Genomic DNA, 461,373 nt, shown 5'->3' on the forward strand with positions numbered 1-461,373 from the left:
AAATTTGGTGCCACGGACATCATTCCGGAGCGTGGTGAGGAATTTATTGAAAAAGTAAAAGAACTGACCGACGGTGTGGGCCTGCATGGTTGTGTTGAGGCCGTGGGTACGGACGGTTCGATGAAACAAGCCATTGGTGCTACCCGCCGCGGCGGCAATGTGGGCTTCGTTGGCGTTAGCCATGGGGTGGAACTGGATGGTCAGGATTTGTTCGCTTCGCTGGTTTCGCTGGAAGGCGGCCCGGCTCCAGTGCGCAAATACCTGCCAGAATTGGTTGATTTAATCTTTGCGGGCAAGATCACACCGGGTGATGTTTTCGATAAAACTCTGTCGCTAGACGACGCCGCCGCAGGTTATGCAGCTATGGACCGTCGTGAAGCCATCAAGGTCATGCTTAAGCCGTAAACGGTGTCATTTTCATTAACGTCCGCTTGTTGAAAATATATCGGCAATGATGTTTAATGAAAATGTACTGAAAACGAGGCGGAAAGGATGTCAGAAAATGACTCACGCAATCCACGAAGAGCACACCCACCAGCACGGCCCAAACTGCGGTCACGTTGCCATCCCGCACGATGATCACGTCGACTACGTGCACGACGGCCACCTGCACCGCGAGCACGACGGTCACTGGGACGAGTGCGAAAATGAGCAGCACCAGCCACACGAAACCCACGAGCACGAGCACGGCCCAAACTGCGGCCACGTTGCTGTGCCACACGATGATCACGTGGACTACGTGCATGACGGCCACCGCCACGCCTTCCACGATGGCCACTGGGACGAGCACTAAATCCCTCGCCGCAGCCTTTGCCCCTTGGCTGATTAAGCCCTAGCGAGGTACCTGCCGCGCCGGGCCGCCAGGTCCTGCAATACATTCGCCACCTCGTCAATATCTGCGACCCGGTGGCCCGCGCAGGTAGCACCGGCCCCGACCTTGATGCCCACATCATCGGGGCCGAGCACGGCGAAGGCATTTTCATCGGTGACATCGTCACCGAGAAACACCACGGCATCTGCCTGTAAGCGCTGTTTTTCGCGCTGCAGCCAGGTGCCTTTTGTGATTTCTAGGGCGGAAAACTCCACCAAATTTTTTCCGGGGGTGACGGGGAAGCCGCGTGCAGCAACCTGGCGGGCACGCTCTAGGATCTCTTGTGCAGCCGCTGGGTCCTCCACTGCCAGGGGAGCAACATGAAATACCCGCTGGAATGGCTTATTTTCCACGTAGGTGCCGGGGTGTTGCGCGGCTAAATCCTCCAGCTCGGCGCCGACGTCGTCTAAGAAGTTCTGTTGTTTCGCCGTCAGTGGCACCGTGGCCCCGTCACGGTCTTCTGCTCCGTGTGAGCCAACCAGCAATATGGGCGGTTCCAGCGGGCATACTTTTTCTAAACCAGCCACGTGTCGGCCGGATAGCACCCCGACGGTGGTGTTGGACAGCTCGGATAGTTCCCGCAGTGCTTGTAGCGAGCCGGGGTGGGCGTGCACAGCATAGGGGTCAGGGTCAAAGCCGGCTAAGGTGCCGTCGAAATCGGAGACGACTAGCAGGCGGGGGCTTTCTGCGGCTGCCACAAAAGCCGGGTGTGTGGCCAGAGAGTGCGGGGTGTTCATGCCCCACATGATAGTGGCGCGTCGGGTGGCCCGGTTCCTGCAGGGCCGAGCCTGGGGTCAGCTGCCGGGCGACCAACCCGCGCTACGCTGCGTGGGTGGCCTACAGCACGAACATGCGCAGTGCAGGTGAATTGATCGGCTGCCCGTCGTCCAGCTGTATGACTAGCTCGCCGCGGCTGTCGAAGTGCAAGGCGAAGCGATTGCCGGACTGCAACAAGTCCGCAATGTGGCTGTGTACCCAGGCGGCGGTTCCGGTGCATTCGGTATCGATCTCGTCGCTGATGACTTCATTGAGCAGCACAAAGCTGGCGTCATTAGCGGCGACGGACGCGCCGGAGTCATCGCTGAAACTCACCTGGGCCTGCAGTGGTGCGCAGCCGGTGTATCCTGCCATGCTGTTTTGGCTGAAGCCCAGGCGCGGCACCCCGGCGATATCGGTTGGTACTTCGGTGGGGTCTTCTGGCGCGGAATAGATGTGGGTGATCTGCCACGTGGAGTCTAATAGGGCGCCGGTTTCTTCATTCCCGCAGGCAGCTAAGCCCACACTGGCGCTGAGCAGCACCCCGGCCACCACTTGTCGACGCTTTCGGTTCGGGCTGGGATTCGAGCTGCGGCTAAAGCTCAGTTTCATGGGCGCTCCCCACTTCCGGGAGTGAATTTGCTCGGGTTGAGTTCGTCCGAGCTGAACCTATCCAAGTTGGACAGGAAAGACTGCGCCCACCGGGCTACGTCATATTCCAACACGTGGGCGTGCATGTGCTGCATACGGTCCCGCATGCGCTCCGGCTGCTCGCGTAACCCCGCCACGGCGGTGACCATCGCGGCTTTGATCGATTCCATATCGAAAGGATTGCACAGCACTGCTTGCGGTAATTCGTTGGCTGCGCCCGCAAATTCGGAAAGCACTAGCGCGCCGGTGCCGTCGTTGTGGCAGGCGACGTATTCCTTCGCCACCAGGTTCATGCCGTCTTTAAACGGGGTGACCACCATGACATCGGCCAGGCGGTAGTAGCGGCGCAGTGTTTGTTTGGGCACGCTGGTGTGCTGGTAGTGCACCACGGGGTGGCCGAAGGTGGAAAAGCGCCCGTTGATGCGCCCGACGGTTTCTTCCACCACCGAGCGGGTTTTGCGGTAGTGCTCGATGCGCTCGCGGGAGGGGGTGGCCAGTTGCACGAAGGATACTTCGCGCGGATGCAGCACCCCGGCTTCGAGTAATTCTTCAAAAGCTTGTAGCCGTTCGACGATGCCCTTGGTGTAATCCAAGCGGTCTACACCTAAAAACACCACCTGCGGGTTACCAAGATCTGCCCGTAGGCGCGCGATTTCTGCAGCATCGGCGTCTGTGAATTCCAGCTGTGCTGCAGAATCCAAAGAGATAGGGAATGCAGCCACCCCAACCTCGCGGGCATCTGGGGTGGTAATCCGCGCGGTGATTTCCCGCAAACTCGCAGTACCTAGTGCAGAAAAACCCGGCCCCTGCGGCGTCGATTCCAGGCTATCGCGGGCGTCATGGTTGGAGACCCCATATCCTGCAGCCACTAACTGTAAGAAGTGGTTGGCATCGGTGGTGAGCTGAAAGCCCACCACATCGGCGCCCAGTAGCCCACGGATGATTTCGTGGCGCCAGGGCAGTTGTCGGAAGATATCTGGGTGTGGGAAAGGGATGTGTGCAAAAAAACCGATGCGCACGTCCGGGCGTAGTTGGCGCAGAATGCCGGGGACTAATTGCAGTTGGTAGTCCTGAACCCACACGGTGGCCTCGGGCGCGGCTACGGCGGCGGCGTGTTCGGCGAAGCGTGTGTTGACTTCGCGGTAGGCAGTCCACCATTCGCGGTGGTAGGTCGGGGGAACAATCAGGTCGTGGTACAGCGGCCACAGGGTGGCGTTGGAAAATCCTTCGTAAAACGCCTCGTAGTCATATTCTGAGAGTGTGACCGGGTGCAGCAGAGCCCCGGCGTCGTTGTAAAACGGCTCGGGGCTGGCATCAGCCACACCGGGCCAGCCAACCCAGCAGCCTTGTCGGGATTCTAAAATGGGGGAAAGCGCAGAGACCAGCCCGCCGGGCGAGGCTTTCCATTCTGTGGTGCCGTCGGCGTTGCTGAGCAGGTCCACGGGCAGGCGGTTCGCGACCACCACGAAATCATGCGCGCCGACGCCGTGGCCGTTGTGCCCATCATTCACCGTGGTACCTCAATCACCGTTTTGCTCAATCACCGTTTCGTTTACTCACCGTGCCACCGTTCCGGCAGGCTTAGTCAGCAGATTTCTTGGCTGTGGATTTCTTGGTGGCCTTCTTAGAGGTCTTTTTCGCAGACTTCTTCGCGGTTTTCTTCGTCGACTTCTTGGAGGCCTTCTTCGCAGTCTTCTTCGTCGACTTTTTGCTGGACTTCTTGGTGGCTTTCTTCGATGCCTTCTTGGAAGTCTTTTTGGTGGTCTTTTTGGCCGTGCCGGAGCCTTCTGCAGAATCGTCTGCCGGCTGCGGGTTTTGCTCGGCCAAAACCTTGGAGTGCACTAGCCCTTCTGGTTCTACACCGAGCATGCACATCAGGGTCACGCCATCCATGAAGTCTTCGGCGTAGGTGGCAACGATGCGCCGGGCGGCAGAAGCGGTTTGTTCTTCGACTGCCTGTTCTTGTTCTACTTCGGGATGCTTGTCAGTGACCTTTGGTGGCATGGAGTGCTTCCTCCTGGAACGGTATCGTTTTTGGGTCTGCTGTGCGTTTTACCTACAACGCTGTGCGTCTTACCTACAACTAGGCCATTCTACGCTATGTGTGGTCGGTTTTGCGCTGTGAGGTCTGGGTTTCCGGGGTCCGTGTTTGCGCGGCGTGCGCGTCGCTGCTGGCGCTGGTGCTTGCCGACGCCTGCTTGCCCGCGTTGGTTCCGCTACTCCCGCGGGGGATGCGCCGTGCTGCGGAGCTGCCTTTGGCGGCGGCTTTGGCGGCCTGGCGGTAAGAGAATCGTCCGGCGCGTTGCACGGCGGCGTAGGCCCGGTACGAGCGGGGGCGGCGCAGGTTGCGGGCTACTTTTTCGCCGAAGACCACACCGGCTGCCAGGGCTGCGGAGATCGCGATGGCGCCACCGGCATTGGAAAAGCCGACGATCGCTTGTTCGTTGATCATCGCGTACATGCCGCGGTAGAGCATCAAACCGGGAAGCATGGGGGTATAGCCGCACACGGCGACGATCAGTGGTGGGATTTCATAACGGCGAGCCAGCAAACCACCGGCCAGGCCGATGATTCCCGCGGTTACGCCCGAGGCCAGCACCACGCCGGCGCCAAGGGGCACCATGATGCCGTAGTAGAAGATCATGCCTGCTCCAGCGGTAGCTCCAGCCACCGCCACAGCGGAACGGCGCGCCTGGCACGCGAAGGCGAAACCAGCAGAAGAAAGCGCGCCGAGCACAATGCGCAGTGGGATCTCGTGTGCGTTTGGTGGGCTGGTGTGCTCTAGCGGTGGGAGCTGCCAGCCGACCAGGATGGCGAATTGAATGCCTAGTGCCACACCACCGACGATGGCGCCGGTCATCAGAATGGCTTCGAATAAGCGCGCTGCCGAGGAGACCGGTGCGCCGGTGATGCCATCGACGAAGCACTGCACCAGCGTTAAACCTGCCACCAGCACGATGATGCCGGAAGCAATCAGGTATGACGGCGAGAAGGTCCAGCCGATATTGCCTGCGAAGGTATAAAAGCCAGCTGCGGGCACCGTGGCGATGAATCCGCCCACCACGTTTTGGTAAAACGCGGGTAGCCGGAATTTCGACAGCCAGGAGTTGGTGGCCATGATCGCGAACGAGATGATGAACGCCAGGATTCCCACTGCGGCGTCGCCACCGAGCATCACGGATACACCGCCGCCCAGCATGCCCCAGCCGACGTTGACCATCTTCGGCGAGTGTGGCGGTACTTCGGCCATGATGTTGTCGAGGATTTGCTCGGCGCGCTCTGGTGGGGTGGCGCCGGACTGGATGGAGCGGATTAGCCGGTCCACGGCGGTGAGTTTGGAGAAGTCCACCGTCAAGTCTGGTGCCACGCGGAAGACGTTGACGGGGATGCGCTCGTTGATGGTTCCGATATTGGCGTGGATCGTGATCGTTTTTGTGGTGATATCCACGTGTGCCTGGTACAGGCCGTAGGCGCTAAGCACGGAGTGGATTTGTGCGCGCACGTCCGAGTTGGAGTTGCCGGATGAGATCAGGATTTCCCCGATGCGGGCGGCGATTTCCATGACTCCGGTCAGATGCGCCGGGTTGGTGAGGTCCACCGGCGCCAGTGGCGATGGTGGTGGGGCGGCCTTGGCGGCGTCGACGGTGGATATTTTGGAGCCGGTGCCCCGCAGGTTTGTTTTCAGGTTGTTCAACCAAGACACAGTGGCTATACCTCATATCGCGCGGTTGCTGGGGGTGGTCTGTACAGTCTGTGGGGATTTTACATGTTTTGGCGGTGTGGCTTTTGCCCGGAAGAGTGCCCTGGCTGGCGGGATGATTTTTCTCTTGCCGACGCCTGGGCTAAAGTGTTTTCCCGTGCCCCCGCGCATACCGCAATGCTGTGTAGATGCAGCAGTGGTTGCGAGGAACGGTTGCACGGTGCTGGAGTGGCGCAATTGGTAGCGCAACGCACTTGTAATGCGTCGGTTGCGAGTTCGAGTCTCGTCTCCAGCTCATTATTCCCCTGGCAGGGTTACTTACCGCCAGGGGAATTACTGTTATTTTCCCTTGTCTGGTAATTCGGCTCCGCGCCTTGTGCGTGCCGATTTGTGGCTGTATTGATTCTCTGGCGTTACAAGAATGTAATTTTTCTCATCAAGCATAAAGATTTTTGTTCTATTATTGTTCAACATTTTCGGGAAACTCACAGCTAAGAGCTCCCTATTGTTCGATAGGGTGCGGAATTTTACCGCGAAAACCGGGGTATTCTGCTAGGTTTCAGTCGAATTGGGCTTGCCGATCCCTGAAAAAAGCCTGTATCTTGTCGTTAGCAAGCTTGTTGTTCAGCTTGAACTTCCCTGACCCCAAATATGGGGCGACGTCTGATTCCCGGAAGGAATTATTTTGAATCACCACATTCCCATGAACAAGGCTGTGCGCCGTAAAGGCGTTACCATTGCGGCCGCTGCTCTCTCCGTGGCGCTGGTTGCACCATTTGCGCAGTCCGTTGCCTACCCTGAAATTTCGGCTGCTGCGCAGGCGCAGGAAAATACCCGACAGGAGCTTACCCTCAAGCGGAATCCACCAGTTTTTTACGCGGAGGATGCTAAGCGTGGTACTGAAGGTGCATTTCGTAGTGGTTCTGGGCGCCATGTTCGAAGCACAGGTGTTTTAGCTGACACTTACTTTCCGGCTGGAACGAAGTTTGAGCTTGCCGATCCATCGTGGACCTTCAACAAAGGCGGATGGTTCGGATGGAATAAAAACGACGATGGAAGCGTCGTGAGCGCAGGGCCGGGTTCCCCATCTGAGATGCAAAATCCGCAAACGGGAAGCGCGTCCCCTTTTGTAGTTGAAGATACCGGCCAGGTGCTATTTGGACTAGGTTCCTTGGCTAAGTTCGGCGACCGCATGATGATCCCGATGCGTGCGCGATATTCTGCACAAGATCCAGAAACTGGCCAGACCCGTGAATATGTGTGGCGTTTCGAGCAAGGAATTCAGGTCGGTGACAAGAATGCTCCGGCGGATGCATCCAACGCTACTTGTGCACCCGGGGAGCACTGGGTGAACCCACCTGTGAACCTGAATCAAAATATTCTTGGTCATACTATGACCAAGGCAACCCAAATTGAGGTTCAAGGTCAGGGAACCGAAGTAACACCTCCGACCCTGAGTGGCCCAATTCTTTCAGGAGAATCGTCGATTTCGGGAAATGCGGATGGAACTGGTGCACTCCAGAGCCGACGTGCAACTATTACCGTAAACGTTCCTGGCTTGGAGCCGTTAACCACCAGGGCGGGTATTGCCGGGAAATGGTCAATTTCGCTTCCATCGGGTGAGACTTTTAAAGACGGTCAAGAAATCTCCATCACGCGAACAACTTCTGATGGCAAAAAATCCCTAGCGGTTAAAGCAACCGTCGGCGACGGTCAGAATAAAGACCGCGTTGCGCCACCAACGCTCAATCCGGTCGTAGTCGGAGCTGAAACTATCTCTGGAGTACGTACCGGCTATGCTCCGGTGTTCGTAAAATTCCCTGGTAAAGATCCAATTTGGGCAGCTCCAAAGGAAGATCACGAATACCGTCATGGCGAGTGGTCGATCAATGTGCCGAGCGACGTGTCGTTGAAAGCTGGCGATAAGATCGAGGTCACCGCTGGGTACGGCGGAATTACCCTCGGCACGCGTAACACAGGTCGTGCTGCGAACGTTGGAACCGGTGCGTCGAACTACGGTTTCTTGAACGAGGTTTCGGGATTGACTGGTGGATGCTATAAAGATGGCGAAACGCCGAAGGAGAACCCTTCCCAGGTTGATCTGAAGTTGACCCCAGAGGGTGATATTGATGGTCAAGTGGGCCAGCCGATTGATCCGGTTGGGGTCAACGTAACGAACCAACCTGAGGGGACAAAGGTTAAAGTCGACGGCCTGCCAGATGGCTTGAGCTATAACCCTGAGACCAAGCAAATTGAGGGTACACCGACAGCGAAAACGCCAGAGAGCGGTACTGAAGCTACGATCACTCTCGTCGATGAGCAAGGAAACGCAGTAAAGAACGCTGCCGGTCAAGACGTTTCCTCGAAGATCCGCGTCACGATTTCGCCTGGAAATGAAGCCCCAACTGCTCCTTCGATTTCTGGTGATGCTACTGCTGATGGCAATAAGGTTCCTGAGGGTAAGGCGACCAAGATTGGTCAGAAGGTTGCTAATCCGACTGAGGATATGGGCGGTACCGTCACTATTGATGGCAAGCCTGTTGATAATGCGAAGGTAGTTGTTGATCCGCAGTCTGGTGAGATCACTGTTACGGTTCCTGAGGGAACTTTGGGTGATGGTGTTACTGAGAAGCCTGCGAAGGTTCAGATCACTGATAAGGATGGCAACAATGTTGGCGAGCCGATTGATGCGAAGGTGACTAAGGAGCTTCCTAAGCCTTCGATTTCTGGTGATGCTACTGCTGATGGCAATAAGGTTCCTGAGGGTAAGGCGACCAAGATTGGTCAGAAGGTTGCTAATCCGACTGAGGATATGGGCGGTACCGTCACTATTGATGGCAAGCCTGTTGATAATGCGAAGGTAGTTGTTGATCCGCAGTCTGGTGAGATCACTGTTACGGTTCCTGAGGGAACTTTGGGTGATGGTGTTACTGAGAAGCCTGCGAAGGTTCAGATCACTGATAAGGATGGCAACAATGTTGGCGAGCCGATTGATGCGAAGGTGACTAAGGAGCTTCCTAAGCCTTCGATTTCTGGTGATGCTACTGCTGATGGCAATAAGGTTCCTGAGGGTAAGGCGACCAAGATTGGTCAGAAGGTTGCTAATCCGACTGAGGATATGGGCGGTACCGTCACTATTGATGGCAAGCCTGTTGATAATGCGAAGGTAGTTGTTGATCCGCAGTCTGGTGAGATCACTGTTACGGTTCCTGAGGGAACTTTGGGTGATGGTGTTACTGAGAAGCCTGCGAAGGTTCAGATCACTGATAAGGATGGCAACAATGTTGGCGAGCCGATTGATGCGAAGGTGACTAAGGAGCTTCCTAAGCCTTCGATTTCTGGTGATGCTACTGCTGATGGCAATAAGGTTCCTGAGGGTAAGGCGACCAAGATTGGTCAGAAGGTTGCTAATCCGACTGAGGATATGGGCGGTACCGTCACTATTGATGGCAAGCCTGTTGATAATGCGAAGGTAGTTGTTGATCCGGAGACTGGTGAGATCACTGTTACGGTTCCTGAGGGAACTTTGGGTGATGGTGTTACTGAGAAGCCTGCGAAGGTTCAGATCACTGATAAGGATGGCAACAATGTTGGCGAGCCGATTGATGCGAAGGTGACTAAGGAGCTTCCTAAGCCTTCGATTTCTGGTGATGCTACTGCTGATGGCAATAAGGTTCCTGAGGGTAAGGCGACCAAGATTGGTCAGAAGGTTGCTAATCCGACTGAGGATATGGGCGGTACCGTCACTATTGATGGCAAGCCTGTTGATAATGCGAAGGTAGTTGTTGATCCGCAGTCTGGTGAGATCACTGTTACGGTTCCTGAGGGAACTTTGGGTGATGGTGTTACTGAGAAGCCTGCGAAGGTTCAGATCACTGATAAGGATGGCAACAATGTTGGCGAGCCGATTGATGCGAAGGTGACTAAGGAGCTTCCTAAGCCTTCGATTTCTGGTGATGCTACTGCTGATGGCAATAAGGTTCCTGAGGGTAAGGCGACCAAGATTGGTCAGAAGGTTGCTAATCCGACTGAGGATATGGGCGGTACCGTCACTATTGATGGCAAGCCTGTTGATAATGCGAAGGTAGTTGTTGATCCGGAGACTGGTGAGATCACTGTTACGGTTCCTGAGGGAACTTTGGGTGATGGTGTTACTGAGAAGCCTGCGAAGGTTCAGATCACTGATAAGGATGGCAACAATGTTGGCGAGCCGATTGATGCGAAGGTGACTAAGGAGCTTCCTAAGCCTTCGATTTCTGGTGATGCTACTGCTGATGGCAATAAGGTTCCTGAGGGTAAGGCGACCAAGATTGGTCAGAAGGTTGCTAATCCGACTGAGGATATGGGCGGTACCGTCACTATTGATGGCAAGCCTGTTGATAATGCGAAGGTAGTTGTTGATCCGCAGTCTGGTGAGATCACTGTTACGGTTCCTGAGGGAACTTTGGGTGATGGTGTTACTGAGAAGCCTGCGAAGGTTCAGATCACTGATAAGGATGGCAACAATGTTGGCGAGCCGATTGATGCGAAGGTGACTAAGGAGCTTCCTAAGCCTTCGATTTCTGGTGATGCTACTGCTGATGGCAATAAGGTTCCTGAGGGTAAGGCGACCAAGATTGGTCAGAAGGTTGCTAATCCGACTGAGGATATGGGCGGTACCGTCACTATTGATGGCAAGCCTGTTGATAATGCGAAGGTAGTTGTTGATCCGCAGTCTGGTGAGATCACTGTTACGGTTCCTGAGGGAACTTTGGGTGATGGTGTTACTGAGAAGCCTGCGAAGGTTCAGATCACTGATAAGGATGGCAACAATGTTGGCGAGCCGATTGATGCGAAGGTGACTAAGGACATCTCTGAGGTCGTCGATCCAAACTGGAACGACACCAACCTTCCAGATGATGGTTCACGCGTAAACGTTCCTAACACCGGCGATGAGATTCCTCATGACACCGATGTTGACCTGTTGGTTGGCTATGGTGAACACAACAAGGGCGAACAAGACTGGACCGTACGCCTGGAAGAAGACGGATCAATTACCGTTATCCCTGGTGGCGATGCAGCGCCAGAGGACTCCATCGAAGTACACGTGGAACTGACCTATGCAGACGGCTCCACTGAGACTAAGACATTCATTGTCAAAGTCCCTCTAACCTTTGAAGGATTCTTCCCAGAAAATCTCGGCGAGCCAGACTATCCAAATAGTGAAGGTTCCGATCGTCCGAATACGCCTAACACAACCCACGGCGAGTTCGGTCCAATCACAGGTGAGGATTCTGGTGACATCACTGCAGGAGATGTCTTCGACCAAGCCGATCGTTTTGACCCAGAGTGGAACGATACCGACACACCTGAGGACGGTTCCGCTGTCACCGTTAACAACACCGGTGATGATTTGCCGAACGGCACCACAGTTGAACTTGGCTGGGGTCACGGACTTCACAACAAGGGCACGCAAGACTGGGATGTCGAGCTGGAAGAAAACGGCGCCATCACCGTCACTCCAGGCGCTGATGCTGAACACGGCGACTCTGTCTTGGTCCAGGCGGTAATCACTTACGCCGATGGTTCAACGGAGACTAAAGAATTCATCGTTCAGGTACCAGTTTCCGGCGAAGAGTACGTACCTGGAAACTTTGGCGAGTACGGTCCAATGCTGCAGTCTGAAGAAACCGAACTCACCGCTGAGGAAGCTTTCGGTCAAGCTGAGATGATCGAGCCTAACTGGGCTGATACCAACACCCCTGAAGACGGCTCTCCTGTCACGGTTAAGAACACTGGTGATGCCTTGCCTCACGGCACTAAGGTAGATCTTGGCTGGGGCCACGGAACCCACAACAAGGGTACGCAAGACTGGGACGTTGACCTGGAAGAAAACGGCGACATCACCGTCAAACCAGGCGCTGATGCTAAGCCAGGCGACTCAATCGTCGTCGAGGTTTCCATCACCTACCCAGATGGAACCAAAGAAACCAAGTCCTTCGTCACCCAAGTACCAGTCACTGGCGAAGAGTTTGTACCAGGAAACTTCGGAGAGCTTCCAGTACTGACTGGTGATGATAACGATGACCTCACCGCAGGTGATGTCTTCACTGAAGCACCAACGGTTAACCCAGTAAACCCAGGTGACAACACCATCACCGGTACCGGTAAACCAGGCGCTACCATCACGGTCACCGGACCTAACGGCTTCTCCACCACCACAAAGGTGAACGAGAATGGCAACTGGTCTATCGATGTCCCTGGTGGAGCAACCCCAGAATCGCAGTACATCGTTTCGCAGAAGGATGGTGACAAGGCTGAATCCGACCAGGTTATCGTGACTGTCGGCAAGGGTGGCGGCGAGCCGGTGAACCCAGGTCTGTCGTCCGGTTCCAGTAACTTCGACATTCCACGGCACCTGCAGTGCGCAGTGTTTGCTGGTGGCGTCACCGCCATCCCACTGATCCTGCTGTCGCCACTGCACAACATGTACGAACTGGTCATGAACCCGCACCTGGCTGGCCTGCGGGAGCAGTTCAACCGCGAAATCCACGCGATTGACCAGCAAGTGCGCCGTAGCGTGGGACCAGAAGGACGCGCTGCACTTGACGTTCTGGATCACATCAACGGTCGCCTGCACCAGTTCAACCAGCAGCTGGGCCAATTCGCTCACGAAAACCGCCACATCGGCCTGGCAGCAGCTGCCATCGCCGTGGCCGGCCTGAGCTACCAGCACTGCATGAACACCCAGGCCGACCAGTCCTCCTCGGCTACTGGTTCCTCGGTCGACCTGTCCTCTTCCTCCAGTGAGCAGCAGACAGAGTCCCGCGGAATCCTCGGTTGGTTCCAAGGACTGTTCAACCGCAAGTAATAACGCGGAAGTCCCAGCACAAAGCTAGGACAAGGTAGAACCCCGGCCCAGGCCGGGGGGATACCAGACGCGTAGCCCGGGCAACCGGGCACCACGCACAAACAATGCCCAAAGCAAACGGGGCATCTAGTGTGAACGCACTCTCAACAAGTGCCCATCACACCGGATGCCCCGTTTTGCTATAACCAAAACGCCTGAAAACGCTAAGACCTAAGCCTTCCGGTCATAAGCCCGCACCGCAAGCGGACAAAAGACCACAAAGAACAACACAGCGCCAATCAACACCAACGCAACCGGATTCTGCAAACTCCACACATCCGGAGTCTCCAACGCGCCATTATTACCAAACAAATCACGCAACGCCTGCACTAAAGCAGACAAAGGATTCCACTCCGCAAAAACCCGCAACGGCGTAGGCATCGTCTCCTGCGGCACAAAAGCATTCGACAAAAAAGTCAATGGAAACAACGTAATAAACGTCGCCGAATTCATCGCCTCCGGGCGCGGAACCACCAAACCCAACGTGACCATCAACCAAGAAAAAGCCCACACAAACAACAACAGCAACAAATAGCCCTGCACAAACCCCCAGAAAGACTCCGGGCGCCAACCAATCGCCAAGCCAGTAACCACCATCACCAATAACGTGAGACTCGCCAACGTGATATCAGCCACCGTGCGGCCAAAAACCACTGCCGAACGCGCCATCGGCAGAGTCTTATACCTACTAATCAAGCCATCCTTCTTATCATTCGCGATAAACAGGCCCGAGGTAGTAGAACCGAAAATCGCCGACTGCACAAAAATGCCCGGCATCAAGAAATTTTCATAACTCATACCCGGAATATGAATAGCGCCGCCAAAAACCTGCGAAAACAACAACACAAACATGATCGGCTGCAACACGGTAAACACGATGATATCCGGCGAACGGCGCATCCGAATCAAATTGCGAATAACCACCGCGCGGACGTCCGCACGCCACATCGCAGGGGCAGAAGTAATAGCCGGGGTAGGGCTCGTAGTGCTCATCAGTTAGTGCCGCCTTTCTGTGCAGATTCTTGCGTGCCGTGGGCCGGAGTACCCGCCCCGGTGTCAGTACGCTCCGTGTGGGTTCCCCCAGTAACGTTTTGCCCAGTGAGATCCAAAAAGACCTCATCCAGGCTTGGGCGCGACATCCCAACATCATGCACCGCGATCTCCTGCGCGCGTAGCTTGGCCACCACCTGCTCCAGGGCAGCCGGGCCATCGTGCACAGACACACTCAACTCGTTGCCATCAATGGTCACCGACCCGCGATTGGTCGCGACCGCATCCAACAAACTGTGCACAGCATCATGGTCTGCCTGGTTAACCGGCACCACGGAAATCCGCTGGCCGCCGACATTCGACTTCAATTCATCAGCAGTGCCTTCGGCAATAACCTTGCCCTGGTCAATCACGCTGATCTGATCGGCCAAATAGTCCGCCTCCTCCAAATACTGTGTGGTCAGCAGCAGAGTAGTGCCGGAACGCACGCGCTGCTTAATAACTTCCCACAAAGACAAACGCGCAGCCGGGTCCAAGCCCGTAGTGGGCTCGTCCAGGAACAGAATCTTCGGATCATTCACTAAAGACGCAGCTAGATCAGCGCGCCTGCGCATACCACCAGAAAAACCCTTGATCGGGCGGTTCGCGGCGTGCTCCAAATTAAAAATCTCTAGCAGCTCATCGGCGCGCTGTTTCGCACCCTTATCGCCTAGATGGAACAGGCGGCCCACCAGCATGAGGTTTTCCCGGGCGGTGAGCTCTTCATCAATAGTGGCGTTTTGCCCAGAAACCCCAATGCGGTTGCGTACCTCGTGGCCATGACGCACCACATCCAGGCCGTCGATGGTGACCTCACCAGAAGTCGGGCGGGTTAGCGTCGTCAAGACTTTCACGGTAGTGGTCTTACCCGCACCATTGGGGCCCAACAGGCCCCGGACCGTTCCTTCCGCAACCTCTAGGTTTAGCCCATCTAAGGCATGCACCGTGCCGGATTTCGCCGCATATTTTTTCCGCACATCGCGCATACGGATCAATAAGTCATCAGTCATGGATGCAGATTAACACCAATAGGTGATGCCTCATCTAAGCCCGCGGCGGCTGTGCCAACTAGGCAAACGGCTTGCGCCGGTACTCCCGCAGCAAGGCATGGCCATCCGGGCCATAAATCGTCGGCACGGCGTCCCGGTTGGTGCGCGGTGGGCCGGTCAGAGAACTCATCGTGCCGTGCGAAAGCATGTGCTCGGTGGGGGTGAGCTCACGGATAGCGATGCCTGCGACCGCACCTGGGTGCTCAATGGCTAAATCACCATAGTTGAGTGGGTCGTGCTGCCCGTTATCGCCTACCAAAATCCACTTGATATTTGGGTAGTCGATAATCAGGTTCCGCAACTGCACTTTCTTGTGTTCCGAACCGTTACGGAATAAACCGGTGGGGGTTGGCCCCCAATCAGTCAACAGCAGTGGGCCTTGGGGCAGATTGTTGTCGTCGATGAACTGCTCGAGCGTATGGAACGTGTTCCACGCACCGGTGGACAGGTAAAACACCGGGGCATTGGGGTGGTCCTTGAGCAGCTCGCTGTACAACTTCGCCATACCCGGGATCGGTTGCCGGTTGTTCGTCTTTTTGAACCAAGAATTATAGGCCGCGTGCAAAGCGCGCGGGAGGTTGGTGACCATGATGGTGTCGTCAATATCAGAGATCAACCCGATGGTCTCTTCACTGGAGGTGATGAGCACTTTGGCCGTCACAGCTTCTGCGCCCTGGGCAGTGACATCTGCTTCGCCCCAACCCGGTTCTAAGCCATGGCCGACGATGGACACATCAAAGTAGCCGTTGGAATCGGTATAGGTTTGCACCACCTCGCCACCGACGTGCACCTGCACCGGGTGATCGCCCACCTGGACGGTAAAGAATTGGCGGTACCCACGCTGGGCCTCGTGCGCGAAATTTTCCACCTGTCCTGCGGCTGTGCGGCGGCTGCCGGGAGCGGTAGCGTCAGAATCATCGAACGTTGGATCGTCCATAAGAATCCGCCCGATAACGTGCACGCGGTCAGTGGTGCCGTAGCCGGTGTACGGAACGATTTTCGGCAGCCAACCCGCCCGGGTTTTGCGCCGGACGCCGTAGGTGTTGATCTTGTGCTCGGCTGCGCGGATGAGGTCAGAAAATCCCATGTGTTCAACAATACTGGTGTAGCGGCCTTGGGTGCTCACAGAATCTATTCAGTGTCCGGTCAGTTGGGTGCAAGTTCCTAGCCGTAGAAAAGACATAGATAAACTAGAGACACCAGCACCAAGAAAGAAGACAGTGATTTTCATGGATGATTACACCCATAACGATCCCGTTAAGGTTCTCGTTGTTGACGATGAAGCCAATATTGTTGAACTCTTAACTGTTTCCCTGAAGTTCCAAGGCTTTGACGTGCGTAGCGCTAACTCCGGCACGGATGCGTTGCGTGTGGCCCGGGAATTCCGCCCAGACGCTTATATTCTGGACGTCATGATGCCAGGTATGGACGGCTATGAGTTGCTGCAAAAACTGCGTGCCGAAGGCCTGGAAGGCCCCGTGCTGTACCTGACGGCGAAAGATGGCGTCGAATCGCGCATTCACGGCCTAACCATTGGCGCGGACGATTACATCACCAAGCCATTTAGCCTGGAAGAAGTTATCACCCGCCTGCGCGTCGTACTGCGCCGCGGCAATGTGCAGGAGGATACAGCAGAAGATTCCTCGATTAGCTACGCCGATCTGACGCTGAATGATGACACCCACGAAGTCACCAAAGGCGGCGAACTCATTGAACTTTCCCCCACCGAGTTCAACCTGCTGCGCTTTTTGATGCTGAATAAAGAAGTAGTGTTGTCCAAGGCGAAGATCCTGGATAACGTCTGGCACTACGACTTCGGCGGCGATGGCAACGTGGTGGAATCTTATATCTCCTACCTGCGCCGCAAAATTGATACCGGCGATACCCCGTTGATTCACACCGTGCGTGGTGTGGGCTACGTGCTGCGGAAACCACGCCGCTAAGAATGCTGAAGTAACTAATGCCGTTGAAGCAGAGCCCGAAGCGCTAGAATTACGCCAATGTCCCAGCCCGAGCCGCAGAAAGTCCCCGAGCCATCCGCAGGATGGGGCACGCAGGGGGAACGCAAACGCCGTTCCTATCGCGCATACCGCACCCACCGGCCGTTGCGTCTACGCACCTGGCTGGTGGTGCTCACCGTCCTGGTTTCTGCCTTCGGGCTTTTTGCTAGCTCGTTTGCGGTATACTCCGTCATGCGTGAGGTCTTTTACCAGCGCGTCGACGACGACCTGGCCCAATCCATGGCCGGGTGGGCACAAAATTCCGAACTGTTTTCCGGCAACCTTTCCGCCAGCCCGCCCACAGATTACGCCGTGATCCACATCTTCCCGGATGGTTCCTCGCGGGTGTATAACGACCGCGATACCCTGCCACAAATCAACAACCTGGTCATCGGCGGTAGGCCGCGTAGCGTAGCGAGCGTTGACGGGCCACAGCAACCAGAATGGCGCGCACTGGCCAACCAGCAAAACGGCGTGGTGACGATCGTCGCCAAGAACCTGGAGCGTGAAAACGGCCTACTACGCGGTTTGGCAATGCTACAGGCATTAATCAGCCTGGTCATGCTGGGATTTTTGGCATTATTGGCGTTCGCGGTGATTAGGCAAACCCTGAAACCGCTGCAGATTGTGGAGCGCACCGCCAGCGATATTGCCGAAGGTGATCTGGACCTCCGCGTGCCAAAATGGCCCCTGAACACAGAGGTCGGCCAACTGGCGGCTGCCTTGAACATCATGCTGGAACGGCTGCAGGATTCCGTCGAAACCGCGCAGTCGAAAGAGGAACAAATGCGCCGCTTCGTCGGTGATGCCTCACACGAGCTGCGCACCCCATTGACCTCTTTGCGCGGCTACGTGGAGCTATACCGCTCCGGCGCCACCAATGATGTGGACCATGTGTTTGCCACCATTGACGATGAATCCGGACGCATGAAGCTGTTGGTGGAAGACTTGCTGGCGCTTACGCGGGCAGAAGGTTCCCGGCTGGATAAACGCACCGTCGACGTGCTGGAACTATCCCTGGCAGTGGTTGGTACCGCACGAGCCGCCTACCCAGAACGCACCATCCGGGTGGAAAATAAAACCACCGATATTCCAGTGGTTTCTGGCGACCCAGACCGCCTACACCAAGTGCTGCTGAACCTCATCACCAACGGTTTGAACCACGGTGGGCCGGAAGCCTCAGTAACGCTGACGCTGCGCAAAGAAAGCCAGGACGGTTGCATGCGCCTTGCAGCCGAACAGCAGGAAACCGGCGATAACCACGAGGCCGAGGAGAAAACCACCGGCTGGAGCCAGGACGACGGTAAAAATGGCAAAGCAGGGAAAGACGGCAAAAACGGCACAGACCGGGAAAACGCGAAAGACTACGTTTGCATCGACATCACCGATGACGGCCGCGGCATGAGTAAAGAAGTAACCGGGCTGATTTTTGAGCGCTTCTACCGTGAAGATCCTTCCCGTGCCCGGGGTGCCGGTGGCGGCTCCGGGCTGGGGCTCGCGATTGTGAAATCACTGGTAGACCAGCATGATGGTGAAATCACCGTCGACAGTGAACCAGGGGTTGGCTCGACCTTCACCGTGCGCATTCCGGCGCTAGACGAGCCTTCGGCAAGCGAAGAAACCTTCGACGACTACGGCGAAGGCTACTAAACAGCAGCCGAAGGCCACCCGGTTCCGGGACGTTAAATCTTGGTACCGTCCTCGTTAGTGCCCAGCGCTGCGCGTAGCTTCTGCGCAGCCTCGTCCATCGCGGCTTCGTCCGTCTGATCGGCTGGGATGACATTGGCGAAATTGAAATCATCCATGCTGCGGGCCGGGAAAACGTGAATGTGTGCGTGGGGGACTTCAAAACCAGCAATGACATTGCCAGCACGCGGGGCGTCGAAGGCCTCGATCACGGCATTGCCGATTTCATAAGCAACCGCATTGACCCGCGCCCACAGCTCTGGGGCCATATCGGTCCACTTATCCACCTCTTCGACCGGCACCACCAACACGTGGCCATAGGCGAGTGGCTCGATGCTCAAAAACGCCACCACATCCGAGCTGCGGTAGACGAAACGGCCAGGCAGATCGCCATTAATGACTTTGCTAAATACTGTGCTCATGCCACCACACTACCGGGCTTTAGTGCGCAGCCCGGCAGGCAAGCCCAGCCATATAGGATATAGGCCATGCGTATTCTCGTACTCGGAACTGGCGGCCGCGAACATGCCCTGCTGCAGGGGCTTTCCCGCGACGCGCAGAAAAATGACGCCCTGAACACTGAAGGTTCGAACGCTGAAGGCTCGAATACCGACGGCCAGAACGGTGCTTCCCAGGCCGCAGCCCATGAGCTGCATGTCTGCCCGGGCAACCCAGGCATGGAGAACTTAGCCACCCGGCACACCGATGCTGGCAGCGCCGATGACGCCGCAGCCATGGTGGCTTTGGCGCAGAAGCTGCAGGCAGAACTCGTGGTCATTGGCCCGGAAGCCCCGCTGGTCGCAGGTGTGGCGGATGCGCTGCGCGAAGCTGGTTTTGCCGTATTCGGCCCTAACAAAGACGCTGCCCGCATCGAAGGCTCCAAGGCCTTTGCCAAAGACGTGATGGCTGCCGCTGGTGTAGCTACCGCGCGCGCCGAACAAATCACCCCCGGTGCCAGCGAGGAAGAGATCGCGCGGGTATTGCAGAATTTCGGCCCGAATTACGTCGTCAAGGATGACGGCCTAGCCGGTGGCAAGGGTGTGGTTGTCACCCAGGATTACGACGAAGCCGTCGCGCACATCCATGCCGTACACGAAGGCGGCAATCCCGTGCTGCTGGAATCTTTCCTTTCCGGGCCAGAGATTTCCCTGTTCTGCTTGGTTGACGGCGAAGAAGTGGTTCCGCTGCTGCCCGCCCAAGACCACAAGCGCGCTTATGACGACGATGAAGGCCCGAATACCGGCGGTATGGGCGCCTACACGCCATTGCCGTGGTTGCCGGAAGACGGCGTGCAGCGCATCGTGGATGAAGTCTGCCGCCCCGTAGCCAAGGAACTGGTTGCGCGCGGTTGCTCCTACTCCGGCCTGCTGTATGCCGGGCTGGCTTGGGGTGAAGATGGCCCGGCGGTGGTGGAATTCAACTGCCGTTTTGGCGACCCAGAAACCCAGGCGGTGCTTGCGATGCTGCAATCGCCACTGGCCCCGGCACTGGCAGCCTGTGCGAATGGCACGCTGGGTGAGCTGGCACCTCTGGAATGGCACGAAGGCTCGGCTGTGACCGTGGTCTTGGCCGCCTCAGGCTACCCGGCCAGCCCGCGCAAGGGCGACCGGATTGTCTCGGATGATATCGAGAACCCAGAAAAGATCCTGCACGGTGGCACTAGCCACGAATCCGGCGAATACTACTCGAACGGCGGACGCGTGCTGAACGTGATCGGCAAGGGGGCAGACCTGGATGCTGCCCGCGAGGCCGCGTACCAGACCATCGGCGGCATCCAGATGGCCGGTGGATTCTACCGCCGCGATATCGGGGCCAAGGCCGCGCGCGGCGAGATCAGCATTTAGCGATTGCCCATGGTCGCTTAAAGCCCACGGTTGCTTGATACCCGTTGCTTAATGCCCATGGTTGCTTGCCGACGCCCGGGGTAGGGGTGGCGTCGGCAAGCGTTGTCGGTCTAGCGAAATTCGTGTGATAATACACAGTGTGACGCAACAAAAAATCCCGATGAATAATGTCCTTGCCTCCCGCTACGGTTCTGCAGACCTAGTGAATCTGTGGAGCCCGCACAACAAGGTGATCTACGAGCGTCAGCTGTGGATCGCCGTGATGCGCGCCCAGCGTTCCCTGGGCATTGATATTCCCGCGGAGATCATCGCGGATTATGAAAAGGTCATCGACCAGGTTGATCTGGAATCCATCGCGCAGCGCGAGCGTTCCACCCGCCACGATGTCAAAGCCCGCATTGAAGAATTCAACGCGCTGGCGGGCCACGAGCACATCCATAAGGGAATGACCTCGCGTGATCTCACAGAAAACGTCGAGCAGCTGCAGATTTACAGCTCTTTGCAGATCATTCGCGATAAAGCCATCGCCGTGGTGTCCCGCGTGAGTGAGCATGCCGCCAACTACCAGTCGCTGGTGATGGCCGGCCGTTCCCACAACGTCGCTGCCCAAGCCACCACGTTGGGCAAGCGTTTTGCCAGCGCGGCGGAAGAAATTTTGCTGGCTATCGACCGCATCAACGGCCTGCTCAGCCGGTACCCGTTGCGCGGGATCAAAGGCCCAATGGGTACCAGCCAGGACATGCTGGACTTGCTGGGCGGTTCGCACGATAAGCTCGCCAGCTTGGAAACTGAAATCGCGGACTACCTGGGCTTTGCCCACCTATTCCATTCCGTTGGGCAGGTGTACCCGCGCAGCCTAGATTTCGACGCCGTATCCGCTCTGGTGCAGCTCGGCGCCGGACCGTCTTCGCTGGCTACCACCATCCGTTTGATGGCTGGCAACGAGGTTGTTACCGAAGGCTTCAAAGAAGGCCAAGTTGGTTCTTCTGCCATGCCGCACAAGATGAACGCGCGCTCCTGCGAGCGGGTTTCCGGCCTGCAAGTGGTGCTGCGTGGCTACCTGACTATGGTCAGCGATTTGGCTGGCACACAGTGGAACGAAGGTGACGTCTCGTGCTCGGTGGTGCGCCGCGTTGCCCTGCCGGATGCGTTCTTTGCCATTGACGGCATGATCGAAACCTTCCTGACGGTGCTGGATGAATTCGGCGCCTTCCCAGCCATGATCGACCGCGAACTGGAACGCTACCTGCCATTCTTGGCCACCACGCGCATCCTGATGGCCGCCGTGCGCGCCGGGGTGGGCCGCGAAACCGCTCACGAGATCATCAAAAAACACGCCGTCGCCGTGGCTTTGAACATGCGCGAAAACGGTGCGGACCAGGATCTGGTTGAGCGTTTGGCTGCCGACGACGCATTACCACTGGATAAGCAGGCTTTGGAGGAGGCGCTGGCAGATAAGCACGCCTTCATCGGCGCCGCAGAATCCCAGGTCAAGCGCGTTCTGGCGCGGGTAACCACACTGCGCAATGAGCACCCGGACGCTGCGAATTACCGCCCAGGCGAGATTCTCTAAGCTACACCGAGCACCCACGCACCCGAATTCACGAAAGGCCCACGAGCGTAGATGACCACGCGACCAGAACTTTCTGCTTATACCCCGATTGCCACCGGCAAAGTGCGCGATATCTACCGTATTGACGATTCCACGTTGCTGATTATCGCCTCGGACCGGATTTCTGCTTATGACTACGCCTTGGAACCAGCCATCCCGGATAAAGGGCGGGTGCTCACCGCGATCTCCGCGTATTTCTTCGAAGAACTAGCCCAGCGCATGGGCGTGCGCAACCACCTGGCAGGCCCATTGGATGACCCGCGCATTCCAGAATCCGTGCTGGGCCGCGCGATGGTCTGCCACGAGCTGAACATGCTGCCTTTCGAATGCGTCGCCCGCGGTTATCTGACTGGCTCTGGGTTGAAGGAATACCAGAAGACCGGCGAGGTGTGCGGGGTGGCGCTTCCCGACGGCCTGGTGGAAGCTTCCAAGCTGGAGACCCCAATTTTCACCCCGGCAACTAAGGCGGAGCAGGGCGAGCACGACGAAAACGTTAGCTTCGCAGTGGTAGCCGAGTCTTTGGGTGAGCAGCGCGCCGAGCAGCTGCGCAGCGCCACCGTGGATATTTTCGCTTGTGCGCAGGAACTGGCCGCCGAACGCGGCATCATCTTGGCCGACACCAAGTTTGAATTTGGCCTGGATGCCGACGGCCAGCTGGTCCTGGGTGATGAGGTACTCACCCCGGATTCTTCCCGCTACTGGCCAGCAGATTCCTACCAGGAAGGGCAGGTGCAGCCGAGCTTCGATAAGCAATACGTGCGCAATTGGCTCACCAGCGCGGAATCCGGCTGGGATGGCGAGACTACCCCGCCCGAGCTTCCCGACGACGTCGTGGCAGCAACGCGGGCGCGTTATATCGAGGCCTACGAGCGCTTGAGCGGCGCGCAATTTAGCGACTGGCTGGGCGGTTAAGCGTCGGCAAGCACCCCGGAAAGCGGGTTGGCTAGGCGGCTAAACGTCGGCAAGCGGGCTGGCGAGCGCACTAGTTAAAACCAGTATCATGTGGCGGTATGGATAATTCTGGTTCTACCGTTCCGTACACCCCAGCACCCGCGCAGCCGCCACAAGCGAAGAAACACCCGGTCACCCGCAGTTTCCATGGCCGGGACTTCGTGGATAATTACGAGTGGTTACGCGACAAAGAAGCAGAGGACACTCTCGCTTATCTGCAGGCAGAAAACGCCTACACGGACGCGCAGACCGAACACCTCACCGGCCTGCGGGACAATATTTATTCCGAGATCACCTCGCGCATCAAACAAACCGACATGTCCGTGCCCACCCGCGCGGGCGATTATTGGTATTACGGGCGCACCGAAGAAGGCAAAGACTACGGATATTCCTGCCGCATCCCGGTAGAAGAGGGCACGGACCCGTGGACCCCACCGAGCATCCCAGACGACGGCCCGGTGCCGGGCGAGGAAATCCTGCTGGACCTCAACGCTTTGGCCGAAGGCCACGAATTTTTCTCCCTGGGTGCTTCCACGGTGACCACCAGCGGGCGCTACCTGGCGTATTCCGTGGACACCGCCGGTGACGAGCGCTTCCACCTGTACGTAAAAGATTTGCAGACCGGTGACTATCTTGCCGACGAACTCACTGGCATTTTTTACGGCGCCAGCTGGGTGGGCGAGGATTACATCTTTTACCAGCGTGTCGACGAAGCCTGGCGCCCGGACACCGTGTGGCGGCACCGCATCGGTACGCCGCAGTCGGAAGACGTGTTGGTTTTCCAAGAAAAAGACGAGCGCTACAACGTCGGGGTTGGCGCCACACGCTCCGAGAAATACCTGATGATCGTCACCTCCTCGAAGATCACCTCCGAAGTCTGGGTGCTGGATTACAACAACCCAGAAGGCGAGTTCGAATGCCTGTGGGCTCGCGAGCCGGGTGTGGAATACGAAGTTGATCACGCTGTGGTAGCTGGCGCGGATTATTGGATTGTCACGCACAACACCGCGGGCGCGAATTTTGCGGTGTCCACCGTGCCGGTGCCCGAAGGCTGTGGGGCTGGAAATGGCAGCGGTACGGGCACTGGTGTTCACGAAGGTAACGGTCACGGCGACGGTACGAGCGCAAGCGTGGCGTCGGCAAGCAGCCTGCCTGGCCTGCGCGAATTGCCGGTGTTGCTTGCGCATGATGCGGAAGTGCGCATCGAAGACGTCGACGCCTACCGCGACTTTTTGGTGCTTTCTTATCGACGGGGTGCAATCCCACGCGCGGCGATCATGATGCTGGATTCGGTCACCGATGCCACCGGTGATTGGGGTAGCTTCCAAGAAATCGAATTCGAGGAAGAACTGTTTACCGTCGGCGTGGCCGGTAACCCGGAATGGGACGCACCGGTGATTCGCCTGGGCTATACCTCGTTCACGCAACCGGCGCACCTGTATGATTACCGCCCCGCCACCGGTGTGTTCACGCTGCTGAAACGCCAAGAAGTCCTCGGTGGCTACGATGCCAGCAACTACACCGCGTATCGCTTGTGGACGACCGCGCGCGACGGCACCGAGATTCCGGTCTCGATCATCCACCACGCAGACCTGGACACCAACACCCCGACACCAACCCTGCTGTACGGCTACGGCTCCTATGAATCCAGCACGGACCCCGGGTTTTCTATCTCCCGGCTATCGTTGCTGGATCGCGGCATGATCTTCGCCATCGCACACGTGCGCGGCGGCGGAGAGATGGGCCGTGGCTGGTACGACAACGGCAAGATGGACAAGAAGAAAAACACCTTCTTTGACTTCATTGACGTGGCCGACGACCTGGTCTCCCGTGGGCTTTCCGCACCAGAGACGATGGTGGCCGAAGGCGGCTCGGCCGGAGGCATGCTTATGGGTGCGATCGCCAACATGGCGCCGGACCGGTTTGCGGGCATTGCCGCCATCGTGCCGTTCGTGGATCCACTGACATCCATGCTCAAGCCAGAGCTGCCACTGACCGTCGTCGAGTGGGATGAATGGGGCGATCCGTACCACGACCCGGACTACTACGACTACATGGCTTCATATGCGCCGTATGAAAACATCACGGACCAGCGCTACCCGGATATTCTGGCGGTGACCTCACTGAACGACACCCGAGTGTTGTATGTGGAACCGGCGAAGTGGATTGCGAAGCTGCGTGAGATCGCTGGTGGCGGCGAGTTTTTGCTGCAAACGGAGATGGCGGCTGGCCACGGCGGAGTCTCCGGGCGCTACGGCAAGTGGAAGCAGACGGCGTTCGAGTACGCGTGGACGATCAACAAGGCCACGGGCATCACGGAATAAAAATAGCTCCGGTGGCCGAATAGCTTGGTGGGCTGGTGCGACCGCTGAGTATTTGCTGGGGCGGGTGTGGCTGCTGCGTAACCAGTGGGGCAGGTGTGATTGCTGAGTGTTTGTGTGAAGGCTGATAACTTAGGAACATCATGAGTACATCAGCCTCCACGAGAGTTTCCACGAGCTCCACACGGCGGGCCCGCCACCGGAAGCCCGAAGCTGCGACGGATTCCTCGGCCATCGTGCGGTGGTACCACCATGTCACCGGCTTGCTTTTCGGCGCGGTCGTTATGCTCCTGGTGCGGGGCGCACAAGACCCGGGCGACCTCGGCTCACTGTGGATCGCTGGTTTGCTGGTGGGGAAAGGCGACACCGAAAACCTCTACGCCATCCACGAATCTGACTTCGCCCTCATCACAGGCGAAGCCTGGATCAACACCTACGAACAATCCGATGTTTCGGCCTACCCGCACCCATTCGTGCATACCCCGTTTGTGGCCCAAGTGATGTCGTGGATTACCAAGCTGCTGAGCTTTGATTCTGCGGTATTTTGGATCACCGTTTTGTCAGCGTGGGCCCTGGTAATACTCATCGTGTCCGCGTGGCGGTTCTGGTTCGAAGATGAAATCCCACCAGGGTATTTGGCCTTAGGCCTTGTACTGGGCTGGGTGGCCACGTCTTTTCAATCCTCTTTGCATCTGGGGCAAACCACTCCTTTTATTTTCGCTGGGGTGGCCTATGGGCTCGCAGCAGCACGCATACACCCGGTTCGCGCCGGGCTGGCTCTCGGCGCGGTCGCCGTCGTCAAGCTCACCCCGGTGGTGCTGGTTATCATCTGTTTGTTCTTTCCCCGCGCACGCAAAGCCGGGGTGGTCGGTCTGCTTTTTGGTATTACTGCGGTGGTGGTTTCCATCGTTTCCCTGGGCTTTGCCACGTTCCGCACCTGGGTGGAAACCCTGCAGGAACTCAACGCGGCCGCGTTAGTTGCGCCCGTTAATGGTGCTTTTGCCTCGCTGATTAATGTTGGTGCCGTGGAAGATCCCGACGCCCTGGTTTCTATCGTGGAAGATCCACCGCTGGTCTCCAGCTTGGTGCCACGTTTGTTGGCGTTAGCTTTGATCGCCGTGGTGGTCTACATCGCTTGGCGCTCGAGCGAACCGTGGAAGATCACCACAGTGGGAATTTTTAGCACCCTCACCGCCACCAGCGGCATCCTGTGGGATCACTACGTTTTGTTGATCGTACTGCCCTTATTAGGCGTTTTAGCCCGGGGCCAAGGTTGGGTACTGTATTTAATTCCCGTCTGTGCAGTCTTTGCCTTCCCGCCCCTGGCAGCCTGGGATTCCGAGCGCTGGTTACCTTGGGCGGCGTTCACCGCGCTGGTGGGCTCTGTGCTTGCGTTATGCCTGGCGGAATTTTTGCGCGATGAACCCAGGCCAGAACGCAAGCCCATGCATTTATCTTTTTGGCTTTCACGCTAGACTGGCAACGAAAACGGTGGCACGCCCACACGCCGTGGCACGCCCACACTCCGAGTCGCTAAAGGAAGTGCAATGCCCAGAGTCGTAGTCAATGTCATGCCCAAGCCCGAGATCCTGGACCCGCAAGGCAAAGCAGTGTTGCAGGCCTTGGGCCGCATCGGTGTGACTGGTGCCAGCCAGGTGCGCCAGGGGAAGCGTTTTGAACTCGATGTCGATGAGACCGTCACCGAAACCGAAATCCAGGCAGTAGCAGAAAAACTGCTGGCCAACACGGTTATTGAAGATTTTGAGATTGTCATTGAGGAACGCGACGCCGAGGTAGCTGCGGACGAAGCTACCGGTGCTTCCGCAGCTGCTGACCGGGGTGAGCGTTAATGAGCCCAACCATCGGTGTCATTACCTTCCCAGGTTCTCTTGATGACGTCGACGCGGCCCGCGCTGCCCGCCTGGCCGGTGCCAATGTGGTGGAGCTGTGGCACGACGACAACAGCTTGCACAACGTCGACGGCGTCATCGTCCCAGGTGGCTTCAGCTACGGCGACTACCTGCGCTCCGGAGCGATCTCTGCGCTATCGCCAGTCATGCAGGCTGTGATCCCAGCAGCCCGCGAAGGCATGCCGACGCTGGGTATTTGCAATGGTTTCCAGATTTTGACCGAATCCGGTTTGCTGCCGGGGGCGCTCACCCGTAACCAGCACCTGCACTTCCACTGCGTGGATACCTACTTGGAAGTTGCGAATGCGAACACCGCCTGGACCAGCGAATATGAGCAGGGACAGAAAATTTTGATCCCAGCTAAGCACGGCGAGGGCCGTTTCCAAGCTGATGCTGCCACCATTGAGCAGCTAGAAGCAGAAGGCCGCGTGGTATTCCGCTATACCGACAACTTCAACGGCTCGATAAACTCCATCGCTGGTATTACCAATGAGGCTGGCAACGTCGTTGGTTTAATGCCCCACCCGGAGCACGCTGTTGAAGCTTTGACTGGGCCTTCTGTCGACGGCCTGGGCATTTTCCGTTCCGCACTCAACGCTTTGAGCGCCGAGAAGCTCTAAGGAGATACACCTATGGCCCACGTCGCCAATGACGCTGTTGCGAAAAAGATCGCCAACGACACAGTCGAACAAGCCCAGCAGAACCCAGACCAAGAACAACCCTATGCCGCGCTGGGTCTGAAAGATGACGAATACGCGCGCATTAAAGAAATCCTTGGCCGTCGCCCAACCGACGCCGAGCTGACCATGTACTCCGTGATGTGGTCGGAGCACTGCTCGTACAAATCCTCCAAGGCGCACCTGCGTTACTTCGGTGAAACCATGACCGAGCAGATGGCTGAGAAGATCCTCGCCGGTATTGGCGAAAACGCCGGTGTGGTGGACATTGGGGATGGCAACGCGGTGACTTTCCGCGTGGAATCCCACAACCACCCGTCCTACGTTGAGCCCTACCAGGGCGCCGCTACCGGCGTCGGCGGCATCGTCCGCGACATCATGGCTATGGGCGCGCGCCCCATTGCCGTGATGGACCAGTTGCGCTTCGGCCCAGCAGAAGCACCGGATACTTCCCGCGTGCTGCCGGGCGTCGTGCATGGTATCGGCGGTTACGGTAACTCGCTGGGCCTGCCCAATATTGGTGGCGAGACAGTCTTCGATGAATCCTACGCGGCCAACCCGCTGGTCAACGCGTTGTGCGTCGGCACGCTGAAGGTAGAAGACCTGAAGCTGGCTTTTGCCTCCGGTAAGGGCAACAAGGTCATGCTGTTTGGTTCGCGCACCGGCCTGGATGGCATCGGTGGCGTGTCCGTGCTGGCTTCGGAATCCTTCGACGAAGGCGCAGAGCGCAAACTGCCTGCCGTACAGGTGGGCGACCCGTTCGCAGAAAAAGTTCTGATCGAATGCTGCCTGGAGCTTTACCACGCAGGAACCGTTGTGGGTATTCAGGATCTCGGTGGCGCTGGCTTGGCGTGCGCGACCTCTGAGCTGGCCGCTGCCGGTGACGGTGGGATGGAAGTCAACCTGGATGCGGTGCCACTGCGGGCAGAAAATATGACGGCCGCAGAGATCCTGGCTTCGGAATCCCAGGAGCGTATGTGTGCAGTCGTGGCCCCAGAAAACGTGGAGCGCTTCCGCGAAATCTGCGCTAAGTGGGATGTCACCTGCGCGGAGATCGGCGAGGTCGTCGACGGCAAGCACCTGGTGATCCGCCACGGCGGCGAAGTGGTCGTGGATGCTCCGGCCTACACCATGGCCGATGAAGGCCCAGTCTATGAACGCCCGTACGCCCGCCCCGAGTGGCAGGACGAGCTGCAGCAGTTCCGTGGCGTCGACAAGCCGGTGGGGGCAGACCTGCTGGCCGCCTGGAAGAAGATGCTGGCGTCACCAGCGCTGTGCTCCCGCGATTTCATCACCGAGCAATATGACCGCTACGTGCGCGGCAACACCGTGGACGCTTTGCATTCGGATGCTGGCGTACTGCGTATCGACGAAGAGACCCACCGTGGTGTGGCTGTGTCTGCGGACTGCTCCGGCCGTTACACCAAGCTGGACCCGAACATGGGTGCGCGCCTGGCACTGGCAGAGGCCTACCGCAACGTGGTGGCCAAGGGCGCGACCCCGGTGGCGATCACCAACTGCTTGAACTTCGGTTCCCCAGAAAACACCGACGTGATGTGGCAGTTCCGCGAGGCCGTGCATGGTCTTGCCGACGGCGCCGTGGAGCTAAAACTGCCGGTATCCGGCGGAAACGTCTCGTTCTACAATCAAACTGGTGAGGAACCAATCTTGCCGACGCCAGTCGTCGGCGTGCTCGGTGTTTTCGAGGACGTGCGTAAGGCGATCGGGCACCGTCCGGAAGCTGGCCAGAAACTGGTGCTGTTGGGTGAGACCAAGGAAGAATTTGGCGGTTCCATCTGGCAGCAGGTCACCGGTGCTGGCTTGAACGGCCTGCCACCGCAGGTGGATCTGGCGAACGAAGAGCGCCTGGCCGCCGTGTTGAGCGCTGGCGAGGCCACCGGTATCACCGCAGCGCATGACCTTTCCGAAGGCGGATTGGGCCAGTCGCTAGCCGAGATGTGCTTCGACGGTGGCGTCGGTGCCAAGGTGGATTTGTCTGCCGTGCACGCGGATGCCACCACGGCGATGTTCTCTGAGTCAGCCTCCCGCATTCTGGTAGCCACGAACGACGTGGAAGCCACGCTGGCGGCTGCCAAGAAGGCTGGTGTTCCGGCTGCAGAAATCGGTGCTACTACCGAAGAGCAGACCCTGCAGGTTGCTGAGGGAGTTGCCGTTTCGGTTGCGGAGCTGCGCGAAGTATGGGCAGCCACGTTGCCTGGCTTGTTCGGTAATGCCACCGGAGCGAACTCCGTTCTTGACTAAGCGCCAGCGCCAGCGCTTCGCTCTTTTATTAGGGCTTGGCATTCCCGCCGGTCATTAGAGCCAGGCATCCCCGCCGGTAATTAGGGCTCGGCATTCCCGCCACGGATTGTGTTCTGCAAAACTGAGGACCTTCCGCGGCGGGATTTTTCTCGTCTAAAATAAGGGGCGTGAAAAACAATGCCTCGTCTGTCTCGCAGGCTGCGAACCAGGAAAGCCATGACAGGGAGAGCCGTGACTGTCAAACCCATGACCGGGAAGGTCTGGTCCAACGCACTTTCTTCATGGTTGATCGCGGACCGCGCCCGGCCACCCGAGGTTGGTTCCATACGGCTGCTGCCATCCTTATGCTGGCTGCGGCTAGTGTGCTCACCACGTTTTCCTGGATGCGCTTGGAATGGTGGCAAGCCCTGGGCGCGACGGTCTACGGTTGCGGCCTGATCGCGCTGTTTGCAGTCTCTGCGCTGTATCACCGCATCCCGTGGGCTAAACAGACAACCGTGCAGGCCTGGCGTCGGGCTGATCATGCCATGATCGCGGTGTTCATTGCCGCGACCTACACTCCGTTTTGCTTGATTGTGTTGCCGCAGGCGTGGTGGTTGTTGGCCACCGTGTGGGGCGGTGCGATCACCAGCGCGGTGATGAAATTCTTCTGGCTTTCCCGCCCACGCTGGGTTGATGTGGCGATTTACGTGACCCTGGGTTGGTTGATTGTGCCGCTGGTATCTCAGCTGTGGACTAACGCTGGGCCTGCCGTGGTGTGGCTGCTGTTGGCCGGTGGCGTGGTGTATACCGTCGGCGCGGTGGCTTATGGTTTGAAATGGCCGGGCCGTAACGCACGCATTTATGGCTATCACGAGCATTTCCATACTGCGACGATCATCGCGGCGATCTTTCACCTGGTAGCGGTGTGGATCATCGTGGCCAGTGCGTAGCGTACAATTTGCAGCTTGAGTTCAGACCGTGGAGCTCCTAAAAGAAAACTTGTGAGGTCAAACTCTGTGAAAAAACCCGACCCCGCCAAAGCCCGCGCGGCAGTACTTGCGATCGCGGATTGGATCGCCGCCGATTCCCCCGAGGACGCACGTGCGGCCGACATTGCGCAGCCGAGCCGTTCGCAGCTTGCCGACGCCGTGCGCCACACCGCGCGCCTACTCGCCGCCGATGCCCCCGGGCATAGCGTGGAACTGCGCGTGCCGCCGTTCGTCGCGGTGCAGTGCATCGAGGGGCCCCGGCATACTAGGGGAGTCCCGCCCAATGTGGTGGAAGCCAGCCCGCATGCCTGGTTGCGTTTGGCCACCGGCCACAGCAACTGGGATGAACTGGTGGCTCAGGCAGACACCACGGCGTCGGGTACGAGGGCCGGTGAAATCGCGCAGTGGATGCCCATCATCAAGCTCTAACCGGGTTTTAGTGGGGCCCAGTCGAGTTCTGCGCAGCTCTTTGCGAGCCCACGGTAGGCGCGTGAAAAGTGCTTGTTAGCGGATTCCACCGCCAACCGTTATGATGAACTGCGTGGTAGCAAACACATTTACTGACCATGCTGAGCACAATGATTTCGACGATCACGGCGAAACCGAACCACGCGAAGAATGCGGCGTATTCGGGGTCTGGGCGCCGGGGCAAGAAGTTTCGAAACTAACTTATTTTGGTCTCTATGCCATCCAACACCGCGGCCAAGAAGCTGCCGGTATGGCGGTCGGTGGGGAAGACGGCCTGCTTGTGTTTAAAGACATGGGCTTGGTCTCAAATGTTTTTGATGAATCCTTGTTGGAATCTTTGCAGGGCGATGTAGCCATTGGGCACAATCGTTATTCCACCGCTGGTGGTAAAGAATGGGCCAATGTCCAGCCCATGTTCCGTACTTCTAAGCATGGCCAGGATGTTGCTCTCGCACACAACGGGAACCTGACTAATTACCTGGAGCTGCGCGAGATGGCCGAAGAGCGCGGCCTTATCACGGAGGGGGATACCTCCTCGGATACTGCCGTGATGTCCGCGTTGCTTGCCGACGGCGTCGGTGACGATAATTCGATTTTGGAATCCGCCGCGCGCCTGTTGCCAGACGTACATGGCGCGTTTTCTTTGACTTTCACCGACGGCAATACTTTGTATGCTGCTCGTGATCCGCATGGTGTGCGCCCGTTGGTGCTTGGCCGCCTGGAGCGTGGCTGGGTCGTGGCTTCGGAAACGTGTGCGTTGGACATCGTCGGCGCGCAATTTATCCGGGAAATTGAGCCGGGTGAGTTGATTGCTATTGATGAAGCCGGCGTGCGCACGCAGCGTTTTGCAGAAACTAAGCACAAGGGTTGCGTATTTGAATACGTGTATTTGGCTCGGCCGGATTCCACCATCCGGGGCCGTAATGTGAATGCGACGCGTTTAGAGATCGGTAAACGCCTGGCGCAAACTCACCCTGCTGACGGCGATTTGGTAATTCCGGTGCCAGAATCGGGAACCCCGGCTGCCGTGGGCTATGCTCGCGAATCCGGCATTCCGTTTGGCCAGGGTTTGGTGAAAAACGCCTATGTCCAGCGCACCTTCATCCAGCCGACGCAAACCCTGCGGCAGCTGGGTATCCGCTTGAAGCTGAACCCGCTGCGTGAGGTCATCGAAGGCCAACGTTTGGTGGTGGTGGATGATTCCATCGTGCGTGGTAATACCCAACGCGCGCTGATCAAAATGTTGCGGGAAGCCGGTGCCGCCGAGGTGCATGTGCGCATTGCTTCGCCGCCGGTGAAGTGGCCGTGCTTCTATGGCATTGACTTCGCTACCCCTGCTGAGTTGATTGCCAATATTGGTGGCGATGATTCCCTGGAAGGCATGACTGAAACCATCCGCAGTGCCATCGGTGCGGACACTCTGGGCTTTGTTTCTATTGATGAGATGGTCGCTGCCACCGAGCAGCCAGCCAGGCAGTTGTGCACCGCGTGCTTCGACGGTAATTACCCATTGGGCCTGCCGCAGGGTAATTCCAATGCTGATGCTGTGCGCACGCTGCTCAACAGTGTTGAGTAGCCAGGATGCTTGATACCGCGCTGCATTGCGCCGCAGAATACACACGATAAAAGGATAGATTGAGATTATGACGAATTCTTCCCAGCCTGGATCGCAGCCGGATTCCCCAACTTATGCCGATGCTGGCGTCAGCGTAGAAGCAGGCGAGCAGGCCGTTGAGCTGATTAAGCCGCACGCCAAGCGCGCCACCCGCCCAGAGGTCCGCGGTGATCTCGGCGGTTTCGCCGGCCTGTTTGCTCTGGGTAAGTACCGCGAGCCGCTGCTGGCATCCGGTTCCGATGGTGTGGGCACGAAGCTAGCCGTGGCCCAAGCGATGGATAAGCACGACACCATCGGCATTGATTTGGTGGCCATGTGCGTGGATGACCTCATCTGTTGTGGCGCAGAACCACTGTTTTTGCAGGACTACCTGGCCATTGGCAAGGTGTACCCGGAAAAGGTTGCTGACATCGTCGGCGGCATTGCCGAGGGGTGTGTGACCGCAGGTTGCGCACTGCTGGGGGGCGAGACCGCAGAACACCCAGGTGTCATGGGCGAAAACGATTACGACGTATCCGCCACCGCCGTCGGCGTAGTAGAAGCGGATGACGTGCTGGGGCCAGAAAAGGTCAACGAAGGCGACGTCATTATCGCGATGGCATCGTCTGGTTTGCACTCCAATGGTTATTCGTTGGCGCGCCACGTCTTGCTGGAGCAGGCCAACCTGCCACTTGATGGCCACGTGGAAGAATTCGGCCGCACTTTGGGCGAAGAGCTCTTGGAACCTACCCGCATTTATGCGAAAGACTGCCTGGAACTGATGTCGGAATGCTCGGTATCGGTGTTCTGCCACGTCACTGGTGGTGGCTTGGCGAAGAACCTGGAGCGCGTCATCCCAGAAGGCCTGGCTGCCGATGTATACCGCACCACCTGGACTCCTGGGCCGATCTTCAAGAAGATCTCTGAGACTGGCAACGTCAGCCTGGAAGCCATGGAAGAAACCTTCAACATGGGCGTGGGCATGATCGCTGTTGTCTCTCCGGAGGACCGCGACCGGGCACTAGCTGTGCTCACGGCACGCCACATCGACGCTTGGGAGCTGGGCACGGTTCGTGCTGCAGAACAGGAAGAACCACGCGTCGTCATGCACGGTGCACACCCACAGTTTTAGGCTGTCCGGGGTGCTTCGGCTGCCCGCGTGGCAGCCACACAACAACCCCTTCCAGGAGACCGCACGGACAAACCCTGTGCGACCTGGAAGGGGTAGTGGGGTGGAGAAAAACTAAAGGGACAAACTTTAGTTTCGCTGTAAGCCTAGGGGGCTAGTCTTCCCGGTAGTCCGAATCATAGTCATAGTCATCATCGGAGTCCTGAGACCAGCCGCGTCCCGGCGGTTGAGAGGCGAGCTCTTTCTGGAGCGAGTCCAGATCCATTGCTGGGGAGTTGTACTTCAGCTCCCGGGCAACTTTAGTCTGCTTTGCCTTTTGGCGTCCTCGACCCATAGCCATGACCCCCTTTGGGTTAAGGGCAATCCAGGGAATTCGGATGCCCCATCTGCTTTTTTATTCGTCCTGTGTTACAGGATAGAGCAAAACTGCAAAAAATTCTGCACCGGGGCCTAACTAGTGTCCGCGCAACTTGTTAATAGCCGCCCGACCAGCCTTTTCTCCTTCCTCGACCGGGATGGACTCGGCATCGATGCTGGCGGCAACATCACCAATGTTGACTTGTCCCGCATCCAGTGCCGAACGTTTGATTACGGCCAGCGCGATCGGGCCATAGTCGCAATCATCAATCACGGTGCCTAGCTTGCCGACGCGCCGCCCCTTCGCCTGAATGTCCGCGCCAGGAGAAGGCATAGTGGGCGCCGAGCCATCCAAGTGCAGTAATACGAGCACCCGCGGACTACGACCCAAATTTTCCACGCGTGCGACGGTTTCCTGCCCGCGGTAGCACCCTTTTTCTAGGTGCACAGCGCCGACCCTTTCGCCACGCCCGATCCAGTGTGGAATTTCATGCGGGATGGATTTTTCATCCAAATCCACAGACTCCGCCTCCAGTGCTTTGACCCGTTCGGCGGTATACGCCATCAGCCCGATCAGCTGCAGGCCGGTGCTTTCTAGCTCTTCGACGGCTGCTTCTAGCTGCTCTCGTGGAACTGCGATGTCAGTGCGGCTGGCTTCCCACAAACCAGTGGTTGGTTGTGCGCTGCCAGTACCGGCGGGAGTCGCCGTCGAAACCGTGCGCGAATAGACGGCCTGCGAAGGCAGTTGCGTATCCGTTGGTCCACCAAGCACGGTGATGATCGCTAAATCGGCTTCCTCGATGGTTACCTGGGACCAAAAGATCATCTTCTGCAAGAAATCCCGCAGGGAATCGAATTTCCCGGCTTCGCAGTCCAGGTAGAAAGCCAGCCCTTCGGGGGCAGCTGCGGCACTAGCGCCATCGCCAGTACCGGCGCCTGCGCTCGCGCCATCGCCTGTGCCAGAACCCACGCCGTCACCAGCACCAGCGCCTGCGTCGGCACCAGTGTCTGTGGTCACCGCGATGTCCATGGTGTGCAGAATGCGGCCCTGCGTGTCCAAATCCAGGGCAGAACCAGACCAGCCCGCTTGCACGTCGTCAAGTTTTTGCGAAAGCAAATTATGCAAGAACGCGGCGGCTTCCGGCCCGGTCACCCGTATAACGCGACGATGTGAGCGATCCACAATCGCGCCAGTGGAGGTAATGGCGCGCTGCTCGCTCAGTGGCTCACCGTAATGCCAGGCCACACCCGTGACATCCGGGTGTGGTGGCTCCTCCTGATAAGCCATAGCGTTCGGACGGTTGAGCAGTACAGAACGGTAATGCGTAGTCACAGCACCATGGTAGCGCTAAAACCTTGGCATAATCCATGGCATGTGTGAGCAGCCCTCGTCAACACCGCTAACCCCCGTTATCTACACCGTGGATGTGCGCGCCGGTACTTTCCGGCGCCATGATCCGGCGCAACCGGTGGTCTTTTGGGACGATGCCGCGGTGACTCGCGGCGAGGCCGTGTTTGAATCGCTGTTGGTCCGAAACGGGCGGGCAGCGAACCTGCAACGGCATCTGGACCGCTTGCAACGCTCAGCACAGCGGATGGACCTTCCGGCCCCAGACCGCGCTGTGTGGCAGCAGGTGACCGCAGCAGCAGTGGCGGACTGGCAGGAGCAGTCCGGTGGACGGGAAGGAAAGTGCACCTGGACCTATTCACGCGGGCGACAGTACACCGGGTACACCGGGGACATCGGGGGCGCCGGAGACGCCGCAGACTCCGGAGCGGGTGCGCCCCAGCCGACGGCGTGGCTGGTGATCGCGCCAGTGGCACAAGGGGTGCTGCAACAGCGGCACGACGGGGTGCGGGCGCAGTTGGTTCCACGTGGCTGGACCACGACGGTGGGCGCGAAGACCGTGAATTATGCGGCCACGATGGCGGCGCTGCGGCAGGCCCACGGTTTCGATGATGTGATCTTTGTGGAGCCGACAAGCCCAATGGCGACCAGCCCCGCGTCGGCAAGCGATGCGTCGGCAAGCGATGCTCGGGTGTTGGAAGGTGCGACCTCCACTGTCGTGCTGGTGTTGCGGGAAGGCAGCCAGCGTCGGCTGGTGACCCCTGCCGGGGATGTGCTGGCGGGAACCACAGTCGATGCTCTATTCGACTATGCACGGCAGCAGGGGTGGATATGCGAAAACCGCCCGGTAACAGCTGAGGAGCTGTACCAGGCGGAATCGGTGTGGCTGATCTCGTCAGTGCGCATCGCAGTGCGGGTGACCAGCCTGGGAGGCATGAACTCACCGGCAGTGGAGTTACCAGCGCCGACAAATCATGCGGAAATTCGTGGCCTCATTGAACAAGCACTCAGCTTATAAACTGTTGCCTCGGCCACGCAGTGCAACATTAACCAGCAACGCGCTGCAGCTGTGCAGACATATACGGTGCTAGCTCGCCGTCGGTGACGCGCTCGTCCACCCAGCCCAGGTCGTTGTTGGGCATCAGGCCGTACAAACGCTTACCGGGGCCCAGGGTCTTTGGTCCGGTCTCAGTGACCATGGTGGAAGCAGATTCCAGCTCCCAGGAACGCTCGTTGTGCGGCTGGCCGTACATGATCTCCACGATGCCGTCGGAAGAGGTGTAGGTCAGCTCCATGGCATCTTTACCGTCGATGCGTAGGTAGCCAGTTTCGCGTCGGGAAGCACCCGCAGGCTTGCCGTTTTCGTCGATGAACCAGGTGCGGGAGTCGTATTTGACGTGGTTTTCGCCGTTATGCGAAAAGGTGATCTCTTGACCGAAGGTGTGCTGACCTTCGGAGGTAACCGCCTGGCCTTCGCCGCGCCACACGCCGATGAGCGGCAGCACTCCGAGCAGACCGTCGTTCAGGTTCGGGCCATAACGCAGGTTTGCCGTGTCATCCGGGACTGGCAGTGCGCCCAGGCCGGTCTGCGGAATGTTCTTGTCGGCAGTTTTCTTCGCCTGTTGCTCCGCTAAATTGACAGCCTGGTTGCCGTCCAAACGCATCTGTGGGTTGACTTGTTGCTTCTGGTCTTTCTGGTTTTTGGGGTTGTTTTGCTCCTCGGAAGTCATAACCGCCAATTCTACCGTGTGATCGCCCGGGCGATCGGCTGCGCTGTCGTGTGATCGGCTATGTTGCCGTGTGATCGGCTACGCTATTGAGTCGTGCGCCTACTGTTAATCGCTAACCCAAATTCCACGAGCCAAACCAATGAGCTTTTCCGTCGCATCATTCCTTTGGTGCGCAGTATTGATGACTCGCATCTGATCACAAAATTTACCCACTATGCCGGGCACGCTGAGGACATGACGCGCGGGCTTAGTCGTGATGATTACGACGTGGTCATCGCAGTTGGTGGCGACGGCACCGTCAACGAGGTGGTCAACGGTTTGTTGGGCAAGGTGGGCGATGGACGTCGTAAAGCCTCTGAGGTTCCGGCCCTGGCTGTGATTCCTACGGGCTCGGCCAACGTGTTCGTGCGTGCGCTGGGCTACCCACTGGACCCGGTGCACACCACAGAGCTGCTGGTAGGGCACATTAAGAAGAACCTACGGCGCCGTATCCGTCTGGGTACGTGGAACGACCGCTGGTTTGCCGTTAACGCCGGCATCGGTATTGACGCCGACGTTTTGCACAGCATCGACAAACTCCGCGAGCAAGGTTTTTCCGCCACCCCGCTGCGCTACCTGCGTATCTCGTACCAGGCATGGCGCCGGATCTTGCATGCGCCGCCGAAGATTAGTGCGCATGCAGAATCTGCCGACGGCCAAACGCAGCACATTGACCAAGCCCCGCTGGTTTTCGCCTCCAATACGAACCCATGGACCTTCTTGGGGCCGCTGCCCGTGGTGACCAACCCGCGCAACTCCTTCGACAAGGGCCTGGGAACTTTCGGCTTGACGGATCTGACAGGGGTTGGTGGCTTCGTCGGCCTGCTGCACCTGTTCGGGGCAGATGAAAAGGGCCGCTTGAACAAATTCACCGATGCCCGCACGCTGCGCTTTGATGATGCCACCCGCATTACCTTGGAATGTGACGAGGCGCTGCGCTTCCAAGCCGATGGTGAGGCGCAGGGCAAACTAAAAACCGTGGAACTCAACAGCATCCCGGATGCCATCGAGGTGTTCTCGCCGGAAGAAATCATTCCAGTACAGCAGCGCGGCATTTTAGCCGTGGTGCGTGATCTGTTTCGGATTTAAAATTCGCTCGCTCTGCCGACGGGGGCGAGATATTCCGGCTGCACGATGACGTTATTGCGTACCGCCTCAAAAACGATGGAACCGCCTTCCAAGTACACCGCGTCGGCGGCTTTATCCAACGGCAAGGTCGTGGTGTTTACGGTCAGATCAAAAGCTGCCAGCGCGTCGTCGTCAGCATCGTCTGGGTGCACCGAGGAACTAATGACTTCTTTTGGGCGCAATTGAAACTCGTCGCCCACCAGCCGCAGCGTTGCCAGCACAGATACGGGTTCGTGGAAGCCCGGCGGGCGGCCCTGAAACACGGCCTCGGTTGCAGTGCCACCACCGGGAGAAATATTTTTCGGGTGCGAGATTGTCAGATCTTTCATATCCAGCCAAGCACCCATCGCCACGCCATCAAGCCGCAGCGTGCGCCGCATAGATTGTGCCTTCGCGCCCAGAAAATCACCAGACCACACCTGATTCGGTTCGGCCTTCAACCCTTGCAACGTGACCCCGGTGTTGACCATGCCGACACCGTCGACATCGACATCAAGTGCCGATACCCCAACAACCGGTACCTGGGAAGAGCGCAAGGCTTGCAGATACGGAATCCCACCGACGTACACCGACGGGGGTGTGGCCAGCTCATTTCCGGATTCGGGTGCATAAGACTCATACACCGCATCAGAAATCTTGCGCTCCACGTTGGAAGCGACCACGGTATCGCCGATCCAGGCGATACCCACTACACCGGCCAGACCCAATGCCCAGGCCGCACGGCGGGCGGTTTTGCGCTTGACGACGATCGATGACACTCCTCATTCATACCGTATTAGGGTAGGGCCATGGTTAATTACGATCGTTTACGTTTCCAGCACACCATTCTTGCCGACGCCAATCGCGCGCAAGCAGACCTTGCCAGTTCCGGCCAACCAGGTGGCGAACACCTTGTTACCGAAACGCGCCGGGCAGCAGAACAGATTCTGCAGGCTGCGGAAGCTGCTGATGGTTTTGCTCCGTTGTCTGAGCAATTTGTTGCCGGACTATCCGATCAGCGTGTCGGGCAGCAGCATGTACTGGCTTTTCTTGACGACGAGCTGGTGGGATTGGCTGGTCTGGATGACGATAATGCAGAGATGGTGATTGCTCCGAAACACCGCGGGCAGGGCTATGGAACGTGCTTATACGAGCATTTGCAACAGGTCGTTGGTGCGGGTCTGCAGGTGTGGGCACACGGGCAGTTGCCGGCTGCGCGCACCATCGCGGAAAAACATCAGTTACAGATTGTTCGGCACCTGCTGGTGATGTCGTTAACCGGTGCGGGGTTGCAGAAATCCGCGGAGCCAGGTGCAGCCCCCGCTGGATTTGTGGCTGCCGATTACACGGAATCTGTGGACCGCTTCGGTGCGGATCACGTAGAAAATAGTTGGGTAGAGGCTAATAACCAGGCATTTTCCTGGCACCCCGAGCAAGGCGGTTGGGATCGCGACCGCTTGCACCGCGCCATGGAGGCCGAGTGGTTTGACCCGCAGGATGTGATTCTTTTGTGGGACAACGATGCTGCAGTAGGCGTCGACAAGCACCCTGCATTAGCGGGATTTCACTGGACGAAATGGCACGGTGCTGCCGAAGACTCCGCGGAAGCCGTCGGTGAGGTTTATGTGATTGGGCTGGCTAGCGCGTATCAAGGCCGTGGTTTGTCTGGACACCTGCTGCGCCTGGGAATTAAACAAATGGTGAATAAAGGGGCAACGGAAGTCATCCTGTATGTCGAAAAGGATAATGAATCCGCCGTGCGGGTATATGAAAAATCCGGTTTCGACATCGCAGAAAACCACGTGGTATATGCCGCTAACAGCGGAAACGGTGTCGAAAACTAGCAGTTATGCCCGGTTTTTAACGCGACCATAAAAGTTTGCAGAGACTTCACACGAAGTCCATGATGACTTTCCTTCCTGGTTACCTACGTCTCTTAACCTGAGTTTTTGTGAGCGCGGCAACGCGTTTGAGAATTGCACAGTACTCCAGGAAGGTTCCCATGACTCTGAACAACTGCACTGCTTTTTCCCGTACCGCTTTATCCCGTAACAAGCGGCGGCAAGTTTCCGCAGTACTGGGAGCGGTGGCTTTATCGGCATCGTTGATCGCGTGCTCGGAAGTAGATGACGCTGCTAGCACCGCCGACGATGCCGTCGATTCTGACGATGCCGTCGATAGCGATTACACCGCCACCGGCGAGCTCATCGGCGAAGGCGCATCCTCGCAGCAAAACGCGATGGACTACTTTGGCGTGCAATTCAACTCGCTGACTGATGCCACCCTGGCCTACAACCCGACCGGTTCCGGTTCCGGACAAACCGAATTCATCGCGGGCAATGTGGATTTTGCCGGTTCTGATTCGCCACTCAAAGACGACCAAGTACAGGCCGCTGCCGATCGCTGCGAAGGCAACGATGCATGGCACCTGCCGATGGTCATTGGCCCGGTCGCCATCGCTTACAACGTCGAAGGCGTCGACGGGGAGCTGAATCTGCCAGTAGACACCGTCGCCAAGATATTCTCCGGCGAGATCACCAGCTGGAATGATCCAGAAATCGCCGAGGCCAACCCGGATGCGGACCTGCCAGATACCAAAATCACCGTCGTGTACCGCTCAGATGAATCCGGTACCTCGGATAACTTCCAGAAGTTCCTGACTGCCTCGACTGGCCATTGGGATTCTGCGGGCAAACAATTCCCGCAGAAGGTCGGAGAGGGTGCGAACGGTTCCAGCGGTGTCGCCAGCCAGACCGGATCCATTGACGGTGCCATCACGTATGTGGAATCTGGATTTGCGGAACAAACCGGCCTGGGCATCGCTCACCTGGACTTCGGTTCCGGCCCGGTAGAACTCAGCGAAAAATCCGTAGGCGTAGCCCTTGATAACCTGAAATTCACGGGCGCGGACGGCGAGGAAGCTCCGCACGATATGGTCGTTGATTCCGATGCGTTGTTTGCTTCTGATGACGAAGGTGCATACCCGCTGATTCTCACCACGTACGAAATCGTCTGCTCGGATGGCTACGACGAAGAAACCGAAACCCAGGTGAAGGATTTCCTCAACGTCATGCTGGAATCCCAGGATGACGAGCTCGCAGCCTCTGGCTACATCCCGGTGACCGGCGAGCACTTGCAGCGTCTGCACGATGCGGTTGCTGCCATTGGTGCTGGCTCGGATGCTGGTTCGGGTGCTGGCGCTCAATCCTAAGAGTCCGAGCCTTAAGCAGCTGAAATAAGCGTTAATAACGAGAAAGCGTCTGATAATGTCGCAGACACGAACACGCATCGGCGACCGGGTTTTCCGCACCGCATCGTCGACATCGGCGCTGCTGATGACCGTGATGATCGCCGCCATTGGCATCTTTTTAGTCCTGCAGGCGGTCCCGGCACTCAACCGCAATACCGAGGGCTACTTCGGATTCCTCACCTACGGGCAGGATTGGATAACCTCCGATCCGCAAAAGATGACCTTCGGCATTGCCTCTATTCTGGGCTCCACGGTGTTGATCTCAGCTTTGGCACTGCTACTTGCCATGCCGATTGCACTGGGAATCGCGATTTTCCTTTCCAGCTACGCCCCAGCCCGGATGGTCAAACCCCTCGGGTTTTTGGTGGACATGCTGGCCGCCATCCCATCGATCGTGTATGGCCTGTGGGGCTGGCAGGTGCTCGGGCCGTTCTTGTCAGACTTCTATGACTGGCTACACGGCTGGGCCGGCGGGGTTTTCCTGTTCACCGTCTACCCGAACTCACCGTCGTTTGTTACCGGACGCAACATCTTTACCGGGGCGGTGGTGCTCGCAATCATGATCCTGCCGATCATCGCCGCCACCGCCCGCGAAATTTTCAACCAAACCCCGGCGGGCCAGCTCGAAGCAGCGTTGGCGTTGGGCGCCACACGCTGGGAGGTGGTGCGCATGACGGTGCTTCCATTTGGTTTCTCTGGCTATATCTCAGGTTCGATGCTGGGACTCGGCCGCGCACTGGGTGAAACAATGGCGCTGTACATGATCGTCTCCCCGCTGACAGAATTCCGTTTCTCGCTTTTCGACGGCGGCACCACGTTTGCCACCTTGATCGCGAACGCCGCGCCAGAATTTTCCAATCCGTTGCGCGCCGGGGCATATATCGCCGCTGGTTTGGTGTTGTTCATCCTCACCTTCGTGGTTAACGCGGCGGCACGTTCATTAGTGGTGTCAAAATCCACCGCGACACCGAAACCGAAAAAGGGTGCATCATGACGCCAGCAACTCTAGAAACTGCCGGACTTTCACAAAAACGCCGCACCACCGACATAATCGCCACCACCAGTGTGTGGCTGGCAGTGGTCATCGCGTTGATCCCGCTGGTCTGGGTGCTCTGGGAAGTAATCTCGCGCGGGTTGCCCACAATTTTTGATGTCGGCTGGTGGCAGTATTCCCAGCGAGGGATCCGCTTGCACGATATCGGAGGTGGCGCGCTGCACGCGATCGTCGGCACGTTGGTCCAGGTGGCCATCGCTTCGCTTATTTCCATTCCCATTGGCATTTTGACCGCGATTTACCTGGTGGAATATTCCCAGGGTGGCCCATTGGCCCGCCTGACGACGTTCATGGTGGACATTCTGTCCGGTGTGCCATCCATCGTAGCCGCGCTGTTCGTTTATGCCCTGTGGATTACGGTCCTGGGGTTCGAGCGTTCTGGTGCTGCCGTAGCGCTGTCACTTGTGTTACTGATGATCCCGATCGTGGTGCGCAACTGTGAAGAAATGCTGCGAGTGGTGCCCATGGAGCTGCGTGAATCCGCGTATGCGCTGGGTGTTCCGAAATGGAAAACCATAGTGCGCATCGTATTGCCTACTGCGATGTCAGGTATCGGTACCGGAATCGTGCTCGCGATTGCGCGCATCATGGGCGAATCCGCCCCGGTGCTGATCCTGGTGGGGTCTACCTCGTCGTTGAATATCAATCCATTCGGTGGTCCGCAATCCTCACTGCCACTGATGATGCTGGATATGTACAAATCCGGAACGTCCGATGAGGTAGCTGCGAAGCTTTGGGGCGCGGCGTTGACCCTGGTGCTATTCGTCGCTGCGCTCAACGGTATTGCCCGGCTGATTTCCGCCAAATTCTCTGTGAAAACCTCCCGCTAACCAAAGGTGATTAATTCTCATGTCTGATCTGAAGTTCGTGCTGGATGACGTCAACATTTACTACGGTGATTTTCACGCGGTACAAAACGTCAGCCTCAACATCCCTGCCAAAGCGGTCACGGCTTTTATTGGGCCGTCTGGTTGTGGCAAATCCACTGTGCTGCGCACGCTGAACCGCATGCACGAGGTTATTCCTGGCGCGAGTGTGAACGGCAAAATTCTGCTGGATGGGCAGGATATCTACGCTGATAACGTCGACCCAGTGGCGGTGCGCATGAATGTGGGCATGGTGTTTCAAAAGGCGAACCCGTTTCCGACGATGTCTATCGAAGAAAACGTGGTCGCTGGTTTGAAGCTGGCCGGGGTGAAAGATAAAAAGCGCCTGCGTGAGGTAGCAGAGCAATCGCTGCGCGGGGCGAATTTGTGGGAAGAGGTCAAAGACCGCCTGGATAAACCCGGCGCGGGATTATCCGGTGGTCAGCAGCAGCGTCTGTGTATCGCGCGGGCGATTGCTGTGGAGCCAAAGGTGTTGCTGATGGACGAGCCGTGCTCGGCACTGGATCCGATTTCCACGCTGGCGGTCGAAGACCTGATTCATAATTTGAAACGGGATTACACCATTGTTGTGGTCACTCACAATATGCAGCAGGCGGCGCGCGTGTCGGATAAAACTGGTTTCTTTTCCTTGGAAGCGACCGGGAAGCCGGGGCACCTGGTGGAATTTTCTGACACGAAAACGATTTTTGAAAACCCCGGGAAAAAAGAAACTGAGGACTATATTGCGGGCAGGTTTGGCTAAACCCCCGAACCGGTAAGCGATATGGGTAGGGCCGCGGTCATTGTGACCGCGGCTATTTTTCTTGCGCTACAGGCGACAAAGATTGCCGCATAGCGGGCAGAAGTTTAATCGATAACGAACTGCGAACGGTGGAATTGCGAGCTCAAAAAGCCCTCGGGGAGTTTCCCGGTGGCCAAAAAGACGATGCGCGCGTACACGTTGACGCAGTGATCGGCATAGCGCTCGTAATAACGAGCCAGCATGGCCACATCCACGGCCGCACGCGAACCATGCGCCCAATCATCGGCAGTGGTCAGTGCCAACAGTGCGGCATTGAGCTTGTCGACGGCGTCGTCATCATCATTCATGGCGGTAGCAATTCCGCCTCCCGGATCTTTCAGGATCGCGGTGGTTTGCTGCGCCATGTCGTCGACAAGCTCGGATAGCTGCGCGAAATCTGCGGTTACTGACTCCGGCAACACGCGCTCCGGAAAACGGCGCAGCACCGCTTTGGCGATGTGCGTGGCAAGGGCTGCCATGCGTGTGAAATCCTCCACAATATAAATCGAAGAAACCACCTGGCGTAGCTCCGAAGCGACCGGGCCTTCCAAAGCGAGCAGCTCGAAAGCGCGGGCCTCGCTGCGCTCGCGGATCGCATCCAGCTCCTCCGTGCGAGCGACGGCCTGGGTGGCGGGTTCTTGTGCGGCTTCTGGCTCGGCCAGCAACGCCTGCGAAGCCAAGTCCATCACCTGGTGGACGGTGTTGCTTAGTTCAACGATGTCATTGGCAAAATTATCTAGTGTGTTTCGATATGCAGTACGCATAGATACGAGACTAAAAACACAAAGTTGCCGCGAGATTACCCCGCGGCTGGCAGAACGTGAAGTTCGGGAAAACTCTTGGTTATCCCCCAGAATTGATCGCCTCTGCACCAGCAAGCGCCCGGGCATCATCTTGTGGATCATCCAACCAACCATCCGGCAGCGCCACTTTCGAAGGCGAACCCTGGCGGCCACGGGCGCCGTCGGCGTCGTCGGCAAGCGCCATAGAATCTGCCCAAGGTGCGAGTTCCTCGGCGAGACCGGCCAAGCTGGATACTTTTGCTAAGCGTGCCCGGACCTCGCCACCAACTGGATAACCACGCAAATACCAGCCCATATGCTTACGCAGGTCCCGGCAGGCCCGCTCCTCGCCTTGGTGCTCGGCGAGCAGTTCCGCGTGGCGCGTGATGATGCCGGTGAGCTCACCCAAAGTCGGTGGTGCTGGGATTTCCGTGCCACGCAGATGGGCGGAAAGCTCAGCGAAAAGCCACGGCCGCCCCAGGCACCCGCGGCCAATAACCACGCCGTCGCAGCCAGTGGCTTCCATCATGGCGGAGGCATCAGACGCCTTGAAAATGTCGCCATTACCCAACACCGGAATTCCGGTGTGTGCGAGGTGTTGCTTGAGAGCCGCGATTTGCTCCCAATCCGCAGTGCCGGAATAACGCTGTGCGGCGGTACGGCCATGCAATGCGACGGCCTGGGCGCCTTCTTCGACTGCGATGCGGCCGGCATCCAAGTGGGTGTGGTGCTCGTCGTCAATGCCGATACGGAATTTCACGGTTACGGGAATATCGGTGCCTTCTGTGGCTTTGACCGCAGCGGCCACGATCTGGCTAAACAACCGGCGCTTGTACGGCAAGGCAGCGCCGCCACCGCGCTTGGTCACCTTCGGAACCGGGCAACCGAAGTTCATATCAATATGGTCGGCCATATCCTGCTCGACGATCATCTTTGCTGCTTTATAGGTCCATTCCGGATCTACTGTGTATAGCTGCAGCGAACGCGGGGACTCTTCCGGTGCGAACGTTGTCATGTGCAACGTTTTTTCGTTGCGTTCTGCCAACGCACGAGCAGTGACCATCTCACACACGTACAAACCAGAGACCGTGCCGGTTTTGCTCACTTCTTGCTCGCGGCAGAGACGTCGGAAAGCAACATTTGTCACCCCAGCCATGGGGGCAAGGACGACGGGGGAAGAAAGCCGGTGGGGGCCAATTGTTAAGCTCACAGGCCCTATTGTCGCTAATTACACGGAATCCGCCAAACGCGAAACATCCGCTACAGCGTGGCGGTAGGAAAAATATGAGGTGGACTAGTATTCACCATGAACACAATCACAGTGACCTCCGCTATACTGTGGTGTCAGAAGCGCTACGCAGAAACTGAGTTCTAGGCCTCACTTTTCTGGCCTGGGTATCCACCAGACTGCACGGCGTGCATAGCAACAGAACGAAAGTTCAGAACAAGGAGAGATAACGTGGCTGACCGTATCCTTAACGAATTCTTTAAAAACAAGATCACTTCCGCTGAGAAGGCTGCGGAGCACGTCAACAACGGCGACAAGATCGGTATGTCCGGTTTCACTGGTGCCGGTTACCCAAAGGCCCTGCCTACGGCCATCGCCAACAAAGCCAAGGCAGCCCACGACAAGGGCGAAGAGTTCAAGATCGATCTGTTCACGGGCGCTTCCACCGCTCCAGAGTGCGACGGCGTATTGGCAGAAGCCAATGCGATTAACTACCGGACCCCGTACAACTCTGATCCAAACCTGCGTAACCAGTTCAACGCGGGCGAGGCAAAGTACCAGGATATCCACCTCTCCCACCTGGGCTTGCAAGTGGAGCAGGGCTTCTTCGGGCGTTTCCAGGTAGCCATTATTGAGGCCACCAAGATCACCGAAGACGGCATGATCGTGCCATCGTCTGCTGTTGGTAACAACCTGGAGTGGATTGACAACGCCGACAAGGTCATCATCGAGGTTAACTCCTGGCAGTCCGAAAACCTCGAGGGCATGCATGACATCTACCAGATCCCACGCAAGCCGAACCGCACCCCAATTCCAATCGTCAACGTCGGCGATCGCATTGGTTCGCCATACATCGAGATCGACAAAGAAAAGGTCGTCGCTGTCGTCGAGACCGATGCCGCGGACCGCAACGCGCCGTTCAGCGAACCAGATGAGATCTCTGAGAAGATTGCAGCAAACTTCCTGAAATTCCTCGAAGGCGAAGTCGAGGCAGGTCGATTGGAATACGATCAGTTCATCCTGCAATCCGGCGTCGGAAACGTGCCAAACGCCGTGATGGCAGGTCTACTGGACTCCAAGTTCGAAAACATCACCGCCTACACCGAGGTTATCCAGGACGGCATGCTGGACCTGATCGACGCCGGCAAGATGACCGTTGCCTCGGCAACCTCGTTTGCTCTTTCCCCAGAATATGCGGAGAAGATGAACGAGCAAGCAGAAAAATACCGCGAGCACATCATCCTGCGTCCACAGCAGATTTCTAACCACCCAGAGGTAATCCGCCGCATGGGCCTGATTTCCTCGAACGGTGCGATTGAGGCCGACATTTACGGCAACATCAACTCCACCAACGTCATGGGCTCCCGTGTGATGAACGGCATCGGTGGTTCCGGCGACTTCACCCGTAACGCCTACATCTCGACGTTCATCTCCCCATCGCAGGCTAAGGGCGGCGCAATTTCTGCGATTGTTCCATTCGCTTCGCACATCGACCACACCGAGCACGACACCATGGTCTTCATCACCGAGTACGGCTACGCCGACCTGCGTGGCCTGACCCCACGTGACCGTGCCGAAAAGATGATCGCGATCGCGCACCCGGATTACCGTGATGAGCTGCAGGCGTACTTCGATCGTGCCATGAAGCAGCAGCACGTCCACACCCCGGTTGACCTGGAGACTGCCTTCAACTTCCAGCGCAACTTCGAAGAATACGGCGATATGCGCGGCAAGCAGGACTAATTCCTAGCCCGACGTGACCGTTTCTAGCTTGGCGTGACAGCCTGACACCCCAGCTGGTGCAGTTTCTGCACTTGGCTGGGGTGATTTCTGTATTCGGGTGGCGTGATTTTTATTTATGTTTGGTGTGTATTAGCATAGTGAGCTGTTGGGCCTTTAGCTCAGTTGGTAGAGCTGCGGACTTTTAATCCGAAGGTCGCGGGTTCGACCCCCGCAGGGCCCACAAACAGGTAAAACCCCTGGCCAAGAAATTGGCCAGGGGTTTGCTGTATCTTCTTTGTTCTTGAGTTCAGGGGGTCGTTATCTTTCTGAGCGAAGCTGGGGTGAAAGAGGGGGGGGGAAGTAGGTTAAGTAGCAAAAAGAGGATGCGGACGGAATCTTGGAGGATTTTCCGCATCCCCAAATATGTTTGCTCGGAGCGTCGGCAGATGGTGCATTTTTGCAAATAGTGAACGAAAAAGGCCACTTTCAGCGGGCCTATTTGCAAAAAAGACACAATAGACATGATCACCGGCGATGGGCTAAGCGGTTGCACGCAAGGTAGCACTCGCGGGGGCTACACAGTAGCACCAGCGGTAGCACCCACGCTGGCACCAGCGGTAGAAGTGAATCCACGCAAGCGCAGGCTGTTGCTAACCACAAACACGCTCGATAGCGCCATAGCCGCACCGGCCAGCATCGGGTTCAACAGCCCCAGAGCGGCCAACGGAATGGCGGCGGTGTTGTAGGCAAAAGCCCAGAACAAATTGCCCTTGATGGTGCCCAGCGTGCGACGAGACAAGCGAATAGCGTCGGTGGCTGCCCGCAGATCACCGCGCACCAGCGTGATATCGGCGGATTCCATTGCCACATCGGTGCCGGTTCCCATCGCCATGCCCAAATCGGCTTGCGCTAGGGCAGGAGCATCGTTAATGCCATCGCCAACCATCGCGACCTTATAGCCCCGATCCTGGTAATCCGCGATCACCGCGACCTTGTCTTCCGGCATAACTTCGGCGCGCACGTGCTCGATGCCAACTTCCGCCGCTACGGTTTCTGCCACCGCCTGGTTATCGCCGGTCAGCAGCATCGTTTCAATGCCAAGTACATGGAATTGCTGAATTGCTGCAGCGCTGGTGGTCTTGACTTGGTCGGCTACCAGCAGCACGGCGGCGGGGGTGCCGTCGACAAGCACCACGAGCGCAGTGTGACCTTGGGTCTGCGCGCTCAGAAACGGTTGCTGCAGCGCGCCCAGGTCTTCATTGTCCGCCAAGCTGGGCTTGCCGACGGCCACCCGGCGGCCTTCCACCACACCGCGCACACCAGCGCTGCGGATGGACTCAAAATCGCTGACCTCGCTCAGTGTGCCGTCGGCTCGCTGGTTTGTGGCTGCCCGGGCGATTGCGCGGCCAATCGGGTGCTCAGATTCGTGTTCCAGGCTGCCGGCCAAGTGCACCACTTCGTCGCGGTCGAAGCCTTCGGCGGTGACAACGTCGGCAAGTTCCATCACGCCGGTGGTCACAGTGCCGGTTTTATCCAGGATCACGCGATCAATTCCACGGGAATGCTCGAGCACCTCTGGGCCTTTGATCAGCACGCCCATCTGCGCGCCGCGTCCAGTGCCCACCAGCAGGGCAGTAGGGGTGGCCAGGCCCAATGCGCACGGGCAGGCGATGATCAGCACGGCCACCGCGGCGGTGAACGCGGCGGCCCAGTCACCGTCGATGAGCAGCCAGGCGATGAGCGTGAGCAGGGAAACGGCAATGACGATGGGGACGAAAACCCCGGAGATTTTATCGGCCAACCGTTGAGCAGAAGCCTTGCCTGATTGTGCGTCTTCCACCATCTGGGCCATCTGCGCTAGCTGGGTATCTTTGCCTACCTTCGTGGCTCGTACCACCAACTTGCCGCCACCAACGTTGATCGTGGCGCCAGCGACGGCATCATCTGGACCGGCTTCCACGGGGACGGATTCTCCACTGAGCATCGAGGTGTCAATGGTGCTGCGGCCGGAGACAATCACCCCATCGGTGGCTATCTTTTCGCCATCACGGACGACGAATTCATCGCCAACGGTCAGCTCATTGATGTTGATGGTGGTCTCTGCACCATTGCGCAGCACGGTGACTTCACTGGCACCCAGATCCAGTAAGGCCCGCAAAGCCGAGCCGGCGGTGCGCTTCGAGCGCTTTTCGAAGTACCGACCCAGCAGGATGAAGGTGATTACGCCAGCGGCGACTTCGAGGTAAATGTGGCTCAGGCCGTCGCCACGCGAGACTGTGAAATCAAAGCCGTGGCGCATACCCGGATCGCCCGCAGAACCAAAAAACAGCGCGACCACCGACCACACCAACGCTGACGATGTTCCCAGCGAGATCAGCGTATCCATGGTTACGCTGCCGTGTCGCAGGTTCTGCCAGGTAGCCCTATGGAACGGCCATCCTGCCCACACTACGACCGGCAAAGTCAACGCCAGTGATACCCAGCCCCAGTAATCAAACTGCCACGCCGGAACCATCGCCAAAGCAATCACCGGTACCGCCAGTACTGCGGAAACGATGAGTCGGCGTCGTAAAGAATCTAGTTCGGCCTCGGCCATCGCATCCTGCGGGGCCTGTGTGCCTGCTGCGGTGGCCTCTGGGCTGAGCTCTGCGCCATAGCCGGTCTTTTCGACGGTGGCGATGAGCGCATCAGCATCCAGCGCATCCGTGTCGCCGGTGATGGTGGCTTTTTCTGTGGCGTAGTTGACCTCGGCATGCACGCCGTCGTGCTTGTTTAGCTTCTTTTCGACGCGTGCGGCACAGGAGGCGCACGTCATCCCGGAAATATTCAGCTCAATGGTGGAAGAAGCGGCGCTTGGCGCTGGAAGGGGTGAGAAGGTTGACCTTGGGGTGGGCATTGTAAAAACGCTCCTTTATCTGGTGGGTTAGGCGCGTTCGGCGGTGTAACCAGCTTCGTCGACGGCTGCGATGATGTCTTCGTCGCTGGCTTGGTTTTCGGCTTCGGCGGAGTTGTTGTCGGAGTTGTTGTTATCAGCGGTGCTGTTATTAGCGGTGTCGTTGTAGAAGACGGTGAGGGTGCCTTCTTGTGCGCTAACTGTTAGTCCGGCTACGCCAGGGACTTGGGAGACTTCCTCGTGCACGGCGTTTTCGCAATGCGCGCAGGTCATTCCGGTGACGCGGAAAGTGGTGCTGGGGTTGGACATAAGTAGGTTCCTTTCTGATGGTGAATATGTGTGCCTAATCGTGAATATGCATGTTTTTGGTAGGCAGATCTTTTGCGGATTGTCTTACCGACCCCAGTTTATACCCCTAGGGGGTATACGACAAGGGTGTGTGGTGGTCTAGATTTCTATGTATGTCAGAATCATGCCGCGCACCGCGGACCTCAATTCACAAGCGCCCAGCGACGCTAATTCTTGCGCTGGGCCTGAGCTTCGGCCTTGGGGTCGGGGTTAGTGCATACCCAGTTGCTGCTCATGCGCAATCATCCTTGCCCGCGTTCGGCTCCTCGAACGGAAGTAGCGGAAATAGCGGCAACAACCAGGGCAGCCGCCCTGCGCCCAAGCCAGCGCCGCAACCAGAGCGGCCGGGACAACAACCTGGTGCGCCCGGCCAGCCCGGCCAGCCCGGGTACCCTAGCCAACCTGGTGCGCCCCGACAAGATTTCAACGTCACCATGCTGGGCGACCTGCTGGGCGTCGGCAAGTCTGATGCCGCTGGTTTCTATTCCGGTGATCTGGGAATCATGCGCGAAATTACCCCGGGCAAGAAATTTGCGGTGGTTTTCGGTGATTCCTTCCGTGGTCAACGCTTCGGCGAAGGTGAGTGGCTCAGCCCGGTTGGTGTTGTGGCCCAGAAAACCCACGACGGGCGCATCGAGATCCTGGAGCCACTGAACGACGGGCCGAAAGTCCAACAGCTGGTGAAGTATTCGCACGGCGAAAATCGCCTGACCGTGATCCCTTCGGATCTGCTCAATCTCGATGGCACCTTGTATATGCAGGGCATGTGGAACAAACCCTTTGGCAATGTCACGCACACGCAGGTGTGGAAGTCGCTCGATCAGGGCGCGACGTGGCAATCTGTCGGCACGATCGACGGTGGCTATAAAGGCGGATTGCTGCAGCTGTTGTCTTGGGAACAAGGCCCGGATGGCTGGGTTTATCAGGTATCGACGAAATTTGGCCGTAAGCACGACGTCTACCTCAGCCGCATGCAGCCCCGCGACCTAGCGAATCCGCGGGCCTGGCAGCACTACAACCCGCGCACAGGGCAGTGGGAGTCTGCGTCGACAAGCGTCTTGCACCCTGTGCTCAGCGAGCCGGTGCAGGCCGGAGAGATGTCGCTGCGCTATATCCAAGGCCACTGGGTGCTGGCGATGTTTAACGAAGAAACCTTGGCTGTAGAAGTCCGGATTTCCCGCGAGCTGGCCACGGACTGGAACCGCGTGCCGGTAGCGACCATCGTGCGCAACGGGCCATGGGATCAGCCGCAGGGGCCGAATAATTTCTCGCAACCTTATGGCGGCTACATCACCCCGGGTTCAACCCTGGACAACCTTGATTTGGTGATCTCGCAATGGAACACCTCTGACAATTCACGTTATAACTCCACGCAGTTCAACGTGCGCGGCCTCGACAAATTCTTCGGCATTGCGGGCACCGAGACAGTTCAGCCGCGTGCGTTGCGTTCAGCGCCGGTACCAAGCCCCGATGCCGTGCCGTTTGATGCTGAAGTTCTGGATGTCACCGAGGTAGCTCCAGATGTCACCGAGGTAGCTCCAGATGACAACGCGGTACCGCAACTAACGCCTGATGTGAACACCAAGATCGTTGAGCTTGACGACGCCGAAGCTGCCGCGCTGCTGGATTAGTTAACTCTTCACAATCTTGCGAATGGCCTTCATGGCCTCGTCCAACGTGGCTTCTGCCTGTGGCCCAGATTGGGTCGCGGCATCGGCCACGCAGGAATGAATGTGATCATTGAGTAGGTCCAGAGAAATATTTTCTAGGGCTGAGGTGATCGCGGAGATTTGCGTGATGATGTCGATGCAGTACTGGTCTTCGTCGATCATGCGCTGGATGCCGCGGGTTTGCCCTTCGATGCGGCGTAAGCGGGACAAGTAGCGGGATTTGTCTGCGCTGTACCCGTGTTCGTGGTGGGTGCATGGGCACGGGTCGTCAGCGTGCTCGGGTGGCTGTTGCGCGTTTTGTATGCCCATTGTCTTGGCGAGTGTCTTGGTGAGTTTTTGTGGAGTATCCGCGGCGCTCATAACCGTAGAATACTGGCAGATAACTAATGCATACAAACGGTAAAAAACGGCTGTTTTCCTGCTGTTTTGTCAAATGCTAAGAAGTGTATTAATGTTTAGCAAGTCGCCGACACCAAGGAAACAAGGTGTTGAACACGCTAGCCCCCATCGTCTAGCGGCCTAGGACACTGCCCTTTCACGGCAGCGGCACGGGTTCGAATCCCGTTGGGGGTACAAAGAGCTTTTCTTAATCTCTTTTACACTAAGGCCCTGTGGCGCAGTTGGTTAGCGCGCCGCCCTGTCACGGCGGAGGTCGCGGGTTCAAGTCCCGTCAGGGTCGCCAAACAGAATCTCGAGTCATCGTTGGAAAACGGTGCCTCGAGATTTTTTCTTTAACAACTTGCAAGCAAGCATATGTTCGAGCTTATGTCCGAGCCCGTATTCAAGCTCAGATTCATGCTTAGGCCCAAGAGACGCCCAGCTTGTCACTTAAATCGTCGAAAATACGGCGAGCTACCCCCAGGTTTTTCGTGATCGGTCGTTGCCTGCCTGGGCGGCGCCTCTCGTTGTAATACTCACCGGATTCAAAATGAATACCTGGAGTTCCAGCCAAATAAAAAGCCAGGTTATCGCCGCCCACAGAGGGTGCGCTGAGGGCTTTCGCCAAAACGCTGGAATACACCCGAGAGATTACGCCGGATGAAGTCTGCGCAAACGACGTTGCTAGTGCTCCAGGGTGAAAAGACACCGCAGTTAGTCCGTGCGAGTCGAGATAGCGCGTGAGCAAGATATCGCCGAGTTTCGCGTTACCGTAAGCGCGGGACGAGCTGAAGTGTTGGAAAGTGTTCGGATCGTCTGGCCGGAAATAAGACATCAGCAAATGTGCCACTGAAGCGGTTTGAACGACGGTGGCATCGTCGGCGCGGAGTTTATCCTGCAAAAGGGAAGTCAGCAGGAAAGGGGCGACGACGTTGATCTGCCAGGTGCGTTCAAAACCATCAGCTGTGGTTACGGGCCCGTCAAAAATCCCACCGGCATTATTGGCCAAGGCGTGGATATGATCTAGCTGGTTGAGTTCGTCGGCAAGCTCCCGAACTTCGGTGAGGGAAGAAAAATCAGCGGTGAAATGCTCTGCACCTAAGGGATTGGCGACGTTGCGTGTCTTTTCTGGACTACGCCCGACGATGACGAGTCGGTCTTCCGAGCGAGTATTGTGTAGCGTGCGTGCGGCCGCGGCGCCGATTCCATCTGATGCTCCGGTGATCACGATGGTGCGCGGTGCAGGGCTGTTTGGTGCAGGGTTGTTTGGTGCAGAGCCGTAGCGCGCCGAGTTATGGTGTGTAGAACCGTGTGGTGCAGGATTTTCGGTAGGCATAAGATGAGTCTAGCGGTGGTTCTAATATGCCGGTTTTATGCCACTTGTAGTGCGGATTTGCTCAGGTGTATAAGGAAAAGGTAGTCTTAACCATCGTGCGCAACGGAGACTGAACAGTCAGGATTCGGAGTCACACAAAGTTAATAAGGCCCTGTGGCGCAGTTGGTTAGCGCGCCGCCCTGTCACGGCGGAGGTCGCGGGTTCAAGTCCCGTCAGGGTCGCTCAGGAAAATGCTGAGTGTTTACGGAAACGTAAATCCTAAGATTGTTTTCCTTGGCCAGATAGCTCAGTTGGTAGAGCATCCGCCTGAAAAGTGGAAGGTCAGCGGTTCGATCCCGCTTCTGGCCACATTTAGCCCGTCAGAATGTTTGCACAAACATGCCGGCGGGTTTTGTGCATTTGTCACGCACTCACTGTGCAAGCTCGTTTCTGGGTTATGCGACAAAAGTGGGGATATGGGGATATAAGACAAAAAGGGGTTAAACGAGGGTTAAACGACAAAGGTGTGTCTGGGGTTGTTACCCCGTGTCGGGGAGTCGGAATTTTGTGCCATTTTTACAAATAGTGAACGAAAAAGGCCTCTTTTAGCGACCCTATTTGTAAAAATGGCACATTAGATAGGACTCCTGGGGTTTGTTGCATAACCCTGCATTTGTCACGCCCTCACCGTGTATGCTCGTTTCCCACGTTTTCCCACCGTTTTATCCAGGTTTTCCCATCATCTTGTACACCGTTTTGTCCATCTTCGGTAGAGGAATCCTGGCATACTAGAGCTCATAGTGCTTCCGTTTTAAGAATCACAAGGTCCACGGAAACTATTTGATCCAAGGAGATAGTTTATGACTGCACATAACCAGCAAATCACCAATAACACTGCAGAATCCCGTTTTGAAATAACCGTCGACGGAAAATTGGCAGGGTTTGCTGATTACCAAGACGAAGGCAATGTCCGAAATTTCAACCACACCGAGGTTTTCGAAGAATTCCGGGGCCAGGGCCTGTCTAAACCACTGATCAAGTTTAGCCTGGACCACGCCCGAGACAACGATCTGCAGATTCTTCCAACGTGCCCTGCGTATGAGAAATTCCTGCAGAAAAACGAGGAATATCAAGATCTCGTCGCAGAAAATTAACTTTGCACCCAACCGCGCGGGTTAACTTCGCGCCCAACCGCGCGGCATAACTTGCTGCTGAGCAGCGTCCAATAAGGGTTAGGCCGCAGAAAAGCCCGGGTATTTGAAGTACTCCCACTAGTCAGAAACTGATTCTTCAGTCCAACTTTCGGGTGCTAGTTCAAATACCCGGGCTTCAATCATGTATGCAGGGTTGCAAGGTTTAGGCGCTGCGCAACCGCATATACACGTAATATCTACGCATGGCGGGGTGGCGAGGCCCGAAATCTTAGATGTAGTAATCCGGATCGCGGAGCTTCTCGCACTCTTCTTTCTTCCGTGGACGCGCCACAGCAGGAATTCCCACGGCAATGCAATCCGCGGGAACGTCTTTGGTTACTACTGCGTTGCCGCCGACGGAAGAGTTCTTCCCGATGGTCACTGGACCCAACACTTTGGCTCCGGCACCAATCACCACGTTGTCTTCCAACGTTGGGTGACGTTTAGTCTGTGTGAGCACCTGGCCACCTAACGTGACACCGTGGTACAGCATCACACCATCGCCAATCTCGGCGGTTTCGCCAATGACGATGCCCATGCCGTGGTCAATGAAAAAACGCCGACCGATTTTTGCACCGGGGTGAATTTCAATACCGGTGAAAAAACGATTCAGCTGTGCCAAGATTCGGGCCAGCCCTTTCCAGTTGCGCTGCCACAACCAGTGGGAAACCCGATGCGCCCAGATCGCGTGCAGGCCGGAATAAACAAGCGCATTTTCCAGTGAGCCACGCGCAGCGGGGTCATGCTCGCGGGCATTCTGGAGATCTTCGCGGATGCGGGACACGATCTGGAACATAGACAAGAGCCTAACAGGGACTAGTCGCGAATGTCTTCGTACAACAAGGTGGAAACGTAGCGCTCACCGAAGTCCGGAATGATCACGACGATGTTCTTGCCTTCGTTTTCTTCCCGAGCTGCAACTTCCAGGGCAGCTTTGATGTTGGCGCCGGTGGAGATTCCTCCCAGGATGCCGTCGTCAACAGCCAACTTACGGGAAGCCTTGACGGCATCTTCGTTGCTGACAGTAATGACTTCATCCAGTACAGAGCGGTTCAGTATTTCTGGGATGAAGTTTGCACCCAGGCCCTGGATCTTGTGTGGGCCAGCTTTGCCCTCAGTCAACAGTGGGGAAGCAGCTGGTTCAACGGCGATAGCCTTGAGATCCGGGTTCTTTTCCTTCAAGTACTTGCCTGCACCGGAGATGGTGCCGCCAGTACCAATACCAGCGACGAAGATGTCGACGTTGCCGTCGGTGTCTTCCCAGATTTCTGGGCCGGTGGTCTTGTAGTGCACCTGGGCGTTGGCCTGGTTAGCGAACTGGCGGGCCAGGATGGCGTTGTCTTCGGTCTCGGCGATCTCGTTAGCCTTGTCGACGGCGCCCTGCATGCCTGCCGCACCTGGGGTCAGGACGATTTCTGCACCGTAGGCGCGCAGCAAAACGCGGCGCTCGTTGGACATGGTTTCTGGCATGGTGAGCACAACCTTGTAGCCACGGGCCGCGCCCACCAGTGCTAGGGCGATTCCGGTGTTGCCGGAGGTCGCCTCAATGATGGTGCCGCCTGGCTTCAGTTCGCCAGACTCCTCGGCTGCATCGACAATTGCGCGACCAATGCGGTCCTTCACCGAGTTTGCTGGGTTGAAGGATTCCACTTTGGCGTAGACGGTGGCCTTCAGGCCCTTGACGGATTCGTTCAAACGAACCAGTGGGGTTCCACCGATGGTATCCAGAATGTTGTCGTATACCTTACCCATTTATTCTTTAGCTCCTTTGCGGCTGCAGGGGCGGTACATGAGTATGCATGCCACCCTGCAGTGAGTTGGGGTTAACTTTCTGCGCACTACTATACATAAAAAAACTAGACAGAGCAGTCTTTATATTCTAGACCGCTAAGTCGGGTCAGGTGGGGAATTTTGCTGACGAAATTTCAGATGTTTGGCCGCAATAGTTTCAGATGTTCGGCCGCGATATCGGTGGGGTGAACGGGGTTAGGTATTACCCCCGTTTTCACGCTACAGTGAGGTCAAGCGGTTTTGGAAACACCCAAATGGGTACACCCAGATGAGGAGACTTCATGGATTCCCACCTAATCAAAGATGACGATGAGGCTGTCCGCTCAGCACTCACTGCGTTGAAAAACGCCACCAGCATCCCCGTCACTATGTATGCCACCTTGTTGCCTGATAACCGCTTGCAAATTACCCAGTGGGTGGGCCTGCGTACCCCTGCCTTGCAAAACATCATCATGGAGGCAGGTACGGGTGTGGGTGGCAGAGTGGTCAGCACGCGTCGTCCAGTCGGTGTTTCTGATTACACGCGCGCGAATATTATTAGCCACGAAAACGACCGCGTGATGCAGGATGAAGGTCTACATTCTCTTCTGGCCGTTCCTGTGATCGTGCGTAGAGAAATTCGTGGCGTACTTTACGTCGGTGTACATTCGCCAGTGCGGCTGGGCGATAAGGTCATCGAAGAAGTCACCATGACCGCACGGTGCCTGGAACAAGACATTGCGGTTAATTCCGCGCTACGGCAATTCGAAGCCTCTGTTCCAGCGACACCGCGTTCCAACCGCAGCATGAATGGCGCGGAATGGGAACAAGTACGTTCGACGCACTCTAAGCTGCGCATGCTGGCTAACCGGGTTAACGATGAGCACGTGCGCAAAGAGCTGGAGGTCTTATGCGAGCAAATGGTCTCGCCCGTACGCGTCAAGCAGTCCACGCGTCTATCCGCCCGTGAACTTGATGTGCTTTCTTGTGTTGCCTTAGGGCATACCAACGTGGAGGCAGCGGAAGAAATGGGCATTGGCGCAGAAACCGTGAAGTCTTATCTGCGCTCTGTTATGCGCAAGCTTGGTGCGCACACTAGGTATGAGGCCGTCAACGCTGCCCGGCGCATCGGCGCGTTGCCGTAACTGCTCGAGAAATCGGTAGTCTTTAACATTGTGAAGGATATATTTTTAGTCACCGGTGGAGCACGCTTGCAGGGTTCAGTCAAAGTCGACGGAGCCAAAAACAGCGTGCTGAAATTGATGGCCGCGGCGTTGTTGGCAGAAGGAACTACCACGCTGCACAATTGCCCAGAAATCCTCGATGTTCCCCTGATGCAAAATGTGCTGCAGGGGTTGGGCTGTGCTGTGGAGATCGACGGGCCAACCGTACGTATCACTACACCAAGTAGCGATCAGCTTTCTTCAAATGCGGACTTTGAAGCAGTCCGCCAATTCCGAGCTTCCGTGTGCGTGTTGGGGCCACTAACTGCGCGCTGTGGGCGTGCTGTCGTGGCTTTGCCCGGCGGTGATGCGATCGGTTCCCGTCCGTTGGATATGCACCAGTCTGGCTTGGAAAAAATGGGTGCGACTACCCGTATCCAACACGGCGCTGTGGTGGCAGAAGCAGACAACTTGCACGGCGCAGAGATCAAGCTCGACTTCCCGTCGGTAGGGGCCACGGAGAATATTTTGACTGCCGCGGTGCTGACCGAGGGCGTGACGACGCTGCATAATGCCGCCCGGGAACCAGAAATCGTAGACCTGTGCGAGATGCTCAATGACATGGGGGCACAGGTGGAAGGAGCAGGAACTTCCACAATCGTTATCACCGGCGTCGACAAGCTACACCCAACCGAACACCACGTGATTGGCGATCGGATTGTCGCTGGCACCTGGGCTTATGCTGCCGCGATGACGCAGGGTGATATTACTGTCGGCGGCATTGCCCCCAAACACCTGCATTTGCCACTGGAAAAACTGCGCAGTGCCGGGGCAGAAATTGAATCGTATGAAAATGGCTTCCGTGTGCGCATGGAACAGCGCCCGGTTGCCGTCGACTACCAAACCCTGCCGTTTCCGGGATTCCCGACGGACTTGCAACCGATGGCCATTGGGATTTCTGCGCTTGCCGACGGCATGTCTGTGATTACGGAAAATGTGTTTGAGGCGCGTTTCCGTTTCGTAGACGAAATGCAGCGCCTAGGTGCGGATGCACAAGTTGACGGCCACCACGTCGTATTGCGGGGTATTGATGAGCTGTCGTCGACAAGCGTATGGTCCTCCGATATTCGTGCCGGTGCCGGCTTGGTGCTGGCGGCCTTGCGTGCCGACGGCGTAACTACGGTTCATGACGTGCACCATATCGATCGCGGGTACCCGAACTTTGTGGAAAACCTGCAACGTTTGGGTGCCACCATCGAACGCTCTGTCGCTTAGGAGCAGCTAGTAGTCCTAGCCCTGGGGGAGCGGGAAACCTTGCCCGGGTGTGAACCCTATCGGGTAGTCTGCTTGGAGTAATTACTCAGTAGATTTCGCCGAAACTTTCTGGAAAGGTTCGCACCCACATGACGGCTTATGACAATGGCCCACAGCGCGGCTCAGGTACTGGTAAACACGCCACTGGCAAACATGCCGTTGCCGCACAAGATTCGCCGCAAGCTGTTCCGGCGGCTCGCGCACACCGATTGTCGAAAAAATATGGCTCTGGTGACACAGAAGTCGTCGCGCTTGATTCCGTCGATGTGATCTTCGAACGCGGAAAATTTACCGCGATCATGGGGCCATCTGGTTCTGGTAAATCCACCCTCATGCATTGCATGGCGGGCTTAGATGCGGCTTCTGCTGGGCATTCCTTCATCGGCGATACAGATCTTTCGCAGTTGGGCGATAAAGGTATCACCGAGTTGCGTCGTGATCGCCTCGGTTTTATTTTCCAATCCTTTAACCTCGTGCCAACGCTAACTGCAGCCGAAAACATAACGCTGCCTCTCAACATCGCAGGTAAAGATGTAGATCAGGCGTGGTTCGATGAGGTCACCGAGCGCCTGGGCCTGGCGAAACGTTTGGGCCACCGCCCCGCAGAACTTTCTGGTGGCCAACAGCAGCGCGTGGCTTGTGCTCGCGCTTTGGTTTCGCGCCCGGAGATCATTTTTGGTGATGAACCGACCGGTAACTTGGATTCCAATTCCTCGGCAGAGGTGCTGGACATTTTGCGCACTGCTGTTGATAACGACGACCAAACCGTGGTGATTGTTACCCACGACGCACGCGCGGCCTCGTATGCCGACCGCGTGATCTTCCTGAAAGACGGCACTATCGTCGATGAGCTACACGGCGCCAGCATGGACGATATTTTGCAGACCATGGCGGGAATTGAGGGCTAAATATGGCGAAGCGAACTTCCATGCGCACCATCGCCGTGCGCAATATCGTCTCGCATAAACTGCGCCTGGCACTGACGGTGCTGTCAGTGATGCTGGGCACCGCATTTATTTCTGGCGCGTTCATGTTCACCAACTCGCTGTCGTCGACCTTTGAGGCAGCCGTGGGCAGCGCCTATGAGGACGTCGACGCAGCAGTCGGTCCGGCAGAAGGCCACCCCATCATCGATGGAGAGACCGTGCAAGCGATTACCGACGATGAATCGGTGCGTGCGGTTAACCTGACCGAATCTACCAACGTGGTAGTTGCCAATGAGAACCTGGAGGCTTACCAGGTAGGTGGCGGTACTTCCACGCTGCAGATGTATTACCCGCCGGAAAACAAGGTGGGGGACGCTGACGAGATCATTGACGGCGCAGCACCGCACGGTGAAGGCGAGGTCATCGTCAACGACACCGCTGCAGAAGAACAAGACATCAGCGTCGGCGAGAAGATCATTTTGGTCACTCCAGAAGAGCGCTACGAAGTCACCGTCAGCGGAATCTACACCCCAGCCCTGGAACAAGGATTGGGTTCGTTGTCGGTGTTGATGGAAGCCGGCTCCTACCAGAACCTGTTTAACCCAGACGGTCTTGCTAGCCAGATGGCTGTCGCGGCACATGATGGCACCACTGCTGAGCAACTGGTGAACCACCTCAACGAAACGTATCCACAGGTAGAAGCACAAACTGGGCAGGCGCTTGCCGACGAATTGACGGAGCAAATCAGCAACGCGCTCAGTTTTGTCAATTACTTCTTGGTTGCCTTCGGCCTGATCGGTCTGCTGGTGGGAACGTTCATCATCGCCAATACCTTCTCTATGATTGTGGCGCAGCGCATCAAAGAATTTGCGCTGCTGCGTTCTATCGGTGCGTCCCAGCGCCAGATCACCGGATCCGTGGTGGTGGAAGCACTGGTCGTCGGCCTGCTGGGCTCGGCTCTCGGTGTAGTTGCCGGTATTGGCTTGGTTGCGGTCATCCGCGCGGTATTTTCTGCACGCGGCATGTCCTTCGATGGTGGAGGGTTGGGATTGTCGCTGACCGCCATCGTCGTACCGATAATCCTGGGCGTCGTGGTTACTATCGCTTCTGCCTGGGCACCGGCGCGCCGGGCCGGACAGGTGAAACCGGTAGAAGCCATGCGATCGACGGAGTCTGCTGCAGGTGCCCCGCTGACCGTGCGAACCATTATCGGAACCATCATCATCGTCGCAGGTGTATTGGCCGCAGGCCTGGCGATGCTGCTGGACGATTCTGGAACTACCCTGCGCGCCAGCTTGGTAGGCATCGGTGCTTTCCTCGTGATCGTGGGCTATTTCATGGCCGGTCCAGCATTCAGCATGGGCATCGTGCCCGCGCTGGGCCGAGTTATCGGAGCGCCATTTGGTTCCATGGGGCGGCTGGCTTCCACGAATGCGCGCCGCTCGCCGCGCCGTACCGCTGCTACGGCTTTTGCGTTAACACTCGGCATGATGTTGGTTACCGGCATTGGCATGCTGGGTGCGACCATGAAAAACAGCATTGGTGACATGCTGGAAGATACGGTCACGGCAGATTTCTTGGCTACCGGGCCGCAAGATGGCTCTTTCCCAGTACCACAGGCCGTACCGGGTGCCTTGGCAGAGACCGACGGCGTGGAAAGCACAGTGACCATGCGCATGGCGCCAGTGCAGATCGCCGGCCAGGCCGGGTACAACTATGGGCCCGGCTATACCTTTACCAACAGCATTGACGGCAACCCGCAGGATTTCGTCGACATGGAAATTCTGGAAGGCTCTGCGGATTTGGTTGCCCAGCCCGGCGTGCTGGTCAGTGATGAACTGGCAAAGGCGGAAGGCTGGACCGTCGGCCAGGCACTGCCATTGACGACGCTCGAGACCGCCGAAAGCTCTGATGAATCTGGCGAACCAGTCGCTGTGGAACCTGGGCGCGAAACCGAAGTGACCATCACCGGCATTTACAGCAGCGAGAATGATATCTTCGAAAACCTGCTGGTCTCACAATCTGCCGTTGATGAAGTCATGGAAGGCGATACTGCTCCGATCCAAATGGTCGCGGTAAACACCGATGATTCTGTCGGGGAAGATGAAATGCGCGAGCGGCTGGTGGAATCGGTCAAGGAATTCCTGGTCATCCAGGTGAAAACCGGTGCTGAGTATGCTGACGAGGCGAGCCAGCTGATCGATCAGATGTTGTCAATCCTGTATGCGCTGCTGGCGCTTGCCGTGATTATCGCGGTGCTGGGCATCGTCAATACGCTGACACTCGGTGTGATTGAGCGTCGACAAGAAATCGGCATGTTGCGTGCAGTCGGTGCTTACCGGGGACAGATTCGCACGATGATCATTGTTGAGGCCGTCCAGATTGCGCTATTCGGTGCCATCATGGGCATTCTTGCGGGGCTTGGCCTGGGCTGGGCGTTTATCGATGTGCTGGCCGGTGAAGGCCTGGGCGGTGCGGTGATTCCGTGGAACCAGGTGCTGATCATGCTGGGTGGTGCGGCCGTCGTGGGCGTGGTTTCCGCGTTGTGGCCAGCACGCAAGGCTGCTAAGACACCACCGCTGGAAGCCATCGCGGACTAGCATGAACGATATGGACAGTACGATCGAACCCAAGGATGGTGGCGTGGCGAAACGCACCTGGAAGGGGCACCCACTAGGTTTCTGGGTGCTCGAGGTCATCAGCGCTTTCGCTCGGTTTTATATGGCCTATATCTGGATCAGTGCTGGTTCGGCAAAACTAAACCAGCACCTGTCCGTGACACAGACCATCGAAGGGTATGAGATTTTCACCCCGGAATGGTCTTCGGCGTTGGCACATCTGATTGGTCCGCTGGAGATCGCCGGGGGAGTATTCCTGCTTCTTGGTTTGTTCCTGAAACCAGCAGCCTGGGTATCGACGACGGTGCTGGTGCTGTTTATCATCGGTGTAGGGTCCGCCTGGGCGCGCGGGCTGATGATCGATTGCGGTTGCTTTACCATCGACATCAGTGAATCGGATCAGGCTATGAACTATTTGCGCACAATCCTGCGGGATGTGTTTTATATCTTCTTAAGCGTGTGGATTGCGCGCAGGCCTTTCCGACGCTTAGCTATTTATCCGTAGGCGGACGTTTATCCTTTACTGAGACCTTCTCGCAAGTGAGAACCAACGAAGAACAAGGTGGATGAGTGAGTAAGAAAGTAACCAACCCGAACCAGAAATCGAGCGCGGGCTTTATCGGTGCCATCGTCGCGGTGGTGGTCATCGTGGTAGCAGTGATTGCCTATATCGTCCTTGCTGGACAGGGTGCGAAAGCAGAGAAATTTGCCAACTGGGAGATCAAGCAAGTTTCCGCAGAAACGAGTTTTGACGGCAACACCCTGACGTTTGGTGCTGCCGACAAGGCCCCACACGTTGATCTGTATGAGGATTTCTCCTGCCCACACTGTGCACACTTGGCAGAAGCCACAGATGCTGAGGCTCTGGAAGAAATCAACGCTGGAAACCTGGCCGTATCGATTCACCCTATGACTTTCCTGGATAACCAGGGCGACGGTCATTCCACCCAGGCAGTCGCCGCTCTGCTGGCATTAGCAGAGCATGACGATGTCAACGCCCTGTGGAACCTGCGTGAAGCTATGTTCGAAAACCAGCAGGATATTGCCCGTAGCTGGGGTCCTGATGATTTCGCTGATGCGGCCGCGCAGATGGAAGCATCCGACGAGGCTGTCGAAGACATTCGCAATGGCAAATTCCTGGACAAGGCCCGCGAAGCTGGCGAGGCCAATGCTAAAGACCTGGAATCCAAGGTCGGTCGCGTTTCTACCCCACGCGTTCTGATGGATGGCAAAGACTTGGAAGTTGAAGACATCAACGACTGGGTGAAGGTCGCTGTTGCGTCCAAATAATGCGCGCTAAACCCGGTAATCTGCACGATTACCGGGTGCATCCCGCGGTCGGGCGGGCTTTCGGTAAAACCGAAAACCTATGCTGAGCGCGGGATTTGTTCACTCCTAAGGTGAAAGTGTAGACTCAACATTCGTTGAACAGACGGCGAGAAATAACTGATCATCGCTGTGAGTTTCAACCTGGGGCTATGGCGCAGCTGGTAGCGCACCACACTGGCAGTGTGGGGGTCACGGGTTCGAGTCCCGTTAGCTCCACGTAAGATGAGAAAATCGAAGCTTGCCCCGCCTGATGGCGGGGCAGTTTTGTTTCTGCGGTGACGTGGGCCGGGGCGTCGAAGCTTGTGTGGGCGAGGACGCTGGCGGTGGTCTCGTCGGGTGTGTAGGTGGCGTTCTCTTCGTCGTCGATGGTGATGCGGGTGAACAGGGCGCGGTTGAGGATGCGTCGTTCGGCGGGTTCGCACTTGTTGTAGAGGTCGTCGAGGTCGACCAGGAGTTCGGTGAGCTGGTCCAAGCCTGTTCGGGCCTCGGCGTAGGTGTCGGTGAGGTTGTCGAGCCGGGTGGTGATCTGGTCGAGGCTGGCGCGGATGCGGTCTTGTTCGCTTTTGAGTAGGTCAAGGGGGATCGCGTCGGCGTAGTGAGCTTGGACGAGTTTGAGGCGTTCGGCTTCGAGCTTGTCGCGCTGGGCGGTCAGGAGCTTGCGTTCGTCCTCGCTGGATCCTTCGAGCTGGTCGAACACGTCGTTGAGGACCTTCCGGACGTGCTCAGCCTGGGTCTGGGTCAGGGAGTTGCGCTGGTAGGTGCGTTCGATCTCGGCTTCGGCGCGTTCGGCGAGGATCGCTGAGTGGGTGCAGTTGGTGGTCTTGCGGCGTCGTCCGGAGCAGGTGAAGTACTCGTAGCGGTCCCCGGACTTGTCGCGGGGGCGTTCGAGCATGAGCTTGGCTCCGCAGGCACAGTACAGGGTGCCTTTGAGGTAGTGGTCGTACTTCTGTGGCCGTTCGCCACGGGCGTTGTTGGCGTCCAGGTTGGTCTGGACGCGTAGCCACGTCTCCGCGTCGACTAGGGGCTCGTGGGTGCCGTCGTAGGTGACGCCGCGGAACGTGACGGTGCCCTGGTAGTAGGGGTTGGTCAGGATCTTGTGCAGCCCGGTGGTGGTGACTGGTTTGGCCGGCTGGGAGGGGGTTGGCCGGGTGGTCAGGCCACGGGCTGTGAGTTCCTTGGCCAGGCGCGACAGGGACCAGTCCCCGGTGGCGTAGGCGGTGAAGGCGAAACGGACGAGGTCGGCGCGTTCGGGGTCGATCTCGATCTCGCGGACTCGCGTCCTCGGGCGTCGGTGGTGCGGACGTTGAGGTAGCCCAGAGGCGCTTTGGTGGGGGTGCCGCCGATCGCGGCCTTCTGGGTCATGCCTTTGAGGACTTCCTGGGCCAGGTTCAACGAGTAGAACTCGGCCATGGAGGCCAGGATGCCGTGCATGAGCATCCCTGAGGGGGTCTCGTCGATGTTCTCGGTGACCGACACCAGGCTGATGTTCGCATCCCGCAGCGCGGCGTGGATCATGGCGTCATCTAGCCGGTTGCGGGCGAGGCGGTCGACCTTGTTGATGATGCAGTACCGCACCGGATGCGTGGTCGCGTAGTCGAGCATCTCTTGGAGCGCGCGTCGTTGGGCGGTCTTGGCTGACTCACCGGGCTCGATGAACTCCTTGATGATGACCGCACCGAGCTGTTCGGCCTTGCGCTGCGCGGCTTCGCGCTGGGCCGGGATCGACAGGCCCTCTTCCAGCCCGTTGCGGGTGGCCTGATCCTTGGTGGAGCCCCGCAGGTAGCTGATCGCCGCCACCTTCCCCTCACTCCCGGACGCTGTGGTGTCTGGGCTTGGTGTGGTGCGGGCGAGGCGTCGAAGGCCTGAGATGTCGAGGCCGGAGAGCTGATCGAGTGTCATTGTGACCGCCTTTCACAGGCCCCCACATGTCTGGGGGGCGGGTGGGGCGCCGGAGGTGGTCACGTCAGAGTCGAAAAGAACACCCCGCGAACGGGGCTTAGCAAGAGTAGGTGCCAACAGCGCCGAAACTTGATGTGGACCCAGTTTAGCGTTCGGCGGCGAGCAGGCGACGAAGATGGGCACCGGACTGCCCGACGGGCTGGTCGCCGGCGGTGCGCAGCGCGATCCGGATCAACACCTCCGCAACCTTCGCCTCGATCATTCACCACCGCCTCGCCCACGCCACCGCACGCCCCGCCGGTTCCGGCCGCACCCGCAGACCAGCACGCCTGATCGCAGGCCTGATCCCACGAGTCGACGGCCCCGTCGCCGAAGACATGCGTCAGGCTCTAGACGAGCGTCGTGACCTGATCGAAGCCCGCGCCGATGCAGTCCTTGACGCAGCTCGTCGAGATGGCGAGTCCTGGACGCAGCCGCTCGGCACACCGCCGATGGAGGCTCGTGGGCGGCAGCGGTGGCGTCAACATGCCCGGGGCATCGCCGCATACCGCGACCGCTACGCGATCACCGACGGGAGTCCACTCGGACAGGTGCCGCAGGCGACCGCGCAGAAGATCGATCGTGCCCGCGCAGATGCCGCACTTCGCGCACTTACGGGCCCGCAGCGCCGAGACCAGCAGCGGCCAGTTCAGCGCCTCGCCCGAGAGCTCGAACTATGACCAGACCGGACAGAGGACATAAGAGCAAGGGCCTCACATCACGGGATGCGAGGCCCTTACACGAAGAGGACGGCGACCGGCGGTCTACATCGACCGCGTCGGCTTATCCGTTGACGGGACCGGGTGATGCGTGAACTCCGGCCCGAGCGCGGCGCGATCAGCGCCGCGTTCTGGCGCGTGGTTGATCAGCTCCTCGACGTCGCTTCCGTCGGTGACGAGCTGGGCGGTGCCATTACGCAGCAGCAAGTGCGGGCCGCTGCTGGTCACCGACGTCACCGGTCCCGGGACCGCACTGACGCTCCGGCCCAGACTCTGCGCCTCGACCGCCGTCCAGCCTCCACGATCACGCTCACTCCAGACAGCGCGGCCATCAGCCGCCCACGTGATACGAACCGCTGCCGCGTCGGCACCGAGCCAGGCGGCACCTCACTGACCAGCAGACCGACATCCGCGATCCGATCAAGCAGTTCCCGGTGACCGGCCGGGTAGGGGCGGTCGACCCCATTGGCGAGTACCGCGATCGTGTCTCCACCAGACGCCAGCGCTGCCCGGTGAGCTGCACCCTCGACCCCGTACGCTCCACCCGCCACCACGACCCGCTCGCCGGCGACATGCTCGCCATACGCCGTCGCGGCCCGAGCACCCTGACCGTCACCAGATCCGCGGTCGGCCGGGCCAGGAACGACGACGCACCGCGCGCTCACAACACATACGGGACCCGGTCGCCCAGATCGTTCAGCGCCTGCGGCCAGTGCGCATCACCCGGAATCACCGTCACGATCCCGGACTGTTCGATGCCCCGGATCCGCTCGGCCAGATGCTCGAGTCGGTGCGGCAGCCCGAGGCGATCGCGCCAGACATGCGCGTCCACACGATTCAGCCCCGGCACCGCGCCGTCGTCTCCGAGCAGGCGGATCGTTTCGATTCCGCCTTCGCGGGCAATAACGCGTCCGGTGATGGCGGCGTCGGGTTCGGATAGGATCGACAACAGCATCCGCGCGCGGCGTTCATCAGGTGCCAGGTCAGCGATACCGGCCATGACGTGGCCTCCTTCTCGGTCAGATGACGCCGAGAAGGTGCACAGCAGCACACGCGCAACGCGTCGAGGTCAGGCAGCCGCGGGCACAGAGCGGCGAGTCATGTGGCGCTCGCGCCATTCGGCGGCGCGTGCCCTTAGCAGCAGGATGATGCTGACCGGGCCCATGACCGCGAACTTCATCGCGTTCCAGATGCACAACACCACCAGCACGTGCAGCCAGCCCGGTGCGCCGTCCTCGATCACCACCATCAGCAAGCTCGCGACATACAGGTAGGGGAGGACCAGCAGCATCGCCGGCACGCCCCACTTCAGCCCACGGCGCGTACGGATCGCGTCGAGCAGGATGTTGGTGGGCATGTATCGGCGCAGGAAGTAGCGGGTGTAGACGCTGCCGATCCAGATCAGGCGGAACATGAGCACAGTCCTCTCCTCGTCTCTGGCGACAAGGAATCAAGAAGGGCCGCTCGGCCGAAGCCAGCTGGTCACCCCACCACGTCCGGCGGTAGGTCGCGCAGGTAGAGGTCGCCACTCCCACGATACCTCCGCTGTCATGGGAACGGAAGCAGTTGCTCGCGGGGCATCCACCGACTTCAGCGACTCGACGTGCTCGGGCCCAAGCCCGGGTGACCAGCGGAGTGGTCCGCGATGGCTCTGATGACGGCTCGACTCCCCGAAATAGGCGTGGGGGAGCCAACGCGCGTGATACACTCGCGTAAGAGGGTAGTGCTGTCTGCGAAGGGAACACCGATTGCGATGAGCCAGGGCGGTGGAGACTTGTCAGTCCGTCCTGCGCCGAGTGTGATGCAACATGCCATCCGGCTGTTGGTGCTACTTGACGGGTGCGGCGAGGATGTTGCCCAAGGCGACCCAGAGGATTGTGTTGCCGTCATCCGGGCCGAGATGCGGCTCCAAGCTCTCGACTTCTGGCTCAGAAACCCTGACTACCTTGCCGACGAGCTCCTCACGATGGTCAAGGCTGACGAGTCACTCTCCGATGAGTACCTGCCGGTCATCGAGGACCTCCTCGACAGCCCTGAGCCGGACCTGCACTGGTACCCGATGCCCCGGTGGCATCATGGCGCATACGAAGCAATCGACGATGCCTTTTCTGTCCTCTCTGCATACGGCCTCGCCCAAGTGCGACGCAAGGGCGGTATCACGAAGACTGCCCGCAGTCAGTTCTTCCTAACGTCTGCCGGCCGTGCCGCTGTCGATGGTCTGCGAAGAGAGAAGGTGCTGTCCTGGTACACCAACCAGGTCAAGCTCGTCGCGCTCGTTGCTGGATCTGACGTCGGTAGCAAGCTAAAGCAGCGTCAGTACCAACAAGCCGAATATGCGCGAACCAAACTCGGCACGAACATCGCGCCGATTCACGATGGCGTACGCGAACGCTTGAACGAGGTGAAGGCCGTGGCAACGCGTGCGGAAGGAGTGGCATGACCATCCTAGGTGAAGCGGTGTTTGCCGAGCTCCGGCGTCGTGGCATGGAGATCGACCTGGCTCGGGTCGAGAAGATCCTGCTCAATGCCGACGTGTCATCGACGGCGTCCCGCGGCGTACCCGCGCGATTGCGTGTTCGGCGACTCCACGTCACCGGGACGAAGCACTACTCCGAGAATCCGGCGGAAGGGAACGAGGCGGCCGAGGTCAAGTCCGCACCCATCAACTTGAACTGGTCCCCCGGCAATGGGGTAAACGGTGTCGGTTCTGAAGCTAACCTGCGAGGCAAGTCCTCGGTCCTACATCTGACGATGTGGGCCTTGACCGGACGCAGTCATTTGCAGGCCGACGTTTTCTCATGGATTAAACATGTGAGCGCCGAGTTTCACATTGATGAGGTCCCCCTGTACGTCGAGTTCGACGTGCGCGACGGTATACCGGTCGGCGCGGTAGAGCAGAGAATCACCTCCGGAAGTCGAACCGTGTTGGGGCAGTTCGATGGTCACTCGGAGTTCGAGTCTGTCATGGGAGCAGTCATGCTCGAGCGCCTGCGCCTGGACGCGATCTCCGTATTCGCCAATGGCGTGGAGACCGAGCACACCTGGCCTTCGTACGCGGCGGCGCTGACAGTGCACGCAGACAAGCTCGATCCCATCATCGGGAACGAGAGCACACTGAAGACCCGTATCCTCCAGATGTTTGTCGGCACTAGTTGGGCGGCTGTGGACGCGCAGGTCGCGACCGCACTCAACTCCCTCAAACACTCTCGACACGAGGAAGCGGCGAAGCGTCAGGCTGCTACCTCGGCTACGGCTACCGCTTTGAGGCAAGCCGAAGACCGCGTTGCGGCGGCACTGCAAGGTTTGGAGGCATTCGATACCGACGAGCCTGATGTTGATACCGTTTTTGCCCTCGCATCGGCGGCTTCCGAAAGAGCCCACGAGGCACACAATCTTTCCCTCCAAATCATGACCGCTGATGCTGCGGCCTCTGAGGCACGGGCACACCTGCGCGCTGAGGAAATGAGGCAGCAGGCCGCAATTGAAGATGCCGTCGCGAGGCGACTGTTCAATGGCATGACGCCCACCGTGTGTCCAAGGTGCTCAACGAAAGTTGACGCCAACCGGTATGCGGCCGAAACCACGACGCATGAGTGCTCACTGTGCCTGCACGAGCTCGATCTGGACGATCCAACGGCGATCGACCGGTCGGACGCACCTGAAGGTGAAGTCGCAGCAGAGGGTGGTCGTGAGGACACGGAGATCGAGGAGATCATCGATCCGCTTGAAGCGCTCCGTAGCGCTGTGGCCGACGCAGACAGCGGTGTCGCTGCTCTGAAGGATCGCTATCGGGAAGCGGAAGCTAAGCGTCGTGAGGCTGAAGACGCCGCAGCCCAGGGGCGGTTGAAACTCGACTCAGCCCGGGCCCGACTTCAGGCCGAGCTGGAACTCGCCCGGGCGCAGAGTGCGTTCGACGCGCTGAGCAGCGCGATGACCGAACGGCCGACCGACGGCGATGATGATGACGAGCTTATCGTGCTACAGGCGACGTCGGACCTGACCAAGAGGTGGGTAAAGAACGACCAAGATCCCCTTCTGCAGTCGGTCTCGGACACGATCGCATCCCTTGCCCAACGCTTCGGGTCGACCAACATCACTGCCGTGAAGCTCAAAGGCAATGGCAACATGGACGTCGTCAAGGGCGGGACCACCACGACATACAGCAGTCTCACCAACGGAGAGAAGCTCCGCATCAAGCTTGCCGCGGTTATCGCGCTAGTCGAACTGGGCCACCGCGCCGGCGTCGGGCGGCATCCAGGCTTGCTATTCATCGATTCGCCGGCAGCCGAAGAGATCCCCGAAGCTGACCTGAAGACCATGATCGAGACGATGGTCGCAGTTGGTGGGGAAACAGACCTCCAGATCGTGGTCGCCACCACCCACGGTCCGATGCTCAAAGCCGTCCTTCCTCAGTCCAACTTGCTGGTCGCGACCGGCACTGACTTCGTGTGGTGACGTGACACGTGCATCGACGGCGTCCGGCACCACCCGTGGCCAACGGTTGAATGGAGGAGAGCTCGTCTCCGACTCATGCCAGAGGAGGTTCCGTGGCGGATCAGTCTGATGCTGGGGCTACTCTCACCGCACTGCAGGGGGTTCTTACCGGCGCTGAACCTCCTTCCGACTCTCTGAATAGGATCGGCGGCTGGGACTCGATCCAGATCGTCGCGCCAGAATTAGTCGACGACCCGCTTCTCATGCCCGTGACAGCCCTGGCCGCCCGCGACGCCGCTGCAGAGACTGGCGGACCTGACACTGAGAGCATGCGTCGCGCGGTCGAGGCACTCGCTACTGCGGTGCTCGATACCGAAGATCCTGGACTCTTTGCCTCGACTGTGGACTTCTTTTGCACTGACGCGGCGATCTCCGAGATAGCGGGTGACTTGCTCGCCGCGCGGTGCTTGACGCTGGCTGTACCTCCGACCAGCGAACAAGGAGGGTTGCATCAAGCCTCAGTGCTGCGGAGAGCTACGGCACTTGAAGCGGCCGCTCGGCTAGCGGTCCGCGGCCGCGGTTCGAAGCACAAGTTGCTGGCGCTCCTGGAGGACATCACCGAGCCACAGCCCCGCCGGTACGCGCAGGCAGTCATGCGAACGGTCGCGTTGGCATTCGACCACTGGACGCCTGACGAAGAGACTGCCGACGTCATCGACGTCCTCACCGGTGTTGCTGCCCCACGCCACAACCAACCACCAACTGAAGAAGTGGTTGAGCGTAACGAGGTGTTCCGCCGTGATGCGGCACCGGATGCTGCGTGGACGTTGGCGAACATCGCCTTAACTAAGGCATTACGTCTGACCGCGGTGACGGACATGTGCAAGGAACTTGACACCGCGGTCGAGAATCTTTCTTTTGTAGCGAATCTTGACGATCGCGACGACGCTTGCTTGCTTAAACCTGCCCTGGAGCTGCTTCGGAAGCTCCTGTCCGCCTTGCCGGCGACAACCGCCCCCTATGATGCCGCTGCCTGGGCGCCCGATCTCGACGAGGCCAAAGCGATCGCCGCACGCGCGGACGAATTCACCTTTGATCGGCGCGGGCTCAACCATTGGAGCGGTGACCGGAAGACGGCCGTGCTTCGGGGGTGGAGTCGATTCGCTGAGGATCTCGCGTTCCTGGGCGACCAGCTCAGCCGTGACAGCATTTATGACGCGTCGATCGTGCTGGACGATATTAGCGCCATCTACTCTTCCTCTCGTTCATACGAGCTCACCCACTCCGCAGGGGGATCCCAGAACGTCGTGACAGTTCTGCGGCCCGCAATCGGCAGCGGGTTCGCCGCGCGGGCCGGGCTGTTGCGAAACCTCACTGACCACGCAGACGCACTTAGAGGGAAACTTGAGGCCGCCAGCGCCGGGGGCGACTCGGCAAACAAGGCAGACTTGCAGGGTCGGCTAACGACTGCAGAGCATGTCTTGGAGGCTGCGCGCATCAGCCTCGTAGCGGCCCCGGAGCCGCCGGGAAAATCCCATACGCAGGTGGCAGCCCTACCGCCCCTGCTGGCTGACTTCTTCGCATCTACGCCGGCCGTGGCAGACGCGCTCAAGGGTGTTCCACAGGAACAACTCGAACGTCTCACTGGCGGTATCGCGGACCGACAGGCTGCTATCGATCCAGATCCCGACCTCATGGTTACCGCGACCCGAAAGAGGATGATCGAGGCGCTGACGCGGGCGGAGGACTTTCGTGGCGACGTCGTTCCTGCAGTTACAGCTGTGCTCGACCAGCTCATCAAGTTCGTCCGCCAACGCATCAACTCTCAGCAGTCATGGAACTCCTACTTGTTCGATCCTGAGGCTGACGAGCAGGACTTGCATGCGGACCTCTACGACTGGCTGAATCAAGGGCAGCTGGGAAGTGCCACGAATGTCGAGGTTCAGGAAGTCGGCGGGGGTAGAGCTGACATCCAGATCCAGTTCTCGGGCTTCCACTTGTACTTGGAATTGAAGGCCGACCACACGGCAGTCCCAGTCGCCGACAAGTCCACCTACATCAAGCAGACAGTTTCCTACCAAGCGTCAGACGTACGAATCGGCTTCCTCATTGTGCTGCGAATGACGCCGCCGAAGGACAAATCTCCCTCAGCCCACCTGACCGAGTACGTTTCCCATACGACAGTCCCCGTCAACGGAGGTGCCATTGAGCGTCACGTTGTGATGCTCGAGGTTCCTGGGAATCAGACCAAGCCGTCGAGGGTGCGCTGACACTAACAATACGAGGCGGGCATACGGTATCTCCGAGGGCTTCTCGATGACTGCCTCCGGTATTCGTGCCTCGAAGCGGTCCCTCGCTCGTGTCCGCGTGCGTGAAGGTAAGGGGGCAGGTTACCTTTCGCGTCCATGCGTGTCCCGGAGTTCGATCCCAGCAGACCTCAGATAGTTGCGGATCGTGCTGGGGGATTAACCAAGCTGCATGCCCACACGCTTGAGCGTCTCGCCGGCTACATAACGGCGGATCATTTCCCGGACCTCCCTGTCCGATGGCGTTGCACGCCGCAAGCGCACACCCCGCGTTCGCAGCAGCGATGCCAGCCGCTCCCGCCCAAGTCCGAGTTCCTTTGCAATCTCTCGTAACGTGGCGCCCGCCATGTAGCGTGCCTCTGCTCGAGCCAGCATCTCCTCGCTCACGCGAGGGAGCTTTCGGGCGCGCGGCTCGAGGGGACGGACCCGGCGTTGACGGACGCGGATCGACCGATGCATCGAGCCCATGCGAACCGGTGAGGGGCAGGTTTCGACAAGCCTCCCGCTAGGTCCACTTTTTGCATTTCCCCTGGTCGTTAATGACCGGGGGTTTTGTCGTATAACCCGAACTTGATCCTAGGTTCAAGTCTAGGCAGGGGCGCCGGGATTTTGGATTATCCTTTTAGCGCCGCTGCAGAGTAATCGGCAAGCTACTCCAGCCGCCGACCGGGTGCTCATCGCGTTCTGCGCCTGCCTGCGAACTCGCCTGCACGGTGGCTACAGCGAGCAGCTCCTCGACAAAAGCGCCGATTTCTACCATCGACAGATCTTTGCCGGGGCACGCATGTGGCCCGGTGCCCCAGACCAGATTCTTCTCGGCATTCCCCTCTGGATCGAAGCCGTCTGGGTCGGCAAATGTCTCCGGGTCACGGTTTGCAGCAGTCCAGTGCAAATACACTCGCTGGCCTTGGTCGACCTGCTTGCCACCCACCGTTGCCGGGCGGGTGGTGACCCGCCGGTTAGAAACAAACGGATCGTCAATGCGCAAGATCTCGTCGACAAGCGCCACCAGCTCCTCGGAAGACACACCGGAGCGGATGCGCTCTTGCATAGCAGTGTTTTTTGCGAGTGCGTGCAGCAAAACTCCCACGCATTTCGCCATCGAACCAAGATCACCGCCGGTCCAGTTGCGTAGGATGGACACGATCTCTTCGAATTCCAACTCGCGGCCCAAACTGGTGTCATTGATCAAACGGTAGGTCACGCAATCCTGCCCGGCAGCACGAACCTCGCCGACGACCTCGTTGATGATCTCGTCGTATTCCTGGGCCACCCGGGCGGTGCGGTGCTGCTGCCCAGAGCGAGTGGCGGCCGCGTTTTTCTCCACCCATTCTTTCAGCCGGGGCTCAATCGCGCGTGGCCACCCCAGCCACGCGACCATGGCGCGCACCGCAAAATCGTAGCCCAAATCTTGCACGGCATCGACGCTCACTTCATCACCGGCAGCGGGGGCGTCGGCAAGATAACCGTCGATGACCTCGCGGGCCACCCGGTGGAAATCTGCGCTGTAACGAGCAACCTCGTCGGCATTCAGGTAGTTATCCAGCAAGCGTCGGAAAGCGCTGTGCTTGTCGCCATCCAGCCCGTTCGGGATCTGCAAATAACGCGAGACCGCTGAGCTGAAGGTTTCGGCATCCTGGGCGACGCGGGTGGCTTCTGCGTGACCAACAACGACGATATCTCCGGCGTCGTCATGCACAATCGGGCAGCCGTGGGCATGGACGTCGTGGGAATAAGCCAACGGATCACGCCCGGCCGGGTCGAAAGTGCGAATGTCTAGTTTGTCAGGGGAAGAAGTTAGCTTTTCAGACACAATTTCGAGGTTAACAGAAATTTCTCTGCTGAAATAAGAAATGTGAAATAGAAGATTCTGTCCAATAGCAGCAGGGCAAACCGCTAAACTGGAGGGTATGAAAAAGACTGCTAGTTCGAATAAAGGCAGCGGAAAAAGCAGTGCACGCAAGCTGGCTTCGGAACCCATCGGAGGCGGCCGTGGGACGCGAAGCCTGCTGTTTTTCCTGCCTGCGATTTGGTTGGGCCTGATCATCGGCATTTCTCTGATCGAGGCGCCGCTGAAGTTCACCGCCCCAGGGATCACGATCCCGCTGGGGCTGGGCATTGGCCGACGGGTGTTTTTCGCGATGAACATCGTCGAGGTTATCCTGGCCGTCGTGCTTATTACGACGCTGGTGCGGCTGCTGGGTCGGCCGTCGCGGCAGAAACTCTGGGGCCTGGGCATCGCGATTAGCGTGGTGCTGGCGATCAAGATTCTGGTGATTCGCCCGATCCTGAACATCCGGACCGATGCCGTGCTCGCCGGAAATTTTGCAGGTGGCTCGACCACGCACTATTTCTACGTCGCTGCTGATGCTGCGTTGTTTATTTTGCTGATCACGTTCATGGTGGTAGTTACCCGCAGGTTGCTGCCGAAAAACCCGCAGGCTCTGGGCTAGCAGTTGTTAGAGGGGGCGCACCCGTCGGCAAGCTAGCACCGAGCTGCATGCACTAGCTCGCGTCGTCTTTCGTGATTCGGACGTCTTTCTCAGCTCTGTCGTCTCTCTCAGCCCGGCCGTCCGTATTACTGAGCCCCTGGGCGTCGTCCATGGTGTGTAAGCGCGCCTTCTTCCGCTTGGATTTCAGCCACATCGTGAAAAACATGTAGCCCAGCAGGGCGAAGGTAATCCAGGTGACGTAGCGTTCGATGGTCACTAGAGTCTCGCGCACCGTTGCACCGAAGGTCAGACCCAAATAGACGTAAAAGCACTTCAGCGCGATCGCATAAAACAGCACATAAGCGCCGATTATCCAGCCCTTAGTGCGCTTAATGCCTGCAATGACGACGATGATTGTCGCTGGGATCGGCGAAAACGGAATATACGACAGCAACAGACAAAAACCCGGGTGGCGGTAGATGAAGTTTTCCAGCTTCCGGAACCACAACGGGGGATGGCCCATAAATGAGTAATCGATAAACGATGGGCCCCAGCGCTTGCCGATCAAGAAAAACAGCGGCAAAAACTTCACCATGCTTACAGCCGCGACCAGCACCGCGGCGATAATCAGCCCGGTGTTGTTTTCATTTTCTGCTGTCAGCGCCAGTACCGACAAACTCGAGCCACTGAGTACCGTGTATACGAAGGTGTAATCGATCAGCAACACCGCGCGGAACGGCAACAGTGCAAGGCCGTAGATGCCCGAGGCAGCGAGCAGACCCCACAGAATCCAGTCGAAGCGCTCGAAATTGCGCATGAAACTGGGCAGTTCTTTCTGCCAGGACTCTGTGTCTTGCGGGGAGTTAGCATTCTGTGAATGGTGCGCATCCCCGAAGTTGCGCCCGTGCGTGCCGTCTGCGGTTGTCTCGCTCATACCGATCCTTTATAGCACCATGAACTGTCCAGATCCCTTTCCGTACCATCGGGGGATATGATGCAGAGTTTCGCCAAACGCCCGAACGAACACCGTGCTGCCGAGGCTGAAGCTGCAGGGTTGCAGTGGCTGGGTGAAGCCAGCGAATGCGTGCCCCGCGTCGTCGCCGTGGACACGCAGCGCAATGAGCTGCAGACGGCATATATCGAATCGGTGCCCCCGACCGCTAAGACTGCGCGCCGAGCCGGTGCCGAATTAGCCCGCATCCACGCCGCTGGAGCGCCTGCTTTTGGCGCACCCCCGGCTGGTTGGCAGGGCCCGAACTATATCGGTACCCAGCAACAGGACTGCATTCCCACAGACGATTGGGGAGAGTTCTATACCCGCCAGCGTGTCGAACCATTTGCCCACGCCGCAGCCCAGGCAGGCACGCTTGCCGACGACGAGCTTTCCGACGTACTACGTGCCTGTGCGGCTATCCGCGCCGCGGAGTGGTCGGTGAAGCCCGCCCGCATTCATGGTGATTTGTGGACGGGCAATCTGCTGTTCGGTAGCGACGAGCCTGCATTTATTGATCCCGCGGCACATGGCGGGCATCCGCAGACTGACCTGGCCATGTTGGATCTATTTGGCGCCCCGTATTTCGACGAAATTGTCGCAGGTTATCACGAGGTTTCGCCGCTGTCGAAAAATTGGCGCGAGTTCATCCCGATGCATCAGTTGCACCCACTGGCGGTACACACGTTGACGCATGGGGCGGCGTATGCGGGACCACTACAACGCGCAGCACAGGTAACCACGCAGCTTCTCAGCTAGCCGCGCCACCAGTCGTCGGCAAGCGTGGCCGGTAAATGACGCTTGTGCTGGCCGACCTCCCACAATCGCTCGATACGCGTGGCCGCCTCTTCGCTGACTTCACGCCCCTCCAGGTAATCGTCAATCTCTGAGTACCGCAGCCCGAGGGCTTCTTCGTCGGGAAGTCCCGGCCGGTCGTCTTCTAAATCAGCGGTGGGGACTTTCTGCCAAGTAGCATCTGGGGCCTTGAGGTGACGCAAGAGAGCTGCACCCTGTCGTTTATTTAGCCCAGCCAGTGGTAAGACGTCTGCAGCACCGTCGCCAAATTTAGTGAAGAAACCGGTGAGATTTTCTGCAGCGTGATCAGTACCGATAACCAACAGGCCGCGTGCACCTGCGACTGCATATTGCGCAATCATGCGCTGGCGAGCCTTGACGTTGCCACGGTTGAAATCGCTCAGGCTAGCTTCGCCGACGGCAGCGGCGGCAGCCTGATCCATCGCGGCGGTGGCGGGAGCGATGTCGATGCTGGCGCGGTGGTCGGGGCGAATAAACTCCAGGGCCATCTGCGCATCGGCGTCGTCGTGCTGCTGGCCGTGCGGCAGGCGGAGTGCCCAAAACTCCACCTGGTGGCCTTCTGTGCTGTGGTCTTCTGTGCGCAGTTTTTCTACTGCTAGCTGCGCTAAACGGCCTGCCAGGGTGGAATCCTGGCCGCCGGAGATGCCGAGGACGAAACCTCGCGCACCGGTGGTTTTCAGGTATTCCGCCAGGAAATTGACGCGCCGGGCAACTTCTTCTTCTGGATCGATTAAGGGCTTAACACCCAGGGTTTTTATGATCGATTGCTGCTTCGTGCTGGGGTTTTTCGGCATGGCTTTAGCCTAGTCGCCTGACACAATGAGTGTTTGTGAAAATGACTGAGAATAATCAGACTGGTGCGCGCGATACCTCCCGCGCCGAAACGGCCGAAACCCGTCGTTACGTAAAAATGGTCGCTGCTTTCGCGGCCATCGGTGGCCTACTTTTCGGCTACGACACCGGAGTGATGTCCGGTGCACTGTTATATATCAGTCCGGAGTTTGGCATGAGCGCTGCCGAAGAAGGACGCGTTACCGCCATGCTGCTGGTTGGAGCCGCCATCGGTGCGTTGCTGGGTGGCCGCGTGGCTGGCTGGTGGGGTAGACGGATGACCCTGCTCGTCAACGGAGTGATTTTCTGCGCTGGTTCCATTTGGTGTGCGTTGGCTGGATCCGTTGCAGAACTGGCCACCGCGCGCATGTTTCTGGGCGTGGCCGTCGGTGCGGTCTCGATTGTGGTGCCGATGTATATCGCGGAGAAGGTCCCAGCCGCGGTACGGGGTCGCATGGTCTCGCTGAATACCCTGATGATCGTCGTCGGCCAGCTGTTGGCGTACCTGGTCAACTCTGTGTTGGCGCCGACGGGAAACTGGCACCTGATGCTGGGCATGGCCGCGGTGCCGGGCGCGATGCTCACCGCTGGAATGATTTTCTTGTCCGATACCCCGGTCTGGCTTGCGCGCCAGGGGCGGACCGAAGAAGCCCGGGAAGTTGCTGCTCGCGCCGGGATGTCGCTGGAAGAGCTGTCGATTGTGATTGAGGCGGAACAGCACGATGCAGGTGCAGACGGTATTCCGGAGAGCGCGGCGGCTGGAAAAGCGAAAACCTCTGAGGAATTCCAAGCATTCAAGAAACTGCGCTGGGTACGAATCACTATTCTGCTGGCCATGCTGATCGGCGTGACCCAGCAGATCACGGGCGTGAACGCAGTAATCTATTTCGCGCCGACCATGATGAGCGAGGTCGGTATCTCGACCACCAATGCGGTGTATACCTCGATCGTCATTGGTGTGGTTTCCGTGATTGCTTGTTGGGTAGGCCTGAAGATCATCGATGTCGTCGGGCGGAAACGTTTGCTGACGTGGGGGCTGACCGGAAATATTGTCTCTTTGCTGATTTTGGCAGTGACCTATTCGCTTGCCGACGGCAGCACTACGTGGGCCATGATTTCGTTGGGCATGATGGCTGTGTTTATCGCTTTCCAGCAGGCTGCGGTTTCCCCAACTACCTGGCTGTTGATCTCGGAGATTGTGCCAGTGCAGGCTCGTGGTCTGGGCATGGGCATCGCCGGTCTTGCGCTGTGGGTGGCGAACTGGGCTGTCGCACAATTCTTCTTGCCAGTCACAGAGATTCTGAGCGGTTCCGGCACCTTCGTGGCCTTCGCCATGCTGGGTGTGGTTGCTCTGGGCTTTGTCCGGGTGTTTATCCCGGAGACGATGGGACGCAGCCTGGAGGAAGTCGGCGAGGTTATGGAAAAACGCTGGGCTAAGTAAAACGCATTAGCAAGTGTTGACGAGCTATCCTGTCAAGGCGAGAGTGCACGAAAACACTGGGATTTGAGAAAACTGGTGTGAGATAGGTAGACTGTCAGCTTGTGTTATGATCGCCGTTTTTGGGCGGTCGCTGATAATTATTGTCTACACGCTGTGTAGTAGCTGCGTACAGAAAGGAGCGCCCGATGAAGGTCCGCAAGTCGCTTCGGTCGCTGAAGAAGAAACCGGGCGCCCAGGTTATCCGCCGTCACGGTAAAACCTTCGTGATCAACAAGAAAGATCCACGCTTCAAGGCACGTCAGGGCTAATTCACCTGGGTTTCTTCCGAAGCTTGTATCATGCCGCCGTCTCACTCTTAACTGAGTGGGGCGGCGGTTTTGCTATGTCTTTCATCCTGCCCTGATTCCTGTTTTCGTCCTGTGCTGAATTTCCACATTTTGTACACAGCCTAGTCACAGCCTGTGAAATTACATCCATGTATAACGATTTGGTAACGGTGTGGTGAGTCGTCCTGCGGAAATGCTGACGGGGGCCGGAAAAGGTGTTCTTGGCTGGGAAAGTAATCATTTACTCGCGAGCTAGATGTGGGGGCTGTGAATACCTCCAGCAGGGGATTCCACAGATGTAACTACTATATGTAGTGTAATTGCGACATATTGGCACAACGTATAGTGTCGATGAAGTCGAAGCGAGCCGATGGGCTTGCCACACAACTTCAACGAGAAACACTCGAAAACCCGCCCGATGCGTACTGACAAGGAAGTCTCCCCATGGCAATCACCGTTTACTCCAAGCCAGCTTGCATGCAGTGCACCATGACTAAAAAGAAGCTGGACGCACTTGATCTGGACTACGACGTTATCGATATCTCCATGGATGATGAAGCACGCGATTACGTCATGGCCCTGGGATACCTCCAAGCGCCTGTCGTAGTAGCAGAGGGGCAGCACTGGTCCGGGTTCCGTCCAGAGCGCCTGAGCGCATTGGCGGAGACCATGGCTACTGCCTCGGCCTAATCGCTGACAGAACATCGTTATAACTGCATATTTCCCCTCTCCCATAGACAGCGGCCATTCATTAACAATGAGCCCAGCAGTCACCTTCAGGTAGTCAACCCAAGTCATTTCTTTTGCCGTGTGCAGACAGGAGTGTGGCCCACGATGTTGATCGTGTATTTTTCTTCCACCACGGAAAACACCAAGCGATTCGTCGACAAGCTAGGTTATCGCTCCAAACGCATTCCGTTGCGTCCAGCACTGGAAGGTCACCTGAGTGTTGATGAACCATTCGTGCTGGTGTGTCCGACCTATGGGGGAGGGGTTTCGTTGACTCGAGCAACCGCCAAACCAGTTCCGCCCCAAGTTATTAAATTTCTGAATGACCCCGATAATCGAAAACACTTACGGGCTGTCATTTCTGGCGGAAACAGCAATTTCGGTGCCGACTACGGCAAAGCAGGCGACCTCATCGCCGCTAAATGTAACGTGCCGTATGTCTACCGCTTCGAGCTCATGGGAACCGCCGAAGACGTGGAGCTAGTCCGGCAAGGTCTGGACAATAACGCACAACGGCTCGGCCTAGTAGAAGATCTCGCATCCTAATTCCAGAATCTCATTCCACAACCCCTCATTCCACAACCTCTCAATTCACCACCTTTTAATTCACAATGTCTCAAAGCAGGAAGGTTGCATCCGTGACCAATCACGTCGGCAAAACTGTCGCCGAACCCGTCAGTACCGATCACCAGCTGGATTATCACGCGTTGAACGCGTTGCTGAATCTTTACGACGAAAATGGTCAGATTCAGTTCGACAAAGACCGCGAAGCCGCGAATCAATACTTCATCCAGCACGTCAACCAGAACACCGTGTTCTTTCATGACCTGGAAGAAAAAATTGATTATCTGATCGAAAATTCTTACTACGACCCGTCCGTGATCGAACAATATGACTTCGAATTCATCAAGTCATTGTTCAAGCAAGCTTATGCCTACAAATTCCGCTTCCAGACCTTCCTGGGCGCCTACAAGTACTACACCAGCTACACGCTGAAGACTTTCGACGGCCGTCGATACCTAGAGCGTTTCGAAGATCGCGTATCCATGACCGCATTATTCCTTGCCGACGGTAACGAAGAGATCGCCAAGGCCATGGTGGATGAGATCATGTCTGGGCGCTTCCAGCCAGCTACCCCGACGTTCCTGAACGCCGGTAAAGCCCAGCGCGGCGAGTTGGTTTCCTGCTTCCTGCTGCGTATCGAAGACAACATGGAATCGATTGGTCGTTCCATCAACTCTGCCTTGCAGTTGTCTAAGCGCGGCGGTGGCGTGGCCCTGCTGCTGTCTAACGTGCGTGAATCCGGTGCGCCAATCAAGCACATCGAAAACCAGTCTTCCGGCGTGATTCCAGTAATGAAACTGCTGGAAGATGCCTTCTCCTACGCCAACCAGCTGGGTGCGCGACAGGGCGCAGGTGCGGTGTACTTGAACGCACACCACCCAGATATCCTGTCGTTTTTGGACACCAAGCGCGAAAATGCAGATGAAAAAATCCGCATCAAGACCTTGTCCGTCGGCGTGGTTGTTCCAGATATTACTTTCGAGCTGGCCAAGCGTAACGAGGACATGTATTTGTTCTCGCCTTATGACGTCGAGCGCGTCTACGGGAAGCCATTCGCGGATATCTCGATCACCGACAACTACGAGGACATGGTGGAGGATCCGCGCATCCGCAAGTCCAAGATCAATGCGCGGCACTTGTTCCAGACCATCGCGGAACTGCAATTCGAGTCCGGCTACCCGTACATCATGTTCGAAGACACGGTGAACCGTGCGAACCCGGTCAAAACCGGACGGATCAACATGTCCAATCTCTGCTCAGAGATCTTGCAGGTCAACAGTCCATCGGTACTGAACGACGACCTGAGCTACGACACCGTCGGCCATGATATTTCCTGCAACCTGGGTTCTTTGAACATTGCCAAGGCTATGGACTCGCAGGATTTCGAAAAGACCATTGAGATGGCTATCCGCGCGTTGACCGCTGTTTCGGACAAGACCACGATCAACTCGGTGCCATCAGTGCGTGAGGGCAATAACACCTCACATGCAATTGGCTTGGGGCAGATGAACCTGCATGGCTACTTAGGCCGCGAGCACATTTACTACGGCTCGGAAGAAGCCCTGGATTTCACCAACGCATACTTCGCATCTGTGATGTATGCCAGCTTGAAGGCCTCCAACAAATTGGCCCGTGAGCGCGGAGAATACTTCGCAGAATTCCCACAGTCGGATTACGCCAGCGGAGTCTTCTTCGACAGCTATGACCCAGCCGAATTTGCTCCACAGACCGAGAAAGTCAAAGAGCTCTTCGCAAATTCTTCGATCACCACGCCGAGTGCAGAAGACTGGGAACAGTTGAAGCAAGACGTCGCCAAGCACGGCTTGTACAACCGTAATTTGCAGGCCGTGCCGCCGACAGGCTCCATCTCGTATATCAACAATTCGACCTCGTCGATCCACCCGATTGCGTCGAAGATCGAGATCCGCAAAGAAGGCAAAGTCGGCCGCGTCTACTACCCGGCGCCGCACATGGACAATGACAACCTGCAGTATTTCCAGGATGCCTACGAGATCGGCTACGAGGCGATCATTGATACTTATGCGGTAGCCACGAAGTACGTTGATCAGGGCTTGTCTTTGACACTCTTCTTCCCGGATACTGCGACCACTCGCGATATCAACAAAGCCCAGATTTATGCTTGGCGCAAGGGTATTAAGACCCTGTACTACATCCGCCTGCGCCAACAAGCGTTGGAGGGTACAGAGGTAGAAGGCTGCGTTTCGTGCATGCTGTAAGCCGCTAAAAACCCGCTGGGGAAACGGCTAAAACCCGCTGGGGCGGCTACTCCAGCGAGCGCGCCACTTCGTGCAGCAAAGCGTGCGAGGTGCGCTCTGCGTGAATGCCGTCGCCGTCGCTAACGTATTGGGCCAACTCCTGGTGTAAATCTAGGGTGTTGGCCACTGGCTTATCTGCACCTACACCGAAGACGGTTTTGCCACTGTGGATGGCAAAAAATACCGGTACGAGTGCCGCGAACATCTCGTTACCAGAAGCTTCCAGGAGCAGCGAGTGGAAACGTAGATCTGTTGCCAGGAAGTCTGCTGCGTCGTCCTCCTGCCTGCCCGCTTCGGCGGGCATTTTTGCTAAGTGCACCAAGGTGCTAGCCAGTTCCAGGATTTCGGCACGTTGCTGCGGGCTGGCATTGTACGCGGCTTGCCGTGCAGCAACCGGTTCGACAGCCATCCGTAATTCATTGAGGGAAGCTAGCTGTGCAGTGCGCTGAGTGGGCGCTGCTAAGCGCCAGCTGATGACAGCCGGATCGAACAAAGCCCAATGTCGTTGCTCTAAGACTGTGATGCCAACCCGCCGGCCTGCGGCCACTAAGCCCACGTGCTCCAGTGCGCGCATGGTCTCGCGGGCGACGGTACGAGAAATTCCAAAACGCTCGGAGATTGCATGCAGCGTAAATTGTGTACCTGCTGGGTGTTCACCCGAGACGATTTCGCGGCCAAGTTCATCGAAGACAGATCCCAGCAGTGGGGCAGTGGCAGTTGCGCCGTGGGGGTGGTGCGGCGGGGTCACGGGTGGTGTTCCTTTCGTCACGAGTCGTCGATTAGCAACGCCGTATCCAGCTTAGTTATGAGCGGCAATTGCTAGGTGCAGAACTGCTCGAATTCAGGCCGAAATGAGTGCGCAAAATAGGCTAGATTGGGTAGTTAAAAGGCGGGATGCACGCCTAATTTTAAGTGAAAATCCCCGACAGAACGAGGTACTCCCATGGCATCTGGTACTGCTCCCGACGATCCGAACAAACCGGTCAAAGCCATCAACTGGAACACCATCCCCGATGATAAAGATCAAGAGGTCTGGGATCGGCTGACTGGTAACTTTTGGCTGCCAGAAAAGGTTCCCGTTTCCAATGACATTCCCACCTGGAAAACCCTGACTGAGAAAGAAAAAGAGACCACTATGCGGGTCTTTACGGGTCTGACTCTGCTGGATACCATCCAGGGTACTGTCGGGGCTGTGGCTATGTTGCCGGATTGCCAGACGCAACATGAAGAAGCCGTCATGACAAATATTGCGTTCATGGAGTCCGTGCATGCCAAGTCTTATTCGAACATCTTCATGACTCTGGCCTCGACGCCGATGATTAACGACGCATTCCGTTGGTCGGAAGAAAACGAGCGTTTGCAGCGTAAGGCGCGTATCGTGCTGGATTATTACCACGGTGAAGACCCAGACAAGCGCAAGGTTGCCTCCACGCTGCTGGAATCTTTCCTGTTCTACTCCGGCTTCTACTTGCCAATGTATTGGTCCTCGCGTGCGAAGTTGACCAACACCGCAGACATCATCCGTCTGATCATTCGTGATGAGGCCGTGCATGGCTATTACATTGGCTATAAATACCAGCAGTCGGTGAAAAAACAGTCGCCAGAGCGCCAGGAAGAGCTGAAGAATTACGCCTTCGAGTTATTGTACGAATTGTATGAAAACGAGATGCAGTACACCGAGGATCTTTACGACGACCTCGGGTGGACTGAAGACGTCAAGCGATTCTTGCGCTATAACGCAAACAAGGCACTAAACAATCTCGGCTACGAAGGCATGTTCCCGGCTGACGAAACGCGAGTGTCCCCAGAAATTCTGTCTGCGTTGGCTCCGAATGCTGATGAAAACCATGACTTCTTCTCTGGTTCCGGTTCCTCTTATGTCATGGGGAAAGCAGAGCTAACGACTGACGACGACTGGGATTTCTAAACCCCGCCGAAAGTATGACACCAACCGGGGGAATAACAGCCCCCTCCCGGCGTTGATCTTTTCACAGAAACCTCAACAGTTACAGTGGGGTGGCTCACGGAGTATGTGCTCCAGATTATGTGCGCCCCGCCGTGTTACTGGTGGGGTTTTTCGTGTTCCTGCACTTAAGCCGTCTAAGGGTCGTGCCACCATGCCTGTGGGCTAGTGGCCGTCGAAAAGAGCCTGGCTAAGCCTAACTAATACTGCGCTGGGCGCAGGTGGGAAACGAGAAAACAAAAACGTTCAGTGGTTACCTAAAAACCTCGCAGTGACCTAATATAAATACTCGTAATTAATTGGCATTTTCTGTACCTCCAGTGCGCGCCGATTAGCTGTGCTGGTGGTCGGCGAGTGCTTTCGTAATTAGGAGGAATTATGACCGCTGTGGCGCCACGGCTTGATGATTATGTCGAGCCAACTCGTCCCCAACCAACGGGGCATGAACGCACCGGGTCTAAGGCGTTGACAATTCTTTCAACCACCGACCACAAGCAGCTGGGCATCATGTACTTGATCATGTCCTTCAGCTTCTTCTTCCTCGGTGGCTTGATGGCACTGTTGATTCGTGCCGAATTGTTCACCCCTGGCCTGCAGATGCTGTCCAACGAGCAGTTCAACCAGCTGTTCACTATGCACGGCACCGTGATGCTGCTGCTGTTCGCTACCCCGGTTGTGTGGGGTTTCGCTAACTACATCCTGCCGCTACAGATCGGCGCACCGGATGTGGCTTTCCCGCGTCTGAACGCATTCGGTTTCTGGATCACCACCATCGGTGGTTTTGTTATGCTGGCCGGGTTCCTGACCCCAGGTGGCGCCGCGGACTTCGGTTGGACCATGTACATGCCGTTGGCCGACTCGATCCACACCCCAGGCTTGGGTGCTGATTTCTGGATCGTCGGTGTCGGTGCTACTGGCGTCGGTACCATCGCCTCAGCTATTAACATGCTGACCACCCTGCTGACTCTGCGTGCACCAGGTATGACCATGTTCCGTATGCCAGTCTTCTGCTGGACCATCATGGTTGCCGCCATCCTGGCCCTGATGATCTTCCCAGTTCTGACCGCTGGCGCATTGGGTGTTCTGTATGACCGCCAGCTTGGCGGCCACATCTACGAGCCAGCCAACGGTGGCGCCATCCTGTGGCAGCACCTGTTCTGGTTCTTCGGCCACCCAGAGGTTTACGTTCTGGCTCTGCCTTTCTTCGGTGTTATCTCCGAGATCGTTCCGGTCTTCTCTCGCAAGCCAGTATTCGGTTATATCGGCCTGGTCTTCGCGACGCTGTCCATCGGTGGTATGTCGATGGCTGTGTGGGCGCACCACATGTTCGTCACCGGCGCTATTCTGTTGCCGTTCTTCTCGTTCATGACCTTCCTGATCGCCATCCCAACCGGTATGAAGTTCTTCAACTGGGTAGGCACCATGTGGAAGGGCCACATCACTTGGGAGACCCCAATGATTTGGGCCATGGGCTTCCTGACCACCTTCCTGTTCGGTGGTATGACCGGTGTCATGCTGGCTTCGCCGCCACTGGACTTCCACCTGGCTGAGTCTTACTTCTTGATCGCTCACTTCCACTACACCTTGTTCGGTACCGTTGTGTTCTCCGCATTCGCCGGTTTGTACTTCTGGTTCCCGAAGATGACTGGTCGTATGCTGGACGAGCGTCTGGGCAAGATCCACTTCTGGTTGACCTTCATCGGCTTCCACGGCACATTCTTGGTGCAGCACTGGGTCGGCAACATGGGTATGCCACGTCGTTACGCTGACTACCTGGACTCCGACGGATTCACCATCTACAACCAGATCTCCACCGTCTTCGCCTTCGTTCTGGGTGCTTCGGTCATCCCACTGGTATGGAACGTCTTCAAGTCTTGGCGCTACGGCGAGATCGTCACCGTCGATGACCCATGGGGTTACGGCAACTCCCTGGAATGGGCAACCTCGTGCCCACCACCACGCCACAACTTCGTCTCGATGCCTCGCATTCGTTCGGAGCGTCCAGCATTCGAGCTGCACTACCCGCACATGGTCGAGCGCATGCGTGCCGAAGCGCACTCTGGCGCTCACGAGTCCGGAGCACACGAAGACCCACGCCAGGTTTCGCACGCCAAGCACTAGTCCGTGCCTGTGCTCCTGACGCTTAAGAGCGCTCTTAGCAGGTCGAAAGTTCTAACAGCATAGTTCTGGAGAAATCAGCCACAGCGGTTGCGCCAGAACTAGCCACTACCTGCTAACCAGCCAAACCCCCGCGCCCATCCACTCCTAGTGGGTAGCGGGGGTTTCGCTTATTCTAGAAACGGCACCCTGCGTATACGCCGCCGCTAGTTTCACCGACGTAGCAACCGAATTGAGGAACCTGTGAAGCAATCAGACCCCAACCAGACCCCCGCTGCATCCCGGCAAGCCGAACCAACCGTCCGCTTGCAGGAAGGATTGCGCTCTGCCGTCGTTATCGTCAGCGGGAAAGACCAAAAAGGCGTTTCCGCGGAATTTTTCCGCGTGCTCGCTAATTATGGCGTGCAGCTGTTAGACGTGCAGCAGTCTGAGTTTTTGGGCCACCTGCAATTGGCTGCGTTTACAGGCATCAAAGACGAGCATTTCGCTGAGCTATCTGAAGCTTTGACCGCTGCATTAACCCCGTTGGGCCAGCAAGTCACCATCGAGTATCGAACAGAAGATAACGAGACTCCGGCACCAGATCCACGGTCTACCCACGTCGTGGTGGTGTTGGGAAACCCAGTCACGGCCCAGGCGATTTCAGCGATCGGCGCCACCCTGGCCAAGCACGGTGCGAATATCGACCGCATGCGTGGCATAGCTGATTACCCAGTCACTGGCCTAGAAATCTTTGTGTCGGTAGCAAATCCAGCACCTGGTGCCAGTGAAGACCTCCGTGCGGCGCTAGCGCAGCTGACCAGCAACCTCGGGGTGGATATTGCGATCGAACGCGCAGGTCTGGCCCGTCGGGGTAAACGGCTGGTGTGCTTTGACTGCGATTCCACGCTGATCACCGGCGAGGTTATTGAAATGCTCGCTGCCCACGCAGGCAGGGAAGCGGAAGTCGCCGAAGTGACTGAACGGGCGATGCGCGGGGAATTAGATTTTGAAGAATCGTTGCGTGAGCGCGTAAAGGCTTTGGCTGGACTGGATGCGTCTGTGGTGCAAGAAGTCGCTGATGCCATCGAACTCACACCGGGCGCGCGCACTACGCTGCGCACGCTGAACCGTATGGGTTATCGCACCGCTGTGGTCTCTGGTGGTTTTATTCAGGTGCTAGAAGATCTCGCGGAAGAACTCGAGCTCGATTACGTTCGGGCCAATACCCTGGAAATCGAAGACGGTAAGCTCACCGGCCGGGTGATCGGACAGGTGGTAGATCGGGCCGCGAAGGCGAACTTCCTCGCGGAATTTGCCGCGGATTCGGGCCTGACGATGGCACAAACCGTGGCCGTCGGCGACGGTGCCAATGACATCGACATGATATCCGCTGCCGGCCTGGGAGTCGCTTTCAATGCGAAGCCAGCATTGCGGGAAATTGCCGATACCTCGGTGAGCCACCCATTTTTGGATGAAGTGCTCTACATCATGGGTATTCCCCGCACAGAGATCGATACTTCCGACCGGGAGGATGGCAGCTACCACCGCGTCGCATTGGACTAGCTCTGGACTGGCACTGGACTAGCCTTGGACTGGCTCTGGGGCTAGCTCTGCACCAATCTCTTCAGCGCACCCAGCACCGTGTTTTTATCTTGGGTGCGCCAAAACGGCGGTAAAGATGACAACAAGAACTGCCCGTAGCGCTTAGTGACCACCCGGTTATCCAATACCGCGACCACGCCACGGTCGGTAGCTGAACGCAACAGACGCCCTGCACCCTGCGCCATCAATAGCGCGGCATGGGTAGCGGAAACTTCCATAAAACCGTTTCGTCCCGCTGCCTGCGCTGCCTCCGAGCGCGCTTGCAGCAGTGGGTTATCGGGCCGCGGAAACGGGATGCGGTCCATCAGCACGAGTGAACAAGCCTTGCCGGGTACGTCCACGCCTTGCCATAGAGTCAAAGTGCCAAACAGGACAGAGTGCTCTTTCGTGGCAAACTTTTCGACGAGCGCACCAATCGAATCCTCACCCTGCACATAGACGGGGAAAGGCAACTTCGGGCGCAGCTCATCCGCCGCCTGTACTGCCGCCCGCTTCGAGGAAAACAACCCCAGCGTGCGCCCGCCGGCTGCCATGATCAGCTCAAGCATCTCTTCCAAGGTTTCTGGTGCCAGACCATCTCTGCCGGGCTGCGGCAGGTGCTTCGGCGCATAGAGAATCCCGGATTTCGCGGGATCAAATGGGGTGCCCGCATCCAAACTGTCCCATTTGCCCTTCGGCAAACCCCACTGGGCGCCCATGGCGTCGAAATGCCCGCCCAAAGTGAGTGTGGCAGAGGTCAACACCACGGTGTTTTCGCCGAATAGGCGTTCGCGCAGCAAATCCGCCACCGACAAGGGTGCTACCTGCAGTGTGTCGCCGTAGCGCTCATTGCGATCCAACCAGACCACATCGTCCTGGGCAGCCGGGTCGTCGGTGTCGAAGACTTCCTGGATGCGGTGCACGGTTTCTTCGAGTGTGGCCAAGTGATTGCGCAGGTTATTGCGCTCGGCGGCGGTTTCTGGCTCATTGGTGGCTTCGCCTTCTGGGGCGTCTTTCAAGGTGGCCCGTAGCGACGACAAAAGCTCCGCTATGGCGCTCAGTTCCGAATCTGCGGCCTGATCCAATTCCGTCCAGCGCCCGTCGGGAAGATCTTCTGTGGTAATCCGCCATTGCTCGGCGAGATCCTTCAAGCGGGAATCTTTGCCCTCCGCGCCAAGCGGCCCGGCGCGATTAGCTGCCAGCGTTAGCGAGCGCGGGGAAAGTTCTGCGGTGGTTGCAGAGGTTATGCGGGCATCGAGTTCGTGGGCCTCGTCGATGATGACGCAATCGTGCTCGGGGAGGGTGTCGATTTCCGAAATGGCGTCGATGGCGAGCATGGCGTGATTCGTGACGACGACGTCGACCTCGCGAGCTTCTTGGCGGGCGAGTTCGGCGAAGCACTCCACACCGTGTGGGCAGCGGGAGGCGCCGAGGCATTCTTGGGAGCTGACCGAAACGTGGCGCCAGGCGGCATCGCTGACACTGGTGTCAAGGTCATCGCGGTCGCCGCTGTCGGTTTCTTGGGCCCAGTTGTGCAGGCTGGCGATTTGTTTTCCTAGCCAGGTGATTGGTTGCGGGTTGCCGGGGCGTGCGGGCGTTTCACTAGCAGCTTGTACGGCTGCGTGCTCGGAAGCTGTGGCGGCCTTTCGAGCGGCTTCTGTGGCAGCGGCGTCTTCGGCGGCAGCTTCTAATTCCGGTTCTAGTTGTGCTTGCGCGATTTTGTTCATGCACAGGTAGTTGGACCGGCCCTTCATAATTGCGAAAGTTGGCCGCCGGTCCATCACCGGCTCCAGGGCGTCGGCAAGCCGAGGCAGGTCGCGTTCGATGAGCTGGCGCTGCAAAGCCAGAGTCGCGGTAGAGACGATGACGCACGTATCGGTTTCTTGCGCGTGGCGAAACGCCGGGACCAGGTAGGCCAGGGATTTACCGGTGCCGGTGCCGGCTTGGACTGCCAAGTGACGCCCGGAACCTAGGGCGGATTCGACGGCGTTGGCCATCCGACGCTGGCCCGGGCGATCTGTACCACCGAAACCGCTCACGGCAGTGGCGAGAAGTTCTTCGGTGCTGCCGGTATTGGTGCTGGCAGACTCCATTTAGAACCCAGCCAGACGCGTCGGTACCGCAGGTTCACCGCGGCCCAAAGCCAAACCTTCCCACGGCAGGCTGGCAATGCCTGCTGAGACTAGTTCGCGGGAGGCATGCAGGTCATCCAAGCCATCGACGATCTCGCCGTCGCGGATCAACGGAACCGTCAATTCGCGGATTTCTGCACCGGAATGCGCAGGTATCTCGCCGCCAAGCGGGTAGATGATTTCTTCCACAGCCACTCCGGTTTCACGGTACGTGCGCACGCCAGCTTTGGTGCCGCCGTCGGAGACCTTTCCGGACGAACGTTTCGAGACAGGCTTGCCCTCGACTTCCACGAGCTTGTACACCAGCGATGCCGTCGGTGAGCCAGAGCCAGTGACCACGGAGGTTCCGACGCCAAAGACATCGACGGGGTCGCCGCGCAAACCAGCGATGGCAAATTCATCGAGGTCAGAAGAGACCACGATTTTGGTGTTGGTCGCGCCGAGCCCATCAAGCTGCTTGCGCACCCGACGGGTGAGAGCACCGAGGTCACCGGAGTCGATGCGCACGCCGCCCAGCTCTGTGCCTGCAACAGCGACCGCGTTTTCTACGCCCCGGGTGATATCGAAAGTATCGACCAGCAGCGTCGTCGATGCACCGTGGCGCCCCACCTGTGCAGCAAAAGCCGATTTCTCATCCGGCTGGCCGTTCTCGTCGACGTGCAACAGTGTCCACGCGTGCGCGGCCGTCCCCTGCGCCGGAATGCCGTAGCGGCTGGCGGCTTCCAAGTTAGAGGTGGCGTCGAACCCAGCGAGATAAGCCGCACGGGCAGCAGTTACCGCAGCGTATTCATGGGTGCGGCGCGAGCCCATCTCCAGCATGAAGCGCCCATCCGCAGCGCAGACCATGCGGGCAGCGGCAGAGGCCACAGCAGAATCCGCGTTCAAAATGGACAGCACGACGGTTTCTAAAACGACGCATTCGGCGAAAGTCCCGCGGACCGTCAAAATGGGGGAAGACGGGAAGTAGAGTTCGCCTTCGCGGTAGCCATCTACCTGGCCGCGAAAACGATAATTACGCAGGTAATCGATGGTTTCCGGTTGCAGGAAATCCAGCTGTTCCAGCTGTTTTTCAGTGAAGCGGAAATCACGGATTGCTTCCAGCACTCGCGCCGTGCCAGCGACGATGCCGTAGCGGCGTTCGGTGGGCAAGCGCCGGGTGAAAACCTCGAAGGTGACATTGCGGTGGGCGGTGCCGTCGGCAAGCGCGGCTTCGAGCATCGTCAGCTCGTATTTATCGGTTAATAGCGCGGTGGAAGCGGCAGGATGCTGCAAAGAATTCACACTCGCTAAGGATACACCCGGCCATGCTTGCCGACGTCTGGTGGCCGCAGGAGGGCTGAGCAGGTGCAAGCGGGTTCAGCGGCCCGAAAGGTTGTAGGCTCTTGAACGTTGTGGGGGTTTAGCTTGAACTACGTGGGTGCCTAATATGCAGAAATCACGGGAACGAGTCAGTAAACTAGCAATCATGAATACGCGCAAGTCTGAGGCTCACGAGTTGGCTCACGAGTCGGAAGTTTCTGTAGCACTAGAAACCTCCGCCATGGAAGTGCACGCATCTAGCCCAATGGCCAGCCCCGAGCTGGATGAAGAAATTGACGTTGAGGTTGCTACGAGTGCGAACCTGCCGTGGATGTGCATCGTGTGGGACGACCCCGTCAACCTCATGAGCTATGTAACTTACGTATTCCAAACCGTGCTGGGCTATTCGAAATCCCGCGCGCAAGAGCTGATGATGCAGGTGCATTCGGAAGGCAAAGCCGTGGTGACCTCCGGTGAGCGCGATAAGGTGGAAGCCGACGTGAAAAAGCTGCACACCGCTGGGCTGTGGGCGACGATGCAGCAAGCGGGCTAAACCGGGCTGGTTGCTCACCCAAGCCAACTCGGACCTGTTGTGCACCCGAGTTAGCACGGCTGAGTGAGCACCGGCGCGATATTCCGAGTAATTAAGGACTAGAGGAGCTTTCGAGACCATGCAACCGTGGCGCAAGAAGAAGGGCCTGCGACGCAGCCCGAAATTCCAGACCGTTCTCGACCCCATTGAGCGTGAAGCCATGGGCGATATCATCGCCGCTGTCGTGGAAGCGATTATCGCCCGAGCGCAGTCTGCGCCGAAAGACGAGCTGGCTGAAATGATGGATATGCCTTCTGGCCACAAAGAAGCGCCGGACGACCCCGCGCTGGCGCGGTTGTTCCCTGATTTTCAGCGCGAAGGCGACGAGGAATACGACGGCGATCGCTCCCTGTTGCGCTCGCTGCACGAAAATGACATTGCGCGTGCCAAGCTGCAGAACCTGCAGTTGGTCTCCGAAAAGGTCAACGAGGGCGTAGAAATTAACTTGGATGAATCCGAGGTGCAGGCCTTTGTTGCGGGCCTGAATGACGCCCGGTTGTATCTGGCGAATACGGATAAGAAAGTCTCAGAACTGATCTCAGACCGCGATGCGTTGGTGGAATGGTTGGCCTATAACCAAGATTCGCTGCTTAGCGCCATGATGGAAGACTAAAAGATTAGATGTGCATGTCTAATCGGTCGGAAATAGACTTTTGCCCCGGTGTAGGCATCGGGCATGTCAGCCTCGGTGCTACCGGGGTGAGTGTGCTGAGCTTCGCTGCGGCTGGTTCTGGCGCAGGTGCGGTCGCCAGCGTTGATGTGCGCGGTGGCGGCCCCGGAACCCGCGAAACAGACTTGTTGGCGCCAGAAAATACCGTCGGTGCAGTACAAGCGATTGTGCTGGCCGGCGGTTCTGCGTATGGGCTGGCAGCTGCCGATGGTGCGATGGCGGAGTTGGAATCACGCGGGGCTGGTTTTCGCGTTTTCGGCCCGGATAGCGATGGGCCAGTGGTGCCGATCGTGCCCGCGGCGGTGATTTTTGATCTTGCCGTAGGCGATCCGCAACACCGACCGACCGCGGCAGACGGGCAGCGTGCCACGGCTCGTGCGCTGGAAAACTTCGACGGCGCTGCCAATACGACGTCGACAAGCAACATCGGCGCTGGCTGTGGAGCTACCGCCGGAAAGCTACGCGGCGGGTTCGGTCAAGCCAGCCGGGAAGTTGCAGGCTACCAGGTCTCTGCCGCCGTGGTAGCCAACCCCGTCGGTGAGGTCGTCGATGCAGCTACGGGAAGATTGTTCGGTGCCCCGGAGCGCGCACCCGTGGACCCGGAAAAATTCGCGGATCTGCCCAGCCCAGCCGCATCACTGAATACCACCATCGGGGTAATCGTCACCAACGCGCCGCTCAGCAAAGCGCAGTTACGCCGGTTGGCGATGTGTGGACACGATGGGATTTCCTGGGCCGTACGCCCTGCCCATAGCCCGTTGGACGGGGACACGCTGTTTGCGGTTTCGACGGCTGCGAAAGAAACAGCTGACTCACCCCACAAGTCGTCTAGCATGGTGGACGATCCAGCGACCACCACAGAAATGATGACCACAGAAACGATGACTGCCCTGTGTGCGGCAAGTTCCCAGGTGGTCTGCGATGCCATTGTGCACGCCGTGATTCATGCGGAACCCGGTTACGACTTGCCGACGTACTCGCAACTGGCTAAGGCAGCGAATTTCGCGAACTAGGAGAATGACCAGCCGATGGAACCAAGTTTTCGCCGACCACCCCGTGATAACTTCCGGCAATACAACCCGAATTACTCCGGGCCGGGAAATACTGGTCACACTGGCGGGATGATGCCGTACCTGTCGAACCAACCGGCCCGCCGCGGTGGTGGTGGACCTGCGCGGCTAGGCGTCGGTCGGCGTTTACAAGCGGGCACATCCTATGCCGTGACCTATGTCGTCGTGATTTGGGCGGTGCACATCGTCAACCAGTATGTGCTCGGAGGATCGCTGCTGGCCTACGGCGTACACCCGCTGGATACCACAGCCTGGTGGACGGTGTTTACGGCACCGCTGATTCACGGTAACTTCGCGCACTTGATTTCTAATACCATCCCAGGGGCATTATTCACTTTCGTGATTGCGGCCTCGGGCAAGCATGTGTGGCTGAAATCGACGTTGATCATCACCCTGGCTGCAGGCATGGGCACGTGGCTAATCGGCGGCGTGGGCACGGTGCATATCGGGGCTTCCGGTGTGCTCTACGGCTGGTTTGCTTATTTGCTGGTACGCGGAATTTTCAATCGTAGTTTCACCCAGCTGGTTATCGGCCTGGTCATTGCCAGCGTGTACTCGGGACTGATCTGGGGGATCTTCCCGACGATGCCGGGGGTGTCCTGGCAGGCGCACCTGTGTGGATTCATCGGTGGCATCATTGCCGGATTCATGGTGCGCAACACGAAATAGTCAGCGACAGTGGACGCGTGGGCTTGAGCGCGCTCAGACGTCGAAAAGCGCAGGCGCCGCCAAGACCTGAGCAACCTGATTTTGTGCAGCCGCTAAACTACAACCCGTGAGCACAACCGAGACCACCAGCGAGATCCCCGTACAGAACACGTTGTCTGCGCCCATGAGCAACCGCACCCCGCGCCAGCTGGACCGGGAAGCACCGATCGGGATTTTCGACTCCGGGGTCGGCGGCTTGACAGTTGCGCGCACCATTATGGATCAGCTGCCGAATGAATCGGTGCTGTATATCGGCGATACTGCGCATGGGCCTTACGGGCCTTTGCCTATTGCTCAGGTGCGCAGTCACGCCCAGCGGGTGGCTGATGAATTGGTGGAACGCGGCTGCAAAATGCTGGTTATTGCCTGCAACACCGCCACCGCCGCTTTCCTGCATGATGCGCGGGAGCGTTACGACGTGCCTGTGGTTGAGGTGATCCAGCCCGCGGTACGTCGTGCGATGGCAACTACACGGAACGGCAAAATTGGGGTGATTGGTACCGCTGGAACCGTGAAGTCTGGTGCCTACCAAGACATGTTCAGGCTGAATCCGGCAGTGACCGCGCAAGCGGTGGCGTGTCCGGCATTCGTGGATTTTGTGGAACGCGGCATTACCTCCGGGAGGCAGATTTTGGGGGTGGCGCAAGGCTACGTGGAACCGCTGCAGTCGGCGGGCGTCGACACGCTCGTGTTGGGCTGCACGCACTACCCGTTGTTGTCCGGAGTTTTGCAGCTGGCGATTGGCGAAAACGTCACCTTGGTTTCCTCGGCAGAAGAGACCGCGAAGGATGTTCTGCGGCATCTGACGGAATTGGATCTGTTGGCTACTGGGAAAAAACAACAACGTATTTTTGAATCTACGGGTGATCCAGAAAAATTCGCGGAGCTTTCCCAGCGCTTTTTAGGATTGGGTGTGGGTGAAGTCACTCGATCTGCAACTGGCGTCGGCAAGGCTTAAACTATGGGGATTAGAAAATAAGTTGTTGGTGATTAACTGGCAGCTGTGATGCAACTGGGATAGACATCATGAAACTCACAGTCCTTGGTTCCTCTGGATCGGTACCCTCGCCGGGCAACCCGGCTAGTGGCTATTTGCTGACGTTTAGTGATTCATCTGCGCCCTCGGTAGTAGTAGATTTCGGTTCTGGCGTGTTCGCTGCCCTGCAGGAGATTGCGGAACCCTCGGCGTGCCACTTAGTGATCAGCCATATGCATGCGGATCACTGCAGTGATTTTCCAGGGTTGATGGTTTGGCGACGTTTTCATCCCACTCGCAATGCGCACCGACGTCATCGCCTATTGGGTCCGAGCCATACGGTCACGCACCTGGGCCGGATGAGTGGGAATTTTCTGGACGAGGTAGATGATCTCTCAGATACTTTCGAGTTCACCGCTTTGCAACATGGTGTGCCGCAGGTTTTTGAGCAAGCGACGATCACCCCGTTTCGTACTGTGCACCCGACGGAAACGTTTGCATTGCGGATTGAAGATCACGTCAGTGGCAAGGTGATTGCCTATTCGGCTGATACTGCCTACACCGAGGACCTGGTGGAATGTGCACGTGACGCAGAGTATTTCCTCTGCGAGGCTGCTTGGGGGGTGACCGCAGCCGATAAGATTTCTGGCATGCATATGTCTGGCGCTGATGCCGGGGTGCTGGCTTCGAAGGCCGGGGTGCGCAATTTGGTGCTGACGCATTTACAGCCCTGGGGCGATAGCGCTGCCACAGTGCGGGCAGCCGAGAATCATTTTTCCGGTCAGGTGCAAGTTGCACTGCCGGGTAATGAATACACAGTCTAAGCCAGCTGCACGCAGGTATGCTGGCAAGCATGTCTGATTTTCAGCGAGCTGATCAACGTGCCCTCGATGAACTCCGCCCGGTGCGCATCACCCGTGGTTTTACCTCCAACCCGGCTGGTTCCGTGTTGGTGGAATTCGGTAATACCCGCGTGATGTGTACGGCCTCGGTGTCGGAGGGCGTGCCGCGTTTCAAAAAATTCTCTGGCGAAGGTTGGCTGACTGCCGAATACGCCATGTTGCCTTCCGCTACCCACGAACGCATGCCGCGCGAGTCCATGCGCGGCAAAGTTAAAGGCCGCACCCACGAGATTTCCCGCTTGGTGGGCCGTGCACTGCGTGCCGCGGTGGATTTGGGCGAGTTGGGCGAAAACACCATCAACGTGGACTGCGATGTGCTGCAGGCTGATGGTGGTACCCGTACTGCCGCGATCACCGGCGCCTATGTAGCGCTTGCCGACGCCATCGCCGTGCTGCAAGAACAGGGCGTGGTGCCGGGCGAGCCGTTGCTGGATCCGATCGCCGCGATCTCCGTAGGCATCATCGACGGACACGTGTGCTTGGATCTGCCGTACGAGGAAGATTCTCGCGCGGAAGTTGACCTGAACGTGGTGATGGATGCGCACGGTGATTTCGTGGAGGTCCAGGGCACTGGTGAAAATGGCGTCTTTGGCCGCGATGAGCTCGACGAGATGCTGGATGTGGCGCAAAAAGGTTGCTACGAGTTGATTGAAGCGCAGCGTGCCGCTTTGGCGAAGCCGCTGTCTGGAGCAGCTGATGCGCAGGCAGGTGCCCATGATGGCGACCGGGGAGGCGATGCCTAGTGCAGATCCTGGTTGCATCGAATAATCCCAAGAAACTCGCCGAGTTGCGCAAGATTGTTGCCGAGGCTCCGGAGTTGGCTGACCTGGCCGACGTCGAGGTCATCGGCACCGCAGATGCCCCGGCTTATGAGGAGCCGGTGGAAGACGGCCGCACTTTCGCAGATAACGCGCTGATCAAAGCCCGCGCCGGGGCGAAAAACACCGGCTTGGTCACCATCGCGGATGATTCCGGTTTGGCGGTTGATGAGCTTGCTGGGATGCCGGGTGTGTTGTCCGCGCGTTGGTGTGGCGAGCATGGCAATGATGCTGCGAATAATGCACTGCTCTTAGCGCAGCTTGCCGATGTCCCGGATGAGCGCCGCAGCTGTGCATTCGTGTCGGTGTGTGCGCTAGTTACTCCGGAAGGAGCCGAACACGTGGTAGAAGGCCGCTGGGAAGGCCAGTTGTTGCGCAGCCCGCGTGGTGAAAATGGTTTTGGCTATGATCCGCTCTTCGTCCCGGAGGCAGAAATTGCACAGGCCGGGGGTATTGAGCAGGCGCGCAGTTCCGCGCAGCTAAGCCCGGAAGAGAAAAATGCCGCCTCGCACCGGGGTAAGGCGTTGGCGCAGCTGGTGCCGACATTGGCCGATTTGCTGCGTTAAACAGTGGTAGCTGCGCAAAACAGAGACACTGGCGCTAGCCGGTGACTCACAGTTTCCTGACTATTACCGGACTATTACCCGACAGTTACCGGACGTCGGCAAGCTGAAATTCGGCGGTGATTTCCTTGCGACGTTTGGCCTCCATCCAGAAGGAGAAAAATGGTACCACGCCGGATAGGGCAGTGCTGAGCCATTTCAGGGGCTCCCAGCGTGCCTTCAGCCCCAGGTTGATCACGCTGAGCACGAACCCGGCATAAACCCAACCGTGGGCGACGCCGATATAGCGGGCCCACACGGGGATCTCGAGGTCCAGGATGTATTCGCTGATCATGCGGCCGACCAAAAACAGCAAAAAGAAGCCGGTGATGAAGGCCAGCGCCGAGAAAATGGTTAGTGCGCTGCGCACGCGTTTTTGCCGCTCGGGGTGAATGGATTTCTGAGTGCTCACTAGCTGTCCTTTTTCTGGGTTGGGTGCTGCTTACGTGCTTGCCGACGACGTGCTGCTGGGTCTGCCAGTTCGTTGAATGCCTCGACGTTGTCGTTGCGTCGGGTGGGCAGGAAATCGTCGTCGATGGCGGTGACGGTTTGCTCTAGCTTGTGCCTATCCGCGACATAAGGCTGGTTGTTTGTTTCGGGGTTGTTTTCTTCGGCCAGTTTCTCGTTTTCGTAGCGCAAAATCATACGGTAGGCGAATACCGCGAAACCTGCGAACAAGGGCCATTGGAGTGCGTAACCGAGGTTTTGGAAGGTGCCGGAACCGGATTGGAATCGCGTCCATTGCCACCAGGCCAGCCCGAAGAAGCAGATGACGACGATAGCGAGCAGGACGAGGTGCCACCACCGCACGCGGATCGTGGCGCGTTTGTCATTCTGCGAGTCCTTCACGGCCTCAAGATTACCTAACTGGGGGCGAAAGTTGGCACTGGCGACGGTGTGCGCTAAACTATATTTTCGCAAGCGCCCGTGGCGGAATTGGCAGACGCGCTGGATTTAGGTTCCAGTGTCTTCGGACGTGTGAGTTCAAGTCTCACCGGGCGCACAAATTCAAAAATAAATAACCCAGGAAAACAGGGAAAATTCAGCACTAAGGAACAGCGGCCCTTGACAGTTTCACAACATCAGAAAACGCTGCTCCATTAAGCATTTAATTCCTCATCTCACTCTTAACCCCACCTTAGTGATGTGGAATGAGTGGGGATTAGTCATTCGATGCGGGCTTCAATCTCCCGAAATCGTTCGGCCTGAATAAGATGTTTTGGGAAACACCTTGAATCTTTTGCCGGGGAATTGGACCAAATCACGGAACGTGAGGTGGGCTGTGCTTTAGTGAAGATTGATCGGCCAAGATCGACAGCCCAAGAAAATTCGGAATCTTCAGCAAAATGGTAGTCTGCTAAGCGTCCTATCAGAGCACACGTCCAATCGGCAAGTTGGAGTGTGCCGTAAAGTCGGCTATCAGCTTGGAGCGGAACTTCGATTATGCTCCGGTTATCTTTATTGGATCGGTCATAAATGGTTTTACCGAGTGTAGCGACTGCTCTCTCCCGGTTGTCAGTGTCCGTTGCATCCATAATAACGAGTAGTCGTTTTCCAGCTTGCGCAGCATAAGTGCCTAGGCGATTGATGGACTGGATAAGACAGTGATTTTCACGGTCTTGAGATGATTCTTTAGTTACGGATAAAGGTCCAATTGGTTTTTGTTGTCCATAAAAGAAAATTTCGCCGTTGAGTTCTCCAAGGCGACGGTAAATGCGGTTGAGAGCTGGGCGAATTTCTCCACCGTATTTGTGATTATTGCTGGTGGTGAGCAACGCGGCGCCTTTCTTTTCCCATCGACGCGGGTGAGCCTCAGCTTGTTGGATTTCCCATTGCAAAAGGTTTTCTTTGATGTGCTCAAAATAGCCGCCGAACTTGCGTACATTCTCGGCCGGAAGAACATAGCCTGCGTAGCCGAATGCGGGATGGGTTTTAAATTTAGGGTGGCTGTGGCTGATGTATGGGCCTTGGTGACCGAATTCGTCGAGATATGCGATTAACATGGTTCTCCTCGAATGACTCAGCGGCCAGGTCTAAAATTAGACCCAGCCGCCGGAATTAGCGCGGTACGTGTGTTTCAACGCCGCCACTATGGTTCTTACGTTACTGGATTGGGAAGAGCTGCGCAATGACAATTGCGCATGCCGTACGGCTGCTACCGCGGGCGACGCAAAACTGCGATGAGGAAGTCGGAGTCGGTATCGAATGGTTCGATGTTGAAGCTAGACAGCAGCAGATCTTGGGCGAAACCAGCCGCAGTACACGAATCCAGGAATTCGCTGAAGCCCCAACCGCGGCCAGCACCAAATGCTAGTACTGCGCGACCGCCTGGGCGCAATGGTGCGTAGAGATTCGCAATGGCGTTTTCCCGATCCGCTGGGTCAATGAAGCCGAGTACGTTACCGACGCTAAAAACGACGTCGAGGCTGCCGCGCATGTGCCCCAGCTCTGGCTGTTCGTACAATGTGGCAGAGCCCAGATCACCAACGTGCCATTCGGCGTCAGGGAAGTCGTGTTTGGCGTGTTCAATCAGCACCGGGTCTAGGTCGATTCCGGCAACGGTGTGGCCGCGTGCGATCAGTGGCCCGCCGGCCCGGCCAGTACCGCAACCTGCGTCGAGGATTTTGGCACCGCGTGGACTCAACGCGTCGACAAAGCGGGCTTCGCCGTCAATGTCTTTGCCTTCGGCGACGAAGCGTTTCCACCGGGCAGCGTAATTCTCAGAGTGTGACGGATTGTTGCGGGTGAGGTCATTCCAGGTAGGCATGGCTCCATTCTAGTTCGTCTGCGCGACCAAGGGGCCTCGAGTGGCAGGGATTTCAAGCACCCGGCGCCGATGTGGCTGGTTCAAGAGCTCTGCGTGGCGGGGATGGTTACTGTGCGATGAACTTGTTTATCCATCGCACGACAATGGAAGGGGCAAACCGGGCGGTGTAGCGCATGAGTAACGACGGTAGCCCGACTGAGTACATGATGCGATGTCGGGTTAACCTGTTGGCAGGGTGCACGGCTTGCCAAATTTTGTCCGCTACCTGTTCTGGCGTCAGATGCACGCCTAAGCGTTTAATCGATTTCGCGTTACCGCTGGCCAGCTTCGTTTTTGCCCAGAGCGGCATGATGTTGAGTACACGTATCTTGTCTTTTTCCCATTCCAGCTCCAGAGCTTGGCTGAAGCCTTGCACGTAGAATTTAGTTGCCGAATACGGGGCGATGTGCGGTTGTCCGTAGATCGAAGATGCTGAGCCCATGTTTATGAGATGAGCTCCCGGGGTCTTCTTTAGGTATTGGTGTGCTGCGCGCGCTCCCAGGGTGACACCGGTGCAGTTGATGCTTACTTGGGCTGCGATCAGCTCAGGGTCTTGCTCAGTGATATCGCCGAAGCCGATCACACCGGCGTTGTTGTCTAGCACTGTGAGTGTGCCGTCGGTATGCGCGGTGAAATGCGCCAATGCCTCGTTCCATTGTTCGGCATCGGTGACATCCAGGTGGCCGGTGATGAGTTGTGGATATTCGGATTGGAATTCCGCCAGTCGCTCGTCGTCGATGTCGTAGGCGCCGACGACCCATCCGGAATCAAGGAATTTCTTGGCGACAGCTTTGCCAATCCCGGTTGCGCCGCCGGAGACAAAAATGCTGCGTGGGGTCACGTGAATAGGGTGCTGGCCGGTTGCTAGGTGTGGTTGTGTGGAGTTCATGTTCATAGACTACGCCACAATTTCCGAGTATGTGTTGCATTTAACATCTTCTGGTGGTCTCTAGGAAAACTGGGGCCTGGTTGTGGTTGCCGTCCTCAGGAGCGCTTGGGGTTACGTGCGCAAAGAAAATGCGTTTAAATGGGAAAGAAGCGCTCGCGGTGCTTCTGCTGATCTCAATCTGGGATGGCGACTTCCGAACACGGCAGACTTCCGAACACAGCAAACACAGCAACTGAAAGGACGCGCACATGATTTTGCTCTCTATGGTGGGGATTCTCCTCCTACTGCTAATTTTGGTAGCTACGTCTTCCATATTTACTGTGCAAACCCGGCAGGCGGCTGTCATCGAGCGCATGGGCAAATTTCACCATGTCGCGCACGCCGGGCTGAATATCAAAATTCCTTTTGTCGACCGGGTGCGGGATCGGATCTCGTTGCAGGTGCAGCAACTTGATGTGATGGTCGAGACGAAAACCCAGGACAACGTCTTTGTGCAAATCCCCGTCGCGGTGCAGTACCAAGTCGTGGAAGGTCGCGAGCGCGAGGCCTACTACCTGCTGTCCAACCACGAACAGCAAATCATCGCGTATGTGCAAGATAATGTGCGTTCTTCGGTGGCTGGGATGAAGCTGGATGAGTCGTTTTCTTCCAAAGACGATATTGCCCGCAATGTGGCGGAATCCTTGCGCGACAACATGGCGGAATATGGTTGGCACTTCGTAAATACCTTGGTCACGGATATCCGCCCAGATTCCAAGGTGCGTGATTCCATGAACGCCATCAACGCCGCCCAGCGCGAGCGTGATGCTGCGGTCTCCCAGGCAGAGGCCGAAAAGATCCGTGTGGTCAAGGAAGCAGAAGGAGCTGCGGAGGCCCGTCGTTTGCAGGGGCGGGGCGTGGCGGACCAGCGTAAAGAAATTGTGGAAGGCATCGCCGCCCAGTATGAGCTGCTGCGTGAGGCAGGCATCGAGGAATCGCCAGAGGTACTCATGTTGGTTTCGCAGTATTTGGACGCGATGGTCGACGTTGCCGGCAATGGGGGCTCGAATGTGATGTTTATGCCTAATAACCCAGGCGGCATGGGTGAGCTTTTCGACGGTATGCGCAATGTGTTGTACTCAACTCAGCTCAGCTCCAGTAACAAGCCTGCGAACAAGAAAAAGGATTAACCCGTGCCTGACACGCCAGCACAATTTTCCCCAGAATTTTCCCCGAAATTCAGGTCTAGCCGGGAGATCTCTCGGATCGACGCCCAGCATATTTGGCACCCATATGCTGCACCTGGCGAGCCAACGAGGGTGGTTCGCTCGACCGACGGTTGCTATTTGGAGCTTGCCGACGCCGTCACCACCGCAGCACCCGGCCCAGCGGTGGAAGCTTCAGTCGATCCGGAAAGCGCAGCACAACCAGACTCGCAGTGGGTGATCGACGGCATGAGTTCGTGGTGGGCTGCCTGCTTTGGTCATTCGCACCCGCGTTTGGTGGCGGCAGCGAAAAATCAGATTGATGCGATGAGTCACGTTATGTTCGGCGGCCTGACACACCAACCAGCTGCGCAGCTAACAGAAAATTTGCTCACGCTCACCGAAAACCGTTACCAACAGGTGTTTTATTCGGATTCTGGGTCAGTTGCCGTGGAAGTTGCCATCAAAATGGCGTTGCAATACGCCCGTGGAGCGAGCCCGGCCGCAGATGGGGAAACCAGCCGCAACAAGCTATTAACCTGGCGTTCTGGCTACCACGGCGACACTTTCCAGGCGATGAGCGTGTGCGATCCCGACGGCGGCATGCATTCTCTGTGGAGCGGAACGGTAAAAGAACAAATCTTTGTGCCCGCGCCCCCCACGCGGGGTGCGAGCGCGCAAGAGCGAGAAGAGTACCTGCAGGTGGTAGAAAACGCCATGAATGGCGAGGTTGCCGCGATGATCATCGAGCCGGTGGTGCAAGGAGCCGGGGGCATGCGTTTTCACGATCACGAACTACTCGTGGGCATTCGCGAGTTGTGCAGCAAACACGGCATCGCGTTAATCGCCGATGAGATCGCCACCGGTTTTGGTCGTACTGGCGAGGTGTTTACCACCCATGCAGCGGGCATTACCCCGGATATTTTGTGCGTCGGCAAGGCTCTCACCGGTGGGTTTATGTCCTTGGCAGCCACCTTGGCCACGAAAGAAGTCGCGGAGACCATGCAGCCTGCCGCGCTGATGCATGGCCCGACGTTCATGGCTAACCCGCTGGCTTGTGCAGTTGCCAGCGAGGCGACAGCAATGATTCGGGAAGGCGAGTGGCGCAGCGACGTAGCACGGATTGAATCAGCACTCGTCGCGGGGCTGCAGCCATTACGCGACAAGCCTGGGGTGGCTGATGTCCGGGTGCTCGGTGCGATCGGCGTAGTGGAAATGGATGCGGACGTCGACATGGCGCAAGCAACTGCCGCTGCACTGTCTGCTGGGGTCTGGCTTCGCCCCTTCGGGCGCTTGGTTTATACCATGCCACCGTATATCTGCAACGATGATGAGCTTGCCGCCATTTGCCAAGCCATCGCACGCGTTGTTGAAGTCTGCGGCACCTATAGCACCCGTGGCACCGGTGACGCCCATGGCACCCGCGGCGACCGCGACACCGAGGCACAGACAACCCAGCTGACGGAAACATCGCAAGCAGCCACATCAACTACACGGACCACAGCAACCGCACCAACCACGCCGGAGGAAACCGCATGATTATTACCGGTACTGGCACCGGAGTGGGCAAGACCATCGCAGCCGCCACGCTCGGATGGGCTTGGCAACAACCGGTGCTAAAGCCCCTACAAACTGGTAACGACGATGACGCCGCCGTGGTCACCAAACTCACGGGCATTGCCGGTGACGTGTATCGGCGTTACCCAGACCCACTGGCACCAAACTTGGCGGCAAAGCGCGCCGGGCTCGCGCAGGCAGACCGTGATGCAGTGGGTCAGTGGATCTCTGATTTCCGTGCGGAACACGGAATTTGTTTGGTGGAAGGCGCTGGAGGTTTGTTAGTGCGCTTAGGCACTGACCGCAATGGCCGGGAATTTAGTGCGCTGGACCTGGCCAAAGACCTTGGGGAAAAGTTGGTGGTGGTGACGAGCACCGGCTTGGGCAGCTTGAACATGGCTGAGTTGACGGTGCGCACCGCAGAAGCCGCCGGGGTGGAAGTCGCCGGGTTGATTGGTGGGAGCATGCCGGAGCAGCCAGGTTTGGCAACGGAATTGAACGTGGAAGAACTGCCACGGGTAACGGGCAAGCAATTGTGGTTTAGCCTGCCGGAAGCAATGGGAGAGTGCTCCCCAGAAGAATTCCGCGAGCGCGTCGACAAGCTGGGGGTTCCGGCGTTTCATACGGTAGCCGGGCTACCAATGTTGGGGATGTAAAACAGTGCAGATTTCCATTGGAACGGACCTGGTTCATGTGCCCGGATTACGTGAGCAATTAGAGATCCCTGGTTCACGTTTCCGTCGTGTATTCAGTGATTTTGAGTGGCGTAGCGCCCAGGCCAGCGCCCATGGGCAGTACGTGCACTTGGCGGGGCGGTGGGCCGCAAAAGAGGCTTTTTTGAAGGCCTGGGCGCAGGCTCGTTATGGCAGCGCGCCGTGGTTGCGGGAAGAAGACATCGATTGGTCGGCAATCACGGTGCGCCCGGACCGCTGGGGCAGGTTAGCACTGGATTTCGCCCCGGATTTGGCGCATGAGATCACAGCAGCGATCGGGCAATTTCAGCACAGCATCAGTATCAGCCACGATGGTGATTACGCCACCGCGAGCTGCGTGCTCTATTACTAGGGTAAAACTTGCGCTTGCCCAGCGCTTATTAGCAGCGCTATAGGGTGGCCACGCTGAATAGGTAGGCGACCAGCATCCGTTTGGTTTCGTCGACGGTGCGGGAAAAAGCTTTGGCATCGTCGCTTTGTACACCAAAATTCATCAGGGAGACCACGGTGTGTACGAGCAGCCCGGCCATCTCATGGCGGGCCGTTTCCCCCATTTCAGGTGCCAGCGGGCGCAGGGCTTGTGCGATAATCGCCAGCATTTCTTGCTGAGTATCCGCGGCTGTAGCACGGGTGGCCGGCGTGGACTGGATGGCGTGCCAGACAGCACGGCGGGAGGGATCTTCACTCCACATATGTGCGAGGTGGTCAATGAAACCTTCCAACACCTCGGGCCATTGTGGAGCGGGGATTTGTGCAGAAAATGATTGCAGAGCACCAACGGTTTCTGCGGTGTCGACGCGATCAAGTTCGCAGATCATTGCGTATTTATTGGCAAAGAATTGGTAGATCGTGCCGATGGGCACCTCGGCACGGCGGGCGACTTCATCGAAAGTGAAGGACTCGAAACCGACGTCGACAAGCACAGCCCGTGCGGCCTGCAAAATGCGATGGAAACGCTCCCGGCTGCGTGCTTGCGACGGCCGACGCCGTGGCACCAGAATCTCTGACATCGGCTTCTACGCCCTGACTTGTCTACTACGTGAGTTTTTAGTGTTTGCTTAACAGAACCAGCGATGTGGCGCCGCTTAGCTTTCCAGGTCTGGCAAATCACGCACTACGCGCGCAACGTGGCCCGTGGCTTTGACGTTGTACTGGGCGAGTGCCACAGCACCGTTGTTGATGAGGAAGGTGGAACGAATAACGCCCTGCACCTTCTTGCCGTAGTTGTTTTTCTCGCCGAAAGCGCCGTAGGCTTCCATGACTTTCTTGTCGATGTCGGAAAGCAACGGGAAATTCAGGTCGTGGTCTTTTTTAAACTGCGCGAGTTTTTCTGGCTTGTCCGGTGAAATTCCAACGACGTCGATGCCCAGATCATTGAGCTGGCTCAAGGAATCGCGGAAATCGCAGGCTTGTTTTGTGCAACCTGGGGTATTGGCCTTGGGGTAGAAATAGACCAGTACGCGCGAGTAATCCGATAGTTTCGTGGTGCCGCCTTCGTCGTTAGGCAGCTCGAAATCGGGTGCAGCATCTCCTACGCCAAGTTGAATATTGCTCATACCTAACACCATACCGGCTTGGCAGGCCGCCGGGTAGGCGTGCAAGGGTAGTCTGACGTAGACTAGCTAACACAATTGCCAGGAAACTGTGAGCATCGCACCGGTGTCGTGAACCGGCGTATCGCACCGGCTCAGCGAACCGGTGTCGTGAACCGGTGCGGCAAACTGGGGCAGTGAACCAGCGCAGTGAATAAAACGTTGTGAATAAAACGCAGTGAATAATTAGGAGAGTCCACGTGGCACGGAAAATTGACGATATTCAGCGTGACATTGAACGCACCCGTAAGCAGCTGGCGGGAACGCTTGACGAGCTTGCGCAGCGCACCAAACCTGGCAACTTAGTCAACGATGCCAAGTCCAACCTCCTGGAAAAGCTGCAAGACCCGCAGGTGCAGAAGATCTTGGCTGGTGTGGGTGCCGTTGTGGCTGCTGGCATTGCATTCAACGTGTTCAAGGGGCGTCAGCGCAAGAATGACATTCAAGAGCTCAAGCGCATGATTGTGGAACACGACGTATAAAACCTGGGGTTTCATCCGTCGCGTTGGTGAAAAATCGGCGTTAGTCGATGATTTCTGCACCCGCGTTGCGCATCTCTTCGATGGCGCTGCGTTCTGTGTCTTCCGCTACCGGTGAACACAGCTCACGTAGCACGCGCACGCGGGCTTTTGTCTGTGTGCAGGCATCCAATACCGTTGCGCGCACGCAATAATCGGTGGCAATACCGACGACGTCGACCTGCGCGATGCCACGTTCGTTCAGCCAATCGGCCAACCCGGTGTCGCTAGCGCTCGCAGCCTCAAAACCGGAATATGCCGCGGTGTATTCGCCTTTGCGGAAGGTCTCGTCGAATTTCATCTCCGCGACTGCCGGGTGCAACTGTGCGCCATGGGAATCCGCCACGCAGTGCACTGGCCAGGTAGTAGTGAAATTCGGTTCTTCGCTTTCTGGGGCAAAATGCGAGCCTGGAGCAATATGCCAGTCCATGGTCGCTACGACGTAGTCATAATCGTCGGTGGCCAGTGTGCCAATGTGCTCGGCGACTTCATTTCCCCGCGCAGTACCCAAAGAACCGCCTGGACAGAAGTCATTTTGCACGTCCACCACTATCAGGGCAGTGCGGTTTTGCTTAGTGTTGTTGCTCATAGTTTGTCAGTCTAGTATTCCCCGGGTGTTTGCCGGCCTGCAATGGGGCGTATTCTGGCACGAGATTTTTGCCGATTCAGTAGATTTAATTTATCCAGGAGAGTGATTGTGAAAGCACCAATTTCTTCCTACCTCGACACCATCCTGGACGAGGTTCGCTACCAAGACGCCGGTTCTAATGCCGACTATATTCCTGAGCTGGCGAATAAAGACCCAAATTCTTTGGGTGCGGCGATGTGCACCACCTCAGGGCATATCTATAGCGCCGGCGATGCCGAGGTGGAATTCAGCATCCAATCGATCTCTAAGCCGTTTATCTATGCGATGGCTGTGCAAGAACATGGCATCGATGTGGTCAGTGAGATCGTCGGCATGGAACCGTCGGGTGAAGCGTTCAATGAGCTTTCCCTGGACCGGGAAGGCCACCGCCCGGTAAACCCGATGATCAACGCGGGCGCGATCGCCGTGACCCAGTTGATCGGCGGGACTGGCGCTACGGTGGAAGACCGGATTGAAATGATCCGCGCTTTCTTGTCTGAGATGGCCTGCCGCCAGCTGCGGGTGGACTATGATCTCTGCGATTCTGAGCTGCAATACGCTGACCGCAACTTGTCATTGGCACACATGCTGCGCAATTACGACATTATTCAGGACGACGCCCACGATGCCGTCGTTAGTTACACCGCGCAATGCTCGGTCATGGTGACGACCCGCGATTTGGCCTTCATGTCCGCAGTGTTGGCCAATGGTGGCGTGCATCCGCTGAACGGCAAGCGTGTCCTGGAGCCAGATGTCTGCCGCTTAACCTTGGCTGTGATGAGCTCAGCGGGAATGTACGACCAGGCTGGGCGTTGGATGGCGCATGTGGGCATTCCCGCAAAATCTGGTGTTTCTGGTGGTTTGCTGGGTACTTTGCCTGGGCAGTTGGGTTTTGCCTCATATTCTCCGCGCTTGAATGAATACGGTAATTCTGTTCGTGGCGTCCGTATTTTCAAACTGCTTTCGAAAGACATGGGCTTGCACTTGATGGCAGCGGATGACCGCGCCGGAGTGGATGCGGTGCGCTCGATCGTGACCTACCAGGAAGACACCGTCGTCACGTTGCAGGGCATGATTAACTTCAACTCTGCAGAATCCATCTTGTACGAGTTGTCGCAGCACGAGATTTCCGGGGATCACGTTATTTTCGATATGACGCGCGTGTCGGGTATTCGCCGAATGGGCAGGTTCCTGCTCAAAGAAGGTATGCACCTGCTGGAAGAAAAAGGTTTCCGAATCTCGATTGTGGACCCAGACGATCATGTGCCGGATTACCGCACGGTGGATGGCACGGAGATTCATGTCAATGAGCAGGAATCTGCGCCGTTTGCTACCGAGCGGGAAGACGATCGCTATCATGACGACGATTGCCCGGACCCAGACGAAGGACCGCAGCCTCCCGCCTGGGAAGGCTAATGTGTGCTGGGTCACTAATTCTTTGCTAGTGTGGTGCAAAACAGGCCACACTAGGAGTGAACATAATGCCCGAAAAGCAGACCCAGCAGCTCGTACAGCAAGAAATTGCTGACAATTTGGCAATAATTACGCTGAACACCCCAGATAAACGTAATGCTCTTACGCACACCGCTTTCGGGGAGGTTGCGAAATCCATCGCGGATGCAGCAGCCGAAAGGTCTGTTCGTGCCATTGTGATTACCGGTGCTGGAGCGCATTTTTGCTCCGGGTTGGATTTGACTGCGGGGGAGTCGCTGACTGGTGCTAGTGACGAACAAATCCAGGCGTCCATGGGCGAGCTCAATGCCATGATCCGAGCCGTCGTTGAGGCCGAGGTGCCGGTCATTGCAGCGGTGGAAGGCGCTGCTGCCGGGGTAGGGGCCTCGTTGGCTTTAGTTTGCGACTTGGTGGTAGCAGCCCAGAGCGCGTTTTTTGTGCTGCCCTTTGGCCGGATTGGTTTGCTTCCCGACGGTGGCGTGATGCAAACACTGTCGGCGTCTTTGGGGCGTGCGGTGACGATGCGCATGGCCATGTTGCAGCAGCCTTTGCCGGCCGAGGCTGCGCAGAGCGCCGGTTTGTTAGCGGAGCTTGCCGACGATGGCGCTGCCTTGGCCGTGGCCCGTGAATGCGCGGCGGCGCTGCAGATGGCTTCGCCGGAAGCGCTGGCTGCTACTAAGCGGGGAGTGAATGCGGCTTGCCTGGGGCGGTTGTCGCAAGCGTTAGAGGATGAGGCGGTCCAGCAGCCGAAATTGTTACGCACTGATGGTCACCGCGAGGGGGTGCAGGCTTTCGTGGAGCGGCGTGCTCCGCGGTTTAGCTAGTGTGACTAGTAACCTGGGCGCTACCGTAAGTAACCCCGGCCACGGCCACCAGTGGGATGAGCACCCACGCGCTGGCACCTGTAATTAGTACGGCGCTAGCGCAGATTGCCGTCATGAGATAGATATAGCGTTCCATGGTGAAAATTCCTTTGATAGGATAAAAGGTGCCCGGGCTGCATTTTTGTCGTTTAACCCTCGCAAACCCCGCGCAGGAGAAAGTGTACTGGAAAGCGAAGAAACAGGTCAAGTGATTGAATTCACAACCGCTTGACCTGCTTGTATTGTGCGCCATCAGGGAATCGAACCCCGAACCCACTGATTAAGAGTCAGTTGCTCTGCCAATTGAGCTAATGGCGCGTAAGTGTTGATTATCTGAAGTGTTAATCTTCTCAACTCTTACTGTTGAACACTGTACCGTGCGCAACGAATAGATACTCTAGCAGTGGTTGTTGAATAAGAAAAATCGACCCGTTGACCTGCTTTTTCTTTCTTGCCCGTGGGGTTTATGTGTGCTGTTTTTGTTGTTAACAAAACCGGGCCTGCAAACGATTGATTAATAACACCCGGTTTATGCAACGATTCGGTTGCAAGTGCATAACTCATTGCGCAGAAGCGCAGGAAAAGCATCAATTGTGGGTTAGGCTCGCTAGCAGAGTTTTCATGGGCCAGGGTGCAGGCGCAAGCAGAAAAGTTAACAAAAATGCAGCTGTGTGCTGCGAAAGGAGTTCCGCGTTGACCTTCTGGTCTAAATCAGTGTCCGCCCTCGCAATTGGAGGGCTGGTGTTGGGCCTTGCGGCCTGCGCGGATACCAGTTCTGAAACACAGCATTCTTCTGCAGCAGAAAGCCAGGATTTGGAGACCCCGCCGTCGGTAAGCGTGCACGATGGCGCCACCGATGTTGATCCCACCGTGCCGGTAGAGGTCACCGGTGAAAACAAACTGCAGGCCGTCACCATGCTTAATGAGGTCGGCTATGAGGTGGAATCCGTGCTTTCCGACGATGGGAAGACCTGGAAAACCGACGAGGTCTTGGGTTACAACCGCAGTTACACCATCGAAGCAACTGATGTAGAAGGCAACACCACTACTGTTAGCTTCACGACGCCTCAGCCGGCCAGTCAATCTTCCGTTGCCATGGTGCCACTGCCCGATTCGACGGTCGGTGTTGGGCAGACGATTAATTTCCGTTTCGCGGGCACGGTGTATGACCGCCAAGCGGTGCAAGATGCGATCACCATTGAAACTTCCAATGACACCGTCGGTGCTTTTTATTGGATTAGCAACAGCGAGCTGCGCTGGCGCCCGAAAGAATATTGGGAGCCAGGAACCACCGTGACTGTGCAAGCCGATATTTATGGCGTTGATATGGGCAATGGCATGTGGGGAAGCAAGGACAATTCCACCAGCTTCACCATTGGGGATGATGTGCGTGCGGTCGTTGACAATGCTTCCAAAACCATGACCGTCACCCGCAACGGACAGACGCTGCGCAGTGTGCCAGTATCGCTGGGGCGCTCGGAATATCCAACTCCGAATGGAACCTACCTCGTGGGCGATCAACACAACGAGCTGGTGATGGATTCCACGACCTTTGGGCTGACGGGCGAAGGCTCGTATCGCACTGAGGTGAACTTTGCGACGCAAATGTCGTACTCCGGCATCTACGTGCATGGTGCGCCGTGGTCGGAATGGGCCCAGGGCAAAACGAATACCTCGCACGGTTGCATCAATGTCACTGATGCCGACGCCCAGTGGTTCATGAACACCGTGAAGCGCGGCGACGTCATCGAGGTGAAAAATACTGATGGCGGAACCCTGTCGGGATACGACGGACTGGGCGACTGGAATATCGATTGGGAAACTTGGTCAGCGGGCAACGCAGACGAAATCGGCTCCTGGTAACCATGTGGTCAGACGCGGCGCCACCACCTTGTTGTGCACAACCCCAACAGCGGCGCTGCCAGCGATAGCCCCACAGCGGTGCTGTCAGCACTAGAATGCGTGAATAACTATGACGCGCATTTTTGATCTTTCCCGCATCGGCGCAGGCCTGCCTGTTTCCGAGACCATTGCTAGTTTGCCTGCCGAAGGCAACGTGGTTGTGCAAGCCCCACCCGGAACTGGTAAAACCACACTGATTCCACCGGCGCTGGCGAATCAAGCTGCGCAAAACTACGCCGCACAGAATGGCGCCAGCAAGCGAGAATCATCCGCCGTCGGCAAGATCATCGTGACCGCCCCACGCCGGGTTGCCGTCCGAGCGGCCGCGCATCGTTTGCGCACACTTTCTGGACAGCCGGAGCTCGTAGGCCATTCCATTCGTGGCGAATCGGTACCCGGCACAGCTGTCGAGTTTGTCACGCCCGGGGTGCTGCTTCGACGTTTGTTGCACGATCCTGAGCTGCCTGGGGTCGCAGCTGTTGCAATTGACGAGGTCCACGAACGCCAACTCGACACCGATTTGGTGTTGGGCATGTGCCTGGAGTTGGCGCAGTTGCGTGCAGATTTCCGGATTATCGCAATGTCCGCCACCGTGGACGCGCAGCGTTTTTCCCAGCTCATGGACGCCCCGGTGCATGTTACGGAGGCGGCGATTCACCCGTTGGCGATTCACTACGCACCGGCACCCGGTCGGGCGGCAGGCGAACGTAGTTTTTACCGCCACTTGGCGCAGCAGGCCGCCGAGCAGGCGTCGGCAAGCGCGGGATCGACGCTGGTTTTTGTGCCCGGTGTGCGCGAAGTTAACCAGGTGTGCGCGGAATTGACCACGCTTGTCGACGCCAACACCCCGGTTTTCCCGTTGCACGGGCAGCAAACCACCGATGAGCAAGATCGCGCACTATACACCGATAGCAGGCGCATCGTGGTGGCAACTTCCATTGCGGAATCGTCACTGACTGTGCCCGGGGTGCGTGCTGTTGTGGATGCAGGGCTGGCTCGGCTGCCACGCCGCGATGCGCAGCGGGGCATGTCGGGGTTGGTGACGGCGTCGACCAGCAAATCTAGTGCTAACCAGCGGGCGGGCCGCGCCGGACGTGAGGGGCCGGGGACTGTCGTGCGCTGCTATTCGCAAGAGGATTACCAGCATTTTGCGCCGCATATTAGCCCGGAGATCCTTAGTGCAGACCTGACACAAGCCGCCCTATTTTTGGACACCTGGGGCGCTGGCGATGATTTCCCTCTGCTGGACCAACCGCCGGCCGCAGCGATGGCTGCCGCCCGCACCACCTTGCAGCGCATTGGCGCCAACAAAGAATTGGCCCTCTTGCCGACGGACCCTCGTCTTGGGGCAGCGCTGTTGCGTTATGGTTCCGGGGCTGCGGAAACTATCGCGAAACTCGACGACACGCCTCGCGGTGATATTACGCGTGCACCTGCACAGAAACGACTGGTGCAGCGCCTAGCCAAGTTGGTGCCGGACCTAGGCCCGGTGGATCCCGGGGCAGTGGTCGCGGCTGCTTATCCGGAGCAAGTAGCGCGTGCGGTGTTTGCCGGGGCATTTGGACCTAGTTCTGGCTCTAACCCTGGCCGCTCCGGCCTTAGCTCGGGCTCTGGTGCTAGCCCTAGCTCTCGGGCTGGGACTAGCCGCGAATATCTTCTGGCGAGCGGCACGCGGGCGCGCTTGTTGTCGGATTCCAGTCTGGCGGATGCAGAATGGCTTGCGGTTGCCGAGATTTCGTTGTCGAACGCAGGAAACGCGGTCATCCGGTCCGCCGCGCGGATAACGGAAGACGATGCCTTGCAGGCCATCGGAGTGGAAGAAACCACAACCGCGACGGTGGATGGCGGCAAGATTCGAGGCAGAAAGCGTCGACGAGCCGGAGCAATCGAGTTATCTTCCACACCGGTGCAGGTCACTGGCGACGCCGCTGCCGAGGCCGTCGCAGAAAGCATTCGGGAACACGGGCTCGGATTGTTCGAGTGGTCTGCGTCGGCAAGCAATTTTTATGACCGGCTACGTCACCTGCACGAATACTACGGTTTGCCGTGGCCGGATGTGGCAGCTGCAGACCCAGCAATGTGGTTGGCGCCAGAACTAGAACAGATCGCTGCGGGCACCGCGATTAGCAAAATCGATCTTTATCCCGCCTTGCAGCGCCTATTACCGTGGCCAGAGGCCACACGGCTCGAAGAGTTAGCGCCGGAGCGGATGCCGGTGCCTTCGGGAAGAAGCGTGTGGCTGGATTGGTCTGGTGCGCGGCCAGTGGCGAGCGTGAAATTGCAGGAATGCTTCGGTTTGGCGGAATCCCCAGTGTATTGCGGTAAGCGGGTGCAGTTTCACCTGTTGTCGCCGGCGGGAAGGCCACTGGCGATTACTGATGATTTGGCGAGTTTTTGGTCTGGCCCTTATGCCGGGGTTCGCGCGGAGATGCGCGGGCGCTACCCGAAGCACCCGTGGCCGGAAAATCCGTGGCAGGCAACCGCGACGGCGAAAACGAATGCGAAGCTGCGCAAAAACTGATGATTAGTCAGCCCATTCTTTGCGCACGTGCCCAATATGGGTGCGCACAATGGCTTCCATAGCGGCGGCATCTTGTGCGAGCGCAGCGTCGATCATGGCTTCGTGTTCGCGGGAGCTAGTAACCAGGTTGCCTGCCTCGGCGAGTGGACGCAGGCCAGTCACGCGGCTGCGGGTGCGCAAACTGGATACGGTTTCCACGATCACTGGATTGCCAGCTAGGGCCAAGAAATCACAGTGGAAGCGGAGGTCTGCTTGCAAATACGACACCAGGTCGCCGCGCTCGGCAGCGTCGTTGAGCATGTGCGCCAGCCCACGCAATTCCTCGACCTTTTCCGCGGTTTCTCCGGTACAAGTCCGGGCGATTTTGGCCATAGTGGGTACTTCCAACAGGATGCGGGCTTCGGCTGCGCCGTCGAGGATTTCCGCGGAAAGTTCGGTGACCTTATAGCCGGTATTGCGCATTTTTGTGACCATGCCTTCGCGTTCGAAATACAGCATGGCCTCGCGCACCGGGGTCGCAGAAACCCCCATTTGCGCGGCCAGTTGTGGCGCCGAGTAAATCTCGCCGGGGGCGAGTTCGCCGGTGATCAGGCCGGCGCGGATGGACTCGGAGACTTGATCACGCAGGGATGTCGCGCGAGCAGAAATCTGGGGGAACTGAGCGTAGGCCATGCTGCAAGCTTACTTGGCGCTGATTAGCCCTGCGCGGAGACTTGCTCGGCGATCGCTTCTGCGAGTGCGAGATCTTCCCACGGCATGCCAGTGAATTTGAAAACGATGGGTTTATCCCGGGTAACCGGCACTTTTCCACTGACGACGTCGGCGTAGCTCAGCAGATCGGCCTTGTTAATGACGCCTTCGTTTAGCGGCTGAATGATATCGCCGCCTTCGCGCAGGGTAGCGCCCATGTCTTCCACGATGACCGTGGCGGAGGCAACGAGGTCAGATGCCAGCTCCCGCGCCTGTGGTGAGTGCGATCCGACCGCGACAATGACGGCACTGTCCGAAACGTCGTTTTTGGTCAGTATCGGTTCCGATGCGGTGGTGGTGCACAGAACCAGGTCGGCTGCTCGGGTGACCTCGCGGGCCTGGCGGCTTCCCGCTTGCACCCAGGTGTAGCGGTCTTCGAGATTGTCTGGTTCCGTGCGTGATAGGAACGTGATGGATATTTCCCGATTGGAAAAGGTGGATTCCACGGTAGCTGCGTGGGCCTGACCCTGCGGCCCGGTTCCGAAGATGGCGACGTGGAGTGGGGCAGGTGACTCGCTTGAGCCGTCGACAAGAAAATCGTAGACACACGAGATGGACACAGCTGGGGTGCGCAAATTGGTCACGGCGATGCCGTCGATCAGTGCCTTCGGGCTCAGGGTGGTGCCGTCGAAAAGCAGGTACGAGCCTTGGATACGCGGCAGATCGTCCTGGTATCCGGGAGGGGCCACGGATAGCAGTTTGATGCCGAATGCCGATGAGGTGGTGGACGGCATGATCAGGAACTCGCCATTTTCGACTGGGACGGCGGAACGCGACTGATCGCTCGCAGGATCGACACCATTGCGCAGAGTTTCGCGGAGCTTGGCGACGGCGTCTGCCGGGCTAAACACGGAATAAACCTGGTCGTGGGAAATCAAGTGTGGAGCCGGTGGAGTGGGTTCGGTCATTAGCAGCATCCTTTCTAGTGTCATTGCAATTGTACCGCTGGCACTCTAAGGTTTCACCTAGATCACAATGAGCACATTTTTAGGTTTCGTATCACATCGCGACCATCGAAGAGTGAGTATTTCAGCATGACCGCTGCTGTACAACGTGGAAGGATAACGATGACATCAGATAAAAAACTCAATTTTTTTGAGCTTGGGGCTTTAGGTTTTCTGCTTGCCCTCGCTGTCGAATCAAGACACCGCGCATCGTCTGCCACTGTTGATCTTTTCGGTTATTTTCATAGCAGCGACTATCTGGCTGTCTTTAAGCCCAAACAAGCTGGTAGACCGCATCGGTAAGGTACTGACCCCAGCTTTCGGAAGATGTGCAGGGCGGAATTGAATCACGCGGGGATGCACATTTGGATCCAGCAAAGTTTACAGTTGCTCTGCATAAAGCGTGCCAGCAAGCCGGGGTAGAATTTGTTGCTTCTCGGGCATGGCTGCGTGATCGTGGTTCTGGGAAAGCCCGCGTGATTGTTGACGGGTCGTTTATTGACCCGGATTACGTTGTGGTAGCTGCCGGAGCCTGGACAGGTGAAGTAGTAAAGCAGCTGGGGCAGAATATCTCCCTTCAGGCTGGAAAAGGCTATGGTTTTGATTTCCCTGTGGAACAAGACTGGCTCACCGATACGCTGTACATGACTGATGCCAAGGTGGTTGCCACCCCTATGGGTGATCACGTGCGTGTTGCCGGAACGATGGGGTTCAGTGGGATTGATGAAAGCCTCAACCAGGTCCGGGCTGGTGGCATCCTCAAAGGTGTGCAAAGCTTCTTTCCCGATTGGCCGGTTAACGAGTTCGATCTGGAACCGTGGCAGGGGATGCGTCCGATGACTCCAGACGGTTTGCCGCATATCGGTGCCTTGCGCAAATTCCCGAATGTCGTTGTTGCCACAGGTCATGCCATGCAAGGCATTAGCCTCGCGCCACGCACCGCGCAGTTGGTAGCTGGTGTGATCGCGGATGAGACGATGCCGGAGTGGATGAACCGGATTCATCCAGAACGGTTTTCGCGGCTGGGATGAAACCTACCGTGATTTGAACAGCACCTCTGAGATTTCCGCTTTGCTGACCTTCGCCATTTGCGCGTTGAGTGCGTCGATATCTGGTTGTTGGTCAGCTTTGTGCTTGATGATCAACCGTGCGGGTGCATCCGGGGAGAATTCGAAGGCAGCATAGCCCATCCCTTTGCTGCTGAAGATGTCGTAAAGCGCCTGCAAAATCTTCTTGCTTGTCTTGCCACCGTCTTTATTGTCTACACCTGCAACGGCAAAGTGCGTGGTCTGTAATGGTGCCATTATTCTCCTCGGAAATACGGTTTCCAGAATTACGCGTCTAGAGAGGTTCTAGCACTACCGAAAAGAGTATCTAGATGCGGCCGTTAAAGGCTTGCAGTGCGGAATCTTCACGGGTTCCACCACGACCATCCTGGTAGTCCTGGTAATCCTTTATCCAGCCGATCCGCGATACCCATTTCACGTGCTTGTATCCGTGGTTAGATTCTACGCGCAACCGCACCGGTGCACCCAGGTGGTTATCGATAGGTTCGCCATTACGGTCCAGTGCGAGGATGGTGTCATCTTCGTAGGCAGTTTCTAGGTCAATAGCGGCGTAAAATGGCTCACGGGGACGATCATCAATCATCTTTTGCGCCAGACCATAGGACTCGATTAATACGTAGCGGGCCCCTTCTGGGCGTTCGCCTAATAGCTCGAGCGCGTCGGTAAGTTTCGGACCACGCCAGCGCGACGTGGCCGACCATCCTTGCATACAGGTGTGGGTGGCGATGTACGAGTGCTGGGGAAGGGCACGGAGGTCATCCAAGGTGATGGTCTTGTTGACGTCACGGACATCGTCAAAGACTGTCATTTCATAGCCGTCCCAGTTGCTATCGCGTTGTTCGATCCAGTACTCGGATTCGTCTTCCGTTGGTGGCAGACCGTTGGTCCAGTGGAATTCCGAAATATCGTCGTCAGTGTAGGCTTTCTGCTTAGCTCCGCGTGGGCGCAGTTTCTGCAGGAAGATTTTGCGGCCCCATTCGGTAGTAAGCACCAAGAAATTGTGGGCGCGGACGCGATCCGACAGCGACCAGTAGGAAAGTCCGATCCAGAAACAGACGACCAGCACGACGGTAAGCACCATGATGAACAGCGCCTGGCCTGCGCGTTCAGTGGACATAACGCCGAAGACCATGTTCGTGGTGTTGTGATTGCGGTGTACCAGCATGACCAGACCGACGTGCATGATTACGAAGCCGGACATCATCGCCATGCCGATGAAGTGCAGGGAACGTGCACCTTGATGCCCACCCCACATTTTTACGTACCACGGCATGGACTGGCGCACGGCAGGCGACATTGCGACGCCGGTTAGCATCATGAACGGAGCCAGGATGAAGATCACGAATGAGTACGTCAGCTGTTGCAACGCGTCGTAAGGCTGGAAGTGTTCGATGCCTGGCGCGGTGAACGACATGTATGTTTTGAACGAGTCCCAGGCTTCGGGGAAAACATCCCAGGAAGTTGGGATTAGCCGTTTCCACAGCCCGGTGGCAAATAGCATAATGACGTAGAAGACGCCGTTAAGCACCCATAGCATCACGCCTAGGCCGTGCCAGTGACGGCCTAGGCCGATGTTTTCGCGGCCCGGAAGGGTGAAAATTGGGGAAGCGGACTTTTCATCCATTAGGGAGGTGTAGACGCCTTCTTCTTTGGGAAGCTCACGCTTGGTGAACTTCAACCACTCGGTGCCTGGTGCGCAGTCATTGCGCCACCACAGGCGAGGCATGGAGGCGAGCATCTCCCAGCCGGAACGTAGGAGGATGCCGATCAGGACAAAGTTGATGAGGTGGCTGGCGCGGAGCCAGAGTGGAAAATCTGGATTAATTTCCATTGGCTGTTCCTTCAATCAAGGGGGTAGCAATCATGGGACGTGATTGGGAAAAATCTTCGAAATTACTCTTTTATAACGTAACACTTATAAAATGAAAAAGACATTCAGTTACACTCGGTAAACTGGGGTTTTATGATTGAAAAGCCTTAGCTTTTCTTTGTGTGTGCAGGGTTAGTAATCAGAAAATAGAACAAATAATGGGATTATTCTGGCGAAAGTCTCGCCCACGCTCTGTTCCGGATATATGTAGCCTGCTACGTAAAACACCCTCTTGGTCGCGTTTCTGCGGTCAAGAGGGTGAAACTTTGGGGTGGCTGACGGGGCTCGAACCCGCGACACCTAGGATCACAACCTAGTGCTCTACCAGCTGAACTACAGCCACCATCGCTGCTCTAAAGCAGCACGCATTAGATTAGCGCATCATTGCGAATTTACAAAAACCGCTGGTAAGCGTCGGTAGCGGCGTCTTTTGCGTGTGCGGCGTCGTCGCTAGAAACCGCACCCGGATCCACAAAAACCGCGCGCCGGTAATAGTCCAACTCGCGGATCGATTCCACAATGTCTGCCAGCGCGCGGTGTGCCTGGCCTTTATCTGGCTGCTGGAAATACGCCCGCGGGAACCAGCGACGGGAAAGTTCTTTGATTGTCGAGACATCCACCATGCGGTAGTGCAGGCGCTGGTCTAGCTGAGGCATGTATTCCTGGATAAACCGGCGATCGGTAGCAATCGAATTGCCAGCCAGCGGAACCGCCCAGTCCGCTTCGCAGTGCTGCGCAATCAAATCCAACACAGCCTGCTCGGCGTCTCCGATGCTGGTGGTAGATTCCGCAATTTCTTTATCCAAGCCAGACGCTTGGTGCATGCGCACGACCACATCATCCATCTTGGCGAGCTCTTCTGCACTGGCGTGAATGACCGCAGAGTAGCCGTCGCCAAGAATATTGAGGTTGGCATCGGTGACCAATGCGGCGACCTCGACGATGACGTGCTGCTTCGGATCCAGCCCGGTCATTTCCAGGTCGATCCACACCAGCCGGTCGCTTTTCGCTGGAATATTAGCTGTAGCAGGTGATTCGTCGTTGGACTGGGGATTTTCTGAATTAGTAGTGGTCATAAGCAAGAATTTCCTGTGGTGAAATATTTAGTCGGTTTTAGTTGGTTTTAATCAGCGCTATCGGTGGCATCGAGCTATCAGAGCAATCAGAGCATCTCAACTAACCCATTTTGGAATAAAAACTGCCGACCAAAGGTGCGATCAGCGGTACGGGCACGATTTGGCTGAGTACGTTCATTGCTTTCGACAGTGGGCCGGGGACCACGCGGCGTCGGTTTTTGGCCATCGCTTCCAGGGTTTCGGCGGAGCATGACTCGTAGGTGGTCCATAAAAAGTCTGGCACTACCTTGTCGACGATCGACTGTTCCTCATCAGGCACGACGGCATCGCGCACAGGCCCTGGGGCAAGCAGCGTGCAGCTGACGCCGGTGCCTTTCAGTTCGTAGTGCAGTGCCTCGGTAAAAGCATTGACGCCGGCTTTGGTGAACACGTATGTTGCATTGTTCGGGATTGGGATGTTGCCAGCGGCGGAACCTACGTTGCAGATTGCGCCTTCGCCGCGCTCTATCATGGGGTGGACAACCGCGTTGGTGATGCGGTGGACAGCGGTGGCGTTGAGGTGAAACTGGTTGGTTTCATAATCCCAATCTTGGTCGACGAATTTGCCGAAGCTCGCAATGCCCGCTGAGTTTATTGCGATAGAGACGTTTTTATCTTTTAGGTATTCCAACAAACCCGTGACTTCGTCGTAGTTGGACAGGTCTGCGGCAAAAACTTCGGCTGTGATGCCGTGGGAGCTGAGTTCGTCGGCAAGGGTTTGCAAGACTTGCTCACGCCGTGCGACGAGGATGAGGTTGTGCCCGGCTTTGGCGAGATCGCGTGCCATGGCCTCGCCGATGCCTTGGCTGGCGCCTGTGACCAGGGCATAGGAATTGGCGTGCGGGTGGGGAAGAGCCATGGTTCTCCTTAGCGATGCGCGCTCACCGCAGCGGCGGGATAAGGCACACCGGGGAGTCGCTGTTGCGTAGCTGTCTTGGGGGTCTTGTTTCGTTCAACCCTACCTTGGTCCGAAACAGGAGCGTGGCGCCGATAAGAGGCTTGGATATAGCCATAAAAGTGCCCCCAGCAGGATTCGAACCCGCGACCGACGGGGTAGAAACCCGTTGCTCTAATCCACTGAGCTATGGAGGCCGACAGATCACGCCAATGAGCGTTGATCCGCATAAAAACTATACCGGATTGTCTAAGTAAGTGACACACGGGTTCAGAATCCCGGGCGATCGGTTGTAGGTTAGAGCCTATGCCTACCCCGACCTCTCGTGTGCGTTCCACCTGGCCCTGGTACCTGGCAATGCTGCTGGTCGCTGGTCTTGCCGCCGGCATTATTTCTGCGCAATTTCTCGCAGAATCGCTCGCAGCGCTCGGTATCCCAGACCCCGGCATGCTAACCACCTTCGGACTGCCGTTTTTCCGCGCGGCTGCTTGGATCCTGGTCGCACTTGCCGTCGGCTCCTATTTACTCACTGCATTCCTCATCCCACCGCGGATGCCGGGTGCCGCACCAGATGATTCCACTCCCAATTCTGGTCTCGCTACGGCCCGTCTCAGCGTCGACGGGCATATCGCTGCACGTACAGGTGCGCTGAGCTTGCTGAGTGTCGCCGTCGTCGCATTAGTGATGGTCTCGATGACGTTTTCCGATGTCTCCGGCACCCCATTTTTCAGTACCTTCGCGCATTGGAACGTGGCCCTAGACCAGGTTGCCGAAGCCAAATCCTGGCTGATCATGTCGTTTATGGCTGCGGCCGTGGGCATCGTCGGTGTATTCGCACGTCGCTGGACCATGCAGCCAATCTTGCTCATCGGCGCGGTACTCACTGTCGTTCCGCTGGGTATGGAAGGCCACTCGGCATCTGGTGGTGATCACGACTGGGGCACAAATTCCTACCTCTGGCACTTGGTGTTCATGGTGCTGTGGATCGGCGGGCTGACCGCCTTGATCGCGCACTCGCGCCGCCTCGGCGAGCACCTCGAGCTCGCTGTACGCCGCTATTCCAGTTTGGCGTTATTTGCGGCGGCAGTAATGGCGGTTTCCGGCGTCGTCAATGCTGCTTTACGTATTGGCCCACACCATCTCTTTACGACGAACTACGGCTGGATCATCACCGCGAAAACCGTGCTCACCCTCGTCCTCATTGGCCTCGGCTGGCTGCACCGGCAACGCAGCATCCCGCAACTAGCGCAGCGCCCGGGGGTTTTCCGTCGCATCGCCATCGTGGAAGTCCTCGTCATGGCGTTGACAGCCGGAATTGCGGTAACCATGGGGCGCACCCCGCCACCAGCGCCGGATGATCCGAACTTGTCGACGATGGAAATTACCGTCGGCTACGACATCCCATTTGAGCCGGATATTCTCAATGTGTGGACCATCTGGCGCTTTGACGTCATGTTCAGTGCATTGGGAATCCTTCTGGCTGCTGGTTACCTGTATGCGGTGCGCCGTGCGCGTCGCACCGGGCACGACTGGTCGAATGGACGCACTGCCTGGTTCTTGTTGGGATCACTCGGCATGGCGGTGATTATGAGCTCGGGCGTCGGCATGATTATTCCGGCGACGTTTTCGATGCACATGATCGGCCACATGCTGCTGTCGATGACCTTCCCGGTGTTCCTGGTGTTGGGCGCGCCGCTGACGCTGATCATGACGGCCTGGGAGCCAGGCGAGGAGGGCAAGCCGAACCTGCATGATTGGACTCGGGCGTTCTGCCAGTCGCGCGGGCTGGCGATTATTACCTATCCGCCAGTGAACCTCGCGCAATTCATCTTTGTGTTTTATGCGTTGTACTTGAATTTTGATTGGTACCAGGCTGCGATTTCGGATCATGCCGGCCACGTGATCATGAACTGGGCCTTTTTGGTTTCTGGCTACATTTATTTCTGGGAAGTCATGGGGCCGGATCCTTTGCCGGGGCGTAAGCAGCCGTTGGTGCGTTTGGCCTGGCTGTTTTTCTCCATGCCGATTCACCTCTACCTGGGCGTATACATGATGCAGCTCACCGAGATTTACGGCGAGGAGTTTTATACCTCGATCAACTTGCCATGGACGATTGATTTGCTGGCGGATCAGCGCGTCGGTGCTGGTATTGGTTGGGCCGCCGGTTCGTTCCCGCTGATTGTTGTATTCGGTGAGTTATTCCGACAGCTGTTTACTTATGACCGCGAACAGCAAAAAGCCATCGATGCGGAGATGGACCGGGTGCCAGATCATAATCTCACCAACGCTGGTCTTGCCGACGCAGGCCTCACCAATGCTGATCTTGCCGACGACGACCGGCTTTATGCACAGAAAACTGTTGGTGTTCAACAGTCTGAAAAAACGCCGAAAAAAGACTCTGGATTCGGTAATGATTCTGGTAATGAATTAGATTTATACAACGCGATGTTGGAAAAGATGAGCCGCGGAGAATACATCGAGGATGAGTATCACGAATCCGAGATGGGCCAATCTCGTTTCCGTAGGAAACGTGGCGGGGATGGCTCCGGCTGGGGGAACGCCCCGGAATAGGGGCTTGGAGCGCGCCAACACTTGCCGGCAATCCTCTGACTGTCAACCACCAAGGAATTTTTCGTTATGAAAAAGAGCCCACTCGCCGTTGTGCTGAGCGCACTGGCTACTGCTGCACTCTGTTTGACTGCTACGCCAGGTACCGCTGCTGCGTCGCCGTCGGCGGAGGCCTCGAGCTCAGGCTCCAGTTTGTCCTCAGAAGATGGCAGCTCTAGTTCAAGCTCTAGCCGTGATGCGGTTGGGGCGCGAGGGGATTCCACAAACCCAGGTAAGCAATTGGTCACAATGGGGGATTCGTTTACCGCTAACGGCCACGTTCGTGGTTTCCGCTGGTTGCAGCGGGGAACACCGCAAGAAAGTTTGGGGTCTTCGTCTAGTTCGAGTGATTCCGGTAAAGGTTTTGTCCGGCCGGTTGAATTAGGCCTGAGTGGGTGTGGACAGGATCCAGATAACTGGCCACGTCAGTTGGCAGGCATGACTGGGCGTAGCTTGGGTGATTACTCATGCAACGGTGCAACTTCCCGCAGCGTCGTTGAGCATCAGCTCGAGCAAGCTTTGCGCGATGGCAATATCGGCCCGGCTACCGAGGAAGTTGTGATTGCGGTGGGCGGCCTTGATCCGTGGCGGTTTAAATTGGATGAGATTCCATTTCCGTACCCGCAGGCAGTGATTGACCGCTACAAAGCGCGGGTAGCGAATATCACTCACCAGGTGCGTGAGCTCGCACCGAATGCGCGGGTGACTATACCTTCGTATTTGAGTGTTTCCTCACCGCAAGGTCACGTTTGTTTCGTCAATGTGATCCCGAATCAGCCGCTGGGCTTTATCGTGCCGGGCGCACGCCAGGTGGAAGCAGCTCTGGCGAATGTGCAACGGGAGGCGGCAGCGGAGGCGGGCGCGCGATTCGTTGACGTTCGTGCCGCAACGCGTGATCACCACACCTGTGCGCCCGATGCTGAGCGTTATGTATCTGCGGTGTGGCTGGATATTACTTCGCCAACCCACACCATGGCTATGCACCCGACAACCAAGGGTTCGCAAGCTATTGCTGTTGAAATTGCGCGTTAACTTCCGCATATGCATATAGCCTTGGATGGTGCGAGTAATACACCCTGGCACACCGTAATTTCCGGTATGGCAGGGTATTTGTGTGTGCAACTGCGCCAGCACAATTCATGCGATTTCTGTGGATAACTGTATTTATTCACAACCAGGCGGCCGCCGTGATTGGTTCGGCCATGGTTTCCCCTGACACTTGGTGTTACCAGCGCAGATCGCGTTGGTTACCGAAAGATTTGGAAGGGGAGCGCACATTATGTCGCAACACCACATCACCATCACCGGTCGGATTACCCAAGAGCCCAGCCTGCGTCGCGTCGCTGGAGGGAATTGCGTGCTTGATATGCGCGTTGCCTCCTCGCGTGCGGTGCGTGACGAGGAACAAGAGTCCGGATGGCGGGATTATGACAATCTGTTTCTGGACGTTGAAGCCTGGGGGCAATTGGCTGTTAACACAGCTGCGAGCTTGCACAAAGGGTACCCAGTAGTGCTGGTGGGGTCACTGGTGACCCAGCAGTGGGAGGATAATGAGGAAAAGCGACACTCGAAAACGGTGTTGAAAGCCACTCACATTGCCCCAGACCTTGCACACTATGCCGCAGCCCTAACCAAGAGGAAAGCAGATCGTGATGACAATGGCGGGGTGGTTCTTAACGTCGAAGGCGTCGTCTTTGATCAGGATGCGCTTGCTGGCCCATCTGTATCTGGGTTTACGGACAAATCAGCGACTCCGTTTGGCGAACAATCAGCAACGGATAATAAGAAAGCAAACAAGCAAGCTACAGAAAACGCCGCAGTACCTGTCGGTGCACACTAGTTAGCCACAGTGACGCCTATATCGTGCGGGATCCGTGGTGGGGCGGCAGTTAAAGTCATGTATTCTCGTCAGAGATAAAGATTTAGTGTCGTTCCACCTAATTTCGCGAAGGGGAAATATGGGCGAGTTCATCTATACGATGAAAAATGTACGCAAAACTGTTGGTGACAAGGTCATTCTTGACGACGTCACCATGGCTTTTTACCCCGGCGCAAAGATCGGCGTCGTTGGCCCGAACGGTGCCGGCAAGTCGTCGATTTTGAAGATCATGGCCGGAATGTCTGAACCATCCAACGGCGAAGCATTCTTGGATCCGGGCGCTACCGTCGGCATCCTGCAGCAGGAGCCACCGCTGAACGAAGAAAAGACCGTTCGCGGCAACGTAGAAGAAGGTCTCGGCGAGATCTTTGAAAAGAAGCAACGCTTTGAAGCCATTGCAGAAGAGATGGCCACCAATTACACCGATGAGCTCATGGAAGAGATGGGCAAGCTCCAGGAAGATCTGGATAACGCGGATGCGTGGGAAGTCGATTCCAAGATTGAACAGGCTATGGAAGCGCTGCGCTGCCCGCCTTCGGATGAGCCTGTCACTAACCTTTCCGGTGGTGAGCGCCGTCGTGTAGCTCTCGCGAAGCTGCTGTTGTCGGAACCAGACTTGCTGCTTCTCGACGAGCCAACTAACCACCTAGATGCCGAGTCCGTGCATTGGTTGGAAAAGCACCTGGAAAACTACCCAGGTGCGGTTTTGGCAGTGACCCACGACCGCTACTTCCTGGATAACGTTGCGGGCTGGATTTGTGAGGTTGACCGCGGCAAGCTGCACCCTTATGAAGGCAATTACTCGACCTACCTGGAAAAGAAGCAGGAGCGTCTGCAGGTTGCTGGTAAGAAGGATGCCAAGCTGCGTAAGCGTTTGAAGGATGAGCTGGAATGGGTTCGCTCTGGTTCCAAGGCGCGCCAGGCGAAGAACAAAGCGCGTTTGGAGCGCTACGAGGAAATGGCTGCCGAGGCCGAGCAGTACAAGAAACTGGACTTCGAAGAAATCCAGATCCCTACGCCTCCGCGTCTGGGCAACAAGGTTGTCGAAGCAGACAACCTGACCAAGGGCTTTGGCGACCGTACCTTGATCAAGGATTTGTCGTTCACCTTGCCACGCAATGGCATCGTGGGCGTGATTGGTCCCAACGGTGTGGGTAAGACCACGCTGTTCAAAACCATCGTTGGCCTGGAAGAAGCAGATGCGGGCAAAGTCAGCGTCGGGGAGACAGTGCAGCTGTCATATGTAGACCAGAACCGGGAAAACATCGACCCAGAAGCAACCGTCTGGGAGGTTGTTTCCGGTGGGCTGGACTATATCCACGTGGGCCAGAACGAAATGCCTTCGCGCGCGTATCTTTCTGCCTTTGGTTTCAAGGGCCCAGATCAGCAAAAACCATCCAAGGTGCTTTCCGGTGGTGAGCGTAACCGCCTGAACCTGGCGTTGACGCTGAAAGAGGGCGGAAACCTGATTCTGCTTGACGAGCCAACTAACGACTTGGACGTTGAGACCTTGGGTTCGCTGGAAAATGCGCTGGAGAAATTCCCGGGCTGCGCCGTGGTTATTTCCCACGATCGCTGGTTCTTGGACCGTACTTGTACCCACATTTTGGCCTGGGAAGGCAATGTGGAAGAAGGCCAGTGGTTCTGGTTCGAAGGTAACTTTGGTGACTATGAGAAGAATAAGGTGGAACGACTCGGCGAGGAAGCTGCTCGTCCATCCCGTGTCACCCACCGTAAGCTGACTCGCTAACGCTCTCAGTAGTAGTAGCAGGCGAGCACTCTAGAAAGGTTTCCAAGGTTTTCCATGGCAGATAACCCGGCAATTCATCAATATCGTGTGCCTTTGCGCTGGTCGGATTTCGACCGCTACGGGCATGTGATGAACGCCAATTATGTGGAAATCGCCCAAGAGGCTCGCCTGGCGTATAAAGAGGCTTATTTTGATCCCGCCGGGATGGAAGATTTTGCAGCTTTTGTGCGCAAACTGGACCTAGACTTCCGCAAACCGATTGAGCCGGAAGGCAATTCGGTGTTGTTGGTGGAATCGCAGGTCGTCGAGGTAGGCAATTCTTCTTTTGTGACCCGACAGGAGATCAAGGACAAACATGGGCGTATTGCTTGCGTGGTTGAAACGGTCTCTGTGGCTGTGGATATGGATACGCAGATGCCGCGTCCGTTGACGGAGCAAGAACGTGAAGTCATGCGTTTGGAATCGACTCTTGCGAAAGCTGCTGATAAAGCAGAAGCAGAATCGGGTTCTGCACCCAGCGCTGGGGGAGTCCAGGCGGACTCGTTGGGTGATGAAATCAGCTACGACGACGAAATTTCCTATGGCGATGAGGTCGACTACGGTGATGAAGTCGATTATGGGGACGAGGTCGGCTACGGCGACGAAGTCGATTATGGCGATGAGATTGGTTACGACGATTAATGTCTGAATCCCTCGAAATCACAGCAGGTGGCCCTGGGCTACGCGCATTGGTTTCGCGTGCCGTTGGCTTGGATGCGAGCGCATCGGCACGGTTCCGCGTCCTCAAAGACGACGTCGGGGACGGTGACCTCATTGATGTTTTCGTGACCACTCCTTTTGAAGTGGTTGCTTGCCGCCGTATCAAAGGCACAGTATCCCGGGATGGGGCTGTGGTGGCAGCCAGTACGTTGCTGCACTGTTTGGAAACCGGACAGACTCATCTAGGGCCTGCCCGTGATACTTCCTGGCCAGGTGCGTTGCCGCCGGCTGAGGGATTTCAATTATTGGATAATTTGCCGGTGCATGTAGTGCGCGAACTCGCCGATAAAGGCCGGGATCTGGCCCGGCAATTTTCTGGGCCGATGGGCCCACCACAGAGTTTGATGAACCAAACCGTGCTTACTGTGCAACCGGAAACCGCTACCGACCAGCACAGTGAATTCACAGTAAATTCCCAGCCTGTAGGTGTTGGCAGCAGTGAAGAAGTAGAAATCCCAATGCGGATGATTTTCGCTTGCACAAACTTAGGACTAATCCCCGGCTTCTCGGCGCCCATGAATATTCCGCGTCACCTGCGGGTTTCTGCACAAGGCCGCTGGGCTCGTATAGATGCTCCCTTTGGTAGCGTCTATCATGCGCGCGGGTTGTCAATGCTGTTTTAGCCCCAAGTCGGGTTGTAGTAGGGGCAGAACGCCCCGTAAAGCAACAGTTATTTTCCAACGAAAGACTGCCGCTCACGCTGGTTTCACAGCGTAAGCGGTATTTTTTCGGCATTCTGAACTTTCGGCCAGAGAACTGCCCGGAAGTCGGAAGTAATACTGCAAGGATCTTTCAGTAACACGCGTTAGGGTTGGGGGTATGCCAGATACTGTCCAACACAGACCAGCCGTCACTGGGCGCATCATCGGAATTGATGTCGCCCGTGGCATCGCCTTGCTGGCGATGATCATCGCTCATTTATACCCGCTCAAAGGTTTCGCTGGAGCGTTCCTCGAAGGCTTTCCGTCGGCCCTATTCGCGGTTCTTTCCGGAATATCGATGACTATCATATTCAGCAAGCGCGGCGCCGTCGATGTTTTTATTCGTGGTGTCATTCTCGTGCTCATCGGCATCGTGGTTACCCCGTATGCCGGAACCATCATTGTGGTACTCAAAGCACTGGGTATTGGGTATATCGTGTTCGCATTACTGCAAATCCCACGCTGGTCCACGAAGTGGGTAAGCCTCGGATTCATCGTATTGCTCGCAGTATCTGGCATCGTGCGCGTGATTACGCTGCACACCACCTTGCATGCGTTGTTGCGTGAGCCGTATCCCATCGTGATGTGGCTGGCCTACATGGCGGCAGGTGTACTGTTTGCTCACTGGTTGCGTGCCAACAACTGGCAGGTCACGCCATTTTCCACCAGCGGGTTCCTAGCTGCTGCTGTGGGGGTTGTGATCTCCGTGCTGGGCGTGTTGGCTCGCGATTGGGTGGATTCGGCATATGCCGTCGCCACGCGAAACAACCTCGGGATTGCCGTGCACGGATTCTTGGACGCGAAGCCGCACAGCGGCGGGCTTGTCGACGGGCTAGCCACCATAGCAGGTTCGCTCACCATCATCTTGTTGTGCCTGTTGCTCGTCCAGACTGACCGTTGGGTCTTCCCACTCAAAGCAATGGGATCCATGGCCCTGACGGTGTATCTGGGACACGTGATTTCCGCCGGCATCATCAACCGTGGACACATCGCTACGCAGTACCCAGAGCTGGCCATCGCCACCGTCGTGGTCGCGGTCGTCGGCACGAGTATCTGGGCAATGTTCTTCCGCTATGGCCCGCTGGAATACGTGCTCGGAAAGGTGGCGCGCACAGGATCTCAGGCCGTGAATGGCCTGAGCGGCAAGCGAAGTGATAGCCACAGCAACAATCATCGTGGATAGCCACCGCGACAGCATAATCCCGACTAATAACTAATACCGATTCCGTAAAGAAAGAAGCTCATTATGTCTCAGACTTCTAAGAACTCCAAGACCTCCCGTTTGCTGGCCATCGCCGCCCCAACCTTGGCTCTTGGCGCCACGCTGGCTGCCGCCGCACCTGCGCAAGCCTTGATCAGCGACCAATTCGCTGAAGACTCCGTGCACGCTAACGCGGTGGTCTCTGAACAAATCGGCGATGACGGCGACGAGGACGGAAACTGCACCGGTACCGCGGTGGCGGATTATTGGGTGGTGACCGCACGGCACTGCCTGGAAAACTCCGAAACCCCGGGCGGTAGCGTTCGCATTGGCCAAGGTGATGATCAAAAGCGGGTGAAGGTTGCGGACTGGTACAAAGCTCCAGCTGGTGATATCGGGTTGATTCGTACCGCGGAGCCAATTGGTTTGAAAGAATACCCGGAGATCATGCAAGAAACCCCGGCTGAGGGCGCAATCGAATCTTATGGCTGGTCTTCAGAGGGCACCGGCAAAACTGAGAAATTGCCCAAGGCAGATGGCAAGATCACAGAGCTGAATAACTTCGCGTTATTCGGCGGTGAGCAGGCTGCAATTGCTCGTCTAGATAATGATGCGGAATTCCAGCAAGGCGATTCCGGCGGACCGGTATTCATGGACGGCAAGCTTTATGGTGTGCTTTCGGCAGCGTTTAACCCAGATGATCCAGAGTCGACAACCTCCCCAGAATCTGTGGTGGCTCCTGCAGCAGAAAGCTACGACTGGATGATTCAGACCATGACCGAGCAGTCTGAATCCGTCAGCTCTGAGGAAGCAAATGTTTCGCAGGGTGGCGGCAATACATCCACCGACAGCACTACCTCGGCTGCTGGGGAATCTGCAGATGATTCCAGCAATACCACCTGGTGGCTGCTTGGCGGCGGTGCGGTACTGGTAGCGCTGGTTGTCGGTTTGGGTATTGCGCGTAAGCCGAAGAAGTAGTAGGGCAGTGCTAGTGCAACGGAGCTAGCCCAGCGGTGCTTTCTCAACGGTGCTAAGGCAACGATGCTAGTGCAAGGGTGATATCGCCTGGTCGAGAACTTCGGCTAGGCGTTTATTGCTGCCGGTAGCTTGGCTATAAAATCGGGCGTGCACGAAGGCCTCGCGCAGATAATTCTTTTCGGCTAGCCTGCGGTATTGCTTGCGGGCATCCTCGTGCATGATTTCCGTGCCCGGATAATAGGTGAAAGCCATCGTTGGATTATCGGGGTCATCTGGGTGTAAAACATTAGGGCCTTCTTTAGTCATCCACCCGTGTGGGCCGACGCGAGGTTCCCCAGCCCAGTCATACACATCCTGGAAGATGTAGCCGTGAATTGCCTTCATATGTGCGTAGTCGAAATTGCCTGTAATTGGCCTTAGTCTGAACTCATGCATCCGAAGAAAGCTTGCAGCCTCTTCTTTGGCGTGCAATATATTCGGGTTTGGCTCACCGTACGGCTTGCCTGGGGCACAAAATTTATTACGGACCGTTTTGGTACCGGGAATGTAGTAATCTTCCCAGCTATTATATCCCCACCGCTGTTCTGGCATTAGAACCCATCGATGTGGGCGAGGGCGCGTTGCGCAGCTTCATCACCGGAGATTTCTCCACTAGCAATTAACCGCCCAAGATCGCGGATATAGGGATCGGAAGCTGAATGACCAGCTGCTCCAAGTGCGGCATCAGCAAGCGTTTGAGCTTCGGCAACATCTTCTGATTCCGTGATGACAGCGCTAGATTGAGCAGTCGCAGTGCTTGCTTTGGTCCCCGGCGCAGAACGCCGCAAAGGTACAGACATAAGAAAACCTCCGAGTTTCTCGTGCATTCTAGTTTACCCGGAAGGGCTTTAGAATGCAGGAGCTTCCTCGGAGGTTTTCCCAGCTCAGATGCTCATTTCAGGCGCCTAGTTCAGAGACTATTGCACCGATTGGCGCTCGCATGCCTTTAGCGCATGGTTAGCGCAAATTTAGCGCTTCGGCACGTAGCTGCCCTCGTGTTGGTATAGCTCCGAACCTTGCTCGCGGAACTCTTGGGCCTTTTCTTCCATGCCCTCTTCGGAGGCAGCCCGACCATTGGCTTCCGCTACAGCAGCAGCGACATCATCGTCGACGGGCTTTTGGAAGGCTGGCATGCCCAGATCTGCCATATCGTCGCTGAAGGCATCGCGAATATCTTGGCTAATGCGCATGGAACAGAACTTCGGGCCACACATTGAGCAGAAGTGCGCGGTTTTCGCAGGCTCCGCTGGCAGGGTTTCGTCGTGGTAGGCCTGCGCGGTGTCTGGGTCTAGCGACAACGCAAACTGGTCGTGCCAGCGGAATTCGAAGCGTGCCTTCGACATGGCATCGTCCCACTCGTGCGCGCCAGGGTGCCCCTTGGCGACGTCTGCCGCGTGCGCGGCCAGCTTGTAGGTGATAACACCGGTTTTGACGTCGTCACGGTTCGGCAATCCCAGGTGCTCCTTTGGCGTGACGTAACACAGCATTGCGGTGCCGCCCATCGCGATATTGGCAGCGCCGATCGCTGAAGTGATGTGGTCATAGCCAGGGGCAATATCGGTAACCAACGGCCCGAGAGTATAAAACGGGGCGTCGTTGGTCCAGGCCTGGGCGTGCTCGTTGTTGACCTGCACCTTGTCCAGTGGAACGTGGCCGGGGCCTTCGACCATCACTTGCACGTCGTATTCCCAGGCACGCTGGGTCAGCTTGCCGATGGTCTTCAGCTCCGCAAACTGCGCGGCGTCGTTGGCATCAGCAATGGAACCCGGGCGTAAGCCGTCGCCCAGTGAGAAGGCGATGTCATAGCGGGCGAAGATCTCGCACAGCTCGTCAAAGTTCTCGTACAGGAATGATTCCTTGTGGTGGGCCAGGCACCATCCGGCCATGATGGAACCGCCGCGGGAAACGATGCCGGTCACGCGTTTGGTGGTCATCGGGATGTATGGCAACAGGACGCCGGCGTGGATAGTCATGTAGTCCACACCTTGTTCTGCCTGCTCAATGACGGTATCGCGGAAGATCTCCCAAGTAAGATCCTCAGCCACACCGTTGACTTTTTCCAGTGCCTGGTACATCGGCACGGTACCGATCGGAACCGGCGAGTTACGCAAAATCCATTCGCGGGTGGTGTGGATGTCATCGCCGGTGGATAGGTCCATCACGGTATCTGCACCCCAGCGGGTGGCCCAGCGTAGCTTAGAGACTTCTTCTTCAATCGAGGACGTCACCGCAGAGTTGCCGATGTTGGCGTTGATTTTGGTGAGGAATTTCCGGCCGATGATCATTGGCTCGGATTCCGGGTGGTTGATGTTGTTCGGGATGATCGCCCGGCCACGAGCGATCTCGCTGCGGACAAACTCCGGATCGCAGTGTTCGCGCAACGCAACAAACTGCATTTCCTTGGTGATGATGCCTTGGCGCGCATAGTGCATCTGGGTGACAGTTTTGCCTTCTTTGGAACGCAGCGGCGGGCGCGATTCGCCCTTCCATTCCTGGCTAGCGGCGCCACGGCGTTGTGCGGAGCGGCCGTCGTCGGCAAGATCGCGTCCACGGCCTTCGTATTCTTCCACATCGTCGCGGTCCTTGATCCACTGCAAACGCAGCGGCTTGAGCCCACGGTGCACATCGGCCTGTGGGCCGCGGGTGCGGTAAACGCGGAAAGGCTTGTTGGGGCCAGTGGGGGAATCATCAAGCTGAATCTCGGTTTCTGGAACTTCCAGGTCACCCTCGCGAATCGGGGAGTAGGAGTGCTTGAAATGAATCTCGTCTTCGGGGGCAGCGGTGTGCGCGTCATGGTTCGCCACAGTGCCCACCTCCTTCCTACGTTGGTACTAACCAACAGGTTCGAACGGTGCTCACGCGGTATTAGCGTGATCTCAGCCCTGTACCAGCAGGGCACCCGTGTGTGGTGCGTAAACTTGTCGACGGCTGCGTCCTGCGGGGCCTAGGGTAGGCGCGCTGTGTTTTGGAAAATCGATAGCTTTATCGAGAAATTTCAAAATTGTGGCGCATTTCGCAAAACCGTTGGTGCTAGCTTACAACACGTACCCTAGTGTAAGGCAAAGAGCTTTCGGCACCACCCCTTGTCGGAAACTCGTAATGCATGCCTGATGCACGAACATGCACAAAGCAACCAGAATTGAGGATCAATCCTATGAAAATTGGTGTTCCCGCAGAAATCATGAACAGTGAAGGCCGCGTGGCGTTGAGCCCAGCGGCGGCCCAGGCCCTTGTCGACGACGGGCACGAGGTGCTCATCCAGTCCGGCGCAGGCGAAGGCTCCAGCTACGTCGATAGTGACTACACCGACCGTGGCGCCACCATCGTCGATACTGCAGCCGATGCGTGGGCTGCCGAGATGGTGCTGAAGGTCAAAGAACCATTGCAGGAGGAATACCAGTACCTGCGCGAGGACTTGCTGCTGTTCACCTACCTGCATCTGGCTGCTTCGCGTGAGCTGACCGACGCGCTAGTGCAGGCCGGAACCACGGCGCTGGCTTATGAAACTGTGACCGATAAAAACGGTGCCTTGCCACTGCTGACCCCAATGTCGCAGGTCGCTGGCCGTTTGGCTGTGCTGGAAGGCTCCCACCATCTGCTTTCGCACCACGGTGGCCGAGGCGTACTGCCTTCCGGTGTGCCGGGAACCAAGGCGGGCCGTGTTGTTGTGATCGGCGGTGGCCAGGTTGGTGCCTCGGCAGTGGCTATGGCGCATGGCCTGCGCGCAGAAACCACCGTGCTGGATATTGATGCTGGTACGTTGGCCCGTTTCGACGATCAGTACGCGGGAACTGTGCGCACCCAGATTTCTGATCCAGTGACTATCGAAGAAGAGCTGCTGGAAGCTGATCTGGTGATTGGTGCTGTTTTGGTTGCTGGTGGCAAGGCACCGAAGTTGGTGTCGGAAGATTTGATCAAGCGCATGAAACGTGGTTCTGTGCTGGTGGACGTGGCGATTGACCAGGGTGGTTGCTTCGAGCCTTCCCGTAAGACGAGCCACCAGGATCCCGTGTTCCGCGTTGGTGATGCGTTGATGTACTGCGTGGCGAACATGCCTGGTGCGGTGGCTAATACTTCGACACGTGCACTGACTTCCGCAACACTGCCGTATATCCGCGCGGTTGCCGCAGGTGGCGTGGATCAGGCTATTGAACGTTTCCCAGGTTTGGCGGATGGCCTGTCTACCCGTGATGGCCAGCTGCTGTCCAAGCCGGTACGTGAGGCCTTCGACTGGAAGGATTAGTAGTTCTGGACATGCGAAAACGCCCCCGGCCGAAAGTGGTTGGGGGCGTGATTTCTGCGCTTTTAGCTACGTGCTTTACGACGCAATTTGAGCCGTGCGTGTAGTCATTAGGCTACGAAGCGACGACGTGCGAAGAATGCAACAGCGCCGAGCAGTGCCATAACAGCAACTGCGGCCATGCCGCGAGCAACGGTGTTGTTACCGGTCTCTGCAGCCATACCACGTGGGGCAGTCTTGGTTACGCCAGTGGTGTCGATGTCAGCAGCCTTGCCAGCCTCGGCTGGGTTAGCCTTGGCAGCGTCGGTCTTCTGCTTGATGTCGGCGCCGTGCTTCTGCAGCAGTTCTTCGGACTTCTTCTTCTCTTCTGCGGTTGGCTCAGCATTGACGCGGTCCTTGGACGGAACCAGGGTCTTGCCATCCTTGTTCAGGAAGTGCCAAACACCGCCGATGAGCAAGCCCAGGCCTGCCAGTCCGGCTACGAGGCCAGCAGCTGCGGCTGCGTTGCTGCTGCCTGGGGCGCCTGGTGTAGTTGCTTCGCAAATCTGGCTTGCATCCTTGATGTCACCGCGCGCGGTGTTCCACAGGTTGCGATCCTTCACGTAGAACGGGGTTTCACCGGTCTCGTTGAGGTAGCAGGTGGTGCCGTTAATTTCTTTGGTCTTTGGCAGAGCGCCGAACTCACCGTCGATGGCAGGGTCAACGTAGCCCAGGATCTTGTTCGCTGGAACCTGTGCACGTGGGGTGTTCCACAGTGCGGAATCGCTGACGTAGAACGGCTCGGCGCCGGTCTCGTTCAGGTAGTAGGTAACGCCATCGACAACCTTGGTCTTAGCTGGGGCGCCAACTTCCTCGCCCTCGTTGTTAGTGGCAGGAGGTTTTGTGTCGGTCCCGGTTACATTGTTATCCGGGTTTGCATCGGCTGCAGTTGCTACGCCGAGTACGACTCCAACTTGTTCAGCTTCTGGGCGTGGGCTGTGGATGTGAGTAGGGTCGCTTACGTAAAAAGGTTCGTCTGGATCTGTTGTGTTCAGGTAACCAGTTTTGCCGTCAAAGTCTTTGGTGGCTTTTGGCGTGGTTATGTGTGTATCGGTCTCCTGTGCATCAGCGACAGGCAGAGAGGATAGGGACAGTGAGCCGGCCATCAGAGCGGCGATGGCGAGCTTGGTTGAGTTCTTCATAGAATGCTCCTGGGGAAGGCTTGGGTACAGAACCAACTGCTGCACAGGATAATTTTGCAGCTCGGATTTTCACATTAGTCACTTCCCTCACTTCCGCAAGCCAATTATTCGGGTGTGCTGATTGGAAGCTGGGAATAGGGGGTGAAATTCGAGTGGTGTAATTCTGTCGGTGTTGAAGGCAAAATTCAGATTTGGTACTGGAGATTTCCTATACCGTATGGCGGGTGTGAATCCTCCACAGGAGCTCCCATAGATTCGTTAAAACCCCGTATCAACTGGGTGTTCCGGTGCTGGATCTTCCATGGCAGGCTGTGGCGCGTTGTTTGTTACGCCTTCGTACTGCCAACCAACCACTGCGTTGCGGATAGAGGTTTGAAACAGCGGTTGTACGCAGCTGATTGTCAGTAATCTGCCGGGGGTGGCAGATTCGCCCCAAATATTTGGGTCACCTGCAAGCAGCTCTTTTTGTGGAGAATGCATGTCCGTTGCTTCGTACACCAACCACTGATCCCCGGAGGTGGCAGTGCGCAGATACAATTTGTCTCCCATTGAGACTTTGTGTTCATCGTTGCTGCCGTCGTAAAGCTCATCAAAAACCCCGGCGACTCCAGCACCGGTATGGCCAGCGATCACGACGATGTCATCGGCATCGGTGCCAGGCAAGGAATACGGGCGGTCGTCGGCAGTATAGGTACAAGCATATTCCATGGTCGCCGGGTCAATCGCACCGTCTTTCACCCGGCAGGCTTCATCTTCGAACACTGCGTACATGTCCAAGGCCGGAATCATCATTTCCACGGCCGGGGCAGGTTCAATATGCGTCACAGGTTCGGGGACAATCTCTTTAGCAACCACCTTATCCAACTCTTCTTGTGGTGGCCGCTCAATCTGGCTAGCACCAAAAATCGTTCCTACAAGCACCAAGAGCACGGTCAGAACGGTTCCCGTGCCAACACGCTTGGGGTTTTCACGAGCAAAAACCGCTAGCTCATTGGAATAGCCCGCAGCTTTTTCCATGATGAGTGGGGCACTGGTGGGCTTTGCATGGCGCGGGAGGTGTTGAGACATGAGAAAAGCTCCGGAAAGTGCGGCGGGCAAACGCGGTGGCTAAAGAAAACTAATGGCTTAATGCTAAACAATATTCTCGTCAGTCCCGAAAGTAACAGGCCGTGTGGGTGCTAAAAGGGGCGAAACTGTCTGTGAAAATTGCAGCATCTGCAGGTACGCCAAAGCCCCAGGGCAACTTCCCGCAATTTGGGGAATCCCTGGGGCTAAAATCTTCCGGGCTTAACTACCTGACTGACTAATGGTTAGCGCAAACCTAAATCGCGGCGCAGGATGCCAACATCAGGTTTCTGTGGGCTTTGCTGACCAGCATCTCCTGGGTGCCCGGGGTGTTGCCCGGCGTGCTCAGTCTGGCCGGACGCCGTGAGCGGTTCGTCGGGCATATTCCGCAGCATATACGCCAGTTTCTGCATGTGGTTCCAGATGGCTGCGCGGTATTCCTCCGGAATGGTTTTCTCATCGATCTTGTCTAATGAGCGGCCCATCAACTCGAGCCAACGCTCTGCTGCAGCGGTATCAATCGGAAATTCCGCGTGCCGCATCCGCAACCGGGGCGAACCGCGGCGTTCATTGAACAGCTTTGGGCCACCCCAAAACTGCACTAAGAACCACAGCAGGCGGTCGCGGGCACCGGCGAAATCCTGTTCCGGGTACATCGGCGCCAGTATGTCGTCGTCAGGAACCTGGGCGTAGAAACCGTCGACAAGCGTCTCGAAGGTTTCCATTCCGCCGACGGCTTCAAAGACAGAACCCGGGCGTTCACCGGAGCGAATATCTTGGCTATGACTGTGAGCGTCCAAGTGGCTCGCCTCCTGGGCCAGCAATACCAATGCCGTATGGGTATGGAGTCTTGATACCGGCCTCAGCCAGCTCGTTCATGATCAAACCGTTCATCACGCGCATAACGTGCCACTGCTCGCCAGGCATGGTAATCACAGAAACGCGGTAGGACAGGTAATCCGGGTTGAACTCGGAAGCACCCTGAATTTCTGGAGCTTCCATGATCTCGTTGGCGCACCGCTCGTCGGCAGCAGCCTTGGCCATGGCTTCGGTAAGCACCTTCCAGACCTTGTTTTGGTCGTTGCTGTGGCTGACCGGAATCTGGAAACGGGCGATCGACCAATCGCTGGAGTGGTTTGCGACCTTCAAAATCTCACCATTGCGCACGTGCCACAGCGCACCGTCGATATCGCGCAGGGAAGTGATACGCAGCGAAATTTCTTCGATCTCGCCCATGGTGCCGTCGCCCAAGTCGACGACGTCGCCGATGCCGTACTGGTCTTCGATCAGCATGAAAATACCGGACAGGAAGTCCTGGACCAGCGATTGTGCGCCAAAACCAAGGGCGACACCGACGATACCTGCGGAAGCAATCAGTGGGCCGACGTTAATGCCGACAACGTCCAAGATCGCGATGACGGCCCAGACCCAGACAAAAATGGCGACGGCGGATTTTGCCACCCCGGAAAGCGTCTTGATGCGCGATTTCCGGCGGTTCTCCCGCGATTTTTCCATCAGCCGGATCTGATGCATCTTCTCCGGATCAGGCTCCGGAATCTCATGAGAATTTCGTGATTCGGAACGAGACTCGGGGGCCTTCTTGCGGCCATCTTTCATGTTGTGGTTGGCCAGTTTGTTGATGGCGCGCACCAAAATCCAGTGCGCCAGCAACGCGAAGAGGATAATCAAGCCAATGTAGATCGGGCGTTGGAACAACCAGGCCTGGGTCTCTGGGTTATTCCACCAATTGTTGACAGTATTTACTGTTTCTTCGGCAGAAGGTACCGAAGGAACAGAATTTGATGCGAGTTGAAAAATATTCGTGCTCATCTCATCCTTAACTCTTTGCTTTGGCAATCGATTTCCGCTGCAACTTCGGCCATCTTACGGAATTTCGCTGCAAGTTTCCTGTGAGTGTTGCGGTGATTTCCGCAATACGGTCCGCCCATCTGGATTATGGTGGAAGGCATGAATTCACCTGCAGAAAATAATCTGACCCCGCACCGGATTCCCGCACCGGAGTACCCGGCTGCGCACCATAAACTCACCGAGGATGCTAAGGCTGATTACCTCAACGGCTTTAGCTCGGCCGCGATCCACGCTGGTTACGAGCCGGACTCACACATCGGTTCCGTCAACGTTCCGATTTATGCCTCCACAACCTACGCCCAGGATGGTTTGGCCAGCCTGCGCGGCGGTTTCGAATACGGACGCGTGGCTAACCCGACGGTACGCAGCCTGGAAACTACCCTGGCTGCTTTAGAAAAAGCCCCGTATGCTCGTGTGTTTTCCTCGGGCATGGCAGCCACCGATACTTTGCTACGCATTCTGTTGCGCCCAGGCGACCACATGATTCTAGGTAACGACGCCTACGGCGGAACCTGGCGCCTGATCGAGTCTGTCTTCAAACCGTGGGGGATTGATTACACTGTCGTCAACACGTGCGATGTTGACGAGCTGGCAGGCGCGATCCGCGAAAACACCCGCGTGATCTGGTTGGAAACCCCCACCAACCCGGCGCTATCCATCAGTGATATTTCTGCCATCGCTAAGGTCAAAGGTGGCGCCTCCCTGGTAGTCGACAACACTTTCGCTTCCCCATACCTGCAAAACCCGATCAGCTTGGGGGCAGATCACGTGCTGCATTCGACTACCAAGTATTTGGGCGGGCATTCCGACGTCGTCGGTGGTGCAGTGGTCACCGCTGATAAAGACGTCGACGCCGAGTTGCTGTGGTTCCAGGGGGCCGTCGGTTCTATTGCCTCGCCTTTCGACGCCTACCTCACCACCCGAGGCATCAAAACCCTGTCGGTGCGCATGGACCGGCACTGCGATAACGCAGAAAAGATCGCGGAGTTTTTCCAGTCCCGCCCAGAGATCAAATCCGTGCTGTATCCCGGCCTTGCAGATCACCCAGGCCACGAGACCGCCGCCAAGCAGATGAAGCGCTATGGCGCGATGATGTCCGTGCGCTTCCACAGCGAGGAAGCAGCGAAACAATTCTGTCTGAACACCACGCTGTTCCTACTGGCAGAATCGCTCGGTGGCGTGGAGTCTCTGGTAGAACACCCAACCAGCATGACGCACGTTTCCGCCGAAGGCTCCGAACTTTCCCCACCAGCTGATCTGGTGCGCCTGTCCATCGGCATCGAGGACATCGACGATCTCATTGCCGACCTCACGCACGCATTGGACAAACTGGACGAAAAATAGCTTGGACGAGAAATAGCGTAGAAATCTAGCCGAAAAACTAAGGAGTCGAAATGGCACAGGAAGAGCAAACGCAACCAGAACAATCCCAGTCCGAACAGCCACGTAAGATTGCCGTTGTTACCGGAGCAACCGGTGGCATGGGCCGTGAGATCGCCGCTGATTTGAGCAAAGACCACCAGGTGTACGCATTGGGTCGCAACCAAGAAGGCCTCGACGCGCTCGCGGAATCTGCCAACATCACCCCGGTGCACGCTGATTTGGTGGCAGAATTGCTTGCCGACGACGCGCAGCCCGGCACTCAGCTTGCCGACGTCCTCGGCCTGGACACAGTCGACGTTGTTGTCCACGCTGCGGCGATTGCAGAAAAGAAATCCGTTGATGATGCCACCCCGGCTGATTGGCGCAAACACTTCGACATCAACGTTTTCGCTGCCGCAGAGCTGACCCGCCAGCTGCTGCCAGCCCTGCGGAAAACCGAAGGCGATGTCATCTACATCAACTCCGGAGCCGGCCACGGTGGGCATCCGAACAATGTCGTGTACGCCGCCACCAAGCACGCGCTGTACGCCGTGGCAGATTGCCTGCGCAAGGATGAACGCGATATCCGCGTGACTACCGTCGCGCCGGGCCCTACGGATACCGCGATGTTGGAAGGCTTGATGGGCGACTACAACGCTGAGCACATGATTGCTCCGGCGGAAGTAGCCCGTGCCGTGCGTTCCTGTGTGGAGGCGGGGCCCACCACGCAGTTCACCGAGCTGCGGGTGCGCCCGCGCATTGAGCTAGCAGACCGTTAGCGCCACTAGCTCGCGGCAAGCACGCGGAGTAATTACTCAGTAATTACTCCCCGCGGTCGATGCGCTGGTTGCGCAGGGCACGAGCAGTGCGATCGCGGCCTTCGAGTACCAGCCGGCGCAAGCCAGCGGGCATATCGCCAGCCAGGAAGTCGTCGGCACGCTGCAAGCCTTCTTCCGTCTTGTCCCACGTTGGGTAGGTGCCGGTCAATACGGCCAGCGCCATTTCTGGGGAGAACTCGGCCCAGACTTTCTGCGCGTCGGCGAAGTATGCCTCGTTGAATTGCTCCAGGTGCTTCGCCGAACCCGTAAAGGTCAGCCCCAGCATCTTGAAGCGGGCTTCCAAGTTGCCCAACTCCCCGGTGCGCAGTTCGTCCCAGATGCGCTTCTTGTTCTCGTCGCTGTTGATAGCGGCCTCGACCTGGAGCGCAGCCTGCGCGCCAGACGAGGTTTTGTCCAGCTCGCGCTGTTGGGCGATCTTTTCGCGCACGGCGGCTTCCTCACCGATGGCGCCATCGGCAGCCAGCGCGGTCAGCGCCTTCCAGCGCAGGCCGGCGTCCTCGTCATTATCCAGGATGCCCTGCAGGTAGGCGCGGGTGGAATCAACCAACGGCAGGTGAGACAGAGTCTTGATGAATATCAAGGCGCGGTCTTCGCTGCCGTTTTCGGCGGCATCCTGGAACGCCTCACCGAGGAGTTGCGCGCCTTCGGCGTCGGCCCAGTCTTGGTCCGCATAGGCCGTGAGAGCGGTGACAGCCTGACCAGTGATGCGTTCCAGCACCGCCATTTCGGTTTCTGCCTGCGCACCGCGGGCGACCAGCTGCACGAAATCCCGTGCCTTCAGGCTGCCGTCGCGGGTCATCTCCCAGGCGGCAGACCAGCACAAAGTGCGCGCCATCGGGTCGGCGATCTTATCGATGTGCTGCAGCAGGGTTGCCAGGGAGCGCTCGTCGAGTTCTGGTAGGCAGTAGGTCAGGTCATCGTCGTTGACCAGCACGAGGTCTGCAACTGGTGCGCCGACCAGCTCGTCGACGTTGGTGAACTCGCCGTCGATATCCAGCTCGACGCGCTTGGTGCGCACCACCTTCTGCGACTGTTCGTCGAAACGGTACAGGCCCACGGCGATACGGTGGGTACGCAGGGTCTCGCCGGCCTGGTGCACGGCAAAAGACGTGTAGGTCTTGCCATCATCCTCGGTGCGGGCAGCCAAGGTGTTGACACCGGTGGTTTTCAGCCACTGCTGCGCCCACCAGCTCAGATCACGGCCGGAGGCGTCCTCCAAGTGGCCCAGCAGATCTTCGAAAGTGGCGTTGCCGAATTTGTGCGCTTCGAAGTGGCGACGCACACCGGCGAAGAATTCTTCGCGGCCGACATAAGCTTGCAGTTGTTTCAGCACCGAAGCGCCCTTGGCGTAGGTGATGCCGTCGAAGTTCTGCTCGACGGTCTCGATGTCCGAGGCGTCGGTGGAGATCGGGTGCGTCGTCGGCAGCTGATCCTGCTGGTAGGCCCAAGATTTCTCGATGTTTGCGAAGGTGACCCACGCGGTGTCGTACTGGGTTTCTTCGGCCTGTGAGATCGCCGAGGCCCAAGTGGCAAAGGATTCGTTGAGCCACAGATCATCCCACCACTGCATGGTCACCAGGTCGCCGAACCACATGTGCGCCATTTCGTGCAAGAACGTATCGGCACGACGTTCGTACTGGTAGTGGGTGGCCTTGTTGTGGAAGACGAACTCGTCGCGGTGGGTGACGCAACCGGCGTTTTCCATCGCGCCCATGTTGAATTCTGGGCACAGCACCTGGTCGTATTTGCCGAATGGGTAGGCAATGCCGAAGTTGCGGTGATAAAAATCAAAGCCCTGCTTGGTTTCGGTGAACAGGCGCTCGGCATCGAGGTGCTTGGCCAGCGATTGGCGGCAGAACAGTGCCAGCGGCACGGAAATTTCGCGCTCTTCTTCGCTGGTTTCCGGGTGCGCGGTGAGCGTGCCTGTCCATTCGTCGCTGACCTGGTAGTAGTGGCCGGCGCACACAGCGATCAGGTAGGTGGAAAGCTGGTAGCCGATCCGTGAATTCCACTCGCGGGAATCGCCATTATCGGTCACCGTGGAGGTCTCGTTGGTGATCACAGTCCAGTCGCGCGGGGCGGTGATGGAGAAATCGTAGGTTGCCTTCATATCTGGCTGGTCGAAGCACGCCAGGATGCGCTTGGCATCGGCAGTTTCACACTGTGAGTACAGATAAACCCGGTCATCAGCAGGGTCGACGAAGCGGTGCAGACCCTGCCCGGTGCGCGAATAAGGAATACGTGCGGTGACATCGACGCTGTGGCGGCCTGGCTCCAGCCCCTGCAGCGGAATTCCATGCTCGGCGTCGTACTCAGTCGGCTTCTCGACGCCGTCGATAAAAAGCTCCACGATTTCGTCGGCACGCAAATCCAGGAAGGTATCTGCCTGCTGGCCTTCACGAACTTCGAAGTCGACGACGGTGTGGGAGGTAAAGAATTTCTCGGAGACGGTCAGATCCAGCCCCACCTTGTAGTTGTGGACCTTGATCTGCTGCGAGCGCTGCTGGGCTTCATCGCGCGTTAAATTAAGAGAAGTCATGGAATGAATTACCTTTCTTCTGCGTTGTAGTAAATACTGTGGCTGGTCGATGTTGCGGCCAATGCCACAGAATTATTAGGTCATGAAGTTGTTCGCACCCAGCTTAATGTCTCCGTAGGATCAGTGGTGGCGGATTTACTCTATGACTGGATAAATGATGACCGGATAAGTGCACATGATCGCACATGAACATCGCACATGAACTAGGCATTGTGTGCGGGCTAATTTGTCCCGTAGGAAAAATCCCGAATGAAGAATTAAGGAGAATACAATGGAAACCGTACGTTTTTGGTTTGATGCTTCCTGCCCGTTTGCATGGCAGACTTCTCGCTGGATGAAGGAAGTTGAGAAAGTCCGCGACGTGCAGGTCGAGTGGATGCCGTTTTCGCTGTCCGTGCTGAATGAGGGCGCAGATATTCCGGCCGATTATGCCGAGATGATGAAGGCCAACTGGGGCCCAGCCCGCGTTGCTGCCGCGTTGAAAGATCAGCACCCTGACAAGGTTGATGCCTATTACACGGCCTTGGGCACCTTGATTCACAAGCAAGGCAACGGTGGTCAAAAAGGCTACGGCGCTTACGACGATTTGATCGTGCAGGCTTTGCAAGACATCGACGCCGACGTCGAGCTGGCGAAACTGGCAAATAGCGACGAAGTTGATGAGAAGCTGCGCGCATACCACCAGCAGGCCATTGACTTGGTCGGTAATGATGTGGGAACTCCGGTAATGCAATTGGGTGATGCGGCGTTCTTCGGCCCAGTTATTACCCGTGTTCCAGAAGGCGAAGAAGCTGGGGAACTTTTCGACGCCGCGCTGCGTTTAGGACAGTACCCATACTTCTTCGAACTTAAACGTTCCCGAACTGAAAATCCACAGGTGTAACCATGTTTGGTACTTTTATTACTTCTCTGATCATCGCTGCTCTGGGCGGTGCCGCTGCCTTTTATTCTTGGCGGCAGAATGCCCTAGTGGCTCTGATTTCCGCAGGAGTGTGCTTGGTTGCTTCGATCATCGCCGTGATTACCGGCCTGGCTTCTACCGTGGCCGTCGTGTTCAAGCTTTTGCCGTGGCTGCTGCTGGCGTTGGGCATTTGGTTGGTCTACCGCATGATCACTAACCGCAATTCTGATGCGGGGGCAGAGACTCCAGTGCGCTAAGCATTCGTTCTCTCCGGGTGTGCACCACGCCACGCCTAAAAATTTAGCCGTCTGGTTTCTTCCAGGCGGCTATTATTGTGTGTATGCGCGTTTATCTTGGAGCAGACCACGCAGGTTTTGAGACGAAAAACCTGATCAAAGAACACCTGAACAAAGCTGGCTATGAGGTGATCGATTGCGGTGCGCACACCTATGACGCCGACGATGATTACCCAGCGTTTTGCATCGACGCAGCTACACGCACCGTTAATGATCCAGGTTCGCTGGGCATCGTACTGGGCGGTTCCGGAAACGGTGAGCAGATTGCCGCTAATAAGGTCGAAGGTGCACGCTGCGCACTGGCGTGGTCACCAGAAACCGCACGCTTGGCGCGTGAGCACAACAACGCACAGCTGATCGGTATCGGCGGACGCATGCACTCAGAGGAAGAAGCATTGCAGATCGTTGATGCTTTCTTGGATCAGGAGTGGTCGGCAGCGCAGCGCCACCAGCGCCGCATTGACATTTTGGCGGAATACGAGCGCACTGGTGTAGCCCCAGAAGTGCCAAGCGCCGAATAACTAGTAACTGAGGCTGCTCATGGAGCTTCCCGTAGAAAATAAGTGGCACCGCACAGATGAAGGTAAGCAAATAGCAGGAGTCTGTGCAGGCGTAGCGGAAACGTATGGAGTTAAAGCCGACACTGTTAGATGGTGTTATGTCTTAGCTTGTCTGGTAGGGGCCCCTATGATCTTCGTGTATCTATTTCAGTGGCTGGCTTACCCCAAATGGTAGATATTTGCTTTAACTCAGAATTTGTTGTCATCTGAAAACACCATGCACCCCATTGTTGAACCAACAATGGGGTGCTTGTTTGGCTTAGGCCTTGGTTTTAGAAGTCGAAGCCGAGGTCAAACAGGCCGCCGTCATCGCCGCCCCCGAATAGACCACCGCCGTCGTCCATACCTGCATCGTCCATGCCGCCCATGTCATCCATTCCATCCATGTCGCCGCCATCTGCGCCGTCCATGCCATCGGCGCCGTCGGCTCCAGCACCATCAGCACCGTCTAGGCCTTCGCCAGCCCCAGATTCAAAATCTTGAGCACTATAGCCAATGCCTGCCATGCCGGAAAACATCATGGAAAACATCATCGCCGAGCTCATGGCCCAGACGCCGGTCAGCAGTGCAGGTTCCCACCAGCGGGTGGAATACCAGCCAGCTGGAACTGGGCGTCCAGCGACTTTGCCGCCAGGGTAGTAGTGCGGGGCATCATCACTGGCTTTCGGTGAAGCGATGATGTGTTCACCTTCGTGGTCAATCTCGCGGCGTTCGGTGACCTTACCGGCATTGCGCTGGCCTTCTAGCGGTGGGATCTCCGGCCCAGTAGACATGCCCATGATCTCGCGTGCTGCGTTGGCATAGTGCATGCCCTCGAGCGCGGATTCGCGGGCCAAGCGGGCTTGCTTCACTGTGGTGGCAGAAGATAGCGCCGAGGCTGCCGCGTTGTGGCGCTCGGAGGCATCAGACATGGCTTGTTTCGAGGCGGTATCGGTGCCGTCGATGCTGTAGACCTGCGAGCCTAACCGGTCGATCCAGCGCTGTGCGTCGGCACGCGCGTCGTCCAGCTCATTCTGGTTATTTTGTTCTATTTGCTTTTTGTTATTCCGGCTGGCGACATAAAACGCGATGCCGACGCCAAGCAGAACGATCAACAGGATTTCCATGCTTATTCTCACTCCCAAAATGTTTTGTCGCCATTCTAACGATTCTGCGCGGCAGTGGTTGTGTCTGCGCGGAGGTGGTGCCAGTGGCGATGTGGTTGTGCCAGTGGGGTTATGGTGCTGAGCGATTTAAATAGGCGATTAATGGGACATAACTGCTGGAAACAGGAGGAGTTTGGCGCTATTGCGATTATGGTGTAGGCTATTGATCGCACCGCAAGGGTGTGTGGGAATGTCGTATAGTGGCTAATACCTCAGCCTTCCAAGCTGAAGACGCGGGTTCGATTCCCGTCATTCCCTCCACGTAATCCCGTGGGGCTGTTCGTTAGTGGAACTGAGAAAGTATCTGTAAAGATATATGCACTCAGTTGTAAGATCAGTCTCACGGGATTTTTCTGTTGCCAAATCGGCGTAGGCTGGAATGCTGTTGAACAATTACTCATAAACAGTGCATTCCAAGGAGCTTGGACTATATGTCGAAAACCTATGCAGACTTCCTTATCGACACCCTCGCCAAACAAGGCGTGCGCCACATTTACGGCCTTGTTGGTGACAGCCTGAACCCCATCGTCGATGCTGTGCGCCGCCACAAAGACATGGAATGGATCCACGTCCACAACGAGGAATCCGCAGCTTTCGCCGCTGGCGCAGAATCCCTGGTTACTGGCGAACTTGCCGTGTGCGCCGCCTCCTGCGGGCCGGGAAATACCCACCTGGTGCAGGGGCTTTACGACGCCCACCGTAACGGCGCCCGCGTCCTGGCACTGGCCACCCACATCCCGAGTGAAGAAATCGGCACCGGCTTCTTCCAAGAAACCCACCCGCAGGAAGTCTTGAAGGAATGCTCCGGCTATATCGAAGTCGCGCATTCCGCGAAGCAGGGCCAGCGCATCCTGCACACCGCCATCCAGAATTCGATTGGCAACAAGCAAGTATCCACGCTGGTTATCCCCGGCAATATCGCCGCGGAGAAGGTCGACGAGCCGGTGAGCGGTGGAGTAATCGCCCGCAAGAAAGGGCAGATGATTCCGGATGCTGCCGACGTCGACAAGCTCGTTGCAGCCATTGATGAGGCAGAAAAGATCACGCTGTTCGTCGGTGCTGGCTCCGCTGGTGCGCACGACGAGATTATTGATCTAGCGACCCACCTGCACGCCCCCATCGGCCACGCGTTGGGTGGTAAAGAGGTTATTCAATATGACAACCCGTATGACGTCGGCATGTCCGGCCTGCTGGGTTATGGCGCTTGCTACGACGCCTGCCAGGATGCCGATCTGCTGCTGATGCTGGGCACGGACTTCCCATACGTGGACTTCCTGCCAGACGGCTCTGATGTAGTGATCGCGCAGGTTGACAACAACCCGGAGCACCTGGGGCGCCGCGCGGTACTCAGCCACGCTATCTGCGGCGACGTGCTACCAACCGTCAACGCGCTGCTGGAAAAGACGAAGAAAAAGACTGACCGCTCGTTCCTGGATGACATGCTGAAAAAGCACGAGCGCGAGTTGTCGCATGTCGTGGATGCGTACACCAAAAACGTCGAGAAGCACACCCCGATCCACCCGGAGTTCCTCGCCGATCAGATTGATGAGCTGCTGGATGATGACGCCGTGGTCACCGTCGACACCGGAATGTGCAACGTGTGGGCCGCTCGTTATATCAACCCCACTGGCCGCAACCGCGTGATTGGTTCTTGGAAGCACGGCACCATGGCCAACGCGCTCCCACAAGCTATTGGTGTGCAGCAGGCAGACCGCAACCGTCAGGTCGTCAGCTTCTCTGGTGATGGTGGCTTGGCGATGTTGATGGGTGAGCTGTTGACGGTACGTCGCAATAATCTGCCGGTGAAAACCGTGGTCTTTAATAACTCCTCGCTGGGCATGGTGAAACTGGAAATGCTGGTCGAAGGCATGCCGGAGTTCGGCACCGACCACGACGGCGTCGATTACGCCGGTGCTGCCGAAGCCTTGGGCATTCCTTCCGTGCGCATCACGGACCCGAAGAAGGCGCGCCAGCAGCTGAAAGAGGCCCTGGAGATGGATGGTCCGGTGCTGATCGACGTCATCACGGACCCGAATGCGTTGTCCATGCCACCAACACTGGAATTTGATCAGCTCAAGGGCTTCGCCTTGGCAGCTGGCCGCACTGTGCTTGACGGTGGCGTGGGCAAGATGTTGTCGATGGCGCGGTCTAACCTGCGCAATATTCCGCGCCCATAAGCACACTTCGCGTTCTAGCGGTGCGTTGCCAGAGCGCGTAGGAACATAATCCCGTATTGCGGTGGTGACGCACGATCTGTGCTTGCTGGGCTGTTTCAAGGCGATGTTTGGTGCCCATGCTGTTTAACGTTTCAGCTCGGACGCGAGTTCGACGGCCTGGCGGATAGCCCGTGCCGCGTCGAGCTCTGCAGCCACATCCGCGCCACCAATAACGTGCACGCGGGAGCGCTGGTCCTCGGTTAAGCTCTCGAAGTCTGCTTCGACGACTGACTCTTGGCCGGTACACAACACGATCGTGTCGACGTCCAGCACGGTGTCGATGCGGTTATTTTTCAGGTCGTCTTCCAGCTCGGCGACCTTAGCTTTATCTCCCGCCTTCTGTGCCTTCCGGATAGCCTTGGAAGTCTTGGTGGCGTCGTTGACCGGCACATTCAGGTGAAGTCCGTGGTTGTCGACCTTCGTATAGGCAACGCCACTGACCTGCTTTACACCGGCCGCGGCCACCGAAATACGGTGCACCCATCCGGTGGTGCGGTTCAGGCCCAGCCCCTGTGGTGAAGGCTTGCGCTGCAGCATCGTGATTTCGCGCTGCGCCCGTGGAGGGTGTGGGCGTTCCAGGTTGCCGGGCAGATCCGAGCGTCGGCTGACGCCCCAGGCGGATTCCCATTCGTTGATGGTCGCTGGTGTGGGCTCGGCTGTGATATCTGCGGCGGTGATGTTTGTGGACGCAGGAGCTTCCACCAAATACTCTGCAACATCGAAGCCGATACCACCTGCACCGGCAATCGCCACCTTGTTGCCTGCTTGTTTGGCGCCGGACAACAATTCCGCGTAGGTGATGACGTCGACGTCGAACTCGCCGGCCATGGCCTGTTCGATGCCCGGAATCTCCGGTATGCGTGGGCGCACACCGGTGGCGATCACTACTTCATCGAAGCCTGCGGCGAAAGCCTCGTTGGCTGTCATTGGGCTAGAGGTAGTGATTTTTACATTGTGTGCATCCAAACGCGCGAGCACTGACTGCAGGGAATAGTGGAATTCTTCTTTGCCCGGGATCTGCATTGCCAAGCGGAACTGCCCACCGACGGTGTCAGCTGCCTCAAATACCTCGACGGAATATCCGCGTTTCGCCAAAGCTTCAGCACCAAATAGGCCAGCGACACCGCCGCCGATGACCGCGGCTTTCGGGGCTGCATTTTCTGGGTGAGCACTACCGGCAGGCTCGCCAGCACTAGCGTTGCCTTTGTTGATCGGCTGCAAGGTCAGCTCGGTTTCGTAACCGGCACGAGGGTTAACTAAACAGGTGGCGCGCTTGTTTTCAAAAACATGGTCCAGACAGGACTGGTTACACGCAATGCAGTGGTTAATCTGGCGCGCGTTTCCAGACTGCACACGGTTGATGAATTCTGGATCCGCCAACCAGGGGCGGGCCATGGAGACGAAATCGGTTTCTACGCCGGTGTCATCCCAGGTTCCGGCCAGTACTTGCTCGGCAACTTCTGGGGTGTTGATGCGGTTGGATGAGACCACCGGAATGTTGACGTGTTTTTTGACTCGCGCGGTGGCCCAGCTGAAGGCTGCGCGGGGCACGCTGGTAACGACCGTCGGCACTTGAGCTTCATGCCAGCCGATACCTGTGCTGAGCATGTCGACGCCTGCTTCTTCCAAACCACGTGCTAGTTCTAGAATTTCGGTTTGGGTTTGGCCTTCGTCGACCAATTCCAGCATGCTCATGCGGAAGTCCACCAGGAAATCTGCGGGCACGGCTTTCCGCACTGCCCGTGCTACTTCCAAGGCGAACAGGCTGCGTTGCTGGGCCCAGCGGTCATCGCGCTGGTTCGTGCGTGAGGAAAGGAACTGGTTGATCAAATAGCCTTCCGAGCCCATAATCTGCACCCCGTCATAGCCGGCCTCGGCGGCGAGTTTGGCCGAGTGAGCGAAATCCTGGACGGTTTGCGCAACTTCTTCGTCGGAAAGCGCACGAGACGGAAACGGGCTGATCGGCGCCTGGGTGGCACTAGCACTGACTGATTCCATATGAAAGGCGTAGCGTCCTGCGTGCAGTAGCTGTAGAAACGCCAGGCTGTCGTGTTCGTGCACGGCGGCGGTGACTTGCTTGTGTGCTTGCACCATTTCGTGATTATTGAACGGTTGTGCATACGGGCTTAGCACTCCCAGCTGGTTTGGGGAATAGCCGCCAGTGACCACAGCTGCCGCGCCGCCTTGTGCGCGTTCGGCGAAATAGGCAGCTAATTTCGGTGCATCCGCTGGGTCGTCTTCGAGGCCGGTGTGCATTGACCCCATAATTGCGCGATTGCGGAAACGTTTCTTGCCGACGGTCAGCGGAGCGAGTAGTCGCGAATAGTTGTCGTTGCGGGAATCCGGTGTGGCCCTAGGTGCGGAGTTGGTTACAGAAGAAGCCATGGGAGTGCTCGCGAAATGTGTCATAAATAACACTCTAGCGTGTGTTCTGCATAACAAAAACCCGTCAAGGCTCCTGATGGCTGCGGGATAGGCGACCCCGGCTGTGCGGGACGAAAATAAGGCGGGTAGACTACGTGGTCGTGTTCATGTGCACTTGGTGCATATGAGTGGTCACGGGGCGTAGCGCAGCTTGGTAGCGCATCTGCTTCGGGAGTAGAAGGTCGCAGGTTCAAATCCTGTCGCCCCGACAAATGGGGTCCAGGCTGTGAGTGCTTTGGGCCTCTGTTTAATAAAATAATTACTAGCACTATCCCTCGATGAGAAACCAGGAGAGTTACTCGTGAAGACAACCGTCGACAAGCTGAGCGATACCCGCGTGAAGCTCACCGTGAATGTCCCATTCTCTGAGCTCGACAAGGAAATCGACGCAGCCTATAAGGCCATTGCGCAGCAGGTGTCTATCCCAGGTTTCCGTAAAGGTAAAGCGCCTCGTCAGCTGATCGACGCGCGTTTTGGTCGTGGCCCTGTTTTGGAGCAGGTCGTTAATGACATGCTGCCGGTGAAATATGAACAGGCCATGAAGGAAAATGACATCAACCCAATCGGTCAGCCTGAGGTTGATATCAAGCAGATCGAGGACAATGAATTCGTAGAATTCACTGCTGAAGTCGATGTCCAGCCAGATATTGAGGTTCCGGACTTCTCCAAGTTCAAGGTCTCCGTTGCTCCGCTGAAGTCCGTGGATGAGGCCACCGATGAGCAGGTCGATCAGCTGCGTGATCGTTTCGGTGAGCTGAAAGAAACCAAGCGTCAGCTGAAGACCAACGACTTTGCAGTCATCGACTTGTCTGCAGAGATCGATGGTGAAGAAATTGAAGACGCCAAGGTTGAGTCCATGTCTTATCAGATCGGTTCCGGCAACCTGGTCAAGGGATTGGACACCGCTCTGCGTGGCATGAAGACCGGCGAAGACAACACCTTCACCGCGAAGTTGCAGACCGGTGAGCACGCTGGCGAGGAAGCAGAAGTTTCCGTGCATGTACAGAAGACTCAGGAACGCAAGCTGCCTGAGTTCGACGATGACTTTGCACAGATGGCTTCGGAATTCGATACTGCTGATGAGTTGCGCGAAGCTATCCGCACCCAGGCTGAAGAATCCGTGAAGGCCCAGCAGGCTGCAGAAATCCGCGACGAGGTGCTGAAGGCAGCTCTGGAAAAGGTAGAGTTCGAGCTTCCAAAGACCGTGGTCGACGACCAGGTGCACAACCAGTACCACCAGGTGCTTGGCCAGGTTGGTGGCGACGAGAAGGCTCTGGCGCAGCTTTTGGAAGCACAGGGAACTTCCCGCGAGCAGTTCGACAAGGAAGCCCGCGAATCTGCCGAGGATTCTGTACGTACCCAGTTGTTCTTGGATGCGGTTGCCGAGCAGGAGCAGCCAGAGGTTTCCCAGGAAGAACTGACCGAGCACATCATGTTCACCGCACGTTCCTACGGCATGGAGCCGGGCCAGTTCATGCAACAGCTGCAGCAGGCTAACCAGCTGCCAAACTTGTTCGCTGATGTTCGTCGCGGCAAGGCACTGGCGATGGCTATCTGCAATGTCCAGGTAGAAGATACCGACGGCAATGCTGTTGATCCAAAGGACTACTTCGGTGAAGAAGAAAACGCTGAAGGTGCCGACAACGCTGCAGCGGCACAGGAAAATTCCGAGGAGAAGTAATCTCTCTTGGTGATTTTCGGAGCATATGATGCTTCGAAAACCACACCCGCCGGGTTTGGCTAACGTAGCTGAGCTTGGCGGGTTTTGCGTAGGTGCGGTGCATGTAAACGCTGACAGCGAACACAGCTGACGGGCCTACGGACGGCGAGTACGCTGGTGTCATTGAGTACGACGACTAACAGGAGTTGGAAACACTAATGTCTGACAAAATTACGAGCGAGGCAGGTTCGACGGGCATGAACCTGGGCGACTCTGTCTACGAGCGCTTGTTGCGTGAACGCATTATCTTCCTGGGTACCCAGGTGGACGATGAAATCGCCAACAAGCTGTGCGCACAGATTTTGTTGCTTTCTGCGGAGGATCCAAACCGCGATATTTCTCTTTACATCAACTCCCCAGGCGGTTCCGTAACCGCAGGCATGGCTATCTACGACACCATGAAGTACTCGCCGTGTGACGTGCGTACGTACGGCATGGGGCTGGCAGCTTCCATGGGGCAGTTTTTGCTCACTGCCGGTGCACCGGGCAAGCGCTTTGCTTTGCCACACGCACGCATCATGATGCACCAGCCATCCGCCGGTGTTGGTGGTACCGCCGCTGATATCGCGATTCAGGCAGAACAATTCGCGCAGACCAAGCGTGAGATGGCACAGCTGATTGCGGAGCACACTGGCCAGACTTTTGAACAGGTCACCAAGGACTCCGACCGTGACCGTTGGTTCACCGCACAGCAGGCTTTGGAATACGGCATGGTAGACCATGTCATTTCTTCTGCTCAGGGCGGCACTGTTACTAACTAAGCACGAACCACGAACCAGGTAAGAGGAGAACTACTTTCATGTTGAACCAATCCCAGATGCCAACTTCGCGGTACGTGCTGCCGTCGTTTTTGGAGCACTCCGCGAACGGCACGAAGGAAACCAACCCGTATAACAAGCTGTTTGAAGAGCGCATCATCTTCTTAGCGTCCCAGGTTGATGACACCGCAGCTAACGACATCATGGCGCAGTTGTTGGTTCTGGAGTCTCAGGACCCCGACCGTGACATCACCATGTACATCAACTCGCCAGGTGGTTCTTTCACGGCTATGACAGCGATTTATGACACCATGCGTTTTGTCCGCTGTGATGTGCAGACAGTGTGCTTGGGGCAAGCTGCTTCTGCGGCGGCATTGCTGCTGGCTGCGGGCGCACCAGGCAAGCGCGCGGCGTTGCCGAACTCTCGTGTACTGATCCACCAGCCTGCTACGCAGGGCACGCAAGGACAGGTCTCTGACTTGGAGATTCAGGCTGCCGAAATTGAGCGTATGCGTACTTTGATGGAGCGTACTTTGGCAGAGCACACCGGCCGGAGCGCAGAGCAGATCCGCATTGATACTGACCGTGACAAGATTCTGACCGCGGAAGATGCCGTGGAATACGGAATTATCGATCGCGTCTTTGACTACCGCAAGGCTAATCACGACTAAACTCTGCTGATTATTTAATTTTGGCAGTACCTGCACGACAGCACCCTTCCGATCGTTTCTCGACGGGAGGGTGCTGCTGTATTTTCGCCAACACGCTTTTGGGGTAGTAGATCTTTGCCTGTATTACTCACCTGAGACAACCCATGGGTGTTACACCCAAAAAATGGGGGTAGCTGTGGTGTCAGCCGTACTCGTAGATTGCTGTGAGCAGCTCTAAACTCTGTTGGGGGCAATCATTTCACCAGCGCCGGTTTCCGTGAACAAAAACCGGACACGATGATCCGCCTAATACACACTTAGAGAAACGACCACACAAAGGCACAGGGCAACAGGTATGACACCTTCGAGTTCCAAGACCTATCGTTTAGCAATTGTGGAAGACCACGAACTAACCCGGCAAGGCCTAGAGGCCATGCTTAGTAGTTATTCGGATTTCACCGTTGTCGCCAGCGCACCCAGCGTGCCGCAACTTCTCAGTGCCTTAGGTAAAAAGAAGAAAGTCGACTTAGTCCTGCTTGATCTTCGCTTATCGGACGACAGTCGACCGGTAGAAAATGTGGAAAAGATCGAAGAGCTCACCCCGCATATCGTTGTGGTCTCGTCCTTGGAAAGCCCATATTTGCTGCGGCAAGTACTCAGCACCAGCGTCGCGGAAGTATTGAGCAAAACCCAACCATCGGAAGAAATTGTGGCCGCTATTCGTCGCACTCTGGGTGGGTGCCCGACGATCTCTACGGAAATGGCCGCTGCGATGGATAGCGATCCTTTACTTGAATCCGTAGACCTTTCCGATCGACAGCGCGAAGTCTTGGAATTATATGCTTCGGGTGAGCCAGCGAAGCGAGTTGCTCGTTTGACTGGTTTGAAACAAGACACGGTTAACGATTATTTAAACCGCGTTCGGCAGAAGTACTCGAGCGTCGGACGCGATACCTTTACGAAGCTGGATTTATACCAGCGTGCTCAAGAAGATGGATTCTTACCCGGGCCGACTGACCCGCACTAACACTCGCATTCGGGCGCTTCGTAATCTCACCGCCGAGAGCCAGGATTGCGCGGGGGCTAGCAGGTTTTCAGCCGTCCTAGACCTCCGGGAACGGCACCCGGGTAATCCCAGTACTGTCGGTGGTGATCGTGGCGAAATATTTGCGCCCCGGCGGCAAAATACGGATGGTTACTTTGTCTGTTCCCGCGAAGTTCAGACGCTCCAGCACCAGAGGCACAAGCCGTTCCAGCGCGGCGCCGGCATCTCGGCCATCGGATTTACGGCCGACCGTGCTGGAATCGCGTTCACTCCGATCATCCAGCAGCAATACCGTAGCGCCGGCTTTCCGTGCATCCCAAGCAGCAGTTTTTATTTCGGGGCGATCCAATAGCGGCGCACGCAGCATGTCGCGGATCGCTAATTCTGTTAGGCGGGCCCTTTCCCGCAACAACGGTGGGGGAGTCTGGAAATGCTGCACAGCTTCAAACACCGGCGCCGCGTGCAACTCGATGCGTTCATGCCAATGTCTGTGCACTAACTGAATCTGCCGCACCCGTGCCGCCTCTGCATAGGCGGTACGTTTTTCCATACGCAGCCGCGGCAGGTTTTTCAGCAAAGTGTTGTTAGCAAGAAAAACCACCGTGGCTGCCATGACGAGATTGACCTGCACCAAAATATCTGCCAGAGGTGGGCTGGCAAGTGCACCGGCGGTGAGCAAGGTGCAGGCTTTCATTAACGCTGCGCTGGCAACGAAGCAGCCGGCTCCCCACAAGATCTGCCCCCGCAAAATCAGAATGCAGCAGAGCAAGCTAATGATCGACAACGCCCACAAATTTTCTCGGCCAGCCACATAATCGACGCGTTGCAACATGCTTAACGGGCCCAACATAAGAAAACCGACCGTGAAGACGAAGCGTTTGGTGCCGCCAATATGGGGTGAGCTGTCTAAGACAAGCAGGGCTAAAGTAGCAATGGCGACGGCGGCTGCTGGGATCGCCATCAGGAACTCGCCGGAGTTCACCCACACTGCAGACACGATGCTGATGACGGCCAGGATTAGGTATGGCCAAGCCCATGATCGGGAAACTTGTGCTGGCTGCAGTAGCTGGTGCTCTAACTTTGCGGCTGTGAGCTGATCTTCGGAAAGATCATTTGCTTGTGCTGCCACGCGCTCATTGAATTGGGATTCTGCGGTGCGCAAGCACCAGCGCACGGTGACGGTTGTGCCGTTGTCAGGCGAAGAGACAATTTGGGCGTCGCCACCATCAATACTGCGCATGCGGTGCAAAATCGATACGTTGATGCCCGCCCGTTGCGGATTACGCGTTGCCAAATCGAAACCGCGACCGTCGTCAGAAAATTCAAAAACCAGCTCACCATCGGTGATGTTGATTACGCAGCGACGCTGACACGAGTCGCCAGCATGCTTCCGGGAATTACGTGCAGCTTCAGTGACAGACAAACGGATGGCTTCGGCTGCAGAATCTTTGATCGTAGAAAAACCAAGGTCGGAACTGCCGTTGTGTGCGTCTTGCCCATTGACTGTGATGGAGCAATCTGGGGTGAGATCCTGCACGCTGCGGGTGACGTCGGCAAGCAATTGTTCCAGCGTAATGTCTTCGCCAGTCGCGGGGCGAGAAGGCAACGAACGTACGGCGTCGGCCTGCATATTTTGTCCGCGGGCGATGGCTGAGAGTGAACCCAAAATATGGTCATGAACCAGCCCATTGAGGCGTTTGCGCTCGGCAATTGCGGCATGCTTGGACTCGGATTCAGCTAAAGAATCCTGCACCTTCTGTTCAGTCTCGTCGATAGTACGTGCAACCCGCATCAACGTAACTGCCCCCAACACAAACGGAATCAAGTTCATGAGTACCGCAAATCCGGTGATCGCTAACAGCTCTGGAATACTCGTGCGCCCGTAGACGATGGAATGCAATGCGCTGGGTAGGACCTGAATCAAAATTGCAACCAGTACCGCTCGTCTAGTCGGGGAGAGCAAGACCACACTGATGGCCAAAACGCCGGTGAAATCGGTAAACCGCAGTACCGCAGGGCCCAGGTCGGCCATAGTGTAATACGCCACAGGAAACGCCAGGGTAGCTACCAACAGCACCAGCGCATTTGTATACAGGGAATAACGCAACCAGACCAGCTTGCCGACGATTGCCGAGGCCAGCATGAATATCCCGCTCAGGGCCAGCCCGATGCTTATGAGGTAGCCGTACCAGTCGCCGATGTAGCCGGAACCATAGGTGACGTATTGCAATCCCAGATAGACCAACAGCGCGACCGCCATTGCGGCGCAGCAGATTCGTAGGGTGGTGAGTTCGACGGAATCGTCGCCCATGGCACGCCGGATTCGCCGCAAGAGCGTAGGCAAAAAACGTGCATCGTGTGCATCGTGTACAGAGCGTGCAGAGTGTGCATCGTGTTCGACAGAAGCAGTGTCGGCGGCAGAAGCAGAGCCAGCAGCAGTGCCGGTAGCAGCGTCAATATCGAAGGCGGTGCGGGGAGTAGCCATACAGTAAGTTTTGCATCATGAGTTCGGACTGGTGGCATCGGCTCTACCATCGTGTGGCTACCAGCGAAACGGTGCATGGTGATTACACTAGAGACAATAATCTGGCTGTCTTGTGGCGCCAGAAATATCCTCACGCACCTGTCCACGACCGCGAAACGAGAAGTACGTAAAAGATTCTATGGCACGTATGCAAGAAAGCGCTGATCTGCTGAAGTGTTCCTTCTGTGGGAAGAGCCAAAAACAGGTGAAAAAGCTCATCGCCGGTGGCGGTGTGTATATCTGCAACGAGTGCATTGAACTGTGCAACGAGATCATCGAAGAAGAAATCGCTAACGAGCCGGGCGCACAGGAATCCGACGATGCCAAGCGTCTGCCACGGCCGTCGGAAATTTCTGCGTTCCTGGATAACTATGTCATTGGACAAGACCAGGCCAAACGCATCCTGTCGGTGGCAGTTTATAACCATTACAAGCGCATGCGTGCCGACGAATTTACCCACAGCGGTGCCGGTGGAGGGCAGAAAACCTCGGGCCCGAAATATGGCGGGCGGGCCGATTCCATCCATGCGGATGAGGAAGTTGAGATTGCGAAATCCAATATCTTGATGTTGGGCCCTACCGGTTCGGGCAAAACCTACCTGGCACAAACGCTGGCGCGCATGCTGGATGTGCCATTCGCGATTGCGGACGCTACTTCGTTAACGGAAGCTGGCTACGTCGGTGAAGACGTAGAAAATATCCTGCTGAAGTTGTTGCAAGCTGCGGATTTTGATGTGGAGCGCGCGCAGCGTGGCATTATTTACGTCGACGAGATCGACAAGATTTCGCGCAAGAGCGAAAACCCTTCGATCACCCGAGATGTGTCTGGCGAAGGCGTGCAACAGGCGTTGCTGAAGATCTTGGAAGGCACGACCGCTTCCATCCCACCGCAGGGTGGGCGTAAACATCCCAACCAGGAATTTATTCAGTTGGATACGTCCAATGTGTTGTTCATTGTTGCGGGCGCTTTCGATGGCCTGGACAAAGTAATCGCGGAGCGCGTCGGCAAGAAAGGTTTGGGCTTTGGCGCAGAGATCGACTCCCGCAAAGACACCGACAACGCGGCGTTGTTCTCGCAGGTGCGTACCGCTGATCTGGTGAAATTCGGCCTGATTCCAGAGTTTATTGGCCGCCTTCCGGTGGTAGCTACGGTGGAAAACCTGGATCGGGCATCGTTGGTACAGGTGCTCACTGAGCCGAAGAACTCGTTGGTTAAGCAGTACCGGAGTTTGTTCGCTATGGACGGTGCCGAGCTGATTTTCGATGACGACGCCTTAGGGGAAATCGCAGATTTGGCGATTGACCGCGGCACTGGTGCCCGTGGCTTGCGCGCGATTTTGGAGGACCTGTTGGTTCCGGTGATGTACGATTTGCCGGATCGGGAAGACATCAACCAGGTGGTTGTCACTGCTGCCGCGGTGCGTGGCGACGATGATCCCGAACTGCGTTATTCCGAAAACATGCAATCGGCATAGCAAGCACCAGTCCTAACGCAAAACCACCCCCGGGCTGGGCTCGGGCTATGCCCTGGGGTAGGGGATCAAATTGCGGCCTGCAGCTAGGGCTAGGCTGTGGCTGGGTTTAGTCCCAGTACACCCCGAGCCCGCCACCGTCGTGTTCTTCGTCGCTGGTGAATAGATAGGATTCGTGCTCGGAATCTTCGATATTCGAGGTCAAAAATGACAACACAGCATCGATGACGAGTCGCCGAATTCCCACCGAATTGCTTGCTGAAAGCGTATCGACCTGGGCAGTTGTGGCCATCAGGTGCCGGTGATTGAGCCGGAACAAGCTCAGCGAGATGATTATGTAAAACACATCGTTGGCAGAAATACCGGGCCGAAACGCGCCGGCTTCTTGGCCACGTAGCAATACCCGGTCCAGGTGTAGCCCAAGCTCCGATGATTCCATCATGGCGGTGGTAGTTCCGCTTTCTAGCACCGGGTGTAGGGAATCTGCGGCTAACAAGGCGACCGCCTCGCGGTGCGTGTCTAACTGGGTAAACAAGGCGGAGACAATGTGCGCCATGCATTCTGCGGGCACAGGTGAATCGACATTGAGTGCTTCTGCCGGGGGCGTAATCGCTTCCATGCAGGCTGTGATGGCCTGGGCATATAACTCGTGCTTGTCGACGTTTGTTTCGTTACTGGCTGGTTTTTCCCCGGCTATTTTGTCACCTGCCACACCGGTTGCGTCTGCATTCCCTTCGGCAGCTGAATTCATGAGCCACGAAAAATCTGCGTGCTCGTAACCGTTGCGGAGAAATTCGCTGATGATGGCAGACAGCTCTGCGGAATCTTCGCGATTATTCATGCGCCTCCAAAGCCAAGTTATCGATCAAACGTACCGGGCCTACCCAGGCTGCGGTCAAGGCTAGCGCTGGGCGGGTATCGGCAGGAACGTCCCGTAAATCTGCTGGGTCGACAACACGGAAATAATCTAGCTCCACCCCTGTGCAACTTGCTAGATGGTCTCTAGCTGCTTCTACGCTAGTGAATTCGCCGTCGCGAAGCCCAAATAAGGTTTGAGACAGGGCTTGGGCAGCGCGTCGCTGTGGCGCGCTTAAGCGTAAGTTGCGACTGGATTCTGCCACCCCGTCTACACCGCGCACTATGGGAAGGCCGTGAATAGTCACCGGAATATCCAGGTCCCGCACCATGGCTTGGATTATCGCCAGCTGTTGGGCATCTTTGCGCCCGAAATAGGCCCGGTCCGGCTGGATGATCTGAAACAGCTTGGCGACGACGGTTGCGACTCCATCAAAATGTCCAGGACGGGAGGTGCCTTCTAGAATCTCACCCATGCGGCCAGTACGTACCCAGATTTGTGGGTGCTGGTCTGGATATGCAGAAAAACCCGGGTACATTTCGTCGACACTGGGAGCAAAGACCGCATCGACGCCGAGCGTGCGTAGGAATTCTGCGTCTTGTTCCAGGTTTCGCGGATAGTTGCGGTAGTCGTCGCAATCACCCAGGTCGGTGAACTGCAGTGGGTTAACGAATACTGATGCGACGACGATGTCGTTGTCGGCGCGCGCGGCGCGCACCAGGCTGGCATGCCCGTCGTGCAGTGCGCCCATCGTGGGAACCAAGCCCACAGTGGGAGCCGAGCCGGCAGTGGAAGCTGTGCCCACCGTGGGAGCCGAGCGTGCTTTTACGCAAAACTCGCGTACGTCAGAGATAGTGTGGAAGACCTGCATTTAATTCTCGTCACTAAATGATTCGGCGTCATTCGGGAACGTACGGGCTGCAACATCCTCGCGGTAAGCGCGAGCACCTTTACGCAGCTCGTCGGCAAGATTGGCGTACTGGCGCACGAATCGCGGTGGTGTCCCAGTGCCCAGACCGAAGGCATCAGTCCAGACCAGGATCTGGCCGTCGCACTCGTTACCTGCACCGATGCCGATGGTGGGAATAGGGCAGTCACGGGTGATCTGAGCAGCCAGTTGACTGGGTACCATTTCCATGACGACGGCGAAAGCCCCCGCTTCTGCCACCGCCTGGGCGTCTGCGCGCAGCTGCGCGGCGGCCTCACCACGGCCTTGTACCCGGTAGCCGCCGAGCGCGTGTTCGGCTTGCGGGGTAAAACCAATGTGTGCGCACACCGGAATGCCGGCGTCGACAAGCGCTTTGATGGTCGGAGCTATTTCCACACCACCTTCGATTTTTACCGCCTGCACGCCGGCCTCTTTCATAAACCGCACCGCGGTATCCACGGCTTGGGCTGGCGAAGTCTCATAACTGCCAAAGGGCAAATCGGCGACAACGAATGAGCGGCGGGTAGAGCGCACCACCGCAGCGGACAGGCTGATGAGCTCCTCGGTGGTGATCGGCAAAGTGGAGCTGTGCCCGAACACGACGTTGGCCGCGGAATCTCCCACCAGCAGCAGATCAATCTCGGCGTCGTCGAAAATGCTGGCGGTGAGGCTATCGTAGCTGGTCAGTGCAGTGAAAGGGGTGCCGTTGGCTTTTGCGCGGGAAAAATAATGGGTGCGTAGACGTTTTGCAGGAAGAGACGGTTGGGTAGACATAGGCCGGATTTTAGCAGTGTGGCGGATTATTACTCGGGATCTACTGGGCAACTCCTGTAGCGCTGCGGCCCAGGTTGCGGGTGGGCGCTAGAATAGGCGCCGTGATGACGGAGAACCAGCAAAACCCAGATAACCGTAATTCCGCAACCGATGCCGCGCCGGGTCGCGACCGTAGCGATCTGCTTGCGAAGAACTGGCAACCGGGCGAGGTAGAGAAAGATCTTTACGACGCTTGGGAGTCGAAGGGCTATTTCCGCCCGGACGAAGATGCGGACAAGCCTGCTTATTCCGTGGTTTTGCCGCCACCGAATGTCACCGGGCAGTTACATATGGGGCACGCGTTGGATCACACGTTGATGGATTCGATTATCCGTCGCAAGCGCATGCAGGGTTTTTCCACGCTGTGGCTGCCGGGTTCGGATCACGCAGGCATTGCTACCCAGACGAAGGTGGAAGCGAAGCTGCGCGAGCAGGAAGGCAAATCTCGCTGGGATTACTCGCGTGAAGATTTCATTGCCAAGGTTTGGGAATGGAAGGAAGAATACGGCGGCACCATCCAACAGCAGATGCGCGCGATTGGTGATTCCGTCGACTGGTCGCGCGAGCGCTTCACCCTGGATGAGGGGTTGTCGCGCGCCGTGCAGCACATTTTCAAGCAGATGTTTGACGCCGGCATGATTTACCGCGCGCACCGCTTGGTCAACTGGTCGCCGGTGCTGGAAACAGCGGTCAGTGACATCGAGGTCGTACACAAAGACGTCGACGGTGAGCTGGTTTCGCTGCGTTACGGCTCGCTTGCCGACGACGAAGATCACGTCATCGTCGCCACCACCCGTGTAGAAACCATGCTTGGCGACGTCGCCGTGGCCGTACACCCGGATGATGAGCGCTATACCCACCTAGTGGGCAAGAAGTTCCCGCACCCGTTCCGGGACGATCTGGAGCTGGAAGTCATTGCCGACGACTACGTAGATCCGGAATTTGGTTCCGGTGCCGTGAAGATCACCCCGGCGCATGATCCGAATGACTATGCGATGGGCTTGCGCCACAACCTGGACATGCCCACGGTCATGGATACCACCGGCCATATCGCTGGCACCGGGACCCAGTTTGATGGGTTGAGCCGCGAGGAAGCCCGCGTGAAGGTTCGCGAGGCGTTGGCGGAGCAAGGCCGCATTGTCGCGGAGAAGCGCCCGTATACACACTCGGTGGGTCATTCGGAACGCAGCGGGGAACCGATTGAGCCGCGCCTGTCGCTGCAGTGGTTTGTGAAGGTGGACAAGCTTGCACAGATGGCTGGCGATGCTGTGCGTGAAGGCGATACCAAGATTCACCCGACGTCGATGGAGCCACGCTACTTTGATTGGGTTGATGACATGCATGACTGGACTATCTCGCGCCAGTTGTGGTGGGGCCACCGCATCCCGATCTGGTACGGGCCAGAAGATGAAAACGGCGAGCGTGACATCGTCTGCGTCGGCCCTGATGAGCAAGCCCCAGAAGGCTATGAGCAAGACCCCGACGTATTGGATACGTGGTTTAGCTCTGCACTGTGGCCATTTTCCACGATGGGCTGGCCAGATAAAACCGCTGACCTGGAGCGCTATTTCCCAACCTCGGTGCTGGTCACCGCCTACGACATCTTGTTCTTCTGGGTTGCCCGCATGATGATGTTCGGCACCTTCGCCGCTCAGCAGGACCCGGAAACCTTCGGTACGGCTGCCGACGGCCGGCCACAGGTGCCGTTCAAGGATCTCTACCTGCATGGTTTGGTTCGTGATGAGCACGGCCGCAAGATGTCTAAGTCACTGGGCAACGGCATTGACCCGATGGATTGGGTGCGCGATTACGGCGCCGACGCTTTGCGCTTTACCTTGGCGCGTGGCGCGAACCCTGGCGTGGATCTGCCGGTGGGTGATGAGGCTGCAGAGGCTTCGAAGCGCTTTGCTACCAAGTTGTTCAACGCCACCAAGTTCGCGTTGATGAATGGTGCCGGTATGGGCGAGCTGCCCGAGCGCAGTGAGCTTACCGACGCCGACCGCTGGATCCTGGACCGCACCGAACAAGTACGCGCGCAGGTAGACAAGTATCTGGATGACTACCAGTTTGCGAAAGCCAACGAACTGCTCTACCACTTCGCCTGGGGCGAGCTGTGCGACTGGTACGTCGAGATCGCCAAAACCCAGATCCCACGCGAGGGCGAATCCGCCCAGGGCCGAAACACGCAAATTGTGCTGGGCCGAGTGCTGGACGTTGTACTGCGTTTGCTGCACCCAACCATGCCGTTCGTTACCGAAGTGACGTGGAAGGCGCTGACCGGTGGCGAATCTCTGGTGGTAGCAGATTGGCCTACCGCAGCTGATACCAACGGCGGGGTAGAGGCCGACGACGTTGCTGCACGTCGCATTGCCGACGCTGAGGTGCTGATTACCGAGTTGCGTCGTTTCCGCGCGGACCAGGGCGTGAAGCCGTCGCAGAAGATCCCCGGAAAGCTGGACTTTGCTGCCGCCGACTTGGTTGGGCAGGAAAACCTGGTGCGCAACCTGGCAAATGTGGAAGAGCCAGGCGCAGATTTCACCGAGTCTGCTTCCGTTGAGGTACGCCTGAGCCAGGCCACCATCACCATCGCGGTGGATACCTCAGGTGCCGTGGACGTGGCAGCAGAACGCGCCCGACTGCAGAAGGACCTGAAAAAGGCAGAAAAGGAACTGGCCCAGACCAGTGGCCAGCTGCAAAACGAGAAGTTCTTGGCCAGGGCACCACAAGATGTCGTCGACAAGATCAAAGATCGCCAACAGCTGGCACAAGAAGAAGTCGACCGCATCGGTGCTCGTCTGGAGGCACTAGGCTAGTGGCAGAATACGAACACGCAGACCCTTCCGAAAGCAGCGAGTTAGACCAGGACCTCGCTGCCTTGGCCGGTGATGCGGTGGAAGTCGACGAGCACGGGTTGAAACTCAACCTGGGATTGCCGGATGAAGAACGCAACGCGCCAGCCCCGCTGCAAGCCACGCCAGAAGAACTCAGCGCGCTGGCTGCGGTGGAAGCGGAACTCGATACCCGCTGGCCAGAAACGAAGATCGATCCGAGCCTGGAACGCATAGAGTACCTGCTGGATTTATTGGGCAACCCGCAAGAAAACTTCCACGTTATCCACGTCGCGGGCACCAACGGCAAAAGCTCGACGGTGCGCATGATTGATTCGCTGCTGCGTGGGTTTCATCGGCGCAGTGGCATGTTCACCTCGCCGCATTTGCAGACGGTCACCGAACGCATCTGCTTGGATGGTAACCCGATTCCTGCGCGGGACTACGTGCGCCAATGGGAAGAAATTGAGCCGTTTGTGCAGATGACCGATGCGCATTTCGACGTGCGCTTGTCCAAATTCGAAATCCTGACTGCCATGGCTTATGCCGCGTTTGCGGATGCCCCGGTGGAAGTCGCGGTGGTGGAAGTTGGCCTGGGAGGGACCTGGGATTCCACCAACGTGGTGAACCCGGAAGTTTCCGTCGTCATGCCGGTGGGCTTGGACCACCAGAACTACCTGGGCGAGACCATCGAAGAAATCGCGGCGGAAAAAGCCGGGATCATCAAAAAACGCGATGACCTGGACGACGTGTTGAAGCCGTCGGAGAACATCGCGATCATCGGAGAACAAGACCCGAAAGCCATGGACGTGATTCTGCGCCGTGCCGTCGAAGTGGAAGCCGGTGTGGCGCGCTATAACAGCGAATTTGGGGTGCTGGAAACCTCCGTCGCTGTAGGTGGGCAGCAATTGCACCTGCGCGGGCTTGGTGGAGAATACCCAGAGATTTTCATCCCTCTTTCAGGTAGTCACATGGCAGCGAACGCCTCGTGCGCACTGGCAGCGGTAGAAGCGTTCTTTGGAGCTCGCGCCGGGCACGGGCTGGACCTGGATACTGTGCGGGAAGGCTTCCGCACCGTGTCGGTGCCGGGTCGTTTAGAGCGCGTGCGTACCTCACCGACTACGTTCATCGATGTAGCGCACAATCCGCATGGTGCGCAGGCACTGGGTGCGGCACTCTCGCGTGATTTTAATTTCCAGCGTCTCATCGGCGTAGTAGCCGTATTCGACGACAAAGATGCCAAGGGCGTATTGCTGGCTTTGGAACCGCACCTGGATGAAGTGGTTATTAGCCAAAACAGCTCTCCGCGAGCTCTGGACGCATATACGCTGGCGGAATACGCCGTGGAAATCTTTGGTGAAGAGCGCGTGCACACTATCGACGATCTGCCTGGTGCCTACGCGCTGGCCGTGGAATTGGCAGAAGATGCCGAGGTGCAATCGGGCTCTGGCATCGTGATCACCGGCTCGGTGGTTACCGCTGGGGAAGCCCGCACGCTATTTGGAAAGGAACCGTCGTGACAGATCAGAATTCCCGCCACGACAATAACCGCCACGCTGCCGAGTACGGCCCATTGGGCCCGGGCAAAGCGCCGGTAAAAGACCCCATGCGTGGGTTGGCCGGCATGATGTCGGGCACGCTGATCATGCAAGCGATCAGCATCTTTTTGGGTCTTACCGTCATTTTAAAAATTGATGGTGGCGTTTATTGGACGACGCCGAACTGGGTCGCGGTAACGATGCTCGGGGCTTTGCATGTGCTCGCAGTCTTTTTCGTGCGTAAATCCTGGGCTATCCCCATGATTCTGGTGCTGCAAGCGCTCGGGTTGTTGACATTTTTCATCCACTGGTCCATCGGCGTGATCATGCTGTTGTTCATTGCTGTCTGGGCGTTCATGCTGTATTTACGCTCGATGTTGTTGGAACGCATGCGGCGTGGCTTGCTAACCACTCAGCATTTGGGCACGGACTAGCTGCGCTAGTGGTCAGCGTTTGGGTACGGACTAGCTGCGCTAGTCGTGGAATTTCCGGTGCTCGGTGTCGGCTGGAAAGTGCTAGACCGAAGAAGTTTTCACTGAAACAAGTTGTAAACTAGAGACCATGACTGAACGTACTCTGATTTTGATCAAACCTGACGGTGTACAGAATGGCCACGTGGGAGAAATCATCTCCCGCATTGAGCGCAAGGGACTGCGTCTGGCAGAACTCGATTTGCGTGTGGCAGACCGTGAAACCGCAGAAAAGCACTACGCTGAGCACGCCGATAAGCCATTTTTCGGTGAGCTGGTGGATTTCATCACTTCCGCTCCCTTGATCGCTGGCATCGTGGAAGGCGACCGCGCCATTGACGCATGGCGCCAGCTGGCTGGCGGCACCGATCCCGTCGGCAAGGCCACCCCGGGCACCATCCGCGGTGATTTTGCGTTGTCCGTGGCGGAAAACGTCGTCCACGGTTCTGATTCCCCAGAATCCGCAGAGCGCGAGATCGGGATTTGGTTCCCGAACCTGTAAGCAGCGGGATCTGGTTCCAAGAATCTGTAAGCAGTGGGTTCCGGTTCCAAGAATCTGTCTCCACTCGGTGCGCTCGTTCCGCGCACTTATATAACCCGACGCAGTTTATGTGCGAATTTTGCAAATAGTGGCCACAAAACCGCCGATTTCGTAGCACTAATTGTAAAAAAGACACATTGACCGTAGCTAGGGATTGCCGCCAGCGTCTATGCCAAGGGCGGCGCTGGGCGCTGCCCACCCCGCGCTAGCCAACCCCCGTGCTAGCGGGAGCGCAACCGCAATTCCTGTAACACTGAACTTCGCTAACGCCCCTGCCGGTAGTGCTGCAAGCACTGAATACCGGTGGGGGTTAAGCTATATTGCCACTTGTGCGGCTGCTCGCGCACGGTAATTTTCTTGGCCTCGACCAGGTGCGCTTTCCGCAATGTTTCCAGCTCAGTGATCACTTCATCGGTGTCCCGGTGGATGGCGCCCGCAAATTCTGCGACCATGACGAACACATTATCCCCGGCTCCGACGGCCGCCAGGTCCCGCAGTACCTTCGGATGTCGTGCGACCAGTTCGAGTCGCTCGCTGGTGATTTCTTCCATATTGCTTTTCCGCAGTGCCTGTTGGATTCGACGCTTGCCGACGCGACGCGGACCGATATTGGTGCCGAGGATCTGGAAAGCAAAGCCGATGGTCGCCACCGCCGCCGTCACCGCAATGGAGGCAGCTGGATGAAGAACGCCGTCTAGCTGGGCGATTGGCAGCGGCAGAATGACACTCCACGGGAATATTGGAAGGTACAGCATGAGTTTTTGCTGCGGGGTGTAATCGGTGTCCCGGTATTCCTCGGTGGAAACGGAGACTAGGTAATCACGGAATAGCCAGACACCGGATCCGATGGCACAGGCGAAACTGAGTAGTGCAGCTAGCCAGTGTTCGTGCAGTAGCAACGAATAACCAAGCCCTGCGGGCACGGCGGCGCCAGCGTTGAAAAGCAGTTGTGTAGTTATCGAACGGTGGTGACCCTTTCTACTGAGCATGTCCTTATTTTAATCAAAATCGCCGAGTTGTCGTGTTCGATTGGTCAGATGACACGCAGCTAGCGGGAGGAAACTGTGGGCGAAGTTGTGCTTTGCGGCTATCCGTCGGCAAGAATTCTGTGACATAATGCCAACTGTGTTGTTCCCGCGAGTGCGGTTGGAAGAACGTTACGGCACACGGTTTTTGTATGACGAGCCCGGTGTGGGCTTTATATTTGAATATTTTCGATGCCCTGCGCGGCAGCGGCCAGGTGGCTGCGCCCGGGGTTTAAGACGAGCTCAGGAGAAAAGATAACGGTGAATTTCACCAAAGAGACAATTGAAAAAGCTTCGACGCTGACAAGCGCGGCATGGCCGGAAAAGACCCGCGTGTATACGTTGGCGAAAAATCTAGGGTTGAGTTCGCGGGAGCTCATTGGAGTTTTAGCGGATTTGCAGATTTCTAAGCGTGCCCAGTCGAATGTGGCACCGGACGAGGTCACTGCCGTACTGGATTATATCGCGAGCAAAGGCAAAGCCGATTCGGGCACAGCTGGCAGGGCTGATTCAGGCAAAGCCGACTCAGGCACAGCTGGCAAGGCTGAACAGAGCGAAGCCGAAGGCAAAACGGCCGATAAGAGCGAAAATACGCATGGCAAGAAAGCGCAGCAACCAAAGCAACCAAAGCAAACAGATTCGACGCTAGACCACGAAGCGGAAGAGAAATTGCGCCACCGCGTGCGCAAAAACGTGGAAAATGAAATTAACCAGATCGTGCAAAAAGTTGCTGCGGATCTGCCAAGCATTTCGGTATCTGATGAGCCTGAGCCAGCCCCGAATGTGCCCGCCCCAGCAGAACCGAGGATGAATGCCTATGTTCCGGTATTCCGTGCACCGGATGTCGGTCCGGAGGTTGCGGAATCTGAGATTGACGACATCATCGCCGCTACGGAAGAAGCCGAGGATGCAACCGGCGCACCCGAAGAAAACGACGATAACCGGGGACGTAACCGTGCTGGAAAAACCTCGCGCGGTGTAAGGAGATATGGTGCGCGGATCGCAGCAAGCGATGCGACGGCTCATTCATCCAATTCAGTCGCTTCCGATGATCTGGTGGGAGCTGACTCAGCGGGCGACGATGATCTAACGAACGATGGCCTAACGGGTGATGACCTAACGGGTGATGACTCGGTGCGCAACGACAACTCCGCGAATAATCGCGGTGGGAGCAGCACTAATTCCCGCGGTCGACGCCGCCGTGGTCGCCGTGGTGGATCACGTGGGCGTGGTAGCGCGCAATCGGTGCAGGCTGGTGACGCTGATCAGGGTGATGATAATCGCCATGTTGCTGGAAGCAACGTCGCTTCCCAGAAAGACGGCGGTTTTGATGAGAGTGCCCAGGAGTCCTCGAACGAAGGTTCACAGGGCAGTGTGGAAGAAGCAGCTGCCAACAAAAAAGACTCCGGCGACGCAAAAAATTCTGGTGACGCGAAAAACACCGGCGATGCCAAAAATAAAGACAAAGCTGCGGACAACAAGCACACCGTCGAAAAGATTGACGAGCCACGGGGTTTGCGCGGCTCCGACCGTCTGGAAGCACAGCGTCGTCGTCGCAACGAGCTGCGGGAAGAAAGCCGCAAGACAGAACGCATAGTTTCCGAAAGCGAATTCCAAGAGCGTCGAGCAGCAATCACGCGCAAGATGGTTGTCTGTGAGCGTCCACGCATGGACGGGCCAGGTACGGTTACTCAACTCGGTCTGCTCGAAGACGACGTGTTGGTCGAGCACTTTGTCAATGCGGAAAACCAAGGCTCCATGATCGGAAATATCTACCTGGGCCGCGTCGAAAACGTGTTACGCAACATGGAAGCAGCGTTCATCGATATTGGGCAGGGACGCAATGCAGTCCTTTATGCCGGGGAAGTTGATTGGAAAGCACGCGGCCTCAGCGGACACCAGCGTCGTATTGAAGCGGCCTTGAAGCCTGGCGACCAAGTGTTGGTGCAGGTCATGAAAGACCCCTTGGGTCATAAAGGTGCGCGTCTGACCGCGCATATCTCGTTTTCTGGCCGGTACCTGGTGTATGTGCCAGGCGGGCGTAACGCTGGGATTTCACGGAAACTTCCGGCGGAAGAGCGGAAACGTTTGAAAGACATGTTGGAGCGCGTCGTACCGGAAGATGGTGGCACGATCATCCGCACGGCTGCGGAAGGCGTGCCGGAGCGTGCCATTGCTGCTGACGTGGACCGCATGCACAACCAGTGGCTGCATATTAAGCAGCGCGTGGAAGATGAGATGCAGTCTGCATCAACCGAGCCGGTAACTCTATTTGAAGAGCCAGATATGCTGGTCAAGGTGGTTCGCGATCTGTTTAACGAGGACTACACCGAGCTCATTGTCGACGGCGATCGGGCCTACGAGGTTATCTACTCCTATGTGAAGTCCGTGGCTCCGGATTTGTTGAAGCGAATTACGAAGCACGACCCAAAGGCTTTCAACGACCAGGATTCCTTTACTGCGTATCACATTGATGAACAGATCCAAGTGGCTTTGTCGCGTAATGTGCCGTTGCCATCCGGTGGTTCGTTGGTCATCGACCGGACGGAAGCGATGATCGTTATCGACGTAAATACCGGGAAGTTCACTGGTAAGCGCAAGGGCGGTAATCTGGAGGAGACTGTCACGCGCAATAACTTGGAAGCTGTAGACGAAATTGTGCGCCAGATTCGTTTGCGAGATTTGGGCGGCATGATTGTCATTGACTTCATTGACATGATCTTGGAAGAAAATCAGGATCTGGTGTTGCGTCGGTTGAAAGAGCGTTTGACTTCGGATCGTAGCCGTCATCAAGTTTCGGAAGTCACCAGCTTAGGTTTGGTGCAGCTTACCCGGAAGCGTATTGGTACCGGCTTATTGGAAGCTTATGCGGCAGACTGCCCGACGTGTTCGGGTAGAGGAGTGCTGATCAACAGCGATCCTGTTGATGCCATGAAACAGGCCGAAATTGCGGCACAGGCGCACGACCATGAGCCAGACAATGGCTATGGTCGCAATCGCGTATTGTTGGCAGGCTCTGACGCTAGCGCGGATGGTGCTAGCGCAAGTGATGATGCGGACGCGGCTGATGATGTGGACGTGACTGCGTCGACTTCGGCAGACATGCATGAGGATGAGAGCCCGAAGAGCAAACGCGAACGAGAGCGTGCTGCAGCCGCAGAATTTGAAAATTTGGCGGCTAGCGTGATTGGCAAGCAACAGCCAAAGGCTCGAACTTCAGATGGTTCGGATGAGCCAACAACTGGCTCGGCGAAATCCGGCCGTGCTAAGCGTGGCAAGAATCGCAGAAACAAGCGTGCTCATGATGTTGTGTCGCAAGCTTCGGCTGCCGCACAAGATGGCGCTAAGACACGTAACGTCACTGAGAAGCAAAACATCGGAGACACGCAACCTGTAGGTGATAAGAACGCCTACGAGAAAGCGGTTGCGGAGTTTGAGTCCAGTCCGCGCCGCCGCCGTCGCACTCGTGGTAATTCCCGTTCTGATCACCGTCCGCGCAAGGCGGATTTCCGGTGGGATGACACCCAGGGAAGCAATCAGACAGCGCCGGCCAAGAGGATCCTCACGAACCGGAAGGGTCACGAGGAAACAGTTGCACAGGCTACAGAAATAGCAGGGGCTAAAGGGGCTGCTGAGGAGGCAGTACGTAAGTCTATGAAGCGTCGTCGAGTAGTGCGGCGGATTTCTGCGGTGGCTTCCCAACCAGGCAATGACGCGCAGGCAACAGTGACGCAGCAGCAGGCTGGCGACGCGAGTGATAGCACGCACCGCACCGGTGGCGAGAAACATCAACGCAGTGCCAAAGACGCGGCTGTGCGCAAAAGCACACGGCGGCGTCGAGTTGTTCGACGCCCAGTGAAGAAATAGTTGGGTTTGTCTTTTTGGGTGTGCGCACGGTAGTCTTGGACAGTCGCTGTTATGAGCCTGCGCATCATTATCCAGACAGCTGCTAGATAGCCATATCTAGGTGGCTATCTAGTTGGCACATGGATAGCGTGGCAAGTAACGCTTAAGTAATTAAAGTCCATCTTGGGGCTTACGCACCGCGACTGTTTGGCAGTATGCGGTGGGTATGTTCCGAGTCGAGTATAGATAAGGGGTAACCCTCCATGTACGCGATCGTCAAGACCGGCGGAAAGCAGTACAAGGTTGCTGAAGGTGACCTCGTCAAGGTTGAGAAGCTTGAGGGCGAGCCAGGCGATGCCGTGGCTCTTACCCCGGTTCTGCTCGCCGATGGCGCAACCGTCAAGACCAAGGCTGATGAGCTCAGCGGTGTATCTGTCAACGCTGAAATCGTAGAACAGACCAAGGGTCCAAAAATCCGGATCCTGAAGTACAAGAACAAAACTGGTTACAAGCGTCGGCAGGGCCACCGTCAGCCACTGACCGTCGTCAAGATCACCGGAATTAAGTAAAGCACTAAGGGGATAGCACAATGGCACACAAGAAGGGCGCATCGTCCACCTCGAACGGTCGCGATTCCGAGGCCAAGCGTCTCGGCGTTAAGCGATTCGGCGGCCAGAAAGTCAACGCTGGTGAGATCATCGTTCGCCAGCGTGGCACCAAGTTCCACCCAGGTGAGAACGTCGGCCGTGGTGGCGACGACACCTTGTTCGCTCTCGAAGCTGGATCCGTCAGCTTCGGTGTTAAGCGCGGACGTCGGGTTGTCAACATCGTTCCGGCACAAGAAGTAGCCGCAGAAGCCAGCGCATAAATAGCTTGAGCTTCTCGTCGGAACCGACACGGTTCCAACGCGCAGTTCCCACCTGAATGTGGGGCTGCGCGTTTTTTGCTTAAATAATGGTCTAACGCACCGCCAACATTTTTCTAGAAAGGGCCCGCGCCATGTCTCGTTTTATCGATCGAGTAACCCTGCACCTATCTGCAGGCGACGGCGGGCACGGCTGTGCCTCGGTGCACCGCGAAAAATTTAAACCCCTCGGTGGCCCCGACGGCGGTAACGGCGGCCACGGCGGCGACATTATCCTGGAAGTCTCCAACCAGGTGCACACACTGTTAGATTTCCATTTCCGACCGCACATCAAGGCAGAACGCGGCGGCAACGGCGAAGGAGATCATCGCCAGGGTAAGCGTGGCCAAGACTTAGTCTTGGAGGTGCCCGTGGGCACGGTCGTGCGCAACGCGAAAGGCGAGATGCTGGCGGACTTGACCACAATCGGCACCCGGTTCATGGCTGCGGAAGGCGGATATGGCGGCCTGGGTAACGCGGCTCTTGCTAATGCTTCCCGGAAAGCTCCCGGTTTCGCGCTGAAAGGCGAGCCCGGGGAGGAACACGATCTGATTTTAGAAATGAAATCGGTCGCCGACGTAGGGCTGGTAGGTTTCCCGTCGGCCGGTAAATCGTCGCTGATTTCTGTTCTGTCTGCAGCAAAGCCAAAAATTGGTGATTATCCATTCACCACTTTGAGCCCGAACCTAGGGGTGGTTACTGCTGGTGACAGCGTATTTACTATTGCTGATGTCCCCGGTCTAATTCCTGGTGCTTCCCAGGGCAAAGGCCTGGGTCTGGAGTTTTTGCGCCACATTGAGCGTACCGCTGTATTGGCCCATATCGTCGATACGGCTTCTATTGAGCCAGGTCGTGATCCGGTATCGGATATTGAAGCCTTGGAAGATGAACTAGCGCAATATCAAGATGCTTTGGAAGAAGACACAGGTTTGGGCGATATCATGCAACGCCCACGGGTGATCGTGCTTAATAAAGCCGATGTGCCAGAAGCCCGTGATTTGGCAGAATTTGTCAAAGAGGACCTGGAAGAACAATTTGGTTGGCCGGTGTTCATTATCTCGGCTGTCGCGCGGCAGGGCTTGGATGCATTGCGCTATAAACTCGCAGAAATTGTGGATGCAGACCGGGCAGAGCGCCCAGTTGGAGAAGAAAAACCGGCGTCAGAGGTTATCCGCCCGCAGGCTGTTATGGGGCGTGGTGCGAAACAGGGTGGCCATCATGCTGATTTCACCGTGCGCGAAGACCCACAGGTGGAAGGTGGCTTCATCGTCGAAGGCAAGAAGATTGAGCGTTGGATTTCCCAGACGGACTTCGAAAACGATGAAGCGATTGGGTATTTGTCTGACCGTTTGGCACGCGCCGGTGTGGAACAAGAGCTTTTCCGCAGAGGTGCGGTGGAAGGCTGCCCGGTGACCATCGGCGAGATCACTTTCGAGTGGGAACCGATGATCGGTGGCGATCCAACTTTGGCTGGTCGTGGACGCGATGCTCGATTGGAAACCACGGATCGTGCTACCGCGGCAGAGCGCAAGCGTGCTTCGCAGGCGCGACGCGGCCTGATCGACGAACTGGTTTATGGAGACGTCGACGAAGAACAATCAGATCGCGAGCGTTGGCAGGGTTAAGCATTCAGATCGTGTGATGGGTGAGATCACGCGCGGATTTTTGTAGACTACACAGTATGCCTCACAACGCCCATGACCGTGACATTCATGCCCACCTCCCGTTGGATCCGTACCAGGACAATTCGCCGGAAGCGAAGTTCCCAGATCCGCCGGAAGAAGCAAAAGATAGCTTGGCCATGGGCCACGAATCTGCTTTGCGTGAGCAGATTACGAAAGCCAAGCGCGTCGTCGTCAAGATCGGTTCTTCCTCGCTGACGGATGATTTTTCCGTCTCCCCGGAAAAGATCGATCACATTGTTGATGCGCTGCAGGCGCGTATGGAAGTCTCCGACGTTATTGTGGTCTCTTCGGGAGCTGTCGCCGCTGGCATGAAGCCGCTGGGGTTGACGGAACGCCCACAGGATCTTGCCACCAAGCAGGCAGCTGCTGCGGTTGGCCAGGTGCATTTGGCTTATGAGTGGTCGCGCTCTTTCGCCCGTTACAACCGTACGTGCGGGCAGGTTTTGTTGACTGCCTCGGATGCTGGCCGACGCGACCGCACCCGGAACGCGCAGCGTACTATTGATCGTTTGCGTATTTTGCGTGCGGTACCGATCGTGAATGAAAACGACACGGTGGCGACCTCCGAAATGCGTTTTGGTGATAACGACCGCCTATCGGCAATCGTGGCCCACTTGACTGGCGCGGATGCGCTATTTTTGCTTTCCGACGTCGATGGCTTGTATGACAAGAATCCGGCGGAGCCAGATGCTAACTTCGTCGATGAAGTTGTCACTGGTAAAGATCTGAAAGGCGTTGCCGCTGGTGACGGCGGCAAGGTCGGTACTGGCGGAATGGCCTCGAAAGTATCGGCAGCTCGCCTGGCCGCGCGCGGCGGTGTGCCGGTGCTGCTCACGTCGGCGGATAATATTGGCCCGGCGTTGGAAGATGCCCGAGTTGGTACCGTATTCCACACTCGTGAAGAACGCCGCTTGTCCGCTTGGAAATTCTGGGCACTGTATTCTGCCGATTCCGGTGGAACATTGCGTTTGGACGAAGGTGCCCTCAAGGCAGTTACTCGTGGCGGTAATTCGCTGCTGGCAGTCGGTATCACCGATGTTGATGGTGAATTCCGTGCCGGTGAGATTGTGGATATCGTTGGACCGAATTCTGAGGTCGTCGGCCGTGGCGAAGTCAACTACTCGTCGTCGGCGTTGAAGTCGATCATGGGTAAGAAGACAGAAGACATGCCGGAGGAAATGCAACGCCCGGTTGTGCACGCGGACTACCTCTCAAACTACGCTTCACGTCTGTAAAACTGGTGCTTTGAAGTTGCGGCGAAGAAGCTAAGACTGGTCACCTCGCCGAAAATCCCGGTAACCTTGGGGTCATGAAGTTTCTGATGTACCCGCACAGCTGGGATAAAGTACAAAAGACCCTAGAAGACGCCGGCCACACGCTTGTCGACGACATCGACGACGCGGACTGCATGTTGTTTAACGGTAAGCCTGATGAGCTGCCGGAGATTCCAGAATCCCTTGGTTTCGTGCAGCTGCACCTGGCCGGCGTTGATGCTTTCGTCGACCAGATGAAGGCGTCGTCGGCCCGGTGGGCAAATGCTGCCGGCCTGTACGACAAGACCGTGGCAGAGTCTGCGATTGCGCTTCTTTTGGCGCAACTGCATGCACACAAACCGTCCACACAGGCGGAAACTTGGTTGCAGGAGGAGCTAGAACCCAAGACACGATTTTTGTGCGAAGATTCCACCGTTGCCATTATCGGTGCGGGAGGAATTGGCGCGGAATTAATTAACATGCTCTCTGGCTTCGGCCCGGAGATTATTGCGGTTAATCGCTCCGGTAACCCCGTTGAAGGTGCGGATGAGACCGTGCCAAGCACTGAGTTGGATTCGGTGTGGCCGCGCGCGGACTACTTTGTGCTGCTGATGCCGTTGACCGAGGAAACCCACCATATTGTGGATGCCAATGCTTTTGCGAAGATGAAAGATAGCGCCGTCGTCGTGAATGTGGGTCGTGGACCTTTGGTCAACACCGATGATCTTGTCGACGCGCTCCGTGATGGTGTCATCGCTGGTGCTGGCTTGGATGTCACTGAACCTGAACCATTGCCGGATGGCCACCCGTTGTGGAAGATGCCGGAATGCGTCATCACTCCACATTTGGCGAACCCGCTGTATTCGGTGCGTAAGCGCATCGGCGCGCACATGCTGAAAAATATGGAAGCTTTCGCGGCTGGCGAGAAGATGCCGACGGAAGTTGATGTTGCAGCAGGCTATTAATTTCAGCAGCCTTCATAATTTCAGCGGCCTACTAAACCGGACAGCCGTTTTATTTAAACCTGGAAGCAGGCTGTTAAATACGTATACTGGGCGACATGACTGACAAAGCTACAGAAAACTTGTCGCCCGAACGCGCCCAGGAGCGCGAAGAGGTTCTCACCAAGGCCCGTGCCGCTAAGGACGTGGCCCCGGTGATTGCCCAACTTTCAACTCCGCAGAAGAATGAAATTTTGGAAACTGCGGCCCAGCATTTGCTGGATAACACTTCTATTATTCTTGGCGCTAATGAGCGCGATATCGTTAATGGTAAAGAAGCTGGCCTGAGTGATCAGCTGTTAGATCGCTTGCGTTTGGATGAAGAGCGCATCGCGGGTATCGCTAATGGCTTGCGTCTGGTCGCTGGCTTGCAGGATCCGGTAGGGGAGATTCTGCAAGGTTCCACCATGGACAACGGCATTGAGATGAAGCAGGTGCGTGTCCCGCTTGGTGTTATGGGCATGGTCTATGAGGCTCGTCCTAACGTCACTGTGGATGCATTTGGCCTGGCTATTAAGTCAGGTAATGTGCCGTTGTTGCGCGGTTCGAAGTCCGCTCGTGAGTCCAACAAGCAGTTGGTGGAGCTTTTGCAGGACACCCTGGAAAAATTGGGTCACCCACGTGAAGCCGTGCAGCTTTTGCCTTGCGAGACCCGTGACTCCGTGCAGGACCTGATTACTGCCCGTGGCCTTGTGGATCTCGTTATTCCACGTGGTGGTGCTGGCCTGATCAACGCAGTTGTGATGGGTGCTACTGTGCCGACCATCGAAACCGGTACTGGGAACTGCCATTTTTATATTGATAAATCGGCAGATCTTGACAAGGGCATCGCGATGGTGGTTAACGGAAAGACCCGTCGTACCTCGGTGTGTAACTCCACCGAGACTGTACTGCTGGATTCCGCATTGAGCGATGAAGACAAGCTACAGGTTGTACGTGCACTACAGGATGCAGCGGTAACTATTCACGGTGATGTCGAAGAGCTCTCCGCTTTCGGTGTGGAAAACGCCCTGCAAGCTACTGAGGAAGATTGGGCAGAAGAATCCCTGTCCATGGATATCAACGCCAAGGTTGTCGACGGTGTCGATGGTGCTATCGCGCACATTCAGAAGTGGAGCACCGGACATACCGAAGGTATTGCGGCGCAAGATGCAGATATTTTGCAGAAGTTCGCCAATGAGGTCGATGCCGCTGCAGTGATGCTGAATGCATCCACTGCCTTCACCGATGGTGAGGTTTACGGCATGGGTGCAGAGATTGGTATTTCCACCCAGAAACTGCACGCTCGCGGCCCCATGGCCTTGCCGGAGCTGACTTCTAGCAAGTGGATTTTGCAGGGCACTGGTCACACCCGCCCATAAGTCAGCTCGCATTCGATTATGTGAGCTGGAATAATCCCCGGTATGACTGCCTCATGCTTACGAGTCCGTGCTGCAACAAGGCTGGCGATTACTGCTGCACGGGGCTCGCTGAGCGCGGTAGTGATCCGAACGCGTTCGAGTTTTCCGCTAGTCTTGGAGAAACCTTGCGGGAAACCCCGTCGCACGTAATCGCGCATGAAGCAATTTCTGGTGTGGTGGGGAGCTTGCGGTCAGGTATCGACAAGGCACCTGGTTTTGTGGAAGATTTTGAGGATTCCACAGGCTGCCACCCGGATTATATTTTGTTTGGTTATTCGCAAGGTTCGATTGTGCTCAGCCACCTGGAAAAATATTTGCACCAGAAAAACCAATTGCGCGGGGTGGTTTATATTGGAAATCCGCAATTAGGCGCTGGGGATCCTTTCATCGTGGGCAGTCCACGGATTGGTAACGGGCTCATTGCTGGTTCGGCAGTGGTGCCGCCGTCGTTACGCCCGGAATTAGCTCCGGTGCGGCGCATTAATTACTGTATGATTGATGATTTCGCCTGTGATCTCACCCCGCACTCTGCAGTCGCTGCCTTGCGGGATGAAGCTGGTATTCACGGTGATTATTTCCTCATTGATTATCCGAACGATGGCCTCGTGGCCGATGAATTAGCAGAATGGATTGTGCATGGCTAAACCTCATAATCGCGGTGTTTGTCGTGCTAGCATGTCCGGTTCCCGTCAGCGCATTGGCGTAATGGGCGGTACTTTTGATCCGATCCACAACGGTCACTTGGTTGCTGCAAGTGAGGTGGCGGACCAGTTTTGCTTGGATACCGTCTTGTTCGTGCCTACTGGTCAGCCCTGGCAAAAAGCAGATAAGCAAGTCACCCCGGCAGAGGCGCGGTATTTGATGACGGTGATTGCTACTGCGTCGAATCCGCGCTTTGGGGTGAGTCGCGTCGATATTGACCGTGTTGGCGCTACCTATACCGTCGATACGTTGCGGGATTTGCGGGAACAATACCCGGAAGCCGAGCTGTTTTTTATCACGGGTGCTGATGCCATGGCGAATATCGTGTCGTGGCATAAGTGGGAGGACATGTTCGAGATGGCGCGTTTTGTGGCGGTAACCCGCCCGGGCTACGAGTTGTCTGAGGCGATGATGCCGGATATTCATGAGCGTCGCATAGATTTGGTGGATGTACCGGCGCTTGCGATCTCGTCTACTGATATCCGCGAGCGCGCTGGGCAGGGCCGCCCGGTGTGGTATTTGGTTCCGGATGGGGTGGTGCAGTATATCTCGAAGAACAATTTATATGCGGAAAACTAGCCCAAACCGGCTAGTTCGTGCGAAACTGTGACTAGACCATTCATGGGCTTGACCAACTTTGGCACTCATTGCACAGTCCACGAAGCTGTGCGCTGTCAAAAACAAGTTATTCCCAAAACAAACTACTGCCAGAAGAAGTTACTGTCAGAGCTAACTACTGTCAGAAGAAATTATTGCCAGAAAGAGGAAGGTGCGCATTGACCGCTACTGATACCGCTCGCGAACTCACGAGTGTGGCCGTTCGCGCCGCTGATGAGAAATCTGCGGCCAATATCGTTGCCATGGACGTTTCTGATGTCCTGGGCATTACCGAGGTGTTCATTATTGCTTCGGCGGATACGGAGCGCGCGGTTAAGGCTGTCGTCGACGAGATTGAAGAGGACTTGAAAGACGCTGGTCGGAAGCCTTTGCGCAGGGAAGGCCAGCGTGATTATCGCTGGGTGTTGCTGGATTATGGCGATGTCGTCGTGCACGTCCAGCACAATGATGAACGCGATTTTTATGGCCTGGACCGCTTGTATGGCGATTGCCCATTGGTAGAAGTCGACGGCGTGGAATATTCACGTCCAGGTACTTATTCTGAGTTCGACGGTGCGCAGGTGCGTTCCGCCCAGGCGATTGATGATATTCCGGTGGTGGGCGAGGAGCGCTCATGACCCGCTCTCTGTATCTCGTCCGCCATGGTGAGACGACCTACAACGCCAGCGGGCGGATGCAGGGCCAGTTGGACACCGAGCTTTCTGAACGCGGTCACGCCCAGGCACGCCAGGCAGCGGAGTCGCTTGCCGACGTCCGCATCACGCGTATCGTTGCTTCGGATTTAAGCCGCGCGGCCACCACTGCCGGTCATATCGCTGATCGTTTGGGGCTGGAAGTCACTACCGATAAACGTTTGCGCGAGACTCATTTGGGTGACTGGCAAGGTATGGCTCGTACCGAGGTTGACGAACAGTATCCGGGAGCACGTGCGCAATGGCGCAATGATGCTCGCTGGACTCCACCGGGAGGTGAATCTCGCGTGGATGTGTCCAAGCGTATCCGTCCGGTTGTTGACGAGCTGATGGAAGAGTATTCCGATTGGGACGACGGCGGGGTGCTGTTGGTTGCCCATAATGGCGCGATTTCCGCGTTGGCTTGTGCTTTATTGGATTTGCAAGTGGAGCAGTTCCCCATGCTGACGAGCCTGAAGAATACACATTGGGCCAAGCTGGTCGCGCGCCCGGGATTGCACTCGGATGCTGCGAAGTCGAGTCCGCGGTTTTCGACTACGGCTGATGCGCGTAGTGCCCGGTGGTTTCTTGAAGGCTGGAATATGGGTCGAGGGGACTAAATGGCGGTTCAGGTGGTTACGGATTCCTCAGCTAGTTTGAGCGAGGACGTTATCGCAGAACTTGGCATCACTGTGCTGGATCTGCACGTGATGGAGAAAACTGCCAAGGATGGTTCGGTAGAGCGTTCCACAGCGGGGTTGTCGTCATTGGAGTTGGCGGCAACTTATGGTCGGTTGGTAGAGCGCAGCCGGGGGGACGGCGTGCTGGTGATGCATTTGCCAAAAGAGTTGTCTGCGACGTGGAATTCTGCGCAGACGGCCGTGGGGCTTTTCGACGATGACGAAATTCGTCTTATTGATTCGCCGGCGGTCGCGATGGCAATGGGCGCGGCAGTGATGACGGCCGCGAAACTTGCGCAACAGGGCGCTGACCTCGATGAGTGTCATGACGCTGCGTTGGGGGTCCTGTCGCGTTCTGCTACTTGGGTGTATTTGCACCGAATTGATGATCTGCGCCGTTCAGGTCGTTTGTCGACGACAACGGCCATGTTGTCGACCGCATTGTTGGCGACGAAGCCGATTATGCAGTTTAAGGAAGGCAAGCTGGAGTTGGTTGGGAAAACCCGCACCCAAACCAAAGCCTTTAACAAGTTGGTCGAGCTGATTTCTCAGCAGGCTGCTGGCGAGCCGGCGTTTATCGCGGTACAGCACAGCGAGGCAGAAGAGGCAGCAGAGACGCTATATGACTTGCTTGTCGACGCCTTAGCTCCTGGTTCTTCGGTGATGGTCATTGAGATGAGTGAAGTGTTGCGAGTGCATGTCGGCACCGGCGCGATCGGGGTTTCTGCTGTTTTTACCGTGGCAGATTAGCCGGCTTTTATTAGCTCGCTTTTACTAGCACGGTTTTATAAGAATAGCGCTGTTTGTGCGTTAGTTATCCACAGAACGCTGCAGCGTGTTGACCTGTCAGGTAATTTTTCACAGGTTCGTCGGTGGCCGTATTCTTTTTCTTCCTTTGTACTTTTAGTATCGCGGCCATGAGCCCAACAGCACGCCTAAAAGAACGTATTGCGGAATTAACCCGCCCGACTGGAGAAGAAGACCTCATGGCGGTGGATTATCCCAAACCACGGTTTTCTTTGTCGCAAACCGCAGCGATTGCCGCGGCAGCGTTTGCGCTGATTGGCTGTGTGCTGTGGTGGGTGTTGAGTTCGGGTGGACTAGGTGCGGGGAAGTCGGCTTCGGAGCAGCCGGATTTCGCTGCGCTGGCAGCAGGGTCTGCTGCAGCCTCCGGTGGCAACTCTGCAGGGGATGACACTGCAGGATCTGGAGCAGCAGGTGATGCCACTGCACAGGACGATACAACTGGGGAAGCCTCAGCAGGCGCTAAGACTTCCGGTAATGGCACCGCGGGTCCCCACGGAGTTGAAGAGATCGTGGTCTCGGTAGTGGGGTTAGTGCATAACCCGGGAATAATGGCCCTTCCCGAAGGTTCCCGTGCCGCTGACGCGCTGGCGGTGGCGGGTGTGTTGCCGGAAGCAGATTTGGTTCGCATCAATCATGCAGAGCGACTCAGTGATGGCCAACAGTTAGTAGTGCTTGGGCCGAATGATCCTGTTCCTTTAGCTGCTGCACCGAACAGCGAGGGCAGCGGAGGAAACGGCAGCACCGGTACAGGGCCAGGTGCAAATACTGGTCCGATTCCATTGAATACTGCCTCGGCTGCTGAGCTGACGTCGTTACACGGCGTAGGCGAAGCTACAGCTGCTGCGATCATAGAGTTTCGGGATGCGAATGGTGGCTTTGCTGCTGTAGATCAGCTTTTAGAGGTCCCCGGGATTGGTCCGGCGAAGTTTTCCCGGCTAAAAGATGAAGTAACGGTATAAAACCAGCCATGCAAGATCTGCGTTTGCTGCCCAGTGCACTGACGAGTTGGGCGGTTGTGCTGTTGGTGATCTTAACCGGAGGCCCAGGTTGGGCGGTTGTATTACTCGTGGTGGTTGGTGTGGTGTGCATATTCACTGGGCACTGGCAACACGCAATGCTGGTAGTAGCCGTGGCTGGTGCGGCGTTGTTTATGGCAGCCATCCGCCAGCGTCGCGCAGCAGCTTTTTCTTATCCGGAGCAATTGTCAGCCACGGTGGCTGGACGTGGTACCGCACTAGAATTTGGCGGATACTATTTTCCAGTCAAGGTGGATGGTCTTGCGCCAAACCTGGCTTTGTTCACTAAACCGGCTACCACCGGCACGGATGCAGACACCGTTCAACAAACTGCTAGACAAACAGCACAGCAAACAGCACAACAACCAGTTGGAATAGCTCCCGGATCCCAGATTTTGGTTGATGCTACATATCAAGAATCTGCTCGTCCCGGATTAGCCCCAGTGGTAGCCCGTGGTGAGATCCTGGAAGTACAACCTCCTACCGGTTTTGCCAAATTTGCGGCTAATATCTCTGATTCTTTGCAGGCAGCTAGTCAACAATTTCTCGGTGAACATACCGCGGCCCTGGTTCCGGGAATGGTACTGGGGGATAGAAGTGCGCAGACAGATCAGCAACGCCAAATGTATATCGATGCTGGACTAAGCCATCTCACCGCAGTAAGTGGCTTGCATGTGGCGACGATTGTGGCTGCTGCCGTAATACTCGCCCGTGTCGCACGGTGTGGGCCGGTAGGTCAATCGATTGCAGCTCTAGTGGTCTTGGTTTTTTACGCCAGCGTGGTGGGACCGGCACCATCTGTGTTGCGCGCAAGCATCACCGGTCTCGTCGGAGTAGCGGCCATTGTGAATTCCTCCCGCATGCCACCGATTCATGCTTTGAGCATTGCGGTGATCACTCTTTTGCTTATTGACAGCGATTTGGCAGTGACTTTCGGTTTTGCCTTGTCGGTGGCAGCGACCGGGGGAATCATCGCGTTAGTGCCCCTGTTGTACCGGCCGTTGGCGCGAATTCGACTACCTGATGTGGTCGTCCGGGCTTTCGCAGTTTCTCTTGCCGCAGATGTTGTGACCATGCCCCTCGTGGCGCTCATGGCCGGTCGGGTCTCGGTGGTAAGTGTGCTCGCCAATGTTGCGGTTACCCCCGTGGTCAGCATCGCCTTATTGCTTGGGATGGCTGCCACCATTCTGGCCGTGTTGCCGCTACCTTTTCCAGCAGAAGCTGTTGCGCTGAAACTCGCAGAACCCGCAGTGTGGTGGATTTACCGCGTTGCGAGCTGGGCACAAGACCTTCCATTGGCAACCATTGAGGTCACTCCGTGGGCCGCTGCGATTGCATATGGCTGGATAATCGTAGCCTTGCTGGCGGGCTTGGTGCGGACCACCATTGCTGTCGGTATTGCGGGCATGTTGTTTGCGGGCTGGCTCCAACGCCCACCGGCGCCAGCAGAAATTTCTCCGGATAACGTGCTGGTAATTGCTGAGCTTGCAGAAATCACAGATTATTCCGGCCAGATTGCTGCAGAGACTATCCCCGGCAACACAGAAGCTATTGTGGTTACCGATCCGTCGGGAAGAAAGGCCGATCGTCCGACCGCGACCCCTGCCGGCATCCCGATTATTTTCCCTAATCGAGACGGGCCAGTAACCGTGTACGTCGATGGCTCACAGCACGCCGAAAGCGGCAAGTTCTAGCTGTGGCACGATAGGAAGCATGGCATTGAATTCCAGCGTCCAGTTAATTATTGGAGACGAAGAATTTTTGGCGGAGCGCGTGCGCTTAGACTTGACGGCCGAAGTCCGCAACAATGCCGCTGATGGCGAGCAGGTTCACCAAACTACGTTGCGCGCCGGGGATATTACCGGTCCAGAGCTTATTGAAGCCACCAGTCCGTCGTTATTTGGCGATGAGCGGATTGTGGTGGTCACCAATGCAGAAACCGCTGGAAAAGAACCATTGAATTTGTTGTTGGATGCGTGTGTGAATCCAGCGCCTTCTGTCACGATCATCATTGTCTACGCTGGTGGGGGGCGAAATCAGGCGATAATGAAAAAGATCGAAAAATTGGCGCAGACTCATCGCGTGGCCAAGCTAAAGCCCTCTGAGCGTGCCAATTGGCTGACCCAGGAATTCCGGCGACACAACGTGCGGGTGGGACCGGAAATTATCCACAGCCTGTTGGAAGGGGTGGGATCGGATTTACGTGAACTTGCCTCGGCGGTGAGTCAGCTGGTTGCCGATACCAATGGAAACGTCACCGAGGCCGCAGTACGCGAGTATTACCAAGGCGTGGCAGAGGTATCTGGTTTCGATATCGCGGATGCTGCAGTAGCCGGCCACACTTCCCAAGCAGTGGCTTCGGTGCGACGCGCCCTGCAATTGGGGGAACCACCGGTGAAACTGGCCTATGCGTTGGCGAGCAAGGTGGGTACGGTGGCGCGTTTGTATTCAGAGCATGGCGGTAATGCGCAAAAACTCGCTGGACAATTGGGAATGCCGCCGTGGCTGGTGGATAAATCATTGAAGGTGGCGCGCCGGTGGCGGGGCGAAAATGTATCGCAGGCGGTGATGATTATTGCTGAGTTGGATGCTGAGGTGAAAGGCCAGGGAGGCGACGCCGAGTACGCGTTGGAATCAGCGGTGCGGAAAATTTCGGAGCTTGCGCGCTAAAATTGTGGCGCTATGACAGAAAAAGATGCAGCAAAAGACGCTACGAAACAACCGGAACCAGCAGATGATCTGCAGCTGCAGGAATTTGCCACTAAGCTTTTTGATTTCGCACGAGCTGGTGATACCACGTTGCTCGAATACATTGAGCATGGTCTGAACGCAGATTTGGTTAATCACGAAGGCCACAGTCTGCTGATGATGGCTGCCTATCATGGTCACGCTGATTTGGTGCGTGGCTTGGCTGAGCGTGGGGCAGACGTCGACAAGCTCAATGACCGTGGCCAGTCGCCATTAGCTGGCGCGGTGTTCAAGAAGGAAGATGCGGTGGTAGACGCGTTGCTCGCAGCCGGGGCAGATCCGAACCACGGGCACCCGACGGCGGTGGATACTGCGCGCATGTTTGAGCGTGCGGACTTGCTCGAGCGTTTTGAGAATACCAAGTGACGCTGGCACAGTGGGCTAGCCTGTTAGCGCTGAATCTCGCTGGAGCTGCCAGTCCCGGTCCGGACATGATTTTGATCATGCGCTTGGCGACGCGATCGCGGACGCACGCATTAGCCGCTGCGCTAGGCATTCAGCTGGGGGTGGTGATGTGGACTAGCCTGACGGTGTTTGGGGCAGCTGCGATCTTGACTGCCTATCCGTCTGTGCTGGCCTTTGTACAGCTGATTGGTGGTATCGCGTTGATCTGGATGGGGCGGAATATGGCTATGGCCGGCTGGCGCGACCGCAGCACCAAGCCGGTGGATTTGGCCGACGCTGCGCTACGTTTGGGCTCGTTAAAATCTGCGTTTAAAACTGGCTGGCTGACGAATATCGCGAACCCGAAGATTGTACTGTTCCTAGCGGCAATTGTGGCGCCGTTGTTGCCGCAAAGCCCATCGATTGGTTTGTCCATTGCTGTGATTGCGGCGTTGACACTTTCAGCGTTTTTGTTGTTTGTGGTTGTGGCATTCTTCTTGTCGACGAAGGCAGTACGTCGTCGCGTGTTAGCCGCCGGGCCGTGGATTGATATTGCTTCTGGAGTGCTGTTTATGGTTATTGGCGGCTCTCTGGCTATTAACGGGCTTGTGACAATGATTTGGGCTTAGGCTATAGAGCCAAGATCCAAGACTCAAGAGGGCATAGGTCACCTGCAAAATCTGGAGCCAAGTAATGCTTGGAAGCCGTTGAAAATACTCTGGATGCGCCCAATCTGAATTGGTTGGGTGCATTTTTATGCCTTTTTAGCAATAAGCAGTGAGAGCGTAACTAAAACAGATTTCTATCGTGGGATAGGATTCTTTTAGTCAGCGTACTATGCCCCAAAAATATGGGGCATCTGAATCTGTAACGCACTAATCTGGGGGTAGCTTGTAACGAAAATAAAAAGTGGAAAACAAAAAATATTACATTCGAGTTCATACAGTTCAAACGGGCTTTTTAGCGCAGTTAATTTGATTTCTTCGCATTTACTTGCAGAAAAACCTTTTTGTTTAACGCGAGCCTTATGGATTTATATATTTTCGTTGGGTTATGGATGGTGGACTGTAGCTTGTTAAGCTATGTCACGTACCGTTCGTTTCATATGAAAGGATTGTTGACCATGATCAACGATGTTCTAGTTAACCTGTCCACCACCGCTAGCGGCGTTGCTGGTGCTCTTATCGAGGCTGCTAAGTTCGTATTCGCTGGCGTTTCCGGCGTTTTCACCAACGTTCTGAGCTCCTCCAAGTAATTGACTGTTTAACAGTTGTGGTGGGGGCTCTAAGTTCCTGCCGTTACTTTGAGATCTCCTCAGCGGTTTTCCGCTGGGGAGTTTTTGCATTTATGGCTGTGCCTTGAATTCAGGGGGGCGTTGCAACATTTTCCTTTAGGAAGGTGTTGTTGTGCCTGGAGTTGTTGACCCAGGGATGGCGCGATGGGCAAGTTGAGTTGCTTGCCGGGCAATTGTGAAGGCGGCTAACACTGTTGTGTTAGCCGCCTTAGGCATTGACTGGGATAGGGGTTCCCAATCGGTTGTTTTGGCTTTGGCTTAAATTAGATGCTGGAGCCGAAAAGCTGAATGAAAGGCTCAGCGATAGCGGAGATGACGGATGCGATGCCCACGCCGATCTGTTCGATGAAAGCCAGGATACCGGTGGTGGTTGGTGCGTCTGCAGGAAGCTTGTCCATGTGAACTCCTTAAGTGTAGGGATGAATCAGGTCGAATGCTTGTTGTTCTAGGCTCGCCCTGTATTGCGCCCCCAACTCTAGGGGTAGGGAAATATATTGAGCAAATGATTCCCAGTAAGAAGCGGAAAAATCCCAGGTCGAAAGATTCTACTGTGATAAAAACCGCAATCTAGTAATATTATGCTTTGCTAATTTAATATTCATATAAGAAGTAGAAAAATGCCGTGAATGGGAAAAACCCGCCAACGCTTATGCGTTGGCGGGTAGATTTGGTCTAAGTGAATTTAGACCAAGGCATTAGGCTTATTTGCCTAAATTAGAAGCTGGAGCCGAAGGCCTGAATGAAAGCCTCGGCGAAGCCAGAGATTACATTGGCGATGTTAACGCCGATAGCCTCGATGAAGTTACCGACGCTGGATGCCTGTGCATCGGCAACGAGTGGGTTGGTTGGGTTCATTGGGTCTACTGCAGGCAATGGCATAAGTTTTCTCCTTGATGTTCTTATACATGTTGCGCAATTCAAAATCCCGTAGATAAACGGGTTTATCCTTGCATTGCTCCCCCAATACTAAGGGCTTTTGGTGGAAAATATCAAATATGTTTTACGTATCGTGTGTAAAACTAAGGATAGTTTCAAGCGTTGTAACTATAGACTAAAGAACCGGCCCCGGGTGTGTAGTAACCCAGGCCGGTTCTTTTGGCAGCCGCGCAAGGCCACCAGCTGTTCAGCGAGAAACTGACTTAGCGAGAAGCTAACTTAGCCTTCCATCTTGTTGAAAAGGTTGGCCATGCCAGACTTCTTGTTGGCTGCGGTGTTGCGGTGGAAAACGCCCTTGGAGACAGCCTTGTCCAGCTCGCGGGAAGCTACGCGCAGCTTCTCTTCCGCGACGGCCTTGTCGCCAGCTTCCACAGCGGAGCGGAAGTTGCGCATCATGGTGCGAACGCGGGAACGAACGTGCTGGTTGCGACGGCGCGATTTCTCGTTGGTAATTACGCGCTTCTGCTTGGACTTAATGTTTGCCATGGTGAAGATACCTCTTATAGTCGATAGACATTGACGTGAAAACTCATTCTGCCTAAGCATTTCCAGCATCACGATCAGCCGAAGCTGACCCTAGATGCGCGTCACCAAACCGTTATCGGGCGGACCCAAGGTCCTGACCGCCCCGCTTGGTGCAGCTCGACAGACGAGCAACCCTGTAGAGCCTAGCAGAATTATGCCGATAATCCCACTTCATTCCACTTCACCGTGCCTTGTCTTTTGCCTCGTCTCGTGCTTTGCCGAGTCACGCCTCGTCTCGTGCCTTGCCACGTCAGGCCGTGTCACGTACCGACTAATTCCATTGATGTTCGTTGCGCAGCCGGTTGGCGATCCGTTCAAAACGTCGCCTAGGAAACAGCACGCCTTGCCGACGCAAATATTGCTCCTGAATCTCGAGCACCCGATCCACCCGAATCCAGCAGGGCCGGCCTGCTTCATCCCATTCCCCGGTACCGATGCTGGTCCACCGCGGATCGTGATCATGCGTAGGATTTGGCGAGATTAACAAGGCCAGCACGCTGCTATTCGTCCGTCCCACAATCAACACTGCGCGTTCGCGTGGTGGGGAATCGACGCCGTCGGTGGGTGTCCAAACCCATACGACCTCGCCGGAATCAGCGTGTCCATCCATATCGGGGGCGTAGAAAATTGTGCGGGTTAGTGCGCGGGATTTCCATACTTGAATTTTTGCTGCGGCACGCGCCACTGAGCGCGACGCGGTGTTCTGCATGCCTAGGCGCTGGTTAATTAGCGCCAGGCCTTTTTCCAACAGGTCTTCGTTGGGGCCAGATGGCGACCAGCGTTTATTTTTCCGCCGTGCTGCAGACATGCTAGTAATCTTAGCTGTTGCGCTAAGTTGTCCTGGCTATTTTCCTTGCGGCGTGGTTCGGTAGGCTGGTGGGAGTTTACAACGAGAGGTAGTCCGAGGAAGTAATGTCGAAAAATTTTGCAGCGCAGACGTTCACCGAAACCGAGCGCCTGCGCAACTTCTGCATCATTGCGCATATTGACCACGGTAAATCCACCCTGGCGGACCGCATCCTGCAATTGTCCAACGTCGTTGATGCGCGTGATATGCGCGATCAGTACCTCGACAACATGGACATTGAGCGTGAGCGTGGCATCACGATTAAAGCGCAGTCTGTGCGCTTGCCGTGGGTACCGACGTCCGGCCCGCATAAGGGTGAAGAAATCGTGCTGCAGATGAATGACACTCCCGGCCACGTCGACTTCACCTATGAAGTTTCCCGGGCCCTGGATGCCTGTGAGGCAGCCATTTTGCTTGTCGACGCAGCCCAGGGTATTGAAGCGCAAACTTTGGCGAACTTGTACTTGGCAATGGAACACGAGCTGGAGATCATTCCAGTTCTCAACAAGATTGACTTGCCTGCCGCAGATCCAGAGAAGTATGCCCTAGAGCTGGCGAACATCATTGGTTGTGAACCAGAAGATGTCCTGCATGTTTCCGGAAAAACCGGTGAGGGTGTCGTCGAACTGCTGGATAAGGTCGTCGAACTTACCCCTCCTCCGCACACCGACTACCCAGAGGACGCGCCAGCGCGCGCGATGATTTTCGACTCTGTTTACGACGTCTACCGTGGCGTCGTCACGTATATCAGGGTGGTCGACGGCCAGTTGAAGCCACGACAAAAAGTGCGCATGATGAATACCGGGACAGACCTGGAAATTCTGGATATGGGCATCGTTTCGCCAAAGCCAACCTCTTGTAAAGGCTTAGGCCCTGGTGAAGTCGGCTACGTGATCACGGGTGTAAAAGACGTTCGTGAGACCAAAGTTGGCGATACCATTACCTGGGCCAACAAAGGAGCCGAGGAGCCACTGCAGGGCTATGACGAACCCAAGCCGATGGTTTATTCGGGTATGTTCCCGATCTCGCAGGAAGATTTCCCTGACCTGCGTGATGCGCTAGAAAAACTCCAGTTGAACGACGCCTCACTGACCTTTGAACCAGAAACGTCCGTCGCGCTGGGCTTCGGCTTCCGCTGCGGATTCTTGGGTCTGCTGCACATGGAAATTACCCGTGACCGTCTGGAACGTGAATTCGACCTGGACTTGATTTCCACCGCGCCTTCGGTGACTTATCGCGTGGTCAAAGAAGACGGCACCGAGCAGTATGTGCACAATCCTGCGGATTGGCCAGAGGGTAAGCACGATGCGGTCTATGAGCCGATCGTGAAAATGACCATCATTGTGCCAGCGGATTTCGTCGGGCCGACCATGGAGCTATGCCAATCCAAGCGTGGACAAATGGGTGGCATGGACTACCTTTCTGAAGACCGAGTCGAGTTGCGCTACACGATGCCGTTGGGTGAGATCATCTTTGATTTCTTCGACATGCTGAAATCCCGCACCAAAGGCTATGCCTCGTTGAACTACGAGGAGGCCGGTGAGCAGTTGGCGGATCTGGTCAAGGTCGATATTTTGTTGCAGGGTGATCCTGTCGACGCTTTCAGTGCGATCGTGCACCGCGAGCATGCATATCACTATGGCAACAAGATGACGAAGAAGCTGAAAGAGCTCATTCCGCGCCAACAATTCGAAGTGCCGGTGCAGGCGGCTATTGGAGCGAAGATTATTGCCCGCGAAAACATCCGTGCGATGCGTAAGGACGTGTTGGCGAAATGCTATGGCGGCGATATTTCGCGTAAGCGGAAGCTGTTGGAAAAGCAGAAAGCCGGTAAAAAGCGCATGAAGTCACTGGGCTCGGTGAACGTGCCACAGGAAGCTTTCGTGGCGGCGCTGTCGACTGATGGTGATTAGGCGCTGCCATTAGGTGCCACTATTAGGCACTGTTATTAGTCGCGTCTAGTGACCGATTGCTGGTGCTGATGAGACGCAGTCGGTAACCGCTCGCAAAATTCACTATTGTGGAAGGGCATAAGTGTTTTACCGACTCGCGTCGCGCACGCGTAGTTTCCTGAGACGTCTTGTGCGCGGTGTGGTTTTTTAGCGAAGGAAGTGTTACTTCACGTGCCCGGCCCAGAATCGCAACAGCCAGAGTTTAATCCGCTAAACAATCGTCGTTCCGCCAGCCCAGGGCGCGTCGGGCGCCCAGTTAGCCCTGGACAGCCACAGGCTCAGGGGCAAGGGCTTCCGCAGCGCGCGGCACAGGCACAAGACCCGTTGGAATTCGTGCGGGCTACTGCTGGTGGCCAACCGGTCGGGGAATTATTCCGTGGTGCCGCCAGCGAAATCATCAGTGAGCTGCAAGAACTACGCCGTGACCTCCACGAGCATCCAGAAATCGGCTTGCATCTACCACGCACCCAAGAAAAGGTACTGCGTGAGCTAGAGGGTTTGCCGTTGGAAATTACCACTGGCAGGGAACTGACTTCTGTGATCGCGGTGTTGCGTGGCGGGAAGCGAGGCGAGCACCCCGTGTCCGTGTTGCTGCGTGGCGACATGGATGCTTTGGCAGTACGTGAGCGTCTGGACCTGCCTTTTGCTTCGAAAAATGATTACATGCATGCCTGTGGCCACGATTTACACACCGCAGGTTTGGTCGGGGCAGCGAAAATCCTGTGCCGCTACCGGGAAGAACTAGCCGGCGACGTGATTTTCATGTTCCAGCCGGGTGAGGAAGGCCCTGGTGGGGCAGCGCCCATGATTGAAGAAGGCGTACTGGATGCTGCTGGTCGGCGCCCAATTGCGGCCTACGGTATCCATGTTGGCCCGCAGGATTACGGCACTTTCCACTATGTGCCAGGGCCGATGATGTCTTCGTCATCGAATTTAACCATTACTGTCACTGGTAAAGGCGGGCATGGCTCTCGCCCGCATGATGCTATTGATCCGGTGTTAGCGTTGGCAGAAATTCAGACGTCCTTGCAACTGGCTATCACCCGTCGTTTTGATGCGCTGGACCCCATTGTGGTGACGGTGACCAACGTGCGAGCCGGAGAAGGGGCGTTTAATGCGATTCCAGACACTGCAACTTTGGGTGCGACCGTGCGGGTGCTGCGTGATGAAAAGATTGACGCGGTACGCCAAATGATTGCCGAGGTAGCCGGTAACGTCGCCGCCGCGCATCGCTGTTCTGTAGATATTGATTTCCAGGTGCTGTACCCAACGACGAAGACTAATCCTCGGGAAACCAAATTCGCGGCCTCTGTATGGGGCGAAATGTTCGGGGAAGAGGCCGTGCAACCCTTTGAGGCGCCGATGATGGCCTCGGAAGATTTCGGTTTTGTGTTGGCCCAGGTGCCGGGAACTTTCATGTTCTTGGGTACCGCTAATCCGGACAAGCCGGAGCATCTGCGCGATTGGAATCACTCACCGAAGATTAATTTCAACGATTCGATCTTGGGGGATCAGGCCGCGGCATTAGCTGCCTTGGCGTTTGAACGTTTGGCGACAGAAGATAAGCATCCTTCCGCAAGCGTGCGCGCCGCGCGGGAAGCGAAAGGACGAGCGAGTGCTATCCGGAATGGCCGTTAGCCCGCCTGGCCCGTTATGCTGTTAGCCATGTGGCACGCAGATTCGCAGCAGCCCGCACCGGGCTGCGGGCTTTCCGCTCAACAAGAAGCACAATTTCAGCAGCTAACCGCGTATGCGCTGCAACCAGAACGCAGTGATGAACACGTTGTGGATGGTGGCTTGATCCGGATGATTCACGCGCACTAGTGGTCTGCGAATTTTGGTATGCGCCTGGTTAAGCCCGGGACGGGAAAATCTGAATCCTGAAGCCATATTGTTGATCTTCCTCACGTAGACTCAAAGATATGATTTCACTCGTTTCGCCCCTGTTTGTTCCCGGTGACCACCCTGATAGTTTCCAAGAGGCTGTAGATTGTGGGACCGATTCGATCGTTTTCGACTTACAAGATTCTTGTGCACCAGAGAACAAGGCGCGTGCTCGGCAGAATATTGTCTCATTTATCGAGGAATACTCTTCTGGCCAGAGCTCAGATATCATTGCCGCGCATAAGCCGGTGTTGATTGGTGTGCGTATTAATGGCGTGAACTCGCAGGAGTATCCGAAGGATCTGGAAGCACTTCAGGCGGTATCGGATCAACTGGATTTTGTTATGCAGCCGCTGGTTAACGAGTCCAAGGCGATGACAGAAACCAAGCAGTTATTGAAAGACTCGGACGGCGCTCCGGTACCAATCGTGGCTTTGGTAGAAACCGCCCGCGGCATTGTTAACGCTGCAGAGATTGCTTCCACCCGTGGAGTGGCCCAGTTGGCCTTCGGTGCGGGCGATTATTCCGAGCAGCTACGTGTGAATCACTCGAACCGGGATGCTTTGCTATTCGCCCGTTCGACGCTGGCCACCGCCTCCGTCGCTTTCCGATTATCGCCGCCGGTGGATACTCCGTATTTCAACGTGGCTAACGAAGATGGGTTGGTGGATGCCACCCACTACGCCAGCGCGTTGGGCTTTAGCGGCAAATTGTGTATCCACCCATCGCAGTGCAAGATTGTGACTGCGGCGTTTAAGCCATCAGATAACGCTATCGCCTGGGCACGTGAGGCCGTGGAGAAATTTGAAGAAGCTGTAGCGCGTAAAGAATCTTCGGTAGAGCTGGCATCCGGTAACTACGTTGATGCCCCGATCTATCGTCGTGCACTGGATTTGCTGGCTAAGGCCGGTAAGCAGTAGTAGGCTAAACAATAGCCGCTAAGGATTTTCAGGGCTAAGGAGTCCCGCGCACAAGACTGCAAGCTTAAATATTTAAGCCACTGTAGACCTGGGCGTGGGATTTAGTCGTGCTTATTGTCCGTGATCGGGGATTGGCTGTTGGGACTGGAAGTGTCGTGGACGTTATGCGCGCTGGGCTTGCACAGCTGACGTAAGGCGATGTGACCGTACATATCGCCGAGCTCTTCACTGCTGAGTCGTCCACCATCGGCGTACCATTGCGAGACACCAATGCCCATATCAATGAGCGCCCAGGACACGATCTTGATGTCGTCGGCAACAAAGACCCCAGAATCGATACCTTCGCGCACAATCGCCATCCACCGGGCCACATAATCACGTCGCATCTGTACAACGATGGACCGTGAAGGCTCTTGCAAAGCACGGATCTCGTTATTGACGATGCGCGCTCGCTGGGCTTGTTCTGCATGGAATATGGTGTGATATTTCATGCTGGCGAAAAGCTTGTCGGCGCTGGTTTTCATAGGGGAATAGCCAGTCGCATGGAAGCGCAGCAATGCCTCCATAGAGCTAATCGCGATATCGGCCAGTACTTCTTGTTTAGACCTGTAGTGGTTATACAGGCTGGAGGCCCGCATGCCGACGGCCGCGGCGATGTCTTCCATGCCGGTGGCGTGGTAACCGCGCTCGTCGAAAAGCTGCATTGCGGCTTCGGCAATTTGTGCTCGGCGTTGTGGATTTGCCATGAGGTATCTGCCTCCTAGTCAGTCTGGTTGGCGACGACGCACATTGGTGACGACGCATTATTAGTTAAGCATGCCAGAAAATGTTATGAGCATTCCGCTTGACTATTAGTGCGATGTGAGTCACTCTTAATGCTAACGATGATTCGCTTGAAGGAGTGACTGAACCATGTCCACCAACCCGCTTGCCACCGGAACAGACCTGCTCGGTGTATTCAACGATATCCCAGAAGCCGACCTCAACGCCTGGAAGCGGGCAGCAAGCTTGCGTGAACCAGTGGAGGCTGTCATCAACGATTACTGGCAACGTGCAGAAATTCCGTTTGATTTGATTCCAGAAATCGTAGAACGCGATCTGCTCACCGACGGCTTGGATGTGCCTGGACATGAAACTTTGTCGCATTTGGGTTCTGGCTTAACGCTGATGGAAATCGCCCGCATCGATGGCTCCGTCGCCACGATTCTGGCGGTGCAAGCCGGGTTGGCGATGCGCTCAATTGATATGTGTGGCTCGCAGGAACAAAAAGATAAATATTTGCCGAAGATGGCCACGGGTGAGCTACTGGGTGCTTTCGCGTTGACGGAACCAGACCACGGCTCGGATTCGATTGCCCTAGAGACCACGGCCGTCCGCGATGGCGATGAGTGGGTGCTCAACGGGGAGAAGAAATGGATCGGCCTGGGTAAAGGCGGGGATATTTCCGTAGTTTGGGCCCGCACTGAAGACGGCGAGGTTTCTGGTTTCATTGTGCCACAGGATGCGAAAGGCTACGACGCGCAGGTTATCGAAAATAAGATCTCATTGCGCGCTATCCACCAGGCACACATCAAGCTCAACGACGTGCGCATTCCCGCAGAAAACCAACTACAAAACGCGAAAACGTTCAAAGACACCGCAGCCGTGCTGATGGCCACGCGCACTGGGGTGGCTTGGATTGCGTTGGGTGCGGCGATCGCTTGTTATGAAAGAGCGCGAGAATACGCAGACGAGCGGATCCAGTTTGGGCGTCGCTTGGCTGAAAGCCAGATCATTCAGCAGCGTTTGGTGGATATGCAGTTGGAGATCAGCCAAATGATGCTGTTGAATCGCCACATCGCTGAACTCAATGCTTCTGGCAAGCTCACCGGCGAACAGGCCTCCTTTAACAAGTTGCGTTGTACTCGTGGTGCTCGCAAAGTCGCTGCTGATGCCCGTGACATGCTCGGTGGCGTCGGCATTTTGTTAGATAACAATATTGCCCGTCATTTTGCTGATACCGAGGCTTATCACACCTACGAAGGCACCGACACGGTGCAGTCACTCATCATTGGTAAAAAGATCACTGGCGTGGGCGCGTTTAAATAACGTGCTTAACGCTAGCTACCTGGAGAGGCTACACCTACTACGGTGTAAGTAGGTGTAGCCCTTCGCAAGAACGGCGCTGTGCCTGTGCTATCCAGGCCTAGTTGTTCAGCGGTTTGCGAGTTTTCGCCATGTGCATAGCGCGTTCCACGTTTGCTGGCAGTGCAATCAGCGGTACGACGTGTTCGACTTCCCGGTCAGCGAATTCGTCGAAGCCTAGTTCACTGACACCGTCAGCGGCGGTGTAGTGCTTCGCCAGCTGGCGGGCAATGACGTGATCATTGTCTGTCATTCCCGCAATCGGCCAGCCCTCATCCAGCGGGGTAGCGCCAGAGTACAAAGCGATCGTGGTGTTTTCACGTGGCTGATAGCCGTCGATCATGCTTGCTGCCTGCTCAATGGCATAACCCAGTACGTGATCCGGCGACATCAAGATGGCATCGCCTTCCCGGATAAAGCCGTATTCTGCTGCGAAATACATATTCGGTAGCGGTTTGGCATCGGTGATCACGTCAAACGCACGCTGGTGGTAATCGTCGTACAGGCCCTGCATGCGCTCCAGTAGGGCGACGGTACCGGACCAAGCCGGGAACAAGCCGACGTTGCGTTCCGGGAAGCCCACCTTGGTATCTGCATGGACGACGACGCGGTCACAGGACAGGTAAAGCTCAGAGCCACCACCTAAGGCAGCGCCCCGGACTGCACCAACGACGGGGAATGGTGCATTACGCAGAATGCGCAGTACCTGCGAGCCATTGCGCACTAGATCATCAATGCGCTGGGTATCGTCGCTTTCACCTGCTTTGGCAATGGATGTCAGGTCTGCCCCTGCAGAAAATGCACGCTGCTCGTCGTTGCCCACAACCAATGCTTGGATGCCCAGCTGGTCGGCATCGTCCACGATCGAACGAATCGAGTTGAGAGCTGGCTGGCTTAGCGAGTTTAGCGAGGTCTGCAGGTCCAGAATGCCGACGCCATTATCTAACAGATGCACTCGGACTTTTTCGGCTTCGCGCACGGTCTTGGCTTGGCCGGAGGCGAGTAATTCCTTAACGGTGACCACACCAGTGCGATCTTTGGTCTCTGCAACAGATCCGTCGGTGGCCAGCACCTTGCCAACTTCTGGGTAGAAACCTCCGGCTGTGATGGCAGCCTGCAGCAGGGAAGGTGTTTCGTCGTAAAGTTCTGCAACCTTTTCTAGACCGATTGAATCTGCCAAAGCAAAAGGGCCCTGCTTCCAGCCGTAGCCCAAAACCATGGCCTTATCCATTAGCTCGACGGTATCAGCGATTTCTTCTGCTGTTTCCAAGCAGTAGCCTAGCGTCGCAGCGAATAGGTCGCGGGCATAGCGGCCACCGGCGCTATCTTCGGCGATGACTGCGGCAGCATCCTTGTGCTTTGTAGCAGGATCTTCTGGGGTCTCGCGCTCGCCATAGCTGAAGTCTGCTTGGATTACCTTGTCCCGGCCCTGGTAGAAGCCACCATCACCGGTACGCCCGGTGAGCCCGCGATCCACAAGACCGTTGATGACATCGTTCTTTTCCAGATTGAACTGGTGCAGCTGGTCGGATTCTGGCAATGCGTTGGTCAGCGAGGACCAGATTGGTTTCACCAGCTGGAGGCCGATGTAGTCCAACAAACCGAAAACACCGGTACGAGGAATGCCGAAAGGTTTGGAGAATACGGCGTCGGCAAGCTCATAAGAAATGCCTTGTTCCATCGCCAGTTCTGCGCCGGCACCCAACCAGAAACAGCCCAGACGATTGGCGATGAAACCAGGGGTATCGCGGCAATCAACCACGACCTTGCCCAGTTGCTGCTCAGCAGCGGTATTCAACGTCTGCAGGGTAGCTGCGCTGGTTTTCTGGCCCTCGACGATTTCGACCAGGCGCATCACGCGTGGCGGGTTGAAAAAGTGCGTGATGGCAAAACGGCTGGCCAGGCCGTCAGGAAGCTTTGCCGTTAGTTCTGCCAAGGGGATGGTGGAAGTATTTGATGACAGCAGCGCGTGCTCGTTCAAATGAGGGCCGACGGTTTCATACAGTGCGCGCTTGGCGTCGAGGTCCTCGAAAATGGCCTCGACAACCCAGTCGCATTCATGCAGCTTGTCCAGGTCGTCGGTGGTGTTCCCAGCGGAAATATTTTCCACGAACTTGGGGTGCACAAAGCCTTTGCGTTTTTTCTGGGTTTCAATCCCTTTGTAGGCTCGTGCGCTGCGCTCCTCATGGGAATCGCCTTCGTCGGCCATATCCAGCAGAGTGACCTGAATTCCAGCACTGGCCATCAGAGCCGCGATGCCTGCGCCCATAGAGCCGGCGCCGATGACGGCAGCTTTTTTCACTGGGGCATCCACGGTGGTTGGTTCTGGGTTCGTGATGATCTTGGTGGTCATGTTTATACAGCCTCCACAATCAGTGCAATTCCTTGTCCGCCACCAATGCACATGGTGACCAGACCGTATTTCTTGTCGGTCGCGCGCAGATGGTGCAGGATCTTGACAGTCAAAATTGCACCGGATGCTCCTACCGGGTGTCCGTGGGCTACAGCTCCGCCGTGCACGTTGGTCTTTTCTGGATCGAAGCCCAGTTCATCTTGTACGGCAATGGCTTGTGCCGCGAATGCCTCGTTGGATTCAATGAGGTCGATATCTTCCAGGCTCAAACCGGCCTTCTGCAGTGCCTTGGGTACGGCAGTGACCGGGCCTAAGCCCATCTTGGTGGGGTCGACGCCACCGATGCCCCAAGAGACCACGCGACCTAGTGGTTGAGAACCGTGCTGGTTCAGGGCAGCCTCGGTGCCCAGGAGTAGGGCAGCCGCGCCGTCGTTGATGCCAGAAGAGTTACCGGCCGTGACGGTGCCGTCCTTGTGGAAAGCCGGCTTCAGTTTGGCCAGGGCTTCTGGTGAGGTTTCGCGTACGTGCTCGTCGAAGTCGAAAGTGACTTCGCCCTGGCGGGTGTGCAGGGTGACTGGGACGATTTCCTCTTTGTGCACGCCGTTATCGCGGGCAGCGGCGGCGCGGCGCTGAGATTCCGCAGCGAATTCGTCTTGACGCTCCCGGGAGATGCCATAGGCCTTGGCGACGTTTTCTGCAGTCACGCCCATGTGGCCGGTGCCGAATGGGCAAGACAACGCGCCGAGCATCCAGTCTTGCAAACGGCCGTCCCCCATTTTTTGGCCACCGGTACGCATGCCTTCGACGGAGTATGGTGCAGAACTCATGTGTTCCACGCCTGCCGCTAGAGCTAGTTCGGCGTCGCCGGTGAGGATTTGCTGACTAGCAGAAATGATGGCCTGGGCGCCGGAGCCACATAAGCGGTTGACGTTGAAGGCGATGGAGGAATCTTTCAGCCCGGATTCGATGCCGATTTTGCGGGAGAGATAAACATCTGAGGGGACGTTGGGAACTACGTTGCCCACCACCACGGATTCAACGGCAGTGGGGTCGACTCCGGCACGCGCAATTGCTTCTTTTGCAGCAATGGTGCCCATTTCGGTAGGAGAGAGTTTGGAGAGTGAGCCCTGGAACTTTCCAATCGGAAGGCGGGCACCACTGGCGATATAGATCTCTGACATGCGACTCCTTGCGGTTAAAACATCTGAAACATCTGAATTAACTGAAACAGCTGAAACAGCGTTTACGAATGGCTATTCGTTATGGAGCGTAGTCTATGTCACAAATCAGGTTTCGGCAACGATCTGGGCTAATCCCGTGCGGTGATTTTTTCATTCTCGGCGATCTCGGCTAGCCGATCCGTAGAGGCCATGCCCGCCACCACCACGGCGGAACCACCCGCGGCCAGGGGAGAAAGCACTTGGCGGGTGAAGGAATCCCAATCGGTCCAGCCGGTCGACAGCAAACGTTGGGCATCGCTAGTTGGGCGCACGATCTCTGCCAGCGGGCGGGTGGGGCCAGGGTAAAAATCGCCATAAAAACGCACCGTTGGGCCGAAATCAATGGCGCCTTCTGGGACCGGTTCACCCATTTCTTCCAAGCCGCGTCCAAAGGGGTCGTTCGTGACGACGACTACATCCCCATGATTAGCGTATTCGGCTACCTTTTCAGCGCTGGTGAAAAACACTGCAGGTTCAGCGCCCGAATCGGCTCCCGAGATAGTCACCGGATCAGCTCCCGAATCAGTTGTCGTGTCTGCGGCTGCACGGTCGGCTGCGGTGTCGTCAGTAGCGAAGCGTACGGAAATTCCCGCAGCCAACGCGCCCAAGGCAATCATGGCTGTGTGCCAGGAAACTGGGAGGTCGCACAGGATTACCGAGCTTTCGTCGAGATCTAATTCTTCGCGCAGGAAATTCGCTATTTTGGATGCCCAATTTTCGGTGGTTTGAGCAGAAAAATCCATGCGGGTGCCATCGGCTTCGTTATAGACGGTCAGCCGTGGGCTCGCGGGGTCATCGGCAAGCAAATGAGACAACATATCCATGCCCCCATCCTAGGGATCAGGCTGCGGGCATGCAGTGTGCTAACTGTGTATTGCCGGTGGAGATTCCGCTGAATTACGCAGATCTGTTGCTAATGAACGCAGCGCGGGCCGTTACCGCCGGCATCGATTTCTGGTGCATCGACGACGCTGCCGAAGTCTTCGCCGACAGCAGCGGCGGCATCGTCTTGCCCCAGTTTTTCTTCAAGCAGGGGGCCGTTGTAATCCGGTGCAACCACCACGACGATGGAATCTGGTTCCAGGTTCGCATTCGACGTTACCGTCGAAATGCCCAGTTGATCCGCGAGAGCTTGGGCGCGTGGATCACTCGGATCGGCAGCTACAACCTGCGAGACCGAGTACAACCCTTCATTCGCATTAGCGGTATTAACCACGGTATACCCGTGCTGGTCCAGCCATGCACCGGTCGCTGCAGCAGTTCCGGCTGGAGCTTGGGCGTTCAGGATGTGCAGCTGGGCCCCCGCAGCCACCATCTCGACGAGTGCTTCGCCGTCTTCGTCTACGGACTCGTGGCCATCACCGGCAGGATCATCGTCGGTGCCTTCTTCGTCGGACCTATCGTCGGCAAGCAAATGGTCCATGAACGCGTGGACTTGCTCGGTATCAACGGTCACGACGGATTCGCCGAAATCGCCGACTCCATCAATTGAGGTCACCGGGATGGTTGTGAACGTGACATTCCCGCCGGCCAAATTTGATAGTTGGGTGGCAAAGCTCATGACGTCCCAGTCCTCGTCGATAACGACCGAGCGTTCCACCGCGTTGGAGATTTTGTTCAGAGTAGATGGGTTAGTCAAGGTGCCGGTTTCCAACACCTTGTTGACTAGCGAAGCCATAAACGCCTGCTGACGCACAATACGGTCGAGATCGCCACGTGGCAGTCCGTAGCGCTGACGGACGAAGGCCAAGGCGTCGCGACCATCCAAAGTGGAAGTTCCTCCAGGAAAATGTGCTCCGGACATGGGGTCATCAACCGGCTCTTGCAAACACACATCGACGCCACCAACAGCGTCGGTAAGAAGCACAAAGCCCAGCAAACCGACTTCAGCGTAGTGATCAACTTGAATGCCGGTGAGATCCGCTACTGCGGAGATCAGCCCGGAGCGTCCTGCCGCCATAGCCTCCCGTTCTTGATCGATATCGTGCTCAGTATCAGGAACGGATTCTTCGTATGCCTGCTTGTGTGCGCTATACACCCCGTTGAGTTTCATGTTGCCAAACTCGTCGTCGTGAATGTAGGTGTCGCGGGGCAGGGAAATCGCCGTTGCTTGGGATCCGTCGTTCGGCACCCGGATCAGCATGATGGTGTCGGTGTTGTCTTCGCCAGCAAACTCGCCCGCATTGAGACGTTCGAGTTCTTCGCGGCTGAGCTGGTTGCCGTGTGCGTCTGTGCGAGAATCGGAACCGACCAAGAGAATATCGACTGCGCCATCAGGGGCTTGTTCCCCGGAACCTTGCGAGGTATCGCTCAGCCCCAAGTTGCCGGCAGAAGTCAGAGTGGAACCAACGCGACCGACCGTCCAATAACCCACTCCGGTGATTAACACCGTGATGGCAGATAGCAACGCGATTATGACCTTAAGTCCACCGGGACCGCGCTGTTTAACTGCTGAGCGGGATTTCGGGGCGGGCTGAATCTCTCTGCTGGAGCGATTACGATCATTCACGCTGTTCAAGCTTAGGGCATAACTGCCACATTTCCGTTACCATAAAGCGCATTGTGTCTGAACAAATAAACCATGCATCCCGTTTGCCGGTAATCACCGTGACTTATTCGCCAGGTAAGCACCTGCGCGCTCTGTTGGACTCACTGCCGGGGGCCACCGAGCGCCCAGTTCTGGTGGTGCTGGCTGATAATGGTTCCACCGACGGCGCACCTGAACAAGCCGCTACAGACTTTGAAAACGTGGTGTTTTATCCCACCGGTGGCAATCTAGGCTATGGCGCGGGTATGAATGCCGGAGTGCAGGCTGTGGGGAGTGTTCCGCTTGGTGGCGCACAACCAGTTCCGCTTGCCGACGATTTCGTGCTGCTGACTAACCCAGATGTGGTGTTCCACGATGGAGCGATTGACGAACTTCTGCTCTGCGCTGCTCGGCACCCGAACGCTGCTGCTATCGGACCACGCATCATCGAAAGCGATGGGAGCACCTACCCTTCGGCCCGCGCATTACCGAGCCTGCTAGACGGCATTGGGCATGCGATTTTTGCGGATATCTGGCCTGCGAACCCGTGGTCTGCGCGCTACCGGCAAGGCCAGGATATGGAAACCGAACGCGAAGCTGGTTGGCTGTCTGGTTCCTGCTTATTAGTGCGGCGAGAAGCTTTCGCCCGGGTTGGGGGCTTTGACGAGCGCTATTTCATGTATTTTGAAGACACTGACCTTGGCGATCGCTTCGCCCGTGCCGGCTACAGCAACGTGTACTGTCCGAAGGCGCGGATCAGTCATGCACAAGGCCATTCCACAGAGGCTGAAAGCGTATCCGCGACGATGTTGCGCGTGCATCATCAATCGGCTGCCCGTTATCTTTGCGACCGACTGCCGCACTGGTATCAAGCTCCGGTGCGGGCAGTCCTGCGCGCTGGGTTGTATTTGCGCGCTAAAATTTTGACGCGTGGTTAAAACTTTCCATCCAGTTTCCGACATTCGGGCCTGGCATTCGGGCCTGGCTAGCCGCAACCGGCCGCAACCGGCCCTGGCCGTGAACCCCTGGCTGTGAAGCCTTGAAGATGTGGGCTCGATTCTGATCGGGCGAGCCCCGGTGTGTGAGCACAGAATCGGCGCACGCAACAGATATATTTTGGGCCATGAGCAATACCGACGCCGTGATTCTGGTCGGCGGGCGGGGCACGCGCCTGCGTCCGTTGACCATCAATACGCCAAAGCCGATGCTGCCGACTGCCGGATACCCCTTCCTGCAGCATTTATTGGCGCGCATCAAGGCTGCTGGAATCAACCACGTGATCTTGTCGACATCCTTTCGCGCCGAGGTTTTCGAGGAATATTTCGGTGATGGCTCTGAACTCGGATTAGAAATTGAATACGTCGTTGAGGAAGAAGCTTTGGGTACCGGCGGAGGTATCCGCAATGTCTATGACAAGCTGCGTGGCGATAACGTCATGGTCTTCAACGGCGATGTATTGGCAGCTACAGACTTGCGCGGAATTTTGCGCACGCACGAAGAAAAGAATGCGGATTTGACCATGCATTTGGTCCGAGTATCAGATCCTCGTGCTTTCGGCTGCGTGCCGACGGACGCCAACGGTCAGGTGACGGCATTTTTGGAAAAAACGGAAGATCCACCGACTGATCAGATCAACGCGGGCTGTTACGTCTTTAAGAAAGATTTGATCACTTCGATTCCCGCCGGGCGCAATGTTTCAGTGGAACGCGAAACGTTCCCGCGGCTTCTCGACGAAGGTCGCAGTGTCGTTGGCCATGTTGATGCCGCGTACTGGCGAGATATGGGCCGTCCGGATGATTTTGTGCAGGGCTCGTCGGATTTGGTGCGTGGAATCGTGGGCTCACCGCTACTGGAAGGCCGGACTGGTGAGGCGCTGGTAGATCCGGCCGCTGGCGTGGCAGGGGGAGTGCTGTTGCTCGGAGGAACCACAGTGGGGCGCGGGGCTGAAATCGGCGGTGGCTGCCGTATCGATTCTTCGGTGATTTTCGCTGGTGCCACTATTGAGCCGGGTGCTCGTATTCGGAATTCGATCATTGCAGATGGGGCACATATTGGGGCAAATGCGATTGTCGATGGCTGCGTGATTGGGGAGGGAGCGCAGATCGGTGCGCGGTGTGAACTGGCGCCGGGCATGCGTGTGTGGCCGGGTGTGATTATTCCGGACACTGGGATTCGCTTCAGCTCTGATGCTTAGAACGCTTCCGACGTTTTTCTGAATGCTCTGGTAGCGACACGCCGACGCCTGAAGAGAAGCTCTGCTGCTGTGTGACGAATGAACGCCCACCTGCCGATTAGTTTTTCAGAACCGATCCGGCCCTATATATAGTACCCCTGTAAGTTACCCCCGTTGTCGCAGTTTTGTTACTGCTGTGACTGGTGAGGTCTTTTGCAGGGGTTTTCTGCTGGTTTCTGTACTGATGGTGGATTCTGGGTTGACGATATTTAGTGTCTCATTGTCTAATCTTTGGAAGTATATGAACGGAACTACGGAGAAAGGACACGGCGTGGACGATATGGCTAAAAACGCCATTCTCCGTGGCGGCGCGGCAGCTCTATCGATCGAAGAGCTCTTCGGTGCGGTAGAACAAGAATGGCAAGACCAGGCGCTGTGCGCGCAGACGGATCCGGAAGCATTTTTTCCGGAAAAAGGTGGGTCCACCCGCGAAGCTAAGCGTATTTGTCAGGCCTGCCCGGTGCGTGATGAGTGCTTGGAGTTCGCTTTAGAGCACGATGAACGCTTCGGTATCTGGGGCGGCCTATCTGACCGTGAGCGTCGCCGCTTGAAGCGAGATATCGGCTAGTATTTTCGCGGTTATATGGCCCGTGTGGCCGTATCTGAGTTAATCACCCCAGGGGTAGCGTGCATCCACATCGCGTGGATCAAGGTTGAGATAAGTCGCCACCAGCACCGTCAGAATTTCTTGTAGCAATTGCTGGCGTTGTTCGCTGGTGGCTGCGCGTTGTTCTATGGGTTTGCGAAATAGCACAATGCGCGCACGCGTGGGTTGCCCCTGTGCATCAATTCCTGGTTGTAGCACCCGTCCCAGTGGCACCGGCCCATCGCTGAAGATTTCATCATCGATCAGCGCTAAGTCGGAGCCCAAGTTCATTCGTGGCACGGTATCGACCGCAAGATCTAATGATTCCAGCTGCGGGGCGAATGCAGCATGGATGGAGCTAAAGGCATCCAACGCAGCCATGTCGAATTGCTGGCTACGTGAACGAAACCGTGGGGTTTGCTGCGGCAACACCACGCCACGCAAGCCACGGCCATGGCGGTTGCGGTAGGGGCGTAGTTGTGCGCTATTGCTCATGGAATCAGCATAGAACTCGTGTGCCTGCGCATTAGTCGCGCCACGCCGAAAATTTTTGCGGAACTACCGTTTGCGTGTGTGATCGATGAGTCTTTAAACTTGGGAGCGTGAACCAGATTCGTCGCTGTTCCCGTCCTGGCTGTGGTCAGCCTGCACTCGCAACCCTGACGTATGCGTATGCCGAATCTACTGCGGTAGTTGGCCCATTGACCTCGCAACCTGACCCACATAGTTGGGATTTATGTCAGAAACATTCGGAAAAAATCACTGCGCCAGTCGGGTGGGAGATTGTGCGCGTCGGGGATATAGATATTGACGACGAAGAAGATCTGGTCGCTCTTGCCGCGGCGGTGCGGGAAAACGGGCGTGTTACTAGTGGTCTGGTGGAAGACCCGGACGCGAGCCCGGTTGCGCATACTTCGGCATTCGCAGATGCGGCGGATCCGGAGCGCTCTAATCACCCGGTGCACCGAGTTCCACGGGTGGTGGAACAAAAACAGCAGCGCCGTGCGCACTTGCAAGTGGTTCCAGAAACTGACTCTGTCGAAGATTCCGCTAGTGAGGCAACTGCTCCTTCTGTAAACGTGAATGGCAGCCGACACGCGCTAAGCCAGCGGGCGGGCGTCGGCAAGCAAGATCTCATCCATGACGCAAGTGCAGCCGAGGTCACAGAAATTACAGAATCTACAGACAATTCGGGCGCTGGCCATAAGGTAGACGCTACCGACGAAACTGCTGATTTTGTGGACGGCCAGGGCGCTGTTGAGCAATCCACCAGCGAAAATGATGGGGACCCCGTTGATTCCATGCTGGCGGAGTTGCGTGACTCTTCGACGACAGATTTTGCAGCGTTGTGGCCCGATGATTCCTCGGAGGAACCGCGGGCTTAATTCTGGCTAGTCATCGGCACGCTTCTCGGCGAGACCGTTAGAATGGCCTTTATGTATTCTGCACAATTCCTCAGCTCTGTCATTAAGGCCTACGATATTCGCGGCTTGGTGGAATCCGAGATTACCGCGGATTTCGTTCGGAACGTTGGACGCGCGTTTGCAGATTTCCTGAAAAACCACGGCAACGAGACTCGTGTCGCGGTTGGCCACGACATGCGCCCGTCCTCCCCAGAATTGGCAGAGGCTTTTGCTGAAGGAGTAGCAGAATCCGGCTTGGACGTTACGGCTCTGGGGCTGGTTTCTACCGACGAATTGTATTTCGCGGCCGGAAGAATGGAGTGTGCTGGAGCGATGTTTACTGCTTCGCATAACCCAGCTTCCTACAACGGCATCAAATTGTGTCGGGCTGGAGCCAAACCAGTAGGGCAAGATACCGGGCTCGGAATCATTACTGATTATTTGGCGAACCTTGCCGACGACGGCACCAACGTTGCTCTGGCGCAACAACGGGGCACCATTAACAAGCACGAGATTCTGGATGATTACGTGCGTTATCTCAACGAACTCGTGCCGCTTTCTAGCACCCGTCCGTTGGTGGTGGCCGTTGATGCGGCAAACGGTATGGCGGGTCACACAGTGCCTGCGGTGTTTGCTGATCTGCCGATTGATATCCGTCCTTTGTATTTCGAGCTCGATGGCACGTTCCCGAACCACGAGGCCAACCCGCTGGACCCGAAAAACCTCGTAGATTTGCAGCGTTTCACCATTGAACAGGGCGCGGACTTAGGGCTGGCCTTTGACGGCGATGCCGACCGGGTATTTTTGGTTGATGAAAAGGGGCAGCCGGTCTCACCTTCAGCTATTTGTGCCCTGATTGCTGAACGTATGTTGCAGCGTTATCCGGGGGCGACGATCATCCATAATTTGATTACCTCGAAGATGGTTCCGCAGCTGGTAGAGAAATCTGGCGGAACTGCGGTGCGCACAAAGGTGGGGCACTCATTTATCAAAGCGGAAATGGCGGAGCATAATGCTGTTTTCGGTGGTGAGCACTCTGCCCATTATTATTTCAGCGAATTTTTCAATGCTGATTCCGGCATGCTGGCAGCGTTGCACATGCTTGCGGCGTTGGCCACCTATGAGGGTACGCTTTCGGAGCTGATGGAGTCGTATCAGCACTATTCGGCTTCCGGGGAGATCAATTTCACGGTTACTGACCAAGCAGCTGCCCGGGAGAAAGTCCGCGCGGCTTTCGCGGAGCGGGCCGCTGAGATCGACGAATTGGACGGTATGACCGTGGATTTAGAAGGTAGCGCTGCTTGGTTCAATTTGCGTGCGTCGAACACAGAGCCCCTGCTGCGTCTAAACGTAGAGGCGGAAACACCCGAGCAAGTTTCCGAGCTTGTCGACGAAATCTCTGGGTTGGTGTCCTAGCCGCGGTTACGGAATAGCAGCTTTCGTTACAGCGGCTTTTGTCGCAACAGCTTCGTTACAACAGCTTTCTCACCGCAACGTTAGCCTGTAGCAGGACCTCAGTTACCATCCCGCAGTAGAAGGAAAATTTTCGATCTATGCAGCCACTTCGACCGGCTATTCGCCATTACCCATGGGGCTCGACTACCTTGATCCCAGAGTTGGCTGGGCAACCAGCCACCGGTGATCCAGTGGCCGAACTTTGGTTTGGAGCGCATGCGGCCGGCCCTGCTTGCGTGGCGCAACCTGACGGTGCGCTTAAGGGCTTGGATGAGATGATCGCGGCAGATCCTGAGTATCATTTGGGCGCGCGCGTGCAAAAACAATGGGGTTCCCGATTGCCTTTCATGCTGAAGCTGTTGGCGGCCGGTGAGCCGCTTTCGCTGCAGGCACACCCTAGTCTGGCAGAAGCCGAAGAGGGTTTTGCGCGAGAAAACGCAGCTGGCCTGGCCCTGGATGATCCGCGGCGTAATTATAAGGATTCCAACCACAAGCCTGAGCTTATTGTCGCGTTGACTCCGTTTCGTGGATTAGCGGGATTCCGGAAAGCGAGCTCTACCCATAAACTGTTTTCTGTTTTGAATTGTCTTGAGCTGGCACCATATGCCGAGCTGTTGGAGAACGTGGAAGAGGACAACGAAGCAGCACGGCTGCACATGCTGTTTCGCCGTTGGGTGACGCTTGCCGAAGATGAACGCAAACACTTGATAAGCGTGATCGTGGATAAAGCCTGCGAGGTGCTTGCCGACGAATCCAGCTGGCAATCCTACTCCGAGTGGATGCTTGACAGCCTGCGCACGGTGGTGGACCTGCAGCGTCGCTACCCGGGTGATATTGGGGTGCTAAGCGCTCTGTTATTGCACCATGTTTCCATGCAACCGGGGGAAGCACTGCGTTTGGAAGCGGGGCAATTACACGCTTATCTGTCTGGTTTGGGTGTGGAGATCATGGCTAGTTCGGACAATGTGTTGCGCGGAGGGCTTACGGAAAAGCACGTTGATGTGCCGGAGCTGTTGTCATTGTTGCAATTTTCCAGTGTGCGGGATCCGATCATGGAACCGGAACTCATTGCTGAGGGGCAGTACAATTACCCCTCGCATACGGAAGATTTTTTGCTGGAACGCGTCCAGTTAACCAGCCAGCACCCCCGAGTACGGTGTGACTATGACGGGCCGGCGATTGCTTTAGTGACCCGCGGTGCGGTGGAATGCAACGGGCGTATGCTGCGGCCGACAGAAGCGGTGTGGCTACCGGCGGGGGCGGCTGACAATGGCTTTGTCCTCGTGGATGCTGATGAGAGTGTTCACGACGGAATGCGCGCCGGTGCTGAATCCGGTGCCGAGTTGTTCATCGCCCGGGTTTGATCCGATAGCGCGGATTTTTAGTGTGGCTAGGTTGCAGCGAACGGCTGCAGCCCAGGCTGTGGGCTCAGGTAGTGGGCCAGGTTAGTTGCTCAACCAAGACGAGCTAAGGGACGAACCTGAGCTCTTTAGAGCTTCGCTGATAACGTCGCGCAGCCCCTGCGGTTGTGGGTGGTTTTCTCCAGCTGCACTCGCGCTATTAGAACCGACTGCATCATGGGGGTCATCGCTTGCGTGGTTGCTGGCATGGTTACCGTGCTGGTGACGTTGCGTTTCTGCGCCGGGAGCTGGGGGAGTCACCGGATCTGGTTGGGCTGGCTGGTCTTGGGCTCTTTGTACGCGTGCAGCATGTGCATCGGTTGCCGTCCGTGCATCAGTGCCCGTGCTTTCGCCGGGCTGCTGATTTCCGGGCTGTTGGTTATTGTTGGGCGTTAGACCTGCCCGATCTAGGGTCTCGTTGATCAGGGGCTGCGGATCAAGATCTGCCAATTTTGGGATTGCGCCGACGACGTTATCTGCTGGAGAGTTCGGCTTTGGTGCTTGCTGCTGTGCCGGCTTCGGTTCTGCGATTACGAAGGAATCTTGTGGCTCTTGGTTTTCTCGACTGCCGGAGCCACCCTGGCGGCCCTGTTGTTGCTGCGGTTGCAGAGCCTCAAACCCGCGGGGCCGGTAAACAACCGTCGGCTGGACCGGGTCTGGGTCTTCCTGGAGAACAGCGTGAGGGGGTAGAAAGGGGTCGGCAGCGTCAATCTGGGCTCGGCGGGAAGGCTTTGTGCCCCGTGGTGCTAGTACCTGCTCGTTGGCTTCGGCAAGGTTCTGTGGTGAGACAGGCCGTTGGCCGAGGGGCGAATCCGAGCCAGGGAGAGTCTGACGCGAAGTGTTTTCGTCGTCTTGGGATGCGGAGTCTGCAGCGGAACCGGCTGGGCTGGAAGATTCCGTGACGGTAGTCGTCGAAGCTTGCGTGTGTCCTGCTTCTTGTACTTGTGATGCCGTCGAAAAGTTTGCCGGTTCTGAAAACTGCCAGACTCCGAAACCAATTACGCCCGCAGCAAGACAGCCACTACCGATGAAAGCGATGGCCCTACGGGTTTCCTGGCTCATGGGACACATGACCTTCCGCGTTGATTGCAACTTGATAACAAACCATAACAGCTTCATTCCAAAGTAGTAAGGCCTTGGCGTCGCAAAGCCGATATTGTGAGACAGCTTATATTCGATGGTCAGGGTCGGCTTTGATATGTGCCCTCCCCGTATGTATCCCGACGACTCATATGTACTCCCGCGACGCAGGTGCATTTCGGCAACTCAGATGTACTCCGGTGCCCCAGACAGTGCTTGCGTTGCTGAAATGTTGAGCAAATATGCCAAACTAGATCAGCTGAATCAGTTCGACACAACATCACAAAGGTATGGAGTAAGCAGTGGCCTCTTCGACAACACCAGCAGCATGGGAACAGCCCGCATCGTGGGAGGATGCAGAATCCTGGGACGAAGCAATCTTCACCGACGAAAACAATCAGGATTTCCTGGATGAACTCGTAGATCTTGACGACGAAGATGTAGTCGAGTCGGTCCGCGATGCCTGCCTGTTAGCTGCAGGCAACAACGCCAACAACGTCGAAATTAGTAACGGCTATGCAGCTGCCACGATCGCTGCAATCTGGAGCGGTGCACCATTTTTCGCCGGCGAAATAGTCTCTGCTTATCCGTTCGTTCGCGAATTGGTGGGGAGCAGCGACGAACAACTCACTGAAGCCGCCGCAGAACTGTTGGGCGAGCTGGATGTCGACTTCGACCTAGACCCATTTTTGGAAGCTCTGTCTTAATGCTTATCGCGATCGAAGGCATCGATGGTGCCGGGAAAAACACTGCAGTCACGGAGCTAACCCGTCGTTTCCGGCAAAGCGGTATCAGCGTGGACGTCTGGGGGTTCCCAGATTACGATAATTCTATCCATGCGCAGTTGGCTCGCGAGGCTCTATACGGGCGTATGGGCGATCTCAGTGATTCCGTCTATGCCATGGCCACCCTCTTTGCTCTGGATCGCGCGGCTAGCCGCGAGAAATTGCGAAGCTACCTTGCCGACGGTACCCACCGCGATTCGGTGTTGTTACTCGATCGATACGTCGCCTCAAATGCGGCTTATAGCTGGGCGCGTACAGGCGAAGAAGCAGTGACGGACTGGGTCGCGCAACTCGAATTCGGACGCTTGGGTTTGCCGAAACCAGATTTGCAGATCCTGTTGGATGTTCCTGTCGACGTCGCTGCTGCGCGTGCACATTCCCGAGCGCAGGCGGATGCCAGCCGCGAACGTGATCACTATGAGCGCGACAGCACCCTACAAACCAAAACAAATGCCGCATATCACAAACTTGCTGCGACAAATTGGGCAAGTCAATGGCTAGTCAGCGATGACATCGATAAGATAATGGCAACGATCGAAGCGCGCCGGGCCGAACTGGCCTGAAATACCACTCTCGGAGGAAGAACACGACGATGGCAGCAACCATTCTGGTAGTTGACGATGACCCCGCTATTTCCGAAATGTTGACTATCGTGCTGGAATCTGAAGGCTTTCATCCTATCGCGGTGACTGACGGTAACGAGGCTGTGCCGGCGTTTCGTGAGCACGAACCGGATTTGATTCTGCTGGATCTGATGTTGCCGGGCATGAACGGGGTAGATATTTGTCGCACGATCCGTACCGAGTCGTCTGTGCCGATCGTCATGCTGACAGCAAAAACCGACACCGTTGATGTCGTGTTGGGCTTGGAATCGGGTGCTGACGACTACATCACTAAGCCGTTTAAACATAAAGAATTGATTGCGCGTATCCGTGCTCGCTTGCGCCCAGCAGTAGAACCTGGGGAGCCAAAGGCAGCTTCTCCGGAGACAATCGTCGTGGGTGATCTACACATTGATGTCAGTGAACACACGGTGACCCGAAACGGCGAAGAGATTTCGTTGACTCCACTCGAATTTGATTTGTTGCTGGAAATGTCGCGTAAGCCTGGCCAAGTACATACCCGGGAAGCATTGCTGGAAAAAGTCTGGGGTTATAAGCATGCCTCGGATACCCGGTTGGTGAACGTACACGTACAGCGCTTGCGGGCGAAGATTGAAAAAGACCCCGAGGATCCGCGGATTGTATTGACGGTACGTGGCGTGGGCTATAAAACGGGCAAGAAGCCTACCGCTTAGGCGTGAAGGAGCGTGAACGAATCCGCAAAGCCCGCTGAGTCGGTTAAGCAGGTTAAGCCGGTTAAGTCGGTTAAGCCAGCTGGCTCCGAGAAATCTTTGTTTGCAGCCAAGAAACGGTTCCGCCACCTGCGCATCAGGTTGGTGGAGTTTTGGCGTACCTCGTTGCAGGTGCGACTAATCGTATCTATCTTCGTTTCCTCCTTGGTGGTTATGCTGGTGCTGGCTTTTGCGTTGATCTCGGTGATCACGCAACGATTGGTGGACCAGAAGCTCGACGTCGCTAGCCAGGAGATTGATCGTGCACGCTTTGCTGTGGAACAACAGATCAACGCCACTGGTTCGGCAAATAGCGTGCAAGTGCGCATTACCTCTGCGCGCGCGTCGATTTCGCATTCGAGCAGCGAATCTACCGATTTAGCCACGATTTACGACACGATCATTGTCGTCGATAACGGTGATGGCTCTTTGACCACGGCACCGGAAGGTTTTCGGGTACCTGCAGAATTGCGCAGGTATGTCTCTGAAGGGCAAGTTTCTTATCAGTTCACGCCCGTCGAACGTGCCGATGGCACCGTCTATGATGCGTTGCTGATTGGTTCGCCGACAGAATCTGATATCCCGGGTGCACAGGTGTATTTGGCGCTGTCCATGGAATCGGAAGCATCCACGATGGCCCTGTTGCGCGGATTGTTATCCACGGCCGGCGTGGTTGTGTTGGTGTTGCTGGTGGGGATTGCCTGGTTGGCTACGCAACAGGTGATTTTGCCGATTCGTTCCGCCTCACGCACCGCGCAGCGACTAGCGGGAGGGCACCTGCGTGAGCGCATGGTGGTCGAAGGTGAGGATGAAATGGCGCGGTTGGCGATGTCGTTTAATGACATGGCGGACAAATTGGTGCGCCAGATTAATCAGTTGGAAGAATACGGCAATCTTCAGCGACAATTCACCTCTGACGTCTCCCATGAATTGCGTACACCCTTGACGACGGTGCGCATGGCCGCGGATATGATCGCTTCCGATTCTGAATCGCTGGCCCCGCACACCCGTCGTGCGTCGGAACTGATGACTCGCGAACTGGACAAGTTTGAAGATCTCTTGGGCGATTTGTTGGAGATTTCACGCCATGATGCCGGGGTCGCGGATTTGTCGGAAACGCAGATTGATGTGCGCTCTAGTTTGGAATCAGCCTGGAACCAGGTGGAGCATTTAGCAGATAAGTTGAATGTTCGCGTGCGGTTTACCGGGCTGGATGAGCCATTGACGATTGCTGGTGATTCTCGGCGTATCGAGCGGATTTTGCGGAATCTGTTGGCGAATGCGATAGACCATTCGGAGGGCAATCCGGTGCTGGTGAATGCTGCGGCAAATGCTCACGCTATCGCAATTACCATCGCCGACCGCGGAGTGGGGTTGAAAGAAGGCCAGGAGGATTTAGTCTTTCACCGTTTTTGGCGAGCAGATGTTTCCAGGAAGCGCCATTCTGGCGGCACCGGTTTGGGCTTAGCAATCGCTCGCGAGGACGCCCAGTTGCATGGCGGTATTTTGGATGCCATCGGTGAGCTGGGTGTGGGGTCGACGTTCCGTTTAGTGCTGCCACGTACTCCGCGTGGCCCAGTCGACCCTGCTCCGTTGGAGCTGGCGGTGATGCTGGGGGCCGATGAACCGGAATTAACTGACGACGTAGACGACGCTGAGGCTGAGGCTGAGGCTGATTCTGGCGCTGGTACTGGTGGTGATGGTAATGCAGAATAGGCAGCGACGCACCCACCAATGTGGCGTCTTTGGACGGCGTTCCGCAGATACCCAGCATGGTGGCGTCGGCAAGCGCGGTGTGCAGGCTTTCCGACGTGGAAGCCTTGCGCTGGTAGTGGCAAGCAGCCTGGGGTTTGTGGCGGCATGTAGCTCGTTGCCACGTGATACCGGCCCGCAGGCGCTGCGACCGTTTGAGGCGTCTTCCAACCCGGACGATGATATGAATGTTGGCCCGACTGATGGGCAAGAACCAGATTTATTATTACGGGAATTTTATCGGGCCTCGGCTAGCCCAGAAGGTGATTACCGAGCGGCCAAGCGATATCTCACCGAGAATGCCGAGGGCAACTGGCAGCCACATCACGACGACATGTTGATTGTGGACCGAATCGAATTCAACACCGCATCTGGGCCGGCGGATTCCGCGAAGCGGAAGTTCGACGTGCGCGGTACTGTCATTGGCAAATTAGGTGATGGCGGAAAGTACCTGCCCGAAGATGGGTTGTATGAGACTAGCGTGGAAATGGAGCTGGTGGACAATCAGTGGCGGATTTCCTCACTGCCATCCGGAGTAGTGATTGAGCGTAATGAGCTGCGGAACCAGTATCAGCCGCAGTCGCTGTACTTTTTTGATTCCACTGCCAGCGTGCTGGTTTCTGATCGGCGCTGGTTGTATTCGCAACAAGAATCGCTGGGTGCGTCGTTGGCAACGATGCTAGTAGAAGGTGCTAGCTCCCGTTTGGCCCCAGCGACGAAAGATTATCTGCCGGAAGATGCCACTTTTTTGGGGATTGATGAGGGCACTTATAATTTCTCCGGCATGTCCTCGTTGAGCTCTGAGCAGCGTATGCAATTTGCCGCACAATTGGTGTGGACGTTGGCGGGAGCTTCGGTTCCCGGGCCATATTCAGTCTTGATTGATGATGTTCCGGTGGCTGATGGTTTGGAAACTTTGTCGACCGATGATTTTGCGGGGTTGAATCCCAAATCATCGACCGATGGAGTGAGCTCGCTATATGCTTTAGCAAATGGTTCTTTGGTGCGTGTTGCTTCAGATCAGCGCGTGCCGCTTGACGACGCAGCCGGCGAGTTGCGGGATATCAGTGCCGCCGATATCGGGGTTGATGGAACGGTTGCCGTGGTGCGCGCAAAGAACACCGGCGTGGCGCATTCTGCAGGCCGTGGCGAATCCCAGCTATTTATCGGTGAGCTCGACGGCAAGCTGGAAGAAGCGCTGTCTAGTGAGTTCATTACCCGCCCAACATTGGAGCGGACCGGCGGCGCGGTGTGGGTGTCTACGCAGGACAAAAAAGTTGTGCGTGTGGTGCGTGCTACGAGCTCCGGCGAGCTGACTACCAGCAGCGTGGATACCTCAGCCTTGGATGATATAGACGGCGAGATTTCCGTACTGCGCTTGTCTAACAGTGGTGCAGTTGCGGCAATGATTATCGATGGCCATGTGTATACCGGGGTTGTCCAGCACACGACTTCTGGTGAGCGCAAGATCGTGAATGTGCATGAGATGGCCACCGAGATCGGTGGTACCGCGTTGAGTTTGGATTGGCAGCCGGATGGTTCACTGCTGGTGGGGACGTCTGCGGCTGATACGCCGGTGTGGCGTGTGGAGCAGGATGGCTCGGCGGTGTCGTCGTTGCCTTCGGGCAATGTGACCGCACCGGTGGTGGCCGTGGCGGCTTCTGGTTCAACGCTGTATATCACTGATGCGCACGCGACACTGCAGCTGCCAGCTAGTGGAAGCGAGACATCCTTCTGGCGGGAAGTGCCTGGTTTGCAGGGGCAGCGTTCGGTTCCTGTGGTGGCGAACTAGCTGGCTGACAATAATGGGGGGGATCATGTCGAAATTTCGTCGTAGCGCTGGTCGTGCCGGCTTTATTGAATTGGTTTTGCCCCGTCGTTGCGCCGGATGTGGAAAAGTTGGTGAGCGTTTGTGTCGGCAATGCCGTAAGCTGCTGGCCCAGCCGCCTCGTCGTATCGCCCCGAAAGCTGATGTGCTCGCGCCTGTCTACGCTTGTGGTGCCTATGGTGGCCCGCACCGCGAAGTCATCTTAGAAATGAAAGAACGCAATAATCGCGCAATTCGTCCCTATATTGCTGCGGTTTTACGGGCAGCTGTAGAAACCTTGCAGGTGCGCGGCGAATTCTCGCATCGATTAACACTCGTCCCGGCGCCCACCCGTGCACGCTCAGCCAGGCTGCGCGGCGGTGATCCAATCACCCAGTTATGTACAGCTAGCGGCTTTCCGACGTGGCAAGCGGTGCGCCTGGCGTCTGCGATGCCGGATCAGTCGGGGCTCAACCGGGACGATCGGCTCCACAACGTTCGCGGCAACGTGCAGTTGGTGCGCTCTGTACCACGCGGGGCCGAGGTGGTGGTCGTGGATGACGTGATAACCACCGGGGCAACACTGGCCGCGACCGTCGACACGCTTACTTATGCTGGTGCGGACGTTGCTGGGTGCGTGGTTTTGGCGGCTGCGTAAAGGCAGGAAAAGCTGGGGAAAGCGCTGAAAACTTTTTCCAATTAAGTGCTAATTCCCAGTCCAAACCCAGGTCAAACTAGTTCGCGGTTGATACAATAAAAGTAGAGCAACCGAGATGAAAGGGAAAGATTACAGTTATGACTTTCGACGTAAACAACGACGCTCAAGCCCCAGAGGCCCAGGTCACCATCACTGGCCGCAATGTTGAGGTGCCGGAGCACTTCGCGGAGCGCGTTAACGCAAAACTCTCCCGCATCGAAAAGCTGGACCCCACGCTGACGTTCTTCCATGTGGAGCTGAAGCAAGAGCAGAACCCTCGCCGTGAGGATCAAGGCTCCCGCATTCAGATCACCGCCACGGGCAAGGGGCACCTGCTGCGTGCTGAGGCCAAGGAAGATTCCTTCTACGCGGCTCTGGAAACCGCTATTCAGAAGATGTCCCGCAGCCTGCGTAAGGTGAAGGTCCGTCGCGAAGCCGCTAAGTCCGGCCACCGCGCACCAAAAGGTACCGGTGAACTAGCAGCTGAGATGGTTGCAGCGGCGAAAGCTGAAGCTAAAGAACAGGCTCAGCAGTCGAAGTACGATGTTGACCCATATGCTGATTCCGTCGAGGATATTGAGCCAGGCCAGGTCGTCCGCGAGAAGGAGCACACCGCTGTTCCAATGAGCGTCGACGATGCTCTATCCGAAATGGAGCTGGTAGGGCACGATTTCTACCTGTTCATCAACGCCGAAAACAACCGCCCGTCGGTAGTCTACCGTCGTCACGCTTTTGACTACGGCTTAATCTCTCTGACCGAGGGCGACGAGAGCTAATCGCTACCACAGCGTATTAACGGCTGGCGCATCGTCAGCTTCCTTGCCCGCCCGGGCCGATGAATCCCCAGTGTGTTGCTCATTAACATCGGCCTAGGGCAATTTTTTGTTGCTGCGCGCGTAGAATAGCTCAGAGCAAAACCTATTCGTGATTTTAAAGGATGGCACACCTGTGTTTGGACTTTCTAAGCTTCTCCGGGCTGGTGAAGGCAAGACCGTCAAACGCCTGAAGAAAATCGCCCAAGACGTCATGGCCCTCGAAGACGAGTACGCCGCACTGTCTGACGAGGCACTGAAGGACAAAACGGGCGAATTCCGCAAACGGCTAGCCGACGGCGAAGACCTCAACGACATCATGCTGGAAGCATTCGCGGTGGCCCGCGAAGCCTCCTGGCGCGTATTGGACCAGAAGCACTTCCTAGTGCAAATCATGGGCGGCGCCGCCCTGCACTTCGGCAACGTCGCAGAAATGCGCACCGGTGAAGGTAAAACCCTCACCTCCGTACTCCCGGCCTACCTCAACGCACTGGAAGGCAAGGGCGTCCACGTCGTTACGGTCAACGACTACCTGGCCAAACGTGACGCCGAAATGATGGGCCGTGTACACCGCTGGTTGGGCCTGGAAGTTGGCGTGATCCTTTCACAGATGCGCCCCGAAGAACGCCGCGAAGCCTATGCCGCCGATATCACTTACGGCACCAACAACGAGCTTGGCTTCGACTACTTGCGCGACAACATGGTGCGTCAGTTGAAAGATGCCGTGCAGCGCGGCCACAATTTCTGCATCGTCGACGAGGTGGACTCGATTCTTATCGACGAAGCCCGTACCCCGCTGATCATTTCCGGTCCCGTTGATGGCAGCTCCCAGTTCTATTCCGTTTTCGCCCAGCTGGCACCACGCATGCGCGAAGGCAAACACTACGAAGTCGACCACCGCAAGCGCACCATTGGTATCAGTGAAGATGGCGTCGAATACGTTGAAGACCAGCTGGGTATCGACAACCTCTACGCTCCAGAGCACGCGCAGCTGGTGTCGTTTTTGAATAACGCGCTGAAAGCCAAAGAGCTGTTTGTGCGCGACAAGGACTACATCGTCCGCGAGGGTGAAGTCATGATCGTCGACGGCTTCACCGGCCGTGTCTTGGCTGGCCGCCGTTTCAGTGAAGGCATGCACCAGGCGATCGAGGCGAAAGAAAACGTCGAGATCAAAAACGAAAACCAAACCTTGGCGACGGTCACACTGCAGAACTACTTCCGCCTGTACGACAAAATCTCCGGCATGACCGGTACCGCAGAGACTGAAGCCGCCGAGCTGAACTCGATTTATAAGCTGGACGTTGTTCCGATCCCGACGAACAAACCAAACCAGCGTGTGGACCACTCCGACCGCATCTACAAAACACAGGAAGCAAAGTTCTCCGCGGTGGTGGAAGACATCGCCGAACACGTCTCTGCCGGCCAACCCGTCCTGGTGGGTACTACCTCGGTGGAGCGCTCTGAATATTTGTCGCAGCTGCTCAAGCGCAAGAATATCGAGCACAACGTCCTGAATGCGAAGTACCACGAAGAAGAAGGCAATATCATTGCGCGTGCGGGCCTGCCGGGCAACGTCACCGTTGCGACGAACATGGCTGGCCGTGGTACCGACATCGTGCTGGGCGGTAACCCCGAGGTCATCCTCGATATGCGTCTGCGCCAGCGCGGCCTGGATCCTTTTGACGACGAAGAGGCCTACCAGGAAGCCTGGGACAACGAAATCGAAGACGAAAAGGCGAAAAGCAAACGCCGCGGCGACGAGGTCCGTGAATCCGGTGGCTTGTACGTGTTGGGTACCGAGCGCCACGAATCCCGTCGTATCGATAACCAGTTGCGGGGCCGTTCCGGCCGCCAGGGCGACCCTGGTGAAACCCGGTTCTACCTGTCCATGCGCGATGAGCTGATGGTGCGCTTCGTCGGCCAGTCCATGGAAAACATGATGAACCGCCTCAACGTGCCAGATGACGTTCCGATTGAGGCGAAGATGGTCTCGAACTCCATCAAGGGCGCGCAGGCGATGGTGGAAAACCAGAACTTCGAAATGCGCAAAAACGTTCTGAAATACGACGAGGTGCTCAACGAGCAGCGCAAGGTGGTTTACCAAACGCGTCACGAGATTCTGACCTCACAGGACATTTCTGCTCACGTGCGTAAAATGATCGACGACACCATTGGTGCGTATGTTTCCGGTGCCACTGCCGTCGGCTACGTCGAAGACTGGGATCTCGACGAGCTCTGGAACGCCCTGAACACCCTGTACGAGCCAACGATTAGCTGGCAGGAGCTGGTCGACGGCACCGAATACGGCTCCAAGGGCGAGCTCAGCGCAGAACAGCTCCGTGAAGCCGTGACCGCTGATGCGCAGAAGGAATACGATGAGCTAGAAAAAGCTGTCACCGAAATCGGTGGCGATGAGCAAATGCGTAACACCGAGCGCATGATCATCCTGCCGGTCATCGACCAGAAATGGCGTGAGCACCTCTACGAGATGGACTACCTCAAAGAGGGCATTGGCTTGCGAGCCATGGCTCAACGTGACCCGCTGGTGGAATACCAGAAAGAAGGCGGCGACATGTTCAATGCCATGAACGAGGCCATTAAGGAAGAAACCGTGCGCCAATTGTTCATGCTGCGCAAACGCTTTGCTCAGCAGGGCGAACAGCACACTGATCCCGGCACGCCCATCCAATCCGCCGGTGGTGGCGGTGCAACCAACAGCGTGATGGGCGGCTAAGAAGTCGTTACCATCATGGGCAGCTAAGAAGCCAGTACCCGAAGGCTTAACAACTGATCGTCGCCGCACACCGCGGTAAACCCGTAACGGCGACGCGTCGTGGTGTCCCCAATTAAGGCAGTACCAAATAGTTCCCAACCATCGGGCTGGGTAGACGATGGTCTGCTGTGTAAGGACTTAACAGCCACCGGGCCAGAAAGTTTGTTCTTTTGCTCAGCTCGTGCCCTGCGCTGCTGCGCGCCGATATGGATGCGCACCGCCGCACCGAAACGCATGCTACGTATTTGATGCGGCGGGCGTACCCCGCTTAAAATTTCCAAGGCAATTTGCAACAACGGTGCATACCGGTGCAAAACGTCGATAGTGGTACCGTCATTGTCTCCATTGTGCTCTGGCTCATCTGGAATATGCACTCGCAGGTGCGCATAGCCCGGTATCGCAGCGAGCATGCTTTCCCTCCCCGAAAAGATGTGAAACAGGTATGGTATCCAGTGTGCCTGGTCGACGACGACCTGTGTGGAAGTATCGGCAAAAAATGCCAGCACTGCCCGAATCCTAGGGCAAAACAACGAAATAACCTGGGCAAAAGGAAGAATATATGCGTGGATTAATCCTGGATTATTCCGGAGTTTTGGATGGCTCCGAAGAAGATCAGCGCCGCTGGCGCAACCTATTAGGCGCAGCCCGTGCAAACGGCGTTGCCACTGCAATTCTGTCTAATCACCCAGGAGGGCCAGAGGCAGAGGCTATTCGCGAATGGGAATACCGCGGCATCGTCGATGCTGTTCTATTGTCCGGTGAGATCGGCATGGAAAAACCAGAAATGGGCGCATTCCAACATGCTGCCGCTGCTATGGACCTACCTCTGAATGACTGCGTGATGGTCGATGACGGCATCGATAACGTGCGTGCCTCGGTCGGCTACGGCATGGTGGGGGTGCTGTATACCCAGTTCGACCGCTCCGGTGTAGAAGTACAGGCAATTTTCGATATCGACGGAGAATTCTAGATGCGCATCTACCTGCCTGCAACGTTTAGCTTGCTCAAGCAGTGCGCTGAGAAAGGCGAATTCCCGGCCCAAGGCGGTTGGGCGTTTGCCGTAACGGACGCATTGCGGGATTTTTTCGACTCCGGTGAAGAAGAAGAGATCGCGATGATCGCTTTCGATTCCGCCGCGGAAGCCTCCCTACGCTTGCTTACTACCGGCGACTCCGAACTCCCGCATCGCCGGGTGGTGATTTCTGCAGATGTCCCAGACTCGTCGTGTACACCGGACCCCGAGATGGGGGAACCAGTCGTCAAACTGGATCCCGCAACTATCGAGATTCGGGACTTCGCAGCCATCCATATGGATGTTGCAGATGCCGAAGAGGCGACCGCCAAAGCTATCGAGCTGATTGATGCGGCTGATTTGGGCGATGAAGATGCAGAGCTGGCAGTAGGCGATGCCCAAGATAATTTGATGGCGTATTACGACGCCCACGAACTCAACGCTTTGGTGCAGTTGAGTAATTAGCTTTCCCAGTCAACGTTACTGCGCAGCGCGGTAAGCAGTCTGCGTACCGCGTCACGGCGATTGCGAGTTGCTGTGAGATCTGGATCCTCCGCGTCGAGCTCGTCGAGGGCGCATTCCGGGTCCGCGGGAGGGCCGACATGCGAACAACCCCTGGGGCAATCTTCGGTGATTTCATTGAGATCATCGAAGACTTGCAATACTGTCTCGGCGTCGACATGCGCTAAACCGAATGAGCGGATTCCTGGTGTATCAATCAGCCAACCGCCAGGGGAGCTTTCGACGTCGGTAAGCGTTTCAGGCAGCCGCAATGCGACCGATTGTGTTGAGGTGTGCCGACCACGACCGATTGCAGAAACCGCACCGGTGGCGCGGTCAGCATTCGGCACCAAACGGTTGACCAAGGTGGATTTGCCGACGCCAGAGTGTCCAATCAGTGCTGTGCGATGGCCAGCTACTAAACGGGAAACTTCGTCAAGTCTGTCGGAGGTGCCGGCGCACACAACGGCGATATCTAAGCCAGCAAACTGGGCAGAAAAATCGGTGGGGTCAGCAAGATCCGTTTTGGTTAGACACAAAATTGGCCTGATATTGCCCACGAAAGCCGCGATCAAAGCTCGTTCGACAAACCCAGTGCGTGGTGGGGGATCTGCCACAGCAGTGACAATCAGCATCTGATCCGCATTAGCGACAACAATGCGCTCATAAGGGTCTGTGTCATCTGCGGTGCGGCGCAGCACAGAACTACGGTCTGAGAGTTTCACGATACGCGCGAGAGTATCTTTCTTCCCCGACGTATCGCCGACTACGCCGACACGGTCGCCGACCTCAATAGGGGTCCGACCCAACTCTCGTGCACGCATGCATACGACATCGGGGCCGTCGTCCAATGCTACGGTCCAACGGCCACGGTCTTTACCGATCACCATTCCGAAGACCGCATCCTTGTGCTTCGGCCGTTTTTTCGTCCGGGGTTTTGAACCTTTGCCCGGGCGAGTTTTCACGTCTGATTCGTCCCAATCACGCCGAGCCATCTAGGACACCATCGCTTCCCACATCGTGGAAAAACCCGGCAGCGTCTTCGCGGTCGTGGCAATATTTTCCACCTCGATGCCGGGGACGCGCAGGCCAATGATTGCACCGGCAGTAGCCATTCGATGATCGTGGTAAGAATGCCACTGACCTCCGTGCAAAGCCGAAGGCTCGATGTGTAAACCGTCGGCATGTTCTTCGCAGTTGCCGCCGATGCGATTAATTTCGGTAGCCAATGCGGCCAAACGATCAGTTTCGTGCCCGCGTAGATGAGCGATTCCGGACAAAGTCGACGGCGTCGTCGCCAGGGCCGCTAACGCCGCCACGGTGGGAGTGAGTTCACCGATATCACCCATATCCCGGTTGAGACCGAGCAGTTTTCCATCGGTAGGGCCGGTGACACGCAAATCCCCAGAGCTGTGCAGCTGCACTTCGCAACCCATTTCTTGCAAGATCGGGCGGATCTCATCGCCCGGTTGCGTCGTCCTTGCGGGCCATTGGGGGATGGTCACGGTGCCGCCGGTTACTGCTGCCGCAGCCAAGAACGGCGTGGCATTGGAAAGATCCGGTTCAATATCCCAGGTTCCGCCCCGGATGGGACCTGGATGTACGCGCCACTCATTATCGGCGACATCAACGCGCACCCCGGCATCGCGCAGCATTTCGACAGTCATGGTGATGTGCGGCATCGACGGCAAGGAATTGCCAATATGGCGCACGGTAATACCTTCGGCATAGCGGGCCCCAGAAAGTAACAACCCAGAAACAAATTGCGAGGACCCGGACGCGTCAATCTCGACGACGCCGCCAGCTGGCGTTCCCGAGCCTAGGATCCGAAACGGGAGATGTTCGCCGCTGACGGTGACCCCAAGTGCCCGCAGTCCGTCGAGTAGCGGACCAATGGGGCGCGCCCGGGCTTGCGCGTCGCCATCGACCTCCACTGGTCCAGCTGCCAGTGCCGCTAGCGGCGGCAAAAAACGCATGACAGTACCTGCTAGGCCACAATCGATGGTGGCGGGCTGCAGCGGTGCTGGCTCGACGGTGATGCGATCTGTTGATTCGGTGACGTTGACACCCATCGCGCGGAGTGCTTGTGCCATGAGCTGCGTGTCGCGTGAGTGCAGAGGCCGCAGAATTGTCGATGGGCGATCGGCTAAACTGGCTAGTACCAAGGCGCGATTGCTCAGGGATTTGGACCCCGGGATCGTTTGTACGTGTGAAACCGGAGAGGCGGCGTACGGGGCAGCCCAGAAATTGCTCATGGACGCCATGATAATAGAGACTGGACCGTCATCGGTGGCGCTGGACAGGAGTGCGCAGCGCCAGGTGGGTAGTGCAGGAAAGGACACGCGGATGAGAACTGAGCTCAGCGACGCACCGGCGCTAAAAACGGACCGTGCCGAACAGCCCGCAGCCGCTACGGCGCAACCAAGCGGCGACTTTGAAGAACTAGCGTTGCCATTATTGGATCAGCTCTACGGTGGGGCACTGAAAATGACTCGGAACCCACAGGATGCGGAAGATCTGGTGCAGGAAACTTACCTGAAAGGATTCCAGAATTTCGCCAAGTTCACCCCGGGCACAAACCTGAAAGCTTGGCTGTACCGGATCATGACCAATACCTATATCAATGGGTATCGGAAAAAACAGCGTCAACCGGTGCATACCAGTGCCGACGAGCTGACCGACGGGCAGTTGTATACCAGCTCTGGGCATGATCCCACCGGTTTGGTATCTGCAGAAGTGGAAGCGCTGGCGATGATGCCGGACACCACGATTGCTGCGGCATTGAACGATCTTTCTGAGGACTACCGACGCGTGGTTTATTACTCTGATGTCGTCGGGCTGGCGTATAAAGAAATAGCGGAAGTGCTGGAGATTCCGCTTGGGACGGTGATGAGCCGGCTGAATCGGGGAAGAAAAAAGCTACGCGAGGCGTTAAAGGAAGTGGCGGCCGAACATGGAATCGCAGCCGCACAAGAGGCAGTGGAAAACTCTGCAGGGGACAAACCGGCGGTGTCCAAGGCCTCTGGGCCACAAACGGCAGACGCAGCGAAAAATGCAGCGAACAGCAAAGAAGGTGAGCGCTGATGCAACAGTGGAACACGCACAACAGTGTAGGGGCTAACGATGCAGCAGCTAGTGATGAGAATGCTCAGTGGACAGCAACGAATCGACAAGCAGCTCGGCAGGCAGAAAGTTATGCCCCGTGTGGGTGCAGCCCAGAACGAGTGAACTATTTAGTGGGGTTGCTCATCGACGGTGCAGAAAACGGTGCGCTCAACTCGACGGAACTGCAGGACGTACGGGCTGAACTCGCCACATGTGAGCTGTGCTATCAGCGTTTAGAACAGGAAGAGCGTTTTCGTGCGATGCTCAACCGCTGTTGCAACGCGGTGGAGGAAAACGCAGAAACCGCAGCGCCGCGGAGTCTACGAGAGCGCATCATCGTGTCTATTCGAACCGAGCGGACCACGACGGTACGTATGAGTCAGCGCACCATCGGCGACGGCCGAGCCGGGTGATTGAAACCGATAATGTTCAGGGTTTGTTGGCGCTTGGATTGTCAGGGCCTGGATCGTTGGCGTCTGGAGCAGCGAAGCTCTGCGATGGCTCTGATGCGCTGAGTTAAGAGGAGGGGGAGGTAGGGCAAGGAAAAAGGCAGCTCCCACAGTGTGCAGGTGCTGCCTTTTTCTGTATGTCTTCACATACTATCCGCCATTTGGACGTTTACCGCGGTTAGCGGATTTTTTCCGGCGGTCTTTACGCTTACGACCACGCTTGCTCATTGTGATCACTCCTTTAGCAATAGGAACGGTTAACAGAAACTATACTAGCGAACCCTGTTCGCACTATAGACAACCGCACATATGAATTGTGGTTGTTGCGGAAAAAGGGGAAGCGCGATAAATATTAGGCGTTCACGCGGGCGCGACGGCCACGGTTGCGCTTGCGCTTGAGGGCGCGACGTTCTTCTTCTGACATGCCACCCCAGACACCAGCATCTTGGCCAGTCTCCAGGGCCCACTGGAGACAGTCGTTAGTTACGGGGCAGCGGTTGCACACCAGCTTCGCCTTTGCCACTTGGGTCAATGCTGGGCCCGAGTTGCCGACTGGAAAAAAGAGTTCTGGATCTTCATTGCGGCAGATTGCTTCGTGGCGCCAATCAGACATGCTGTGTGCTCCTTAGTGGTCGAGGTCAGGGAATAAATCGGAGAGGTGGATACCTCTGCGGTGCTACCGGCCGGGTTTTGTGCCAAAAACTCGCGCGGTGCGCGGTAGTTGGCCCGGAGTCTTCGGGATGTATCAGCGGTGCGTGCGCTTGCTCGTTGTGCGCGCTGCTGCTGATCCGGAATGGTGCCGGTTAGCGGCCTATGTTGTCGCTATGAAGGAATGATTACATGAATAAAAGGTGAATGCTAGGGGTCTACCGTAAATAGTGAGTTAAATCATGCAGCGTGAATGTAATTTCCGAGAGGAATGTTAGCGGTTCTTTTTCGGCAAATCCTTTATCTATCGCTAGCTTGCTGCAGTCGGTAGAATACTGCACGTGAATGCCCGATCCGAAAATTCTGCGATGCCAGAAAAACCAGAATCCGCAGCAAACAACCCTGCAGAAAAAGAAAAACCTTTGCAGCCACCAGCAACGATCAAATTTGCGTCGCTGATTGCCGTGGTGCAGTCGGTGATTGCGCTGATTTTTGCGGGGGTGCTGATTTGGCGCGAGATCATCAATGCAGAAAACAACAGCATCGCATCAGATGCTGCCACTGCGAACTGGATTGGGGCTGGCACCGCCGGTTTCATTGCCATTATCTTCGGCACGATAGTGGCAGCGGCGCTCTCGCAATATCGTGGTAAGCGCTGGGGGCGCGGTCCAATCGTGTTGTTACAGGTGATTCTGGCTGCGTCATCGTTTCAGATGATGTCGGGTGGGGCAGTGTTTTTCGGCATCTTCATCTTGGCTTCGGCTGTGATCGCTTTGTTGATGATCTTTCACCCGCAGTCGAATGCTTGGATGGAACTGCATTACGCACCACGTCGCCGAGACTAATACCGCCGAGGCTAATACTGCCGAAGCGAGACCGCAGGTGCCTAATGGTAGGGGCTGAGTGGCGACTGCCGAGTGCCGGTACCGAGTGGTAGGGACTGAGGGATAGGGCATTAGATCGGTAGGGGTGGGGATCCCGCTGCGAAATTAGCGCAGAACCACCAACTCAGTTCCGCGCTTTTCGACGATATGCTCGCCAGCAACCGCAAGCGAGACAGGGCCACGGTAATCGCCGCGGTCTAATGGGATGGTGCGTTCAATTTCTCCGTTGTTCCAGTTAACAACGCTGATCCCAAATTCTGTTGGCACTAGCGCTTTGCCTTCTACCGCAACTCCGGTGCCTAGTGCCGCTTCAATAATATGCTCGACCGCTAGTTCATTTGGGGTGAAAAAATACAGTCGGTGGCCATCGAACCAGGTCATGTGGTGTGGCAGATCTGCGGTCGTCGGCACGGTGAAGTTTCCCAAATCTGCTGCTTCGGCTACACGACGCTGGCTCGTGCGGGTCCCGTCGGTATTAAAAGACATCAGTTCTGGTTGCTCGCCGGGGAGATAGACGGCTGCAGCATCTTGTCCTATAGCAACGACATGCGCGCCTGGGTGGTCTAAGCCAATACTGGAATTGACCTCTGGCACTCGCGAATCCTCCGGCGTGGCTTCCTGCAGCCGTAACACGCTGTGTTGGGGGTCGTCGGGACAGTGTTCGACGACTGCAAGCAATTCTGTACGAGTTAAGGCTGATTGGATGGAACAATTTGCATTTGGTTGGCTGTTTGGTTCTTGTGGGGCTTCCACGGAACCGTATTCCACCGTGCGAACCAAATCCGAGCGCCACAGTTCTACGCGTTGTGCAGAGACTATCCCGACTCGATCATTGGACTGGACCCCACCGACAACATCTGGTGCTACGGCCGAGCGGGTGGCATCGTATTGTCCGGTAGCAGCATCCAAAGCAACGACATCGCCGCACCCAGCAGCAGTACGGTAGGTGAGCACGACACTATCCCATGCACTACCGATGCTGCAGAGTGGATACTCGCGGGAATATTCCCAATGTGGCGTCGCTTCTGTATGGGGTTTTTGCTCGCCGGGCGCAGTAGTTTGGGCAATTTCGGCGCCCCTAGTAGCGCTAGATTGCGGCCCGTCGGTCAGAGATTCCGGGGCATAAGCACGCACCCGGTGCATGCCATCGTGTTCGTCGTATGTGATGAGTAATCCCGCTGCCACTATTGGTGGTTGTGCCGGGCTAGTCGCGGGATCTGCACCAGGAAACTGCTCCGAGTGCAGTCGGCCAATTTCGGTAAATTCTTTCGGGATCTCGCTGCGTGGTTCCGGAGCGGCGTAGGCCTGTTCGGCGAGAAGTAACTCGCTGTTGCGGATCGATGCACCGGAATACACGATTGACACGGCAAGCACCGCGATGGTGGCAATGGCCGCCATGACCGTGAGATCTGTGCGTGTGCGCCGTAGTGGTGCCGAAAATGGCACTGGACCTGTGCGTGTATCGATGGTTGGTTTTGGGGCCATGTTCTCTCGCCTTGTTACTAGCGCTTCGGCTTCTGCCGCGGGCCGCGAGAGTCACCGGTGCGCTTTTTCCGGTGCCTATCCGGATCCACGCCAATGACCTGGGTGGCTGGACCCACGCGGTTGCTGATGTCGGAGGGTAGGCCGAACGCGTCGGCAAGTTCAGTGGAGGTAGAAAACCATTCCGGTGGGGTTGGCTGGCCTAACGCTAGTTCGTCGTTAATCACGCGCCATTTGGATATTTCTTCCAAGCCGACCAGAGTAACTGCGGTGCCGGTCTTTCCCGCGCGCCCGGTACGGCCAATGCGGTGGACAAACGTCATGGCGTCGTCGGGAAGATGATAATTAATTACGTGGGTTATCGAATCAATATCGATTCCGCGAGCGGCAACGTCGGTAGCCACTAAAACGTCGACGCTATGCGCGCGTAAGGCAGCTAAGGCTTTTTCACGTTGCGCCTGGTTAAGATCACCGTGTACTGCAGCAACCCGGAAACCCAGCTCGGACAAATCATTTGCCAGGAAGGCAGCCGATCGCTTCGTGCGGGTGAACACCACCGCTTGTTCCCGGCCCGGACTTTGCAGGATCCGAGAAATCACCGCGAGCTTATCCAACTGGTGGGCTTGGAAAACCACCTGTCGGGTGCTTGTATGGGTAGTGCTTGCCGACGGATCTTCAGCATGAATATGGATCGGCTTGTGCTGGAATTTCCGAGTTAATGCCTTGATTTGGCCAGGCATGGTGGCAGAAAACAGCATAGTGTGCACCCGTCGTACGGGGGTTTCAGCTGGCGCCTTCGGCTGTAAGGCCTGGAAAATTCGCTCAATATCCGGCAAAAATCCTAAATCTAGCATCTCGTCGGCTTCGTCAAGCACACAGATTGCTACGCGATCCAGCTGCAGATAACCCCGTTGATACAGGTCAAGCACACGCCCTGGTGTGCCGACGACTACATCAACGCCGTTTTCTATTTGTTCGACTTGTTTTTCGATCGATGCCCCACCGTAAATCGTCAATGTTCGTACTGGCGTGTAGCGGCTGGCGCGGGACAGATCCTCGCCGACCTGACTTGCCAGCTCGCGTGTTGGGACGATCACCAGTGCACGGGGAGTGCCGTCGAGTTCGGGGATGTCTGCGTCATCGAAGACGCGGTCGAGCAGTGGGATACCAAAACCTAGGGTCTTGCCCATGCCGGTGCGAGCTTGCCCAATCAGATCTTTGCCGTCGAGTGCGAGGGGCAAGCTGAGTTCCTGAATAGCGAAGGTGTGGTGGATGCCGTCGTCGGCAAGCGCCTCGCAGATTTCCGCTGCCACGCCTAATTCTGCAAACGTTGGCGTGGCGGGCGGGGTAGATACATTGCGGGAAGACACACCTTGATACTAACCGTTGCGGCTAGTCCGGCATAGAAACCGCACCGATACAGAATTTTGAGAACTTGACTAGAATATGGGATATGAATATCAAAATTGGTCTTATTGAATCTCCACGTGAGCTAGTTATCAACTCTGAACTGTCGCATGACGAGGCCGTGAAACTCGTCAAGGATGTACTGGGCAAAGCTGATGATGTCGTTGAGCTTGCGGACGCGAAAGGTCGCAAGTACCTGGTGCGTACCAACGCAATCGCTTATGTGGAAGTTGGTAGCAGTGAGCAGCCAATTGTCGGTTTCGGCGGCGCCTAAGCCTGGGCGTCGAATTTTTCTCGCCGGGCCCTAGGAAAGCTGAGGAACTTGAGGAAGCTAAGGAATTGGGCGCTGCAGTTCAGGCAGAACCCAAGGACCCGGGATAGGCTCCGATAGCGAATTATGAAAAACCAGGTAGTGCAATTTGTCGAGAATTATGGCTGGCGGCGCGCGGTGGTTATTCCCGTGCTGCTGGTCTTAACCGCTGCTGTGCTCGTGCAAATCGCCAGTAGCGACAGTAGCGATTCTGCTCAGTCTGGCGGTGCACATGCGGATTCGTCCGCGGAACACCATCGTGGTGGCAGTGCTCATGACAGGCACGGTGGACACGATGACCCGGAAAGTGAACTCGGGTTAGGACCTGATCCGGGTTCGGCAGCGCGAGCGGAGCTGGGATTACGCGATTTGCCTGCGGGGGGCATTTATTCCGCCAATGGTATGGGTGAATTCCGTGCTATTGGGACCCCAGGGATGGAAGCCGGACTGGGAACCGAAAAGACGATTCGCTATACGGTGGAAGTAGAAAAAGGTCTGGACACCGTACCCTATGGCGGTGATGATGCCGTTGCGCGTTTGGTTGATGCAACATTGTCTGATCCGCGTGGGTGGACTTACGATCCAGCCTTTAAATTTGTTCATGTTGGTGCAGAGGAAAATCCTGATACCCGGATTTTATTGGCTTCGGTGACTACCACCGCTGATATGTGTGGGGTAGACCTGGAATTAGAAACCTCGTGCCATACGACGATCACGGGTGGTTCCACGGTACTGCTCAACGAGTCGCGCTGGGTTCGTGGGGCTACTCCTTTTCAAGGTGATCTGGGTGCTTACCGCCAGTATTTGATCAATCACGAAGTCGGGCATGCGATCGGCTATCCGCACCACCAGGCTTGCACAGGCGAGGGGAATCTTGCGCCGGTGATGATGCAGCAAACGATCAGCCTGCAAAATTCTGAACTTTTTCAGCTGAATCCGGATGAGGTTTATCCGGATAATCCTGATACGTGCCGGCCAAACCCATGGCCGTACCCACGCCCGCTTCCTAATGGCGCGGCACTCCATGCCCTGCACGAACCGGAGAAAGAGGCCTAAATACAGCCATGCCAGTGCCACCTAATCACGTTTGCGAAGCATTTCAGACTCCGAAAGAAGTCCCAGCTCCGTTGGGGCATGCTTGGGATAACGGAACAAAAATTGGGGACATGGCGCTTTCGCAAGCCACCCCGACTGCATTGTGGTCGGCCAAGGTGCGAGCCGGTTTATCTGTGGAGGGAGCGCGCATTGCTCGGCCGATTTTGTCTACTGATGGGCGCTACACAGTGGCTGGCTGGAAAGCTAGTGCCTGGAGCCAAGGAGACCTGGCGCGGCGGGTTGACGAAACTGCATTGTTAGCACTGAAGTTGGCCGATAGTTTGGCTTCTGTGCCTGCACCAACCGCGCAGCGGGATGATGTTTTTGCTCGCGCCGAAGCAGCCGCATGGCAAGAAACTGGGGAAGCCTATCGGAGCCTGGCTCCGGATACTGAGCTCTGCGTCGGGCATGCTGATTTATTGGCCTCTACGATTTTCCATCACCTCTTGCCACCGACCATTGTGGATCTCGTGCCGACGGCAGCGCTTCGTCCGCGGGGCTATACCTGTGCACTGGTGATTGTTGACGGCATGATTGCCGGAGCGGTTGATGATTCTATTTGTGATCGCTTTGCGCATATTCGCGACATAGAGCAATTGCTTTTGCGTGCGGTGGCTTATCGTCGACACGTGAATAACCTGCACCCTGAGGCGAAAGCAAACACACGTTCACATATTAACCGGGTGGAAGACCTTCTCGTGTCACGGGCGTATGCCATGCTGTAGTACATGACGAGAATGCATCCGAACCCGGAAGTCAGGCTGGTATCTCACACTCGACAAGCTCAACAGAGACAATGGCCTGTAGAGCTGCCTGCAGCCGGGGTCTGGAAAATCACTGGTCCAGCGGGTTCCGGTGTCTCATCTTTTTTGATCGATACCACTGTGGAACGAGTGGAGCAGTGTTTAGCGGAAGGCAAAGACCCTTCCGGCATTGTGGTGATCGCGCCATCGAAAGAATCCGGCGCCCGGCTGCGGCGGGAATTGTCGGAGAAAGTCTCGCAATATTATTCGCAGGGGCCATTGGTTCGTTCTATCCACTCAGTAGCTTTTGGTTTGTTGCGCCTGGTTACTGATTTACCGCTACGGCTAATCAGTGGTGCTGAACAAGACGCGATGATGCGTGAGATCCTGCGCTTGCAAGCGCAGGAATACTCCGCGGCCGCTGCCGGAAGCGAGTCTGAGGTTGCTGTAAGTTCAGTAGATTGGCCCGTCGATGTGCGACCCGCCCTGAGCTATCTTGGTTTTGGCCGACAGCTACGGGATTTTTTGTTGCGGGCAGTAGAACGTGGAGTATCAGCGCAGCAACTGGAAGAGTTGGGCCAGGAATTTCAGCGTCCGATGTGGACGGCTGCCGCGCAATTTTTGCGGGAATACACGCAAATGATGGAACTAGAGGGCACCTACCGGTATTCGGCCGCGGAGTTGATGGCCGAAGTCTCGTGTAATTTAGATGAGATTCGGGAGCTCAGTCCATGGCACACCATTATCGTTGACGATGCCCAGTTACTTGATCCCACTGCTGGTCGCTTGGTGCAAACACTGATTGATGGTTGCGATCTTGCTGTTGTCGGCGGTAATAGAGAGCATGCAATCTTTCATTTCCGTGGTGCGAGCAGTGAATTTTTTGACCAGTTGCCGGCGGACCAGTCGGTGGAATTACGAGACATGCACCGCAGCCCACAACGTCGGGCTTTAGTGGCAGATTCCGGGACGGAAAACAGCGCTGCGGTGGTGGATGCAGTGCGGCGTCGTCATCTCGATGATGGCATCTCCTGGTCAGATATCGCTGTAGTAGTGCGCTCTTCCGCGGATATGGCAGGCATTCGACGGTCGTTACTGGCGGCTGGGGTTCCGGTGTATATCAGCCCCACCGATACCGTGTTGGCAGAACAACCCGTTGTTGCACACCTGTTACTAGGAATTAGGGCGCTGCAGGAAGATCTGAGCCGTGCAGAGATGGAAAAGCTGGTGCTTGGTCCGGTGGGCGGTGCAGATCCGGTTACTTTGCGTCGGCTGATACGTGGGTTGCGTCGTTTCAACCCGGAGCAACGCGGCATTGATAGCTTGGTGCATTTGCTGAGCACTGACGAAGCTTTACCTGATTTTGCCGAACTGCTTACAGAACGCGAAATTGATATTTTGGTGCGCATTCGTGGCGTAATTCAAGCTGGCAGAGAAGCACTGCAGGGCGGAAGCGTTGAAGACGTCCTGTGGGCAGTATGGGATGCCACCGAGCTATCTAGCCGTATGGCAGCGACTGCATTGCGTGGTGGAGCAGCCGGTTCGCAGGCGGACCGGGACTTGGATGCGGTGATGACACTGTTCGATACCGCGGGCGATTTTGTAGAACGCCGCCCGGACGCATCCGTAGAAACCTTCGTGCAGCATATTGTGGAACAAGAACTGCCTACTGGTGTGCGTGAGCGACGTGGCTCGCGCACAGATTCCGTGGAAATCGTCAGCGCACACGGGACAATCGGTCGTGAATGGGATACTGTCGTGGTCAGCGGCGTACAAGAAGGAAGTTGGCCAGATCTTTCAGAGACCGGATCGCTGTTCGGCCAGGAAGATTTGGTGGATTTCCTGGATGACGGCATCGCTCCCGACGAATATGTTTCACATGCCACAGACCGTTTGGGTGAAGAACGTCGTCTTTTCCGAGTAGCCACCAGTCGTGCTCGCGCGTTGCAAATCGTGACAGCGGTATACGCACCACATGCCGACGAAATTATTGAACCGTCCCGGTTTTTTCATGCTTGGTGCCTGAAATTTGATTTGGAACCAGAGCGGATAGTCTCGGCTGCTACCGCACAAGATCAGGAGGAGGCACTAAAGCGAGCAGCTGCTGCAGCTAAGGAGCCTTATGATGCAGAATCCGGTGCCGATACTGCAGGCGAGACGCACACCGGCGGGCTGACAGTACCTCGGGTATTGTCCGTATCGGCTCTGGTTGCTGAATTACGCCGCGTTGTGTGTTCTCCAGACTCCGGCGAACAAGAAACCCGACAAGCAGCAAGGCAACTAGCGCGTATGGCGGAAGCGGGGGTTCCTGGTGCAGACCCGGCACAGTGGTGGGCAGCCACCGAGACCGTTGCTGGGGAAGTGCCAAAACCCGAGAGAACCCGATTGTCACCGTCACGGATCCGTGGGCTGCTGGATTGCCCGATGCGGGAGGTCGTCGAAAAGCTGGGTGATTCCACCTCCACCGATGCCATGCGACAGGGCACATTGGTCCACGCTTATTTCGAAGCACTCGGGCGCGGGGTTGATCCTGAATGGGCACAGATAAAAACAGAAGCCGCATATCAAGAGATTTACCGTGGTCCTATATGGCGCCAAGCTGCTGAGAAGGCTCGATTTACGCAACTACTCGAACGCAGCAAAGCGTGGATAGTGAGCACACGTGATGCATTGGAATACGTAGGAAGCGAAGTTGATGTTTTTGTTGAAATTATGCCGGGAATTTCCATCGGTGGCCGAATCGATCGTTTAGAGAAAGACGAGGCAGGCAACTACGTGATTGTGGACTTGAAAACTTCGTCGTCCTCGGCAATGCCGAGTTTTCGCGAAACCGCGAAAAATCCCCAGCTAAGCGCGTACCAGCTCGCGTTGAGTAAGGGAAAGCTGATCACGAATCAGAAACAAGAAGTGCGTGTGGTCACCGGTGACGGGGTCGAGATCGGTATGGCGATGCTGCTATACCCAATGGGACGGACGAAAGCTGCCGGTACGCGGGAACAACCACGCTTGGACGAAGAACAATTACAAGAGTTTCAGGCACAGCTACCACCTTTGGTTGAGGAATTATCCGGGCCGACGGTCACGGCACGGCCCGGGGAGCATTGTGACTTTTGCTCACTGCGTCCAGTTTGTCCAGCGCAGGGAGAAGGGGAAGTGATCACCAATGTCTAATGCGACGCACACTGGGCACAAGAATTCTGGGATCGTCAGCCCGCAGCTGTTGTCGGAGATCTTGGGACAACGCTTTGCTCCGACAGAGCAACAAGCCGAGATTATTGGTGCGGAACCTGGACCACTGCTGGTGGTGGCTGGCGCCGGTGCCGGAAAAACTGAAACCATGGCAGCTCGCGTGGTCTGGTTGGTCGCCAACCGGTACGCCTTGCCCGAAGAAGTGCTTGGTCTTACGTTCACGCGCAAAGCATCACAAGAGTTAGCTAAACGTATCCGCGACCGGTTACAGGTGCTGCGTGACTCCCCACGCTTGCCAGAAATAGATCCGGATGGGAGCTTGCGTGCGAATCTGGAAACCATTGCGCCACGGGTGTCTACCTATGACTCTTATGCGGGGGATTTGGTGCGCGAATACGGTCTTTTGCTGCCGGTCGAGCCCACTTCCCGGCTGATTACTCGTGCACATTTGGTCTCCATCGCACAGTCCGTGGTGCGTAACTATGAGGGAAAATTAGAGACCGATAAAAAAGAATCCAGCATCGTTACGGAATTGCTGGATTTATTTGAACGCATGGCGAATAACCTGAGCTTCGCCGATGATTTCCGCGAATGTGCGCGCGCTTTCGCTGAGGTGGAATATTTGCCACGAGCACCACGGCAGCGGAAAGACCTTAATAAAGATGTCCAAAACTGGGTTGACCGCCAGCAACTGCGCATCGATTATTTGCCGATGATCGAGCAACTGGAACGCGAACTCATAGAGCGTAATGCAGTCACCTTTACCCAACAGATGTCCGCCGCGGCACAGTTAGCCCAACAGCATCCGTCAGTAGGCGTTTCACAACGACGGCAGACGAAGGTAGTCATGCTCGATGAATACCAAGACACTTCGCATGCCCAACGGGTCCTTTTGCGCAACTTGTTCGGTAATACCCCACACGAAGGATTGACGGTAACTGCAGTCGGTGACCCTATGCAGGCAATCTATGGTTGGCGTGGAGCCACCTCGGAAAACCTGGCGCAGTTCCCCCAGGATTTTCCAGTTGGAGCTGAGGGAGACCAGCTCGCTCCCAGCAAAGAACTCACCACTTCCTGGCGCAACCCATCCACCGTGTTAGACATTGCCAATACAGTGTCCCATGCCGTGTTGGGAACAGGCCCAGATCGCCCTGTCGCCCCGCTGGAACCACGCGCCGGGGCGGGAACCGGAGAGGTGAGTTTTGGGTATTGGCCGAATGCGGAGGAAGAAATTTCGTGGGTTGCTGGAAACCTGCACCAGAAATACCAGCAATACTTGGAGCGAAGTGAGCATGACCCACATGCTCGTTTCAGCGCCGCAGTACTTGTGCGGAAGAATAAGCAATCCGGGTTCATTGCAGAAGCTTTAGAAGAACAAGGTGTTCCGTATGAGGTAGTTGGCCTGGGCGGCTTATTAGAAATCCCGGAAGTTGCAGACATGATGGCGATCGCAACGATGCTGGTGCGGCCAGATGATTGGGCAGCAGCATTGCGCATCGTCTCTGGACCTGCGGTGGGGTTGGGGATGGTCGATATCAAAGCCTTGGCTGCTCGTGCGAAAAACTTGGCTGGTCGTTTGCGACAAGCAGAGGAGTCTACTTCGGGGACTGCCGAGGAAGCAGAGAAGTCTAGCGACATGCAAGCAGTAGATGAACCACAGTTGCCGGAAGACATACTGGAAGCACAATTAGCGCAAGCCCTAGCGGAAGAAGTTGATCACACAGTTGGCCTGACTGACGCGATTGCCGATCTTGGTGAGCCGGAACGCTATTCCGCAGAGGGATTAGAACGCATAGCTGAATTGTCCTCGAAGCTTCGTTATTTGCGCACCTATTGTCTGGGCAAGCCGTTGAGTGACTTGTTCGCTGACATCATTGATACCTTCCATCTCCGTACGGAAGTGCTCACACATCGGCGTGCGGGGGCAGTGCACTTGGACAGAGCCTTAGAAGCCATTGCTGAATTTGACGGTGAACCCCTCGCAGCTTGGCTTGATTATGCTGAGCTAGCGCGGGAGCACGAAGATTCGTTAGCACCGGGTGAGACACCGAAGGCGAACAATCGGGTACAGATTATGACTGCACATAAGTCGAAAGGCCTGGAGTTTTCTTCGGTGTATGTGTGTCACGCTGATTCCAGCACCTACAAGGCGCAAACTCGTACGTTTTTGACCGATGCTGCGCGTACTCCACATCATGATTGGCCGCAACTATTCGAAGCGGAAAATCGTAAAGAATTCCAGAACAACGGTGAGGCATTTGTTGCTGCGCAAAAAGGTGTGGATGCGGAAGAAAATTCCCGTTTATTCTACGTAGCATTAACGCGGGCTGAAGATGAACTGGTGGTCACAGGGTCGGAGAAGGACCCGTATGAACACTTTGCAGAGATGCATCGTTATGCCCAGCAGCGTGCAGAAGAATCCGAGCGGAAGGCAGAACAGCCACCAATCCGGATTGTGCATTGGCAGCTTGACGACGACGCCGATGAACTTCGGGACGTGACGGACGCTAAGGCTGTCACAGAGATGGGAGAAACCGGACCGCTCGATGGGACGACTCCTAATGAAGAGCGTGCCGGAGAAGTTCTAACCGGGGTCACTGCACAATTTCCGGCAGTACGCCCTCGAGAGGAAGTGCGGCGTGGCGCTGAGCTAGTGCAACAAGCAATGGGAAGCCTAGGAACTGATGAAGAAATCCCGGCACTAGGTGGTGAGTTGTTCTCGTTGTGGGAACGCGAAGCCACCGCGCTTATTGAAGAACACCGTGCGCTTTCTGCACCCATTGTTGATGTAGAAATACCAGGCGAGCTTACTGCGTCCGAGTTGGTTGCTTTGCGTGATAATCCGACTCAATTCGCTCGGAGACAACGTCGCCCGGTTCCGTTTAAGCCAAATGCTTATGCCAAGCGAGGTACAGCATTCCACCAATGGATCGAAGATCGCTATGGCGCCAACGCGATTTTGGACGAGACGGAGCTGCCAGGTAGTGAAGAAAACGTGGAAGCAGACTTCGACAAATTGAAAGATGCTTTCCTTGCTAGCGCCTGGGCGGATAGAACCCCGACGAATGTTGAGCAGGGCTTCGAATTTAGCTTGGGAAGTTCCGTCGTCCGCGGCCGTATGGATGCTGTGTTCGATTTGGGAGATGAATGGATGGTGGTCGACTGGAAAACCGGCAGGCCACCGCAAGGCGAGCAGATGCGTTCGGCGGTTATTCAGTTGGCGGTCTATCGTGAAGCATGGCAGCGCCTCAGTGGCACCGAAAAACCGGTACGTGCGGCGTTCCACTACATCATGGATAATTACACTTTCGAACCCAAGCAACTCCCAGATGCTGGACAGCTTGCGAGCATGCTGCAGCGCGAGAATGGGGCAGGAACTGCTGGGCACAGTGATAATAAAGGAAACTAGAACACAGCAATGCGCGGAAGAATCAGAGCGAAGCTGCGGCGATTTGAGCTTACTTCGCTGCCGAATTATGCCTTAGAGGATGTCATTCATATCCCCGAAGGCATGCGAACGCACCCATTTTTTCTGATCTTGCGCCGGTTCATGCTGGCAGCAGCTATCGTCACAGGCGTCGCTGCTGTTGTCTATATCGGACAAGAAGGTTACAACGAAAAACTCAATCTCATTGATGCGTTGTACTATTCGACTATTTCGCTGACAACGACCGGCTACGGCGATATTGTTCCTGTCACCACCGGTGCCCGTTTAACCAATATCCTTTTGGTTACCCCAGCCCGGTTAATGTTCCTAATTTTGCTCGTCGGCACAACCTTGTCTGTGCTGACGGAGCGCTCACGCAAAACGTTCCAGATTCAGCAATGGAGAAAACACGTGCACGATCACACAATTATCATCGGCTTTGGTACGAAGGGGCAATCCGCGATGCAGGCGTTGCTCGATGACGGTACCGATGTGCGCAATATTGTGGTTGTGGACCCAGAGCGTGCCTGCCTGCGCGTAGCAGAAGCACAAGAAGTGGTGACTGTGCAAGGCTCAGGCACCAAGTCGGATGTTTTGAAAATCGCTGGTATCGAACGTGCGAAAAACGTCGTTGTGGCCACCAATAGTGACGACACTAATGTCTTGGCCACTTTGTCGGCACGGGAAATGAATAAAAAGGCAAAGATTTCCGCTGCAGTGCGGGAGGTAGAAAACCGGCACCTCCTTTTGCAATCTGGCGCAAATTCCACTGTGGTTTCCTCAGAAACCGCAGGCCGTTTGTTGGGCTTGTCGACGTCCACGCCATCGGTGGTGAAAATGATGGATGATCTGCTTTCGCCCTCGGAAGGCTTCTCGGTCGCAGAACGCCCGGTTGCTAGCTATGAGGTTGGTGCCAATCCGCGACATTTATCGGATATTGTGCTCAGCGTGATTCGTAATGATCGGGTTTACCGTGTGGATATGGATGAAACCCTGGAGCTGCGTGCACAAGACCGTCTGCTGTACATCCGCAAAAGTGATGAGACAGAACGGAAGAAGCAGAACGAAAAACGCGAGATGGAACGTCTCGGCGGCAAAGCCAAGCAAGTGAAAGATAAATCGCACCGGGAATCTAAGAGTCGAGAAGTGACTGATACCTCCGGGGATTGCCACGGCCGCCATATTGATGAGCAGCGTGAGCTGAAAAGCAAAGAATCCGGTGGAAACGAATAGGGGGGTTAGCCAATGGTGAATCTGGATGTGTTGGATGACGATCAGCGTGCTGCTGCTACGGCGCCGCGGGGTCCGGTTGCGATCATTGCTGGCGCCGGTACTGGTAAAACTCGCACCATCACGTACCGGATTGCGCACCTGATTGATCAAGGCTTTGCCACCACTAACAGTGTGCTGGCTCTGACTTATACTTCCCGCGCAGCCGGTGAGATGCGTGATCGCCTTGCCAGCATGAATATCGGGGGAGTCCAGGCGATGACTTTCCACGCCGCGGCTCGGCGTCAGTTGCGCTATTTCTGGCCACAAATCGCCGGTGATGTGAAGTGGAAACTTCTGGACAGCGCGTTTCCCGTTGTTGCTCGCGCCGCCCGCTCGGTAACGAATGCGCCAAGCAAAGACACTATCCGCGACTTGCTCAACGAGATCGAGTGGGCGAAATCCAGCCTGTTGGGTGCGGATGGCTATGCCGCATACGTTGACAGCACTGACCGCACTCCACCGCTGCCCGCGGAACAAGTGGCGGAGGTGTACCGGCGCTACGAGCAGCTGAAAACCAGCGACGAGGGCATGCACCTGGATTTTTCGGATCTTTTACTGCACGTTGCCGGCGCCATGGAAAATGCTCCAGCCGTGGCCGAAGAATTCCGGCAGCGCTACCGCACTTTTGTCGTTGATGAATATCAGGACGTTACGCCGTTGCAGCAGCGGGTGTTGGAAGGTTGGTTAGGCGATCGAGACGATCTCACCGTCGTTGGTGATGCGAACCAGACTATTTATTCATTTACCGGCGCCACGCCACAGTACCTGCTGGATTTTTCGCGGCATTTCCCCAACGCGCACGTCGTTAAGCTGCAAAGAGACTATCGTTCCACCCCGCAGGTCACTACTTTGGCAAATCAGGTGATTGGTGCAGCGAAAGGCCGGATCGCTGGCACACGCCTGGAGTTACAAGGTATGCGTGAACCCGGCCCAGAGCCGATATTTCGTGAATTCGAGTCTGACCCAGCGGAAGCCCGTGAGATTGCTGGGCAGATCCTCACGTTGCTAGACCAAGGTGTGCCAGCTAAAGAAATCGCTGTGCTGTATCGCATCAATGCCCAGTCCGCGGTGCTGGAGCAAGCTCTTGCCGACGCCGGCATTGCGTACCAAGTTCGCGGTGGCACGAGCTTTTTCGAAAATCGCGTGATCGTTGATGCCATGCAGCAGCTAATCCGTGCCAACCTGCAAAACGATCTGCCACCGGACCCTGTTGCTATTGCGCGGGCGGCGTTAGCGCCACTGGGCTATTCGACGCAAGAACCCGATGGTGCACAAGAGCGTGAGCGTTGGCAATTGCTCCGTGCTTTGGTTGACCTCGTGGAAGATATTGTGCAGCTGCGGAACACGGACTCCTTAGAAGTCGTATTGGGTGAGCTGCGCCGCCGAGCCGCGGATAAACAACCTCCGGCCGTCGACAGCGTGACGTTGGTGACCTTGCACGCGGCGAAAGGACTGGAATGGGATGCCGTCTTTTTGGCGGGCCTTACCGAAGGATTATTGCCGTTTCGCTACGCGATTGATGCCGGTGATGAACAGATTGAGGAAGAACGGCGTCTGTTTTATGTCGGTATTACCCGTGCACGGAAACACCTGGCGTTGTCCTGGGCGCCTGCCCGGCAAGAAGGTGGCCGCGCAAGCCGCAAACGAACCAGGTTTCTGGATGGCCTAGTCGCGCAGAGCACCCGTGAGGAGCCGTCGGCGGCTCGGGTGCGGAAGACGAAAAAATGCCGGGTGTGTAGGGAAGCATTGACCACCCCGGGCGAGAAAGTCGTGGGTAGGCATGCAGAGTGTGAATCGCCTGGAAACGAAGACCTCTTTGGCCAGCTGCGGGGCTGGCGGGCGCGGGTAGCCAGGGAAGAACAGGTCCCGGCGTATATTATTTTTTCCGATGCGACTTTGCAGGCAATAAGTGAAGCATTGCCGACTACGGTGGATGAGCTTTATGCGATCAGCGGAATAGGCCAGAAAAAGGCTGAACTGTTTGGGCAGGATCTGCTCGATATCGTCCGTCAGTATGCATAAAACATTCTGGGCAACGTGGATGGTTGTCAACGATGCGCTGTTGCGGGCGGGCATAGGGATCTAATTCGTAGAGCTGGCCGGGATGAATCCTGTGTGGGGAAGCCCCGGGTGGTGGGCTGAGCTGGTAGAAGCTCTCCAAAGTCACGATAACGTGTGCGACCGCGGAATGCGCAGCTGCAGTGGGGAAGTGTTGCATACTGCCGTCGGCGATTTTCTTTCCTTTGTTTGCTTTGCTGCCTGGTGACGCTGTGCTTCCCGGACTTGTCTGATGTGACCGCAGACCTTGGGTCGCAGCGTGCCACGTGGGGTCGCGGTCGGTGCGATGTAACTCCATGCATAGTGGGCACGGACCCATCGCGTTGATATGAATAGGGCCGACGACACCAGTGGCATCGATTAACGAGACGGGAATCCAGGTACGAGCCATTGCTAACAATAGCGGTGCCATAGTGGTGGTCTCTGCTAACCGGTCAACCACGAGCACTGGAATATTGTTGTCTTGGGCATTTTGCATGCTGAGATAGGTTTCTTCTGGTTCGCCTGGCAAAGGCGAGCGCACCAGAAAGTCGGCATCAGTTAATGCGTTGCGCAGCATTGTTGCCAAAAACCCGGTACCGAGGACAATTACTGGCCGGGATAGCGCTGGACGAATGATGCCGTAGGCCAGTAAATCGTCGAATAAACTGTGCGCCGCAGGCTGGGTTAATCCAGCACTGTGGCTGGCGATGGAAAAATCCTTGCGATTAAACACATGCGGAAGTTCATGCAAGCTTGTGGCTAATGTCTCTGGCCGTGTGGTTTCGATGATGCCCACGCGGGTGGAATCCACCCCAAACTGTAGGCAATTTTCATTACGTTGGACAACGCGCACACCGGGCGCGAAATAAAACCGGTGTTGCTCGTCTCCCATACAATCCCCCCGAGAGTTGTGCGGTTTAACTCACACCATATTAGCGTGAACCGTCTTGGTCGTTGTTTCCCTCAGAATCGGCACCGTCGCTGCTGTTTTCAGCACCGTTGTTTTCGGTGCTGTTGTTTTCAGCGCTGCCGCTTTCTTCGTGGCCGTTTTCGTCGCTGCCGCTTTCTTTGACGTCCTCACTGCGCAGCATCTCTTCCAGCTTCGCGAACTCGGCCTCGAATTCCTGGTCGTCACTGTCATCTAATAAACCATCGATGAATGCGGCAGGATTATCCAAGTGTTCTGGTTGCGGCAAAAAGTCTGGGTGTTCCCAAACTGAGTCCCGCCGATCGATGCCCACTGCAACGGTGGAACGACGCCACAATTCCGCAGCGTCGGTTACTCGCGGTGCGCTGAGTTCAATACCAACAACTTTTTCGAAGGCTTTTTCTGCTGATCCCCCGGAAGCGCGGCGGCGGCGCCATGCTTCGGCCATGGCCTGGGTAGAAGGAATACGGTCCTGTAGCGCTTCGCCAACGATGAATTCGACCCAGCCCTCGATAAGAGCCAATAAGCTTTCCAAGCGCGCGACGGCCGCTGTGTTGCGTGAGGTAATCCGAGGGGACAAGTCCATGCCCTGCAGATTCTGCATCGCGTCTTGAATTGATTGCGGGTCACCGGATTCCAGGTTCAGATCGCGCGCGGCCTCTTCGATATGGCTGGTATCGATAACTAAGCCCACTGCATATTCCTCGACGGAAGACACTAGGCGCTCACTCAACCACGGAACGTGTTTGAACAGGCGCTGGCGGGCGACTTCTCGTGCGGCGATGTAGACCAAAACTTCCTGGCCTTTCACGTTGAGATCACGCGCGACGGATTGGATGTTATGCGGCAAAATCGCTGTGGTGCCTGTCGGCGCAACCGGCAAGCCGAAGTCCGAACCTGTCAGCGCCTGTTGTGCAAGGTCGCCCAACGCATGGCCTAACTGCATGCCGAAGTTCATTCCGGAAAGCTGGTTCATCATATTCGACATTGGGCCCATCATCTGCCGGGCTTCTTCCGGTATCGAATCCAGCTGAGCCTTGTTCATGTGCTTGGCTACTGGATCAACAAAGCGTTTCCACATCGGAAGAGTCTGCTGTAGCCAGTCTTCGGCGTTCCAGGCAACCATCCGGTTTTCTGATGTGGGCAAGTTGGTGGAATCGTCTAACCACAGTTCGGCTAGCCGGGCTGCTTCTTCTACCGCTTTGGTGTCTTGGGTAGAAATTTTTGTTGCAGATTTGATTTGCTGGCCGGCGATGCGCTTGGCCATGTCGTAATTGACTGGGGAATCGTCGCTGCTGTTGTTCATCGACGAGCCCATGCCAGACAACATCTGGCCGAATTGGTTCAGCATATCGCCGAGACCACCGGCGCCACCGTGCCTGTTGTGGTTACGGTCATCGTCGTCATCACCGTTGCCACTGTTGGGAAAGGAAAATCCGAATCCGTTAGTCATGTCTCCAACTTACAGAAGATGACGTCGGCTTCGCTTGTGGCAGGCTCCGGAAATCGCAACGCTGACAGCGAACAGGGTAGTCTGTGAGTCGTGAATGATGCTGCCAAGAAGAACGATGCTGACACCACGAAAAAACCTGGATTGGGCTCGGTTGCGTTGGGGGCAATTCCCGTGGTCATCCTCGGTGCGTTGGTTAGCATGGACCATATTCCCGGCACCAATATTTCCTTGGCGGTTCCTTATGCTGCTGAAGGTAAAGGCCCCACGTTTAATACTTTGAGTGAGGTCAGCGGAACCCCGGTGGTTGCTGTTGAAGCCGGTGAAGATTTTACGGTGGACGAAAACCCCGCAGGTAACCTGAACATGACGACGGTTTCCGTGCGCACCAATATGACTGTTGCACAAGCTTTTGGGCGGTGGATCGGGTCTGGTGACACGATTGTGCCGATCGAGAAGATTTATCCGCCAGGCACCAATCGTGAGCAATTCCAGGAACAAAACGAGGCAGCGTTTACGGCTTCGGAAGATGCGGCCACGGTGGCGGCGTTGAACTATTTGGATATTCCGACACGCACAGCGATTGCCCAAGTATTGGACATTTCTGCAGGTACCAAGCAGCTTGCCGACGGCGACGTACTAGTGAAAGTCGACGGTCGCAAGGTAACTGCTCCCGAAGATGTGCAAAATGCGGTGCGTTCGCATAAGCCGGGAGAAACTATCCGTTTGGAGTTTGAGCGTGATGGTGAAAAACACGACGAAGACGTCGAACTTTTAGAAAACCCACATGCTAAGGGCGAGGCATTGCTGGGAATTACCATGACCTCGGTCCCGGATGCTGACATTAATGTCACGTATAACTTGCAAGATGTGGGTGGTCCGTCGGCAGGCATGATTTTTTCCTTGGCAGTGATTGACAAGCTCAGCGAGGGTGACCTCACAGGCGGGAAGTTCGTCGCTGGTACGGGAACTATCTCTGCTAGTGCAAAGGTCGGGCCTATTGGAGGGATTGCGCACAAGGTAGCGAAATCACACGAGGTGGGTGCAGAATTGTTTTTGGCGCCCACAGAAAACTGTGCGGAAGCCGTTCGCGCCGATCACGGAGACATGGTTATCGCGAAAGTTGACACCCTGGATGATGCCATTGCGGCGATGGATGCCTTTGCCCACGGTGGTGAAGTCGAGACCTGCGCGACGGAGCTATAAAAACTGATTTCTGCCAGGGGAATTGGTTAGTTCGCCAACCCTAATTCTTTGATTTTTTGCTCCGGTTCTTCCGCATCACCAGAAATCATGTGCTGCATAACCAGGCCGGATTCGGTGCTTACCACCGTGATGATCACCGTGGAACCCAACGAGGACCAACCGACGACGCGGTCACCGGAATCGTCCACGACCTGTGAGGTGCGCAGCTCGGTTAGCGTTTGCAGCGTAGAGACAGCCTTGGATTTTGATTCAGTGAATTGGAATTGTCCCACCGAAGCCCCGGTGCAGTTGTAGTAGCTTTGCATGCCGACGGCCTCGCAGGTGTCGAATTCTTCGAATAAGGACCGTGGAACCAAGGAACCGAAAATTTCGTAGGCATTTTCTACTGATTCCGGTAGTTCTACGGGGTTGCTAGATTGTGTGGATTGCGTCGAAGTTCCGGTCGAGGCAGGGGATTTGTCTGCCGCGACTCCGGCGCTGCTTGCAGCAGATCCTTCTGCGCCAGTGGTGCTGGTAGGTGCAGTGCTGGTAGAAGCAGTGTTGGTTGTATTGCTTGTCGACGTGCTACTGGTCGTGGTTTCGCTACTCGAAGTGGTGCTGCTCGACGTTGCAGCAGTAGTAGTGGTGGAGGTTCCTGGTTGTGCCGAATTATCGGAGTTGCCGCCGTCGGAAGAGCAAGACACGAGTGCTAGTGGTAAGGCTGCACTGGCTGCGAGTGTGACAGCTCGCGTGCGAAAAGTGCGAGCAGAAAAGATGGCGGACACGACAACTCCCGGGTTCGGCAAAACTTGCAATCTCTGGTTGAGACTATTGTGACTATTGAGACTTTAGAGTATGCCACTACCATTTTGGTCTAAGCCATGCCGCAAGGCGGCGATAACACCAGGAGCAATACCAGGGCCACCGCGCAGCTGGATATCGTCTTCGGCGAACGGGCCGGCGTCGGCAAGCTCTTCTTCGGTAGGGCGTAACTGTAGCAAGGTCTGCTCTATACCTTCTGTTCCTGTGGTCTGCGCGTCGCCGGAGTCGCCGGAGTCGTCGGCGTCGTCGACAAGCAATTCGTCGACCACGAAATCTGAATTATTGGTGGCGGCGAATTCTTCACGGATCACGCCGGAAAACAGGCGTGCAGGCCGTGGCTTCGAACTCTGTGAATCTGCTGTGTCCTTGAACTTGATCTCTTGTGCCAACACCGCACCGACGACGTTGTCTGGCCAGATAACTCGCGAGACATAGTCGGCCAGGTGCTCGGAGCCGGGTTCAATATTGCTCGGCAGGTCATCTTGCACAACGAGGGTTAGGGGAGAGTCGTCGTCGACATCCACTGCGTGTTGGGCGAGCAAACTAGTGGGCACCAAGGCGAAAAGCGTCGGCGGGCAGTCCCAGCCTTCTGGGTGAATGAAGTCGACGGCTTCCATCATCGCGCGATTAAGCATTGGCTGAGTTATCTGCTGCGTATTCATCAGAAATTCGTCCTTTTTTCGATTGGCTAGTGCTTTTGTTTCGGTCGACTATTGCCTAAGCTAGATCACTATAACGCTTTCCGTTTTCGATTATTTTAAAGGAGTTGGACTTGGCTAGCAGCCTTAACCAACCGTCAACTAATCTGCGTAAACCGCCGCGAATTTTATCGTGGCTCGTGGGCATCATCGTAGTGCTTTTTGCTCTCGGGCCGCTGGTCGTGTCCTTATACACCGACTGGCAATGGTTTGGTGAGGTTGATTTCCGCGGGGTTTATACCACTGCGATTATTACCCGCATCATCCTGTTTTTCGCCTTCGGTATCGTCGCGGGGCTTGTAACCTTCTTGATTAGCTGGCTTACCTGGAAAAACCGTCCGAGCGATGTCTCGATGGCGGATGTCAACTCGCCGGTGTATCAGTACCGAGATTCCATTGCTGCGACGATGCGCAAATTCCTCTATGGCGCACCGCTGATTATCGCACTCGCGGCAGGGTTTATGGGCCAGGCCTACTGGCGCACGGTTCTATTGTTTTTAAACGGCGGTGATTTTGGCCGTGAAGACGCAGAATTCGGTATGGATCTGGGCTTTTATGCCTTTAACCTGCCACTGTTGAATATTCTGGTGTCCTCGCTAAGCGTGCTTTTGATCATTAGTTTTGTGCTCTCGCTGGTGGGCTATTACATCCTGGGCGGGATCCGCGTTGGTAGCCAGGCAGCGGGGGTAAAGGGCTCGGTATCGAAGCCTGCGCGCATTCAACTAGCCGTTATTGCCGGTTTGTGGATGCTAGTGCAGGTTGCCAGCTACTTCTTGGATCGCTACACCATTTTGTTTAACCAGCACGATATTTTCGCTGGTGCTTCGTTTACCAACCTGCATGCAGATTTGCCGGCCAAGATCATTTTGATCGTGGTTTCTGCGCTGGTGGCCGTAGCATTTTTCATGGCTATCGTGATCAAGGATCTGCGCATCCCAGGCCTGGCCGTGGTGCTGATGCTGGTGACCTCCATCGCTGTTGGTACTGCATGGCCGATGCTGATGGAGCAGTTCTCTGTGCAGCCGAACCGCGCGCTGAAAGAAGCACAATCGATTGAGCGCAATATCGACGCCACCCGTTTCGCCTACAACATCGATGAAACCAACGTGGAGTATGAGACGAACTGGGGCGCGGAAGAAGTCTCTGATGACGACGTCGCTGCAGACGAAAACACCATTTCCAACCTGCGTCTGCTCGATCCAGACATTTTGGCGCCGACGTTTACCCAGCAACAACAACTGCGTAACTTCTACGGTTTCCCTGATGTGTTGTCCATGGACCGCTATGAGATCGACGGGGAACAGCGTGATTTCGTGGTGGCCGCTCGTGAGTTGGATCCGAATGCACTACGGGAAAACCAGCGTTCTTGGATTAACCGCCACACCGTATACACCCACGGTAACGGTTTCGTGGCAGCGCAAGCCAATACCATCAACGAAGCCGCAGAATCCGCTGGTTCCACTCGTGGTGGTTTCCCGGTATACACGGTTTCTGACTTGCAGACCTTGGCTTCCCGTGCCGAGGACGAAGATGCTGAAGAACTCGGCATCAAGGTGGATCAGCCGCGTGTGTACTACGGCCCGGTCATTGCCTCAGCCCAAGATGGTCTGGACTACGCAATTGTTGGAGGCACTGACAACGACGTGGAATACGACACTGATTCTTCGTCGTACACCTACACCGGCGAAGGCGGGGTAGGCATTGGCAACTGGTTCACGCGTGCGATCTATGCCGCGAAATACCAGGAGATGAACTTCCTACTGTCGGACCGCGTTGGTGCAGAATCGAAGATTCTGTACGACCGCGACCCACGCGCTCGCGTCGAAAAGGTTGCCCCGTGGTTGACCACCGATTCGCACACCTACCCGGCTGTGGTCGACGGCAAGATCAAGTGGATCGTGGATGGCTACACCACCTTGGATGCGATGCCCTACAGCACGGAGATGTCGTTGTCGCAGGCTACTCGCGACGCACTGAACCCGGATGGCACCGAGCAGCGTTTGATTAACGACCGCATTGGTTATATCCGGAACTCGGTGAAAGCCACGGTGGATGCCTACGACGGCACCGTGGAGCTGTACGAGTTTGATACCGAAGACCCGGTATTGGATGCGTGGCGCGGAGTATTCCCGGACACCGTGAAGGATGAATCCGAGATTTCTGATGAGCTGCGTGCACATTTCCGCTACCCAGAAGATATCTTCAAGGTGCAGCGCAACTTGCTCGCGCGCTACCACGTGGATGACCCAGGCGTGTACTTCTCCAACGATGCTTTCTGGTCGGTTCCTCTGGACCCAACCCAGCCGGAATCCCAGGAGTTGCCGCAGCCTCCGTATTACGTGATGGCTGCGGACCCAGAAAACCCGGACAAGTCCAGCTTCCAGATGGTTACTCCGTTCCGTGGTTTGGAGCGTGAATTCCTGTCGGCGCACATGACGGTGTCTTCGGATCCGGAAAACTACGGTGACATCACCGTGCGTGTCTTGCCGACGAATACGCAGACGCAAGGTCCGCGCCAGGCGCAGGATGCGATGATGTCGTCTGACCAGGTTGCTGGTGACCGTGGTCTGTGGGAGCGCACGAACGAGCTCTACAACGGTAACTTGCTGACTTTGCCGGTAGGCGGCGGTGAAATCCTCTACTTGGAGCCGATTTACGCCGAGCGTAAGGACCAAGATTCGGCCTTCCCGAAGCTGCTGCGTGTGTTGGTTTCTTACAAGGGCCGCATTGGTTATGCACCAACTATTGGTGAGGCACTGGAACAGGTAGGCATCGACTCGCAGGCGGCACAGGATATCGACCTGGTCGATGGTGACGAGGACAGTTCCCGTGGTTCCTCCGATGATGCTGATGCGGCTGATACTGCAGAGGCTGGTGCTTCGGCTTCCAGCGACAAAGATGCTGACTCGGATCGCGATTCTGCGGATCGTTCTGGTCCAACCCCGCCAGCTAGTGGCCAAGGCGTCGACGCTATTAATGATGCTCTCCGTGATCTGGAGAAGGCACGGGATGGTTCCTTCGAGGAATACGGACGTGCGCTGGATCGCTTGGACCGTGCGGTGGAAAACTACCAGTCGCAGAACTAGCGATAGCACGATTGGCAGCGATGCAACGCCAATAAGATATCGCTTTACGATCGTTGATAATCCCGCTGTGTGCCCAGCGCATGGCGGGATTTGGCATATCTAGCGATGGTATGTATAGTTACATGATGTCAGCGAGCGAGAGATCGCAAAGGTGCACAAAAGTGAAGGCCTTTAGCTGACAGATGAATTGAATATCATCCGACGCGGGGTGGAGCAGCTCGGTAGCTCGCTGGGCTCATAACCCAGAGGTCGCAAGTTCGAATCTTGTCCCCGCTACCAATATTCAATGAATCCCCAGTGGCGCCTAGCGCCGCTGGGGATTTTTCGTATGTATGATTTTGGGTTAACTCTAACCCTAACCCTACATGTCAGAGTGAGCAGAAGCAGGAGATGCAGTAATCTTCGACCTCGCAATCATCACCGCGTGGAGCCCAACAAGAGCCAAGGGAGACGAGAGTGCTAGCTGATTTTCTTAGTTGGGCCCTCGTTATGGCGATGCCGGGTCCTGACATTATTTCTATCGGCCTGCAAACCTCGCGATATGGCCTGCGTGCGGGGTTCTGGACGGCTCTCGGCGCTGCGCTGGGAGTGGCGGTGTGGTCAGTGCTTTCGCTGGTGGGTATCGAGGCGTTGCTGGTCGCTGTTCCTACTCTGCGAGTCGTGCTACCGATGGTCGGCTGCGTGGTTCTCGTGATATTGGGTGTTCTGGCTCTCCGTGATGCAGCGAGGCCAGCAAGCAATCACAGAGACCAAGTCGTGACAGAATCGATTCCTTCGGCGCGATCGTCAGAGACCGGTACGTGGGCTAAGTCGCTCCGATTGGGTTTTGTCACCAACATTTCGAATCCAAAGACATTGGTTTTCTTTACCTCTTTCTTTACTCAAATGATGAGCCACTACGCTGGATTCAGCCAGAAATCCCTGGTTCTCGGTCTTCTGCTAGTGGTGACTCTGCTGGTATTTCTCATGATGTCCGTGCTGTTGAAAGCAGCAGCGAATTCGCCTCTGGCCCGAATTCCTGCTGTTCGTTTCCTGCCGGGAATTGTCCTTATTTCTATTGGTGTCTTCTATATCTTCGAACTTGTCTAAGCAATAAAAAGGAAAAACTATGCGTGTTCTTCATGTCAATCCTGATATCTCAGACACTGCGACTTTTTTGAAGGAGACTGGTGCTACTGCGGAGCAAAGTCTGAATTCGATTGTGGTTTCTACCAAGATGTCAGGGGAGCGGCGAAATGCTCTCGTTCTGGTTCCTGCCACTCATCGCTTAGATAGTAAAGGTCTCAAGCAACCCTTGGGCGGTAAAACGTCGTTTCTTCCGATGGATGAAGCTTTGGCATTAACTGGTATGGAAAGAGATAGTATCGGCCCGATTGGGGTTCCTGAAGGCCTTCCTGTTGTGGCGGATCTGAATGCTATCAAGGGTGACGAGTTTTACATTGGAGGGGGAAAATTGGGCCGCAAATACCTGATTAGCCGTCAGGAATTGGAAGCTGCGGTAGATCAGAGTGTTGTAGGGATTTACGTTCCTACCGAGCTTGGATTCTAGGGGGTCGTTGCAACGATGACGGTTATTTAGGTGTGATACTAACGCCCGGGGCAGTATCCCAATCGTTGGTGGAGCCTGGATTTATTCCACCATTTCACCCGTTCAAACGTGGCGTCCTGATCAATTTTTGGGGCAGCTTCCAGATTGTCCGATTTATGGCAGATAACTCCCCTTTATGTTATTGTGTTCTGAATAACATTATGTGGGTTGAAAGGGGAGGGGGATTCAGATGGGCGGAATTAATTCGCGGCAGCTTCCGCCGCGCCCGCGAATCAACTAGTACTAGATTAAACAGTTTCAACTCTTATCGCAGGTAAAACGGATTTCTTGACTGCACGTTAGACCAGTATGTCTTCATTTCGGCATCCAATTGTAGGAGTTTATTTCGGGTAAGCCGTCTTTTCTTTAGAGTTCAAGAATTGATTGAAGGTCGCGTCCTGTATCAATGCGTGGCAATTAAAGCTCGTGCAGAAACTCGATAGGGCAACAAGCTTATAGGGGAGTCATGAATTCTAAGAACCCGTTCCACGTCAAGGATTATCGGCGCTGGTTTGTTGGCGAAACTCTACTGTCCGTATCTGCTGGTATGGGTCTGGCGACTATGTTGCTGGCGGTCGAGATCTTTGACTCTGTGGCAACGGCAGGATTGTTCTTTTCTGTCGTTAGTTTGTTGGGTATCCTCGGATCGGCGGTAGGCGGATCGCTTGCAGATAGCGTAGAGCGCCGAAGCTTATTCAAGGTGTTGTCGCCAGTCGTCGTCATATGTTCGCTGGGGATTGCCCTAACCGTGAGTGGTTATTTTTATGCAAACTGGACGACGCAAGCTGCCGTCGTGGCAATTTCTAGCTTCGTACTAATTAGTAGTGCTATCACGGGTGTCCTCGACCCGGTCATGGATGCAGCCCTGAAAAATGTGATTTCTCCGGAGCAATTTCCTCGGGCAGCAGGAGCTGCAGAAGCCCGGGAGTCGACGATATCGATTGCTGCCAGCCCGGCGTCCGGTGCATTGTATTCTGCGCTGGCACCAGTTCCATTTGTGGTGCAGTTTTTCTGCAATCTCGGTTTCTATATCAATGCTTTAGCAATTCGTACGCCACTCGGGCCGAATAAGGAAAAGGAATTTGGCCTGGATGATGAAGAGCAGACGGAAACGCAAGATAGCCCGCCAACGCGGTGGTGGCGAAACCTCACTGCAAAGCTGAGTGGCGGGTATGGGTCGGCGTGGAGGTTTTTGCGTGAACATAACGCGCTGTTTCGGATTCTGCTCAGCGCGCCGTTAATTAACTTATTTGTTTTCGGTACGTTTTCCTGGACCACGTTTTATCTTTCGGATGCGGGCGAACCGGGCTGGCTTATCGGTTTGGTGGTGGCAGGCTTCAGCATCAGTTCGTTGCTCGGCAGTGCTTTGCTTCCGTGGCTTACGGACCTATATGCGCCAGGTTCGCTGGTGGTTGTTGGCTTAGGTAGTATGCTGATCTTCTTCGGCGTGTTTTTGTTCTTGGCTGCCAGTCCCTGGGTCATGCTGGTGGTGAGCCTGGCTTGTATGCTCCCATCGCCGGCATTAAATGCAGCCCTGTTTGGCCACGTTTTTGCTGTCACGCCGCAGGATTTACAGGGGCGTGTAATGGCGATTTTTATCGTGGTTAGCAGTGCTATCAACGTCGCTGTACCGACACTTGCGGGCACCATGGTGGAATCTGGTACTCGTTTCTGGTTTGCGGCCGTTGTAATTGGGACTGGGTTTGTGGGCTGGCTATTGCTGGCTGGGTCTTGGGAGGTACGTGCGATGCGTAATGAGGAACCGGACAGCGATAACAGCGGTGGCGACACCGTAGCCTACGAAAATCTGTGATCCCAGACTCGCACCCTTTGTATTGTCTTGCTCACACTGTTCAACAAAACCTAATGTTATCGGTATCACTCATTCCGTTGATCTATCGCGCACGACCGTCGGTATGTGATGCGGAAACAGTGAATACGTAGTAACGAGTAACCAGCTGCCGAGTCCAGCTGTAGAGCAAAGGGGAATAGCCGTGTCGCCGACCATTCCAGAACCGAAGCACGTCACCAACGTGCCAAGCGTTGGGCACACTGACCCGCCGGTCCCGAAAAATATCTGGCGATTGTTTGTCTACAGCGCCATTGGTGCGTTCGTCTTTTTCTTCCCACTGACCTACCAAGACAAAAGCTCGATCCCGCTCGACCACATGGTTACGATCGTGCGGGACAGTGTGCCCGCCATCGTTCCGTGGATCATCCTGGCTCTGGCCGGTTTTGGTGCTGTTCGTTCCATCTATAATCAAAACTGGAAAGAAGGCACGCTCGCTGCGATTTTCGTCGTCACGAACGTTATCGGTTTTATCATCGCGGTGCTGGCGGTGTTGGATGCGCTGCCGTGGGTGCTTGGCGACGAAGACATGGTGCCATTTCTCTGGGAAAAGATTGCCACTCCGGTCGGGTTGATTGTTCCGATTGGCTCGGCGTTCCTCGCGTTGCTGGTCAGCTATGGCTTCTTGGAATTTATCGGCGTACTCATGCAGCCGATTATGCGCCCGCTGTGGAAAACGCCGGGCCGTTCGGCTATCGATGCGGTGGCCTCGTTCGTTGGCTCGTATTCGCTGGGCATCTTGATCACAGACCGCGTTTATCAGCGCGGTGGCTATACCGCGAAAGAAGCCGCCATTATTGCCACGGGCTTTTCGACGGTCTCCGCAGCGTTCATGGTCATCGTCGCTAATGCACTCGGCCTCATGGAAATTTGGACCACGTTCTTTTTCGTCACGCTAGTCGTTACTTTCCTGGTCACCGCAATCACCGTACGTATTCCGCCGTTGTCGCGTATTCCGGATGATTATCACGAGGGCGCGACTCCGGAGCCAGAAGCAGAAGTCAATGGGAGTCGGTTTAAAGCCGCTTGGCATGAGGCTCTTTATACCCTGGAAAATGCCCCTAGCCTGTGGCGGGCGGTGCGCGATAGCTTCGTGGATGGAGTCAAGATGGCTGGTGCCATCGTGCCATCGATTCTCTCGGTTGGCCTGGGTGGCATTTTGCTGGAGCGATTCACCCCGGTGTTCGAGTGGATAGGCTATCTGTTCTACCCGTTCGCCTGGGTCGTGCGCCTGCCAGAAACCATGGATGCCAGCCAGGCGATGGCCACTGGTATTGCAGAAATGTTCCTGCCTGCGGCCAGCATGGCAGGCGCGGAAGATCTGGTGGCGAAGTTCGTCGTCGGCGTGGTCTCTATCTCGATGATCATTTTCTTCTCCGCGCTTATTCCGTGCATCATGGCTACCCGTATCCCGATTTCCCTGACTTCCATCGTCATCATCTGGTTTGAACGCGTGGCGCTGACGATTCTCATTGCCACCCCGATTGCGTATTTGTTGTTGTAGCACCATTCGTTAGTCTGAAAATCATGAATTCCCCGCAGGTTCCTGCAGCACGCCACACGCTAGATATTTTGCGGTTGCTTTCTACCATCGATGTGCCGATTTCCGCAGCGCGCATCCATCGGGAACTCGGCATTCCGCGTTCTACCACGTATCACTTGCTGGCAGAGATGGTCGAGGCCGGCTTTGTTGTCCATCTTGCTGGCGAACGGACCTATGGTCTCGGCCTGGCTGCGTATTCCATGGCGAATGCCTATACGACCCAGCAGCCTTTGGTGCGATTAAGTCAGAAATACCTGGATAAAGCCGCCAGTTTGGCAGGCGGATCGGGGCACTTATCCCGCTTGTCTGCCACTGAGATTGTGTATTTGCAGGAAACGCGTGCTGCGCGGGCGGTGTCGTTGATTAGTCAGGTGGGGGTCCGCTTGCCAGCGGTGGGCACGGCTTCTGGGAGAGCTATGCTCGCGCACTTGCCGGAAACGGAATACCGTGCGGTTTACTCGGCGTCGGATGCCACCGAAGGCTGGGGCGCGTTTCAAAAACATCTTGCCGCCGTCCGCGAACGCGGATTTGATGTGGAAGTGCAAGAAGTAAGTAGGGGGCAGGCCAGTGTTGCGGTGCCGGTGTTGGATCACTTGCAGCGTCCCGCGGCTGCGTTGGCGGTGACGTATCCGGTGGATAGCTTGCGTGCCGGGCAATTTGAAGAATTGCGAGATCATCTGAGCTCTGCCGCGCGCGACATTTCAGCCCGCATGTATGGCAATCGGGGATAACCCGCGGCACATACCCGTCTCGCATTTCAGACATGACCGTCGGCAAGTCCCTGTTCTGTGATCTAGAAAACTTCTAAATTAAACAGCAAGAACAAAGTGTTTGAGTGAAAGGATACCCACCACTATGTCGCAACCCCGTGAAATTCGTGCCCCACGCGGAACCGAATTGTCCGCAAAATCGTGGCAGACGGAAGCTCCGCTGCGCATGTTGATGAACAACCTAGATCCCGAGGTTGCAGAGCGTCCGGAAGATCTCGTGGTTTACGGCGGTACTGGTAAAGCAGCCCGTAACTGGGAATCCTTCGACGCCATCGTTGATGTATTGAAAGACCTGGAATCCGATGAGACCCTGCTGGTGCAATCCGGTAAGCCGGTCGGTGTACTGCGTACCAATGAATGGGCTCCGCGCGTGCTGATCGCTAACTCGAACTTGGTGGGTGACTGGGCCAACTGGGAGCACTTCCGCAAACTGGAATCTGAAGGCCTGATGATGTACGGGCAGATGACCGCAGGTTCTTGGATCTACATTGCCACCCAGGGGATCTTGCAGGGCACCTACGAAACGTTCGCTGCCGTTGCCACCAAGCGTTTCAACGACACTTTGGCTGGCACTCTGACTCTGACCGGCGGGTGTGGCGGTATGGGTGGTGCGCAGCCGCTAGCCGTCAAACTCAATGGTGGTGTGTGCATCATTGCCGACGTCGATGAGACCCGTTTGAAGCGTCGACAAGGCAAGCGCTACTTGGATGAGGTCACTACCTCGCTGGATGAAGCCATCGAGATGGCCAACCAGGCCAAAGCAGAAAAACGCGCGCTGACCATTGGCGTCGTCGGCAATGCTGCCGAAATCTTCCCGGAGATGCTCAAGCGACACCGCGCAGGCGAGCTCACAGTCGACATTGTGACAGACCAGACTTCCGCGCACGATCCGTTGTCCTACCTGCCGGTGGAGCACTCAGTCGACGAGTGGCACCGCGAGGCGAAGGCTGACCCGCAGACCTTCACCAAGAAAGCACGCGAATCGATGGCGGCTCAGGTGCAAGCGATGGTGGAATTCCAGGACGAAGGTGCTGAGGTCTTCGACTACGGCAACTCCATCCGTGACGAGGCCCGACATGCTGGATACAATCGCGCATTTGAATTCCCGGGCTTTGTCCCAGCGTATATCCGTCCGTTGTTCTGTGAGGGTCTCGGACCATTCCGCTGGGTGGCGCTTTCGGGCGACCCAGAAGATATCAAGGTCACCGACCAGGCCATCAAGGAACTGTTCCCAGAAAACGAGCACCTGCACAACTGGCTGGATGCTGCTGATGAATACGTGGAGTTCGAAGGCCTGCCAGCACGTATCTGCTGGTTAGGATACGGCGAGCGTCACAAGGCCGGTTTGCTATTCAACAAGCTGGTGGCAGAGGGCAAGGTCAAAGCGCCGATCGTTATTGGTCGCGACCACCTGGACTCCGGTTCGGTGGCTTCACCGTACCGCGAAACCGAAGGCATGTTGGACGGTACAGACGCCGTCGCAGACTGGCCGCTGCTCAACGCTCTGACCGCAACCTCCGGCGGTGCTACCTGGGTATCCCTGCACCACGGCGGCGGCGTTGGTATGGGCCGTTCCATCCACTGTGGCCAGGTCACGGTGGCAGACGGTACCGAGCTGGCCGCGAAGAAGCTGGAAGCCGTGTTGACCAACGACCCTGCGATGGGTGTGATCCGCCACGTTGACGCCGGTTATAACCGGGCTAATGAGGTCGCAGAAGAGCGCGGCGTGCGCGTGCCATCTCCATTTAAGTCCCGTGAGAGCTAGAAAAGGCTAGAAACTCTAGAAAAACTAGCTCAACCAACGCCGGGTAGAAACGTCGCTGTGTTCGTTTTTGCTCACCCCGTTTGGCTGCCGCTGGCTGCGTGCAGTGTGTCGCCAAACGGGGTTATTTATTTATATTCTCCTGCTGTGAGCCAAAACGCCATTAGAACAGGTTTGTGTCACTAACTGCTTTGTATTGTGGCAAGTCTCATGTGATATAACTTACGCACCGTAGTTTTGGTTTTGTCATCCTACAAAGGTGCGGTGGCTGTGCTCGCAGGATTTCAGTGGAGAGTGTATGTTTCGCTACTTATTCAAGAAAGTAACGGGGTGGCTGCTGGTTATTTTTCTGGCAACCAACCTGACGTACTTTCTGGCCTCTGCCTTTTTGGACCCTAGGTCGAATTACGCAACACGGCGACCGCCGATACCCGAAGAACAAATTGACTCCATGCTGGAGCCTTATAACTTAAGCCCGTCGACGCCCATTTTGGAGCGTTGGTGGAACTGGCTCACCAATGTTGTATTGCACTGGGATTGGGGTTCATCACCGGTGGGCGCGGATGTCAACGCCGAAGTTGGCTATCGAATCTGGGTCTCTGCGCAGCTGCTTTTGCTAGCCACGATTCTGTCCATCGTGATTGGTGTAGCCATCGGTGTTTACACCGCATCCCGGCAGTACAAAGCCGGTGACCGCATTTGGCAAGGAATTTCGATCATCGCGATGAATACGCACATCGTCGTGGCTTCGATCGTCGTCGTGGGCTTTGGTCTGAAAGTCAATGAATGGACCGGTCAACGTGTCTTTTACGTGATTGGCGCCCGGTCGATCCACGTCGAGGGATTTTTCCCGACGCTCATCGATATCCTGCAGCACCTGACTTTGCCCACGATTGCGATGGTGTTTATTTCCTATGCCGGTTATCACATGACTCAGCGCACCCTGCTGCTGGATAACCTCAATGCCGATTATGTACGTACCGCCCGCGCGAAAGGACTTCCCAGAGGGGTGGCGATTCGCCGACACGCGTTGCGCACCTCGATCATCCCGGTTGCTACCTCGGTGGCGTTTTCTATTCCGGGGATTTTTACCGGCGCTGTCATGACCGAAAAGATCTTTGCGTGGCAGGGGATGGGGCAGTACTTCCTGGACACCATCGCAAATAACGACATCAACGGTGTCGTTGCCGTCGCCGCTTTCGGTGCTGCCTCGACAGCCTTTTCTGCAATCCTGGCGGACTTCGTCGTTGTCGCCATCGATCCACGGGTACGGGTGAGCTAGCCATGACTAATCCACAAGACACCAATATTGACACCGAAAGCCGTTCACCATTGGGCGGGGCACAACAAGCCACCAAAGTCGGCGATGGCACGAAAAAGCGCGGTACGTCGCGGTGGAAGCTGTACACTCGCCGGTTTTTCCGCAACAAGCTCGCTACCGTCGGTTTATTAATCCTGCTGGGCTTAATTTTCTTGTCGACGATCGGCGGCTATTTTACCCAGTGGGACTACTATGAGCCGGACTTTTTGAGTCTCTCGGAGCCGCCAAGCGCGGAGCACTGGTTCGGCACGAACGATGCCGGTAATGACATTTACGCGCAGGTGGTTCATGGTCTCGGGCGTTCGTTGACAATCGCGATTGTGGTTTCTGCGCTGACCTCCGTGGCATCCGCATTGATTGGAGCCGGTGCTGCTTTGTGGGGCGGGCCCGTCGAAAAGATCGTGATGGCTGCGATCCACTTTTTGCTGGCTATTCCGTCGTTTTTGATCATTGCCTTGGTGGTTTCCGGCTCCGGCGGGGACTGGAAGCTGCTGATCATCGTTTTGGCGATCTTCGGTTGGATGTATCCGGCGCGTGTTATCTGGTCGCTGGCGTTGACTTTGCGCGAGCTGGATTATGTGCGCGCTGCAAAATACATGGGTGTTTCCCGGCCACGCATCGTCTTGCGACACCTAGTGCCGAATATTGGCTCGCTGTTGATCATCCAATTCGTGTTCGGCGTGATCGGCACCGTCATGTCAGAAACCGCGCTGTCGTTTTTAGGCCTCGGTATCAAGCTTCCCGATGTTTCTCTGGGAACCATGCTGCAAGACGGCGTGAATGTGATTAATGCATCGCCGTGGCAGTTCTACTTCCCAGCCGGTGTGTTGACCTTGCTGACTGTGTCCATGGCGTTTATCGGCGATGGTTTGCGCGACGCACTCGATCCAAACTCTAATTCTGGAGGAAAAGCATGACCTCTCCTATTTTGTCTGTTACTGATCTCAGCGTCTCGTTCCCATCTGAGGCCGGAACCGTTAACGCTGTGCGTGGAGTCAATTTCGATCTTTTGCCCGGCAAGACCTTGGGGATCGTGGGAGAGTCCGGCTCCGGAAAATCCGTTACCTCCATGGCAATAATGGGGTTGTTGCCGGACTATGCCAAGGTTGCCGGCTCCGTGGAATTTGATGGCGTCGAGCTATTGGAGAAAAACGACAAGCAGATGTCGAAAATCCGGGGCAAAGACATCGGCATGATCTTCCAAGATCCGTTGTCGGCGCTGACCCCGGTGTTCGATATTGGTACCCAGCTGGTCGAAGCTATCCAGACGCACCAAAAAGTCAGCAAACGCGTCGCGCTGGACCAGGCCGCGCAGCTGTTGGAACTAGTCGGGATTAATGAACCGAAGTTACGGTTGAAATCTTTTCCGCATCAATTTTCCGGTGGTATGCGCCAGCGCGTGGTTATCGCCATTGCGATCGCGAATAATCCCAAGCTTTTGATCGCTGATGAGCCGACTACGGCCTTGGACGTGACCATCCAGGCACAGATTTTGGACGTTATTAAGGTTGCGCAGAAAGAAACAGGGGCGGCCACGATCATGATCACTCATGACATGGGGGTGGTCGCAGAAACTGCCGACGATGTCATGGTGATGTACGCCGGGCGTCCAGTAGAACGCGCCGAGGTCCATGACTTGTTCGCCAACCCGCGGATGCCGTATACCGTCGGGTTGTTGGGATCAACCCCGCGTCCCGATGCGTCGTCGGAGGATCCGCTGATTCCCATCGAGGGAAATCCACCGATGTTGGTGAACCTCGAGGATAAGTGTCAGTTTGCCCCGCGATGCCCGGTAGCGACCGACGAGTGTCTGCACTCTGAACCGAAGCTGCTGCCGTTGAAGAGTAATCAGAGTCAAAGTACGGCCTGTATTCGTTCTGAGCACATTACGGACCGAAAAATCGACGGCCAGCAGATGTATCCGGTACCGAAACTCAGCGCTGACGTGCTGGGGGATGTCCCGCGTGAGGAGCGCAAGATTGCGCTTGCGGTTAAAGACCTGCATAAGGAATTCCCGTTGTTGAAAGGTGCTTTGGTCAAGCGTCGCGTCGGTACGGTCAAAGCTGTCAACGGCATCAGCTTCGAAATCCGTGAAGGCGAATGCATGGCGATCGTCGGCGAGTCTGGTTGCGGCAAGACCACGACGTTGCTGGAGATTATGGACTTGGAGCCGGAAAACGGTCAGGTGCTGCTGGACGGCGCGGATGCGAATGAGTTTTCAGCGGCGCAGCGTCGGGAAGCGCGGAAGCAACTGCAAATCGTGTTCCAGGATCCGATGAGTTCGTTGAACCCACGTCTGACTGTGCGGGAAGTGATTGCCGAGCCGTTGAATTCCTTGGGCTTCGACGGTGACGTCGATGATCGCGTCATTGAGCTGATGGAGTTGGTGGGCCTGAATGCTGACCATCTGGATCGGTTCCCGAGCCATTTCTCCGGTGGCCAGCGGCAGCGTATCGGGCTGGCTCGCGCGTTGGCGACGAACCCGAAGGTGATCGTGCTCGATGAGCCGGTCTCAGCCTTGGATGTGTCTATTCAAGCTGGTGTGATCAACCTTCTGGAAGACCTCAAGCGCAAGCTCGGGATCGCTTATTTGTTTGTCGCACACGATTTGTCTGTGGTGCGTCACCTTTCAGACCGGGTGGCCGTGATGTACGAGGGTGCGTTTGTGGAAGAAGGCGATACGGATGAAATCTTCGATAATCCACAGCATGAATACACGCGGAAATTGCTCAGCGCTATCCCAATCCCGGATCCGGAGGTCGCGCGGAGACAAAAAGATTCTGCATAATATTCTGCGCAAAAGTTCTCAATTGCGCTAACTCACAGTTATAATTTAATGAGCGTTAACTCACAGAATATATTCTGTACAGTTTGCTTCACTAGTAGAGGGAGTCTCCATGAATAGCATGTCTGGTTTTGTGGTTAAAAAGGCTGACGGTAAGAACGCTGGCAGGATGAAAAAGGTCGGTATTGGCGCCATGTCGGTGCTCGCACTGACTTTGGTGTCGTGCAGCTCAGATGGTGGGTCGAATGCCTCCGGGGGCGGCAACGGCGATGGCGCCAGCGTGGAGGTGCACCCAGAGGGTGATTACAACCCGGTTGACCGCGACCAGCTGCAAGATGGCGGCGAATTGCGTCTGCCACTGGGGGAACTTTCGGAACAACAAAATACGCTGCACGCCAACATGGTCTCTGATACTTCGACGGTGTGGGATTGGTATAACCCGCAGCTGACGATCATGGACGACAAGGGCGAGGTGGAGTTCAACCCGAATTACTTTGATTCTGTCAGCAGTGAAGAGGTTGATGGCAAAACGGTGGTGACCTATAACTTCACTGATGAAGCAACGTTCAACGACGGTACCCCGATCGACTGGCGTGCCTTTGAAGCGATCTGGAAGGCAATGAGCGGGGAAAACCCGGAGTTCCAGCCTGCAGCAACCGATGGCTATAACCTTGTCGAGTCTGTGAAAGAAGGCGACTCCCCGAAGCAAGCTGTGGTTACCTACAAGCAGATTTATCCGTGGTGGGAAGAACCATTCACGCAGCTGCTGCACCCCGATGTCGATACCCCAGAAGAATTCAACGAGGCATATCTCAATCAGTTGCATCCAGAATGGGGTGCAGGACCGTACACCGTGGCCTCAGTAGACTTCCAGTCGGGCAACGTTGTTTTCGAACCGAACGATAAATGGTGGGGCCCGGAGCCGAAGCTGGATCGTGTAACCTACCGGCAGCTGGAATCGCAGGCCACTATTAACGCCTTCCGCTCTGGCGAGATCGATGCAGCGGGTGTGGGAAACAAGAACAATATGTCCATCGCACAGCAGATGGGCGATAGCATCGACATCCGTGCAGCTCTGCGTCCGTCGTATATTTTGTTCTCGTTGAACTCAGAAAGCCCGCTGTTAGCTGATCCTGAGGTGCGCCATGGCATTTTTGCCGGTATCAACCGCGAACAGTTAGCCGAAATTCGGTACAACGGCTTGGACTATGAAGAAGAGATGCCGGGATCGTTGGCTGCGCTGACCTTCCAAGATCACTACCAAGACAACCTGTCAGACGTTCTCGAATATGACCCAGAAAACGCGAAGAAACTGCTGGAAGATGCAGGATATTCCGAGGGTAGCGACGGCATCTACGAAAAAGATGGCGAGAAACTCTCCCTGCGCTACGTTTTGGTCGGTGACGATGAAGTCTCGAAGTCCACAGCTTCTGCGGTGCAATCGATGCTGCGCGCAATCGGTGTGGATCTGCGTATTGAAGAACGCCCAGCCAGCGAATTTGCGAATATCCTGGAAGAACGCGATTTCGATCTCTTCCTGAGTGCCGTGGGAGTTACCAGCCCGTACAGCGGCATCGTCTACTTCGAGCAATCCTTCGGCAGCGATTCCAACCTGGATCTGTCCAGCACGGGATCTGCAGAATTCGATGAGAAGATCAAAGAGATGCAGCAGTTGGACACCAAGGAAGCACAAATCGAGCGTGCCAACGAACTGGAAACAGAAGTTTTCGAGCGCTACGGCCACCTGCCATACGCGAATGGTCCACAGATGTCTGCGTACAAGAAGGGGCTAGCCAACTTCGGCCCGGCACCGTTTAAGACGATGCTGAAAGAAGACATCGGCTGGGAGAAATAAGCCGCCGAAGAACCATTCGCCAATGATGCCAGCCGGTCTCATGATGTGTATTCACACAAAGTTATGGGGCCGGTTGTGCATGTTTTCAGACAGAGACCTCAGAGGAAGAAGTTATGACTGAAGAAAAGCACACGTTGTCCAGGTCAGAAAAGCCTCAACAACCTATTTCACCGGGCGAGATCAACCCGGGTGCACGTAACGGCAGGACAATAGCTGCGCGGAAAGCGGGCGTGGGATTGTTGTCGATAGCCGCGCTAACCTTGGCCGCCTGCAGCAGCGGTGACAACGCTGATTCCGCCGACGGCCCTGGAATTGATGTACACCCGGAAGGCGACTATCACCCGGTGGACCGCGACCAGCTGCAAGACGGTGGTGAACTGCGGTTGCCTATCGGCGAAATCCCAGAGCAGCAAAATGCCCTGCATGCGAATTTCACCTCGGACACCGTTGCTTTGTGGGAATGGTACAACCCGCAACTTTATTTGCTGGATGATGGCGGCAACCTGGAATACAACCCGGATTATTTCACGGATGTCACGCACGAAGAGATCGACGGAAAAACCGTGGTGACTTACGAGTTAGTCGACGAAGCCACCTTTAACGATGGGACTCCCATCGATTGGCGTGCATTCGAAGCTACCTGGAAAGCACTCAACGGAGAGAATACTGAGTTCCAACCAGCTGCTACCGATGGATACGATTCAGTGGAGTCAGTCGTTGCCGGCGACAGCGAGAAACACGCAGTCGTGACCTATAAATCCATCTATCCCTGGTGGGAAGAACCATTCACCACTCTGCTGCACCCGGATATTGATACCCCGGAAGAATTCAACGAAGGTTATTTGAACCAGATGCGTCCGGAATGGGGCGCAGGACCATTTACCGTTGCCAGCACGGATTTCCAGGCCGGCAATGTGGTATTTGAAGCAAATGACAAGTGGTGGGGCGATGAACCGAAATTGGATCGGGTAACGCTGCGGCAGCTGGAGTCACAAGCCGTGGTCAATGCTTTCCGTTCTGGTGAAATTGATGCCGCGGATGTTTCAGATAAAAACAGCCTGGCCGTCGTTCAGCAGATGGGCAACGACGTTGATATTCGGGCCTCGCTTACCCCATACCAGCGCATGTTTTCGCTGAACTCGGAAAGCCCCCAGTTAGCTGATCTCGGCGTGCGCCACGGCATCCTTGCTGGTATTGACCGTGAGCAGCTAGCAGAGATTCGTTTTAACGGTCTGGGTTATGAAGAAGAAATGCCTGGCTCGATGGTGTTTATGACCATCCAGGACGAATACCAGGATAACGTCTCGGAGGTTGTGGAATATGACCCAGAAAATGCGAAACAGCTGCTGGAATCCGCTGGCTATGAGATGGACGGAGAATTTTACTCGAAAGATGGTGAGCGGCTCTCCCTGCGCTATGTCCTCATTGGAGATGACGACGTTTCCAAGGCAACTGCGCGCGCTTTGCAAGCAATGATGCGCGAGATCGGGGTTGAGCTGCGCATTGAAGAGCGCCCGAGCAGCGAATTCGCGAATGTCCTGGAAGAGCGAGACTTCGATGTGTTCCTCTCCGGGGTTGGCGTGACCGGGCCGGATAGTGGCGTGGTGTATTTCTCGTATTTCTTCTCGACGGATTCCAACTTGGACCTTTCCCGCACAGGCACCGAGGAGATGGATGCCAAGATTGAAGAAATGCGGCAACTCGACACCGCCGACGAACAGCGCATGCGCGCCAACGAACTCGAAAAGGAGGCCTTCGCGCAGTACGGCCGCCTGCCGTATGCCAACGGACCACAGATGACTGCGGTGAAATCCGGCTTGGCTAACTACGGGCCACGGGTATTCACGGTCCTGGAAAAGCAAAATATCGGCTGGGAGAAATAAGCTTGATCCCGTTTAACTAGGATCCGTCCTCGATAGCATCGACCAACCATTGCGCCAGAACACGAGCATGGGTGTGCTCGGTGTCCTTGCCGGCGAACAGTAGCGCGATATTTCCTTGCCCCGCTGCTTTAGACAAGGTCGTCATGGCGTCGGCAAGCTTGCCATTGGCAGCTCGCTGGTCTAGCTCGGACGTGTAGCGCTGGCTGAATTCGTCGAAAGACAGCCCGTCGTGGAATTCTTTGCGGAGTTCTTGCGACGGGCACAGCTGTTTATCCCACAGGTCCGGCTGCAGATCTTCCTTCCTGATTCCGCGTGGCCACAGCCGGTCGGCCAGCACCGAAAACGCTGCCGGGCGTTCCGTACCCTCACCGCCTTGTTCACCGCGCACGTCGAAGACGCGGAATAAGAGGATCTCATGCCCACGCACGGGGTAGCTGGCAACGGGAACCGCCGTGATGGATCCATCGGGATTAGTTACTCGATTTTGGGAAGTCATGGCCCCTAAGATAGTGAAGTGTGAATGGACTCGGCGTGAATGCACCTGGAGAAGAACTCATCCGCACTATTACCTGGGATGGCGTGTTCCGGGGGCTGATCACCCTGCTGATTGGACTCACCATAGCGGCCGTCGCCACTGCGATCACGCGTTTGTATCTGCGAGCACGCGGTAGAGTACACAGTTCACGCAGGGTGTTCGGCCGTTTGGTGTTCTGGATCATCGCCGTGCTGGCCTTTTCTGCCGCCATGACGGTGGTTTTTCCCTCGATTAACCCGGTTGATATTCTCGGCGGCATTGGTGTCGTTTCCATCGCTGCCGGTATTGCCTTTCAGACGGTGCTGGGCAACATGTTTGCTGGCATCATGATCCTCGCGCGTGATCAATTCCGCGTCGGTGATCAGGTGCAGGTGGGCGATAACGCCGGCACCATTACTTATATTTACCTCAGTTCCACAAGCATTAGACGTTTCGACGGCCAGCTCGTTGTTATCCCGAATACGCTCATGCATTCGGGGGAAGTCATCGTGCAGACCGGATTTGAAACCATCCGCGCCCGGGTGGTGATTGATATAGCTACCAATGCTGATCTCGCCAAAGCCAAAAACACCGCGATTGCAGCGATGGATTCGGTGGAATGTGTGTTGCACGATCCTGCACCAACTGCGTATTACCTCGAAGTCGGCACCGAAACCGTCAGCCTCGAATTATTATTCTGGTCTGGGTCCACGCGGCTAGAATCCCGCGAGGCCACCGATGCAGTGATCTTCGCGGTGCTCGAAGCAATGCGTCGGGAAGAAATTCCCTTGGCGACGACAGGGCTGGAAGCTTTGCGCGGGCACTCAGCACAGCAGCAACAATCGCAGGTTTCCGCCCGCAGCCCAGAAAACGGCAATAACGACTAATGAAAAACCTTCACCGAATCGCATTTCTAGCTTGGCTGGTAGTTATCATTGCCTTAACTTTGCTGAAAAGCTTCTATCAGATCGGTTATCTCTGGGACCCAGACAACCAACGGGTGCGTGAAATCATTCTGGAACCACTCGATGTCTGGCGCTCGTCATCGAACTGGTTCCTCAGTGTGTTCGAATATGGCGGTAATACCGCTTTATTCATTCCCTTTGGTGCGTTGTTGTTTATCGTGCTTTCCATCGGAAGTTCGCGCCGGGGAAGCAACCGAGTGCGCGGTGGACCGCGGACTGGGTGGGCAAGCGTATGGAAAGTCGCCGTACTGGCTGCGCTGTGCAGTTTCAGTATCGAAATAGCACAATACGCATTTTCTATCGGACGAAGCTCTACTGATGATCTCCTCTTCAACACTCTGGGCGGATTTCTGGGCGCGTTGTTAGCGAAGGCAGCTGGGCCCAAGTTGTACCCGTTTTGGTCAGGCATTTCGCTGGCTTTGGCTGCGGTTTTTGCTGTGCTGGTGGGGCTTGGCGAGCGGCTCGGAGATCCGGAAAAGATCGTGGACTAACTGCACGTATGGGGGTGGTGCGTGCAGTGAACAAAAAGTGTTCTCCCAGCTCGCGCTCACAGGTAATAAACGTTTGGTAACTATCATCCAACGACCTGATTAATTCCCACCAGATTACTGGAACTCCATGCCACCATGAGCATGCCACCATGAGGCAGAAAAGAATTACCCTGAGCGAGCAGAATAGAGGATGATTCGTGCGAGGACGACCAGCGGCGCAGCGAGCAGCACAATACTGTGAAGCACAGCAGACAAGCACACAGTCGGTGAACACACGCGGTAGCAGGAAGCGGAAGTTCACCGCCATCATTGCGTCTGCGGCAACGTGTGTGACCGGCCTAGTAACAGGAGCTGCCACCACGCACGCCGAACCTTGGGATCAGCGTGCCGGGGCTTATCATGAGGTCCGCAAGACCATCGAAGAAGGTCCAATGGTTGATTCTGCCGGATTCGTCGATAACGCCCGTGGCCAGTTACAGCAGTGGGGGATTCAAACCCCGGAGCTAGACCGAGCGATCACCGATGCTATCGACCAGCAGATCGCCAGCGTGCTACCTCAGCACCGGAGCCCGCAGCGCCCGCAGGCGTCGGCAAACGAGTCAAAGTCCGTTGAACAGATTTCCACCCGCCAAACCTCTGCTAATGCGTACGCTGCCGACGAAACTCATGTCGATGAGTCCGCTATCGACGCAGACACAGGTGCAAGCGTCGGCACAGCTTCAGGCGCAGATTATGACGGCATCGGCGAGCGCCCGGCGATTATCGAAAACCCGGCAGTGGATCCTAATATGCGCTGGGTGAATGACCCGCTGTCGAAGATCCTGGCGGGCAAACCCACCGAGGATTTCATTTTGCACCGAGTTCCCGGATCTTGGTTTGATGCGCCCCGCATTCCGGAAGAATCAAATGAATACCTCGCACAGGGAAAATCGTTGTATGGCCCAGGTACGCCGCTATTTGTCGGTGACTCGGGAGTCTGCACGCTCGCGGTTGCCGGCACCGATGCGCAAGGTCGCAAGGTAGGTATCACTGCCGGACACTGTGGTGCAGAAGGCGAATATGTTGCCTCGGGTGACTCCTGGCAAGTGGGTAATTCCGGTACCATCGTCGCCTCCAATGAGCGGCATGACTACTCTGTGATCGAATTTGGTTCCAATGCTGAGGTCACGCGCAGCTATAACAATGTCACCATCGACGAGATAGCAGATGGCCCACATTTCGGTGAACAAGTGTGCAAGAACGGCGTGGCCACTGGTTATACCTGCGGTATTCACTACGGTGCCACTCAGGGCATTCAGTTCAATCAGGTATGCGCGAGCCTGGGAGATTCCGGTGGGCCGCTTCTGACTGGCAACCGCTTGGTAGGAGTGATTTCTGGTGGTGCGAATCCGACCGGGCTGGATCTATCTTGCCGGAGCCCATTGCAAGGGTTTGCGCATGTACCAACCATGGCTACCGATGCCAACACCCTTTTTGCTGATCTCAATGCACGGGGTGGGGTAGGAGCCGGTTTCCAGCTGCCGGAAAACTAAAGGCGGTGCAATCTTAAGACTGCACCGCGCGGTAGCGTGGCAACACAAGATCTTGCTTGGCTCAACCCAGTCTGTATTAACCCAGAAGGCCCAACACGGATTCGTGCAGGTGACCATTCGTGGCCACCGCCGAGCCACCGTGTGGGCCTCGCTTGCCATCAAGGCTGGTGAAAATCCCACCGGCTTCACGCACGATGATGTCCAGCGCTGCTAAATCCCACAGCGATACTTCTGGTTCCGCAGCGGCATCGACTGCCCCCTCGGCTACTAGGCAGTAAGACCAGAAGTCACCAAATCCACGCAGCCGCCAGGTTTTGTCGCTCAATTCCACGAAGTCGTTGAGCTTGTCTCGTTCCTGCCAACCGGCCAGAGAAGAAAACGACATTGACGCGTCGCCTAAATCGTGCACCTCAGAAACCGATAACGGATCCGGTTCACCGGCAAATACGCGTCGGAAAGCACCGTGGTCTTTGGCCGCGTACCACCGTCGGCCTAGAGCTGGGGCAGAGACAACTCCGACGACAGGCTCGCCGTCGACAAGCAAAGCAATTAACGTCGCCCACACGGGGACGCCACGAACGTAGTTTTTGGTGCCATCGATGGGGTCGATGACCCACTGGCGTCCAGAAAAGATCGGGGTGCCGCCCATTTCCTCGCCAAGAATGGCATCTTTGTGGCGGGCGCCGCCCAATTGTTCGCGTAGCATCTCCTCGCAGGCAATATCGGCGTCGCTGACCGGCGTCATATCCGGCTTTGATTGCACGCGCAGGTCGGCGGAGTTAAAACGGTGCAGCGTGATGCCATCTGCGCGATCGGCGAGCTCAAGTGCGAGTGCGAGGTCTTCGGCGTAGGCGGAGCCGGTGCTGGTGTCCACACGGGATTCCGAGATGGGGTTAGTCATGGTCGGTGCCTTTCAGTATGTCCACGATTTCCGCGACGGTGCGTTGATTTCCTGCGATGTGCCAGCGAACCCCGCCTGCAAATTGGATCGCGGTGGCCCCGCCTGCGCCTTCTACCAGTGCTTTCCCTGGGAGCCAATCCCAAGCAGGAACCGAATGCTGCATCCAAGCGTGCAGAGTGCCATCAGCGACCGACGCCAGATCGACAGATCCTGCGCCAAGCATTCGTAGAGTGGCGACGTTGCTAAGCACAGAATGCCACGCTCGTTGGGTAGGTTCCTTGTCCATGCAGGTCGGGTGTAGATAGGTGCCCACACAAGATTTGTCCAGAGTACGATCGTCGATCGTCGCTAGTTCTTTGCCATCGCGAGTCGTGCGTAGCCCGGATCCGGAAAACCAGGTATATCCCATTGCTGGGCGGTGCACGGCAGCAGCAATAACCTCGTCTGGGTCATCCACGGCTCCGCGTACTAAAGCCAGCGCGGAGCACCAGTAGTCTGAACCTGAAGCGAAGTTGTAGGTCCCGTCGACTGGGTCAATGACCCAATTACGCCCGGAGCGGCTGCGGGTTCGGGCGCCTTCCTCGCCGACGATGCCGTCTTCTGCCCGGATTCCCTCTAATACCGCGGCGATAAAACGCTCGGCTGCACGATCTGCATTGGTCACTACATCCGAGATTGAGGTTTTGGTGTCTTGTTCCAAGCCCTTTTCCCGCAAGCGCCAGGCAATGCGCCCGGCGTTGAGAACTAGCGCCTGGGCCAGCTGTCCGTCATCATCGCTGATGTGGGCAACCATGAAAGCTTTGGCGGTGGCGTCGATGGCTTTATCGAGCTCCACTTGTGGATCGTGAGCGGAGTGCTCGTCGGAAGTGGATTCGGACGTAGAATCAGCAGGCGAATTCATATCATCTATTTTGCCTGAAAAGCGTGCCACGGAAAATTTCGGTTTCCAACGTTGCTGATCTGCGCTGTTTTTTGGTTATTGCTAGTTTTTCTGTTGTTTATTGCAGCGTGTTGGGGTGAGCAGTTGAGCAACCAGCATGAGTGAGTAGCCAGCATGATTGAGCAACCAGAATCATTGAGTAGGCTGGAAAGTTATGCGATCGGATAAAGCAGCTGTAGTCAAAGAGCTCACCACCACGCTGGCCTCAATCGAGCAGGTGGTGGACCCGGAGCACCTCAAAGAACGGGTGCGTGAGCTAGAGGATAAAGCTGCTGATCCGAGTCTTTGGGACGATCCTGCGCATGCACAGCAGATCACCTCAGAATTGTCGGCTAATCAGGCGAAACTACGTAAGCTGTCCGACCTAAGCCAGCGTCTTGACGATATTCCGGTGTTGTACGAGCTTGCCGACGAAGAAGCCGCCGTAGGTGGAGACGAAGCAGCCATGCTCGCTGCCGATGAAGAATTAGCGGGGTTGCAAGAAGATATCCACGCGATGGAGATCACCACGCTGCTGGGGGGAGAATACGACGAGCGGGAAGCCGTGATCAGTATCCGTTCTGGTGCTGGCGGCGTGGACGCTGCGGATTGGGCCGAAATGTTGATGCGCATGTATATCCGCTGGGCGGAGCGGAAGGGCCATAAAGTCGAAATTTATGATGTCTCCTACGCTGAAGAAGCCGGTATTAAGTCTGCGACTTTCGTTGTACACGGCCAGTACATGTATGGAACCCTGTCGGTAGAACAAGGCGCACACCGTTTGGTGCGAATCTCGCCGTTCGATAACCAGGCACGACGGCAAACCTCTTTCGCCGAAGTCGAAGTGCTGCCGGTTGTAGAACAAACAGATTCCATCGAGGTTCCGGATTCTGAGATCCGCACTGATGTCTATCGTTCCTCGGGGCCGGGAGGCCAGTCGGTGAATACTACGGACTCGGCAGTTCGTCTGACGCACTTACCTACTGGAATCGTCGTGACCTGCCAGAACGAGAAATCTCAGATTCAAAACAAAGCCTCAGCCATGCGTGTGTTGCAGGCGAAATTGTTGGAGCGCAAGCGGCAAGAAGAACGCGCCGAGCTGGATGCGCTCGGCGCGGGAGGAAATGCTTCGTGGGGTAACCAGATGCGTTCTTATGTCCTGCACCCATACCAGATGGTGAAAGATTTACGGACCAACCATGAAGTTGGGGACCCGGGCAAGGTGCTTGATGGTGATTTGGATGGCTTCTTAGAAGCTGCCATCCGTTGGCGTATGTCGGATGCAGGAGAGACAAGCAGCGATGACGCTGCTGCTGACTAGTTGGCAGGATATTCCATTGGTGATCCTGGCCCCAGCGGGATGCCCAGGAAATACCAGATCATAAAGAAGATAAACCAGCCAATGATCATTGCGATTGAGTAGGGGAGCGCCAGCGACATCAGCGTACCTACCCCGGAACGCTTGTAGTAGCGCTGCAAGAAGGTAAGTGCCAGCGCAAAGTACGGCGACATCGGCGTGATGATATTTGTCGGGCTGTCCCCGATGCGGAACAGCATCTGGGTGACTTCTGGTGCAGTACCGACGTACATCAGCATGGGGACGAGGACTGGTGCCATCAGCGCCCATTGCGCTGAGCCTGAAGTGATGAATAGGTTCAGCAGCGCTACTAATGCAACAACGCCGGCAAAAAGCAGAATTGGTGGTAGATCTGCGCGTTCGAGTAATTCAGAACCGGTAATCGCGGTCCAGACGCCGAGGTTAGACCATTCGAACCAAGCTAAAAACTGTGCTACCGCAAAAAACAGCACGATCATAGGCAGCATGGTTTTTAAACCGGCGGCCATGAAATCTGGGATATCAGCAGAGCTGGTGATGGATTTGGCTACCAGGCCGTAAACAATGCCGCACAGGAAGAACATGCCGGCGATTGGAACTGCGATAGCGCGGATCAGGGGTGAATCCATGATTTCCCCGTCAGGTCCAGTCAGAGGCGAGCCGGGGATAAACAGCAACGCAAAATATGCCAGGAGCATCAGCAATAAAGCGATGCCGGTGGCGCGCAATCCAGATTTCTCATGGGCAGCGAGCTTGAGCTGGTCACTGATGTCTTCGGTGTTGTTTTCGTTGTTGTTGTTGTTGTCGTTGTTTTCGTTGTTGCCAGCAGAGTCAGCAGAGCCGGTAGGCTCGTCCGCCCCAGATGTAGTGCTAGCTCCGGCGGCATTGTCGAAGGAGACTTCGGAGTAGTCAATTTTGTCGTGATCCACCAGATCGTGTGCACGTTTATTCACGAACAGCTCAGTGACAGCCGTGATGATCAAAGCGAGCACGATTGCGGAGGGGATGACGAAGAAGATATTTGCCAGAGGCGATACGTCGTAGTTTTCGTCGACAAGCTGTGCTGCTGGGGTGGAAATGCTTGCCAGTAGCAAGTCAGTGATGTTGAGGATGAGCGAGGAGTTGAAACCCGCCGAGGATGCTGCGAATGCCACCATCGCGCCCACAATGGGAGAGCGTCCTAGGGCATGGAAAGACATTGCGCCTAGCGGAATCAAAATGACATAAACTGCGTCGGACGCTACGGAACCGGTGACACCGGCCAAAGCTAGCGTAAAGGTCAAGACCTTTGGCCCGACTTTGGCGACCATGGACCGCACCAGGGCGCTGAGCAGTCCGGAATGTTCCGCAACAGCTACACCGAGCATCACTGTCAAGATCACGCCCAACGGTGGGAAGCTGGTGAAGTTATCGATAGCCTCGGTAACCATGCGTTGGATACCTTCGGTTGTCAGCAGATTTTCAACTGCAACGATCTCCCCGGAATCAGGTTGGGTTGCTTTCATTCCCAGTGCGGATCCAAGCCAGCTGGACAATGCGACGATGCCGGCAAGAATGACGAAGAGCCAGAATGGGTTTGGTAGTTTGTTGCCGATCTTTTCGATCAGCCCGAGGAACCCTCCCGCGGATCCAGTTGTCTTGTCGCCGCTATCGGCGTCAGTCTGATTTTCTTTTTTCTTTGGGGCGCTTTTATGAGGAGCAGTAGTGTTCATTGCGTGGCCAATCTGTGGTTGGTCTGACTGCCGGTTTTCTGAGATTATTCTGAAATCACCTGCTTGGTGATCCGTCTCACGATATCTGGACTGAGGGAAACTTGTCCAGGGGCTGCGACATTAGCACCCGCGGTACACGGTTGGGGCTAGAGTGTTACGTGTGATCACTTTCGACAAAGTCTCCAAAGAATACGCGACGTCAACACGTCCCGCGCTGGATGAAATTGATTTGCAGATCGAGAAAGGTGAATTCGTGTTCCTGATTGGTCCGTCCGGATCAGGAAAATCAACGTTTTTGCAGCTCCTTATTCGGGACACCAACGTGACCAAAGGTGATATCCATTTCGCAGACTTTCACGTCAACAAGCTGAAAGGCAGCGAAATTAATAAACTGCGGCAGCGCATCGGCTACGTTTTTCAGGATTTCCGTCTGCTCAGCAAACTAAACGTGTACGACAATGTGGCTTTTGCATTGGAGGTCATTGGCGAACGGCCACAGCGCATTAAAAAGCGCACCATGGAAGCATTGGAAATGGTTGGGCTGGATGCCAAAGCCAACCGGATGCCGAATGAGCTTTCAGGTGGTGAACAGCAGCGTGTCGCCATTGCCCGCGCGTTTGTAAACCGGCCACTGTTGTTGCTTGCCGACGAGCCGACGGGCAACTTGGACCCGCACACCGCAGACGAGATCATGACGCTGTTACGGCAGATTAACGCCAAGGGTACTACCGTCGTTATGTCTACGCACAACGCACGCACGGTTAACGACATGCGTCAACGCGTGATCGAAATGAGCCTAGGCAAGATCGTGCGCGATGAAGCTCACGGTGTATATGGCGAATCGCGGTAGGCAAGCGCGCTAAGAACGAGAGCCCGCAGGGGCAGGAGAAATATATGAAACTGAGTTTTGTGCTCAAAGAATCATTCAAGGGCTTGGGCCGCAACTTCACCATGGCTTTTGCGCTGATTGTAACGACCGCGATTTCGCTCAGCCTGGTCACCGCTGGGGTGCTGGTTTCGATGATGGCTTCGGATACCAAGGGCATCTATCTCGAGCGTGTAGAGGTAATGGTCCAGTTGAATGAAGAAGTTTCGGCGAATGATGAAGACTGCACCTCGGAACAATGTAACGAGGTTAAACAAGCTTTGGAATCGGAAGATGGCGTGGAATCGGTGATTTTCCGCTCGCAAGCGCAGTCCTATGAACGGTTTGTGGAAGTTTTCGGTGAAACCGACCCAGTGTTGGTGGAAGAGACTTCGCCGAACGCGCTGCCCGCTGCACTGCATGTCCGTTTGGCCGACCCGACCGATACCAGCCCGCTGGATCCAATTCGCGATCTTCCGCAGGTGGATGGCGTCATTGATCAGGTAGAAGACGTCCGCGGGGCCACGGATAATTTGGACACCATTCGGAATGCGACGTTTATTTTGGCTATTGTGCAAGCGGTAGCTGCGATTTTCTTGATCGCCAACATGGTGCAAATTGCGGCTTTCAACCGTCGCGAAGAAATCGGAATTATGCGCATAGTGGGGGCTTCCCGCTGGTACACGCAGGCGCCGTTTGTTATTGAAGCGATGTTGGCTACCTTGCTCGGTGCTGTTGTTGCCGGGGCTGGTTTGTTTGCAGCGAAATTCATGATTGTGGATCCCTCATTGGCGGGGCTTTATGAGGCGCAGTTGATTGCTCCGATCCGTACGCGCGATATCTGGGCTAGTTTCCCGACTGTGGCAGTTGTAGGCATGGCTTTTTCTGGGGTTACCGCGTATATCGCGTTGCGCTCTTACGTGCGGAAGTAAAGCTAGTAGGATTGCATTTATTATGGCGAAAAAGGGAAATAAGGCGAAAAAGAACGCGGTGGCGGCCAACTCGGCGGTCTTGGCAACCAACCGCAAGGCACGCCACGATTTCAAGATTCTCGATACCTACGAGGCCGGAATGGTGCTGGTAGGTACCGAGATTAAAGCCATGCGCGAAGGAAAGATTTCTCTTGTCGACGCGTTTGCCACCTTGGACAAAAACGAGATTTGGTTGCGCAACCTGCACATCCCGGAATACTCCATGGGGCATTGGACGAATCATTCGCCGAAGCGTACCCGCAAGCTGTTGCTGCACCGGCGGGAGATCGACAAGTTGATGGGGCAAGTCCGTGAGGGCTCCCGCACATTAATCCCGCTGAAGGTATACCTCAAAGATGGAAGAGCGAAGTGTGAAATCGCGCTCGCGGAAGGTAAATTGAACCGCGATAAGCGTGAGGACATTAAACGCCGCGACATCAACCGAGAAGTCTCTCGAGAGCTGGGACGTCGTGTGAAGGGCATCAACGTTTAGTAATTTTCCTTGGGAGTGAGGTTGTTCCGGTGAATTACGTTTTCTTAACGACGTGCATGGCGCAAAAGGCTGGAGCTCATGTCTAAAACTCGTGCCCGATTACGGCAAGTCGCTGGCCTTGATGGCCTGCGTGGTTTGGCCGTGGCAGCGGTTGTGGTTTATCACTTTTTTGGCGACGTGTTACCGGGCGGTTATCTGGGCGTCGACATGTTTTTTGTGCTTTCGGGGTTTTTAATCACTTCGTTGCTGTTGCGGGAATATGACACGACCGGAACCGTAAATCTGAAGGACTTTTGGATACGTCGCCTGCGCCGGATCATGCCAACGGCGGTCGTTGTGCTTGTGGTCTGCACCGCGATCGTCGGTGTTATTGGGGGCGATTTTGCAGTCAATATCCGGACGCAGTTTTTGGGTTCACTGTTCTTCGTCAGCAACTGGACTCAGATCGCTACGTCGGCCTCGTATTTCGCTGATAACGAGGTCGAAGTCTTTGCGCACTATTGGTCACTGGCAGTAGAAGAGCAGTTCTACGTGCTGTGGCCTTTAGCATTGTTCGCGTTGCTGGCCGTATGGGGTGCGCGCAAGCGATTGCATATTGCGCTGGCATCGCTGCTGGCGGCGGTAGCTTCGGCGATTGCCATGGCGGTGGTCTATTCCCCGGACACTGATCCCACGCGTGTGTATTACGGCACCGATACTCATGCGTTTGGCTTGCTGATCGGAGCCGTATTGGCGATGTTGCTGACCACCAGCAAAGCTGATCCGACACGTGATTCCTGGCCTGTACTAGAGCTTGCGCGAGCGCGGTTCTTGGCCGCACTGATCGGGGTAAGTGCTACTGCGATCTATGTAGTCCAGTTATTTTTCATGGCCGATGATGGCAATTTCCCGTATTGGGGAGGCCTGTTCATTACTAGCTTGGCAGGCGCCGGAATGATCTACGCAGTGGTCTATGAAGTCGCTCCGCTGCGGTGGATCTTCGAATTCCCGCTGATGCGTTATCTGGGGCAGCGGTCGTTTTCCATTTACTTGTGGCACTGGCCGGTCATAATGATTATCCGCGAGCTGGCTCCAGAGGAGACACTGGACGGCCATGCTGTATGGTGGGGCCTTTTAGCTGTGGCAGTGTCGCTAGGGCTATCGGAATTGAGCTACCGCTGGATAGAAAACCCTTTCCGGCGCAAGGGCTATGGCACAGTCTTCGCAGTTATCTGGGAGCACCGTCCGCGCAAGGCTTCGGCGTCCACTACGACGTCGCCCAAAGCGCCTGTTGCTTGGATAGCCGGACTCGTGCTTACCGTTGGATCGGTGAGCGGAACTGCCTACGCGGTGGTGAATTCATCAGATAAAACGCAGCTGGAGCAAGATTTGGATGCGCTTGCTGAGCACAACCGGCAGCAACGCCAAGAGATGCAGAAGCAAGCTGACGATGCTGAAACCGGCGATGCCAAAAAGACAGATACTGAGAAGAGCGACGGCGAGAAAAGGAGCAACGACAGCAGCTCCACGGGCAGTTCTAGCGATCGTGAGAAATCGAAGGACAAGCCAAATAAGGAAGACGTTTCCGATCGCAGCATGCCCGCCGGTGACGAAATTACCGCCATCGGTGATTCGGTGATGCTGGCGTCGTTGATGGCGTTGAACGAAGAATACCCAGGCATTTATGTTGATGCGGATGTCTCCCGTGCATGGGGAGTGGGTGTGCAAGTTGCATCATCTCTGGCCTCACAAGGACTGCTGCGCGACACGGTAGTCCTCGGATTCGGGACCAATAGTGAGGCCCATCCGGGCGAGATTGCTTCGATGATGGAGATTCTGGGTGACGACCGCACCGTCGTTATGGTTCTGCCATATGGTGATCGATCCTGGATGCCGCGAGCCCGCGAGCAAATCATTGAGGCAGCTAAGACCTATGACAATGTGTATATTGCGGACTGGTGCACCCACGCGATGCACACCCCAGGGGCGTTGCGCGAGGACGGTATCCACCCAGATCCGATTGGTGCTACCGAATACGTCACCGCTATCACATATGCGCTGCAGCAATACGTCAACGGGGATAAAAACACCGATACTCTCTGCTAACCGGGCCATTCCGGAAGGTGTTGAGAGGCTGGCCGATGCTGTTGACTGATTCGGCTTGTGCCTAGCTAGGCTAGCTAACCTGGGTACTAGCGTTTGGCAAAGCGCATACCGTCGATGACTTCGTCGTTATCGAAGATGATGGGTCGGCCATATTCTAGGTCCGGTCCATCGTCGTATTTGTGCATTAGATAGTCGTTGAGCTGCTGCATATCCCGCACGGTGATGGCTTGGTACGGCATATCGAAGGCGATTTTTTCTAGAAACAGGTAGCCGTCGTCCAGCGGTACTGCGACGCCGGTGTGCCCAATGAACAGCGTCGCCGGGTCGGTGAGTGTGTCGTGCGAAAACATTGAGATCACACGCGCATCGGTGTCGGCGAATTCGATGCCGCGCTCGTCGAAATGTGCCCGAATACCGGCGATATGCTGGGCCGGGTCTTGATCTGTCGTCGTCGGGATATTGCTATAGAACGCAGCAAATTTGCGGCGCTCTTGCTCGTCGAAAATTTTGCCCGGGGCGTTGTTTAGCGACTCCTGGTCGATAAACAGCAAAGATTCGTTCGGGTTGTCCTGGTTTTTGACGGTGAATAGGGAATCCGCCAGCGTAAAGGTGTTGATCCGACAGTTGGTGCCAGCATAATTGGCGTGATGCTGCTGCCAGGCCCTGGTGATTGCCTCGACGTCATAGTCTGGATCTTGCGTTCCGTAGTCGGTGAACCCGTCGTTGATGAGGCTGCCGGTCGGAACGGCGTGATTGTATTCGTCGACAAGCCGAAAGAAACCGTCGATACTTTCCTGTGGCACACCTGCATTGGCTAGCGCATTGCGTGCTGTGTCTTGCGATTTCTTGTCGACGAGATTGCTGACCGTCATGCCTTCCAACAGCTCTGCCGCGTCATTTTCTGCGGTGGGGAACTGGCTTCGTTGTGCGTCAGATGAGGAACCTGCAGGCGCAGTTTCTGCAGAGCCTGCCCCGGTTGCCTCGGCTGTTCCAGTTGACTCTGTTGTTGCCGGGCGTTCACTGGAACTGTCTGGTTCAGCACATGCTGCTAGCAATAGGGTGGTGGTTAGCGAAGAAGCGAGGAAAAGTTTCGTGCGCATTGGTTCATACTAACGAATTGACGAATCTGCATGTGGTCGCAGACAACAGCGAGTATGCTCTGCGAGTTGTATAGTCCCAAGCTTGCACATAGCCAACAAGCGGGTGTAGTCTGATCGCTTACAAGGGTTTCCCTGACAACGGGGTTGATTTGGTTTCGACTTCGTCTGTTGAGCCAGGGGAAGCGTGCCGGTGTAAGGTAACGGCCACCGTAAGCGGCGTTACAACTACAATAAACGCAGAGAAGACCTCTCAGCGTGACTACGCCCTCGCTGCCTAATTAAGCTGCAGCGACCGCGTGTCTGTCAGCCCAAGTTATGCTCTTGGCTTGGAATCTGGCATCGACTAAAGAGCTTGCCTTCTGGCTGAGTCATCAGGGCCAGTAGGGACTTTTTCTGATGGCTGGGCCCATCTTCCGAGACGTGTTCGTGCGAGTCGGAGGGCCGAGTAAGGATCATGCGCGAACTGCGCACGGAGAAGCCCTGGCGAAGCAACGAAGGACCCGGGTTCAAGTCCCGGCAGCTCCACTTTTTGCATTTCCCCTGGTCGTTAATGACCGGGGGTTTTGCTTTATCTGTGCAGGTAACCCGGGTTTCGGTATTGAGGATTTCAGACCGTAGGGGACTGATACCGACTCACATTGGACGCAATTTAGACACAATGGCGACAACTGTATCTGGTCGGGGTGTTGAGATGTTGTGCGTTTTTTGCAAATAGTGAACGAAAAAGGCAGCTTGCAGCGGGCCTATTTGCAAAAAACGCACAATAAACATGATTACCTGCGATGGGATGTTTTATTGGCGCTGTTACGGGGTGACTGCTGGCATCGATCAGTCAAATTATGGGATCTGCCGGATGCTTATCCGTATCGCCATCCAGGCAGATTCCGGATACATGCCTGGCGGATGTCTGAAAAATGTGGGCTGGCCACAATCAGGGCACAATTCGGGCACAGCAGCAAAACTTTCGGCATACTGTGAGCTATGACTGATTCGACTGCAGGACTTTTTGCCACAGGATCATTAGGGCAGTTTGCAGAAAAGTGGGCCCGCGGTATTGCGGATGTGCTGGAGCAGGAATTTCCTGCAGTCAATATGCACATTAGTACCTCCGCCGATGATTGCGATGTGCGGCCACGCACGCAGCACCCGAGTTTCTGGGGCTGTTTCGATTGGCACTCGAGCGTGCACATGCAATATTCGGCGGTGCGCTTGTTGTCAGAAGAAAAGCTATCGTCGGAAGCTAGTACGCGCCTGCATAACATCCTGGAACAGCGGTGGGGTAAGCAGTCCCTGCAGGCTGAATATGATTATCTGGTCAATGATCCCAGTTTTGAGCAGCCCTATGGCCGCGCCTGGTTGCTACAACTTGCGCGCCGTTCTGGGCGGGAAGAATTCCTTCCGTTAGTTGAGTTAACTGAGAAGCACATCATGAAGTGGGTTTCTGCGCTAAGCCATCCGATCCGGCACGGTATGCATTACAACACTGCTTTTAACCTTTTCCTCATGCTGGATGCCGCGCACGCGATGGGGCGAGGTCAACTTGCCGATGTGCTTGCCGACGCCGCCCGCAACCTGTTCTTAGGCGATCGCAATTACCCGGTGGAATGGGAGTTGTCGGGCAGTGATTTCTTGTCGAATGCGCTGTGTGAAATGCTGTTGCTTTCTCGCGTGCTGGATAAAGCCGAATTTAGTGCGTGGCTAGAAAAATTCTTGCCTAGCCAAGAAAAAGCGCTGGTTGTCTTGACCCAGACCCCGGAAGTTTTGGATCCGTCTGATGGTCAATTGACGCATTTATATGGCTTGACGCTATCGCGCGCGTGGATGTTGCGTGAGCTGGCACCACATTTGGGTCGAGAAGCTCAAGAGGCGATCGCGGACCGCACACCAGCAATGTTGGACAGCGTGGAAAAGCAGCTTGTCGACGGAGATTTTATGGCGACGCATTGGTTGATCACCTACGCTTTGTTGGCCATTCGCGCAGACGGGGCAGACGAGCCAGAGCTATAGCAGGCGGTGTATAAGAAAAGCTGGCCAGTCCGAGGGTGTCTCAGTCTGGCCAGCAAGGGTTGCAGATGATGGATGCACGTTGGGGAGTTAGCGTACTCCGCGCATCATTTTTAGGATCGGCTTGCGCGCGAAGAATACCGCGAAACCACCAATCAATGACGCGCTCGCCATGATCGAGAAGTAGACCGCCTCGTTTTCTTCGCTGTAGAACTGCGCCAACCATCCAGCGATGGCAGTACCCATACCCAATGAAGTCCAGAACAGCGCCATCATCTGGGATTTGTGGGCTTCTGGTGCCAGTTTCGTGGCCAGCGATGTGCCGGTTGGAGAGATGCATAGCTCGGCTAGCGTGATCACGAACAGAACACCCACTAACCATCCCACGTTGACGATTGCTTGTCCGCTAGGAAACAGGAAAATGGCAAAGGCGATACCTGCGCCCAGTAGACCGAGTGCAAATTTGGTGACAATAGTGGGCTGTTTTTCGCCCATTTTGGTCCACATGACGGAAAACAGTGTGCCGAACATGATGATGAACAGCGGTGCGATGGAGTTGAACAATCCGGGCTTGAGCTCCATCCCGAAGATATTCCAGTTCAAACGCGTATCGGAATAGACCGCCATAACGGTGAACTGTTGTTGGTAGAGCGACCAGAACAGCACGCTTCCGAACCACAGAGGAACGAAAGACTTGACACGGGAGTGCTCGGTGTCGTTGGTTTTGTCGCTGCGGAACAAAATTACGAACAACACGATGGCGCAGATCGCGATGAGCCCGATAACCCAGGTATCGATATTGCCTGGCGTGATGAGGCCGACCCAGACCATGACGACGACGAGAACGATAAACGCGATGGTTGCAGCGAGTGCTTTTTTCTTTTCCGCGGCCGACGCTGGGTTCGACACGTGGTGAGCACTGGCTGGCAAGTTTTTCCGGGTGAACCAATATTGGATGAGTCCTAGTGCCATACCGATGGCGGCGATGCCGAAGCCTAGGTGGAAACCGGATACATCCCAGGCGAAGTTCGTCGCCAAGGGGCCCAGCAGCGCACCGATGTTGATGCCCATGTAGAAGATGGTGAACCCGGCGTCTCGGCGAGTGTCTTTGAGGTCATAGAGTGAGCCGACCAGGACAGATGCGTTGGTTTTCAGGCCGCCGGAACCTACGGCGATGAGGATCAGGCCGACGACGACGCCGCTGACATCTGGGATTATGGACAGTGCGATGTGGCCCGCCATAATCGCGATAGCCGAATAGAACAGTGTGCGCTCGGCGCCCCAAACTTTATCGCCGAGATATCCGCCGACAATAGCCATCAGATAAACCATGCCACCGTACGCACCGATGACACCGGTAGCAGCGCCTTTATCGAGACCTAACCCGCCGTCGGCAACGGAATAGTAGAGGTAGTAGACCAAGATGATCTGCATTCCGTAGAAGGAGAATCGCTCCCACATTTCCACGAAAAACAGGTTGGCCAGCATGCGTGGGTGGCCAAAGAAGGTTGCGGAACCGGTATCTGGCCCGGTTTCGTCTGGTGCGGTGCCGGTGTTTGTCGCCGACTGAGATGTAGACATGAGAGAATCCTCGAACTTACTCACGAAAATGATTACGTTAACAGCCTAAAACTACACTTTTGTGCTGTGAACACAAGGGGGCGCAACGACGAATAGAAGCGTGGAAAATACGAATATGAATCTGGAATTTCTAAGAACTAATTTTGCTAAGTTGGGGAAATGAATGCGACGCGGGAAATCAATATGACACGGGATAAGAAAACCGACGTGCTGGGTGTTTCGACCAGCCGGGGTGGGCAGTTCCATCGGCTTAATGAGCGAATAACGCCAGGTGCTCGTGGGCTGAGCACAATTTTTGGGGTCGCGGGCGTTGTGCATTTTCTGCGCCCGGCGGTTTTTGATTCGATTGTTCCGGAGTGGGTCCCAGTCTCTGCGCGGAGTGCTACTTATGTCAGTGGCGCCGTGGAACTTGGTCTTGCCTGTGCGCTGCGTAAACCCCATACCCGCTCGATTGCCGGTTATGTCGCGGCGGCGTTTTTGGTTGCAGTGTTTCCCGCAAACGTGGAAATGATGAGGCAGTGGGTGCCGCAGTCACGGCGAAAAGCTGTGGTCAGCGTAATGCGACTACCTCTACAAATTCCTTTAGTCTACGGTGCATGGCGTGTCGGCAAGCACAACGTCGCTTAAATCACTAGCGGGGGGGTAGGGGGGGGGAAGATTGGAAAAGCATAGGAAAATGCTGGTTAAGTAACGATTTCCTAATGAATCATATCCATCTAAGGGTGTAATAGTCCAGCCAATCCTTGTTAAGTCAACCCGTGCTTAATAGGGTTAAGCTCTGGCTGTGTGTACAAGAGGTTTCACACAGAGAATTTCCAGTTTTGCGAACGAACATTACCCCCGAGGAGAAGTGAACGAAGATGGCTTCAATTAAGATCCGCAATACCGTAATCACTGGACTTGCTCTATCCAGCCTGGTTCTTACAGCTTGTTCCACCGATGACGCCGAAAGCACCAACGCAAATGCTACGACGTCGGCAGAATCAAGTGCCGCGGACTCTTCGTCGGATGCTGCCTCCGACGGTGACACCATCACCATTGAAGACAACCACGGCACTCAGGAAGTCCCGAAAAACGCCAAGGCTGTTGCTGCAACGGATAACCGCTCATTCGAGATCTTGGAAAAGTGGGGAGTAGACCTCGTTGCTGTTCCGAAGCAACTGGTTCCGCACACGGTTGATGCTTACCGCGAGGACGATTCGGTCGCCGATCTGGGTATGCACCGCGAACCGGACCTCGAGGCTTTGGTTGCTGCACAGCCGGATCTCATCATCAATGGGCAGCGTTTCCAGTCACACTACGACGACATTAAGCAGCTGAACCCAGATGCTGCGTTGGTAGAGTTTGAGCCTCGTGACGACGAAGACTTCGCGGAAGAGCTGCGTCGGCATGCATTGGCACTCGGGGAGGTGCTCGGGCATGAGGACGATGCCCAAGAGCTCGTCGATGAATTTGATGCTGCGATCGAACGCGCGAAGAAAGCCTATGATGGTGAATCCAGTGTGATGGCACTGAACGTCTCCGGTGGTGAGATTGGATATGTCGCTCCGTCCATTGGCCGTGTCTATGGACCGATCTTCGACATGCTGGATTTGAAACCTGCGCTCGAGGTTGATGATGCATCACAAAACCACAAGGGTGATGATATTTCCGTAGAAGCCATCGCAGACTCGAACCCAGCCTGGATGTTCGTGCTGGACCGCGACGCTGCAATTTCTGCACGGTTGGAACCTGGTTACCAGGCAGCGAAGGACGTTATTGAAGGCTCCGATGCTTTGCGTAACGTCGCTGCGGTCAAAGACGGACAGATTGTCTATGCACCAGAAGACACCTACACCAACGAATCCATCATTACCTACACTGAGATTTTGAACGATATCGCTGACGCGTTCGAAGCAGCGAAGAAGTAATTCTTCCGTTCTCGTTTGTAGGTGCGAGTGATCCCCCGCGAGTAGTCATTATTCGTCGAATGATGCACAAGTGAGGCCTACAATGCCAGCCGAGGCTACGAATTCGTAGCCTCGGCATTGCCATGAGCATCGGTCGATGATGAAGAAATGAAGGCACAAGACATGACCACTGCCACAACGCCTGGCGGCTCAGATGGTGCAAGTGCGCCTCCCGGTGATCCGGGACAGCAATCCCAATCACGGCGAGCGCAGACACGCACGAAATTATTTGACTGGAAACTGGTCGTCGGTTTCGCCGTCGTCGCAGCGCTGCTGGTGACGTCACTGATGGTCGGCGAATACAACATCTTTGAAGCAGCTGATGGTTCTGACTTTTTCTACATCACGCGCTTGCCACGCACTATTGCGCTGGTATTAGCAGGTGCGGCAATGGCGATGTCAGGCTTGGTCATGCAATTACTGACACAGAACCGATTTGTGGAGCCGACCACCACTGGAACCACTGAATGGGCTGGACTTGGTCTGCTGTTTGTCATGTACTTCATTCCGACGGCGTCGGTGCTTGAACGCATGATTGGTGCCGTCTTTTTTGCTTTCGTCGGCACCATGGTGTTTTTCCTGTTTTTACGCAAGGTCTCGTTGCGGTCATCGTTGGTAGTTCCGATTATCGGCATCATGCTGGGTGCAGTGGTCTCGTCGATTTCGACTTTTTTCGCCTTGCAATTCGATATGCTGCAATCGCTGGGCATTTGGTTTATGGGCTCGTTTACGTCTGTATACAAAGGCCAGTATGAAGTGCTGTGGGTGGTTGTAGCAATCGCCGTTGCGGTTTTTTTCTTTGCCGATCGTTTGACGGTCGCCGGGCTTGGTGAAGACATTGCCACCAACGTTGGTGTTAATTATGCGCGGATCGTATTGGCGGGCACTGCCTTGATCGCTGTAGCCACCGGCGTGGTCACGGTCGTGGTGGGAGCGTTGCCGTTCTTGGGCTTGATTGTGCCGAATGTGGTCTCCATGTTCCGCGGTGATGACTTGCGCTCGAATCTCCCGTGGGTCTGTTTGCTCGGAATCGCGATTGTGGTGGTGTGCGACCTCATCGGACGTACGATTATCAGTCCATTCGAAATGCCAGTTTCTGTCATTCTGGGCATCGTTGGTGCCATTGTTTTTGTCACCCTGATTGTTAGGCAGGCACGCCGTGGATAATCTTCAGACAAATAAAGCATCGGCACAGACTTCTCCTACAGCAGATCGTGTGCACGAGGGAAACCCTGAGTCCTCGGACCGTGTGGAGCACGGTATGAGTCCGGAACGACGCATAAGCGAGCCCCAAGGGCAACAACGAAGAGAACGCAGTGCCTCTGCGTTTCAAAATTCCGCCGCGGCTCGTAAATATTGGATTATTTTCGGTGTCCTCGCAGTCATAGCTGCTGGTTGCGGGTTCGGCCTTTTGGCCTATGGGAACCCGATGCCGGTGGGCACCGAGCAATTTTGGCTCATTGCCGAGCGGCGGATGAATTCCGTCATCGCGATGGCGGTGGTCGCGATCTGTCAGGCAATGGCTACGGTGGCTTTTCATACCGTCACAAATAACCGTATTATTACCCCTTCTATCATGGGGTTCGAATCGCTGTATGTGCTGATTCATACCTCGACCGTATTCTTCCTGGGCGCTGCCGGTCTGCATAACGCCCGCACTTTGTCGACGTTCGTGTTCCAGATCGTCGTGATGATTCTGCTTTCCTTGATTCTGTATTCCTGGTTGCTGACCGGAAGGCATGCAAATATGCACGCCATGTTGCTGGTCGGCATCATTATTGGTGGCGGTCTGGGATCCATTTCGACGTTCATGCAGCGCTTGCTCACACCGTCTGAGTTCGATGTGTTGACCGCGCGAATGTTTGGTTCGGTCAATAATGCTGATCCGGAATATTATCCATTAGCTATTCCGCTCTGCCTGGGGGCGGCCGGACTATTGTTCGTTTTCTCGCGCAGGTTGAATGTGCTGGGGCTTGGCAAAGACGCAGCGATGAACCTGGGCCTGAACTATAAGCTGTGGTCGATTGGTACGCTGATTTTGGTATCGGTGCTGATGGCGGTTTCGACGGCATTAGTCGGACCAATGACCTTCCTTGGATTTTTGGTAGCGACGTTGGCTTATCAATTTGCCGATACTTTTGACCACCGTTTCGTTTTCCCCATGGCGGTATTGACCGCATTTTCAGTACTCACTGGTGCGTATTTCGTGCTCAACCACGTTTTCTATGCCCAGGGAGTCGTCTCGATCGTCATCGAGCTGGTTGGCGGCTCAGTCTTCTTATTTGTTATTTTGAGAAAGGGACGCTTGTGATTACCCTCCGAAACCTGCACAAGGCCTATAGCAGCGACGTTGAGATCGGCCCAGTGAATCTGGAGATTCCCGCCGGTGGTATCACCGCGCTCGTCGGCCCGAACGGTGCGGGTAAATCAACCTTGCTCACGATGATCGGGCGGTTACTGCAGCCGGATTCCGGAGAGATCACTGTCGGCGGGGCAGACATTTTTAACACGAAGTCGAAAGAGTTGGCGCGCATTGTTTCCATTCTGCGCCAGGAGAATCATTTCATTACGCGCTTGACGGTGCGTCAGCTCGTCGGGTTTGGGCGCTTCCCGTACTCCAAAGGTCGTTTGACGCCTGCTGATGAAGAAATCATCTCGAAGTACATCGACTTTCTGAATCTCACTCCGTTGGAAAATCGCTACTTGGACCAGTTATCGGGTGGGCAGCGTCAACGCGCGTACGTGGCGATGGTGTTGTGCCAGGAAACCGATTATGTCCTACTCGATGAACCGCTCAATAACCTTGATATTGCACATTCGGTTGAGATGATGCGTCACCTGAAACAAGTAGGTCCGGAGTTCGGGCGAACCATCATTTTGGTGCTTCATGATATTAACTTCGCTGCACGCTACGCGGACTATATTTGTGCGGTAAAAGACGGCCAGATTTGTGAGTTCGGTACTCCAGACGAGGTCATGAAAAATCATATTCTTACTGAGATTTTTAATACGGACATCGCCGTGATTGATGGGCCGGACGGTTTGCTGGCCTGCTATCACTAAAACAACCGACGACGTTGAGAATGTGGCAGTGAGAATATGACGGCGCAAATATGACGGCGAAATGATGATTCAGAACCTGGTGGCGCAGCGGATACAGCGTTGGATAGATTTCCTCGCTGAGCACCAGGTTCTTTTCTATGTGGCGGCAATACTACTCGGCCTTTTCGTCTCCCCGTGGGACCTGGAAAAGTTGGTGACTCCGGTTCTTGGTCTCCTGATGCTGTCGACGTTTTCTGCGCTCCCGCTACGGCGGGTGCGATTAGCTCCACGGCTAACCGTGGTAATTTTGGCATTAAATTTTCTTATCGTGCCGTGTGTTGTTTGGGCCTTAGTCCAGCCCGTACGTGGTGACCAGGTGCTGATCATCGGAATTACTTTGGTCTTGCTTGCCCCGTGCATCGACTATGTGGTGCCATTTTCGGGCTTGGCCGGAGCCGCGAATCATCGTCTATTGGCGATCACTCCGTTGCTGTTTGTGCTGCAGCTGATGCTGCTCGGTCTGCTATTCCCGCGGTTGATTGGGGCGGGATTCGTTGATTCTGCGATGGGACCATTATTGCGTTCCGTCGTGGGGATGTTGGCTATTCCATTGGGTTGTGCATGGCTACTGCAGCATTGTGAACGCACGTCGCGCCACCGGTGCGTCGGAAGGACAGCCAGACACGCTCGAATCACATTAAATGCAGCAATGGTGCCGTTGATGATGGTGACGTTATTCGCCATCACCGCAACGCACGGGGCAGAGGTACTCCGCGAAGGCCGCGAGCTTGTACCTGTAGTAGCTATCTATGTCATTTTCGCGGTAATCATGGTGCTGGCCGGAATTGTTGCCGTAAGGATAACTAATCTGCGTATCGACGATGGGGTGGGAGCTGTGTTTTCTGGTGTGACCCGAAATTCCTTAGTTGTTATGCCCATTGCTTTAGCGTTTCCGGATGGTTTTGAGGCAGTTCCGATCGTGATTGTCACGCAAACATTGGTTGAGTTGTGCTTCATGTTGTTGCTCGTAAAAACAGCCCCTTACCTGCAAAAACTTTTGCAATAAACCTCCAATTTGCATTGTGTTTTGTTATCGCTTAAGCTTATCCAAGTCGCCGCGAGGGGCTGACAGAGAAAATAACTTCACAGGATGTTGGTTCTGGTGGTTGTGTTCTTTGTTTGTCTGGCGGGGATGATAATAATTTTATAGGGCCGATGCTTGCTTTTGGTGGCTGCTGACTGTGTGGTTGGTGGTTGTTGTTGGTGAGTTGTGCTGGTTGCTTGTGTGGCAGTCTGGTTCGCGGTGTTGTGATGAACGACACAGTGTTCTGGTTTGTGTTCAAGTGATTGAGTGTGTAAAGTCGGTCTGGCTGCTTTACGAAAAGGGTGCTCGTTGATAAGGGTGCTTGAGTAGTGGGGTGGTGGTGTTGTGTGAGAACTCAATAGCGTGTCAATGTACTTATTATTTTTGATACTTACTTGATTAGTGGGATGTGGATCCTTTTTGTTTCTGCATTTGATTAATCGTTTTGAGTAAGTGTTGCTCTTTGATTTTTCTTTTGTAGTTTTTTGACTAGGTTATCAGACTCTTTTTCTGATTTTTTATGGAGAGTTTGATCCTGGCTCAGGACGAACGCTGGCGGCGTGCTTAACACATGCAAGTCGAACGGAAAGGCCTTTTCGGAGGTACTCGAGTGGCGAACGGGTGAGTAACACGTGGGTGATCTGCCCTGCACTCTGGGATAAGCCTGGGAAACTGGGTCTAATACCGGATAGGACCGCACTTTAGTGTGTGTGGTGGAAAGTTTTTTCGGTGTAGGATGAGCCCGCGGCCTATCAGCTTGTTGGTGGGGTAATGGCCTACCAAGGCGGCGACGGGTAGCCGGACTGAGAGGTTGGTCGGCCACATTGGGACTGAGATACGGCCCAGACTCCTACGGGAGGCAGCAGTGGGGAATATTGCACAATGGGCGCAAGCCTGATGCAGCGACGCCGCGTGGGGGATGACGGCCTTCGGGTTGTAAACTCCTTTCGCCAGGGACGAAGCGTTTTGTGACGGTACCTGGAGAAGAAGCACCGGCTAACTACGTGCCAGCAGCCGCGGTAATACGTAGGGTGCAAGCGTTGTCCGGAATTACTGGGCGTAAAGAGCTCGTAGGTGGTTTGTCACGTCGTCTGTGAAATTCCACAGCTTAACTGTGGGCGTGCAGGCGATACGGGCTGACTTGAGTACTGTAGGGGTAACTGGAATTCCTGGTGTAGCGGTGAAATGCGCAGATATCAGGAGGAACACCGATGGCGAAGGCAGGTTACTGGGCAGTTACTGACGCTGAGGAGCGAAAGCATGGGTAGCAAACAGGATTAGATACCCTGGTAGTCCATGCCGTAAACGGTGGGCGCTAGGTGTAGGGGCCTTTTGGGGTTTCTGTGCCGTAGCTAACGCATTAAGCGCCCCGCCTGGGGAGTACGGCCGCAAGGCTAAAACTCAAAGGAATTGACGGGGGCCCGCACAAGCGGCGGAGCATGTGGATTAATTCGATGCAACGCGAAGAACCTTACCTGGGCTTGACATACACCGGATCGCTGCAGAGATGTAGTTTCCCTTGTGGCTGGTGTACAGGTGGTGCATGGCTGTCGTCAGCTCGTGTCGTGAGATGTTGGGTTAAGTCCCGCAACGAGCGCAACCCTTGTCTTATGTTGCCAGCACGTTATGGTGGGGACTCATGAGAGACTGCCGGGGTTAACTCGGAGGAAGGTGGGGACGACGTCAAGTCATCATGCCCCTTATGTCCAGGGCTTCACACATGCTACAATGGCCGGTACAATGCGCAGCGAGCCTGTGAGGGTGAGCTAATCGCTTAAAGCTGGTCTTAGTTCGGATTGGGGTCTGCAACTCGACCCCATGAAGTCGGAGTCGCTAGTAATCGCAGATCAGCAATGCTGCGGTGAATACGTTCCCGGGCCTTGTACACACCGCCCGTCACGTCATGAAAGTTGGTAACACCCGAAGCCGGTGGCTCAAACTCGTTTAGGGAGCCGTCGAAGGTGGGATCGGCGATTGGGACGAAGTCGTAACAAGGTAGCCGTACCGGAAGGTGCGGCTGGATCACCTCCTTTCTAAGGAGTTTTTATTGTGCACTGATTGTTGCCACAGTTGTGGGTGGTCAGTGTTTTTTGCTGTGATTGTTGTTCATGCACCTGTATGTGGGTGTGTGGGTTGCAGCGTTTTTACTTTTTGTTTGTGGGTTTGCATTCTGTTTTCACTTGGTTGAGTGGGTATCATTTTTTTGTGTGTTGGCACGTTGTTGGGTGTCTCGGGCAGCACTTGTGTGTTGTTCGTTGACCATCATGGCTGTGGGTGAACGTTTGTGTTTGCTTGTGGTTGTGGTTGGTGTGGTGTGTGAGAACTGTATAGTGGACGCGAGCATCTGTGCGCATGATGCAGCTTTTGTTGTGTTGTGTGTGCTGTAATTTTTTTCTTTTGTGTTTATTTTGTTGTGTGTTGTAAGGGCACATGGTGGATGCCTTGGCATGCTAAGCCGATGAAGGACGTGGAAGGCTGCGTTATGCCTCGGGGAGTTGTCAATCGAGCGTTGATCCGAGGATGTCCGAATGGGGAAACCCGGCTGTGGTTGTTCGCAGTCACCTGCTGGTGAATTTATAGTCAGTATGGGGGTTACGCGGGGAAGTGAAACATCTCAGTACCCGTAGGAGAAGGAAACAATAGTGATTTCGTTAGTAGCGGCGAGCGAACGCGAATGTTGGCTAAACTGCATGTGTGTGATACCTGGTAGGGGTTGCATGTGTGGGGTTGTTGGGAGCAATTGTTCAGTCACTACCATGGCTGTGCTGGTGCGTGCGTGTTAGGTGAAGTGGTTTGGAATGGCCCACCGGAGTAGGTGAGAGTCCTGTAGTTGAAGGCATGTGCGTGTTGGTTGTTGTTTCCCGAGTAGCGGCGGGCTCGTGGAATCTGCCGTGAATCTGCCGGGACCACCCGGTAAGCCTAAATACTTAGTGTGACCGATAGCGGATAGTACCGTGAGGGAATGGTGAAAAGTACCCCGGGAGGGGAGTGAAATAGTTCCTGAAACCATGTGCTTACAATCCGTCAGAGCACCTTTTGTTGTGTGATGGCGTGCCTTTTGAAGAATGAGCCTGCGAGTCAGCGGCATGTCGCGAGGTTAACCCGTGTGGGGTAGTCGTAGCGAAAGCGAATCCTAATGAGGGTGTTGTAGTGGCATGTCCTGGACCCGAAGCGGGGTGATCTACCCATGGCCAGTGTGAAGCAGCTGTAAGAGGTTGTGGAGGCGCGAACCCACGTAGGTTGAAAACTGCGGGGATGAGCTGTGGGTAGGGGTGAAAGGCCAATCAAACTCCGTGATAGCTGGTTCTCCCCGAAATGCATTTAGGTGCAGCGTCGTAGGTTAGCTTGGTGGAGGTAGAGCTACTGTTTGGTTGAGCGGGACTATCATCTTAGCAACATCAGACAAACTCCGAATGCCATTGAAGTGTTCTACGGCAGTGAGACTGTGGGGGATAAGCTTCATAGTCGAGAGGGAAACAGCCCAGATCGCCGGCTAAGGCCCCTAAGGGTGTACTAAGTGGAAAAGGATGTGGGATCGCGATGACAGCCAGGAGGTTGGCTTAGAAGCAGCCATCCTTGAAAGAGTGCGTAATAGCTCACTGGTCGAGTGGTTCTGCGCCGACAATGTAGTGGGGCTCAAGTACACCGCCGAAGCCGCGGCAACTTTTTTGTTGGGTAGGGGAGCGTCGTGCATGAGGTGAAGCATGAGTGTGAACACGTGTGGATTGTGTGCGAGTGAGAATGCAGGCATGAGTAACGAATTGTAAGGTGAGAATCCTTACCGCCGGATGACTAAGGGTTCCTGGGTCAAGTTCGTCTTCCCAGGGTGAGTCGGGACCTAAGGCGAGGCCGACAGGCGTAGTCGATGGATAACCAGTTGATATTCTGGTACCCGAGTGTGTGCGTCAATGGTGAAGCAGTGATACTAACCACGTGTGAGACTCATTGATTTTGCTCTTTTGAGTGTGTTGATGGGTTGAGTTTGTGGGGCCTGATCTGTGGTCCAAGTGATGGGGTGACGCAGTGGGGCAGCCACGCCGCTTATTGGATTGTTGGTGTAAGCGTTGAGGTTGGTGTCTAGGTAAATCCGGGCACTTTTTGCTGAGGCGTGATGCGTAGCCCTTTTTTGGGTGAATGTGGTGTGCTTATGCTGTCGAGAAAAGCCTCTAGCGAGTGCATATTCGGCCCGTACCCTAAACCGACACAGGTAGTCAGGTTGAGAATACTAAGGCGTTCGGGTGAACTGTGGTTAAGGAACTCGGCAAAATGTCCCCGTAACTTCGGGAGAAGGGGAGCCCCACCGGGTTTTGCTTGGTGGGGCCGCAGAGAATAGAGGGGTCCGACTGTTTATCAAAAACACAGGTCCATGCGAAAACGTTAAGTTGATGTATATGGACTGACGCCTGCCCGGTGCTGGAAGGTTAAGAGGACCTGTTAGACTCCTTTGTGGGTCGAAGCGGAGAATTTAAGCCCCAGTAAACGGCGGTGGTAACTATAACCATCCTAAGGTAGCGAAATTCCTTGTCGGGTAAGTTCCGACCTGCACGAATGGCGTAACGAGACCCCTGCTGTCTCAACCACAGGCCCGGTGAAATTGCAGTACGAGTAAAGATGCTCGTTACGCGCGGCAGGACGAAAAGACCCCGGGACCTTCACTATAGCTTGGTATTGGTGTTCGGTTTGGCTTGTGTAGGATAGGTGGGAGACTGTGAAACGTGCACGCTAGTGTGTGTGGAGTCGTTGTTGAAATACCACTCTGGCTTGATCGGATACCTGAACCTTGGCCCATGATCTGGGTTGGGGACAGTGCCTGGTGGGTAGTTTAACTGGGGCGGTTGCCTCCTAAAGAGTAACGGAGGCGCCCAAAGGTTTCCTCAGCCTGGTTGGCAATCAGGTTTTGAGTGTAAGTGCACAAGGAAGCTTGACTGTGAGAGTTACTGCTCGAGCAGGGACGAAAGTCGGGACTAGTGATCCGGCACCTACTTGTGGATGTGGTGTCGCTCAACGGATAAAAGGTACCCCGGGGATAACAGGCTGATCTTCCCCAAGAGTCCATATCGACGGGATGGTTTGGCACCTCGATGTCGGCTCGTCGCATCCTGGGGCTGGAGTAGGTCCCAAGGGTTGGGCTGTTCGCCCATTAAAGCGGCACGCGAGCTGGGTTCAGAACGTCGTGAGACAGTTCGGTCTCTATCCGCCGCGCGCGTAGAAACTTGAAAAAGGCTGTCCCTAGTACGAGAGGACCGGGATGGATACACCTCTAGTGTGCCAGTTGTCACGCCCGTGGCATGGCTGGTTGGCTACGTGTAGAAGGGATAACCGCTGAAAGCATCTAAGCGGGAAGCCTGTTTTGAGATGAGGTTTCGTTATTAGGTGCCCTAGAGACTATGGGGTTGATAGGCCAGATCTGGAAGCGTTGTAAGGCGTGGAGGTGACTGGTACTAATTCACCGAACTACTACAACACATCGGTTTTGTTGGCTGGTGTTTTTCATGAGAGATTGATTTTTGTTGTGTTTTGCGTCCACTATGCAGTGTTTGACACACCACGCCGTGTTGTGTGGTTGACGGGCACATTTTTGTTTGTGTGTTGTCTGGTTGGTTGTGTCGGTGGTTGATAGCGGCAGGGAAACGCCCGGTCCCATTCCGAACCCGGAAGCTAAGCCTGCGTCGCGCTGATGGTACTGCACTCGGGAGGGTGTGGGAGAGTAGGTTGCTGCCGACACTATATAATTTCATGTTTTGGTTTGTTTGGCCCGTGGTTGGGTGCACTGTGGTGGTGTGCCGTGGTTCACGGGCCACAAACATATCTACACCCAATTTGTTGAACTTATATTTCGCGGTGTGCTAGCTGAGTTGCTGTATGTCCCTTGAGTCTGTATCAGGTATTCTCAAACAAACCACAGACTATAACAGCGCTCACAACTAGGAGTTACCGTGGATCCACTATCTGGAATTCTTCTGCTTGTCATGGGGGTACTCGCAGGCATCATTAACTCTGCTGTTGGATCCGGTTCGCTCCTTACCCTCCCCGTATTGCTCGCGCTAGGAATCCCACCTGGAGTAGCAGTTCGCACCAACACTATTGGAATGATGTTTGCATCCTTCGGGACGGTATACGGATTTCGCCGTGAGATAGCGCGTGAACTCCCGCACCTAGTACCGATGATCATCGCGACCGTGGTCTTTTCTGCCATTGGCTCGTTGCTGCTTTTAGGTGCTTCTGCGCGAACCCTTGACTTTGTGATCCCAATTCTGATTATCTTCGCGTTAATCCTAGTGATATTCCAACCGTACATCGTACGGGGTCTTTCCCAGTGGAAAAGCAGATCTAGCCATAGCAGTCCCCAAAACACCCACATTCCGCCACTCTACGAACCCGTAGGTACGCAGTACCGCAAACCCGCCTTAATAGCCCCCATGGGTTTAGCAGCGATGTATGGAGGTTTCTTCACAGCGGCGCAAGGTATCATCTACATGGCGATCTTAGGTGTTGGCACCGGACGCTCCTTTAAAGACGTAAATCCAGCGAAGAATCTGCTATCGATGATCGTCAATGTCACTGTGGCCGTAGTTTATTTCGGAGCTTTTGTGTTTTTCGGTGCTGACGTTCTTTGGTTTGGTGTATTGATTTTGGCGATTGGTGGCTTAGCCGGTGGGGTACTCGGGGCACGGATCGCTAAAAAAGTTTCTAATCGCGTTCTCAAAGCCGTTATTGTGTTTGTCGCCGTTGTCGCGTTGGTACGTCAGTTTATTTAGGTTCTCGACCGTTGCGGCCGCTTAATCCAGGTGCAATAAATCCATCCGGGTTTTCTGCACGTCTTCTAGCCTCTCGATATTTTTTTGTAGTTTTGCCCATTGCTCATGGGGGATCGAGGTTCTCGCGACACGTACCACCTCCGCGTCCGGTGTGCCCCAAGCAATAGGAATCGGGCTAATCTGTGCCCAAGTATCCGGACCTGAAGAATTACGTTGTAAACGCCCCGTGACTGCCGCGACCGGAATCTGCGCGCCCTTCTTTTTGTGCTCAAGACCGGGAATATTGGAGACCGTCCGTAGCGCCAGCGCGGGGCGTGGTTCCGCATTCGGATCGGTGGCTGAATTCACCAGCGCCATGATCACCATGTCTCTCTCATTGACTTTTGCGATTACGGCCGGTGCTAATGGGTAACGGTCATACAGCTGCTGTGCTGTGCCTACCTTTTTTGAGCCCGCGATGCCGACTATCGCCATCATTATGCCGAATAACCCTAAACCGAGCCCCACAGTAATACTCCATACAGGTTGCACCAATAGTGCTACGAGGATTCCCGCGGTAAGCAGTATTCCGCCGAGCAACAGCCCGGATACCAATAGTCGCCGCGAATCCCGCAACATTTCGTTATGTTGTTTCGCGAAAGCCTCGTCGACGTCGAATTTGAATACCTTCATTTTCATGGCTTACTCCTTAAAATAATCGTCTTCGGGGGAGGGATGGACTGGCTGGTGCCGCAGGTTTGCGGAGGGGTAAATAAATTTATAGCTGCAGTTGGGCTAGAAACTGCCTTATTCTTCGAGCATCTTTAAGCTTGGAATGTCGTTTGCGTCGACTAATCTGTAGGCATAGCCCTGTTCAGCTAAGAATCGCTGCCGGTGCAGCGCGAAAGTTGCATCGACAGTATCTCGGGTGACCACCGTGTAAAAATAGGCAATTTCGCCGGTAGATTTCGGCCGCAACAACCTGCCTAGCCGTTGGGCTTCCTCTTGCCGGGAACCAAACGTACCCGACACCTGGACAACGACGGCGGTGTCCGGCAGATCGATTGAAAAATTCGCTACCTTTGATACCACCAGGGTTGTGATTTCACCCGTACGGAATTGCGCAAATAGTTTTTCTCGCTTGGCCGCAGACGTTCTCCCATCAATGAGTGGGGCTCCGGTGCGTCGAGCGAAGGCTTGTAATTGATCAAGGTATGCACCAATTAATAAAGTCTGCTTGCCGGAATGTTTGTTGAGGATCTTGTCGACGACCTCGAATTTTACTTGCGAGCAAGCTGCCAGGCGGTAGCGGTCTTTCGACGAGGCAGTCGCATACTCCATTTTTTCGCTACTCGGCATATCCGCGCGGACTTCGATACACTCTGCGGTCGCAATAAAACCCTGGGATTCTAATTCCTTCCACGGGGCGTCATACCGCTTGGGGCCGATTAATGAGAAGACATCGCCTTCGCGGCCGTCCTCCCGGATTAAGGTTGCTGTTAGTCCTAAACGCCGCCTTGATTGTAGGTCCGCAGCCATTCGGAATACCGGTGCTGGTAGCAGATGTACTTCGTCATAGATGATTAATCCCCAATCCCGCGAATCAAATAGCTCTAGTGCACGATATTCGCCCTTCGTCTTGCGGGTAACCACCTGATACGTGGCGATAGTAACCGGCTTGATTTCCTTCTTTTCGCCTGAATACTCGCCGATTTCCGCGGGCTGCAGACTGGTACGCCGGATAAGCTCATCGCGCCACTGGCGCCCAGCGATCGTGCTGGTTACTAGAATTAAAGTCGTCGCCTGGGCTTTCGCCATTGTTGCCGCGCCCACCATCGTTTTCCCTGCGCCACACGGCAATACCACTATGCCTGATCCGCCTTCCCAGAATGATTCGGTGGCGTAACGCTGGTAATCACGCAGTTGCCAGTCGACGTTTTCTGTGGATAAAGAAATCGGGTGTGCTTCGCCGTCGACGTAACCCGCAAGATCCTCGACGGGCCAGCCGACTTTCAGTAATTCTTGTTTGAGCCGTCCACGCTCTGAAGGCGGGACTGAAAACGTGTCATCATCAATGCGCGCTCCGAGCATTTCGGCAATGGTGCGGTGCCGGGAGACCTCTTCGAGTACGGTTCGCTCGGTGGTTTCTAGAATGAGCCCCTGGGTGGGGTGATTCTGTAACCGTAAGCGACCATAGCGAGACATCGTTTCAGCGGTATCTACCAGCAATGATTGCGGAACCGGAAATTTCGAGTAAGTTTCCAGCACATCGACTACCTGCTCAGCATCAAAGCCTGCGGCACGCGCATTCCACAAAGCCAAGGGGGTAATTCGGTAGGTGTGTACATGTTCGGGAGCTTTTTCTAACTCCGCAAAAGGCGAGAGCGCAGCCCGTGCGGCATCTGCTTGCGGGTGGGAAATTTCAAGCAAACAGGTTTTATCTGATTGCACGATCAACGGGCCATCGCCAAAAGACACGAATGTTGCTCCTTTCTCGAACATACAGTCTTTTCTATGGTACTAGCCTGCGAGAAGTGCTGGGCTGCGGCGGCTCAGATGGTTTCTAATAGACCGGCAACTAGCATCACCGTTACGCACGGGTTAATGTGCAACCAAACCGTAGTAAAAGTTCGATGCGAGTAACAGTGCATAGTCTGAGGGAGGAAAACAATGCCAGGAGTGTTCGATGCGGTTGTCGAGTGCCAACGCTGCCACCATGTAGGGTTTGCCGATCCAGCACAAGGATGCGCCGAGTGCGGATATGACAAAATCTCTATCTTGGTGGCTTAATTTTTCCTGTTCTTCGGGCGCGAGCTCGGTGACTTTAGCAGTGCTGTTCTGGTGCTTAGTCCGTGGGCAGTTATTCCGGAACCAACTAGTCTGAGTTAGCGATATCGACGATCCGGTGTAACGGGATCCGTCGCACGGCCCCGTCCTCGGCGACGCTGATATCGACGTTGCCGCCAAAAATTGACAATACAGTGGCTCGGACTTGTTGACGCTGGCCGGATTTATTGGCGTAGCCAACCGTGACAGTTCGGCCGCTGCGTTGAGCAAACTCCACCGTGTTGCTGATTTCAGCGGTCGAAGTGGCAGGCATCGGGCTCATCGGTGTTGGTGCCACCGGCGCTTCTGTGGGTGACGTGGGTGAAGTGGTTGATTCCGTTGATCCTTGGAGGGTCTTCGAAGAAGCGGACGTGGTTTCGTCGGCGGAAGAATTTGCAGAAGCACCACCGTCTCCTGTCCACAGCTTGTCGACGAGACTAGCAATCCGTGTAGCATCCGCGCGTGGAGCCGACGCCGCCTTAATGCGTGGCTGTGGGACCCGAGCGGGGCTGTTCCGTATGTCGACTCCATGTCCGTTGCTGTCCTCTGCTACCGCGTAAAAACTGTGCTCTGATAGCAGCTGCACGACCGATGCCACTGGCTTTTGTGAAATCAGCACGGTAGGAGCAATGCGATGGACGGCAATTTCTGCAGCAACCGCGGAATGCTCTAGCAGGTCTAGCGTTTCCGGATCTTCACAGCGTAGGTAAGACACTGCGGGACCAGTGCGTAAGCCACCATGATGGCGGGCAAGTTCATGGATCACCGAGATTATGGAATCTGGCACTGAAGTCAAGCTGTGGGCCTGCAAAAAATTAATTACTTGTTCGCCAGAGCGCCCCGCATCCAGTCCGCGGCGTATGGATGCTTCTGCTATTCGATACAGACTGGCTAAACCTGGCGATTCCAGATCTGCGATCAGTTCCAGTTCAGTGCGCACCGCATTCTCGAGCGGCCCGGGACACATGATCGTGAAATCAGCTTGTACGATGAATTCACTTATCGCCGTCGGGCAGAGCTCGCGGGTTGCAACCACTACCGCATCGTCGGGATCTTCCGTCCCGGAAGTTTTCTGGTCCTGGGGGTCTAGCTGTGCAGCTGAGGGGGCGCTGTTCTCGGTGCAGTCGTCGGCAAGCAGAGCCACCGCGGGGCGACTCAGGCGGCCCTTACTGATGGCACCGACCCATTCCGCTTCCCGTAGCAACGGGGTGAGGTGCACTTGGGAGTGTGGGGTAATCAGCTTGGGGTAGAGGAATAGTAGATCCTGCCACAGTTCCGGTTCGCTCACGGATCCCTGGGCACTGCTGCGTGCAAGGCCTTGTAAAACAAGTCGACGAGAAAAAGCTAGACGATGTTGACTAAATTCCGGGTGCAACAGCCTATGATGCCCGTCTGCACGGGATGATTGCGCGGTTGTGCTGCTGGTATCCGGTAATAAAATCCACCATGCCCAAGGTGAGTTGATCCATCCGCGTAACAACATTGCCCATCTGGTTGCTAAATCAGATTCCTGCCAGTCATCGGCGCGGCGGGTGGGGGCTAAGTAGTTGCCTTCACCTGCGGCAGGCAATGGTTTCGGTTCTCCCGTGCCGAGCAACCCGGCGCTGTAGGCGAGCGCGACTGCACGATAGACATTGGCGGTCGTGAAGCCTAGCTGCTGCGCAAGCAGTTTGCTGCTGCGTTGCCCAAGACCACCGTTTTTCAGCGTGGGTACTGGGCTTGTGCCTAGGTACTCAAGCAAGTTGGAGACTGCCCGGCAAGCTTCTAATCCGGCGGCGGTGGCGTTGGAATCTGTGCTGTCTTGCGCGGACTCGGAGAAATCTGGGTTGGGTGCGGAAAGATAATGCGCAAGACAAGCAGCGTCGTCATCCCATAAGCGGGAAGAGATTCGTGAGGAAGGCAACAGCTGCACATCGGTGGCTGGCAAACCGCTGAGGATCCGATTCACCGTGAGTGGTAGTGCGACGGTCGAGTCGGCGACCACGCGGAGTACTCCGGCACTGATCATTTGCGTGATTGGGTGTTCCGGATCGGTGCTTTGCGCGTGCTTTGTGGTACCGAGACCGCCACCAGCGTGGATGCGACGCAGGATTTCTTGATGTTTCGCAGGTAGCTTGTCGACGACGTCGCTGGGCAACGATGGTTGGTGCAATAAACGATCACGCTGGTTTAACAGCGTGTTTATGCGTGTGGGAACCCATAGTTGCTGCGTTGTGCCATCTGTATCTGCGGCAGAGCTGTTCTTTGTTACTGGATAGGGAAATACCAGCGCGCGGTCGTGCAAGTGCAGAAGCACTTGGGAGAGTAGGTCGGGACCTGTGTCTTCGCTGTTCAGGGCGGGCTTGTCGACGCCAGAGCTGCTGCGTGTATCGGGAGCAGAAGCGTCGGCAAGCGATAGTTGTTTCTGGTGGGCATGGCGTAGCTGGGAGTCTGCTAGCTCCGCGACTAACTTTGTGTGCGAGACCGGTTTCGTATGTGCCCCGGCTGCTAGGAGAGCTTCGATTATCGCTAGCTCAATGGAGTTACACTGTTCGAGTGCTCGCGCTAACGATGCCGGGAGTAGCAGCCTGTGGGCTAGTGTGTGCAGATCGTTTGGCTGCGGTATCGCGATATCGGAGCGGGCCTGTAAAACTTTGGTGAGCTGGGATTTTGACCGGTTGCGTAGCCATTGTTCGATAAGTGCCGCAGGCGAGTGAGTGATTGGGTGATCAGCCATAGTACTGCTAGATTTTACTCCGCTAAGTGCCGCGGGGGTTCCGCTTACTTTTTGCGGGAATTTTTGGCACAATAAGGGTTATGGCAAACGTAGAAAAAATCAACCCCGCATGGCCGACTCACCTGGAAGACGGTGATCACCCGGTCACTGAGTTACATTCGAAATTGACCGGCGCTTCCAGCCCATTCGGCGATGATCTGGTGCTGCCGATTCCTGCCGAAAAGTTGAACTACGTGCACCCGTATACGCGTATTAACAAATAATTAGTCAGCACGGTTCGCGCCTACATTATGTGCTCGCGGCTGTGCCAGTTTATAGATGGCAAAGACCGTCAGTCCTAACTTCGCTAGGACTGACGGTCTTTATCTATCGCTGTCGTTATGGCGTTGGCCAAGCAGTCGAATGGCGGCTGTGGCCAATTTTTCGCGTTTTTTTGGGGGGGGGGCTAGCGCAGGTTCAGGATGGAATCGATGGCGCCGGCGTTAGCTTGGTAGAACGACTCCAGGCTCGGGACGCCAGCGATAGCGCCTTTAGCCTGTGCTAATGCGTGCTGGTAAGCGTCTGCAATTGGTGCAGGAATAGCCAAGCCGTAGTTGGCTAAAGCAGCTTCGATGCGCTGGTAGAGGTCATCGATAGCTTGGAATTCATTGCCCCCGGTTGGGGCGGCGGCTGTGCGCTGGCCAGCATACTGTGCCGGCTGAGCTGGTGCCGGTGCAGGAGCTGCCGCAGCACCGTTTGGTGCGCGGTCCAAGTTAGGAGCAGAGTTCAGACCGAGCTTGGCTGAGCACGCTGGCCATGCTCCCCAGCCTTGGCCAGCCAAGGTGCGCTCTGCGACCCAGATTTGCTGGGATTTTGTGGCCTGGTGCGCAGCCGGGGCGAACTGTCCACCGCCGAAGGCGTGCCAGGTGGAATTGGTGAACTGCAGGCCACCGGAGAAACCGTTTCCTGTGTTGATGGACCAGTTGCCGTTGGCCTCACACTCGGCCAAACGATCCCAGTCTGAGATTGGGGCAGCGTCGGCAGCTGGGCTGAACAGTGCAGCGGAAGCGCCAACTGCGGCGGTGGCTGCTGCAAGTTTGGTTATGCGCTTGTTCTTTACGTTGCTGTGGCGTCCCATTGGATTTCTCCTTGTGCCGCATACTAAACCCGGGTGTAACGATTGTTGCACTGATCGTGTTCCACTGATCGTATCGGTCGGGTCGCGCCCTGTTCGGGTTTATAGTGCGGTCTTGTTTGTGGCAGGTGCGCGATGATGACCGTGTGCCTGTTTAGAAAGCCTAGCGATTTATAACGAATGTGTCACGCTTTGGCGCAAATATGGACACGAGATCGTGAAACATGTGGTGAAAGTTAATTGAATTGCCTGAAAGCTGCAGGTAATGAATACATGTGAAGTAACCCACATTCTCTTGCTGGTTGGGTGTCTCTGAGGGGTGTCATTGACGGCTTGTCGGTATCGACAGACTTGTAACCTGCGGGCAAGATCACCTTGGTAAAAGGTTGGTGGGCTAAAAGCATGCCGGATATAATGGAGCCTTTACGCTCACTAGCTGGCGCATGGAGAAATTTTAGAACCTGAACATGCAGGCGGCGTGAACGCGCAACAACGGTAAACAACACAACAACTGTGAAGGTGGTGACGATCGTGCCGATCGGAAAAGTGAAATGGTACGACGCAAAAAAGGGGTTCGGGTTTGCTTCTAACCCAGGTGAAGACGATGTTTTCGTCGGCAAGAACGTTCTTCCTGATGGCGTCGATGAACTTCTGCCAGGGCAGCGCATTGAATTCGACTTCGCAGCCGGCCGGAGGGGGCCACAAGCGCTCCGCGTAAAAGTACTCGACAATCCACGGCGCAAAGCTGGTATCGCTCGTAAACCGGAAGAACTACACTCGCTGGTTTCTGATGTCATGACGGTGCTGGAAAGCCAGGTGCAGCCGGCTTTGGAAGATGGCCGCTACCCCGACCGTAAGACTGGGCGTCAGGTTTCGGAGATCCTGCGTGCTATTGCAAAGGATCTGGACGCTTAACAGCCCCCCCCACAGCCTACTGCTCCGGTGCTGGTTTTTGTGCTGCTTCTTCATCCAGTGTGGAGATTGACCAGACAACCGAATATGGGGTCTCTTCGCCCGCATCATCGGTGCCAACTAGAACCGTAGAAATTTCCACGACGAGTAGGCGGGCGTCTTCGGACGTGCCGGGAATTTCTACGGAATCGGTGTCATAGGCACCGTGAAAAATTTGATCGTTGGCGGTGGGATCATCGTAGATGCGCAGCACCCGCCAGTCCGAGCTATAAACTTCCTCCGGAATGTCGATATGCAGGGTTTCATTTGCGTCGACAAGCAGCTCGTCGACCTGCCCCTCTGGGCATTCTTCACCCAATTCGCAGACCAGGTACGGGCTAATTTCAGCCTCACGATCACCGACGCTGGCATGGAGTGTGATCTCATGCGGATCTGCGCTCGGTCGGTTTTTCCACCAATTTTGGAAAACTAACGCAGCAACCGCGACCACCACGACCGCGACGATGAGTACCAACACCTGGATCAGCGATTTTCGCTTCGCTTCTTTACGGGTAGCCATGCCCCAAGTTTACTTTTCACTGGTGTGGGTTTTGTGCAACGGGCACAAACTCAACCTCATATAAATCCGGCCACCGCTTACCAGTCAGAAAGAAATGGCCACTCTTATCGTGGAAAGCAATTCCGTTGAGTACGTGATTAGGGTCTGGGGCTGCATTGTTGTCTAGCTCGGAAGCATCAATTACCGCATCAACTTCGCCTGTATCCGCCGAAAACCGAATAATCTCATCAGACAAAAATATATTCGCGTAGACGGAATCACCTACGCATTCCAACTCATTAATCTTGCCGACGGGAACACCACCGGCAGTTACACGTAACTCTCTTCCGATCAGCGGTGCAAAAGTTTCCGGATCCCGCTTGGTGATGGTATCCGAGCCATCGGAAACCAGTAGCTCTCCTTCGCGGGCACAGATGCCCCACCCCTCGCCGTCATATTGGGCGCGCCCAATTTCTTGCAAAGTTTGTGGATCGCGCTGAATTGCCTCACCAGCCTGCCAGGTTAACTGCCAAATAGAATTTCCACTGTGAGTAGTAGTTATACCCTCGCCGAAAAATTCGTCGGCAAGCTCAGCTTGTTCGGTGATTTCATGTGACGCTAAGTCGGCACGATAAATACGCGATTGCCCCCATTGTCCGGTGCCTACTAATAAGGAACCATCGTCGTCGAATTCTAAACCTTGCGTAAAGGACTCGGTGGAAAATGGATAGACGGCAAAGACTTGGGGGACCAAACGCTCTATCGAGCTAGCAGCTAGCGAATCTTGGATAATCGACTCCTGGGACGGCTGGTTTGCAGTCGTCACCGCGGGGGATCCCTCCTCAGAGGTTTTCTCGGCTTGGTTTCCAGAGCTGTCATCGGAGCTACTGCAGCTTGCTGCCAACATGATTGCAGTAATGCTTAGTGCCACCGCGGAGCGTCGGTGCCGTGAAAACATTTTCTGGTGCTGACCACGCTGGGCGTCAGCTGTAAATATCGTAAGGGGACCCATGTCGTTTATTGTGCCGTATGTGGTTCATAATGGGGGACATGACAAGACCGCCTTCACAACCAGCGCACTCTGCTACAGGTCAGAACGCAGATACTGCAGCAGGTAAAAACCAGCACAACGCGATCGGGCAATCCACAGCTAACACAGCTAATACGCAGACTGAGCGTGGGTTCCTGGATCGCTATTTCCACATCAGCGAACGCGGCTCCACGGTCCCAGGCGAAATTCGCGCCGGGGTCGTGACCTTCTTCGCGATGGCCTACATCATCATTTTGAATCCACTGATTTTGGGGACTACCGAAGATGTGGAGGGCAATGTCCTGGGCATTCCACAGGTAGCTGCAGTTACCGCATTGGCCGCGGGTGTGATGACGATCCTGTTCGGCATCATTGCGAAGTATCCGTTCGGGTTCGCCGCGGGGCTAGGCATCAACACTTTGGTTGCCGTCACCCTGGTGATGGGAGAAGGCCTCACCTGGCCACAAGCAATGGGCTTAGTGGTTATCGACGGAATCATCATTGTTATTTTGGCGGTTACAGGCTTCCGCGAAGCCGTATTCCATGCCATTCCCGCTGCTATGAAATCGGCAATTGGTGTGGGCATTGGTTTGTTTATCACCATGATTGGCATGGTGGATGCCGGTTTTGTGCGCCGTATTCCGGATGCTGCTGGCACCACCGTTCCGGTACAGCTCGGCATTGACGGGTCCATCGCTAGTTGGCCCACCTTAGTTTTCATCATTGGTCTGTTGATCTGTGGCTTTATGATGGTCCGCGGAATTCGTGGTGGCTTGTTTATCGGCATCGTCGCCACCACGGTTATTGCCGTGATCGTTGAGGCCATCGCTGAAGCGGGGCCATCGGTGGATGATGCAGGAGAGTCGCACCCCACTGGCTGGAATCTTGCGGTCCCTGCCGTCCCGGATTCGTTGGGTGGTATGCCTGATTTATCTTTGGTGGGCGCTATTGATCTAGTCGGAGCGTTTACGGAAGTAGGTGCGCTGGCGGCTACGCTGCTGGTATTCGCCCTAGTGTTGGCAAATTTCTTCGATGCAATGGGAACCATGACCGCACTGGGCAAACAGGGCAAACTCGTCGATGATGCAGGTAACCTGCCGAATCTGAAAAAGGCTTTGGTAGTTGAAGGCTTTGGTGCCGTGCTTGGTGGCGCGACTTCGTCGTCGTCGAATACGGTTTATGCTGATTCTGCCGCCGGTGTTGCTGATGGTGCGCGTACTGGCTTGGCTAATGTTGTCACCGGCTTGCTGTTTTTGGCCGCGATGTTTTTGACTCCGCTGTATGAGATCGTGCCAATGGAGGCTGCTGCGCCAGTCCTCGTCGTCGTTGGTGTGTTGATGATGGGGCAGGTGAAGGACATTGATTGGGACAAATTCCATATTGCGCTGCCTTCGTTCTTGACGATCCTCGTGATGCCATTTACGTATTCCATTGTCAACGGCATCGGTGTTGGTGTCATTGCCTTTACGATGATGAGCTTATTTGCAGGTAAAGCGCAGAAGACTCATTGGATCATGTGGCTGCTGTCCGGGCTATTCGTGGTCTTTTTTGCAATCGAACCATTGCGCGCCATCGTCGGCTAGCGCTCAATACGAACCCTGCAGGACGCTGTTGCGAGGTACCATCTGTTTATGTTGGAACCCCAAGTCCCGCAGGTGATAACGCTTGCCGACGCGCAAGTAGACGATCCTCGCTTAGCTGACATCCGCCAGCTCAACCATCCGCGCCTGCGCCCGGACCGCCAGGCCCGGTTGGAGCTTGATTCATCTGGCGACTATATTCCGGCATCCCGGCCGTCGGTAATTCTTGCCGACGGCGCGCTCCCAATTGCTCGGATGTGCGGTACTGATTCAGCGGTGGCCCCCGCCGCTATTTTCGGGCGTGCTGAAAAACTACAGAAATTTGCCACTGATTATCCGGAGCAGTGGAGCAGAATTGCGCAGTTAGGCATTCCGGTTTATGAATTACCGGCAGCATTACTACGCGATGTTGTTGGCTTTGAGCTGCACCGTGGATTACTGGCAGTCGCGCTGCGACCGGACAGCGTAGAACTGGGTACAAAATCGGCAGAAGAGATTCTCGCGCCTGCCCGCACCATCGTGGTGTTAGAAGGCGTTGGGGATCCAGACAATATCGGCGCGATTTATCGCTCTGCTGCCTCATTAGGAGCAGATGCGTTAGTTTTTGGTGCGGGTTGTGGTGACCTCTGGGATCGTCGCGTAATTCGGGTATCCATGGGGCAAGCACTGCGAGTTCCCAGCATGCGCATACCAGGCGGTTTCAGTAACTGGCATCATGGTTTAGCCGATCTGCGTAATCAAGGGTTTTATGTCACTGCATTGAGTCCGGGGGCGCAGGCAGTGCAATTACGTGATGCATTAGTGGGACCCAGCGGTAACAGGCGTGAAAAAGTAGCGCTGTTGCTTGGAGCGGAAGGTCCTGGACTGACTCCGCATGCAATGAACGCCGCCGATGCTTGCGCGGTTATTCCGATGGCTGCAGGGGCTGATTCACTTAATGTTGCGGTGACTGCAGCCTGCTGTCTCTACGAGCGCTGGCGCGGTTAACTATGGTTTTTGAATCAGGAATCGCGGTCGAGGTGGCGCAATTGCTCCCGGAGCTTAGCCCAACCGGTCTGTGTTTGCTTTGCCGCAGCTTTCGTTAGCTTGCCGACGACGCGCGCGGTGCTTGTCGCACCAGCCATGAACGTGCCGGTGATGGAAGACTGCGCATTTTGTGCTGCGTGATCTTCGTAGTCATCGTAGTTCTGCGTGCTCGAGCTTTCTGCGCCAGCGGTAGATCCTTCGTTTTTGCGTACGCTCGGTTTTGTAGCAGATAGGGAGTGTGCGCCTCCGTGATGGCCTCGGGCAAATTTTGGTTCTGGGCGACCGTCCAATGCGAATCCGACCACGTCAATATCTGGCCCTTCGGAAGAAAAGTCCACACCCAGCCAGGCCTTGTGTGCGTCGGCAAGTAAATCTTCTGGGGCAAAAGGCAAGGCGATGCCGCCTAACTGTGGGCTGCGCTGTCCAGCCCACAGGGGCGCTTCGAAGCCGTCAGGCAGACCTTCGTTTTCGAAAGTTGCGTAACGGGTGGCAGTGAGACTGCGGTAGAGCTCGCCGTCGTGCCAGTGTGCGATGCCACCGAAACCGGTTTCGCTGTTAAAAGCAAACGCGTAGATGTCGGAAGCTGGTAAGGAAGCGCGCAGCTGGGGGGATAACTGAGACAGCTGTAATGCGTCATCAATGATCGTTTGCACTACCGTGATTCCGGGGTAGGCACCGATATAAAATTCTTCGGCAGATACTTGTGCTGAACGGTTCAGCGGAAATTGTCCAAGCAGCGTAATCGGTGCAGATGGATACATCTGCGCGAGGTACTTTCTGCCAAAACCGCGGTCGGCAACGGGGCAATCTGAAAGAATATTTCCAGGTTGCTCCGCGGTATCGAGAAACCAAATGGTGACGACGGCAGAGCGGTCTTCCGGTTGCGAACCATCAGAAAGAGGATCCGGAGTGCCTGGATGGCGGGGCTCATACTGTGTCATTGGGGGTCACCTTCGATGCAAAAGTTAATGAGTCAACGCTGAGCGTGATTAGCGGCGTGGTCGTTTGGTGTTGGCACGTACGCCGAGCAATACATCTTCCCAATGCGGGGTTGTTGCTTTGCGACGGCGTTTTTTCGGCGTGTCTGTTTCAGGATGTTGCAAGAATTCCTCGTCCTCTGTTTCTTTGGCTTCTTTAGCAGAGGTAGTGCGTTTGGAATTTTCACGGGGCTTATCGGCGGTATCAGTGACGACGGGAATGTCGTCGCGGGTGTCTTTGTTGTCCTCGTCGTCTGCCGAATTTTCCACAGCGTTGCGGGAGGTATCTGCGGTCTGCAGTGGATGTGAGGATCCGCGCTTGCGTTTTTTGTGTGCAGCTAATTCATCGTCCGCGAGAGGATCACCGGAGATAATGCCGTCGAATCCTGCGTTAAAGGCATCGCGGGCATTCTCGTCTACCCGCTGTGTACGCGTTAAGGAAGTCACTGAACGCACCGGTTGGATAAAGTCCGGGTCCACTAAATCTGCGGCTACAGAGTTGCGTGGTTCGACAGTGTCTGCCGAAGTAGGGTGGCGGTGGAACAACCATTGCGCGGAATTCTGCGATAACCCAGCTGTCCAGGTGACTTCGATTGTCCATGGCTCACCGTTTACGCTTCGGTGCGCGTCCCAGTGGGAGTCTGCCAGCGAATGCCCGCGTGCGGCGAAAGCAGTGGCCAGGACCTCCCACAGGCTAAGACGATCCGGGCCACCGTCGCGTACTGGGTGGGCTTGTTTGGCGAGTTCTGCGATACGTTCGCGTTCAAGAACCACCGGATGTGCGAAAGGTTCTACGCGGGATACGTCTACGCCCATTTCGTCGGCAAGTTCTTGTGCACTGGCACCGGCACGAATGCGCTGTTGGATTTGATTCGGGCGCATCGACATTGGTTGGTTGCGGGAACGATCACGGTCGGGCATCCCACTGCCTGCTGAAGAACCAGTGGGAACCACGTGCGGCACTTGCGGCTTCGATTGTCCCTGGCCCGGGGTCGAATTGGCATGCTGCTGGGTTTCGTGGCTGTTTTGTGTGGCAGAATCTTGCTGGTCTGCGGTGTCAGGAACCGCGGTTAGGTTTGCAGCACCAGCGTCGGCACCAGCACCGGCGTTGTTGGCAGTATCGTTTTCTGCTGGTGCTGGTTGCTCGTCGTTTTGCCCTTGCCCGGTTGTCGTGTTGCGTCCGGTTGCTGCGTTGTCCTGCGAGCGTTCATTTTGCTCGTTAGAGGCGGTTGGGTCTGTTTGGTCGATAATCGTTACAGAAGAACCAGCGGAATCAGATATACCAGCAGCTTGCGATTGTGTTCTATGTACGCCTAAAGCACGTAGCAACTCATCGCTGACTGGAAGCTCGAAACTCTGACCAGACTCGTCGCTTAAGTACAAAACAGAGGCACGCGGGTCGTGGCCTTTGAATGCTAACTGGTGCATACCTGACTCCTTAGTGTGCAGTAGCTGCAGAGAATCCTACCGGTTCTCGCTACCGTTATCGAGAATATAATCGATAGCGCGGGTGAGGACAGAGATGTCGCCGGGCTCAATTGCCGGGAACATGCCGACGCGCAGTTGGTTTCGTCCAAGTTTGCGGTATGGCTCCACATCCACGATGCCGTTGTTGCGCAAATTTTTTGCCAGTTGTGCTGCGTCAACGGAGTCATCGAAATCGATCGTGCCGACGACGAGAGAGCGGTCATCTTCTTCGCCAACGAACGGGGTGGTTTCTTTTCGCTGGGTTGCCCAGTCATACAGAATTCGCGAAGATTCTTGGGTCCGATTCACCATGCCAGCTAAACCACCGTTGGCGTTCATCCATTTGATCTGTGCGTCAAGCATGAGCAGCGTGGCGACAGCTGGTGTGTTGTAGGTTTGGTTTTTCCGTGAATTATCGACAGCTGTCTGCAAGTCCAAAAATGCGGGGATGAAGCGCCCAGATTCTTTGATTTCCTTGATGCGTTCGATCGCGGCGGGGGAGACGATGGCACACCACAGCCCGCCATCGGAAGCGAAACACTTCTGCGGTGAGAAATAGTAGACGTCGGTTTGCGCAATGTCGACAGCGAGACCTCCGGCGCCAGAGGTGGCGTCTACGACGACGAGTGCATCGCTATTTTCCGGCCGGGTTACGGGCACCATTGCGCCGGTAGAGGTTTCGTTATGCGCCCATGCGATGACATCGCAATCTTCCATGTCTTGTGGCTCGGGAGCGCGGCCGGGCTCTTCTTTGATGATGGTGGGCTCATCTAGCCAGGGGGCCAGCTGTGATGCCTTGGCAAACTTCGCGGAAAACTCCCCGAAGCTTAGGTGGCCAGACTTTTTCTTGATCAATCCGTAGGTTGCGGCATCCCAAAAGGCTGTCGCGCCACCAACAGACATGATGACTTCGTATCCTTCTGGGATGCTGAACAGCTTGGCTAACCCTTCGCGGATACTCCCAACCACATTCTTTACCGCCGGTTGCCGGTGAGAAGTGCCGATAATATTGTTGGCTCCGTCGACGACAGCTTGGATCTGGTGTGGCTGAACCTTGGATGGGCCACAGCCGAAGCGTCCATCAGAAGGGATTAAATGCTCGGGCAAAGTGAGTTGGTTCGCAGAATCCATGTCCAACAATGGCCTTTCCTGATAACGACGGCGTATTCAGTCACGTCTAGCAAGATCTAGCGTGCTCTATTCACTATATGCTGTGAAGAACTCAGACGTGGGTAGGGGCTGGAGTTTTGGGCCACTAGAGCGGAAAGAATGTTGATGGCGTCACATAGTTTGGTAGTATGAGTGTCACCAGGATGCGGCTCTCATTGGCCGTGTCCACCGTAGGTGAGTCGTTTTCCGTATCATCGAACATTGCGATTCAACCAATTAGCGAAAGGTTCATTGTGGCTTCTGACAATAATGACAAGGCTGTACTTCACTACCCTGGTGGTGAGTACGAACTGCCAATCGTTAAAGCAACTGAGGGCAACTCAGGTCTTAGCCTGGGGAAGATGCTCGGCGAAACGGGGTATGTAACTTACGATCCGGGCTATGTATCTACAGGTTCGACTGAATCGAAAATCACCTTTATTGATGGTGATGAAGGAATTTTGCGCCACCGTGGTTACGACATTGCGGACTTGGCTAACAACTGTAGCTTCAATGAAGTTGCTTATCTGCTGATTAAGGGCGAGCTGCCGAACAAACAGCAACTCGATTCCTGGAATGATGAAATTCTGCGCCACACTTTGTTGGATGAGGATTTCAAGGCGCAGTTCAATATCTTCCCGAGGGATGCACACCCAATGGCAGTGTTGGCATCTTCCGTTAACATTCTGTCGACCTATTACCAAAATGAGCTGAACCCACTGGATGAAAAGCAGCTGGACAAAGCTACCATTCGCCTGTTGGCTAAGGTTCCTATGCTCGCCGCGTACGCATACCGGGCTTCGCAGGGTAAGCCATACATGTACCCAGATAACTCTCTGGATCCAGCCTCGAACTTCCTGCGCATGATGTTTGGCTACCCAACCGAGAAGTACGACGTAGACCCAGTCTTGGCTAAGGCGCTGGATAAGCTGCTCATTCTGCACGCTGATCACGAGCAAAACTGTTCTACTTCCACCGTACGCATGGTTGGTTCGGCGCAGGCCAACATGTTTGTTTCGATCGCTGGCGGTATTAACGCTTTGTCTGGCCCATTGCACGGTGGTGCTAACCAGGCGGTTCTGGAGATGTTGGATGACATTCAGAACAACCACGATGGTGATGCAACTGAGTTCATGAACCGCGTGAAGAACAAGGAAAAGGGCGTTCGCCTGATGGGCTTCGGTCACCGCGTGTACAAGAACTACGACCCGCGCGCGGCCATCGTCAAAGAATCCGCACATGAGATTCTGGAGCACTTGGGCGGCGATCCAATGCTGGATTTGGCTATGAAGCTTGAGGAAATTGCTCTTAACGACGATTACTTCGTTGAGCGTAAGCTGTATCCGAACGTCGACTTCTACACCGGCCTGATTTATCGCGCCATGGGCTTCCCAACGGACTTCTTTACCGTTCTGTTTGCCATGGGTCGTCTGCCGGGATGGATCGCGCAGTACCGTGAACAGTTGACTGAGCAGACGAAGATTAACCGTCCGCGTCAGATTTACACCGGTGAGAGCCGTCGTGACGTCCCATCACTGGATCAGCGCTAAACCTTCTGCGTATGGCAGGCGCGTCATTCCTGACTAACGCCTGCTAAACGCCTAGGCTGGATCTAGTTCCGCTAGGTCCAGCTTTTTTGGCTGCCACTTTCCATCGTTGAAAGGTATCAGCACATCCGCTGTATAGAGCAGTGCTGACTATTCCGGTCAGCGAGAAGATATTTCCCAGTTTGCAAGGAGAATTATGGCAATGGAAAAACCCGAGATTCAAGAGTTTTCGGGCCCAGCACCGGGTGATCTCGTTTCCGAGGACATCGTTGTTGGAGACGGACACGAGGCAAAGCCGGGATGCTTTGTTGAGGTGCACTACGTCGGCGTCGATTACGAAACCGGCCAGGAATTCGACTCTTCCTGGGATCGTGGGCAGTCCATTGAATTCCCGTTGCAGGGTCTGATTGCCGGGTGGCAAGAAGGCATTCCTGGTATGAAGGTTGGCGGCCGTCGCCAACTGATCATTCCGCCAGACAAAGCTTATGGGCCTGCAGGCGGTGGGCACCCTTTGTCTGGCCGCACTTTGGTTTTCATGATCGATTTGTTGTCAGTCAACGAAGAAAATTAAATTAACAGGTGCATGCGAGGCGCCGGGGATCGCATTTGCGATCTCGGCGCCTTTTTTGCGTTTGGTGGCATTATGGGAGGTATGTCTAATCCACAGCCTATGCCGACTTTTGATTTGAATGATTCCGCCAGCATGCCGCAACTTGGTTTGGGGACCTACAAAATTTCTCCAGACAAAGTTGAGTCAATCGTGCGGACAGCCATCGAACTTGGCTACCGACATTTTGATACCGCACGAATTTACGAGAATGAAGAAGCCGTCGGGCGAGCTTTAAACGATGCTATTAAAGCTGGTGATGTTACTCGTGAAGAACTGTATGTTGTCAGCAAACTTTGGCACGACCAACACGGTAAGGCAGAAGCAAAACAAGGTTTTAGTGATTCATTGCGCAGACTGGACGTTGGCTACCTCGATAATTTCTTAATCCATTGGCCGTACCCTCAGGGCGGCAAATACGTCGAAACCTGGGAATCGCTCTTAGAGATTAGCGAGACTGATGAACTAGTTTCCGCAGGTGTGGCGAATTTCAATGCAGAACACCTCGAGAAATTGGTTGCAGCGACCGGCAGTGCGCCCAGCCTCAATCAGATTGAATTACACCCAGGGTTTCACCAGCCAGAGCAGCTCGCTGCAAATCAGAAAATTGGTACAAGGGTAGAAGCGTGGTCGCCATTAGCTCGCGGCATTGTCTTGCAAAACCCACAGCTGGAAATGATTGCTGAACGCGTTGGGGCGTCCGTGGCTCAAGTCGTACTGCGCTATCTGTTGGACAAAGAGATATCTGTCGTGCCAAAGGCCTCGTCCCGTGAACGGTTGGCAGAAAATGCTGGCGCGATCGATCTACGGCTTCTGCCAGAAGATACGGCAACCATTGATGCCCTAGCGGGCATGCCCGGTTTCGGTCGAATTTTCGGTGATCCTGCTACGTTCCCGGATCAGGCATAAAGCTTTTAGCGTACGGCAGGGGGGGTAAGCTTTCAGCGTACGGGGGATTTCGACATTAGCTCGGCTTTTATTCTGTGAAGCCCGGGTAGCAGCATTCATACGAACTCAGCTTCGTCACAGAAAGTTTCGTCACATGGTGGTGTGGTCTATCTGTATGAATGCTTCATGGGGGATGGCCTGAAAATTGATTCCTGCAGGTAAGCATATCTAACGGGGGTAATTTCCTTCATGAAACCTTCCTGTGATGGGGGCCAAGTTATTCTCGTCACTGTAAGCAAGGTAACATGTGTTTCGCACGAAAGTCTTGCCCGTATTCATGTGCGGGCAGTGTTTCACAGTGAAGTGAACAGGAATGTGACGTGGAAACGTCGCCCCAGAAGTAATAGGAGAGATTATGGCAGGAGCTCCTTCCAACAACCCCCGGCGTAAAGCTACGTCCGAAGAATTTATTGCGATGAGCAAATCAGAAGAATTTGCCGATCTTAAAACCCGTTTCCGCGGGTTTACGTTCCCCGCGATTATTCTCGCTCTGTTGTGGTTTTTCGCATACCTCGTGGTCGCCACGTTCTTCCCAGAAGCCATGGCCCTTGAGGTTGGCGGCGGCTTCAACATCGGGCTGGTGCTTGGCATTGCCCAATTTGTCACGACGTTCATGATCACCTGGATGTATGTGAAATTTGCTAATAAAAACCTGGAGCCGCGTCAGTCGGCCATCCGTGAGAAAATGGAGGGCTAAGCTATGTTTTCCGCTTCGCTTGCACAGGCAAGTACAAACGTGACCACCGTAGCCCAGGCAGCAGCTGAAGAGGGCCTTGATGCGGGTAACCCGTTGATCAATATTGCCGTTTTTGCCGGCTTTATCATCGTCACCATGGCGATCGTGACGCGCGCTGGTAAGACCACTTCAGAAGCTTCCGACTTTTATACTGGTGGTGGACAGTTCTCCGGACGCCAAAACGGTTTGGCGATTTCGGGTGATTACCTATCTGCGGCGTCATTCCTCGGCATCGTCGGCGCAATCGCATTGTATGGCTACGACGGATTCTTGTATTCCATCGGTTTCTTCGTAGCATGGTTGTTTGCGTTGTTACTGGTTGCTGAACCAATGCGTAACGTGGGTCGATTCACCATGGCCGACGTACTTTCGTTCCGTTTACGGCAAAAACCTGTCCGTCTGGCCGCTGCTATCGCCACAGTATTTGTTTCGCTGTTCTACTTGGTTGCGCAGATGGCTGGTGCCGGTTCACTGGTTTCGGTTCTTCTTGGACTGGATCAAAAAGTGTGGCAGTACGTTACCGTCGGTATCGTTGGTGCGGTTATGACCGCATACGTGCTAATCGGCGGAATGAAGGGCACAACCTATGTGCAGATGATCAAAGCTGTTTTGCTGGTTACTGCTGTAGTTGTCATGATTATCTTGACCTTTATCGCTGCTGGTGGTGGCTTCACCACGCTGTTTGATCAGGCAGTAGAAACCCACCGTAACTCTGCATTCCTGGCCGAACGCGCCTATGAGGCCGAAGACATCATGAAGCCAGGATTGAAATATGGTTCGGATATTTGGACGCAGTTGGACTTCATTTCATTGGGTGTTTCACTGCTCTTCGGTGTTGGTGGCCTGCCACACGTGCTGATGCGTTTCTACACCGTTCCTACTGCGGTCGAGGCGCGCCGTTCAGTGACCTGGGCTATTGTCATTATCGGCTCGTTCTACCTGATGACCTTGGTTCTGGGTTACGGCGCGGCGGCACTGGTTGGCCCGGATCTCATCGTTGACGCCCCAGGCGGCGCAAATGCGGCTGCACCACTGCTGGCCCTTGAATTGATGGGACCAATCTTTATGGCCGTCGTCGCCGCGGTGGCATTCGCGACAGTGCTTGCGGTCGTGGCAGGTTTGACGATTACGGCATCCGCCTCGGTGGCTCACGATATTTATGACGCGGTGCTTCGCGACGGTGAGGCATCGGAAGAATCCCAGGTTCGTATTTCCCGCATCACTGTGATCGTGCTTGGAATTGCCTCGGTTGTCCTGGGCATCTTGGCGATGGAGCAGAACGTGGCTTTCTTGGTTTCGTTGGCCTTCGCTATTGCAGCCTCCGCAAACTTGCCGACGATCCTGTACTCGTTGTACTGGCGCAAATTCAATACCACCGGTGCTATTGCCTCGATGTACACCGGTCTAATCGGCTCCCTGTTGTTGATTTTCTTCTCGCCAGCCGTTTCTGGCAGCGAATCTTCGATGGTGCCGGGCGCAGACTGGGCAATCTTCCCACTGACTTCTCCAGGTCTGGTTTCCATTCCACTGGCCTTCCTGGCTGGTTATTTGGGTACCGTGCTCTCTAAGCCGGACAACCTTGACCATTTGGCGGCAGAAATGGAAGTTCGTTCGATGACGGGCGTAGGTGTGGAAGCACCAGTTGATCATTAAAGCTGTTCGCAGCGAACTAGCTAGTGACTGCTAGCTCTCCACAGAAATCCCTTAGCGTAGGTTAACGTTAAGGGATTTTGCTTTTGTAGGATATGTATTTGTGACGCGCTCAAAAGATTTCGGAAACGCAGATTCCACCTCATCGACGCCGCAGGTTTCAGCCGTTCAGTCTGGTTCTGGACTGCTCGGGATTAAGGTTTTGAGTTGGGGTCTCTTAACATCGGCAGTGGCGGTGATCGTCGCCGTGGCGTTCGTTGGCTCCCATAGCGGAATGAGTGCTTCGCATCTGTCGGTCAGCCCGAACGGAGAATTATCTGATGCCCGAGCTTCCGTCGATCGCAGTGGGCATGACGTTGCTAAAACCAGGGGCAACGATTCCGCAAGTTTTGGGTCAGGTGAAGAAAAAGCAGAGCCAGCTTCTCGGGGGTCGAAGAAGGCTAATCGTTCTCAACTAACTGAGGACAGCAATATCTTGCGTCCGAAGAAAATTGATTTCGTGGAAAATCAACAGGGTAGCCAGTTCACTTTGTATCGATTTTCTGATAATTCCAAGCTTGGTAGTACCAGTGATCGCATGGCCCGCCCGGCCTTATCCTTGGTGAAATTGTTTATAGCGGAATATGTCCTAGAAAATGGCGATGAATCAGATAAAAAGCTTGTCGATGCTATGATTACCGAATCGAGTGATGCGGCGGCCGACAAGCTGTGGGCGCAATATCCGGAATCCATCGATGAAGTTGCAGAAGACTATCGATTGTTTTCGACGCGAGCCGGCACCAAGTGGGGTTTTTCTGTCACGTCTACCTACGACGTAGTTAGCTTCATCGCACAAATCAAAGATGAAGATCCGAAACATCCACTTCTAGAGATGATGAAACGTACGGTCCCCGTGGCAGCTGACGGGTATGAGCAGGATTTTGGTACAGCCAAGTTGCCTGGAGTGCAAGGGACGAAATGGGGCTGGTCGGACGATCGCAGCCTGCATTCCTCGGTCTCGTTCGGTAAAGACTTCGTAGCTGCTGCCGCAATCACCGGTAGCGCAGATGACCTCTCCGAAATCGCTGAGAAACAGTTTATTCCGTATCTGAAATAACGCTGTTTGCCCCTGGCTGTTGTCGATCCAGCCAGACCTATTGCGGGTTGAATCATGTTAGGATAAATTTGTAATCCATATCATATTCATACCTGAAAGGACTCGTGTCACATTATGATCGACCACGAAGTGCGAACTAGACCTTCTGCAGAAGACTTCCCGTATGAGGAGCATTTGGCACACAAGATTGCCAAGGTTGCTGCTGATCCTGTCGAGGTTCCGTCTGATACTGCTGAGATGATCAAAAACCGGCTTATCGACAACGCTTCGGTCGCAATGGCTTCGCTGGTTCGCCGTCCTGTAACCTCTGCGCGCACTATGGCTACCGCGCACCCGGTTAGCGATGGGGGAGCGACCGTATTCGGCGTGGACGGTAACTATTCCGCAGAATGGGCTGCTCTTGCTAACGGCACTGCGGTGCGTGAATTAGACTTTCACGATACTTTCTTGGCGGCGGAATACTCCCACCCAGGTGATAATATTCCACCGATTTTAGCTGTTGCCCAGCACAAGGGACTCGATGGTAAAGCATTGATCCGCGGAATCGCTACCGGATACGAAATCCAAGTCAACCTGGTCAAGGGCATCTGCTTGCATGAGTTTAAGATTGACCACGTTGCGCATCTCGGGCCGTCGGTAGCTGCTGGCATCGGTACCATGCTGAACCTGGATGTGGACACCATTTACCAGGCTATCGGCCAGGCTCTGCACACCACCACAGCCACTCGTCAGTCCCGCAAGGGTTTGATTTCATCGTGGAAGGCCTACGCTCCAGCGTTTGCTGGCAAGATGGCAATCGAAGCTGTCGACCGCACTATGCGTGGGGAGGGTGCACCGGCGCCGATTTGGGAAGGTGAAGACGGATTCATCGCCTGGATGCTGCATTCTCCAGACAAAACTTATACCGTTCCCCTGCCTGATGAAGGTGAGGAAAAGCGCGCCATCCTGGAGACCTACACCAAAGAGCACTCCGCAGAATATCAATCGCAGGCTCCAATTGACTTGGCACGCCGGATGAAGAAGTCTTTGGAAGACAAGGGCCTGGATATCGCCGATATTGAATCTATCGTGCTGCACACTTCGCATCACACCCACTATGTCATCGGTACCGGTGCCAACGATCCACAAAAGATGGATCCGCATGCATCCCGTGAGACGCTGGATCACTCGATCATGTACATCTTTGCGGTAGCACTGCAAGATGGAGACTGGCACCACATCGACAGTTACGCACCCGAGCGCGCACAGAGGGCAGACACCGTCGAACTGTGGCACAAGGTCTCAACCGTGGAAGACCCAGCGTGGACGAAGCGCTACCACTCGACGGACCCAAACGAAAAGGCCTTTGGTGCCAAGGCTGTTATCACCTTTAAAGATGGCACCGTTGTGGAAGACGAGATGGCGGTTGCCGATGCCCACCCACTTGGCGCACGCCCATTTGAGCGCGAGAACTACCGCACTAAGTTCCGAACTCTGGCAGAGGGCATCGTCTCTGAGGAAGAACAAGAGCGATTCCTGGCAGCTGTTGACAACCTGGAAAACCTTACCGACCTTCGTGAGCTGAATATCCAGGTTTCTGACGACGTGTTGGCCCAGGCACCACAGACACCGAAGGGGATTTTCTAATGGCGGGATTATTTTCTTCCCAGACCACTGCAAACCAGAAGCGCAAGAATTTCCGTGAGTCTCTGAACGCACCGCAGATCACTACGTTGCCGGGAGCCTTTAACCCGCTGACTGCGAAGCTTATCGAAGATATTGGTGGCTTCTCGGGTGTTTATGTTTCCGGCGCGGTGCTTGCTAATGACCTCGGTTTGCCAGATATTGGCTTGACGACGCTCACCGAGGTTGCACAGCGATCCGGCCAGATCGCACGCGCGACCGAGCTGCCTGTGCTGGTTGATGCCGATACCGGTTTTGGTGAGCCCATGTCGGCAGCCCGCACCATTTCCGCGCTGGAAGACGCAGGACTGGCAGGTTGTCACCTGGAAGACCAGGTCAACCCGAAGCGCTGCGGGCACCTGGACGGAAAAGAAGTTGTGTCGACGGAGTTAATGGTGCGCCGCATTTCGGCAGCCGTCGGCCAGCGGCGCGACAAGGATTTCGTGATCTGTGCCCGCACAGATGCTGCAGGCGTCAACGGCATCGATGATGCTATCGATCGGGCGAAGGCCTATACCGAAGCCGGGGCAGATCTGATTTTCACTGAAGCGTTGCGTACCACGGACGACTTTGAGAAATTCCGTGCGGCAGTCGACACGCCTTTGCTGGCGAATATGACGGAATTCGGCAAGACCGAGCTGCAAAACGCGAAAACGCTGGAATCCATCGGTTATAACGCCGTGATCTGGCCGGTTTCGTCGTTCCGGGTTGCTATGGGGGCGACCGAACGCTTCCTGCGCGACCTGGGCGACAACGGCGACCAGAAATCCTGGTTGGACGATATGCAGCACCGCTCGCGGCTGTACGAACTCGTGCGCTACGAGGACTACAACGCGTTCGACCAAGACGTATTTACCTATTCACCGGAGCAGAATCTGTGATCTAAACGATCAATACGGCGTGCAGGTCAGCATCGCCGTTCTAGCAAAAGCTCAGGAAGGAGCTTGTAATGACTACCAAATCTGAAATTCGTAAGGGCCTGTACGGGGTCGTGGCAGATTACACCGCGGTCTCGAAGGTAATGCCAGAGACCAACTCATTGACTTATGCGGGCTATCCCGTGCAAGAGTTGGCGAAGCACTGCATTTTTGAAGAAGTAGCCTATTTGCTGTGGAACGGCGAGCTACCTGACTCCGGACAGCTGGAAGAATTTGCTGCTTCCGAGCGTGAATTGCGCGGACTGACCGAGGCAGAGATCAACTTGATTGAATCGATGCCGAAGGATGCCCACCCGATGGACACGCTGCGCACCTTTACTTCGTTCGTGGGCCAGTTCGATGAACATTTTACACGCGATGCCGACCATATCCGCGAGATTGGGCTGCGTCTGCTCGCGAAATTCCCCACTGCTGTCGCGTTGGATATTCGTCGCCGTAAGGGCAAGGGATATGTGGAGCCGTCGAAAGAAAAAGGCTTTGCCGAAAACTTTTTGTGGATGGTATTCGGAGATGAGGATAATTCTCCGGCGTTGCAGAAAGAAGCCATCCAAGCCTTTGACCGATCTCTGATCCTGTACGCAGAACATTCCTTTAACGCCTCGACGTTTAGCTCACGCGTGATTACCTCTACGACCTCCGATGTATATTCCGCGGTGACCGGTGGTATCGGTGCTTTGAAGGGGCCATTGCACGGTGGTGCGAATGAAGCTGTGATGCATAACATGATCGAAATCGGTGATCCGGACAAGGCAGAGCAGTGGTGTAAAGATCGTTTAGCCAGCAAACAAGTAGTCATGGGCTTCGGCCATCGCGTATACAAAACCGGCGACTCCCGGGTGCCGACGATGGAAGCCGCATTCAAAAAGCTCGCGGCTAACACTCCAGGCGCGGACAAGTGGGTTGAGATGTACGACATCATGGCCAAAACGATGGAAGAAAATACTTCCATCAAGATCAAACCAAACCTGGACTTCCCGGCTGGTCCTGCCTACTATCTGTTGGGATTAGAGATCGAATTCTTCACCCCAATTTTTGTGATGGCACGTATCACGGGTTGGACGGCACACATCTTGGAGCAGTACGAAAACAACTCACTGATCCGCCCACTGTCGGCATACAACGGGCCAGAGGAGCGCTCGGTTCCAGCAGCAAACTAGTCTGTCGGACGAACTAGGGCACCACAAGCCTAGGGAATCTAGGCTTTTAGAGCCCGAATTGTTTTGCAAGGTGCGCGTTATCCTGTGCGAGTTTCAGCAACTCTTGCACCGTGCGCGCACCTTGCTGTACTGCAGGGTCAGAGCTGAGCCGTTGCAGCTCGGCAACATTCGGTGGCGTCGTGCTACCTGGAATAGCTGGGAATTGACCTGGTGTGTTCTGCTGTGGGCCTTGTGGGAGACGCTGATTTTGGTTATTTTGTGGAGTCCGTCCCGCACCAGAGGCAACGCCTGGCTTCCACTGGCCCCAATCATGAGCGTAGACATTATTAATGTCGCAGACCACGCCACCAATAGTTTGCTGCTTATTCTGCGGCAGCTGATGGATAGTCGTGCGGGGGTGGATTTTTCCGCCAGAACCCCAGTCATGCATCCAGAAGTAGGAGCCAATGCCATCTTTGATAGCCCAGTCGATGACGTTGTAGTTGCCGTAGATTCCGGCAGAATATCCGGCAGCCTTCAGTAGTGCTTCAAAAGCACGGAGGTAGGGGGCAATTAAAGAATCGTATTCGCCCCGGGTGGGGTTGTCGTCAATGGCAATATAGATAGGACGGCCGGTTGGGCCACCTGCGCTGCGATGTAGAGCGATCGCCTTTGGTGCGTGGGTGGCGGCGCCTAAGGCGCCTTGTTTCCAGTCTGCAGTTGCGGCGCGGCCGAATTGGTAAACCGAGGCGGTTTCCAAGCCGAGTGCTGCCAGGTTGTTGGTTTCCGTGGCGCTGACGGGTTTGCCTAGCATCCACTCTGCACCTGGTCGGCGCTCAGAGACATAGCGTACGGCACCGAGGAAGCCGCCGTCCTTGATGGCACGGGCAGAAGGTACGCCGGCAGCGTAATCGAGCACCCGGCCCAAGATCGGGCCAGGGCCGTTTGCTGCTGCAGCGTGTGGGGCAGCGATAGTTGTGCTGGTGCTGGCAAAAGCGCCAGCTATCGCGAGGGCGCCGGTAGTGCGGAATAGAGAGCGTCGGCTGAAATTGCGACCGGTATTCATCAAGATTCCTCCAATCAGGAATGAACAATCGTCACAACAATATCAGTAGTAACAACAGTTTCGGGGTTAAAACGCGAGTGCTGGCGCGCTAAGTTATCGCTTAGGGGAGCTAGGAGTTCAGGAAGTTGAAACTCTCAAAAAATAAAACGTTGCAAAGGCGTGAATCAGTGAACCGGCTTGGGCTGCAATAGACTTTGCACAGACCTCATAAAATCCCTAAAACCAAGGCTTAAGCGCCCGAGAAAACAAGAAATCTCGAGCCATCATAGGAATGATGTCTCGAGATGACACGAAATATCTCAGAAAAAATGTGCCCCAGAGTGGATTCGAACCACCGACACCGGCTTTAGGAGAGCCGTGCTCTATCCCCTGAGCTACTGGGGCCGACACCGGCCGGGTATTCCGGCCAGCCATTAGCTTAGCGCACACGAAAATTTCGGGCGAATGCACCGGTGCGAGCCGCACTCTTCGCGGCAGGCAGTAAAATTTTAACCCTGGAGTTCTTCCAACTTTTTCGCTACATCACTGGCAGGTGGGTTCGTCATCGAGGAACCATCAGAAAACAGCACCGTTGGAATGATGCGGTTGCCATCGTTGACAGACTCGATCCATGGGTTGGCGTTTTTGGCTTGGCCTTCTTCCGAGTCTGGATCGATCACCGCAAATGGGGTGCCATTGGCTTCCAAATCACCGATCAGCTTGCGGCAAAACGGGCACCAGCTGGCAGCGAAGATGGTCACGTCGTGGGAGGTTTCTGGGGTTTGTACGTCAGACATTTAGGCTGCTGCCTTTCGTTCGTAGGTTAAGAATCGATATTTGAGCGGTAAATCACTGGGCTCATGCCCCGGAATTTGCAAGTGTCCATTCGCAGAGACTTGCCAATCGCTATCTGCTACCAGACCGAAATCATCGGGAACATCGGGAGCATACACGGCCCGCTGCCCATAAATGCTACCAATATTCGCCCCCATCAGGGTGATCTCTAACCGGTCGACATCGCCCAAGGTTGCCTCGTAGACTTTGCCACCGCCCAGAATCCATGCAGTGTGTAACTGCGCGACGTCGGCAAGCGAGCCGATAACCTCGGCGCCGGCAGACCAGCTACCTGGGCTTGCCGATGACAATACGTAGTTGTCCCGCCCAGGTAGTGGGCGGAATTGCTGGGGAAGCGACTGCCAGGTCTTGCGTCCCATGATCACCGGTGCGCCCGTGGTGATTTCTTTGAAATGCGCGAGATCCTCCGGCACATGCCACGGCATGGCCACCCCGTCGCCAATAATTCCGTCGAGTGATTGCGCCCAAATTGCTCCCAGCATGGTCACTACACCGAGACCTGTGCTTTGATCGACGGGTGCGGGTCATAGCCCTCGACCGCGATATCGGAAAACTCATAATCGAAAATGCTGGCAGCTTTGCGCAAACGCAGTTGTGGGTAAGCGCGTGGCTCGCGGCGTAGTTGCTCACGTACCTGATCGAAGTGATCGTTGTAGATATGGCAGTCGCCACCGGTCCAGATCAGCTCGCCGACTTCCAGCCCAGCCTGTTGGGCGAGCATATGCGTCAGTAAAGCGTAGGAAGCGATGTTGAAAGGCACACCCAAAAACAGGTCCGCGCTGCGCTGGTAAACCTGTAGTGAGAGCCTGCCGTCCGCGACGTATAATTGGAACAATAAATGGCAGGGCATTAATGCCATGTCATCCAACTCGGCGACGTTCCAAGCACTGACTACCATGCGCCGTGAATCCGGGTTTTCTCGCAGGTTGTGGACGGCTTGGGCGATTTGGTCGATATGCCCGCCATCTGGGGTTGGCCACGAACGCCATTGCACGCCATAAACCGGCCCTAATTCACCGTTATCATCGGCCCATTCATTCCAAATGCGCACACCGTTCTCCTGCAACCACGCCACGTTGGAATCGCCACGCAAAAACCACAACAACTCACCGACTACCGCGTGGAAATAGACTTTTTTAGTGGTCAACAGCGGGAAGGATTCAGCTAAGTTATACCGCAACTGTCGGCCGAACACGCTGGTGGTCCCGGTTCCAGTGCGGTCCTGCTTAGCTGTGCCGTTGTTTAGGACATCGCGCAATAAATCCTCGTAGGGAGTGCGGATCGTATTGCTAGCGGCTTGGGGATGGGCGCTACTCGTGGGGTCAGTTTCGGAGCTAGTTGCCGACTTAGTCATGAGCCATAGTTTACTAGCGCGTACCCATCGCTGCCGATTAACAACCAGCCATGGACAGCTAGGCATGAACAACCAGTCATGTATAACCAGCCATAGACAGTTAACGATTAATAGTGGCCGTTGGCTGCTTTGTAATCCGCGATATGGCCCAACATGTCGTCGGCAAGTTCTTTCCGGCAGATCAACAAATCCGGGATATAGGTATCGGCGCGGTTGAACCGGTGCTGCGAACCGTCCAAGCGACTAACGTGCAAACCGGCTGCTTGGGCCACTCCGACGGGCGCGGCCTGGTCCCACTCATATTGTCCACCGGAATGGATATAGGCATCAACGTCGCCTAGCAGGACTTTCATTGCTTTAGCGCCGGCAGAACCCAGCCTTACGGTCTGCAAACCCATGTGCTTGCCGACGTAGTCTGCAATTTCTGGAGGGCGGTTACGCGAAACCACAATGCGTCGCGAAAACGGACCGGATACCGCGCGCACATCAGACGAACGGAACACCACACCTAGGTCAGGTAGGCCGACGGCGGCATGCAGCGGCACTCCGTCTTCGACTAACGCGATATGCACAGCCCAGTCCTGGCGGCCGGTGGCGAACTCTTTTGTGCCATCGAGCGGGTCGACAATCCACACTCGTTTTTTCTGCAGCCGCGTGGGATTATCCTTGGCCTCCTCGGATAAAAAACCATCGTCTGGGCGATGCTGAGCAAGCACGCGCGCGATCCAGTTTTGGGCCAGCTCGTCACCGGCTTGCGCGAGCTCCTTATCCCGCAACAAACCAACCCCGCGGATTCCTTTGAGAATTTCCCCGGAACCTTGGGCCAAAAGGTTGGTGAGTCGAACATCTGATAACACGCCTGTCATGCCCCATACTGTAGCCGTAGAGTGGGCCTCATGCCTGATGACGTCCTATCTCGTTTCAGCCCGCCAGTGGCAGGCTGGTTTCGTGAAGTCTTTGCTCGGCCCACGCCCGTGCAACAACAAGCCTGGCAAGCGGTTTCTGCAGGGAAAAACGCGCTGGTTGTGGCCCCAACGGGGTCTGGTAAAACCCTGGCGGCGTTCTTTTGGGCGCTTAACGGGCTCATCGCTGGCGATGGTCAGCTTAGCCTGCCGGTTGGAAACAGCCAGGTCTCTCTTGCCGACGCAGGCAAACCCGGGGTTAAGGTGCTGTATATTTCGCCGCTGAAAGCCTTGGGCGTCGACGTCGAACGAAACTTACACGCCCCATTGACCGGCATTGAGCGGGTTGCACAACGTCTCGGTATGGATACCCCAGCGGTCAGCATCGGAGTACGCAGTGGTGATACCCCGCAAGCAGAACGCGCGCGGCAACTGCGTCGCCCGCCGGATATTTTGATCACTACCCCCGAATCGGCTTATCTCATGCTCACGGGTAAAGCCGCCGGGATTTTAACGACCGTTACCACCGTGATAGTCGATGAAATCCATGCGCTAGCTGGGAGTAAACGTGGGGTGCACCTAGCGCTCACACTAGAACGATTGGCGCGCATCGCCGACGACCCACAACGAATCGGTTTGTCTGCCACAGTGCGCCCGATTGAATCCGTGGCGCAGTTTTTGGGTGGTGACCGAGCCGTGGAAATTGTCGCGCCACCAGCGCAGAAGGCTTGGGAACTTGCTGTGCGCGTGCCGGTAGATGACATGTCAGATTTACCGGTACCGGAACAAGCCTCGACGATCGGGGAGATGACGGTCGATGATCCATTGGGGTTAAGCAGCGGTGGTGCGCCCGACGCTGCTAGCCCTACCTTTGCTAGTGATTCGGCGTTGCCAACCGCGAAATCAATCTGGCCGCATATCGAAGCTGAGCTCTACCAAACCATCATGGAATGCAACTCCACTCTGGTGTTCGTGAATTCCCGGCGAACCGCAGAGCGACTGACTTCTCGTCTCAACGAACTCTATGCCGCCGAGCATGCCCCAGAATCACTGTCGACGTCGACGCGCCGGGACCCCGCGCAGTTGATGAAACACACTGATATCGCGGGTACTGCGCCATTAGTTATTGCCCGCGCACACCACGGCTCGGTCTCTAAAGATGAACGTGCGCAGACGGAATCCCTGCTGAAACAAGGTGCGTTGAAAGCTGTCGTCGCGACCAGTTCATTGGAACTAGGCATCGATATGGGGGCAGTCGAACAGGTAGTGCAAGTAGAATCACCGCCGTCGGTGGCCTCCGCCTTGCAACGAGTTGGCCGCGCCGGCCACAGCGTAGGGGCCGTTTCAAAAGGAGATTTTTACCCGAAGCACCGCGCGGATCTCTTACAAACTGCAGTCACCGTCGGCCGGGTAGCCCCAGGATTGATCGAAAAGATCCATGTTCCACGCAATCCTCTGGACGTGTTGGTGCAGCAAACCATCGCTGCGGTAGCAGTGGAAGATCTGGACGTAGATGAATGGTTTACTACTATTCGTCGCGCCTGGCCGTATCGTGATTTGGACCGCGAGGTCTTCGAATCGGTGCTAGATCTGGCCAGCGGACTGTACCCTAGTACCGATTTTTCTGAGTTGAAACCGCGCATTGTGTTTGACCGGGTGCGCAACACTTTGTCTACCCGGCCTGGTTCGCAACGAGTGGCGGTAACAAGCGGCGGCACTATCCCGGATCGTGGCATGTTCGGGGTTTTTCTGGCGGGTACGACAGACACAGCCACTGGAGCTAGCACCACTCGCGGCGACACGACCAGCAAAGCCACCCCGCGCCGGGTCGGTGAGCTAGACGAAGAAATGGTGTACGAATCCCGCGTCGGGGATGTTTTCACCCTAGGCGCGAGCAGCTGGCGCATCGAAGACATCACGCGTGATCAAGTCATCGTGACTCCCGCGCCGGGCCACACGGGGCGTCTGCCGTTTTGGAGCGGCGATCAGCTAGGACGCCCTTATGAGCTGGGATTAGCTTTGGGCGAATTTCGACGCGAAGCCCACCGAAAACGAGAGGCTTTGCTGGATGAGCTTCCATTAGATGAGCGTGCGCGAGCCAACGTATTGGGTTATTTGGATGAGCAATACGAAGCAACTGGGCTGATCCCGGATGAAAAAACACTGGTTCTGGAACGTTTTCGTGACGAACTCGGTGACTGGCGCGTCGTCTTGCACACCCCTTTTGGGCGTGGTGTCAACGCTGCCTGGGCATTAGCGGTTGGTGCGCGCATTGCGGACAACACCGGAATGGATGCCCAAGCAGTGGCCGGTGATGATGGCATTGTGCTGCGAGTGCCTGAAGGCGAGCAGCAGCCAGATGCGTCACTGTTTATCTTCGCTACTGATGAGATCGAAGACATAGTGACCAATCAAGTGGGTAATTCTGCGTTATTTGCTTCGCGGTTTCGTGAATGCGCGGCACGTGCGCTGTTATTGCCGCGCTACAACCCGGGTAAACGCGCCCCGCTATGGCAGCAGCGGCAAAAGGCAGAACAACTACTGGACGTGGCACGGAAGTATCCGTCCTTTCCTATCATTTTGGAAACCGTGCGTGAATGCTTACAAGATGTCTATGATCTTCCGGCATTAAATGAGGTCACCCGTGGTATTGCCCAGCGCAATATTCGGATTGCGGAAGTGACCACGGAGCAACCATCGCCATTTTCTTCGTCGTTGTTGTTTAATTACACCGGCGCGTTCATGTATGAAGGCGATAGCCCACTGGCTGAGAAACGGGCAGCGGCGCTGTCATTGGACCCAAGCTTGCTGGCAAAGCTACTGGGCACCGTGGAGCTACGTGAACTCTTGGATCCGAGCGTGATCACGACGGTGCATGAATCGCTGCAGCACACTGCGCCAGATCGCCGAGCCCAGACAGCAGAACAATTAGCCGATACCCTGCGACGCATCGGACCCATCCCAGTTGCACGGTTTGCTGAATATGCAGACATTTCTGTCGCCAGAGCCCGGCGCGAGTTGGGCTCACGTGTGATGTTGGTGCGCATGGTGGGCGAGGACTATCTGGCGCAATCCCACGATGCAGCGTTGCTTCGCGACGGACTAGGAATACCAGTACCACCCGGTGTGCTGGCACCTACTGAGACCATTGATGATGCTCTCGCACAATTACTAAAGCGCTGGTCTCGGGCACGAGGCCCGTTTGTAATACACGATGCTGCGCAAGCATTCGGCCTAAGTATCTCCAGTGCCTGGCATATCGTACAAGGATTAGCTGCCAGCGGTGAGTTAGTGGAAGGACACTACCGCCAAGGGATTGATGAACTGGAATATTGCGCTTCGGGAGTATTAAAGCAGATCCGTTCGCGCTCGTTGGCGGCGGCCCGCAAAGCGCAAAAACCTGTGAGTGAGTCAGCGTTTGCTCGCTTCTTATTAGATTGGCATCAGATAACCGAGATACCTGGCGGTGCGCCCGGCACAGTTGGGACTACAGGCCCTCGTACTTCCCACGCCAGTGCAAGGGAGCAAGGGCTGCGCGGGGCGGATGGGGTTTTCGCAGCAGTCGAGCAATTAGCCGGGGTGCGGTTGCCGGCGAGTGCTTGGGAGCATCTGGTGCTGCCGTCCCGGGTACCCGGTTTTAGCCCGCGTCACCTCGACGAACTCACCAGCAATGGGGAAGTGCTGATCCGGGGAGCGGGGCAAGCTGGGAGCAATGACCCTTGGATCATGTTGCTGCCTGCTGAATATGCGGCGCAGCTCGCGCCAATTGCGGATGGGGAAAATCCGAATCTGTCGGCCGTGCAGCAAGCCATCGTCGACGTCTTGCACAATGGTGGTGGCTATCTGTTTGCGGATATCGTCGACCAGCTAAGCCTGCATTCTAGTGATGCAGTTCGCGAGGGCCTATGGGGCCTGGTTGATCTTGGGATGGTCAGCCCGGATAGTTTTGCTCCGCTTCGCGCACGGCTGGCGGGTGGTACGGGCAGGGCGCACAAAGCTAAGCGACAGCCCCGTCGCAGCCGCTTGCGCTTGGGACGCACGAGTTTCGCCACCGGGCAGAACGCCCGGCCAGCTCAAGCTACACCGCCGGATATGGTGGGGCGTTGGGCACTGACAATACCTGCCGACACCGACGCCACGGCACGCTCGGTAGCCCAAGGCGAGGCCTGGCTCGACCGCTATGGTGTGGTCAGTCGTGGCAGCATCGTATCCGAGGATGTGCCTGGTGGTTTCGCCTTGGCATACAAAGTATTGAGTGAGTTTGAATCCACTGGTAAAGCCCAACGTGGGTATTTCATTGAAGGGCTGGGGGCAGCACAGTTTTCGACGCCCGCAGTGGTGGACCGGCTACGTGGTTGTGATGATGCTCCAGATGTACACGGGTGGCCGTCGGGAACAGCGCAGCCGAGCATAGTTCTGATAGCTGCCACTGATCCGGCGAATCCGTACGGGGCGGCGTTGGATTGGCCGCGTGCGGACGGTGAGACAGCAGATACCGGAAGCACTGCTCGTGCGCGTCCGTCCCGTGCTGCTGGTGCCCTGGTTGTGCTTGTCGACGGATTATGTTTGGCGCATCTGAGCCGAGGCGGAAAAACCTTGACGACGTTTTTCGAAGCTTTACCAGAAGACATCGAACAGGATCCGACACAATTATTGGTGACTGCGCTACAGGCTGGATTGGAAAAAGAGTGGATCCGCCCGTTGATTATCGAAAAGGCCAATGGAACAGCAATCCTGGGGTCGGCACTGGCAATTTCTATGCGAGAACATGGCGCTAAACTCAGCCCGAAAGGTATCCGGCTGGGAAACTAGTCTGCTTGCACTGGTTGGTGCAAGGATCCAAGCAGAGTTTGCTGCAGTGGCCGCTGCACAATGTAGTGCGGCGGCTGTTGTCCTGGTGGAACAAACGAAACCGAAAATTCTCTGAAACGGAGGCAGTCTCGATATGCCAGAAGGCGATTCCGTCTTGCAGCTCTCCCAGCGCTTGCAATTTCTTGTGGGCAAGACAGTCACGCATACTTCTCTGCGCACCCCGCGCTATGCAACCCACGATTTCTCTGGTGCACGCTGCACAAAAATCTGGCCTTATGGAAAATACTTATTCATGCTTTTTGAGGAGCATGTTCTGGCTACGCACCTGAAAATGGAAGGCAGCTGGGCGATGCACCTGGTTGGGGACAAATGGCGCAAGCCTGGCTACACCGCGCGGGTCGTACTGCGATTTGCGCATCAACCGCGCGACATCGAAATCGTGGGCCATCAGCTTGGCTTAGTGCGCGTGTTGCCGGTTGCTGATTATCAACGATTCATCGCAGATTTAGGGCCAGATATTTTAAGTGATGATTGGGAAGACAGCGATGTAGACAGCGATGTAGGGGAGCAGTATAACGAAGGCCGGGAGGCCAGAGAGACTGGTAGCGCAGAGGCGCTACGCCGAATTATGCAACAACCGCATCGCCCCATCGGAACTGCGCTCCTGGACCAAACCAACCTGGTTGGTATTGGCAATGAGTATCGAGCAGAAATTTGTTTTCTAGCTGGTGTTCACCCAGCAAGTCGCGTCGGCAAGCTCGGCTACGAGCGGGTTGCCGAAATTTTGGAGATTGCGCGGCGGATCATGTGGGCGAATAGGCACGAACCGGTACGGGTGACCACCGGAATTAAACGCGCCGGGGAGACAACCTATGTGTTTGGGCGCAATAAGCAGCCATGCCGACGCTGCCGCAGCTTGATCGTGTCAGATTCACTCGGCGGACCGGATCAGAAACAGAGCGGTGGAATCGCCGGTGAACTCGAGCGCATAATCTGGTGGTGCCCACAGTGCCAACGGTTGCTGGATTAGCTGTTGTTTTGATGCTGTTTCCGATACCAATGCAGCAAGTGGTCCGTCGAACTGTCGCCGGAATCGATTTCTTCCGCGCCGGAAACTGCAGGCAATAGCTCGTCAGCCTGGGTTTTTCCGAGCTCAACTCCCCATTGGTCGAAGGAGTTCACGTCCCATATCACGCCTTGCACAAAGGTGATGTGTTCGTACAACGCGATCAGGCTGCCCAGTACCTCCGGGGTTAACTTCGGCGCCAGAATCGTGGTAGTGGGGCGGTTACCAGGCATCACCAGATGGGGCACTAATTCTTCCGCGACGCCTTCGGCAGCAACTTCTTGCGCGGTCCGACCAAAGGCCATGACTTTTGATTGCGCGAAGAAATTACTCATCAACAAATCGTGTAAAGAACCTTCACCGTCGATAGCTGCTAAATCATTATGCGGGCGGGCGAAGCCAATGAAATCGGCTGGAATGAGATGCTTGCCCTGGTGCAGCAACTGGAAGAACGCATGCTGGCCGTTGGTTCCCGCCTGGCCCCAGTAGATTTCGCCGGTGGTATAGTCCACGCCTGTGCCGTTACGGCGCACGGATTTGCCGTTAGATTCCATGGTCAGTTGCTGTAAGTAAGCGGGGAAACGGCGCAGGTGCTGCGAATAAGGCAAAATTGCGTGGCTGGCTGCTCCGTGGAAATTCGTGTACCACACGCCCAACAACCCCATGAGCACGACGACGTTATCGCTTAAGTCTGTGCGGTAGAAATAGTCATCGATGGCATGAAAACCATCCAGGAACCGGCGGAAGTCTTCCGGCCCAATGCACAGCATCAGCGATAACCCGATCGCGGAGGTTACTGAATAACGGCCACCGACCCAATCCCAGAAAACAAACATATTGTCCGGGTCGATACCGAATTCGCGGACTTTATCCGCATTAGTAGATACCGCCACGAAATGCTGTGCCACCGCATCCGCGCTGCCGAGTTTGTCGACGAGCCAACGCCGAGCAGCCGTGGCATTAGACAGTGTTTCTTGGGTACCGAACGATTTTGAACTGACGATAAACAAGGTGGTTTCTGGATCTACCACGCCCAAGGTGTCGTTCATGTCCGCTGGATCCACGTTGGAAACATATTCTGCGTGAATTCCTGCGGTGTTGTATTCCTGGAGTGCTAGTGCGGCAAAGGCTGGGCCGAGATCTGAACCACCGATGCCGATGTTCACAATGGTCCGGATTTGTTTGCCCGTAAACCCGGTGCGGGTGCCGTCCCGCAGGGAAGTGGCAAAGCGCTCCATTTTTTCCAGTTCGGCGTGGACATCCTGGGTGATGTTCTGGCCGTCTACGAGTAAATCTTCTGTGCCCTGTGAGAGAAAAGACCCAGGTGCCCGGAGCGCGGTGTGTAAGACAGCGCGATCTTCGGTGTTGTTGATGTGTGCACCGGAGAAAAACTTCTCCCGGGCTTCGCGCAGACCGGCGCGCTCGGCGAGAGCCAACAAGTGGTTATGAATGTTGTCATCGATCCAGTTTTTTGACAGGTCGAGGTGCAACTCGCCGGCAGAAAAAGACCACCGCCGGGCACGATCAGGATCCGACTGGAACAACGAGCGAAGATGGAAATCCTGCTCGTCGGCCAGAGCTTTGAGACGCTGCCATTCCGGGGTGGTGGTTATCGATGCAAAAGAACTCACGAAGTTAAATGATACCGACTTGTGCTCGTACGCACGACAGGTGCCCGCCAATTTCGAGTACACGAGACAGCAGTTTTATCCCATAGCTGCCAACCCTGATGCTCGGTGGTGTGCGGATGGTGCGCCGCGGCACGGTCGGCGGTGCTGGTCGCTTTGGGCGGCTGGGCGGCTGAGCAGTGTTCCGTGGCGGGGGAAGCAGTCTCGACTTGCACGGTGGTGCGTGCAATTCCGTACTTGGTGCGCAAAACGTTTTCGACGTGGCGCAGAACTATCTCGTGCTGCCGGGTGGCGACGACGTGCACCGTGGCCACCGCATCCGATCCAGTCAAAGACCACAGATGTAGGTCATAAACCTGCTGTACGCCAGGAATGCGAAGGATCTCGCGCTGGATTGCCACATAGTCTAATCCGGCCGGGGCATGCTGCATCAGTACCGAGAGAGATTGCTTTAACAAGTGCCAGCAACGGGGCAACAAGACTGCCAGGATGAGCACGGACACCGCAACATCCGCACCGTTCCAACCAGTTGCCCAGACCACCCCGGACGCAAAAATGACTCCGACGGAACTGAGCATATCTGAGATGATGTGCAGGTAAGCGCCTTTGATATTCAGCGAATTCTGCGATGGCTTGTGCAGCAATAGCATTGCTAGCAGGTTGGCTAGTAGGCCGATGGTAGCGACGACCATCATGACTTCGGCGGAAAGTTCAGCGGGATAGTGAATCCGTCGGAGCGCGGTGACCATGATCCACACTGCAATAGCCATCACTAGTAAAGCGTTGAGTGCAGAGGCTATAACCTCGGCACGCGCAAACCCATAGGTTGCCAGTTGGGTAGCTTTGCGCTGGCCCCACCACATTGCGAGACCTGCCATGACCAAGCCGACGGAATCAGTGGCCATGTGTCCAGCGTCGGCAAGCAAAGCTAGCGATCCCGACCAGAACGCGCCGACGATCTCCGCAACCAAAATTACGGTGGTTAAGACAATGACGGCTACGAGGCGTACACCCGTTGCCGCGCCATGATGACAGTGGCCTGGTCCGTGTTGGCCCTGGCGTTGCGGACAAGATTGACTTGCGTGCGCAGTTTCTGGGGAATGTGTACACATATGCAAAACTGCTCCTTCCTGGTTGCAGCTAGTTCGTGAATTAACTGCGCGAGTTGGGGCGAGTCATCATGAACCGGTGCGGACTAGTGGTTGTGCGAATCAGCAGATTCTTCTGCGATATCAATCTGGCCAGTATTTGGGTCATAGGTGATGGATCCGTGCTGGAATTTCACACGGATTGGGGTGGTGCCGTCATAGTTTTCCGGAGTGCTCGTCGGCAAGCCCAGCGTGTTGACCGCACCGTTTGCCCAGGCGCGTGCGATTTCTCCCCAAAGTGCTTGGGTTCCGGTTTCTTCGGAATCGACGATCACGCCGTTGTCGAAGACAGCGAAGTCAACGTCTGCGCCTAAACCGGTGTTTGCACCAGCAGTGCCAATGCCAGTGATCGGTGTACCCAAGACGGGCCCCAATAGGGCGTTAATGCGTGCCCATGTCTGCTCAATGTTGGAATCGCCGCTCAACTTCACTACGCGCCCGACCAGACCGGGAATATCACCGAGATTGAGCCCAGGCAGTACTTGGAGTTGTGCCAGGTTATTTGCATCACCGGGCAGGCTGCTGGTTTGAGAGTTTTTCAGCAAAGTCATAACGATTGGGGCGATCACACCAATTGCAGTGGCAGCGAGCTGAGCGAGATCCTGGCCACCATTGCCATTTGGCGACGACGGACGTTGCGGAGGTGTGCTTTGCGGTTGGTTGCCCGGCTGGCTCGGTGTGCCACCTGGATTTCCCGCGATCATGCTGGAAACTCGGCTATAGGCCTGGTTGGTTGCGGCGCGGATCGACGCCCACTGTTTGACAGCTTCATCGCCGGGACACTCGGTGTTGTCGACATCGCGGTGGCCGTGGAAACGGTTGAACGTCCGGGTGTCGCCAGCAGGGTAGCGAGCGTATTGGCTACCTTCGGAGGTCAGCGATACGGTACCGGACGGGTCGAAGCCAGATTGTGCTGCGCGCCAGCCAGCGATTTGGCCGACGGAGTCGATTGTCGGCTGTGGAACCGGCGCGATTTGGTGGTTGCCAATCATTGCGATCCCAAAGGTTCCGGTGTTGTACCCACCTGCATGGGCGCCGAGTACACCGGCGTTCAAGCCATCGCGGCGGCCTTCATAGATGGTGCCGAACTTGTCGACGAGTGCGTGGTAGCCGATATCGCACCAGCCCAAAGATTGTGTGTGGTACTGGTATGCGCCACGGACCTGTGCCGCAGCGGATTCTCTGGTGTAATTGTTAACCCCTGCGGTGTGGTGCAGCGTCATGGCTTTGTAATCCATGCCGGTTGGCCCACAGTTGCCGCGGAAAGATTCGTTGGCGCCCCATGCCTGACGGGTGACCACACTGGGCAGGCCAACGGCAAGGTTTGCGGTCGGCTGAATACCGGCCGGGGTTGCACCTTCTTGGCCATTGACGAAAACGGCGTTGAGCTCTTCAGCTTTTGGTAATGGTGCGACACCGACAGCGTTATCAGTGTGCGTGAGGTCTACAGAATCAGTTACTGGTTGGATTATGCCTTCGGAGGTTTCTAAGCCAGCTTTGGGGGTCGTGATCTGTGGTGCTAGCTCTGGGGCATGATCGTCGGAGTCAGCATGATCATCATGGACACTGTGATCACCGTGATCACTGTGGTCATCATGGTCAGCATGACCGTCATGGACACTGTGGTTATCGTGGACTTCGGCACCATAAAGGTCCACTCCAGCCAGAGAAACCTGCACCTTGTGGGTTGGAGCAACATAGATCAACTCGGTGCCTTGTTGCGTGGCCTCATCGGGGTTGGGAAGCGGGTGGGTTTCTAGCCATGGGCCCCAAGAGCCATCGGCTGCTTGTGCGCGGAAGAATGCGAGAACGTCACGGTTGCCTTTCCAGGTCAGCGCAAAGGAATCAAATTCTTCTTCTTGCGTAAATTCTTGCACGGCGCGTGATTCGCCTTCTGCAGGGCTGTCATGCTGGTGACCATGACCGTGACCGTGGTCGTGAGCTCCTTGGGTAGCAATCGCGGGATCGTCGACGACGGTTGTGGTGCCACTGGAAAAGCTTGCGGTTTTCAGGGTGGCTTCGACTGGTTGTTCACCTGCGCTTTGTGTATTCAGCACGTGGTTGCCGCCGAATGCAGCAGCCGCTACGAGGGCGGAGGTACTGGTTAGTGCGATCGTTGGCGTGAGCCAGCGGGGGCGGGAAGGAGATAAGCGTCTACGCATCTTCATGATGGACTCCTTGTATCTATAAACGAGGGTTTATGCATTTCCAGGTGCAGTAAGGTTAATGCAATTTAGTTCATGCAACTGAAGTTACAAGTGTTACGGGTGTTAACGATGTTTCGACACGCCCGAAAAGATCCCAAAACATTGGGGCAACCTGGTTTATGCGACTGCTAGCCCAAGTTGAGGCCTACGGGTTAGAAAGACCGGTTTGAGTTCAGAGGGGTCGTTGCAACGACCCTTCTAGAATCCAAGCGGAGTCTGGAAATACGAAAAACCCGCAAACACCGTAAGGTGTTCGCGGGTTGTGTGGACCTGAGAATCTTGGGTTGGTAGGTTTCTCAGGCTTGTTAAATTGAAGACGGGCGCCAGCCGGCGTCTGGCCAGCAGTGGAACTCTCCGCCTTGGTAGAGCAGCGGGGCTACCGATGCGTCGGAATCGCATTCTTCCACGGTTACGATCACGATGGTGTGGTCCCCAGCGGGGGTCTTGGACTGAATCGTGCCCGAAAACCAGGATGCAGCGCCAGAAATTACTGGAACATCGAGTGCAGTCCGGTGGGTTTTCACCCCAGCGAAGCGGTCGATTCCTTTTCTCGCAAATTGTTGGGCCAGCGGTGCTTGACCTTGTGCCAGAACGGAAATTGCAACAGGGTTGCCTACTTTGAGTTTTGGCAGAGAGGAAGAATGATTGCCCACCGATAGCATGACCAGCGGCGGGTCTAGGGACAGCGAAGAAAAAGCGGAAACCGTCATCCCCGCATCTGCTCCCTCATGCAACGTGGTTACCACCGTGGTGCCTTTCGGGAAGGCGCCCGATGCGCCACGCAACTTGTCTTTCAGACTGAAACCAGTGGTCGAATTGTTCGAATCTGTCACTGCTTAGTTGTCCTCGCGTGCCAATTGCCATTTCAGCTGGCCTTCGGAAGGCGACTGCACAGGAATGAACGTGGCCTCACGATAACGGCGTGAGGCTGGCGATGACTGTGCATATCCTGCGCCACCAGCTACTCGAATCTCTAGATTGGCGGCCTCTACAGCAGCCTCTGCCGCCCCCAACCGTAGACGCAATAGGTCGGAGAATGCCACTTGTTGTCCGTTAGCAGATTTTTCCGCCAGGGACTCTTGGGTGTTAATCAATTCGGTGATCTTCTCGTAGGTCTTCGCGACGTCATCGGCGAATACCTCATTGATTCCGACAGTCTTGCCACTAGCTGCAGCGATTGCAGATTCTGCCACGCCTAAGCATTCCGAAGTTTGTAGCAGTAGAAATGTTGGGCGCACCTTCGGCAGATATTCTTTGAAGTTGGTGGTTAAAATATTTTCTTCTGGGACGAAGACTTCATTAAATTCCACCCATGCAGACGCGGTGGCATTCAAACCCAGCAACCCGAATGGGGTGCCAAGCGTGAGACCGCCGGCATTGCCGTCAACAACGAATAAAAGCTGCCCGCCCTGATCGGAGTGGGCACCAGACACGATGACGGAATCCTCTGCCAAGTTTGAAGCCCACTTCAATTTGCCGGATACGCGATACCCGCCGTCGACAGCCTGGGCCTGCAAATCGAGATCCCCTGCACCGGCAGCGAACTTAAATACGGAAGCCATGCCCGTGACGCCCGGTCGGGTGCCGTTTTGGATGGCTTCGATTAGCTGTGGGTGCTGGCTGTCAGCGGCTTTCAGGTAGGTCAAGACCATAAGGTCTGCCCAGGTGCTAAATGCGACAGAAAGATCCTCGCGTGCTAATCCACGGACCAGACGGACGGCGGACACCAGTTTGTCGATGTTGAGCAGACCATGTTGAGCCAATAGCTCTAGACCGTAGCGCGCTGGCTTCTCCCCCTTGTCGACGGCGGGTGCGTTTTCCCGCAGCGTTGCGCGGATCTTCTCGTCAAGCTCTAAAGGAGCTAGTTCAATGCTGTTTGCAGTAGTCATGAAAGTCGCCTTCATTGCGGGATTGGAGCTTAGTGATCCTAAGCTCCAATCGCATTAGTGGGAGCGGGCTGGTGTGCGGCCTATACGAGCTCGTGAGTTAGCTTGGCTGGCCGGGTGTAGGTGTTCACCACTGGTGACCACTGAATAGCATCGGCAACCACTTTTTCGATGGTTTCACGGTCGGCATCGCCGTCGACGTCTACCTTCACGCGTACGTCAGAGACACCCGGGCGGGCGTCTTCGCGAGGGGAAACGCCCCAAGTTGGGGAGATATCGATGTCAGACTCGATGTCGATGTTGATCTTGGTCAATGTGATCCCACGGTGGGTTGCAACCGCCTGGATACCTACGGAGATGCAAGCTGCTAGACCTGCCTGCGCAATTTCGGTTGGGTTTGGTGCGGAATCATCGCCGAGCAGTTTGGGCGGCTCGGAAACCAAGGTTGGTTTCAGATCGCGTACCTGGGTGTAGTTGCGGAACTGACCATCTGCTTCAGTGTGGGTGCGGATGACCTTTTTGCCACCTTCTGGGTTTTCGGTGTTTTTATTGGCCATCGCCTGGAGGGACTCTCCATCGATAGGCGCCAGCGGCTCGCCGGCCTTGTGGTTTGGGGTGAGATCAGACATGAGAAACCTCCTTGTTGGGTGGTGATAAGCATTTCTGTTGATCACCTGTGAACTAGCGTCAGAGTAGCACTCTTGGTCTGCAATTTTTAGACTAAGCTGTCTATGCTTTTGGTGTGGTCCGTCGCAAGGCTGGCGGAATTGGGGTTTTAGGTGGGGTGATGGTGTTGGATTTGTGTCAGAAAATGAATGCTCGATAGGTGAATAAAAATAGTTTAAGTTGCGGTTTCCACGGCGTGCTAATGTCTGTGAAATACGTGTGATGTACCGCTTGGTCTGTTTTCGGTGGCGGATCTTAGGCAATTCTCGGGCGGTCTAGCCCAGGTGGCCGCGCCCCAAGCGCAGCAGAGCATTGGCGATATCGGCGCCTTCATTGCCCAATTCGTCGCGAAAGTAATTGATGATTGCCACTTCGCGTGTATGTACCAGGCGGGTGCCCCCGGAACTCATTCGGGTTTTGCCAATCGCTTGCGAAACTTCCGTGCGTCGTTTTATCGCGGACAAGATAATGTCATTCATCTTGTCGATTTCTTCCCGGTAAGCCGCAATTTCCTTGTCGGAGAGAGGATCGTCCGTCCCGGTAGGTGTGCGCACGGAGAAGTTTGTAGCCACAGCATCCATATCCATGTGTTTCATTCTACTGTGGTCGTAGTTACAACTTCGCACTAGACGGTGAAAAACTTTGCGAAATAGTAGTTTGGAAGCATTATGAATTCATCGCCGTTTCAGCCTCGCCCACATGACAGAGAGTCCCAGAACTCACCTGCACACAACCCCGAGCCTTGGTTTTCTGGCTCACCGCTACAGCCGAGCCAGCAGCCGGGTGAGCAATTGGTCTCTGGGCTTAATGCGCAACAACGCGAAGCAGTTGAGCATTCTGGGAGTCCTCTGCTGATTGTTGCTGGTGCTGGTTCTGGAAAAACCGCGGTGTTGACCCGGCGTATTGCTTACCTTATGCAGCAGCGAGGCGTGGGGCCGCACCAGATTCTGGCTATTACGTTCACGAACAAAGCCGCCCGGGAGATGCGTGAGCGTGTTGGCAACCTCGTTGGGCCAGTTGCAGACCGTATGTGGGTCGCAACTTTTCACTCAACATGCGTGCGGATTTTGCGCCAACATGCCCAGCTTGTCGACGGCTTGAACACGAATTTCAGTATCTATGACGGTGATGATGCTCGCCGGTTGCTCTCTATGATCGCCAAGGAAATGAACCTGGATCTGAAAAAATTCACTGGGCGGGTTTTGGCAAATGCGATCTCGAACCTCAAAAACGAGTTGCAAGACCCTGCTGAGGCCGCCGCGGCGGCAGCAACAACGAAAAACCCTTTTGAGACGACCGTCGCAGAAGTTTATGCCGAGTATCAACGACGCCTTCGTGCAGCTAACGCGGTAGATTTTGATGATTTGATCGCAGAAGTCGTACGGATTTTCCAGCAACACGAGCAAGTAGCCGAATACTATCGCAGGCGTTTCCGGCACGTGCTTATTGACGAATATCAGGACACCAACCACGCACAGTATGCGCTGGTGGCAGCTCTCGTCGGCAAGGGAAACGGTGCCCGGCCGGGGCCAGAACAAATCAGCGCACCCGAGTTGTGCGTAGTCGGCGACTCGGATCAATCCATTTACGCTTTCCGTGGTGCCACCATCCGAAACATCGAAGAATTTGAACGGGACTACCCGCAGGCGAGAGCAATTTTGCTGGAACAAAACTACCGTTCTACGCAAAATATCCTGACTGCAGCCAACGCGGTGATAACCAATAATGCGGGGCGTCGCGAGAAAAAGCTGTGGACTGATCAAGGTGCGGGCGACAATATCATCGGTTACGTCGCAGATAATGAGCACGACGAGGCACGGTTTATTGCTGCAGAGATTGATGAATTAAGCGATCAAGGCTACAGCTACAACGATATTTCCGTGATGTACCGGACGAATAATGCTTCACGTGCGTTAGAAGATATCTTTGTTCGCTCGGGGATTCCATACAAAGTCGTGGGGGGAACCAAATTCTATGAGCGCAAAGAAATCCGCGATGTCGTGGCTTACCTTCGTGTACTTGAAAACCCTGACGATACCGTTAGCTTGCGTCGCATTATCAATACTCCCAAGCGTGGTATTGGTGAAAAAGCCCAAGGCCAGGTTGCTTTGCATGCGGAAAACTACAATATTAGCTTCGGTAAAGCCGTGCAGGCGGCAGCTGCCGGCGAAATCTCAGGGTTGAGTGCCCGCGCACGTAATTCGCTGCGAGGGTTTGTGGAGATGATGGCCACTGTGCGTGAAGAAATTCCGTCGCTGAGCAACGAGGTTACTGGACAGCCGCAATTGGGGGAGTTGATCGGCCGGATCTTGGATATCACCGGCTACAAAGCCGAATTAGAAGCGTCTAATGATCCACAGGATGGCACCCGGCTCGATAACCTCAACGAATTAGTTTCGGTAGCGCGTGAGTTTTCTTCTGATGCAGTCAACGCGGCAGGACTAGAAGATAGCGAGATTGATGTAGTTGCTATCGAGGGCGAAGCACCAGCGGGTTCCCTTGCAGCCTTTTTGGAGAAGGTATCGCTGGTGGCAGATGCTGATCAAATACCGGACCACGAACATGGTGTGGTCACGCTCATGACACTACACACCGCTAAAGGGCTGGAATTTCCAGTAGTGTTTGTCAGTGGCTGGGAGGACGGGCAGTTCCCACATCTGCGTGCGCTTGGGGATCCGCATGAATTGTCTGAGGAACGCCGCCTGGCATATGTCGGTATCACACGGGCTCGTAAGAAATTGTATTTAACGCGCGCAATGATGCGGTCTGCTTGGGGCCGACCTGTTGAAAACCCCGCGAGTCGTTTTTTGGCAGAAATTCCGTCGGAAGTTATCACGTGGAAACGTGAGGAACCTAGCCCTGGCTTTGGCTCCGGGTGGGGTGGTGGATACGGTACTGCAGGCTTTAGCGGTGGAAACGATGATGCGTGGTCAGATATTTCCCATGGGGCCCGTCGTTCCCGCCGGATGCGTGGATCTGCTGCGTCTTCCCCTTCGCAACGGAACCAATCCGCCATACCCGAAAAGAAGACCGGGGGTGCAAAACTGGACCTGGCCGTCGGCGACAAAGTCAATCACGCTAAATATGGACTGGGTACCGTGATTGCTGCGGACGGCCAGGGAGCGCGAGCCACTGTAACGATCGATTTCGGTTCTTCGGGCACTATTCGCTTGATGTTGGTGGGTGCCCCGCCAATGGAGAAACTTTAAGGGAGTTACTTAGCACCACGCACCGTGATGCCCTGGTTGGCAAACCATGGCACTGGATCGACCGGAGTAGCGCCATCGGGGCGGATTTCGAAATGTAAGTGAGGGCCGGTGGAATGACCTTCGTTACCCATGGTGGCGATTTGGTCGCCGGCTTTGACTTTGTCTCCGACGCTGACGCTATAGGAATGAACGTGACCGTAGACGGAAATTTCTCCGTTAGCGTGTTGTACGCGCACCCACTTGCCATAGCCTTGCGCTGGGCCTGCGCTGATAACGGTGCCGTCCATGACCGAGTAAATGGGGGTGCCAATTCCGTTCCCGATATCGATGCCTTGGTGCATCCGTCCCCAGCGCATGCCGTATGGTGAGGTGAATATGCCCTCGGTCGGAAATACCACGGTGCGACCGTCGGCAGTGCTTCCTTTGTCCGCTGTCATGTAGGTGGCGGAAGGAGTAAGTTTCGCAGCAGCTTCAGTCGGGTTCGCGTCTGGGGATGTTAGCGGGTCGATGATGATTTCAAAAGCATCGCTGCTGGATTGAATAGACGGAGTACCGCCGTTCTTGTTGAGCTGTTCTACTGTCCCTGCCAGACCTTCTGCAATGCGTACTAGTGCGTCTAAGTCATAACCGTTGATGGCGGGGGCTTGTGAACTTTCAGGATTGACAGTCGCAGTCAAGGCCGGTTTTGCGTGAGCGACTGGGCTGAGTCCAGTGGTGCTCACAGCGACCGCGAGGCCGGCGGCACTCATCCCTACAGTGAGCCGTCGAAAGCGGTGAGAAGGCTTCATACAAGGTCCTGTCTAATCGTGCAGTCTTACAAGGGCTAAAAACGCCGGATGCGGTGAAACGTGTGGTGTTTGCGCCCGCAATCGACGATTTCAGAACATCGTTAAAGCTACCGTTATTTATTTGTGATGGCAATGTCATAAGCGCAGGTTAATGGGTAGATTTGTTCGAAAATATTTAAGCTGCCAGCTCACAGGGCGTGTTGCTAATGTGAATGGTGGTGTAATTGTTGCTTGAGTGGTTAGGTTTCGGGGGTGGCGTACGGGGGTGTTTTGGGTGTGGGGATGATGGCGATAATGAAAAACCGCTTACACCCTTGCGGAAATAAAAACAGGCAAGCTGGGTGTAAGCGGGAGATGAAGTTATAAAAGCGGCAGTGGTTCCTGGATGATTTGGGTTTAGACAGAAATGCCACGTTCTGCCAGCCAAGCGGCTGGGTCAACTGGTCCGCCACCGCCTGGGTGGACTTCGAAGTGTAGGTGAGTTCCGGTGGAAAAGCCTTGGTTTCCCATGCCCGCGATCCGTTGACCAGCGTGCACCTGTTGCCCGACTGTAACGTCCAGGGTGTCCATGTGGCCGTACAGCGAGATGGTGCCGTCTTCATGCTGGATCCGGATCCAATTGCCGTAACCGGAAGCAGGGCCGGAGTCTAGAACGATACCGTCCATGATTGCCAGGATGGGGGTGCCGTTGACGTTTGCGATGTCGATGCCGTTATGGAATGACCCCCACCGGGGGCCGAAGCCTGAGGTGAATACGCCTTCTGCTGGCTTGACGATGCTAGGCAGGCGAGAGCTCAGGTCAGCGGCGATGCGTTCCGTGGAGTGAGCAACTGCCTTGTCTAACTGTTCAGCCAGGTTTGATACAGGGCGGAATTCGTTGATTTCCAGGATTTGTGGAGCTACAGCCGAGGAAGGTAACAGCGCGTCGGCGTCATTAGCCAGGGTGTAATCGACATCCGTGGTGTTGGTGTTGACGGCTGATTCTTGTTCCGTCACCTCGGCGGCATTGAGTTGAGCGGCTGTAGCACCGCCGATGCCTGCGGAGGACACGGTTCCCGCTGCCACCGTTACCAGGGCGATGCGTCCCTTAGCGGTCTGTGACGCGTTGACCTTGCGGTGGCGGCCCCCACGGGATCGAGTGGAAGAACTTTGCATCAATGGTTTCCGTTCCTGTTGCAGCAATTCTCAAGTAATTCGGTGTGTCGTTTGCAGGGCAACATGCTGGCCAGTAAACGAGACGTTGAATTGTAACCTGTCTGTTATCTAACGAATGTAACAATAATGTCTCAGGCGCAATCGATCAACTCTATTCCGGAAAAATTTCAGGCTTTGGTCAGTCTAGCCCTTACATGGGTGTAATGACTCACAAAATTTGAGGTCAGTGTGGTTGTTGTGGGCGATTGAGTTGCTTGTGAAAACTCGCCTCACCGCAATTTGCTGCAGTATTTATTCGAATATCGGCGTGCCATTGTGCCGTGCCGTTGTGCCTTTACATCCGACAGTAGCGACGTGCCGCAATGGCGTTGGTTGCGGCTCATGGCAAAGTAGTAAGCGATGAATAGCAATTCGAGCCCGCATTCCCGTGCTGCGCGCCGCCCGCAACGTCGCCCGCGCACAGCGCCGAACGTTTCCCTTCCCGCTAATGCCCGACGTGGCAGAGTGGCTTCTGCGCGAGGTATGACGCGGGGACAGCGCGTTAGCGTCAACAAAAGCGCCGATAAAACATCGAGTCAGGCGCGGCAGCAGGCTAAGAGAGCGCCTGCTGCAGCCCAACTAACGATGGGGCAGCGGATCCGCAAGGTCGGCTTAACTTTAGCTATCCCGCACCTTGTGGTTATTTTGTCGATTGTTGCTATTGCAGTTGGTGCTTTGCTGAGCACCTCGCAGTCAATCGCGCTATTGCCAACAATTACCGCAACTGCTTGGTTAGTGTTTCACGCTGCGCCAGTGGCAGGAGACGGCGTTGTCCTAGCATCCGTTCCGCTGTTGCCGGCGCTTATTACGTTTGCGCTCAGTGCTCGGCAGGTTCGCGTAAGTGTCCGCAAGCGTTTCAGCATTATTGATTTGCTGATGATCTTTGTGTGGAGCCTGGTAACGCCGCTGTTGTTCACAGTGGTTGCCTTATTGATGCTCGCCGATGCCCAAACTGTCTATCCAGTTACCGTTCCTCCAATTGGTTCTGTGATGTTCTCAGTAGCAATAGTGCATCTATTTGCGTTTGTCTTCGGGCTCGGACCGAAAGCTTGGCGGGCACTGGCACGACGTTACGGCATTCCACGATCAATCCTCGAAGGCGTCGTCATTGGTACAAAAACGTTGTTGTGGCTGTGCCTCGCAGCGGTAATCGTTGCAGTTATTTTCCTCGTCGTCGGCTGGGAGCGGCAGGCCGAAATTATGGCAGCGTATCCACAAGCTAGTGGTAGCGGGAAGCTGGCGCTGATCATGCTCTCCTTGGCGTATATCCCAAACATTATTGTTGGCGTCGGTGGAGTTTTGCTGGGATCGGAATATCAGTTTGGTGCAGGAAGTGTTTCTTTGTTTGAAACGCACCTGGTGCCGTTGCCACCACTGCCAGTCATGGGAATGGTGGCACCTACGTCGGCAAGCTGGGCATGGATTGGCTTGTTTATACCTGTCGCTGTGATCATTGTGGTGATGCTGCGGATGCGCCCCAGCCCTGTGATGACGCTAAGCGCGGGTTTTACAGCTTGGGTCTTGACAGCGGTTGCCGCCTATCTTTCTGGAGGCCAGGTTGGCGCTTATAGCAATACGGGCTTACCGGTACTGTGGACTGCCAGTTTGGCACTGATTTGGGTTGGTGGCATTGCTTTGGCAGTCACACTCATGCAGTTGGTGTTTGCGCGGAGGTACAACGCGAAATCTGCCGTCGTTGATGAGTCGGCTGTGGACGGAGAAGAACAGGAGCTAAGCTCCCCGGAACCGCAGGAAGCGGAGGGGCAGAAACCCGAAGTGCAGAAACCGGAGGGGCAGGCTTCGGAGCTTGAGAGCCACGAAACTGAAGACTCACAAGAAACCGATGCGGCATCCGACGTGGCTGCTGAATCTGAACAAGCTGATGCATCTGAACAAGCTGATACAGAGGAGCAGGTCGAAGAAGAAGATTTTGTGGAAACGTCTAAAGGTAGCGCGGATGCTCAGGATGAAAATGACAGAAAAAATGGCAGAGAAATTGGCAATGAGCAAGAGCGTAGACATGACGACAGTGAACGTACCGAGTAGTCTAGTGAGATGTGAATACACCACTGCGACTGACTGCCTTGGTTTCGGGGAGCGGGACGCTATTACAAGCTCTCCTTGATAACCAAGATGAAAATTATGCTGTTGTACTTGTCGTTTCTGACCGCGAATGCCCGGCTTTAGATCGTGCACGGGCCGCCGGGGTGGAAACTGCTGTTGTGCCGATGCAGCACGAGCGCTCCCACTGGGACGAGCAGCTAGCTAAATCCGTGGGTACGCCGGACCTGATTGTTTCTGCTGGCTTCATGAAAATCCTGGGGCCGAGCTTCGTCCAGAAATTTCGAGGTCGGCTCATTAATACGCATCCGGCTCTTTTGCCGTCATTTCCTGGCGCACATGCAGTGCGCGATGCTCTGGACTATGGGGTGAAAGTTACCGGCTCTACAGTGCATTATGTAGACGAGGGCGTAGATACCGGCCCTATCATCGCTCAACGCGCGATAGACATTCAGCTTGGAGAACGAGAAGATGAATTACATGAGCGGATTAAAAAAGTTGAGCGAGAACTATTGGTCGCTCTCTTGCAGTCGGCCGAAGTCGAGCAAGATTCCAAGAAAGTAGTTTTTCACCATAATTAGCTAAGGGGCTCCGCAGTCTCTGCCGGGGAAGTGCCATACACCCCTAGGCAAACACCAAACGATGGCTAATCTGGATTATGGCCAGCACTTCACAGCTCATCACATCACAACCGTTAAGGATGCAGGTACTACTATGACCGTAGAAAACACCCAAGGTTCTGGAACACAGCAGACGAAGATCACTCGCGCATTAATCAGCGTTTATGACAAAACAGGTTTGGAAGATTTAGCACGTGGTCTTGCTAAAGCTGGGGTAGAGATTGTATCGACGGGTTCGACTGCCAAAGTGATTGCTGATGCTGGTGTCGAGGTTACCCCGGTAGAGAATGTGACTGAATTTCCGGAGTGCTTTGACGGCCGTGTGAAAACCTTGCACCCGCGCGTGCATGGTGGAATTTTGGCGGATCGCACGAAGCAAAAACATCGCGACCAGCTAAATGAGCTTGATATTGCTCCATTCGACCTGGTGGTTGTCAACCTGTACCCATTTGAAGAAACTGTGGCTTCGGGCGCAAATGTGCAGGAATGCATTGAGAAGATTGATATCGGTGGCCCAGCGATGGTGCGTGCTGCAGCGAAAAACCATGATTCAGTTGCCGTAGTCGTCGATCCCGCTAATTACGACGTGGTGCAACGAGCTGCCGCTGGTGCTGGATTTAGCTTGGAAGAACGCCGTCAGCTCGCGTTGGAGGCATTTACGCATACGTCGAAATACGATTTGGCGGTGTCGTCATGGATGCTTGCCGAGCTGGTTGCTGAAGCTGAAGAAAAATCAGAGTCTGAACTGGCCCAAGATGTTCCAACTACACAGTTGCGCTATGGCGAGAACCCACACCAGGCTGCTTATTTGGAGCGCATCCCAGGCGCCGGAGGTGTTGCCAATGCAAAACAGCTGCATGGTAAAGAAATGAGCTTCAACAATTATCAGGATGCCGAAGCTGCTTGGCGCGCCGCGCACGATCACCAGCGTGCCTGTGTAGCGATTATCAAACACGCCAACCCATGTGGAATTGCTGTATCTGACGAATCGATTGCACAGGCACACAGTAAAGCTCATGCTTGTGATCCAGTTTCCGCTTTTGGCGGTGTAATTGCCACCAACCGTCCGGTCAGTGTCGAGATGGCGCACCAGGTTGCTGAGGTATTCACAGAGGTAATCCTGGCTCCGGGATACGAAGACGGAGCTGTCGAGGTACTGCAGGGGAAGAAGAATATCCGTATCTTGCAGGTTGAAGATGCTTCGTTGGTGGATGATTCCCAGCAAACAGCATCAGATGCTTCAGGGGAGCAGCAACTGTCTGCGGACAATGCTGGATCTTGGGATTCCAAGGTGATTTCCGGTGGTGTATTGTTCCAAGAACCTGACCGTTATCAGGCGGATGGCGATCAAGCAGAAAACTGGAAGTTGGTTGCTGGTGCAGCAGTCGATGATGAAGTACTAGCGGATCTAGAATTTGCATGGCGCGCTGTACGCTCGGTGAAATCGAATGCGATTGTGCTTTCCCGTGAATCCGCTACTGTCGGTGTGGGTATGGGACAGGTTAACCGAGTAGATTCGGCACGTTTGGCTGTTGAACGCGCCAACACTCTTGGCGACGATGAACAGCGTGCCAATGGTTCGGTTGCTGCCTCGGACGCATTCTTCCCGTTTGCTGATGGCTTAGAAGTTTTGTTGGATGCAGGAGTAAAAGCCGTGGTGTCTCCAGGCGGCTCGATCCGCGACGAAGAAGTACTCGCAGCTGCAGAAAAGGCAGGCGTAGCACTGTACTTCACCGGAACCCGCCACTTCTCCCACTAAAGCGGCTGTGTCTTCGATGGCGAGCCCGTTCCTAGCTTATGAACGGGCTCGCCTACCGGGGGTGTAATTGGCAGTTTGCAAGGTGCAGCCGGACACCACCGGTTGTGGGGAATGGCGCAAGTGGTTATTCCCTGATGTTTTTACGGCAAAGACAACGTGCCAACAAACTTTTCCAAGCGCTCCGCGATTATCTGCGGCTCACGTGCCCACCTGTTATGGCCGAGCCGCTCTGGATATTCCTCGATAGTTACTTCGGCGTTGGGCAAACCGGCCGCGAGATGCTCAGCTGCTTTGCGCGTGCAATCTTGGTCAGTGTGGAAACGCGTGAGTAACACTGGGATCGTTACTCCGTTTTTAGCATCGTCATAGTCACGATCCTCACCGAGTAAACCACGCTGTTGGTTAGAGCGTGAAAACCTGATCCATTCCAGCATCACGTGTTTTGCCTGGCGACCATATCCGGTCAGGTCCAGCTTTCCGGCCGGTTGATAGCCGAAAATGGTGACGATCGCTTTAATGATAATGGTACCGATGCGTAATTTGTCGAACCAGCCCCGAATATCCCGGGTAGTACGGGCTTCCAGTTCCGACTGCCAGGAATCCTTGTACGTTGAGCTCTATGGCTTCTTTACGAGTGAAAAACAAGGGGGCAATCTGTCCTCCTAAAGAGTGGCAGAGAAACACTGTAGGGTAGTTATTAGCTAGTCCGAGGTCTTTCTTCACGGCTTTGATCGTGAGCGGAAAACCCTGAGATGCCAAATGGTGATACCCCCAGGTGTGCTTGCGCGTGGCTTTTGCTGTTGAGCTACCTTGCCCGCGTAATTCACGGCTAGCAACAAGATATCCGCGGCGGGCCAATTCGCGCCCCATAGGATCGAAATACCGTGCACCCATGCCAAAACCAGGCCAGATGATGACTAATGGTTTGTCGCCATCACCTGTCGCAACCGGTCGGCGCTGTAGGCGCTTGCGTTTTCCGTGCTTGCGAGCTGGACATAATGATTCCCCTAACGGGCTGTAACCTTGCCGAAAAGTCGTGCGAATGGAGCCAGTACCATCGGACGAGCAAAAACCACCGTGGCAGCCGTGACCCCTAGTCCGATGACAAAGAATATAAAGCCGGTCCAGTTGCCTGCATACGCTGTAGGGTCTGGGTCGCCTTGTGCGGCCCACATGTGGTTGAGATTACGCAGTGCACCGGTCGCGAAGACCATGAGCACGTGAATCACGGTGAAAACTAAGAAATATAGCGCGATGGGGATGTGCATTTTGCGTGCGATACTGACCGGGTAGATCTTGGCCAGCACAGGATTACTAGGCCACAGATGAGACATCCGTAGCCCGGTGGCTATCGCGGCCGGAGCCACGATGAAAACGGTGAAGAAATACATGAGCAATTGCAGACCGTTGTAATGTACCCAGCCATTTTCGGTTGGCCAGTCTAAAGACGCATATTGTAGGCCAGCGGATACTGCATGCGGGAAGATATCTAGGCTGGTGGGCACGATGCGTACCCATTGGCCGGTTGCAAATAACAAGATAAAAAAGATTCCACCGTTGATAACCCATAACAGATCCAGAATCAGGTGAGTCCAGATAGTCAGACTGATTTTCTGTCCAGGGTTTTTCTTCGGAGCCCAATATGCCGGTGCTTTGCGTTCGTACCGAATCGCAAAACCAGTCTTAATGATTAACGCCATGAAGAAAAAATTCAAGAAATGCTGCCACGCCAACCACGTGGGGATTCCTTCTGGGCTGTTTTCGGGTAATTCTGGATGGCCGTCGTAGGTCGCGATGAAGTCTGCGCCGGTTTCGGTATTCAGGAACCAGCGCGTGACCATGACGATGAGCACGGCCACTAAAAAGATACTGCCAAGTCCAACTAAGCCGCCTCCGAGCCATTGTCGGAGACTGAAGGCCCCATATTGACGCGCAAAAACAGATTCCTTCTGGGAGTTTTGTCGCGCAGGAGTGGCAGCTGGTTTAGAGGGTTGTTGTTCTTGCGGTTGCTGGGGGCTTGGTTGAGACTGCCCACTTGTCGCCTGCCCAGCATTGGTCTGGGGTGACTTTTGATTCTGTGCAGCAGTCTGTTGTCTATTGTTCTTCCTACGCTGTTGAAAGCGCTGTGCTGCAGTAATACCGGTTGTTGGGGTGAGCTTATTATCGTTCGGTGGTGCTGCGTGCTGGGCGGCAGGCTCTGGCTCTTTCCCTAGCTGTGACGGTGGCGTTGGGGCTGCCGCTGCAGCGGAGTCGACAGGGGGCCAAGGGGATCCACCGGGCGTCCGGGGAAGTCCCTGGCGTAAGCGCGTACTTGAGGGGTGCTGCTCATTGTTTTGGTCTTGTGGAGGCCATGGATCTCCACCGCTGACGCGCGGCAGACCCCGACGAAGATTTGGTTGCGACTTCATGCATTACCCCTTTCGCTGCGCAAGCAAGCTCGTGAGCTTAGGAACAACCTGGTAGACGTCACCCACGACACCGAAGTCGGCAATGTCAAAGATCGGAGCTTCTTCATCGTTATTGACCGCAATGATGTGTTTGGAAGATTGCATACCCGTTATGTGATGAGGGGCCCCGGAAATTCCTAAGGCGAAATAAAGCTCAGGTTGGATAGTGGCACCAGCTTGGCCTACCTGGGCCGCACGATCAGCGCAGCCAGCATCAACAGCAGCACGTGAAGCTCCCACCGAACCACCGAATGCGTCGGCAAGATCTTCTACAATCTGGAAGCTCTCCTTTGAGTCAAAAGCGCGACCACCAGCAACCACGGTTTTTGCGCTACGCAATGCAGGACGGTGGGCAGAGCGTTCTATCGGAGTTGATTCATTGATGGTCGAAGTTGGGGTCGAGTTGGTTACCTCGAGATTTATTATATTGCCTGCTCCAGGGGCGGCCCGGTGTTCAACGCATCCTGGGCGGAGGGTAATGACTGGTGACTTAAATGTTGCCGCAGACGTCACTTGAAAACTGCCGCCAAGCACAGAGTGGTAGGCAATGATGCCCTCGTCGTCCTTAGCGATGCCGATCGCATCGCTAAGGAGAGCGCGTTGTAGACGAACTGCGGCTCGTCCGGCTAGATCGCTGCCTTCAGTATCGGCACTACATATGGTCGCGACTGGTGAAAACTCAGAAAATGCCTTTTCTAAGGCGTCGATAGAAGAACCAAGTGCGGAATAATCCTGTACCGCGACCGCTATGTGTTCTGCGCCAGCCTGTGCCAGGTCCTGGGTAGTTGTCTCGTTGATCTCCGAAGGACAAATGAACAGAACCACTGGTGTCCCGATAAGGCTGGCGGCACCACACAATTCAGTAATGGAATCGGGGAGATCTCCGTTGGCAGATGCGTGGCCGACAACGAGGACGCTGTTTTCCGGGTAGGTCATAGGGGCTCCTAAATAAGCTTGTTGCTCTCGAGGTACTCAAGAATCTTCGCAGCAGCATCACGGTCGTCGTGAACCTTGCTACCCGGCTGCCTAGGCGGTTTCGGGGCGACAGCTGTCATGATTGCCTTTGGATGCGAGAAATCCTCAGCGTCGATGCTTAAATCTTCGAGACTGAATTGAGTAATAGGTTTCTTCTTGCCGGCCATAATGCCTTTGAAATTAGGGAAGCGTGGGTCCGGGAAATCGTCAGAGACGGAAACCACAGCTGGGCATGCTACTTCCAGGGATTGCACTGCAGACTCAGTGCGGCGGGATGCGCTAATACTGAGGCCACCGTCCGGTGCAGACTGTGCAAGCTGAATCGATGTCAAATGGCTGAGTACTGCTAGCTTCAGGTGCTCGGCGATCATAGCGGGGAGAGCACCGGAAGCGCCATCGCTTGATTCATTACCACAAATAATTAGGTCGTATTTTCGCTTCCGAAGGGCTGCGGCGAGTACCTCCGCGGTCGTTGTTAAATCAGCACCCACTAAGGTTTTGTCATGAACAAGGACAGCTTCATCAGCACCCATAGAAAGAGCCCGGCGAATTGAGTCTAGTGCGGCTTCGGGGGCCATCGATATAACGTCGATGGTGATGCTCTCGTCGAGCTGATCAGAGTTTGATTCTCTAATCCGCAGCGCTGCTTCTACCGCGCGTTGACTACTTTCATCGAGAACCATTTCGACGTTGTCTGCGCCATCGTGACGTCGGATTAGTCCAGTTTCTAAATCGAGTTCTCGACGTTTGCTCGTGTCGGGAACTTCCTTAACAAGAACGGCTATACGCACGATTTATCCTCTCAGCTCTTTTCTTTGGTGCTATAAGAAGCTTAGATGCCAGTATTCCTACTCGCGTAACCGCCCAACGGACAGGTTCGGATTTAGCGTCGGCATAACAGACCCAGGAATCTCGTTATGCTTCTTCACTGGGCACGAGAAGATCCAAGGTGCGTTGTTCACGATTAGTGGGCAGTGGTGCTCCGAGCACAGAAAGGGCAGCGTCAGCGAGCATGATGGCAACTTCCGGTAGTTTGTCGCTTTGCAATGGCTGTGGAGCGATGCCATCATTCGGGCGCATTTCGATTGCGGAAAGGGCTAGATGGAAGGGCAGGTCTGCGCGGAGGTCTTGGCCGACGATCTCGGATGCGGACTGACGGAAGTATTCGGCAAGCCGCGCTTTCCTCCGATGATAATCGGCAAATTCTGGAGAGTTAGCGACAGGCAATTGGTAAAGGCGCCCAACATTCCAACGGCCCGAAAGCAAAATTCGGGATTCAGCAGCAACTAAAGCCCAAATACGTAATTCCACCGGGTTATCAGACGTTGATAAGAACTGCGCGAGTTTCAACGATGGCTCAATGGTTGAATTCAGTAAATTCAGGAAGATTTCAGCTTTTGATGGAAAGTGATAATACAACGAAGCCTGGCGGATGCCGACAGCTTCAGCGATTTGATGAGTTGAGGTCATCGCGAATCCCTGCGTCGTAAATAGTTCCGCAGAAGCATCCAAGATTTCTTCGCGCGCGTTTGCACCGCGTCTACGTGGCCGGTTTTTGCGCGGACGACCGACGGTTCCTGTCATTCGAAACCTCCCTGTGTTGTGCTCAACCTTGTTCCTTGACCATGCGCATTTCTCAGGCTCTGAAAACGTTGCCGGGCAATAATCCTCAAGATTACACAAAAGATGGAGTCAGACCGTCCTATGGTATTTAAGATAGCAAAACCCCGGTTCCACATCCTTGTTGATGTGAAACCGGGGAAGTAGAACTGATGGCTGCTGTTGTTGCCTTGTTCTAGCCCGTCTTTAGCGGGTAGTGAACGGCAGGAGTGCCATCTCGCGTGCGTTCTTGATCGCAGTAGCAACCTGGCGCTGCTGCTGTGGGGTCAAGCCGGTAACGCGACGGGAACGGATCTTGTGGCGATCCGAGATAAACAGGCGCAAGGTTTCAGTGTCCTTGTAATCTACCTGAGAGATGCCGCGTGCCTTCAGAGGGTTCTTCTTAGGGCGACGGGACTGTTCCATACGGAACTTCTTTTGATTATTGCGCTTCGAAGCCATGGTGGTGTCCTCCCTTTACCAGCTGGACTTACGAACGCCAGGAAGCTCACCGTTGTGGGCCATCTGACGCATACGGACACGGGACAAACCGAACTTACGCAGGTAGCCACGAGGGCGACCGTCGTGAGAGTCACGGTTACGAACACGCACCGGCGAAGCGTCGCGTGGTTGCCGGTTCAACTCGAACTGGGCATCCAAGCGCTCTTCTTCGGACTTGGTTTGGTCTTTGATGATTGCCTTGAGCTCAGCGCGACGCTCCGCATAGCGGGCAACGATTTCCTTGCGCTGCTCATTCTTGGCGATCTTTGACTTTTTAGCCATTTCTATCGCTCCTCGCGGAATTCGACGTGCTTACGGGCAATCGGATCGTATTTCTTCAAGCTGATGCGATCCGGGTTGTTGCGCTTGTTCTTACGCGTCACGTAAGTGTAGCCAGTGCCCGCGGTGGACTTCAGCTTGGTGATTGGACGAATGTCATTACGGGCCATCGTTATACCTTCTCTCCCCGGGCGCGAATCTTCGCGACTACAGACTCAATGCCATCGCGGTCGATGATCTTGATTCCTTTGGTGGACACGGTCAACGTGATGGTCCGGCCTTCAGAAGGCAGGAAGTAACGCCGACGCTGCACGTTGGGGTTCCAACGACGCGACGTGCGGCGGTGCGAGTGCGAGACTTGCTTGCCAAATTCTGGCTTGCGTCCCGTTACCTGGCAAATAGCCGACATGGGTAATCTTTCTCCTAGCCGCCCACATCGTGACTGATTGCGACAACACTGCATTTGGATCCTTGAAATGTGAGGGTGTGAGGGCAAGAATCCACGGTGCTGTATATGACCAGTTGACGGGGCGTTTGCGAACATTTCGACAACAGCACTCAAAAACGTTACACCTTGCAGGCGGAAAAGCCAAGTGTAGTGGATGGTTTTTTATAATTCGCTTGTGGCTGTAAGATGTTGAGAGTTGTCCGTAATCGAACCCAACCTGGGTGCGATCTTTGGTGTTTTGCACTGTGTGGCGTGATTGAACTCTGTCATGCGGTGGGAGCGTCGCCGTAAGCAGCGGCCCGAAGAACCGGCCCAGTTATAAACCTTAGGGAATCGACAGATGAAAAAAGATATTCACCCGGATTATCACCCAGTGGTATTCCAGGATGCCGGTACCGGCACTCAGTTCTTGACTCAGTCCACCGCAACCTCTGACCGCACCACGGAATACGAAGGTAAGGAATATCCACTAATCGTTGTGGATGTTACTTCTGAGTCACACCCGTTCTGGACTGGTGCGCAGCGCGTCATGGATACCGCCGGTCGTGTGGAGCGTTTCCAAAACCGTTTCGGTGCTATGGCGCGCCGTCGCAAGAAAAACTAACAAAGGAGGGTAGAAGAAAATGGCAGTTCCTAAGTTTAAGAAGTCCCGTGCGAACACCCGCATGCGCCGTTCTCAGTGGAAGGCCGACAATGTCGCCCTTCAGGAAGTTAAGATTGACGGCCAGACCGTTCGTATCCCACGTCGTCTGGTTAAGGCCGCTCAGCTTGGTCTCGTAGACGTCGAAGAATTCTAAGCGTAGATTCAGTACAGAATTCTTTCGAAGTAGCCCGCAGCTTTCAGGCAGTACAAGTTTTTAGCTGTGGCTGATGCTTAACCCCAGGTTTCCCTTGCTCTCGCAGGGTAGACGCTGGGGTTTTCTCTATCTGTAGAACTCCTGTGAGTGCCCCTGGAGAAAGTTGCTACGCTGAATAGCAGGAAAAACGGCAGAAGCAAATTTTTATAAATCCTGCAGAGTTTCAAAATAGCCCGTACAGCGATAAGACAGTCAGAGTATTCATAATGAACTCCATGAACAAACACGGATCCTTCGGCCGGCACAGTGAGCCTGGCGCTAACGAATCATCTTCCCCGCAACACTCAGCTTCATCTCCGTATTCTTCATGGAATAAGTCGCATCAGCAGACCGATAATTTCTGGGGCTCAGGAGATGCCTCCGAACCTCACAGTGCCAATGAGGAAACGTTGCAATTCGACCGCCCAGGCGCGAATGTGCAACGACCCCCACAGTCTGCACAAACCGCACAAACTCAGGACCAGCATATTGCGCCGGTACATGCGCATGAAGCGAATCCCGTGCAAAAACCAAAGCGCACTATTGGACTCGTGCCTGCATTGGCTTTAATGTTGGTTGGCTCTATCAGCACTGGAGTCATCACGGGGGTTGTGACGTCGTCCAACTCGACGTCATCTAACCAACCAGCCACGTCGGTGTCTGAGAATTTGAGTCAACCGGTGTCGAACAACACCCAGCCTGCTGCCGAAGGATCCGTGGAACAGGTAGCAGACAAAGTTGTTCCCACTGTGGTTTCCATCCGCGTCGCTGATCAACGACAGGTTGCTGACGGCTCCGGATCTATTATTTCCTCGGACGGATACGTATTGACCAACCATCATGTTGTTGCGAATGGGCAGAATGGCCAGATTCAAGTCACAATGAGTGATGGGACTCGGCATGCCGCGGATTTCGTTGCTTCCGATGCAGCTACAGATATTGCTGTGATTAAAATTCGCGATGCTCATGATCTACCTACGATCGGGTTTGGTGACTCAGATGATATTCGCGTGGGGCAAGAAATTGTCGCTATTGGCTCGCCGTTGGGTCTTAGTTCGACAGTGACTTCGGGAATTGTCTCAGCAGTAGACCGCCCAGTGCGCGCTTCGCAGCAAGGAGGGGAGTCGTCGCTGATTGACGGAATTCAAACCGACGCTGCGATTAACCCGGGAAACTCTGGTGGTCCCTTGGTGGACATGAACGGCAACTTGATCGGCATGAATTCAATGATCGCTTCGCTTTCAGCCGGGAAGGACCAAGCCGGCTCCATTGGCCTAGGGTTCGCTATTCCATCTAATTTTGTAATGAGGGTTGCCCGGCAGCTCATTGAGACAGGCGAAGCGCGTCACCCACTGCTTGGTGTGCAGGTGGATGCGCGTAACCCGGTGAATGGCGCTTTGGTGCTTGGCGTGGAACCGGGCAGTCCGGCTGACCAGGCTGGGCTGCAGGTGGGAGATGTTGTCACCAGACTGAATGATCGACAGGTAGATGACTCTGACACCTTGATTGCAGCTACTCGTTCACATGAATTCGGAGAGACTGTCACACTGGAAGTAATTTCGGAAGGCGCCGATAAACCGAAAGAGGTAGAGGTAACGCTGTCGAACTAGTAAGTTACTAGATAGCATTAGTCAGCACCCCTCTAAACAGCACTGGAGCTTGAATGTCAGAAGACACTGATCTGCGCGCCACCCGCAATGCCCGGCCGTCGTTGATGGATCTGGACGATCCCGACGCTGAGTTTTTCCTTGCCGCCGAGAAAGAAGGGGATCTTCCTGCTTATCGACGTGCACTGGTGGTCATCGTTTCTGACCGCGCCCCGGAGTCCTGGGATGATACCGGACGTTTGGTTACCGAGTTGTTGGCAGAAGATGATTTCACGGTTGACGGCATCGTCGTGGTTCGTAATGATCAGTCGGAAATCCGGCAAGCCATTGAAACAGCAGTGGTCGGCGGCGTCGATCTAGTAGTTTCGATCGGTGGTACTGGTGTAGGCGCGCGAGATTGCACACCGGAAGCTACCAGTAGCGTGGTCGATATGCGGGTTCCTGGCTTGGCTCAGGCTTTGCGATCTTCTGGTCAAGCCTGTGGTGCCGTGGATGCCTGTACCTCCCGTGGTATCTGTGGGATATCTGGATCGACAGTCGTGGTGAATCTGGCATCATCTAGGGCCGCGATTCGCGATGGCATGGCAACGCTGGGGCCACTGGTGCACCACCTGATCGATCAATTACAAAAACATTCGCTGGATTCTTAAGACCTTTGTCTATGCGCAGCTAGACAAACAGAATTTGTAGCGACTATTGGTTGAACGATGAGTCACGAAACGGCGGACTACAGTGCACAATGATTTAGAATCGAACAACCGCGGGAGGCGTCGGCGAACCAAACGGATTTCTGATGCCCCGAACTATGATCGAACCGCCGAGCGTGAATTAAAAAATGGGTATGGTTTAGGCGGGGCTGTGTATGAGCCTGAGCGCAATGCCACAGCGAAGCCAGCAGAGCAGGCTTTCGCGAGTACAGGTTTTGATGAGTCTTTTTGGCGGGAACAACGCCCGCCGCACAGCGCCTACTGATCTTTGCGGGTCTCTGATTCTGTTGCCTGCGAGTTTGTAGGGGTGTGATCCCGCAATAAATCACGAATTTCTGCTAGTAGTTCTTCGGTAGTTGCTGCTGGATCTTTGTCGTCGTCGCTGCCAATGCCCAGGCTCCGCTTTCGAGCCTTTTCTAGCTTGTTAATTGGCATGATGATGAGGAAATAGACAATTGATGCAACGATGAAGAAATTGATGACAGCGGTGATGACGGCACCGAAGTCCAAAAAAGTCGCTTCGTTGTTCGGGTTCACATGGAAACCCAAACCAGAAACATCCGCGCTACCGAAAGAAGCGATCAGCGGGTTAATAATATGGTCCGAAACTGAAGTAACAATCGCGGTAAAGGCTGAGCCGATAATCACGGCAGTGGACAACTCAATGACGTTGCCGCGCATGATGAATTCTTTGAAACCTTGCAACATGAGTGCACACTTTAGCGCACACGATTAAGGGGGCCTATCAGTGAGCATCTCTTCCCGTGGCGCGTTCTCCAGTGAGAACTACCGTTAGTGGAGAAGCTAGAGAAGCTACTGCGACGCGTTGTGCTGCCGAGGCGGGTAGCGCCAGCATTACTGTAGCTCGGTTGCCTGCAGATGTGGCTTCCCGCGCTAGGATAACGCGTGCGCCTTCAGCAATGACAGTGTTGCTTTCGATTTGGCCGGGCCCGCCGGAATATGGCGAAATGCCGTTTCTAGCGTGGTCAATTCCAGTCTGCTCAATTCCAGCGTGGTCGACTGCATCGAGACCGGGACCGGTCTCGATGCTGCGTTCTGCATCCTGGTGATCTGCCCCGAATGACGTTTGGGAGCTTCCTGATGTGTCTTCCGTAATAACGCTGACTGTATCGCCATGATTAAGTAGCGGAATTATTTCTGGGTCCGCCAAAGATATCGGGACCATGTGCACGGATTCAAGGCCCGGCTCTCCGGACTTTTCACCAGTGATCTCGCCTGGGCTCTTTCCTTGGACCAACGTCGCGGTGAGCTCTGAACTAATGAAACGTGCATTTGTTACTACCTCACCTGGTTGCGTGGCAGAAACCGTGACGGTTCCCAACACATCTTCGGTGGCGGTGAACGCGCCTTCCGGAGTATAAGATTCGGGGCGTTCTTGCAGTTCTATATCGTTAATGGTGATCATTTGTCCGGCTTCGAGCGCGCCGGTAAACACCACCACTTTTGGATCGTTGCTTCGAGAATGCAGGGCCAATATCGCCGCAGCGCACACCAGCAGCATCGCTAAGATCCGTCGTAGCAATACGGAACGCTGGTGGCCAGGGGTGCGAAGTTGATGAAATAAGCGGGAAAAGCTTGGCATACCGTATTAGACTGCCGCTGAACTATGGTGGTTCCCGCTGGAAGCCTTCGGATCAAGAAATCGTGGTAATGCCGATTTCAGTGATTATCCTGTTCACAGCACAATCGCGCTCATCGTGTGGCACAAACGGACATACCTCTGTAGAAAAAACTACACCGACGAGTTCTGGCATTGCTTTTGCACTCGCCACCGCAGAAGAACTCGTATTGCTCGAACACGCTGTCCAGGCCTCGGCGATTGCGCGGTCATAGAACCCAGCACCTTTTCCGAGCCGGTAGCCGGTATGGTCTATTGCTAAAGCAGGAAGAACTATGAGGTCAAGTGTTGGCAAACACTCTGTGCTGGAAATACCTTCATCACGAGGCTCGGGGATAGGAAGTCTCGGATTGCGCACTGCGAGTGAATCCGGACCATCGTATTGCGACCAGCATAGACGGAAACCTGGCTGGCAGATCGGAAGCCAAAGTTCATCTGTGTGAGATTCCAGAGCATTGAGTAAAGTTCCGGCTCCAGGTTCGTCGTCAAGCGGAACATACCCTGCGACTCGCAAAGGCTGCCCAGGGAATCGTAAGGACTTGAGAAATTCCGCTACGTTTTGGCCCAATGCTGCATTTGACTTCCGCCAGGTGTCACGGTCGTGCGCAGCGAGCTGTCGTGCCTGTTGGTGTTTACTCCGTAACTCGGTTTTTGCAGTGGCAAGTGGAAAAGAGCTCATAATAACTAGAATAGTTCTACAATGATTACGGAAAGCCGTAGCCAATTGGGGCCGGTAAACAGGTAGTGTTTTGGGCATGTCTCAAGATGCTTCCGGATTCATCCAGGATTCACCGCACAAGAACTCAGCGATCATCAACACTGTTGTCGTTCCAGCAGCAGGGTTGGGCACACGGTTTTTGCCGACGACGAAGACTGTGCCGAAAGAACTCCTTCCGGTAGTTGATACCCCGGGTATCGAAATGATTGCAGAAGAAGCCGCAGCGTGTGGAGCACAACGTCTCGCAATAATCACCGCGCCTAATAAACAAGAAATCATGCGGCATTTTGATGCGTTCCCAGCGCTAGTTGAGACGCTGCAATCACGGGGTAAGGACGACCAGGCCCATAAAGTCCAACGTGCCGGGGAACTTATTCAGCCTGTCGCCGTAGAACAGGAGGAACCCCTTGGACTAGGCCATGCGGTGGGATTGGCTTCTGAATTATTGGATGAGCAGGAAGAAGCATTTGCCGTTATGCTTCCCGACGATCTCGTGCTGCCAATGGGAGTGATGGAAGAAATGGCACGGGTGCGAGCGCAGCTAGGTGGCTCGGTGTTGTGCGCCTTTGAAGTCGCTCCGGAAGAGACCGTGAATTACGGAGTATTTGACGTTGAAGCTGCTGAGGACATATCGGGGGTATCCGCAGAACGAGTACACAAGGTCAAAGGCATGGTGGAAAAACCAGATGCCGGGCAGGCACCATCGACGCTAGTTGCAGCTGGCCGGTATCTTCTGGACCGGGAGATTTTCTCCGCGTTGCGCCGCATCACCCCGGGTAAAGGTGGCGAATTGCAGTTGACCGATGCCATTGAACTGTTGATTCGAGAAGGCCATCCGGTGCACGTCGTCGTGCATCAAGGGACCCGGCATGATTTGGGAAACCCTGGTGGTTTTATCCCCGCGAACGTCGATTTTGGCTTGCGTAATGAGAAGTATGGCCCGACTCTGTATCGGAGCTTAAAGAAATTGTTAGCCGACTACGAACAAGAGCAGGGGATTTCGGAATAATCCCGAAAGCCAGGAAGATCAGGAAGGTAGAGCAACTATGCGTTCGGTCGAAGAACAGCTTGCGCTGATTACTGATACGGCCATGACCCCGGAACCAGTGCGCATAGCGATTACCGACGCTCTGGGCATGATGTGTGCCGAGGAAGTGCAAGCTAGCCAGCCACTTCCTGGTTTCCCACAAGCGGCGATTGATGGTTACGCGGTCCGTGCAGTTGATATTGGCGGGGAACGAGCGCTTCGTGCAGGTCCTCCTCGTGGAGATACGGATTCTGTCGGTGACGCCCCTTTAGCGCCTACGCCTCCTGCCGTGGAAAAATCATTGCCTGTGGTTGGGGAGGTCCCGGCTGGCTCGCGGCAGCCACTGCGTTTGCAGCCAAAACAGGTGGTGCGGGTGCACACAGGTGCGCCTTTGCCAACTCTTTCGGATGCTGTATTACCTCTGGAGTGGACAGACCGCGGCCGTAAACGTATGACGCCGTATCGGGCCGTGCGTTCCGGGGATTTTGTGCGGCGCGTTGGCGATGATATCCAGCCAGGCGATGTTGCGGTGTCTTCTGGCGCGATCTTGGGCCCAGCCCAGATTGGTTTGCTTGCCGCGGTGGGGAGGGAAAAAGTACTGGCCTATCCACGCCCACGAGTGTCCGTTATCTCGTATGGACGGGAGCTGGTCGACGTTGATCGCGACCCTGGGTTGGGGCAGGTTTTTGATGTGAATTCGTATTCGCTCGCCGCGGCCGCGAAAGACGCTGGAGCCGATGTGCATCGCGTAGGAATCGCAGAAGGAGAGCCGCGGCGCATCAAGGAGATGCTGCAATCACAAATCATGCGCAGCGAAATTATCGTGATTTCTGGCGCTGTTGGTGGTTCTGGCTCCCAGGTGATGCGCGAAGTACTCGAAGATCTCGGGGACATTGATACCAGCCGGGTTGCTATGCACCCAGGGTCTGTACAGGGATTCGGTTTGATCGGTGAACAACGGGTACCGGTCTTCCTATTGCCAGCGAACCCGGTTTCCTCCTTGGTAATTTTTGAAGTTTTTGTTCGGCCGCTCATCCGCTTGTCATTGGGCAAGGGTGCAGCGCACCGACGCTTGGTGCGGGCACGATCGATAAATCATTTGACCTCGCGTCCTGGCAGGCGGGGATATATTAGGGCTCGGTTAATGCGTGATGCACAAACCAGTGACTATTTGGTGGAAGGTTTGGGAGGAGCCACTGGCGCTCCCGCGCATTTGTTGGCTGGACTGTCACAAGCGAATGCAATGATTCGTATTCCCGAAGAAGTCGATGAAGTACGCCCTGGCGACGTCGTCGAAGTCATGTTCTTGACGCAGCGTGCATAAAAACTACGAGCCCTGCTGCATGGGGATGGCCATGCGAGATATTTTCGGCAGGACGAACTGAGTATTCATGCTGGATCCTTTCGGAATAGCTGCTAGCAGAACTAAGAAGCCAGCGCGAGGCACACCGCACCCTGTGCATCCTGGTTGGCCGGAATCTACTGCAGAAGTACGGACGGCGAGTGGACTTCGTGTTCGACTGCGTCCGCTGCGTCGTGGCGACGGTGCGGATTGGTGTGAGCAGCGGCTAGTTGATCAATCGTGGTTACAGCCGGTTGAACCGACGGCGATGCGAGGGTGGGAAGCTGCGCATACGAAAACTGCTTGGTTAGAGCATCTCCGTTGGCTGAATGTACAAGCTAGGCATGGGGAGCTCGTGCCATTCGTGATCGAGGTTGATGATGAGTTTGCGGGGCAACTTACTTTAGGCGGAATCCAACACGGAACCGTGGCGAGCTGCTGGGTGGGGTATTGGGTGGCTTCTTTAATGATGGGTAATTCAGTGGCAACAGCTGCTTTAGCGCTCGGTATAGACCACGCATTCCAGCGCATTGGGGTGCATCGAATAACTGCCACGTATCTGCCGGATAATCCTGCTAGTAGGCAAGTGTTGATGAACAATGGGTTCCGCGAGGAAGGCATTTTGCGCGGGTATCTACATATTGCGGGCTCGTGGCGTGATCACCAACAAGCTAGTTTGCTTGCCGACGATTACAGCACATCGGCGACTGCACGTTTGCGTGCGAGTGGAAAGTTGTTGTGAGTCTAGTCTTTTGCGGCGTGCCTGGCGGGTCAGTCACACACTTCCCATTAGTCTAAAACGATAACTAGCGCCTAGTTGCTTACTTCGGAAGGTGGCAATTTCCTCATGTCAACAACCCTGATCATTGCTTTGATCATCGTCGTCTGGCTCGTTGTGCTTGCGCCGTTGATCTTCCGTGGGCACAAGCCGATTCGTCATTCCGGAGAAGGCTTCAATGACACGCGCGTGGTCTTTTCGGGTGGCAAGGATGTGCTTAAAACCCCAATGCGACCGCGGATGGCCGGTGCACGTTCAGTCTCTGGCATTGATACTGAACCTGCTGCTGATTACGAACTGGTTGACGCTGAAGAATACGAGATCATAGATGAACCGTGGAATAAGCGCGCTTCCTCTGCCGAGACCAATGTCGGCGATAATGTTACCTCCAGCAATGAAACAGGCTTTGACAGCGTAGACGGCTCCGGGGATTCGAACACAAACGAAGCAGAAGTTATTGACGGCGAGCTGGTTGCTGACCAGGGCGAGTCCTTTTCCTCATCCGACGATGTTATTGATGGCGAACTCGTTGCTGATCAAGTGCATGGTTCTGCTAATGCCAAGGAACTGGGTGCAGAATTTGGTGTTGGCGAAAGAATTGACAATGAATCCGGTGCAGCTGCGGACGTTGCTTCTGAGTCTGTTGAAGATGAAGAAGAACCTCAACCGCGCGTAATCATTTCGGAGCTGTCACCGGATGAGATGTATAGCCACGATGAGACCTATACTTCACCGGTGGATCTGTTGTATCCCGGCGTTGTTGATGCCGATTCGATCATTACTAAGAGCGCAGTAGAAGAATCCGCAGAAACCGCGGCCAGCGAATCCGAGTCAGCCGAAACGAATCCAGCCGAGATGAATCCAACTGAGGGTGCCGAAGCTGAAACTGATGGTGCGGCTATGGCTGATGATGTTGTCTCCGGGGGATCGGATGCGGAGGGAGCATATTCGGTGGCATCTGCGCGTGCGGACCGGGAAGCAGAATTAACGCTGACTGAAGAAGAACTCGCTTTTGCCGCTCGTCGTTCACAGCGTGGTGGTTGGAATCCAGAGGCAGAACGCAAGTTGCAGGCACAACGTACGAAGCGTCGTCGTAATAATTTGGTGCTGTTGCTTGGGGCACTCGCGGTCCTGCTGATCGTTGCAATTCCAACTGGTGGTTGGTTCTGGGCACTGCCAGCTGTTACTGGTTTGCTTACCCTGTTGTACTTGCTTGCATTGCGTGGACAAGTACAACAAGAGCAGGAGCTGCGTGCCCGCCGCATAAGGCAGTTGCGCCGTGCGCGAATGGGAGTGCGCAACCGAGAAGATGACGAACACCGTCTGGACGAGCACAGACCTTTCGTCAATCCGAACTTGCGTCGCCCAGGTGCTGTGGTGTTGGAAATTGATGATGAGAGCCCGGATTTCGATGAGTTACGAACTATCGATCATCAACAGCTCAACGACGATCGCGGCGATTATGCTTCGCGTACGTTGTACCGGCAACAGCAAGCCAGCCGTGCCCCTGCCTTGCGTAGTGTTGCCCGCGACGGGTCACTTAACGCTGGCCGCACTGTCCGCACCCGTGGGCGCCGGGTGGTATAAGCCTTAGGACTCGTCCACGTCAGCTTGGCCTTTTGTGGCGTTTACGGTCGGGTCCCCGGGTGCAATTCCATATCTTATGAGCCCGACGGCTTCGAGTAATGCGTACATCGATGTTGGGCCAACGAAGCTAAAGCCCTTCTTTTTTAACAGTTTTGCCAGTGCTGCTGATTCCTCGGATTTCGTCGGTACTTCATCTAAATGGCTATAGATGGTTATACGTGCATCTGTCTCCGTTTTGTTTCTTGCGTCTTGCGGAGCACAAGAGCGAATGAGTTCTTCCAGCCCACCCGGGTAATCCGCATCTGTACGTAAATTGACACAAGCCTGTGCATTGTTGATGACTGCACGAATTTTGCGCTCGTTGCGGATCATCCCAGGATGTTTGAGCACGCGTTGCACATCTGTTTCCTGAAAAACTGCTAAGTGATCGGGAGCAAAATCTGCAAAGACCTTGCGCAGGATTTCCCTGCGGCGCAAAATAAGTTCCCAAGATAAACCTGCTTGGAAACTTTCTAGACATAGCCGTTCAAAATAGGCTTGTTCACCATAGATTTCTCGGCCCCATTCAGTGTCATAATATTCTCGCAGCAAGTCGTTAGTACAGGCCCACGGTGGCCGGGTAATGCCATTACCGTCGATAAGCATGCCATTGCTCAGCGGGATTAGTTCATTCATAGCGTCTCCTTGTTCATACAGAACAGTAAGCCACAGCGCTCCGGCTGATTCCGGTTGCTAGTGCGTGTTACTGGTTATTTAGACTAGGGAAATGGCATGTTCGGTTCCCAGTGATGAGCCAGGGTAGTCTAGTGAGCATGCACAAGCCCGCCATCCGTGATGCCATGTTGTTTCTCGTACGCATCGTTGTTGGAGTTATCTGCATCATTCGCGGCCTGGATAAGCTATTTTTCCGGGGGATGGACGACACCGTCGGTGCCTATTCAGCTGTGGCAGTGCCTGCTCCAGCCATTACGGGGTGGACTGTGATGCTGCTGGAGATTTTCTTCGGTGCTGCGGTTGTAGTTGGAATTTTGACCACCTTTGCAGCGGGGGTGCTATTTGTCGTAACAGCCGCCCTGCAGTATTTTCTGGGCGGTCTTGATTTTTTGGGCGAGCAACCGAGTTATGAATCCTTCTTGATGTTTCTTACTCTATTACTTGTGATAGTTGTTTTCGGTGCCGGACGAGCCAGCGTGGATGGGGTGTTGAGTCGTGCCGAGTCATGATGAAATCCAAACTGCATTGTCCGCGCGCATCGATGGCGAGCCTGCCGGCATTGCTGACGAAATCCTTGACGCACATGTTTCCGGGTGTGAACAATGCCAGACTTTCCAAAATCGCGCGCTTGCGCTGACGAGGAGTATGCATCACGCCAATGAGCACAGCGGTGATGAATTAACCCCGCCGCGGCAATTGACTGAAGATATTTTGGCTGGTGTGGAACCAGCCTGGCGTCGTTCAGCACGCAGGGCTGAGCTGAATACGATTCTTGCCCGGCTTACGCTACTTGTGTGCGGCGTTGGTTTTGGCATTTGGGCCGTTGTGCAAGTGATTGCTTCCGGGGGATTGATCCCGCAAACCTTAGACGTCCAGGGCGAGGCAGTTCTCGATCCGAGCGCGGATCCGCAGTTGGCGACCGCACTGATGGAAGGCGCAGCTTTGCGTGCTGGGGTCTCGCTTGGTTTGCTTGCTGCTGCTTGGCGCCCTTATTGGGCATCCGGCTTAATGCCGGTCGTTGGTGCGATGGGAATGTTCTTTAGTGGTTTTATTGTTCGAGATCTGGTTCTCGGGGTAGCTACCAGTGAACAAATTTTGTTGATCGCCATGCTGCTTGTGAGCGCACTTGCTACGGCCTGGCTGTGGATACGCTACCGCTACGTGCAGCATCGTTATGTCCAGCTGGGTAACCACATCATTGAGTGATACCAGCTGTTTGAGACTGGTAAGCCGTACAAAATTGGTGAGAAATAGACAAACATCCCGACGACTGTGGCGAGGTATACGATAACGACGATGCTGCCCAGCCGTAGCTCGTGACCAGTGAGTCGGACAAGCAGACGCCAGCGCACGAATCTGCCCTGGTGCATGAGACGTCCGAGAATAATCGCATATATGACAAGAACAAATGGGATAAACGCGGCGGCGTAAAAGAAATACATTTGCCGGTCGTAAGCCGCAAGCCATGGCACAAAACCAGCGGCAAAGCCAACCAACGGCCAGGCGAAAGCGTGGTCTCGATGAATGATTAAGGCCCACAACGCCCACGCTAGGCCCGGCACAATTAACCACCAGATTGCCGGGGTGCCAAACAAAAACAGCATTTCCCGGCAGCCACCTTTGGCGCCGCCAAGCGGGCAATCTAATTCGGTGTTGGAGTAATACAGAATCGGGCGTACCCCAGCTAACCAGGACCAAGGTTTGGAATCCCAGGGGTGTTCGTGACCACCAGATGTCGTCAATGACGCATGAAAATCTAACACCGATCGGTGGTAGTAGAACCAACTGGCGATTGAATCTGGTAGCGCCTGTAACGGCGAATCGTCGTCGATGGTGCCATCGACAGCTGCATGTCGGTAAACCGCGGTTTCGCTAGAAAACCATGCCCGCCAGGTCCAGAGATAGACCAGAATAGGCACTAACACTAATGAGGCGAGTGCTGCGGGAATATCACGCAGCCAGATTGCCGAATATGGTCGGCTGATGCCATAACGCTTTCGGATAAGCAGGTCGCCGAATACACAAAACAGGCCGAAAAAGGCGATGTAATAAAGTCCGGACCATTTAATTGCTAGTGCGCCTCCGAGCATGAGGCCAGCTCCAAAACGCCACCAGCGCACGCCGAAGCGTGGGGCAAATACTGACCGCCAAGCACCGGTGGTTGATTCGTCGGCAAGCGTTTTCCAAGCCTGGTGCATTCGCCGTCGCATGTCCCTATGATCACGAGCGAGCATCCAGGCGGCAGTAATAATGAAAAAAACTTGGAAAATATCCAGCATGCCGAACTTTGAACTGACCAGAAGAACGCCATCGAAAGTGGCTAATATTCCAGCTAGTGCGCCGATACTCCAAGTTTGGGTGAGCTCTCGTGCCAGGAGCATGGTCATGATTACGACTGCCGTTCCGAAGGCCGCTGCCATCGTGCGCCAGCCCATTGGGGAGTACCCGAAGACAAACTCAGAAAGCGCAATTATCTGTTTCGCCAGTGGAGGATGGACGACGAGCCCATAACCTGGGTTGGATTCGATTCCGCCGATAAGTAGGTGCTCCCAGCTACGCACAATGTCCCATGCCTGCGGCACGTAGTGCTTTTCATCGAAGATCGGCGTGCCGGAAGATACTGGATGTGGCAGCCCGAGAAAGCGTGTGATTGCGGCTAATACGCCAATGAGAAGGAATGACCAACCGTCGCGGCGGTCGAACGGGATTCTTATTAGCTGGGGCGTAGAGTACGGGCGCACGCTGCGGGCGTGTGCCCGGCGTGTACGTGCCAGGGGAGCACTCGATTTTTCAGCAACGGCCATCACTTGGAATAGTTTAGGCGAGAATAAACAGCCGACGATACGACGACACCAAGAGCTCGGAGCGCAAAAGAAGAAAGTTCCTAGTTAGTTGCGGTGCTGAGTTCGGATAGCAGATATGCCATGCTGGAGGCGTGATGAACGATCAGCCAGAGCAGTTAAGCGCGCAGAACCACAATGCAAACCTGCAGCAGCAATTGCCGCATGGAATCATCGTGGCGGCCACCCCGTTGGGAAACCTTGCCGACGCCTCCCCCCGGCTGATTAGCGCACTGCAACAAGCAGAGCTCATTGCTGCTGAAGATACAAGAAGATTGCGAAACCTTGCGAATGCTCTGGGGGTGGAATTGCGTGCGAAGGTGGTCTCGAATTTTGATCATAACGAGGCCGGACGGGTGTCTGAGCTACTGCGTGCAGCACGCAATTCGAGTGTGCTGGTGGTTAGCGACGCTGGCATGCCAGTGGTTTCGGATCCGGGACATAATATTGTGGCAGCCGCGCATGAGGCAGGGGTGCCGGTGACAGCTATTCCTGGCCCGTCTGCGGTACCCACTGCTCTAGCGCTGTGTGGGTTGCAGGTGGGAAAGTTTATCTTTGATGGTTTTGCGCCGCGTAAAGACGGTGCCCGGCGTAGTTGGTTGGAATCACTGCGTAATGAAAAGCGGGCTGTGTGTTTCTTTGAATCTCCACATCGTTTAGCCGATACCTTGCACATTGCTGCGGAGGTCTTGGGGGAGCAGCGTCGTGGAGCCGTGTGTCGTGAGCTGACCAAACTCTATGAAGAGGTGAAACGAGCTCCGCTTGGCGAGCTGGCAGCGTGGGCAGAAGACGGAGTCAAAGGGGAAATTACGGTCGTCATCGAGGGAGGCGAGCAGACTCACTTGACCGTGGAGGATGCAGTCGGCCGGGTCGCCGAACTTGTTGATGGCGGCATGCGTTTGAAAGCAGCGTGCAAGCAGATTGGGGCCTGGACTGCGCATTCGAACCGGGAACTTTACGACGCATTCCTGCGCGCTCGAGCCAAAGAAGAGGATTAGTGGCGAAAAACACATCAACTATGTCTCTGTGGCATTTTGAAAATTGTGAGTGATATTAGCCAGATAATGCCAGTAAAAATGCGTCGCCTTGCTGACGAGTCACGTAGTTGACGTCTTTATTTGCTTAACAGCTGTTTTTCAGCTTATTTGAATTTGATTGCCGGGTGTTTTTCAACCACGCTGGTATCCATGAATAAACCTGACTCACACGACTCTAAAGGCGCCGATGGTGCTGTGGGGGCTGACCGCGATAAAGTTGCGGATGGTCCACAACTAGAAACCAATGCCAATTTGGTACGCGAGGATCTTGATGAGCTTTCGGCTACCAGGCAGATCGCCTACATGCTGGAACATGAAGACGATGTTGCGGTAAGCAGCGTGGAAGATTCAGTGGAGTTGGCTTCGGAAACCGAAGATAGCTCGATTGACTGGGCAGTGGTGGCCCCGGCTGGACTACTGGTGTTGGCTACCGTCATTTGGGGCCTGGCGTTCACTGATTCTTTTACAGCCTTCGCCAGCACGGCTTTTGGTTGGATCATTGACAATTTTGGTTGGGCCTTCATGCTGTTCACCACCGTGTTCGTGGTGTTCGTGATCGCTATTGCTGCTTCGAAATTCGGAGCTATTAAATTAGGTTCGATTAATGAAGAGCCTGAATTTAATACCATCTCGTGGATCGCAATGATGTTCGCCGCTGGTATGGGGATCGGCCTGATGTTCTTCGGCGCTGCGGAACCGACTTTCTTCTACAACGATGGTGTGCCGGGCATCGACAATGACCCGGTTGGCGGTGCCATGTCGCAGGCAATGTTCCACTGGACGTTACATCCGTGGGCAATTTACTCGATCGTAGGTTTGGCGATTGCCTATTCGACCTTCCGTGTAGGGCGCAAGCAGCTGCTGTCTTCCGCATTCGTGCCGTTGATTGGTGAAAAAGCTGCTGCGGGCGGCATCGGTCGTGTTATTGATATTTTGTCGATTTTTGCGACGGTTTTCGGTACCGCTTGTTCGTTGGGGCTTGGTGCGCTGCAGATCCAAGCAGGTTTGGCTGCTTCCGGGATTATCGATGACCCATCGATGTCTGTGGTAATTGGCATTGTTTTGGTGTTGACATTGGCCTTTATTCTTTCGGCGCTGTCAGGCGTCGGTAAGGGCATTCAGTACCTGTCGAACGCCAATTTGATCATGGCAGCAACTCTGGCAATTTTTGTTTTTATCGTTGGGCCAACCGTTGTGCAGTTGAACTTGATTCCAGGGTCGTTGGGTTCCTACCTGCAAAACTTCCTGATGATGGCCGGACGTACCGCAGAAAACGGTGAAGCAGCCGCTGACTTTAGCTCTGCATGGACGATTTTCTACTGGGCATGGTGGGTGTCCTGGTCGCCGTTCGTTGGTATGTTCCTGGCTCGTATTTCCCGTGGTCGCTCCGTACGTGAATTCTGCGTCGGTGTGTTGCTGATTCCATCTGGTGTTTCCACTATTTGGTTTGCGATTTTCGGCGGCACCGCCATCGATATGGAACGCAACAATGAGGGTGTGGTTTATGGCGATGGCACGACGGAAAACATGCTCTTTAACATGTTTGATCATCTGCCGTTGGGTTCAATTGCCTCCATTGTCGCTATGGTTTTGCTGGCGACGTTCTTCATTACTTCGGCAGACTCTGCGTCAACCGTGATGGGCTCGATGTCGCAGCGTGGACGCATGGTAGCTACCCCGTGGTTATCGGCGACTTGGGGTGTTTTGACCGCTGCGGTTGGTTTGACCATGCTCATTGGTGGTGGCGAGGATGCTTTGGATTCGCTGCAGTCAGTGACCATCGTGGCCGCTTCGCCGTTCCTGCTGATCATCATTGGCTTGATGTTTAGCTTGGTGAAGGACCTACGTAATGACGTAATCTATGTCGAGCAAAAGGAACAGCAGGCCTTCGCGCGCAAGTTGGCTCGTGAACGTCGTTTGACTCGCGAAGCGCACCGTAAGGAAGAGTTGAAGAAACGTCGTTCTGAACGCCTGGAAAATTTGAAGCCAGAATCGATGCGTAAGAAATAACCAGTAGCATTAGCGGTCGCAACATCAGTCGTGGTGTTGCGAGCTGTATGGATGTGAATTAGCTGCGCATCCTGTGAGCTCTATGAACCCCGGTAACCACATGGTGCCGGGGTTCAATTATGCTTGAGGGCATGTCTGAAAATGTGCTTGTGAATGTTGCCTGGCCGTATGCCAACGGCCCCCGTCATATCGGACACGTCGCAGGATTTGGCGTACCTTCCGATGTATTCGCGCGCTTTCAGCGAATGCGTGGCAACAATGTCCTGATGGTTTCAGGCACTGATGAACACGGCACTCCGCTGTTGGTGCAAGCTGATAAAGAAGGCGTCTCCGTGCGTGAGTTGGCTGACCGCTATAACCGGCAGATAGTCGAAGATTTGCGTGGTCTGGGCCTGTCCTATGACTGGTTTACCCGTACAGTTACCCGTACTCACTATGCGACGGTGCAGGAACTCTTTAAAGGTTTATATAACAACGGCTACATGGTGAAGGAAACCACCATGGGGGCGGTTTCGCCGTCGACGGGACGTACTTTGCCGGACCGTTATATTGAAGGAACCTGTCCGATTTGCAACGCCGATGGTGCTCGCGGCGACCAGTGTGATAACTGCGGTAACCAACTCGATCCCGCTGATTTGATTGATCCTGTTTCTAAGATCAACGGCGAAACCCCGGTTTTCCGTGAGACCGAGCACTTTTTGTTGGATCTTCCTGCGCTTGCCGACGCTTTGCGTGAGTGGTTGTCGGGACGGCAAGGCTGGCGCCCGAACGTTCTAAAATTCTCGCAGAACTTACTGGCAGATATGCGCCCACGTGCGATGACCCGCGATATTGACTGGGGCGTGCCAGTACCGATTGAAGGCTGGGAAAACAACAACGCGAAGAAGCTCTACGTGTGGTTTGATGCGGTGATCGGCTACTTGTCTGCTTCGCTTGAGTGGGCCCAGCGCACTGGTGACCCGGATGCATGGAAGCGATTCTGGCTGGATCCAGAAACGAAGTCCTATTATTTTCAGGGCAAAGACAACATCACCTTCCACTCTCAGATTTGGCCTGCGCAATTGCTTGGCTACGCCGGCAAAGGTGCGAAGGGCGGGGAACAGCACCGCTATGGTGAAATCAACCTGCCGACGGAAATTGTGTCCTCCGAGTTTTTGACCATGTCTGGGTCCAAGTTCTCCTCGTCTAAGGGCTTGGTCATTTACGTCAAAGATTTCTTGGAAGAATTTGGTCCAGATCCACTGCGGTATTTCATCGCGGTAGCGGGGCCAGAAAACAACGACGCTGATTTCACCTGGGATGAGTTCGTTCGGCGCATTAACAACGAATTGGCGAATGGCTGGGGTAACTTGGTCAATCGCACTGTCTCCATGGCCCACAAAAACTTCGGTGAGGTGCCAAAGCCTGGTGAATTAACCGATAGCGACCGCCGCATCCTCGAATTGGCGCGCAACGCGTTCGATGTTGTCGGAGAGGCGCTGGAGAAATCCAAATTTAAAGCCGGAATCACGCATGCTATGCATGTAGTAGGTGAAGCCAATGCGTACATCGCCGAAAATGAGCCTTGGAAGCTGGCGAAGGATGATTCCCAGCGTGAGCGCTTGGCGACGGTTTTGTGGACTGCACTGCAGGTCGTTTCCGATTGCAACGTGCTTTTGACCCCGTACCTGCCGCACTTGGCACAGCGTGTGCACGAAACCTTGGGCCGCGAGGATCTGTGGGCTGCACAGCCAGAAATTGTCGAAGTTGTCGATGATTATGACGTCGAATTGGTTGGCGTCGGAACGCCACAGAAAGGTCAGAAGTACCCCGCGATCACAGGTGATTATGCAGCACAGGCAGCAACCTGGAAACGTCTGGATATCACCCCGGGTACTACACTGGCGAAACCGAAGCCATTGATTACCAAGCTGGACCCGGAGCTAGCTGAAACTGGCCCAGAATGGGCACCGGTGACGGATTCGGAAGACTAATCCGAAGTGTGCTGTGCACGGCAAGATTCGTGCACCGCACGTTTTTTCTCTCGAGCATTGTGTTGGAAGGTGAGTCCGACGAGTGATAAGCAGTCGAAGCACACGAAACTAGTTACTGGTGGGGCAATTGCAGTCCCACTTGCTCTTGTCGCAGTAATCTCCGCTGCGGCGAACCTGCGCGCCGGTATTTCTTCACTGGGCGCAGTGTTGGAACAGGTAATGGCCAGTTTTCAGGCCTCGGCTTCCGTGGCTGGTGCGCTCACCGCCATGCCGGGTTTTGCTTTCGCCATCATGGGGTTGGCAGCTGTGCCTATTGCCCGACGCTTCGGGTTAAGCTTCACGCTTTTTGCCGGAATGGTGGCCATGCTCGTGGGCCTTGCTTTCCGGCCATTGATCGGTGCCTATGTACCGGGCGGTATGGTCACGTTCATTGTGCTCACCGCGTTGGTTGTTGGCGGGATCGCGCTGTTGAATGTGTTGTTACCGGCCTGGATTAAACAGCACGCGCCGCGTTGCTCTGTGTTGTTGATGTCGTGTTATTCCGGTTTCTTAGGTCTTTCGGGGGCGGTTGCACCACTGAGTGCCTTGTGGTTTTCCGGCGAGGATGCTTGGCGCCCAGCACTGGGGATCTGGGCGTTGCTCGCGGCAACACAGGTTGTGGTCTGGATTCTGGTATTAACCCGGGTTGGCGTGGATAAACCTCGCAAGCCATCGGTCGCAAAACCCACAAACTCCGGCACGGAACGTGCGACTACACCAGGTACGACGGGTACAACAGCTGATTCGGCCCCAGCAGTTGTTGCGAATAAGATCGCGTCGACGTCGTTATGGCGTTCTCCCACAGCGGTGGCGATGATGGTGCTGTTTGGCCTGCAATCCTCAAACGCCTATGTGCAAATGGGGTGGCTGCCGCAGATGTATATCGACCAAGGTGTCTCTCCGGGCAGGGCAGCCGTAGGGCTTGCCGTGTTGGGAACCGTCAACGTCATCGGTGGTGTGAGCATGCCGTTTTTGGTGGCCCGCATTCGTGATCTGCGCCCGGTAATTGTGGTTTTTGGCGTACTGACGACCGTTGGTTACCTCGGGGTCATGTTTGCTGGTGCCGCGGCGCCGGAGGCGTGGGCAATCGTGCTGGGCCTGGGTGGTATGTGCTTCCCGACGATCCTTGCGCTGCTTGCGGCACGGACGCGTACCCCTGAGGTGACCGCGCGCTTGTCTGGTTTCGTGCAGCCGTATGGTTATTTGCTTGCAGGAGTCCTTCCGCTGTTGATCGGTTTTGCGTACCAGGCCACCGGAGACTGGGTGTTGATCTTGGCGGTGATGGCATTGACCGGTGTGGGGATGTCTGCGCTGGGGTATCGCGCGGGTAAGAAAGTGCTTATCGACGACGAGCTCGCGCGTTAGTACGTGACGGGCTTGCGAATTAGCAGGTGCTTACTACAACGGTGCCTATTAAACTGGGGCGTTATGTCGAAGAAGAAATCACGCCCACAGCCATTTCCTGCCCCGGAAATTACCGGAATAGTTGATGCGCACACGCACCTCACGTCGTGTCGTGGAAGTAGCATTGCGGAATTTGTTGAGCGTGCCATCGCAGGCGGTATTGGAGAGATATGTACCGTCGGAGACGATTTAGCCGAAGCGGAGCTGGCGTTGCAAGCCGCACGCCAGCACCATAATCTGCATGCCGCATGCGCGATCCATCCGACCAAGGCACACCAACTGGATGAAAATGCGAAAAATCGGCTGTCTGAGCTGGCTCGCGACGAAAACTGCGTGGCCATTGGTGAAACTGGTCTGGATTCTTATTGGATCGAGCACTCTCCGGAGTCGACAGCGACATTGGAACAACAGGAAGCCTCCCTGCGTTGGCATGCACAGCTTGCGCGCGAGGTAGGCAAGACGCTGATGATCCACAACAGAGAAGCAGACGCAGACCTGCTGCGCATCTTGGATGATGAACCAGCGCCACCACACGTCATGCTGCACTGTTTTTCTTCACCAGTATCGATGGCGCGCGAAGCTATTGAGCGTGGGTGGATATTGAGTTTTGCCGGAAACGTGACGTTTAAACGAAACGATGAGCTGCGGCGTGCAGCTTCCTTGGTGCCGCGGGGGCAGTTGTTGATTGAAACGGATGCTCCGTTTATGACCCCGGAGCCGTTTCGTGGAGCGCCAAACGAGCCGTCGTTGGTGGGGCATACTGCGCTGTGCGTGGCACAGCAGCGGGGTCAAAGTGCTGAAGAACTGGCTGCCGAGGTGCGTGCTACCTACCATCGCGTATACGGGCTGGGTGAAAGCCACTAACGTTACGTCGCCCATACGGCACAGGTGTGACAAATTGCATAGTTTCTGTTCTTCCAGGTTGGCTGGGTTTGTAGTGGCCTTGGAGAAAGTTGTGTGATTTGTGAATTTTGTGACAGCTGGTTTTTGAGCGCGTTTCGCCACGCGTCGTCGCGTTATCGTATTGTTATTGTCGTTGCAGAATGAGTTGGCCTCATTGCGGGTTACTGGCATTCAATGTGCAGTAGGTGCAGTGGTTGCTCCTGTTCAGTACGCAGTTCGAGAGTCTTAAGGAAGTTCATGTCGACCAAAAAGCAGATCCAGCGGATTAACTCCAATGCATCTACCTCTTTACGTGTTGCTACTGGGGGGGTCGTTGGTGCTCTGCTGGTCGGGGGTGTCGTTGGACTGGATGCGCAAAAAGATATTGTGGTTGATGCCAATGGGGAAAAAATCGAGCTTTCCACATTTGCCGGTGATGTAGAAGCTGCGCTTGCCGACGCTAACGTGGAGCTGAGTGCGCATGATGTAATTTCCCCGGCGCTTTCGGAGGGCGTGCATGAAGGCGACACCATCACGGTGCGCACCACAAAGCCAGTGGCCGTCACCATCGACGGGGCAAATAAAGAACTGACTACTACCGCTAGCACCATCGGTGAGCTGCGTAGCGAAATTGATGGTTTACACCGGAATGCCAAATTGTTAGCTAATGGTAAAGAACTCTCTGGTGATGACGAACTCACCACCGGAATGAAGTTGGAGGCTGTGGAGCCGAAAATTATCTCGATCACCGATGGTGGGAAAACCGTCTACACCCAGCAAGCAGTGCGTACCGTGGGTGAATTGCTGGATATTCGCGATATTCACCTAGGTGAGTTTGATCGACTGCACCTGCCGGAAGATACTGCGTTAACTACGGGCATGGATATTGCCATTGATCGCGTTCACTTCGAAGATGAACTCATCAATGAGCCGATTGAGCCTGAGGTTATCTATCGCGACGATGCAAACTTGCCAGAAGGTGATGAGCACGTGATTGAAGCCGGAACAATGGGTAACCGGGAAGTTAACCTGCGGAAGAAGTTCGTCAATGGGCATGAAGAGTCTGTCGAACGCGTTGATGAGCGTGAGGTCGCGCCTGCGCAAAAGCGAGTAATTGCTCGTGGCACAAAGCCAGCATCACCTGCGGCTTCTGCGCCTGCTGCACCTGCCGTGGCAGGCGGTTCGGTGTGGGATGAACTTGCTGCATGTGAATCCAACGGTAACTGGTCCATTAATACTGGTAACGGCTACCACGGTGGCTTGCAGTTCAACGCTGGTACCTGGGCTGCTTATGGCGGAACGGCATATGCACCAACCGCCGATCTTGCTACGCGCGAGCAGCAGATTGAGATTGCGAAAAAGACTCAGGCAGCCCAAGGTTGGGGTGCATGGCCTGCGTGTACTGCCAAGATGGGCTTGCGCTGATAACTGCTAAACTACCTGCATGGAACACGATTTGGTTGGTGCTGAAACCTCGCGCACGGTAGATCTTTTGGGTCCGGTAGAAATCCGGACTCTTGCTGAGGATATTGGCATCACCCCGACGAAAAAGCTGGGTCAGAATTTTGTCCATGACGCCAATACAGTGCGTCGCATCGTTGATACTGCCGGGGTGCGTGCAGACGATCACGTGCTGGAAGTTGGCCCTGGCTTGGGGTCGTTGACGCTAGGTTTGCTGGAAGCGGGGCGGCATGTCACAGCCATTGAGATTGACGAAAAGCTAGCTGCGAAATTGCCGGAAACGGTGGCTGCTCGCGCGGGCCATCGTCAGCAAAACTTTTCTTTAATTACAGCTGATGCGCTGCGCATACGTCCAGATCAAGTACACTCCGCATCCCCTGAATCGATCCCGTCTCCCACAGCTTTGGTTGCTAATTTGCCGTATAACGTCGCGGTACCAGTGCTGTTGCACTTATTGGCGCAATTTCCCAGCATTAACCGCGTCTTGGTTATGGTGCAAGCAGAAGTTGCGGATCGGCTGGCTGCACAACCTGGAAACAAAATTTATGGTGTTCCCAGCGTCAAAGCTGGTTTCTATGGCACTGTGACTCGGGCCGGAACCATCGCTGAGCATGTTTTTTGGCCAGCCCCAACAATCAAATCAGGTTTGGTACGGATCGAGCGTTTCTCGGAAGATGCCTGCCCATGGCCAATAACGCAAGACACTCGAGAGGCTGTTTTCCCACTCGTGGATGCAGCTTTTGCACAACGCCGAAAGACTTTACGTGCTGCTTTGTCTAAATATTACGGTTCGGCGGTTGAGGCTGAACAGGCGCTAAGAGCAGCAGGCATTGATCCTGGTTTACGGGGCGAGAAACTAAGCGTGGCTGATTTCGTCCGGCTCGGTTTAGCCGAATAAAAACAAGATAGATTCTCATGACAGACGATTATTTATTTCGCTCGCCCCCTCGTAGTTCGTATGCGGCAAAGGCGTTTGCCAAGGTGAATTTGCATTTGGCGGTCGGCCCTGCCCGCGCCGATGGCTTCCATGAGCTGGTGACTATTTTTCAATCACTGGATCTCGCCGATACCGTGCGGGTTAGCCTGGCTAATGATCAGATTGAGCAGGACGAATCTTCCGGGCACGGACCGGTGCGCGCATTGACTGTGACTGGACAAGATAGTAATTCGGTCCCCAGTGATGCTACGAATCTCGCCTGGCAAGCTGTTGACGCCGTTGCTGCTGCTTTGCAAGCAGAACACGCTGGAAAGCTGGAGCTTCCACCGGTGACGGTGGCAATTGAGAAGAACATTCCGGTCGCTGGAGGCATGGCGGGTGGTTCCGCTGATGCTGCAGCCGCGTTGCGTGCTGCTAACTCCTTGTTTGCGGAGCAAGCAAATATCGAGCTGCTGGATGAGTCCGTATTGCATAATATTGCTGCGCAGCTAGGGTCTGATGTCCCATTTTGCTTGCACGGCTACACCGCATTGGGGCAAGGCCGGGGAGAAAAGCTGCATGCTGTGCCCACAACTGGTACCTACCACTGGGCATTGGTGGCCAATGAACAAGGCTTGTCGACGCCACAGGTATTTGCAGAATTCGATCAGTTGTATCAGGGCAGCCCGCAGCCAGATGCTGGCGACGGTGAGAAGAAAGGAAAACCGGCGGTTCCGCACGATCCGAGCCTAAGTGAGACCACAGCATTAACGGCTGCCGCCCAATCCGGGGATGTGCAACAACTCGCTGGCTTATTACGGAATGACTTGCAGGCGGCTGCATTGCGGCTGCGTCCGGATTTATCCCGCATCCTCGATGCGGGAAGCCACGCTGGTGCACTCACAGGGATAGTGTCCGGTTCTGGGCCCACCTGTGCATTTTTGTGTGCCGATGAACAGACTGCACACTATGTTGCAACAGAAGTGGAAAAGAAAATAGCCGGTACCCGGGGCATTACTGCCACGAGTCCGGCTAGGGGTGCCGAGCTAATAGAATGTTAAGTTAGCGGGCAATTCCCATTTCCACTGGCGCAAAGTCCAACTCGGTGCGGGTAAGCACTTCGCCTTCTTTAAGGTCGACCATCAGAAATTCCTTCTTTTCTGCGTCGGTGACGTAAGCGATATCGCCATCGACCTTCAGAATTGGGCCAGGTTCTTGCCACTCATCCTTTTCTTTCCAAGGTTCGATAACCTCGATGCGGTCGGTGATTTCGCCGGATTCGACGTCGATGATGTTCAAATAGCCGTCGTAGGTCAAGACCACGCCGTCGCCGTCACCGGTGCGGCCTAGGGAACGGAACCAGTAGGAATCCTCGAGGTCCACCTTCTTGATTGAGTAGTCGGTGGTATCAATCAGAACGACGGAGGTTGGGCGCTCAAGATCTGCGTCTTCGTCGGTCTTGTTGTCGCCGAGGACAATGGGGGAATCTTCGCTACCGGCCAGGTTTCCGGAGCGCTGGTAGCCGTCTTTGGCGATGTCGCCGGCATCAACCTTGTGGAATTCTTCGTCTTCGACATCGAAGACGACTGGACCGTTGGTGCAACCGAAAGCGACGTTGCCGCCTTGCGCGACCGCTTCGCCGTGAATGCCTGGGCAATCGTCCGTGGAGGCCAATACTTCGTTGTCCATGCTGCGGTATTCGATGCGGTGACGCTCGTCTTCGGTGCCTACCGTGGTTAGGTAGCTACCGTCTTTGAATGGGACTGCCACACCGTGGTGTGGATCGCCGGATTCGGCGGTCACAATGTGTGCAGGGCGCATGGTGTCCGTGCCATCTTGGAGTTCGTCGTTGTCGAAGATAGTGATGTCACCGGTGCCATCGTCGAAAAGCGCAGTCTTGCCGTCGTGCTGGACGACATGGCCAGGCTTATCAGCTGGCAGGATGTTGTCGGTGAGCTCAGGTGACTTCTCGTAGTAGTGGTTGTGGTCTCCGTGTGGCTGGGTCACTGCACCGGTGTCGAAGATGGTGAAGCCGTCTTTTCCGGAAACATACAGGTGGCGGGTGTTGCCAGCAGGGTTGAGGCGGTGGAATCCGGAGATTTCTTCTTCGTCGACAATCTCGCCGGTGGATGGGTCAATCGTCGTCAAGCCTTTGTCGTGCGAGAGTACGACGCGTTGTGGTAGGGAAGAGACCTCGGTCAGATCCGCATCATCAGCGTCGGGGCCATCGTGATCGTGGTCATGGGCTTCTGAGGTGGCGGTGGTTTCCTGGGCGCCCGTGGCGTCTTCATCTGGGCTGGAGCAAGCAGCAAGCGCGAAAGAGGTTGCTACTGCCATCGTGACTGTGGAAAATATGCGGCGTTTCATAGAATTTACAGTAATGAAAATGAATTCAACGTGCAAAAAGTCTTATCTTATAAACCTTGCGTCTTAACCTCGTGTTTTTTAGGCGCGGTCAGAAAATGTTGCGACTTGAGCATCGTGCACTGGCTACACCCAGTCGCGCACGACTGTCCTTAGCGGCTGATAGTCAGGGTGCTTTAAAATGGAATCACTATGGTGAACCTGTTAAACGCAGAGAATATCTCGCAATCTTTCGGCCTGAAAACCCTCCTCGACGGTGTTTCGCTGGGTGTGCAATCGGGGCAGCGCATTGGAGTCGTCGGTGTCAATGGCGGCGGTAAAACCACGTTGTTGGAGGTGCTGACCGGCTTAGTAGAACCTGATAGTGGCCGGGTGGCGCGAAATTCGGATCTACGGATGGCAGTGGTTACCCAACGTGCAGAGTTAGACCCGGAAGCAACGATTGGGCACACGGTGGTCGAGCCGTTGGGGCTAGATACGTACGAATGGGCCGCGAATGCAAAAGTCCGCGATGTTTTGGGAGGGCTAGGAGTAGCCCAGCTCGGGCTAGAAACCAAGGTTGGACAACTATCCGGCGGGGAAAAACGTCGGGTGAACTTGGCGGCGGCTCTCGTGCGCGATTTGGATTTGGTGGTGCTCGATGAGCCAACCAACCACTTAGATGTTGAAGGTGTGCAATGGCTAGCGGATCACCTATTGCATCGGAAGGTAGCCGTATTGGTGGTGACCCACGATCGCTGGTTTTTGGATACTGTAGCGCAGTTGACCTGGGAGGTTCACGATGGAAAAGTCGACGTGTACGACGGCGGCTACAACGATTGGATTTTTGCTCGCGCGGAGCGTCAGCGGCAGGCCGAAGCTGCCGAACAGCGGCGACAAAATTTAGCACGTAAAGAATTGGCATGGTTACGTCGGGGTGCGCCGGCACGGACGTCGAAACCGAAATACCGCATTGCCGCTGCAGAAGCACTCATTAAAGATGTCCCACCGGTGCGCAATAGTGTCGAGCTGATGTCGTTTTCTAAACAGCGACTGGGCCGCAAGGTTATCGAGCTGGAGAATGCGCGCTTGGAAACCCCGGATGGGCATGTGCTTGTCGACGATCTGACCTGGCGCTTAGCCCCGGGGGAGCGCGTGGGCTTGGTCGGGGTGAACGGATCCGGCAAAACTACCCTGTTGCGAGCATTAGCTGGCGAGCATGAACTTAGCGCGGGGAAGCGCATCGAAGGCCAGACCGTGCGTCTGGGGTGGTTGCGTCAGGAACTTGATGATTTGGACCCGCAACGTCGCCTGTTGGATGCTGTTGAAGATGTAGCAACCTATGTACACATGGGCAAAAAAGAATTATCGGCATCGCAACTGGCCGAACGCCTGGGGTTTAGCCCGAAGCGGCAACGTACCCCGGTTGGTGATTTATCTGGTGGTGAGCGCCGTCGTCTGCAACTTACTCGGGTATTAATGAGCGAGCCCAACGTCTTGCTGCTTGATGAGCCCACCAACGACCTTGATATTGATACCCTGCAGGAGCTCGAATCCCTGTTGGATGAGTGGCCGGGCACCCTGGTAGTGGTGTCACACGACCGCTATCTTATTGAGCGCATTACTGATGCCGCCTATGCCCTGTTTGGCGACGGTAATTTGCAGCATCTGCCGGGCGGAATTGAACAGTATTTGCAGGTACGTCAATCTGCCCAGGATGCTGCTTCGAACGCAACCTTGGATCTAGGTCCTAGTAAGGCTACTGATTTTTCAGAGACAGAAAACAGTGGCGGTACAGGGATTTCTGCGCAGCAAGAACGCGAGATCACCAAAGCACTGCGAGCGCTGGAACGCAAGATGGACAAACTAGAGAAAACAGAAGCCCAGATTGACGAGAAAATGGCTGTAGCAGCGGAAAAGGTTGATACGCAACGATTGACGGAGCTTAACGAACAAAAGGCAGAGGTTGCTGGGCGTCGAGAAGAATTAGAAGCCGAATGGATGGAGCTAGCTGATCAACTGGAGCCGAAATAATGTAGGTGTGCGGCAGGGCTAACTCTGGGCGCCGGCGCATTTATCAAACACGCTGGGTGAAAGCCACCGGTTGGGTGGCTGCTTATGTCACGATATAGGCATGGCTTTCTCCCGTAAATTCTTCACCGCGCTCGCAGCAACCACCGTGATCAGCGCAGGTATTCCTGCTGCTGCATCCGCACAACCGGCTTCTTCCGCACAGCCAAACCCGGTCTGGCCGACTCCAGAGGTATTGACGGCTGGGTCCTCGGCTGCCAGCGCTGGCGTAGCGTCGTGGAGTTTGGAACAGGCTACGAAGTTGCACTTGCTGGCTATGGGGCACCACCGCAATGAAGAAGCCCAGCGCATTGCCCAGGACTGGGCTAACCAGGCTGCGCGCGGGGAAGTGGAATTCCACGCCAATGTTGGCCGTGGTCATACTGCTCATGACCGTGGGACGGGTAATATCTACCGGCTCGCTCCGCATGAGGCTGCGCAGCGTATTGCCTGGTTGCTGAGCCCTACGAATCGCACTGCTGATGGCAAGGGATTTGGTGTTTCGGGCGTTGATGCGCACGGCAACGTGTACTTGGCGGAATTTTTCTTGCACTAAATGTGCGTAGTCACACGTTAGCACTGTGTACATATCAACTAAATTAAGCGTATGATCGAGAACATGATCTTGATTAACGTTTCTTACCAAGTAAAGCCAGAGTACGCTGAAAACTTCCTGGAAGAGGTTTCCTGGTTCACGGAAGCTACTCAGGCAGAAGAAAAAAACCTGTTCTTCGACTGGTACCGCGACCCGAAAGATGCCAACCACTTCATGCTGGTAGAAGGCTTCACCGATGATGGTGCGGAAGCACACGTCACCTCTGAGCACTTCCAGCGTGCAACCGAAGAGATGCCAAAGTACCTGGTTGAAACCCCGAAGATCATCAACACCCTGATCGAGGGTAAAACCGAGTGGGACGAAATGGCTGAATTCCAGGTCAAGTAGTTCCAGGTGAAATAGTCGTCGTGTAGTTTTCACGCTACGCGCTGTACCCGAGGGCTGTAGTACTAATCCTGGCTCCGTAAAGGAGCGGGAGTGCTACAGCCCTCACTTTATTGCGTTAACTGTGCCACAATGGGGCTATGACTAATGGTGCTATGACTGATACACAGGATCGCCAAGTAATTACTTCTGTTCGCAATGGAACGGGAATTCTTGAACTCAACCGCCCGAAGGCGCTGAACTCCCTGAACTTGGAGATGGTGGAGATTATTCACCGGGCGCTGGATGCATGGGCGAAAGATGATTCGGTTACGCAAGTACTGGTCTATTCCAATAACCCGAAAGGCTTTTGTGCCGGTGGTGATGTACGCGCGGCACGTGAACAAGGTCTCGGGGGCAATAAGGCCGGTGTCGACGAGTTCTTCCACAGAGAATATGCACTCAACGATGCCATCGATAAGTTCCCGAAGCCGTTCATTGCACTCATGGATGGGGTGGTCATGGGCGGAGGAACTGGCATTAGTGCCTTCGGTTCACACCGCGTGGTTACCGAAAAGACCTTTGTGTCGATGCCAGAAATGCTCATTGGCTTTATCACCGACGTGGGCATGACCTATTTCTTCCAGCGCATGGTCGGCTCTCGAGGCAAGGCGTCTCGTGCCTTGGCGCTGTACCTGGCGACGACCGCCTATCGCATGAAGGCCGCGGATCTGCTCTGGACCGGCTATGCTACCCACCAGATCGCTTCCGACGATGCCGATGCTTTCCGTGAAGCAGTTATCGAATCCGGATACGCGGCTGCGCTGGAAAAATATGCGAATACCAACCCGGATACCGCGCCGTTGGCAGAGCACATCGAGACCATCGAGGATGTATTCGCGCACGACACCTGGGAAGAAGTAGTAGCCGCACTGGAAAACTGCGACAACGAAGAATTCGTCGCAAGCGTCAATGAAACGTTCCAGCATGCATCGCCGACCTCGCTGGTGGCAGCTGCGGAAATCTTCCGGGCGAACGCCCAGGTTGATTCGCTTGCCGACGCCTTGGATAACGAATACCGAGTTGGTGAATATCTACGCGGCCGTCCGGATTTCGACGAGGGCGTGCGCTGCGTGCTGGTCGATAAAGACGACGAACCGCAGTTCCGGCCGGATGCGGTCTCCGAGGTTGATGTGGAGGCGATCCGTGCACTCCTCCGGTGACACCGATGGTCACAAAGCCGACCGTCTGCCACCCCCGAAATTTCAGTTCGGCTGGTACCTAGCGTGTACAGCAGTCATTGTTGCCACGCTGGGTTTTATTTGGATTAACTGGCATGCCGTGCCAGACCCGATGTTTACGCACTTCGATGCTTCGGGGACGGCAGATGGTTTTAGTGCGAAATCTTTTCCGGCAGCGATAGCCCACGTTGGCCTTGGGCCAGCGATTACTACGGCAGTATGCGCGGGAGCTGGCGGGTTTCTGGTGGGAATCGCGAACCAGACCAAAGATGGCTTGCACGATAAACCAGAACGTGCGATTAATCGGCAGCGTTTACTGGTGCAGCTGATGCAGCCGATGTTGGGCAAGTTTAGCTTCGCGCTCGTGGTGGTGCTGTTGGTCAGCATCACCGCCGGATTGTTTGAGTTTCCTGTTGTGGGCACCGGGGCAATTGCCATTTGGTTGCTTATCGGTGCGTTTCTCGCAGTCGGTTTCGGCATTGTGGTGCGCAGCGCGCGGATCATGCAGGAATTGGATGAGCGCTATCCACCGGACGATCCCCGGGACAAGCTCAAATATGGGTTGTTTTATCACAACCCGGATGACCCGAGGATATGGGTAGAGCTGGAAGCAGGGATGAATATCACCCTGAATTTTGCGCACCGCGCTGCCTGGTGGATCGCAGGAATCTTTACTGTGTGGATTTTGGCGATGGTGGCGCTGCCGACATTCCTAGCCTAATAATTCCGAGGCTAATAATTTCTGGCCCGGCATTAGCACAAGAAGACGGATAAGGCCCAGGCGCTTCATCATGAAGAAGCCTGGGCCTTAGCTTTAGAGTGCTGCGAGCCGCGGTGCCTTAGCGCTTAGCGCGGGGCCTGCGTGCACCGGGCTCGCGCACAATTACCAATTACTTGTTTTTCGCTTTGAACTCACGACGACGAGCGTGCAAGATCGGCTCAGTGTATCCGGATGGAGATTCGGTGCCCTTGAAAATCAGGTCGCGAGCCGCCTGGAACGCTACCGACTCGTCAAAGTTCGGAGCCATGTTGCGGTAGGCGTCGTCGCCAGCGTTTTGCTTGTCGACGACTTCTGCCATCTTCTGCAGCTCCTGCTCGACGAAATCGCGGCTAACGACGTCGTGCTCGATCCAGTTAGCCAGCAACTGGGAAGAAATACGCAGGGTAGCGCGGTCTTCCATCAGGGAGACGTCGTAAAGGTCTGGGACCTTGGAACAACCGACACCCTGTTCTACCCAGCGGACCACATAGCCCAGGATGGACTGACAGTTGTTGTCGACTTCTTCCTTCTTCACCTCATCGGACCAGTCTGGGTTTTCAGCAACCGGGACGGTCAGAAGGTTCAGGAAGTTGTCGCGTTCGCCGGCCTTACGGAATTCTTCCTGTACCTGCGGAACGTTGACGTGGTGGTAGTGGGTGGCGTGCAAAGTTGCGCCGGTTGGGGAAGGGACCCACGCGGTTGATGCGCCTTCTTTCAGCTGGCCGATCTTTTTCTCCAGCATGTCTGCCATCAGCTCGGTCATCGCCCACATGCCCTTACCGATCTGTGCCTTACCAGGCAGTCCCAGTGCGACACCAGTGTCGACGTTGATGTCTTCGTACGCTTGCTTCCATGGTGCGGTCTGCATATCTGCCTTACGCACCATTGGACCAGCTTGCATGGAGGTGTGGATCTCATCACCGGTGCGATCCAAGAAGCCGGTGTTAATGAAGGCAACGCGCTCGCTGACCGCAGTGATCGCAGCGGCCAGGTTGGCCGAGGTACGACGTTCTTCGTCCATCACGCCGACCTTCAGGGTGTTTTTCTCCAGGCCCAGCAGCTCTTCCACCGAAGCGAACAAATCGTTGGTGAACGCCACCTCGGCAGAACCGTGCTGCTTTGGCTTCACGATGTAGATCGATCCCGCACGGGAGTTCTTCCGAGGGTTATCCGATTGCAATCCTGGGATAGCGCAGGCGCTGGTCAATACAGCGTCCATGATGCCTTCGAAGACTTCCTCGTCGTCGACCAGGATGGCTGGGTTAGTCATCAGGTGACCGACGTTGCGCACCAGCAACAAAGCGCGACCATGCAGGGATTGCTCGTTGCCAGAAAGGTCCGTGTAAGTGCGGTCGTCGTTGAGCTTACGGGTGATGGTCTTACCACCTTTTTCCAGCTCTTCTTTCAGCTCACCTGTGTTCAGACCGAACCAGTTGTAGTAGCCCAGGGTCTTGTCTTCACCGTCGACAGCGGCAACGGAGTCCTCGAAATCGATGATGGTGGAAGTCGCCGATTCCAGGATGACATCAGAAACGCCCGCCTTGTCGCTCTTGCCGACGGGGTGGTCTGGGTTGATCTGGATCAAGATGTGCAGACCGTTGTTGCGCAGAACCACCTCGGATGGGGAAGACTTGTCGCCGTTGTAGCCGACGAGTTGCTCTGCCTTCGCAAGACCGACGGTGGAGCCGTTAACGGTGACGGCCAGTTTATCGCCATCAATTGCATAGGATTCTGCGTCGGCATGCGAGCCGTTTTCTAGTGGGGCAACCTCGTCGAGGAAGTTGCGTGCCCAGGCGATGACTTTGTCGCCGCGCACCGGGTTATAAGAATTACCTGGTTCCGCCCCGCCTTCTTCGGAAATGGCGTCGGTGCCGTACAAGGCGTCGTAGAGTGAACCCCAGCGGGCATTTGCTGCGTTGAGGGCGAAGCGCGCGTTGAGGACAGGAACGACCAGCTGTGGGCCGGCAACCTCGGCGATTTCTGGGTCGAGATTCGCGGTGGTGACATCGGAGGCTGCTGGCTTGTCTTCCAAATAGCCGATCTCGCGCAGATATTTTTCGTGTTCGGCTGGATCGGGCTGTCCCGGGTTAGCGCGGAAGTGCTCGTCGAGGGTCTTTTGCAGTTCATCGCGGCGTGCCAGCAGCTCTTTGTTGCGCGGGGTGTGGGTACGGATGATGTCTGCGAACCCATTCCAGAATTTCTCCGAATCGAGACCGATGCGTGGCAGCACAGTGTCGTTGACGAATTCGTAGAGGGTGTTGTCGACGTTGAGGCCTGCAACCTCTGTGCGTGGGGTGGTGTCTTCGATAGTCATAAAACTCCTTCTAATCCTCGCGGTCAGACCCTTAAGGGGCGTGGAGTGCGTGCAACTCAGTGACAAGCTGGGTGGCATGCGCGCTCTCTACATCTTTGCTGAAAATGTGTGCCCCGGGGCATGACACCACAATAAGTGAATTGCCTCACTGTGTGTAGTGCGGCGGGGGAAAGTGGGATTTTCACCCCTGTTCGAAGTTCGAAAATGAACTGAGAAAACAGTCCAATCGTACTGTTTCAACAGTATGAACGTACTGTTTATGTTCGGCGTTCACACACTATAAGCGGCATTTTTGACAAAGACCTGCGGTTTAACCTGATTTTAGGTCTCGAACATTTATGTGAAATAGGGCATTACCCCCGAAAATTAGTGACCGGGGTTAAATCTTGACGTGACTGAATTCATCGAACAAGATGTGAATCACCTCATAAGCCAAACGAGAAAGGGAGTTGCGATGACTACTACCGGTCAAGCACGTACGGCCGCTGAAATCCAAAAAGATTGGGATGAAAACCCTCGCTGGGCCAACGTCACCCGTGACTACACCGCAGAAAAGGTAGCCGAGCTGCAGGGCAACGTCGTCGAAGAGCACACCCTGGCACGTCGTGGCTCCGAGATCCTGTGGGACGAGGTCTCGAAGGGCGATGGACACTACATCAACGCCCTGGGCGCCTTGACTGGTAACCAGGCCGTTCAGCAGGTCCGCGGTGGCCTGAAGGCTGTTTACCTGTCTGGTTGGCAGGTTGCCGGCGATGCCAACCTGTCCGGACACACGTACCCAGACCAGTCGCTGTACCCAGCAAACTCGGTTCCGCAGGTCGTTCGCCGTATCAACAACGCCTTGCTGCGTGCCGACGAGATCTCCCGAGTCGAAGGCGATAACTCCATCGACAACTGGCTGGTTCCCATCGTTGCCGACGGTGAGGCAGGCTTCGGTGGTGCACTGAACGTTTATGAGCTGCAAAAGGCCATGATCAACGCTGGTGCTGCCGGTACGCACTGGGAAGACCAGCTGGCTTCCGAAAAGAAGTGTGGCCACCTGGGCGGTAAGGTTTTGATCCCAACCCAGCAGCACATCCGGACCCTGTCGTCTGCACGTCTGGCTGCCGACGTCGCCGGTGTTCCCACCGTCGTTATTGCTCGTACTGACGCCGAAGCTGCCACCTTGATCACCTCGGACATCGACGATCGTGACAAGCCGTTCATCGAAGGCGACCGCACCGCAGAAGGCTACTACCGCGTACGTCCAGGCATCGAGCCTTGTATCGCACGTGCGAAGTCCTATGCTCCATACTCTGACCTGATCTGGATGGAAACCGGTGTCCCAGACCTGGAGGTTGCCAAGAAGTTCGCGGAATCCGTCAAGGCCGAGTTCCCAGACCAGAAGCTGGCCTACAACTGCTCGCCATCGTTCAACTGGTCCAAGCACCTTGACGACGAGACCATCGCGAAGTTCCAGAAAGAACTGGGCGCCATGGGCTTTACCTTCCAGTTCATCACCCTGGCTGGATTCCACTCGCTGAACTACGGCATGTTCGACCTGGCTCACGGCTACGCACGCAACGGCATGACCTCGTTCGTCGAGCTGCAGAACAAGGAATTCGCTGCAGCTGAAGAGCGCGGCTTCACCGCCGTCAAGCACCAGCGTGAGGTCGGTGCTGGTTACTTCGACAACATTGCCACCACCGTCGACCCAACCTCGTCGACCACCGCACTGAAGGGTTCCACTGAGGAAGGCCAGTTCTAATCATGGCCATCCAATTCGTTCCTACCGCTGATATCGGAGACATCCACGGTGAACAGCTACGCAGCTGCGATAAGCAATTCACCAACTATGGAGGCAAGACCGAGTTCTGCGGAAAGATTTCCACCATCCAAGCCATCCAAGACAATGCCTTGGTGAAAGAAGTCTTGAACCAACCGAACGAAGGCGGAGTCTTGGTCATCGATGCCCAAGAAAATCTGCATACCGCTATGGTCGGCGACATGATCGCTGGCGCAGGCGTGGATAACGGCTGGGCCGGGATCATCGTCAACGGCGCGATCCGGGATTCCCAAGAAATCGGCACCATGGATATTGGTGTTAAGGCTTTGGGGACCAACCCGCGCAAATCTGCGAAAGATAAGGTTGGCAAAGTCGATATCACCGTGCAATTCGGGGGCATCGAATTTGTCCCTGGCCAGTACGTTTATGCCGATGCTGACGGCATTGTCGTGAGTGAGGAACCAGTAGAAGCGAAAGAGAGCTAGATTTTTCTAGCATGCGGTGGCCGGTTGGTGTTGCGCTTAGCCGCACCACTGAGCCTATCCGCCCGCAACACGGATACAAGCCCAGAAGCTAGCAAGTGTGAGAGCTAACTTCTGGGCTTGTGCCATGAGTCTAGGAAGAAAAGACCAAAATACCCGTGGTTTTCTTATCGAGTTGGTCTATCTTATGGCCAAAACACTCCGTGATCGGTGCGCATGCTGTGACAAGAGCGGCGATAGCCTGGGCATGTTCTGTGCTTCGCTCGCTGCAAGTGTCGGGGAGATTGGTATAGGAGATTTCGGTTGCAAACGCTAAGCAGCTGCGCATCCGTCGAATATCAATATGTGGTCGGACAAAATCTATGACTCCATTCTGGATCCCGAATTCTAAGAGCTTTCGGCTTTCTTGTGCACCAGGCGTGTTCGCGAGCAAGGGATCGGCCCATGCCCACGTCCACGTATCACCACTCACAGTGGCAAGAGCCCAGCAGTCAACGGCCGTGTTGGTGCTTCGTTCGTCGTCGGAATGCTGGCGGATAAATTGGCGTCCGTCGTGGATAAGTTTGTCAATGGTCGGCTCTGGCGGCATGCTTGTCTCGTCCGAATCAAGCTGCTTCGTAATCTTCGAGGCCACATCGACAGCAACACCGTTTCGCACGGTAATGGTTATCTGGTTGTCACCGGAACCGATGGTGACAGTCGTCGAATCGGTATAAAAATCAAGACCGCGTACCACTGCAAAGCCTTTCAGCGCACGCATAACGTCGTAGCTGTTGGGCAACTTCGCTAAACCATGCGTCAGTGCTAGGGGAACTGGACCTTCCTCAGCAAAATCTCTAATCATCACGACAGCACAGCGCTGGGTCTCGTCCTTGCGTGAAGATGCAGTAAGTGGAACCAATACCGCTGGAATATTACGAAATAGCGTGCGCCCCGCAGCTAGGAGCTCATCGCTTGCGACCTGTGGATGCTGCGGATCTAATTCTGCGATCCTTGGAAAATCAACGACGGCAGCAGTCTGCCAATACCAAGCATCATCGGCGATGGTCGCGACCCAAGTACCTGCTAGCTCCACTTGCTGCTGCATGTTGCTGCTTGCAAACGATACCGTCACTGCCCGGTCCCAGCCGTCGGCAAGTGCTTTCTGGTTGGTCGGGTTTTTGGTTTCCGTGCCGTCAGGTTCCGGGTGCATGGTGAGCTGCACACGGCTGATCTCGCCAAAACGAGCATGGAATAGCGCCAGACAATCGGCTTGCGCCAGGAAGCCATCGGTCGCGATATCGGTGACGGTGCGCGGGGCAGGAAGCATGGCATTGAGTCTACAAGCCAGCCGCTGATCGGCTGTCTCACCCAGGGGGATCTAGCAGGCTGGATCTATCAGTGAGCTGCCAGCCACGCACTGTAAAGTGTCCACCATGCTCTACGCCGTTAGTTACGCCTTTATGGACTCGATTAATGTCTTGTCCATCGCAGTGATCGTTGCCCTAAGCGTGCTGCTGCCAGCCGGAATGTATAAAAAGGTTACCCCGCTGCTGGTAGCGGGCAACTGGTCTGGGGTTTTTGCGCTGGCTTTGCTGGTGACCGTCGTATTTTCTGGCTTCGGCGAACTGATGCAGAAAATCCTGGATTCTGCGACTTTCGGTTTGACGTTGATGGCCGTTGGCGTGATCACGTTGCTGGGTACGTGGATTTCGAAGGGGAAGCCGCCGGCGGTGGTAGGGCGTTTGCTCGGCGGGCTGCAGCGGCCGTCCCCGATGACGTTTTGGACTGGTTTTGGCCTCGGCGTGGTGCAATCGGCGACGTCCGTGCCGTTTTTCGCAGGGCTAATCGTGCTGGCAGCCTTGCATCCTGCACCAGCGATGCTGGGGGCCGGGGTGGTGCTATATGCCAGCATCGCGCTGTCGCTGCCGATCATCGCCGCTTTGCTCGTCGGTTGGGTCCGTATTGCTCCGAATTCACCTATTGGTCGGTTGTTTACTAAGGCATCACACAACACTGAGCTTTTGAGCAAGGTGGCAGGCTATAGCGTGGGCGTGCTGTTAATCGTGCTCGGCGCACTCGGAGTTTAAGCGCTCGTATACATTCGTTTTATTCAATAATTATGCCGATGCGTTCGGTCAGTTCCAGTTCACATGGTTTGGGCATCAAGCGCTGGGTGATTGCAGAACGTAGCGCGGGGCTGAGCGGAAGCAGCCAACCATTGTTGGGATCGTGTACTGGCAGATCATCAGTTTTCGTCGGCACCAGTACAATCTGCGCGTTGGGTCCCGCAACCACCGCAGCGTGATTATTGTGGGCGGCGTCCAGAATGATGCCTGCTACCTGCACCGATCCTGTGATGATCACCATTTCTTCCGCAGTATGTACTGCCAGCTTGTCGACGCCTACATGGCGTGCAGTATCCGGAAGCTGGGTGAGAGCGGGCTTAGCAGAACCGCGTAGCAGGTCGAATAGTCCCATGCAGTCATTTTAACTGGTTAACGGTGAATCACTTTTAGTCACAATTTCGCGAACTCGCGACTATTATGGGCAAAGATGATCGACGCACGAGATACAGCTTTAGTGATTGAAGGCGGGGGAATGCGTAATTCCTATACCGCCGCCAGCATTGTGCACCTGCTGGAAAAACAAGTGCAATTTGGCTGGGTCGGTGGTGTATCTGCTGGTGCCTCGCACACCGTGAATTTTTTATCCGGTGATAAAGAACGCGCCCGCAGTTCGTTCACGGATTTTGCGAATAACCCCTCGTTTGGTGGGCTGAGTCATTTCTTGCGCGGTCGGGGATATTTCAACGCAGAATTTATCTATGAAAAGGCCGCGGATAAAGATCTGCCCTATGACTGGGAGACGTTCACGGAATCGTCGGCACAGGTGTGCATCAGCGCCACGCGAGCAGATACCGGCGAGACCGTGAACTGGGGCAGGGAAGACATGCCAAGCTTGCCGGATCTGATGATGTGCGTTCGAGCGTCATCGACGTTGCCGTTGATCATGCCGATGCGCGTGATTGATGGTGTGCCGTTTGTTGACGGTGCTTTGGGTCATTCCGGTGGCATCCTCATTAACGAGGCCGAAAAGGTGGGATTCACGAAGTTTCTTTTCTTGGCGACGAAACCCCGCGAATATGTTCGTCCCGATACTCAGCGTGAAGGCTTTTTGCGGCGGGCGTTTTTCAAACACCCCGCAATTGCCACTGCGATGATAGAGCGGCCGGCGAAATACAATGCCGCGAAAGACCGCTTGCTGACGCTAGAAAAACAAGGTCGCGCGCAACTATTCTTCCCTACGGATTTGTCCGTGGAATCAACTGAACGCGATGCCGAAAAGCTGTTACACAGCTACCGGATGGGCCAGATCCAAACAGAAAAAGAATGGCCACAATGGGAAGAATTTTTGACCGGTTAAAAGAAAACGAATTTAGTTTAAGAATTATCTCCCACGACTACATTGTTCCGGTTTTGTTCCTCGCCATGTGCTCTCGGTGTGAGGAGAATCATAAAGGTGTGCCTAGTTATTGTTAGGTAGGACTATATAAACTCTTATCTGCCGAATGAATTCAATGGTCAAGCATGAAATGTTGGATCATATAAATAGATAAGGGGCCCTTTATGAAGAAACTGTTCACCGCAGGTCTGGCTCTTCTCACGCTGGCGGGCCTGGCAAGTGGCGGAGTTGCGCAAGCGACGCCTGTGCAGAAACAACTGGTGCAATCGTCCTCGGCTCAGCACAATCCAGTGTTGAATCAGCTCAGCTCGGCGCTGTCTATTGGCAGCTCCGTGCTCCGGAACGACCCGAGCGGTAATCAGCCAAGCAACCTCCGCGCATTGGTGGCGTTGCTGAAGAACGTGGATAACAAACATTACAATGCCTTAAATTATGGTCTAACAACCCCGCAGCAGGCTGCGGATTGTCGTGCCCGCTTCGATGGTAAGCCAGGTGAGCCACGTCTGGACATTTATGTCCCCCAGGATTGTTCCAAGGTTGAGGTCACTCAGGACGATTACGATCAGGCTCTGCGCGCTATCGGATTCTGATTACCGTGAGTTGATGACTTCCTGGCCTTGCCCGGTAAAAACGACCGGAACCCACCGTGCCGGTAGAATTGTCTGTCATGCGTTCGAGTATTTTAGCTGTGTTGACAGGTACTACTTTGTTGCTCGGGGCCTGTTCGGCTCCGTCTGATGCTGATGACGCGCTGAAGGCAGCGCCAGAACAGGCAACAACAGGGCAGAATACGGCTGCAGACACTACCACGGCCACGGAAAAAACAACCGCCACCACCTATGAATTTGCGCTGGAAGATTACCAGGTTTCTCCAGACATACATTTACCCGTCCGCGGCAGCGTGACAACGGCGGGGCACAGCAATGCTCCGCTGGTGGTAGTGAACCATTTACGCACGTTTAATTGCGCTGACGATACTTTCGCCTATCCGTGCGCAGATGGGGTAGATGAGGTACGTGCAGATCGCGGAATGCACTATTTGGCAGAGGATCTCGCAGAGGCCGGATATACCGTCGTCGTTCCTGATTTAGGCCCGTTGTGGGCGCCAGAAAGCCCCACGCAACCATACGACCAGGTGGAAGCCTGGGCGGGTGTGATAAGTGCCATTCGTGGGGAATTAGAGGCGGCGAACCAGGGCCAGTCGCAGCACTTAGACGACAGCCTTGCGGGCATGACGGATTTTTCTCGCACTGGTGTGTTTATGCACTCGCGTTCTGCATTGCTAGGAAATAAGGCTGCAGAAATGTGGCCTGAGGTATCTCTGGCCAGCTATGGCGGGTTCTACCATGTGCCAGAATCTCCAGAAGATAACTTTTCCCCAGCTCCCGCCGATGTGCCGACTCTGACCATTGATGGGCAAGCGGATGAAGATACTTCCCAGGCCGCAGCGGACTGGTTACCGGAATACGTGGGGCAAGACAGGCAGACGGCAGCCTTAAACTTTATTGTGCCGGGGCTTGGGCACAACTATATTAACCGCGTTTTATCTCAGCGGGAATTCGATGACCGGATCGACGACGGTGAAATTAGTGAAATTGGTGCCACCGAGCACGAAGAATTTCTCGGCCGAGCTCTCAAGCAATGGTTTGATCAAACCCTCCGCGACCACGACGGCCCTTATCCATTGGACGCTGATGACGAGCTACCCAGTGAGCTAGCAGGCAGAGACGCGAGCGTTTATGCTGCCAGCCCGGCTACAGCTTCGCGATGGATTGCTTCAGAACCAGAAGCGCAACTGCCAGGGAGTGAGGCCGAATTCTGTCGGATTTATCCGTCTATGAATCCGGTGCAGTATGATGACCGCTGCGATTTCGTGGACATGGGAATCGTTAATTCCGCTTCTGTCAATGCCCGCGTGCACTTGACTAAAACCCCCGCGGTGGTTCCGGTGAATTCTGCTGGCGCGGATGCACTGAGCATGCACATGATGCCTACTGGCAGCCGGGAAGACGGGAAGAAAGAAACCAAGCTGGAAATTACCGCGATCATGGACGATGGTTCCCGCCAGCAAATCCCAGTGCCGACACCCAACCCGGTGTTGAAAGATGCCACCACGGAAACCAGCAACGGTGAATACTGGATACGCACCTTAAGGATTAGCTTGCCGGAACCAGTAAAGAACCGCCCGATTAGCCAATTGGAAATCACTGGTGATGGCACTATCGACTTGCGGGCAGTCGAGCTACACTAGTCCGCTTACACGTAGCGTGGGCCGATATCTAATCGGCTACCAACGGCTCCATGGTGGGACCTGACCCCTGTTTGGTGGACACCTGATTCCCAACCCAGTCGGGTTGGGAAGAAAGGTAATCTACCACCATGCCCAGGTATTCCGAAGAATTCAAACGCGATGCCGTAGCCCTGTACGAAAACAATGAAGAGCTCTCGCTGGACACGGCATCAGCAGAGCTCGGCATCAACCGAGTCTCGCTACATTCATGGGTCAAAAAGTACGGCACCGGAAAGCGTGCCCGCACGAAAGCCCTACATGATAAAGCCCAAGCGGCGAATGATTCTGAGCGCATCCGCCAACTAGAAAAAGAAAACGCTAAGCTGCGTGAAGAACGTGATATTCTGCGCAAGGCTGCCAAAGATTTTGCTTAAAGCAGACTCACTGGTGACCGGTTTCCAGTTTGTCTATGACCACCGAACCGAGCACTCGGTTAAGCGGATGTGCCATGTTTTACAGCTGAATCGTTCCTCGTTCTACAAATGGGTCAGCACCTGTGAAAAACGCAGGTTAAAGATATGCTCTGATGCTCTTATTGGAGCAAGAATCAAGACCATCTTCGATGATGAACATGGTCTTTATGGTGCTAAACGCATCGCTGCAGCCTTGAAAGAGGACACGGCGTGTACCCCGATCAATCACAAGAAAGTTGCACGAATCATGAAGGCCATGGGGCTAAAAGGCTTGAGCAAACGGCGTCGATGCATCACCACCAAGCGCAATCCTGGTCACCGTGTCATGCCAGATTTAGTAGGCCGTAAATTCACCGCTGATGTGCCGAACCACGTTTATGTCGGCGATATTACCTACCTGCCATGTAAAGGAGGCAAGAACATGTATCTTGCCACGGTCATTGACGCCTATTCGCGCAAGCTCGTCGGTCATGCGCTAGCCGATCACATGCGGGTATCTCTGGTTATCGAAGCTTTGTCTCATGCCAGGAAAGTTCGCGGCAGCCTTGATGGGGCTGTTTTCCACTGACGATCATGGCAGTGTGTACACCTCACAGGAATTTCAAGACCACTCCGGCCAACTTGGTGTGCGCCAATCCATGGGTGCGGTGGGAACTAGTGCTGATAATGCCCTAGCAGAATCGTTTAACGCCACCTTAAAGCGGGAAGTTTTGCGTGATCGGAAAGTCTTTGACAATCCGGTCGTCTGCCGTCAGGAAGTTTTTCGTTGGTGTATGCGTTACAACACGCGCAGACGACACTCCTGGTGCAATCTTGTAGCTCCTGATGTTTTTGAAGCTGCGACTTCAGCTACACTGGCTAAAGTCGCATAGTTAATCCCCGACGTGTCCACTTTCCGGGGGCAGGCCCTTAATCGGCGTCCACGCCAAAGGTCTCGGCGATATCGTCTAAGACTGCATTAGCGCCGTAGAGACCAACAGCACTCATCCAGATGCCATCTTCAACTTCGCTGACTTCTCCTTCTAGACGGTCCCACAGAGGGTTGCGCTTAAATTCTTCTTTTGTACGCTCGCTGATTCCCTCATCATCTGCATACGTGGTGATGAAAATGTGGTCAGCGTCGATCAAGCTGATTTGTTCTTCAGAAATTTCTTCATTAAAGCCAGTGCCGCTGGCGGCTTCGTTCGTCTCGAATCCCAGGTCACTCATCACCACGCCGATATAGGTGTCTTTCTTATACAGCCGGGTAGGCTCGTCTAGGAAGCGAACCACGGAGATCGTCGGGTTTTTCCCGAGCTTTTCACGCACGCGGTCGCCGATGCGCTGAGCGCGATCTTCATATTCTTTGATCAGAGAGGTTGCTTCGTCTTTCTTTCCGACAGCCTCACCAACGAGTTCTAAGTTTTCTTTCCACGGCTCGCCGGTTTTCTCGGTGAAGATAGTCGGAGCAACTTTATCTAGCTGGTCGTAGATTTCTTCGTGTCGGACTTTCGCTGACAAAATCGCGTCTGGTTTGAGGGAGCTGATCTGCTCTATTGATGGTTCACTTAGACTACCGACAGAAACAGCATCAGCGGCACACTTTTTGCCGTCTTCACCAAAGTATTCCGGGATACCATCAGAGCCAGCAATTTCGGTGAATCCCACAACGTCAAGGCATAATGCGATGGCTGGGTCCAACAGGCCGCGATCGAGTGCTACCACAGTGTTGATTGGTTCGCTGAGCTCGGTGGTGCCCATTGCGTGTTCAATCGTGCGACTATCGCTGGTTGCTGTATCCGTGGTGCTAGATGCAGTTGTGGATGACGCAGTGTTTTCTGCAGCGGAATCTTCTGCCGAAGATGAACAAGCGGCAAGCAGGCTTATGCTAAGCGTCGATGCAATGATGGCCGTGGAAATGCGGAGTTTGTGCATAATTTTTCTCCTGGTGATAGAACCGAAAAGAAGTCCGAAAGGTTAGGCTTATATATTTAGGTTAGCCCAATCACAAAATTATGCTATCGTCATGAAGATGAGAATGCAACAAAGGATTGATGCACCTTAGATCTTTTTGTCCGGAGTGTCCCTTTGGCGCTTTTGTATCTGAAGGAATATAACGATTGCCGAGACTTCGTATAGAGCGGGAATCGCATCATGAGAAGAGGAACAGCATGAGTGAAAAGCTAACACTTTCGGAGCCAGATGCTTTGAGTGTTCAGGATGCTGTGGAATCTAGTGCTAGGTCTTATCCGCGTAGTCTCCCAATGGCACCTGTGGCAGCTTCTGGGGCTTGGATAGAAAGTGCAACAGGGGAGAAATATCTTGATTGTTTGGCAGGGGGGGGCAGGCACTCTTGCCTTGGGGCATAACCATGCATCAATTAATCAGGCGGGAGAGGGTGCATTGCAATCAGGGACGCTTTTGCATGGTCTGGATTTTATGACTCTGGAAAAACGGAGGTTTATTGCAGTTGCAACCGTGTTGTTGGCTGCAGTGTCTTTGTGGGCACCGCGAATTAATAATGAAAATACAGTAAAGAGTGTTTGATGAAATTAACTGTATCGAAAAATAACACTAGAAAAAATTCTAGGAAAATTCCCACGGCAGTCGTGTGTATGTTGCTATTATGTGCGGTTTTATTGCTGTGCGTCGGCAGCCTAATTCTTGGTGCAAAGCCATTATCATTATCTGCGTTACTACAGGCTACCCCAGGTAATGATACAGAAGCGGCGTTAATAGTCTGGGATTTACGTGCTCCGCGCACACTGATTGGCCTCATAGTTGGGATGTCCCTAGGAATTGCTGGAAGCTTGTTGCAGGGGCTGACGCGAAACCCGGTTGCTGATCCTGTGCTCTTAGGAATTGGTGCTGGTGCAGGACTTGGAATAACCGGAGCAACTTTTTTGCTGCACGTTTCCACCATCACATCAACCGTGTGGTTCGGACTACTCGGTTCGTTCGTTGCAGCAGTGACTCTGGTCGTTATTGGCCAAAGAATAGGAACGGGCATGTCCGGACTGACCCTTATCTTGGGTGGAGTAGCAGTGCAAGCAGGGTTCATGGCTATTTCTAGTGCTCTGATTATTTACGATCAGCAGTCTTTGGGTACCTATCGCTTATGGACTGTAGGTTCATTGGCAGGACGTCCTACTGCAATATTCTTGCCATTGCTTTTGCTACTCGTATTAGGTTTAGCAATAGCGCTCTACACTGCGATTAAGCTGAACATACTGGCGCTGGGTGATGAAATCGCTGTCAGCATGGGCGAAAGCGTACGAAGAATTCAGTTGTTTGGTTTTTTAGCTGTGGCCATATTAACAACCGTTGCGGTTGCTGCGGCAGGCCCCATTGCATTCGTAGGGCTGATGTGCGCCCATTTAGCTGCCTTGGCTGGGCAAGCAGATTGGCGGTGGAACGTGGCGCTGGCTGGTTTGTTGGGCATGTGCGTTGTGTTGTTCGGTGACATTGTGGGCCGCCTTATTGCTCAGCCGGCAGAAGTGCCAGCCGGCATAGTTTTGGCGCTTATTGGGGCCCCTTATTTCATTATGCAGATTAAGAGATCAGGGGTGAGGGCGTGATTGCACTCCAAGCTCGCAAAGGTAATCTTCGGACCTTTTGGTCAACGACTGGGTTAGCGGTGGCACTGGTTGCCGGAATAGTTGTTTCTATCGCGGTGGGAGAAGAATATTTTTCGTTGATGACAGTTATTCAAGCGCTTGGTGGAGGTGGGGATTCGCACACGAGTTTTGTAGTTCGTGAGCTCCGTTTCCCACGCGCAGCAGTAGCCGTTGTAGTCGGAGCTGCTCTCGGGCTGGCTGGGATGGTGCTGCAATCGATGTCGCGCAACCCGCTGGCAAGTCCTGATGTGCTCGGTATCGTCACCGGAGCTGGCACTGGTGCAGTTGCTTTAATCGTGCTCACTGGTGACTATGGTGGCATTTCCGGTAAGTGGGCAGAAGTCGGGTTGCCGGTGGCGGCCTTAGTCGGCTCTTTGCTGGCAACGATTCTATTGTGGATTTTAACGCGGAATGAATCTGTCATCCGGGTTTTGCTCATTGGAGTGGGTATGCAGGCTATGTTTGGTGCGCTAACATCCTGGCTCTTGCTCAAAGCTTCTATTGTGGATGCAGGGCGGGCTATCGTGTGGCTGACCGGTTCGTTGAATGCGGTCACGATGGCGAATGTTTATCCTTCCTTGGTGGCACTCGTGGTTTCTACAGTGGCTGTTCTCGTAACTTATCGTTCATTAAGTGCGTTATCCCTGGGGAATGAGACTGCCATTGGTTTGGGTGTGTCTATTAACCGCACCCGATTGATATTGCTTCTGGTCTGCGTGATTCTTTCTGCAACAGCGACCGCCGCGGTAGGCCCCATAGCCTTTGTGGCCCTTGGTGCTCCGCAGTTAGCGCAGAGGCTTTATCGCAGCATTATTCCACCGTTATTTGGGTCAATATTATTTGGCGGGTGCTTGGTTGTCTGGGCCGATTGGATTGGGCGGGCTTTGTTTGAGCAGTCGCTGCCAGTGGGGGTAGTAACTGCTGCATTGGGGGCTCCGTTATTAGTTTACCTCGTAATTTCTAGTACCAGAATAGGAGAATAGCATCGTGGGATCGCGTTTGGAGGTTAAAGAACTAAGCGCTGGATACGGCGACGATAAGGTATTGGACGGGTTGGATTTAGCTATCGTCGATAATGCTGTTACAGCAGTAGTGGGGCCTAATGGCTGCGGAAAATCTACGTTGGTCAAGGCTTTGGGGAGAATCTTGGAGCCAAAAGAGGGTGGCGTATATCTGGATGGGCGTTCTTTGCAATCGATAAACACCAAGGCCATTGCGCGTACGGTCAGTATTTTGCCGCAGAACCCGCAAGCCCCTGTCGGTATTACAGTGAAAAAATTAGTGAGCCGGGGCAGATTTCCGCATCAAAAATGGTGGGGTGCTAATACCGAACACGATGCACAGGTTATTCGAGAAGCATTGCGCACAATGCGGCTGGAAAAACTTGCTGATGAGCCGGTGGCTAATTTGTCAGGTGGACAGCGGCAGCGCGTCTGGATTGCGATGTCGCTAGCGCAAGAAGCTGATATTTTGTTATTGGATGAACCCACAAACCATCTTGATCTCATACACCAATTGGAGATTATGGAGCTGTTGCGCAGCCTGCCAGCGGATCACCGAACGGTCGTAGTGGTGCTGCATGATTTAGCGTTGGCAGCGCGTTATTCAGATTACTTAGTGGCTATGCGGGATGGCGTGATCGTCTCGCAAGGCCGAACGGAAGATACCTTCAATGAACAATTATTGTTGGATACCTTCAGTTTGGAATCAAAGATTTACCAGGATGAATCCACGGGGCTACCAGTGGTGTTGCCGTTGGCAGCGAAGCTCGAGTGATTATAAATTCTCGCCTAATCCGCTACCAATGGCTCCATAGTGAGCTCTGGGTGTTCTTTTTGTACGAACGCGAGCTTCCATTTATCGCCAAACAGTGCAATCAATTCGCCGTCGGTGCGAGTGAAAATTTCCACTCCGCGTTGGCGGCCTAGTTCTGCAGCTGAGGCCGCGTCGGTGCGTCGTGCGACCGAATAGGGCACGGGTTCGACGACGGTTTCCACGTTGTATTCGACTTCCATGCGCGCTTGCATGACTTCGAACTGCATCGGGCCAACGGCTGCCATCACTGGGGCAGCATCGCCGCGCAGTTCGTTACGCAGGATCTGGACGACGCCTTCGGCATCCAGTTGCTCCAGCCCTTTGCGGAATTGTTTGTATTTGCCGAGCGATTTTGCCCGCAGGGTTTGGAAGCTTTCCGGAGCAAATTGTGGCATCGGGCGGAACTGGATTTTCTTGCCCGAATAGATGGTATCGCCGGGAGCCAGTGATCCCGCGTTGACCAATCCGACGATGTCGCCAGGATAGGCGGCTTCGACGGTATCGCGGGTGCGGCCGAAAACGGTCAGCGCGTATTTCGTCGAAAAGCTGCGCCCGGATTGCGCGTGCGTGACCTGCATGCCTCGTTCGAAGACGCCAGAGACCACGCGCATGAAGGCTAGGGTGTCGCGGTGGTTACGGTCCATGCCGGCTTGAACTTTGAACACGACGCCGGCGAAATCGTCGTCCACCTCGCGGGTTTCGGCGATGGCCCCGGTGGCTTTTTCCACTACCTTGGGGTCGCACTCGCGGCTGCTTGGCTCTGGGGCGATTGCGCACAAGGTGTCCAGAATTTGGTGTACGCCGAAGTTCAGCATCGCGGAGGCGAAAATCAACGGCGAGGTCACACACTGTTCGAACAGGTCTTGATCGTGTAGCGCACCATCGGCAGCCAAAAGCTCGGCTTCTTCCACTGCCGTTTCCCAAGCCTCGGCTTCTTTGTCGCTGGCTTGCTGCGGTGAGTAGTGCTCCTCCGGTGCGATGGTGGAGCCACCGGCGGTGCGGATGAAGTGGATGTAATTGTCAGCTTCACCGTCGTCGTTAATATGGGCCAGGCCGCGGAAGTCACCGGCTTCACCAACCGGCCAGTACAGCGGGGTCGGTTGGAGCTGGATTTCGTTGACGATTTCGTCGACAAGCTCCAATGGCTCGCGGCCTACCCGGTCCCACTTGTTGATCACCGTGATAATCGGCAAACCGCGAGCTTTACACACGCGGAATAGCTTTAGTGTTTGCGGCTCGAGGCCCTTCGCGGCGTCGATGAGCATGACTGCGGCGTCGACGGCGGTGAGAACGCGGTAGGTGTCCTCCGAGAAATCCGCGTGTCCAGGGGTATCGACCAGGTTGATTACGTAAGGTTCGCCGTCGTGGCCTTCCGGGGAATAGTTGAACTGCAGTGCGGAAGATGCCACGGAAATCCCGCGGTCTTTTTCCATGTCCATCCAGTCAGACACGGTGGCTTTGCGGTTTCCTTTGCCGTGCACCGCACCAGCTTCTGTGATGATGTGTGCGTGTAGTGCTAGAGCCTCGGTCAGGGTTGATTTACCCGCGTCGGGGTGGGCGATCACGGCGAAAGTACGGCGGCGCGAGGCCTCGTGGGCAGGGGAGGAAACAGCAGTGGTCATGGTTGAACAGTCTAATGGTTCGGTGATGTGCGTGCCGAGGTGGATCGGCTTTTTAGGAATACCAAGAAGTTGTTTAGAAAGATGTTGTTGACAGGTCAACTAAAGTCGTTTTATTGTTGTTGTATCAACTTCGTTATTTCTAGGAGGTAATCGTGAATATTGGTGTCTTTATTGGTTCGATCCGTGCAGGCCGCGCTGGTGAAGCGATCGGCCACTGGGTGCACGAGCACGCAGCTAGCCGCAATGACGGCCACAACTACGAAATCATCGACCTGCAGGATCACGACCTGCCATTTTTGGCCGCAGATACCGTCCCTGCCATGGCCAATGGTGAGTACGGTGACCCTAAGACCCAGCAGTGGGCCAAAGTAATCGCGCAGTACGACGGCTTCGTTTTTGTGACTCCAGAGTATAACGGCACTGTACCTGGTCCAATGAAGAATGCCTTCGACCAGCTTGGCCAAGAGTGGCAGGGCAAACCAATCGGTTTCGTCGGCTACGGTTACTCGCAGGCTGGTAAGGGCTCGACCGCGACTTGGCGTACCGTCGTCAGTGGCATGCTGGATATGCAGCTTGCCGACGAAGACGTCAACATCGACCTGAACACTGCATACCCAGAAGATGCCAACGGTGAATTCCGCGCAAACGACGCGGAAAAAGCTGGCTTGGACAAGATTTTGGATCAGGTCACCACGGCTGGCGCTAACAGCTAGTTAGCGAGAATGAATCTCGTTTTGCGCGGCGCCTAGCCCCCGAGCCACGATCAGTCGGGCAGCCTCGGCGCCGGTGGCAATAAATTCATCGAAACCAGCCCCTGCTGGTACTGGGCCCAGAACCCAGGCAATGATGTCGTTTCCTTTCCCAGGGTGGCCCACCCCCATACGTACACGGGGATAGTCGCGGGTGCCCAGGTGCTCAGTCGTCGATTTTAGGCCGTTATGCCCGGCTTCATTTCCGCCTTGTTTAAGGCGGATTTTGTGCTCTTTCAGGTCTAATTCATCGTGAATAAGCAGCACGCGCTGCGCGGGGATGCCTAAACGTTGGGCGATTTCGGCAATCGCCGGGCCAGAATTATTCATAAAACTCGCAGTCCGCAGCACCAAGGCGGTGTTCTCGCCTGCTTCGATGGTGGCCCCGAAAGCCTGCACACCCTTAATGGGCTGCAGGGTCTCGCCGGATTCGGCCAGCAGATCGTCAACCACCATATAACCCACGTTGTGGCGTGTGGCCGCATATTTTTGCCCCGGATTACCCAAGCCGACGACTAGCCACTCGGCAGTGACGTCAGCAAGATTTAATACCGGTTGTTGGGTCGTTGCCCTCTGATAACCACCGTCGGCGGGGTTGGCGATTGAGTCACTAGCGCTTTCGGCATTGCGTCCGAAAACTTTTGATAACAGGTTGCGCACAATATTCACCCGCCCAGTGTCTCATTATTGCGGGTGTTTTCTCTACTGGCTGCTGCACGCGCCCAATCTGCATTAGCCTGGCAGATATGTCGGAAGTATTACGCCAACTAGAATCCCGTATACTCATCGCACCTATGGCAGGTGGCCCGTCCACACCGCGGCTGGTTAACGCAGCCGCTAAAGCTGGTTCCTTCGGTTTTCTGGCGTTCGGCACCACTTCGGTGGACCGCGCGCAGCACATGCTTGCCAGCATTGATTCGGGGAGTCGTTATGGGGTGAACTTATTTGCCCCGCAAACCCCTCTGGAAATTACTGCGGAGGTCAGCGCTTTTCACCAACAATTACAGCGCGACTACGCGGTAGCGGATCAGCTTCCCAACCTGGATTACAGCAATGGTTGGCAGGATAAGTTGGATGCTGTTGTGTCCGCCGCTAATCCACCGACGGTGGTCAGCTCGACATTCGGGTGTTTTAGCTCTGCAGAAATAAGCCGCCTGCATGAGGCTGGTATCGAGGCATGGGTGACCGTCACCAGTATTGCAGACGCGTTGAGTGCGCAAGATGCAGGTGCCGATGCTCTAGTCGTGCAAGGCCCAGCCGCTGGTGGTCACCGCGGAACCTGGTCGGTGGAAGAACAACCGTCCGGGCTAGGGTTGGTTGATCTTATCGAGACGATGTCGCTGGCTGGCGTGAATGCACAACTGGTGGCCGCAGGTGGGGTGCGTACTGCTGCCGATGCCCGCGAGTTGCTTAAGCTTCCGCGGGTGAAAGCGGTTAGTTGCGGTTCGGCGTTTTTGCTTGCCGACGAAGCCGGCACCAGTGAGTTCAATCGCACCCTACTGCATTCCGGGGGCCGTTCGGTGGCGACCCGGGCGTTTTCCGGAAGGGTAGCCCGAGGCCTTGAGACGGAATTTATTCGCGAACACCATGATGACGTGCCGGCGATGTATCCGCTGTTGAACTCATTGCTGGCGCCACTGCGGCGGGAGAATGATTTGCGGGTGGCATATTGCTTGGTTGGCGAAGGCGTCGACAAGATTCGGCAGGGAAGTGTGGGCGACATTCTTGCCCAATTACGGGGGTAGTAACCAAAATCGGGGTAGGATGTGGGTTGTAATTTTGCACCCCGATACCCCCGCGTAAAGGAAGATGACTGTGAATCAGCCCGCCGAGGTAGGACACGACAACTGGAATGAACGCATCGCGCTGGCGCAGGAGATGATACCGCTGATCAGCTCGCTGCACCGCAACAACAACGTTGTGACCTCTATTTTTGGTCGTTTGCTGATTAGCGTCACCGACATCGATATCATCAAAGCCCACGAACGTGCGCACCAGGTCATCGAAGAAGACTTGCCGTTGGAGAAGACCCTGCCGGTGCTGCGCGAACTCACCTCGATGGATTTGGGTACTGCATCGATCGACGTCGGGCGCTTGGCCGTTGGGTTTGCGCAATCCGGTGCTACTGATCTTTCTGACTACCTGCATTCCGAACTGGAAGAGGTCATCGGTGGCCGCACCAACGTGAAAGAACCCACCGACGTCGTGCTTTATGGTTTTGGCCGCATCGGCCGCCTGCTCGCACGCATCCTGGTGGAGCGTGAAGCATCCTATGGCGGTGTGCGTCTGCGTGCGATTGTCGTGCGCTCCAAGGGCGACGGCGACATCATTAAACGCGCCTCGCTGCTGCGCCGTGATTCCGTGCATGGCGAATTCAACGGCACCATTTCCGTGGATGAAGAAAACAACATCATCTGGGCAAACGGCACCAAGATCCAGGTCATCTACGCCAACGCGCCACAGGAAATCGACTACACCTCCTACGGCATCAACAACGCCATTGTCGTCGACAACACCGGCGCATGGCGTGATCGCAAGGGCTTGTCGCAGCACCTGGAGGCCAAGGGCGCAGACCGTGTCTTGTTGACGGCGCCGGGCAAGGGCGATATCCCGAATGTCGTTTTCGGCATCAACGAAGACAGCATTAACGACGATGACAAGGTGCTATCTGCAGCATCCTGTACCACCAACGGCATTACTCCGGTGCTCAAGGCGCTGGGCGATCGCTACGGCGTCGCGCACGGTCACGTGGAAACCGCCCACTCGTTTACTAACGACCAGAACCTGATCGATAACTACCATAAGGGTGACCGTCGTGGACGCGCTGCGGGTTTGAATATGGTGCTGACCGAAACCGGTGCTGCGAAGGCGGTATCAAAGGCCTTGCCGGAATTTGAAGGCAAGCTCACCGGTAATGCCATTCGTGTTCCTACCCCGAACGTGTCGATGGCTGTGCTGAACCTGGAATTGGAAACTGAGGTGACCAAGGACGAGGTCAATGACTACCTGCGCAAGGTGGCGCTGCTGTCGAACCTGCGCCAGCAGGTGGACTACGTCAATGATCCGGAATTGGTCTCCTCGGATTTTGTGGGCTCCGTGAAAGCCGGTGTGGTTGATGGCTTGTCGACGATTGCCAATGGCACCAAGCATTTGGTGGTTTACGTCTGGTATGACAACGAGTATGGCTACTCTAACCAGGTAGTGCGCTTCGTTGAAGATATTGCGGGCAAGCGGCCACGCGTGCTGCCGCACCGCAGCCCAATTAGCGAGCTTTAAAACTGGAATAGGCCATGCTGGCTGGTTCGCCAGTTAGCGCGTGCAACCGGCGATGAAGAAAACCGCGGGTTCCGGATTTCCGGGCCCGCGGTTTCGCTTGTCGTGCCTGTGAAGATTTTGCTGAATTAGCTTTCGAGCTGAATGGATTCAAAGCCCAATACGGGCTGTGTCTCGGTAGTTGATGTACCTTCATGCTATAAAGCTAAAGAACTAGGAAGCAAAGCAGAGACTGCGACCCAAAAAATTCGCCAAGCATACCCATAAAAATGGCAAGGGGGATGCTTTCCGTCACTGCTACTGGAGTGGATTGATGACTTTGCATTTGAGGTTTGGGCAGTGTAAAGCGTTCCTTGCGTTGTCTTTGATGGCATTCTTGGTGGCTTGTTCAAGCGAAATTGAACAAGCGTTACCAGCTGCAAGTGAATCTGGGGGTCCGGTTACTATCTCGGTTCGCGATGCTTATGGTCAGCAGTGGGTAGAATTTGGTGTCCAATGTCCATACACCAGTGTTGATGATATTTCCGAACATCTGGGTCTGGAGCCTGATGAGGCTTATGACTTAGGCAGCTACGACACTCAAGAGGTGGTGTACCTGAAAGATGCCGACGGTGATGTTGATTTTGACGTGCTCGATAGACTAGATGTTACTTTGTGCTCCCATAGGGCCCCTGAATACCTTGGTTATCGTGGATGGTTACCGGCAGACCTGCCTCTGATTTTTGAGGTTAATTATGATGGTTGGGCCCTCACAGGGGTGGGTGATACAACCACGGAATAGATCATTCTGTAGCCTAAATAGCTATACGCCATACCTGCCATTTGTGGGCAGTGGGCAAGCTCACCGGTAATGCCATCCGTGTTCCTACCCGTACGTTTTGATGGCTTGGCGACGATTGCCAATGGCACCAAACACCTGGTGGTTTACGTCTGGTATGACAACGAGTATGGCTACTCCAACCAGGTAGTACGCTTCGTGGAAGATATTGCGGGTAAGCGCCCACGTGTGCTGCCGCACCGCAGTCCAATCAGTGAACTGTAAGTCGCGGGGAGTTGATGCACTGGTACTAGTGCCAGTGCCGATAAAAGCCGCGGGGTCCGAGATTGGACCCGCGGCTTTTATTTGGGCTAGTGCGTATGCGACACGCTAAACGTGCCGCGAGGATGGTTTTTAGCTTTCCACTTTAGTGTTCTAGCTGGATGGATTCGAAGCCGAGCACGTCGACAGCCATGCCGCGTTTTTCATCTTCCACGTGGTTGCCTTCTGGGCGAGCGTCTGACCACTTCTGATAGTTTTCTTGGCTATCCCAGCGGGTGATCACGAAGTAGCGATCTTCGCCAGAGACGGGGCGCAGCAATTCGAAGCCTTCAAACCCTTCTGCCTTGTCGACACCCTTGGCACGCTGCGCAAAACGCTGCTCGATTTCTTCGGCGGCACCTTCCGGAAAGCTCAGTGCGGAGATGTTTACATAGGTCATGGTTCATCCTTTCTGCGGTTGAATACATCCACCATTTTATCTAATGGTAAGCGTTGGGATGGTGGAATAGTTGTGATCTTTTCCAAAAATTATTCTGGCTTTCGTGCCACGAGTGCGACGCCACACAGCACATCGCTGTGCTGATTAAATAGCTTGCGCATGGCCAACATGCGGCGCCGGGCATCGGCGTCCAGGGCGGCGTTTTTGATGATGCGCAGTGTTCCCAAAAGTCCCTCGTCGGCAAGGTTTCGGCGCATTTGCAGCAATGCCATGGGTGCGGTGTCAGTCCATTCCACCTGCAAACCCGCTTCTTCCACAAGCTTCGTCCACTCAGCAATGGTCAGCGGCCGGGCATTAACCTTAATCACGCGGGCGAGATTCTTGCGCAACTCGGTTTTGAACTCATCGTCGAGATCGTCGGGTTGCAAGCCGAGCTCGTGGATGGCGTACCTGCCACCGGGGCGCAGCATTCGTGCTGCTTCCTGTACGATTTTTTGCTTTCCGGTGGGCGACTGCATCGTCAACATCGCCTCGCCCAACACAACGTCGGCATGAGCATCAGGCAGGCCGGTATCTGCGGCATCTGCGTGTACCATGCGGCCGGTATCTTTGACGATCTCCCCAGTAATGCGCGCGGCATCTTCGTCTTTGTCGACACCGATATAGCTGGCTGGTTGGAAAGTGAGTAGTTCGCTGGCAGTACGGCCTAATCCAGGCGCTAGCTCGACCACGTCGGCATCAGTAAGTTTGGCGTTGTGCAATAGCTTGCGGGTGAGTTTCAACCCGCCAGGGCGCAGCACACGTTTTCCGAGCCGCGCAAGTAACCAATGTCCGGGCGCATCTTCTGCGCGGCGCTGTGCATAGGGAAGTGGATTTGTCTTGCCATCGGGGTTCGAGGAGGTACGGGGCATGGTGGGTCCTTTCTTTAAGGCCCACCAGCGTTAGACAGCGTTAGTCAACGTTAGACAATGATAGATACATTAAGGCAGGCCTAATTTCGTATCTAATTTTCAGCCTACTAAAAGGGGCCTGTAAAGAATAGGATTACCAAAATTCTGTGATTTTTTCCGGGATATAGCGCCCCCGTTTTGGGTGAGCCAAACTGATCTGTACGGCCGCGATGCAGCAGCGTAAATAGACGACCTAAAATTCGGTGGTTTAGTTTCCTCGAAATGACAGCCAACCAAAAACGCCCCACCGAAAGTGGGGCGCTGGCGCGTGAAGCTTGGTGCTTAGCAGTCGTAGTACATCTCGAATTCTTGCGGGGTTGGGCGCAGGCGAACCGGAGTGATTTCCTCGTCGTACTTGTACTTGATGTAGGTGTCGATGAGGTCCTCGGTAAAGACATCGCCTTCAGTCAGGAATTCATTGTCTTCCTGCAAAGCCTTCAGAGATTCTTCCAACGAAGTAGGTGCGGTTGGAATATCCTGTGCTTCTTCTGGTGGCAGCTCATAAAGATCTTTATCCACCGGAGCATGTGGCTCAATGCGATTCTTAATACCATCGATACCAGCCATCATCATCGCTGCAAAGCCCAAATATGGGTTGCCCGATGGATCAGGTGCGCGGAACTCCAAACGCTTCGCCTTCGGGTTGTTGCCGGTGGTAGGAATACGCACGGCTGCCGAACGGTTGCGCTGGGAGTAGACCAAATTGATTGGAGCTTCGAATCCTGGAACCAGACGGTGGTAGGAGTTCAGCGTCGCGTTGGTGAATGCCAGAACCGCACCGGCATGTTCCAGAATGCCACCGATGTAGTAGCGGGCGATGTCTGACAGGCCCGCGTAGCCGTCTTCATCATGGAACAGCGGCGCACCATCTTTCCACAGCGACTGGTGGGCGTGCATGCCCGAACCGTTGTCGCCAGCCAGTGGCTTTGGCATGAACGTTGCAGTCTTGCCATGCTGGAATGCGGTGTTTTTGATGATGTATTTAAACAGCTGAATTTGGTCTGCAGAGTGGAGCAGGGTGGAGAAACGGTAGTTGATTTCCTGCTGGCCGCCGGAACCCACCTCGTGGTGGAACCGCTCTAGCTCAAAGCCAACCTTTTCTAGGTTCAATGCCATGGCATCGCGGATTTCTACGGTCTGGTCATACGGTGCGGTAGGGAAATAGCCGCCTTTAGGGCGATTTTTATAGCCAGGGTTTGGTAGGCCGTCGATAGTGGTTTCTTTGTCGGTATTCCACCAGCCTTCGTCCGAATCCACCTCGTAGAAACCAGCATTGGTGGAGGTATCGAAACGAACCTTATCGAACAAATAAAACTCGGCTTCGGCGCCGAAGAAGCAGGTATCAGCGATACCTGTGGACTTCAGATACTCCTCCGCCTTACGCGCAGTCGTGCGTGGGTCACGTGAAAACGGTTCACGAGTAAACGGATCGTGCACGAAGCATTTGATGTTCAAGGTTTTTGTCGTGCGGAAAGGATCCACGATCGCAGAATGTGGATCCGGCAGCAACATCATGTCGGATTCATCAATGGTGGTGAATCCTCGAATTGAGGAGCCGTCGAAAGCCAGGCCTTCTTCTGCTGCCTCCTCAGTAAATTCCGAGGCCGGGATGCTGAAGTGGTGCTCTACACCGGGAAGGTCAGTGAACTGAATATCGACAAATTTAATATCTTCATCTTCGATATGCTGGACGACATCCGCAATGGATTCGAAACTCAAGGGAACTCCTCGTTTTGGGTGCAACTGTGCAGTCGTAACTCCCACTATACCGGCTATTCGTGATCGATATCCCGATATCAGAGGATTCCCGAGGGGAAAATTATAGAAGTGCTTTCCGGAGATAGTCAGCGACGTCCGGAATAATAAAATCCAATTCGCGTTCTTGGGCGGCGGAAAAGTTGCCTAAAACAAAAGATGACGGATCCATCCTGCCAGGGGGCCGTCCAATGCCAACGCTGAGACGAGCATAGTCTTTGGTACCCAGAGATTTGGTAAGGGATTTCAAGCCGTTGTGGCCTTTATCGCCACTGCCGTGTTTTAAAGTGAAATCGCCAAAGTCGCGTTCCATATCGTCATAAACTGCGACGATGCCGACAGCTGGAATATGAAAATAATTTGCCAGGGCATTGACCACACCGCCAGAGGTGTTCATCGGTGTACCGGTGCGCGCCAGGATGATTTTTGGGGAGCCGTACCCCATAGAACCAGCAGGCATTTCGGCCACAAAAGCCCCGGTGCGTTTATGCAAACTAAATGGCACAGGCTGGAAAGCTGTCGTTTCTGCTAATTCATTGACGATGCGATAGCCAATATTGTGCCGAGTTTGTGCATAACGCGCACCGGGGTTGCCGAGCCCAACTACCAGGACACTGTTTTGCTGAGACAGAGCGTTCGCAGTGTGCATGGGGTGGACTCGACTTTCTGTTTGGGCCTATCTAGCCGACGGCTAGATTATCCAGTGGCTTATTTGTCGTCGGAGGACTCGGTGTCAGGGTCCAGACGATCTGCAGGGGTTTCCTCATCGGATTCCTCTTCAGAGTCTGCACCGGCTTCAGCGCCGCCTTCTTCAGCAGCGGCAGCAGCAGCCTCGAGTTCTTCGTCTTCCTGTGGCTCCATGACGGAGACGATGACGGTGTCTTCTTCTGCGACCAGGGTGGCACCACCTGGGATGTCCAAATCAGCTGCAGTGATGACGGTGCCATCTTCTGCGCCTTCGATGGAAACTTCGATCTCTTCTGGAATGGACAGAACGTCGGCCTCAACCAACAAGACGTCGTTGTCCTGGATGAACATCATGCCAGCGGCAGGCTCACCAGTAACGGTGACAGGAACCTCAACCTCAACCTTTTCGCCGCGCTTAATGGACAGCAGGTCTACGTGGTCAACGTCTAGGGTGAGGACGTTTTGGTCAACGTTCTTCACCATGGATAGGTGTTTTTCGCCGTCAAGTTCCAACTCCAGAACTGCGTTCAGACCGTTGTAACGGATCAATGTCTGTAGCTCCAGCAGGTCTACAGAGAAGTGAATTGGGTCGGTGTTTGGGCCGTACAGAACGCCAGGTACGCGCCATTCACGACGCAAACGGCGGGCAGCGCCCTTACCAAACTCATTACGTGGCTGTGCCGCGAGAGCAGGGGTATTTTGAGCCATAATGGATAACTCCTCAGTGTAGTGAAAATAAATATGTGGACAAACGTGCACAGGCAAGGGCACATCCACGACCGGGGGAGCTACCGGGTTAAGTGTAGATCGCGTCGATAACGGCCAAAAATGAATGACCCTCGCCGAGACGAGAGCCATCATAGCAAACAGCAGGCCAGCAACGAAACACAGGCGATACTTGTGCCTAGACCTGAAATGGCTATGCCTTAAAGACTATGGCCTTAAATGGGGATGACCTAAATGGCGGTATAGCCACCATCCACGGTTTGCGTGCTGCCGGTGATAAACGATGCGTTTGACGAAAGCAGGAACAGCACCATCGCGGCAACTTCTCGAACTGACCCCAGCCTGCCAAGTGGATGGTCGTTGATCAGTTTGGTCAGCTCATCTTCATCCATGAAATTCGCGAGCAGGGCGTTCCGGATATAGCCTGGGCACACCGCGTTGACACGAATTGCCTTGGAGCCGTATTCCACGGCGGCTGAACGGGTTAGCCCGATGACGCCGTGCTTGGCAGCGGAATAGGCTGCTTTGCCCTTAGCCGCCACTAACCCGTGCACAGAAGCGACATTGACGATGGAACACTCCGAGCTCATGTCCATGTCTAAGAATTGTTCGATCTCATAACGCATGGCATAAGCGACGCCGTTGAGGTTGAGGTCAACCAAATCGCGCCATTGCCGACCATCCAGCTTTCCGGTGAGTTCGCCTTCACCGCCGTAGCCTGGCGAATTAACCGCGTAATGTAAACCACCAAACTGCTCTACGGCGGTTTGTACCGCAGCCTTGTAGTCCGATTCTGCAGTCATGTCGATCTCAATGGCATACGCCGAACCACCGTTAGAACGGATTTTTTCGGCCACCTCAGACGGCTTATGTTCTTTGGAATCGGCCACTACAACCTGGGTTCCCAATTCCCCGAGTTCATAGCAGATTTCTTCGCCGATGCCGAAGCCGCCACCGGTAACCAAGGCTACTTTGTCACGGAATTCGTCAAAGCTTTTCATTAGGCAGACCCCTCGAACAGCGTGGTAACGGAACCGTTTTCAAAGATCTCGTTGATGGTGCGAGCCAGCAAAGGGGCGATGGAGAGCACGGTCAAGTTGTCCCACCCCTCCGTGGACTGAGGGATGGTGTCGGTGGTGATGACCTCTTCAGCGCCACAGTTCGAGAGCTTCTCTCGGGCTTGACCAGAAAATACGCCGTGGGTGCAGGCTACAACGACAGATTTGGCGCCTTCATCTTTCAAGATCTTTGCGGCACCCGCGATAGTTCCACCGGTGTCAATCATGTCGTCTACCAAGATGCAGTCCTTGCCCGAAACATCACCGACCACGCGGTTAGCGACGACTTCGTTGGCTACATCAACGCTGCGCGTCTTGTGGACGAAGGCCATCGGCGCGCCGCCGAGGACGTTTGCCCATTTTTCCGCGACCTTCACGCGGCCAGCGTCAGGCGAGACGATGCACATGTTCTCAGTTGGGTAGTTCTCTTTGATGTAGTCGGTCAACACCGGCATGGCGTGCATGTGGTCGACTGGACCATCAAAAAAGCCTTGGATTTGGTCTGTGTGTAGATCAACGGAGACCAAACGGTCAGCACCAGCGGATTGCAACAGATCAGAGATCAGGCGAGCGGAAATAGGCTCGCGTCCGCGGTGTTTTTTATCCTGGCGTGCGTATGGGTAGAACGGCAAAATAGCCGTGATGCGCTTAGCGGAACCACGCTTGAGCGCATCAATCATGATGAGCTGCTCCATCAGCCATTTGTTTAGATCGCCGCCTTCGACGGTCGCGTGGGATTGCATAACGAAACAATCTGCGCCGCGTACCGATTCTTCAAAGCGAACGAAGATCTCACCATTTGCGAAGTCTTCTGCTCGCATTGGGGTGATTTTTGTGCCCAATTCCTTGGCGACAGCCTCGCCGAGGTCTGGGTGCGAGCGGCCGTTGAAGACCATCATGTTCTTTTGGTTCATAGCGATCTTGCCAGTCATAGGATTAACCCTTCTGCTTTGATGTCTACGCTTGTTCGGAACCCTGGTCACTGGCGTTATCAGTGCTGCGGTTGTCAGCTTCGCCGTTGTCGGCTGTGCTGTTTTCGGCAGCTTGTGCAGCCTGCGCAGAGGAGCTACCCGGGCGCTTTTGCGCGACCCAGCCCTCGATATTGCGCTGGCGGCCACCTGAGACGGCCAGTGCCCCTGGCGGAACATCGTCTTTAATCACTGTACCTGCCCCAGAATAGGCGCCATCACCCACGGTTACTGGTGCGATGAACATCGTGTCTGAACCTGTGCGTACGTGATCGCCCACCACGGTGTGATTCTTGTTCACGCCGTCGTAGTTAACGAAGACCGAAGAAGCACCAATATTTGAGTGTTTGCCGATGGTCGCATCACCCACGTAGGTCAGGTGCGGAACTTTGGAACCTTCGCCGATCGTGGCTTTTTTGGTTTCTACAAAGCCACCGAGCTTGGCGTTATTACCCAACTCTGTACCTGGGCGAAGGTAGGTAAATGGTCCGACGTTCGCCTCTGCGCCAATACGTGAGCTTTCTGCGTGGGCACGGATCACACGTGCATTCTTGCCGACGATGACATCTGTGAGTGTGCTGTCCGGGCCAATTTCCGCGCCGTCTGCGATGATGGTTTTTCCCCACAGCTGCGTACCCGGGTGGATGGTGACGTCTTGGCCCACGGTGACATCCGCGCCAATCCAGGTGGTGGCGGGGTCGACAATGGTTGCACCCCCGAGCATGGCTGCTTCTACGGTGCGACGGTTGAATTCCTTGCCTGCTTCTGCCAGTTGTACGCGGTTGTTCACCCCTGCGAGCTCGCCAGCGTCAGCTGCGACATAGGCGCCGACCCCATGGCCAGCCTCGCGCGCAATAGCCAGCACGTCAGTGATATACAACTCGCCCTGCGCGTTATCCGTGTTCAGTTGTGTGAGCGCATCGCGCAGGATGGCAGCGTCGAAAGCGAAGACTCCGGAGTTGATTTCGGTAATTTCCCGGATTTTTTCTGAAGCATCTTTATGCTCGACAATTGCGGTGACCTGCTTGTTATCGTCGCGCACAATCCGGCCATAGCCGGTGGCGTCGGCAAGCTCGACGGACAACACCGTAACGCCAGCTCCTGCGGATTCATGGTGCTCGCGTAGGTGATCGAGGGTTTCCGGTCGCAGCAGGGGCACATCAGCATTGGTGACAATCACGGTGCCTTGGAAATCTTCCAACCCAGCCATCGCACATTGCACCGCGTGCCCGGTGCCAAGTTGTTCTTCTTGCACGGCAGTGGTCAGCTTACAGCCGAGCTCGTCGGCAAGCGTGTCGACGGCTGGCACTACCTGCTCACGCTGGTGGCCGACGACCACTACGACATTGTCCGGATTTAAGCCGGCCGCGGCGTGCACACTATGGGAAAGCAGCGAGCGCCCGCCAATTTCATGCAGTGTTTTCTGGGTCGCAGATTTCATCCGTGTACCGGCGCCGGCAGCTAAGACGATTACTGCGCAGGAAGATTGTTGAGCCACAGCGAGAATTCACTCCTGAACAAATGGGGGTTAACTAATGGCACCAATCATAACGATGTGTTCGCACATGCGCGCTTGACTTCGGGGTTTTAGCCTCCTTGCGAGACTTCCGGAAGCTTGCGAGCTGCCCAAACACCGACAAAACCAATAAGAGACAAAAATACTAACGCCCAAGCAGGGCCTTTGAGTGCGATGACAGACGACGACGCGCCGACGCATAACAGAATCACGCCCATCAGGGTGTTTGCTGCACCGGTATAGCGGGTGCGTTGGTCGTCTTCAGCCATGTCCACGAGATAGGTCGAACGGGCCACGCGTATGGCGGCGTGGCTGAGAGAAACCAAGAAAAATCCCAGTGGAAATAGTACGGAATTCCAGCCGGGAGGAAGAGTCAGCGAGCTTGCTACCAGCAGCAACAGCACCAATGAGGCCGTGCCCGCGGCGACAGACATCACGGTCCTGGAGGAACGATCAGACCAGATCCCGGAAATCCTTCCTGCAAGCAGTGCTGAAAGACCAGAGACAAAGACAAAGGCGCCCAATTCGGCGAAGCTGCTGTCGTTGAGCGCGCTCAGTGTGACGATAAAAGCGGTGGATAGTGACGAGACCAAGAGCAGAGAGCGAACGACGACGAATTGCCGGAAATGAGCGTCGTCACGTAATAACTGCCAAGTATCGCGATACCAGGGAAGTGCGTCGGTGGGAAGTGCGTCGCCGGGAAGCTCTGGTTGCATCGCTTTGTTTCGCGAGCGAGTATCCAAGTTTTCGTCGACACGCGCGAACGATAGTGCTGCCACACACCAACCGAGTGCGCCAATCCCAATGAGGACTGCGCCGACCCAAATAGGAATTGGGGAGGGAACGAACAACAGCACGCCACCGACAGCGATAGTGACGATGCCCGATAGTGTGGTCGCGGTGCCGGTGACTGCGCCGCGTTGTCCCTTGCTCACAGCCCGGCCCAAGACGTCTTTCCCGGAGAGCGAAGACAAGGAACGACAAATCGCTAGGCAGGCTAAAAGCACCACGATCGTGACGCCTAGCGAGGTCCCGCTTAGTACCAATGCAGCGAGTGCCATGAGCGCGGCACAGAGTGCTTGCCCGAGTGAGCCCAGTATCCAAATTCGTTTCCGAGATTCCTGTGATGTCACCCAACCCCGCAGTGCAGCCTGCGGGAGCATTGCTAACGACTCGCGAACCGGCACCAACAAACCAGAAAATGCTGCTGGCACCCCAGCGGCAGTAAACAACCAGGGCAAGACAGTTTTGGCTGAGGCCGTCTGGTCGCCGATGTTTTGCAGAGCGTTGGCGATAGCAATATGGCGGCCATTGTGCTGCTGGTTGCGTGCGGTGCGCGGGGAGCCGGGATTCATAGTTCCAGGCTAATGATAAGGGCGAGTGTGGTGTGTAAAAGTCCTGGCTACGTGTTGTATGGCGTTTTGTGTGGCCGTTGGTTTTTCATTTCTTCATCTGATTGTGTATACTTACAAGCCGTTGGCACGCAACTGCATATCGCCTCGATTTCATCATCCACTGATGGTCGTTTCGAATAGCAGTGTAGGAGTGTGGACATTTCCCCATGGTGTAATCGGCAACACTACGGTTTTTGGTACCGTCATTCTAGGTTCGAGTCCTGGTGGGGAAGCTTTTTCATATCAGGGGGTAAGGCTCCAGTCACCAGCCATCTCAGTCAGGAGAATGATCCCGAAGTGAATATGCTCGCCGGCCTATTAAAAGTTGCTGCCAGCGATCCGAAACTCAAAGGGCTCATCAATCATGTTGGTGAACCAACCCTGCACATCACCGGCATTACGCAAGCTCGACCCTGGGCTATCGGCACCCTGGCACACCATGCCCCCGTCGTTGTGCTCACAGCCACCGGCCGCGAAGCTGAAGATCTACACGCAGAATTAGCTGCCATGCTGGGCAACAAAGTCGCGATGTTTCCCGCATGGGAAACCTTGCCGCATGAGCGTTTGTCTCCGGGCGCAGATATCGTCGGTAAGCGTGCAGCCGTGCTGCACCGCTTAGACGATCTGCAAGTTATCGTGACCCCAGCACGCGGATTGGCGCAGCCAGTGCTGGAATCTGTCGACGGCCGGGCGCCGATTAGCTTGGCTGAAGACCAAGAATATGACTTTGAGCAGCTGGTTGCTGAATTAGAATTCCGTGCATATTCGCACGTCGATATGGTCAGTAAAAAAGGCCAATTCGCCAAACGCGGCGGCATCGTCGATGTCTATCCCACGACCCTGGACTATCCAGTGCGCATCGAATTCTGGGGTGATGAAATCACCGATATCCGCCAGTTTTCTGTGGCAGACCAACGAACGATCTCTGAGATCGAAGTTGGCAAAGTTGCTATTTTCCCGGCTCGTGAACTGCCCATTACCGATGCGGTAGCAGCGAAAGCGGAAAAACTCGCACGCGAGTATGCTTCCAACGCGACGCTAGCGGAATTGCTCACCAAGATCTCGGAAAAGATCCCATCGGAAGGCATGGAAGCGTTGCTTCCGGTGCTGGCGGATACGCCGATGGTGTCGCTGTTGGACCTGGTGCCTGATAACACGCATGTTCTGGTCATGGACCCAGAAAAGGTGCGGCGTAGGGTAGAGGACCTGCACGATACCGACGCAGAATTTTTGGCCGCGAGCTGGGAAGCAGCAGCCATGGGGGCGGATGGCCCGGTGGCCCACAACAAACTTGACTTGTCGGCAGCAAACTACTTGTCCCTGGAACAATTAGAAGACATCACCCGGGAACGTGGCAGTTCCTGGTGGACGTTCGCCCCTCCAGGAATGTTTGCCGCAGATGAAGCAGCGACGTTGCCGCTCGAATTTGAGGCTGGTCCACAGCCGAAAGGCGACGCCAAAGAAATCGAAGCGATGATGTCGCAGCTTCGCGCCCATTGCCAGTCGGGTGGACGCGCAGCATATATCGCCCCGGCAGCCGGTGCTATCAAACGCATGGCGGAACGATTCCGCGAAAACGGCATCTCGGCGCACGTGGCAGAGCCCGGCTGGCAACCCAACGCTGGCGAGATCACGCTGTATCAAGCATTGAGCCACGCCGGATTGGTCTTTCCGAAAGTCCGCAACCAGCACGACGGTGCGACACTGCCGTTGGTCGTGGTTACCGAAACCGATCTGACCGGTAACCGTGTCGGCGATATCGCCGGTGCCAAACGTCGACCCGCCAAACGGCGCAACCGAGTGGACCCGCTGGCACTGAAAAAAGGCGATTTCGTCGTCCACGAAACCCACGGCATCGGCAAGTTCATCAAGATGGCTGAGCGTACGATCAATGCCGGTGGGGAAAGTTCTCGCCGCGAATACATTGTGCTGGAATACGCCGCGTCGAAGCGCGGACAACCCGCAGACCAATTGTGGGTGCCCATGGAATCACTGGACCTGCTGAGCAAATACACCGGCGGGCAAGCACCGACGCTGTCCAAAATGGGCGGATCGGACTGGAAAAACACCAAGAAAAAGGCGCGCGCAGCGGTCCGCGAAATCGCTGGCGAGCTGGTGCAACTTTATGCGAAGCGCCAAGCCGCGCCGGGATATTCTTTTGCCCCGGATTCTCCTTGGCAAGCGGAGATGGAAGATAACTTCCCGTTCGTCGAAACCGAAGACCAGATGCTGGCCATCGAAGCAGTGAAAGCGGATATGGAATCGTCGGTCCCGATGGACCGCGTTGTCGTCGGCGACGTTGGCTATGGCAAAACCGAGGTTGCGGTGCGTGCTGCTTTCAAAGCGGTGCAAGATGGAAAACAAGTCGCGGTATTGGTGCCGACCACGCTGTTGGCACAGCAACACTACGACACATTTGCTGAACGCATGGCAGGCTTCCCAATTGAGATGCGGGTGCTTTCGCGGTTTAGTACCGCGGGAGAAGCCAAGCAGATCATTAAAGAGCTTGCCGACGGCACCGTCGATATCGTGATTGGTACTCACCGGTTGCTGCAGACTGGCGTGCAGTGGAAAAATCTCGGCTTGATCGTCGTGGATGAGGAACAGCGCTTCGGTGTGGAGCACAAAGAACACATCAAGGCCTTACGTTCATCCGTCGACGTGCTCACGATGTCTGCGACTCCAATCCCACGCACCCTGGAGATGTCGATGGCGGGCATCCGGGAAATGTCGACGATCCTTACTCCACCGGAAGACCGGCACCCGATCCTGACGTATGTCGGTGCCTACGAAGACAAGCAAGTTGCGGCTGCGATCCGCCGTGAGCTGTTACGCGATGGTCAGACCTTCGTGATTCACAACAAGGTCGCGGATATCGAGAAAAAGGCCCGGGAAATCCGCGAACTTGTGCCAGAGGCCCGCGTCGTTGTTGCCCATGGGCAAATGAACGAGGACCTGCTGGAACGTACTGTGCAGGGTTTTTGGGATCGCGAATATGACGTGCTGGTATGCACCACGATCGTGGAAACCGGCTTGGACATCGCTAATGCCAACACCTTGATCGTGGAAAATGCCCACCAGATGGGGCTGTCACAGTTGCACCAGCTGCGCGGTCGCGTTGGACGCTCCCGTGAACGTGGCTACGCCTACTTTTTGTACCCGCAAGGAGCCACACTTTCTGAGACCAGCTATGACCGCTTGGCGACGATCGCGCAAAACAATGATCTCGGTGCCGGTATGGCAGTGGCCATGAAAGACCTGGAAATGCGCGGTGCCGGAAACGTGCTGGGCGCCCAACAATCTGGTCATATCGCAGGCGTCGGCTTCGATATGTATGTCCGCTTGGTAGGCGAAGCTGTCGAAACCTTCAAGGCGCTTTCCCGCGGCGAAGCACTGGATGCCACAGATCAGTCGCCGAAAGAAATTCGTATCGACTTGCCGGTGGATGCACATATCCCGGAACAATATATTTCTTCGGAACGCCTGCGTTTGGAGGTGTACCGTAAGCTGGCGTCGTCGCAGGACAATAAAGACCTGCGCTTGGTAGTGGAGGAAATGGAAGACCGCTACGGCCCGATCCCGAAAGAGGTCGAGCGTTTGCTGGCTGTGGCACGCCTGCGCCACCAAGCTCGGCGCGCCGGGGTCACCGACATCATGGTGCAAGGAACACGAATCAAAGTGGGCCCGGTGGAATTACCGGATTCCAAGCAAGTGCGTTTGAAACGCACGCACCCTGGTGCGAATTACCGTGCAGCCGCCAAAGCGATCCAGTTACCGTTCCCGAAAGCTGGTCGTGGCAACGTGACGGACCCGAAGTTGCGCGATGTGGAACTCCTGCAGTGGATGGCGGATTTCCTCACCGAGATGTTCGATGTGGAAAAAACTGACGTATCTGGAGCACAGAAACCACAGACTACTGGCAAAGATGAAGCCGGTGCTGCTACGCGTGGCGAAGCGCGGCGTAAGAAACCAGGGAAATCTCGCGTGCAAAAATCCAGCGGCTCGGTGTTTTCGCTGAGCGAATAGGAGTGAGTAGTAGTAAACAGTGGCGAACAGTTGTAATCAATTATGACTTCTAGTGGCTAGTGGAGTGTGCACGAATGCTAGATTTTTCTGCTGATGCCGATGTAGTTGCGCCATTGCTTTTGGGCAGAACCCTGTCTTTTGGCTCTGTGACCATCGAAATTACTGAGGTGGAAGCCTATTTACATGGCACCGACACAGCTGCGCATAGTTTCCGTGGCAAGACACCGGCAAACGCCGCGCTTTGGGGGCCGGGCGGACGCCTATACGTCTATATTTCTTATGGTATTCATCGTTGCTGCAACTTGGTGTGTGGTCCGGAAGGCACCGGCCAAGGGTGCTTGCTTCGCTCTGGGCGAGTGATCGCCGGTGAGCCGATAGCGCGTAGCCGCCGGGGCGATGTCAGCTATACACGTTTAGCGTCCGGCCCTGGAAACCTTGCTAAAGCCTTGGGAGTGGGTACCGAACACAATCACCTCGCTGTAGAACAAGTGCCTGCCCGCATGGACAGCCTGCCGCCACGAGAAACCGCAACAATGAATCCACGGCTTGGCATACGCTCGCGGGAACCTGAATGGGTAGCTGGACCGCGCATCGGCATTTCCAAGAATGTTGCTGCACCCCTGCGGTTTTGGATCCCGAACGACGCGACAGTGACCAGCCCGAAACGGCCACCGAAGTGATAGCCCGGTGTAATATGTAACGGAAGAAAATGGGGCCACCACAGGCGGATTGAATGACTCGCCGCTCTGCTCGAAGAAAGGAGCCGCAGTGCGCGCCGATGCCCAAGCGAACCGAGAAGCCATCATTCGAGCATCCCACCGCTTGTTCCAAGAACACGGCATTGATGTCACTTTTCGTGCGATTGCCGCAGCTGCGGGAGTAGGAGTGGCCACCGTACACAGGAATTTTCCGGATCGCTGGGCGTTAATTTTAGCTGTGGGGGACCACGTCTATTCGCAACACTGCGCAATTATCGAAAAATACGATGGCCACTGGGAAGCGCACCCATGGCAGACCTGGACAGATCTTGTCACCGAATTGGTAGAACAAGGTGTCGGTCCGCTGAGTGAGCAAGTTTCGCGCTACGCAGAGCGGCAAGATCTCGTGCAGCAATTCGCCACCGTGGTCCGGAACCGTGATATGCAGCCAATTGAAAAACTTTTAGCCACTGCAGCGCAGTACGGCTTCGTGACGCCCGAGCTGCACGCGCGCCGCTTTGTATTGACCATCGGCGTGCTTTCTCGGAAATTAACCAGTCTGGGGCACGACATCATGCCGGATCATCAGAAGTGGATGACCCAGCTGGTGTTAGCTGGGCTAGCCCAAGCAGCTACGGCTGTGGAGCTTCGTCGCGCAGACCCTGAATAATCGCGTGCACGCTGCGTGCGGTTTTATCCGTTTCTTGCAACATGATCGGGTCGGTACCTGGCATTGGGGAAATCGTGGTATCCGGCATCTGAGCATGTGTAGGAATACCAATGATGTGCAGACGGGAATCCTGACTGCCGTCCGTGCGAATCGTCCGACGCGTCGCGTACGCAGTTTCCGGCGAACCTTGTTCCACTCCGTCAATCGAGAACGGACGGATCCGGTCGGAAGCGAATAAAGCCTGGCTCAACGGATCGGCAGGGAAGCGGATATCAGGCTTTGGCAGCCAAGCATCGACGAGCGTTGTCGCACTGGCCTGCCGTGCAGAAACACCCGAACCGCAGGTGAGCGTGAACTCTGCAGAGCCTATGGTCAAACGTGGTTGGGCGCCCAAAAACTCCACCAGTCCGGCGTCGACAAGCGCCAGTAACTGTTGGGAACGAAACAGCGGAGGCCCGGAACCAACCATCTGTCCTAAAGCCATGATTTGCGACAGCGTTGGGGTTGCGGAATCTGCCATGAATTTTCCTTGGCTTCCGGCAATCCCAACGTGTTTGCGGCAGGAGGCGAATACCCACAAAGCAGCCTTGATCGGTGAATCGGAACCTTTGAGGGCTTCGTCGATATCTCGGGCCATCGCTTCAGCAACTTGCTGAGTCGATTCGACGCGTGGGTGTAAATACGGCTGCAGATTGCAGATCTCAGTGGTGTGCCGGGCTAACACACCGCTGAGACCGTGCGGATCCAACAACACATATACTGGGGTCGAATCCAGCACGGTGTTGATGTCTTCCGTACTGGTGAGGATCGATTCTGGGGCTAGGCGAGAGAGCGTTGCATAAAAAGCCTCGATAGCATCGCGGATAATCGCCGGAGCAAGGTCGATGGAAAAATCAATCCGCTCTTGCTCCTGCACAGCCTGCAGGGCGTTGTGTAGACGGGGCATATGAGCTTTTGGCGGCAGCGAACCGTAATCTGACTTTGGCAAAAATGGGTAGCCACGGCGGGAAGAAACTACAAAATGCGGTTCTTTCCCATTGGCCCGATACCGTAGCCCCGAGCGTGTGGTTGGATCTACGTCGAAAGAGCCGCCACGGCCGAGGGTGCATAGTGCTAACAAATCGAAAAATCCCATTCCTAGCCCCCGCACCAGCACTGGTTTTTCCGCCGCGATATTGTCTACGGGTTGTTCTACTGGGTTATTTGGACTGATCCAGGTTAAATGCTCAGCTTGACTGGCCGCACGCAATTGCTGCTGCTCGTCGTTATCCGCGTTCAGCACCCAGCCAGTGGCCAGCACGGTGGCGTGGGCGGAAAAGCTGGTGCCGTCGGCAAGGGTAATGACGTCGGTATTAGCGCTGTCCGGGACCGTGTACATGTCAACCGCACGGGAATTGTGTTCGATGACTTCCACAGAATCCGGCAAATGCGCCAGAACCACCTGATAGACCCAACGCAGGTATTCGCCATAAAGCGCGCGAGAAGGATTGGATTGTTCTACCGTGCCGACTAATTCCTCCTGGTAGTCATTTGCTAGGCCTTTTCGCGGCGGGTGCGCACGAAACAGTGCTTCTTTTTCCTGAACTACCTGAGCGTTGGTGTCATAGTTAAGGTTGCCTGCAGTGAATGCCGCTAGCAGATCATCGCCGCGAACCAGGCGGATCCATTCGTATAGTGTTGGGCCAGATAGCACTGAGGCACCCACGGTGGAACCAGGCTCGGTAAATAAAGTCACGGCATCAGCCAAAGTGTTCATACACAGTGTACGAGTCTGGGTGGTGTCCCATACCCGACCGGCACCGATTTGGGAATCATCAACGATGTGAATCGTTAACTGTGGGCGGACTGCCTGCGTATTTGTTTGTGCCTGTCCGGAACTGGATGAGTCGCGTAAATAGGCTGCAAGCCGTTCTAGAACCGAAATACCGCGGGGACCAGCACCGATCAGGGCTATCTGAGTTGCTGTCATGAAAAATCCAATCCAATATCCATTACACGCACTGAGTGAGTTAGTGCGCCCACCGCAAGATAATCCACCCCGGTGGTGCCGTACTCGCCAGCGCGAGCAAGTGTGAGCCCTCCGGAAGCCTCCAGTTTTGTTGCCGGGCTGAGCTCTTGCCGACGCGCTACTGCCGCACGAACTTCGGCGGGGGAGAAGTTATCCAGCAGCACCATGTCTGGGTGCAGCGGCAGAATTTCATCGAGTTGTTCTAAGGTGTCGACTTCCACTTCGCACGGAATATCGGGTTTATGCTCACGAACCAGGCGAAGAGCCGCGCTGACGCTACCGCCAGCGGCGTGAACATGATTGTCTTTGATCATCGCGGCATCACCCAGGCCCATCCGGTGGTTACTGCCTCCGCCGGCGCGGACCGCGTATTTTTGCAATTCGCGCAGCCCCGGGAGGGTTTTTCGGGTGTCACGCACCCGGGCTTGTGGGATCGCTGGTTGGTGGCAGTCGCCAGAAGCCTCAGTTTTCTGGGCAAATTCTGTTGCTGCATCTGCGATCGCGCGAACCCACCGGGAGGTCTCGGTTGCGATGCCGCTGGCGTGCGAGACGATGTTGAGTAGAGTTCGCTCGGCGGCTAGGAGCAGATGGGTATTAGCGGTGATCGTCGCTAAGCGCTGCCCAGTGACGACGTGCATGCCATCGTTACATTCCAGAGTGAGCCGGAAATTTTCTGGCCCATGCTCGCCGGTCTGCGAGACCTCATGATCCGCGATCCGATGGGCGACAGCGCTTAATACTGGTTTTATTAGCCCCAAACCGGCGATGACCCCGTCCTGCCGGGCGTTCAACTCGGCGGTGCATGAGGCGCTGGTGGTGACCGTTGCTAATGAGGTGTGGTCTGGACCGTAAGCGAAATCTTCGTCTAACGCGGTGTCTATTAGCGCAGAGCAATCAGGAAGCTGCAAGCGATCCATTTATTCGGCACCACCAGGGCTGCCGATCGAAATCATGGCTTCGAGTGATTTACGGGCTGCATTCGCAATATTTTCTGGAACCGTGACTTCATCCGTTTCGGTTTCTAAGCAACGTACGAGCGCTTCAGGAGTGATCATCTTCATATACTTGCACTCAGCGCGATCGTTGACCGCTTGGAAATCAATGTTGGGGGCTGCCTGGTGTAGTTGGTGCAGCATACCGGTCTCGGTAGCGACCAGAACCTTATTTTGTGGCTGTTTTTGGGCCTGTGTGATCATCTGACCGGTTGAAAGCATATGTACGCGATCTTGCGGTACCAAGCCTTCATTGGCCAAATACAGTGCTGAGTTCGCGCAACCGCATTCCGGATGAATGTACAAATCCGCCGAGGGGTTGTCCTGGGTTTGCTGGGTCAATTGTTCGGCGCTAATACCTGCATGTACATGGCACTCGCCAGCCCAGATACGAATGTTTTCTCGACCGGTCTCTCGTTTCACATAAGCACCCAAGAACTGGTCTGGGCAGAACAAGATTTCTTGGTCTGCCGGCAAGGAATTGACGACATCGACGGCGTTTGATGAGGTGCAGCAGACGTCGGTCAGGGCTTTTACCTCGGCGGTGGTGTTGACGTAACTGACCACCAAAGCGTTTGGATGTTCGGCCTTCCATTCTCGGAGCTGTTCAGCAGTGATTGAATCCGCCAAGGAACAACCAGCGCGTGCATCTGGGATGAGCACCTTCTTGTTTGGGGAGAGAATCTTCGCTGATTCGGCCATGAAATGCACACCGCAAAACACAATGATATCGGCATCAGTGGCGGCTGCTTGCCGGGACAGCGCTAAGGAATCGCCAGTGTGGTGGGCGATGTCTTGAATCTCCGGAATTTGGTAATTGTGGGCCAGGATGACCGCGTTTCGTTGTTCTGCAAGTTCCCGGACCCGGTCGGCCCAGGCAGTACGACCATGGTCACTGGTGGAGTAATCACCAGCAGACGTGGGTGCAGCAGTATCGAAAGTGCCAGTAGTAGTGGTAGCAGTAGAACGCGTGAGATCCGCGCTGATACGAGTCACAGAAGCTCCCAAATAGAAGTGATAGTCACAGGAATCGACGGTGTACTAACCGTACTAAAAACCTGCTGTCAACAACCAGATAAGGGCATGCTGTAACCGGGCTATATGGCTTCGATGCCTACAGGTGTAGCGAGCCTTGTGCCAAACCAACAGCAGCGATAACTGCTGCGATAACCACCAGAATGACGATTGACCATTCAAAACCGTTAAATAATTTTTCTTTGCGCGAGATTCGCGTCAGAACGTACGGGATTATTCCGGGAACAACGGCGAGTGCGCCGAAGAGAATATAAACCGGATCGGCAGCATAAATCAGCCACATGGAATAGATAAACGCTACTGCGCCGATAAGAAGATGGCGTCGGTTTTCGCGCTGGGACATTTCCGGTCCAGACAAATCGAACCTCGTACCGGCGTGTGGGTGAGTTATGCCTTTGCCACGTGATGCCAACAGCAGCAGGTATAGCGAGGAAAAAATATACGGCAATAGGTACATCACCGTAGCCAGCTGCACCATTGAAATATAGGCGGTTTCGTTGAGGAAGAATACGATGACCGCGAATTGAATCACGGAGGTAGAAATCAGTTGCGCCATCCACGGAGCGCCTGCGTGGTTGATGGCACCGGTTCGCTTGGGTAGCAACCCGTCAATCGCCATCATGGTCAACGGCTCGGCGCAAAGCATTTGCCAAGAAACATATGCGCCCAAAACCGAGATACACAGTCCAATCGAGATCAGCAAGCCACCGACGGGGCCGATGGCAGCTTCTAGTACGGCGGCCATGGAGTTATCTGGCAAGGCCGCTAATTCCTCTTTGCTGAGTACACCAAAAGACAACGTCGCTACAGACACGAGCAAGACGAGTACGGAAACGAACCCGAGCACGGTCGCGCGGCCCACGTCGGTGCGTTGTCGGGCCTGCTTGGAATACACCGACGCGCCTTCCACACCGATGAATACCCAGACAGTAAACAACATGATGCCTTGGACCTGTTCAAAAACTGAGCCTTCACTAGATTCACGCCCCCAGAAATCGAGGGTGAAAGTATCCCAGCTGAAACCGAAAAACAGCAACAGCACGATAAACGCCAGGATCGGCACTAACTTGGCGACGGTAACCACAGTGTTCATGATTGCGGCTTGTTTCACTCCGCGGCTGAGCAACGCGAAAATCACCCAGGTCATGATGCTCACGGAAATAAACGATGCCCAGCGGTTGGATTCGTGGAATAGCGGAACATAGTGGCCGATGGTGTTGAAAAACAGGGTCGCGTAGCCCACCTGCGCGATGACCGAGCCGAGCCAATACCCCCACCCCGAAGCGAAGCCAATAAAATCTCCCAACCCGGCGCGCACATAGGAATAGACCCCGGAATCCAGGTGTGGTTTACGCTGTGCCAGAATCTGGAAAACGAATGCTACTGAGAGCATGCCTACGCCGGCGATTGCCCAACCAATCAACATCGCGCCGGGTGCGGCTACTGAAGCGATGTTTTGCGGTAGCGAGAAAATTCCTGCACCGACACAAGAGCCGATGATGAGAGCGACAAGTGACCACATCGTCACCGTGTGCTTGGATTTTCCGTCTCCTTGCTGCTGAGACGTGTGTGCGGAGTGGGACGTGGTCCCGGTTCCGCTCGCTGCCGCGGTGTTGGTGGTGGCATTTGACTCGCTGTGCATGATGGTAAAGCTACCCTGGAAATCCCTGAGCGCGAAAGGCGGGGTGGCTATAGCGGGCATAGTTGCTTATAGGATTGTCTTCATGACTGTTCTGCTTCTTGATCCTCGTTGGCCCGAGCAAATTCCGTTGGAGGTATTCAGTGGTGTTTCTGGCCCGGTGAGCTATACCGAGGAAGTGCCGGTGACAGTGCGCTGGAATTTTGGTGATGTTATTCGTGGAACGGATCCTTCTGGGGCAGGACTTTTGGTGAGTACTAATGAAGCGGATCAGCGCGTGCTGGAGCGCGTGAGTCGTGGCGAGAGGCTAATAACTGCGCGTTCGCGGGATGATCAGCTTCATATCGCACGTCAGGTGATGCGGCGTGCCCGTGATATCGGTGAATTTGAATTATTGCAGACTCATAAAACGCTGGTGCCTTATCTTCGTGAGGAGGTTGCGGAGCTTTGCGAGGTTATCGAGTCTGCTGAGACGACCCGGGATATTGACGACGCGAAGTTAGTGCGTGAGCTGGGTGATGTTTTGCTGCAATTGTTGTTTCATGCGGAGTTGGGGCGTCGTCGGGAAGCGTTTAGTTTGGACGATGTGGCGGCCAGTTTCATTGCCAAAATGCGTTCGCGCGCGCCGTATCTTTTCGATGGCACATCCAGCATGGTCTCTCAGGAAGAGCAAGACCGATTATGGGTTGAGGGTAAGCGTGCGGAACAGGAGCAAGGGTAGGTTTGTTCCACGATGGATTATTCCGCTCGCAGTAGGAGATCTGGCTGCCTGAAAGTTGGTTGTGCCTCGGTATTGGGGATTATTTTGGTGATCTCTGTGGTGCTGTGGCTGTTGTCGTTTCTCGATGGGCCGTCAGTTACTCGGCAGTTGCAGCCGGTGCCGGATAACGTACCACCGGCAGCGGGCCGAGAGGTGCCGTCTATTGATGTGCATAGCGAAGGACGCACCGCTGATAAGTTGACCTATTGGTCTGAGGGGCTTGTCGACGATACCGGGATCCCGGGGCAAGCATTGCGAGCTTATGGCAACGCGGAGCTGATCGCCCGTGATGCCTGGCCGTCGTGCAATCTGGACTGGACGACGTTGGCAGGAATCGGTTGGGTGGAAACTCGCCATGGGAGTTATGCCGGTAATTGGTTCGATAGGCCTTCTATAGGCGATGACGGCCGGGTGCATCCTCCGATTATTGGGATACCGCTGGATGGCACGAATAATACTGTGCATATTCCGGATACCGATGGTGGGGAATTCGATAACGATAATGTCTATGACCGCGCGGTTGGTCCGATGCAGTTCATTCCCCAAACCTGGCATCGCTACGGTTTGGATGCTTCTGGCGATGGTTACCCTGATCCGCAGCAGATCGATGATGCTGCGTTGGCGGCGGCAAAATTGTTGTGTACCGGAGGGCGCAATTTGGATGATCCACAAGCATGGACCGAGGCGATCTTGTCGTACAACAACTCGAACGACTACGTTCTCAAGGTTCGTGATGCGGCGAATTCTTATGCCATTGACCAGCCCGCCTCCCGCTAATACGGGGTGCCTGTTACAGCTTTCGGTGAAATCTGGAACAATTAGGGGTGTTCACTGCACCTGACATGGCGCACGAGTGTGCCGGAAAATCAGAGGAGGCCCAGCCAGTGGCTGATATCATGCACGTTTTTGCACGCGAGATTTTGGATTCCCGCGGCAATCCAACTGTGGAAGCAGAAGTTGTTCTGGATGACGGCGCGCACGGCCGTGCCGGGGTACCTTCCGGCGCTTCGACCGGTGAGCATGAAGCTCACGAACTGCGTGATGGTGGCAAACGCTACCTGGGTAAGGGAGTATTACAGGCCGTAGAAAACGTTAACGAGGTTATCGCTGACGAATTGGCGGGCCAGGTTGCTGATGATCAGCGCCTGATCGACGCCGCTATGCTGCAACTCGATGGCACTGAAAACAAATCCAAATTGGGTGCTAATGCCATTTTGGGCGTCTCCATGGCTGTGGCAAAGGCGGCTGCTGATTCCGCTGCGCTGCCTTTGTACCGTTATATTGGTGGCCCGAATGCCCATGTGTTGCCAGTGCCAATGATGAATATCCTCAACGGTGGCGCGCACGCTGATTCCGGTGTTGACGTTCAGGAATTCATGATTGCTCCGCTGTCTGCCACCAGTTTCGCCGAAGCCCTGCAACAAGGCGCTGAGGTTTACCACGCCTTGAAAGCGGTGTTGAAAGAGCGCGGGTTGTCGACTGGTCTTGGCGACGAAGGCGGTTTTGCTCCGTCTGTAGAATCAACGCGTGCAGCCCTAGACGTGATCGTTGAGGCGATTAAGAAAGCTGGCTACGAGCCAGGCAAAGACGTTGCGTTGGCACTCGATGTGGCTTCTTCTGAGTTCTACGACAATGGATCCTACAAGTTTGAAGGATCCGAGCTTTCTGGTGCAGAAATGGCGAGCGTTTATGCTGAACTGATCGCTGAATATCCAATCGTGTCCATTGAGGATCCATTGGATGAAAACGATTGGGATGGCTACGTTAACCTCACCCGCGAAATTGGCGACAAAGTACAGATCGTCGGTGATGATTTCTTTGTCACCAACCCGCAGCGTTTGCGTGAAGGCATCGACAAAGGCGCCGCTAATGCTCTGCTGGTGAAGGTCAACCAAATTGGCACCTTGACTGAAACTTTCGATGCGGTTGAGCTGGCTCACCGCAACGGTTATCGCACAATGATGTCGCACCGTTCGGGTGAAACCGAAGACACTACGATTGCTGATTTAGCAGTGGCGCTGTCTTGTGGCCAAATCAAAACTGGTGCGCCGGCTCGTTCCGAGCGTGTTGCGAAGTACAACCGTTTGTTGCGTATTGAAGAGGAACTGGATGCGGCCGCACGTTACGCTGGACGTGACGCCTTCCCACGTTTCCAGGGCTAAAATCCGCGCTGGACGGTAACTCGAGGAGATCATGACTGAGCGTAAAAAGTCTACGCTGCGGACACGGACAACCGTGCCCGTTTCTTCTCGTACCGCCGCCCAGCGTGGACCGGGGGGAAAAACTGCGGTAACCGGTCGATCCCGAAAGAAATTCCACCAGCGCTTCGACCTCATCAGTGTTGCTGTGATGGTTTCTGTGGTGCTGGTGATCTTGTTGTCGGTGGCGGTGCCACTGCGTAATTATTATGAGGGCCGGGCCGAAATTGCGCGCTTGGAAGATTCCATTGCGGCAAAACAAGTCGAAAAACTTCGGGTTGAAGAAGAGATTGAGCGTTATAAAGACGCGGATTATGTGCGCGAACAAGCGCGCAGCCGCTTCGGATTGGTAGAACCCGGAGAGACTGCTTATCGCATCATCGATCCGCGTATTACTAATAAGGATTCGGTGACCACCTCACGGCAAGACTATGAGGAAGCCCGCCCATGGTACGCAGTGCTGTGGGACGCAATTGCGGAACCACCAGAGATTCCAGAGCCTGCCGGCACTCCTAAGTCCACTGACGGCGAGGAAGTAGAGGGCGATCCGGTGGCACCAGACGTCCCAGAGCACGCCGATGATCCAACTAACCGATGAAGATGTGGTAACCAGTTGCGCATAGTGCAACTGGTCGTGCGAGAATAGCACACATGAGTGTTACTTCCGCCGAACTTGATGCCGTCGAAAAGCAGCTGGGACGTCGCCCGCGTGGTGTCGTAGAGATTTCGTACCGCACCCCCGACGGTGCGCCGGCGGTAATTAAAACGACACCAAAGCTTCCCGATGGCACCCCGTTTCCCACACTTTTTTATCTCACCGACCCGCGTTTAACGGCGGAAGCTTCACGGTTGGAAGTTGCACACGTGATGAAGTGGATGGAATCCCGCTTGGCGGAAGATGAAGAGCTTGCCGAGGATTACCAGCGCGCGCATGAAGCTTTTTTGGCAGAACGCAATGCGATGGAAAATTTAGGTACCGATTTTTCTGGTGGTGGAATGCCGGAACGCGTGAAATGTCTCCATGTTTTGATTGCTTATGCTTTAGCCAAGGGGCCGGATCATTTCCGTCTGGGCACAGAAGCGGTGGCGATGGCAGCTGAGCATGGTAACTTGCGGGGCATTGCCATCCCGGTGGACTGGCCCTCGTGCGAAGGCCTGGGAATCGATCTCGATGATTTCGATTTCAGCAACGCTGAAAAATAGTCGCTGAAAAATAGTCGAGCCGAAAAGAAGGAAATCTCATGACCCGCATTGCAGCCGTTGACTGCGGCACGAATTCTATCCGTTTGTTGATCAGTGACGTCACTCGGACTGGCAACACGCCTTCTGGGGTTAGCATTAACGAGGTCACGCGCAGGATGGAAATCGTCCGTTTGGGACAAAGCGTAGATGCTACCGGCGAGCTAGCAGCGGAAGCTATTGCGCGGACACGGGAAGCGTTACGGAATTACGTGAACATCATGAAATTCGAAAACGTGGAAAAAGTTCGTATGGTTGCTACTGCAGCGGTGCGTGACGCGAAAAACAATCAAGCCTTTTTTGACATGACTGCCGAGCTGCTCGGAGAAATTGAACCTGGTGTTTCTGCTGAGGTGATTACTGGGGTTGAAGAAGCTGAGTTGTCCTTTTTGGGTGCCGTACAAGATCTCCCTGCTGAAGCCGGCCCGTTTTGCGTCATCGATTTGGGAGGCGGTTCTACGGAATTCATCGTCAGTAAAAAAGGCGAGGAAATCCTTGGCGCACATTCCGCAGCCATGGGGTGCGTGCGCATTACCGAGCGTATGCTGCCGTCCGATCCACCGAGCGAGACAGAGGTGGAAATCGCAGACGATTTCGTCGCGGAGCGCATGTCCGAAGTAGAAAAACTTGTGCCAATCAATCAGGCACGAACTGTGGTTGGCTGTGCCGGCACGTTCACGACACTTTCCGCATTAGCCCAAGGCTTAGAGCAGTATGACCCGGAACAAATTCACGGTTCCGTGCTGCGCTTTGACGCTCTTCGTGTATTGCTAGGCCAAGTCATTGCTACCTCCGCTGCAGCGCGAGCGCAAAACCCGGTGGTCCACCCTGGGCGTGCCGATGTACTTGGTGGTGGAGCAGTAGCTGTACGTGGGATCATGGACATGATCGAGAGGCACAGTGGAGTACGGGAATTCGTGATTAGCGAAAAAGATATTCTTGATGGGGTGATCTGGAAACAAGCTGAAGCTGTTTCTGTGCTAGAATAATCATCCGTGCCAATAATCAGCCGATAATTGCTGGTTGCTTGGTATTTGCCCCCATAGCCCAATTGGCAGAGGCGGTGGACTTAAAATCCATACAGTGTCGGTTCGAGCCCGACTGGGGGCACAGATAATAGCGGAAACGCTGAACGGGATACTCAAAACCCGATAACTACCCAAAAACTCATTAAATTAGCTAAAGGTGAAAAAAGAAATCCCTTAATCGTTAATTGTGGGAACTTTCTAAGCTTTCGCGTCGTTACATTGAGTGAGATCTATACTCCATGACACGAAAGGCGCGGGATATTACAGTGCGTAACAGCAACCCCGTAATGAGCAACTTGTCTGCTGGAGCAACCGGGAATGGTAATAACGCCGGTTTCCAGCAACAGATGAACTATAACGCCTACGATAATTACGGCGGACAGGGCGGCTACGCCCCAATGAGCGAGCAGCATGATGCTGATCGTCCGATGACTGTCGACGACGTGGTTACGAAGACTGGTATCACTCTCGGGGTCATCGTTGTCTTTGCCATCCTCAATTTTGGCATCGGTATGGTGAACCCACAGATTGCCATGATGGCTACGATTGGTGGTGCGATCGCCGGGTTTATCACCGTCCTGGTTGCATCTTTCGGTAAGAAGTGGGGTTCACCAGTGGTGACTCTGCTCTATGCCGTGTTTGAAGGCTTCTTCGTCGGTGGTATTTCCATGGTTTTCTCCGGCATGTATGTCGGTGAAGCTAACGCCGCAAGCCTCATTGGCCAAGCGGTATTGGGTACCGTTGGTGTCTTTTTGGGCATGCTGGTCGTCTACAAGACTGGTGCAGTGAAGGTTACTCCACGCTTTAACAAGATTCTGACTTCCTGCATCATCGGCGTAGTCGTGTTGATGCTGGGTAACTTTGTGCTCGCTATGTTTACCGGGAACAACCCGTTGCGTGATGGTGGCATCCTAGCGATTATTTTCTCGCTGGTATGCATTGGTTTGGCTGCAGCATCTTTCTTGACAGATTTCGATGCTGCCGACCGCATGATCCGCGCTGGCGCACCGTCCAAGATGGCTTGGGGCGTTGCGTTGGGCTTGGCAGTAACCCTGGTATGGCTCTACACCGAAATCTTGCGTCTGCTGTCTTATTTCCAGCAACGCTAGGTGTAACTTGACGTGGTAGTGGCGGGAATTGCGGTTGTGCAGTCTGTAACTACGACTGACACCGTCCCGTCTGTCCCGTCTAGCACCTAGAGACGCGAAACTCCGGTGGGCTAGTCACTACGCTTAAGCGATGACTAGCCCACCGGAGTTTTTCATGCCGTTTATTTTTATGGGCGTTTCGATCCGACTCTGGTAATTAGGGAGTAACCAGTTGCCCGTCGACGAGGATTTCGGAAAAAACGGTTCCTTGGGCAGATTCCACAGGAGAGCGTAAAACCAGAGATACTTCTTGGTTATCCGCGTTTTGCGCAGATGCTTTTGCAGAATCAGACTCCCAAGACGTCCACTTTATTTTTGTCAGACGTTCGTCGGGGTCCGCGCAATCGAGCACAACGTAAGCTGGTTTCCGTTCCGGACTGCCCAGGCAGTTAATAAAACCAATCTTGTTTGCTGCTACTTTGCGAGAACTCGTTGTTTTTGTGGCCCCTGAAGAACCCGTCGCAGAATCCCCAGAGGCCGCGGCTAATTCAGAGTCCTCGTCGTCGTCCAGGTCGGACTCAGTGCCACCGATGATGGTTTCCGTGGTGCGCACTGATTCGCCAGTACTCTCGGTGCCGTTGGTTCCGGTAGTGCCTGCAACACCGGTTTCTTGAGTGCTCGTACCGTTCGTGCTGGTTGGTTCGCTGCTACGTGGAGCCTCGAAAGTGTTGCCAGTTTCGACCTTGTGATCTGAAGGATTTTCGTTTGGAGGAGTACAAGCAGCCAAAGCCAAAGCAGCCGCGGATACTCCGGTGACGGCGAATTTGCGGTAGTTAGTCATGGGGATATCCTTCTTATTTTTTGTCGCGTGGGGTGGCGTACAGTGCGGAGTCGTATGGAGCAGCAGAGTCCACGGTCACCTTAATGACGTTGCCATTAGGTGCGGTGTACTGACGGGTTTCGCCCTCTTCTGCGCCCAGGATGGCTGCACCCAGGGGAGACTGTTCCGAATAGGTTTCTAGGTTCTCGTTGTCGGTTGCGGCAGCACGGGTGCCGATAAGGAAGGTTTCCTTATTTTCTGGGTCCTCGTTGTAGTGCACGTGGACAACTGAGCCGACATTGGCTACGCCTTCCTGGACTCCGGTGCGCTCGGTAGTGGAATTAGCAAGAATTTCCGAGATGTGCTTGATGCGGGCTTCTTCCTGGTCCTGCATCTCGCGAGCAGCATCGTAGCCGGCGTTTTCTTTCAAGTCGCCTTCTTCGCGACGCTCGTTAATCTCGGCAGCGACTACCGGGCGGTGGTCAATAAGCGCCTGCAGTTCCTCTTCCAGTTTTGCCTTGGTTTCTGGCGTGATGTACTGCTTTTTATTTTCAGCCATGTCCGTATGAAGCCTTCCTTAGATTCTTCTGGTCGTTCAAACCCTTCGTGTTTGAACTCGCTGCGATGCGACGATTCTGTCTAGATCTTAACGTATGTGTATATCGTTTTTCGTCCCTAGCCCTTATCAAACAAGACCTGGTCGCTAGCTGTCGAGCTTTAGATGTGCCGGGATGGTTCCAGAACACCCGTAGACCCCGCCTGCAACGGCCTTTTCGCCAGAACGAACGGGGACATCGACGCTAATGCGTTCGGTTCGCTTCTCGCCCGGTGCCATGGGGATCTCTACTCGGCCTACCTCAGCCTTGTCATAATTGAAGGCCTGCACAATGCAATAGGCGGGAACGGTGGGATCGTCCCGGGTAATATCAACCCATACCCGCAGCGTATCGTCGTCTGGGTACTCTTGGCTGAGCAATGTGATTTCCGCAGGTGGTGTGTCCGCGTTGAACAAGCGGAACAGGCCCCAAGAGCCAATCGCGAGCATAAGAACTAAGAGCGCAACGAGGATTTTGCCGGTGAGATTATTAGCGGGAGTTTTCCTACTGCCGGAACGGTTGGAACCATAACGTGCGCGCGTGCGAGTGCTCATTCTTCGCATCTTAAGGCAGGCGTAGAAGCCAGTACAATTAGGTAATATAATCAATTTCAGCACAATCGATTCGGGTAACGTCGATTCGAAGAATTTTGAGATGATCCATCAGAATGATGAATCAAGCGAATATGTGAAAGGACCGATGTGAGCTACCGGTTGCTGTCTATCCATGCCCACCCTGATGACGAAGCATCTAAGGGCGCAGCCACCACCGCGATGTATGCGCACAATGGTCACGAAGTTTTGATTCTCACCTGCACTGGCGGTGAGCGTGGCGACATTATTAATCCTGCGATGGATAAGCCCGGGGTCAAAGAAAACATGCAGGCTGTCCGTCACGAAGAAATGGCGCAGTCTGTTCAGGCTCTCGGTGTCCAGCACAAGTGGATGGGTTATATTGATTCCGGTTTACCGCAAGGTGATCCTATGCCACCGCTTCCTGATGGCTGCTTCGCTCGCGAAGACACCATGAAGGTTGCTACCGAACTGGTAGAAATCATCCGGGAGTTTAAGCCACATGTCATCATGACTTACGACGAAAACGGTGGCTACCCACACCCGGACCATTTGAAAGTCCATGAGATCAGCATGATCGCATGGGAGCGCGCCGGTGATCCGGAGTTTCTCCCGGAGGTTCCAGCCTGGGAGCCGTTGAAACTTTATTACAGCCATGGCTTTGTCTATCAGCGCATGGAGTTATTCCATAACCGGTTGTTGGAACAAGGTAAGTCTTCTCCATATGAGCCAATGATGCAGCGCTGGTCTCCACACTTGGCGGATATTATGGCTCGTGTTACTACGCAGGTGGAGTGTAGTGACTACTTTGCACACCGGGAAGCGGCATTGCGCGCCCACGCCACGCAGATTGATCCAGCTGGCGCCTTTATGGCCACAGACGTGCAAACCCAACAAGAGCTCTGGCCTACTGAGGAATACGAACTGGCGCGTAGTCGGGTAGAAACACAATTGCCGGAGACCGATTTGTTTGCCGGTTTGGAGGAAGCCAACTAATGCAAACATCACTATCTGCAGCCATTGTCTCGGCATCGGTGGCGCAGGCATCGGAAGCAGCGACCGAGGCATTTTACTGGGCCCAAAACCAGGTGCACGAAGGACCTATGGGGCCGGAGTTCGGGAAAGCTTCACCAATCGGCTTACTGGTTATCGTTGCTTTAGTCGTGGCGATTATGATGTTGGGTTGGTCGTTTCACCGACGACAGTCCAGATTTCGACGTCGTCGTGCATTCGCAGAAGATCACGGTCTTGACCCCTTCGACATCGAGGCCATTGATGCTGCAATGCGCGAAGCCGGCGTGCACGATCGGCGGTAGCAATGAAACTGCGGGAATTGGTCTATCCCATTTATGAAGCGCGTATTCGACGCAGCTTGCAGGGAAAGCCGCAGCCGAAGCACGTCGCAATCATGGCTGACGGCAACCGGCGTTGGGCGCGGGAAGCCGGGTTCACCGACATTAGTCACGGGCACCGACGTGGTGCACACAAGATCGCAGAACTGGTTTCCTGGTGCGCAGAAACTGAAGTAGAAGTAGTCACCTGCTATTTATTGTCGACAGAAAACCTACAGCGAGCCCCGGAAGAACTGAACCTACTTTTTGACATCATTACCGATGTCGTCGTTCAGCTTTCGCAAGGGGAACCGAATTGCCAGGTGCGTTTGGTTGGTCATCTGGACCTGCTTCCGGTTGAGGTGGCACAGCGTATGGAAAATGCCGCGGCGACTACCAGGGACAACACGGGAGTTATCGTCAATGTTGCGGTGGGTTACGGCGGCCGACAAGAAATAGTGGACGCGGTACAAAAACTTATTCGCACGGAAGCAGGGAAAGGCTTGGCCGCAGACGAGATTGCCGATGCCGTGACGGCGGATTCTATTTCGCATCATTTGTATACCAAAGGCTTACCGGACCCAGATTTAGTGATCCGAACTTCGGGCGAGCAGCGCTTATCTGGGTTCTTATTGTGGCAGGCTGCCTATTCAGAAATTTGGTTTACCGATACTTATTGGCCGGCGTTCCGCAAGATTGATTTCCTCCGGGCGTTGCGAGAATTTTCGCAACGCTCACGACGATTCGGCAAATAACCGCTGCGTATTCCTTTGCATCTGCCCTGCTCTGCAGGCAAGTTCCCGTTGGGGGAGCCACTAGGGTTACAACTTGCGGAGCCGAATTTTTTCCACGAGGTGGTCGTGGTTTTTCCGAAGTACTAGCGAGGCTCGTACGCGCGTTGGCAAGATATTTTCTACCAGGTTGGGTAAGTTAATGGACTGCCAGATCTCACGGGCTTCGGCGCGGGCTGCGGTTTCTTCCAAATCCGCGAAATGAGCGAAGTGAGCGCCGGGTTCCCGGAATGCAGTGCGTCGAAGCTTCAAGAAACGCTCGATATACCAGTTTTCGATGTCGTCGATATGAGCGTCGACGTAGACGGAAAAATCCACGAGATCCGAGACCATGAGCGTGCGGCCGGTCTGCAAAACGTTCAGGCCTTCGATGATCAAGATATCTGGTTGCCGAATACGCTGGACCTCACCAGGCAAAATGTCGTAAGCAGTATGGGAATACACCGGTGCATGGGCCTCGGGCGCACCTGATTTCACCTCGGTGACGAACCGCAATAACGCCCGTTGGTCGTAAGATTCGGGGAAGCCTTTGCGCTTCATTAAGCCCCGTTTTTTTAGCTCGGCGGTGGGTAGCAAAAAACCGTCGGTAGGCACGAGATCAACCCGCTGGTGTTTATCCCATTTTTGCAACAGCACCTGCAGCAGACGGGCAGTGGTGGACTTGCCGACGGCTACTGATCCCGCGACCGCGATAATGAATGGCACCTTTTGTGGCGGGTGCCCTAAGAACTGTTGAGCGGCGTCGTTGACTCTGCGGTGAGCTTCGATCTGTAAATGCAGTAGACGAGCCAGTGGCAGGTAGACGTCGGCCACCTCTTCGAGGTCAATATTTTCCCCGATACCGGCGAGCTCGGCAACCTCGTCTTCGGTTAACAACTGCGGGACAGATTTACGCAGGTTGCGCCAGTGTTCTCGGGAAAAATCCAGGTAGGGGCTGGTAGTCATAGTAGGTATTGTCTCATTACCGCTTGGTGTTATTGTTATAAGCATCATAATCGCCACCTGCGTGCAGAAAGGCCCGCTTTGATGTTTGAATCCCCGCTGTCTGAGTTTGACCCAGAGGTAGCTGCTGCGATCGATGGAGAAATCTCCCGTCAACGTGGAACCTTGGAAATGATTGCCTCGGAAAACTTCGTGCCACGCGCGGTGTTGCAGGCACAAGGTTCGGTACTGACTAACAAATATGCCGAGGGTTATCCCGGCCGTCGCTATTACGGTGGTTGCGAGCACGTCGACGTCATTGAAGACCTCGCTCGGCAGCGTGCCAAGGATCTATTTGGTGCAGAATTCGCCAACGTGCAGCCGCACTCGGGTGCACAGGCCAACGCCGCGGTATTGGCTTCACTGATTAAACCAGGTGACAAGATCATGGGCTTGTCTTTGGCACACGGTGGGCACTTGACCCACGGCATGAAGCTAAATTTCTCCGGCAAGCTGTATGAGGTTGCCGCATACGAGGTGGACCCGGAAACCCATCGCATTGATATGGACAAGGTCCGCGAGCAGGCTTTGGCAGAAAAGCCACAGGTGATCATCGCTGGCTGGTCGGCCTATTCGCGTCGTTTGGATTTCGAAGCCTTCCGTTCCATCGCTGATGAGGTTGGCGCTTATCTGTGGACTGATATGGCGCACTTCGCTGGTCTGGTGGCTGCTGATCTGTACCCATCACCAGTTCCGCACTCCGATATTGTCTCTTCCACCGTGCACAAGACCTTGGGCGGTCCGCGTTCCGGCCTGATTCTGGCGAAACAGGACTACGCTAAGCAGATCAACTCGGCGGTCTTCCCAGGCCAGCAGGGTGGTCCGTTGATGCACGCGGTGGCGGCAAAGGCTGTGTCGTTCAAAGTGGCTGCCACTGAGGAATTCCGGGAGCGTCAGCAGCGCACCATCGACGGTGCACGCATCTTGGCAGAGCGCCTGACTGCACAGGATTGCCAGGAATCTGGTATCTCCGTGCTCACCGGCGGCACCGATACCCACTTGGTTTTGGCAGATCTGCGGAACTCAGAACTAGACGGCCAGCAAGCAGAGGACCGCTTGCACGAGGTTGGTATTACTGTTAACCGTAATGCAGTGCCGAATGATCCGCGCCCACCAATGGTGACCTCCGGGTTGCGCATCGGTGCTTCGGCGCTGGCTACTCGAGGTTTCGACGAGAAGGCGTTCGAAGAAACGGCTGATGTGATTGCGCAGGCATTGCTGGGCAAAGACGTTGCACAGCTGCGTGGCCGCGTTGAGAAGCTCACCCAGGACTTCCCACTGTATGAAGGCCTGGAAGACTGGAAGCTGGTTTAGGTAATTGAAAGTAGTCCTGGTTGATAACCACGACTCGTTTACCAATAACCTGGCTAGCTATGTGCGCATGGCTGGCCAGGAGGTTGTCGTTGTCGCCAATGACGCTGATCTTGGTGGGGTAGATTTCGCCACTTTTATGCGTCAGGGTGGCTTTGGTGCGGTGATTATTTCGCCGGGGCCAGGAACGCCGGAGAACCCGTCTGATTTGGGACATTCGGCGGCCGCGTTGCACGTTGGGCTGCCGGTGCTGGGGGTTTGTTTAGGCCAACAAGCTATGGCCTGGGCAGAAGGTGGCTCTGTGGTGCGTGCGCCCGAACCGTTTCACGGGCGTCGGAGTCAGATTACGCACGACGGGGAAGGGTTGTTTTCCGGTATTAACCAGGACTATCAGGCGGTCCGTTATCACTCGCTCGTGGTTGCTGATGACGCCAACAATCCTGTACCGGAATGTTTTCATGTCACCGCTCGCACCGCGGATGCGGATAACTTGGTGATGGGCTTAGCGCATAAGCATAAACCGTGGTGGGGAGTGCAGTTTCACCCAGAATCCATAGCCGATGCGCAGGGCATGGGAATTGTGCGCAATTTTTTGCAGCTTGCCGCAGAGGATAGGGCCTTTGCTGATAGTGCCAGCCGTGATGATGCTAGTCGCGATAATGAATCAGATTCAGCGCGTGCAGCTTTCGCCGAATCGGACGAGAGTGGCACTAAGCCGTGGCTGATTTCGCGAACTTTCCCGGCAGGAGCGCTGGCCTCTGATCCGATGCGTGCCTACGGGCTTTTACATGGGCAGCGGTGGTGGATCGAAGACGGCTCTGGGGCGATCTGCATGGGGGATGATTCCGGGCCACTGGCCAGGCACATCAAAGCGTCGGTAGTGCGCGGAGAAGTGGAGGTTTCTCATGCAGGAACTGGTTGGCGAACTGAAAGCTCTGAGGTACTCGAAGAATCTGTCTTTGACACTATTGGGCGCTTGCTGCAGCGCTATTCCGGTGTGCAAGCAGCGGTGCCTGGGTGCGAATTTAGCTTGGGCTTGGTCGGCTACTTGGGCTATGAGTTGAAAGCAGATTGCGGTTTTTCTGCACCCCACGCGCGTGAGGATTTTCCGGATGCCCAATTGCTGCTAGCGGATCGCGCACTAATTCTTGCCGACGACCAGTGCTACGTGATGGCGCTGTGTGAAGATACCGAATCCGCTGCCGTGCAACAAGCATGGGTGGACGCCATGATCGCAGAATTACAGGAAGCTAATTTTCAGGTTCCTGCGTGCGCTGACCGGACTGTCGGGGTGGAACAAACCAACACTACAAAGGAGCAAGGTCCCGCGCAGCAATTACATTCGCACGCGGAATACCTGGAATTGATTCGCCAGTCCCAAGAACTCATTGCAGCTGGTGAGTCCTATGAAGTTTGTTTGACCAACCGGTTGATGATGCCGGTCGCTGGGTATAACGCAAAAGATGCCTTCGCTTATTTACGACAAAACCATTCGTCGTCGCGTGCAGGGCTGCTGGAATTTGCTGATTTCGGGTTAGCGTCGACAAGCCCGGAATGCTTCGTGCGGATCGCGGGCGGTGTGGTGACAAGCAAACCCATTAAAGGGACCCGCCCACGGGGAACAAGCCCGGCAGAAGATGCGGCATTGTGTGAAGATCTTCAGACTGCAGAAAAAGACCGTGCGGAAAATCTGATGATTGTGGATTTGGTACGCCACGACATGAATGCCTTCGCGGTGCCCGGCACGGTAGAGGTGCCGAAATTGTGGGATGTGGAGTCATTTCCGAGTGTGCATCAGCTTGTCAGCACAGTGTCTGCCCAGTTGGGAGAGGTCAGCCCAGTTGCAGCGGTGCGTGCATTGTTTCCTGCGGGTTCCATGACGGGCGCTCCGAAAAAGCGCACGCTGGAAATCATTGATCGGCTCGAGGGGAGCCATAGAGGTGCCTACTCAGGGGCCTTTGGCTACTTTTCGTTTAGCGGAGCCGTGGATTTGTCGATGACTATTCGCACCGTGATTTTTGAGGCTGACCAGGTGAGCTACGGCGTTGGCGGGGCGATCGTGTCTTTGTCTGATCCAGAAGACGAATATGCTGAGACACAGGTGAAAGCTCGGCCGTTGTTCGGGTTGCTTGATAGCGCACGTGATTATGGCCATATACTTGGCTTGCAACAAAGAGGTCACCGTAAAGAAATTTAATAAGTTTGCCTTGCCTTGTTTATTAAAATAGTCTGCACTAAATTTGAGTGCGGTAATTTTGAGTACACTACTCCGGCTGGATGCTTTCCGGCGTAGGAGTGCCTGACAAGGAGATCTTCATGAAATTTTCCCGCATGCGACAAGTAATAGTGACATTCGTTGGGGCGGGAATATTAGGTGTGATGACAGCATGTGTTGCTGATGATGCAGCACAATCAGGCCCGGCCTCTGCGGATGCTGCCAGTGATGAACGCGTCGTTGTTCTGAACACTGGGCAGCTGGAAAATGCGTTGCAGCTTGGTGTAGTTCCAGTAGGTACTGCGGTCGCTAAAAATGCTGATGCTATCCCAACCTTCGTTCAAGAGGAATACGGTGACGATGTTGATTTGGAAGGGATCAAAGTTGTTGGTGAACGAGCAAATCCAGATATTGAGGCAATTGCAGCACTGAAACCAACACATATTTTTGCCAATGAACGAACCGATTCTGAGATCGTGGCAAAGCTCGAGCAGATCGCACCTGTGACCTTGGGGAAAGGCGGTGGTGAAAATTGGAAAAATGATTTTAAAATCCTTGCGGAAGCACTGGGCAAGACTGGTGAGTATGACAAACTTATGATGAACTACGAGCAGCGCGCACATGTGCTTGACGAAGCAATCGAGGACGGCGTAGGTACGATTTCGCTGTTACGGCCGAAAAATAACGCATTTAATATATTCGGTGTTGAATCCATGGCCGGAATTGTGGTTGCAGATGCTGGGCTGCAGCGTCCGGAAAGTCAACAATTTACGGATAAATCCAGCCATGATATCTCTGCCGAAGAGCTGGGGCTGGCCGATGCTGATTGGATCTTCTATGGCGTAGTCCCGGGCAGCCCTAGTCCTACAGAGACCTCCTTATGGGCGAGCTTAGGCGCGGTAGAAAAAGATCAAGCCATTGAGATAGACAACGATGGCTGGTTTCTGAATGCTTCTTGGCTGTCGGCGACCCTAATCCAAGATGGGTTGGCTGAGCACTTGACCGATGGTGCGACGCTGCCAAAGCGAGAGTCGTAGCTATCAGAGATTAGTGAGAGTAGGCAGCGTTCAGCCTTGCGCGAGACTCTGGCATAATCGGGCAGGCGATGAAAATCCTGGATTCTTACCTCATTAAAGACGGCCGCGTGGTTGGCCGGGAAGCTCACGAACACCGTTTTAGCCTTGGCGCGCGCGAGGCAGGACTGGACCAGTGGGATATCGAAGCCTTCTTGCTGCGGGTACGCGATGAACTGCCGGATGATGGCACATATTTCCCAAAAATAGAAGTTGGTGCAAACGGTGCCCTTCGATGGCAATTGCGGCACCCACCCGCATTGCGCAGTACCACGGAACTGTATATCCCAACCGAACAGGACCAGCGCGTACACCCGCGTGTAAAAGGCCCTGATTACGGTTATCTGCAGCAGTTGCGTGAGCAAGCTCGTACCGTGGGTGCCGATGACGCGCTGTTGCACCGCAACGGGAAAGTATTGGAAGCAGCGAATGCCGCGATCATGTTTTTTCCGGGCTGGAAGCAGGAGACTGGCAGTGCAGCGGGTTCGACAGGTCTAACGCCAGATAACGGTGTACCAGCAGATCCGAACGCAGCGCCGGACAAAATTGCACTGTTGCCACCGGAACAAGCGCAAGTTTTAGCATCGGTGACTGCGCACAGCAGTGTGAGCGTCTTACACAATGCCGGGTGGCAAGTCCACCGCGGGGTGTTGAGTCTGGCAGAAGCCTTGGAAACGCCAGCGTGGGTGGGAAGTTCATTGCATGGCTGGACTCGGCTGACCGCGTGGCGCACTGATGCCGGGCGTCGGCAAGCGGTTGCCGCGCCAGACCCGACATCGATTAATCGCGCGTTATGGGAGCACGCTAGCTAGCCGACAACGCGGCCGCTGGGTCCGGGCTGGAAAGCTAATCGGAATCAGCGTTGCCGGGTTTTGTGTTTTCCTTGCGGGATTCCGCCAGTTGAGTGCGAGCTTTGGACAACCACTCTGGCTGGTTTTGCAGGAGCTGTTTGATCTCGGCAGTGGTCAGAGCTTTATCCAAGTGGGTTTTTACCGCGTTGACGGAGACACCAAGTTTCCGGGCCACCTCAGCGCGTGGATGTGGGCCCTCCAAACGCAATTGCTGCAGCCACTCTGGCGGCTCGTGTTGCAATGAGCGCAGCTGCGCATGGCTGATGCCACCGTTTTGAAACTCCGGAGGGCAGGCCGGCAGGTGAATGCCAAGCTTCTTCGCCGCGGTCTGCGGCTTCATAGCCGTACTGGACGGGGATGCTGCGTCGGCACCGCGAATCGTGGTATCAGCGGTGCCGGTCTGGTTAGTGCTGTTGTGGTTGTTGTGATCAGCGCTGATCTGATCGGCGTTAGCGGTAGAGTTATTGCTTTCGTTCACACCTGCACACTACAACACGGCACGCATATCAACCCAGCAGCCATGACGGCCGCCTAGCTAACACGCCTCAGCAGCCATGACGGCCGCCTAGCTAACACGCCTCAGCAGCTATGAAGCTGAGCAGCTGCAATGAAGCCGAAGCTATTAACCCAACACGCAGTCGCCGATGAGCTTATCGATCGCCCGGACATCCAGTTTGCGGCCAATCTTGATCTTTATGTGGCCCGCGCGGGTCCAGAGTTCAATTTCCGCGTTGAAGTCCAGCGTCCCAGCGTTTTCCGTGGACCACATATTGATCGCGGAGTACGGCAGAGAATACATCTCCACTTTCTTGCCGCGAAGGCCTTGTGAATCCCGGACAATCAGCCGTTTATTGGTAAAAACCGCACTGTCGCGGAAAGTCTTGAACGCAACGTGTGCGTGTTCGCCGCTGGTCAGGAGTGGGTAGACATCGTCTGGGATCGGGGTTTCTTCAAACAGTGTCCATTCGGCAATCGCTTTGAATTCCACGGGAGTCCTTCCTTTAAGGTGTTCTAAGTTCTCTTACTATATTCCAACCGCGGTAGCATAGCCGTCATGTTGCACCTCGTATTCGCCACCGGAACCGAACCCGGCAAATGGTTCCAGCGATTTCAACGCGATACCCCGCATGGACTCAAAGCAGTGGCGGCGGATGATCCTTTCGCAATGCTTGCCGACGGTGCGAGTGCCGACAGCGTCGTGCATGGCGTTGTCAGTGCAGCTGATCGCTGCGAGCTAGCACTGATGCGGTTACCTGATTCACGCATCGACGAAGCCATAATCGGGCGAGAGTTTCACGTCGTCAAGCTTTATACCGAGCAATGCGGGATCGCGGTACCGAAAGACAGCGTGTTTGCAGAAGTTGGTGAGCCCGTGGGCTCGCGAGACATCGAAGGCGAGATCATTAATTTTGTGGCAGAAAAACTTGGTCCGATCGACATAGACAAACTTCGTGAGTCTTTGCAGGTGGTTGCAGCCAATGTTGGGGTGACGATAGGGCCACTGCCGCTTTTGAAGATGCTGTCCAAAAATCAGATCCGTGTGCTGCCGTACAACGGCGAGCATGTCGGCGGTGCAAAATCAACAGGGGGGTCAGACACAGAACCAACGGACGGGCGCTCCGGAAGCCAATGTGCCGTGGCACAGACTGAGATCGCTTTGGTATGGAAAGTAGCTGCAGATGGGGATGCCATCCAAGATTTCGTCGGAATTGCGAAAGGACGTAAAGCAGGATCGACGCGGCATAGGGCGCTAAAAGAGACGCGGCAAAAGAAAAAGCCCGGGGCGGGTGTTGGGAGAAGTACTGGGAACAACAGCGCAATAGGTGTTGGGAAAAACTCTGGGAGCGGTGCCGGGAAAAGTGGCAGCGGCAAGAAAAAATCTGGAAAGGGAACGCGGACACGTGGGCAAGCGCCGGGCGGACTGCGCAAGAAGAAACGTCGCTGATGCTGGGTGTAAACTGGGGGCCTGACGAAGGCCGAATGTACTTCACGCATTGCTGCGAGTCGTACCAAAACTTTCCGGTGAACTCGACACCATAAGCTCGAAAACATTGAACTCGACATAGTCACGGGAGGACCAACAGCAATGTCTGACGACTTCAACCTGCGCCCCATCCGGCCGGATGATTACCCACAGGTTCGCGAAATTTACGAACTCGGTTTAGAGACCGGCCACGCAACGTATGAGACGGAAGCGCCAACCTGGGAGCAATTCACCCGGCTGAAGGTCATGGAGACCGTCTTTGTGGCCGTGGAAAAAGACAATGATTCCAAGATTTTGGGATGGGTCTCTGGTGCACCTGCCAGCCACCGACCGGCGTTTCACGGCGTGTTGGAGGATTCAATCTACTTGCACCCGGACGCGCAGGGTCGTGGCGTTTCCGGAGCGCTGTTGGATAAATTGATTGAGGTGGCAGAAGATCTGCACAAGTGGGCCATCCATGCATGGATTTTCCCAGAGAATGAAGGCTCGGCGAAACTGCATGAATCCCGTGGCTATGAGAAGGTCGGCACGTTTAGCCATATGGCGAAAATGACTTACGGCGAGCGCGCCGGGGAATGGCGCGATACCGATGTTTGGGAAAAGCTGCTGAAAAAACCAGACGAGAAGTAGCTTTTGGTCCGCCAGCGGCCTAGCGCTGAGCGCTAGTTTGTGCAATTTGTGGCCCGGAACGTCACTATAGTTCCGGGGCTTAGCTGCGCCATCTTATCGACGGATTCGCTGGTCAGTACACCAATGACAGGGTAGCCACCGGTAATCGGGTGATCAGCACCGAAGGCCACGGGGTGTCCGCTGGGAGGTATTTGCAGCGCACCGCGCATTGCGCCTTCGGATGCTAGCTCACCGTCATAGGCTCGTTGCAACGGGCGGCTGGCTATCAGATTGACGCCGATGCGGTCCGAATCGGATGAAATTTGAAACGTTTGGTTAAACAGCTCTGCGGTCTCCGCGAACCAATCTTGGCGTGGTCCGAGAACGATGTTGAGAACCTCATGTGATTTCGGAACGAATTGTGTAGGCAGGTGCTTGGTTTGGGGTAATTCCGCGGTTGGGTTTTTCGCATTCGTCGGCAAACTAGTCCCGGATGTGATCGGATCCGGGCCGATACCGGAAAGCGTGTCGGTGGCGACTGAACCAAGCACTGGCTCGACCGCGAAGCCACCGGAAATAGCCAGGTAAGCGCGCAGCCCTGTGCCGATTTCCAAGCGGACTGTCTGGCCCTTTTGAATATCGAGTACCGTGTTGGTGCGCATACGTCGCTTATCGACGAATACGTCCGCATCGGTACCAGTAAAAACGATGCGCACCGGATTTTCAGCGACCACCTCAAAACCTCCGAAAAGGATCTCGATAACGGCTGAGTTTTCGTCGTTTCCGAGCATGCGATTTGCACGACGGGCAGCGCCGCGATCAAACGCGCCGGAGGGGCTCACACCGAGGCCGGAATAACCTGTGCGCCCGAGATCCTGAAAAGTTGCCTGTGGTCCGGTTTCTAACACCTTTAACATGTTTTCTCCTGGAATCGCACGGTATCGCCGGGTTGGAGCAAAGCTGGCTGGTCGCGGTCTATATCCCACATACGCGCTTCTGTGGTGCCAATCAACTGCCAGCCGCCGGGCGAGCTTTGGGGATAAACTGCGGAAAAACCTCCGGCCAAGCCCACAGAACCAGCAGGAATAGAGGTGCGTGGTTGGCTACGGCGAGAAATATTGGCGAACACCTTTGCGTGTGGGTTCGTGAGGTCAGGGCGCAAGTACAAAAAGCCTGGCGCGAACCCAGCGAATGCGGCCGTCCAGGTCGTCTCAGTATGTGCAGTGACCAGTTCCTCGGTGCTGACACCGAGTTCGTCGGCAAGCTCGTCCAGGTCATCCCCGTTATAGGAGACCTCAATGATGTGTGCATTGCCGCTACTGTGTGCCGCGGCCTGTGCGTCCAGTTCCGGCAGAGTTATCTGGCTGGGGTTGCGATCGAATGTGATCAGCAGGGTTTGTGCGGCTGGAACGAGATCGATGATGGATTCGAGGCCTGCGCGCTGCAGTTGTGACTGGTAGGCCAGTACCTGGCCCAATGGGTCCTTGTGGTCGCTGAAGTCGATTAACAGACCTCGGTCGCCGTATGGAATTAACATATAGCGATGCCCTCCTGTTTAAGTGCGGTGATTATTGTTTGCACCATTTCCAGGGCTTTGTGGCTATCGCCGTGGACACAAATAGACTGGCCACTAACTTCAACTGGGGTGCCATTAACGGAGGCGAATGGCTGCCCGGTGGCAATCGCCAGGGCTTGCTTGACGACGGTGTCGACGTCGTCATGCACTGCACCCGGTTGTTTCCTGGGAACCAGCCGGCCTTCGTCGGTGTAGGCGCGATCGGCGAAGGTTTCTTCGATGACCTCAAGCCCGGCCACACGAGCTTCACCGACGACGGGGGTGCCGGACAGGGCCATGAGTTTGAGCTGTGGGTCGACGGCCAGTATTCCGCCGATGACGGCTTCTGCCTGGTAGTTATCGGTGGCCGTGCGGTTATAGAGCGCCCCGTGTGGCTTGACATAGCTGACTTCCGCGCCAACGACGGAGGCGGCAGCTTTGATTGCTCCAAGTTGATAGATGGTTTCAGCGAGTAGCTCTTCGGCGTCGTAGTCTATGAAACGGCGGCCGAAGCCGGGCAGGTCGCGGTAGCCGATGTGAGCGCCGATGCGAACATCACGCTCGTGCGCTGCTTTGACGGTATCGAGCAGTACCTTCGGGTCGCCAGCATGGAACCCGCAGGCGATATTGGCGGAACTGACCAAGTCCAGTACGGCATTGTCGTTGCCCATGGTCCAGTTGCCGAAGCTTTCGCCGAGGTCGCTGTTGAGGTCGATGTGCAGGGCCGAGGTTTCGGATGCGGTACTCATCGTGGTTGTCTCTCCTGACACAGGGATGGGGTGGTTATATGCGGTTCTGCATTGTGTGGTTTTGGCGAGTTAGTTGCTGTTTAGAACACGAAGTCCCAGACTCCGCTGAATGAGCGGATGGCCAAGAACCAGGCAATGATTACGCCAACCATGCCCAGGACGATGAGCCAGCGTGGGTATTGGTAACCAAAGAGCAGGTCTTTCTGCCGGAATATGGCGACGTAAATAATCATCGTGAAGCCGACGGGCAGGACTAATCCATTGAAAGCACCGGCGAATACCAGCAAAGCAGCAGGTGCAGAGCCGAGGAAAGCGAAAGTAGTAGCGGAGCCGACAACAAAGATGATGGTGACGATGTTTTGTGCTTTGCGGAGCTTATCCTTCTTCGGGATGATGAACGTCGCCGAGGTATAGGAAGCTCCGATCACCGAAGACAGTGCAGCGGCGAACAAGACTGCACCGAATGCACGCATACCGAAATCACCTGCGGCGGCTTGGAAAGCTTCTGCAGCTGGGTTGTCATCGACGTTCAAAACGATTCCACCAGCAATGACGCCGAGGATTGCGAGGAAGAGGACGAAGCGCATAACGCCGGTCAGCACAATGGCGGTAACAGAAGCGCGGGTTACAGCCTTGACGTTTTCTGGCCCGGTGGTGCCGGAGTCAAGCATGCGGTGCGCGCCAGCGTAGGTGATATAGCCACCGACGGTGCCGCCGACCAGCGTAGTGACAATCACCCAGTCTACGGTTTCTGGCCATACGGTTTGGGTGAGAGCTTCACCTACCGGTGGTTGGGAGACGAACGCAACGTAGATCGTCAGCGCGAACATTACGATGCCCAGGACCACAAGAATCTTATCCAGGGCCGCGCCAAGGCGTTGGAAGAGGAAGATGATAATGGCCAGTCCAGCGGTGATGAGGCCACCCAACTTTGCGTCGATCCCTAACAAGGCGTTTAATCCAAGGCCACCGCCGGCAATATTGCCGATATTGAAAACAAATCCACCGATGCCAATCAACGCAGTAAGTAAGTAGCCCAGGCCAGGAAATACCACGTTGCCAAGTTCTTGGGCGCGTAGTCCCGAAACACCGATGACGCGCCAGACGTTCATTTGGACCGCGATATCGATAATGATTGACACCAGAATCGCAAAACCAAAAGCCGCAGCTAGCTGGTTAGTAAATACTGCAGTTTGCGTCAGGAATCCAGGGCCGATGGCAGAAGTAGCCATCAGGAAGATCGCACCCATTAGGATGCTGCGTGTTGAGGCAGTTGCTGCCGCTTGTTTTAGATTGGGTTGTTGTGGAGTGCTGTTTGGCTGGGGGCTGGAGGCCGAAATACCAGCATTGCTTGATGGAGACATTTCCAGGTCCTTGCTCTTAGAGGGCTGTGGGATATTACAGGGCTATATCGGGGTGACTTTCGTGAAAGCGAGATTATTTCCTGCTGACTTCCCTGCAGTTGCTGGGAAGTGGCATGGAACCAATATCGTCGTGATTGTTGAACAACGATAGCATAACTGTGTGTTAACTCACGGAAAAATCCGCAGGGGGCACATACGTCATGAAAAATTGCTAATGCCAGTAAAGACGATAAAATTACTGTGTATGATCGCTGATTCTTTGGCCCGCGAGATCACGCAGCGCATCACGCGCGGAGACCTCCGCCCGGGCCAACGCTTGCCTGAAACTCGCCTTGCCCGGCAACTTGATTGCTCACGAAACTCATTGCGCGAGGCCTTTCGCTTTTTGGCTAACGATGGGCTCGTTACACACATTCCTAATCGTGGGGTCTTTGTACGCACCCTGACGGCCGAGGCAATCAGCGAAATCTATACGTATCGTCGTATCGTCGAATGCGCAGCCGTGGCAGAATCTGATTTAGACAGCATTGATTTGTCGCACCTCGATACGATTATTACCGAGGCGCGCCGGGCTGCAGAACATGATGATTGGCATGTCGTCGGCAGTCTCAACGCCCAGGTACACCTCGAATTCGTGGCGCTTGCTGGGGTAGACCGGCTGGTGGAAGACATTCGCCCGGTCATTGCCCAAGCGCGCATTGCCTTTTTGTCGCTTGCGCAGCGTGATATTCATGAACCGTTTATCTCGCAGAATGCGGAAATCATTGATTTATTGCGGCAAAAACGACGTGACGACGCCGTCGTGGCTTTGCGGAAGTTGCTGGATATTGCACAACAACATGTGCTAGACCGCCTAGATTCCTAGTTGCCGTTAGACTAGCACCATGATGTTCCGACGCTATCGCCAAAACCGCCTGTTGCGGCAGCCAGATCCGTCGTTTCCGAGCCTAAGCCGGAAAACTGCGGATCAGCTTCGTTCCTCGCTGCGTCGCCAGCTGGCAGCTGAAGGTGCGTCGATTCGTTTTGACGGCATGTCGGCGACTATTGAACACCCGAGACGAGGCCGCATGTCGGTGCTCCTAGATGATTTAGTGCGCCAAGTAGCAAGCTCGCAGCATCCGAAAGCAATACCGAACCTGGCAGCATCATTTATGTCAAGTCTTGACGACGATACCTATATGGAACAGTTGGATACCGCATCGATTTATTCGCGGTTGCGTTTACGCCTAGTTTCGACGCGTGATCTCAGCGCGGAAGAACAAAAGATTATTGATTCGGCGACGCTTTTCAGTTTCACACAGGATACCTCCGCCACGATTGCTGTGGATACGGCCTCTTCTATACAGACAATTGCTTTGGAAAAGCTGTCTGAAATTGATGATATTGATGCTTTAGAACGTGCTGCGCGGACGAATTTGCGCGAAGAATTGCGCACTACTGATATCGACGTGCAATATCATAATGGTCCCGCCGAATCACCAGGGGCTTCAGCATGGACTTTTGAATCGAGCTCCCACTATCTCGGTTCGGCCCCGTTGCTGCTAGAAGAATTTATCGACATGTGGGCACCGGAAATTGACACCACTAATGGCTTGCTATTTTCTATGCCGACTCGACATTTGCTGTTGGTACGTGCGGTGACTGAAGGCACTGATCTGTTGGAAGGTATCTCGCGGATGGCTCCGGTGGCTGCGCAGATTGCCGATAGTGCGGAGTCAACAGTGTCACCACTAGTGCACGTATATGACGATGGCGAGATCACTACGATTTCTAATTGGACGCCAGGTAGCCAACAAATTGAAATCGCACCAAACGCACATATCATGAATCAGCTGATCAAAGGAGGCTTTGATCCACAGGCTGCGATTGAATCCGGTGGGGGTGTTTGGGAATCTGGCGAATTGCCGCCGTTGCCGGATGATTTTGAATTGCCTGATACACCAGCTGATATAGATAATGTTGGTGACGCTGAAGACGAAAACGAAAACGGTCAAGATCCCGGGGATCAGTACCCGCGTCGGGACACTTAGCCGCCGGCTGCGAATTACTACCAACGGCGCGAAAATACCATGTGGCCTAAGAGAATTAACCCGAAACCTAGGTTTATACCTGCCCGCGGTAGGAAAAATTGGGGTTTACCCGCTGCACAAGCTAAAGCGTTGGAAATTGAATTAGAAACAACCTTCAGCACTGCGGGTATAAGCATGCAGTTAACTGGACGGAAAGTTCATTTGCGGTGGCGAGAAGGCCACGAGACTAGCAGGGAGCTGGCGCCACTGTTAGAAGACATTGCTGGTGGTGCTGCTTTGTCGGCTAGCGTGGATGAATTCGTCGCAAAAATCATCCGTTATGAGACAGAAACCGTTGCGCGTGGTTTGACCTTGTCGCAGCTTTATCGCGGGGCTTTTATGCATTTGGATGCCAAGCGCGGTGGTGAGTGGGGCAGCTTTAGCCTTGATTTGGCTCGCTATCTGGTGGTTGGTGGCACTGGAAGCTATCTTCGGTTACCGGCGTATGAGGTACGAAAAATTGATGACGACATCCAAACGATTGTGGAAATTGCGCGAAAGAATTTATTTCGCGCTTTAGATAATGCACAAGTGGATGTGCAACGCCGACGTAGTGGGCCGGGCGGGGAGTACGCCTATGTGTTGCGTTGCTCGAGCCCGCATTGGTCTTCTATGCCGCTATTTTTAGATTGGTGTGTGCAGCGTTTCATTCCTGGTGAAGAATTCAACGCTGGGATACTTTTTGCGGTGCCACAACCAGACATGGTGCTAATTCGCCCGGTCACGTACGGAAATGACTTGGCTGAAGGTATGGCAACGATGGCGGGAGCGGCACTGGCATTATTTGCGGCTGATAAGCGTGGAATTTCGCCGCGCTTACATGTAAGCGTTGGGGGCGAAATCCACGCGATTTCCGACGTAACGGATAACAGCTATCTGCTGTACCCAACGGATTATCTGGTTGAACGGATTAAAGGTACTTAAACCGTTAATCTCGCACCCAGGCGCCGATAACCCCAGGTACTACCGGTCGACGTTCACCGAGTAGTGCTTTTTGGTTTCCCTCGCGTTCAATTGCTGTGGTTACAGCCTTTGCACGGCTTGGTTTGGAATTTGTTCCAGTACCTTGCCCTTGTTGCCCGGCACCACCCATCATGGGCATCATTCCACGGCCCATGTGGCCGGAACCCGAACGGCCCGAGTTTCCTGCTTGAGAGTTGTGGTTTCCGGAAGCGCTGTTGCCGTGTGGGTTGTGGGCACCGTGTTGTCCATTGGAACCAGAACTACCGGATCCGCCATGTCCATTAGAGCCATGGTTACCAGTTGCATTGGGGCTGTTTTGGCCTGCATGTGGCCCGGGAGATCCAGGCTGATTGGGGCCACCCGCATGGGAAACTCCGCCGCCGGAGCCAATGGGACGGGCAGAAAAGTTTTCGCTGTGCCCTCCGGAATAACCGCCGGCACCAGGAATCGCAGTTGAACCCAACCCGCGCGCTCCAATTCCGAGTTGCGCGCCAGGATTCATTCCGCCACGGCCAGTGATGCTGTTGTTGACGCCCCGCCCTGATTCCGACACCCCTGGTAACGATGCGTTGGCACCGCGTGCACCACCAAACACATTTGTGCCTGATGCATTAATTGGCTGGGAACCGTTCGTAGTTGTTGGGGATGGATGCGTGATGCCAGTGTTGAGCTGGGTACCAGTATTGCCATTACCTAAAACACGGGCGGCACCAGCATTAGGCGAATTGTTGGCAGCCATGGTTCCCGGCGTACCTTCGAAGCGGCTCAAACCAGCGGATCCAGCGCCACCATGGTTGGGAGCAGAAAAACCTGTTTGTTGCGCATTAGTTGGATTAAATGTTGCTGCTTGTGAAGCTACATTCGTAGACGTGTTATTGGTGGCCGCAGAATGGTGGGTTGCGGCATGGGTTGACGCACTATTTTGACCAACGTTCGCTACTTGTGCTGTGCCGTTGTCTGCGGCAGCAAATGTTGCTTGGTTTGGTCCGTATTCGGCGATGGTCCGTTGAACTTCACTGGGCAACTGCATGGCGGCCCGTGCTTCTTCCACGCCAGATTTTGCATGGCCGGTGCCAACTGCTTGGTTTTCGCCGCCGCTAGCGGCTGGGCTAGGGATGCTCAGTCCCAGGAGACGCGGAACGGCCGTCTGTAAGGCGGTGCTGAATTGGGTAGGGAAAATATCCAAATAAGTTTTCTCAATCAATTCGCGTGCGCTTGGGGTGTGATTTAGAGCCACCGCGGCTTGCACAGCTCTGGTGTTATTCCGTGCCGCCTCAATCGTGCCGATCAGGTTATTGATGGTGCTGTTCATGATCTGAGAATTAGCATTCAATGTCCGGCTGGTTTCTGCAAAATGACGTAGTTTTTGTGCACCACCGGAGATTGCGTCACCATAGTTATTTGCTTCTAGATCCGCGGCCACTTCTTCCAAGCCATCGGAAATTTCGGTGGCGGCTTGGCCGAGCTGCTGCCAGAGATCAGCGTCGTGGTGTGCTGCGGAATCGACTGTGCCGGAAAAATAACTTGCCAACAGATTGATGTCCGGAACCCGGCCGATAGCGGGGCTGTTGATTGCTACCGGAGCAGACTTGTCAGATGGTTCAGCGGCGGTAAAGAACTTGCTGCTAGCGGAAGGATGGCCAGAATACATGTGGGTCAGGCTGCTAGAGAGGTATTCATCCTGCTCGTAGACTGCGCTTGCCAGGTTGTGCAGGTTGTCGGCGGCCCATGAAATCTTGTCACGTAGTGCCATGAATTCTTCCGCTGCAGCACCAGGATTACCAGAAAGCGTTCTACCATGCTCGGCGGCGAGGAAACCTAGCCCTGGGATCTGTGAAAAAGCCTCAGAGAGGCGTGAGCGTCCACTATCCCGGCTAGCTTGGTATGCTGACGCTCCAATTCCCGCCAGCTTTGATCGGATAGCGGATAGTGATTCGGTTGAAATGTTTAATTCCATAATTGCCCCCGATTCTTATCTACTTGAGAACGATTTTTTCTAAGTTCTCTAGTGCGATCATGCAACTTTCTTCTAGCGTAAGACCTCTAAGTTTGCCGTGGTCACCGATGTTTATACGCCCCTTTACAGTTTCGATTCCAGCAGTGCATTCATCGGTAGCAGTCAATTCCCTGAAGTGGACCTCTGCAATGGAGGAATCGGATGGAATGTCGAGAATTTCTCTTTTTTCCTCGAGCTCTTTCATAGAATAATCATCAACCGTAATTGCGAGGTTTCCTGCTTGGCCGGTTGAGTAAGACTCGGTGAGATCTTCGGACATACCGAGAAAGCATGTGATATGTGTTCCGTAGGTTCTCGTTTCGGAGATTTCCGGATGATAATGCAAACCTGCCTTTTC

The 461,373-nt window shown here is 55.5% G+C and carries 407 protein-coding genes, 16 tRNA genes, 3 rRNA genes, 1 other RNA gene, 7 pseudogenes and 1 riboswitch (2 of these 435 only partly in view); of the genes and pseudogenes, 270 read left to right on the forward strand and 164 right to left on the reverse strand.

Annotation, left to right across the window (positions count from 1 at the left end):
* Positions 1–405 carry the 3' portion of a zinc-binding dehydrogenase gene (locus L9H78_RS01730; RefSeq protein WP_249620304.1) on the forward strand. It extends 618 nt beyond the left edge of the window, so 405 of the gene's 1,023 nt are visible here — the last part of the coding sequence; its start codon lies beyond the left edge, outside the window; it ends in the stop codon at positions 403–405.
* 97 nt (positions 406–502) lie between these two features.
* Entirely contained in the window at positions 503–793 is a 291-nt protein-coding gene (locus tag L9H78_RS01735) for a hypothetical protein (RefSeq protein WP_082936040.1), read from the forward strand.
* A gap of 32 nt (positions 794–825) precedes the next feature.
* On the opposite strand, the gene otsB is transcribed toward L9H78_RS01735, so the two are convergent.
* From otsB to thrE, 5 genes are all read right to left on the reverse strand, one after another.
* Positions 826–1,608 carry a trehalose-phosphatase gene (gene otsB / locus L9H78_RS01740; RefSeq protein WP_249620305.1) on the reverse strand — a complete coding sequence of 261 codons (783 nt, stop codon included), beginning with the start codon at positions 1,606–1,608 and terminating at the stop codon, positions 826–828.
* Positions 1,609–1,708: 100 nt separating this feature from the next.
* Positions 1,709–2,239: a hypothetical protein gene (locus L9H78_RS01745; RefSeq protein ID WP_249620306.1), complete on the reverse strand. Its 531-nt coding sequence runs from the start codon at positions 2,237–2,239 to the stop codon at positions 1,709–1,711.
* The gene (locus L9H78_RS01750; protein ID WP_249620307.1) at positions 2,236–3,789 is read right to left on the reverse strand and encodes an alpha,alpha-trehalose-phosphate synthase (UDP-forming); all 1,554 of its coding nucleotides are present in this window, start codon (positions 3,787–3,789) and stop codon (positions 2,236–2,238) included. The genes L9H78_RS01745 and L9H78_RS01750 overlap by 4 nt, the downstream gene beginning before the upstream one ends.
* A 70-nt stretch (positions 3,790–3,859) precedes the next feature.
* Positions 3,860–4,282, reverse strand: a complete 423-nt coding sequence (locus L9H78_RS01755; protein ID WP_021352422.1) for a hypothetical protein — start codon at positions 4,280–4,282, stop codon at positions 3,860–3,862.
* A 94-nt stretch (positions 4,283–4,376) separates the two neighbouring features.
* Entirely contained in the window at positions 4,377–5,981 is a 1,605-nt protein-coding gene (thrE, locus tag L9H78_RS01760) for a threonine/serine exporter ThrE (RefSeq protein ID WP_249620308.1), read from the reverse strand.
* 219 nt (positions 5,982–6,200) lie between these two features.
* On the opposite strand from thrE, the gene L9H78_RS01765 reads away from it, so the two are divergent.
* Positions 6,201–6,273, forward strand: a tRNA-Thr gene (locus L9H78_RS01765).
* Between the two features lie 390 nt (positions 6,274–6,663).
* The gene (locus tag L9H78_RS01770) at positions 6,664–12,828 is read left to right on the forward strand and encodes a YPDG domain-containing protein (protein ID WP_249620309.1); all 6,165 of its coding nucleotides are present in this window, start codon (positions 6,664–6,666) and stop codon (positions 12,826–12,828) included.
* Between the two features lie 210 nt (positions 12,829–13,038).
* On the opposite strand, the gene L9H78_RS01775 is transcribed toward L9H78_RS01770, so the two are convergent.
* Genes L9H78_RS01775 through L9H78_RS01785 form a run of 3 tightly spaced genes read right to left on the reverse strand, consistent with a single transcriptional unit; the run spans position 13,039 to position 16,032 of the window.
* Positions 13,039–13,860 carry an ABC transporter permease gene (locus tag L9H78_RS01775; protein ID WP_249620310.1) on the reverse strand — a complete coding sequence of 274 codons (822 nt, stop codon included), beginning with the start codon at positions 13,858–13,860 and terminating at the stop codon, positions 13,039–13,041.
* The gene (locus L9H78_RS01780; RefSeq protein ID WP_249620311.1) at positions 13,860–14,906 is read right to left on the reverse strand and encodes an ATP-binding cassette domain-containing protein; all 1,047 of its coding nucleotides are present in this window, start codon (positions 14,904–14,906) and stop codon (positions 13,860–13,862) included. Before L9H78_RS01780 ends, L9H78_RS01775 begins: the two co-directional genes overlap by 1 nt.
* 58 nt (positions 14,907–14,964) lie before the next feature.
* Positions 14,965–16,032: an App1 family protein phosphatidate phosphatase gene (locus L9H78_RS01785; protein WP_249620312.1), complete on the reverse strand. Its 1,068-nt coding sequence runs from the start codon at positions 16,030–16,032 to the stop codon at positions 14,965–14,967.
* A 142-nt stretch (positions 16,033–16,174) separates the two neighbouring features.
* Between L9H78_RS01785 and L9H78_RS01790 the strand changes: the two genes are divergently transcribed.
* On the forward strand, positions 16,175–16,888 hold the full coding sequence (locus tag L9H78_RS01790; protein ID WP_023018374.1) for a response regulator transcription factor: 714 nt from the start codon (positions 16,175–16,177) through the stop codon (positions 16,886–16,888).
* A 57-nt stretch (positions 16,889–16,945) separates the two neighbouring features.
* Positions 16,946–18,595, forward strand: a complete 1,650-nt coding sequence (locus L9H78_RS01795; protein ID WP_249620313.1) for a sensor histidine kinase — start codon at positions 16,946–16,948, stop codon at positions 18,593–18,595.
* Between the two features lie 32 nt (positions 18,596–18,627).
* Here L9H78_RS01795 and L9H78_RS01800 read toward each other — a convergent pair whose 3' ends face one another.
* Positions 18,628–19,053 (reverse strand): HIT family protein, encoded by a 426-nt coding sequence (locus L9H78_RS01800; RefSeq protein WP_126849850.1) that lies wholly within the window; start codon positions 19,051–19,053, stop codon positions 18,628–18,630.
* A gap of 66 nt (positions 19,054–19,119) precedes the next feature.
* Here L9H78_RS01800 and purD point away from each other — a divergent pair, with 66 nt between their 5' ends.
* The 12 genes from purD to purM all read left to right on the forward strand — a co-directional run bounded on the left by purD (position 19,120) and on the right by purM (position 34,373).
* Positions 19,120–20,475 carry a phosphoribosylamine--glycine ligase gene (gene purD, locus L9H78_RS01805; RefSeq protein ID WP_249620314.1) on the forward strand — a complete coding sequence of 452 codons (1,356 nt, stop codon included), beginning with the start codon at positions 19,120–19,122 and terminating at the stop codon, positions 20,473–20,475.
* Positions 20,476–20,635: 160 nt separating this feature from the next.
* A complete protein-coding gene (gene purB, locus L9H78_RS01810) occupies positions 20,636–22,048 on the forward strand; it encodes an adenylosuccinate lyase (protein WP_249620709.1) in 1,413 nt (470 codons plus the stop codon).
* Positions 22,049–22,099: 51 nt separating this feature from the next.
* Positions 22,100–22,999 carry a phosphoribosylaminoimidazolesuccinocarboxamide synthase gene (locus tag L9H78_RS01815; protein ID WP_249620315.1) on the forward strand — a complete coding sequence of 300 codons (900 nt, stop codon included), beginning with the start codon at positions 22,100–22,102 and terminating at the stop codon, positions 22,997–22,999.
* Between the two features lie 98 nt (positions 23,000–23,097).
* Positions 23,098–25,362, forward strand: a complete 2,265-nt coding sequence (locus L9H78_RS01820; protein ID WP_249620316.1) for a S9 family peptidase — start codon at positions 23,098–23,100, stop codon at positions 25,360–25,362.
* 140 nt (positions 25,363–25,502) lie between these two features.
* Positions 25,503–26,834, forward strand: a complete 1,332-nt coding sequence (locus tag L9H78_RS01825; protein ID WP_249620317.1) for a glycosyltransferase family 87 protein — start codon at positions 25,503–25,505, stop codon at positions 26,832–26,834.
* Between the two features lie 72 nt (positions 26,835–26,906).
* Positions 26,907–27,209 carry a phosphoribosylformylglycinamidine synthase subunit PurS gene (purS, locus tag L9H78_RS01830; protein ID WP_023018366.1) on the forward strand — a complete coding sequence of 101 codons (303 nt, stop codon included), beginning with the start codon at positions 26,907–26,909 and terminating at the stop codon, positions 27,207–27,209.
* Entirely contained in the window at positions 27,209–27,889 is a 681-nt protein-coding gene (purQ, locus tag L9H78_RS01835; RefSeq protein WP_021354014.1) for a phosphoribosylformylglycinamidine synthase subunit PurQ, read from the forward strand. The genes purS and purQ overlap by 1 nt, the downstream gene beginning before the upstream one ends.
* A 12-nt stretch (positions 27,890–27,901) precedes the next feature.
* Entirely contained in the window at positions 27,902–30,208 is a 2,307-nt protein-coding gene (purL, locus tag L9H78_RS01840) for a phosphoribosylformylglycinamidine synthase subunit PurL (RefSeq protein WP_249620318.1), read from the forward strand.
* 281 nt (positions 30,209–30,489) lie between these two features.
* Positions 30,490–31,140 (forward strand): PAQR family membrane homeostasis protein TrhA, encoded by a 651-nt coding sequence (gene trhA / locus L9H78_RS01845; protein ID WP_249620710.1) that lies wholly within the window; start codon positions 30,490–30,492, stop codon positions 31,138–31,140.
* 66 nt (positions 31,141–31,206) lie between these two features.
* Positions 31,207–31,608 carry a sterol carrier family protein gene (locus L9H78_RS01850; RefSeq protein ID WP_249620711.1) on the forward strand — a complete coding sequence of 134 codons (402 nt, stop codon included), beginning with the start codon at positions 31,207–31,209 and terminating at the stop codon, positions 31,606–31,608.
* Positions 31,609–31,711: 103 nt separating this feature from the next.
* Positions 31,712–33,223, forward strand: coding sequence for an amidophosphoribosyltransferase (purF, locus tag L9H78_RS01855; protein WP_249620712.1), 1,512 nt, complete (start codon positions 31,712–31,714; stop codon positions 33,221–33,223).
* A gap of 67 nt (positions 33,224–33,290) precedes the next feature.
* Positions 33,291–34,373, forward strand: coding sequence for a phosphoribosylformylglycinamidine cyclo-ligase (purM, locus tag L9H78_RS01860; protein WP_249620319.1), 1,083 nt, complete (start codon positions 33,291–33,293; stop codon positions 34,371–34,373).
* Positions 34,374–34,524: 151 nt separating this feature from the next.
* On the opposite strand, the gene L9H78_RS01865 is transcribed toward purM, so the two are convergent.
* Together L9H78_RS01865 and ygfZ are read right to left on the reverse strand one after the other, a co-directional pair.
* Positions 34,525–34,704: a DUF3073 domain-containing protein gene (locus tag L9H78_RS01865; RefSeq protein ID WP_027018067.1), complete on the reverse strand. Its 180-nt coding sequence runs from the start codon at positions 34,702–34,704 to the stop codon at positions 34,525–34,527.
* A 120-nt stretch (positions 34,705–34,824) separates the two neighbouring features.
* A complete protein-coding gene (ygfZ, locus tag L9H78_RS01870) occupies positions 34,825–36,060 on the reverse strand; it encodes a CAF17-like 4Fe-4S cluster assembly/insertion protein YgfZ (protein ID WP_249620320.1) in 1,236 nt (411 codons plus the stop codon).
* A gap of 40 nt (positions 36,061–36,100) precedes the next feature.
* Between ygfZ and L9H78_RS01875 the strand changes: the two genes are divergently transcribed.
* Positions 36,101–37,093 (forward strand): aminodeoxychorismate lyase, encoded by a 993-nt coding sequence (locus tag L9H78_RS01875; RefSeq protein ID WP_249620321.1) that lies wholly within the window; start codon positions 36,101–36,103, stop codon positions 37,091–37,093.
* Positions 37,094–37,121: 28 nt separating this feature from the next.
* Here L9H78_RS01875 and L9H78_RS01880 read toward each other — a convergent pair whose 3' ends face one another.
* Positions 37,122–37,739, reverse strand: coding sequence for a heme-binding beta-barrel domain-containing protein (locus L9H78_RS01880; RefSeq protein WP_027018064.1), 618 nt, complete (start codon positions 37,737–37,739; stop codon positions 37,122–37,124).
* Positions 37,740–37,898: 159 nt separating this feature from the next.
* On the opposite strand from L9H78_RS01880, the gene L9H78_RS01885 reads away from it, so the two are divergent.
* The gene (locus L9H78_RS01885) at positions 37,899–38,933 is read left to right on the forward strand and encodes a diacylglycerol/lipid kinase family protein (protein ID WP_249620323.1); all 1,035 of its coding nucleotides are present in this window, start codon (positions 37,899–37,901) and stop codon (positions 38,931–38,933) included.
* Here the strand turns inward: L9H78_RS01885 and L9H78_RS01890 are convergent.
* On the reverse strand, positions 38,930–39,730 hold the full coding sequence (locus L9H78_RS01890; RefSeq protein WP_249618281.1) for an LmeA family phospholipid-binding protein: 801 nt from the start codon (positions 39,728–39,730) through the stop codon (positions 38,930–38,932). The two genes, L9H78_RS01885 and L9H78_RS01890, sit on opposite strands and share 4 nt — an antisense overlap.
* Positions 39,731–39,760: 30 nt before the next feature.
* On the opposite strand from L9H78_RS01890, the gene mshD reads away from it, so the two are divergent.
* The 5 genes from mshD to pstB all read left to right on the forward strand — a co-directional run bounded on the left by mshD (position 39,761) and on the right by pstB (position 44,884).
* The gene (gene mshD / locus L9H78_RS01895) at positions 39,761–40,795 is read left to right on the forward strand and encodes a mycothiol synthase (RefSeq protein ID WP_249620324.1); all 1,035 of its coding nucleotides are present in this window, start codon (positions 39,761–39,763) and stop codon (positions 40,793–40,795) included.
* A gap of 158 nt (positions 40,796–40,953) precedes the next feature.
* Positions 40,954–42,162, forward strand: coding sequence for a phosphate ABC transporter substrate-binding protein PstS (pstS, locus tag L9H78_RS01900; RefSeq protein WP_249620325.1), 1,209 nt, complete (start codon positions 40,954–40,956; stop codon positions 42,160–42,162).
* 55 nt (positions 42,163–42,217) lie between these two features.
* Positions 42,218–43,195 (forward strand): phosphate ABC transporter permease subunit PstC, encoded by a 978-nt coding sequence (gene pstC / locus L9H78_RS01905; RefSeq protein ID WP_249620326.1) that lies wholly within the window; start codon positions 42,218–42,220, stop codon positions 43,193–43,195.
* Complete coding sequence (gene pstA / locus L9H78_RS01910; protein ID WP_249620327.1) at positions 43,192–44,085, forward strand: phosphate ABC transporter permease PstA; 894 nt, start codon at positions 43,192–43,194, stop codon at positions 44,083–44,085. Before pstC ends, pstA begins: the two co-directional genes overlap by 4 nt.
* Positions 44,086–44,104: 19 nt before the next feature.
* Positions 44,105–44,884, forward strand: a complete 780-nt coding sequence (gene pstB / locus L9H78_RS01915; protein ID WP_249620328.1) for a phosphate ABC transporter ATP-binding protein PstB — start codon at positions 44,105–44,107, stop codon at positions 44,882–44,884.
* A 104-nt stretch (positions 44,885–44,988) separates the two neighbouring features.
* Here pstB and L9H78_RS01920 read toward each other — a convergent pair whose 3' ends face one another.
* Together L9H78_RS01920 and dusB are read right to left on the reverse strand one after the other, a co-directional pair.
* Complete coding sequence (locus L9H78_RS01920; protein ID WP_249620329.1) at positions 44,989–45,687, reverse strand: phosphate signaling complex PhoU family protein; 699 nt, start codon at positions 45,685–45,687, stop codon at positions 44,989–44,991.
* A gap of 79 nt (positions 45,688–45,766) precedes the next feature.
* Complete coding sequence (gene dusB / locus L9H78_RS01925) at positions 45,767–46,915, reverse strand: tRNA dihydrouridine synthase DusB (protein WP_249620330.1); 1,149 nt, start codon at positions 46,913–46,915, stop codon at positions 45,767–45,769.
* A gap of 249 nt (positions 46,916–47,164) precedes the next feature.
* On the opposite strand from dusB, the gene scpC reads away from it, so the two are divergent.
* Together scpC and L9H78_RS01935 are read left to right on the forward strand one after the other, a co-directional pair.
* Complete coding sequence (gene scpC, locus L9H78_RS01930) at positions 47,165–48,676, forward strand: succinyl-CoA:acetate CoA-transferase ScpC (RefSeq protein WP_249618289.1); 1,512 nt, start codon at positions 47,165–47,167, stop codon at positions 48,674–48,676.
* Positions 48,677–48,823: 147 nt separating this feature from the next.
* Positions 48,824–48,896 (forward strand) — tRNA-Lys (locus tag L9H78_RS01935).
* Between the two features lie 333 nt (positions 48,897–49,229).
* Here L9H78_RS01935 and L9H78_RS01940 read toward each other — a convergent pair.
* Positions 49,230–51,551: a heavy metal translocating P-type ATPase gene (locus L9H78_RS01940; protein WP_249620331.1), complete on the reverse strand. Its 2,322-nt coding sequence runs from the start codon at positions 51,549–51,551 to the stop codon at positions 49,230–49,232.
* Positions 51,552–51,578: 27 nt separating this feature from the next.
* Complete coding sequence (locus L9H78_RS01945; RefSeq protein WP_249620332.1) at positions 51,579–51,857, reverse strand: heavy-metal-associated domain-containing protein; 279 nt, start codon at positions 51,855–51,857, stop codon at positions 51,579–51,581.
* 152 nt (positions 51,858–52,009) lie between these two features.
* Between L9H78_RS01945 and L9H78_RS01950 the strand changes: the two genes are divergently transcribed.
* On the forward strand, positions 52,010–53,527 hold the full coding sequence (locus L9H78_RS01950) for a DUF4185 domain-containing protein (RefSeq protein ID WP_249620333.1): 1,518 nt from the start codon (positions 52,010–52,012) through the stop codon (positions 53,525–53,527).
* Here L9H78_RS01950 and L9H78_RS01955 read toward each other — a convergent pair whose 3' ends face one another.
* Complete coding sequence (locus L9H78_RS01955; protein WP_249620334.1) at positions 53,528–53,926, reverse strand: metal-sensitive transcriptional regulator; 399 nt, start codon at positions 53,924–53,926, stop codon at positions 53,528–53,530.
* 140 nt (positions 53,927–54,066) lie between these two features.
* Between L9H78_RS01955 and L9H78_RS01960 the strand changes: the two genes are divergently transcribed.
* Both L9H78_RS01960 and L9H78_RS01965 read left to right on the forward strand, forming a co-directional pair.
* Positions 54,067–54,139: transfer RNA gene (locus L9H78_RS01960), tRNA-Glu, on the forward strand.
* Positions 54,140–54,171: 32 nt separating this feature from the next.
* Positions 54,172–54,248 (forward strand) — tRNA-Asp (locus tag L9H78_RS01965).
* A 117-nt stretch (positions 54,249–54,365) separates the two neighbouring features.
* Here the strand turns inward: L9H78_RS01965 and L9H78_RS01970 are convergent.
* Positions 54,366–55,280 (reverse strand): SDR family NAD(P)-dependent oxidoreductase, encoded by a 915-nt coding sequence (locus L9H78_RS01970; RefSeq protein WP_249620335.1) that lies wholly within the window; start codon positions 55,278–55,280, stop codon positions 54,366–54,368.
* Between the two features lie 147 nt (positions 55,281–55,427).
* On the opposite strand from L9H78_RS01970, the gene L9H78_RS01975 reads away from it, so the two are divergent.
* The 3 genes from L9H78_RS01975 (at position 55,428) to L9H78_RS01985 (ending at position 56,413) form a co-directional block, all read left to right on the forward strand.
* Positions 55,428–55,501: transfer RNA gene (locus tag L9H78_RS01975), tRNA-Asp, on the forward strand.
* A 54-nt stretch (positions 55,502–55,555) separates the two neighbouring features.
* Positions 55,556–55,628: transfer RNA gene (locus L9H78_RS01980), tRNA-Phe, on the forward strand.
* Between the two features lie 491 nt (positions 55,629–56,119).
* A complete protein-coding gene (locus L9H78_RS01985; RefSeq protein WP_249620336.1) occupies positions 56,120–56,413 on the forward strand; it encodes a GNAT family N-acetyltransferase in 294 nt (97 codons plus the stop codon).
* Positions 56,414–56,681: 268 nt separating this feature from the next.
* Here the strand turns inward: L9H78_RS01985 and epsC are convergent, their stop codons facing one another.
* On the reverse strand, positions 56,682–57,248 hold the full coding sequence (gene epsC / locus L9H78_RS01990) for a serine O-acetyltransferase EpsC (protein WP_249620337.1): 567 nt from the start codon (positions 57,246–57,248) through the stop codon (positions 56,682–56,684).
* Positions 57,249–57,268: 20 nt separating this feature from the next.
* Entirely contained in the window at positions 57,269–58,204 is a 936-nt protein-coding gene (cysK, locus tag L9H78_RS01995) for a cysteine synthase A (RefSeq protein WP_249620338.1), read from the reverse strand.
* 320 nt (positions 58,205–58,524) lie between these two features.
* On the opposite strand from cysK, the gene ramA reads away from it, so the two are divergent.
* The 9 genes from ramA to L9H78_RS02040 all read left to right on the forward strand — a co-directional run bounded on the left by ramA (position 58,525) and on the right by L9H78_RS02040 (position 66,374).
* Positions 58,525–59,367 carry an acetate metabolism transcriptional regulator RamA gene (gene ramA, locus L9H78_RS02000; RefSeq protein WP_249620339.1) on the forward strand — a complete coding sequence of 281 codons (843 nt, stop codon included), beginning with the start codon at positions 58,525–58,527 and terminating at the stop codon, positions 59,365–59,367.
* Positions 59,368–59,397: 30 nt separating this feature from the next.
* Positions 59,398–60,660 carry a UDP-N-acetylglucosamine 1-carboxyvinyltransferase gene (murA, locus tag L9H78_RS02005; protein ID WP_021354038.1) on the forward strand — a complete coding sequence of 421 codons (1,263 nt, stop codon included), beginning with the start codon at positions 59,398–59,400 and terminating at the stop codon, positions 60,658–60,660.
* Positions 60,661–60,788: 128 nt separating this feature from the next.
* Positions 60,789–61,607, forward strand: a complete 819-nt coding sequence (locus L9H78_RS02010; RefSeq protein ID WP_249620340.1) for an ABC transporter ATP-binding protein — start codon at positions 60,789–60,791, stop codon at positions 61,605–61,607.
* Between the two features lie 2 nt (positions 61,608–61,609).
* Positions 61,610–64,225 carry an ABC transporter permease gene (locus L9H78_RS02015; RefSeq protein WP_249620341.1) on the forward strand — a complete coding sequence of 872 codons (2,616 nt, stop codon included), beginning with the start codon at positions 61,610–61,612 and terminating at the stop codon, positions 64,223–64,225.
* A 1-nt stretch (position 64,226) separates the two neighbouring features.
* A complete protein-coding gene (locus L9H78_RS02020) occupies positions 64,227–64,748 on the forward strand; it encodes a MauE/DoxX family redox-associated membrane protein (protein ID WP_249620342.1) in 522 nt (173 codons plus the stop codon).
* Positions 64,749–64,813: 65 nt separating this feature from the next.
* The gene (locus L9H78_RS02025; protein ID WP_249618298.1) at positions 64,814–65,533 is read left to right on the forward strand and encodes a DsbA family protein; all 720 of its coding nucleotides are present in this window, start codon (positions 64,814–64,816) and stop codon (positions 65,531–65,533) included.
* A gap of 182 nt (positions 65,534–65,715) precedes the next feature.
* Positions 65,716–65,788 (forward strand) — tRNA-Ala (locus tag L9H78_RS02030).
* Positions 65,789–65,822: 34 nt separating this feature from the next.
* The gene (locus L9H78_RS02035) at positions 65,823–66,143 is read left to right on the forward strand and encodes a hypothetical protein (protein WP_249620343.1); all 321 of its coding nucleotides are present in this window, start codon (positions 65,823–65,825) and stop codon (positions 66,141–66,143) included.
* Between the two features lie 24 nt (positions 66,144–66,167).
* Entirely contained in the window at positions 66,168–66,374 is a 207-nt protein-coding gene (locus L9H78_RS02040; RefSeq protein WP_249620344.1) for a hypothetical protein, read from the forward strand.
* Between the two features lie 15 nt (positions 66,375–66,389).
* Here the strand turns inward: L9H78_RS02040 and L9H78_RS10630 are convergent.
* Together L9H78_RS10630 and L9H78_RS02050 are read right to left on the reverse strand one after the other, a co-directional pair.
* Positions 66,390–66,836: pseudogene (locus tag L9H78_RS10630) on the reverse strand (recombinase family protein); the annotation flags it as partial.
* Complete coding sequence (locus tag L9H78_RS02050) at positions 66,725–67,471, reverse strand: recombinase family protein (protein ID WP_249620346.1); 747 nt, start codon at positions 67,469–67,471, stop codon at positions 66,725–66,727. The gene L9H78_RS02050 and the pseudogene L9H78_RS10630, both read right to left, overlap by 112 nt.
* Positions 67,472–67,848: 377 nt before the next feature.
* On the opposite strand from L9H78_RS02050, the gene L9H78_RS02055 reads away from it, so the two are divergent.
* Positions 67,849–68,190 carry a hypothetical protein gene (locus tag L9H78_RS02055; RefSeq protein WP_249620347.1) on the forward strand — a complete coding sequence of 114 codons (342 nt, stop codon included), beginning with the start codon at positions 67,849–67,851 and terminating at the stop codon, positions 68,188–68,190.
* Between the two features lie 168 nt (positions 68,191–68,358).
* On the opposite strand, the pseudogene L9H78_RS02060 reads toward L9H78_RS02055, so the two are convergent.
* From L9H78_RS02060 to L9H78_RS02070, 3 genes and pseudogenes are all read right to left on the reverse strand, one after another.
* Positions 68,359–68,834, reverse strand: a pseudogene (locus L9H78_RS02060) (DNA-processing protein DprA); the annotation flags it as partial.
* Positions 68,835–68,890: 56 nt separating this feature from the next.
* Positions 68,891–69,229, reverse strand: a complete 339-nt coding sequence (locus tag L9H78_RS02065; RefSeq protein WP_249620348.1) for a hypothetical protein — start codon at positions 69,227–69,229, stop codon at positions 68,891–68,893.
* A gap of 69 nt (positions 69,230–69,298) precedes the next feature.
* The gene (locus L9H78_RS02070; RefSeq protein ID WP_249620349.1) at positions 69,299–69,643 is read right to left on the reverse strand and encodes a sulfate permease; all 345 of its coding nucleotides are present in this window, start codon (positions 69,641–69,643) and stop codon (positions 69,299–69,301) included.
* A 231-nt stretch (positions 69,644–69,874) separates the two neighbouring features.
* On the opposite strand from L9H78_RS02070, the gene L9H78_RS02075 reads away from it, so the two are divergent.
* From L9H78_RS02075 to L9H78_RS02085, 3 genes are all read left to right on the forward strand, one after another.
* A complete protein-coding gene (locus L9H78_RS02075) occupies positions 69,875–70,669 on the forward strand; it encodes a hypothetical protein (protein ID WP_249620350.1) in 795 nt (264 codons plus the stop codon).
* The gene (locus L9H78_RS02080; protein ID WP_249620351.1) at positions 70,666–72,684 is read left to right on the forward strand and encodes a hypothetical protein; all 2,019 of its coding nucleotides are present in this window, start codon (positions 70,666–70,668) and stop codon (positions 72,682–72,684) included. Before L9H78_RS02075 ends, L9H78_RS02080 begins: the two co-directional genes overlap by 4 nt.
* Positions 72,685–72,776: 92 nt before the next feature.
* Complete coding sequence (locus L9H78_RS02085; protein WP_249620352.1) at positions 72,777–74,933, forward strand: hypothetical protein; 2,157 nt, start codon at positions 72,777–72,779, stop codon at positions 74,931–74,933.
* Positions 74,934–75,591: 658 nt separating this feature from the next.
* On the opposite strand, the gene L9H78_RS02090 is transcribed toward L9H78_RS02085, so the two are convergent.
* Complete coding sequence (locus tag L9H78_RS02090) at positions 75,592–76,782, reverse strand: cytochrome P450 (protein WP_249620353.1); 1,191 nt, start codon at positions 76,780–76,782, stop codon at positions 75,592–75,594.
* Between the two features lie 97 nt (positions 76,783–76,879).
* Here L9H78_RS02090 and L9H78_RS02095 point away from each other — a divergent pair, with 97 nt between their 5' ends.
* The gene (locus L9H78_RS02095) at positions 76,880–77,422 is read left to right on the forward strand and encodes a hypothetical protein (protein WP_249620354.1); all 543 of its coding nucleotides are present in this window, start codon (positions 76,880–76,882) and stop codon (positions 77,420–77,422) included.
* 52 nt (positions 77,423–77,474) lie between these two features.
* Here the strand turns inward: L9H78_RS02095 and L9H78_RS02100 are convergent, their stop codons facing one another.
* Positions 77,475–78,335 (reverse strand): SNARE-associated domain-containing protein, encoded by an 861-nt coding sequence (locus L9H78_RS02100; RefSeq protein ID WP_249620355.1) that lies wholly within the window; start codon positions 78,333–78,335, stop codon positions 77,475–77,477.
* A gap of 60 nt (positions 78,336–78,395) precedes the next feature.
* Here L9H78_RS02100 and L9H78_RS02105 point away from each other — a divergent pair, with 60 nt between their 5' ends.
* The gene (locus L9H78_RS02105; RefSeq protein WP_249620713.1) at positions 78,396–79,151 is read left to right on the forward strand and encodes a fructosamine kinase family protein; all 756 of its coding nucleotides are present in this window, start codon (positions 78,396–78,398) and stop codon (positions 79,149–79,151) included.
* Here the strand turns inward: L9H78_RS02105 and nadE are convergent.
* Entirely contained in the window at positions 79,148–80,002 is an 855-nt protein-coding gene (gene nadE / locus L9H78_RS02110; RefSeq protein ID WP_249620356.1) for an NAD(+) synthase, read from the reverse strand. The two genes, L9H78_RS02105 and nadE, sit on opposite strands and share 4 nt — an antisense overlap.
* 41 nt (positions 80,003–80,043) lie before the next feature.
* Between nadE and L9H78_RS02115 the strand changes: the two genes are divergently transcribed.
* From L9H78_RS02115 to nrdE, 5 genes are all read left to right on the forward strand, one after another.
* Positions 80,044–81,480 (forward strand): sugar porter family MFS transporter, encoded by a 1,437-nt coding sequence (locus L9H78_RS02115; protein WP_249618304.1) that lies wholly within the window; start codon positions 80,044–80,046, stop codon positions 81,478–81,480.
* Between the two features lie 185 nt (positions 81,481–81,665).
* Positions 81,666–81,788, forward strand: coding sequence for a type B 50S ribosomal protein L36 (gene ykgO, locus L9H78_RS02120; protein WP_021354049.1), 123 nt, complete (start codon positions 81,666–81,668; stop codon positions 81,786–81,788).
* Between the two features lie 462 nt (positions 81,789–82,250).
* Positions 82,251–82,496: a glutaredoxin-like protein NrdH gene (gene nrdH, locus L9H78_RS02125; RefSeq protein ID WP_021354050.1), complete on the forward strand. Its 246-nt coding sequence runs from the start codon at positions 82,251–82,253 to the stop codon at positions 82,494–82,496.
* 144 nt (positions 82,497–82,640) lie between these two features.
* On the forward strand, positions 82,641–83,081 hold the full coding sequence (nrdI, locus tag L9H78_RS02130; protein ID WP_249620357.1) for a class Ib ribonucleoside-diphosphate reductase assembly flavoprotein NrdI: 441 nt from the start codon (positions 82,641–82,643) through the stop codon (positions 83,079–83,081).
* Between the two features lie 65 nt (positions 83,082–83,146).
* Positions 83,147–85,336, forward strand: a complete 2,190-nt coding sequence (nrdE, locus tag L9H78_RS02135; protein WP_430622742.1) for a class 1b ribonucleoside-diphosphate reductase subunit alpha — start codon at positions 83,147–83,149, stop codon at positions 85,334–85,336.
* 46 nt (positions 85,337–85,382) lie between these two features.
* Here the strand turns inward: nrdE and L9H78_RS02140 are convergent, their stop codons facing one another.
* Positions 85,383–86,123, reverse strand: a complete 741-nt coding sequence (locus L9H78_RS02140) for a FadR/GntR family transcriptional regulator (RefSeq protein WP_249618306.1) — start codon at positions 86,121–86,123, stop codon at positions 85,383–85,385.
* A 195-nt stretch (positions 86,124–86,318) separates the two neighbouring features.
* Here L9H78_RS02140 and nrdF point away from each other — a divergent pair, with 195 nt between their 5' ends.
* The 3 genes from nrdF to serB all read left to right on the forward strand — a co-directional run bounded on the left by nrdF (position 86,319) and on the right by serB (position 91,001).
* A complete protein-coding gene (gene nrdF / locus L9H78_RS02145; RefSeq protein ID WP_249620359.1) occupies positions 86,319–87,302 on the forward strand; it encodes a class 1b ribonucleoside-diphosphate reductase subunit beta in 984 nt (327 codons plus the stop codon).
* Positions 87,303–87,716: 414 nt separating this feature from the next.
* The gene (gene ctaD, locus L9H78_RS02150) at positions 87,717–89,459 is read left to right on the forward strand and encodes an aa3-type cytochrome oxidase subunit I (RefSeq protein ID WP_249620360.1); all 1,743 of its coding nucleotides are present in this window, start codon (positions 87,717–87,719) and stop codon (positions 89,457–89,459) included.
* Between the two features lie 240 nt (positions 89,460–89,699).
* A complete protein-coding gene (gene serB / locus L9H78_RS02155; protein ID WP_249618308.1) occupies positions 89,700–91,001 on the forward strand; it encodes a phosphoserine phosphatase SerB in 1,302 nt (433 codons plus the stop codon).
* Positions 91,002–91,042: 41 nt separating this feature from the next.
* On the opposite strand, the gene L9H78_RS02160 is transcribed toward serB, so the two are convergent.
* A complete protein-coding gene (locus L9H78_RS02160; protein WP_249620361.1) occupies positions 91,043–93,112 on the reverse strand; it encodes an ATP-dependent DNA helicase in 2,070 nt (689 codons plus the stop codon).
* Positions 93,113–94,432, reverse strand: coding sequence for a nicotinate phosphoribosyltransferase (locus L9H78_RS02165; protein ID WP_249620362.1), 1,320 nt, complete (start codon positions 94,430–94,432; stop codon positions 93,113–93,115).
* Between the two features lie 259 nt (positions 94,433–94,691).
* Here L9H78_RS02165 and clpS point away from each other — a divergent pair, with 259 nt between their 5' ends.
* The 8 genes from clpS (at position 94,692) to L9H78_RS02205 (ending at position 100,752) form a co-directional block, all read left to right on the forward strand.
* A complete protein-coding gene (gene clpS / locus L9H78_RS02170) occupies positions 94,692–95,003 on the forward strand; it encodes an ATP-dependent Clp protease adapter ClpS (protein WP_026167937.1) in 312 nt (103 codons plus the stop codon).
* Between the two features lie 118 nt (positions 95,004–95,121).
* The gene (locus L9H78_RS02175) at positions 95,122–95,655 is read left to right on the forward strand and encodes a DUF2017 domain-containing protein (protein WP_021354061.1); all 534 of its coding nucleotides are present in this window, start codon (positions 95,122–95,124) and stop codon (positions 95,653–95,655) included.
* Positions 95,656–95,669: 14 nt separating this feature from the next.
* Complete coding sequence (locus L9H78_RS02180) at positions 95,670–96,725, forward strand: P1 family peptidase (protein ID WP_249620363.1); 1,056 nt, start codon at positions 95,670–95,672, stop codon at positions 96,723–96,725.
* Positions 96,726–96,740: 15 nt separating this feature from the next.
* Positions 96,741–97,451, forward strand: a complete 711-nt coding sequence (locus L9H78_RS02185) for a rhomboid family intramembrane serine protease (RefSeq protein ID WP_249620364.1) — start codon at positions 96,741–96,743, stop codon at positions 97,449–97,451.
* Positions 97,452–97,614: 163 nt separating this feature from the next.
* Complete coding sequence (gene murI, locus L9H78_RS02190) at positions 97,615–98,448, forward strand: glutamate racemase (RefSeq protein WP_249620714.1); 834 nt, start codon at positions 97,615–97,617, stop codon at positions 98,446–98,448.
* A gap of 68 nt (positions 98,449–98,516) precedes the next feature.
* Positions 98,517–99,290 carry an MBL fold metallo-hydrolase gene (locus L9H78_RS02195; RefSeq protein WP_249620365.1) on the forward strand — a complete coding sequence of 258 codons (774 nt, stop codon included), beginning with the start codon at positions 98,517–98,519 and terminating at the stop codon, positions 99,288–99,290.
* A gap of 29 nt (positions 99,291–99,319) precedes the next feature.
* On the forward strand, positions 99,320–100,111 hold the full coding sequence (gene rph, locus L9H78_RS02200; RefSeq protein ID WP_249620366.1) for a ribonuclease PH: 792 nt from the start codon (positions 99,320–99,322) through the stop codon (positions 100,109–100,111).
* Entirely contained in the window at positions 100,111–100,752 is a 642-nt protein-coding gene (locus L9H78_RS02205; RefSeq protein ID WP_249620367.1) for a non-canonical purine NTP pyrophosphatase, read from the forward strand. Before rph ends, L9H78_RS02205 begins: the two co-directional genes overlap by 1 nt.
* 85 nt (positions 100,753–100,837) lie before the next feature.
* Here the strand turns inward: L9H78_RS02205 and L9H78_RS02210 are convergent, their stop codons facing one another.
* Together L9H78_RS02210 and L9H78_RS02215 are read right to left on the reverse strand one after the other, a co-directional pair.
* The gene (locus tag L9H78_RS02210; RefSeq protein ID WP_249618314.1) at positions 100,838–101,200 is read right to left on the reverse strand and encodes a DUF3817 domain-containing protein; all 363 of its coding nucleotides are present in this window, start codon (positions 101,198–101,200) and stop codon (positions 100,838–100,840) included.
* On the reverse strand, positions 101,200–101,637 hold the full coding sequence (locus tag L9H78_RS02215; protein ID WP_249618315.1) for a hypothetical protein: 438 nt from the start codon (positions 101,635–101,637) through the stop codon (positions 101,200–101,202). The genes L9H78_RS02210 and L9H78_RS02215 overlap by 1 nt, the downstream gene beginning before the upstream one ends.
* A gap of 72 nt (positions 101,638–101,709) precedes the next feature.
* Between L9H78_RS02215 and L9H78_RS02220 the strand changes: the two genes are divergently transcribed.
* Positions 101,710–101,791 (forward strand) — tRNA-Leu (locus tag L9H78_RS02220).
* A gap of 163 nt (positions 101,792–101,954) precedes the next feature.
* On the opposite strand, the gene L9H78_RS02225 is transcribed toward L9H78_RS02220, so the two are convergent.
* The 3 genes from L9H78_RS02225 to L9H78_RS02235 form a co-directional block, all read right to left on the reverse strand.
* Positions 101,955–102,791: a DUF3800 domain-containing protein gene (locus L9H78_RS02225; RefSeq protein WP_249620368.1), complete on the reverse strand. Its 837-nt coding sequence runs from the start codon at positions 102,789–102,791 to the stop codon at positions 101,955–101,957.
* Between the two features lie 152 nt (positions 102,792–102,943).
* Entirely contained in the window at positions 102,944–103,555 is a 612-nt protein-coding gene (locus tag L9H78_RS02230; RefSeq protein ID WP_249620369.1) for a class I SAM-dependent methyltransferase, read from the reverse strand.
* Positions 103,556–103,661: 106 nt separating this feature from the next.
* Positions 103,662–104,483, reverse strand: coding sequence for an SDR family oxidoreductase (locus tag L9H78_RS02235; RefSeq protein WP_249620370.1), 822 nt, complete (start codon positions 104,481–104,483; stop codon positions 103,662–103,664).
* Between the two features lie 248 nt (positions 104,484–104,731).
* Here L9H78_RS02235 and L9H78_RS02240 point away from each other — a divergent pair, with 248 nt between their 5' ends.
* The 4 genes from L9H78_RS02240 to acpS are packed head-to-tail and all read left to right on the forward strand — an operon-like array spanning position 104,732 to position 108,289.
* Positions 104,732–105,652 carry an SPFH domain-containing protein gene (locus L9H78_RS02240; protein WP_249618318.1) on the forward strand — a complete coding sequence of 307 codons (921 nt, stop codon included), beginning with the start codon at positions 104,732–104,734 and terminating at the stop codon, positions 105,650–105,652.
* Positions 105,653–105,655: 3 nt separating this feature from the next.
* Positions 105,656–107,206, forward strand: coding sequence for an adenosylmethionine--8-amino-7-oxononanoate transaminase (locus L9H78_RS02245; protein WP_249620371.1), 1,551 nt, complete (start codon positions 105,656–105,658; stop codon positions 107,204–107,206).
* A complete protein-coding gene (gene bioD / locus L9H78_RS02250) occupies positions 107,203–107,880 on the forward strand; it encodes an ATP-dependent dethiobiotin synthetase BioD (RefSeq protein ID WP_249620372.1) in 678 nt (225 codons plus the stop codon). The genes L9H78_RS02245 and bioD overlap by 4 nt, the downstream gene beginning before the upstream one ends.
* Before the next feature lie 4 nt (positions 107,881–107,884).
* Entirely contained in the window at positions 107,885–108,289 is a 405-nt protein-coding gene (gene acpS / locus L9H78_RS02255; RefSeq protein ID WP_023018320.1) for a holo-ACP synthase AcpS, read from the forward strand.
* 37 nt (positions 108,290–108,326) lie between these two features.
* Here the strand turns inward: acpS and L9H78_RS02260 are convergent, their stop codons facing one another.
* Positions 108,327–108,947 (reverse strand): TetR/AcrR family transcriptional regulator, encoded by a 621-nt coding sequence (locus L9H78_RS02260; protein ID WP_021354076.1) that lies wholly within the window; start codon positions 108,945–108,947, stop codon positions 108,327–108,329.
* Positions 108,948–109,022: 75 nt separating this feature from the next.
* Positions 109,023–109,493, reverse strand: a complete 471-nt coding sequence (bcp, locus tag L9H78_RS02265; RefSeq protein WP_249618321.1) for a thioredoxin-dependent thiol peroxidase — start codon at positions 109,491–109,493, stop codon at positions 109,023–109,025.
* A 236-nt stretch (positions 109,494–109,729) separates the two neighbouring features.
* Between bcp and L9H78_RS02270 the strand changes: the two genes are divergently transcribed.
* A complete protein-coding gene (locus tag L9H78_RS02270) occupies positions 109,730–110,011 on the forward strand; it encodes a DUF3618 domain-containing protein (RefSeq protein ID WP_021354079.1) in 282 nt (93 codons plus the stop codon).
* 40 nt (positions 110,012–110,051) lie between these two features.
* Here the strand turns inward: L9H78_RS02270 and L9H78_RS02275 are convergent, their stop codons facing one another.
* Positions 110,052–110,636 carry a nicotinamidase gene (locus L9H78_RS02275; protein ID WP_249620373.1) on the reverse strand — a complete coding sequence of 195 codons (585 nt, stop codon included), beginning with the start codon at positions 110,634–110,636 and terminating at the stop codon, positions 110,052–110,054.
* Between the two features lie 108 nt (positions 110,637–110,744).
* Between L9H78_RS02275 and L9H78_RS02280 the strand changes: the two genes are divergently transcribed.
* Positions 110,745–112,091 (forward strand): glutaminase, encoded by a 1,347-nt coding sequence (locus L9H78_RS02280; protein ID WP_021354081.1) that lies wholly within the window; start codon positions 110,745–110,747, stop codon positions 112,089–112,091.
* A gap of 65 nt (positions 112,092–112,156) precedes the next feature.
* Positions 112,157–112,951, forward strand: coding sequence for an enoyl-CoA hydratase-related protein (locus tag L9H78_RS02285; RefSeq protein WP_249620374.1), 795 nt, complete (start codon positions 112,157–112,159; stop codon positions 112,949–112,951).
* Here L9H78_RS02285 and L9H78_RS02290 read toward each other — a convergent pair.
* Complete coding sequence (locus L9H78_RS02290) at positions 112,944–113,087, reverse strand: hypothetical protein (RefSeq protein ID WP_249618324.1); 144 nt, start codon at positions 113,085–113,087, stop codon at positions 112,944–112,946. The two genes, L9H78_RS02285 and L9H78_RS02290, sit on opposite strands and share 8 nt — an antisense overlap.
* 148 nt (positions 113,088–113,235) lie before the next feature.
* Positions 113,236–113,308: transfer RNA gene (locus L9H78_RS02295), tRNA-Lys, on the reverse strand.
* A 396-nt stretch (positions 113,309–113,704) separates the two neighbouring features.
* Between L9H78_RS02295 and L9H78_RS02300 the strand changes: the two genes are divergently transcribed.
* Positions 113,705–114,853 carry a L,D-transpeptidase gene (locus L9H78_RS02300; protein ID WP_249620715.1) on the forward strand — a complete coding sequence of 383 codons (1,149 nt, stop codon included), beginning with the start codon at positions 113,705–113,707 and terminating at the stop codon, positions 114,851–114,853.
* 118 nt (positions 114,854–114,971) lie between these two features.
* Complete coding sequence (locus L9H78_RS02305; RefSeq protein WP_249620716.1) at positions 114,972–117,413, forward strand: ATP-dependent RNA helicase; 2,442 nt, start codon at positions 114,972–114,974, stop codon at positions 117,411–117,413.
* A gap of 3 nt (positions 117,414–117,416) precedes the next feature.
* On the opposite strand, the gene L9H78_RS02310 is transcribed toward L9H78_RS02305, so the two are convergent.
* A complete protein-coding gene (locus L9H78_RS02310) occupies positions 117,417–118,085 on the reverse strand; it encodes a GntR family transcriptional regulator (protein ID WP_249620375.1) in 669 nt (222 codons plus the stop codon).
* A 23-nt stretch (positions 118,086–118,108) separates the two neighbouring features.
* Positions 118,109–119,071: an ornithine cyclodeaminase family protein gene (locus tag L9H78_RS02315; protein ID WP_249620376.1), complete on the reverse strand. Its 963-nt coding sequence runs from the start codon at positions 119,069–119,071 to the stop codon at positions 118,109–118,111.
* A 259-nt stretch (positions 119,072–119,330) separates the two neighbouring features.
* On the opposite strand from L9H78_RS02315, the gene L9H78_RS02320 reads away from it, so the two are divergent.
* Together L9H78_RS02320 and L9H78_RS02325 are read left to right on the forward strand one after the other, a co-directional pair.
* On the forward strand, positions 119,331–119,453 hold the full coding sequence (locus L9H78_RS02320; RefSeq protein WP_249620717.1) for a branched-chain amino acid transport system II carrier protein: 123 nt from the start codon (positions 119,331–119,333) through the stop codon (positions 119,451–119,453).
* A 19-nt stretch (positions 119,454–119,472) separates the two neighbouring features.
* A complete protein-coding gene (locus L9H78_RS02325) occupies positions 119,473–120,138 on the forward strand; it encodes an NAD(P)/FAD-dependent oxidoreductase (protein WP_249620377.1) in 666 nt (221 codons plus the stop codon).
* Positions 120,139–120,141: 3 nt separating this feature from the next.
* Here L9H78_RS02325 and L9H78_RS02330 read toward each other — a convergent pair whose 3' ends face one another.
* The 6 genes from L9H78_RS02330 to L9H78_RS02355 form a co-directional block, all read right to left on the reverse strand.
* Positions 120,142–120,411 (reverse strand): hypothetical protein, encoded by a 270-nt coding sequence (locus L9H78_RS02330; RefSeq protein ID WP_051619318.1) that lies wholly within the window; start codon positions 120,409–120,411, stop codon positions 120,142–120,144.
* A gap of 70 nt (positions 120,412–120,481) precedes the next feature.
* The gene (locus L9H78_RS02335) at positions 120,482–122,005 is read right to left on the reverse strand and encodes a molybdopterin-dependent oxidoreductase (protein WP_249618329.1); all 1,524 of its coding nucleotides are present in this window, start codon (positions 122,003–122,005) and stop codon (positions 120,482–120,484) included.
* A 306-nt stretch (positions 122,006–122,311) separates the two neighbouring features.
* Positions 122,312–122,387 (reverse strand) — tRNA-His (locus L9H78_RS02340).
* A 49-nt stretch (positions 122,388–122,436) separates the two neighbouring features.
* Complete coding sequence (gene orn / locus L9H78_RS02345) at positions 122,437–123,120, reverse strand: oligoribonuclease (RefSeq protein WP_249620378.1); 684 nt, start codon at positions 123,118–123,120, stop codon at positions 122,437–122,439.
* Between the two features lie 100 nt (positions 123,121–123,220).
* Entirely contained in the window at positions 123,221–124,018 is a 798-nt protein-coding gene (cmrA, locus tag L9H78_RS02350; RefSeq protein ID WP_249620379.1) for a mycolate reductase, read from the reverse strand.
* Between the two features lie 159 nt (positions 124,019–124,177).
* Positions 124,178–124,251, reverse strand: a tRNA-Arg gene (locus L9H78_RS02355).
* Positions 124,252–124,360: 109 nt separating this feature from the next.
* Between L9H78_RS02355 and L9H78_RS02360 the strand changes: the two genes are divergently transcribed.
* The 8 genes from L9H78_RS02360 (at position 124,361) to L9H78_RS02395 (ending at position 133,929) form a co-directional block, all read left to right on the forward strand.
* A complete protein-coding gene (locus L9H78_RS02360; RefSeq protein WP_249620380.1) occupies positions 124,361–126,625 on the forward strand; it encodes a bifunctional copper resistance protein CopD/cytochrome c oxidase assembly protein in 2,265 nt (754 codons plus the stop codon).
* 66 nt (positions 126,626–126,691) lie between these two features.
* Positions 126,692–127,693 (forward strand): GDSL-type esterase/lipase family protein, encoded by a 1,002-nt coding sequence (locus tag L9H78_RS02365; RefSeq protein WP_249620381.1) that lies wholly within the window; start codon positions 126,692–126,694, stop codon positions 127,691–127,693.
* Between the two features lie 247 nt (positions 127,694–127,940).
* Positions 127,941–128,501, forward strand: a complete 561-nt coding sequence (locus L9H78_RS02370) for a single-stranded DNA-binding protein (RefSeq protein ID WP_249620382.1) — start codon at positions 127,941–127,943, stop codon at positions 128,499–128,501.
* Positions 128,502–128,619: 118 nt separating this feature from the next.
* Positions 128,620–130,290 carry an energy-dependent translational throttle protein EttA gene (ettA, locus tag L9H78_RS02375; RefSeq protein WP_021352961.1) on the forward strand — a complete coding sequence of 557 codons (1,671 nt, stop codon included), beginning with the start codon at positions 128,620–128,622 and terminating at the stop codon, positions 130,288–130,290.
* A gap of 54 nt (positions 130,291–130,344) precedes the next feature.
* Entirely contained in the window at positions 130,345–130,971 is a 627-nt protein-coding gene (locus tag L9H78_RS02380) for an acyl-CoA thioesterase (protein ID WP_249620383.1), read from the forward strand.
* The gene (locus L9H78_RS02385; protein WP_249618336.1) at positions 130,971–131,672 is read left to right on the forward strand and encodes a DUF8185 domain-containing protein; all 702 of its coding nucleotides are present in this window, start codon (positions 130,971–130,973) and stop codon (positions 131,670–131,672) included. The genes L9H78_RS02380 and L9H78_RS02385 overlap by 1 nt, the downstream gene beginning before the upstream one ends.
* A 196-nt stretch (positions 131,673–131,868) precedes the next feature.
* Entirely contained in the window at positions 131,869–132,933 is a 1,065-nt protein-coding gene (locus tag L9H78_RS02390; protein WP_249620384.1) for a DUF418 domain-containing protein, read from the forward strand.
* Between the two features lie 63 nt (positions 132,934–132,996).
* Positions 132,997–133,929: a trypsin-like serine protease gene (locus L9H78_RS02395; protein ID WP_249620385.1), complete on the forward strand. Its 933-nt coding sequence runs from the start codon at positions 132,997–132,999 to the stop codon at positions 133,927–133,929.
* 66 nt (positions 133,930–133,995) lie between these two features.
* Here L9H78_RS02395 and L9H78_RS02400 read toward each other — a convergent pair whose 3' ends face one another.
* From L9H78_RS02400 to thiC, 3 genes are all read right to left on the reverse strand, one after another.
* Positions 133,996–134,313 (reverse strand): hypothetical protein, encoded by a 318-nt coding sequence (locus L9H78_RS02400; protein ID WP_249620386.1) that lies wholly within the window; start codon positions 134,311–134,313, stop codon positions 133,996–133,998.
* Positions 134,314–134,519: 206 nt separating this feature from the next.
* Positions 134,520–134,768: a hypothetical protein gene (locus tag L9H78_RS02405; RefSeq protein WP_249620387.1), complete on the reverse strand. Its 249-nt coding sequence runs from the start codon at positions 134,766–134,768 to the stop codon at positions 134,520–134,522.
* Positions 134,769–134,936: 168 nt separating this feature from the next.
* Complete coding sequence (gene thiC / locus L9H78_RS02410) at positions 134,937–136,781, reverse strand: phosphomethylpyrimidine synthase ThiC (RefSeq protein ID WP_283775222.1); 1,845 nt, start codon at positions 136,779–136,781, stop codon at positions 134,937–134,939.
* Positions 136,769–136,881, reverse strand: a riboswitch (TPP riboswitch). Its footprint overlaps the gene before it by 13 nt.
* Before the next feature lie 241 nt (positions 136,882–137,122).
* On the opposite strand from thiC, the gene ald reads away from it, so the two are divergent.
* Positions 137,123–138,211 (forward strand): alanine dehydrogenase, encoded by a 1,089-nt coding sequence (ald, locus tag L9H78_RS02415; protein WP_249618341.1) that lies wholly within the window; start codon positions 137,123–137,125, stop codon positions 138,209–138,211.
* A 107-nt stretch (positions 138,212–138,318) separates the two neighbouring features.
* On the opposite strand, the gene L9H78_RS02420 is transcribed toward ald, so the two are convergent.
* The 4 genes and pseudogenes from L9H78_RS02420 to L9H78_RS02435 all read right to left on the reverse strand — a co-directional run bounded on the left by L9H78_RS02420 (position 138,319) and on the right by L9H78_RS02435 (position 142,284).
* Positions 138,319–139,389: a hypothetical protein gene (locus L9H78_RS02420; RefSeq protein ID WP_249620388.1), complete on the reverse strand. Its 1,071-nt coding sequence runs from the start codon at positions 139,387–139,389 to the stop codon at positions 138,319–138,321.
* Between the two features lie 258 nt (positions 139,390–139,647).
* Positions 139,648–140,457: a hypothetical protein gene (locus tag L9H78_RS02425; RefSeq protein ID WP_249620389.1), complete on the reverse strand. Its 810-nt coding sequence runs from the start codon at positions 140,455–140,457 to the stop codon at positions 139,648–139,650.
* 380 nt (positions 140,458–140,837) lie between these two features.
* Positions 140,838–141,227, reverse strand: a pseudogene (locus tag L9H78_RS02430) (globin domain-containing protein); the annotation flags it as partial.
* Positions 141,228–141,234: 7 nt separating this feature from the next.
* Positions 141,235–142,284: a mechanosensitive ion channel family protein gene (locus L9H78_RS02435; protein ID WP_249618344.1), complete on the reverse strand. Its 1,050-nt coding sequence runs from the start codon at positions 142,282–142,284 to the stop codon at positions 141,235–141,237.
* A gap of 138 nt (positions 142,285–142,422) precedes the next feature.
* On the opposite strand from L9H78_RS02435, the gene L9H78_RS02440 reads away from it, so the two are divergent.
* Complete coding sequence (locus tag L9H78_RS02440; RefSeq protein ID WP_249620390.1) at positions 142,423–143,667, forward strand: cystathionine gamma-synthase; 1,245 nt, start codon at positions 142,423–142,425, stop codon at positions 143,665–143,667.
* A 50-nt stretch (positions 143,668–143,717) separates the two neighbouring features.
* Positions 143,718–144,464, forward strand: a complete 747-nt coding sequence (locus L9H78_RS02445; RefSeq protein WP_249620391.1) for an SDR family oxidoreductase — start codon at positions 143,718–143,720, stop codon at positions 144,462–144,464.
* Between the two features lie 43 nt (positions 144,465–144,507).
* Here L9H78_RS02445 and pepN read toward each other — a convergent pair whose 3' ends face one another.
* Complete coding sequence (gene pepN, locus L9H78_RS02450) at positions 144,508–147,063, reverse strand: aminopeptidase N (RefSeq protein WP_249620392.1); 2,556 nt, start codon at positions 147,061–147,063, stop codon at positions 144,508–144,510.
* Between the two features lie 271 nt (positions 147,064–147,334).
* Here pepN and L9H78_RS02455 point away from each other — a divergent pair, with 271 nt between their 5' ends.
* From L9H78_RS02455 to L9H78_RS02470, 4 genes are all read left to right on the forward strand, one after another.
* Positions 147,335–147,946, forward strand: a complete 612-nt coding sequence (locus tag L9H78_RS02455; protein WP_018120926.1) for a mycothiol-dependent nitroreductase Rv2466c family protein — start codon at positions 147,335–147,337, stop codon at positions 147,944–147,946.
* A 2-nt stretch (positions 147,947–147,948) separates the two neighbouring features.
* Complete coding sequence (locus L9H78_RS02460) at positions 147,949–148,221, forward strand: hypothetical protein (protein WP_249618348.1); 273 nt, start codon at positions 147,949–147,951, stop codon at positions 148,219–148,221.
* 83 nt (positions 148,222–148,304) lie between these two features.
* A complete protein-coding gene (locus L9H78_RS02465; RefSeq protein WP_021353173.1) occupies positions 148,305–148,781 on the forward strand; it encodes a ribose-5-phosphate isomerase in 477 nt (158 codons plus the stop codon).
* A gap of 19 nt (positions 148,782–148,800) precedes the next feature.
* Positions 148,801–148,995, forward strand: coding sequence for a PspC domain-containing protein (locus L9H78_RS02470; protein ID WP_049167494.1), 195 nt, complete (start codon positions 148,801–148,803; stop codon positions 148,993–148,995).
* 97 nt (positions 148,996–149,092) lie between these two features.
* Here the strand turns inward: L9H78_RS02470 and L9H78_RS02475 are convergent, their stop codons facing one another.
* Entirely contained in the window at positions 149,093–149,926 is an 834-nt protein-coding gene (locus tag L9H78_RS02475) for a DUF1542 domain-containing protein (protein ID WP_249618349.1), read from the reverse strand.
* 225 nt (positions 149,927–150,151) lie between these two features.
* On the opposite strand from L9H78_RS02475, the gene L9H78_RS02480 reads away from it, so the two are divergent.
* Together L9H78_RS02480 and L9H78_RS02485 are read left to right on the forward strand one after the other, a co-directional pair.
* Positions 150,152–150,226 (forward strand) — tRNA-Gly (locus L9H78_RS02480).
* Between the two features lie 170 nt (positions 150,227–150,396).
* The gene (locus L9H78_RS02485; RefSeq protein WP_249618350.1) at positions 150,397–152,142 is read left to right on the forward strand and encodes a pyruvate dehydrogenase; all 1,746 of its coding nucleotides are present in this window, start codon (positions 150,397–150,399) and stop codon (positions 152,140–152,142) included.
* Between the two features lie 123 nt (positions 152,143–152,265).
* Here the strand turns inward: L9H78_RS02485 and L9H78_RS02490 are convergent, their stop codons facing one another.
* Positions 152,266–154,590: an NADPH-dependent 2,4-dienoyl-CoA reductase gene (locus L9H78_RS02490; protein WP_249620393.1), complete on the reverse strand. Its 2,325-nt coding sequence runs from the start codon at positions 154,588–154,590 to the stop codon at positions 152,266–152,268.
* A 150-nt stretch (positions 154,591–154,740) separates the two neighbouring features.
* On the opposite strand from L9H78_RS02490, the gene L9H78_RS02495 reads away from it, so the two are divergent.
* The 5 genes from L9H78_RS02495 to L9H78_RS02515 all read left to right on the forward strand — a co-directional run bounded on the left by L9H78_RS02495 (position 154,741) and on the right by L9H78_RS02515 (position 158,760).
* Positions 154,741–154,814 (forward strand) — tRNA-Pro (locus L9H78_RS02495).
* Between the two features lie 92 nt (positions 154,815–154,906).
* Positions 154,907–156,286, forward strand: a complete 1,380-nt coding sequence (gene tig / locus L9H78_RS02500) for a trigger factor (protein WP_249618352.1) — start codon at positions 154,907–154,909, stop codon at positions 156,284–156,286.
* A 197-nt stretch (positions 156,287–156,483) separates the two neighbouring features.
* Positions 156,484–157,086, forward strand: a complete 603-nt coding sequence (locus L9H78_RS02505; protein ID WP_249618353.1) for an ATP-dependent Clp protease proteolytic subunit — start codon at positions 156,484–156,486, stop codon at positions 157,084–157,086.
* A 38-nt stretch (positions 157,087–157,124) separates the two neighbouring features.
* Complete coding sequence (locus tag L9H78_RS02510; RefSeq protein ID WP_021353592.1) at positions 157,125–157,754, forward strand: ATP-dependent Clp protease proteolytic subunit; 630 nt, start codon at positions 157,125–157,127, stop codon at positions 157,752–157,754.
* A gap of 334 nt (positions 157,755–158,088) precedes the next feature.
* Positions 158,089–158,760: a response regulator transcription factor gene (locus L9H78_RS02515; RefSeq protein WP_249620394.1), complete on the forward strand. Its 672-nt coding sequence runs from the start codon at positions 158,089–158,091 to the stop codon at positions 158,758–158,760.
* 76 nt (positions 158,761–158,836) lie between these two features.
* Here the strand turns inward: L9H78_RS02515 and L9H78_RS02520 are convergent, their stop codons facing one another.
* Complete coding sequence (locus L9H78_RS02520; RefSeq protein ID WP_249620395.1) at positions 158,837–161,263, reverse strand: sensor histidine kinase; 2,427 nt, start codon at positions 161,261–161,263, stop codon at positions 158,837–158,839.
* A gap of 178 nt (positions 161,264–161,441) precedes the next feature.
* Between L9H78_RS02520 and clpX the strand changes: the two genes are divergently transcribed.
* Positions 161,442–162,776 carry an ATP-dependent Clp protease ATP-binding subunit ClpX gene (clpX, locus tag L9H78_RS02525; RefSeq protein WP_249618356.1) on the forward strand — a complete coding sequence of 445 codons (1,335 nt, stop codon included), beginning with the start codon at positions 161,442–161,444 and terminating at the stop codon, positions 162,774–162,776.
* 106 nt (positions 162,777–162,882) lie between these two features.
* Here the strand turns inward: clpX and L9H78_RS02530 are convergent, their stop codons facing one another.
* Genes L9H78_RS02530 through panB form a run of 3 tightly spaced genes read right to left on the reverse strand, consistent with a single transcriptional unit; the run spans position 162,883 to position 165,331 of the window.
* The gene (locus L9H78_RS02530; RefSeq protein ID WP_249620396.1) at positions 162,883–163,614 is read right to left on the reverse strand and encodes a hypothetical protein; all 732 of its coding nucleotides are present in this window, start codon (positions 163,612–163,614) and stop codon (positions 162,883–162,885) included.
* Positions 163,607–164,500, reverse strand: coding sequence for a pantoate--beta-alanine ligase (gene panC, locus L9H78_RS02535; RefSeq protein ID WP_249618358.1), 894 nt, complete (start codon positions 164,498–164,500; stop codon positions 163,607–163,609). The genes L9H78_RS02530 and panC overlap by 8 nt, the downstream gene beginning before the upstream one ends.
* Positions 164,501–165,331, reverse strand: coding sequence for a 3-methyl-2-oxobutanoate hydroxymethyltransferase (panB, locus tag L9H78_RS02540; RefSeq protein WP_249620397.1), 831 nt, complete (start codon positions 165,329–165,331; stop codon positions 164,501–164,503).
* Between the two features lie 104 nt (positions 165,332–165,435).
* On the opposite strand from panB, the gene L9H78_RS02545 reads away from it, so the two are divergent.
* The 4 genes from L9H78_RS02545 (at position 165,436) to ndk (ending at position 170,708) form a co-directional block, all read left to right on the forward strand.
* A complete protein-coding gene (locus tag L9H78_RS02545) occupies positions 165,436–168,183 on the forward strand; it encodes a valine--tRNA ligase (protein ID WP_249618787.1) in 2,748 nt (915 codons plus the stop codon).
* Positions 168,183–169,718 (forward strand): bifunctional tetrahydrofolate synthase/dihydrofolate synthase, encoded by a 1,536-nt coding sequence (gene folC, locus L9H78_RS02550; protein WP_283775223.1) that lies wholly within the window; start codon positions 168,183–168,185, stop codon positions 169,716–169,718. Before L9H78_RS02545 ends, folC begins: the two co-directional genes overlap by 1 nt.
* Before the next feature lie 86 nt (positions 169,719–169,804).
* Entirely contained in the window at positions 169,805–170,170 is a 366-nt protein-coding gene (locus L9H78_RS02555) for a DUF4233 domain-containing protein (protein ID WP_249620720.1), read from the forward strand.
* A gap of 127 nt (positions 170,171–170,297) precedes the next feature.
* Positions 170,298–170,708, forward strand: coding sequence for a nucleoside-diphosphate kinase (gene ndk / locus L9H78_RS02560; RefSeq protein ID WP_021353603.1), 411 nt, complete (start codon positions 170,298–170,300; stop codon positions 170,706–170,708).
* Positions 170,709–171,010: 302 nt separating this feature from the next.
* Here ndk and L9H78_RS02565 read toward each other — a convergent pair whose 3' ends face one another.
* Entirely contained in the window at positions 171,011–171,736 is a 726-nt protein-coding gene (locus L9H78_RS02565; protein WP_249618360.1) for a hypothetical protein, read from the reverse strand.
* 297 nt (positions 171,737–172,033) lie between these two features.
* Here L9H78_RS02565 and L9H78_RS02570 point away from each other — a divergent pair, with 297 nt between their 5' ends.
* From L9H78_RS02570 to L9H78_RS10535, 18 genes are all read left to right on the forward strand, one after another.
* Complete coding sequence (locus L9H78_RS02570) at positions 172,034–175,639, forward strand: translation initiation factor IF-2 N-terminal domain-containing protein (protein ID WP_249620398.1); 3,606 nt, start codon at positions 172,034–172,036, stop codon at positions 175,637–175,639.
* Between the two features lie 242 nt (positions 175,640–175,881).
* Positions 175,882–176,187 (forward strand): 50S ribosomal protein L21, encoded by a 306-nt coding sequence (gene rplU / locus L9H78_RS02575; protein ID WP_021353609.1) that lies wholly within the window; start codon positions 175,882–175,884, stop codon positions 176,185–176,187.
* 20 nt (positions 176,188–176,207) lie between these two features.
* Entirely contained in the window at positions 176,208–176,486 is a 279-nt protein-coding gene (gene rpmA, locus L9H78_RS02580) for a 50S ribosomal protein L27 (RefSeq protein ID WP_023018278.1), read from the forward strand.
* A 131-nt stretch (positions 176,487–176,617) separates the two neighbouring features.
* Positions 176,618–178,147, forward strand: coding sequence for a GTPase ObgE (gene obgE / locus L9H78_RS02585; protein WP_249620399.1), 1,530 nt, complete (start codon positions 176,618–176,620; stop codon positions 178,145–178,147).
* Positions 178,148–178,203: 56 nt separating this feature from the next.
* A complete protein-coding gene (gene proB, locus L9H78_RS02590) occupies positions 178,204–179,442 on the forward strand; it encodes a glutamate 5-kinase (RefSeq protein WP_249618363.1) in 1,239 nt (412 codons plus the stop codon).
* 74 nt (positions 179,443–179,516) lie between these two features.
* On the forward strand, positions 179,517–180,425 hold the full coding sequence (locus L9H78_RS02595; RefSeq protein WP_249620400.1) for a D-isomer specific 2-hydroxyacid dehydrogenase family protein: 909 nt from the start codon (positions 179,517–179,519) through the stop codon (positions 180,423–180,425).
* A gap of 95 nt (positions 180,426–180,520) precedes the next feature.
* Entirely contained in the window at positions 180,521–181,822 is a 1,302-nt protein-coding gene (locus L9H78_RS02600) for a glutamate-5-semialdehyde dehydrogenase (protein WP_249620401.1), read from the forward strand.
* Positions 181,823–181,875: 53 nt separating this feature from the next.
* Entirely contained in the window at positions 181,876–182,505 is a 630-nt protein-coding gene (locus tag L9H78_RS02605; protein ID WP_249620402.1) for a hypothetical protein, read from the forward strand.
* Positions 182,498–183,142 (forward strand): nicotinate-nucleotide adenylyltransferase, encoded by a 645-nt coding sequence (gene nadD / locus L9H78_RS02610; protein ID WP_430622698.1) that lies wholly within the window; start codon positions 182,498–182,500, stop codon positions 183,140–183,142. The genes L9H78_RS02605 and nadD overlap by 8 nt, the downstream gene beginning before the upstream one ends.
* 197 nt (positions 183,143–183,339) lie before the next feature.
* Positions 183,340–183,798 (forward strand): ribosome silencing factor, encoded by a 459-nt coding sequence (gene rsfS, locus L9H78_RS02615; protein WP_249618367.1) that lies wholly within the window; start codon positions 183,340–183,342, stop codon positions 183,796–183,798.
* Positions 183,795–184,472, forward strand: coding sequence for a histidine phosphatase family protein (locus L9H78_RS02620; protein WP_249620403.1), 678 nt, complete (start codon positions 183,795–183,797; stop codon positions 184,470–184,472). Before rsfS ends, L9H78_RS02620 begins: the two co-directional genes overlap by 4 nt.
* Positions 184,473–185,282, forward strand: coding sequence for a DegV family protein (locus L9H78_RS02625; protein WP_249620404.1), 810 nt, complete (start codon positions 184,473–184,475; stop codon positions 185,280–185,282).
* A 167-nt stretch (positions 185,283–185,449) separates the two neighbouring features.
* Positions 185,450–186,298 carry a ComEA family DNA-binding protein gene (locus tag L9H78_RS02630; protein ID WP_249620406.1) on the forward strand — a complete coding sequence of 283 codons (849 nt, stop codon included), beginning with the start codon at positions 185,450–185,452 and terminating at the stop codon, positions 186,296–186,298.
* An 8-nt stretch (positions 186,299–186,306) separates the two neighbouring features.
* The gene (locus L9H78_RS02635) at positions 186,307–188,049 is read left to right on the forward strand and encodes a ComEC/Rec2 family competence protein (RefSeq protein ID WP_249620407.1); all 1,743 of its coding nucleotides are present in this window, start codon (positions 186,307–186,309) and stop codon (positions 188,047–188,049) included.
* 19 nt (positions 188,050–188,068) lie between these two features.
* Positions 188,069–189,025: a DNA polymerase III subunit delta gene (holA, locus tag L9H78_RS02640; RefSeq protein WP_249620408.1), complete on the forward strand. Its 957-nt coding sequence runs from the start codon at positions 188,069–188,071 to the stop codon at positions 189,023–189,025.
* 12 nt (positions 189,026–189,037) lie between these two features.
* On the forward strand, positions 189,038–189,469 hold the full coding sequence (locus L9H78_RS02645; RefSeq protein ID WP_249620409.1) for an ankyrin repeat domain-containing protein: 432 nt from the start codon (positions 189,038–189,040) through the stop codon (positions 189,467–189,469).
* Entirely contained in the window at positions 189,466–190,116 is a 651-nt protein-coding gene (locus L9H78_RS02650) for a LysE family translocator (RefSeq protein WP_027018000.1), read from the forward strand. The genes L9H78_RS02645 and L9H78_RS02650 overlap by 4 nt, the downstream gene beginning before the upstream one ends.
* 494 nt (positions 190,117–190,610) lie before the next feature.
* The gene (locus tag L9H78_RS10535) at positions 190,611–190,742 is read left to right on the forward strand and encodes a hypothetical protein (RefSeq protein WP_283775224.1); all 132 of its coding nucleotides are present in this window, start codon (positions 190,611–190,613) and stop codon (positions 190,740–190,742) included.
* A 302-nt stretch (positions 190,743–191,044) separates the two neighbouring features.
* On the opposite strand, the gene L9H78_RS10540 is transcribed toward L9H78_RS10535, so the two are convergent.
* From L9H78_RS10540 to L9H78_RS02665, 4 genes are all read right to left on the reverse strand, one after another.
* Complete coding sequence (locus L9H78_RS10540) at positions 191,045–191,179, reverse strand: hypothetical protein (protein ID WP_021353627.1); 135 nt, start codon at positions 191,177–191,179, stop codon at positions 191,045–191,047.
* Between the two features lie 316 nt (positions 191,180–191,495).
* The gene (locus L9H78_RS02655) at positions 191,496–191,660 is read right to left on the reverse strand and encodes a hypothetical protein (RefSeq protein WP_249618374.1); all 165 of its coding nucleotides are present in this window, start codon (positions 191,658–191,660) and stop codon (positions 191,496–191,498) included.
* A 276-nt stretch (positions 191,661–191,936) separates the two neighbouring features.
* On the reverse strand, positions 191,937–192,203 hold the full coding sequence (rpsT, locus tag L9H78_RS02660; protein ID WP_021353629.1) for a 30S ribosomal protein S20: 267 nt from the start codon (positions 192,201–192,203) through the stop codon (positions 191,937–191,939).
* Positions 192,204–192,513: 310 nt separating this feature from the next.
* The gene (locus L9H78_RS02665; RefSeq protein WP_249620410.1) at positions 192,514–193,050 is read right to left on the reverse strand and encodes a type II toxin-antitoxin system PemK/MazF family toxin; all 537 of its coding nucleotides are present in this window, start codon (positions 193,048–193,050) and stop codon (positions 192,514–192,516) included.
* A gap of 104 nt (positions 193,051–193,154) precedes the next feature.
* Between L9H78_RS02665 and lepA the strand changes: the two genes are divergently transcribed.
* The 4 genes from lepA (at position 193,155) to L9H78_RS02685 (ending at position 197,845) form a co-directional block, all read left to right on the forward strand.
* Positions 193,155–195,002 (forward strand): translation elongation factor 4, encoded by a 1,848-nt coding sequence (lepA, locus tag L9H78_RS02670; protein ID WP_249620411.1) that lies wholly within the window; start codon positions 193,155–193,157, stop codon positions 195,000–195,002.
* 210 nt (positions 195,003–195,212) lie between these two features.
* Positions 195,213–196,679 carry a M20 metallopeptidase family protein gene (locus L9H78_RS02675; RefSeq protein ID WP_430622743.1) on the forward strand — a complete coding sequence of 489 codons (1,467 nt, stop codon included), beginning with the start codon at positions 195,213–195,215 and terminating at the stop codon, positions 196,677–196,679.
* A 27-nt stretch (positions 196,680–196,706) separates the two neighbouring features.
* Entirely contained in the window at positions 196,707–196,865 is a 159-nt protein-coding gene (locus L9H78_RS02680) for a hypothetical protein (RefSeq protein ID WP_153246426.1), read from the forward strand.
* Between the two features lie 98 nt (positions 196,866–196,963).
* Entirely contained in the window at positions 196,964–197,845 is an 882-nt protein-coding gene (locus tag L9H78_RS02685; protein WP_249620412.1) for an HpcH/HpaI aldolase/citrate lyase family protein, read from the forward strand.
* Positions 197,846–197,946: 101 nt separating this feature from the next.
* On the opposite strand, the gene L9H78_RS02690 is transcribed toward L9H78_RS02685, so the two are convergent.
* A complete protein-coding gene (locus L9H78_RS02690) occupies positions 197,947–198,591 on the reverse strand; it encodes a TetR/AcrR family transcriptional regulator (protein ID WP_249618378.1) in 645 nt (214 codons plus the stop codon).
* A gap of 166 nt (positions 198,592–198,757) precedes the next feature.
* Between L9H78_RS02690 and L9H78_RS02695 the strand changes: the two genes are divergently transcribed.
* Positions 198,758–199,933 carry an acyl-CoA dehydrogenase family protein gene (locus tag L9H78_RS02695; RefSeq protein ID WP_249620413.1) on the forward strand — a complete coding sequence of 392 codons (1,176 nt, stop codon included), beginning with the start codon at positions 198,758–198,760 and terminating at the stop codon, positions 199,931–199,933.
* Between the two features lie 97 nt (positions 199,934–200,030).
* On the opposite strand, the gene L9H78_RS02700 is transcribed toward L9H78_RS02695, so the two are convergent.
* The 4 genes from L9H78_RS02700 to L9H78_RS02715 all read right to left on the reverse strand — a co-directional run bounded on the left by L9H78_RS02700 (position 200,031) and on the right by L9H78_RS02715 (position 206,051).
* Entirely contained in the window at positions 200,031–202,322 is a 2,292-nt protein-coding gene (locus tag L9H78_RS02700; RefSeq protein WP_249620414.1) for a 3-hydroxyacyl-CoA dehydrogenase/enoyl-CoA hydratase family protein, read from the reverse strand.
* A 2-nt stretch (positions 202,323–202,324) separates the two neighbouring features.
* The gene (locus tag L9H78_RS02705) at positions 202,325–203,503 is read right to left on the reverse strand and encodes an acetyl-CoA C-acyltransferase (RefSeq protein WP_249620415.1); all 1,179 of its coding nucleotides are present in this window, start codon (positions 203,501–203,503) and stop codon (positions 202,325–202,327) included.
* Positions 203,504–203,631: 128 nt separating this feature from the next.
* Entirely contained in the window at positions 203,632–204,366 is a 735-nt protein-coding gene (locus tag L9H78_RS02710; RefSeq protein ID WP_249620416.1) for a TIGR03089 family protein, read from the reverse strand.
* An 89-nt stretch (positions 204,367–204,455) separates the two neighbouring features.
* Positions 204,456–206,051: an LCP family protein gene (locus L9H78_RS02715; protein WP_249620417.1), complete on the reverse strand. Its 1,596-nt coding sequence runs from the start codon at positions 206,049–206,051 to the stop codon at positions 204,456–204,458.
* 53 nt (positions 206,052–206,104) lie between these two features.
* Between L9H78_RS02715 and L9H78_RS02720 the strand changes: the two genes are divergently transcribed.
* From L9H78_RS02720 to L9H78_RS02730, 3 genes are all read left to right on the forward strand, one after another.
* Positions 206,105–207,007 (forward strand): glycosyltransferase family 2 protein, encoded by a 903-nt coding sequence (locus tag L9H78_RS02720; protein WP_249620418.1) that lies wholly within the window; start codon positions 206,105–206,107, stop codon positions 207,005–207,007.
* A 185-nt stretch (positions 207,008–207,192) separates the two neighbouring features.
* A complete protein-coding gene (manB, locus tag L9H78_RS02725; protein ID WP_023018259.1) occupies positions 207,193–208,263 on the forward strand; it encodes a mannose-1-phosphate guanylyltransferase in 1,071 nt (356 codons plus the stop codon).
* A 280-nt stretch (positions 208,264–208,543) separates the two neighbouring features.
* Positions 208,544–208,870: a WhiB family transcriptional regulator gene (locus L9H78_RS02730; protein ID WP_021353645.1), complete on the forward strand. Its 327-nt coding sequence runs from the start codon at positions 208,544–208,546 to the stop codon at positions 208,868–208,870.
* A gap of 39 nt (positions 208,871–208,909) precedes the next feature.
* Here L9H78_RS02730 and L9H78_RS02735 read toward each other — a convergent pair whose 3' ends face one another.
* Entirely contained in the window at positions 208,910–209,383 is a 474-nt protein-coding gene (locus L9H78_RS02735; protein ID WP_021353646.1) for a metallopeptidase family protein, read from the reverse strand.
* Positions 209,384–209,490: 107 nt separating this feature from the next.
* On the opposite strand from L9H78_RS02735, the pseudogene L9H78_RS02740 reads away from it, so the two are divergent.
* From L9H78_RS02740 to manA, 3 genes and pseudogenes are all read left to right on the forward strand, one after another.
* Positions 209,491–209,916, forward strand: a pseudogene (locus L9H78_RS02740) (DUF3499 domain-containing protein); the annotation flags it as partial.
* Between the two features lie 408 nt (positions 209,917–210,324).
* A complete protein-coding gene (locus L9H78_RS02745) occupies positions 210,325–211,707 on the forward strand; it encodes a phosphomannomutase/phosphoglucomutase (RefSeq protein ID WP_249620419.1) in 1,383 nt (460 codons plus the stop codon).
* Positions 211,708–211,844: 137 nt separating this feature from the next.
* Positions 211,845–213,110 (forward strand): mannose-6-phosphate isomerase, class I, encoded by a 1,266-nt coding sequence (gene manA / locus L9H78_RS02750; RefSeq protein WP_249620420.1) that lies wholly within the window; start codon positions 211,845–211,847, stop codon positions 213,108–213,110.
* 81 nt (positions 213,111–213,191) lie between these two features.
* Here manA and L9H78_RS02755 read toward each other — a convergent pair whose 3' ends face one another.
* The gene (locus L9H78_RS02755; protein ID WP_249620421.1) at positions 213,192–214,208 is read right to left on the reverse strand and encodes a hypothetical protein; all 1,017 of its coding nucleotides are present in this window, start codon (positions 214,206–214,208) and stop codon (positions 213,192–213,194) included.
* 320 nt (positions 214,209–214,528) lie between these two features.
* Between L9H78_RS02755 and L9H78_RS02760 the strand changes: the two genes are divergently transcribed.
* The 8 genes from L9H78_RS02760 (at position 214,529) to secA (ending at position 224,146) form a co-directional block, all read left to right on the forward strand.
* Entirely contained in the window at positions 214,529–214,933 is a 405-nt protein-coding gene (locus tag L9H78_RS02760; RefSeq protein ID WP_249618388.1) for a hypothetical protein, read from the forward strand.
* Positions 214,933–215,574 carry a dTMP kinase gene (locus tag L9H78_RS02765; protein ID WP_249618389.1) on the forward strand — a complete coding sequence of 214 codons (642 nt, stop codon included), beginning with the start codon at positions 214,933–214,935 and terminating at the stop codon, positions 215,572–215,574. Before L9H78_RS02760 ends, L9H78_RS02765 begins: the two co-directional genes overlap by 1 nt.
* Before the next feature lie 29 nt (positions 215,575–215,603).
* The gene (gene mtrA, locus L9H78_RS02770; protein WP_249618390.1) at positions 215,604–216,308 is read left to right on the forward strand and encodes an MtrAB system response regulator MtrA; all 705 of its coding nucleotides are present in this window, start codon (positions 215,604–215,606) and stop codon (positions 216,306–216,308) included.
* 126 nt (positions 216,309–216,434) lie between these two features.
* Positions 216,435–218,060, forward strand: a complete 1,626-nt coding sequence (gene mtrB / locus L9H78_RS02775) for an MtrAB system histidine kinase MtrB (protein WP_283775232.1) — start codon at positions 216,435–216,437, stop codon at positions 218,058–218,060.
* The gene (gene lpqB / locus L9H78_RS02780; RefSeq protein ID WP_249620422.1) at positions 218,050–219,888 is read left to right on the forward strand and encodes an MtrAB system accessory lipoprotein LpqB; all 1,839 of its coding nucleotides are present in this window, start codon (positions 218,050–218,052) and stop codon (positions 219,886–219,888) included. Before mtrB ends, lpqB begins: the two co-directional genes overlap by 11 nt.
* A gap of 25 nt (positions 219,889–219,913) precedes the next feature.
* Positions 219,914–220,561 (forward strand): ComF family protein, encoded by a 648-nt coding sequence (locus L9H78_RS02785; protein ID WP_249620423.1) that lies wholly within the window; start codon positions 219,914–219,916, stop codon positions 220,559–220,561.
* Between the two features lie 137 nt (positions 220,562–220,698).
* Entirely contained in the window at positions 220,699–221,376 is a 678-nt protein-coding gene (gene hpf / locus L9H78_RS02790) for a ribosome hibernation-promoting factor, HPF/YfiA family (protein WP_249618393.1), read from the forward strand.
* A 172-nt stretch (positions 221,377–221,548) separates the two neighbouring features.
* Positions 221,549–224,146, forward strand: coding sequence for a preprotein translocase subunit SecA (gene secA, locus L9H78_RS02795; RefSeq protein ID WP_249620424.1), 2,598 nt, complete (start codon positions 221,549–221,551; stop codon positions 224,144–224,146).
* 23 nt (positions 224,147–224,169) lie between these two features.
* On the opposite strand, the gene L9H78_RS02800 is transcribed toward secA, so the two are convergent.
* A complete protein-coding gene (locus L9H78_RS02800; protein WP_249620425.1) occupies positions 224,170–224,691 on the reverse strand; it encodes a hypothetical protein in 522 nt (173 codons plus the stop codon).
* Positions 224,692–224,744: 53 nt separating this feature from the next.
* On the opposite strand from L9H78_RS02800, the gene L9H78_RS02805 reads away from it, so the two are divergent.
* Both L9H78_RS02805 and L9H78_RS02810 read left to right on the forward strand, forming a co-directional pair.
* Positions 224,745–225,155: an HAD family hydrolase gene (locus L9H78_RS02805; RefSeq protein ID WP_023018248.1), complete on the forward strand. Its 411-nt coding sequence runs from the start codon at positions 224,745–224,747 to the stop codon at positions 225,153–225,155.
* Positions 225,156–225,662 carry a DUF6912 family protein gene (locus tag L9H78_RS02810; protein ID WP_021353662.1) on the forward strand — a complete coding sequence of 169 codons (507 nt, stop codon included), beginning with the start codon at positions 225,156–225,158 and terminating at the stop codon, positions 225,660–225,662. It abuts the gene before it with no gap.
* Here the strand turns inward: L9H78_RS02810 and rsgA are convergent.
* Positions 225,659–226,693 carry a ribosome small subunit-dependent GTPase A gene (rsgA, locus tag L9H78_RS02815; protein ID WP_249620426.1) on the reverse strand — a complete coding sequence of 345 codons (1,035 nt, stop codon included), beginning with the start codon at positions 226,691–226,693 and terminating at the stop codon, positions 225,659–225,661. The genes L9H78_RS02810 and rsgA overlap by 4 nt on opposite strands.
* Positions 226,694–227,953, reverse strand: coding sequence for a 3-phosphoshikimate 1-carboxyvinyltransferase (gene aroA / locus L9H78_RS02820; protein ID WP_249620427.1), 1,260 nt, complete (start codon positions 227,951–227,953; stop codon positions 226,694–226,696). It lies immediately after the preceding gene.
* A gap of 91 nt (positions 227,954–228,044) precedes the next feature.
* Between aroA and L9H78_RS02825 the strand changes: the two genes are divergently transcribed.
* Positions 228,045–228,782 (forward strand): sigma-70 family RNA polymerase sigma factor, encoded by a 738-nt coding sequence (locus L9H78_RS02825; protein ID WP_249620428.1) that lies wholly within the window; start codon positions 228,045–228,047, stop codon positions 228,780–228,782.
* Positions 228,782–229,216 carry a hypothetical protein gene (locus L9H78_RS02830; RefSeq protein WP_249620429.1) on the forward strand — a complete coding sequence of 145 codons (435 nt, stop codon included), beginning with the start codon at positions 228,782–228,784 and terminating at the stop codon, positions 229,214–229,216. Before L9H78_RS02825 ends, L9H78_RS02830 begins: the two co-directional genes overlap by 1 nt.
* A 186-nt stretch (positions 229,217–229,402) precedes the next feature.
* On the opposite strand, the gene L9H78_RS10635 is transcribed toward L9H78_RS02830, so the two are convergent.
* Both L9H78_RS10635 and L9H78_RS02835 read right to left on the reverse strand, forming a co-directional pair.
* Entirely contained in the window at positions 229,403–229,480 is a 78-nt protein-coding gene (locus L9H78_RS10635; RefSeq protein WP_369707185.1) for a 50S ribosomal protein bL37, read from the reverse strand.
* Between the two features lie 124 nt (positions 229,481–229,604).
* A complete protein-coding gene (locus tag L9H78_RS02835; RefSeq protein WP_021353668.1) occupies positions 229,605–229,865 on the reverse strand; it encodes a WhiB family transcriptional regulator in 261 nt (86 codons plus the stop codon).
* A gap of 376 nt (positions 229,866–230,241) precedes the next feature.
* Here L9H78_RS02835 and L9H78_RS02840 point away from each other — a divergent pair, with 376 nt between their 5' ends.
* Positions 230,242–230,745: a hypothetical protein gene (locus L9H78_RS02840; RefSeq protein ID WP_249620430.1), complete on the forward strand. Its 504-nt coding sequence runs from the start codon at positions 230,242–230,244 to the stop codon at positions 230,743–230,745.
* Positions 230,746–230,889: 144 nt separating this feature from the next.
* On the opposite strand, the gene L9H78_RS02845 is transcribed toward L9H78_RS02840, so the two are convergent.
* Complete coding sequence (locus L9H78_RS02845; RefSeq protein ID WP_249620431.1) at positions 230,890–232,269, reverse strand: Rv3212 family protein; 1,380 nt, start codon at positions 232,267–232,269, stop codon at positions 230,890–230,892.
* 17 nt (positions 232,270–232,286) lie between these two features.
* Positions 232,287–233,636, reverse strand: a complete 1,350-nt coding sequence (locus L9H78_RS02850; protein ID WP_249620432.1) for a DEAD/DEAH box helicase — start codon at positions 233,634–233,636, stop codon at positions 232,287–232,289.
* Positions 233,637–233,719: 83 nt separating this feature from the next.
* Here L9H78_RS02850 and L9H78_RS02855 point away from each other — a divergent pair, with 83 nt between their 5' ends.
* The 7 genes from L9H78_RS02855 to L9H78_RS02885 all read left to right on the forward strand — a co-directional run bounded on the left by L9H78_RS02855 (position 233,720) and on the right by L9H78_RS02885 (position 245,731).
* The gene (locus L9H78_RS02855; protein ID WP_021353672.1) at positions 233,720–233,947 is read left to right on the forward strand and encodes a DUF3107 domain-containing protein; all 228 of its coding nucleotides are present in this window, start codon (positions 233,720–233,722) and stop codon (positions 233,945–233,947) included.
* Between the two features lie 123 nt (positions 233,948–234,070).
* The gene (locus tag L9H78_RS02860) at positions 234,071–235,039 is read left to right on the forward strand and encodes a DUF3152 domain-containing protein (protein WP_249618402.1); all 969 of its coding nucleotides are present in this window, start codon (positions 234,071–234,073) and stop codon (positions 235,037–235,039) included.
* An 8-nt stretch (positions 235,040–235,047) separates the two neighbouring features.
* Complete coding sequence (locus tag L9H78_RS02865) at positions 235,048–235,803, forward strand: hypothetical protein (RefSeq protein ID WP_430622700.1); 756 nt, start codon at positions 235,048–235,050, stop codon at positions 235,801–235,803.
* Between the two features lie 3 nt (positions 235,804–235,806).
* Positions 235,807–238,992, forward strand: a complete 3,186-nt coding sequence (locus L9H78_RS02870) for an ATP-dependent DNA helicase (RefSeq protein ID WP_249618404.1) — start codon at positions 235,807–235,809, stop codon at positions 238,990–238,992.
* On the forward strand, positions 238,985–242,419 hold the full coding sequence (locus L9H78_RS02875; RefSeq protein ID WP_249620433.1) for an ATP-dependent helicase: 3,435 nt from the start codon (positions 238,985–238,987) through the stop codon (positions 242,417–242,419). Before L9H78_RS02870 ends, L9H78_RS02875 begins: the two co-directional genes overlap by 8 nt.
* A 9-nt stretch (positions 242,420–242,428) precedes the next feature.
* Positions 242,429–243,670, forward strand: coding sequence for a potassium channel family protein (locus L9H78_RS02880; protein ID WP_249618406.1), 1,242 nt, complete (start codon positions 242,429–242,431; stop codon positions 243,668–243,670).
* 12 nt (positions 243,671–243,682) lie between these two features.
* Positions 243,683–245,731 (forward strand): ATP-dependent DNA helicase UvrD2, encoded by a 2,049-nt coding sequence (locus tag L9H78_RS02885; protein WP_249620434.1) that lies wholly within the window; start codon positions 243,683–243,685, stop codon positions 245,729–245,731.
* Here L9H78_RS02885 and L9H78_RS02890 read toward each other — a convergent pair.
* Together L9H78_RS02890 and L9H78_RS02895 are read right to left on the reverse strand one after the other, a co-directional pair.
* The gene (locus L9H78_RS02890; RefSeq protein WP_249620435.1) at positions 245,658–246,641 is read right to left on the reverse strand and encodes a hypothetical protein; all 984 of its coding nucleotides are present in this window, start codon (positions 246,639–246,641) and stop codon (positions 245,658–245,660) included. The two genes, L9H78_RS02885 and L9H78_RS02890, sit on opposite strands and share 74 nt — an antisense overlap.
* A gap of 40 nt (positions 246,642–246,681) precedes the next feature.
* The gene (locus L9H78_RS02895) at positions 246,682–248,130 is read right to left on the reverse strand and encodes a zinc-dependent metalloprotease (protein ID WP_249620436.1); all 1,449 of its coding nucleotides are present in this window, start codon (positions 248,128–248,130) and stop codon (positions 246,682–246,684) included.
* Positions 248,131–248,220: 90 nt separating this feature from the next.
* Here L9H78_RS02895 and L9H78_RS02900 point away from each other — a divergent pair, with 90 nt between their 5' ends.
* Positions 248,221–249,333 (forward strand): YlbL family protein, encoded by a 1,113-nt coding sequence (locus L9H78_RS02900; protein WP_249620437.1) that lies wholly within the window; start codon positions 248,221–248,223, stop codon positions 249,331–249,333.
* 26 nt (positions 249,334–249,359) lie between these two features.
* Here the strand turns inward: L9H78_RS02900 and L9H78_RS02905 are convergent, their stop codons facing one another.
* Complete coding sequence (locus L9H78_RS02905; protein WP_052013833.1) at positions 249,360–249,689, reverse strand: hypothetical protein; 330 nt, start codon at positions 249,687–249,689, stop codon at positions 249,360–249,362.
* Between the two features lie 64 nt (positions 249,690–249,753).
* Between L9H78_RS02905 and L9H78_RS02910 the strand changes: the two genes are divergently transcribed.
* Positions 249,754–250,149 (forward strand): hypothetical protein, encoded by a 396-nt coding sequence (locus L9H78_RS02910; protein WP_249620438.1) that lies wholly within the window; start codon positions 249,754–249,756, stop codon positions 250,147–250,149.
* 11 nt (positions 250,150–250,160) lie between these two features.
* Here L9H78_RS02910 and L9H78_RS02915 read toward each other — a convergent pair whose 3' ends face one another.
* Positions 250,161–250,796 carry a PPA1309 family protein gene (locus L9H78_RS02915; protein WP_249620439.1) on the reverse strand — a complete coding sequence of 212 codons (636 nt, stop codon included), beginning with the start codon at positions 250,794–250,796 and terminating at the stop codon, positions 250,161–250,163.
* Between the two features lie 110 nt (positions 250,797–250,906).
* Between L9H78_RS02915 and L9H78_RS02920 the strand changes: the two genes are divergently transcribed.
* The 13 genes from L9H78_RS02920 (at position 250,907) to L9H78_RS02980 (ending at position 269,274) form a co-directional block, all read left to right on the forward strand.
* Positions 250,907–253,918 (forward strand): UPF0182 family protein, encoded by a 3,012-nt coding sequence (locus tag L9H78_RS02920; protein WP_249620440.1) that lies wholly within the window; start codon positions 250,907–250,909, stop codon positions 253,916–253,918.
* A gap of 202 nt (positions 253,919–254,120) precedes the next feature.
* Positions 254,121–254,197 (forward strand) — tRNA-Met (locus L9H78_RS02925).
* Between the two features lie 177 nt (positions 254,198–254,374).
* Positions 254,375–255,007 carry a LysE family translocator gene (locus L9H78_RS02930; RefSeq protein ID WP_249620441.1) on the forward strand — a complete coding sequence of 211 codons (633 nt, stop codon included), beginning with the start codon at positions 254,375–254,377 and terminating at the stop codon, positions 255,005–255,007.
* 19 nt (positions 255,008–255,026) lie between these two features.
* On the forward strand, positions 255,027–255,467 hold the full coding sequence (locus tag L9H78_RS02935) for an aminoacyl-tRNA deacylase (protein ID WP_249620442.1): 441 nt from the start codon (positions 255,027–255,029) through the stop codon (positions 255,465–255,467).
* 505 nt (positions 255,468–255,972) lie between these two features.
* Positions 255,973–257,319: an MFS transporter gene (locus tag L9H78_RS02940; RefSeq protein WP_249620443.1), complete on the forward strand. Its 1,347-nt coding sequence runs from the start codon at positions 255,973–255,975 to the stop codon at positions 257,317–257,319.
* Between the two features lie 181 nt (positions 257,320–257,500).
* Positions 257,501–258,859: a YjiH family protein gene (locus tag L9H78_RS02945; RefSeq protein WP_156519588.1), complete on the forward strand. Its 1,359-nt coding sequence runs from the start codon at positions 257,501–257,503 to the stop codon at positions 258,857–258,859.
* Positions 258,860–258,882: 23 nt separating this feature from the next.
* Positions 258,883–259,629, forward strand: a complete 747-nt coding sequence (locus tag L9H78_RS02950) for an IclR family transcriptional regulator (RefSeq protein WP_249620444.1) — start codon at positions 258,883–258,885, stop codon at positions 259,627–259,629.
* A 124-nt stretch (positions 259,630–259,753) separates the two neighbouring features.
* Positions 259,754–261,433 (forward strand): urocanate hydratase, encoded by a 1,680-nt coding sequence (gene hutU, locus L9H78_RS02955; protein ID WP_249620445.1) that lies wholly within the window; start codon positions 259,754–259,756, stop codon positions 261,431–261,433.
* 295 nt (positions 261,434–261,728) lie between these two features.
* The gene (locus tag L9H78_RS02960; RefSeq protein ID WP_249620446.1) at positions 261,729–262,712 is read left to right on the forward strand and encodes an ABC transporter permease; all 984 of its coding nucleotides are present in this window, start codon (positions 261,729–261,731) and stop codon (positions 262,710–262,712) included.
* A gap of 2 nt (positions 262,713–262,714) precedes the next feature.
* Positions 262,715–263,668: an ABC transporter permease gene (locus L9H78_RS02965; protein ID WP_249618420.1), complete on the forward strand. Its 954-nt coding sequence runs from the start codon at positions 262,715–262,717 to the stop codon at positions 263,666–263,668.
* On the forward strand, positions 263,665–265,539 hold the full coding sequence (locus L9H78_RS02970) for an ABC transporter ATP-binding protein (RefSeq protein ID WP_249618421.1): 1,875 nt from the start codon (positions 263,665–263,667) through the stop codon (positions 265,537–265,539). Before L9H78_RS02965 ends, L9H78_RS02970 begins: the two co-directional genes overlap by 4 nt.
* A gap of 118 nt (positions 265,540–265,657) precedes the next feature.
* Complete coding sequence (locus tag L9H78_RS02975) at positions 265,658–267,391, forward strand: ABC transporter family substrate-binding protein (protein ID WP_249620723.1); 1,734 nt, start codon at positions 265,658–265,660, stop codon at positions 267,389–267,391.
* 113 nt (positions 267,392–267,504) lie between these two features.
* Positions 267,505–269,274: an ABC transporter family substrate-binding protein gene (locus L9H78_RS02980; RefSeq protein WP_249620447.1), complete on the forward strand. Its 1,770-nt coding sequence runs from the start codon at positions 267,505–267,507 to the stop codon at positions 269,272–269,274.
* A 16-nt stretch (positions 269,275–269,290) separates the two neighbouring features.
* On the opposite strand, the gene L9H78_RS02985 is transcribed toward L9H78_RS02980, so the two are convergent.
* Positions 269,291–269,770 carry a DUF488 domain-containing protein gene (locus L9H78_RS02985; protein ID WP_249620448.1) on the reverse strand — a complete coding sequence of 160 codons (480 nt, stop codon included), beginning with the start codon at positions 269,768–269,770 and terminating at the stop codon, positions 269,291–269,293.
* A 35-nt stretch (positions 269,771–269,805) separates the two neighbouring features.
* On the opposite strand from L9H78_RS02985, the gene L9H78_RS02990 reads away from it, so the two are divergent.
* From L9H78_RS02990 to L9H78_RS03000, 3 genes are all read left to right on the forward strand, one after another.
* Complete coding sequence (locus tag L9H78_RS02990) at positions 269,806–270,675, forward strand: mechanosensitive ion channel family protein (RefSeq protein WP_249618424.1); 870 nt, start codon at positions 269,806–269,808, stop codon at positions 270,673–270,675.
* On the forward strand, positions 270,675–271,244 hold the full coding sequence (locus L9H78_RS02995; protein WP_249620449.1) for a VanZ family protein: 570 nt from the start codon (positions 270,675–270,677) through the stop codon (positions 271,242–271,244). Before L9H78_RS02990 ends, L9H78_RS02995 begins: the two co-directional genes overlap by 1 nt.
* Positions 271,245–271,441: 197 nt before the next feature.
* Positions 271,442–272,776: a S1 family peptidase gene (locus L9H78_RS03000; RefSeq protein ID WP_249620450.1), complete on the forward strand. Its 1,335-nt coding sequence runs from the start codon at positions 271,442–271,444 to the stop codon at positions 272,774–272,776.
* Between the two features lie 76 nt (positions 272,777–272,852).
* Here the strand turns inward: L9H78_RS03000 and hisN are convergent, their stop codons facing one another.
* Both hisN and L9H78_RS03010 read right to left on the reverse strand, forming a co-directional pair.
* The gene (gene hisN, locus L9H78_RS03005; RefSeq protein ID WP_249620451.1) at positions 272,853–273,677 is read right to left on the reverse strand and encodes a histidinol-phosphatase; all 825 of its coding nucleotides are present in this window, start codon (positions 273,675–273,677) and stop codon (positions 272,853–272,855) included.
* On the reverse strand, positions 273,670–274,578 hold the full coding sequence (locus L9H78_RS03010) for an inositol monophosphatase family protein (RefSeq protein ID WP_249620452.1): 909 nt from the start codon (positions 274,576–274,578) through the stop codon (positions 273,670–273,672). Before L9H78_RS03010 ends, hisN begins: the two co-directional genes overlap by 8 nt.
* Before the next feature lie 193 nt (positions 274,579–274,771).
* Between L9H78_RS03010 and prfB the strand changes: the two genes are divergently transcribed.
* On the forward strand, positions 274,772–275,917 hold the full coding sequence (gene prfB, locus L9H78_RS03015) for a peptide chain release factor 2 (protein WP_249620453.1): 1,146 nt from the start codon (positions 274,772–274,774) through the stop codon (positions 275,915–275,917).
* Here prfB and L9H78_RS03020 read toward each other — a convergent pair.
* Positions 275,914–277,644 carry an AbgT family transporter gene (locus L9H78_RS03020; RefSeq protein ID WP_249620454.1) on the reverse strand — a complete coding sequence of 577 codons (1,731 nt, stop codon included), beginning with the start codon at positions 277,642–277,644 and terminating at the stop codon, positions 275,914–275,916. The two genes, prfB and L9H78_RS03020, sit on opposite strands and share 4 nt — an antisense overlap.
* Positions 277,645–277,804: 160 nt before the next feature.
* Here L9H78_RS03020 and ftsE point away from each other — a divergent pair, with 160 nt between their 5' ends.
* The 4 genes from ftsE (at position 277,805) to L9H78_RS03040 (ending at position 282,058) form a co-directional block, all read left to right on the forward strand.
* Entirely contained in the window at positions 277,805–278,494 is a 690-nt protein-coding gene (ftsE, locus tag L9H78_RS03025) for a cell division ATP-binding protein FtsE (protein ID WP_023018224.1), read from the forward strand.
* A gap of 44 nt (positions 278,495–278,538) precedes the next feature.
* Positions 278,539–279,441, forward strand: coding sequence for a permease-like cell division protein FtsX (gene ftsX, locus L9H78_RS03030; RefSeq protein WP_249620455.1), 903 nt, complete (start codon positions 278,539–278,541; stop codon positions 279,439–279,441).
* 22 nt (positions 279,442–279,463) lie between these two features.
* Positions 279,464–279,973: an SsrA-binding protein SmpB gene (smpB, locus tag L9H78_RS03035; protein ID WP_249620456.1), complete on the forward strand. Its 510-nt coding sequence runs from the start codon at positions 279,464–279,466 to the stop codon at positions 279,971–279,973.
* A gap of 78 nt (positions 279,974–280,051) precedes the next feature.
* Positions 280,052–282,058 carry an acyltransferase family protein gene (locus tag L9H78_RS03040; protein WP_249620457.1) on the forward strand — a complete coding sequence of 669 codons (2,007 nt, stop codon included), beginning with the start codon at positions 280,052–280,054 and terminating at the stop codon, positions 282,056–282,058.
* An 86-nt stretch (positions 282,059–282,144) separates the two neighbouring features.
* On the opposite strand, the gene L9H78_RS03045 is transcribed toward L9H78_RS03040, so the two are convergent.
* The gene (locus L9H78_RS03045; protein ID WP_249620458.1) at positions 282,145–283,158 is read right to left on the reverse strand and encodes a DUF4300 family protein; all 1,014 of its coding nucleotides are present in this window, start codon (positions 283,156–283,158) and stop codon (positions 282,145–282,147) included.
* 140 nt (positions 283,159–283,298) lie between these two features.
* On the opposite strand from L9H78_RS03045, the gene ssrA reads away from it, so the two are divergent.
* Positions 283,299–283,686: a transfer-messenger RNA gene (ssrA, locus tag L9H78_RS03050) on the forward strand.
* A gap of 453 nt (positions 283,687–284,139) precedes the next feature.
* Positions 284,140–285,165 carry a DUF2891 family protein gene (locus L9H78_RS03055; RefSeq protein WP_249620459.1) on the forward strand — a complete coding sequence of 342 codons (1,026 nt, stop codon included), beginning with the start codon at positions 284,140–284,142 and terminating at the stop codon, positions 285,163–285,165.
* 87 nt (positions 285,166–285,252) lie between these two features.
* Here the strand turns inward: L9H78_RS03055 and L9H78_RS03060 are convergent, their stop codons facing one another.
* Positions 285,253–286,743, reverse strand: coding sequence for a peptide MFS transporter (locus L9H78_RS03060; protein ID WP_249618436.1), 1,491 nt, complete (start codon positions 286,741–286,743; stop codon positions 285,253–285,255).
* A 159-nt stretch (positions 286,744–286,902) separates the two neighbouring features.
* Here L9H78_RS03060 and L9H78_RS03065 point away from each other — a divergent pair, with 159 nt between their 5' ends.
* From L9H78_RS03065 to L9H78_RS03110, 10 genes are all read left to right on the forward strand, one after another.
* The gene (locus tag L9H78_RS03065) at positions 286,903–287,370 is read left to right on the forward strand and encodes a DoxX family protein (RefSeq protein ID WP_249620460.1); all 468 of its coding nucleotides are present in this window, start codon (positions 286,903–286,905) and stop codon (positions 287,368–287,370) included.
* A gap of 233 nt (positions 287,371–287,603) precedes the next feature.
* Entirely contained in the window at positions 287,604–288,653 is a 1,050-nt protein-coding gene (locus tag L9H78_RS03070; RefSeq protein WP_249620461.1) for a siderophore ABC transporter substrate-binding protein, read from the forward strand.
* A 162-nt stretch (positions 288,654–288,815) separates the two neighbouring features.
* A complete protein-coding gene (locus tag L9H78_RS03075; protein ID WP_249620462.1) occupies positions 288,816–289,859 on the forward strand; it encodes an ABC transporter permease in 1,044 nt (347 codons plus the stop codon).
* A gap of 94 nt (positions 289,860–289,953) precedes the next feature.
* Positions 289,954–291,003, forward strand: a complete 1,050-nt coding sequence (locus tag L9H78_RS03080) for an iron chelate uptake ABC transporter family permease subunit (protein ID WP_419762749.1) — start codon at positions 289,954–289,956, stop codon at positions 291,001–291,003.
* On the forward strand, positions 291,000–291,755 hold the full coding sequence (locus L9H78_RS03085) for an iron ABC transporter ATP-binding protein (RefSeq protein WP_249618441.1): 756 nt from the start codon (positions 291,000–291,002) through the stop codon (positions 291,753–291,755). Before L9H78_RS03080 ends, L9H78_RS03085 begins: the two co-directional genes overlap by 4 nt.
* Before the next feature lie 61 nt (positions 291,756–291,816).
* Positions 291,817–292,800 carry an arsenic resistance protein gene (locus L9H78_RS03090; protein WP_249620464.1) on the forward strand — a complete coding sequence of 328 codons (984 nt, stop codon included), beginning with the start codon at positions 291,817–291,819 and terminating at the stop codon, positions 292,798–292,800.
* Between the two features lie 535 nt (positions 292,801–293,335).
* Positions 293,336–294,851: ribosomal RNA gene (locus tag L9H78_RS03095) — 16S ribosomal RNA — on the forward strand.
* Positions 294,852–295,228: 377 nt separating this feature from the next.
* A 23S ribosomal RNA gene (locus L9H78_RS03100) occupies positions 295,229–298,284 on the forward strand.
* A 139-nt stretch (positions 298,285–298,423) separates the two neighbouring features.
* Positions 298,424–298,542, forward strand: a 5S ribosomal RNA gene (gene rrf / locus L9H78_RS03105).
* Together the 16S, 23S and 5S rRNA genes form the textbook arrangement of a ribosomal RNA operon.
* A gap of 212 nt (positions 298,543–298,754) precedes the next feature.
* Positions 298,755–299,576: a sulfite exporter TauE/SafE family protein gene (locus L9H78_RS03110; RefSeq protein WP_249620465.1), complete on the forward strand. Its 822-nt coding sequence runs from the start codon at positions 298,755–298,757 to the stop codon at positions 299,574–299,576.
* A gap of 21 nt (positions 299,577–299,597) precedes the next feature.
* Here L9H78_RS03110 and L9H78_RS03115 read toward each other — a convergent pair whose 3' ends face one another.
* The 3 genes from L9H78_RS03115 to L9H78_RS03125 form a co-directional block, all read right to left on the reverse strand.
* Complete coding sequence (locus L9H78_RS03115) at positions 299,598–300,248, reverse strand: DUF3239 domain-containing protein (RefSeq protein ID WP_249620724.1); 651 nt, start codon at positions 300,246–300,248, stop codon at positions 299,598–299,600.
* Positions 300,249–300,362: 114 nt separating this feature from the next.
* Positions 300,363–302,033, reverse strand: coding sequence for a DNA repair helicase XPB (locus L9H78_RS03120; protein ID WP_249618795.1), 1,671 nt, complete (start codon positions 302,031–302,033; stop codon positions 300,363–300,365).
* 397 nt (positions 302,034–302,430) lie between these two features.
* On the reverse strand, positions 302,431–305,097 hold the full coding sequence (locus tag L9H78_RS03125) for a helicase-associated domain-containing protein (RefSeq protein ID WP_249618445.1): 2,667 nt from the start codon (positions 305,095–305,097) through the stop codon (positions 302,431–302,433).
* Positions 305,098–305,177: 80 nt separating this feature from the next.
* Here L9H78_RS03125 and L9H78_RS03130 point away from each other — a divergent pair, with 80 nt between their 5' ends.
* Positions 305,178–305,360: a hypothetical protein gene (locus L9H78_RS03130; RefSeq protein WP_021352193.1), complete on the forward strand. Its 183-nt coding sequence runs from the start codon at positions 305,178–305,180 to the stop codon at positions 305,358–305,360.
* Positions 305,361–305,542: 182 nt separating this feature from the next.
* Here L9H78_RS03130 and L9H78_RS03135 read toward each other — a convergent pair whose 3' ends face one another.
* A complete protein-coding gene (locus L9H78_RS03135; protein WP_249618446.1) occupies positions 305,543–306,214 on the reverse strand; it encodes a resuscitation-promoting factor Rpf1 domain-containing protein in 672 nt (223 codons plus the stop codon).
* 528 nt (positions 306,215–306,742) lie between these two features.
* On the opposite strand from L9H78_RS03135, the gene L9H78_RS03140 reads away from it, so the two are divergent.
* Complete coding sequence (locus tag L9H78_RS03140) at positions 306,743–307,126, forward strand: cold-shock protein (protein WP_249618447.1); 384 nt, start codon at positions 306,743–306,745, stop codon at positions 307,124–307,126.
* A 16-nt stretch (positions 307,127–307,142) separates the two neighbouring features.
* On the opposite strand, the gene L9H78_RS03145 is transcribed toward L9H78_RS03140, so the two are convergent.
* Positions 307,143–307,682 (reverse strand): DUF2771 domain-containing protein, encoded by a 540-nt coding sequence (locus tag L9H78_RS03145; protein ID WP_021352190.1) that lies wholly within the window; start codon positions 307,680–307,682, stop codon positions 307,143–307,145.
* Positions 307,683–307,698: 16 nt separating this feature from the next.
* On the reverse strand, positions 307,699–308,673 hold the full coding sequence (locus L9H78_RS03150; RefSeq protein WP_249620466.1) for a glutaminyl-peptide cyclotransferase: 975 nt from the start codon (positions 308,671–308,673) through the stop codon (positions 307,699–307,701).
* 29 nt (positions 308,674–308,702) lie between these two features.
* Between L9H78_RS03150 and L9H78_RS03155 the strand changes: the two genes are divergently transcribed.
* Positions 308,703–310,274 carry an NCS2 family permease gene (locus L9H78_RS03155; RefSeq protein ID WP_430622702.1) on the forward strand — a complete coding sequence of 524 codons (1,572 nt, stop codon included), beginning with the start codon at positions 308,703–308,705 and terminating at the stop codon, positions 310,272–310,274.
* A 48-nt stretch (positions 310,275–310,322) separates the two neighbouring features.
* Positions 310,323–311,258, forward strand: a complete 936-nt coding sequence (locus L9H78_RS03160; RefSeq protein WP_249620467.1) for a TrmH family RNA methyltransferase — start codon at positions 310,323–310,325, stop codon at positions 311,256–311,258.
* A gap of 14 nt (positions 311,259–311,272) precedes the next feature.
* On the opposite strand, the gene L9H78_RS03165 is transcribed toward L9H78_RS03160, so the two are convergent.
* Genes L9H78_RS03165 through serC form a run of 3 tightly spaced genes read right to left on the reverse strand, consistent with a single transcriptional unit; the run spans position 311,273 to position 314,872 of the window.
* Positions 311,273–312,238 carry a DUF6928 family protein gene (locus tag L9H78_RS03165; protein WP_249618452.1) on the reverse strand — a complete coding sequence of 322 codons (966 nt, stop codon included), beginning with the start codon at positions 312,236–312,238 and terminating at the stop codon, positions 311,273–311,275.
* A gap of 48 nt (positions 312,239–312,286) precedes the next feature.
* Positions 312,287–313,702: a septation protein SepH gene (gene sepH / locus L9H78_RS03170; protein WP_249620468.1), complete on the reverse strand. Its 1,416-nt coding sequence runs from the start codon at positions 313,700–313,702 to the stop codon at positions 312,287–312,289.
* Between the two features lie 36 nt (positions 313,703–313,738).
* Positions 313,739–314,872 carry a phosphoserine transaminase gene (gene serC, locus L9H78_RS03175; RefSeq protein WP_249618454.1) on the reverse strand — a complete coding sequence of 378 codons (1,134 nt, stop codon included), beginning with the start codon at positions 314,870–314,872 and terminating at the stop codon, positions 313,739–313,741.
* Between the two features lie 272 nt (positions 314,873–315,144).
* On the opposite strand from serC, the gene L9H78_RS03180 reads away from it, so the two are divergent.
* The 9 genes from L9H78_RS03180 (at position 315,145) to L9H78_RS03220 (ending at position 325,231) form a co-directional block, all read left to right on the forward strand.
* Positions 315,145–316,440, forward strand: coding sequence for a citrate synthase (locus L9H78_RS03180; protein WP_249620469.1), 1,296 nt, complete (start codon positions 315,145–315,147; stop codon positions 316,438–316,440).
* A 199-nt stretch (positions 316,441–316,639) separates the two neighbouring features.
* Positions 316,640–317,008, forward strand: a complete 369-nt coding sequence (locus tag L9H78_RS03185) for an FKBP-type peptidyl-prolyl cis-trans isomerase (RefSeq protein ID WP_021352181.1) — start codon at positions 316,640–316,642, stop codon at positions 317,006–317,008.
* Positions 317,009–317,089: 81 nt separating this feature from the next.
* Positions 317,090–317,953, forward strand: coding sequence for an aldo/keto reductase (locus tag L9H78_RS03190; protein WP_347276286.1), 864 nt, complete (start codon positions 317,090–317,092; stop codon positions 317,951–317,953).
* A 394-nt stretch (positions 317,954–318,347) separates the two neighbouring features.
* Entirely contained in the window at positions 318,348–318,689 is a 342-nt protein-coding gene (locus tag L9H78_RS03195; RefSeq protein ID WP_023019797.1) for a DUF485 domain-containing protein, read from the forward strand.
* Positions 318,690–318,692: 3 nt separating this feature from the next.
* Complete coding sequence (locus L9H78_RS03200) at positions 318,693–320,381, forward strand: solute symporter family protein (protein WP_249618457.1); 1,689 nt, start codon at positions 318,693–318,695, stop codon at positions 320,379–320,381.
* A 100-nt stretch (positions 320,382–320,481) separates the two neighbouring features.
* Positions 320,482–321,474, forward strand: coding sequence for a hypothetical protein (locus L9H78_RS03205; RefSeq protein ID WP_249620471.1), 993 nt, complete (start codon positions 320,482–320,484; stop codon positions 321,472–321,474).
* Between the two features lie 114 nt (positions 321,475–321,588).
* Entirely contained in the window at positions 321,589–323,100 is a 1,512-nt protein-coding gene (gene prpD, locus L9H78_RS03210) for a 2-methylcitrate dehydratase PrpD (RefSeq protein ID WP_249618459.1), read from the forward strand.
* Positions 323,100–324,017 (forward strand): methylisocitrate lyase, encoded by a 918-nt coding sequence (gene prpB, locus L9H78_RS03215; RefSeq protein WP_249618460.1) that lies wholly within the window; start codon positions 323,100–323,102, stop codon positions 324,015–324,017. The genes prpD and prpB overlap by 1 nt, the downstream gene beginning before the upstream one ends.
* Before the next feature lie 68 nt (positions 324,018–324,085).
* Entirely contained in the window at positions 324,086–325,231 is a 1,146-nt protein-coding gene (locus L9H78_RS03220) for a bifunctional 2-methylcitrate synthase/citrate synthase (RefSeq protein ID WP_249620472.1), read from the forward strand.
* A gap of 46 nt (positions 325,232–325,277) precedes the next feature.
* Here the strand turns inward: L9H78_RS03220 and L9H78_RS03225 are convergent, their stop codons facing one another.
* The 6 genes from L9H78_RS03225 to L9H78_RS03250 all read right to left on the reverse strand — a co-directional run bounded on the left by L9H78_RS03225 (position 325,278) and on the right by L9H78_RS03250 (position 329,330).
* Positions 325,278–326,276, reverse strand: coding sequence for a DUF1906 domain-containing protein (locus L9H78_RS03225; RefSeq protein WP_249620473.1), 999 nt, complete (start codon positions 326,274–326,276; stop codon positions 325,278–325,280).
* Positions 326,277–326,587: 311 nt separating this feature from the next.
* Positions 326,588–326,660 (reverse strand) — tRNA-Arg (locus L9H78_RS03230).
* Positions 326,661–326,764: 104 nt separating this feature from the next.
* Positions 326,765–327,052, reverse strand: coding sequence for a glutaredoxin domain-containing protein (locus tag L9H78_RS03235; protein WP_249618463.1), 288 nt, complete (start codon positions 327,050–327,052; stop codon positions 326,765–326,767).
* On the reverse strand, positions 327,053–327,592 hold the full coding sequence (locus tag L9H78_RS03240; protein ID WP_034646222.1) for a dihydrofolate reductase: 540 nt from the start codon (positions 327,590–327,592) through the stop codon (positions 327,053–327,055). It abuts the gene before it with no gap.
* 5 nt (positions 327,593–327,597) lie between these two features.
* On the reverse strand, positions 327,598–328,464 hold the full coding sequence (locus L9H78_RS03245; RefSeq protein WP_249620474.1) for a thymidylate synthase: 867 nt from the start codon (positions 328,462–328,464) through the stop codon (positions 327,598–327,600).
* A 107-nt stretch (positions 328,465–328,571) separates the two neighbouring features.
* The gene (locus tag L9H78_RS03250; protein ID WP_249620475.1) at positions 328,572–329,330 is read right to left on the reverse strand and encodes a 3'(2'),5'-bisphosphate nucleotidase CysQ; all 759 of its coding nucleotides are present in this window, start codon (positions 329,328–329,330) and stop codon (positions 328,572–328,574) included.
* Positions 329,331–329,360: 30 nt separating this feature from the next.
* Between L9H78_RS03250 and L9H78_RS03255 the strand changes: the two genes are divergently transcribed.
* Both L9H78_RS03255 and L9H78_RS03260 read left to right on the forward strand, forming a co-directional pair.
* Positions 329,361–334,178, forward strand: coding sequence for an ATP-dependent helicase (locus L9H78_RS03255; protein WP_249620476.1), 4,818 nt, complete (start codon positions 329,361–329,363; stop codon positions 334,176–334,178).
* Between the two features lie 133 nt (positions 334,179–334,311).
* Positions 334,312–335,208 (forward strand): DNA-formamidopyrimidine glycosylase family protein, encoded by an 897-nt coding sequence (locus tag L9H78_RS03260; protein ID WP_249620477.1) that lies wholly within the window; start codon positions 334,312–334,314, stop codon positions 335,206–335,208.
* On the opposite strand, the gene pgi is transcribed toward L9H78_RS03260, so the two are convergent.
* The 7 genes from pgi to L9H78_RS03295 form a co-directional block, all read right to left on the reverse strand.
* On the reverse strand, positions 335,205–336,875 hold the full coding sequence (gene pgi / locus L9H78_RS03265; RefSeq protein ID WP_249620478.1) for a glucose-6-phosphate isomerase: 1,671 nt from the start codon (positions 336,873–336,875) through the stop codon (positions 335,205–335,207). The two genes, L9H78_RS03260 and pgi, sit on opposite strands and share 4 nt — an antisense overlap.
* Positions 336,872–337,984 carry a cation diffusion facilitator family transporter gene (locus L9H78_RS03270; protein ID WP_249620479.1) on the reverse strand — a complete coding sequence of 371 codons (1,113 nt, stop codon included), beginning with the start codon at positions 337,982–337,984 and terminating at the stop codon, positions 336,872–336,874. The genes pgi and L9H78_RS03270 overlap by 4 nt, the downstream gene beginning before the upstream one ends.
* An 83-nt stretch (positions 337,985–338,067) precedes the next feature.
* Positions 338,068–340,188 carry an N-acetylmuramoyl-L-alanine amidase gene (locus tag L9H78_RS03275; protein ID WP_249620480.1) on the reverse strand — a complete coding sequence of 707 codons (2,121 nt, stop codon included), beginning with the start codon at positions 340,186–340,188 and terminating at the stop codon, positions 338,068–338,070.
* A gap of 344 nt (positions 340,189–340,532) precedes the next feature.
* Positions 340,533–341,060: a flavin reductase family protein gene (locus L9H78_RS03280; protein ID WP_249618471.1), complete on the reverse strand. Its 528-nt coding sequence runs from the start codon at positions 341,058–341,060 to the stop codon at positions 340,533–340,535.
* A gap of 3 nt (positions 341,061–341,063) precedes the next feature.
* Positions 341,064–342,116, reverse strand: a complete 1,053-nt coding sequence (locus tag L9H78_RS03285) for an acyl-CoA dehydrogenase family protein (RefSeq protein WP_249620482.1) — start codon at positions 342,114–342,116, stop codon at positions 341,064–341,066.
* A gap of 80 nt (positions 342,117–342,196) precedes the next feature.
* Positions 342,197–342,742 (reverse strand): OsmC family protein, encoded by a 546-nt coding sequence (locus L9H78_RS03290; protein ID WP_023019784.1) that lies wholly within the window; start codon positions 342,740–342,742, stop codon positions 342,197–342,199.
* Positions 342,743–343,054: 312 nt separating this feature from the next.
* A complete protein-coding gene (locus tag L9H78_RS03295; RefSeq protein ID WP_430622744.1) occupies positions 343,055–343,366 on the reverse strand; it encodes a chorismate mutase in 312 nt (103 codons plus the stop codon).
* 78 nt (positions 343,367–343,444) lie between these two features.
* On the opposite strand from L9H78_RS03295, the gene L9H78_RS03300 reads away from it, so the two are divergent.
* Positions 343,445–345,988 carry a UvrD-helicase domain-containing protein gene (locus tag L9H78_RS03300; RefSeq protein WP_430622748.1) on the forward strand — a complete coding sequence of 848 codons (2,544 nt, stop codon included), beginning with the start codon at positions 343,445–343,447 and terminating at the stop codon, positions 345,986–345,988.
* A gap of 5 nt (positions 345,989–345,993) precedes the next feature.
* Here the strand turns inward: L9H78_RS03300 and L9H78_RS03305 are convergent, their stop codons facing one another.
* Positions 345,994–346,776, reverse strand: coding sequence for a M23 family metallopeptidase (locus L9H78_RS03305; RefSeq protein ID WP_249620484.1), 783 nt, complete (start codon positions 346,774–346,776; stop codon positions 345,994–345,996).
* A gap of 396 nt (positions 346,777–347,172) precedes the next feature.
* Entirely contained in the window at positions 347,173–347,931 is a 759-nt protein-coding gene (locus L9H78_RS03310; RefSeq protein WP_064833950.1) for a M23 family metallopeptidase, read from the reverse strand.
* Between the two features lie 399 nt (positions 347,932–348,330).
* Here L9H78_RS03310 and L9H78_RS03315 point away from each other — a divergent pair, with 399 nt between their 5' ends.
* The 3 genes from L9H78_RS03315 (at position 348,331) to purH (ending at position 352,410) form a co-directional block, all read left to right on the forward strand.
* Positions 348,331–350,016, forward strand: a complete 1,686-nt coding sequence (locus L9H78_RS03315; RefSeq protein ID WP_249620485.1) for a cell division protein PerM — start codon at positions 348,331–348,333, stop codon at positions 350,014–350,016.
* 11 nt (positions 350,017–350,027) lie between these two features.
* Positions 350,028–350,612 carry a phosphoribosylglycinamide formyltransferase gene (purN, locus tag L9H78_RS03320; RefSeq protein ID WP_249620487.1) on the forward strand — a complete coding sequence of 195 codons (585 nt, stop codon included), beginning with the start codon at positions 350,028–350,030 and terminating at the stop codon, positions 350,610–350,612.
* A gap of 133 nt (positions 350,613–350,745) precedes the next feature.
* Positions 350,746–352,410, forward strand: coding sequence for a bifunctional phosphoribosylaminoimidazolecarboxamide formyltransferase/IMP cyclohydrolase (purH, locus tag L9H78_RS03325; protein WP_249620726.1), 1,665 nt, complete (start codon positions 350,746–350,748; stop codon positions 352,408–352,410).
* A 140-nt stretch (positions 352,411–352,550) separates the two neighbouring features.
* Here purH and L9H78_RS03330 read toward each other — a convergent pair whose 3' ends face one another.
* The 10 genes from L9H78_RS03330 to rpmB form a co-directional block, all read right to left on the reverse strand.
* On the reverse strand, positions 352,551–352,847 hold the full coding sequence (locus tag L9H78_RS03330) for a hypothetical protein (protein WP_249620488.1): 297 nt from the start codon (positions 352,845–352,847) through the stop codon (positions 352,551–352,553).
* Positions 352,848–352,923: 76 nt separating this feature from the next.
* Positions 352,924–353,304 carry a serine aminopeptidase domain-containing protein gene (locus L9H78_RS03335; protein WP_249620489.1) on the reverse strand — a complete coding sequence of 127 codons (381 nt, stop codon included), beginning with the start codon at positions 353,302–353,304 and terminating at the stop codon, positions 352,924–352,926.
* Between the two features lie 113 nt (positions 353,305–353,417).
* Entirely contained in the window at positions 353,418–354,818 is a 1,401-nt protein-coding gene (locus L9H78_RS03340) for a cytochrome b/b6 domain-containing protein (protein WP_249620490.1), read from the reverse strand.
* Between the two features lie 3 nt (positions 354,819–354,821).
* Positions 354,822–355,793, reverse strand: coding sequence for an electron transfer flavoprotein subunit alpha/FixB family protein (locus L9H78_RS03345; RefSeq protein WP_249620491.1), 972 nt, complete (start codon positions 355,791–355,793; stop codon positions 354,822–354,824).
* Positions 355,794–355,801: 8 nt separating this feature from the next.
* Positions 355,802–356,623, reverse strand: a complete 822-nt coding sequence (locus L9H78_RS03350; protein ID WP_249620492.1) for an electron transfer flavoprotein subunit beta/FixA family protein — start codon at positions 356,621–356,623, stop codon at positions 355,802–355,804.
* A gap of 124 nt (positions 356,624–356,747) precedes the next feature.
* Positions 356,748–357,416 (reverse strand): TetR/AcrR family transcriptional regulator, encoded by a 669-nt coding sequence (locus L9H78_RS03355; RefSeq protein WP_064833941.1) that lies wholly within the window; start codon positions 357,414–357,416, stop codon positions 356,748–356,750.
* A 222-nt stretch (positions 357,417–357,638) separates the two neighbouring features.
* Positions 357,639–357,893: a 30S ribosomal protein S18 gene (rpsR, locus tag L9H78_RS03360; protein ID WP_021352148.1), complete on the reverse strand. Its 255-nt coding sequence runs from the start codon at positions 357,891–357,893 to the stop codon at positions 357,639–357,641.
* 15 nt (positions 357,894–357,908) lie between these two features.
* Positions 357,909–358,214 carry a 30S ribosomal protein S14 gene (rpsN, locus tag L9H78_RS03365; RefSeq protein ID WP_018121213.1) on the reverse strand — a complete coding sequence of 102 codons (306 nt, stop codon included), beginning with the start codon at positions 358,212–358,214 and terminating at the stop codon, positions 357,909–357,911.
* 2 nt (positions 358,215–358,216) lie between these two features.
* Positions 358,217–358,381: a 50S ribosomal protein L33 gene (gene rpmG / locus L9H78_RS03370; protein WP_018121214.1), complete on the reverse strand. Its 165-nt coding sequence runs from the start codon at positions 358,379–358,381 to the stop codon at positions 358,217–358,219.
* 2 nt (positions 358,382–358,383) lie between these two features.
* The gene (gene rpmB / locus L9H78_RS03375; protein ID WP_018121215.1) at positions 358,384–358,620 is read right to left on the reverse strand and encodes a 50S ribosomal protein L28; all 237 of its coding nucleotides are present in this window, start codon (positions 358,618–358,620) and stop codon (positions 358,384–358,386) included.
* A gap of 379 nt (positions 358,621–358,999) precedes the next feature.
* Between rpmB and L9H78_RS03380 the strand changes: the two genes are divergently transcribed.
* The 5 genes from L9H78_RS03380 (at position 359,000) to L9H78_RS03400 (ending at position 362,074) form a co-directional block, all read left to right on the forward strand.
* Positions 359,000–359,263: a type B 50S ribosomal protein L31 gene (locus tag L9H78_RS03380; protein ID WP_023019772.1), complete on the forward strand. Its 264-nt coding sequence runs from the start codon at positions 359,000–359,002 to the stop codon at positions 359,261–359,263.
* Between the two features lie 19 nt (positions 359,264–359,282).
* Positions 359,283–359,456 carry a 50S ribosomal protein L32 gene (gene rpmF / locus L9H78_RS03385; protein WP_018121217.1) on the forward strand — a complete coding sequence of 58 codons (174 nt, stop codon included), beginning with the start codon at positions 359,283–359,285 and terminating at the stop codon, positions 359,454–359,456.
* Between the two features lie 275 nt (positions 359,457–359,731).
* On the forward strand, positions 359,732–361,105 hold the full coding sequence (locus tag L9H78_RS03390) for a S1C family serine protease (RefSeq protein ID WP_249618481.1): 1,374 nt from the start codon (positions 359,732–359,734) through the stop codon (positions 361,103–361,105).
* 53 nt (positions 361,106–361,158) lie between these two features.
* Complete coding sequence (locus L9H78_RS03395; RefSeq protein WP_021352145.1) at positions 361,159–361,752, forward strand: MogA/MoaB family molybdenum cofactor biosynthesis protein; 594 nt, start codon at positions 361,159–361,161, stop codon at positions 361,750–361,752.
* 82 nt (positions 361,753–361,834) lie between these two features.
* Positions 361,835–362,074: a hypothetical protein gene (locus L9H78_RS03400; protein ID WP_023019769.1), complete on the forward strand. Its 240-nt coding sequence runs from the start codon at positions 361,835–361,837 to the stop codon at positions 362,072–362,074.
* On the opposite strand, the gene mscL is transcribed toward L9H78_RS03400, so the two are convergent.
* Genes mscL through L9H78_RS03415 form a run of 3 tightly spaced genes read right to left on the reverse strand, consistent with a single transcriptional unit; the run spans position 362,068 to position 364,127 of the window.
* Complete coding sequence (gene mscL, locus L9H78_RS03405) at positions 362,068–362,517, reverse strand: large conductance mechanosensitive channel protein MscL (protein WP_249620493.1); 450 nt, start codon at positions 362,515–362,517, stop codon at positions 362,068–362,070. The genes L9H78_RS03400 and mscL overlap by 7 nt on opposite strands.
* A 37-nt stretch (positions 362,518–362,554) precedes the next feature.
* Positions 362,555–363,412: an SAF domain-containing protein gene (locus L9H78_RS03410; protein WP_249620495.1), complete on the reverse strand. Its 858-nt coding sequence runs from the start codon at positions 363,410–363,412 to the stop codon at positions 362,555–362,557.
* Between the two features lie 52 nt (positions 363,413–363,464).
* Positions 363,465–364,127 (reverse strand): 5-formyltetrahydrofolate cyclo-ligase, encoded by a 663-nt coding sequence (locus L9H78_RS03415; protein ID WP_023019766.1) that lies wholly within the window; start codon positions 364,125–364,127, stop codon positions 363,465–363,467.
* Between the two features lie 76 nt (positions 364,128–364,203).
* Here L9H78_RS03415 and L9H78_RS03420 point away from each other — a divergent pair, with 76 nt between their 5' ends.
* The 4 genes from L9H78_RS03420 to sepX all read left to right on the forward strand — a co-directional run bounded on the left by L9H78_RS03420 (position 364,204) and on the right by sepX (position 368,900).
* Positions 364,204–365,175 carry a UTP--glucose-1-phosphate uridylyltransferase gene (locus L9H78_RS03420; protein WP_249618484.1) on the forward strand — a complete coding sequence of 324 codons (972 nt, stop codon included), beginning with the start codon at positions 364,204–364,206 and terminating at the stop codon, positions 365,173–365,175.
* 37 nt (positions 365,176–365,212) lie between these two features.
* Positions 365,213–366,517 carry a molybdotransferase-like divisome protein Glp gene (glp, locus tag L9H78_RS03425; RefSeq protein ID WP_249618485.1) on the forward strand — a complete coding sequence of 435 codons (1,305 nt, stop codon included), beginning with the start codon at positions 365,213–365,215 and terminating at the stop codon, positions 366,515–366,517.
* 67 nt (positions 366,518–366,584) lie between these two features.
* Positions 366,585–367,277, forward strand: a complete 693-nt coding sequence (locus tag L9H78_RS03430) for a GNAT family N-acetyltransferase (RefSeq protein ID WP_249618486.1) — start codon at positions 366,585–366,587, stop codon at positions 367,275–367,277.
* A 105-nt stretch (positions 367,278–367,382) separates the two neighbouring features.
* Entirely contained in the window at positions 367,383–368,900 is a 1,518-nt protein-coding gene (gene sepX, locus L9H78_RS03435) for a divisome protein SepX/GlpR (protein WP_249620496.1), read from the forward strand.
* A gap of 3 nt (positions 368,901–368,903) precedes the next feature.
* On the opposite strand, the gene L9H78_RS03440 is transcribed toward sepX, so the two are convergent.
* Positions 368,904–369,575, reverse strand: coding sequence for a DNA-3-methyladenine glycosylase I (locus L9H78_RS03440; RefSeq protein WP_249620498.1), 672 nt, complete (start codon positions 369,573–369,575; stop codon positions 368,904–368,906).
* Between the two features lie 137 nt (positions 369,576–369,712).
* Between L9H78_RS03440 and L9H78_RS03445 the strand changes: the two genes are divergently transcribed.
* Together L9H78_RS03445 and L9H78_RS03450 are read left to right on the forward strand one after the other, a co-directional pair.
* Complete coding sequence (locus tag L9H78_RS03445) at positions 369,713–370,123, forward strand: DoxX family protein (protein WP_021352796.1); 411 nt, start codon at positions 369,713–369,715, stop codon at positions 370,121–370,123.
* Positions 370,110–370,820 (forward strand): zf-HC2 domain-containing protein, encoded by a 711-nt coding sequence (locus L9H78_RS03450; protein WP_242722394.1) that lies wholly within the window; start codon positions 370,110–370,112, stop codon positions 370,818–370,820. Before L9H78_RS03445 ends, L9H78_RS03450 begins: the two co-directional genes overlap by 14 nt.
* Here L9H78_RS03450 and L9H78_RS03455 read toward each other — a convergent pair.
* On the reverse strand, positions 370,787–372,418 hold the full coding sequence (locus L9H78_RS03455; protein ID WP_249620727.1) for a dolichyl-phosphate-mannose--protein mannosyltransferase: 1,632 nt from the start codon (positions 372,416–372,418) through the stop codon (positions 370,787–370,789). The two genes, L9H78_RS03450 and L9H78_RS03455, sit on opposite strands and share 34 nt — an antisense overlap.
* A 134-nt stretch (positions 372,419–372,552) precedes the next feature.
* On the opposite strand from L9H78_RS03455, the gene rsmI reads away from it, so the two are divergent.
* The 8 genes from rsmI to L9H78_RS03495 all read left to right on the forward strand — a co-directional run bounded on the left by rsmI (position 372,553) and on the right by L9H78_RS03495 (position 383,237).
* Complete coding sequence (rsmI, locus tag L9H78_RS03460) at positions 372,553–373,452, forward strand: 16S rRNA (cytidine(1402)-2'-O)-methyltransferase (protein WP_249620503.1); 900 nt, start codon at positions 372,553–372,555, stop codon at positions 373,450–373,452.
* Positions 373,453–373,641: 189 nt separating this feature from the next.
* Positions 373,642–375,501, forward strand: coding sequence for a BCCT family transporter (locus L9H78_RS03465; RefSeq protein ID WP_430622745.1), 1,860 nt, complete (start codon positions 373,642–373,644; stop codon positions 375,499–375,501).
* 131 nt (positions 375,502–375,632) lie between these two features.
* Positions 375,633–377,474 (forward strand): methionine--tRNA ligase, encoded by a 1,842-nt coding sequence (gene metG, locus L9H78_RS03470; RefSeq protein ID WP_249620506.1) that lies wholly within the window; start codon positions 375,633–375,635, stop codon positions 377,472–377,474.
* Positions 377,475–377,543: 69 nt separating this feature from the next.
* On the forward strand, positions 377,544–378,878 hold the full coding sequence (locus L9H78_RS03475) for an MFS transporter (protein WP_249620507.1): 1,335 nt from the start codon (positions 377,544–377,546) through the stop codon (positions 378,876–378,878).
* Positions 378,879–378,941: 63 nt separating this feature from the next.
* A complete protein-coding gene (locus L9H78_RS03480; RefSeq protein WP_249620508.1) occupies positions 378,942–379,781 on the forward strand; it encodes a TatD family hydrolase in 840 nt (279 codons plus the stop codon).
* Between the two features lie 276 nt (positions 379,782–380,057).
* Positions 380,058–381,224, forward strand: a complete 1,167-nt coding sequence (locus L9H78_RS03485) for a resuscitation-promoting factor (protein WP_249620509.1) — start codon at positions 380,058–380,060, stop codon at positions 381,222–381,224.
* A gap of 19 nt (positions 381,225–381,243) precedes the next feature.
* A complete protein-coding gene (gene rsmA / locus L9H78_RS03490) occupies positions 381,244–382,158 on the forward strand; it encodes a 16S rRNA (adenine(1518)-N(6)/adenine(1519)-N(6))-dimethyltransferase RsmA (RefSeq protein ID WP_126925555.1) in 915 nt (304 codons plus the stop codon).
* A gap of 17 nt (positions 382,159–382,175) precedes the next feature.
* Positions 382,176–383,237: a 4-(cytidine 5'-diphospho)-2-C-methyl-D-erythritol kinase gene (locus tag L9H78_RS03495; RefSeq protein ID WP_249620510.1), complete on the forward strand. Its 1,062-nt coding sequence runs from the start codon at positions 382,176–382,178 to the stop codon at positions 383,235–383,237.
* A gap of 1 nt (position 383,238) precedes the next feature.
* On the opposite strand, the gene L9H78_RS03500 is transcribed toward L9H78_RS03495, so the two are convergent.
* A complete protein-coding gene (locus L9H78_RS03500) occupies positions 383,239–384,543 on the reverse strand; it encodes a hypothetical protein (RefSeq protein ID WP_249620511.1) in 1,305 nt (434 codons plus the stop codon).
* A gap of 189 nt (positions 384,544–384,732) precedes the next feature.
* Between L9H78_RS03500 and L9H78_RS03505 the strand changes: the two genes are divergently transcribed.
* The 5 genes from L9H78_RS03505 to L9H78_RS03525 all read left to right on the forward strand — a co-directional run bounded on the left by L9H78_RS03505 (position 384,733) and on the right by L9H78_RS03525 (position 389,470).
* Positions 384,733–386,553: an ABC-F family ATP-binding cassette domain-containing protein gene (locus tag L9H78_RS03505; protein ID WP_249620512.1), complete on the forward strand. Its 1,821-nt coding sequence runs from the start codon at positions 384,733–384,735 to the stop codon at positions 386,551–386,553.
* 100 nt (positions 386,554–386,653) lie between these two features.
* On the forward strand, positions 386,654–387,145 hold the full coding sequence (locus tag L9H78_RS03510) for a hypothetical protein (protein WP_021352782.1): 492 nt from the start codon (positions 386,654–386,656) through the stop codon (positions 387,143–387,145).
* Between the two features lie 63 nt (positions 387,146–387,208).
* Positions 387,209–387,532 carry a putative quinol monooxygenase gene (locus tag L9H78_RS03515; protein WP_249618799.1) on the forward strand — a complete coding sequence of 108 codons (324 nt, stop codon included), beginning with the start codon at positions 387,209–387,211 and terminating at the stop codon, positions 387,530–387,532.
* A 152-nt stretch (positions 387,533–387,684) separates the two neighbouring features.
* Positions 387,685–388,731, forward strand: a complete 1,047-nt coding sequence (locus L9H78_RS03520) for an enoyl-CoA hydratase/isomerase family protein (RefSeq protein ID WP_249620513.1) — start codon at positions 387,685–387,687, stop codon at positions 388,729–388,731.
* Positions 388,715–389,470, forward strand: a complete 756-nt coding sequence (locus L9H78_RS03525) for a DUF1648 domain-containing protein (protein WP_249620514.1) — start codon at positions 388,715–388,717, stop codon at positions 389,468–389,470. The genes L9H78_RS03520 and L9H78_RS03525 overlap by 17 nt, the downstream gene beginning before the upstream one ends.
* A gap of 169 nt (positions 389,471–389,639) precedes the next feature.
* On the opposite strand, the gene glcB is transcribed toward L9H78_RS03525, so the two are convergent.
* Positions 389,640–391,823: a malate synthase G gene (gene glcB / locus L9H78_RS03530; protein WP_249620515.1), complete on the reverse strand. Its 2,184-nt coding sequence runs from the start codon at positions 391,821–391,823 to the stop codon at positions 389,640–389,642.
* A 454-nt stretch (positions 391,824–392,277) separates the two neighbouring features.
* On the opposite strand from glcB, the gene aceA reads away from it, so the two are divergent.
* Both aceA and rraA read left to right on the forward strand, forming a co-directional pair.
* Positions 392,278–393,570, forward strand: coding sequence for an isocitrate lyase (aceA, locus tag L9H78_RS03535; protein WP_249620516.1), 1,293 nt, complete (start codon positions 392,278–392,280; stop codon positions 393,568–393,570).
* Between the two features lie 2 nt (positions 393,571–393,572).
* Positions 393,573–394,073 (forward strand): ribonuclease E activity regulator RraA, encoded by a 501-nt coding sequence (gene rraA, locus L9H78_RS03540; RefSeq protein ID WP_249620517.1) that lies wholly within the window; start codon positions 393,573–393,575, stop codon positions 394,071–394,073.
* Positions 394,074–394,203: 130 nt separating this feature from the next.
* Here the strand turns inward: rraA and L9H78_RS03545 are convergent, their stop codons facing one another.
* Positions 394,204–395,379, reverse strand: a complete 1,176-nt coding sequence (locus tag L9H78_RS03545; RefSeq protein ID WP_249620518.1) for a DUF6882 domain-containing protein — start codon at positions 395,377–395,379, stop codon at positions 394,204–394,206.
* 106 nt (positions 395,380–395,485) lie between these two features.
* On the opposite strand from L9H78_RS03545, the gene L9H78_RS03550 reads away from it, so the two are divergent.
* Positions 395,486–396,139, forward strand: a complete 654-nt coding sequence (locus L9H78_RS03550; RefSeq protein WP_249620519.1) for a hypothetical protein — start codon at positions 395,486–395,488, stop codon at positions 396,137–396,139.
* A gap of 19 nt (positions 396,140–396,158) precedes the next feature.
* On the opposite strand, the gene L9H78_RS03555 is transcribed toward L9H78_RS03550, so the two are convergent.
* Positions 396,159–396,530 (reverse strand): hypothetical protein, encoded by a 372-nt coding sequence (locus tag L9H78_RS03555; RefSeq protein WP_249620520.1) that lies wholly within the window; start codon positions 396,528–396,530, stop codon positions 396,159–396,161.
* Between the two features lie 75 nt (positions 396,531–396,605).
* Here L9H78_RS03555 and L9H78_RS03560 point away from each other — a divergent pair, with 75 nt between their 5' ends.
* The 4 genes and pseudogenes from L9H78_RS03560 (at position 396,606) to L9H78_RS03575 (ending at position 401,089) form a co-directional block, all read left to right on the forward strand.
* Positions 396,606–397,475: a patatin-like phospholipase family protein gene (locus tag L9H78_RS03560; protein ID WP_249620521.1), complete on the forward strand. Its 870-nt coding sequence runs from the start codon at positions 396,606–396,608 to the stop codon at positions 397,473–397,475.
* Between the two features lie 203 nt (positions 397,476–397,678).
* Positions 397,679–398,104 carry a hypothetical protein gene (locus L9H78_RS03565; RefSeq protein WP_249620522.1) on the forward strand — a complete coding sequence of 142 codons (426 nt, stop codon included), beginning with the start codon at positions 397,679–397,681 and terminating at the stop codon, positions 398,102–398,104.
* Between the two features lie 77 nt (positions 398,105–398,181).
* Positions 398,182–399,765 carry an alpha/beta hydrolase gene (locus tag L9H78_RS03570; RefSeq protein WP_249620523.1) on the forward strand — a complete coding sequence of 528 codons (1,584 nt, stop codon included), beginning with the start codon at positions 398,182–398,184 and terminating at the stop codon, positions 399,763–399,765.
* A 128-nt stretch (positions 399,766–399,893) separates the two neighbouring features.
* Positions 399,894–401,089: pseudogene (locus tag L9H78_RS03575) on the forward strand (IS3 family transposase).
* 37 nt (positions 401,090–401,126) lie between these two features.
* Here L9H78_RS03575 and L9H78_RS03580 read toward each other — a convergent pair.
* The gene (locus L9H78_RS03580; protein ID WP_249620524.1) at positions 401,127–402,131 is read right to left on the reverse strand and encodes an ABC transporter substrate-binding protein; all 1,005 of its coding nucleotides are present in this window, start codon (positions 402,129–402,131) and stop codon (positions 401,127–401,129) included.
* Positions 402,132–402,518: 387 nt separating this feature from the next.
* Between L9H78_RS03580 and L9H78_RS03585 the strand changes: the two genes are divergently transcribed.
* The 4 genes from L9H78_RS03585 to L9H78_RS03600 are packed head-to-tail and all read left to right on the forward strand — an operon-like array spanning position 402,519 to position 405,589.
* On the forward strand, positions 402,519–402,743 hold the full coding sequence (locus L9H78_RS03585) for a hypothetical protein (RefSeq protein ID WP_249620525.1): 225 nt from the start codon (positions 402,519–402,521) through the stop codon (positions 402,741–402,743).
* Positions 402,743–403,774, forward strand: a complete 1,032-nt coding sequence (locus L9H78_RS03590) for a FecCD family ABC transporter permease (RefSeq protein WP_249620526.1) — start codon at positions 402,743–402,745, stop codon at positions 403,772–403,774. Before L9H78_RS03585 ends, L9H78_RS03590 begins: the two co-directional genes overlap by 1 nt.
* On the forward strand, positions 403,771–404,796 hold the full coding sequence (locus L9H78_RS03595) for a FecCD family ABC transporter permease (protein WP_249620527.1): 1,026 nt from the start codon (positions 403,771–403,773) through the stop codon (positions 404,794–404,796). Before L9H78_RS03590 ends, L9H78_RS03595 begins: the two co-directional genes overlap by 4 nt.
* 4 nt (positions 404,797–404,800) lie before the next feature.
* Positions 404,801–405,589: an ABC transporter ATP-binding protein gene (locus L9H78_RS03600; protein WP_249620528.1), complete on the forward strand. Its 789-nt coding sequence runs from the start codon at positions 404,801–404,803 to the stop codon at positions 405,587–405,589.
* A gap of 14 nt (positions 405,590–405,603) precedes the next feature.
* Here the strand turns inward: L9H78_RS03600 and L9H78_RS03605 are convergent, their stop codons facing one another.
* Positions 405,604–407,250: a peptide chain release factor 3 gene (locus tag L9H78_RS03605; RefSeq protein ID WP_249620529.1), complete on the reverse strand. Its 1,647-nt coding sequence runs from the start codon at positions 407,248–407,250 to the stop codon at positions 405,604–405,606.
* Positions 407,251–407,402: 152 nt separating this feature from the next.
* Between L9H78_RS03605 and L9H78_RS03610 the strand changes: the two genes are divergently transcribed.
* The gene (locus tag L9H78_RS03610) at positions 407,403–407,963 is read left to right on the forward strand and encodes an NADPH-dependent FMN reductase (RefSeq protein ID WP_249620530.1); all 561 of its coding nucleotides are present in this window, start codon (positions 407,403–407,405) and stop codon (positions 407,961–407,963) included.
* Here L9H78_RS03610 and pth (L9H78_RS03615) read toward each other — a convergent pair whose 3' ends face one another.
* Positions 407,964–408,668 carry an aminoacyl-tRNA hydrolase gene (pth, locus tag L9H78_RS03615; protein WP_249620531.1) on the reverse strand — a complete coding sequence of 235 codons (705 nt, stop codon included), beginning with the start codon at positions 408,666–408,668 and terminating at the stop codon, positions 407,964–407,966.
* A 77-nt stretch (positions 408,669–408,745) separates the two neighbouring features.
* On the opposite strand from pth (L9H78_RS03615), the gene L9H78_RS03620 reads away from it, so the two are divergent.
* From L9H78_RS03620 to L9H78_RS03635, 5 genes and pseudogenes are all read left to right on the forward strand, one after another.
* The gene (locus tag L9H78_RS03620) at positions 408,746–409,744 is read left to right on the forward strand and encodes a nitronate monooxygenase (protein WP_249620532.1); all 999 of its coding nucleotides are present in this window, start codon (positions 408,746–408,748) and stop codon (positions 409,742–409,744) included.
* A 64-nt stretch (positions 409,745–409,808) separates the two neighbouring features.
* Positions 409,809–411,275 carry a glyceraldehyde-3-phosphate dehydrogenase gene (locus L9H78_RS03625; protein WP_249620533.1) on the forward strand — a complete coding sequence of 489 codons (1,467 nt, stop codon included), beginning with the start codon at positions 409,809–409,811 and terminating at the stop codon, positions 411,273–411,275.
* Positions 411,276–411,504: 229 nt separating this feature from the next.
* Positions 411,505–411,579 (forward strand): annotated as a pseudogene (locus L9H78_RS10640) (DUF6973 domain-containing protein); the annotation flags it as partial.
* A gap of 6 nt (positions 411,580–411,585) precedes the next feature.
* Positions 411,586–412,053 (forward strand): hypothetical protein, encoded by a 468-nt coding sequence (locus L9H78_RS03630; RefSeq protein ID WP_249620534.1) that lies wholly within the window; start codon positions 411,586–411,588, stop codon positions 412,051–412,053.
* A 99-nt stretch (positions 412,054–412,152) separates the two neighbouring features.
* A pseudogene (locus tag L9H78_RS03635) lies at positions 412,153–412,314 on the forward strand (glyceraldehyde-3-phosphate dehydrogenase); the annotation flags it as partial.
* A 142-nt stretch (positions 412,315–412,456) separates the two neighbouring features.
* Here the strand turns inward: L9H78_RS03635 and L9H78_RS03640 are convergent.
* The 9 genes from L9H78_RS03640 to L9H78_RS03680 all read right to left on the reverse strand — a co-directional run bounded on the left by L9H78_RS03640 (position 412,457) and on the right by L9H78_RS03680 (position 421,765).
* Positions 412,457–412,750: an antibiotic biosynthesis monooxygenase family protein gene (locus L9H78_RS03640; RefSeq protein WP_027017677.1), complete on the reverse strand. Its 294-nt coding sequence runs from the start codon at positions 412,748–412,750 to the stop codon at positions 412,457–412,459.
* An 89-nt stretch (positions 412,751–412,839) separates the two neighbouring features.
* Complete coding sequence (locus L9H78_RS03645) at positions 412,840–413,661, reverse strand: class I SAM-dependent methyltransferase (RefSeq protein ID WP_249620535.1); 822 nt, start codon at positions 413,659–413,661, stop codon at positions 412,840–412,842.
* Positions 413,662–413,982: 321 nt separating this feature from the next.
* A complete protein-coding gene (glnA, locus tag L9H78_RS03650; RefSeq protein WP_021353254.1) occupies positions 413,983–415,419 on the reverse strand; it encodes a type I glutamate--ammonia ligase in 1,437 nt (478 codons plus the stop codon).
* 100 nt (positions 415,420–415,519) lie between these two features.
* Positions 415,520–416,104, reverse strand: a complete 585-nt coding sequence (pth, locus tag L9H78_RS03655; protein ID WP_249620536.1) for an aminoacyl-tRNA hydrolase — start codon at positions 416,102–416,104, stop codon at positions 415,520–415,522.
* A gap of 59 nt (positions 416,105–416,163) precedes the next feature.
* Positions 416,164–416,850 carry a 50S ribosomal protein L25/general stress protein Ctc gene (locus L9H78_RS03660; protein ID WP_021353256.1) on the reverse strand — a complete coding sequence of 229 codons (687 nt, stop codon included), beginning with the start codon at positions 416,848–416,850 and terminating at the stop codon, positions 416,164–416,166.
* Between the two features lie 248 nt (positions 416,851–417,098).
* Positions 417,099–417,869, reverse strand: coding sequence for an SDR family NAD(P)-dependent oxidoreductase (locus L9H78_RS03665; protein ID WP_249618516.1), 771 nt, complete (start codon positions 417,867–417,869; stop codon positions 417,099–417,101).
* Positions 417,869–418,858 (reverse strand): ribose-phosphate diphosphokinase, encoded by a 990-nt coding sequence (locus L9H78_RS03670; RefSeq protein ID WP_021353258.1) that lies wholly within the window; start codon positions 418,856–418,858, stop codon positions 417,869–417,871. Before L9H78_RS03670 ends, L9H78_RS03665 begins: the two co-directional genes overlap by 1 nt.
* 25 nt (positions 418,859–418,883) lie before the next feature.
* Complete coding sequence (glmU, locus tag L9H78_RS03675; RefSeq protein ID WP_249618517.1) at positions 418,884–420,392, reverse strand: bifunctional UDP-N-acetylglucosamine diphosphorylase/glucosamine-1-phosphate N-acetyltransferase GlmU; 1,509 nt, start codon at positions 420,390–420,392, stop codon at positions 418,884–418,886.
* An 89-nt stretch (positions 420,393–420,481) separates the two neighbouring features.
* Complete coding sequence (locus tag L9H78_RS03680; protein ID WP_249620537.1) at positions 420,482–421,765, reverse strand: MFS transporter; 1,284 nt, start codon at positions 421,763–421,765, stop codon at positions 420,482–420,484.
* A 342-nt stretch (positions 421,766–422,107) separates the two neighbouring features.
* Between L9H78_RS03680 and mfd the strand changes: the two genes are divergently transcribed.
* The 3 genes from mfd (at position 422,108) to L9H78_RS03695 (ending at position 427,198) form a co-directional block, all read left to right on the forward strand.
* Positions 422,108–425,830: a transcription-repair coupling factor gene (mfd, locus tag L9H78_RS03685; RefSeq protein WP_249620729.1), complete on the forward strand. Its 3,723-nt coding sequence runs from the start codon at positions 422,108–422,110 to the stop codon at positions 425,828–425,830.
* Between the two features lie 74 nt (positions 425,831–425,904).
* Positions 425,905–426,510, forward strand: a complete 606-nt coding sequence (locus L9H78_RS03690; protein WP_249618519.1) for a DNA-3-methyladenine glycosylase — start codon at positions 425,905–425,907, stop codon at positions 426,508–426,510.
* An 88-nt stretch (positions 426,511–426,598) separates the two neighbouring features.
* Positions 426,599–427,198, forward strand: a complete 600-nt coding sequence (locus tag L9H78_RS03695; protein WP_249618520.1) for a TetR family transcriptional regulator — start codon at positions 426,599–426,601, stop codon at positions 427,196–427,198.
* Here L9H78_RS03695 and L9H78_RS03700 read toward each other — a convergent pair.
* The 4 genes from L9H78_RS03700 to L9H78_RS03715 form a co-directional block, all read right to left on the reverse strand.
* Positions 427,161–429,167, reverse strand: coding sequence for an FAD/NAD(P)-binding protein (locus L9H78_RS03700; protein ID WP_249618521.1), 2,007 nt, complete (start codon positions 429,165–429,167; stop codon positions 427,161–427,163). The two genes, L9H78_RS03695 and L9H78_RS03700, sit on opposite strands and share 38 nt — an antisense overlap.
* Positions 429,164–430,123 carry a carboxylating nicotinate-nucleotide diphosphorylase gene (gene nadC, locus L9H78_RS03705; protein WP_249620538.1) on the reverse strand — a complete coding sequence of 320 codons (960 nt, stop codon included), beginning with the start codon at positions 430,121–430,123 and terminating at the stop codon, positions 429,164–429,166. The genes L9H78_RS03700 and nadC overlap by 4 nt, the downstream gene beginning before the upstream one ends.
* On the reverse strand, positions 430,124–431,185 hold the full coding sequence (gene nadA / locus L9H78_RS03710; protein ID WP_283775233.1) for a quinolinate synthase NadA: 1,062 nt from the start codon (positions 431,183–431,185) through the stop codon (positions 430,124–430,126).
* Positions 431,186–431,312: 127 nt separating this feature from the next.
* The gene (locus L9H78_RS03715; protein ID WP_027017688.1) at positions 431,313–432,755 is read right to left on the reverse strand and encodes a basic amino acid/polyamine antiporter; all 1,443 of its coding nucleotides are present in this window, start codon (positions 432,753–432,755) and stop codon (positions 431,313–431,315) included.
* A 202-nt stretch (positions 432,756–432,957) separates the two neighbouring features.
* Here L9H78_RS03715 and L9H78_RS03720 point away from each other — a divergent pair, with 202 nt between their 5' ends.
* The 8 genes from L9H78_RS03720 to L9H78_RS03755 all read left to right on the forward strand — a co-directional run bounded on the left by L9H78_RS03720 (position 432,958) and on the right by L9H78_RS03755 (position 439,206).
* On the forward strand, positions 432,958–433,593 hold the full coding sequence (locus L9H78_RS03720; protein WP_249618523.1) for a MazG nucleotide pyrophosphohydrolase domain-containing protein: 636 nt from the start codon (positions 432,958–432,960) through the stop codon (positions 433,591–433,593).
* 12 nt (positions 433,594–433,605) lie between these two features.
* Positions 433,606–434,409, forward strand: a complete 804-nt coding sequence (locus tag L9H78_RS03725) for a lytic transglycosylase domain-containing protein (protein WP_249618524.1) — start codon at positions 433,606–433,608, stop codon at positions 434,407–434,409.
* 107 nt (positions 434,410–434,516) lie between these two features.
* Positions 434,517–435,794: a phosphopyruvate hydratase gene (eno, locus tag L9H78_RS03730; RefSeq protein WP_027017690.1), complete on the forward strand. Its 1,278-nt coding sequence runs from the start codon at positions 434,517–434,519 to the stop codon at positions 435,792–435,794.
* A 31-nt stretch (positions 435,795–435,825) separates the two neighbouring features.
* Positions 435,826–436,428 carry a septum formation initiator family protein gene (locus tag L9H78_RS03735; protein ID WP_249620539.1) on the forward strand — a complete coding sequence of 201 codons (603 nt, stop codon included), beginning with the start codon at positions 435,826–435,828 and terminating at the stop codon, positions 436,426–436,428.
* A gap of 53 nt (positions 436,429–436,481) precedes the next feature.
* The gene (locus L9H78_RS03740) at positions 436,482–437,033 is read left to right on the forward strand and encodes a DUF501 domain-containing protein (protein ID WP_249618526.1); all 552 of its coding nucleotides are present in this window, start codon (positions 436,482–436,484) and stop codon (positions 437,031–437,033) included.
* Between the two features lie 38 nt (positions 437,034–437,071).
* Positions 437,072–438,058: a Ppx/GppA phosphatase family protein gene (locus tag L9H78_RS03745; RefSeq protein WP_249618527.1), complete on the forward strand. Its 987-nt coding sequence runs from the start codon at positions 437,072–437,074 to the stop codon at positions 438,056–438,058.
* 47 nt (positions 438,059–438,105) lie between these two features.
* Positions 438,106–438,179, forward strand: a tRNA-Leu gene (locus tag L9H78_RS03750).
* Between the two features lie 184 nt (positions 438,180–438,363).
* Positions 438,364–439,206: a Bax inhibitor-1/YccA family protein gene (locus L9H78_RS03755; RefSeq protein WP_249618528.1), complete on the forward strand. Its 843-nt coding sequence runs from the start codon at positions 438,364–438,366 to the stop codon at positions 439,204–439,206.
* 196 nt (positions 439,207–439,402) lie between these two features.
* Here the strand turns inward: L9H78_RS03755 and L9H78_RS03760 are convergent, their stop codons facing one another.
* From L9H78_RS03760 to L9H78_RS03770, 3 genes are all read right to left on the reverse strand, one after another.
* The gene (locus L9H78_RS03760) at positions 439,403–440,026 is read right to left on the reverse strand and encodes a hypothetical protein (RefSeq protein WP_249620540.1); all 624 of its coding nucleotides are present in this window, start codon (positions 440,024–440,026) and stop codon (positions 439,403–439,405) included.
* 13 nt (positions 440,027–440,039) lie between these two features.
* Positions 440,040–440,564: a transcription elongation factor GreA gene (gene greA / locus L9H78_RS03765; RefSeq protein ID WP_249620541.1), complete on the reverse strand. Its 525-nt coding sequence runs from the start codon at positions 440,562–440,564 to the stop codon at positions 440,040–440,042.
* Between the two features lie 144 nt (positions 440,565–440,708).
* Complete coding sequence (locus L9H78_RS03770) at positions 440,709–441,155, reverse strand: DUF4307 domain-containing protein (protein ID WP_249618532.1); 447 nt, start codon at positions 441,153–441,155, stop codon at positions 440,709–440,711.
* 147 nt (positions 441,156–441,302) lie between these two features.
* On the opposite strand from L9H78_RS03770, the gene mca reads away from it, so the two are divergent.
* Genes mca through L9H78_RS03785 form a run of 3 tightly spaced genes read left to right on the forward strand, consistent with a single transcriptional unit; the run spans position 441,303 to position 443,259 of the window.
* Positions 441,303–442,169 carry a mycothiol conjugate amidase Mca gene (gene mca, locus L9H78_RS03775; RefSeq protein WP_023019714.1) on the forward strand — a complete coding sequence of 289 codons (867 nt, stop codon included), beginning with the start codon at positions 441,303–441,305 and terminating at the stop codon, positions 442,167–442,169.
* The gene (locus L9H78_RS03780; protein WP_249618533.1) at positions 442,169–442,489 is read left to right on the forward strand and encodes a hypothetical protein; all 321 of its coding nucleotides are present in this window, start codon (positions 442,169–442,171) and stop codon (positions 442,487–442,489) included. Before mca ends, L9H78_RS03780 begins: the two co-directional genes overlap by 1 nt.
* Before the next feature lie 2 nt (positions 442,490–442,491).
* The gene (locus L9H78_RS03785; protein ID WP_249618534.1) at positions 442,492–443,259 is read left to right on the forward strand and encodes an isoprenyl transferase; all 768 of its coding nucleotides are present in this window, start codon (positions 442,492–442,494) and stop codon (positions 443,257–443,259) included.
* Between the two features lie 66 nt (positions 443,260–443,325).
* On the opposite strand, the gene coaA is transcribed toward L9H78_RS03785, so the two are convergent.
* Complete coding sequence (coaA, locus tag L9H78_RS03790) at positions 443,326–444,240, reverse strand: type I pantothenate kinase (protein ID WP_035000532.1); 915 nt, start codon at positions 444,238–444,240, stop codon at positions 443,326–443,328.
* 81 nt (positions 444,241–444,321) lie between these two features.
* On the opposite strand from coaA, the gene glyA reads away from it, so the two are divergent.
* From glyA to L9H78_RS03810, 4 genes are all read left to right on the forward strand, one after another.
* Positions 444,322–445,590: a serine hydroxymethyltransferase gene (gene glyA / locus L9H78_RS03795; protein WP_027017694.1), complete on the forward strand. Its 1,269-nt coding sequence runs from the start codon at positions 444,322–444,324 to the stop codon at positions 445,588–445,590.
* Between the two features lie 4 nt (positions 445,591–445,594).
* Complete coding sequence (locus L9H78_RS03800; RefSeq protein WP_249620542.1) at positions 445,595–447,784, forward strand: chorismate-binding protein; 2,190 nt, start codon at positions 445,595–445,597, stop codon at positions 447,782–447,784.
* 119 nt (positions 447,785–447,903) lie between these two features.
* Entirely contained in the window at positions 447,904–448,839 is a 936-nt protein-coding gene (locus L9H78_RS03805) for an iron-siderophore ABC transporter substrate-binding protein (RefSeq protein ID WP_249620543.1), read from the forward strand.
* Positions 448,840–448,907: 68 nt separating this feature from the next.
* Positions 448,908–449,687 carry an aminotransferase class IV gene (locus L9H78_RS03810; protein WP_249620544.1) on the forward strand — a complete coding sequence of 260 codons (780 nt, stop codon included), beginning with the start codon at positions 448,908–448,910 and terminating at the stop codon, positions 449,685–449,687.
* A gap of 34 nt (positions 449,688–449,721) precedes the next feature.
* On the opposite strand, the gene L9H78_RS03815 is transcribed toward L9H78_RS03810, so the two are convergent.
* Together L9H78_RS03815 and L9H78_RS03820 are read right to left on the reverse strand one after the other, a co-directional pair.
* Complete coding sequence (locus L9H78_RS03815; protein ID WP_249620730.1) at positions 449,722–450,066, reverse strand: DUF5997 family protein; 345 nt, start codon at positions 450,064–450,066, stop codon at positions 449,722–449,724.
* A gap of 282 nt (positions 450,067–450,348) precedes the next feature.
* Positions 450,349–450,714, reverse strand: a complete 366-nt coding sequence (locus L9H78_RS03820; RefSeq protein WP_249620545.1) for a PH domain-containing protein — start codon at positions 450,712–450,714, stop codon at positions 450,349–450,351.
* A 66-nt stretch (positions 450,715–450,780) separates the two neighbouring features.
* Between L9H78_RS03820 and L9H78_RS03825 the strand changes: the two genes are divergently transcribed.
* The gene (locus L9H78_RS03825; protein ID WP_249620546.1) at positions 450,781–451,671 is read left to right on the forward strand and encodes a LysR family transcriptional regulator; all 891 of its coding nucleotides are present in this window, start codon (positions 450,781–450,783) and stop codon (positions 451,669–451,671) included.
* 141 nt (positions 451,672–451,812) lie between these two features.
* Positions 451,813–452,340: a GNAT family N-acetyltransferase gene (locus tag L9H78_RS03830; protein ID WP_249620547.1), complete on the forward strand. Its 528-nt coding sequence runs from the start codon at positions 451,813–451,815 to the stop codon at positions 452,338–452,340.
* 32 nt (positions 452,341–452,372) lie between these two features.
* Here the strand turns inward: L9H78_RS03830 and L9H78_RS03835 are convergent, their stop codons facing one another.
* From L9H78_RS03835 to L9H78_RS03850, 4 genes are all read right to left on the reverse strand, one after another.
* Entirely contained in the window at positions 452,373–453,236 is an 864-nt protein-coding gene (locus tag L9H78_RS03835; protein WP_249618542.1) for a 5-oxoprolinase subunit C family protein, read from the reverse strand.
* Positions 453,230–453,856: a 5-oxoprolinase subunit B family protein gene (locus L9H78_RS03840; RefSeq protein WP_249620548.1), complete on the reverse strand. Its 627-nt coding sequence runs from the start codon at positions 453,854–453,856 to the stop codon at positions 453,230–453,232. Before L9H78_RS03840 ends, L9H78_RS03835 begins: the two co-directional genes overlap by 7 nt.
* Complete coding sequence (locus L9H78_RS03845) at positions 453,850–454,623, reverse strand: 5-oxoprolinase subunit PxpA (RefSeq protein ID WP_249620549.1); 774 nt, start codon at positions 454,621–454,623, stop codon at positions 453,850–453,852. The genes L9H78_RS03840 and L9H78_RS03845 overlap by 7 nt, the downstream gene beginning before the upstream one ends.
* Positions 454,624–454,703: 80 nt before the next feature.
* On the reverse strand, positions 454,704–455,873 hold the full coding sequence (locus L9H78_RS03850) for an NRAMP family divalent metal transporter (protein WP_430622749.1): 1,170 nt from the start codon (positions 455,871–455,873) through the stop codon (positions 454,704–454,706).
* 358 nt (positions 455,874–456,231) lie between these two features.
* On the opposite strand from L9H78_RS03850, the gene L9H78_RS03855 reads away from it, so the two are divergent.
* The 3 genes from L9H78_RS03855 to L9H78_RS03865 all read left to right on the forward strand — a co-directional run bounded on the left by L9H78_RS03855 (position 456,232) and on the right by L9H78_RS03865 (position 458,980).
* A complete protein-coding gene (locus L9H78_RS03855) occupies positions 456,232–456,852 on the forward strand; it encodes a GntR family transcriptional regulator (protein ID WP_249618546.1) in 621 nt (206 codons plus the stop codon).
* A gap of 19 nt (positions 456,853–456,871) precedes the next feature.
* The gene (locus L9H78_RS03860; RefSeq protein ID WP_249620551.1) at positions 456,872–458,017 is read left to right on the forward strand and encodes a hypothetical protein; all 1,146 of its coding nucleotides are present in this window, start codon (positions 456,872–456,874) and stop codon (positions 458,015–458,017) included.
* A 174-nt stretch (positions 458,018–458,191) separates the two neighbouring features.
* Positions 458,192–458,980 (forward strand): hypothetical protein, encoded by a 789-nt coding sequence (locus L9H78_RS03865; protein ID WP_249620552.1) that lies wholly within the window; start codon positions 458,192–458,194, stop codon positions 458,978–458,980.
* A gap of 4 nt (positions 458,981–458,984) precedes the next feature.
* Here the strand turns inward: L9H78_RS03865 and L9H78_RS03870 are convergent, their stop codons facing one another.
* Positions 458,985–460,976, reverse strand: a complete 1,992-nt coding sequence (locus L9H78_RS03870) for a hypothetical protein (protein WP_249620553.1) — start codon at positions 460,974–460,976, stop codon at positions 458,985–458,987.
* Positions 460,977–460,995: 19 nt separating this feature from the next.
* Positions 460,996–461,373, reverse strand: the 3' portion of a protein-coding gene (locus tag L9H78_RS03875) for a hypothetical protein (protein ID WP_249620554.1). Its footprint extends 231 nt past the window's final position; 378 of the gene's 609 nt are visible here — the last part of the coding sequence; its start codon lies off the right edge, out of view; it ends in the stop codon at positions 460,996–460,998.

It is taken from the genome of Corynebacterium pseudodiphtheriticum (genome assembly GCF_023509295.1).
GTDB classification, from domain to species: Bacteria; Actinomycetota; Actinomycetes; order Mycobacteriales; family Mycobacteriaceae; genus Corynebacterium; species Corynebacterium pseudodiphtheriticum.

Bases quoted from the DNA above. Each gene is read 5' to 3' on its own strand.
- L9H78_RS03830 (WP_249620547.1), top strand. From the start codon at position 451,813: ATGTCTGACGACTTCAACCTGCGCCCCATCCGGCCGGATGATTACCCA.
- L9H78_RS03045 (WP_249620458.1), bottom strand. From the start codon at position 283,158: ATGCGCACGAAACTTTTCCTCGCTTCTTCGCTAACCACCACCCTATTG.
- L9H78_RS02735 (WP_021353646.1), bottom strand. From the start codon at position 209,383: ATGAGCAATAGCGCACAACTACGCCCCTACCGCAACCGCCATGGCCGT.
- L9H78_RS03780 (WP_249618533.1), top strand. From the start codon at position 442,169: ATGCAAACATCACTATCTGCAGCCATTGTCTCGGCATCGGTGGCGCAG.
- mtrA (WP_249618390.1), top strand. From the start codon at position 215,604: ATGGCAGCAACCATTCTGGTAGTTGACGATGACCCCGCTATTTCCGAA.
- L9H78_RS02405 (WP_249620387.1), bottom strand. From the start codon at position 134,768: ATGTCTGTACCTTTGCGGCGTTCTGCGCCGGGGACCAAAGCAAGCACT.
- L9H78_RS01785 (WP_249620312.1), bottom strand. From the start codon at position 16,032: ATGGGATTTTCTGACCTCATCCGCGCAGCCGAGCACAAGATCAACACC.
- purL (WP_249620318.1), top strand. From the start codon at position 27,902: ATGGCCCACGTCGCCAATGACGCTGTTGCGAAAAAGATCGCCAACGAC.
- ftsX (WP_249620455.1), top strand. From the start codon at position 278,539: ATGAAACTGAGTTTTGTGCTCAAAGAATCATTCAAGGGCTTGGGCCGC.
- L9H78_RS02175 (WP_021354061.1), top strand. From the start codon at position 95,122: ATGCAACCGTGGCGCAAGAAGAAGGGCCTGCGACGCAGCCCGAAATTC.
- coaA (WP_035000532.1), bottom strand. From the start codon at position 444,240: ATGACTACCAGCCCCTACCTGGATTTTTCCCGAGAACACTGGCGCAAC.
- L9H78_RS01970 (WP_249620335.1), bottom strand. From the start codon at position 55,280: ATGCCTACCGAAAATCCTGCACCACACGGTTCTACACACCATAACTCG.
- nrdI (WP_249620357.1), top strand. From the start codon at position 82,641: ATGTTGATCGTGTATTTTTCTTCCACCACGGAAAACACCAAGCGATTC.
- L9H78_RS01780 (WP_249620311.1), bottom strand. From the start codon at position 14,906: ATGACTGATGACTTATTGATCCGTATGCGCGATGTGCGGAAAAAATAT.
- cmrA (WP_249620379.1), bottom strand. From the start codon at position 124,018: ATGGCTCTTCCCCACCCGCACGCCAATTCCTATGCCCTGGTCACAGGC.
- L9H78_RS03555 (WP_249620520.1), bottom strand. From the start codon at position 396,530: ATGGGACTATTCGACCTGCTACGCGGTTCTGCTAAGCCCGCTCTCACC.
- nadC (WP_249620538.1), bottom strand. From the start codon at position 430,123: ATGGATCGCTTGCAGCTTCCTGATTGCTCTGCGCTAATAGACACCGCG.
- L9H78_RS01865 (WP_027018067.1), bottom strand. From the start codon at position 34,704: ATGGGTCGAGGACGCCAAAAGGCAAAGCAGACTAAAGTTGCCCGGGAG.
- L9H78_RS03645 (WP_249620535.1), bottom strand. From the start codon at position 413,661: ATGCCCCGTACCTCCTCGAACCCCGATGGCAAGACAAATCCACTTCCC.
- L9H78_RS02625 (WP_249620404.1), top strand. From the start codon at position 184,473: ATGGCGGTTCAGGTGGTTACGGATTCCTCAGCTAGTTTGAGCGAGGAC.
- rpmB (WP_018121215.1), bottom strand. From the start codon at position 358,620: ATGTCGGCTATTTGCCAGGTAACGGGACGCAAGCCAGAATTTGGCAAG.
- manB (WP_023018259.1), top strand. From the start codon at position 207,193: ATGAGCAATACCGACGCCGTGATTCTGGTCGGCGGGCGGGGCACGCGC.
- L9H78_RS02745 (WP_249620419.1), top strand. From the start codon at position 210,325: ATGTATTCTGCACAATTCCTCAGCTCTGTCATTAAGGCCTACGATATT.
- sepH (WP_249620468.1), bottom strand. From the start codon at position 313,702: ATGCACCAGTTAGCATTCAAAGGCCACGACCCGCGTGCCTCTGTTTTG.
- ykgO (WP_021354049.1), top strand. From the start codon at position 81,666: ATGAAGGTCCGCAAGTCGCTTCGGTCGCTGAAGAAGAAACCGGGCGCC.
- aceA (WP_249620516.1), top strand. From the start codon at position 392,278: ATGACTACTACCGGTCAAGCACGTACGGCCGCTGAAATCCAAAAAGAT.
- L9H78_RS02995 (WP_249620449.1), top strand. From the start codon at position 270,675: ATGAAAAACCTTCACCGAATCGCATTTCTAGCTTGGCTGGTAGTTATC.
- L9H78_RS03560 (WP_249620521.1), top strand. From the start codon at position 396,606: ATGATCGACGCACGAGATACAGCTTTAGTGATTGAAGGCGGGGGAATG.
- L9H78_RS03630 (WP_249620534.1), top strand. From the start codon at position 411,586: ATGACTTTGCATTTGAGGTTTGGGCAGTGTAAAGCGTTCCTTGCGTTG.
- prpD (WP_249618459.1), top strand. From the start codon at position 321,589: ATGATCGACCACGAAGTGCGAACTAGACCTTCTGCAGAAGACTTCCCG.
- L9H78_RS03305 (WP_249620484.1), bottom strand. From the start codon at position 346,776: ATGAAGCCTTCTCACCGCTTTCGACGGCTCACTGTAGGGATGAGTGCC.
- purD (WP_249620314.1), top strand. From the start codon at position 19,120: ATGCGTATTCTCGTACTCGGAACTGGCGGCCGCGAACATGCCCTGCTG.
- L9H78_RS02960 (WP_249620446.1), top strand. From the start codon at position 261,729: ATGTTTCGCTACTTATTCAAGAAAGTAACGGGGTGGCTGCTGGTTATT.
- L9H78_RS01825 (WP_249620317.1), top strand. From the start codon at position 25,503: ATGAGTACATCAGCCTCCACGAGAGTTTCCACGAGCTCCACACGGCGG.
- epsC (WP_249620337.1), bottom strand. From the start codon at position 57,248: ATGTTCCAGATCGTGTCCCGCATCCGCGAAGATCTCCAGAATGCCCGC.
- L9H78_RS02915 (WP_249620439.1), bottom strand. From the start codon at position 250,796: ATGAATACGCAGCAGATAACTCAGCCAATGCTTAATCGCGCGATGATG.
- otsB (WP_249620305.1), bottom strand. From the start codon at position 1,608: ATGAACACCCCGCACTCTCTGGCCACACACCCGGCTTTTGTGGCAGCC.
- L9H78_RS03865 (WP_249620552.1), top strand. From the start codon at position 458,192: ATGCAGTTAACTGGACGGAAAGTTCATTTGCGGTGGCGAGAAGGCCAC.
- L9H78_RS02160 (WP_249620361.1), bottom strand. From the start codon at position 93,112: ATGGAGTCTGCCAGCACCAATACCGGCAGCACCGAAGAACTTCTCGCC.
- purB (WP_249620709.1), top strand. From the start codon at position 20,636: ATGAATAATGTCCTTGCCTCCCGCTACGGTTCTGCAGACCTAGTGAAT.
- L9H78_RS02895 (WP_249620436.1), bottom strand. From the start codon at position 248,130: ATGACTAACGGATTCGGATTTTCCTTTCCCAACAGTGGCAACGGTGAT.
- L9H78_RS03395 (WP_021352145.1), top strand. From the start codon at position 361,159: ATGTCAGAAGACACTGATCTGCGCGCCACCCGCAATGCCCGGCCGTCG.
- glp (WP_249618485.1), top strand. From the start codon at position 365,213: ATGCGTTCGGTCGAAGAACAGCTTGCGCTGATTACTGATACGGCCATG.
- L9H78_RS02630 (WP_249620406.1), top strand. From the start codon at position 185,450: ATGAGCCCAACAGCACGCCTAAAAGAACGTATTGCGGAATTAACCCGC.
- L9H78_RS03545 (WP_249620518.1), bottom strand. From the start codon at position 395,379: ATGCTTCCTGCCCCGCGCACCGTCACCGATATCGCGACCGATGGCTTC.
- L9H78_RS03700 (WP_249618521.1), bottom strand. From the start codon at position 429,167: ATGACAGCAACTCAGATAGCCCTGATCGGTGCTGGTCCCCGCGGTATT.
- rsmI (WP_249620503.1), top strand. From the start codon at position 372,553: ATGAACGATCAGCCAGAGCAGTTAAGCGCGCAGAACCACAATGCAAAC.
- L9H78_RS02310 (WP_249620375.1), bottom strand. From the start codon at position 118,085: ATGGCCTACGCTCAGTTCCCCCAGATTTCTGCTCGCGCGACATCCCTG.
- L9H78_RS03285 (WP_249620482.1), bottom strand. From the start codon at position 342,116: ATGACTACTGCAAACAGCATTGAACTAGCTCCTTTAGAGCTTGACGAG.
- pstA (WP_249620327.1), top strand. From the start codon at position 43,192: ATGACGCCAGCAACTCTAGAAACTGCCGGACTTTCACAAAAACGCCGC.
- trhA (WP_249620710.1), top strand. From the start codon at position 30,490: ATGGTTGATCGCGGACCGCGCCCGGCCACCCGAGGTTGGTTCCATACG.
- L9H78_RS02830 (WP_249620429.1), top strand. From the start codon at position 228,782: ATGCAACAGTGGAACACGCACAACAGTGTAGGGGCTAACGATGCAGCA.
- L9H78_RS02440 (WP_249620390.1), top strand. From the start codon at position 142,423: ATGAATTCACCTGCAGAAAATAATCTGACCCCGCACCGGATTCCCGCA.
- orn (WP_249620378.1), bottom strand. From the start codon at position 123,120: ATGACCACTACTAATTCAGAAAATCCCCAGTCCAACGACGAATCACCT.
- L9H78_RS03770 (WP_249618532.1), bottom strand. From the start codon at position 441,155: ATGAGCACTCGCACGCGCGCACGTTATGGTTCCAACCGTTCCGGCAGT.
- rsmA (WP_126925555.1), top strand. From the start codon at position 381,244: ATGGAACACGATTTGGTTGGTGCTGAAACCTCGCGCACGGTAGATCTT.
- mshD (WP_249620324.1), top strand. From the start codon at position 39,761: ATGGTTAATTACGATCGTTTACGTTTCCAGCACACCATTCTTGCCGAC.
- L9H78_RS02505 (WP_249618353.1), top strand. From the start codon at position 156,484: ATGTCTGACAAAATTACGAGCGAGGCAGGTTCGACGGGCATGAACCTG.
- L9H78_RS02020 (WP_249620342.1), top strand. From the start codon at position 64,227: ATGAACGATATGGACAGTACGATCGAACCCAAGGATGGTGGCGTGGCG.
- rpsN (WP_018121213.1), bottom strand. From the start codon at position 358,214: ATGGCTAAAAAGTCAAAGATCGCCAAGAATGAGCAGCGCAAGGAAATC.
- L9H78_RS01950 (WP_249620333.1), top strand. From the start codon at position 52,010: ATGTCAGAATCATGCCGCGCACCGCGGACCTCAATTCACAAGCGCCCA.
- L9H78_RS01820 (WP_249620316.1), top strand. From the start codon at position 23,098: ATGGATAATTCTGGTTCTACCGTTCCGTACACCCCAGCACCCGCGCAG.
- L9H78_RS03550 (WP_249620519.1), top strand. From the start codon at position 395,486: ATGCTCTACGCCGTTAGTTACGCCTTTATGGACTCGATTAATGTCTTG.
- L9H78_RS03855 (WP_249618546.1), top strand. From the start codon at position 456,232: ATGATCGCTGATTCTTTGGCCCGCGAGATCACGCAGCGCATCACGCGC.
- L9H78_RS03060 (WP_249618436.1), bottom strand. From the start codon at position 286,743: ATGTCTACATCTCAGTCGGCGACAAACACCGGCACCGCACCAGACGAA.
- purF (WP_249620712.1), top strand. From the start codon at position 31,712: ATGAACTGCGTGGTAGCAAACACATTTACTGACCATGCTGAGCACAAT.
- L9H78_RS03680 (WP_249620537.1), bottom strand. From the start codon at position 421,765: ATGAATCCCGGCTCCCCGCGCACCGCACGCAACCAGCAGCACAATGGC.
- L9H78_RS03380 (WP_023019772.1), top strand. From the start codon at position 359,000: ATGAAAAAAGATATTCACCCGGATTATCACCCAGTGGTATTCCAGGAT.
- L9H78_RS02985 (WP_249620448.1), bottom strand. From the start codon at position 269,770: ATGACTTCCCAAAATCGAGTAACTAATCCCGATGGATCCATCACGGCG.
- L9H78_RS03735 (WP_249620539.1), top strand. From the start codon at position 435,826: ATGACTGAGCGTAAAAAGTCTACGCTGCGGACACGGACAACCGTGCCC.
- aroA (WP_249620427.1), bottom strand. From the start codon at position 227,953: ATGAGCAATTTCTGGGCTGCCCCGTACGCCGCCTCTCCGGTTTCACAC.
- L9H78_RS03260 (WP_249620477.1), top strand. From the start codon at position 334,312: ATGCCAGAAGGCGATTCCGTCTTGCAGCTCTCCCAGCGCTTGCAATTT.
- glcB (WP_249620515.1), bottom strand. From the start codon at position 391,823: ATGACTATCGAAGACACCACCCCACGCACAGAGGTTGCAGGCCTCAAC.
- L9H78_RS03200 (WP_249618457.1), top strand. From the start codon at position 318,693: ATGTTTTCCGCTTCGCTTGCACAGGCAAGTACAAACGTGACCACCGTA.
- L9H78_RS03570 (WP_249620523.1), top strand. From the start codon at position 398,182: ATGCGTTCGAGTATTTTAGCTGTGTTGACAGGTACTACTTTGTTGCTC.
- L9H78_RS02520 (WP_249620395.1), bottom strand. From the start codon at position 161,263: ATGGCTACTCCCCGCACCGCCTTCGATATTGACGCTGCTACCGGCACT.
- L9H78_RS01775 (WP_249620310.1), bottom strand. From the start codon at position 13,860: ATGAGCACTACGAGCCCTACCCCGGCTATTACTTCTGCCCCTGCGATG.
- L9H78_RS03500 (WP_249620511.1), bottom strand. From the start codon at position 384,543: ATGAAACGCCGCATATTTTCCACAGTCACGATGGCAGTAGCAACCTCT.
- L9H78_RS03725 (WP_249618524.1), top strand. From the start codon at position 433,606: ATGGATTATTCCGCTCGCAGTAGGAGATCTGGCTGCCTGAAAGTTGGT.
- L9H78_RS03010 (WP_249620452.1), bottom strand. From the start codon at position 274,578: ATGAATTCGCCTGCTGATTCTACGTCCGAATCCACTTCCGACGAGCAC.
- L9H78_RS03195 (WP_023019797.1), top strand. From the start codon at position 318,348: ATGGCAGGAGCTCCTTCCAACAACCCCCGGCGTAAAGCTACGTCCGAA.
- L9H78_RS03415 (WP_023019766.1), bottom strand. From the start codon at position 364,127: ATGAGCTCTTTTCCACTTGCCACTGCAAAAACCGAGTTACGGAGTAAA.
- L9H78_RS02685 (WP_249620412.1), top strand. From the start codon at position 196,964: ATGATTTCACTCGTTTCGCCCCTGTTTGTTCCCGGTGACCACCCTGAT.
- L9H78_RS02275 (WP_249620373.1), bottom strand. From the start codon at position 110,636: ATGAGCAACAACACTAAGCAAAACCGCACTGCCCTGATAGTGGTGGAC.
- L9H78_RS02230 (WP_249620369.1), bottom strand. From the start codon at position 103,555: ATGCCTACCTGGAATGACCTCACCCGCAACAATCCGTCACACTCTGAG.
- pstB (WP_249620328.1), top strand. From the start codon at position 44,105: ATGTCTGATCTGAAGTTCGTGCTGGATGACGTCAACATTTACTACGGT.
- L9H78_RS02835 (WP_021353668.1), bottom strand. From the start codon at position 229,865: ATGTCTGATTGGCGCCACGAAGCAATCTGCCGCAATGAAGATCCAGAA.
- ettA (WP_021352961.1), top strand. From the start codon at position 128,620: ATGGGCGAGTTCATCTATACGATGAAAAATGTACGCAAAACTGTTGGT.
- L9H78_RS02370 (WP_249620382.1), top strand. From the start codon at position 127,941: ATGTCGCAACACCACATCACCATCACCGGTCGGATTACCCAAGAGCCC.
- L9H78_RS03135 (WP_249618446.1), bottom strand. From the start codon at position 306,214: ATGGGACGCCACAGCAACGTAAAGAACAAGCGCATAACCAAACTTGCA.
- L9H78_RS02035 (WP_249620343.1), top strand. From the start codon at position 65,823: ATGGCGGGGCAGTTTTGTTTCTGCGGTGACGTGGGCCGGGGCGTCGAA.
- L9H78_RS02470 (WP_049167494.1), top strand. From the start codon at position 148,801: ATGGAGCTTCCCGTAGAAAATAAGTGGCACCGCACAGATGAAGGTAAG.
- L9H78_RS03145 (WP_021352190.1), bottom strand. From the start codon at position 307,682: ATGGCTACCCGTAAAGAAGCGAAGCGAAAATCGCTGATCCAGGTGTTG.
- hutU (WP_249620445.1), top strand. From the start codon at position 259,754: ATGTCGCAACCCCGTGAAATTCGTGCCCCACGCGGAACCGAATTGTCC.
- L9H78_RS02865 (WP_430622700.1), top strand. From the start codon at position 235,048: ATGCCAGTGCCACCTAATCACGTTTGCGAAGCATTTCAGACTCCGAAA.
- sepX (WP_249620496.1), top strand. From the start codon at position 367,383: ATGTCAACAACCCTGATCATTGCTTTGATCATCGTCGTCTGGCTCGTT.
- L9H78_RS02645 (WP_249620409.1), top strand. From the start codon at position 189,038: ATGACAGAAAAAGATGCAGCAAAAGACGCTACGAAACAACCGGAACCA.
- L9H78_RS02825 (WP_249620428.1), top strand. From the start codon at position 228,045: ATGAGAACTGAGCTCAGCGACGCACCGGCGCTAAAAACGGACCGTGCC.
- L9H78_RS03665 (WP_249618516.1), bottom strand. From the start codon at position 417,869: ATGAAAAGCTTTGACGAATTCCGTGACAAAGTAGCCTTGGTTACCGGT.
- L9H78_RS03225 (WP_249620473.1), bottom strand. From the start codon at position 326,276: ATGAATACCGGTCGCAATTTCAGCCGACGCTCTCTATTCCGCACTACC.
- metG (WP_249620506.1), top strand. From the start codon at position 375,633: ATGTCTGAAAATGTGCTTGTGAATGTTGCCTGGCCGTATGCCAACGGC.
- L9H78_RS01875 (WP_249620321.1), top strand. From the start codon at position 36,101: ATGTGTGAGCAGCCCTCGTCAACACCGCTAACCCCCGTTATCTACACC.
- L9H78_RS03480 (WP_249620508.1), top strand. From the start codon at position 378,942: ATGTCGAAGAAGAAATCACGCCCACAGCCATTTCCTGCCCCGGAAATT.
- L9H78_RS03870 (WP_249620553.1), bottom strand. From the start codon at position 460,976: ATGGAATTAAACATTTCAACCGAATCACTATCCGCTATCCGATCAAAG.
- L9H78_RS02490 (WP_249620393.1), bottom strand. From the start codon at position 154,590: ATGACACATTTCGCGAGCACTCCCATGGCTTCTTCTGTAACCAACTCC.
- L9H78_RS02705 (WP_249620415.1), bottom strand. From the start codon at position 203,503: ATGTCAGAGATCTATATCGCCAGTGGTGCCCGCCTTCCGATTGGAAAG.
- L9H78_RS03150 (WP_249620466.1), bottom strand. From the start codon at position 308,673: ATGGGTCCCCTTACGATATTTACAGCTGACGCCCAGCGTGGTCAGCAC.
- L9H78_RS02435 (WP_249618344.1), bottom strand. From the start codon at position 142,284: ATGAGCACGAATATTTTTCAACTCGCATCAAATTCTGTTCCTTCGGTA.
- L9H78_RS02315 (WP_249620376.1), bottom strand. From the start codon at position 119,071: ATGACCGAACCCACTCCACCGGCTCCACACTTGATTTCCCACGACCAG.
- L9H78_RS02080 (WP_249620351.1), top strand. From the start codon at position 70,666: ATGACCATCCTAGGTGAAGCGGTGTTTGCCGAGCTCCGGCGTCGTGGC.
- L9H78_RS03065 (WP_249620460.1), top strand. From the start codon at position 286,903: ATGAATGCGACGCGGGAAATCAATATGACACGGGATAAGAAAACCGAC.
- hpf (WP_249618393.1), top strand. From the start codon at position 220,699: ATGACTTTCGACGTAAACAACGACGCTCAAGCCCCAGAGGCCCAGGTC.
- L9H78_RS03020 (WP_249620454.1), bottom strand. From the start codon at position 277,644: ATGAACACTACTGCTCCTCATAAAAGCGCCCCAAAGAAAAAAGAAAAT.
- L9H78_RS02105 (WP_249620713.1), top strand. From the start codon at position 78,396: ATGCAGAGTTTCGCCAAACGCCCGAACGAACACCGTGCTGCCGAGGCT.
- L9H78_RS01745 (WP_249620306.1), bottom strand. From the start codon at position 2,239: ATGAAACTGAGCTTTAGCCGCAGCTCGAATCCCAGCCCGAACCGAAAG.
- L9H78_RS02595 (WP_249620400.1), top strand. From the start codon at position 179,517: ATGAAGTTTCTGATGTACCCGCACAGCTGGGATAAAGTACAAAAGACC.
- L9H78_RS03860 (WP_249620551.1), top strand. From the start codon at position 456,872: ATGATGTTCCGACGCTATCGCCAAAACCGCCTGTTGCGGCAGCCAGAT.
- pstC (WP_249620326.1), top strand. From the start codon at position 42,218: ATGTCGCAGACACGAACACGCATCGGCGACCGGGTTTTCCGCACCGCA.
- L9H78_RS01795 (WP_249620313.1), top strand. From the start codon at position 16,946: ATGTCCCAGCCCGAGCCGCAGAAAGTCCCCGAGCCATCCGCAGGATGG.
- pstS (WP_249620325.1), top strand. From the start codon at position 40,954: ATGACTCTGAACAACTGCACTGCTTTTTCCCGTACCGCTTTATCCCGT.
- L9H78_RS02530 (WP_249620396.1), bottom strand. From the start codon at position 163,614: ATGAATAATCGCGAAGATTCCGCAGAGCTGTCTGCCATCATCAGCGAA.
- L9H78_RS03290 (WP_023019784.1), bottom strand. From the start codon at position 342,742: ATGTCTGATCTCACCCCAAACCACAAGGCCGGCGAGCCGCTGGCGCCT.
- L9H78_RS02235 (WP_249620370.1), bottom strand. From the start codon at position 104,483: ATGAACTCCACACAACCACACCTAGCAACCGGCCAGCACCCTATTCAC.
- L9H78_RS03565 (WP_249620522.1), top strand. From the start codon at position 397,679: ATGAAGAAACTGTTCACCGCAGGTCTGGCTCTTCTCACGCTGGCGGGC.
- L9H78_RS02665 (WP_249620410.1), bottom strand. From the start codon at position 193,050: ATGTCTGCAGCACGGCGGAAAAATAAACGCTGGTCGCCATCTGGCCCC.
- L9H78_RS02695 (WP_249620413.1), top strand. From the start codon at position 198,758: ATGTCCACCAACCCGCTTGCCACCGGAACAGACCTGCTCGGTGTATTC.
- clpX (WP_249618356.1), top strand. From the start codon at position 161,442: ATGGCACGTATGCAAGAAAGCGCTGATCTGCTGAAGTGTTCCTTCTGT.
- L9H78_RS03620 (WP_249620532.1), top strand. From the start codon at position 408,746: ATGTCGGAAGTATTACGCCAACTAGAATCCCGTATACTCATCGCACCT.
- L9H78_RS02965 (WP_249618420.1), top strand. From the start codon at position 262,715: ATGACTAATCCACAAGACACCAATATTGACACCGAAAGCCGTTCACCA.
- L9H78_RS02555 (WP_249620720.1), top strand. From the start codon at position 169,805: ATGCGTGGGTTGGCCGGCATGATGTCGGGCACGCTGATCATGCAAGCG.
- L9H78_RS01815 (WP_249620315.1), top strand. From the start codon at position 22,100: ATGACCACGCGACCAGAACTTTCTGCTTATACCCCGATTGCCACCGGC.
- murI (WP_249620714.1), top strand. From the start codon at position 97,615: ATGAGCAACCGCACCCCGCGCCAGCTGGACCGGGAAGCACCGATCGGG.
- L9H78_RS03410 (WP_249620495.1), bottom strand. From the start codon at position 363,412: ATGCCAAGCTTTTCCCGCTTATTTCATCAACTTCGCACCCCTGGCCAC.
- L9H78_RS02635 (WP_249620407.1), top strand. From the start codon at position 186,307: ATGCAAGATCTGCGTTTGCTGCCCAGTGCACTGACGAGTTGGGCGGTT.
- L9H78_RS03420 (WP_249618484.1), top strand. From the start codon at position 364,204: ATGTCTCAAGATGCTTCCGGATTCATCCAGGATTCACCGCACAAGAAC.
- L9H78_RS03250 (WP_249620475.1), bottom strand. From the start codon at position 329,330: ATGACAGGCGTGTTATCAGATGTTCGACTCACCAACCTTTTGGCCCAA.
- lepA (WP_249620411.1), top strand. From the start codon at position 193,155: ATGTCGAAAAATTTTGCAGCGCAGACGTTCACCGAAACCGAGCGCCTG.
- L9H78_RS02700 (WP_249620414.1), bottom strand. From the start codon at position 202,322: ATGACCACCAAGATCATCACGAACCCAGAACCAACCACCGTGGATGCC.
- L9H78_RS02260 (WP_021354076.1), bottom strand. From the start codon at position 108,947: ATGTCAGAGATTCTGGTGCCACGGCGTCGGCCGTCGCAAGCACGCAGC.
- L9H78_RS10535 (WP_283775224.1), top strand. From the start codon at position 190,611: ATGATCAACGATGTTCTAGTTAACCTGTCCACCACCGCTAGCGGCGTT.
- L9H78_RS02015 (WP_249620341.1), top strand. From the start codon at position 61,610: ATGGCGAAGCGAACTTCCATGCGCACCATCGCCGTGCGCAATATCGTC.
- glyA (WP_027017694.1), top strand. From the start codon at position 444,322: ATGTTTGAATCCCCGCTGTCTGAGTTTGACCCAGAGGTAGCTGCTGCG.
- proB (WP_249618363.1), top strand. From the start codon at position 178,204: ATGCCTCACAACGCCCATGACCGTGACATTCATGCCCACCTCCCGTTG.
- bioD (WP_249620372.1), top strand. From the start codon at position 107,203: ATGATTATTACCGGTACTGGCACCGGAGTGGGCAAGACCATCGCAGCC.
- mscL (WP_249620493.1), bottom strand. From the start codon at position 362,517: ATGTTGCAAGGTTTCAAAGAATTCATCATGCGCGGCAACGTCATTGAG.
- L9H78_RS02605 (WP_249620402.1), top strand. From the start codon at position 181,876: ATGCTTACGAGTCCGTGCTGCAACAAGGCTGGCGATTACTGCTGCACG.
- L9H78_RS03660 (WP_021353256.1), bottom strand. From the start codon at position 416,850: ATGGCTCAAAATACCCCTGCTCTCGCGGCACAGCCACGTAATGAGTTT.
- L9H78_RS03240 (WP_034646222.1), bottom strand. From the start codon at position 327,592: ATGCTGGGAGCAATTTGGGCGCAATCACTCGACGGAATTATTGGCGAC.
- ctaD (WP_249620360.1), top strand. From the start codon at position 87,717: ATGACCGCTGTGGCGCCACGGCTTGATGATTATGTCGAGCCAACTCGT.
- L9H78_RS02710 (WP_249620416.1), bottom strand. From the start codon at position 204,366: ATGGATATGTTGTCTCATTTGCTTGCCGATGACCCCGCGAGCCCACGG.
- L9H78_RS02510 (WP_021353592.1), top strand. From the start codon at position 157,125: ATGTTGAACCAATCCCAGATGCCAACTTCGCGGTACGTGCTGCCGTCG.
- L9H78_RS03430 (WP_249618486.1), top strand. From the start codon at position 366,585: ATGCTGGATCCTTTCGGAATAGCTGCTAGCAGAACTAAGAAGCCAGCG.
- nrdE (WP_430622742.1), top strand. From the start codon at position 83,147: ATGTCTCAAAGCAGGAAGGTTGCATCCGTGACCAATCACGTCGGCAAA.
- L9H78_RS03740 (WP_249618526.1), top strand. From the start codon at position 436,482: ATGAGTGTTACTTCCGCCGAACTTGATGCCGTCGAAAAGCAGCTGGGA.
- L9H78_RS03270 (WP_249620479.1), bottom strand. From the start codon at position 337,984: ATGTGTACACATTCCCCAGAAACTGCGCACGCAAGTCAATCTTGTCCG.
- L9H78_RS03125 (WP_249618445.1), bottom strand. From the start codon at position 305,097: ATGGCTGATCACCCAATCACTCACTCGCCTGCGGCACTTATCGAACAA.
- L9H78_RS03845 (WP_249620549.1), bottom strand. From the start codon at position 454,623: ATGAGTACCGCATCCGAAACCTCGGCCCTGCACATCGACCTCAACAGC.
- L9H78_RS02095 (WP_249620354.1), top strand. From the start codon at position 76,880: ATGAAAAAGACTGCTAGTTCGAATAAAGGCAGCGGAAAAAGCAGTGCA.
- L9H78_RS03040 (WP_249620457.1), top strand. From the start codon at position 280,052: ATGTCTAAAACTCGTGCCCGATTACGGCAAGTCGCTGGCCTTGATGGC.
- L9H78_RS02395 (WP_249620385.1), top strand. From the start codon at position 132,997: ATGTCTCAGACTTCTAAGAACTCCAAGACCTCCCGTTTGCTGGCCATC.
- L9H78_RS03745 (WP_249618527.1), top strand. From the start codon at position 437,072: ATGACCCGCATTGCAGCCGTTGACTGCGGCACGAATTCTATCCGTTTG.
- L9H78_RS02980 (WP_249620447.1), top strand. From the start codon at position 267,505: ATGACTGAAGAAAAGCACACGTTGTCCAGGTCAGAAAAGCCTCAACAA.
- L9H78_RS03440 (WP_249620498.1), bottom strand. From the start codon at position 369,575: ATGAATGAACTAATCCCGCTGAGCAATGGCATGCTTATCGACGGTAAT.
- holA (WP_249620408.1), top strand. From the start codon at position 188,069: ATGGCATTGAATTCCAGCGTCCAGTTAATTATTGGAGACGAAGAATTT.
- L9H78_RS03495 (WP_249620510.1), top strand. From the start codon at position 382,176: ATGACAGACGATTATTTATTTCGCTCGCCCCCTCGTAGTTCGTATGCG.
- L9H78_RS02935 (WP_249620442.1), top strand. From the start codon at position 255,027: ATGCGTGTTCTTCATGTCAATCCTGATATCTCAGACACTGCGACTTTT.
- L9H78_RS03605 (WP_249620529.1), bottom strand. From the start codon at position 407,250: ATGACCACTGCTGTTTCCTCCCCTGCCCACGAGGCCTCGCGCCGCCGT.
- L9H78_RS03235 (WP_249618463.1), bottom strand. From the start codon at position 327,052: ATGTCTGACGTACAAACCCCAGAAACCTCCCACGACGTGACCATCTTC.
- bcp (WP_249618321.1), bottom strand. From the start codon at position 109,493: ATGAGCAATATTCAACTTGGCGTAGGAGATGCTGCACCCGATTTCGAG.
- L9H78_RS03810 (WP_249620544.1), top strand. From the start codon at position 448,908: ATGAAAATCCTGGATTCTTACCTCATTAAAGACGGCCGCGTGGTTGGC.
- L9H78_RS02445 (WP_249620391.1), top strand. From the start codon at position 143,718: ATGGCACAGGAAGAGCAAACGCAACCAGAACAATCCCAGTCCGAACAG.
- L9H78_RS03355 (WP_064833941.1), bottom strand. From the start codon at position 357,416: ATGACAGGAACCGTCGGTCGTCCGCGCAAAAACCGGCCACGTAGACGC.
- L9H78_RS02420 (WP_249620388.1), bottom strand. From the start codon at position 139,389: ATGAAGAACTCAACCAAGCTCGCCATCGCCGCTCTGATGGCCGGCTCA.
- L9H78_RS02485 (WP_249618350.1), top strand. From the start codon at position 150,397: ATGTCGAAAACCTATGCAGACTTCCTTATCGACACCCTCGCCAAACAA.
- L9H78_RS03785 (WP_249618534.1), top strand. From the start codon at position 442,492: ATGAAACTGCGGGAATTGGTCTATCCCATTTATGAAGCGCGTATTCGA.
- L9H78_RS03055 (WP_249620459.1), top strand. From the start codon at position 284,140: ATGACTGATTCGACTGCAGGACTTTTTGCCACAGGATCATTAGGGCAG.
- nadE (WP_249620356.1), bottom strand. From the start codon at position 80,002: ATGCCGAAAAACCCCAGCACGAAGCAGCAATCGATCATAAAAACCCTG.
- purM (WP_249620319.1), top strand. From the start codon at position 33,291: ATGACGAATTCTTCCCAGCCTGGATCGCAGCCGGATTCCCCAACTTAT.
- L9H78_RS10635 (WP_369707185.1), bottom strand. From the start codon at position 229,480: ATGAGCAAGCGTGGTCGTAAGCGTAAAGACCGCCGGAAAAAATCCGCT.
- L9H78_RS02810 (WP_021353662.1), top strand. From the start codon at position 225,156: ATGCGCATCTACCTGCCTGCAACGTTTAGCTTGCTCAAGCAGTGCGCT.
- L9H78_RS02240 (WP_249618318.1), top strand. From the start codon at position 104,732: ATGATTTTGCTCTCTATGGTGGGGATTCTCCTCCTACTGCTAATTTTG.
- L9H78_RS02100 (WP_249620355.1), bottom strand. From the start codon at position 78,335: ATGAGCGAGACAACCGCAGACGGCACGCACGGGCGCAACTTCGGGGAT.
- L9H78_RS02785 (WP_249620423.1), top strand. From the start codon at position 219,914: ATGTCGAAATTTCGTCGTAGCGCTGGTCGTGCCGGCTTTATTGAATTG.
- pth (WP_249620536.1), bottom strand. From the start codon at position 416,104: ATGCACACTGCGAACGCTCTGTCTCAGCAAAACAGTGTCCTGGTAGTT.
- L9H78_RS02380 (WP_249620383.1), top strand. From the start codon at position 130,345: ATGGCAGATAACCCGGCAATTCATCAATATCGTGTGCCTTTGCGCTGG.
- L9H78_RS03445 (WP_021352796.1), top strand. From the start codon at position 369,713: ATGCACAAGCCCGCCATCCGTGATGCCATGTTGTTTCTCGTACGCATC.
- L9H78_RS02050 (WP_249620346.1), bottom strand. From the start codon at position 67,471: ATGACACTCGATCAGCTCTCCGGCCTCGACATCTCAGGCCTTCGACGC.
- L9H78_RS02225 (WP_249620368.1), bottom strand. From the start codon at position 102,791: ATGTTAATCGCATATCTCGACGAATTCGGTCACCAAGGCCCATACATC.
- L9H78_RS03505 (WP_249620512.1), top strand. From the start codon at position 384,733: ATGGTGAACCTGTTAAACGCAGAGAATATCTCGCAATCTTTCGGCCTG.
- L9H78_RS02515 (WP_249620394.1), top strand. From the start codon at position 158,089: ATGACACCTTCGAGTTCCAAGACCTATCGTTTAGCAATTGTGGAAGAC.
- rpmF (WP_018121217.1), top strand. From the start codon at position 359,283: ATGGCAGTTCCTAAGTTTAAGAAGTCCCGTGCGAACACCCGCATGCGC.
- L9H78_RS02330 (WP_051619318.1), bottom strand. From the start codon at position 120,411: ATGGCACCATTACAGACCACGCACTTTGCCGTTGCAGGTGTAGACAAT.
- cysK (WP_249620338.1), bottom strand. From the start codon at position 58,204: ATGGGTAAGGTATACGACAACATTCTGGATACCATCGGTGGAACCCCA.
- L9H78_RS02565 (WP_249618360.1), bottom strand. From the start codon at position 171,736: ATGCTCAGTAGAAAGGGTCACCACCGTTCGATAACTACACAACTGCTT.
- prpB (WP_249618460.1), top strand. From the start codon at position 323,100: ATGGCGGGATTATTTTCTTCCCAGACCACTGCAAACCAGAAGCGCAAG.
- L9H78_RS03310 (WP_064833950.1), bottom strand. From the start codon at position 347,931: ATGCAAAGTTCTTCCACTCGATCCCGTGGGGGCCGCCACCGCAAGGTC.
- L9H78_RS02390 (WP_249620384.1), top strand. From the start codon at position 131,869: ATGCCAGATACTGTCCAACACAGACCAGCCGTCACTGGGCGCATCATC.
- panB (WP_249620397.1), bottom strand. From the start codon at position 165,331: ATGTCTACCCAACCGTCTCTTCCTGCAAAACGTCTACGCACCCATTAT.
- rpsR (WP_021352148.1), bottom strand. From the start codon at position 357,893: ATGGCTTCGAAGCGCAATAATCAAAAGAAGTTCCGTATGGAACAGTCC.
- L9H78_RS02465 (WP_021353173.1), top strand. From the start codon at position 148,305: ATGCGCGTTTATCTTGGAGCAGACCACGCAGGTTTTGAGACGAAAAAC.
- L9H78_RS03155 (WP_430622702.1), top strand. From the start codon at position 308,703: ATGGGGGACATGACAAGACCGCCTTCACAACCAGCGCACTCTGCTACA.
- purH (WP_249620726.1), top strand. From the start codon at position 350,746: ATGACCGTAGAAAACACCCAAGGTTCTGGAACACAGCAGACGAAGATC.
- serC (WP_249618454.1), bottom strand. From the start codon at position 314,872: ATGGATTCTGCGAACCAACTCACTTTGCCCGAGCATTTAATCCCTTCT.
- L9H78_RS01755 (WP_021352422.1), bottom strand. From the start codon at position 4,282: ATGCCACCAAAGGTCACTGACAAGCATCCCGAAGTAGAACAAGAACAG.
- L9H78_RS03515 (WP_249618799.1), top strand. From the start codon at position 387,209: ATGATCTTGATTAACGTTTCTTACCAAGTAAAGCCAGAGTACGCTGAA.
- L9H78_RS03580 (WP_249620524.1), bottom strand. From the start codon at position 402,131: ATGCACAAACTCCGCATTTCCACGGCCATCATTGCATCGACGCTTAGC.
- L9H78_RS02545 (WP_249618787.1), top strand. From the start codon at position 165,436: ATGACGGAGAACCAGCAAAACCCAGATAACCGTAATTCCGCAACCGAT.
- L9H78_RS02940 (WP_249620443.1), top strand. From the start codon at position 255,973: ATGAATTCTAAGAACCCGTTCCACGTCAAGGATTATCGGCGCTGGTTT.
- L9H78_RS02755 (WP_249620421.1), bottom strand. From the start codon at position 214,208: ATGAGCCAGGAAACCCGTAGGGCCATCGCTTTCATCGGTAGTGGCTGT.
- L9H78_RS10540 (WP_021353627.1), bottom strand. From the start codon at position 191,179: ATGGACAAGCTTCCTGCAGACGCACCAACCACCACCGGTATCCTGGCT.
- L9H78_RS02730 (WP_021353645.1), top strand. From the start codon at position 208,544: ATGAACGGAACTACGGAGAAAGGACACGGCGTGGACGATATGGCTAAA.
- L9H78_RS03815 (WP_249620730.1), bottom strand. From the start codon at position 450,066: ATGAAGCCGCAGACCGCGGCGAAGAAGCTTGGCATTCACCTGCCGGCC.
- L9H78_RS02680 (WP_153246426.1), top strand. From the start codon at position 196,707: ATGTGGCACGCAGATTCGCAGCAGCCCGCACCGGGCTGCGGGCTTTCC.
- L9H78_RS03510 (WP_021352782.1), top strand. From the start codon at position 386,654: ATGGCTTTCTCCCGTAAATTCTTCACCGCGCTCGCAGCAACCACCGTG.
- L9H78_RS03165 (WP_249618452.1), bottom strand. From the start codon at position 312,238: ATGACACAGTATGAGCCCCGCCATCCAGGCACTCCGGATCCTCTTTCT.
- rsgA (WP_249620426.1), bottom strand. From the start codon at position 226,693: ATGGCTCGGCGTGATTGGGACGAATCAGACGTGAAAACTCGCCCGGGC.
- L9H78_RS01790 (WP_023018374.1), top strand. From the start codon at position 16,175: ATGGATGATTACACCCATAACGATCCCGTTAAGGTTCTCGTTGTTGAC.
- L9H78_RS01735 (WP_082936040.1), top strand. From the start codon at position 503: ATGACTCACGCAATCCACGAAGAGCACACCCACCAGCACGGCCCAAAC.
- L9H78_RS03465 (WP_430622745.1), top strand. From the start codon at position 373,642: ATGAATAAACCTGACTCACACGACTCTAAAGGCGCCGATGGTGCTGTG.
- L9H78_RS03185 (WP_021352181.1), top strand. From the start codon at position 316,640: ATGGAAAAACCCGAGATTCAAGAGTTTTCGGGCCCAGCACCGGGTGAT.
- L9H78_RS03760 (WP_249620540.1), bottom strand. From the start codon at position 440,026: ATGACTAACTACCGCAAATTCGCCGTCACCGGAGTATCCGCGGCTGCT.
- L9H78_RS02285 (WP_249620374.1), top strand. From the start codon at position 112,157: ATGCCCGAAAAGCAGACCCAGCAGCTCGTACAGCAAGAAATTGCTGAC.
- rraA (WP_249620517.1), top strand. From the start codon at position 393,573: ATGGCCATCCAATTCGTTCCTACCGCTGATATCGGAGACATCCACGGT.
- rpmA (WP_023018278.1), top strand. From the start codon at position 176,208: ATGGCACACAAGAAGGGCGCATCGTCCACCTCGAACGGTCGCGATTCC.
- L9H78_RS02055 (WP_249620347.1), top strand. From the start codon at position 67,849: ATGCGTCAGGCTCTAGACGAGCGTCGTGACCTGATCGAAGCCCGCGCC.
- smpB (WP_249620456.1), top strand. From the start codon at position 279,464: ATGGCGAAAAAGGGAAATAAGGCGAAAAAGAACGCGGTGGCGGCCAAC.
- L9H78_RS02455 (WP_018120926.1), top strand. From the start codon at position 147,335: ATGGAAACCGTACGTTTTTGGTTTGATGCTTCCTGCCCGTTTGCATGG.
- L9H78_RS02885 (WP_249620434.1), top strand. From the start codon at position 243,683: ATGGTGAATCTGGATGTGTTGGATGACGATCAGCGTGCTGCTGCTACG.
- L9H78_RS03315 (WP_249620485.1), top strand. From the start codon at position 348,331: ATGAATAGCAATTCGAGCCCGCATTCCCGTGCTGCGCGCCGCCCGCAA.
- L9H78_RS02860 (WP_249618402.1), top strand. From the start codon at position 234,071: ATGAAAAACCAGGTAGTGCAATTTGTCGAGAATTATGGCTGGCGGCGC.
- nadD (WP_430622698.1), top strand. From the start codon at position 182,498: ATGGCTAAACCTCATAATCGCGGTGTTTGTCGTGCTAGCATGTCCGGT.
- purQ (WP_021354014.1), top strand. From the start codon at position 27,209: ATGAGCCCAACCATCGGTGTCATTACCTTCCCAGGTTCTCTTGATGAC.
- obgE (WP_249620399.1), top strand. From the start codon at position 176,618: ATGTCTCGTTTTATCGATCGAGTAACCCTGCACCTATCTGCAGGCGAC.
- mfd (WP_249620729.1), top strand. From the start codon at position 422,108: ATGCTCGCCGGCCTATTAAAAGTTGCTGCCAGCGATCCGAAACTCAAA.
- ndk (WP_021353603.1), top strand. From the start codon at position 170,298: ATGACTGAACGTACTCTGATTTTGATCAAACCTGACGGTGTACAGAAT.
- L9H78_RS03070 (WP_249620461.1), top strand. From the start codon at position 287,604: ATGGCTTCAATTAAGATCCGCAATACCGTAATCACTGGACTTGCTCTA.
- L9H78_RS02385 (WP_249618336.1), top strand. From the start codon at position 130,971: ATGTCTGAATCCCTCGAAATCACAGCAGGTGGCCCTGGGCTACGCGCA.
- nrdF (WP_249620359.1), top strand. From the start codon at position 86,319: ATGGCATCTGGTACTGCTCCCGACGATCCGAACAAACCGGTCAAAGCC.
- L9H78_RS03825 (WP_249620546.1), top strand. From the start codon at position 450,781: ATGTTGCACCTCGTATTCGCCACCGGAACCGAACCCGGCAAATGGTTC.
- L9H78_RS01955 (WP_249620334.1), bottom strand. From the start codon at position 53,926: ATGAGCGCCGCGGATACTCCACAAAAACTCACCAAGACACTCGCCAAG.
- L9H78_RS03220 (WP_249620472.1), top strand. From the start codon at position 324,086: ATGACTACCAAATCTGAAATTCGTAAGGGCCTGTACGGGGTCGTGGCA.
- L9H78_RS03275 (WP_249620480.1), bottom strand. From the start codon at position 340,188: ATGAAGATGCGTAGACGCTTATCTCCTTCCCGCCCCCGCTGGCTCACG.
- L9H78_RS03340 (WP_249620490.1), bottom strand. From the start codon at position 354,818: ATGAAGTCGCAACCAAATCTTCGTCGGGGTCTGCCGCGCGTCAGCGGT.
- L9H78_RS02180 (WP_249620363.1), top strand. From the start codon at position 95,670: ATGTCTAATCGGTCGGAAATAGACTTTTGCCCCGGTGTAGGCATCGGG.
- L9H78_RS03130 (WP_021352193.1), top strand. From the start codon at position 305,178: ATGGCAAACGTAGAAAAAATCAACCCCGCATGGCCGACTCACCTGGAA.
- L9H78_RS03335 (WP_249620489.1), bottom strand. From the start codon at position 353,304: ATGGGTGCACGGTATTTCGATCCTATGGGGCGCGAATTGGCCCGCCGC.
- L9H78_RS03075 (WP_249620462.1), top strand. From the start codon at position 288,816: ATGACCACTGCCACAACGCCTGGCGGCTCAGATGGTGCAAGTGCGCCT.
- L9H78_RS02065 (WP_249620348.1), bottom strand. From the start codon at position 69,229: ATGGCCGGTATCGCTGACCTGGCACCTGATGAACGCCGCGCGCGGATG.
- L9H78_RS02195 (WP_249620365.1), top strand. From the start codon at position 98,517: ATGAAACTCACAGTCCTTGGTTCCTCTGGATCGGTACCCTCGCCGGGC.
- L9H78_RS02875 (WP_249620433.1), top strand. From the start codon at position 238,985: ATGTCTAATGCGACGCACACTGGGCACAAGAATTCTGGGATCGTCAGC.
- L9H78_RS02075 (WP_249620350.1), top strand. From the start codon at position 69,875: ATGGCTCTGATGACGGCTCGACTCCCCGAAATAGGCGTGGGGGAGCCA.
- rpsT (WP_021353629.1), bottom strand. From the start codon at position 192,203: ATGGCAAACATTAAGTCCAAGCAGAAGCGCGTAATTACCAACGAGAAA.
- L9H78_RS03720 (WP_249618523.1), top strand. From the start codon at position 432,958: ATGACTGTTCTGCTTCTTGATCCTCGTTGGCCCGAGCAAATTCCGTTG.
- L9H78_RS02690 (WP_249618378.1), bottom strand. From the start codon at position 198,591: ATGGCAAATCCACAACGCCGAGCACAAATTGCCGAAGCCGCAATGCAG.
- greA (WP_249620541.1), bottom strand. From the start codon at position 440,564: ATGGCTGAAAATAAAAAGCAGTACATCACGCCAGAAACCAAGGCAAAA.
- L9H78_RS03520 (WP_249620513.1), top strand. From the start codon at position 387,685: ATGACTGATACACAGGATCGCCAAGTAATTACTTCTGTTCGCAATGGA.
- L9H78_RS01920 (WP_249620329.1), bottom strand. From the start codon at position 45,687: ATGCGTACTGCATATCGAAACACACTAGATAATTTTGCCAATGACATC.
- L9H78_RS01940 (WP_249620331.1), bottom strand. From the start codon at position 51,551: ATGCCCACCCCAAGGTCAACCTTCTCACCCCTTCCAGCGCCAAGCGCC.
- L9H78_RS01880 (WP_027018064.1), bottom strand. From the start codon at position 37,739: ATGCGTTTGGACGGCAACCAGGCTGTCAATTTAGCGGAGCAACAGGCG.
- manA (WP_249620420.1), top strand. From the start codon at position 211,845: ATGCAGCCACTTCGACCGGCTATTCGCCATTACCCATGGGGCTCGACT.
- nrdH (WP_021354050.1), top strand. From the start codon at position 82,251: ATGGCAATCACCGTTTACTCCAAGCCAGCTTGCATGCAGTGCACCATG.
- L9H78_RS03485 (WP_249620509.1), top strand. From the start codon at position 380,058: ATGTCGACCAAAAAGCAGATCCAGCGGATTAACTCCAATGCATCTACC.
- L9H78_RS01985 (WP_249620336.1), top strand. From the start codon at position 56,120: ATGACTGCACATAACCAGCAAATCACCAATAACACTGCAGAATCCCGT.
- ald (WP_249618341.1), top strand. From the start codon at position 137,123: ATGAAAATTGGTGTTCCCGCAGAAATCATGAACAGTGAAGGCCGCGTG.
- L9H78_RS02620 (WP_249620403.1), top strand. From the start codon at position 183,795: ATGACCCGCTCTCTGTATCTCGTCCGCCATGGTGAGACGACCTACAAC.
- L9H78_RS03115 (WP_249620724.1), bottom strand. From the start codon at position 300,248: ATGAAGGTATTCAAATTCGACGTCGACGAGGCTTTCGCGAAACAACAT.
- L9H78_RS01945 (WP_249620332.1), bottom strand. From the start codon at position 51,857: ATGTCCAACCCCAGCACCACTTTCCGCGTCACCGGAATGACCTGCGCG.
- L9H78_RS02460 (WP_249618348.1), top strand. From the start codon at position 147,949: ATGTTTGGTACTTTTATTACTTCTCTGATCATCGCTGCTCTGGGCGGT.
- L9H78_RS02845 (WP_249620431.1), bottom strand. From the start codon at position 232,269: ATGGCCCCAAAACCAACCATCGATACACGCACAGGTCCAGTGCCATTT.
- L9H78_RS03640 (WP_027017677.1), bottom strand. From the start codon at position 412,750: ATGACCTATGTAAACATCTCCGCACTGAGCTTTCCGGAAGGTGCCGCC.
- purS (WP_023018366.1), top strand. From the start codon at position 26,907: ATGCCCAGAGTCGTAGTCAATGTCATGCCCAAGCCCGAGATCCTGGAC.
- L9H78_RS03455 (WP_249620727.1), bottom strand. From the start codon at position 372,418: ATGGCCGTTGCTGAAAAATCGAGTGCTCCCCTGGCACGTACACGCCGG.
- L9H78_RS02115 (WP_249618304.1), top strand. From the start codon at position 80,044: ATGACTGAGAATAATCAGACTGGTGCGCGCGATACCTCCCGCGCCGAA.
- panC (WP_249618358.1), bottom strand. From the start codon at position 164,500: ATGCAGGTCTTCCACACTATCTCTGACGTACGCGAGTTTTGCGTAAAA.
- L9H78_RS02360 (WP_249620380.1), top strand. From the start codon at position 124,361: ATGCCTACCCCGACCTCTCGTGTGCGTTCCACCTGGCCCTGGTACCTG.
- L9H78_RS03835 (WP_249618542.1), bottom strand. From the start codon at position 453,236: ATGTTAAAGGTGTTAGAAACCGGACCACAGGCAACTTTTCAGGATCTC.
- L9H78_RS03690 (WP_249618519.1), top strand. From the start codon at position 425,905: ATGCTAGATTTTTCTGCTGATGCCGATGTAGTTGCGCCATTGCTTTTG.
- L9H78_RS03590 (WP_249620526.1), top strand. From the start codon at position 402,743: ATGAAATTAACTGTATCGAAAAATAACACTAGAAAAAATTCTAGGAAA.
- L9H78_RS02655 (WP_249618374.1), bottom strand. From the start codon at position 191,660: ATGCCATTGCCTGCAGTAGACCCAATGAACCCAACCAACCCACTCGTT.
- L9H78_RS03345 (WP_249620491.1), bottom strand. From the start codon at position 355,793: ATGACCTACCCGGAAAACAGCGTCCTCGTTGTCGGCCACGCATCTGCC.
- L9H78_RS02425 (WP_249620389.1), bottom strand. From the start codon at position 140,457: ATGTCTCAACACCTCCCGCGCCATGCAAAGCCCACCAGTGCCCCACTC.
- L9H78_RS02975 (WP_249620723.1), top strand. From the start codon at position 265,658: ATGTCTGGTTTTGTGGTTAAAAAGGCTGACGGTAAGAACGCTGGCAGG.
- L9H78_RS02950 (WP_249620444.1), top strand. From the start codon at position 258,883: ATGAATTCCCCGCAGGTTCCTGCAGCACGCCACACGCTAGATATTTTG.
- rplU (WP_021353609.1), top strand. From the start codon at position 175,882: ATGTACGCGATCGTCAAGACCGGCGGAAAGCAGTACAAGGTTGCTGAA.
- L9H78_RS02970 (WP_249618421.1), top strand. From the start codon at position 263,665: ATGACCTCTCCTATTTTGTCTGTTACTGATCTCAGCGTCTCGTTCCCA.
- clpS (WP_026167937.1), top strand. From the start codon at position 94,692: ATGGAAGTGCACGCATCTAGCCCAATGGCCAGCCCCGAGCTGGATGAA.
- L9H78_RS03295 (WP_430622744.1), bottom strand. From the start codon at position 343,366: ATGGATATGGATGCTGTGGCTACAAACTTCTCCGTGCGCACACCTACC.
- L9H78_RS03715 (WP_027017688.1), bottom strand. From the start codon at position 432,755: ATGTGGTCACTTGTCGCTCTCATCATCGGCTCTTGTGTCGGTGCAGGA.
- L9H78_RS02880 (WP_249618406.1), top strand. From the start codon at position 242,429: ATGCGCGGAAGAATCAGAGCGAAGCTGCGGCGATTTGAGCTTACTTCG.
- L9H78_RS03850 (WP_430622749.1), bottom strand. From the start codon at position 455,873: ATGGGTGCGATCTTCCTGATGGCTACTTCTGCCATCGGCCCTGGATTC.
- hisN (WP_249620451.1), bottom strand. From the start codon at position 273,677: ATGACTAACCCCATCTCGGAATCCCGTGTGGACACCAGCACCGGCTCC.
- L9H78_RS02010 (WP_249620340.1), top strand. From the start codon at position 60,789: ATGACGGCTTATGACAATGGCCCACAGCGCGGCTCAGGTACTGGTAAA.
- L9H78_RS03245 (WP_249620474.1), bottom strand. From the start codon at position 328,464: ATGACTAAGTCGGCAACTAGCTCCGAAACTGACCCCACGAGTAGCGCC.
- L9H78_RS03670 (WP_021353258.1), bottom strand. From the start codon at position 418,858: ATGACTGGCAAGATCGCTATGAACCAAAAGAACATGATGGTCTTCAAC.
- lpqB (WP_249620422.1), top strand. From the start codon at position 218,050: ATGCAGAATAGGCAGCGACGCACCCACCAATGTGGCGTCTTTGGACGG.
- L9H78_RS02185 (WP_249620364.1), top strand. From the start codon at position 96,741: ATGGAACCAAGTTTTCGCCGACCACCCCGTGATAACTTCCGGCAATAC.
- L9H78_RS03080 (WP_419762749.1), top strand. From the start codon at position 289,954: ATGAGTCCGGAACGACGCATAAGCGAGCCCCAAGGGCAACAACGAAGA.
- prfB (WP_249620453.1), top strand. From the start codon at position 274,772: ATGCGATCGGATAAAGCAGCTGTAGTCAAAGAGCTCACCACCACGCTG.
- L9H78_RS03390 (WP_249618481.1), top strand. From the start codon at position 359,732: ATGAACAAACACGGATCCTTCGGCCGGCACAGTGAGCCTGGCGCTAAC.
- L9H78_RS02335 (WP_249618329.1), bottom strand. From the start codon at position 122,005: ATGGAAATTAATCCAGATTTTCCACTCTGGCTCCGCGCCAGCCACCTC.
- ramA (WP_249620339.1), top strand. From the start codon at position 58,525: ATGGATTCCCACCTAATCAAAGATGACGATGAGGCTGTCCGCTCAGCA.
- L9H78_RS03625 (WP_249620533.1), top strand. From the start codon at position 409,809: ATGACTGTGAATCAGCCCGCCGAGGTAGGACACGACAACTGGAATGAA.
- L9H78_RS02600 (WP_249620401.1), top strand. From the start codon at position 180,521: ATGACTGACAAAGCTACAGAAAACTTGTCGCCCGAACGCGCCCAGGAG.
- L9H78_RS02475 (WP_249618349.1), bottom strand. From the start codon at position 149,926: ATGGAAATCCTGTTGATCGTTCTGCTTGGCGTCGGCATCGCGTTTTAT.
- L9H78_RS03160 (WP_249620467.1), top strand. From the start codon at position 310,323: ATGTTGGAACCCCAAGTCCCGCAGGTGATAACGCTTGCCGACGCGCAA.
- L9H78_RS02765 (WP_249618389.1), top strand. From the start codon at position 214,933: ATGCTTATCGCGATCGAAGGCATCGATGGTGCCGGGAAAAACACTGCA.
- L9H78_RS03190 (WP_347276286.1), top strand. From the start codon at position 317,090: ATGTCTAATCCACAGCCTATGCCGACTTTTGATTTGAATGATTCCGCC.
- L9H78_RS02070 (WP_249620349.1), bottom strand. From the start codon at position 69,643: ATGTTCCGCCTGATCTGGATCGGCAGCGTCTACACCCGCTACTTCCTG.
- L9H78_RS01800 (WP_126849850.1), bottom strand. From the start codon at position 19,053: ATGAGCACAGTATTTAGCAAAGTCATTAATGGCGATCTGCCTGGCCGT.
- L9H78_RS02890 (WP_249620435.1), bottom strand. From the start codon at position 246,641: ATGGGAGACGAGCAACACCGGTTTTATTTCGCGCCCGGTGTGCGCGTT.
- rpmG (WP_018121214.1), bottom strand. From the start codon at position 358,381: ATGGCCCGTAATGACATTCGTCCAATCACCAAGCTGAAGTCCACCGCG.
- L9H78_RS02870 (WP_249618404.1), top strand. From the start codon at position 235,807: ATGACGAGAATGCATCCGAACCCGGAAGTCAGGCTGGTATCTCACACT.
- L9H78_RS02855 (WP_021353672.1), top strand. From the start codon at position 233,720: ATGAATATCAAAATTGGTCTTATTGAATCTCCACGTGAGCTAGTTATC.
- L9H78_RS02400 (WP_249620386.1), bottom strand. From the start codon at position 134,313: ATGAAGGCAATTCACGGCTACATCTTCCAGGATGTGTATGACTGGGCT.
- L9H78_RS02290 (WP_249618324.1), bottom strand. From the start codon at position 113,087: ATGGAACGCTATATCTATCTCATGACGGCAATCTGCGCTAGCGCCGTA.
- pepN (WP_249620392.1), bottom strand. From the start codon at position 147,063: ATGACTTCTCTTAATTTAACGCGCGATGAAGCCCAGCAGCGCTCGCAG.
- rph (WP_249620366.1), top strand. From the start codon at position 99,320: ATGTCTGATTTTCAGCGAGCTGATCAACGTGCCCTCGATGAACTCCGC.
- L9H78_RS03805 (WP_249620543.1), top strand. From the start codon at position 447,904: ATGAAATTTTCCCGCATGCGACAAGTAATAGTGACATTCGTTGGGGCG.
- L9H78_RS03255 (WP_249620476.1), top strand. From the start codon at position 329,361: ATGCCTGATGACGTCCTATCTCGTTTCAGCCCGCCAGTGGCAGGCTGG.
- L9H78_RS03090 (WP_249620464.1), top strand. From the start codon at position 291,817: ATGATGATTCAGAACCTGGTGGCGCAGCGGATACAGCGTTGGATAGAT.
- L9H78_RS03840 (WP_249620548.1), bottom strand. From the start codon at position 453,856: ATGTTAATTCCATACGGCGACCGAGGTCTGTTAATCGACTTCAGCGAC.
- L9H78_RS02805 (WP_023018248.1), top strand. From the start codon at position 224,745: ATGCGTGGATTAATCCTGGATTATTCCGGAGTTTTGGATGGCTCCGAA.
- L9H78_RS02365 (WP_249620381.1), top strand. From the start codon at position 126,692: ATGAAAAAGAGCCCACTCGCCGTTGTGCTGAGCGCACTGGCTACTGCT.